This is a genomic window from Chondromyces crocatus, assembly GCF_001189295.1.
GTDB lineage: Bacteria > Myxococcota_A > Polyangia > Polyangiales > Polyangiaceae > Chondromyces > Chondromyces crocatus.
On sequence record NZ_CP012159.1, the window covers coordinates 3,104,974 to 3,566,346 of the forward strand.

The following is a 461,373-nucleotide window of genomic DNA, read 5'->3' on the forward strand; positions in this document are numbered from 1 at the left end:
GGGAAGAAGTTCGGGCCCGAGATCGGGTTGCCGTCGTCGTCGACGGCGAATTCGAAGGGATTGTCGGGAGGGAGCGCCGGCGGGAGATCCGTGACGATCTCGGTGCGAGAAGCGTCCTTGTAGAACCGGAACCGGTAGCTGGGGAAGCTCACGTCTCTCGTGAAGCTCTGGTGCTCGGTCGCGCCGATCTGGACCAGAAAGTTCTCCATGGCCGAGCCGATGTTGATGAACTCGTTCTCGGGTTCATGGGCGAGCACTGGCGTCGGGGGATCGGTGGCAGGGACCTGGTACAGGACGTTCCCGTCTGCCTTGAGGGCAGGGAACGCCAGTGCGTGAATCTCGCGGTCCTTGATCTTCGTCTTGCTGGCGCCGCCATGACAGGCCTCGCAGGTCTTCTCGTACAGTTCCTTGCCGCGCTGCTCCTGTGGAGACAGCGAGAGCGAGGCTTCGACGTCGCCGAGGTCGTCGAAGGCGACCCCGCTCGCGAGTTCGTCGGCGATCTTGCGGGCTCGGTCCGACGTGAAGATGCTGCGCTCGAACGCCGCGATGCGAGCGAGATCGGTCTGGCTCACGGCGCCGCCTTCGCTGTGTCCGGTGATGGCCTCTTGCGCTTGCTCTTCGAGCGTCTCGACGCGTCCATCGAGCTGATAGGGGGCGGTTAGCGCGGCGTCGGCGATGGAGGGCACGGAGCGCCACACGAAGATCCTGCGATCGGCGGCGGTGATGACGTTACCCACCTCGTCGAGCTGGTCCATGTTGTCGGGCAGCGTGATCCACACCCGCACGAGCCCCTTCTTGAGATGGTCGAAGGTCAAGGTTTCGGCCGTGGGGTCGTCGGCATCGATGGCCGCGAAGAGGGGATCGTTCGGGTTCGTTTCAAACCGTCGGACGACGTGCTCGGACGTCAGGGCAAAGTTGTCTTCTGGCACATGGCAGGTGGCGCAGGAGCGGCCGTTGGTGCTCTGGAAGGCTTCGTTGAAGAGCGGCTCCACCGTGGTGGTCGGCTGGCTCGGTGCCGGGTCGGTGCCGCATGCGCTCACCGCGACGAGCATGGCGGTGCAGAGGGCCCCCCACAGGAAAGGGCTGCTGACGAGGTGCGGGTAGCACGCGCGTGCGAGGGGAGGGAGAGCACTGCGAGGAGGACGTTGGATCATGGGGGCTCCGTCGGCTGGGGGAAGCAGGCGCCTCGGGGCACTCTCGCATCGGGCACGCTGCTCTTCGATTCGCTACCGACGAGGTGTCGCGCGCTTCCGACGAGCCGTGACGTGATGCGCATGAACCGTGAAGCAGAACGCGCGAGCCGCGCGCAGGAGGTGGAGTCACCGAGGATGTGCAGGAGGTGGAGTCACCGAGGAGGTGCAGGAGGGGGAATCACCGAGGAGGTGCAGGAGGGGAGTTGCGGTGGGCACGCCTCACCGGGTGATGGCGGGGATCCCCGGAGCCAGGCTGTCGCGAGGGTGGTGGGGGGTCAGCGACGGCTGCGCTGAGGCTGCGCGGTGTCGCTGAGGGCGCGTCGACGCCGGGTGATGAAGGCACTCAGGGCCGCGAACGACAGGGCGGCTGTGGGGGCAGAGAGAGGCGCTTTGCCGTGGAAGGAGCATCCACCGCCCTTGCTGCGATCGTCGCCACCCGAGGTGCTGCTGCTGCCACCCTGACTGCTGCTGCCGCCTTCGCCGACGTTACCGCCTTCGCCGGCGTCACCACCAGCACCGGCGTTACCACCTTCACCGGTGCTGCCGCCTCCACCGGTGCTGCCGCCTTCACCAGCGGCGAGGGTGGTGATACAGATGTCGTTCTCGCAGGTGCCGTCCTCGGGGCAGGTCGCCGAGGTGGTGCAGGGGATCCAGCCGATCCGGCGGTTCAGGATGCGCTCGGCGCCGTGGGGGGCTCCGGCGTCGAAGCGGGAGTAGGCGACGACGGCCTCGACGGGACCCGTGCTGAGGGCCGGGGGGCCTTCGATGCCGGGCTGGTCGGCGAGGACGAAGGTCGGAGAGGCGGTGCCGGCGCTGTCGACGATGGTGGCGTGGAGGTCGATGGCCAAGGGGTCGGTGAGCGAGGTGCGGTGCCGAAAGGCGACGAGGCAGTGGCCGTCTTTGCAGGTGGTGGCGGGATGGGTGCCGGTGGGGCCGTTGGTCCAGAACACGGGGTTGTTGGAGCGGAGATGGGTGGCAGGGGAGAGGACGATGCCTTGCGGGTCGAGGACGTCGCCCATCGGGGTGACGCGCGCGGCGTGCACGGAGCCGTCGCCATGGTCGCCGACGAAGTTGAGCAGGTTCTCCCAGACGACGAGGTACTGCGCGCCGTCGAAGCCGAGGGTGGCTCGGTGGGTGATGGCGCCGGGAGGGGAGATGGGGAAGCCGGTGGGGTCGAGGTTCTGGCCCTGGGCGGTGAGGCGGGCGCCGGAGAGGGGGCCGCTCCGCCCGAGGTCGAGCCAGACGAGGAGGTAACCGTCGCCGTCGGAGGCGAGGGCAGGGCGGAGGCCGAACATGTTGCCGGGGTGAGAGGTGAGGTCGAGGAGGGGGCCATGGGTGCCGTCCTGCGCGATGAGCACGCCCTGTACGCCGTCGAAGCCGTCGGCGACCAGGAGGGCGCCGTTGCCGTTGGAGGCGAGGCCGAAGGGCTCCTGGTCGTACGAGGCGAGGGGGAGGCGGATCGGGGTGGGGTCGAGGCGCTGGCCAGAAGGGCTGATGCGGGCGTACTCGGCGTCGTAGACGATGTCGCTGGGGCCGCCGAGGTACGAGGGAAAGCTCCACCAGGCGACGAGGGTGTTCGCGCCATCGAAGACGGCACGCGGGGCGAACTGGAAGCCGATGCCGGTGGCGATCTCGATGCCGGTGGGGTCGAGGAGGGTGCCGTCGGGGGAGACGCGGGCAGCGAGGATGTCGGTGCCGCGCTCGTTGATGACGTAGGCGCGATCGTCGGCCCAGACGACGAGGTGGTTCACGCCATCGAAGGCGATGGCGGGCTGGGTCTGGCCATTTCCGCTGGTGGCGAGGAGGAGGCTCGGGGTGTCGAGGACGCTGCCGTCGTTCGCGAGGCGGGTGCCGCGAATGCCGGTGCCGCCCGTCCAGTCGAAGGTGCTCTGGTCGGTCCAGACGACGAAGGCGCCCGCGCCGTTGGAAGCGATGGCGCTGTCGATGGCGGCGTCGATGAGGAGCACGCCGTCGGGATCGAGGACCGCTCCAGAGGGGCTGATGCGGGTGGTGTAGAGGGTCTGTGCGAACTCCTCGAAGGCGCCGCGGGTGAAGGTGAGGACGGTGTTCTGGCCGTCGAACGCGGCCTCGGGGGAGGCGTAGAAATGGTCGAGCGCCGGTTCGTCGGCGACGAGGATGCCCGCGGGGTCGAGGACTGCGCCCTGGGGGGTGACGCGGGTGGCTTCGAGGCGGTTGTAGTAGTGCTGGTGCGCGGAGTCTTTCCAGGCGACGACGTAGCTCGTGCCGTCGAAGGCGACGGTGGGGGTGCGCTGGCCGGCAGGGCCCGGGTTCGGGGGGCCGATGGTGAAGGGAGGGACGTCGAGGAGCGTGCCCGAGGGATCGACGCGGACGCCGTGGATGCGTCGATCGCTGGCTTGCCAGACGACGAGGGTGTTCGCGCCGTTCGACGCGAGGGCAGGGCGGGCGTCGATGCCGTCGTAGACAGGGAGTCCTGCATCGAGGAGGGTGAGGCCGAGGACGGCACCCGTGGGGCTCACGCGCGCGAGGTGGGTGCCGCCGCCGAGCCACGTGACGAGGAAGCTCGTGCCGTCGAAGGTGGCAGCAGGATTCCTGGTGGCGTCGGTGGCAGCGGCGATGGTGAAGCCCTGCGGATCGAGGAGGCCGTCGGTCGGGCTGACGAGGGCGCCGCGGAGGGCCTCCGGGCTCAGGGCTCTGTGGACGACGAGGTAGTTCTGGCCGTCGAAGGCAACGGTGGGTGAGCTGCCAGGGCCGAGGTAGATGCCGACGGGATCACGGACGGTGCCGTCGGCCGTGACGCGGGTGGCGAAGGTGCTCTCGACGGGGGTGCGGGTATCGGTCCAGGCGACGAGGTAGCCCGCGCCGTCGAAGGCGAGGGCCGGGTGGCTCTGGGCGCCGGAGGCCTGGCCGAGGAGGGGCTGGTCGAGGCCATCTTCGGGGGAGAGGATGGGGTCGAGGACGGCAGGGTAGGCCGAGGCGGCGAGGACGTCGGCAGGGACGCGCAGCTCGAGGGCAGAGGCTTCGGGGAGGGCGTGGACGGTGATGGGGGTGGTGGTGCCGCGGGCGTCGATCCAGGTGGCGAGGCCGACGCGGACGCCGAGGCCGGTGGCGTCGTCGCGGTAGTGGTGGCCGAGGGAGGTCTGGCCAGCGTAGCGCTGGCCGCCGACGCGGAGGCGGACGGTGAGATCGCCCTGGCCTTCGGGAGGGCTTGCGAAGGCGTAGCTGAGGGAGAGGCCTTCGTCGGTGTTGTGGAGGTGTTCGATGGCGAAAGGGCCGCGCGGGATGGCGAGGTGGCCATCGCGCTCGATGCGAGGGGCGTCGGCGCCAAGGAAGGCGCGGTCGCCAAGGAAGGCGTGGTCGCCACGGAGGGCGCGGTCGCCACGGGCGAGGTGGGTGGTGGCAAGGGTGAGGGGAGCGCCGATCTCGGGCGGTTCATGGGCCGTGACCGCGCGGGAGACGGGGAGGCGTGAGGTCGTCACATGAACGTCGGTCGTGCGATGCGCTCTCTGGCGCGCATGAAGGACCGGGACGATCTCGACACCCGAGGAGGTGACGCGAGCACGGTAGGCGTCACCGCCGCCCGTGAAGTCGTGGCCTTCGGGTCGGAAGGCGAGGCGAACCGTGCGCATGACGGTGCCGAGGTCGAGCGGCGTGCCGAGGTGCACGGCCGAGGGTGCGCTGTCGTCCGTCGCCAGATTTCCTGGTGGCGCTGTGGTGTCGGGCTCGGTGCAGGCGGCGAGGATGGAGGGGAGGAGCGCGGTGAGGAATGCGTTGCGAAAGACGAGGTGTCGCTCTGTCTCGGAATGGGGGTTCGTCATTGCCACACATTATCTGGAAATGGCGATTGCGCGTACGTTGTTGGGCCTGGACCTCTGCATGACGCAGAGGGCGCGCGTCGTGCAAGGTCCAAGGTGCACAGGGGGTGAGCGACCCAGAGAGACGTGGTGGGATGCTTGCGGTGCGATTGGATGGGTCAATGCTGCTGTGCTGTGCAAGTGGCCCAGGGCAATACCTTGTGCACATGCTGCTCAGCTGAATGCGATGGTTCAGCGGTCACCTCGCGTTCCAGTCGAGCTGCGTGCTTCGAGGGTCGAGCTGGGGGGGGCTGGTGGGGCGAGCTGGGGGTGCTTCTGGGGCGAGCTGGGGATGCTGCTGGGCCGAGCCGTGTCGGCGACGCGATTGGCTCTGCGAGGGAGCGGCACGCCCCGGCTCGACATGGATTTCGAGCGCGTGCCGCCGGGCGCTGTCGTCGGATATGCGAGAGGCGCTGGGCGTTTCAGTCGCAGACACCCTGCACGTGGATGATCTGGCAGCCTGCCTGCTTGAATTCGGCAATTCGTTTGAGAATGCTGGGGAGACGGTCTCGGGTGGCTCGCTGGTGAACGATCTCGATCTGGGTCGTGGCTGCGGCGACGCGGGGATCGATCTGCTCGATCCAGACCTCATCGCGACGGTAAGTTCCGATCGAGCGCCCGTCGACACCAAAGGTGTGCAAGCCGGAGATTCCGACGACTGCGCCTTGGTCATTCTTGAGGACGACGAAGACACCCCCGGTAAATCCGGTGAGACGGACGCGGTTGGAGGTGACCGTTCGCGCGTAGAGCTGACCGGCATGCTCCCCGCTGCGCTGCAACGTGACGTCGGTGAGCATGGTGCGTGCGCCCGAGTCCGTGATTTTCGACTCCAGATGCGCCTGAAGCGGGTGTAGCTCCGCAGCCTCGACGGTTTCGGCTGCAGCGGTGCTGGACCATCCCGTCATGCAGAGCCCTGTTCCCATCGCCATGGCGACCATGATCGCAGGAAACCTGCGTGACAGACGCCTGGGCTGGCTGCGGAGGGTGTTGTCGGGGGCACCTGGATCGCGGCTCATGCGCATGATGGCTCCTTGGGTTGAAAGCGTTCTCTTGCGTCGTTCACGATGACGCTGCTGGTCCCGACCGTTGCCTTTGTGGGACCAGCAGGACACCGGGCCTTCGAGGCGAGAGGACGGTGCGCTTCGCGGATGCGAGCTGGGATCTGTCTAAGGTTTGCTCGGGAACATCGCAAGGCCCTCCCCCGGATGCACTCTCGAGGCGAAGCGAGAACGTGGGCACCTCCTGGCTGAATGAGACGGTGGCTGCCGCGGCAGCGAGGCGGATGTCGGCGTTGCCGAGATGAACGCGGATCAGGGGATGGGGGTCATGTCTGCCGCGCGTGGCGACGTGATGGAGCGGCGGCGTCGCGCGACGAGAAGCCCGAGCGCGGCGAAGGACAGGAGAGCTCCGCCGGAAGAGCGAGATGCGCGGCCGTCGATGCGGCATCCGCAGCCTGCATCGTTTCCAGGGGTCTCCGTGCTGCCACCTTTACCAGCGCCACCACCTTCACCAGCGCTTCCGCCTTGGCCCGTGCTGCCGCCCTGACCCGTGCTTCCGCCTTGGCCCATGCTGCCACTTTGGCCGGAGCTGCCGCCCTGACCCATGCTTCCGCCTAGGCCCATGCTGCCGCCCTGACCCGTGCTTCCGCCTAGGCCCATGCTGCCGCCTTGACCCATGCTGCCGCCCTGACCCGTGCTTCCGCCTTGGCCCATGCTGCCGCCTTGGCCAGCACTGCCGCCTTGGCCAGCACTGCCGCCTTGGCCAGCACTGCCGCCTTGGCCAGTACTGCCGCCTTGGCCAGCACTGCCACCTTGGCCAGCACTGCCACCCTGGCCCCCGCTGCCGCCTTGGCCAGTCGCTACAGGGGAGACGCAGACGCCTTCGTCGCAGAGGCCGTCGGCGGGGCAAGTGTCCGAGGTGACGCAGGGAATCCAGCCAATCCTGCGGGTCAGGATGCGCTCGGCGCTGTGGGGAGCGTGGGCATCGAAGCGGGAGTAGGCGACGACGGCCTCGACGGGGCCAGCGCAGAGGGCAGGGGGACCTTCGACGCCAGGCTGGTCGGCGAGGACGAAGCTCGGTGAGACGGTGCCCGAACTGTCGACGATTGCGGCGTGGAGGTCGATGGCCAAGGGATCGGTGGTCGACGTGCGATGCCGCCAGGCGACGAGGCAACGTCCTGGGATGCAGGTGGTCGCAGGGTGGGTGCCGGACGTGAGGTTGGTCCAGAGGAGGGGTGTGTCGGCACGGAGGTGGGTGGCGGGCGAGATGACGAAGCCTTGGGGAGCGAGGACGCCGCCCTGCGGGGTGATGCGTGCGGCGTGCACGGAGCCGTCGCCGTTGTCGCCGACATCGCTGTAGTTGAGGAGATTTTCCCAGACGACGAGGTAGTTCGTGCCGTCGAAGCCGATGTCCATCGTGTGGGCGATGGCGCCTTGCGGGGTGATGGGGAAGCCGGCAGGGTCGAGGTTCAGGCCCTGGGCGGTGATGCGCGCGCCGCGGAGTGGGCCTTTCCTGCTGTTGCTGCGCCACACCAGAAGGTAGCCATTGCCGTCGGAGGCCACCTTCGGCCAGAGGCCGTACCAGCTATCCGGGTAGTAGACGAGGGAGAGGGGCTGCCCGTGGGTGCCGTCCTGCGCAATGTGGACGCCCTGCACGCCGTCGAATTCGTCAATGACGAGGAGGGTGCCGTTCCCGTTGGAGGCCGCGCCGACGATCTTGTCGTTGAAGCTCAGGATCGGGACCGTGACCGGGGTGGGGTGGAGAAGCTGGCCTGTGGCGTCGACGCGGTTGTACTGCAGCTCGAAGACGAGGTCGCCAGGTCCGCCGATGGGATAGGGGGTGCTCCACCAGGCGACGAGGGTGTTCGCGCCGTCGAAGATCGCGCGCGGGGAGAGCTGAAAGCCAGGGCCGGTGGCGATGGGGATGCCGGTGGGATCGAGGAGCTCACCTTCGGGCGTGACGCGGGCGCCGAAGACGTCGATGCCGCGGCCGCTGGTGTCATAGGCGCGGTCGTCGCCCCAGACGACGAGGTAGTGGGTCCCGTCGAAGGCCACCGAGGGCTTGAACTGGCCGTTGCTGCCGGTGGCGAGGAGGAGGTTCGGGGTGTCGACGACGGTGCCGTCGCTCGCGATCCGTGTGCCGCGGATGCCGGTGCCGCCGAGCATGTCGTAGGTGGTGACGTCGGTCCACACGGCGAAGACGCCAGCGCCGTTGCCGACGATGGCGCTCTGGCTGGTGTGGTCGGCGAAGAGAACACCCTGGGGGTCGAGGACGGTGCCCGAGGCAGCGAGGCGCGCGCGGCGGAGGGACGCCCAGGGGTGTCCGTGCTCGCCGTGGGTCCAGGTGAGCACGGTGTTCTGGCCGTCGAAGGCGGCTCGCAGGTGAGCTTGGTACATGGCGGGGTCCGGTTCCTCGGCCACGACGATGGCAGCGGGATCGAGGACAGTGCCCTGGGGCGTGACGCGGGCGGCTTCGATGCGGTACTGGGAGTACTCCTGCAGGGAGTCTTGCCAGGCGACGACGAAGTTCTGGCCGTCGAAGGTGGCGGTCGGTCTGCGCTGCCCCAGGGAGCTTGCCGTCGGGGGGCCGATGAGGAAGGGGGTGGCGTCGAGCTTGGTGCCGGTGGGGCTGACGCGGACGCCCCGGATGCGGTGGTCCTGGGTTTGCCACACGAGGAGGCTGTTCGTGCCGTCGGAGGTGAGCGCCGGGCGAGGGTCGTGGCCGGTGTTGGGTGTGAAGGCGCTGTCGATGACGATGCCCGTGGGGTCGAGGACGGTGCCGCTGGGACTGACGCGCGCGAGGTGGGCGCCGATGGCGAGCCAGGCGACGACGAAGTTCTGGCCGTCGAAGGTGAGGACCGGGTTTCTGGTGGACGAGTTGGTGGCGACGATGGGGAAGCCACCGGGATCGAGGATGCCGCTCACGGGGCTCACCCGGGTGCCACGGAAGGTCTGCGTGAGCGTGGCGTTCTGGACGACGAGGTAGTTCACGCCGTCGAAGGCGACGCTCGGGGCGAGGCCCGGGCCGAGGTCGATGCCGTGGGGATCGAGCACGTGACCATCGAGGCTGACGCGGGTGGCAAAGATGCTCTCGATGGGGGTGCGGGTGTCGCTCCAGGCGACGAGGTAGCCATTGCCGTCGAAGGCGACGGCGGGGTCGCGCTGGGCGCCCGAGGCCTGGCCGAGGAGGGGCTGGTCGAGGCCGGATTCGGGGGAGAGGATGGGGTCGAGGACGGCGGGGTAGGCCGAGGCGGCGAGGACGTCGGCAGGGACGCGGAGTTCGAGGGCAGAGGCTCCGGGGAGGGCGTGGACGGTGACGGGGGTGGTGGTGCCGCGGGCGTCGATCCAGGTGGCGAGGCCGACGCGGACGCCGAGGCCGGTGGCGTCGTCGCGGTAGTGATGCCCGAGGGGGGTCTGGCCGGCGTAGCGCTGGCCGCCGACGCGGAGGCGGACGGTGAGGTCGCCGTGGCCCTCCGGGGGGTTGGCGAAGGAGTAGCTGAGGGAGAGGCCTTCGTCGGTGTTGCGGAGGTGCTCGACGGCGGAGGCGCCACGCGGGATGGCGAGGTGGCCGTCGCGTTCGATGCGCGGGGCGCCAGCGTCCAGGAAGGCGTGGTGGCCGCGGGCGAGGTGGGTGGTGGCGAGGGTGAGGGGAGCGCCGAGCTGGAGAGGCTTGTTCGGCGCGGCCGAGAGAGCGTCGACGGTGCGCTCGGGGGCGGTGAGCGGTGCGTTCTGGCGGGCATGACGGACGGGGGTGACCTCGATGCCGTCGGCGGCGACGCGGGCGCGGTAGGCATCGCCGCCGCCGGTGAAGTCAGCACCCTCGGGTCGGAAGGCGAGGCGAACGGTGCGCATGACGGCGCCGAGATCGCGTGGCGCGTCGGTGCGCGCGGCGGATGGCCGTGCGTCGTCCGCTGTCGATGCGGGGTGCGGCGCTGTGGGCTCCTGGCCAGTGCAGGCGGAGACGACGGCGGGAAGGAGGGAGGCGAGGAGCGTGATCCGATGGACGAGCCGAGACTCTGTCCGGGAAGGAGGCGTCGTCATTTCATCATCCTGTGGGCATGGCTGTGGCGAGGTTCGCAGTTTCGACGCGACGCACGTGATCGCGTGCATTCATGACCGGCTGGTTGTGTCGCGGCTCCGTGCCCGTTCGTGGTGCGACGGAAGTGCATTCACGGAGACGGTGCTGCTGGCTCCTTTCAGGCATCGAGCAAGTCGAACCGGGGATTGGCGTTGCGTGCATCGAGCTGGCCGAAGTGCAGTGGTGAGTGGATGGTCTGGTTTCCCTGTGAATCCAGCACGGTGCTTGCTGGCCGGCGCTGAGCGCCCCCGGGGCGCGAGTTCCGTACAGGCGCCCCGGGGGAGGCTGGGATGCTGGCTAGCGCTGGCCCGGAGAAGCGTCGCGAAGGGGGCGGCGACGCCTGGCGACGAGGGCGCTCAGCGCGGCGAAGGACAGGGCGGCTGCGGGGGCGGAGAGAGGTGCTTTGCCGAGGAAGGAGCAGCTGCAGCCGCTGTCGACGTCGGCACCTCCCGAGCCGCTGGGGCTACCTCCCTGACCCGTGGTGCCACCTTCACCGGTGCTTCCACCTTCACCGGCGCTGCCGCCTTCACCGGTGCTTCCACCTTCACCGGCGCTGCCGCCTTCACCCGTGCCGCCGCCTTCGCCAGAGGCGAGGGTGGTGACGCAGACGCCTTCCTCGCAGATGCCGTCCTCGGGGCAGGAGTCGGAGGTGGTGCAGGGGATCCAGCCGACCCTGCGGCTCAGGATGCGCTCGGCGCCGTGCGGGGGCTGGGCGTCGAAGCGGGAGTAGGCGACGAGGGCCTCGACGGGGCCGGCGCTGAGGGCCGGGGCGCCCTCGACGCCAGGCTGGTCGGCGAGGACGAAGGGGGGAGAGACGGCGCCAGCGCTGTCGACGACGGCGGCGTGGAGGTCGATGGCGAGGGGGTCGGTGAGCGAGGTGCGGTGCCGCCAGGCGACGAGGCAGTGGCCGTCGTTGCAGGTGGTGGCGGGACGGGTGCCGGTCGGGTGGTTGCGCCACCACCCGGTGCCGGAGCGGAGGTTGGTGGCCGGAGAGATGACGATGCCCTGGGGGTCGAGGACGTCGCCCGTCGGGGTGACGCGTGCGGCGTGCACGGCGCCATCGCCGAGGTGACCGACGACATTGAGCAGGCTCTCCCAGACGACGAGGTAGTTCTCACCGTTGAAGGCGAGGCTCGCCCTGTGCGCGATGTCGCCGGGCGGGGAGATGGGGAAGTCAATGGCGTTGAGTCTCTGACCCTGCGCCGTGAGGCGGGCGCCGTGAAGAGGACCGTTGCTTCCGTCGTTGAGCCAGACGAGGAGGTAGCCGTCGCCATCCGACGCGAGCCCCGGGCGGAGGCCGTACCAGTTCTCCGGGTGAGAGACGAGATCGAGGACGGGGCCATGGGTGCCGTCCTGCGCGATGCGCACGCCCTGCACGCCGTCGAAGGCGTCGATGGCCAGGAGCGCGCCGTCACCGTTGGAGGCGAGGGCGATCGCGTCGGGCTCGTACGAGCCGAGAGGGAGGCGGATCGGCGTGGGGTCGAGGAGCTCTCCCGCGGGACTGACGCGGGCGTACTCGGGCTCGTGAACGTAGTCGCCGGGGACGCTGAGGTCATCGCGCAGGTTCCACCAGGCGACGAGCATGTTGGCGCCATCGAAGACGGTGCGAGGCGCAAACTGGAAGCCGTAGCCGGTGCCGATGGTGATGCCAGCCGGGTCGAGGAGCTCGCCCGTCGGGGAGACACGCGCGCCGATGATGTCGGTGCCTGACCACGCGGTGTCATAGGCGCGATCGTCGGCCCAGACGACGAGGTGGTTCACGCCGTCGAAGGCGATGGCGGGCTGGGTCTGGCCGTTTCCGCTGGTGGAGAGCAGGAGGCTCGGGTCGTCGATGGTGCTTCCGTCGCTCGCGAGACGCGCGCCTCGGATTGCTGTGCCACCCGTCCCTTCGGGGGTGGTCTGGTCGGTCCAGACGACGAAGGCGCCCGCGCCACTGGAAGCGATGGCGCTGTCGCTTGCGGCCTCGGCGAGGAGCACGCCATCCGGGTCGTGAACCGTTCCCGAGGGGCTGAGGCGCGTCGTGTAGAGGCTCAGTCCGCCATCCCAGAAGGGGCCGCGAGGCCAGGTGAGGACGGTGTTCTGGCCATCGAACGCCGCCTCGGGGGACTCGAAGCGCAGGTGGATGTCCGGCTCACTCGCCACGAGGATGCCGGTGGGATCGAGCACGGTGCCCTGGGGGGTGACGCGGGTGGCTTCGATGCGGTGGTTGGAGTACTCGCTGGAGGAGTCGAGCCAGGCGATGACGTAGTTGGCGCCATCGAAGGCGACGGTGGGGGTGCGCTGGCCGCTGGGACCAGGGTTCGGTGGGCCGATGGTGAGGGAGGGGACGTCGAGACGTGTGCCCGAGGGGGCGACGCGGACGCCGTGGATGCGTCGGTCGCTGGCTTGCCAGACGACGAGGGTGTTCGCACCGTCCGATGCGAGAGCGGGGCGGGTGTCGAAGCTATTGTATGCGGGGGGTCCACTGTCGAGGAGGGTGAGGCCGAGGACGGTGCCGGTGGGGCTCACGCGGGCGAGGTGGGTTCCGCCGCCGACCCAGGCGACGACGAAGTTCGTGCCGTCGAAGGTGGCGGCAGGGTTCCTGGTGGCGTCGGTGGCGGAGGCAATGGTGAAGCCCTGAGGATCGAGGAGGCCATCGACCGGGCTGACGAGGGCGCCGCGGAGCGCCTGGGGGTTCGGGGCCTTGTGGACGATGAGGTAGCGGGTGCCGTCGAAGGCGATGGTGGGGGAGCTGCCGGGTCCGAGGAAGATGCCGACCGGGTCGCGGATGGTGCCGTCGGCCGCGACGCGGGTGGCGAAGGTGCTCTCGACGGGGGTGCGGGTGTCGGTCCAGGCGACGAGGTAGCCGCTGCCATCGAAGGCGATGGCGGGGTGGCTCTGGGCGCCCGAGGCCTGGCCGAGGAGGGGCTGGTCGAGGCCAGCCTCGGGGGAGAGGATGGGGTCGAGGACGGCAGGGTAGGACGAGGCGGCGAGGACGTCGGCAGGGACGCGCAGCTCGAGGGCAGAAGCGTCGGGGAGGGCGTGGACGGTGACCGGGGTGGTGGTGCCGCGGGCGTCGATCCAGGTGGCGAGGCCGACGCGAACGCCGAGGCCAGTGGCGTCGTCGCGGTAGTGATGCCCGAGGGGGGTCTGACCGGCGTAGCGCTGGCCGCCGATGCGGAGGCGGACGGTGAGGTCACCCTGGCCCTCGGGCGGGTTTGCGAAGGTGTAGCTGAGGGAGAGGCCTTCGTCGGTGTTGTGGAGGTGCTCGACGGCGGCGGGGCCGCGCGGGATGGCGAGGTGGCCGTCGCCCTCGACGCGAGGGGCACCCGCGCCCAGGAAGGCATGGTCGCCGCGGGTGATGTGGGTGGTGGCGAGCGTGAGGGGCGCGCCGAGCTGGGGAGGCTCGTGCGCAGCGGCCCTGGGGGCGTGGGCTGTGTGTACGTGGGCGTTGAGCGGTGCGCTGTGCCGGGCGTGACGGATGGGGGTGACCTCGAAGCCGTCGGAGGAGACGCGGGCGCGGTAGGCGTCGCCGCGGCCCGTGAAGGCGTCACCTTCGGGTCGGAAGGCGAGGCGCACGGTGCGCATGATGGCGCCGAGGTCGAGCGGTGCGTCGGTGCGCGCAGACGTCGGCGCGCTGGTGTCCGGCCCCGGAGTTCCATCGGGTGGCGCCGTGGTCTCGGGCGCCGTGCAGGCGGCGAGTGCGGAGGGGAGGAGTGCGATGAGGAATGCGGTGCGAAGGACGAGCTTCGGCTCTGCCCCGGGATGGTGGTTCGTCATTGCTTCACGCTATCCGGAACTGGCAATGGTGCGCATCTCTTCGCGTGTCGAAAACCTGCGTGAACCAGGTCGTGTTCGTTGCGCCAGTGTTGCTCGAGTCGAGCCGACTCAGGGCGTGAGCGGCTTCCTGGAAGTACCCTCATGGTGGGCAAGGTGCTGATTGAATTGCTGAATGAGCCGCGCGGTGTCGATGGCCCGGGTTGGCGACTTGTGCCGATGTTGCGCAATTCGAGCAAATCGTGGGTGAGTGGCGTGCGACGCCGCTCCTCGTCCGGAGGAAAGCCGCGCGCTACTGGTCGATTCTGGTTGCGTTGGCGGGAGGGTTTCGGGGGCGCGGTCGGTGTTCGCCCTTGGCGACGTTCTCGTCGTCGTCGGTAGCGCGGTGAGGGCGCGGAAGAGCTGTCAATCGAGCGAGAGAGCGGGCCTCTCCGGGAGCCTCCTGCATCCGGGTGCAGAGACGGGTCGCGTGGGTGAAGTGCCTGACTCCTCAGGTGGAGGACGATGGCGCGCGTCGATGGTTGCAGGTCGTACATCTGCGTCGAGGGGCTCGACTTCGCAGGACGCGACCCTGTGGGGCACGTGTATAAGGTGCCGCATGAGGAGACCGTGATGCCCGGCTTCGACCTTCCCTACGAACCGATGCGCCGTCGGCTGTACACGCCTGCCGATCTCTTTCAAGGCTTCGATCCTGCGAACTCGGCGTCCTTCGCCCACACGGTGGATTTCGCGATCTACCAGCACTACGTCGAGCAAGGTCGCACCGCGCCGGAGAACCCGTACGTGGGCATGGTGCAGGCCATGCACGACAACACCATCACCCGGGCGAAGACGCTGTTCACGGCGGGCCGCCGCGTTGCAGCCATCATGGGCGGTCACAAGATGTCGCGCACCTCGCCGCGCTACCGGGACGTGGCGGTGATGGCGCGTCGGCTCACGCGCCAGGGGATCCTCCTGTGCACGGGCGGTGGACCTGGTGCGATGGAAGCCAGCCACCTCGGAGCGTCGCTCGCCGATGGCAGTGATCTGGATCTCGACGCGGCGCTCGCCATCCTGAGCAAGCAGCCCACCGTCCCTGCGCTCGCCGACATCGTTGCAGCCGATGGCTCCGTGGATCCGGCCTGCGTGGAGCTGGCGCATGCGTGGTTTGCGCCTGCCTTCGAGGTGGCATCGGCCATCCGTGCGCCTCACGAGAGCCTGGCGATTCCCACGTGGCACTACGGTCACGAGCCTTCGACTCCCTTCGCCACGCACATTGGCAAGTACTTCCAGAACAGCATCCGCGAGGATGGGCTGCTCGCGCTGGCGAAGCAGGGCATCATCTATGCGGAGGGCAAGGCGGGGACGATCCAGGAGATCTTCCAGGACGGCGCCCAGAACTATTACCGCACCTTCGAGTACTTCAGCCCGATGGTCCTGTTCGGCGCGACCTACTGGACCGAGACCTATCCCGTGGTGGCCGTTCTCCAGAAGCTCTTTGGCCCGGAGGACTATGAGAAGTACGTGCTGGTGACCGACGACGTCGATGCGGCCACGCATTTCGTCGAGCGGTTCGTGCCATGACCGAGATGCGAGGACAGGTGACGCCATGACATCGAAGAACAAGGGGTTCTCCTGGTGGATCCTTTTTTTCCCCGCGATATTCGTGACCGTTTTCGTTGCCTTCAGGGCGAGCGAGAAGAACATCGCGACCAATGCCGACGGCGAGCCGGCCATTGCCGAGATCACACGGGCCCCGGATGGTTCCTGCGTGGGCGTCAAGGGGAGCGCCTGTTACGCCCTCCATCTGCCGTGCATCCTCCCCAGAAAGAGCCCTTCTCCACCATCATCGACGTGAACGTGCCCCTTCGCTGGGCTTCGCGCGTTCAACCTGGCTCCTGGGTCGCCGTGGTGCTCGATCGCCAGGACGCGCGCAAGGTGTCTCTCAACGTCGAAGCTTTCGCGGATCCGGCCCCCGCCCCGCCGACGAGCGCGCGCTGAGCGAGCAAGTCTTCAGCGACCCCCCGCGCGGGTGAGGCAGGACGGTAGCGTGCTGCGGGTGAAGGGCAGCGCGCTGCACGTCCTGCAATGCCGCCTCGTGCCGAGCGCCTCCTGATATCGAGTCCCGAGAGAATGCTTCGCCACGTGCGCCATGCGCTGGCGGCCGGGAGCCGACACCGCGTGGACGCACCGCGACCGTCCGGAGCAGCGCGGCGTGCTCAACGTTCGCGGCGGGGGAGTGTCCGCGCAACCCGCCAGATGTTGCCGTGAACCTCGACGTTTCCGTCCAGAAGCGTCGTTGCGTTCCGGTGAGATTGGGACTTTGAAACAGGGGGACGATGTATGACACGACGCATCCAAGCTGGCCCACAACGAGCTTGACTTTGAACTTCGTTTTCAACAATTTGCGCGCCGCCGGAGGGGAGGACGCCTACTGCGCCCCCTCACGGTTCCCTCCCATTGCCTTCAGGAGCCGTCATGCCGCGCAATCACCATCTCCGGGAGCAGATCGCATCGTTCGCTGTTTCAATGAGCCTCGTTGGATCTCTCGCGGGGGGGACGCTCGGTTGTAGCGACGCCGGGCGCGACGGCGTGTCCACGGAGCCCGCTGCAGAGCTCTACTCGGTCGGGTCGATCGTGCAGAGCCCCGAGGGGCGCACGCTCCTGGTCCAGACGCTCCGGAGCCTCGACGAGGACACGACCAACGAGAATGCGCTCGAATTCGCCGGCAACTCCCGTCACTGGGCGCACGGCGGTGCCGTCTTCATCGGGCTCGACGAGGAGCCCACCATCGAGAAGTACGTGCCTGACGAGGCGGGCGTGCTCCAGCCCTCCGGTCGGGTGAGCTTCCTGTCCTTCGGGCTCACGAGCATTCCCGCCGGCAACATCTTCCTCGCCGAGAACAAGGCGTACCTCATGGCCGAGGGCGTCTACAAAATCATCGTCTGGAACCCCTCGACGATGGAAATCGATGGTGAAATCGATCTCGCGCCGCTGAAGCGCGAGGGATTCGACATCGAGATTTATTACCCGAATCGTGCAGGCAATCGGGTCTACACCCCATTGCGCTACGTGAACTTCGCCGCTGGCGAGATCCTGCACGAGGTCGGGCTGGTCCAGATCGACACCGATGGCGACGTGGTCGTCGCGGATGCGCACGATGATCGTTGCGTGGGGGCTTCGCAGCCCGCCATTGCAGACGATGGCACCCTGTATGTGCTCGCCGACGGGCGGAGTTACCTCGCGCAGCTCTATGCGACGCAGCGCATGACGCCGCCGCCGAAGAACTGCATCCTGCGCATTTTGCCGGGCGAGACCACCTTCGACCCGGATTTCTACACGGAAATCCAGGCGATCACGGGCGGGAAGGAGGTGGTGACGCCCCTCTGGTACGCCGGCGGCGGTGTGGGGGTCGCGAAGATGTTCTACCCGGACCAGATCCCTCCCGGGACCGACACCTCGGGCTACAAGCTCTGGTACCAGCCGGCGTTCAAGCTATGGCGCATCGAGCTTGGGGACACCGTTCGCGCGGAAGAGGTGCCGGGCGCGCCCTTCTCGATGAATGCGTTCGGTGGGGTGACACTCGATGGGAGGGTCTTCATCGGTGAGACGGAGGATGGCGCCACGAGCACCATCTATGAGGTCGATCCGGACGAGAGCCGGATCCAGTCCCACTTCGTGATGGAAGGCCTGATGCGCGACCTGTACAAGCTGCGCTGACGGCAGCAGGAGCGAGCCATGGGCACGGCGCTGCTGCTGACGGGGGTATCTCTTCTCTACGGGGCACTGTCCGAGCAGACCCCCGCGAGGCATCCCTGGATGCGTCTGGCCGGGGCGCTGCTGTGCGTCGGTGGGACCTGCGCCTTCGCGTGGAGCCATGGGCCAGGCGCGGGGGTGGCGAGCGCGCTTGCACTGATCATGGCGTGGCTGTCGCTTCTCGCGCTCGTGGTGCCGCTGTCGCCGAAGCGCAGCTGGCTGGTGGTCGAAGTCGTTCTTGCAGGGCTGTGGCTGTATGTCGTCGGGAGCTGGGCGTGAAAGTGGAAGGTGGGCGTCGATGGGCGCACGTCACCGTCGCGCTGCTGGGGGCGCCGCTGACGGCCTTCGTGCTGGTCGTGGTGCTCACGACCCTCATGCCGGGCTCGCCGGACGTCCGGCTGCTCACGGCGATGCTCTCGGTATTTCCTGTGATGGCCGCTGCGGCGTGCCTGGCCTGGTGGAGTCGGAGCAGCGGGCGGGCCTGGGTGATCTGCTTCGCGCTGATCGCCTTCTCACTCCTGGTCCATCGCCTGAAGTGAGGCGGGCATGAAGGTCTCCGAGCGCACCTTCGCGGCCTTCTGGTCGGCCCACGCATGGACCGGGATGCTCGTCTCCGTCGTGCTGTTCGTGACCTTCTTCCTGGGCGCGTTCGCGCTGTACTGGGAGGACTTCGGACGCTGGCAGGAGCCCCGGTTGCGGAGCGCCGTGCCGGCTTCGGAGGCGCAGGTCCTCGACCGGGTGCAGGAGGCGGTGGCCCAGCAGGCGGCGCGCGGCGCCGTGCGGCTGGACATGGATCTGCCCGACGAGCACGTGCCCTGGATCCTGCTGGCGACGCGGGATCGGTCCGACTTGCGGCAGTTCACGTGGATCGATCCGGCGACGGGTGCGCACATCCCCACGCGCAGCGACCTTGGGTACTTCCTGTACCTCATGCACTTCATCGGGCCGATCCGCGGCGGGATCTATCTCGCCGGGGTCGCCGCGACGGTGATGCTCTTCATCCTGGCGTCGGGCCTGGTCATCCAGTTCGACAAGCTGTTGCCGGAGCTGGCGCGGTTCCGCCCGAAGCTGCGGCTCCGGCTCTCCAGCTCGGACGCGCACAAGGTGGTGGGGGTGATCGGCCTGCCGTTCTTGCTGGTGATTGCGTGGACCGGCGCGGTGCTGTGCCTGCAGTCGGCGGTGGGGCCGTTCTTCGTGCAGACGACGCTCGGCGGAGATCGGGGCGCGCTGGATCATGCGCTGTCGCTGGGTCCCCGGGTGGCGCGGGTCGGCACGCCGGGCGAGGTCCCCGATATCCGCGCAATCATGGCCCGGGCGCGCGAGCTGCTGCCCCTGGCGCGGCACAGTGAACTCATCTTCCGCAACCTGGGCGATCGGGGTGGGGTGGTCGATGTGCGCGGAGAGCAGGGCGAGCGGTTCCTGCAGCAGACCAGCGTGCGCTTCTCCGGTCACGACGGGGCGGTGCTCTTCGTGCGACAGCCCGGGGGCCACAGCACCTACGCGCGGGCGATGGAGGTCGTCTCCTCCCTGCACTTCGGGAGCTACGGCGGGAGCGTGGTGAAGGCGGCGTACGCGCTGCTGTCCCTCCTCGCGGCGATCACGATCGTGACCGGCAACATCATCTGGATCGAGCGACGCCGGAAGCGCGGGTTCGGGCTCGGTGACATCGTGATCGTCCGGGTCACCTCCGGTGGCTGCGCGGGGCTGTGTCTTGCGGTCGCGGCGCTGTTTCTCGCGAATCAGCTGCTCCCGGACGGTCTCTCGGACCGCGTGGAGTGGGAGCATCGCGCCTTCTACTTCGCCTGGGCCGCCGCCGTGACCTACGGGCTGGCAGCGCGCTCGGCGGTCACCTCGGCGACGCACCTGCTGCTCGCCGCGGGCAGCCTGCTCTCGCTCGCGCCGGTGGTCGACGGGCTCCGCCACGGCCGCCTCCCCTTCGATCCGCGCGCACCTGGCTTCCTCTTCGGCCCGGACCTGGGCCTGCTCTTCGCGGGCGCCCTGCTGTTCGGGGCAGGCCTCGTGATCCGTCGGCTCGGCGACGCGCCCCAGAGCGGCCCTCGGCGCAGCGCCACGCCGCCCACCCCAGCCCCGCTGACGGCGATCTGCCGTCCTCTGGAGACGAGCGATGAACGAAGTGTTTGATCCGTCGGTCAGTGCCTTCCTGAACGCGCTGCTCCGTGAATGGACCGGCTGGCGACTCGTCGAGGGCGACGAGACCGCGGCCCTGGTGGAGGGGCAGGCCCGCCGCGCCGTGGAGATCCCCCTGCGGTCGCACGAGGCCGTGCTCTACGTGCCCGTGCGGCGGTTGTCGCGCGCGGGACGTCACCGCTTGCTGTCGCCGGCGCGGCTGCGGGAGCGCGATGGCGCGGTGCGCCCGGTCCCGTTCCAGGAGCTGGCCACCCTCATCGTGCAGGAGCCCGACATCGTCGGCCGGGTGACGCGCGACGAGGTGCAGCGCTTTTTGCCTCGGGTGCTCTCGAGCGCGCAGAACATCGTGCTGAACCTGGAGGCGCGCACAGGTGACCTCGAGCGCATCTTCTCCGCGCCCCTCGATTTCATCGAGGCCGAGCAAGCGCTGCTCACCGGGCACTCGATCCACCCCACCCCGAAATCGCGCGACGGCCTCTCGGACGCCGACGCCCGCCTCTACGCGCCCGAACTCGCGGGCGCCTTCCCGCTGCGCTGGTTCGCGGTCCGCAAGGAGCGCTGGGTCGCGCGCAGTGTGGAGGGCGCCGCCTCGCCCGACGACGCCGTGCGGCAGCTCCTCGGCGCCGAGTCTGTCCCCCACGACGCCGACCTCCCGGTGGCACCCGAGGGCTACGCCCTGCTCCCGGCGCACCCCTGGCAGGTCACGCGGTGGGCCAGCTCGGAGCCCGTGCAGCGCTGCCTCGCCCGGGAGGACCTCCTCGACCTGGGCGCGCAGGGGGGCTCCTGGACGGCCACCTCGTCGCTGCGCACGGTGTACTCGGCGCACTCGCCCTGGATGCTGAAGTTCAGCACCAGCCTGCGCCTCACGAACTCGCTCCGCACGCTCAGCGTTGCCGAGCTGGAGCGCGGCCTCTTGCTCTCCCGGGTGCTCACCACGCCCCAGGGACAGGAACTCGCTCGCCGCTACCCCCGCTTCCACATCCTGCCGGAGCCTCTTTACCTCGGCCTCCGCGGCGACGACGGCAGCCCGCTCGAAGAGACCACCGTCGCCTTCCGGGAGAACCCGTTCCAGGGGACGGGCTGGTCCGACACCACCATGCTGGCAACCCTGCTCCAGGACCACCCTCGGCGTGGCGTGAGCCGCCTCGCGCACCAGATTGGCACCCGGGCGCGCGCCGAAGGGCGCTCCCCCTCGCAGGCGGCGCTCCAGTGGTTCCGCGCCTTCCTCGACGTGGTGCTGGAACCCATGCTCATCGCACGCAGCGATTACGGGCTGCTCCTCAGCGCCCACCAGCAGAACCTCATCCTCCGTCTCCGCGACGGGATGCCCGAACGCGTCTGGTTCCGGGACTGCCAGGGGACCGCGTACAGCGACGTCGCCGTCCGCGTCTTCGAGGCGGACGCCGAGGCGATTGCTGCCAACACCTTCAGCGGTGAGCGCGCCGATTACTTCTTCTCGTACTCGGTCGTGATCAATGCCGTCTTCAACGTGATCGCCTCCCTCTCGATCGACGAGCTGACCGCCGAGCAGGAACTCCTCGCCGTGCTCCGCAGCTTCCTCGACGACCTGCGCCATCGCCCCCTGCGCGATCGCGGCTGCCTCGATTACCTGCTGGATTCACCGCGGCTCTGGTCGAAGGGCAACTTCTTCTGCTGCTTGCGCGCGATCAACGAATCGACGATCGACGACCCGCTCGAGATTTATCACCAGGTCGACAACCCACTCCGCCTCGCGCACACCGCGTGAGCGCACCGAGGTGAACATGGACAAGACAGACGATTCCAAGCCGAGCCGGTTGACCATCGAGAACCTCGTTCTCGCCCGCTGCCACGCCGAGCTGGGTCCGCTGGAGCCCGCGGGCACCGAGGGAGCCACCCGTGCCCACGGCCGCTTTGGCGCGCACGCCTTCCAGGTGGAGGTGCATCCAGGAGGGGAGGCCGTGGGCCTGCGCTTCGCCGACGGTGCGTCCTCCCACGTGGAACGGCTATCGCTGGTGGATGCTCTGTTCGCGCGCTTCCCGGGCGCCCGGGCCATCGAGGTCGCGGCCGGCACGTCGACCACCACCCACCGCCGCCACTCCTTTTACCAGGTCCCGGACCTGTGGCATCACCGGGGCGATCGCTACCCGCTTCCGCACTCGTACACCGAGACCAAGGGAATCCGGCACCCCGAGCGCACCAAGCCGACCGACCGCGTGCTCTTCAAACGCCACTGCGCACAGGCGAACATCACCTTCGAGGTCCGAAACTTCGACCTCGACGAGCATTTCGATCTCTTTCACCGCTGGATGAACGACCCCGAGGTCGCCGTCTTCTGGGAGATGGCGTTCTCGCGGGAGAAGCTCCGCGAGTACATCCTCGAAAAGTTTGCTGATCCGCACATGCTTCCCGCCATCGGCTACTTCGACGGAGAGCCGTTCGCCTACTTCGAGATGTACTGGAGCAAGGAAGATCGTCTCGGCCCTCATTACGAGGCAGACGATTACGACCGCGGCTTCCACATGGCCGTCGGTGAGTCGCGCTATCGCTTCCAGGGGCTCGGTCGCGTCTGGTTCCTGAGCATGGCCCACCTGCTCTACCTCGACGAGCCGCGCACGATGCGTCTGGTCGGCGAGCCGAGGGTCGACCAGGTGCGGGTGAAGAACTGGGCGAAGAGCACCCCGTGGGAGATCGTCAAAGAGTTCGATTTCCCTCACAAGCGCGCCGTCCTCATGATGATGAGCCGCGACCGCTTCTTCGGGAGCTTCCAGCTATGAGCGGGGCCTCCGAGGACATCCTCGCCGACGATCCGCACTGGCCGCTCGCGGAGCGACGCGTGCTGGCCAAGCTCCTCGGCGAGCTGGTCTACGAAGGCGTGCTCCGCCCTGTTCCCTTGACGGAGGGCAACGACGGAGGCTTCCTCGTCGAGCTGGCGAGCGGCGCCCGTTACCGCTTTGCGGCGCGCCGCTCCATCTGGTCCTCACTCGACGTCGACCCGCTCTCGGTGACCCATCTGCGCGACGACGGCGAGGCGCCCGCTGGATGCGCGGCGTTCCTCGTGGACGCCCGCCAGGAACTCCGCCTGAACGACATCACCGCGGGGCATCTCCTCGAAGAGATCCACAACACCATCTTCTCCGAGGCCGCGCAGCGACGGCGCCTCGCCACCACGAACGCCGAGGCCATGGCCGACCTCGCGGGGGCCGCGCTGGATCCGCTGCTCGACGCGCACCCCAAGGCCGTCGCCAACCGTGGCCGCCTCGGCTGGGGCGCCTCCGAGCTCGCGGCCTACGCCCCCGAGTCGGCCGCTCCGTTCCCCTTGCGCTGGCTCGCCGTCCGCCGTGGCGGCGCGCGCGTCGTCCTCGCGCCCCAGGTGGAGCCTCTCAGCCTCCTGCGCACCTGCATGGCCGAGACCGACCTCGCCGACCTGCGAACCCGTGCCGCCGCCCGTGGGCTCGACCTCGACCAGGACACGGTGCTCCCCGTCCACCCCTGGCAGTGGGACCGCTACATCCGGCCTCAGTACGCCCCTCTCCTCGCGTCTGGCGCGCTCGTCGACCTCGGCGTGCGCGGCGACCGCTACCTCCCCCAGCAGTCGATCCGCACCCTCGCCAACATCGATCGCCCCACCTCGCCCGACGTCAAGCTCGCCGTCTCCATCCTCAACACCTCTTGCCATCGCGGCATCCCCGCCAAGTTCGTCGAGGCGGGCTCCGCCATCTCCGGCTGGGTCGCCGACATCGCTGCGCGCGACCCCTTCCTCGTCGAGCGCGGCACCGTCGTCCTCCGCGACCTCGCTGGCGTTCACTGCCCACACCCCGCTTACGCCAGCGTCCCCGACGCTCCGTACCGCTACCACGAGCTGCTCGGCGCCGTCTGGCGCGAGAGCGCCCCTGCCCGCGTGCGCACCGGCGAGCGCGTCGTCCCGGCCGCGGCCCTCTACCAGTGCGACCTCGAAGGCCGCCCCCTCCTCGCCGAGTACGTACGCCGCTCCGGCCTCTCCGTCGAGCGCTGGCTGACCGCCTTCTTCGAGCGCGCCGCCGTCCCCCTCTACCACCTCCTCTGCCGCCACGGCCTCGGCATCATCGCCCACGGCCAGAACCTCGGTCTCGTCCTCGACGCCGATAGACCCCACGGCATGGTCCTCAAGGACTTCCACGGCGACGTCCGCCTCGTCGATCGCCCCCTCGACGAGTTCCGGACCCTCCCTCCCGCCGCCTCTGCCGCCCTCACCCGGCTCCCCAGCGCGCACCTCCTCCACGACCTGTACACGGGGCATTTCGTCACCGTCCTCCGCTTCGTGTCCTCCATCGCCGAGCGCAAACTCGGCTTCCCCGAGCGCACCTTCTACCGCCTGCTCGCTGGCGCCCTCCGCCGCTACCAGGACGAAAACCCCGCGCTCGCCGAGCGCTTCGCCATGTTCGACCTCTTCCGCCCGCAGATGGAGCGCATCTGCATCAACCGCGCGCGTTTCCGCATTGGCTACGGCGACAGCAGCGAACGCCCCCTGCCCGATCTGGGCGACCCGCTCGAGAACCCCCTGGCCACGAGCGATCACGACGAAGGAGCACCCCCGTGAACAAGAAAGTCGCAGACATCGCTGGAATCGGGATCGGCCCGTTCAACCTCAGCATCGCCGCCTTGCTGAAGGAGATCCCCGCCGCCGAGGCGGTGTTCTTCGAGCGCAAGCCGCGCTTCGACTGGCACCCCGGCCTCATGTTCCGCGAGGCCAGGATGCAGACGTCCTTCCTCAAGGACCTCGTCACCGCCGTGCGACCGACGAGCCCCTACTCGTTCGTCAACTACCTGGTCAACACCGGCAAGTTCTACCCCTTCCTCTCCGCGAGCGTGGAGACCGTCGGCCGACAGGAATTCACCGACTACATGGGCTGGGTCACCAGCCAGCTCGATACCCTCCGCTTCGGCACCGACGTCCAGGAGCTCCAGTTCGTCGACGACCACTTCCTCGTCCGCACCTCCACCGGCGCCGTGCGCGCCCGCAACGTCAGCCTCGGCTCCGGCCGCATCCCCCACATCCCCGAAGCCGTCGCCTCGGTCGTCGGAGACCGCTGCTTCCACGCCATCAACATCCTCGCCCGGAAGACCAACCTCGCTGGCGCCCGCGTCGCCATCGTCGGCGGCGGCCAGACCGGCGCCGAGGTCTTCCTCAACACCGTGCGCAACCACTGGGGAACGCCCCGCGAAGTGCTGTGGGTCTCGCGCCGCCTCAACTTCGAGCCCCTCGACGAGACCCCGTTCACCAACGAGCTGTTCATGCCCGACTACGTCCGCATGTTCCACACGCTCGACGCCGGGCGCCGCCGGGCCCTCGTCGAGCAGCAGAAGCTCGCGGGCGACGGCATCTCCCCGAGCACCCTCCGCGAGATCTACCGCGAACTCTACGAACTGCGCGTCTCCGGAGACCCGAAAGAGGTCAGCCTCCTCCCGGCCCGCGACATGATCGAGGTCCAGAAGAACGGCGAAGAGCTGGGCATCACCACCCACAACCGCCTCGACGGCTCCCGGGAGCGCCACACCGTCGACGCCATCATCCTCTGCACCGGCTTCGTCGAGCGCCTCCCCGCCTACCTCGAACCCTTGCAAAGCCGCCTCCACCTCGACGAGCACGGGCGCCTCCAGCTCGGCAGAGCCTTCGACGTCCAGTGGGACGGCCCTCCCGACAACCGCATCTACGGCCTCAACCTCGGCCGCTACTCCCACGGCATTGCCGAGTCCCAGCTCAGCCTCGCCGCGTGGCGCTCCGGCGTGATCATCAACCACCTCCTCGGCCGCCCCATCTTCGACGTCGACGCCAGCGCAGGCTTCGTCCGCTGGGGCAGCGCCTCCGAGCCCCAGAGGCAGGCCTTCGGCGCGTGATGACCCGCGATCCCAGCCAGGACCGAGACGCGGTCCGCGCCCTCGTCGCCGTCGCGTTCACGATCTTCCTCGATCTGGTCGGCTTCGGGATCATCCTCCCCGTCCTCCCCTATTTCACCGAGGCCATGGGCGCATCCGCTGCGGAAGTCGCGCTCCTCGCCACCACCTTCTCCATCGCGCAGCTCGCCTTTTCCCCGGTGCTCGGCCGCCTCAGCGATCGCTTCGGCCGGCGCCCCGTCCTCCTGATCTCCATCGCTGGCTCCGTCGTCTCTGCCGCCCTCCTCTGGCGCGCCGACACCCTGGCCATGGTCTTCACCTCCCGCGCCATCGCGGGCATGTCCAAGGCCAACCTCTCCACGGCCCACGCCTACGTCGCCGATCTCGTCACCCCCGAGAACCGCGCCAAGATCATGGGCCGCCTGAGCGCAGCTGCGAGCCTCGGCCTCGTCGCCGGCCCGGCCATCGGCGCCCTCCTCGCCGTCGACCGCATGCCCACCTTGCCGTTCCTCGTGACGGCCATCCTCTCCGCCGTGAACCTTCTCCTCGTCGCGTGGTGGGTCCCCGAGATCCCCGCCGCACGCCGACGTGGCAGCCCTGCGCGCGCTCCTTCCACGGCCGGTCCGCGCCTCCCGTCCACTGCCGACTCACGCCTCGCGCGGACGCCCTCCGACCGGACGCCCTCCGACACCACCACCACCACCCTCGCCTGGCTCCTCGTCGCCGGCTTCCTGTTCTTCTTCGGCTACACCGGCATCCAGGCCACCTTCGCCCTCTTCACCAAGCGCCTCTTCGGCTGGGGCTCCTGGGAGACGGGCTGGGTGCTCATGCTCATGGGCGCCAGCATGGCCCTCGCCCAGGGCCTCGCCATCGGCCGCATCGTCACCCGCTTCGGCGAGGCGAGCGCTGCCGCCCTCGGCTTTGCCATCTTCCTCGCCGGCGCCGCCTGCCTGGGCTTCAGCGCCCTCCAGGGCAGCCTCGGCGCCTTGCTCGCCGGCAGCGTCGTCCTCGTCGTCGGCGCTGGTGTCCTCCAGACCTGCCTCACCGCCCTCGTCGCCTCCCTCGCCCGCGCCGAGTCGCGCGGCCTCCTCCTCGGCTTCCGCGACGCCGCCGGCGCCTTCGGCCGCATCTTCGGCCCCATGATCGCCGGCTTCACCTTCGAGCACCTCGGCATCACCTGGCCCTCCCTCCTCGCGGGCGCGTCCGCCCTCCTCGCCCTGCTCATCGTGCTCGGCCTCGGCGACCGCACCCGCCTCCCGGCCCCCCAGCGCGCCCGGAACACGTGAGCCCCGCAGCCTGGACCCTCTCCTCCCTCCTCGCTCTCCTGGTCGCGGCCACGTCCGCCCCAGCGCGCGCGCAAGCCCCCTCGCCCTCGTCTCCCGCCACCCTCGCGATGCCGACGTTGCTCGAGCCTGCCGAGGTGGACTACCCGCCGGACCTGGACCCGAAGACCCTCGAAGGCCACGTCGACCTCCGCCTCACCCTCGACGCCCAGGGGACCGTCGTCGAGGCCGAACTCGTCGCCTCCACCGACCCGACCCTCGGCGACGCCATCCGCCGCTCCGCACTGCGCTGGCGCTTCACCCCCGCGCGTCGCGACGGCACCCCCATCGCGGCGCGCATCCTCCACCGGCACCTCCTCCGTGCGAACGACGCGCCCTCGACCACGCCCCCTCCCGCGTCGCCCTCCACCGCCCCACGACCCCTCCCGCCTCCTGCGGCGAGCAGCGCGACCCCCACCGCGACCGCGCCTGCCCCCCTCGAGATCGCCGTCCAGGGCCTCTCCCGCGCCGACCGCCTCCGCCAGTCCGCCAGCGCGGTCCAGGTCGTCGAGACCGAGCGCGCCCGCCGCGAGAGCGCCGACCTCGGCCAGCTCGTCGCCCGCACCCAGGGCGTCGGCGTCCGCCGCAGCGGCGGCCTCGGCTCCACCACCCGCTTCTCCCTCAACGGCCTCACCGACGACCAGATCCGCTTCTTCCTCGACGGCGTTCCTCTCGACATGGCCGGCTTCGGCCTCGGCCTCGCCAACGTCCCCGTCAACCTCGTCGACCGCGTCGACATCTACCGCGGCGTCGTCCCCATCCACCTCGGCACCGACGCCCTCGGCGGCGCCGTCAACCTCGTCACCGACGACCACGACCGCCGCACGGGCGCCAGCGCCTCCTACCAGATCGGCTCCTTCGGCACCCACCGCTGGACCCTCGCTGGCCGCTACCACCACGCCCCCACCGGCCTCTTCGCCGCCGCCAGCGGCTTCCTCGACCTCGCGCGCAACGACTACACCATCGACGTCGAGCAACCCGACGACCGCGGACGCTTCCAGCCCCTCCAGGCCCGCCGCTTCCACGACGCCTACGCAGCCCGCGGCGCCAGCGTCGAACTCGGCCTCGTCGGCCGCCCCTGGACCCGCCGCCTCGTCGCCCGCCTCTTCGTCACCGACCACGACAAAGAGCTACAGCACAACCCCACCATGACCGTCCCTTACGGCGAGGTCACCCACGGCGGCAGCTCCCTCGGCGCCACCCTTCGCTACGAGCACACCTTCCCCCTCGCTGGCGCGCCCCTCAGCGTCTCCGCCCTCCTCGGCGCCGCTCGCCGCACCACCCACTTCACGGACCTCTCTCCCTGGGTCTACGACTGGCTCGGCCACCGCGTTCGCCCTCGTGTCCGGCCTGGCGAGATGGGCAACGGCCCGAGCGAACGCACCCTTCAGGACGACAGCTTCCTCGCCCGCCTCAACCTCGGCTGGCTCCTCGCCCCCGAGCACACCCTCCGCCTCTCCATCGCCCCCACCCTGAACGCTGGCCAGGGCGAAGACCGCCTCTTCACCGGCGAGCACGACCCCCTCGCGGCCCCGCGCGACACCTTCCGCGTCATCACCGGCCTGGAGCACCAGGCCGAGCTCGTCGACCGACGCCTCCAGAACCTCCTCTTCTCCAAGCACTACCTCCTCCGCACCACCTCCGAAGAGGTCGTCGCCGGCGCCCCACCTCGCCCCTTCGACCTCACCACGCAGCAGCTCGGCGCCGGCGACGCCTTGCGCTTCCGCTTCACCGACTGGCTCTGGACCAAGGCCTCCTACGAGTACGCCACCCGCCTCCCGCGCCCCGACGAGATCTTCGGCAACGGCGTCCTCATCGTCCCCAACCTCGACCTCCAGCCCGAGACCAGCCACAACGTGAACCTCGGCCTCACCGCCGAGACCGCGCCCAGCACCGCGGGCAGCTTCCGCGCCGACGTGAACGGCTTCCTCCGCGACATCGACCAGATGATCGCCCTCCTCGCCAGCGACCTCGTCTCCACCTACGCGAACATCGCCGCCGCCCGCGCCCTCGGCGTCGAGGCCGCCCTCGGCTGGACCTCCCCTGGCGAGCACCTCGCCCTCGACGGCAACGTCACCTTCCAGGACATCCGCAACACCGCCACCGAGGGCAGTTACGCCCGCTTCGCTGGGGACCGCATGCCGAACCGCCCCTGGCTCCTCGCCAACGCCTCCGCCCGCCTCCAGCACCGCGGCCTCGCCAGCCCGAACGACGAGGCCGCGCTCACCTACTACGTGAGCTACGTCCACGAGTTCTTCCGCTCCTGGGAGAGCAGCGGCCAGCGCCAGTCCAAGCAGCAGATCCCCAGTCAGCTCCTGCATTCCCTCGCGCTCACCTACGTGCTGCGCGGCGACCCCCTCACCACCACCTCCAGCCTGGAGATCCAGAACCTCACCGACGAGACGCTCTACGACTTCTTCGGCGCGCAGCGGCCTGGCAGAGCGATCTTCTTCAAGGGCACCCTCGAGCTCTGACGGACCCTCGACGCTCGGCCAGCGCCGGGGCATGACCCGGGCCGGGTGGGGAACGGAGAACACGACGGGCGACCGCCGTGCCTTGCAGAGGAGACGACGATGGCGAAGCGCGTGATCAGTGTGGTCGGCGGAACGGGGTCTCAAGGCGGGGGCGTCGTGGAAGCGCTGCTGGCTCGGGGCGATTTCACCGTCCGCGTGGCGAGCCGCAACCCGAACAGCGACGCAGGGCGTGCGCTCGCGGCCCGCGGCGTGGAGGTCGTCGCGGCCGACCTGCTCGATCCGGGCACCCTGCGCGCAGCCTTCGACGGCGCTCACGGCGCCTTCCTCGTCACGAACTTCTGGGATCCCAGCCAAGCCGGGCGGGAGACCGAGGTGGGCGCCGCGGCCGTCGAGGCGGCGCGGACGGCGGGCGTCGAGCACCTCGTCTGGTCCACCCTCCCCGACGTCGCGTCCATCTCGGGTGGCCGCCTCGATGTCGCGCATTTCACCGACAAATCCCGCGTCGACGCCGTGGTCCGCGCCGCTGGCTTCGCGCGCCACACACTCGTGCAGGCGCCGTTCTACTTCCAGAACTTCCTCACCCTGCTCGCCCCTCAGCCGCTCCCTGGCGGCGGCAGCGGCTGGGCCGTGCCGATCGACCCCGCGCCGCGCGTCATCCACGCGGGCGACGTTTCCGAGGTCGGGCGCGCCGTCGCGGCCGCCTTCAGCGCAGGCGACCGCCTCCCCGACGGCAGTGTCCTCGCCGTGTGCGGCGGCCTGTACTCCTGGAACGACTTCGCGGCGACGCTGAACGGGCTCGGACACCAGCTCACCGTGGTGCAGGTCCCCCCGGAGACCTACGACGGCTTCTTCCCGGGCGCCCGGGAGCTGCGCGAGATGTTCCAGTACTTCGCCGAGTTCACCTACTTCGGCCCGCAGCGTGACGCGCACCTCGCGGCGACTGCCGCCCTCGTCCCCGAAGGCTTCACCTCCTTCGCCGACTGGGCGCGCGTCCACATGAAGCGCTGAGCGCTGAGCGCAGCACCCGCGCCGCCACCCTGTCTCCACCTTCCAGGTCGCGGCGTCGCGGCCGCTTCACCCGGGGGCGGGGCGACAGGAGCGTGTGCCCTTCCCCCATGAATCAGAGAAACACGTTCCACTCGGTCCCGACGTTGCGTCCCCCATTGCCGGCCGTCCAGGCCCGCGTGCCGCTCGACCAACCGTCGTGCCTGTACCATTGCAAGTCGCCGTTGGGCTTGATGCCATAGACAACGCCGTTCGCTCCCGGGAAAACATGGTCGTACATGTTCCAGCCGGTGCCGACGTTCAGCCCGCCGTCTCCTGCGGTCCATTCGCGGGTGCCATTCTGCCAGCCGTTGTGCCGGTACCATTGCATGGTCCCATCGGGCTTGATGCCGTAGATGACGCCGTTCCCGCCCGAGAAGATCTGGCTGTACACATTCCAGCCGGTGCCGACGTTGCGGCCGCCATCGCCAGCGGTCCAGTCCATCGTCCCGGTCAGCCACCCATCGTGCCGGTACCATTGCATCCTCCCGTCGGCATGGACACCGTAGAAGACGCCATGTCCACCCGAGAAGACGTGACGGTACATTTGCCAACCCGTCCCTACTTCCCGCTGCGAGCCATCCGACGGAGTCCAGTCGAAGGTGCCCGTTTGCCAGCCGTTGTGCCTGAGCCAGTGCATCCTGCCGTCGTGCCGGATGCAATACAGGATGCCCTCCCCACCTGGGATGATGCGGGCGCACAGGTTCCATTCTGTTCCGACATTGCGACCGCCGCGAGGCGCATCTGCCCAGTCGAAGGTGCCGGTTTGCCAGCCCTTGTGCTGAGTCCATTGCAGCCTGCCGTCTTGAAGAACGCCGTAGATGACACCTTGTCCCCCCCACATCACGGTGCCCTGCGCCGCTTCGGCTTGGCCTGGAGTCACCATCATCAGAAATCCAGAGACTGTCGCGAAGATTGCCGCAGCGATCCGAATGCCCAGCATGACGCCCTCCTCTTTTCCGAGGTCCAGAAAGCGACGCCGCCGCTTTCATTCTGGTGACCGGATGAGGAAAGCGGGAGGGGGACAGCGCGGCCCGAGCGCCTCGTGAAGACCCTCCGCGTTCCTGCTCTGCCTTCTCCCACGGCGATCCGGAAGCCGACGTTCCCGCCCAGCAGCAAGCAGCGTGCTGGTCGGTGACGGGCGCTGCGAGAGCATCGAACCCTGGGTGACCCGCTCAGCGGCCCCCTCTGCGCAGCGCAGGTTGCGCCATCGTTGCGCGACTCGCGCCGACCGACACGGCGTCGAGCTGCGCATCGCGACCCGGGGCACCGTGAACCAGGCCATTGTCCGCGAAATCACGGTGGAGAGGGCGCTGGCATCTCGCTTGCGAAGGCGTTTCACCGGCACGAGGGAACATCGCGAGGCTCGCCACGGCGAGGCGCGCGGCGGCTCGTGTCCAGCAGTCAACCCATCGTGTTTCGCAATGAGGAGACGACCATGAAATTCACCGTGACTAGCTTGCTGGGCCTGATGCTCGTATCGACGATGGCAGCGTGCGCGCCCGTCGAGGACGAGGCCTACGTGGGGGACGAGGTCGACGCGACCGAGGAGGCGCAGGAGGTCCAGGGGGAGAACGTCGATGCGCTCGCCGTGGCGGACGTGGGCGACGAGGAGCAGGACGCACGAGCGCCGGGGGAGCAGGACAGCTCGGCGATCTATGCCTACTGCTTCAATGGCTGGACCGCGTACAACGACTGCCACGCCTATGGCCAGGCGGGCAGGTCGCAGGGGCGCTGGTCGGGCTACTCCTGCAATTACGGCAACATCTATGGCGGCACCTGCTACGGCGGGTATGCGCTGTACATCTGGTGATTGAACGCCACCTTCGACGGTAGCGGAGCGTCGACGGCACCCGCCGCAGGAACCGGATCCGTGGGGGGGGCGCAGGTCGCTGAGCGCCGTCGTGGTTCACCTCGTCTCGCCTCGCTCGCTCCAGCGTGACCGCTGACGCCAGGGCGGGCGTCTCCCTGGAACAAAACCGACGACCGGCTCCGCATCGGCACCGCGATCGGAGCCAGGTGCCTTCTCCTGATGGCGTTCAGGATGAAGTCGGGTCTTTCGCAGGCATCGCCTGGCGCCTCCTTGCTGGCCCCCCGTGCCCCGTGGTTGAATCCCCTGGTCCAGCCCGTGCAATTCGAGGCCCGAGACCCTCGGGACCGAGCCACGGGGCCACATCGGGGGAAGGGGCCATGGACGAGCAAGAGCAGCCAGCGTCAGAGCGTTCAACGCCCAGCGCCACCGCGGTTTCGGCCCGCTCTGGCGCCGCCACGAGGCAAATCCTCACCGAAGCCCCCACCCCTCCTGGCGCCGTCGCGACGCGAATCCTTCGTCCGGACGCATGCTCGCTCGGGCCCACTCCGACCAGCCCTCGGGCCACCTCTGGCCAGCATTCCGCCCCCGAGCCCGCCCCCGAGCCCGCCCCCGAGCGCGCCTCGCTTCCGGCAACCGCAGGTCCGCTGTCATGAGCGCGGACGGCAATACGGCCAGCACCTCTGACGAGAACCTTCACCTCGCCCTCGCCTCCGGCGATCGCCTCCACGTCCGCCAGTTCTCGGTCCAGGAGCGGCTCTCGTCGCTGTACGCCCTCCAGCTCGTCGCCGTCAGCGAAAACCACGATCTCGGCTTCGACGACATCGTCGGCCACCCCGCCACCTTTGCCCTGCACGGCGGCGCCCACCACCGCACCTGGACCGGCCTCTGCCAGCACCTCCAGCAGATCCGTGTGGAGGAGGCCACGGCCACCACCGCGGGCCTCGCCACCTACGAGCTGTCCCTCGTCCCCACCCTCTGGCTTCTGACCCAGCGGCGCAACCACCGCATGTTCCAGCAGCTCTCCGAGATCGACATCGCAAGGAAGCTCCTTGGCGAGTGGGACATCCCCTTCGAGGAGAAGCTGACCGAGACGTACAAAGCGCGAAAGTACCGCGTGCAGTACGGCGAGACCGACTACGCCTTCCTGTGCCGCCTGCTCGAGGACGCGGGCATCACCTTCTACTTCGGCAACGAGCACGGCGAGACGAAGCTCGTGCTCACCGACGCGCCCCAGACCCACCCCGTTCGCGAGCCACCCATCGCCTTCCGCGACGACCCCCTGACCGCCCCCGACCTGGAGCACGTGACCGCCGTGCGCATCGGCCAGCGCGTCCGCCCGGGCAAGTACACCTTACGGGACCACGATGCCCGCCTGCCACCCAGCTACCCCCTGATGACGAGTGCCAGGAGCACCGACGAAGGGATCGAGGCCCGGCTGGAGCGGTTCCACTACACCCCGGGGGCCTTCCTGCTCCGCGCCGACCGAGGTGACGACACCCCGATCGCCGATGACCGCGGCCGCACCCGCACCGACGAGAAAGAAGGCGAAGCCCTCGCGCACAAGCGCCTCGCCGCCAAGCGGGTGACCGCGAAGCGCTGCACCTTCGCGACGAACGCTCACGACCTTGCGCCAGGGACGGTGGTCACCCTGCTCGACCACCCGAAGACCGAGCTGGGCCCGGACAAGCGCCTCCTCGTGCGCGCCTCGTCGCGGCGCGGGTCCTCCAGCGGCGCCTGGACCCACGAGTGCGAGGTGGTGAGCGCCGACGTGCCCTACCGTCCTCCCCTGGTCACCCCGAAGCCCAAGGTGACCGGCGTCGAGAGCGCCACCGTGGTGGGACCACCCGGCGAGGCGCTGCACTGTGACGAATTCGGGCGGGTCCGCGTCCACTTCCACTGGGACCGCGAGAGCCGCATGGACGACAAGAGCTCCTGCTGGATTCACGTCAGCCAGCCCTGGGCCGGTGCGGGCTACGGCGCCATGAACCTGCCCCGCGTGGGCCATGAGGTCCTCGTCGACTTCCTCGGCGGCGACCCGGACCGCCCCGTCATCGTCGGCCGCGTGTACACGAACCTCCAGAAGGTCCCCTACAAGCTGCCGGAGAACCGGACCCAGAGCGGCTGGAAGAGCGAGTCCTACCCGGGCGGCGGCGGCTCCAACGAGATCCGCTTCGAGGACGCCAGGGGCCGAGAAGAGGTCTACATCCAGGCCGAGAAGGACCTGAAGCTGCTCGTCAAGGACAGCGAAGAGACCACCATCGGCGGCAACCGCAGCGGCACCGTGAGCGGCAACGACGCCCTGACCGTGCTCGGGAACCGCACGAAGCTCGTGCGCTTGAACGAGCAGGAGAAGATTGCCCAGAGCCAGACCACCTCCGTGGGCATCAACCGCGCGACCCAGATCGGGATGATCGACTCCACCACCGTGGGTGAGCTGTTCGCCGTCTCCGTCTCCCCGCCCAGCGAAGGCTGGTCGGAGAGCGTGACCCGCTGGATCATGTTCAAGGACAAAGTCCACCTCGAGACCCAGGCCGGCGCCAAGATCCTCCTCGACGGCACCAAGATCTCGCTCGAAGCCGACGAGATCGCCCTCCGGGGCAACAAGATCTCCATCGCCGCGGCCGGCGGAGACGTCGACATCCAGGGCGGCCCCCTGGTCAAGATCAACGCCGCCGGCATGCCCGCAGGCCGCCTCGGCGATCCGGCTGGCGGCATGATCCTGAACGGCGCCTCCACGGTCCTCATCGGCGGCCCCTCGTTGCCCCTGCCCATCAAGGTCCTCCCGGGCGGTGCGCTCGCGGTGGGCAAGGGCCTGGTGATCCAGGGCGACGCCGCCTTCCAGGCCAGGGCCCTCGCCGGCCTCCACGAGATCGCCCTGACGCCCACCGGCCGCGGCTTGCTCGACGCGATCGACGGCAGCGGCAAGGCCGTCACCCTCAAGCCCACCCGGCTCGGCAACGAGACGAGCTACACGAACGCCCCCGACAGGTTCCAGAACGCCGACGGCACCCCGGGCGCGGGCACCGACGTCATCGTCCGCTACAACCCCGACAAGACCACCCTGGGCCCCGAGCCCTGGCAGAACCGACCTCCCGCCCTCGGCCTCGCGCACGAGCTGGTCCACGCAGAGCAAGCTGCCCACGGCACCATGGTCCAGGGAAGCGCGAACAACGACAGCAAGCCCGACCCGACCTCACCTGACATCTCCGCCCAGGAGAAGATCCGGGAGCTCGACGCCGCGGGCATTCCCCCGCACGACACCCGCCCATTCAACGAAAACCGAATGCGATCCGAATGGTCACCCCCTCAGCCCACCCGCCCCTGGTATTAGCCGCGACCTCGGCCTGGCTCCTCGCTCTCGCCTTCGCCGCACCTCCCGCGAGACCCCGCGCATCCGCATGGCTTCCCCTCGCGCTCGGCGTCGTCCTCACCGGCTGCTCCTGCAACGTCGACCCACCACCCCGAAGCACGATGACCACACCCACAGCCCCCGTCAGCGCCCAGCAAGCCTCCTGCTCCCTCGACGTGACCCTCGTCGACGTCGAAAGCGACCACATTCGCCTTCACTACATCTTCACCAATGGCTCTCCAATGACGGCGCTTCTTTTCAACCGCCTCTTCAGCCACATCGACCCGGCCGGCGTCTTTCACACGAGCCCCGCCACCCTCTACGTCGACGTCGACCCCCGCGCCGTCGTCCTCGCCAAGAAGCTCGTCCCCGTCCCCCCGGACATCGACGTCGAGGCCCCCGAGATCCCGCTCATCACCGCCGTGAGGCCTGGCGATAGGTTCGAGGAGACCTTCTCCATCCCGCTGCCCCTGAAGCCCCACCTGCCCTACGGGTCTCCCGACGGCGCCCTCGGTGACCCGGCTCCCCTCGACGCCTGGTTCGAGCTGGGCCTGCTCCTCGTCCCTCCCGAGGGCGCGAAGCTCGCGCGCGAAGTCCGCACGACCGAGGGCGTGGCCCTCTACCTCGCGCCCGTCACGCCAGCGACCCAGATCGTCCTCCGGGCGGGCCCTCTCCCCGTGAAGCTGACCGCACGCGCTCCGGCACTCTGAGCCGCGTCCTCGTGCCAGCGCGACCACGTCACCGGACCTGGAAGGCGCCACGGACATGATCGAAGCCAGGAGCAAGCCCATGTTGTCGCACATCGTCCTCTTCTCTGGCTGGGTCGACGAGTCGCGCGCGATGGCCCCTCCTCCGGAGCGCGCGCGAACCCAGGGCCAAGCGAATGACCGCGCAATCGCTTGGGACGAAACCCGAACGCCATGATTCCCGCCGACCCATGGCCGCTGTGACGGCCCTTGATACGATGAGGCTCCATGGATGTCGTCTCGCTCTGCGCTCTGCGGGCATCGGGATTCGAGTGGCAACCGAGGGCCCTCGCCCACGCCATGACCGTCGTCTGCAAAGCGACCTTCGAGCTTCGCCCTGACGCCTGCGTGCTCGCCGCCGAGCAAGAGCCGCTCCGCGACGCCGACACGAGCTGGGACGACGACCCCCGGTGCAGCGTCCTCGTCCCGAGCGACCGCGCCCCGTACAAACCCGGCGTCGACGTCGTGCTCGTCGGCTACGCCTACGCGCCCCGCGGCGAACCCGTGCGCTCCCTCGTGACCCGGCTCCTGGTGGGCGACATCGACAAGGCCATCGAGGTCTGGTGCGACCGGAGCCTGGACGTCCACACCGGCCAGCTCGTCGAAGGCCACCGCCAGTCGCGCATGTGGCTCGCCTGGGAGCGCGCCGCGGGCGGACCCGAGACGAACAACCCCGTGGGCATGCGCTTCGACACCGCACCGGACCCGGACGGCCTCTTACCCATCCCGAACCTGCAGCCCCCTGGCATCCCCTTCCATGCAGGAGACGAGGGCTTCGGCCCTGTCGGCTACGGCCCCCTCGCGCCCCGCTGGCCCACGCGCAGCAGGTGCATCCGCCAGCACGCCATGGCGCTCGTCACGGGCGGCTGGGAAGCGCGACCTCTCCCTCAGCCCTTCGACCACGGCTTCTTCAACGTCGCCCCGCTGGACCAGCGGCTCCCCACCCTGCGCCCGGACGAGCGCATCGTCCTGGAGAACCTGCACCCGCACCATCCGCGTCTCGTCACACGCCTGCCCGACCTCCGCCCGCGGGCCATCGCCGACCGCGCGACCGGCGAGCGGGAAGAGATCGCGCTGGTCGCCGACACCCTGTGGATCGACACCCTGCGCGGCCTCTGCACCGTGGTGTGGCGAGGTCAGGTGGGCCTGAGGCATCCCGGGGAAGCCGGGCGGGTCACCTTCTGGCTCGACGGGCGCCCGCTGATGGCGGGGCCGGAGAGTGCGTCGCAGGGAAGGGCGACGGCGCCGGAGAGTGCGTCGCAGGGAAGGGCGACGGCGCCGGAGAGCGCGTCGCGGAGAGGCGGCGCGATGCCGGAGAGTGCGTCGTGGAAGGGGATGAAGGCGCCGGAGAGCGCGTCGGGGAGAGGTGGCGCGAGCGCTGGTTCTCTCTGCGTGGTCGACGAGCGCGCGATGGCGACCATGGTCCCGAGGGCCGATGCCGCGTTTCGTCCCGCACTCCCCTTCGAGCCGCGTCTCTCGGGAGGGTCGCCTCCTGCCCAGGTGGTCGAGCCCCGGTCCAGCCGCCGGGGAGAGAGGCTCGCCGAGGCAGCCAGAGCGGGGACGGGAACGGTCGCAGCGCCGCTGGGCGGGCCGACGCCGACGCCGACGCCGCTGCCCTTTGCTCCCAGCCCGTGGGCGCCGCGCGCGCCATGCTCGGGCGCGACACGCGAGCCCTGTGCAGCGATGCCAGCCCTGTTCGCCGGGGCGGGCGACTGGCCACGCGCGCCGCTCGGGTCGACCGAGATCGAGGGCGACACGATGCGGCTCGATGGATTCCAGGGCGGCCAGGAGGTCAGGGGAGCAGGGCCGCCCGCATGGTCGCCGTACGGTGCGCCGGTGGAGACCCCGTTGCCGCTCGTGGCGGCGCCGTCGGTCGCCATGTCGCTGCCCGTAGCGCCCGTAGCGCCCGTAGCGCTGCCTGTGATGCCGCTCCCGTCGCCCGGGGCGCCAGCGGTGCAGTCCATGGAGCCCGCCGCGCTGCCCGTGCAAACTGCGCCGTGGCCAGAGAGCCAGGCAGAACGCGCCGAACGGCGGGAGACGGACCTGTGCCGCGTGCCAGCGCCCAGGGAGTCCCGGCCTGCATCGGGGCCATGTCAGGGTTCCTTGGCGGTCCAGGAGGGCGCCGCACCCCTCGAAGGGGCACAGGCCCTGGGGGGCGTCCCAGGGGGGCTCCAGGGACCCCACGGCCCATGTCTGCCGGCTGCCGGTCCGTGCTCAGGGTCGTCGCTGGAGCAGTGCGCGGCGCTCATGGCACGGATCGCGCTGAACCGGGCGGAGAAAGCCCGCATCCTGGAGGAGGGAGCGCTGACGGATGCGCAGTGGGGGGCCATCGAGGCGCACTGGGGCGGCGTCATCCGGGAAGAGACGAGGCGTGGAAACCCTGGGCCCCTGGGTCGGTTCGACGCAGCCTACGTCGCGCAGATCGAGCGAGAGCGGGGACCGATCCGTGTACAGGACTACGCGCGCCTGCTCATCGCCGCCGAGCGAGGGACGACGGACGCGGCGCTGGAAGCCCTCGGGTTGCCCCGAGGCGCTGCGCTGCGCATCGAGCGCGTGTGGATGGAGCGGTTGATGCGCGACCCGGCGACCCGGCAAGGCCTGGAGCAAGCCGTCGCGTCGGAGCGCTGCCCCCTCCAGCAGCACCGGGACGACCCCGCGCCGCGTCCCTTCGCAGCCGATGCCCTCTCCAGCATGGAACCCCAGCGCATGTGACAGCTCGGAAGCGGAAGGACCCTCGGCGCCCTTCTCCAGACGGCACGCAGGTCCGTCGCGCCCTTCTCCAGACGGCACGCGGAGCCGTCGCGCCCTTCTCCAGACGGCACGCGGAGCCGTCGCGCCCTTGTCCGGACGGCACGCGGAGCCGTCGCGCCCTTGTCCGGACGGCACGCGGAGCCGTCGCGCCCTTGTCCAGACGGCACGCGGAGCCGTCGCCTTCTCCTGACAGCATGCGGAGTCGTCACGCCCTTCTTCAGACGGTGCGCGGGTCAGTCGCCCCCTTCTCCAGACGGTGCGCGGGTCAGTCGCCCCCTTCTCCAGACGGTGCGCGGGTCAGTCGCCCCCTTCTCCGGACGGTACGCGGAGCCGTTGCCTTCTCCAGACAGCATGTGGAGCCGTTACTCCCCTTGTCCGGACGGTGCGCGGGTCAGTTGCCCCCTTCTCCGGACGGTACGCGGAGCCATCACCCCTTCTCCAGACAGCACGTGAAGCAGTCGTGCCCTTCTCCAGACAGCATGCGGAGCCTTCGTGCCCTTGCTCCAGGCGACAGGCAGACCCCGTGGCCTTTCTCGGCGCAGACGACCCATCCGGGGCCCCTTCTCGGCTCCTGGCACTCATCGAGTCGTCTCGCTTCGGCCATGGGTCGATCGATGCCGCTCGGCGGAGCGTCCTCATCATGGAGCCGTGGGCGGGGTCGACGTGGCGACGGGCGCATGTGCCACGTCCTCGTACGACCGCATGACGAGGTAGGACGTCGACCAGGGAGGCGCTCCGGCCATGGAGCCGTCTTGCGAGCGTCGATGGGTTGCTGTACCTCGTTCGAGGCGCACTCCGCCGAGCCGATGGGCTGCCGTAGATCCCGGAGGGAAATGCGGTGCGCCACAGCTCGAGCCAGAGGAGTCGACATGTCGCTGAATGTGCAGGAGCAGAAGTTCGAGTACGTGTTCAAGTGGTTCGATCAGAATGCTGACGGGTTCCTGTCCCAGGACGATTTCGAGAAGATCGCCGGGATCTTCAACACCGTCGCGGATGAGAAGGACGAGAAGAACCGCGCCACGATGAAGCGCGGTTTCTTGCTGTGGTGGGAGCTCTTGCAGAACGCGAAGGGGAACCCGCCGGCAGAGAAGGTCAGCAAGGACGAGTTCTTCGACGTCATGAAGACCTGCGTCATCGCGCCAGAGAACTTCGAGAATGTGGTGGGCACCATCGTCGATGGGCTGATCGGTGCGCTCGACCGGGATGGGAACGGCAGCCTCTCGCTGGACGAGTACGTGGGGATGTACGATGCGCTGGGCATCCCTCCGGCGACGACGACCGAGGCATTCAAGAAGCTCGATCGGGATGGCAACGGGGAGCTGAGCTACGCGGAGTTCCGGCAGGCCGTCTTCGAGTACTACCTCAGCGGGGACCCGGACGCGCCGGGCAACGGGATGCTCGGGCCGCTGAAGCTCGGCGAGTAACGTCGCAAGGACGCACTGGGCGCTTCGTCGAATCGATGCGATGAGACGGACGCCATGATCCGGGGGGTGACGGCGCTGGCGGATGCGTGCCTGGAGCCGTCACCCCGCGACCTCTCTGCACCACCACGTGCTCGGCACCGCCACGGGGACGAGGCCATCGACATCCCCGGGGGCCAGAGCCGTCTTGCGAGCGTCGATGGGTTGCTGTACCTCGATCGAGGCGCACTCCGCCGAGCCGATGGGCTGCCGTAGATCCCGGAGGGAGATGCGGTGCGCCACAGCTCGAGCCAAAGGAGTCGTCATGTCGCTGAGTGTGCAGGAGCAGAAGTTCGAGTACATCTTCAAATGGTTCGATCAGAATGGTGACGGGTTCCTGTCCCAGGACGATTTCGAGACGATCGCCGGGATGTTCAACGCCATCGCGGACGAGAAGGACGAGAAGAGCCGCGCCTCGATGAAGCGAGGCTTCTTGCTCTGGTGGGAGCTCTTGCAGAGCGCCAAGGGGAGCCCGCCGGCAGAGAAGGTCAGCAAGGAGGAGTGGGTCGACGTGATGAAGTCCTGCGTCCTCGCGCCAGAGAACTTCGAGAACGTGGTGGGCACCATCGTCGATGGGATGATCGGCGCGCTCGACCGGGATGGGAACGGCAGCGTGTCGCTGGACGAGTACGTGCGGATGTACGAGGCGCTGGGGGTCTCTCCGGCGACGACGGGCGAGACGTTCAAGAAGCTCGATCGGGATGGCAACGGGGAGCTGAGCTGCGCGGAGTTCCGGCAGGCCGTCTTCGAGTACTACCTGAGCGGGGACCCGGACGCGCCGGGCAACGGGATGCTCGGGCCGCTGAAGCTCGGCGCGTAACGGCGTCTCTCGGACCTCCCGAGCGCGTCGTGGAATCGGCGCATCCAGCCATCCTCCGGAGAACTCTTCGCACCAGCAAATTTCCGGCACCGCGAAGAGGCCCAGATCATTGATGTTCCTGGGAGTTCATGGTCTTGGTGGACGGTGACGCCCAGCGATGCCTCGCCCCACCGATGCACGGTCGAGGGGAGATGGTCAGAGGGCGCGCCCCATGTCTCCACGCCCGAACGCGTGGATGCTCTGCCGAGGAGTCCAACCATGAACCACACTTCCTTTCGATCTGCCGCCATCATCCTCGCCTGCCTCGTCGCCGTGCCGCTCACGGGGTGCGTGATCAAGACAGGGGACAACAACGAGGGCGGCGGCGGCTCCACGGGGGAAGGAGGTGCTGGCGGGACGGGCGGTGCCGGGGGCTCGGGCGCTGGCACGGCCTGCTTCGAGCCCACGCCGTTCAGCGCGGGTGAGAGCTTCGTCGCCGCGGATGGTGACAACGTCCGGACGTTCCAGTTCACGCTGCCGTCCGATCCGGAGGGCGGCGCCGTCACCATCACCGCCACGGGCGACCAGCTCCTCGGAGAGATCCGGGTGGCCGACCTCGCCGACGGCAACATCGTGCCCCTGATCATCAACAACGACGGCGTCGCCGAAGCGGCGTTCGTGGGCGAGCCTGGCGTCACCTACGAGGTGGAGATCTCGGAGTCCTCGGTGACGGCCACCGATCGCACGGTGGAAGTCGACGTCACCTGGAAGCTCGACACCCTCCGCGACTGCTACGAGCCCAACGACACCCCCGCCCAGGCGGCGCCCATTGCGCTCGGCGAGACGATCACCGCCTACACCTTCGCCGGCTACCTGGCCAACGAGTGGCCGTCGCTCGAAGCCCACGCCGACTACTACGCCGTCGAGGTGGACCGCCCCGGCACGCTGCACATCGTCCACAACCAGCCGTCGCGCCCCGACGGTACGCCGCTCGCCCTGAGCCTGTCGGTCTACCGCCAGGGCTCGAACGACGAGCTGGGCGGCGTCACTGCCCTCGACGGCCCCAACGAGCTGGAGATCACCGTGGACGCGGCCGGGACCTACGTCCTGTTCGTCGGACCCTTCAGCAGCCTCGTCTACGCCGGCGCCCCCGGTGAGGGCGTCCACTGGACGCAGCCCTACACGCTCACGACCACCCTGAAGTGATGGCGTGATGGCGCTCCTCGGTGAGCCCATCGCACCTCGGTAGCGGCGTACGGGGCTCAGCATACGGCCCCGTACCGCGGGTCGTTCTCGACCGCATCCCGTCGGTTGGACAGGGGCCCCGCAGCCGCCACGATGGTGAACGCTCGCGATGCCCCCGCTTCGTCGTTTCTGGTTCGAATTCGTCGTGGATTGCGTCGAGGAGCTTCCTCCGGGCGTCCGGATGGGTTGTGGCGTGACGAGATCAACGGAGGTGAACTCCGGGTCAGGACGTCTTCGGAGAAGGTAGGTTCAATGGATCCAGCCATGTGGCAGATGGTTCTGTCCACTTCCAGGACATGGCATGGGCCAGTACTTCCATCCACATGTCGTGGCCCACCAGGACGAAGTGTCTGCACCCAGCGCATCGTGCCCCCACTTCTTCAATCCAGGTTGACGCTGTTACTTCATAGAAGTTGGGATCCGGGCAGTTTCCAGTGCGTATCCAGTCGGAATAGAATCGCTGGCGCATTTCTTCGTAATCCGGGACGATCCCCCTTGGCTCCATGGCGCTCTGATCGAAGCGACCGTCTGGCAATGCGTCTGTGTCGGTTGCCCCAGGGTATGTGCAGACCCATTGGCCGGCTTTGAAGTGGATTTCGACCCCGCGGGATACAAGATCCTCGTCGAGATTCTCAGGCAACGCCACGACATCGAGTTCGATGGTGGTGTGACCATTTTCTACAACGCGGATGCGCATCTCCGGGACCGAGGGAGAAACGAACCAGGGGACAGCGATGGCTTGAAGACGTCCTCGTTTCATATCCACCTCACGGCGTAGACTCAGAAGGGTGTACCTTTGCGCCCAGCTCCGTCGTTTTTGGTTCGAGTTCCTCGTGGACAGCTTGGAGGAGCTTCCGCCGGGAATCCGGATGGGTTGTGGCGTGACCGCGTCTTCCGTTGAAGAGGCCACCGCACTCGTGCAGGAGCGAGTTTTTGGAGGAAAACCCCTTCCGCAACTTCGTGAGGTGGTGACGGATGTCGATGTCTCCGCGCTGGATCCGTCTCATGTGCGGGTGAACATGGGAAACCCAGTTTTGCGCGGCATCTGGTTTCCGCTGGGATACTGACCTGCAGCCGAGCGATGAGGCATCGATGTGGAGCGGGCAAGATGTGGTGACAGTTGCGGCGGTAGGTGACGCAGGGTCAGGGCATGCCGACCGCAGGAGGCAACTGATCATCGAGTGCCGCCCACGTGGCACGAAACTCCCGGACGACGGGGGCGACTTCCGCGCGGGGTAGCGTCGCCTCGTTCACCAGTTCGATGGAGTTCATCCGGCCCATCTCGACCACGATGTTACGTCTGTGTCGTTGCGAATGGAACGGTCCGGGGGATGCTCCCGGCGCCGCTGACCGCGTGTTTCCGTGCCGGGGGAGCAGGCGGAGCTCTCCTCACGCCCATGGAACTGGTATTTCCCAGGTGTATCCATGATGAGTGAGCTGGAAGCGGTTGTGGACGAGGTGGTCGTCGACGGCGCCAGTCGTGCCGTGGGGGGCTATGACGACTGGGTTGATCTCGGTGGGGTGACAAGTCGGGTGAGAACAGGCTAGACATCATCGGATGATGCGCTGCATCAAATTTCAATTGAAGTCGTCGACTACATTCTTTCGAATGGGTTGATGGTTGTCGGCGATCTGGGCAGCGGCATGTCCTGTTTCGTCCCCTGGCCAGTCACCATTCCAGAGGCACTGGCGCGTATCGCGCGTGAATGGCGCGTGCTCGGTCGAGAGCCCAGCCTCTGGGAGATCTGCTGGTTCGAGAACACTGCTGCGGGTAATGAAAGAGCACGACGAAGCGGGCTCATCACCTTGCGTGGATGAGGCACTCAAAGGCCGAGCCGTACGGGATGCCGGGACGTGAAGCCCTCCGTGGCGGGGTGTGCCGGGGCGCTGGTGGGCATCGGGCTCATTCGAACGACCACCTTGGCTCTGATGTGCTCGGTCATGGGGTGTGGGCCTGGCGAGAACAGCAAATCCTCTCCGCCCCCTGGGCCATCGAGCGTCGCCACGGCGACGTCAAACACCGTCAGGGAGCCAGCAGGCAGTGAGGGCGATGCAGCGCCCGTGTCGCAGGGGGGCGCCGGAGCGCCGCTCCTCGCTTCGAGTGCTGCGCGTGCACCGGTCGGTGAGCTCAAGCTCGTGCCAGGGATCTGGATCCACGGGGCGGACATCCACGGTGCCGCGTGGTTCGTCGGACACGTCTACGATTTCAACATCGGTGTCATCGCGGGCCGGTCCTCGCGGATCTGGCTCGACGTGCCCGGTACACATCCAGATCCCGCTGTCCGCGCGCTTGCGAAAGTCGGTGGAACCAGCCATGGCAGCATCCTCGGTATTACATGGCTTGCTGACGAAGCCGCGCTCAGGCGCGGAGCCAAGTTCGGATCGAGAGCGAGCGAAGAGATGAGTCGCCGTGCGACCTTGGGTTCGGATTCCGCGGGAGCCAATTCTTTGGCGGTCCTCGCGGCCCGCCTGGCGGGAGTCAAACTGCGTGGGGTCGAGCTACGTGGTGTCTTGACGGTTCGTGTTCATCAATACTCGAGCCTCTCCCTCCTGTGGGGAGTGATTGCCATGTCCGGTGCACGATATGAGCTGCGCGGCTCCGCCATCGTCCTTCAGAGCGCTGGAGAGCTGCCAGACGCGGCGAGAGAACCTGCGCCGAACTGTCCGCTCATTTACTACGACGTGGATCCCGTTCATCGATGCACGCCGACGAAGGAACTGTGCGTCGGTGCGGTGGGTGTACGGAACGACGGGAATCGGCTTGCCTTGCTCGTGGATTCTCGTGGCGCGGGACGGGTCGCACGCGAAGGCAACTGGGTCGGTCTGCAGCCGCGAGACGGCAGTATCGTCGTGATTGTGTCAATCCGTAGATCCGGTGTGACACTCAATAACGGTGATGTGATCTCGCTCTGCGAGCCGTGATGTCGCAGGGGTACGCTGCCCTGTGCGTGACGCGTCGGGGGCGGGGGAGATCAGGTCGCTGTCGGAGCGGACCAGGAGTGCTCGGGGTAGAACTCGCGCATCATCCGGGCGGTGTAGGCGACGAGGGTGGGGTAGCCCTCGGCGCGACGGCGCAAGGGGGAGTCGAAGAAGGGGGTGAGGATGCCGGCGAGGATGCCGAAGGCGATGGCGTCGACGGCGACGGGGTGGTTGCCGAAGAGGTAGGTCTTGTCGCCGAGGAAGGCCGCGAGGGCGTCGAGGGAGCGGATGCCGAGGGAGAGGATCTCGTCGTCGGTGTGGCGAGCGACGCCCATGGCGCGGTAGTTGGCGCGGACGTCGTTCTGGAGCTGTTCGCGGAGCTTGGGGCGCAGCGCTTCGGGGGCGCCGTCGACGAAGTGGGCAGGACCCTTGGCGAAGTTGTCGGGGTCGAGCCAGCGGGCACACCCGGAGACGGCGGAGAGCTGGTTCTCGAGCATGCGCTCGATGGCCCAGGCTTCGGCGCGCTGGCGGGCGTCGAGGCCGGCGTCGAGGTCCTTGCCGAGCTTCTTTTCGAGGTGCTCGCGGATGAAGTGGGAGTCGGCGATGCGGGCGCCGTCGTCGTCGATGAAGGGGAGCTGGCCCTTGGGGGCGCCTTCGAGGTCGGGGGCGCCCTTCTGGTAGGGGACGCCCAGCAGCTTGAGCTGGATCTCGGTCTTGGTGACGAAGGGGCTGATCTCAGGGAGTCCGAAGCCGGGGCCGAAGCCGTGAAGGGTGATCATGAGGGGGTCTCCTGGGTCGTGGTTCGTGGTGGTGGAGATGGGGTGTAGTCGGGGCTGCTGACAGCATCATGTCAGGATTGTCAGGTGGACGGGACTCGGTGGGCGCGTCGTGCCGGGACGGTGATGAGGGGGGACGCCCGGGGGAGCCGAGGAGGCCAGAGGAGGGCAGGGGAGGGCCGATGGTGATCGTGAGCGCACGATGAGGCGCGGGCGCTGATCGCGATCAGGGCGCGCTCGTGAATTCAGCGGGGATTCGTGGGGACCTGGTGCGGCACGACCTCTGCTCTCGATGAGCGCTGCTGCTCGGGTTCGGATGCGCCGGATCAGGGTGGCATTCCAGCCAGCAGGCTGGAGAAAGGAGACCATTCATGGCTACCGAAGGCCCTTCGCCCAATGAAGATCGCGGTGTGGTGAAGAACCCGAACAACATGAGGCACGACAAGGATCTCGAAAATCGTGAGAAGCAGGGGCACATCCAGAGACCGCCACCCGGAAAGCCGGAGGATCCGAAGCAAAGACCCCCGGGGAGGTAAGTAGAACGTAGCGTGACGCCAGCAGGCCGTGGGCTTGCTGGCGTTGTTCGTTATTGCCTCCCGGGCTGCTCTCCCGACTGCAAAGGGGCGCCGAGGCCTCGTGGGAGGGGGTGGCGGAGAGCTGGCGGCGGTCAGCGGGAGAGCCTCGTGACGCGGAGGCCTCTGCTGGCGAAGGCTTCGCGCAGGCCGGCGGCGAGGGTGGCGCAGGTGGGGATGTCGGCGAGGTCGATGCCCAATGCGACGAGATCCCGGGCGATGCCAGGGCGCATGCCCGTCAGGATGGCGGTGGCGCCGAGGAGGCGGGTGGCGGTGACGAGGCGGGTGAGGTGGTGCGCAGCGTCCTCGTCGAGGGTGACGGCGCCGGTGATGTCGAGGAGCACGGTGCTGGCGCCGGTGTTCGCGATGTGGGCGAGGAGGCGCTCGGAGAGGTCTTCCATGCGCTGGGGTTCCAGCTCGCCGACGATGGGGGCGACGAGGATGCTCTCCCAGAGCTGGATGACGGGGGTAGCGAGGGCGAGGATCTCCTCGGCTTGCTTGTTGATGAGGTCGCGGGCGCTGGAGATCTCGGAGAGCTGCGCGGCCAGCTCGGTGTTGGCCTGCGCGAGGGCAGCGGTGCGCTCTTCGACGCGGGCTTCGAGCTGGGCGAGGAGGGCGTCGTGCTCGGCTTCGGCGCGCTTGCGGTCGGTGATGTCGCGGACGACGCCCACGAGGAGGTCTTGGCCGTCGAGGCGGGCGCTGCGAGAGCTGATCTCGACGGGGAAGCGGGTGCCGTCCTTGCGCTGGTGCAGGGTCTCGAAGAGAACACCCGTGGTGCGGGCGCTGGCGAGCTGCGCCGCCACCTCGGCGGAGGCGGCGGGGACGCGGAGGTCACGGGTGCTCCGCGTGAGCATCTCTTCGCGGGTGAAGCCGTAGGTGCGGAGGGCTGCGTCGTTCGTCTCCACGATGCGTCCGTCGGGCGTGGTGATCAAAATGACGTCGCGGGTATGCTCGAAGAGCAGCTCGTAGCGCTGTTTCATGCGACAGAGAGCTTTCTAGTCCGAGTGTTGGCGACTGCACAACTTCGCTGGGGCGGCAGGGCGTGGCGCTGCTGCGACGATCCCGCGACCACGAGATGGCGGGAGCGGACGCGCGGCGCCAGCGTCGGGAGTCGCGTGGTAGCGTCGCGCGTTCTCTCCAACCCTGAGGGCGGTCCTCGTGGGTCCGCTCGTGCAAGAGTATTTCCAATGAAGCAACTGCTCGGTCTGATGGTGTTCGGTTCGCTCGTGGCGGCGTGTGCTCCGGTGGCGGAGGTCGAGGAGGGGCCGCTGGCCCAGGAGGAGGTCCTGGAGGCGCAGGAGGGGCTCCAGGGGCCGTGTGGGGGGCAGGTGCCGGTCGAGGGGTCGAAGGACGCCCTGGGGATGCTGGCGTTCCTCAACAGCGCGGCGGCGACGCAGGCCGTGCTGGACCATGAGGTGGCGCTGGATGCGCGGGCGGCGGCAGGGCTGGTGAGCCGCCGGAACGGGCCGGACGGGGTGCTGGGGACGGGGGATGATCGGCCGTTCGCGTCCGTCGCAGAGGTGGATGCGGTCGCCTATGTCAACGGGCCGGCGCTGGCGAAGCTCGCGGATTACGCGCGGGCGACGGGGTGGGTCGAGCTGGAGGACAGCGAGTGCCTGGGGACGTTCGATACGGTGGCGTTCACGGCGGGTGAGGGGCGGCGGGCGCTGTCGCTGGTGAACCAGGTGCGGGCGTCGGCGTTGCCGGGCATCGGGCTGGACCACCGGGCGGTGAACAGCATCCTGGCGAACCGGCTGGTGCCGCACATGCCGGCGCTGGAGGCGCTGCCCTACATCGGGCCGCAGATGATGCTGAACATCCGCTCGTCGCTGTACCTGGTGGTGCCCGGGGATCTCTGCACGTCGAACGCTGATTGCGGGTCGCTGATGCAGTGTGTGGGGATCCCGTACGATGGGTCGAGCAACCAGGGGCGCTGTCGCGATCTGGCGCCGCTTCCGGGGGAGGGGGAGTCGTGCGACACGACGGCGTGCGCGCCGGGGTTGTTCTGCACGACGTACCATAGCTGCTTGCCTGGGTGGATGGCGGACGAGGTCTCGAACTTCACGGACGTGACCATCCCCGCGTCGACGTCGGCGCCGGTGGCGTCGAGCGTGATCGTGCAAGGGCAGGCGACGGTGCCGGTGAGTCTGGAGGTGAAGATCCGGCTGGTGCATCCGCAGCCGCATGCGCTCCGGATCCGGCTCGTGGATCCGAATGGTACCGAGGCGCTGCTCTGGAATGGGCCGGCGTCGCCAGGTCAGACGCTGGGGTCGACGCTGCCGGTGACCAACGGGATCAGCTACGACGATTCGGTGAACGGGCGGTGGCAGCTCCTGATCGACAATGCTGGCGGGACGCAGGCCGGGCTTCTGGAAGGCTGGACGCTGAAGGTGACCAGCCGCTGGGATTGAGGCACCGAGTTGCTGGGTGGCTGCGCCACAGGGGGCTTCGACGTGGGTCCATGAGTGCGCGTCAGCGTGTGGTGTAGCCGCCGTTCGCGAAGATCGTCTGCCCCGTGATCCACCAGCCCTCCGTGGCGAGGAACTGGACCACGGGGACGATGTCCTGGATGTCCCCGAGCTTGCCGTTCATGCTGGCCGACTGGTGGTAGGCGACGGCCTCGGGGCTCTCGACCGGGTAGAAGAAGGGGGTGTCGAGCGGCCCGGGGGCGACGGTGTTGACGGAGATGCCGCGCGGCCCGAGCTCCTTGGCGGCGGCGCGCGTGAAGTGCTCCAGGGGCGATTTGCTGCCAGCGTAGACCGAATAGAGGCCCGTGAACGCGGCGAGGAGCGAGGTGCCGACGGAGATGATCTTGCCGCCGTCGTGCATGCATCTGGCCGCTTCGCGGATGAAGAAGAAGGCCGCTCGGGTGTTGACGGCGAACATCGCGTCGAACTCGGCCTCGGTCGTCTCGATGATGGGCTTCTTGAGCACCTTGCCAGCGCAGTTGATCGCGATGTCGACGCCTCCGAAGCGCGAGGCCGTCTCCTGGAAGAGCGCTTCCGTGGCAGCGACCTGGGTGAGATCGCCTTGCATCGCGAAGGCTTTGCCACCGGCGTGCTCGACGGCGCGGACCGTCTCGTCGGCGTCTCTCCGTGAGGCCGGGCTGTTGTAATGGACGGCGATCGAGGCGCCCGCGGCGCCGAAAGTGCGGCTGATGCGACCGCCGAGGTTCTTTGCGCCCGCAGCGACGACGACGACCTTGCCACGCAGCCCGTGATGGTTCATTGAATCCCCTCCTGTGGACGCGCGCGATGGATCTGGACGTGCGCGTGTGGCCCGATCCGAAGCGCGCTGGCGGAGGGTGACACGCGGGGCTGTGCGTGGCTCTTCGTGATGAGGGGATTCGCGCGACCGGGACGCGTGTGGGGGCGCGGAGGGGCGTCGCGTGCCCCTGCTGTGACCACGAAGGGCATGGAATGCGCGGCGAGGAAGGCGCAGAAGCTGCTAGGTGGGGAAGGCGCTCCTCTTCTCGACGCCGAGGAGCTTGAAAGGGGCGTCCTTGCGGCAGATCCAGCCGCTCGACGAGTTCCCGCCCCGGGTGAGGTACTTCTTTTGAATCTTCACGAGGACGAGATAGCCGCCGGTAGCGAATCGTGTCGCGACGTCCGCATCCGTCGTGAACTCGATCAGCTCTCCGAATGCGGGGACGTCACTGTCGTGCCTTCGCGCCTCCAGCTCGGTGGGGGCAGTGGTGGCCGTGAGGCCAAAATGATCTTTCAGCTCTTCCAGCTGGAGCGTGCTGCACCCGCGCGCGAGGACGACCTCGGTGCTCCCGCTGGCAGTTTCGACGTCGCGTTCACTGGTGGGCATGAATTCTCTTTCCTCGTGACGGTCGGTCGGCGACCTCGGTCTGCGCCGAGGCGCGGCATTCGCTGGCTGCTCGGTGGACTTCGACCTGGAGAGCGTTCTCGACCCGGCGAGCCCGACGCGCGGCGGTGGAGAGCAACCGATATGCCGGAAGGTTTGTCGTCAGGAGGGCCGGAATCGATGAAGGCGCACGGAAATGAATCCGTCCACGACCGGACGGTGGCTGCTTTTTCGGCAGGCCAGTGGCCGGCCCATGGCCGGTCAGCGGGATCGTGTGTCGGTTCGTGCAGTGCGGAAGCAGCACGGGCGTCCCGGTTACGATAGGCTTGTTTCATTCGCGTGGACCGTGGAAGGGGGGGACACATGCAAGAGTCGCTTCGAATCCGCTCGGCTTTAGGGCCGGAGGGCGTCGCGCCGACGGGAGGTTGCACGTCGACCGACACGCACGATCCGACGAGGGCGCAAGCACCCGTGGAACTTCACGGTCCGTGGGGGATTCTTCCTCCGACTGGGGAGCAAGAGTCACCGCCATCTCGCATCGAGTTTCCGCTGGGTATTCATCGGATGTGGCTGGAGCCTCCGGATCTCGTGTGCGTGGTGGCCGGCGGGGACGTGGCGCCCGAGGAGCTGCGGAGCACGATCCTCCTGGAGGGGGCAGTGGGGCGAGCCTGCGGTCGGGTGTTCTTGCTCGTGGACATGAGCGGGATGGGGATCATGGAGAGCGATGCGCGCAAGATGGTCCGTCACGCGGTGGACATTCCTTTTCGGGGCATCGCCGTGTATGGCGCAGGGTTCAAGGCGCGGGTGCTCGTGAAGATGCTCGCGGCAGCGCTTCAGCTCTTCTCGCCTGGCGTTGCGAAGTTTCTATCGTTCTTCTCCACCGAAGAGGAGGCGCGGCGGTGGCTCTTTGCCCAGCGTGCCTTGGTGGACGCCGAGCATGCGCGCGTCGTGTCGGCATGAGGAAGCCGCGTCGGCATGACGGCGAGGGGGGCTTCGCGTATGTAAAGCAGGAGGGGGGGACGATGGAGCAACAGGATGCTGTCTGCAATGGGGCTGCCGATTACTGGCGTCTACGGGACGAGCTGCTGACCACGTCGCCGCTCCGGGAGCTTCACCCCGGCGAGATCGGTGCGTTCAGTCGCTCCGTCTACGGGTGTCCGGAGGCGATGGCGCTCTACGGCGTGCCGCCCTCCAGGATGGCGGCCACCGGGCTCAAGATTCTCGGGCGTATCGCTGTGGAGTGCACCGTCGACATGCACGGGTCGGCGATTGCGAACACGCTTTACACACTGCTCGGTAGACCACGTCGCGCACCGGACATGCTGGTGGCCGATCTGTTCTGCGGGGCGGGTAATGTGGGCTACCACATTGGCCGGCGGCTGGGGGTGACGGTGCAGGCGTCGGAGGGAGACGCGCAGATCCACGCCGCCACGCGTCACAACCTCGAGATGACGAAGGCTCCCGTGGCGCTGGACCAGGGTGATTACCGCGATCTCCTCGATCAGCTCGTGCCGCGTGGTCCCCACGATACGTACATCGTGGAGCCTGGCTGGGGGACCGCAAGCTCGCGAGAGGGGTTGGATCTGGGGGCCACGTCCCCTCCCTTGCGCGAGATTCTGAAGTCCATCCGGCGTTCCCGCTCCGGAAAGCCGTTTCTCTTGGTGATCAAGACGAACGATCGAATCCTGCGCGATTCACTGCGTGCGGCGTTGACCGGGGGACACCACCTGCACACGCACGCGCCAGCGCCCAGGCTGCCGCGGGGAGCGAACGCACATCATCATCTGTATGCGCTCCCCGCGTGAGACCCGGCGCGGGAGGGGACGCCTTCGTCTAGAGGAAGGCGCGCCCTTTCGTCTCGTTGACGACGGTGAAAGGGGCATGCTTGCGGCAGATCCAGCCACCTTCCGAGACGCTGCCCTTGGTGAGGTATTTTTTCTGGATCTTGACGGTGATCACGTAGCCACCGGTGCCGAACCTGCGGGCGACGGCGGGGTCCGTCGTGAACTCGATGAGCTCTCCAAATACAGGTACCTCGCCGACCTGCATTCTCGCCTCCATGTCCGTGGGCGCGGTCGTCGCATCATCGCCGACTCGACCTCTGAGGGCATTGAGCTGGATTGAGTTGCACCCGCGACCCAGCGTCACCGTGTCATCTCCGCTGGCTGCTTCGACTTCGCTTTCAGAGGACAGCATGGTCTTCCTTTCTCGTGGCTCGTCGTGGGAGACGCGAGGCGCGTGGGGGCGCTCGCCGTGACCCATCGAAGGACGCACGTCGTTCGTCGATCCATCACGGCCCTTCGAGCATGGCGCGTGCTGGATGCACTCCCTATATCGCGCCGCGTACGGAAATAGCTTCTCCAATCGACCGACGAGAACGAAATGGAATGGTTGAACCGAGCCGTTCAGGCGCGCTTCAGAACGTCTCGTCGAAGGAGGGGCGTCGACGGCGGTGCTCGTCGGTGCAACGCGAGGGGCTGAATCGGGCGTGAGCTGGCGTGTGACCTCGTGAGGGACGCCGTGAGGGATGCGTGGATGGTGACATTGGCGATCGCCCCTGGCACGATTGTTCGACGAGAATGGATTCGCAGAAGCAAGGGGCCATGGCCCGTGTGGCGCTGCGCTTCACGGCGTGGGCCGAGCGATGGTTCCCCGATTCGTACGTGTTCGCTGCCGTGGCGGTGATCGTGGTGGCGGTCGCGGCGCTGGTGAACGGCGCGCCGCCGCTCTCCGTGGCGAAGGGGTTCGGTGACGGGTTCTGGAGCTTGATCCCGTTCACGATGCAGATGGCGTTCGTCGCGTTGACCGGGTACGTGGTGGCCAGCTCACCGCCCGCGGCGCGACTGATCGACCGGCTGGCGGGGGTGCCGCGGACGGGGCGCGGGGCCATCGCCGCGGTGGCGACCATCAGCATGCTGGCGTCGCTGCTCAACTGGGGGCTGAGCCTGGTGTTCAGCGGGCTCCTCGCGCGGGCGCTGGCGCGGCGGTCGGAGCTGCGAATGGATTACCGGGCCGCGGGGGCAGCGGGATATCTGGGCCTCGGAGCGACGTGGGCGCTCGGGATCAGCTCGTCGGCGGCGCAGCTCCAGGCGAACCCGGCGAGCTTGCCAAAGCCGCTGCTGGCGATCACGGGGGTGATTCCGTTCACCGAGACGATCTTTCTGTGGCAGTCGCTGGTGATGGCGGCGGTGCTGGTGGTGGTGTCGACGGCGATCGCATGGATGTCGGCGCCGTCGGGAGAGGAGGCGGTGACGGCCGAGGAGATGGGAGTCGATCTGCGGACGGCGGCCGATGCGCTGCCCCCGCGGGAGCGGCCAGGGGAGTGGCTGGAGTACAGCCCGCTGCTGCCGGTGCTCCTGGGCCTCCTGGCGCTCGGGTGGCTGGGGCACGAGATGACGCGGCAGAACCCGATGGTCGCGATCTCGAACCTGAACACGTACAACTTCGCCTTTCTGATGCTCGGGCTTCTGCTGCACTGGAGGCCGAAGCGCTTTCTGAATGCCGTGGCGAAGGCCGTGCCGGCGACCGGGGGGGTGCTGATCCAGTTCCCGCTCTACGGGGCGATTGCGACGATGATGACGGCGACACCGGGGAGAGCGGGGCACGCGCTGTCGGACCGGATCGCGCAGGTGTTCGTGGATCTATCGACGGCAGGAAGCTTCCCGCTGTTGATGGGCGTGTACTCGGCCGTGCTGGGGTTCTTCATCCCGTCCGGCGGAGGGAAGTGGATCATCGAGGCACCCTACGTGATGCAGGCGGCGAACGATCTACAGGTACACCTGGGGTGGGCGGTGCAGGTGTACAACGCGGCCGAGGCGCTGCCGAACCTGATCAACCCATTCTGGATGTTGCCGCTGCTCGGGGTGCTGTCGATCAAGGCACGGGACATCGTGGGGTTCAGCTTCCTGCAGCTCCTCGTCCACACGCCGCTGGTGTTGTTCATGCTGTGGGCGTTCGGACTGACGCTGGTCTACACGCCGCCCGTGATGCCTTGAGCGCAAGCGGCAGCGCGGGCGAGGAGCAGGTCTCGCTCGCGCTGGTTGTGGGTGAGGGAGGCGGCGCGCTCGAACTCGGCGCGAGCTTCCTCGAAGCGTTCGAGCTTGGCGAGGAGATCGCCGCGGACGCTCGGCAGGAGGTGATAGCGCTGGAGGGAGGGGATGGAGGCCAGCTCGTCGACGATGCCCAGCGCGGCGGCTGGGCCGAAGGCCATGGAGACGGCGACGGCTCGGTTCAGCTCGATGATGGGGGAGGGGACGCGCTGGACGAGGGCGGCGTAGAGGGTGGCGATCTGCACCCAGTCCGTCTCTTCCGCGGTGCGGGCGCGGGCGTGGCAGGCGGCAATGGCGGCTTGCAAGACGTAGGGGCCTTGGCCCCCGAGGGCCTCGGCGCGTTCGAGGGCAGCCAGGCCGCGGCGAATGAGGAGCAGGTCCCAGCGAGCGCGGTTCTGGTCGAGGAGCAGGATCGGCTCTCCGGTGGGGGTCGTTCGCGCTCGGAGGCGTGATGCCTGGATCTCCATGAGAGAGACGAGGCCGTGGACCTCGGGCTCTTCAGGGGCCAGCTCGGCCAGGATGCGGCCGAGGCGGAGGGCATCCTCGCAGAGCGCAGGGCGTACCCAGTCGCTGCCCGAGGTGGCGGTGTAGCCTTCGTTGAAGACGAGGTAGAGGACCTCGAGCACGGAGGTCAGTCGCTCGGCGCGCTCCGGACCGCGGGGGACTTCGAAGGGGACGCGCGCCTCGGCGAGGGTGCGCTTGGCGCGGACGATGCGCTGGGCGATGGTGGGCTCCGGGGTCAGGAAGGCCCGGGCGATCTCGGCGGTGGTGAGGCCTCCGAGCAGGCGGAGGGTGAGGGCGACGCGGGCCTCGGTCGAGAGCACGGGGTGGCACGAGACGAACACGAGGCGCAGGAGGTCGTCGCCGATGTCGTCGTCGAGCGCGGATTCCAGGTCGGGGACGGCGAGGTCGCGCTGGGCTTCGAGTTCATGGCCGAGCTCCTCGCTCTTGCGTTCGAACCGCTTGCTGCGGCGGAGCTGGTCGATGGCGCGGTGCTTCGCAGTGGCCATGAGCCATGCGCCCGGGTTTGCCGGGATGCCCGCCTCGGGCCAGCGTTCGAGGGCGGTGACGAGGGCATCCTGTGCGAGTTCCTCGGCGAGGCCCACGTCACGGACGAGGCGAGCGAGGCTCGCGACGAGCCTGGCCGACTCGATCCTCCAGACGGCTTCGATCGCGCGCTGGGTTTCGGATGCCTTCACGGGCCCCGTCTAAGGCATCCAGCGCGAGGAGCGCAAGTCCGGGCCGACATCGATCGGGTGGTGCGCGCTGGCTCGGGAGGAAATGAAGGTAGGTGGGGCGTGGCTTCTTGCGCCTTCCTCAGTGAGCCTTGCGTTTGCCAGGGCGCGCCGAAGAAGGCGTTCTGGCGAGCGTCTCTGCCGGAGCTTTCCGAGGCGTGGTGGGGGCTTTTCCGGTGGCGCTGGTGGGAGCCTTGCCGCGGCCGCTGGGTGAGGGCTTACCCGTGGCGCTGGGCCCCTTGCCAGCAGCGCTGGGCGAAGGGCTGCTGGGGGTAGCGGGGGAGGACTTGGTGGCGCTGCTGGAAGACGGTGTGCCGGCGCCAGGAGGAGCCTTCGTGGACGTCGGGTCGGCCGTCCTGGAAGGGGTCCGGGTGGGGCTCGAGGCGACGGCGACGACGCGGCCCAGCTCCTCGCGGAGGGCGTCGACGTTGCCGGGGCCGAGTTGCTGGCGGACGTGCTTCTGGGTCTTTTCCCACAGGGGAAACGCGACCTCGATGGCGCGCTCCCCCTGGCGGGTGAGGAAGACGAGGCGCACGCGGGCGTCATTCGGGGCGCGGGCGACGCGCACGAGGCCAGCTTTTTCGAGCGGGACGAGGTTCCTGGTGAGGGTGGTCCGGTCCATGACCAGCCCCTCGGCGAGGGCTCCGATGTTGGCGCCGTGCTCGCCACAGCTGGCGACGGCGACGAGCATGGTGAGCTGAGACGCCTGGAGGCCCGAGGGGCGCAGGTTCTCGTCGTACAGGCGCGTCAGGGCGCGAGAGGCCCGGCGAACGCGCACGCAGGCGCACTGGGCGCCGATGATCCGGGCAGCATCAGCGAAATCGACCACGGGATTGGTGTGTATGCGCGAAGGCTACCTCCGTCAAACGGACCGCCCTGGATACCTTGACATCTGAACAGGTGCAGGTACACCTATCCCCACGACGCGGGACCATCCGGCCTGTCGGCGCGTCCGATTTCGTCTCGCGCGCGCGGCAGCCCGATGCGCGTTTTTCATTCGTTTTCAGCATTCCGTGGCGATTCCGCCTGGCGTGTGAGTCTCGCACGTCAGGCGGGGTCGTCGCTGTCGTGCGCCACGGGGTGCATCTACACGTTTGTTGCGGGTCCGAGCGATCCGGTGGCCGCTCCTGAGCGATGCCCCGGCCGTGGACCACGGCGGCACACGTGCACGCCATGCAGGGAGAAGGTCCATGAGTGGGTTCTTCGTCGTGCCGTATTGCCTGAAGTTCGAGGACACGATGGCGTACGGGAGCCATCACTACCTGACGAACTTCCGCTTCCAGTGCATCGCCCGGGAGACGCTGTACTTCGCCGAGGCGCCGGATGGGACGCTGCCCTTCGAGGAAGATCGTGCGATCCGGCTGCTCACGACAGAGGGATACAGTCGGAATCTGGCGCCGGTCCGCGTGGGAGAGCGGGTCACGATTTTCATGACGCTGGGGGCGGTCACGCCGTCGAGCGTTTACGGTTACTTCCGGACCGTGCGGTTCGACGGGGAGCCGGTGGCATGCGGCTACCAGCGGCTCGTGACCGTGTCGGCGACGAGCGAGGCGCTGGCGCCCTTGCCTCGCTCGGTGACGAGGCATGTCGGTTCCCTCGACGAGGGGCTGGAGCACGCACGCTTCGTGGAGCTGGTACTGCGGGGGGGCGGGGCGCTGCGCGAGCTCTTTCCGGAGCGCCTGAGGCGGTACGGCGCGGAGCTCGCGCGCGAGGGGCTGCACGAGGCCAAGCCGCACCGGATGGCCTGGCGCGGGGAGGTCGAGCGCGCCGGAGAGAGAGGGCGGGTGGCGCTGTTGCTGCCTGGTCAGGGGTCGTTCGATCTGGGCCTGCTGCGCGGACTGTGCGCGCAGTTCGAGGTGGCGCGCGAGGCGGTCGCGGAGGTGGAGCCCGTGGCGCAGGCGCTGCTCGGAGGCTCGCTCACGAAGCTGGTGGTGGGGAGCGAGGAGGTCGCGCGCGAGGGGCTCGCGGCGTGTCCCGATCTCGACCAGTTCGGGATCCTCGTCCAGGATCACGTGGCCGTCGCGCTGCTTCGCGCCGCCGGGCTTCGGCCCGATGTGGTGGCGGGGCACAGCTTCGGCGAGATCCCGGCTGTCGCGGCGGGGGGAGGGTGGTCTCTGGCCCAGGCGGCAGCCGTCGTGGGCCGGCGGGTCCTCGCACTACGTCAGGCGCCACCCGGTCGGATGCTCGCAGTGCAAGCGGGGGCCGAGCGGCTGCGAGAGGCCATTCATGCGCTCGGGCGGGATGACGTGTTCGTGGGGGTGCTGAACGCCGCCGAGCAGACGGTGGCCTCGGGGTCGGTGGAGGGGATCGCAGCGCTGATGCATCAGCTCGAACGGGCGTCCATGCGTGCGACGCTGCTCGCGAGCCGGTACGCGTTCCACTCGCCGCTGCTTGCGCCGGCGGTCGGTCCGTTCGCTGGCGCGTTGCAGGGGATCGAGGTCGCCAAGGGGGGGGCGGCGACGTACTCGACGCTGGATCGCGTTCATTACGGCTCCGGACCCCTGTCTCCCGCGCGGCTGCTCCCGATGCACATGGTGACGCAGCTGGACTTCGCGGAGGCGGTGCGGTCGCTCCACGACGCAGGCTGTCGTACGTTCGTCGAGTGCGGCGGGGGCAGCATCCTGACCGCGCTCACGCGCAGGAACCTGCCATCTCAGAACGGCGTTCGGGTGCTCTCGTGCTTCCGCGCCGGTGAAGACGTGGTGTCCGAGCACCGTCGCGTCCTGGAAGCACTGCGCGTGCTGGGGGAGGACCTGAGCGAGGTCGTGCCGCGAGCTGCGTCCGCGCAGCGTGCTCGGGAGGTTCAGGGGGAGACTGTGCCGTCCTCCAGTCCGGAGGTGCGCGCAGAAGCGAGGGATGCAGAGCCGATTGCGATCGTCGGAATGGGCGCAGTGCTTCCTGGGGCTGGAGGCGTCGAGGCCTACCTCGCGCAGCTTCGCCAGGGGACGAGCGGGATCGTGGATGACGGGGCGCGCTTCCCGGACCTCCGGACCGATTTCCTGAGCGAGGGGCGCGCAGCGGACAAGACCTACAGCTTGCTGGTCGGGGCAGTCGACACGCTGGGGCCGTATGCGCAGCAGACGGGATACGACGCAGAGCAGCTCGAGCGACTCCCCAAGACGGCCCGGATGCTGGCGTGCGCGCTCGCCGAGGCGAAGGAGAGCGCGGTGATGCTCCAGGGGGGCGGGGCGCTGCGGGTGGCTTGTGTGCTCGGCTCCACGGCGGACGGGTCGATCGAGCACGATGAGGCGGCGCTGCTGCTCGGCGTGGAGCAGGTGCTGGCGGGCCTTTCGGCGGACGCTGCGGAGCGCGAGGCCGTGATGCGGGCGCTCGCGGAGGGGTTCGGGCTCGACGAGGCGCGGCGCGCGGCATGCCGTGGGCACCTGGAGCCCCTCGAACGGGTGGTGCAGGACGTGCTGGGAGCGGGGGGGCAGACGGTGCTCGTGGATGCCGCGTGCGCGTCGTCGATGCACGCAGTGCATCTCGGCGCTGCCATGCTGCGCCGGGGCCTCGCCGATGTCGTGGTGGCGGGTGGGGTGTATCAGCCAGGGCCGCCGAGCGCGTGTCAGTTCTCGCAGTTCGGTGGGCTGTCGGCGACGGGCAGTCGCCCGCTCGATGCTTCCGCGGACGGCGTGGTCTTCGGGGAAGGGGCCGCCGTCGTGGTGCTGGAGCGGCTCGGGGATGCGGTCGCGCGAGGGCGTCGAGTCGATGCGGTGCTGGTAGGCAGCGGGCTGTCGAGCGACGGGCCGAGTCCGTCGGTCACGGTGCCGCAGCGCCAGGGCCAGACGCTGGCGATGCGGCGCGCTCATGCGGACGCGGGCGTTTCGTCGGGGTCGCTACAGTACGTGGAGGCGCACGCCACGGCGACGCCGGTCGGTGATGCGACGGAGTTCCAGGCGCTGGTCGAGGTCTTCGGGGAGGCCTCGGGAACAGCACGGATCGGGCTGGGGAGCGTCAAGTCGCTGCTCGGGCACACGGGGTGGGCAGCCGGGGTGGCGTCACTCCTCAAGGTGGTGCTGGCTCTGCGCGAGCGGACGATCTTTCCGCAGCATGGCTTCCGAGCGCCGAGCGAGCGCATCGAGCTGGCGAAGTCACCGTTCGTGATCCCGACGAAGGCTTTGCCCTGGGAGGCGCCGGCGTCGGGAGAGCCGCGGCGCGCCGGGCTCGACAGCTTCGGTTTCGGGGGGACGAATGCGCACCTGGTCGTCGAGGAATTTTCAGGCGGCCCTGCGAGCGCACGACGGGGGCGTCCTGCAGAGGGACACCGCAGGCTGTGCGTGATCGGTGTGGGGAGCGTCTTCCCCGGCAGCCGTGGGGAGCCTGCGGAGGCGCCCTCGGGCGTCCTGAGCTTCGAGGCGGGCACGCTCGGGTTGCCAGCCCGGGCGCCTGTGTTGCCGGACGCGCGTGAGGCAATGGACGCGGCGCAGCTGCTCGCGGTGATGGCCTCGGAGCAGGCGCTCTCCGCGCTGCCGGTCCGGGAGATCGGGGACCGGATCGGGGTGGTGATCGGTCACGAGGGCAAGACCTTGCGGGGCGCGCGGGTGAACGAGCGGCTCTTTGCGGACCGGGTGGCGCGGTGGCTCGGCAACCGGGAGGTGCGTTCCGAGCTTTCGGGCAGGGTGGTGGACGCCCTCCGGGAGGGGTCCCCTGCGGCGGGGCCGTACACCCAGCCGGGCAACATGCCGAACATCGTCTCCGGGCGGGTGGCGAATGTCTTCGGGCTCCGCGGCCCGAACTTCGTGGTCGACACCTCCGGGACGTCGCTCCTGAGCGCGCTCGCAATGGCGGATCTCGCGCTGGAGGGGGACTGCGAGGTCGTGCTCGCAGGGGCCGTGAACGCTTTCGGGGACGAGGTGGCCCGAGGGATGTCGGCGGGCGAGGATCCGAGGGCAATCGGGGAGGGGGCAGTGGTCGTCGCGCTGTGCACCGAGGCCACGGCAGCGCGCCACGGCTGGCCGGTGCTGGCGCATCTTCAGGTCACCAGCACGCCCGAAGCCGACCGAGGGCGGGAGGCGCACCAGGTTGGCCAGGGGCGGGCGAGGATGCGTGGTGCCGAAGGGGCGCAGGAGCTGACGGCGGCGGTGCGAGGTGCGCGCGCGCAGAAGGCGGCGATGCTGTCGTGGCCAGGGGAATCCAGGCGTGTGCAGATCGCCCCACCGCCAGGGCTCTCGGGGTTCGTGACCGGAACACCGATCCAGCACTACGTCCCGACGCTGGTGCGCTCGATGGGAGCCAATCCCGCAGGACGGGTGCCAGGGCGGGTCCTCTATGTGTGCGCCGAGGCGGCGCTCGCGGAAGAGGTGCGGGCCGAGGTGTCCGCGGGCGCCGTGGTGCTGTCTCTCGGGTGCCCGGGGGGCGAGGCGTCGGAGGGGACTCTCCAGCCGCGTGAGGGAGCGTGCCCGTCGATCGACGGACGCGATGAAGAGAGGCTGCTCGTGTCGTTCGATGCCCTCGCACCCCGCGATGTCGATGCGGTCGTGGTGCTGAGCCGGGCCACGGAAGGGCGTGCATTCCTCGACGGGACGCCGGGCTCGTACCAGCCGCCGATGCGAGCGCTCTTCGGTGCAGCGCGCCGCTACTACGACGCCATTGCGCGCGGGGAGGTCGCTTTTGCGGCGATCGTTCTGAAGGCTCTCGATGGCGGGCGGCTCACGCCGCTGAGCGGTGTGGCGGGGGGCTTCGCGAAGGCCCTCGCTCGCGAGCTTCCCGCAGGGGATGTGCGGGTGGTCCACGCGGACTGCACCGGGGCGCGCGGCGCACTCGATGCGCTGTTTCGTGAGTGGCGCTGGGCTCGGCCGGAGGTGCCCGAAGAGGTCGTCGACGTGAGGGGTGAGCGGCACGTCGTCGCGCTCGCCGAGGCACAGGAGCCTGTCCGTGGTGGAGAGGCTGCGCTCGACGCGAACTCCGTCGTTCTGGTGACCGGAGGGGCACGCGGAATCACGGCCATCCTGCTGGAGGCGCTCATCGAGCGGTTTGGGTGCCGTGCGGTGCTCCTCGGTCGGTCACGGCTGGAGGACGCGCCGCCGCACACACTCGCCATGAACGACGCGGAGTTCGAGGCCTACGAGCGGGACTTCTACGCCGAGGCGTTGCGCGCGGATCGCAACCAGAAAATTGCTGCCCTGCGAGAGCGCTATGGTCTCATGCGCGCAGCACGTGAGGTCCACCAGACGCTGGCGCGCCTCAGGGGTGGTGCAGGGCGCGTGGACTACCACGCCGTCGATGTCAGCCGTGGCGAAGACGTCGACCGCGCCGTGGCCAAGATCGCTGCGGTCCACGGCCGGCTCGACCTCGTGGTGCATGGCGCCGGGATCCAGGTCTCGAGTCGATTGCCCTCGAAGTCCCTCGCGCTGTTCGAGCGCATCGTGGACACGAAGCTCGCAGGCCTGGGAAACATCCACCGCGCCCTGGCGCGTCACCTCCCCACGGCCAGACCTCACTTCCACCTGGTGACGTCGGCCTTCAGCGCGCTGGGAAACGACGGCCAGCCCGATTACGGGGCTGCCAACGAGGCCATGAACCGGGCGGCTTCGCTCTTCTCGGGTGGCACGGCGGGGCAGGTGTGGTCCAGCCTCGCATGGCTGGGGTGGAACGGCGTCGGCATGACGGCCGGCTCGGAGTACAGCGCGCTCGGAGCGGCACGCGGCCTTCGCGGAATCGAGGCCGACGAAGGTCGGCACCTCTTCCTCGATCTGGTGACCGCGAGACCCAGAGGAGGCGCCTTCGTGCTCCTGACCGATGCGGAACGCGCTCGCTTCCAGCCGCGATTTGCGGCCGGGATGCCGCCCTCGGGAGACCGGGGTCCAGGCAGTGCGACCCCGCGTCGGTCGTGGACGCTGGACCCGCGTCTCGAACCCTGGCTCTCGGGTCACCGAGCGCAGGGGAAGATCGTCGTGGCCGGAGCATTCCTCGTGGAGCTGGCGGTGCGCCATGCGCTCGGCGCTGCCCCGGGGGAGCCGCGCGTGGTCCGCGAGGTGCGTGACGTACGCTTCTTCGAGTTCCTGCGCCTCCAGGAGGCCGCGGCGCGCGAGGTACACACGGTGACCACCCGCCAGGTGTCGCTTGGCGGGGGGCGCCTGGTCTCGACCATCGAGGTACGGGGGGACTTCGTTCACGCCTCGGGGGTCGTGCTCCGAGAGGACATTCTCTTCGCGCGCTGTGACGTCGAACTCGGGGCGCAGCGTGACGCGGCAGCGGTACGATCCCGGAAGCACCTCGAAGGACCCTCGCTCCGCGATCCTTATGCCCGCGCCGGCGCGCCGCTCGAGCATGCTGGGTGGTTCGACCATCTCCGCTCCTTCGTGCTCGGCGATGCGCTCAAAGCGAGCACGTTCCACGCGCCGAGGGGCCCCGCCCTGGAGCCGCTGCGTCATGCGGTGACGCCGTTTCTCTTGCTCGATGCGCTCCTGACCCTCGGTACGCTCCACCGCGACCCCGCCGGTTCGCTGCCGGTCTGCGCGGCAGGCGGCATGGACAGGATTCGCTTCGGTGGCGCCATGAACGACCTGGCGCTCGGCGAGGCGCCTGGCCAGGCACGGCTCGTGGCGACCGTTCCTCTGGTGACGGGTGAGCGGGTCCTGAGCGCGTGGGCTCAGGCCTTCGATCCAGCAGGAGAGGTGCTGCTCGATGTGGAGGGGCTGCAGGGACACGTCGTGGGGCGGGTCGCTGTGGAGGGCGGTACGAAGCGGCCGATGCAGGAGGCGGCGCGATGATGCCGCAGCTGGGGGTCGCCCTCGTGCGCATCGATGCGGAGACGGCAATCCGCTGCGGTGCCTACCTGACCGCGGCGGAGCATCGCGCTTGCGCAGCTCAGCGCGTGGCGTCCCGTCGGATGCAGTCGGCATGCGCCCGGGTGGCGGCGAAGTGGCTGCGGCTGGAGCTGGCCGAGGGGCGAAGCGCGCCGCTCGTGGCGCTGGATGCCGCTTCGCTGACGTCACATGCGCGGGGGCAGTACCTCGACGTGGCGCTGTCCGGGCCCGGCGGGACGGCTCCGCGATTCGCCGACCAGCGGGTGGCGGTATCGCTGTCGCATGCGGGTGAGGTGGCGGCGGCCGCGGTTTCTCCAGCGGGAGCCGTCGGGGTAGACGTCGAGCGTGTGGAGCCGCGCTCGGCTGCCTTCGCGGATGAGCATTTCACGCCGCAAGAGCGCGACGCCTTCACCTTCCGCTCCCCCCGACGAGCCGACCGTGCGGCGCTCGAGACGCTGCTCTGGAGCGTGAAAGAGGCCCTCTACAAATCAGGAGCCCTCACCCTGCCTCCGCGCTTCTCGTTCCGCGACATCGAGCTTTCGACTTCGCTGGCGGGATCCCCCTTCGCGTTGCCCTCCGTCCGTACCTTCGCGTTGATGGCGTGCGGCGTGCGTTTCTTTTGCCGATCCGTGCTCACCAGGACGTTCGCGCTGGCCGCGGTCGTCGAGGCTCCGCCGGATCCAGTGCTCGCTCGATCGATCCAACCCTGAAGAGGCATTCGACCATGCATTCGCAAGATCTGCTGGAACACGTTCGCTCCGTCTTCGTGCGCATGACGCGCTACCCTGACGAGCTTGTCGCTGCCGACGCCGACCTGGAGCAGGATCTGGGCATCGACTCCGTGAAGCGAGGCGAGATCCTCGCCACGCTCCGTGCGGAATTCGGCCTGGCAGAAGCGCTCAAAGCGGCGCCGGAGGAGCTGCGCACGGTGGCGCGCGTCGCTGATTTTCTGGAGCAGAAGCTCTCGCATCCCGAGGTGCAGCCGGTGACTGCCCTTGGGGCCGCGCGCTCCGAAGCCCCCATGATGGGCCCCGAGACGCCTCTGGATGCGCCCGCAACCTCTTCGTCAGGGCGAGAAGCGGCCAGTGTCCACCCTGGGACTCCCGCGTTGCCAGCGCCCAGCACCGGAGCGCCAGGGATGGTGCTCGAGGTGCTCGCGGAGGCGACACGCCATCCCATCGAGCTGCTCACCCCGGAGGCGCGCCTCGAGGAAGACCTGGGCATCGATCCTCGTCGCCGTGAGGTGATCCGCTCCCTTTTGCGACAGCGGGGTGTGCGAACGGAAGAACTCGCCGCAGCGCTGGACTCCGCGCGCACCGTGGGCGCCCTCGAACGGCTCCTGACTGGCCTCACCAGCGCCGGTGCGAGGCGAAGCGAGGAGGGGCCCAGAGATAGCCCCGCGCGCCCCAGTCACGACGTCGCTCTGACGGGGAAGACCGTGCTCGTCACGGGCTCCAGCCGCGGCCTGGGCCGCGCGATCGCGAAGGCGCTGGCGCGCGCTGGTGCCAGAGTCGTGATCAACAGCTTTCATTCGCGTGACGACGGCGAGGCCGCGACGGACGAGATCCATCGCGCCGGCGGCGAGGCCATTCACGTCTGGGGCTCGGTCGCCAATCCATCTCATGTCGACGCCATGTTTCGCGCCATCGAGCGAGACGTGGGGGAGCTGCACCATTTCATCAGCAATGCCTCGAATGGGCGATTCGGTTCGCTGGAGCAGACGACGCCAGAACACTGGGAGCTGGCGTTTCGCACCAACGTCATCGGTTACCACCAGTGCGCCCTTCGCGCCGCACAGCTCATGGAGCGGCAGGGGGGAGGCCGGATCGTCGCCCTCTCCTCGAACGGGGCGGGTCGCTACCTCGAACACTTCGGCGCCATGGGAGCCGTGAAGGCTGCCGTCGAGACGCTCACGCGCGCTCTCGCCGTGGAGCTCGCCCCGCGGAACGTACAGGTCAACACGGTGTCGGCGGGACCCATCTATGGCCACGTCACGAGCCATTACCCGGATCACGAGCGGCTCCTTCCCTACTGGGAGTCGCGCACCCCTGGAGGGCGACTTTGCAGCGAGGCGGACATCGCCGCTGCGGTGCTTCTCCTGCTGGCAGACGGAGCCCGGATGATCAACGGCGCCACCATCACGGTGGATGCCGGAGGCTCGCTGTGCATCTGACCTGGGTCGGAAGACCCGCGGTCGTATTCACCCGTGAGGAGGCGTCATGACGGAGATGCGTGAGGAAAAACGACCCCCGGGCCCTGGCCCTCTCACCAGCCTGCGCTACCTGGCGAATTTCCGTACGGGTAACATGCGTCATTACGAGGCGCTGTTCGCGCGGTATGGCGACGTCGTCCGCCTGCGGGCACCCGGGGCCGAGGACTTCGTGCTCGCATTCCACCCGCGCGACATCGGCCACATCCTCCGGACGAGCAGCCGCAATTACCCGAAGGGAAAGCGCTACCACGAGCTGGTGCCCGTGCTCGGCTGGGGGCTCGTCAACAGCGAGGGAGACCTGTGGCGGCGCCAGCGGCGGCTGGTGCAGCCACAGTTCAATCACGCGGGCACCCTCGGGTTCGTACCACTCATCATTGCGCATACCGAGGCGCTGCTCCGGCGCTGGGACGCTCGACCGGACGAATTCGAGCGCGACATCAACGACGACATGATGGACGTGACCTTCGGCATCGCAGGTGAGGCTTTCTTCGGAGCAGCCCTCCACGCCCACACCGACACGGTGCGCACCGCCTTCAAGTTCGCGCTGTCGATGGCGCTCAAGCGGATGTATTCGCTCGTCAACCTACCGCTCTCCTGGCCGCTCCCCAGTCACGCGCGGTTCCACCACGCCATGGGCCAGGTGCATGCGGTCATCGACGAGATCATCGATGGGTATCAGGCCGGTGATGGCAGCCCCGACAACGTGCTGGTCCGGCTCATGAAAGCGGTGGATCCGGAGACCGGCGAGGCGATGGATCGGGCTCAGTTGCGTGACGAGATCAAGACGATCCTCATGGTGGGGCACGAGACGTCGAGCGTGACCGCCACCTGGGCGCTCTACCTGCTGAGCCAGCACCGGGAAGCCTGCGAGCGGCTCACGGAGGAGATCGATCGGGTCCTCTCGGGTCGTACGCCGACGGTCGAAGACCTCGACGCCATGCCGTACCTCGGCATGGTCTTCAACGAGTGCCTGCGGCTGATGCCTTCTGTGCCTTTCATCCTGCGCAGCCCGCTCGAAGACGATGTCGTCGGTGGGTATCGGGTCGAGGCTGGCTCGACGGTGGCCATCGTCCCGTGGGTCACCCACCGACACCCAGCGTTCTGGAACGCACCGGAGAAGTTCATGCCGGAGCGATTCGCCGAGTCGCGGAAGAGCGCCGAGGAGAAGCTCGCCTTCATTCCCTTCGGCGCTGGGCAGCGGATCTGCCTCGGAGAGTTCATGGGTCAGCTCGAAGGAAAGATCATGGTGACCATGCTGTTGCAGCGTTATCGATTCCAGCTGATCCCCGGCTTCGACCCCAGATGCCGAGGCTTCATCTCCCTGCAACCGCTGAACGGGATGCGTATGATCTGCCGTCGCCGGGAGCAGACGAGAAGCGCGAGCGTCAGGCGCGGTGGTGACGGTGTGCGCGAGAGCGTGGCTCGACCGTCACGAGCTTGCCCCTTCAGCGCTGGCTCCTGAGCTGCGCCGAGCACCTCCAAGAGGGAGACGAGCGCAGATTCGAGGCCCCTCCTCGCTGCGCTCACGATGGTTCGGCCATGTCGCTGGGCGTGCTGCTCGCATTGACCGAAACCCGAACGGCGCACGGAATCTTCTTGACCTCGACCAGCCCCCTGGTCTTCCCTGCGCGAACGCGCCCGGGCACGATCGAAATGGCACTCCCTCTGCGTTCGACACATCGCAGAGCCCCCGAGAGAGCTGGACCGAGGTCTGTCGCTCGGGTGCGGGAGAAGCCAGTCACCTCTCGGGTCGAGTGAGGGAACCTGATGCTACCGGGACTCGCAGACAAGGTCGCCATCGTCACGGGCCACTCCAGCGGCATCGGTGCGGCAATTGCATCGCTCTTGGGAGAGCAGGGGTGCCGTGTTCACGGGTTCGACTTGCCAGACGTCGACCTGCGCGACCTGGGCTCCATCGGGGCCCATGTGGAGCGGGTGGTCGAGCGTGAAGGGCGAGTCGACATCCTCGTCAACAATGCCGGGGTCACCCACCTCGGAAACCTCGTCGATACGTCGCTCGACGATATCGACGCCGTGCTCACGGTGAACCTCAAGGCGCCCTTTCTCCTGATGAAGCACGTGATCCCCCACATGGTGCGCCAGGGCAAAGGGGCGATCGTCAACAATGCCAGCGATCAAGCGTTCATCGGAAAGCGCGACAGCTCGATCTATGGCGCCTCGAAGGCGGCGCTGGCGCAGCTCACGATGAGCGCCGCGCTCGACTGGGGCTCGCAGGGCATTCGCGTCAACTGCGTCGCGCCTGGGAGCACGGACACCCCGATGCTCCGCCGGGTCATCGCGGAGCTTTCCGCGCGAAGGCAACAGGCGACGGATGACGATTACAAGAGCGCCGTCCCGCTGGGGCGATTCGCCGACCCGCGGGAAATTGCCTGGGCGGTCGCGTTCCTCGCGTCGGACGCTGCCTCGTTCATGACGGGCGTGGTCCTTCCGGTGGACGGGGGAGGGGTGGCCCAATGAGCGAGCGGGTCGTCCTCGTGACCGGCGGCTCGCGCGGCATTGGCGAGGCCTTGATCGAGCGCTTCCACCAAGGAGGGTTCCTCGTCGCGGCGTTCGCCCGCACGCCGATCACCTCCGCGTCCGCAGCCCTGACGCGGACGTGTGACGTCAGCGACGCCGCACAGGTCAAGGCAGGGATCGGCGCCGTCCTCGAGCGGTTCGGTCGCCTCGACGTGGTGGTCAACAACGCGGGGCTGGCGGGCGTGAACTCGCTGGATCCCGACGACGACGACTCCTTCTGGAGGCGAGTCATCGCGGTCAACCTGGATGGGACGTACCTCGTATCCAAACACGCGCTCCCGCATTTGCCCGATCGAACGGGGCGTATCATCAACATCGCCTCGGTCCTCGCGCTGAAGGGAGCTCCGGATCAGACTGCCTACACGGCCGCCAAGCACGGCGTCATTGGTTTCACCCGCGCCCTCGCGCTCCATACCGCTCCCCGGGGCATCACCGTCAACGCCATCTGCCCGGGATGGACCCGCACGGCCATGGCCGAAGGCCGCATGCGCGATCTCGGCCTCGACGAGGAGGCGCTCGCACGCAGCGTTCCTCTGGGCCGCTTCATCGAGCCCCGGGAAGTCGCAGACCTGGCCTTCACGCTGGCTGGGGACGGGGCCGCCGGCATCACGGGGCAAGCCATCTCGATCGACGGTGGGGCGCTGGCCTGACCCTGCTCTCCGTCGCCTCGCCGGCAACTACGCAGAGAGCGCGCGGCGTGCGACAGCCTCCATGGCGTCGATGAAGCGCGGCCTGTCGCACACGGCCCTGGCCCGGAGGAGGCGCTCCAGGCCTGCGCGCTGCGCGATTTGCGGCGCCTCGATGTCGAGATCGTAGAGCGTCTCGACATGCTCGGCGAGGAAGCCGATGGGCGCGACGAGGGCCGTCCGGGCGCCTGCTGCCGCGAGCGCGGCGAAGGTCTCGGCGAGATCCGGCCCGAGCCATGGCTCGGCGCTCGCTCCCTGGCTCTGAAAGGCGATAGAGGTCGTCGCTCCCCGTGCACGGAGCCGCTGCGCGACGGCGTCGGCCATGGCGCGGAATTCGATCTCGTAGCGGTCCCCGGCAGCGATGACGCGGCGGGGGAGGCTATGGGCCGAGAGGACGATGGGGATGTCGTTTCGCTCGGCCTCAAGGGCGGCAGCCAGCGCCTCATCGATGGTCTCGACGAATGCATCGAGCAATGCAGGCTCGAGGCCCCAGGCAGGGGCATAGCGGAGCGACAGCTGTGGATGGGGCGCCGCGGCTTCACGGACGGCCGCGTGATACACATCGACCGATTGTGGCGCCAGAGGGAGAGAAAGGAGCGTCCGGACGCCCTGCGCGACGAGTCCCGGCAGAACCTCGCCAGGGTACGGGTGCCAGAGCCGCCCTGCCACGACGACCGGGACACCGAGGCGGGCCTCCAGGGCGCGTGCCTGGGCCTCGGTGATGCTCATGAGGGGTGATCCGCCGATGAGCTCGAACCGATGGGCGACCTCCTGCACGAGTTCGGGCGGCGTCGGGCGACCGCGTCGAATGTTGTGGAGAAAGGCAGGGATGTCTTCGGTGAGCGAGACTGTGCCGTGGCATGAGAGAAGGACGGCGACCGACATGATTGCCGGACCCTAGCACGGGCGAACCCCTGAGCCCGAAGCGGACGCTTGGCGGCATGCTTCGAGGGGTCCGACGCCGAGCAGCCCGACGCCGAGCAGGTTCAGGCCGGACCTTCGTCGACGATCGCCTGGGACGCGGTCTCAAGCCACCGGCGGGTGGAGGCGATGCGCGCCCCGGCGAGCGGCTGGAGGGGGAGAAGCTTCCAGTAGGTCAGAAAGCCACCCCAGAGGATGATGAGCCGCGCAGCCCGGCCCTGGCCGTCCGGAGGACCCAGCCACGTCCCCAGGGGGATGACCACCTTCGTCTGGAGCAGCTCGATGCTCATGTCGCGCGTGGCGGGATCTGCGGTCGAGAGGATCATCATGGCCAGCGGGCTGGCGATGTTCTCGGAGTCGAAGAACCGCGCCACCATGTCCACGCCGAAGCGACGTCGATCTCCATGCAGCACCGCGGAGATCCCGAGCGATCGCTCCAGCGTCGCGCGGAACAGCCCCTCCTTCGAGCCGAAGTAGCGGCCGACGAGCGCCGAGTTCACCCCGGCGAGCTCGGCCACCTCGCGCACGCCCGTGTTGGCGAAGCCTCGTGTGGCGAACAGCGAGTGCGCGGCAGAAAGAATCGCGCTGCGCGTGCGGTCGGCATCGCGCTGACGTGACGTCTTCTTGGGGTCGGCGGATGTAGGCATGTACACAGCAGTTTACATGCGAAGGGTCATGGACTAAACCCAACGATGTACACGGCTGTGTACATCGCGTGCGATCCTCGGATCGAGAAGGGATGTGTACCGATGAGCTTCGACAAGGAAGGAGCAACCTTTTCCCCGGAAGCACTGAAAGAAAAGTACCGGCTCGAACGCGAGAAACGGCTCCGGCCTGATGGAAACAGGCAATACCTGGAGCTACGCGGCGTTTTTGCGGATTTCGACGAAGATCCCTATGTCGAGCCTGGTTTCTCCCGCGAGGCGATTACCGAGGAGACCGACGTGCTGATCGTCGGCGGTGGCTTCGGCGGCATGCTGGCGGCGGTCCGGTTGCGTCAAGCGGGCGTGGACAGGTTCCGCATCGTGGAAAAGGGGGGCGACTTCGGTGGCACCTGGTACTGGAATCGGTATCCCGGTGCGGCGTGCGATGTGGAGTCCTACATCTACCTGCCGTTGCTCGAAGAGACCGGCTACATGCCGACGGAGAAGTACGCCAAGGCGCCGGAGATCTTTGCCCATTGCCAGCGCATTGGCCGGCAGTTCGATCTGTACAAGGCAGCGCTGTTCCAGACCCAGGTCGAGGGAATGGCGTGGGACGAAGACGCAAACCGCTGGATCGTCACGACGAGCCGGGGCGACAGGCTTGCGGCGCGCTTCGTGATCATCGCTGGCGGCGTGCTCCACAAAGCGAAGCTGCCCGGCATCCCGGGGATCGAGACCTTCAAGGGGCACTGCTTCCACACGAGCCGGTGGGATTATGCATATACCGGGGGAAGCCCCGGGGGGCGCCTGAGCCGGCTGGCCGACAAGCGTGTGGGCATCATCGGTACGGGCGCGACGGCGGTCCAGGCGATCCCTCACCTCGGAGCGTCCGCCAAGCAGCTGTACGTCTTTCAGCGCACGCCCTCCGGCATCGGCGCGCGGAACAATCGACCGACCGACGAGGCGTGGGTGAAGACGCTCCAGCCTGGCTGGCAACGGGAGCGCATCGACAACTTCACGGCGATCGTCTCGGGTCAGACGCTGGAGGTCGACCTGGTGGGCGATGGGTGGACGTACATCTTCCAGGGCGATGAAATGAAGCGCGCCACGACGCCCGAAGAGGCCGCCGAGCTTCGCCAGCTGGTCGACTACCGCAAGATGGAGGAGATCCGCGAGCGGGTCGACCAGATCGTCGAGGACCCTGCAACAGCCGAGGCGCTCAAGCCTTATTACAATCAGCTCTGCAAGCGGCCCTGCTTCCACGACGAATACCTGGACACGTTCAACCGTCCCAACGTCCAGCTCGTCGATACCGACGGGAAAGGCGTGGAGCGCATCACGCCGACCGGGGTCGTGGTGCAGGGCAAAGAGTACGAGGTGGACTGCCTGATCTACGCCTCAGGCTTCGATGTCGGGAGCGAATACACCCATCGTCTGGGCTTCGATATCCTGGGGTGCGGCGGCAAGTCCTTGCGCGACAGCTGGGCAGACGGCGCCTCGACGTTCCACGGGATGCACAGCCGCGGCTACCCGAATCTCCTCATGATCAGCACCACGCAGAGCGGCTGGGCGATCAACCTCGTTCACGTCCTCGATGCGCTGTCGGAACACTCCGCTTACGTCATTGCGCGTTGCCTGGAGCAGGGCATCGTGAAAATCGAGCCCACGGAGGAGGCACAGCAGCAATGGTGGGAGGTGATCCTCGGCCACCTCAAGAAGCAGGCCACCTTCGGCGGCACCGAGTGCACACCTGGTTACTACAACAACGAGGGCGTCAGCGCTGGCCCGAGCGCGATTCGCCGCGCCGCCTTCGGGGGCGGCACGCTGGAGTTCATCGAGATCCTGCGAACGTGGCGCAATGATGGCAGCTTCGCGGGCCTCGACGTGACGCTTGAAGGGAAACCTTCCAGCCCATAAGTGGAGTGCGCGACGCCACCGTCTGCAGCCACGAGAGGCATGCGTGTGCCAGGCCTCTCGTGGCTGGTCGGCCTTGGTACACCTTGCGCGACCCGAGACGCGGGAGCGCCTGATTCAACCCGGAGATCCCTCATGCACCGATTTCTTTGCTCATGCCTGTTCGCCACGATGTCGCTGGGGTGCCAGTCCGAGGAGGATCCCTCCGTGGTGTACCGAAAGGAGGTGGTGGTGCCAGGCTCTCCCTTCCAGGGCGTCCACGGTCTGGCCGTCGATGACCATGGACGGCTCCTGGCCAGCAATCTGCTCGGCCAGTCGGTTCATTCCATCGATCTGAGCAGCGGCGTGGTGTCCACCCTGGTGGGGCCGCCCCTCGGCGGCGCAGACGATGTAGCGATAGGGCCTGATGGCTCCGTCTACTGGACTGGCTACTTCTCCGGGCGCCTGATGCGGCACACGCGTGATGGAGAGACGCGCATTCTCGCCGAAGACCTGCCAGGCCTGAACTCGCTGGCGTTCCGCGGCGACGGGAGGCTCTACGTGACCCAGGTCGGCCGCGGCGATGCGCTGTGGGAAGTGGATCCGGATGGAAACGAACCGCCTCGCCAGCTCCTCTCGGACTACGGCTTTCTCAATGGGTTCGAGTTCGGTCTGGATGACCGGGCCTATGGCCCGCTCATGATGGCGGGGCAGGTCGTCCGTCTGGATGTGGATGCGGGGGAGTTCGAGGTCGTGGCGGAGGGGTTCACCATGCCGACCGCCGTCAACTTCGATACGAGCCACGAGCACCTTTACGTGGTCGACGCGGCGACGGGGGAGCTCGTCCGCGTGCGGGTCGCCACCGGCGAAAAGGAGGTCGTCGCGAATCTGCCCACCGGGCTCGATAACCTGGCGATTGGCCCCGATGACCAGGTGTACGTGTCCAATATGGTTGACAATGACATCCGCGTGTTCAATCCCGCCGATGGATCCATCCGGCACGTCGTGGAGGCGCGCTTGAGTGTGCCTTCTGGACTCGCTGTCGCGCCGGACGATCCGGAAGAACACCTGTATGTGGCCGACGTGTACGCCCTTCGTCGGGTGGGAGGGCTGGATGGGACGATCACCGAGACGACCCGCGTCCTCTCCACCACGATGACCTTCCCGATGCAGGTGAGCCTGGGCGCGAGGCACGTGATCCTGAGCAGCGCTTACCTTGCCAGCGTGCAGGTACTCGACCGGGCATCCGGCGAGATCCTGCGAACGATCCCCAATGCGAACGGGGTCCAGGGGGCGCTCGAACTCGCGGATGGCACCCTGCTCGTCGCTGAGGCCTCCACGGGGAGGCTCGTCCTGGTGGATACCGCCGAGCCAGCAGGGACCACCGTGCTGACCGAGGGACTGGAGGGGCCCGTCGGGCTCGCGCCAGACACCGAGGTCGAGGAGCCTGGGGTGTACGTCACGGAGGTACGCTCGGGCCGCGTGAGCCGGGTGCGGCTGTCGGATGGAGCCCAGCACAGGGTGGTCAGCGGCCTGCAAGCGCCAGAGGGGATCGCGCGACACCCTGACGGCGGCTTGATCGTCGCCGAGGTGGGCGGCAAGCGGCTAATGCGCATCGACCCGACGTCGGGGAAATCCACGGTCATCGCGAGCGAGCTCCCCATCGGTCTGCCCGAGAGCGCAGGCATGCCGCCGGGGTATCTCCCCACGGGCGTCGCGGTCGGGGCTTCGGGCACGATCTACATGTCGTCTGACATCGAGAGCGCGCTCTATCGGTTCGTGCCAGGGAACTGACCAGGTCGCTCCTGGCCCTGTCGCCCCTCGGCGAAGACCGGTATCCAGGCAGGGCTCACTGCACCCTGCCTGGTCCTGTCAGAGCATGCCTCCCTGGGCGGCCAGCGTGTCGTCGAGCGCGACTGGGCACACCCGATGACGATCTCCCGCCGACGCCATGCCGAGCTGCTCGTGCGCGAGGTCTCGCTTCGACGAAGACCATCGTGGCTCTACCTCGACGTCGTACGCAGGGACGCGCTCGTCGCCCTCGTCGACGACGCCAGTCCCTGCCCTCGCTCGCATCCTGACGTCGGCCGAGTGCCCCTTGCGTACCGCCGTCCTGGAAGCGCTGGAAGCCGTTGGGTAAGCGTCCGACGCCGCAACCCTCTACCGAGCATGCCCTGGGCCGGACGCTTACGGAGCACCCGCCAGCATCGTCATGTCGAAGCCCTCCTGCACCCGCACGATGCACCCGTTGGCGAGCGCCAGCTTGATGACGGCTGCGGCGGCAGGCGACGGCGCCACGCCTACGCGCGCCAGATGGGCCCGCGGGGACTTGACGACTCGGACCGGGAGAAACCTCGGCGGTGTGCTCTGAAGCGCTGCTCCGGAGCACGTACGGAGCCGCGACGTCCACCAGTACAACGACTGAACCTTCAAGCCCTCCAACCCGGCAAGCGCCTTCGCGCTCAAGCCGCTCTGCTTCCAGCGCCCTACCCTCTCACTCCACTCGCGTCGCCATCTCAACCTCCAGTGCCTTCGATGGGCTCTGGAGTTACCCGTCCGCACTCGGCTGGTCACGATGGCGGTGACCTGACGGATACCGCCTTGCCACCACCCTGCAGGACACAAGGACGCCTGAAATTCATGTTGAACGCTTCTTCAACAATGCTGCTCGTAGGCTACGGATGAGAGTTTCGGACGGTGGGTCGAGGCCTTTGCTGTAATAGATTCCCGTGTCATGCAATGGATAGTTCTCCACAGCCGCTGCGAACCCCTGCCGATGTCGTTCAGGGATTCGATCAAGGTACGACAGCGGTTCCTCTCCTGCTGCCCGAACGATCAAGTAATCATATAGTTCTGCTTCTGTCAGGAGACCTTCGTCATGCGCCTTCACGAGGTGTTCAACGGTCAATACTGTGTCGAGCGGTTTCACTATTCCTCTGTCGAAATACCACAATGGCTGCGTTTGCAGCGGCAGTTGCCTGAACATGCACTCTGCCGCGATGAAAGCCTCGGCGGATGCGGTCTGGATGAGACCCACACCGTTTCGTCAGGAAGTCACGAAGCAAGAGCATTGATTTCTTCAACGCTGCTCCCGCAGAGCCACGCTCGGACGATGGAGATCGTGGTATCGATGGTTCTGGCTTGAATGATACGAACAGTGTGGTTATCGGTCCCCGCTTCGTGGCGCCAATCTTCTAGATCAATGTTGATGACCGCGTCGTCACTTCGGGGCTGCTTGGCACTTACCCAGACGTGCCGTTTCGAAACGACTCGGCTCGTGAAAGATACTTCTATCAATCCAGCGTCCGCGCGGTCGGTTTCGAGCGCTTCAGGGACGTTAGCCAAGATGCTACGCCTTATCTCTCTCACGAATGGTCGCTTTGCAGGCATGGCAATGGTGTTTGCATCAATAGGGTGACCACGGATTCATGAACTTGTCTCTGTTTGAAGGAGTATCCTCCTTACTTCCAACCTATGCCAGGCCGTTCAGACCGATATATAGCAATCGTGCGGCGGAGGCTCCGAAGCCCAACCCATTGCTGCCACGACATGAAGTGCTAGCTCTCGCACGAGTCGCCATTCCGGGGCATTCGCATGGACTCATCGGTCCAAATTTCTCATTTTGAAGACCACTCATCGCGTGAAGATGCCCATAGCCCGTCTGGAGGCGCGCGATGAACTTGCCGCGATTCGGCACCTGCGTCGGGACGATTGCGCCGCGCTCCTCGCGTTCACCACGGGCCGCACTTCGGCGTCTTCACGTGGCGCATGGACATGGTGCGAATTCTTTACTCGGCGTGGACCACTGGTGCGAGCGCTGGGCTGCGCGACCGCTGGTGCGGGCTCCCTCTCCTTCTGGTGCCCTGGGGGGAGGGGAAAGCAGTAATCTGGGTTCGATTCAGCTTTTGCCATCACTCCTCCTCTTGCTCGAAAAGTGCGAGGACCTCACGGAGCAAAGGGCGACGTTCGTCTGCCGCGACCACGAGGGTATTCCGTACTCGGCTGGTGCAAGCGTCCCAGGTCCGCTCATTCACCTCCGTCTCGATTCCGCCTATCAGGCTGAACGCCTGTCGGCTGACCTCAAAGTTTCCGTCTATTACAAAATTAACCAGCGTCGACAGGATTGAAGAGCAGTCAAATGCCCCGATGGCATACAAGAGGGTTCCTCGACTGCTATGCGTGCGCTCATCTTTGAGGAGATCCACTAGCACATCGAACGCCGGTGGATGCTTGAGGTCGCCCAGCGCCAAGGCTGCTGCGTTCCTCACCGTCACGTCGTTGGTAGTGCGAAGAAGCTCCAGCAGCAGCGGAGCGGCGCTCATTTCTTGCCGCGAAGCTAGCTCACGCGCAGCGACGACAACCTTCGGAGGATCGCCGCTTTGGAGCTGCCTGAGCAACTCAAGCGTTGAGTCGGGTTCAGCGTCCGTCATTTCGGCATCGGCCTTCCGACGTTGACCCAGTGTTCTCGGAGCGTCTTGCCCCCATCGCTCGCTGTGCTCGAGCGAGCGACCCTGAGATGACACCCGGCTCATGCTGGAGCCTGGTAGGGCGCTTGTTGGGGAAGGCTAAACCCACCCCCATCTCAGCGGTATCACGCTCGGTACCAGCCCCCCAGCTCGCCTGCCCATCCGCCGCCCAGAGCACAAAAGCAGCGCGGCGTGAAACCTTCCCGCAAACCTTGTCAGGTCACAGTCAGGTCACACGCCGCGTGCCAGATACGACGATCGCCGTATCTTCAGAGTGGAGGCGCCGGGAATCGAACCCGCTCAAATCTTTGCATCGTAGCTGCATCTCCGATACGGCGAGCGCCGTGTGTGCCGCTTTTTGCCGCGGGCTAAAAGGCATGCCGGTCGTGGGCGTTCATGCTCCTGGATAGGCCCATGTGTCCCCGAGTCAGGTCACATGGCAGGGCACGCTGGCGATCTCGGGCTTCGCGCGACTGAATTACTAAGGCGCCAGACAATCAGTACGCATCCGTGGGTGATTCTGAAGGACCCGAGCACCTGCTCAATCTTCAGACGCCGCTGCGAGTAGGAGGCCAGGAGCGAGGACTAGCGCTGTCCAAACTATCCCCCGTCAGCACGTAGAGCTTGGCTCCGAGCTTCATATCGGTACTACAGACCGTCTCAACCTCGAGTTCGACTTTGATCTCTCGAATCGACAATGGGAGAACTCTCCGGCCGCACTTCAGCGCAAGTTCGGCTCGATGAATCTCGCCTTCGACTGATGCCGCAATGATTTCGGAGCGTACTGTCTTCACAAAATCGGCAAGCGACAACCTTTCTGTAGCTTTACTCATGGTGCCCTTTCGCAGCGGACGACCGAGTAAACCCATGTCATCATTCTGACGACGTTACCAAACATCTGGCGGCGTGCAAGGGCTACTGACCCTGAGTGTATGCGTCTCGCGTACCGCGGTCGCCCAGGCAGATTGGATCGAAATCGTCCTTGCTGCAATCCATTAATGACTACGCGGGTTCACCGGTCGCTTAACCCCAGAGGTCACCTTAGTTGATCTGATACCCCGCACAAGCAATCCGGTTGCGGCGATGATACGGGGCGCCGCGGTAGCGAGCGCGAAGGGCGGTATGAAGGGCTCTCTGTGGACCTTAAGCATCACTTTGCACGGCGGCATCACCACGACTTGCCGGAAGCTGCCCTTCTCGCTCGCTGCTCGCAAGAGAGGTCGACCAGCGCGCGACGCTGACCGTGCTCACTGCAAGCTCGCGCGCCGCCGCATCCCGGCTCGCTAATTCCCTGCACAGCGCCTCCACGTAAAGCCATGGCCTCGCGCCGCAGCGCCTCCGGGCAGGGGCGCCCCCGTCCCACTCCGATCGGCCCTCGCCAGTGCCGTACGCAATTCCTCTCTGGTCCTCATCCGACGCGCCTCCTCGTGCGCGCGCATGTAAGGCCCCAGAGGGTCACCCGACCGTCACGACGGGCCAGGACGAGATCTTACAGCTGATGGGAGCCTCCACCGTCCGCTGCAGGTCGTGCAGGCGCAGACAGCAACCCTGCTGCGGCCGGCTCCAACACGAAGACGTGTAGCCGCGGCACCCCGTTGGCTACCTAACACGTCTTGACAACGCGTTCAGGGGATCATCTACTGAATGGGCAATAGTTTTGATCTGGAGGCAGTCGAGTTGAACACCGCGCAATTTCTTCTTCGATTCGAAAACGCTTCGCTTGCTGACGCAAACCGTTACGCGGACAGTCTTCGGAAGCATCTACAAGACGCTGATCCGAGCGTCGTGGTCGAACGGAGCAAAGATAACGACTCGACTCAAGATCTCGGAGCCACACTAGTGCTGCTACTAGGTACTCCGGCGGTTGTAGTCGTGGCCAACGCACTAAAGAACTGGCTAACACGCAACAATGCTTCATCCCTATATATTGAGACACCAGGAGGCCGATTGTTGGCCAAAAATTTGGAAAGCAAAGACGTCTCTGAAATCGCGCGCCTTCTAGCCGAGCGAGGGAATGTGGATGACTCTCGAAGCATCACCCGAAACGACGGTAGTGGTAATAACCGGCGCTAGCGAATGGCCGGAACATAGCAATTTCACTGCCCACAAATCGTTTAAGAACTCGGCCGCCTCGTTCTCCGAATACCTTCTAAACGAGAGTAATTTCGGCCTTCCCAAAGACAACCTTCTCGACTGCTTCGATACCCTCTTCACACCTTCGGAATTCGACAAACAGATCAGCTCCTTTATAGCGGAACGCAGAGAAGCTCTCAAAAATAGAGGTCTCTCACTCTCAGACTTGATCTTCTACTATGTCGGCCACGGTGATTTCTGCGGGTCGCTTCAGGATTATTACCTAGCACTCAGAACCACTCGCAAGGATAGTGAAAGCGTTACAGGTCTCAAAATCAGGGACCTTGCAGAAGCGCTAAACAGGGACGCAAAATTTATCAGGCGGTATATAATTCTCGACAGCTGCTTCTCAGCGGTCGCCATGAGTTCATTTCAGACTACTGCTGCGACTTTGGCGGATAGAAGCCTGGAGCAGGCGTTTCCAGCCCCTGTGAACTCTAAGAGCAATGGACCCGTCAAAGGGACTGCGCTGTTCTGCTCATCTAGTAGCCGAGAGGCATCCCTGGCACCCCCTAGCGAGCATTACACGGTATTCTCCAGTGCACTATTGGAAGTACTACGAAATGGCCATGCTGCGGGACCGGTGTTGCTTTCACTGGGTGAAGTCGCAACGCTAGTAGAAGAGAAAATTTTGAGCCGACCCACTGGCTATCCACGTCCAGAACTTCATTCTCCTGATCAAAGACAAGGCGACATCGGACTTATACCTCTATTCCCCAACGCCGCCCTCCAGATGACTGCGGCGATGCGAAGGATAGATAAGCTATCGGCCCGGGTAGCCGCGCTAGAGGACGCTCTCAAGACTTTGCAGCAGCGAAACCACTCTGCTGAGACAGACCTCACCATCCGATGTGGAGTTCCTGCTACGACCTCCAATGTCAGCAAAGGCGAACACCCACAATCGTCCGATCGAACCCATGACACCTTCGCAGTCAGAGTACTAGCTCGGAACGGTGAACTGAGCCGACTAGGCTCGGCGGACAGCATTCTTGGAACTGCGGATACAGCTCTGGACCGGAGTACTCGATCACTTAACTTTACGCATCTTAGAAGGACCTTTCCGGAACTCATACGTGCTGAATTTCTGGATTCAGGTGTATTCCCGCCGATCAAACTACTCACCAAGCCGAACATTGACAGCAAGGACAGCACCATTGAGTTTGATGTCTCTTTCGATCAGACTGACCATTCGGGATGTGTAATTACAATCTTCATCTTGGCCCCCAAAAGCAACGAGAAAGGAACCGTATCAATCTATGTTGGCGCGTTCGCAAACCCAGGCCGACATACGCCGATCACTCCACCCGCTGATGTTCTGGCCACACTTTTCGAAGGCGAATTTGATGAGCCAGCTATTCGCCTTGTCGTGAAACAGTACATTCTTTCTCTACACGTAGCGCTCACATCTGCATCGAGAACGCGTCCTATTGAAGGCGAAACCTACGCGATAGTAGAGGTTTGAGGGGAGCGGGAAGTTATGGATGAAACATGGTGGGCGGGGCTCAAGGAACTTGATGATGCTCAGAAGGACATCATCGGACTTCCTCTGGATGCGAGCGTCCTGATGACAGGGCCACCAGGCTCTGGGAAGAGCAACCTGCTACTCCTACGCGCCAAAAGGTTGACCCTGAGCGGTTGCCATGATTATCAAGTAATAGTATTCACTCGTGCATTGCAGGACTTCCTCAGGTCTGGCGTTAACCAGTATGGCGTCCCAACTGACCGAGTACAGACATCATGGGGATGGGCGCTTAAACTACTGAGAGAGTACGACGTTCAACCTAGGCTTGAGGGCGATTTTGATTCCCAGCGCCGTGCTCTGCTTCATGAAATCAAGGAACTCACCGCGCGGCGCAGGATTGCAAAACTGTTCAACACGATCCTGCTAGACGAAGCGCAGGATTATCTTCCTGAAGAGATTGAGATTTTTGGGAGTCTCGCAAAGCATCTATCCGTCGCTGCCGACTCAAGACAAAAGATCTACGGGGGAACAGAGTCGCTTCAGCTTATTCGCGGCGCTGTCGACCATGCCGTCGCACTAGAGCATCATTATAGAAATGGTATTGCCATCTGTAGAACTGCGGACGCGTTGGCGTCTGTTTACTCAGATCACCTGCCGCTTGTTGCCACATCCAACTACAATGAAACGTTGTTTCCTTCCAGCGTGAGCATACTTGAATGCAAGTCGCTCGAAGCACAGTGCACAGATGCGATCAGCCGGATACAGACTCAGCTGAGAGCGTACCCTCATGCAGTCGTTGGAGTGCTGTGTGCACTTCGCGCTGATGCTGATGCAGTTTTCGGGCACTTCAACAGCAGCCCATTGCGCGGTCAGATTTTCAAAGGAAGCGAAAAAGACACGCTATTCGGCGTCGGATCTAGGCGAGTCTACATAGGTACGATCCATAGCGCAAAGGGACTTGAGTTTAGGGCAGTCCATCTGATGGCGGCTGAGAACATCGCAAAAATGGGAAGGCATAGCCGACACTTGGCCTACGTTGCGGTCACTCGGGCACGAACCAGTCTGAACGCGTATCACACGAAGCCAATGTCATCTTTTTTGCAAGCGGCGCTCGCTGAAGGCGGCCTCCCCATCGCTATTGCACCCGTCGACGATTCCCTATTCGGAGGTACTCAGTGATCTGGGCTAGAACAGGTGCATGGCGGTCGTTGATCGATGTTCTTCAAACGACCGCGGAGGCTCTCTACGCCAGTCTTGCGAGGACTGAGCTTTCCGAGCTCCGCGCTCCCCAAAGGCAAGAGATCACGATGCTTTGGTCCAGTCCACCACAACGCGAACGTTTGCCGTACGTCATACTTATCGATGAGTTGGACGTGCTCGAATTCTTGGCGTGGTCTGCCACTTATCTCGACGAGTACCTGCCACTTACCGGACTCACTCGGGTGATCACACCTAGTCAACTCGAGATGCTGGCTGTTTCCAGTGACTCTTTCGATTTGTCAAAAAAGGAAGATGCATGGGTTGGGGGGATTCTTGGCGAGACACTGTGCGGCGCAGGCCCGGAAGGTGTCAGAGCTGTCAGTCTGCGTGCTTGCATGGACACTTGCTTGTTCGCTGTAGGGCGAGCTCATTGCCTAGGCTACTTCTCTCATCCGATGAACAAGGCGGACTTGCTCAGCGAGCGAGTCAATGTCGTATCGACTCGATGGCAACAGCTGCAAAAGGTAGGGAGCACCCACCAGAGAGCTGGTGGTTCCTCAGTTGAGTCCGTTGCACGAATTCTAGTTGCACTATCCTATCCTCAAGTCAGCCTCGAAGCCTCAAAGCCGGACGAACGAGTCGTGCTCGATGCGTGCCGTGAAGTGCTTCGTGACAAAGGAATACGCACTTCAACTTTCCACAAGTTGCTGCATAGTGCAGGCGTACCAGGGTCATTGGACGTTCGTCCATTTATGGCAGCAACGACCAGAGAGGAGAAATTCACTCTTTATGAAGTAATTATGGCCTCACTGCGTGAATTTGGTTCCTCAGGTGACCTAGTCGCATCGTTTCTGGCTGGCTATTTGTTGAGCCGTGTTGCTCCAGGTAGCTTGGAGCACGTCGAGGCGATACACGCATATCCAGCGATGATGCCCGGTGCTCTAGTGTTTTATGGTGTTTGCGCTGGCCTTGATAACGAGCTGGCGTTGCAGAGCCGCATGGGCTCACTAGGCCGTCGGGTAATGAGAGAGCTGACTTTCGAAGAGATCCTCTTCCAGCGCCCTAGATGCGACTTGGCGTTCGAGGAACTCATTGTTTTGCTCAACGCACCGAAGCCTTGGAAGATCCTTCAAGGTGCCAACCCCGGTGTTCTAACGGTGGAGATGGCTCCCGGGATCGTTACCACCATCGAATGGCCGGCGATGGGGTTCGGCTCAGAACAGAGCAACCGCGGCAGAGACGGGGGCCGCAGGCAGGCTCACCAAACCGAATATCCTCAACTCAAGTTGTTCGGACATGATCAGAACGATCACGATGAGCGCTCTCTTGAACAAATCGCAATGCAACTGCACGCAATCGCAGACGAGCTTGAGCTGCAGGGAGAACGCAATAGTGGACGCAAGAATAGGAAAGGCGTTCTGCGGAAAAGATAACAATACTCCGCTCAGGGCCATCTAAAGGATCAGCCAGCTGAGTGCATCACTCATGAACTCTGCTCGGCCGTGCGCGGCGAGTGTATGGATGCTTATTTGCCCGCCCACCGCCTGCCCCGGGGGAGCAGCGATAGTGATATCGCCATCGCCGCCGTTGACTTTTTTCACTACCACCGTAGCGAGCGCGTTTGGTGCTGCTGGGGGGAGCGTGATCACTATGGCCCTGTGCCCGTCCACGCGCACCAGCTCTCCCGGCGAGGCGGTGTAGTCCGAGGTCACGATCGGGCTGATCTTCCTCAGCCCTGAGCCACCCAGCACGACATCGATCCGGTTCTCCGCCGGGTTGTCCGTCACCGTAGCGCCCACGAAGTTGATCGCGGGTCGCTCTGGCATCTCCACACCACCTGCCAAGATCCGGCGTACCCCGAAGAACAGCGCATCGATCCAGTTGAGCTTCGGCATGATCACTCCCTGTGCTTGAGGACGCGGAGCGCGATAGAGCCCACGATCATGAGGACTGCGGTTGCGGAGGCTTGGGTTCTTCCCTCGACCACGACCCTGACATTGCCGTCTGACTGGAGGGGGTGCTCTGCGATGAGGGAGGCCCCAGCAGCGTAGGTCGAACTACCCGTGGCCCCCATGATCATGATGGTGCCCTCCGGGTAGAAGGTGGTGGGGTTCGGGGTGTCGTAGCGCTCGATGACGGCAACGCGGAGGTTTCCCCAGTTGCCGGTGGTGCCGACGTACTCAAGGTTGGCGACGAGATCGATGGAGAGCCGGTCGCCGGCCTTGCTGCCGGTGAGGGTGCGCGCGATGTTGCTCTGCGTGAAGTTCGTCCCGTTGAAGGTGGCGAGGGCGAGCGGGTTGTAGAAGCTGCGCACATAGTGGGTCGCGGCGGAGCGGTTCTTGAGCCAGACGGTGCGGTCGGCGAGTGCCTCGAGTGAGACATTGGTGCTGCTCGCATCGCGTCCGGTGTTGTCAGCGAGGAGTTCTAGGGAGCTCGGGAAGGTGTCCTGTCCGGCGTAGTCCACGGATCAGACCTCCCAGTAACGCGCGTCAGCGCGGCGTGAGCGCACCCTTCGGCCGGTCCCGTCGTCTTTGGACCAGCGGCCCCAGCGGCCATCGGGCATGCCCACCGAGCCAGGCGTAGATGCGGGGTTAAAGCTGGCTGGGTCGTAGGCGAAGATGAGTGTGACGCAGCGCGCGTGCGCGGCTTTCCACTGACGGACCAGGGCTCGAATGGTCTCGGCGTTGCTGAGGGAGACGTCCTGTCCGAAGATCTTCCCTGCGCCCCAGAAGGAGGCTCCATCTCCCCAGGCGCCATCCGGTTCGAAGTGGGGCGGGTAAACGATGACCCAGAAGTCAGCCCAGCACCCGGCGTGCTCGGGATGGGTGAGCGAGTCCCAGTCCCAGTTGTTCGGTATGGCGAGGCGCCACGTGAGCGCTCCCGAGGGGTCCAGGGTCCACCAGAAGCCCGAGCGGGTGACGATGCGGATCCGAGGATGGTCTGGAGCCAAGAAGGCCTGCAGGGCCTTGGCGAGGGCATAGGCGTTGCCGGCAGCGCGCCAGAGCTCGAGCCAGTCGAGCAAGCGCGCTGCATAGGCTGCGTTGGTCTCGTGCGGCCCCCGGATGATGCGGCGGTCCCGGCCGATGTAGGGAAGCGCGGTTGGCGTGCCGATACCTGGCAGCCGAGCCTGCATGCCCTCCACGAGGAATTGCATGCCGGCGTCGAGCACGGCGGCGAGGCCGTACAGGAACCGGAAGCCGACAGTACGGCCCGAGGTGGGCCTGTCCGAGAGCCAGGGCGGCAAGTAGCTCCGGAGCGTCTCGCGGAAGCTGAGATGTTGGGGATTCATGCTGCGGCTCCCACGACCTGATGGACATTGACGGTGAGGCTCGCGAGGGTGGCCACTTCAGGGATGACCATGGGGATGTCCAGCTCGGGCGAGAGCCTTGCCTCGATGACGTAGGGGGAGGCGGCCTCGATCTGGCCGATCAGCGCCCTCCAAAGCAGCCTCCCAGAAGCAGGGGGAATGACGAACCCGCCGATCGGTATCGTGGGGAGGTAGATGTTGAGCTTCTGCTGGATGAGGCCCTGGACGTCGGCGTCACTCAGGGATGCGGATGCGTCGATCCAGACGTCCACCGTGAGGGAGAGCGGCTTGGGGATGGCGCTCTCGACGAACGCAGTCACCCCCTTGGGGACCGCCTTCCGGTAGATGTCGTGAGCTACGATGCCGAGGTCGGTCGCGGGATCATTCGCGACGCCTTGCACAGGGCCACTCGGGGTGGCGACGTAAGCGTAGACACTCCCGTCGCCAAGGGCCGGGGGGATGTAGACCCGGTTGATGCCGATGGGGGTCTTGTCGGGCCGGCGTGCGCTCTTGGCGACGTAGAGGTAGGCAGCCTCCGGGCCATTGGGGGAGAGGGCGCCGAGGGAGTCCCGGCAGCGCTGGCGTAGGGCCGGATCGCTTTCGGCATCGAAGCCGATGAGGGCGGCAGGGTTGGAGCAGCTCAGACCGAGGAACTTGGTCTCGAAGGCGTTGATCTGTCCGGGCCCCGCCGTGCTTGTCGAACCGGCTTCGGTCGCGCGGAGGTCGACCTGCTTGCCCGTCTCGAGGGGGCCGACAGTGAACGCGACGGCGTTCGTGTAGGTCTTCTTCGTAGCCGGGTTGAGGAAGATGACCTCGCCCGAGTCGAAGGTGTAGGAGCCACCACCCGCGTTGTCGATGACGACCACACCCGAGGCGAAGGTCGCCTCAAGGCGATCGACATTGTAGACGTGCTTGGCGAGGAGGGTGAGCCAGATGCCTTCGGCGAGGTCGAGGAAGCCCGCGCGAATGGCGAGCACCATGACCTCGGTGTAGCCGGCGAAGAGGGCGGCCACGATCGCGATGATGGTGCGTGCGACCGAGCCCTCCTGCCAGGCGGTGACGGGCAGGCCTACGGCCTTGAGGATGCTGTAGATGCTGGCTTTGACCTCATCTCGGGAAAGGGGACGAATGAGTTGATCGAGAGGGATGTTCATCGGGCGTGTACCTCGGCGAGGAGCACGGCGGCGGCGCTCACGTGCAGGGTCATGAGGAAGGGCCCCTCGGCCGTGACGCAGCGGATCGAGAGGCGGAAAGCGTCAGAGGTGAAGTCGAGGATCTGGACGGTGGCGCTTTGAATGCGCTCCTCCTTGAGGACCTCGGCGCGAACCAGGCCCGGGAGCGCGGCCTGCTCGGCGGGGCTCATGCCCTTGTGGAGGAGGGACCGCAGATCGAAGCCGTAGTCCGGCGCATCGAGCACCATGCCCCGGGGTGTTGATAGGCGGCGATAGATGGCCTGGGCGACGACCTGGAGGCCGGTGACAGTACCCATGAGAGGGTCGAGGTCCTCCGCGCAGTCGAGGTCCACGCCGAAGCCTTGGGGAGGCTTGGGGGGCGGGTTGGGCGGCTCTCCATGGGAGGTGACCACCCGCACGAGGACAGCGGAGAGGAGCGAGGTCACGCCTTCACCTTGGAGATGGCGGGGGGGACCTCGGCGGTGCCGGCGGTGAGCTGCACCAAGCCGGCGAGGAGGAGTTGCTGAGTCACCGGATCGCGGAGGGCGATGGTGTCACCGTGACGCACGACGGAGGCGGCGCCGGAGCCCAGCTCCACGGTGCTGGCCACCGCGCCGAGGCGGACGGCGTTGGTCGCGTCGAGGGCCAGCTCGACCGGAAGGAAGCCCGGCTCATCCTCGGCGCTGAAGTGGGTCACGATGGGCAAACGGGGGTCGCCCTCGACAAACTCCACCAGCACGATCGCGCCCGGAGTGAGTTCGGCGGAAAGGCCCGCCATCCCGGGGTGGATCGGGACCAGGAGAATGTCGGGCAGGCCGCTCCGCTTGCGCACGACCTGGAGATCGAGCCGGTGCTGGACGTGGCGCACGACGCGGTAGCGGTAGCGGCCGAGGAAGGTGTACTCGGGCAGGGACTCTCGGACGAGGGCCCGAAGCGTGCGGAGGGTACGCTCCTCGGTCGAGGCCTCGCCGCTGCCTTCCCTGCACCAGGCGGTGATCCGGAGGGTGCCGCCGGTGAGCTCAAGTTCCACCTGTCGGACCACGAGCGGTGTCCGAAGCCTTGCGCGGAGGACAGAGCCAACCCCGATGGCGGAGGGATCGTCCGCAGCGAGCGTGGCGATCTTGCCCCGCGGATCGAAGTTCAAGAGGTCGTACGGTTCGGTGACCTCGCGAGGCTCCCGTGGGCCGACCTGGGTCACTCCGTCGAACCGCACCCACCAGGGAGTCGTGCCGAGGAGCTGCCGGAGGATGCGGGAGGCCGGCCCGGTTTGGAGCACAAAGTCGGCCACCATGCGGTCTTCGAGATCTGTGCGGATATCGATCGTCTCGCCGGCTGCTCGGGCAACCGCGAGGAGGACGGTGGAGCGTTTGACCTTGGCATCGTTGTGAAAGTGGAGCGGCCCGACATGCTTCATCCAGCCGCCCGTGCCGCCGACGATGCAGTAGCGGGAGGCCAGCTCGAAGCCACCGGAGAGGGCAGGCAGAACCGAGCCGCGGAGCTCCAGCCGGCCAAGGCGCACGACCACGGGGCCAAGGAGGGCTACCTCGTCATCGAGGTCGATGTCAGCGAACCAGACGCCGGTGTACGGGAAGCGGACCTTGATGCCGGTGACCCGGAGGCCATTGATGGAGGCAAAGAGGGTCATCCCGCAAGCTCCTGAAACTGCTTGGTGAGCTTCTCGATGGTCTTGTCGAAAGCGTCCTCGGCGGTGGGCTTGGATTGAGAGCCGGTGGGCTTGCCGATGGCGGGAGTTGGGGCGCGGTGCTGCTTGAACTTCACCTCAACGAAGAACATCCCCGGCTCGCCCTGGACCTCGGTGAGCTGGGAACGGTCCTCGACCACGACCGAGGAGATCTCGAGGTCCTCGAGGATGGGGTGGTAGATATCGAGCGCCTTGGGGCGCGTGCCGCTCGGCGCCTTCTTGAGCAGAACCTTGAAGGCTGCCCATTGCTCGAAGTGCTCATCCTCCCAGAGGAAGACCTTGATGGCGAACTGGGCGAGGCCATCACCCGTGTAGACGATGGTGGCGCCCGAGAGCCCGTAACCCTGCCGCTCGTCCCACTTGCGCGGGGAGCTCGCCCCGGCGACCTCGGAGAGGCCTGGAGAGACCTGGCCGGCGAGAAACCAGACGTCGAACGCTTCGGGATTCCGGAGGGGGTTGAGCATCAGCCCATCTCCGGCTCGAGGGGGATCCCACCCGCGAGAGCCGCCCCCTCCAGGGCAGCGGCGAGCTGGGCGAGGAAGGATGGGCTCTTGAGCTGCTCGGCATCCTTCACGCCGTGAATGGTGATGTTGTAGGTGTTGCCGCCTTGCTGGTTGCGGATCGAGGCGCCTGCGACCGCGGGTCCTTCGGCGCTCGGGATGGAGACGAGGTTACTGACGGCGCTGTCGACGTCGGGCTGGCTGGCTTCGATACCCTGGACGAGTCCCTCTCCGGTGAATCGGCCATAGAGCGCGAAGACCTTGGACGGTGAGGCAATCCCCAGGGCCGACTTGATGGTGCCCATCATGCGATCGGCGAGATTGCGGACAGCGCCGAGGACCCACGACGCGCCCCCCTCGATTCCGTTCACCAGGCCGGCGAGGAGGTTGGTTGCGATGGATCCGAAGTCGAGACCGGAGAGCACCGCGTAGAGGGCTCGGGCTTCGGAATAGACCCGGTAGATGGCGGTGCCGAGAAACACGAAGGGGATCGAGAGCACGACAACGAGACCAAGCAGGGCGCCGAGAGCAGCAGCGCCCGAGAGCATGGCGAGGCGGAGGCCGTCGACCTTCGATGTGGACTCGCTCCCAAAGACCGAATCGAGCGCCTTCTTGACCCGTAGGACGGCAATCGCGACCAGCAGGGCACCGATGACCATCCCCTGGAAGAACGCTCGTGCGTAGGGCGCCCCTCGGCTGAGCGAGGCAAACAAGGGGTTGAGGATCGCCTCGGCGAGGACCTTGAGCGCCCTGCCACTGATCGTGCTCTGGTCGAGGAGGCGCAGCACACCGCGGAGCCCCTGAAGAAGCGGATCGATGTGTACCCCGCCGAACAGGCGGCTGAAGTCCTCCCGAGCGCGCTGGAGCTGGAAGGAGAGGCCGAGGAGCTGGGCTCGCGCGATGTGACCAAACTTCTTCTGGATGGCGTCATCGAGGGCCTGGAGGCCGTGCTCGACCCGTACCTGGCCGTTCTGGATGGCCGCGACCGCTGCGCTGAAGGAGAGCCCGAGCCGCTCGGCGAGCGCTCCCGCGACGTCATCGAGCTTGAGCCCCGTGCCGTCGAGGTCGAAGGCGCCCACCACAAAGCGCCGGGCACGGGCGGCCTGCTCAGCGATGCCCTGGAGCTTTGCGCCGGCCGTGGTGCCCATGACCGAGCTGGCCATGGCGACAGCGGAGAGGGCCGAGGCGAGACCCTGGCCCTCCAGGCGGGTTCTGGCGAGCGAGAGGGCCATCTCCTCAAGCTGCGCGTGGGTCAGGGCTACCCTCCCCGCCACGGCATCGATCTGGCCAGCGAGAGCCCCTCCCGCCGCCGCGGAGCCGGTTGCCGCGTCGAGGAGCAGGCGGCTGGCGCGTGCCGCCCCGGCGGCCTGAAGGGCGAAGGCAGCCAGGGAAGCCGCAGCCACACCAAGGCCGACGGTGAGGGCGGCCAGGGCGGCGATGAGCACGACGAGGGCGCCTGTTGCCCCGCCTTTGCCGAGCATGGCCTTGAGCTGCCCCGCGCGGCCGGCGAGGCTGCCCACTGGCCCGCCAGCCATCTGCGCCGTTTCCATCAACTCGCCCAGGCCGCCGTTGGCTTCCTTGGCGCTCTGGTTCGTCTTGCCGAAGGTGCCCCCGAGCTGGACGAACTCGGCTTGAGCGGAAGCGACGGACTGGCGCTTGGCATTGATGGCGTCGCGCATCTGGAGGAATGCCTTGACCGAATCCTCCTGCGATAGGCGGGCTACGGCGGTTCGTGCGGCCTCCAGGCGGGACTTCAGCTCGCGGTATTTGTCGATGTTGACGACGTTCGCTGACTGAAGCCGGCGCATCTGCGCCTCGAGCTGGGAGAGCGAAGCGGCCTGCCGCTGATACTGCTCCACCACGGCAGACGCTTTGAGCCGTTGCATCGCGGCCTGCATTTCAGCGAGAGCCGATTGCCCCGCCTTGATTTTGCTCCGAAGTCGCTCCAGCGCATTTCCTGCACTGTCTGCTGCTCCCGAGGTTTTGTTTTCCAGCTCGATCGCAAAGGTAGCTTTGGCGTCGGCGCCCATATCATCCCTCCTTGGTCAATGCCTGCCGGATCCGGCGCAGCTCGGTGAGGCCCTCGGCAAGGAGGACCGCCCCGACGTAGCTCCGCTCAAACTCGCCATCTTCCTCTCGACCGGCGGCAAACGAGAGGAGACATGCCGCCGCGATGCCGTGGTCGCGGTGGGCTTCAGCGAGGAGCGCTCTTATTTTCCCTCGGCCTCCTGCTTACGTACGCCTGCGAGAAAGCAGACGGCATCGGCGCAGCGCATGAGGGCAGCGGGAACCTCCTCGAAGATGCGCGTGAGCTCCGTCTTGTCGGGGTAGACGACGTGAGGACGGACGAGCTTGGAGAGCGCCTCGGTGTTCGTCTTCCCCTGGTCGACGAACCGCTGATAGAGGCGAGGGTCGGGCTTACGCACGACAATCATGCCCTCGTCGGTATCGATGCGGAGAATGCGCTTGTCGAGCGGACCGTGCTCGGCCTCGAGCCGCTCGATGACCTCGGCTTCCTTGCGAGCACGCTTCGCCTCGGCCAGCTCGCGGACGAGCCGCTGGCTATGTTCGCGCTGAGCTCTGCGCGTCTCGACCTCGGCGAGCTTCGCCAGCTCCGCATCAATCTCTGTCTGAAGGTCGTCGATCTGCGTATCGCGTCGGGGTGGACGTGCCGTGTCGGGGGGCTCGTCGTGTCTCTCCGCGCCGCGCGTCTTTTGCGCGAGTGCTTGGGAGCTGGGGGGCATGGCTTCGTTCTGTTCAAGCATGACGTTCACCTGGTCTTGTCGCTGTTATCGAATAGGGTTCGCCCATTCTTCTTGATGTACATGACGTCGAGGCCGATCTCCTCCTTGAGCGGATCGGTATTCTCTTCATGGCTCGCGTCCTCGCTGGCGACGACGCATTGAAAAAGCTCCTCCGTGATGGGCGTCTCGTCTGGCTCGATGTATTGGATCACGATGTCGAACTCGACATCCCCATAGTTCGTGCCGTCTGGAGACTGCGAAGCCAGGAAGGCGCGCAGGGCCTCGACCGAGGATTTCCATCCGGTCATCTTGCCCTCGGCGCTGTAGCGCCCTCGCGTCCTGCCGCGGGGAGCACGGTGCTTCCCGAAACCGTATGCTTTGGCGCGTTCCCGCTTCTGGGAATGGCTAACCGCGGTGAAGCCGTAGAACTCCTCGCCGAGGATCTTCACCTTGATGGAGCCCCAGTCGTACTGGTTGCCGTTGACCCGAATTGCGTCGGACATGGGTGGAGCCTCAAACCTTCACGGTGCGGAGCGCCGGGTTGTGGAAGCCGATGTCCGTGTTGATGAACTTGGGGTAGCCAAGCGGCACGATGAACGCCTGCCCGTTGAGGGTGAAGGTGGACAGGATGTTGTCGGTCCGGGACAGGACGAACTTGACGAAGCTGGCGCGCTTTTTCGCAAGCAGTGCAGTCCGGAGCGCCGAGTTGACACCCGACTCAATGTCCCTGGCTTCCTCCTCCAGGATGAAGCCGGTGCTCTCGTGGACGTGGAGCGGCTTCGATAGCCGACGCATCAGCTTGGTCCGCACGACCTCGCACGCGATGTCCATGACGCGGCGGTGCTGGATGAAGGTGAAATCGCTTCCCGTGGGGGAGAAGAGACGAGGGTTCGTGATGTAGACGCCCTCGTATCCCTCCACCGAGCGAAGGGTGGTGAACCTCGCATCGTCGAGGCCCGGGAACACCGCCTCGTCGTGCTCGTCAGGGTTCTGGTTGGCGTCACGAATTTGGACCCCAGGAAGCGCGCCGAGGTCGAGTTCTGCGAGGTCGATCGCAGCGTCGACGCCGATGGCTCGGGCGGCAACCGCAAGGGAGATGGGCCGGCGGTAGACGCGCCGTGAGACGCTGCTCAGGATCTTGGCGTAGCCGGCGCACAGCGCGAGCCGCTTGTCGCTTACTCCCGAGAACGCAGCGGCGAGGGCGGTGACGTAGGCCGCTGGTTCTTCGCCGAGGTTCGGGCCGCGGACATTGCCGATCGCCCAGCGATACTTGCCGGCTTGGGCCATGACGCCGAGCTCGGCGCCGATGACAGCGAGGGCCGTAGGGTCGAGCGAACCCAGCACTTGTGCGACGCGCCAGGAAAGGTTGGTGTGGCGGAGCGCGGTGAGGGCACTGCTCAGTTCCTCGTTGCTCCACTGGGCAGGGCGGCTTCGGAAGGAGAGCCAGTCACCCGCGAGCACCGAGCCCTGGGCGAGGTCGAGCTTGAGGTTGCCCCCCTCGGGGAGGGTGATGGAGCTTACCTGCCCGAGCGCGGTCTCCGGTGAGAGCGTGCGCCCACCATCGAGGCTCCATCGGTAGGTGATCCCTGCGGTGCCTACGGTCCCACCGCGGGGGAAGACGAGGAGGACCTCATACTCATCGTCGGCAAAGCTCGCGGCATCCAGCGTCGGGACGGAGGTGCCACGGAAGCTGAGGGCGTCAACAGCGCTCAAGGAGCCCTGAGTCGTCTCGCCGGTGCGGACGAAGACGACGGGCTTGCCTGTGTATTCGATGGCGTAGCACGCGGCCTCGACCGATGAGCCGCTTCGGTAGTTCGCGATTACGTGCTTTGCCTGGCCAAACGCAGCCGGCATGTTCAGCGGGCCATCGGCGGCAGGGCCGACGATCGCCATCACATCTCCAAAGCTTGGCGGCATGACCCCGCGGGCGCCGTCGAGCACGTTCATGTTCACGCTGGGGAGCACATCGCCCTCCTTTCAGGGGCACTCGCAGCCGACTTCGCCTGTGATGTCGTCGGGCGAGGCAGCGAGACGGGTTGTAACCACCGGCTCGATCCCTGGCGCTGTGGGGATCGGCCTCTCCAGGATCGGCACCTCAAGCTGGAGCATGAAGACCAGCTCCTTGCCGAAGGCGCGCTCGGTGACCTTGTTCGTCCACCGCGGCGCGGTGACCTGGTAGGTCCCGTGGGCCTTGCGATGGATCGCGCTGATGGTCCGGTCGTGGAGGACCCAGACCGCCTCGTACTGCGCTTCCTCGCTGTTCGGCGCTGCGCCGTCATAGGCCCAGACGTAGACACGCGAGAGGGCGACAAGGGTCCTGACCGGCCGAGGGTTACGGCCAGGATTGCGTGCGGCTGCGTACTCCCCGGCTCCGCCGCTCTCGTCTCCAGGGGCGAACACGACACGGTTTGCGCGGCCGGGCCCCTGATTGAGCTGCTTCGCCGGCTCGCGCTCGCCGAGCACGACCACAGCCGTGATGCTCTCGTCGGCGAAGACCTGACGCACGTCACGGACAAGCTGGAGGAGGCCCATCAGCGTCCCCCCATCCGTCGGCGGAAGCGGCGTACGAGGCCCGCCTTGATCGCCGAACTGAGGTCCTCCGGCAGCGCGGCTGAGGGAAGGATCGCTCGTCTCGGTACGCGCTTGGTGCCGTAGTGGTGGTAGACCTCGTGACCGCTGAGGACTGCCAGAATGATGGCCCCCACCGCTCGGACGGAGAGCGCCTTGGTGGCTCCAGCGAGAGGCTTCTTGCCGTCCCGCGTGGGCTTCCATGAGGCCCCTTCCGGCGAGCGTCCGGCCGCGATGTTCTGCTCGAGATGATCGCGGAGCGCCTCGGCCACCTCGGGTGCGGCCTCCTGCGCCATGCGCGGCAGCTCCCGGATGCGTGCGATCATGGCGTCGAGCTCGGCGAAGCCCTTACCGCTCATGGCGCGCTGCCTTTGCCTGGAGAACCGGCCAGGTGTAGGGGCTCTGCTCCGAGTAGCCGAGGGGACCGCCCGCGTTCACGGCAGCGACGTCGGGCGGTGTGGCCTGCCGGGCGGGAAGCTCGATGAGGCCGTCCTTGGAATCGGCAGCCTCCTTGACCCAGGCGAGCGCCTCGTCCTTCTCCTGCTGGATGAGCTGATCCTGCTCCGAGGAGGGGTTGAAGCCGCGCTTGAGCGTGAGCCGGTAGGCCACAACCCGAGCGACATTGTCGATGATGACGTCCGGATAGGGCTCGCGGAATGGCGCCGCGTAGCGCTTCGCCAGACGAGAATCGAAGTGTGCTGAGACCTTCGTCGCGATCCGGAGCGTGAGGCCAGGCCAGAGCCTCTCAATCTCGTCGATATCCTCGGCCGGCAAGGTGCCGAGGTCCTTGATGTCATCGATGGTGACGTAGCAACTCATGGCTTCTGTTCCCTCCGACTCAGGACTGCGGGGGTTGCTGCTGCTGGGGACCTGGCACCTTGAACTTCACGGCGCGGAATGGATGCCCGTAGATGGCGGCGTTTCGGCCTCGAACGTGCCACTCAAGGTGATTGGCCCTGGCCAGTTCGGCATCGGTGATGCCGTCGTAGCTCGTCATTCCGTACGGGCGACGCTCTTGCCAGATATACGGCATCCCCAGCTCGCCGCTGCCCGGCGCGATGAGGATCCAACTCCGAGGATCATGGGCCAGCTCGTGAATGACCAGCGGTTGAACGTGATAATCCGTGATCACGTTCTCGGTTGCCTCGATGATCTTGGCTCCGGTGACGGTGCGAGCGACCTTCTCGAGCTGGGGAGGGATCAGCAGGAAGCGCGGCTCCAAGTTGCGATTCCGGCCGTTTGGCATCTCGAACGTCTTCATGTGTGCGACGCCGAGCGAGAATGAATCGGGGGTCAGCTCGGGCGGGAGCGCAGGCAGAGACGGATCGAATTGAGCCATGCTGTCGATGAGGGTGCGGTACTCCCCACGGGATTCGTCGAACGGATTGACGAGGTGCGCCCCGTGGAAGGGTCGTCCATCGTAAGCGAGCCCGACCTCACCGTACTTGATGAGATCGATGCATTCGTACTGTGGCGACATCGCCATCTCGCTGCCCATCTGCGAGGCCCACTCGGAAGCCAGCTTTGCCTCGTCGTCTTCCCACTTGTCGCGGTCCATCCGGAGGCCGCCGCCTCGGGGGATGTTGACGGCTTCATGGGCTTGGGTGACCAGATCGTCGAACTGCATCTGGCCGTTGGGCAATTTGACGATTTGGGCTGTGTTGAGCAGCCATTCGATGATCTCGCGCTTTCCCGTCGAGGCGCGTGTGCCCATAATGTTGGGCCACCAGACGCGGCGCATCGCGTCCTGGTAGTCGTGGTTGATGATCCTGCGGAGTCGGTCCTCGAACGCGAGGACGTGCCGTGCGGTCCAGAGCATTTCAGAGTCCTTCCTGTCCTCGGCAAATCAGAGCGGGAACCGCACCCAGACCTTGGCGCCGCCTGGATCGACAGCCATCAAGGTGCCGCCGGTGCTCCGGGCGCCGTTGTTGTCGTCAGCGGAGAGGGTGTGTTCGTTGAGCAGAAAGCAGGTGCCGCCCAGGTCTGCTTGCCCTAGGGGAGTGCCGTTGACGTCGTTGTCGTAGCGGAACTTGCGGTAGCTCCGGCTCACGGTAACGGTGATCTTCTGAGCCCCCGCCGGCTTGCCGCGGTTGTCGATCGTTTCAGCGGCTTTCCCCCAAACCGTGACATCGGGGGCTTCATAACCAGGCCGTGCGTACCCATCGGGCCCGGTGACCACGATCGCGCCGCCGTAGATGATCGTATCCTCGGCAACGGCGAGATCTTCGGTGTCGCCAACCAGCTCGGAGGCAAGGAACTCTCGGTTCAAGGCCATGGCGGCTACCCCCTCCTCTGCGCGCGGATCTGAGCCGCGGTAGGCGCGTTGAGCCGATAGAGCCCTTGGATAGGCTTGTCGGCGAAGCCGAACTCCCCTGAGGCAGGGCGACGGACACCGAGGGCGCGGTCGAGTTCCTCGTTGATGGCCTCGTCTCCGGCCTGTTTGCCCGAGCTGCCCTGACCCTCTCCGCGCGTCGCAGCGGCCGTGACGGGAGCTCGTAGCGCCTGCTTTGACGCGGCCTTGATGAAGCCTTGCACGGTAGGGAGCGGCTGCGTCAGTGCCCATGCACGGGTCGAGGCGGTGAATCGGTCCTTATGCTGGTCGACCAAACGCTCGACCTCGGCCCGGGCGACATGCCGCTCCAGCTCCGCGACGCGCACCGCAAGATCGATGTTCCCGGTCGTTGCCTTGGTCCGTGCCTTGGTCGTCGTAGCGACAGGCTTCTCCTCCTCGTCCCTCTCGCCACTGTTGGCCGACGGATCGCCTTCGGCTTCCACGGCCTCGCCTTGGCTGTCAGGCTCGCTGGTCCCACCCCCCTCGAGTTCAGCCTTGAGCTTGGACAGGATTTCCTTCGCCGTTTCGGGATCGTCGGCTCCCAAAGCCGCCTCGATGGTGGCGAGGATCATCGTCAGGACTTCGGTCACTCTCTCGTTCCTTTCGTGCTGCGCTCGGACCCGCTTTGCGGACGCGAGCATGCGTGCGTGATGGGTGCCCGGGTCCCCCACGAGGGAGATGCGGACCAGGCGGGTGATCTCGCCGGTGTCGGGGTCGACGTCGTATTCCGGCGACAGAAAGAGCCTTTGACGGCTGCGAACCTGCTCGACCGCGTAGGCGCTCCAGTCGAACCGAAGCCATGGCGCGCCCGCGCGGATCTCCAGAAAGGCGTAGCCTCCCGTGGGCGGTGGGTCGTCGGAGCTGCGCTGCTCGCGTTCATCCGCGGCGCCGTTGTGCTCAATATCGATCTGGAGCGGGTTGCCCCGGGTCTCGTAGACCTCGGTGACTTCCCGGACGCTCCGCTCGGTCCAATGGTGCGTGCCGTAATCCGTCGGGTTCGGGCCGACGCTCCAGAGCTGAATTTCGGCCGGCGGGTCCTTCGGTTGGAAGACGTAGGCACGAGTTCTCATGCGGCCTCCTGGAGCGGCTCCGGCTCGATGTCTGGCTGTGCATCGCCGTCGATGTCGCCAGCGATCGGGATGCCGAACCTCACCGCGACCTGGCGCTCATCAACCCGCTTGCCGTAGGGGAGCAGCGCACGGTTGGCGTCCTCGATCGCCTTGGCCGCTGCGCTGATGGCCTCGGCTTCCGCTTTGAGATCTTGGGGCGGGCTCGTGTCCCATTCAACGGCCACCCCGGCATCGAGGGCGTCGGCCCCATGGTGTTCGTTCACGTAGGGGGGGAGCCCTTGGGTGTTCAGCGTGTGGGCGAGCCCCTCGCCATCCCCCTGAATGAGGTCGGCACGAATCGACTTATGAATATCGGCGTTGGCGAAACCGACTCCACCGCTTGTGGTAACGAGCTGGCCAGCGATCGCGATGATGGACTCTTCGTTGGCGGTCTGGATCGTGTCCTTGAAGACTTCAAAGCCGCGGCCGTTGGACTCGATGAGCTTGACGTCCCAGCCGACCGGAAGCTCGAAGACGGTATTCAGGCCCCAGGCGATGAGCCTCTCGATGAAGCCGCGGCGCTGTTGCTCGGTCGCACCGAGCGGCGCTACGGCTGCCCGCGCCGCGTTTGCCAATTTTGCCGAGTAGTTGTCGCGGTAGAGCAGCGCGTGCTCCTTGGCGATGTAAGCGCGACCAAGGGACGGCCAGAGGCCCTGGAGCCAAGGTTGGCTCTCGCCACCGGGACAATGCAGAATCCACCGACCGTCGCCTGGTGTAATGCGCTGAGGGCCAGTGACGGACTGATAGGACCAGCAGTCCTCATCCCATCGATACCGGAGCCATTCGGGATCGAGGCGGCGTAGGACAGGGAACGGGCATCCCTCGACAGGGAGCAACTCACCGACCCCGATACCGAGGAGGATGCCGTCGGCGGCGAGGAGGGCGAGTTCCGCCGCCGGGAACATCCGCTCGAAGACCCCCCTCCGACCTTCCCGGCCGGCGAGGCCCGAGACGATCGCCGGCTCTCCGGAAAAGCGGCGAGGGAGCCGTACGAGGCCCCCGGTGCGGGTGGACAGCACGCCGCGCAGGACCCCATCCCGGAGCAACGCCTTGCAGAGCTGTGCTGCCCGACTCAGGTCGCCCGTGTCCGCCTCGTGGATCCCCTTCTCGAGGTCGGCGAGATACCAGCGGGTGACGGTCGTCGGCGGAGGCGGCCGACGCGACCACCGCGACCAGAACCCCTTCTCGTCCTCCTCCTCGTCGCGTAGAGGCTGTGCGGCGCTCTGGGCGCGCCTCAAGGCTTCACCTTGGGCCTCGGCGGCCTGGAGCCCGAGGAGGGCCGTGACGGCGGCGCGGAGGCTCATCGCCGGCCTCCGAGCCCGCCGATGCTGGCGTAGGCGTCGAAGCCGCTTCGACCGTAGGCATCCGAGGCCCCTGCGCGCTCACGTTCGGCGGGGAAGTCCTCGTCCTCGTCCGGGGGCTGAAAGATCGATGGCTCCCAGGCGCAGAGGGCCAGCGCATCGGCGCGGTCCGGCGAACGCTTCAGCCGCTTCCGTAGCTCGTCTTTGGACTCGACCTTACGCCGTTGGCGTACGTCGAACTCGAACTTGGGGCGACGAGCTCCGCGGCGAGCTTGGCATCCTCTGGGATGGCGCCCCCTTCCCTGAGCCAGTCACGCAGAGCAAACCAGAGCTGGTCCCGCAGCAGCGGGAACTCCCCCGGGAGCCGGGAGCGTTCCGCGACATTGACGGGGATGACCTCGATTTCCTCTTGGTAAGCGTGGAGGTGCCCCACGACGCGGATGCCGATTCCACCGCAAGCGTCCACCTTGACCGCTGCCTTGGGCTCCCGCGGGGACCGATGCCGCCGCACCACCTGCACGACATGCGCCGCAAGGGTCGGCTCATTGAGGCCGTTCCAGGCGACGACCTCAAGCGCCTTGCTGCCGCGGCGCGGGATGGCCACCGAATCGTCATCCCCAAACCGGGCGACGTCGACGCCAACATGGAGGCGTCCCTCGGCCCTCGTGTCGTGCCAGCGCTCCTCGGCTTCATCGACGAGGTAGAGGGGGATGACGGTGCTCGCGTCCTGCCGTGCGAAGTTGCCCCGCACGCGGACCTGAAACAGCGCTGACTCCTCGCCCCATTCCCGGCGCTTCTCCTCCACCCATTCACGCGCGGCGAGACCAGGGATCACCATCTCGCCCCGGAGGACGTTGGGGCTCTCTTCGCTCGAAATCGTGAACGTCCTGTAGAACTCGCGCTTGTCGCTGTGCGACCGGAAGAACTCTCCCTCCACCCGGGTCGGGTTGCCGAGCATGAGCACCCGAGCGCCGCCTGCTCTGTTGCCCTCGATGGCCTCAAAGATGAGGTCGGGGATGCCGCTCGCCTCGTCGAGGATGTAGAGCAGGTTGCGGCCCGAAATGCCCGCGACCGCCTCGGCCTCTTTGGCCGTAAAGCCAACGACCTCCCGGAAGTCCTTGGATCGGAGGCCGGTACGCGCCAGATCGTGCAAGTTGCCGTCGACCGGATGGCGCGCTTGAGCGTGGAGCATCCGCAGCTCTCGCCAGAGGATCTGGTTGACCTGTCGGTCGGTAACCGATGACAGGATCACCCGTGCGTCGGGAAAACAGCAGTAAAACCAGAGTGCCGCGCCCGCACCGAGGTTGCTCTTGCCGACCTTATGCCCGCTCTTGACGGACACTCGCGCGCGTTCGGGGACGAGCGCCTCCAGGACCTCGGCTTGCCTGTGCCAGGGCTCCACGCCGAGCACCTCGCGAAAGAAGCGCTCTGGCGCGGCCTGATACCGCTCTGACGGCCACACGATGCGCTGGGAGGCAACAGATGCAGCCAGAATCGCCGCCGAGAGTGTCCCGGCCATGGTGATCCGAGGGCGCCGCACACGCTTCGCTACCCGCTCGGCAATGCGCGTTGTCATCGCGCTTCTCCGCTGATGCTGAGAAGCGCCGCAGCCGCGGCTCCCCCGAAAAGTCCACGGAGCAGGCCGAGCTCCACCTCCTCGCCAGCGGCCACCGAGACCATGGCACACGCGATGGCTGCGCAGACAGCCCAGCAGAGAAGCGCGCAACACGAGGGCCGACTCATGCGGCCTCCAGCTCGGCGAGCGCCTTGGCTACGGCTGCTGCTGCCTCCGGGTAGGCGGCGAGGGCACCGGCAATCGCTCCCTCGATCCGCTTCCACCGCGGAGAATCGACGATGGTCGCTTCTGCCGCGGGCCCAATCTCCCCAGTCAGCCGGCCAAGTAGTTCAAGGACCTGCTTCGCCGCCACGATGAGCGCCGCACGCTCTCGCCAGGAGATCTCCTCGTCCGTATCCGCCCGCTGGATCAGGACCTCAACCTTCTCGACCAAGGCCTCACAACGCGCTCGGACGTTCGCGACATTCTTGAGGTCCGTCTTGCTGACGGCCGTCTTGGTCTCAGGCCCGCGGAGTCCAGCGTCGCTGCTTTGGGGGTCGGGGCGGGAGCCCTCCTCCAACCAGTGGGCAGCGTGCTTGCGGAGCGCGTTCTTGGTGACGCTGAAGCGTTGCGCAATGGCTAGCGCATCGACTCCGCCCGACAAAGCAGCCTCGATCGCGTCGCGGCGCTTATGTCGGCAAATGATGCACTCACTCGTCGCCTGCGGTGCGGCGTCCATGAGTCAAGCCAAGCACAGGCCACTATGACAGGTGTGATGGAGTGCGATTGGACGCGGGATGCGCAGGACGTCATCGGTGGTTTGTCGGCAATGGAAATAGCGGTGTCTCTTGCGGTGCGTGTCTCACGGAGGGACGTAGGTCGTCGGACGTCGATGAGGCGGGGTCATGTTCATTGCACTGGCGCATTCATGTGTCATGAATTGAGAAGCTGACCACCGCGCTCTGCTGCGATTAGACAGATTGAACTGTCAATGTTGTGGTCAGATCGATTGCAGATCGCCTGGTGGACGCGGTGGTGGACGCGGTCGCCTGTGTGCGACGTGGAAATTGTTCACCTCTGCCTGACGGCGTGCTCCGTGAGGAGGCAAATGTGGCCGAAGCGCTTCATGAGACACCTTTGGCATGGTTGGCTCGACGACGTCTGTCCATGGCGCTGATTCGATGGGTAGATCGATTCATTGGTTAACAACAATTGCGACTGAGGAAAGGAAGATTGAGCATGAACATCAAATCGACTGTGGCGGGAGTGGTATGTTTGGTCAGTCTGATGTCGGTGTGCGCTTGCAGCGCAGAAAGTATTGAGAGTGTTGAATCTACTGAAGATGTGGCGGGCCGGGCTGAGCATGAACTCGTTGCCAAGTACACGATGGGCGATTCGGCCCTATCGGTGCACTGGAACGGTGATCGTTCGTCCGCAGCTCTAAGTATTTTGCTTGAGCGTCAACACGGAAAACATCGTGAATCAATAACATTGAACTTGAGTGATGGTGGTGTATTCTCCGAGCCGGACGTTGCAGCGTTCGTCGGGAGCATCGATCCTGCCCTGCTTGATGTCGCGCTGGGTGAGTTGGCGCACTCACAGGCGACCGGCGAAGAGGGGCGCTTCTTCAATCATGTGCAGAAGCGGCTGTTCTCGGATGTCGTCGCTCATAACCACCATGAGAGCGAGCGCGGTCCGACCGCTGGGCTTATGCAGGCCGAAGAGGGCGGTTGGTGCTATTGCAATGCTTGTGCGAAGCATCACGCCCCAGAATGTCTCTAGCGCTTGTCCTGTAGAGGCTGCGCGACAGACATCAGGGGGATCCGACCGAGGCTCCGCGTGGAAGTGATTCTAGGCGATCTGCTGATCGCCTGATGACTGAGGCGGCGTGGCCTCCAAGCTGGCGAAGTCTCTGGTCGAGCGACAGCGCGGCGTCGCTCTGACGGTCATACGATGCGCTGGGAAGTAACGGGTGCAGCCAGAATCGCCGCCGAGAGCGTCCCGGCCATGGTGATACGAGGGCGCCGCGCACGCTTCGCTACCCGCTCGGCAATGCGCGTTGTCATGGCGCTCCTCCGCTGATGCTGAGAAGCGCCGCAGCCACGGATCCCCGACGCGGTAAATGCTCACCTCTACCCATGGTGCTAGAACGATAAGTAGATGATTCATTGTTTGACAGCAACAGCGACCGAGAAAGGGAAAATTGAGCATGAACATCAACTCGACTGTAGCGGGAGTTGTATGTCTGGTCGGTATGATTTCTGTGTGCGCTTGCAGCGCGGAAAGTATGGAGAGTGTTGACTCTGCCGAAGACGTGACGGGTGGGGCTGAGCATGAACTCGTTGCCACGTACACGATGGGCGATTCGGCTCTATCGGTGCACTGGCACGGTGATCGTTCACCCACGGCCCCAAGTATCTGGATTGACCATCAGCGTGGAAAACATCACGAATCCATAACATTGAGCTTGCGTGACGATAGTGTATTCTCTCATCCGGACATTGTAGCGTTCGTCGGGGGCATCGATCCTGCCCTTCTTGATGTCGCGCTATGGGAGTTGGCGCGCTCACAGGCGTCCGGAGGAGAGGGGCGCTTGTTCAGTCATGTGCAGGAGCGGCTGTTCTCGGAGGTCGTCGCTCATAACCCCGGTGAGAGCGACCATGGTCCGACCGCTGGGCTTGTGCAGGCCGAAGAGGGCGAGCCGTGCTGGTGCGATCTTTGTCAAGTACATCATCGCTGTCTCTAGCGCTTGTCCCGAGTAGGCTGCGCCACAGTTCATCAGAGGGAGTCGACCGAGGCTCCGCGTGGAAGAGATTCTAGGCGATCTTGCTGATCGCTTGGTGACCGAGGCTGCGTGACCTCCAAACTGGTGTCGTCTCTGGTCGAGCGACAACGAGGCGTGGAGCAATTTCTTTCGCCGGTGTTGCCCTGGGAGCGCCTGTTGCGCAATCCATAGGCTATCACCTATGTGATGGTTTTCCGAGCTGGGGTGGCCCTCGTCGCGCGGGCGACGTCCCCCCCCTTCGGATTCCCCCAACTGTTCAGGAGACCCCAAACAAGGGGATCAACGTGAGTGCTCCGACCGAGAGGCAGGCCAGCCCCGTGAGAGCTCTGCAGGGGCACGCGACGACGCATGTGCCCTGCCGAACCCTGGAGGGAGCCGAACTGGTTCGAACCGGTTCGGGGGCTGGTTTTCGACTGGTTCGAGTGGTTCGGTGTGACGCTGCGTGCTGGTTCGGCGGTCCCCCCTAAAGGGGGGGGCGACCGCCTAGGAACCAGCGCGGCGGAGCGCCCGAGGTTCGCACGCGAAGCGCAAAGGTAGTCCCGAGCACGGAATCTGAAGATGGGCCAGGCGCGGCCTTGCAGGGGACGGGAGCACTAGGGTAGGGGCAGGGAAAGCGGAGCCCCTGGAAGGGGCACCAGGGGGCGATTCCGGGCGAGCAAGGGGCAGCCTCGAGGGGATGCCCCAAGGCAGCTACCAACCGGTCCTGCCCCTGCGTCGGAGCGACTTGGTGAGACGCTGACGAACTTCCCGGAGGCGCTCGCCGACGACGCCGACGGAGATGCCCAGCTTTGCTGCGACCTCGGGGCGAGTCATTCCGACGGCGATGAGGGCGGCAACGTCGCGCTGAAGCGGAGGGTGTTCTGCAAGGGATTCGAGAAGCAGACGCGCCTGCATCTGCTCGTCGACGGGGAAGGAGACAGGTTGATCGGCAAAGTCGGCAGCGAGACCTGAGGGGACTTCGCGGCGAAGGTACGCGGCTGAGCGGTAGTGAGAGGCCTGCCGCCAGGCGATGCCGTGCATCCAGCGGCGCAGAGCGAGGTCAACATCGCCACCATGTTCGACGACAAAGACATCGGAGGCGACACCGCGCCAAGCGGCAAAGAGGATGTCCTGAGCCGCATCGTCGATGCGCTGAGGAGCGACCCCATAGCGATGCAAGACGCTGCGGATGGTGGGCATGACCTGCAGGAGCATGGCGATCGGAACGCGGCGGGGGGATTTGATGGGAGTGCTCAAAGGGACGCCTCCCCACCAGTGAGGACGGCCAGATCTTCGCGGCCGAGATCGAGGTGATAGGAGACGAGAGCGACAGAGACGTGTAGCTCGGCGCCGATCTCCTCGAGCGAATGACCGGAAGCGTGGGCGAGAAGCGCAACGCGCTCAAAGCGATTCAGGCGACGGACTACCGCGAGAAGCTCGCGAGCCTCCAGGTAAGGCTCGGGATGAAGCAGGTAGCCAGGGAGCAGATCGCGAGGATCGAGGGGCGCCAGCTCAGTCAGGCGAGACCATGCGAGGTCCTGCCAGTGAGTCGCCTTGTGAAAGGCAATACGCTTGATCCAGCCGCGGAGCGCGAGCGAAGGGGAGGCCGCCGGGTCGGGCCTGAACTCCCCCGAGGAGATGCGGAGCCAGGCAGCGAACAGGACATCCTGGAGCAGATCGGCGCGATCGGGAGGGCGAACGCCATAGCGCGCCAGCACGCGACGGATGGCGCGGCCATGCCCGAGGAGCTCCGCAGCGGAAGGAAAGACAGCGGGGAAGGAAGGGCGAGAGGGAGAAGAGGTGGAAGGTGAGGGAGAAGACGGATCGATTCCTTGGCCCTTCTCTGGGCGCGGGGATACACAAAACACGTCGGACCTCGTGCGATCGGGGTTCGGCCACGCAGCCCGGGGTGCTCCAACACCCGCGGGCTGCACTCGATTTGGGGCGCAAGCGCCCCAGCCCAAAACCGCCCCGGCCCCCCGGAAGGGGAGCCGAGACGGCGGCTAAACGCGAAACACGAGACGTGCCAATAAGGGCAGTATCAGGCCTGGCCGGCCTGGTCGTCTTCGTGAGCCAAAATGATCAGGAGCGTGGAGCGCCCAGAGCTATCCGCGCCCTGCACAAGAACAAAGGGCACGGCGTCCTCGGGGTCATAGGCGCGCCGCTGATCATCACTGAGGACGCAGAGAACAAGATGGCGCTCCTGCGCCGGCTCAGCGCGGAGGATCCTGCCGAAATAAGCCAGAAGGTTGAACAGGCGCATCTTGACCTCGCTGCCCTGAGGCTGTTCGCCGGGAAGGGGAGCGACGCAGACCTGCCATGCCGCAAGCGATACGGTGACAGAGGGGCCGACACCAGCCGCGTGGGCGAGCGCGGTAACATCGACGAACGGCTCCCCGGGCTGGGCGGAGGGGAAGGGCAAATCCTCTGTCCTGATAACTGGCTCAGCCGCCAGTATGATTGCGATAAACGGCCTGCCGTCCGACAAGACGCCGCTGAACAACTTCAGCTCGACCGGCTCGGGCACGCCGGAGCCCACGATGACACGGAGGAGAAAGGACACCCCCTTCCCGTCAGAAGCGGAGGTCATAGCGGCCCGGCCTGCGACGAGAAGAGCCCGGAGGCGACGCGCCTCGTCACGACCAGCCTTGTCGCCGGCATCCGTCAGAGCGACGCAGCGGCGCCACGCGGCAGCGCTGAGGAGGACGGGGGCGGTAAAGCCCACCTCCGAGGCGGGGCCAGAAACATTAACGAGCGCGCCCGGCTCGGTAGCATGCTGACAAGAAGAGGGGGGAACAGCACTGCCAGACCGTACGTTCATAGCACTCCTAAAACTCCCGACAGCCCGGAACCAAGGCAGAGAGGAGCCGAAAGAGGGTACGGGCGCGAGGCCGAATAGCCCTGCACCCGACCCAATACACGCCCCAGGAAGCCCGGGCAGAAGCGCCCATAGAAGCCCCCCGAGGCGAGGAGTGCATAATCACGAGGCGTGCCAATGAGGCGCTCAACGAGCGAGACAGGTGCCGAGGATCAATCCTCCTCGGCGAACATGATGGTGATCTCTGGCTCGCCGTTGTCTCCGGGCTCGTATATCAGCTTCAGCTCGGTTCGCTCCGCATCGGGGGAATCCGACACGACGTAGAGGTGCAGCCAAACCGCCATGGCGTCAGGCTCTCGAACGATGGCAGCGTAGGCCGCCGAGAGTAGCTCCGCGAGCCTACTTTTTTCGGTAAGCCCTGCCGCCTCGGCGGCTTCCGTCAGCTCGACGCAACGCATCCACACGTTCTCTGCAAGGACGACAGGGAGGGTGAAGCCTACCATTTTGGCATGCGCGGTCACTTCAACCAGTTCACCATCTTCAATGGCTTCGAGGCGGGAATACACATAGGCGCATCTGATAGATCCTCCCTTTGCTGGCCTCCCGAGACAGGTCGACTGCCGGCGATCCTGGGGCCGCAGCGTGGGAAGGCCTGCTTTGGCGACTGGGCAAGCGCGCGGCGACTGCACCAACTCGGCCCGAACTTGCCTGGTGCTCTCGGTTAGCTTATTGAATGAGTCATCCATAGTCAATTTCTCCACCGCCAGTGCTCTCCGCTATGAAGAGAGTCAGAGACGGCTCATGCACATCAAGCGACATGCCATAGAGCCGTCGTTATGGAATCAGTGGAACTGTGAGGGATTCAGATGCCGAGGAAATCGCGAAGCTCGTCAGTCATCCAGGGGGCGGTCTGGAGATAGTTGCGGGTGGGATCCATCGCGGGGATGTCGTTCTTGTCCGCCTTACCGCGATGAGCGCGGAGCACGAGGGAGTGCAGCTTGGCGTCATGACCGATGAGAAAGCGGCGCCGGGTGTCAACGGTGGCGCCGCAGCCGCACAAGCACAGGCCGGCCGGATTGACGGCAGGAGGGGCGACCTTGGCCTTGGCGGGTTTGGAAGGCTTCCCCGCCCGCCTCTCCCCGGATCCACGGGCCGTAGACTTACCGGCCCTACCACCCTTGGGCGCAGCGGCGTCCCCAAAGACGACCTCGACAGGGGGCGCAGGATCGGTAGGAGGCGGCTCACTGTAGACAACCTCCTCGTCAACGGCGGCGGAAACCGTGGCAGACTCCGAGGCCGAGGGCTCGGTGGTGGGCACCGAGGCCGAAGTGGGCTCAGGAGCCTCGCACTGCTCGGCAGGACCGACATGGGCGAGTGCAGCGACCACCGCCTCAACAACAGGGTCCCTGGCGACGCCCTCGTCCAGTGCAGGAGCAGAGGGCTGCACACGGAGCCGATAAACGCCGTTGGTCAGCGAGAGGACCCGCCGGCTCACCAGCTGGTTAGCGGCGCGCGTATTGAGGCCATACACCTTCAGGTGAGTGGCCGCGACAGACTCGCGAACCGAAAGGAACTCGATGATGCGCGTTTCATTCTCAGTCATTGCGTTGGTGTTCATACAGCGAAACTCCTAGGCCGAAACGAAAGCGCCAATCGTGGCGCCCACGGTTGAGACCGGATCACAAGACATACCAATGCCAATCGCTCCGCGTCCCTCGATGAGGACGCAAGCGTAGGACATCTAGTTATGACGCTGGTGTCATGTTGGTGTGGCACCAGAGTGCCGAAACGCCAATCCACGTCGATTCAAAGCTAGTCAACAGCAATATGACAATAAAATCATAATATCGCAGAAGCGTCATATGTACCAAGGCCAACCAGCGCTGCTGTATCAACAGATTCGCATCTGCGCGAATCGGCACAGCGAAAATCGCGAACAACGATTTTCATTGTGGGCCACCCTCGAGTAGTTCGAAGGCGCTCTGAAGCTCAGTAAGCGCCTGAGCGTGATCGCAGTCGAGCCGCCGAAGATCCGCGACAACGTGCTCAAGCGTCAGAAGCGCGCGCCGCTGTCTGGCCAAAGCGCTTACCCGAAGTACCGCAGGCACCACGTCGGCATGCGGAGCGTGAAGCCGCCGAAGGCCACGGAGATAGCCAGCGACCTCCCCAACGCTTAGTTCGTCGAGTCCTCTCCCATCTGCAAGAGCAGCGGCGAGCTCACGATGAAGAGGCTCGGCGAAATCTCCGGGCTCGATGCCCGTTTCCAAGGCCATGGCGTCAAGCGAGGCCGCGAGCACGAATCGCTCGGCTTGGAGGTCGAGCGGGGAGCGGCCCATCCGCAACTTCCTCAGACGCTCCGCACGCCTGAGCGCGAGCACCACCCCGAGACCGCCGAGGGCGCATTCGAGCGCCTCCCGGAGGTCGAGGACGAGCCAGCGAAGGAGGGCGGGCTCCGTGCCGCGAGACGCGCGCTGGCTAGGCGCTGTGCTGCTGGCCGCTGGTCTCGCGCGCCTGGCTATCCCGGCTGTCAAGGAGCCGGACGGCATCCCGCCGAATGTCTGGGGAGAGGTGGGCATAGCGCATGGTCATTTCAATGGTGGCGTGGCCGAGCAGCTCCTGGACCGCCTTGATAGGAACGCCGCGCATGACGAGATGCGAGGCGAAGGTGTGTCGAAGTGTGTGCCAGCCGATACGACGTAGCTCGGCGCGCTGACAGGCGCGGCGCAAAGGATGCTTGCACTCATTACGGGTCAGAAGGCGGCCACCGTCCGCCGGGAAGACGAACTCCCTAGCAAAGCGAGAAGGGAGAGCCCGCAAGACGGCGATCGCTTCGTCCGAAAGCGGGACCTCACGGCTTTTCTTATTTTTTGGCGTCCCGATGATCCCACGGGCGACCGCGCGACGCACCTTGAGCAGGCCAGAGACAAGATCGATGTCATCCCAGCGCAGCGCCAGCAGCTCGCCCTGCCGCAAACCGGTGCGGAGCGCGAGCAGGACCATGGGCCGCCATTCGGGATCCGCCCCGCGGAGCAGGCGCTCCGCTTCCTCGAAAGTGAGAAAATCGAACTCCGCCTCAGGAACGGGGAGCAACTTGAACGGTGGCAGACCGTGAAGGCGACCCCACTCCTTGGCCACTGTAAACACTTTGCGAAGCACCGTAAGCTGGTTATTGACAGTTTTGGGGGAGAGCCCTGCGCGGAGCTGGTTGGCCTTGAAGCGTTCGACGTGCTGAGGACCGATGGAATCAAGGCGCTGAGCACCAAAGAACGGGCTCAAATGGAGGCGCAAAATTGATTCCTTTGTCTCCACCTCGGAGGGCTTGTTATTGGTGTAGGCATAGGTCTCAAGAAACTCCTTAGCAAAATCGGTGAAGAGAGGCGGCCGACCGACCTGCCGAGCGTATTGCTGGAGCTTGGCACGCTCCTGCTGCTCGAGGATAACAGCCTCGTTCCTGGTGCGAACGTCGACGGATTTCCGCAGACGAACCCGCTCACCCCCACGCCAAAGAACGACGTCGATTTGCCACGTACCACCACGTTTGCGCACGGTCATGAACGCTTACCTCAGCGAGGATCAGGGGCACCTACTGCCCACTGAATCAGCGTCGGGCGATGCAAGCGCAATGCCCGTCCGAAGTGACGGACACCCGGAATCGTCCCCTCACGAATCATGGCGTAGAGTGTCTTTCTACCCAACCGCAGGTAGAGGCGCGCCTCCTCCACCGTCCAGAAGTCCGGAGCATCTCCCACATGCTGCTCTGGCGTTCGGGATGACTCGGGTCGAGAGCGATAGCCTTGTCGCACCCCTGTTCGATTCATACGCACCACTCCGAGGTCGTGTTTGATGGGCGAGGCTCGGCCTTCTGCACCCGCCGAGCACAGAGGAGAGAGAAGGCAGATGGCAGGAAGCGTCCAACCCCTGCTCCAGCGCAGGACATGTCACATTGCTTGTCTGTCAGTTGGCTGTGTTGGCAGACTGTGAGCGCAACCTAGCTGGCAGAGTTCATGTGCGCAAGGTGGCTGGAAGTAGATACATGCTGAGGGCGTAATTTTTCTGTCGACACCTCTGAAAGCCGCCGTATTATCGGTGCGCTTCTGGTTACGCACAGAATTGTCAGATGTCACCTGGGCACAGTCTATGTGCCACATGGTGGTTCCGTGTGAGGTTTCCCTGGGACGTACGCTGGGTCCGCCCCTGCGTTGTTCCGGGCTCCCCAACAAAGACGGGCCAGGCAAGGGACGTCTCGCCGGCCCGACGACACACACAGGAGGTGCGCCTTGACCCAACCCGTCTCGTTTAAGCCGATCACGCTCGACCCCCGCACAGCGACGCCGACGAGCCTGAGTCGATCCTCGGTGGATGAACTTCTGCTTCTGGCGATATCAGGCGGAGAAGATCCGACGATCGCAGGAGGGATCGAGGCGACGGCGCGTGAACTCGAACTGCTCTATGAGCTGTGCAACAACCGAGGGGAACTGTGGATGAGCAGCCTTCTCAACCAGCTCCAGCAGCGTCTACGCGTGCTGGCCGAGGTCTCCCGGCGGCGGGAACGTGAAGCACCTGCATCTACGCAGTCCGCCGCTTGAGCTGGATCCTGCCGAGGGCGGCCTCGATCTCGTCCAGCATCTCGGCCCACTGGGGGGGCTGAAGTTCCTCGGCATCAGGTAGCGTGACCATCGCCCTTGCGGCTGCCACCGTGGGCATCGACCACTTGTGCTGGTGGTAGGCGAGCGCCGCCTCCAGGGCGAGCGCCCGGGAGCGCTGCGTAGCCGTGCCCGAAAGCGATGGGGGAGGGGGGACCGAGGACGGGTCATCGAGGTTGCCGCGGCCCGTCGCGAGCCATTCGTAGTTGATGCGTAGGGCGTCGGCGATGCGCCTCATCAGCTCGGGCGACAGTTTCAGCCGCTCCCCTTTGAGGATCCTGGAAGCGTAGCCTCGCGCCAGGCGCGCCTCCTCCTCCAGCGCCAGCCGAGTCATGTTGCGCAGTTCCAGCGCGTGGAGCAGTCGATCGGCGAGCGAGTCGAGTGATTTGGGATCCCGAGACGCTGCGTCCTGTGTGTGCTTGGCCATCATTTGTGGGCTCAGTAACGGCGAGCGATGTGCAGTAGCCTATCTGTCAGCATCCCCAGGCACAAGAGGATGCTGTCAGCGTCATCGGCTACCGACTGGGGGTCTGTCAGTCTGACAGTTTCCAGTTGACAGACACGGGGGCCGATTCTAGCTTCCGGTCATGATCATCAAGCTCCTCGGCACCTTGCCGGCCGAGGGCAATCGCCGCCTCTGGGCTATGACCCAGAAGGATGTGGCCGGTGCCCTCGGCTTTTCTTCAACCCCAACGACCGCGGCGAACGCGGTGGAGCGATATTCATGAGCATCGCTCTCGACCGAGCTAAGCGCGCTTTGCAGCGCCGCGGAATGGTGCTGGTTTGCGATCTCGACGGCACCCTAGCCACCGACGTGGCGCGCCGTCACCTGAGGCCTCGCGCAAACAGCGCATGCCTCGATGGTGTCGCGCCAGAGCAGATCGAGCGCTACATGGATCCGAAGCTGGTAGCGCTCGATGAGCCGGTTTCGGGGGCTGCAGAACTGCTGGGCAGCCTCGTCGCTTCGCCGGGAGCACCGCGTCTACTCCTGGTGACCGCTCGCTGGAACTCTCTGTGGCGTGTCACGACGCAATGGCTTGGACGGCATTACCCGAACGTACGGCCGTTCCTCCTCATGAGGAAGCGCTCGGACACGCGGCCCTCGGTCGACGTGAAGCTCGATCTCGTCCGCACCTACGGTGGAGCCGCCCAGGGAGGAGTCTGGCTCGACGATGACCCTCGAATGTTGCTTGCGGCCGAACGTGCAGGGTTTGTCGCTCTGAAAGCGCCGGAAGTCTTCGCGGCGACGGAGGCGCCTACGCCCATCGGCAACGTGGTCCCGGCGCGGCGATGCGCCTGGTGTCATCCCGAGCTTCCTGAATCGGCCTGACCATGCTCGACAGCAAAGTGAATGTCCTCCTGGACGCCCAATGGGGCAGTTCCGGGAAGGGGAAGTTCTGTCTCTGGCTGGCCGAGCGCCACGGTGTGACCTTTGCCTCAGCGAGCAACGCGCCGAACGCTGGTCATACGATCGCGCTTCAGGGTGAGCGCTGGGTCTTCAAATGCCTTCCCAGCGCCTCGCTCGCTCCTTCCGTGAGTACGGTTCTGCTCACGGGAGCGAGTGTGTTTGACGCCGAGCAACTCAGGACCGAGAGTGGCTGGACGCGCGCCGAGGTGCTGATCCACGAGCGCGCCGTTGTGCTCCAGCCTCGTCACCGGGAGCGCGAGCAAGGGGCAATGAGCCTGCTCGCGATTGCCTCGACCCAGCAAGGCTCGGCCGCTGCGGCGATCGACAAGATGCTGCGAGAGCCGAACGTGATCGCCGCAACGCACTGGCACGAGCTCGGTCGAGCCCACGTGACCCCGGCGACCGAGTGCAGAACGGCCCTGCTCCGGGCGCTGGAGGAGGGCGGTACGGCGCTGCACGAGGTCTCCCAAGGGTACGCGCTGAGCATCGATCACGGCTCACAGTTTCCCCACTGCACGAGCCGAAATTGCACCTCGGCGCGCGCTCTCGACGACCTCGGGGTGAGCCCCCGGCTTCTGGGCGACGTCTACCTCAACGTCCGACCCTATCCCATTCGGGTAGGCAACATCGTCAAGGGCAGCGAGGTGATTGGCTTCTCCGGTGGTTTCTACCCTGACGCACGGGAAACCACCTGGGAAACAGTCGGCCGACTTGCCGGCATGCCAGAGGACGAGATCAGCAAGCTGCACGAGGCGGAACTCACCACGGTGACGCGGCGGCTCCGGCGGGTTTGCACGTTCAGTCGAATGGGCTTCGTCGACGCCTGCCGTGCGAATGGTGCAACCAAGATCATCCTCAACTTCGCGCAGTACCTCGACTGGAGCGTCTATCAGCAGCGCGGCGAGGTGAGCATCGCGGACTTGCCCGAGCGCCTCCGGGACTTTGTCTGCCTGCTTGAGCGCCTGTCCGGATCCCCCGTGGTCGCCATCGGGACCGGTCCCGACCACGACGACGTGCTTATCCCCTGGAGACGAAATCTCTCATGAATTCCATATCCCAAACGGAGCTTTTCGCAGACTTCACCGCCATTCAGCACAAGGCAGGTGAGACCTTTCGCGCCAAAAATGCAGCATACGGTTGCGCGAATATTGCCGAGAGCGGGGAGCAAGGCGTCTTTCTTCGTATGAGTGACAAATTTGCTCGGCTCCGTCACGAGTCCATCCCGGGCGAGTCGGTTGAGGATGCGCTCCTCGATCTGATGAACTATGCCGCGATGCTGCTGCTTCTCCGGCAGGGCAAGTGGCCGGGCCACAAGCGCGACGTCGATTGCCCCGACCTACTCGACGCCCTTCAGGTACGCGAACAGTTGTGCGGCAGCCTCGCAATGCCCCAGGTCGAGGGCGACGTCGGCTACGATCTCCGCGCCTCAGAGGACGTTCTTCTGCCCGCCCGTCTGGGTCCTCCCGCTTATATCTCGACGGGCATCCGCATCAAGGCTCCCGAGGGAGTCTGGACGCGCATCGTGGGGCGCTCCAGCACGGCCAGCCGCGGCGTGCTTGTGGCCGAGGGCATCATCGATAACGGCTACACGGGAGAGCTGTTTGTTGCCTGCTTCAACCTCTCTGGTCACCCGCTCGCCATCAAGGCAGGGGAGCGGATCGCCCAGCTCGTGTTCTGCCCGATCATCACGCCGAAACTCACCTACGTGGAGGAGCTTCCGGCCACGGGCAGGGGAGGACGAGGCTTCGGCTCTACGGGCGAAGCCGTAGGGTCGTCGAGCGAGCAGGGCAGGAGCCTCGCCTCATGAACCGCAGCGCAGCCCTTGCCGAACTTCGCCAGCTCGGTGAGGCGCTTCCGGATCGCGCGCTGGGAACTGCGCTTTACATCCTCCGGCGGCTCGCCTCCGGGGAGCGATGCCAGCCAGCACGGGAGGGAATCGAGACCGCAGTTGAGTACGCGGCGCATCAATGCGACCTCGCGCTCGATCGAATCGGCCAGTTCCTTGAGTACGGGCCGCAAGCGGCCATCAGCCCCGCCCGCATCTCCGCGCCGCGCATTGCGTAGCGTACCGCACGGGCTTCTTAAACACCGGCGAGGGCCCCGCCTTGGGCGCTGGGATGCGCGCGCGTATCCCAGCACCCGGCAGAACTCCTCAGCCAATAGCAATGAAACACGCGCCCCCATGCTGCTCACCAGCAGCGCTCGGGAGCAGAGACGATTTCGCCGACTTACCTATGAAAACCGAAGGTCAACTTCTACTCGGCAACCTCGCGCGTGCGCACACCGAATCCTGGATCGCCCGCCGATGTCACGTCAGCCAGCCTGTTGTGAGCCGCTGGCTTCGGGGAAGCCGAAAGCCGAATTATGAGAACCGCCGAAGCCTGCTGCTGAAATTCGACATCGCCATGGAGGCGTGGGACCGCCCTGGCTGCGAAGCGCAGCACCAGGAGGTGGCATGATGACGCAGGGACAGCGGCAACTGCTTCGCCTCGCGCACAAGTTTTCCGAGGTGCGCATCGCGCGAAAGTGTGGGGTCGGTCAGTCGACCATCAGCATGTGGATCTCGGGCAGGCGCAAGCCCAACTACGAAAGCAGAAAGACCCTGCTCGAACTCTACGACATCCCGATGGCTGCGTGGGACCTGCCCCTGGAGGACAAGTGAGCTTCACCGAAGGGCAGTACCTCGCGGAGGAGCGCGCGGCTCTGCAGGGCGAGACATCGCCCGCCCCCTTCCATTGGATCGGCACGCGTACGATCTTCGCGCGCCTCCCTCCTACCCGCTGGCTGGTGCCCGCCCTTCAGCTCTGCCAGGGCAGGCCGGCCATGCTCGCGGCCTACGGTTCGACGGGCAAGACGCTCGCGGCTCAATCCCTTGCGCTCGCAGTTTCTGCGCGGCGGCGCGTCTGGAGCGCGTTCGACTGCCCAGCCGCCCTCACCGTGCGCCACGTCGACCACGAACAGGGGCGGCACGCCACCCTCAAGCGCTACCAGCGGCTCGCTCTCGGCATGGATCTCACTCCCGAGGACATCGACGGACGCTTGCAGGTCTCTGTTTATCCTTCGGTCTATCTCAACCTTGCTGACGCCGAGGATGCCTACGCCAAAGCCTGTGAAGGGGTAGACCTCGTGATCATCGACGCGCTCAAGGGCGCCACGCCTGGTGTCGATGAGAACGATTCGAAGATCCGCCACTGCATCGACACGCTGAGCCGCGTCTCTGACAGGACGGGAACCACCTTCCTGATCATCCATCACTCGGGCAAACCGAAAGAGAGCCATGCCGATGCTCGCACGGTGCCGCGCGGCTCCAGCGCCATCTTCGACGCCTGCGGCTCAGTGCTCGTCATGCTCGGCGAGAAGGGAAAGCCAAAGCTGGTCCGACACGAGAAGGTCGCCGCGGAAGCCGAGGGAGGCGCGCTGGAGGACTTCTACCTCGTCATCGAGGATGTTTGTCGCGGCGCCGATCCGCGTGCGGGTGTCCGCGTCGTCCACAAAACGCTCGGAGAGACCGAGCCCAGCGACAGCGGTGCCGAAGCCATGGCCGAGCGGTTTGAGGCATTGAAACGGCACATTCTCGACGTCGTCCGCCGACACGGCAGCATCGCTAGTAAGAACGGCATCTGTGAGCGCGTACCAGGGACGCGAACCACGAAGCTCAGCGCCATCCAAGAACTGCTCGACGAGCGAAGGCTCGTGGAAGTGAACGGGAGCTTTCGCGTTACCGAGCGCTGAAGCAGAGCGCAAAAGACTCCACGGCGCGCGAGCACGAGAGCCTTGTCCATTCCGGAAGGGAGCCAGCACCCCGCCCCGTCTACGGGCGGCAAGGTATTCGTATCGGCCTAGCAGACTGGGCCGCTATATCCCTGGCACACCCCTTAAAGAAATTCCGGCAAGGGGACCTCGGGTGTCGTCACGACCCTACGAACCCAGCCGCACCCGCCGGCCTGGGTGCGTGGCGACGGACACACGTGCCCGACAACCAAGCGACCTTGAGAGTCCCCGCGTGCTGGCGTCGTAACTCACCGCCAGAACGGTGAGTTATGCCCCCACGAAATTTATCGGGTCACAATCAGGGCACAAAAGATAAAAAACCACGAGCAAAACAGGTGGAGGCGCCGGGAATCGAACCCGGGTCCGCAAGGCATCCAGAACACCTTCATTCACGTGCGTAGTCGTCTATACGCCGACGACCGCGTTCGTGGATTCGGCCACGACCTATCCCTCACTAATCTCGGCGGCGCTATCGAGGGCTCCCTCGCGCAACCCAGCCCTAGTGGTTTTCACCCGCGGGGTACCAGGACGATCTTCCCTTTGGATGTCTCACAGTTTCTTAGGCTGCGAGAGCGTAGGCGTTGTCGTTCGCACTTATAACGTCCCGCTTGATGTGGCGGAGCAGGAGCCGCCGCACGCAGATGAACCTTCAGTCCCCACGTCGAAGCCGATCGCCCCCGTGGTGCCTTCGAGACAGCTCGATGACGTCCCCAATCTGACCTTGGAGACGCAATTTGTCAATCCTCTTACACTCGCCTCAGCCCATCCTCGCCCCACCGACCGAACGGTGGGAACGGCTGGATTCAGGCCGCCCGGAAACGGATCGATGGCGCTCTCGGCGCTGCGGGGATGATGGCGGACAGAGGCGCCTGGGATTGAGGTGCCGCGTCCCGGGATGGCTCTGGTGAAGTCGCCGGGGAGGGGAGCTCCAGCAGCATCTGCAACGTATCTCCGTACGTCGCTCCTCGGATGAGCTTCCCTTGCCGGAGCTGCTTCACGTCGCACGCCATCGCCGTGGGGGCCGCGGTCTTTTCGGTCTCGCCGACGTAGATCCACTCACTCACCACCGTTGCTCCGGCCTCGTGCACGCTGGTCAGCTCGACCTGCGCTCCAGGAAAGGCCTCTGCGGAGCTTCGCAGCAGTGCCGTGACGGCTTCTCGACCCCGGATCAGCTCTCCCCGTGCGGCGTGGAACCACTCCACGGCAGGGGACAGGAGGGCGGAGAGCGCCTCCCAGTCCCGACGGTTGTAGGCGTTGTAGAAGTTCCGGGTGATCTCGGCGTTTCGACCCATGACAACCTCTGCCCCCAGCGATCTCGACGGGCAGATTGCATAACTCACGCCAGGCAGTTTCTGCGGGAGTCACCTCGGGGACAGGGGGATAGCTGCCTGGGGGAGGGGAACTGAAGAACCAGGGGGGTGGATCATCTGGGCCCCGGGGATTCTCATCCACGCCTCAACCCTTTCACGACCTCCACGCTCACGCACCTGCAAGCGCTGTGTCCGTCGACCCTCACGGGGGCAGCAGGCCGAGCTCAGGCAGCGCTCCCCCGCCTCGCACATACTCCACGATGACCTGACTCATCACCTTGTCGGCCTTCTCGCATTTCTGCGACACCGAGCCCATCGTGGCACCCTTGCACTCTCGCCGGCGGTCACCGACGGCCTTCCCCACCTTCTCGTCGGCCTCGAGCGCAGTGCGGGTCTTCTCGTCGAGGCTCTTCCACGGAACGGGAGGGAACTTCGGCTTCACCTGGACCTTCATCCGCAGCTCACCGCCCGACAGGGAGGCACACGTCCCGTCCCACCTCAGCACGTCGTAACCACCGCTCGCCCCGCTCACCATCATCCCTCCCGTATCGGCGGAGCGATGCATGAGAATCAGCACCTCCTCGTCGAAGGCGAGCTTGTCATTCGACGACATCCCTCCGGACGCGTTCCATGCCTCGATGTCCCCTGCGACATAGCCTCGGCTGAATGGCGTCCCTTTGCCCAGCAGGGTGAGTGCGACGTCGGGATGGAAGCCCTGGCAAAGTCGCTTCGCGAATGCCGGAGGAGGCAGACACAGCTTCCCATCGCCAACGCCTTCCGCGCATTGCGTCGGCACGCGCCTGGCCGCCTCCTCGTCCGCTTTCTTCTTGGCCTCTGCGGCGACGTCCTCGGGAGAGGGCTCTTTCTCGACGGCTGCCTGACTCGAACTCTCCGTGTCGGGCGCTTTGGGCGCAGGGGCAGCCGCATTTCCTCCGCACGCACAGCAGAAACTCAGGGCAGTGAGCGCGAGGGCTGAGAACTGGAAATCCATGCGCCGAAGCTACCGGACTGCGCTGCTCCCAGCGCGAAGAAAATGATGAACGAATCCGAGGGAGCAGCCGGTGTTGGGACGCCGGGATCAACGCTGGGCGGGTATGGCTTTTCCGTCGAACTCGATGACCGCCGACGTCGCCTGCTCTTGCGTACGAGGCCAGAGGACCTGACCACCTTCGAGGTGATTGTAGCGATAGAGCTGCGCAGCGACCCGCTGGGTTCCGCTCGCCGTCTGCACGTCGACCTGGATCGTCTCGGCCATCGGGGGTCGATGGAGCGTCACGGGATCGAGGAAGGTCGCCACACCGTCCGGGCTGACACGGACGCGATCGTAGGTTCTGTCGAGGACCTCGGGAGGGAACACCACGCTGGCGCTTCCGAGCTGCTGCATTCGCTGAAACAGCCCGCGGAAGGTGTAGTCACTGATCCAGATGGGCACACAGTAGCCCATCAGGTCCGTGAAGACGGTCGGATCATAGAGCTGTCGCGTGAGGATATTGTATCCCCAGCTTCCGATTCCCCCGTCCGAGTAGGGAAAGCTCGGATCGGGACCCCCTGCTCCGCCGCATGGTGAGTGATTGCGGCCGTGGGTGTGGCCGATCTCGTGCACGGCCGTCTCGGTGTCCATGTTGTCTTCGGGATACCCGAGACCGATGGCGGCCCGCGCATAGCTATCCTGCGGCGCGGCGACGAAGCCGAGGCCGGCCACGCAGCCGCCACCACAGAACTGGTCCTTGGTGGGGCTCGGCATGAACACGCCATAGTAATAAGTATTCGGGTCGGGCCCCTGCTGCGTCCGGTAGGAGGCCAGCGCGTCCAGGACCTGATCCCAGCCCGAACCATTGGCACCGATCGCGAGGTTCCACGCCATCGGCTGCTGCGCCACGACATCCACGCTCGTGGCTGGGTACATGGCGTAGAAGTAATCCTGATATCGTCGGAGCTGCGCGGGGGACAGGTCGGGCACCCGATTCGAGCCATCGGCGCCATAGGAGATCGGCACGATATCGATCCTGAGGAGCGCCGGTGTCGCCGCGACAGGGACGGTATCGAAGCCCGCCGTCGGGTACTTGGCTGCAGGATTGTCGAGAGGCGACTCGCTGGGCCGCTGCAAGAGCTCGACGCGGTAAGAGATCGCGCCCAGCACCAGATCGGCCGTCAGATTGAAGTTGATGGTGCTGCTCAGGTTCGGCTCGATCGAGGTCGGGAACAGCCGATCCGTCACCACCTCGAGCGTCGTGACGCCATCCAGATGCAATCGCGCCGTGATCGGGCCACCATTGTAGTTCGCGTCGACGTCGTAAAATACCCGGAGCACCGCATCGCGGCCGAAGACGATGGGGATCGTGGACGACGACGCGACGCCGTTCTGCATCAGAGGGCGTTTGACCCCCTGAGACAGCGCCACCTCACGCACGCTGACCCCAGCGGCGCCCACCATCGGTGTCGGATCCACGCCGCTGCTGGACGAACCCATGCCACTGCCGCTCGTAGGGCCCGAGCCTGGGCCTCCGGTCGTCGAGCCCCCGGACCCAGAGTTCCCTTCTCCGTAGATCACCAGATCATCGGCACCCGTGATCGCGTTGCAGGCGACCGTGCTGAGAGCCAGAGCGAAGGCGAGCCCGGTTGTGGACAGGGAAGGGGGAGGCGCCATGAGGGGCGCGCATTATCCCGCGGTCTCCCGGCAGACCCAAGGACGAACCGCCTCCTTTCCGTGGGCCTCGTTACTCGGCAGCTCTGGCTTGCCAGCCGGCGTAGGCTTCCATCAAGGCCAGGTACACCCAGCGCCCCAGCACCTCGGCGCCCGCGCTCGACGGATGTGCCAGATCGGCCCCGCCCAGCCCTCGTTGTGCCCACACGCCCATCGAGCCCGGCCCACCCATCGCGGTGAGCGTATCCCAGAAACCGCAGCCCACCTCGCCTGCGACCTTGCGCTGGATCGCCGCGAGCTTCGGGATCACCGGCCGGCTCCGGTACACATCGCCGCGCCGATCGGCCCGATCCATCGGACCCACCAGCAAACAGGACGAACCGGGCAGCGCAGCGCGCACCTGATCCAGCACCGCCTTCATCGTCTGCTCGTACTGGTCCAGCGGGTACAGCTCGCCGTCTTCGCTCTCGTTCATCCCGAACTGGAACACCGTGAGCGCAGGCGCCCGTGCTTGCAGCTGCTGCGCGAAGTGCGCGTCGTCGCTCTTGTCGAGGAACCGAATGCGGCAGCCCTGGATGCCGATCGCGTCCAGCACCACACCCGGCACGTCACGCTCCATCCACACCCCGAAGGTGCGCACATTGGGCCCGAGCGCGCGCACCTCCAGCTCGTGCGGACCATCGGGGACCTCGTACACCTTCAGCAAGGCCCGGGGCGCCTCCCCGTCCGTGTCGACCTCTTCCCGCGGAGCGCCGTCGATCTTGATGGCCATGCGCCCGCCACCCGGATGTTCCAGGTAATCGAGCACGAACCGCGACACGGCGCGGCCGAACGCGCCCTCCTTCGTCGTCGAGAACCGCGAGAAGACGCCGGCACCTTGCGAGCGGAACGAGACCCCGCCGAGCCCGTACAGGCCATCCTCCGCGAAGGGCCCGACCACGCGACTCACCTGCCACCCTGGCGCGGCGAAGCGCACCACGTCGTTGTGGAAGTACCCGGGCCAAGCGTTCGCCATCAGCATGAAGCCGTGGCCAGCATCGCCGAACCGCTTCTGCAGCTTCCGTCGGAGCGTCGCCGTGACGAAGTCGCTCGCGACGATCGAGTCGCCGAAGTAGGTGATGCGCGCGATGGATCCGGCTTCCTTTCGCTCGGTCGCGGCCAGCGACTTGAAGAAAGCATCCAGCGCGTGGCCACCCGGATCCTCGATCGACCTCGGCGGCTTCTCCTCCGTCACGCTGGAAGGCAGTACCGCTGCCGCCGCCGGAGGAATCTCCGGCTCCTCGGGCTGCTGGAGCTCGGCCTGCTCGGTGGTCTCCACCTGCAGCGCCGCTTCACCCACCGACGTCATCGGCGCTGGTGTCGGCACCGCGACCAGCCCTTCGCCCTCCGGCAGCGGCGACAGCAAGCGCAGCCGCTCGAGGCGAGGGATCCCGTAAGGAATCGCCACCAGCAACCCCAGCGTCGCCAGCGCCAGCGTCGCCTTGGACAGCAGGCCGTTCCTGCCCTGCTCCTGCTCTCGCGCCGGGGCAGGCCCGGCGCTCTCCGCGGTCACTGCCCGGCTGCCTCTCTCTGCTTCAGCATCGCCGTGGCGCGATCACGACACGCCTTGTCTTCCATGTGGGAGCAGTAAGCGCGGAGCAGCTTGATCTCCTCGATGGTCGCTCTGCCGCCCCACACCTTCGGCTCCAGCTGCCTCCGCTGCGCCGCGTAGCCACTCAACTCCGGCACCTGGGCCGCTGCCGTCTCTTGCGTCTTCGACGTCGTGGTCGGGCTCTGGTTCGGCGCCGTCTTCGACGTCGGCGTCGTGGTGGCCGTTCCACCCGGCGGTCGCTTCTGGTTCGGGCGCATCCGCTCGGGCGGGGGTGGCAACGTGGGATCCTGCTCCACCACGACGGCCATCAGCTCGATGGCTCGGTCCCTCAGGTTCGCATCGACCGTCGGCGTCCCGGCAACGCTCGCGAGCAGCTCGTAGCGCTGCGCGGTGGACAGGCTCCCATCCTGACCCCGCTCGATGTTGCGCTGCGCCCAGCGGTTCTCCACCTCGCGGAACAGCGGATCCTGGCGCACGACGGACGCCTCCGGGATCTGCTGCGCAAGGTCGTGGGCTTTGTCGTACTCCCCTCGGTCCAGCGCCTCTTTCGCTCGCTGCAGCAGTCCCCGCTCTTGATCTTCGGGCCGTGTCGCGGCCGCGCCCTCCACCTGCTTGCCGTCGTCGGTCGGCGTGTGGGTGATGGCGAAAATCGCGGCGCCGCCAAGCGCCACCAGCAGCACGAGCGCCACGGCGATCTTCCAGGTCCCGCCCCCGCCTCGCAGACCCGACTGCGCCCCGTGCGCACCCGCCGGTGTCACCACGGGGTTCAAGAGGGAGGTCTCGACCGGCCGGAAGATCTTCCCTGCGCCCACGAAGCGCAGCCGGACGTCTCCGAGCTCGAGCGCATCCCCTGCTTCCAGCAGACCGCGCTTCAGCTCCACGCCGTTGATGCGGATCCCGTTCGCGCTGCCCTGATCGATGACCTCATAGCGGCCCTTGTCGATCTTCAGCAGCTCGGCGTGCAACCGGCTGACGGAGCTGTGATTGATGGAGACGCTGCACTCCTCGGAGCGACCGATGTTCAGCCGCTCCCCATCCAGCGCGAACTCGGCGCCTGGCGTCGGCCCGACGATCATCACCAGCCGATCGGGTCGCGTGTGCAGCGGCGAGAGCGTCGTCCCTCGACCCTCCGGCGCCGGCGTCGGCACGGCCAGCAGCGACTCGTCGATCACCTCCAGCCGGTAGTCACCGAGCTGCACCAGGTCGGCGTGGCGGAGGTGCTGATCCCCGGCGACGCGGACACCGTTGACGAACGTGCCGTTGTAGCTATCGAGGTCGCGAACCGTCCATCCCTGGCCGTTCTTCGACAGGACCGCGTGCTTGCGCGAGATGTTGCGATCCGTGAGGCGGATCGAGTTTGCCTCGTCGCGGCCTAGCGCATACTCATCGTGGGCGAGAGGGAGCGTCGTTTGCTTTCCCTCGTCGTCCTCGATCGTCAGCTTCCACATGGCAGAAGGGCTTTGGGGGGGGGAGCCGGCTCGTCCGTTGATTTGCGATCGGTCGCCCGGCGGGCCGGGCGCGCCCCTCTGAGAGGGCTTTCCGCGAGGCCGCACTACTTTAGCGAGGCCTGCTCCCGAAACGCAACGCCGCTGGGGCCTCTGCGCTCCGTCCCTGCGTCACAAGCCAGCGGAAGTCGACCCGCAGGGGGTCCTGGCGCCTCCCGGAAAAATCCGGCGCTGGTGAGAAAGAGGGGTTATTGCGGAATGCCCAGGCGACGCCGGGAGGCGTCTCCTTCAGTCGCCGCGGGCCTCGACCCGGCGGAAAGGATGCATGAACGACGCGAGCGCGCTCGGATTTCGCGTCTGCATCCAGAGGCGCCCCTGCCCCTGGAACTCGCAGACGAGCCCCTCGCCGGAGAGGAAGAGGCTCTTCAAGCCGCCCAGCTTGCGGACCTGGTACTGCAACCCGGCCGTGAACCCGACCAGGTGCGTGTTGTCGCAGATGTACCCGCGGTACGCCTGGCCGATGTCGACCGTGTGCAGCGCACCGTACGACGAGAACCAGATCAGCCCCTGCCCGTAAGCTCGCAGCAGGAAGAACCCGCCCGCGAAGAACCCCTTCGCGCCTTGCCACTTCGTGTCGAGCGTCACGCCGGGCGTCGAGGCCAGGTAAGCGCCGGACTGCAGGAAGATCTCCATCCCCGGCTGCAGCGTCACGCACTCGACCGCCCCTTCGGGGGCTGGCGCGACCCACATCGTCTGCATCGGCGCCGTGGCCGTGAACGTGTTCTGGAACAAGCTCTCGCCGCCGAGCAGCTTCCGCTTCAGCGCACCACCGAGACCACCTTGCAGGTTGGTCTTCATGTCGATCGCCGTGTCGCGAGCGACCATCGCGCCGCTCTCGGTGATGATCTGCTCGCCGGGTTGATCGAACGTCACCTGAAGGACGCCGAAGTCAGGGTTGTGACGGATCTCTTGCCGCACGTGATCCTCCGGTCCTTCTACTTTCGCGGGGGAAGCATGGCGCCGATGACGGCGCCGTACTCGGATGCGTTGCGCGACTGGAGCCAGACGCTGCCTTGTCCCTCGAAGGTGCAGACGAGGCCCTCGCCCGACAGCCACGAGGCGATCCAGCCTGCGCCGCTCTTCCCGACCCGGTACTGAAGGCTGGAGTCCCAGGCTGCCAGGTGGCCCGTGTCGATCACGAACGACCCGTCCACGCGGACCTCCTCGAGCGCGCCGAACGCGCCGATGACGACCTGCCCCTGCCCCTGCGTCTCCAGGATGAACAGGCCGGCCCCGGAGAAGAACCCCTTCATGCCGCCCGCGCGCGTTCGCACGTCGACGCCCTGGCTCGACGCGACGTAAGCGCTGCTCTGCAAGCAGTACTGCCGGTGACCGGCGTCCAGCACCAGCATGTCGCCACAGAGCGGCGTCGCGAACAGCACCTCGCCGTTGCCACCCTGGGACGTGAACGTGTTCCGGAAGAACGACTCACCGCCGAACATCCGCTTCAAGCCCGACATGATGCCGCCGGACTGCGTCTGCATCGCCACGTTGGTGGACATCCCCACCATGGCGCCGCTCTCGGCGAGCACGCTCTCGCCCGGGGCGAGCCAGCACTGCGCGAGGGCCTGGGAAGGTCGATAAAGAAGGTTGACCTGCATCGCTTGAATCCTTCGTTCGTCGCTCAGGGCGGCAGCATGGGCGTCAACCAGCTCACCAGGGAGCTCGTGTTGCGCGACTGGATCAGGATCCGCCCCTGGCCCTGGAACTCGCAGACGAGACCCTCACCCGAGGCCACGAAGCCCATCAGCCCCCCGCCCGCGCTCCGGATCTTGAAGTCCAGCGTCGAGTCGAAGCCGACGATGTGGCCGTTGTCCACGATGTACGTGCCGTTGCAGTACACCTCATCGATCGCGCCGTAGCTCGTCACCCACAGATCCCCCTGGCCGGAGGCCTCCACGAAGAAGGCGCCCTCCTTCGACAGGATCGCCCGCAAGCCGCCCCAGCGCATCTTCAGGTCCACGTCGCCAGCGCTCGCGAGGTACGAACCCGCGCTGAACAGCATCGCCTGCCCCTGCAGCGGGATATGCCGGACGTTGCCGCTCAGGGATGGCGCCAGCCACACCCAGCCACCTTGCGGCGACGAGAAGTGGTTGACGAAGAAGGTCTCTCCTCCGATCACCTTCCGGATGAGCGCGATGAAGATCGCCTTCAGCTTCCCGAAGAAACCCGCGTTTCGCCCCGCGTTGAGCTTCACGTCCATCTGGAGGCTCGTGGAGCGCGCGACCATGGAGCCAGCCTCGGCGATGATCACCTCGCCCGGGTTGAGCTGGAGCTGAAGCATCGAGAACGAGGGACCGTACTTGACAATATGCTGCATACCTGACCCTGCTCGGCGAGGGGTATAACGGAGTCATGGCGGAACCGGAAGCGGGAAAGGTAGCTCCTCGGGGCTTCCATCACAGCGGAAAGCGGGTGCTCGGCGAGTTCCTCCTCCTCCTGGGAGCCATCGCCCTCATCCTCCTCGGGTTGCGAGGTTGTGCGGGATACGCGGCTGGCGCTCTTCTCGCGCAGGTCCCTGCTTCGGTCGACGCTGCCATCGGCAAGGTCGGCGGCGAAGCCATGCGCGCCCAGCATGGACTCGGGGAGCCACCCTCGGACGAAGACCGAGCGCGCGCCACGCGTGTCTTCGACGAGCTTCGCGCCCAGCTCACCCCCGAGGAAGCAGCCACCCTCGTGAGCCCCCGTCTCACCGTCCTCCGGGACACCCAGACCAACGCCTTCGCCTTCCCGGGGGGAGAGGTCTTCGTTCTCACCGGCCTCCTGGATCGCACCCGGGATGACGACGACGCCTTGCGTGGCGTGATGGCCCACGAACTCGGCCACGCCGTGCGCCGCCATGGCGTCCGCTCGCTGATCCGGAACAGCGTCTACGGCATCGTGCTCGCCTACGTGCTCGGCGACATCAACGGCATCACCGCCACCCTCATCGGCGGCGCCTCCCAGCTCGACACCCTCAGCTTCAGCCGCGAGATGGAAGAGGACGCCGACAGCTTCGCCGTCGATCTCCTCCAGCGAACGGGTCACTCCCCCGACGGCCTCGCGCGCTTTCTCGAAGGCCTCGAGTCGCAGCCTGTCCCCGAGATCCTCTCCACCCACCCCGCCAGCGCGGCCCGCGCCCGGGAGATCCGCGAGCGCATCAAGAAGCCGTGAGCTGAAGGGCCCACGGACCACGCGGCAGCGTGACGGTGGGCCAACCACGTGGTGCGCACGGCGGCAGAACGCATCACGCCGTGGGCACGGTGCCTCCATCGATGACGAACTCCGTGCCTGTGATCGAGCCCGCGCGCGGGGACACCACGAACGCGATGAGGTCGGCGACCTCACGCGGCGTCATGGGGCGTCCGAGCGGGATGCCACCGAAGGTCGAGTACCACCTGACCGACTGGGGGCAGTCCCTCTGCCCGGCGCTCGACGAGCTTCGAGAAGCGCCCCGATCGGGTCTCTAGCGGTGCGCTGGCTTGCGCGACTGCGAGACCGCAGGCACCAGCAGGTCTCCCTCGATGCGTCCGAGCACATCGAGCACCGTCCTGCCTGCGCTGTCGCGCCCCCGCCGCTCCCGCGTGTAGCGATCCGCCGACGCCCCCAGCACCACCCCGAGCGACCTTGCCGCGCTGGTGAGCTGCTCGACGAGATCCTCCGCGATGATCTTCTCTCGCTGCGCGGTCGACGTCCCCTTGGGCACCGTCACCGCGATCATCCCGAGCACGCCTTCGTCTTCGGCGATCAGGCCGAAGGGCGAGCCTTGCAGCCGCAGCAGCGTCAAGCCGGTCTGCGCCGACTGGACCCGGCTCCGCGCCTCCTCCCGTTCGGCGGCCACCCGCCGCCGCTCTGCGCGCCCTTGCTCCCCTGGCTCCTCCCGGAGCTGCACGCCGATCTCCGCGTGCTCCTCGTCCAGCCGCTTCACCGTGGCCTGCGCCTCGGCGAGGTCGGCCTCGAGACGCGCCTGGTACTCCTGCGCCACAGCAGCCTCGTCGATCATGTCCCCTGCCTCGGTCCCCGGACGCGCCCGGAGCGACACCTTGAAAACGGTCCCTACCATGCCCTCATTCCTCATGCCCGCCGCGTGAACAGCATGCTCAGCACCAGCAGCGAAAGCGCTCCACCCGCCCCGTACAGACAGGCCCTCGAGAGCGCCACCTGACCTGCCAGGTGGAGCTGGAGTGCTGCCATCCCCGCTGCGATGCCGAGCGCCGCGAAGATGAGCTGCTGCACTCCCGCATAGATCAACCCTGCGGCCTGGGAAAGCCCCCGGACCTTCACCTCCGCCTCGCCCCGGTTCGCCCGGGTCAGGTATTTGCGGAGATCGTCGGGCAGCGTCAGGGCCTTCAGGCCCATGTCCTTCGCGGCTTCCAGGGCGATCTGTGCCCAGTCCCGGTTCCCCAGGACGAACTCCTGCAGGTACGGACGTACCACCTCGATCGGGTTCAGCTCCGGATCGAGCTGCGTACACAGCCCCGTCAGGAGCAGCAGCGTCCGCTCCAGGAGCACCCAGTCGCGCGGCACGTGGAACGCCCCCGACAGCTCCTTCAGCCCGATGTTCATCCGCCGCAGATCGATCAAGCTCTCGATGCCCCGCTGCGGATCGATCTTGATGTCCTTCAGGTTGAAGCGATCGAGCCGGACCTCCTCCTGGAAGCGCTGGTGGAAGAACTCCACCACCTTCTCGCTCACGTCGAGGTGATCCCCCCGTGCGAGGAAGCCCATCTTCCGCATCGCCTTGATGATCCGCTCCGTATCGCGCCGGATCACCGCCTCCAGGAACTCCGGGATCCCCTCGCGCGTCTGCGGGCTCAGCTCGGCCACCGCGCCGAAGTCGAGCAGGATCAGCTCCCCGTTGCGCCCCACCAGCATGTTCCCCGGGTGAGGATCCGCGTGGTAGATCCCGTCGACGAAGATCATCTGGCAGAACGTCTGCACGATCCGACGCGCCAGCTCCTTCCGGTCCACGCCGAGCGCCTCCAGCGCGGCCAGGTCCCCGACCTTCACCCCCTCCACGAAGGTCGTGGTCATCACCCGGTGCGTGCAGTACCCCCCCACCGGCTTCGGGAAGCGCACCCGATCCTGCCCGGCGAAGTTCTCGGAGATGCGCACGATGTTCGTCGCTTCCAGCGCGAAATCCAGCTCCTCCGAGATCATCGCCCGCACCTGGTGGTAGTAGGCGTCGAGCCCTCGCACCGGCACGAACAGCGACACGATCGTCATGATCCGCCGGATCGTCGCCAGATCGAGCCGCACGATCTCGTCGATGTCGCGGTGCTGCACCTTCACCGCCACGTGCGTCCCGTCCTTCAGCCAGGCCTCGTGCACCTGCCCCAGGGACGCGCTCGCGATCGGCTCCTCCGCGAACCTGGCGAACAGCTCGGCGACGGGCTTCCCCAGCTCCGCCTGCACCCGCGCCTCGATCTCCGCGTACGGCCGCGGAGGCACCTGATCTTGCAGCCCCGTCAGCCCCTCGCGCAGCTCTGCCGGCAAGAAGTTCGCCATGATGCTGAGGAGCTGCCCCACCTTGATGAACAGCCCCTGCAGCCGCATGATCGTCCGCTCGATGCGCCGCGCGTTGCGCCGATGCACCTCACCCACGCGCGCCTCGGACCACGCACGCCCGAACATCCGTGAGAGCAGCGAGAACCACAGGTAGCTCGCCAGCACCGCGAACGTCGTCGCGTACGCCCGCACGAACCGCCCGCTCTGCGTCGCCTTCTCTCGCACCGAGACGGGCGACGTCTTCCTGCGCTCGGTGAACCCCGGCCCGGCCGGCGCGGCTGGCAAGAACGACGCCGAGGGCGGCCGCAGGCTGGGCTGCGACGCCCGCTGCGACCCTGGCGCTGGAGGCTCCGTCGATGCCGCTCGCCCGGGATCCAGCTCCACGGGCGGGGGACGAGGCCCGACCTCAGGCGGTGCCAAACCGGGGCTCGACGGTTCTGGGGCGGCGCTGAGGGTCACGGCGGGAGCTTACCATCGGTGCGCAGGGCAACGCCGAGACCCTGCACCTCCTCGCGTACGTCACAGACGAGCCGGTATGCCGGCGGACAGCCCACGCCTCCGGCGGCCTACTTCACCCCCAGCGCGGCCGCTCGCGCCTTGGCCTTCTCGTGGAGCGAGAGACGCGCCTTCGTCCGCGCCTCGATGAACGCCACGAGACCCTCCTCCAGCTTCTGCTTCGTTTCGGCGCAGTCCTTCTGCGCCTTCGTCTCGTACTTCTTCGGGATGGCGGAGAGCTTGCCTCGCTTCCGGTCGTACGACTCCGGCGACGCCTCGATCTTCTCCCCCTCCTTCCGGCCCTCGCCCCACGCCTTGTTCACGCACTGGAACCAGGCGTCGTCGAGCGCCTCGATGTCCTTCCCCACCTGCGCCGGGACCGCGTTTCCCTTGGCGAAGCCGCGGATCGAGTCCACGTCCACCAGCGCGTGCTGCACCGGCGCCGGCCACTGCGCGAGCGCACCAGCCCCGGGTATCACCGGCAGCCCCTGCTCGGCGACATCGTTCGGGATGCTGATCACGTAACGACCCCCATCGAGCGACACGAACACCACCGTCCCACCGCTCACCATCCACACCACCCCGGGCGTCCCCTCCGCGAGTGGCGGCGGCCACCCCGTGAGCAGGTGCGTCCGGAGCCGGCTCGGCTCCCCGAACGCCACCCGCGCCCGCAGCTGACCCCCGTGCTTCGCCAGCCCCTTGCCGGCCTTGTCCCAGGGATCGTCCGACGCGTAGCCATCGATCCGACCGCCGAGCCCCTGCTGCACGTTCCCGATGTACTCCGACGCTGGCGCCCACCGCGCTGCTGCCGCCCCCTTCGCGCTCACCCGCACCAGCATCGAGGCGTCGATCGCCCCGAGCGCCTCCTCGATCTTCGCCAGGTTCCCCGACTCCTCGGGGAGGAACTTCGGCAGCCGCGCCCGCACCGACAGGGCCTCGAGCTGCTCACCTGCCTTCTCGTACGCCGACTTCTCGGGAGGCGGCGTCGCGCTCCCTCGCTGCGTGGGGGCGCCGAGCGGATCGGCCTCCGCATCTCGGCTGAGCGGCGTGGCCACACTGCGCAGGTGACGCACCGTCGCGTTGGCACGCGCCTCGGGCCGGATGAACCAGAGCGCCCCGTCCGTGCCGAGGAAGAACCAGTGCTGCCCCCCCGGCCCGTTCAGCCAGTGACCGGCGACCTCGCCCGCGTCCCTCGCCTCCTCCACGAACAGCTCCACCACGTCCTTCTCGCGATCGTGCTGCACCTTCGGCAGCTCTCCCGTCCGATCGAGCACGATGGCCACGAACCCATCCGGGCTCGAGAAGTGCCCCAACCGGAAGGGCGGGATCTTCTCGTCGCGCTTCTTGGTGACGGCCGCGCCCTCGTGGGCCGACTGCGGCGGCGGAGCGCTCGCGGTCGACTCACACCCGATGGACCCGAGGAGCGCGAAAGCAAAAGGAACCCAGCACGATGTCCGCATCGCCGGGGAGCCTACCACCCTCGCGTCGACTCCGGACGCCCCCCGAGCGAAGACCGAGCGCCACGTTCGACGGTGGCCGACCCCTCGATCCAGGGGTGACCCACGCGCCGAACCCGTGTCCCACGCTGGACGATGCCCGCCCTTGCAGGCATCGTCGTCGCGCATGAAGCTCAAGGCCATCGCCACCGAGAACCTCGCCATCTACCAGCGTGGTTCCTACGAGGCCCCCTCCGGTCGCACCGTACGCATCGGCAAGGAGGTGAGCACCGCCGTCGAACGCACCGTGCTCCACCGTCCTGGCACCCTCGACGACTGGACGCCCACGGCGCGCCGCGACGCACCCCCGCGCATCGAGGTCACCGACGAGACCACCGGCGCTGCCGGCCGACGCCTCGTCGAGCAGGAAGGCGAAGCGCGCGTCCTCGCCCTCAACTTCGCCTCCGCGAAGAACCCTGGCGGTGGCTTCATCAACGGCGCCAAGGCCCAGGAAGAGGACCTCGCCCGCTGCTCCGCCCTCTACCCCTGCCTCATCGAACAGCGCGAGTACTACACCCGCAACCGCGGCTTCGGCTCCTTCCTGTACACCGACCACCTCGTCTACTCACCGGACGTCCCCTTCTTCCGGGACGAGCGCTACGAGCTTCTGGAGCAGCCCTTCGCTCTCTCCCTCCTCACCGCCCCGGCGCCGAACGCTGGCGAAGCCCGCCGCCAGGAGCGCGCCTCGCCGACGGCCATCCGCAGCACCCTCGATCGCCGCGCCGAACTCGTCCTCGCCGCAGCGGGCCACCACGACCACCGCTGCGTGATCCTCGGCGCCTGGGGTTGCGGCGTCTTCCGCAACAGCCCCGAAGACGTCGCCGCGGCCTTCGCCCAGACCCTCGCGCTGGCCCGGTTCCAGGGCGCCTTCGATCGCATCGTCTTCGCCGTCTACGACCGCGGTCGCGATCAGCCGAACCTGCGTGCCTTCGAACGCCAGTTCGGGCGAGCTTCCACCCTCGCTCCCTCGCCTCGGTGACGACGACGCTCCGCCGGAGCCAGAGCCCGAGCGCGTCTCAGCCAGACCCCCGAGCCCGAGAGCGTCTCCGCCGGACCCCGAGCACCGCTCACCCAGAGCCAGAGCCGACGGTGGGCGCCTGGCTCGACGCGGAAGGACCCGTCGCCGACGCGCGCCGCACCGACTGCGCCGCCTCTTGCGCCAGCACACTCGACGTCAGCGAGCCCGAACCTCGCTCCACCACCCGCCGCTGCTCGTACCAGGGCGTCGCCTGCCGGCGCAGCCACCAGAAGGTCCCCAGCGCTGCCAGGGCGGCGGCATGACCGAGCAGACCCGGCCCCCTCGGCAGCGCGGGCCGAGTCCCCACCTGGTGGATCTCGGGTGACGACGGCACGACCAGGAAAGGGACCGACTTCAGCGCCCCGGTCCGGCGCGTCGCCTCCTCCCACAGAGGCTTGGGCACCTCGTCGGAGAGGCCGTACGCGCGTCCCGCCTCGTCCTGCATGCGCGCGTGGAGCCGGTAGTGCACCCGCCCGCCGTGGCGTGAGGCCGTCGTGTACACCTGCTGCCCCACGATGTCGGCACTCACCACCACCCCGGCGATCTGGAGCGCGTGGTACGACCGGTAGGCCACGCCTTGCACCAGGGCCAGCGTCAGCCCCAGCAACGAAGCGGCGCGCCCGTACCACCGCGCCCACGCCTCGTGACCGGCGCTCAGCCCGCCCACCGCGATCAGCAGCGACTCCGTGCGCCCACCGCGCAGCACCATCGACGTCGGCGCCGTGCCTCCCCGGTAGACACCCTCCGTCCTGCGCCCCGACCGATTCCAGAGCAGCACCCCATCGACCCGCACCTGCTGCCCTGCCGAAAGCTCCGCGGAACGCTCTCGCTCCGTGCCGGTGAACAGACGGATCTGCAGCGCGTCGACGTAGATCACCCGCTCGTCGAGCAGCACCCGGATCCGCTCTCCCGTGGGCAGCAGCAGCGTGAACGGCCGCGTCTCCAGCTCCCGCGACCGCTCCTTCCAGCGGTGGCGCCACGACCCCCGGTGCTGCCACTCCATCCCCTCCTCCCAGAGGGTCAAGCGGATGGCTGGCCGCTCGTCGTCCGTCTCCACCACGCCGCACAGCGAGGTGAAGCCGGGCGTCAGCTTCGGAGGGCGGGACTCATCGAGCCTGGCCTGCGCCGCTGCGCGCCGGTGGGTCAGCCACCGGTGCAGCGCGAAGGCGAGGTGAGCGCAGAGCAAGAGACCGCCGACGCCGTAAACCAGGAGCGCGGTCCAGGGACCATCCAGCCGATCGAGGAAGACGAGCTGGTCAGGGTTCACGGCGTCGAGCGGAGATCATGGCGTCAGGTGGAGATCAGGGCTGAGCCTGGAGGATCACCGCGCCGTGCGGCGGCACCTGGAACCCCGGCCCGTTCGATCCGGAGAGCAGATCGGTCACGCTCGTACGCGAGAAATTCTGCGCCGTCCCCGTCCGGTTCAAGCGCACCGACAGCGACTGACCGCCCGCGGTGAGCGAGTACTCGTACCAGGTCTCGTTATCCAGGACCTTCTGCACCACCACGCCGCTGTTGGTGATGAAGTGGTGGGTCTTCCGGATCTGGATCAGCTTCCGGTAGTGCTCGAGCAGGCTGCCCATGTCGCCCTCCTGCGCCTCCACCGACGCCGGTTCTGGATTCGACATGTACTTGACGAAGCGGTAGTCGGGGTTCGGCGCGCTGCAGACCCCGGCGTCGCTCGCCGTCACCCCGTTCGCCGTGTTCGTCGCCGCGACGTCGACGTCGTGGAACTTCACCCGCTCGCCCTCCAGCAGCTCCTCGATGAAGATCTGCTCCTCGAACCAGCTCATCGGCTCGCGGATGTGCTCGTCGCGATCCCAGTCGCCCTCGACGTCGGCGCCGGGGTACTTGTCGCGCTTGCCCTCCTTGCCCAGCTCCTCGCCGTAGTACACGACCGGCATCCCGGGCAGGGTGAGCACCACGGTGGCCGACTGCTTCAGAACGGCCAGCAGGTTCGCTCCCGCCGCGTCCTTGAACTGGGTCGCGGGCCGCTCCAGATCGTGGTTCGACAGGAACCGCTGATAGAAGTGGTTCGCATTTCCGCCGCTGGAAACCACCGCGCTGTCCGTGCGCAGCTGATTGACGTACTTCACGAAATCGGCAGCGTCCCCCGCTTGACCGTTGGCGAAGTTCGCCAGCAGCGTGCGGAACGGGAAGTCGAACTGCGAGTCCATGTCCCCCGCGTAGGGCACCATGTTGTTCGCGACCGCCGGATCATCCCAGCGGTTCTCGCCTGCGAGCAGCACCGTCGCCGAGCCCGAAGGCCGCGGCACGTCACGCTTCACATAGGCGTTGAACTCCTTCCACCACACGTGGGTCCCGTGCACCGCCAGGTCCACCCCGTTGTCGTCGTCGAACTGCTCGATGTGCTTCGACGCATCCAGACGGAACCCATCGGCCCCGAGATCGATCCAGAACTTCGAGATCTTCTTCATCTCGTCCCGCACCGCCGGGTTCCGGAAGTTCAGCTCCGGCATCGCCCCCCCGAAGATCTGGTGGTAGCAGCGGTAGTTCTTGCAGGCCCAGACCACCGCGGACGGGTCGAACGGATGCGGATCCGTGTACATGTTCGAGAACTGATCCGACCACAGGAACCAGTCGCGGTACGTCGCGTGGTCGGGGTGGGTGTCATCGATCGCGGCCGCGAACCAGGGGTTCACGTCGGCCACGTGGTTCTGCACCAGATCCACGATGATCTTGATGTCGAGCGCGTGCGCCGCCTCGGTCAGATCCTTGAAGTCCTTCAAGGTGCCGACGGCGGGATCGATGTTGTAGAAGTCCGTGGTGTCGTAGCCGTGGTAGCTGTTCGCCGCGAACACCGGCGTCATCCAGATCGAACCGACCCCGAGATCCGCGAGGTACTGGAGCTTCGACCGCAGCCCGACGAGATCCCCGACCCCGTCCTTCTGCGCGCCGTCGATCCCGCTCTCCATCTCCGGGTCCTGCACGCTGGCCTTCGCGCTGCCCCCGTCCGCGAACGTCCGGACGATGAGCTGGTACATCACCCCCTGGCGCCCCCAGTTCGCCCAGTCGCCGGTGTCGACCACCGGATCGACGGCGACCGGCGTGAGCGAAAGCCCATCCCGCTCGTCGGTGAGCTCGCCCTCGCTCGCCGCGAGCGAGGTGCGGATCCGGTAGTGGACCGTCATCCCTGGCGTGAGCCCGTCGATCACCAGGCCTTGCTTGTTGATGTCGTCCCCATCGCTCCAGCTCACGGTCTCCGTCAGCGCATCGGCTGCGGTGCCGTAGGCAACCTCCCCCTTCGAGCCCTTCGCCACCCGGAACATCAGGCGCACGCTCCCGTTCCCGAGATCGATGAAGTCGTGCGGGTTGGAGATCTTGAACGCCGGCCCCGTGGAGGTGGGCGGCTCGCGCAGGATCGCTTGCCCCTGCACGATCCAGCCCTCACGGATCTCGGGGTTCTCCTCGCTGGCGTAGAGATCGGCCCAGCGAACCGCCGTCTCCACGTCCTTCTTGCAGTTCCCATCGGCGCACTGCACCGGGATCAGCCCCACCCACGTGGTCCCCGCGTCCTCGCCGTCCACGATCTGGATGTCGGTGTACCCGCCGAAATCATCCGACTTGTCGAAGAGCTGAGGGCTTGCCCACTGCGGCGCCGACACCACCGCGCCGTCCCCCCAGAAGTGCGCACCCCAGGTGGCCACATCGCCGTCGCCTTGCAGCTGGTAGTGGATCCGGATGGCACGACCCGAGCCACAAGCATCGCCGCACCCACCTTCGCCGGCATTCCCGCCCGTCCCCGGGCCGGGACCCGTGGGCTCCTCGCCGTCACAGCCAGCGATCGAGAAGAGGCAAGTGATTGCGGTAGCTGCCGCAAAGTAAAAGATACGCTTCATGTCTGCTCCCGGTGCAATTTGAACCGTGCCCCTGCGCGAGCCACCTCGAGAAGGGCCGCGCAGAGAGTAGGGGCAAGCGAGACAGGGATCCAGCAGTTCGGGCGCGTCCCGTGGCCTCTGGCAGTGAACCGACGTCGCACGACGCGTGCTCTTTCCGTGCTCGAACGTCGACGAGGTAACGCACGCATCGCTGCTGGAACCGAGCACTTCACCGCGCCATCCGCACGTCACGAAGCATCGCGTGACACGACATCGGATCCATCGACATGCAGCGCGCCATGTACGCCTACCCTCTCCGCCCCTACAGCAAAGCACCTGAACGACCCGACGTCGTGAGGCACGTCGACGGTGATCATGCTGTCGTGCTGCACCCTCGCGCCGTCGTGCGGATGATGTCCTGACGTGCCGTCGTACTGTCGCGCTGCACCCTCGCGCCGTCGTGTGGATGATGTCCTGTCGTGCCGTCGTACTGTCGTGCCGTCGTACTGTCGTGTTGCACGGTCGCGCTGTCGTGTTGCACGGTCGCGCGCCGTGCGGATGATGTGCCGGCGTGGTGGTGCCGCGCGATCGTGTGCCGGCGTGGTGGTGCCGCGCGATCGTGTGCCGGCGTGGTGGTGCAGCGCGATCGTGCCGTCGTGCCGTCGTGCCGTCGTGCCGTCGTGCCGTCGTGCCGTCGTGCCGTCGTGCCGTCGTGCCGTCGTGCCGTCGTGCCGTCGTGCCGTCGTGCCGTCGTGCCGTCGTGCCGTCGTGCCGTCGTGCCGTCGTGCCGTCGTGCCGTCGTGCCGTCGTGCCGGCGTGGTGGTGCCGCGCGATCGTGCCGTCGTGCCTTCGTGGTGGTGCCGCTCGGCCGCGCTGTCGTGCGGATGATCTTCGACAGGCTGCGTCGGATGCTCCCGGTGCAAGGTCGGACGCTGCTGGCGTTGCACCGAGCGCTTGCGGTTCCAGGTCGAACGCTCCGGGGTTCAGGGGCGGGCGCCTGTCGTGCAACGTCGGAGGGCTGGAGGTTGCGTCGGACTGTGTAGCGTCACCTTCGAACTGGCTCGGCCTCCTGGCTCATGTGTCCGCAGGTGCGGGGAGGGGGGCTGGCCATCCGGAAACCATGAATGAGGGCGGGATCGGGCATGGTCCTGAGCTGGTGTGGTCCGGGACTGATGCAGCACACGCGGAGGGGAGGGAAGGGAGACCGCTGGCCAGCGCGGTTGTCGCTCACCTGGTTCAGCGCGGTTGTCGCTCACCTGGTTCAGCGCGGTTGTCGCTCGGCTGGGCGAGGGAGCGGTTCTCGCTCGGCTGGGCGAGGGAGGCGTTCGGCGGTCACGGTGGCCTCGCTCATGCCTGGAGCCGGGCATCCTCACGCCTCGCCGGGGGCGCTCGAAGGGGGGCGCGCGAGGCAGGGACACCGCGCTTCGCGTTCGTCGCCAGTTCCTGCTGCGGCTCCGGGCGGGAAAGCAGGGACGGTGACCTGCTGGGGCAGCGGCTGGCTTGCCGCCGGACCCCTGATTTCAGGTACGCAGGACTAGGCCGGAGCGCGAAGGCGAGGTAGGAGCGGGGGCATGGTGGAGCCCCCGGCGTCTGGCGATCCCTTCCAGCTCTCCGGTCACGTCATCGAGGGGAAGTACCGCGTCGCCTCGGTGGTCGGTGACGGCGGCTTCGGCGTCGTGTACCGCGCCGTGCACAAGGGCTTCGGCGAGCTCATCGCCGTCAAGTGCTTGAAGATGCCCGCCCTCGACGAGAAGGAGCGCGAGGAACTCCTGGAGCTTCTCCGCGAGGAGGGCCGCCTCCTGCACCGCCTGTCGCGCCTCACCCCCAACATCGTGCAAGCGCTCGACGTCGGCGCGTTCACCACCGACACCGGGACCTGGATCCCTTACCTCGTCCTCGAGTGGCTGGAGGGCCAGACCCTCGCCCAGTTCATGCGCGAGCGCCACGAGCGCGACGAGTACGGCATGCCCCTCGACGAGGCGATGCGCCTCCTCGAACCCGCCGCGCGCGCGCTTGCCGTCGCTCACTCCCAGCGCGTCGCGCACCGCGACGTCAAGCCTGCCAACCTCTTCCTCACCGACGTCGGCGGCACCCGCACCCTCAAGGTCCTCGACTTCGGCATCGCCAAGGTCCTCACCGACGTCGCCTCGTTCACCGAGGCCCTCGCCGCCACCCGCGACGGCCCCAGCGCCTTCACCCCGCGCTACGGCGCCCCCGAGCAGTTCAGCAAGATGCGCGGCGCCACCGGCCCCTGGACCGACGTCTTCGCTCTCGCCTTGATCCTGGTCGAGCTGGTGAGCGGCCGCCGCGCCCTCGACGGCGACGACCCCACCCAGCTCTATATCGCCGCCGCCGACCCGCACCTTCGCCCCTCCTTGCGCTCCCGCGGCGTCGAGGTCGACGAAGTCGTCGAGCGCGTGCTCCTCAAGGCCCTCGCCGTCGAGCCCAAGGACCGTTACGTCAGCGCCGGCGAGATGTGGGACGCCCTCACCGCCGCCGTCAAGGAAGCCGGCGCCGCGGGGGCCGTCTGGCTCGGCGGCGCCGCCAGTGGCGTCGCGACCGCTGGCCCCCGAGGCAACGGCGACAGCGGCCCGACCGGCAGCGGCTCCACCCCCCGCGCCCCGTCCATGGACGCCCCCGCCTTCGATGCCACCATCCCCGCCGAGTCCCTCGACGCCTCCAGCGGCCGCGCTGGCGGCAACGGGAGCGGCCAGGGCAACGGCGCCGTCAGCAGCGGCCAGGGCGCCCGCGGCCAGCTCTCCTCGTCGCCATCCTTGCGCGCTGCCTCCACCGTCAAGCACGGCGCAGGATCGCGGGCCGCCCTCGACGACTCCATGCTCGAGACCCCGCGCGGCCTGCGCATCGGCGACGTGGCGCAGGCCGACCGTGACCCCTCGGCCTCCCCCCCTGCCACGCCAGCACCCAGCGCAGGGGGGGCCGGATCTGCGGCCGCCCCCAAGACGACGGGCGCCGCATCCAGCGACGCCTCCACCGGCCGCCGCATCTGGCCCTGGATCGCCGTGCTCGCCCTCATCGGTGGCAGCGCCGCCACCTACCTCCAGCTCACCCGCGACCCCGCGCGCGCTCCAGCGAACCCTCGGCCCACCGCCCCCCGACCCACCGCCAGCGCCAGCGCCAGCGCGCGCAACCCCCTCGTCGCGCCCACGGCTGCTCCCGAGGTCCCTCCCGTCCTCGCCAGCGCCTCACCCGAGCCCACCACCAGCGCCTCGGCCGCCCCCCCGTTCGTTCCTCCCGAGGACATGGTCCTCTTCCAGCCGGGCACCGTGGTGTTCGGCGCGGGCGCCGACCAGCGCCAGGTCACCCTCACCCGCGGCTTCTTCCTGGACCGCTCCGAGGTCACCACCCGCGCCTACCAGGCGTGCGTCGCCGAGCGCCTCTGCTCCCCCGCCGACCACGTGTCCGTCACCCCCGAACAGACCGCCGAAGGCAGCACCGCCGCCCCCGTCGACCGCGAGTACGTCGACACCTGGACCCGGCGCTGCAACGCCGCCCGTGGCGAGGGCAACCACCCCGTCAACTGCGTCGACTACGCCAGCGCCGAGAGCTACTGCCGCTACCGAGGCCGCCGCCTCCCCACCGAAGCCGAGTGGGAACTCGCCGCCCGCGGCACCACCCAGCGCGCCTTCCCCTGGGGCAATGACGAGCCCACCTGCGACCGCGCTTGCTACGACCGCAACGAAGCCTGCCGGAAGATCGGCGTCTCCGTTGCCACCTGCGCCGCCGGCACCCACCCGGGCGATCGCACCCCGGAGGGCATCCAGGACCTCGCTGGCAACCTCGCCGAGTGGGTTTCCGACGGCTTCTCCGCCACCCCCCCGAGCGGCGTGGACCCCAAGGGCGACCCCGCTTCCCCCTTGAAGATCGTGCGTGGCGGCAGCTTCTTCGACGACGCCACCAAGCTCTCGACCCTCTGGCGCACCGTCGCAGCCCCCGTCACCGCCGCCGCCACCATCGGCTTCCGCTGCGCGCTGGACGCTCCTGAAACGCCTCCAGCTCCGTGACGTGTGAAGCGCTTCTGGCTCGGTGAAGTGCTTCCAACGCGAGGAAGCGCCTCCGGCTCAGGGCAGCGCCTCCGGCTCAGGGCAGCGCTTCCAGCGCGAGGAAGCGCCTCCAGCTCAGTAGAACCGGTAGCCCAGCGTCACCGGCACGCTGATGGCGAACCCTTCCAGCCCCTTCAGGAACGTCGGCCAGGCGCTCACCATCAACGCGCCCGAGTGCCAGCTGTCGCTCGGGTTGTCGAGGAGCTGGTACGAGATCTCCACCGCGCCTCCGAACGCGAAGGTCCCCACCACCTCCGAAGCCGGCAGCGGCGTCTGCGCCGCCACGTTGATCGCCACCTCGGTCGCGCCCTCGTTGAACTCCTGCAGCTCCGCCGGGATCTCCCCGCGCACCCCGACCGGCTTCGCATCGTTCGCGACGCCGCCCACCAGCAAGCTCAAGCCGGCCCACAGGTTGCTGCCGAAACGCTTCGAGACCGAGGGGCCACCGAGCAGCGTGTAGCCCCCGCCGAGACGCACACCGCCGAGCACCCGCGCGCCCACGTGCAGATCCTCTTGCAGCGCGTACCCCACGAACGCCTGCCCCCCGAGCACCAGCCCCACGCTCGGATCGTAGACCCCCTGGCACGTGTCCACCGTGCACACCGCGATCTCCGGCAGGATCATCCCGTCCGCGCTGCGGTTGAAGATCTCGTAGTCGTAGGAAGGCGCCGTGCTCACGGTGCCCCGATCGATCAACCCGACCAGCAGCGACGGCCCCACCCCCACATCGAACACGAAGCGCCCGGCCCGGTGCGTCGTCACTGCGGGCGTCACGGGGGTCGCAGGCCCGCCCGAGCCTGCCTCGCCTGGCTTCGTGGCGTCCGCCGGGTGCGCCTCGGGCACCTCCGGGATGTCCAGCGAGGCCGAAGCGTCCACCGCGAGCGCCGGCACCGTCACGCTCTCCTTGCTGCCGGCCCGCAGCTTCACCGTCTTGTCCCACGGCTTCCGGCCTGGCGCGCTCGCGCTCACCTTGTGCTCACCGGGGTTCACCGGGGCCGCCTGGTTCCAGCTCCCGCGCTCCAGCGCCGTTTCGTCGACGCGCACCTGGAGCCCCTCCACCTCCGCCGCGTCCTTCGGCACCTTCACCGTCAGCCGGGGAATGCGCGACTCCAGCATCGCGCTGCGCACCTTCGCGTCCTGCTGCAGCGCCTTGTTCCCTGCCTTGCGCGCCTCCGCCTCGGCGTCGATGAACTCCACGTACGCCGTCGCGATCTTCCCCTGCTTCTCGTGGCAGAGCGCCACCTGGTACAGCGCCGACGGGCTCGGCCCCAGCTTGTAGCTCTCCTCCAGCTTCGGGCACGCCTCCGCGAGCTTGCCCGCCGCCATCAGCTTCTTGCCCTCGTCGAGCAGCGCCCCTGCGTCCTGCGCGAGGACCGGACGCGGCGCCGCGACCACGGCCGTCAACGACAGCAACGACGCCACGAGCGCCCGCCGCATCCATCGCGGCCGCTGGTCACCCGGCATCGGCACGGCTCGCTCACGAAGCAAGCCTCCCTCCCGGCGAGCATCCTGGAGAGAGGGAGACAGACGTCCGCGTCGATCTTGATATTCCGTCATGGTTCAAGCTGGAAGGAGGGTCACCCTATCACAGGATCACCAACCTCCATCGCACCAGCAAGACATGTACGGACGGACTGCGTCACCCCTCCGTCACCCCCTGCGTCCCCCCTCCGACGCACCGCCCCACGTTCCGCAGTCACCACCCCGTTACGACGGCACCGCAGCCCTCCAGCACCACAGCCCTCCAGCACCGCAGCCCATGACGGCACCCCGGCATCACGAGCCCGGACCTCCAGCGCCTCTCACTCATCCCTCCAAGGGCGCCCCATCCCGCAACCCGAGCGTCTCCTCCCGCGCTGCCAGGCACGCCTCGCTCCCCATCAAGAACGCCCGGCAGTTCCCGGGCCGGATCGCGTAGATCGCGCAGCGCCGCTCCTCTTCCAGGTGCTTGCACCGCCCATCGCTGGCGAGCCGCAGCACCGCCTTCCCTCCAGCCCGCCGCACGAAGACGCTCCCCCCGAGCTCCGCGCGCCCTGCCGCCTCGAACCGCGCCAGGTCCTCGTCGTCCAGCACCACCCGCCCATCCCGACAGCACGCCGCGCACGCCAGGCAATCGAGCAGGATCTCCCGCGTCGCCCCCTCGTGCACCCCGTCCCGATCGCACCAGTCGAGCACCGAACCCACCTGCCGCGCCCCCACCACCGCCGACGCCAGCCCGCGCGCCGCGCCCGCCTCCACCCGCGCCCACCGCCGCTGCCCGATCGCCAGGAGCGCCCAGAGCCCCAGCGCCGTCACCGACCCACTCGCGTCCACCCCGAGCAGCACCTCCACCTGCCCGGCGTCGCGCACCACCACCGCGTGACCCCCCGCATGAACATGCGCGACCGCCCGCTCCAGGAACCGCTCCTTGAACCTCCGCCACACCGGCCGGTGAACGCCCTGACCCTCCATCCACCCGCCGGCATGCCATCACCCCCCCTCCCGCACAAGGGACCGCCACCTCCGCTCGTCCTCCCCGCCCTGGATTTCCCGGTCGACGCCCGCACGCAGCTCGGGCACCTTGCAGGTCGTCAAGCCCGAGCGTCCGGAGGCGCGCATGACCATCACCTCGCTCACCTCGATCGTCTTCTTCGCGCTCGTGCTCTACTTCGTCCTGAAGCGTCTCCTTCGCCGCAAGAAGAAGCAGGCCGTGGTGCGCCGGGACCGCAACGAGATCGAGCGCTGGCTCGACGACGCCCTCGCCCGCGAGCTGCACCGCAAGCTCGGCCTCGATCGCGACCTCCTCCAGCGCGCCCTCGAAGGCACCCCCGAGCCCGAAGCCGTCGGCGCCATGGAAGAAGCCGTGAAGGCGATGCAAGCGACCTACGCCTGGCGCCCCGAAGGCTCCGTGGAAGTCCGTCTCGACGTCACCTTCGAGGACGGCACGAGCGCGAACACCAGCCGCATCTTCCCCCGCAACGCCATGCCCGTGGCCGTCCGGGAAGAGTTCACCAGCACCGGCGCCTCGACCGTCCTCCGCGCCGTCTACTTCCCCTGGTCCACGCCCTCGTAGACGCCCTCCCCGCCAGCGGAAGCCGTCCCCGCCAGCGACGTCGATGCCGGAGGTCTGCGACGAAGCCGTGGGATGAAGCCCACGCTTCAATCACCAGCCGTCCGGCGGATGTGTCGCCAATCCGAGCTGTCGCTGGATGACGAGCGCGTCCTGTGAAGCGTTCGTCATAGAGCAAATGCGTGATGAACACGGTCACGCCGCGCGGGGGACCGAGACGTCGATCTCCGTATTCGCCCACCTTTCCAAAGCCGCTCGCAATGAACTGCGCTTGGTGATGGCGCCCCGCGCCCTGTGACCGCCTGATGGCCTCGCACCTTCTTCACGGCGCATCCCTTGCTCCGGGTGCCGTCGACGGATTCGAGCGTTCTGCGCGTGCACACCGCCCAGCTGCGCAGCCGGCACAGAGCCGCTCGAGTCTGGATTCCCGAGGAGGTCTCGATGTCCGAGAAATCATGCCGGACCCGCTGGCTCGCGACAGAAGTGATGAGCCGAAGACGCGCCCCTTTGCCTGGAATGGCAGCGCTCTTTTCGAGCGCCAGGCAAGGGGCAACGCAGGCGGTGCTCGCACTGTCGGCTGTGTGTCTGACGGCAGCTTGCGGGACGGCAGAGAATCCAGACGAGGCGCTTTCCGCTCACGAGAGCGGCGCGGGCTCCGAAAACGTCACGGAAACGAGTACATCTGCGCTCCTCGCGGAGCGCGCCCTGACCTGTGACCGCGAGACGATTGGCTACCTCGAGCACCGGCCGGCGGACGAGGCCAGAACTGGCAGCGAGCGCCATCCGACCCTGATCTTCCTCCACGGGAAGGGCCAGCGCGGCAAGAACCTGCAGGACCTCGTGAACGAGGAAGACGGACCGCTCAGGCACATCTCGAAGGGCCACCCCATGCGCTTCACCGTCGACGGCAAGACGGAGCAGCTCATCGTCATCGCTCCCCAGCTCTCGACCGGACCCGAGGCACATCCTCTCGCATGGCTGACCTGCGTGATCGACCATGTCCTGGCCGACGAGCGCGTCGACCCGGATCGCCTCTATCTCACGGGCCTCTCCATGGGCGGTTACGGCACCTACACGGCCGTGACCCATCCGCCACTCGCTCGCAAGATCGCCGCTGCGGCGCCCATTGCAGGGGGAGGCCCTGCGGGGAAAGCCTGTGTCATTGCCGAGCACGACATCCCCATCTGGGCATTTCACGGTGACGCTGACGCGACCGTGCGGCTCTCGGCGGGAAGGCGCATGGTCGATGCCATCAATGCTTGCCCCGAGGCCTCGTTCACGCGACCCATCTTCACGATCTACCCGAGCGTCGGACACAACTCGTGGAGCCGCGCCTACAGCACGGGCCACGCCTACCACGATCCAAACCTCTACGAGTGGCTGCTTCGACAACGCAGACGCCCCACCGACGAGGCACATCCTCCTGGAGCGCTCGAGGTTGCACCGCCTGTCACACCACCATGACAGCGACACGGTGGCGAGGCACCCGTACGTCACGCGCGCATGACATCACCGCAGTGCCCGGCCCTCTCTCGGAACGCACTGCGCTCCAAGACGGCATCGCCGCGGGTGAAATCGCAGCCCTCGCGCCCTTCGCGCCCCTCGCGCCCCTCGTCGTGGCCTCTCGTCGACGTCTCCTTCCTCTGCGCTCGCCACCGGCACGGTTGCTGCTGAAGCGACGTGCCGAGGTGATCATGAACAAGACTCCCTGGATGATGGCGCTGCTCCTGGCCGGCCTTGGCGCGTGCACGAGCGGGGTGCCGTCGGATCTCGACGAGACGCACGATGCGGACGACGCATCCGCCGAGGACCTCCGGGCGCCCACGTCCCTCGACGAGATCGAAGCCCTGAACGCGCGCCCCTGCGGCGACGACACCATCGCCGTCGTGACCGACGCGCTCAACAACCAGTACGTCTTCTGCGCCCTCGGCGATGGCCGCGTCGGCGTCCTCGAGAGCTCCTGGGATCCCGGCGCCGCCCCGCCTTTGACCGACAGCATCCCCGACCCCGTCGCCCTGCTGGAGACCGTCACCGGCAGCGCCGCCGACGTGCCCCCCGAGATCTTCGACGCCGTCCGCGCAGGCATCCCCGTGCGCGAGACCTTCCGCCTGGGCATCCGCCGCACCGACGCCCCCCGCGCCGCCGCGGCCGGGTGCAACTTCACGACCTTCCAGAACACCTACTGCGGCACCGACGAGGACAGCCCCTGGGACGAGTTCGCCAGCAACTTCGTCCACAACCATTCGTCGGTGTACCCGGACCTCGACTGCACGCACGGCAACCGCTTCTGCTCCGCCGCGCTGAACCACACCCGCATCGCCAGCGCACAGCCCGCGTACCTCGAAGGCGGCAGCGGCCCCGTCTGGCGTGGCGCCTGCGCTGCCAGAGACGTCGTGCTCTCCTGCGGCGGCTCCACCCTGTTCGAGGCGTCACGGCGCGAGACGGCGGGCACCGGCGCGTGGACCGCGAGCCTCGCCAACTACTGGATCGCCGAGAACACCTACGCCGTCTGGGTGATGTACGCCGACACGGGGAACTGCGTCGCCAGCGCCGACAACGACGACATGATGTACAAGACGGTGAGCGAGCCCGGCGCCTACAACCACTACTCGCTCTTCTTCCTCAAGTGGGTGGCGAACACCATCGCCTGCGAGCCTCGCTAGAGGCGTCAGCGCGCCTCGGCGTCGTCCCCCTCGCAGGCACCCACGTGCTGGTACTTCTCCGAGGTCCAGACGCACCCGTAGATGGTCTTGCCGTCGCAGCCGCAGAAGGGATCGGCGCAGGGCGGCGGCGGGGGCGAGCAGACCGGCTGCACCTCCGGCCCACAGCCTGCCTCGTGGTAGAGGTGCATCTCCCCCTCGGGACACGCGCCGCCCTGACCCGAGCCTCCTTGCGCGGACCCCCCCTCGCCCGCGCTTCCTCCCCCCGAGCCGCCGTTGCCTCCGGAGCCGTCATCGACGGTGGTGGAGGAAGAGCACGCGGTCATCGCCGCGGAGAGGGCGAACAGCAACGAGGCAAGGTGAATGCGGGGCATGGGACCGTTGTACAGGCCCCCCATGCCAGGAGCCATCGCTCGATGGTCGTCGGGTCGGGGCAGCTCCCACGCGGTCGGAGATGCCGTGGGCCATGGCGACGCCGAGCGATCGAGAGGTGCTGGTGAGCGGGGCGAGGGCGGGGCTTCGCGTCCGGGTGGCCATCGTCTCGATTCGGAGGTCGGTGAGCGCTGACGTGTGGAGTTCGTTCTTCTATGGGTGGAACGACGTCGTGCGACGCAGGAATTCCATCCACCGCCAGAGGAATTGTTTCCCTGTTCACGAGAAAGCGACCTCTGACTCGTCAATGCGGAAGAACGATCGTCGAACGGCGTTCGCTGACACGAGAATGCGGAACGACGATCGTCGAACGGCGTTCGCTGACACGAGAATGCGGAACGACGACCGTCGAACGGCGTTCGCTGACACGAGAATGCGGAACGACGATCGTCGAACGGCGTTCGCTGGCACGAGAATGCGGAACGACGATCGTCGAACGGCGATCCCTGGCTCGATGTCGGAAGGACGATCGTCGAGAGGGCGTTCACTGGCACGTGAAGGCGGAAGGACGATCGTCGAATGGCGTTCGCTGGCACGTGAAGGCGGAAGGACGATCGTCGAATGGCGTTCGTTGGCACGAGAATGCGGAACGACGATCGTCGAACGACAATCGACGATTCGTGAATGCGGAAAGACGATCGTCGAACGGTGATCCCTGGCACGAGGGTGAAAGGACGAGGGACGGAGCGGCGGTTTCTGGCACGAGAATGCGGAACGACGATCGTCGAACGGCGTTCGCTGGCACGAGAATGCGGAAGGACGACCGTCGAACGGCGTTCGCTGGCACGAGAATGCGGAACGACGATCGTCGAACGGTGTTCGCTGGCATGTGAAGGCTGCAGAGCGATCGCTCTGGTGCGCAGACCGGCATGTGAGGGATGCCGACCGATCGTTCCGGTACGCCGACGGACACGCGAAAGGCGCAACGGCCAGCGTTCGCTGGAGGGGGCGCTTGCTGGTGACGGGAACCCTCTCTTCGTTGACCGTCCCCTGGTGGGCAAAGGTCGAATGAAGAGAAGGTCCCTGCGGAGAGCGACCATGTCGCCATGGTGGTCGACGACGGAGGACTCGCTCGTGGGAGGGCGAGGTCTTCGCAGGGAAGGTGCCGTCTCAGGGGCGCTGCGCTTCCTGCATCTCGTGCAGGTCCGCAGCGTCGAAGCGAACGTCGGCCAGGCGCACCTGCGCACGAACTGCAACGGAGAGCAGCTCGGTGCCGAAGGCCTCCGGGAAGGCGTTCTTGCTCGATTTCAGCAGCGTGATCACGGTCCCCAGGCTCTCCACGACGGCCGCGAGCCGACGGCTGGCGCACGCTTCGATGCTCGGGCGATCCAGGCTGCGCGTGTCCCTCAGCGCCTCGTAGAGGCCGACGCCGAGTGCGTCCGCGATCATGTCATGCACCGCGCTCTCCCGTGGAGGTCTCCCCTTGCGTGGGGTGCGGTCGTGGAACAGCGGGAAGGAGGCCCTCGCGATGCGGGCCCCGCCGGCCTGACAGGTGATGCACCACGTGGTGTCGCCGCGACGTGAGCGGATGCGGCCCCAGCGGAGCTGCACGAAGTCTTCGGGTCGCAGGACGCGCGGGGTGAGGAGGAGGGTGTTGCCTCCAGCCACGCTGGCAGCCTCCAGGTCGCCCCAGGCGCTCGCAGGAGCGCCGAGCCAGGGCAGGGCGGGTCGGGTCACCGGCAAGCCCTGGAGCAATCGGTCGACGACGGTCTCCCAGGACCATGCCCCGGACCGGCTCCACCAGGCCATGCGCATCGGGACGTGCAGCTCTGGCAGCGGATCGGTGCTCAGATCGTAGTAGGCGTCGCGTCGGCCGAGCTGCACCGCGGTGGGGTGCAGTGGGCCTTCCGTGAGGCGCTCGGGCGTGGCGGGGGTCGCCAGATCGAGGAGCTGACGCCGCAGGGTTCCGAGCGCAGGGACGGGGGGCGCTCCGCTGTTGCCGCCGAGGAGCGCGTCCACGCCGCGTGGGCCGTGCTGGAGGGCCAGGCACGCCACCCGGTGGAGCAGCGATCCTCCAGGGACCAGGCGGAATCCCCGCGTGTTCGAGGGCACGAGCATCTCGAAGCGAAAGTCCTCGTCGAGCATCCACAGCGGCTCGTCCGGGGAAGGCGTCCAGGCGCGGTGCTGCGCGGCGCGATGCGCGAAGCGCCGGGCTTCGGTCAACGAGAGCGGCCGGTCGGCCCGCGGGACGTCGTGCTGGGTGATCGCGACGCGGCGATCGGTCCAGCGTCGCAGGACCGCATCGTGGGCCTGGTCGACCTCGGGATCCTGGTCGTTGCGCACGAAGAGGATCTCGATGCCAGGGCCTTCGATGCCGAGGCGCCAGCCGGATCGGTCGAGGGCGGTCTGGAGCGAGGCGAGGAACCCGGCGACGCTGCCCGGCGTGTCGGTGGTGATGACGAGGAGGCGAAGCCTTCGCAGCCGCGGAGCGCCTCGTTCCCGCTCGAAGGCGTGGCTCAAGCGGTCGATGAAGGCCTGGTGGGCGTCGGTCTCGTCGTCGCTCCGGCACGTGGCTTCCAGCAGTGCCGTCTCGGCGGCGTGCAGGAGGCCCGGGAAATGCGCAGGGAGCGTGCCTGCCTTCGAGGCGCGCAGAAGGCGCCGTTCGAGGGCGGGCAGGGTCCACGGGTCCACGTCCCAGAGCGCGATGGCGCGTGCCCGGAAGGCGGCCTCCTGGCGATGATCCATCGTGGGGCCGTGGGCATCGAGGAAGCCCTCCATGCCCGGGGGGATGGCGCTCGCGCCTCGCCGCGAGAGGCGTTCCCCGTCGTGGGCGTGGTACTCCACGAGGGGCTCGCAGATGCGCCGGTAGTGCACGGGTCGGGCCTCGACGAGGCGGAGCCCGAAGTCCATGTCGTTGAACGCGGGCAGGTGCTCCGAGAAGCCTTCCGCCTTCCCGTAGAGCGCGCGGGTGAGCACCAGGTTGCTGCCTCGGATTCCGGGGTTGGCGACGAGGAAGGCGGTCCGGGTGAGTTCCTGGGGAGGGACTTTCTCCGGGCGGATGGCGTCGTGGGTGTGTTTCTCGAAGGCGGTCAGGGCGAGGTCGAATCCTGGGCCCTCTGCGAACACGGCGGCGAGGTAGCCGGGTTTCCAGACGTCGTCGTCGTCGAGGAAGCACAGGTGGTGTGCGCGCGCTTCTCGTGCCCCCTGGTTGCGGGCTGCGCCGGCTCCTCGGGGGCGCCCCGTGGACAGCACACGGCAAGGGAGGCCGTCGATCTGGGAGAGCACCTCGGTCCGTCGAGCGTCGTCGCCGTCGACGACGACGAGGATCTCCCGTGGGCGCGTGGTCTGGGCGAGCACGGAGGAGAGGGCCCTGCGGAGAAAGGTGGGGCGGTCTCCACGGGTCGGGATGATGACGGCGGCATCAATCATGGGCGGGGCGCTGGCGCCACCAGCGATGGATGTCGTCGGCGATCTGGGCTCCACCTTTCGGACCGAGGGCGGTGCGAAAGGCGAGGCGTGCGTCGGTGCGCGCGGAGACGGTGTGGATCTGGTGGAGCAGGTGCTGCGCCATGACGCGGAGGGACCCGTCCGAGCGCGTGAGCCGTCGCAGGCTGTCGAGCACGCCGTGCGTGTACGCGCCCTCGTCGTCGATCTGGTGCGGCAACGGCAGGCTGGGATCCAGCGCCGGGAGGTTCAGGCCGGGCGGGACGAGCGCGGCGTCTTCGTACCTGGCGAGCTGGAGAACCTGGGTCGCATTCTGGGGTGGGAGGAAGACGAGCGGGAGGTCGAGTGCGAGGGCCTCGAAGATGGCATTGAGGCCAGGGGCGGTGAGGAACAAGGCCGCGTCGGCGAGCGCTTGCAGGTAGGCGTGCTGGGGCAAGCAGACGGCCTTCGCGCGCGGGGGCAAGACCCGTTCGAGCACGTGGCAGGCATCGGCGCCGGCCGCGACGAGGACGGGGCCTTCGGGCAGGAGCGGTTCGGCTTCGCGGAGGAGGTGACCGATGCCTTCGAGGAACATGGGCGCGTCGTCCGGGTGGATGAAGCGGGAGCGGACCCCGCCGAGGTTGACGACCGTGCCGCGTGGGGCCTGGGAGCGCGGTGGCAAGCTGCGGATCAGGGGGCCGACGAGGTGAGGGCGCGACGCCGCGGGAAGGGTCTGGAGCCGCTCCTTCACGCCAGGAAAGGCCTGGGCGTAGGTACGCTCGGCGGCCGACCAGACGAGATGGTCTTTGCGCGCCGTGTACCAGTAGAGGATGTCGACGAAGAACACGGGCAGTCCGCGGCGGAGGTACACTTCGACGTTCGTCAGGTTCGACACCACGAGCGCGGCATCGAGGGGTTCATCCGCGATGGCTGCCGCCACGGCGTGGGGATCTTTGACGTCGACGGCGAGGGTGCGGCGTACGGCAGGATCGGTGCCGAGCAGCTCTGCCGAGACATCCCGCACGAGCGCCGTGGCGTCGGCGTCGAGGTGGTCGAGGATCGAGAGGAGCGCCGAGCTCGATCCGTAGGCCATGGGGTTCGCGTCGCACAGGAGCTGGAGTTTCCGCGTCATGAGGCCTCCGTGGCGAAGCGCGCCGCCGTGGTCTCGTCGCGGGGGACGAGCCAGCCATCGAGCCACGCGAAGTCGAGGTCGGACTGGTCGAGCGCTTCCAGGGCGCGGCGAGCGCCGTGAATCAGGGGGCGTCCCTGGGTGTTGAACGAGGTGTTCAGCACGATCGGAGGCTCGCCCTGCCGTTCCAGGTGGTCCAGCAGCCGACCCAGGAGCGTGTCTGGCGAGACGGTCTGGACCCGCGCCGTGCCATCGAGGTGAGCGGAGGCCGGGAAGCGTTCGAGGGCATCTCGGTGCAGCGGGGCGGCGAACGACATGTAGGGCGACGATGGGGGGTCTGGCAGGAACTGATGCGCGCGCGCTGCGGCGATGGCAGGCGCGAGCGGCCGGTACCACTCCCGGGATTTGATCCGCGCGTTGATCCGCTCCTTGGTCGCGATCGACCCGGGCAAGGCGAGGAGAGAGCGATGTCCGAGCGCGCGGGGGCCCAGCTCGGCGCGGCCGCTGGCGACCCCGATGATGGCGCCGCGACGCAGCAAGGTCGCGAGGTGATCGAGATCGGTACGGACTGCAGCGCGCCGCCGCAGCTCGTCCGGGGAAACGTCCTGCTGCAAGGGCAAGCCGACGAAGACGTCGGGTCGCGCGGTGGGTCGTTCGACGGACCAGAGCGCGCCGACGGCAATGCCAGCGTCGTTCGGCGCAGGGGGCACGTGGACGGGCAGGCCGAAGGTGCGGCGGATGCACTCGTTGGCGCGCACGTTCAGCGCGCAGCCGCCCGTGAGGACGATGCCGTCGTCGCCTTCGGTGAGGTGGTCTCGGACGGCCTGCAGGGTGAGCTGCTCGAAGACATGCTGGCTCGTCGCGGCGAGATCGCGCGCGTCGTCGCTGGACAGGGCGTCGGGCTCCAGCGGAAGGCCCAGGCTCTCGCCGAGCGAATACAGCGCCTGGTACGGCTCCTGGTAATGGCGGTAGTACTCCGCGACGGGGGCGAGCCAGGCTTCCCGGACGCGCCCGAGCGCCGCGTAGGCCATGATCTTTCCCGCGAGGGAGAGGTGCCCTGCGCGCGGTTGGGGGCGCCTGCCGGTGACCTCGGGCATGGTGATGGCGAGGAGCCGGTAAGGGGTGCCCAGGTTGAGCGGGAGCCGGTGCGCGTGGACGAGGGTGTCGTCGTTCACGCGGTACACGTTGAACGTCCCGTCGTTGCCGCCGCCGTCGAAGGAGAGGACGAGGGGCCTTCGGAAGGGCGCGTCGTGGATGCCGTGCAGCGCGTGGGCGCGGTGGTGGTCCACCGTGACCCACCGATCGGCCGAGACCAGCTCGGCGAGGATCCGCCGCTGGGACGGCATGACCCAGCTCGTGACGGCGACGTCGAAATGCTCGATGCCCGTCTCCTGCACGGCCGCCTCGATGGCCTTCCGCCATTGTTGCCGGAATGTCGCTTCGTCGCGGGCGCTGGCGAAGTACCGCTCCTCGAACAGCCTCTCGAGTTCGAGCGCGAGGCGCAGCACGCCATCCTGGGCGATGGCGAGGTTGGCGTCGTGCTGGGTGTGAAATGCGATGGTCTTCAAGGCAGCCTCTGCATGCCGAGGTGCTCCAGGGTGGCGACGAACTGGTGCGCCGAGAGGAGGAGCGCGCCGAGGGGGATCGATTCATTCGCGGCGTGGACGTTCGAGGCCTCGTCGTTGGGGCCGAACGAGGCGTAGGGGCGTCCGCGGAAGAGCTGGCTCACGGGCGCGCTCGACCCACCGGAGGCTCGGTTCAGCTCGCGATGCGCCACCACCGTGGACACGGCGTGGGCTGCGGCGAGATCTCGCCAGGTGGTGGGGAGGGGGTCGAGGGCGCTGGGCCACCGGGCAAGGAGGAGGCGCTGCCGATCGGGGGCCTCGAAGTACCCCGTTTCATCCAGCCACCACGAGACGTCCGTCTCGCTCAGCGCGTCGAGGTGCTCCGCCAGCAGGGGCGAGCCGGTCTCTTCTTCGCCCTCCAGCACCCAGACGATCCCGGGCCAGTCGCGGACGTCGCGCGCTGCGAGCAGGCGTTGCGCGAGGGGGCCCAGGTTGTCGGCGATGCCGCGCCCGTAGGCTCGGCCTGCGTCGACCCGGAGCTGTGTGGGATCGTGGGTCCAGTGGCCGTAGATCGGCTCGACGTCGTAGTGACCGTAAATGCCGAGTGTGGGGGCTCCGGGGGGCGCGCGTCGGCGCGCGATCAGCAAAGGGCTGTGCTGTCTGCGCTGCACCAGCTCCACCTGGAGGCCGAGTTCGTCGAGATGCACGCCGATCTCGGTGGCGACACGCTCGGCCGCCGGGCTCCCTGCCGTCGGGTGGAGTGCGATCCATCGCGCGACGTGGGCGAGCCACGCCTCTTCATGGTGCCAGCGTGGTTTCATCCGTCACCTTCCAGGGCAGGGAGCAGCACGCGCTGCACCCAGTGGGGGTCGTCGGGCACGAGGAACCGGCCAAGCCGCAAGGGGAGCTTCTGGGCGCGCCGATCGCCGAGCAGCAAGGCCGTGCGGTAGCCGCGCCGGGTGAGTTCGGCTTCGGCGGCGGCGCTCCAGGCTGCGTCGGGGTACGCCAGCGCGGTGGGGCGTGGGAGCCCGTGCCGTGCAAAGGCACTCTCCTGGTCGTCGAACTCGGCAGCGAGCGCCGCGCTGGTGAGGACCGGAAAGGGGGTGTGGGTCGCGCCGTGGGCTCCGACGGTCCAGCCGCGCTGCACCAGCCGCCGTAACGCTTCCCCCGAGAGGTAGAGCCCCGCTGCGGGTTCGGTCGGGCCTCCCAGGGCGTGTCCCAGCGCGCGCAGGATCGACGCCTGCTCGTCCTGGCTGGCGTAGAGAAAGTGCCGGCGCTCTGGACCGTCGACGAGCCGCATCCTGTCGTCGGTCTGGCTGAGGTCGAAGGACCACCGTGAGCCGTTCACGGCGAGCTCGCCGCGAGACTGCCGGGCGCGGGTGAGCGCCGCGTACCAGCGATCGGCCGGTAATGCGCCGGGGGGCGCTTCCAGGGTGCAGGTGGTGACGAACACGGTCGCGGTCACGCCAGAGGCGTCGAGTACAGGCAGCGCGTGGTCGACCACGTCACGGTAGCCGTCATCGAAGGTGAGCCAGACCGAAGGGCGTTCGAGTTCCGCCTGGCCGTGGGCCCAGGCGCAGACCGTGGCCTCGTCGACGAGGGCACAGTGCCGGGTGAGCTGCTCGATCTGGCGCGCGAAGCTGCCGAGGGAGACCGCCGTGCCGCGACGAACGTAGGGCCAGCCCTCGGCCAGGGGACCCGTGTCCGGCAGGACGCGGTGGTAGCTGAGGATGGCGAGCGGAGGGCTCATGCGAAGTGCGGGGGCGCTGGCACGTCGTGGGCAAGGGTCCGGGCGAGGCGCGCGGCCTCGCAGGGGGCGAGCGGCCCATGGATCTTGTCCGTGCGGCGATCGTCCAGCCCCTCGCCAGCGAGGCGCGTCGCCCAGCCCTCCGAGTCCCCGACGCAGAGGATGGGGCGGCCCAGCTCCCACGCGAGCGCGAGTTCTCCGAGGGTGCCCGAGCGCCCGCCCACCGCGAGGACCACGGAGGCCGAGGCGACCAGGATGGTGTTGCGCGCATGGTTCATGCCCGTGCAGAGGACGACATCGGCCATGTCGGAGGCGTCGTGGGTCCGGTAGCTGGGAAGAACGGCGAGCGTGTCCCCCGACTGGTACCGGCTGGAAGCGCGCGCGCCCCGCAGGGCGGCATCCATCACGCCACCGAGTCCTCCGGTGACCACGCGGAAGCCGCAGTCCACGAGCGCTGTGCCGAGTTCATGAGCGAGCGCGAGCTGCTGCTCCGTTGCCCGTGTACTTCCGATGACGGCAGCGAGCGGACGGCGCATAGGGGTAGATTTTGTACTGTAAGTCACGTGGACTGGGGCGAGGGAAACGCCCCCTGCGACCGTGGAGAGCGCCCCCTGCGACCGTGGAGAGCGCCCCCTGCGACCGTGGAGAGCTGGCGCAGGCGACTGCCGCTTCGTGCAGTCCCCCTGGCTTCGGGCTGGGCCTCAGGCTGGGCCTCGGCCTGGGCCTCAGCCTGAGCTTCGGGCTGGGCCTCAGCCTGAGCTTCGGGCTGGGCCTCGGCCTGGGCTTCGGTTTGGGCCTCAGCCGTGGCTTCGGTTTGGGCCTCAGCCTGGGCTTCGGGCTGGGCCTCGGCCTGGGCTTCGGCGTCGAGGCCCACCTCGGAGAAGCCCGGTCCTCGACATCGAGGCTACACTCCGCGCCCATGTCGATCCCTCCAGCGAGACTTCTCATCGTCACGACCGGCGACCCGATCCCCTCGGTTCGCGAGCGTCGTGGCTCCTTCGCCGACATGATTCGCCGCGCCATCGGCCCGGTGTGGACCGGCGAGTACGCCTTCGCCGATGCGCGCGACGGGACCTTCCCGCAGCCCGGCGAGGCCGACGCCTTCCTCCTCACCGGCTCGCCGGCCAACGTGCCCGACCGCGATCCGTGGATCGTGCGCACCGAGGGCTGGCTGCGTGATCTGGTCGGCTCGGGGGTGCCGGTGTTCGGCATCTGCTTCGGCCACCAGATCCTCGCGCACGCGCTGGGGGGCGAGTGCGTGCGGAACCCGAAGGGGCGCGAGTTCGGCACCGTCTTCGTCGACCAGCGCCAGGACGAGCCGCTGTTCGCCGGGGTGCCGCGGCGCTTCCAGGCCAACGTCACCCATGTGGACACCGTCGGCCGTCTGCCCCCGGGCGCGGTCAGCCTCGCGCGGTCCGAGCAGGACGAGCACCAGGCCATCCGCTTCACGCCCACGTGCTACGGCGTGCAGTACCACCCGGAGATCGACGCCGAGATCATGCGCGGCTACATCGAAGGCCGGCGGGAGACGCTGGACGCCGAGCGCTTCGACGTCGAGGCGCTCCTGGACGGAGTGACCGAGGCCGAGGCAGGGCGGCGGACGATGCACAACTTCCTGCGCCACGTCGTCTTCCCGCGCCTTGCGTGACGGTCGCTGACGGGGGGCGGTCGTCGACGCCTCCTGCGCTTCTGCCCTCCAGCTGCTGCTTTTCAGCGCCGTGGCGCTCCATGACGGAGGGTCAGGGGCGCTCTCCTCCCCTCGCTCCTCCTGCGCGCGAACCCACGGATCCTTGCGGGATCACCGAGACCTTTGCGAGACCGGGGCGCCTGGGCAACAGGCCATGGCTCGCGTCACACCGTCTGCTCAGGTGATAGGCTGGAGAGTTCGGAGGGCTGGTGACGCATGAAGGAGGCTGAGAGGGAGCCCGCCATCTGCATCCTTCAACAAGAGAGGAGGGATGGATGAAGGGGATCCGGATGAAAGAGGAAGAAGCCATTGCGCTGGCAAACTTCATGGTCGAGCACTATAGCAGGACGGGTGTACAAGGGCGTGGAGTGGCAATGCGTAACCGCCGGAGCAGAAATCGATGCGGACAAGAAGTGGTGCGTTGCGTTTCAGCTTCGCAGCTTGCCCCAAGAGAAGGCATCGCGGAGGGGCTGAGGCTGGTCATCGTTGATCCGAAGACCGAAGAAGTCGATTTCTGGGTTTCCACTCCCCACTAGACTAATCGATTAGATGACAAATGAAGACTCAATGGCACTCCTGCGCCTTTACGTCTTTCTCTTCTTTCTTTAGTATTCCGCATCCTCGATCGCAATCCACGAGCCAAGTGCCTTTTCGACCGCAACCTGGTATTGGACCATCAACCCAGCCTTCGTCGGCATTTCTGCAGCGATTGATGCATTTGCCTTGGTTGCTCCAACGCTGAGTGCTGTGTCCGTCGCAGTTGTAATCATATGAGCCGTTAGAGCGAGGAGTGCTGAACCAGGCAGTCTGACCTGGGTTAACCGTCTTATCTGTATCGTCGCAATCGCCGCCGAGAGAGACGTAACCACTGGGTTGGGTGCAAGATTTTTTTGAAATGGCACTGTCGCCATAGCCGTCTTTGTCGAGGTCCTGATACCAGGTTGGTCCATTGGTATCACAAGGCAAGCAGATGCTGGAGATGCATGTGTTGCCTTGTTTGCAGTGGTTGTCGCTGCAGCATGTCTCATTGGTTGAACCGCATTGGGAGCATCTTTCACCGCTGCAGCTCAGTCCTGGTTTGCACTGTCCCTCGCAGCAAGGCTGTCCATCGCCTCCGTGCAGTCTGGCAATGTTAATGATTTTAGTTTCCGTCGATGTGGCTATGGAGACGGAGGAGTCGTCGCAGATATTCCCACGCGTGCAATGGTATATGAGTGAGCCGTTGCCAAGTGGAACTAGGACTGGAAGGTTGAAATTGTTGATTGAAATGCACTGGGCATTAATTTCTTTGATTGCTTTGAGGAGTGGGGCCTTGTCTTGACTATGGTGAAGACTGTAAGATATTTCTATTTTGATGATCTTAGAAACGTCGTCCGATTTCACACGCAGCCCGTTGTGGTTACCTCTCATGCAGTCGGACCAGGCATCGATGATTGTGGTTTGCGCATATTTGCGAACCTGCATGTAAGCATGTTGAGCGTCGACCGAACGCTCATCATCACTGCAATTGTCTTTCTTGTACTTGTCGCGTAGCGACGTGTCATAGTTGAATGAGGAGCTTGCCGGAATTCCATATATGATAGCCTTGCTACTCAGACCGAGCTGCTTGGCTGATCGAAAGTCTCTTATCTCTGTCGCGCACTGCCACTTTCTATACGCCTCCTGAGCCGCAGACGAAGACAGGTAAGTCGTAGAACCAAAGATTCCTTCGGCAAGTATGGTGTCGCAGCGATTCGCTGGCTGGGTGATGCCGACCGATAACGTTGCGACAGTCGATGAACATATGAATAGCGCGAAGATTTTTTTCATAAAACCGCCTTTCTGTGGGCCAAATGCGGCATGAGGGAGCGTCGTCGAAAGGAAGACGAACCCAGCCAAAAGGGAGAGGACTTGTCCCGAAGGATGAGGGGAAGAGTGGGACACGCAGTCCCGCTCGTGAGGCAAATGTCGCGCCATGAGCTGTGGTGCTGCTCCGCAGCCACCAGTCGCGAGGGGGGGGAGCTGGCTGAGGCGAGAGACGCTAGCTTTTCCACACTCACCAGAAGCCTTAACGGTTTGCCCCTAAGAAGACCTTCAGAGCAGACAGCACTTCTGTGTCGCCATGAGGACATCGCTATTCTGTATGGACCACGACAGAGGCAACCCCGTCAAGCTGGCGCAGCGGTGCTGAGTGAGCACACCATCCAGGACCGAATTGTGGACTTCATTTATGAGTCCGCTGCTTACAGCGCCAGGACGAGCCGCTGTTCGCCGGGGGTCCCGCGGCGGTTCCAGGCCAACGTCACCCACGTGGACACCGTCGGCCGTCTGCCCCCGGGCGCGGTCAGCCTCGCGCGGTCCGAGCAGGACGAGCACCAGGCCATCCGGTTCACGCCCACGTGCTACGGCGTGCAGTACCACCCGGAGATCGACGCCGAGATCATGCGCGGCTACATCGAAGGCCGGCGGGAGACGCTGGACGCCGAGCGCTTCGACGTCGAGGCGCTCCTGGACGGGGTGACCGAGGCCGAGGCAGGGCGGCGGACGATGCACAACTTCCTGCGCCACGTCGTGTTCCGTAGCCGCTGCACGGACCCCACCTTCAGCATCCCCTGGGATGTGTTAGGCGGGCCGTTCCTCGGCGCCACGGCGTGGCGACCTCACGTGCCGGGGGGGACGCGGATGACGCCGACAGGCGCTGCGAGGTATCCGTCCGGTCACCGCCATCGTGATCAGCCGAGTGCGGGCGGGTAACTCCAGAGGCCATCGAAGGCACTGGAGGTTGAGATGGCGACGCGAGCGGAGTGGAGCGAGAGGGTAGAGCGGTGGAAGCAGAGCGGCTTGAGCGCGAAGGCGTTTGCCGGGTTGGAGGGCTTGAAGGTCCAGTCGTTGTACTGGTGGACGTCGAGACTCCGTACGTCCTCTGGAGCGGCGCTTCAGAGTACTCCGCCGAGGTTTCTTCCGGTCCGAGTCGTCAAGTCCCCGCAGGCTCATCCGGCGCGCGTAGGGGTGGCGCCGTCGCCTGCCATCGCAGCCGGCATCGAGCTGGCGCTCCCCAATGGGTGCATCGTGCGGGTGCAGGAGGACTTCGATGCGACGACGCTTGCGCGGCTGCTCCGCGTGGCTGGAGGGACTGGCGCATGCTGATGCTGCCGCCGTCGGTGCGAGTCTACGTCGCGGCGGAGCCTACGGATCTTCGCAAAGGCTTTGATGGCCTGTCGGCGCAGGTGATGCAGCGATTCGGCACCGACCCCCTGAGTGGCCATCTGTTCGTCTTCCTCAACCGCAGGGCGGACCAGGTGCGCATCCTGTTCTGGGATCGCACCGGCTACTGCATCGTGTCCAAGCGGCTCGCTCAAGGGCGATTCCACCTCACCCACGCCGTGAGCGCAGGGCGGACGCATGTCGAGATGGATGCCGCCGAGCTTGCGCTGATGCTCGAAGGCCTCGACCTGTCGGGTGCGACGAGGAAAAAGCGCTGGAGGTTGCCTTCGCCCGGCAAACTCGCGGCGTAAATTGAATGCCTTGTGCTGTGGCGCGCGGTGAATACACCGCTCGATACGTGGCCCGCTCTTCTTCTGCTGTCGTCAAGGCTCCCGTCGACCTCGTGCAGGTTCGGCGCCAGCTGACCCAGCTCGCGGACCGAGGATGCGTCACGGAGCTCATCGAGCACGTGCTCGGATGGCTCACGCAGCTGACCGACGCACACCATGCTCTCACGCTGCGCCTCCAGACCGCACTGCGAGCCTTGTACGGTCGCAAGAGCCAGAAGGTCAGCTCGCAGCAGCTCTCGCTCTGGCTGACCACGCTGCTCGACGCCGACGAGGCCCCTGCTTCTCAGCTCCCTGAAGCTCCGCCCGATGATGCTCCGCCCGAGAAGGGGGAGCAGGCAGCTCCCCCTGCCGACCCACCGAAGCCACCGAAGCGTGCAGAGCGTGCGCCGCTGCCAGCGCATCTCGAGCGCCATCGGGAGCGCTTGACGGTGCCCGCCTCGGAGCGCGTCTGCGGTCAATGCGGTCGAGACAAGGCCTGCATTGGCTACCGGACCAGCGAGGTGCTCGACTTCATTCCTGCGCGTTTCATCGTCGTCGAGCAGCAACGAGAGAAGCTCGCTTGCCCACGCTGTCCCGAGCAGGGCGTCTCCACCGCTCCGCCCGACAAGGTCATGGACCGCGGTCGTCCCGGTCCTGGCCTGCTCGCCAAGCTCGTCGTCGACAAGTTCGAGGACTCGATGCCCCTGTATCGGCAGGCCCAGGCGTGTGCGCGCTCGGGCGTCGTCCTGTCGTCCTCCACGCTCGGAGACTGGACCGCGTTCACCCTCGACCTGCTCGCGCCCATCGCGGCGCGCATCACCGAGCGGGTCCTCGCCGAGCCTTATCTGCGCACCGACGATACCGGCATTCCCGTCCAGGACCGCAAGCATCCTCGGCGCCTCAAACGCGGTCACCTGTGGGTCTTCGTCGGCGACCACCTCGCTTCCTTTCTCTATGCGCCCGACTGGAAGGCCAAGCACCCAGCGGCCCTGCTTCAGCCCTTTCAGGGCTTTCTTCAGGGCGATGGCTACGCTGGCTACAATGCCATGCTGCGCCAATCCACTCACTCCGCGCCGAGTCTGTCCGAGGAGCGTCGGCTCGGATGCGGCATGCACATCCGCGCCAAATTCGAGAAGGCTGCCAAGCTCGGCGATCTCAGCGCCGCCATCGCTCTCGGCTACTTCAAGGGCATCTATCTTGTCGAGGCCGAGTGCAAGGCGCGCGGTTTCTCTCCAGAGCAGCGGCACGCTTATCGACAAGCCCACGCGATGCCCCTGGTCGATGCACTCTTTCAGTGGGTGCGCGAGACCCACAAGACGCTCGTGCCGAAGACGCCTCTGTATGAGGCGACCTTCTATGCGAAAGGTCAGGAGGCCGCCTGGCGACGGTGCTTCTCCGACGGGCGCTTCGAAATCGACAATGGCGAGGCGGAGCGGCAGCTGCGCAAGATCGCTGTCGGTCGCAAGAACTTCCTTTTCGCCGGCTCCGACAAGGGCGCTGAACGTCTCGCCATCGGCTTCACGCTTTTCCGCTCGTGCAGCCTGCAAGGGGTCAACCCTCTCCTCTGGGCCACCGATGTCATCACCAAGCTGCAACGCGGCTGGCCACGCTCGAGGCTCGACGAGCTACTCCCCGACGCTTGGTCCAAGGCGCACACCAGCGACGCAACGGCTGTAGGCGTCGCCGCCTCGTAGCCGCATCCGCATTCCTGCTCGACGTCGGATGAAGGCTCCCGAGGTTGGCTTGCGGGCGTTCCACGCTCCCGTCTGCCTTGCGCCAGCATGCGCCCAGGAGAGCTTGCACCTCGCTCTTCCCACGCCTCAACCCTCTTCTGGGCATGCCCTGGGCCGGACGCTTACGCTGCGAGCTGGTCGGCGTCGAGCCGTGCCCTGGTGGCGGCCCAGTTGTTCGGCGCCAGCTCGATGTAGCGCTCCTTGGGCCAGTAGGGCAGCACGCGGAGGATGTCGTTGAGGAATGCGAGCGGGTCGAGACGGTGCAGGCGACACGAGGCGACGAGCGTGAAGATCGCCGCCGCGCTCTCGGCGTGGGTATCGCTGCCGTAGAAGAGCCAGTTCTTGCGGCCGACGACGATGGTCCTCAGGGCACGCTCGCTGCGGGTGTTGTCGAGGGGCAAGCGGCCATCGGTCAGGACGCGACGCAGCTCGTGCTCCTGGTTGTGCGCGTAGCCGAGCGCCTTCGCGGCGAGGGAACGGCCTGCTTCGCTTGCGCGGGCGACGCTCACCCACGCGAAGAAGTCATCGAGCAGCGGGGCCAGGTGGATCGCCCTGCGGCGCTTACGCTCGCTTGGAGGCAGCTTCGACCAGGATGCGTCGAGAGCATAGAGCACCCGGATGCGCCGCAGCCCCTCCACGGCGCGCTGGTGCTTGGTGACCGCGGCGTCGAAGAAGTAGCGGCGGCAATGGGCCCAGCAGCCGACGAGCTTGAGCGTGCCTTCGGTGGTCTCCTCGAATCGCCCGGGTGGGCCTCGGTCGAGGATGTCGTAGACGCTGCTCGCATCGCTCTGGAGCAGTCCGGAGAAGCCGCGGAAGAGGCTCTGGACCGACGCCGACGAATGCGACTCCGTGTAGTGGTAGAGGACGTGGTCGCAATCGGCGACGATGGTGAAGAAGTGCCCCTTCTTGCAGGCTTGCCTGCGGCCGTCGGAGCCGGGCTCGGGCTGGATGGCGGCGCCGGTCGCGTCCGTGGACAGCACGTGGCAGTTGGCCCGCGCGTCCTCGAACATCGCGTGCACGACCGTGGCCCCGAGCGTCCCGCCGAGGTCCTCGAGGTAGCGGCACATCGTCCCGCGATCGAGCGATGCCTCCTCGGTCTGGAGGAGCTGCTCGAGGCGGTAGCACGGCACGCCCAGCATGAACTTCTCGATGGCGAGCCACGCGAACACCGAGGTGTGGCAGAGCGCGCGCGGGAACAGCCGCGGCGGCAGCTCCGCGCTGAGTACGGTCTCGGTCCCCGCGAGCGCGATCTCGTAGCGCGCGATGCGCTTCTCCAGCACGCGGAAGCTGCCCGGGATACGGAGCAACTCGAAGACCGACTCGTAGCCGATCAGCCGCCCCTTCTTCGCGAGCTCGGGGTCGTCGATGTCCACGGTGATGCGCGGCAGCTGCGAGGCCGCCAGGTTACGGCGCCCCTTCGGCTTGGGGCGCGCCTTCTTCTCTTCCTTGTCGCGGCCCCTCTTCGCGCCGTGGTCGCCGTCGCCCGTCGCGCCCCCAGGCGTCAGCTCCTGCTCGAGCTTCTTCTGCAGCGCGGTATTCTCGCGGAACAGCCCCTCGAGCAGCAGCTGAAACTCCGACGTGTTGGTGCGCTCCGACTTCGTGCCGAACAGACGACGCTTGAGCTGCTCATTCTCCGCGATCTGATTGGCAAGCGTCGTCTTGAGCGCCTGCTCCGTCCCCTCGAGGGACCGGATCAGCTCGCGCAGCGAGGCGATCGCGTCATCGCGCTGAAGGAGCTGCTCCCGCAGCTCCCGCAGCTCCTCCGTACCCATGCTCTCATGCGCCGCGCTCTTCTCGCTCATCCTCGCATCTTGGACGCGCGATACGCACGCGACGGCTCACAGTTTTTCAATGAATCGGCATGCCCGACAGGCCCGCGAACAGCGCCTCGAACGCCGCCTCGCTGACCACCACGCTCTGCTCACCTGGCCGCGTCGGCGTCGGCAGCTCGAACAGCCCTCGCTCGAGCCGCTTGTAGCAGAGCACGACACCCGTGCCGTCCCACGTGAGCACCTTCACGCTCTGACGACGCTTGCCGAAGAACACGAACAGCGCCCGCGAGCGGGGCTCGCGCTTCATCCGCTCGCGTACCAGCGCCCCCAGGCGCTCGAACCCGAACCGCATGTCCACCGGCTCGAGCGCGACGAAGATCTCCACGCCGTGCGGGATCATGTCGACCCTCCCGCTGACAGCGCCGCCACCACCGCGCGAAGCAGCTCGGCGTCGAACGTCGTCGTGACCCGGATCCGCGCTGCGCCCACCTCCACGACGATCTCACGGTCTCGGGCTGGCGCCGCAACCACCAGCCGAACCAGCCCCGGCGCTCCGCTCCACGTCCCTTCGGCCGCCGCCCAATTCCGCAGCGACGTCTCGGTGTACCCGCGCCTCGCGGCGTAGCGCGCCATGCTTTCACCGCTCGCACGCCAGCCCTGCACCTCGGCACGTCGCTCTTCCTCTGTCCATCGTTTGGCCATGCCCACACGCTCGGCCTCACCAGCCTGGGTCTCAACGTGGGGTCCGTGCAGCGGTTACAGAACTCCAGACCGGGTGGGACGACGCTCGACGTCCATCCGACCGACAAAGACATCCTCACGGTGCAACCATGATGACGCAGCTAGAAGCCATTGTGGACCGAGTGGTGGTCGAGGGCTACGGGGATTGGGTTGACCTTTGTGGGATAACGATTCAAGTGAGTCAGGGCCTGGGCCTCCCCGATAAAGCCCCAGACGCCCTCGAAGAAGAAGTGCTCAAGAACACTCTCGAAGTGCTCGACTACGTTCTTTCGAACGGATTGATGGTGGTTGGTGAGTTTGGTCGCACTATGGCCGATTTCGTTCCCTGGGGCTTCACCGTTCCGGAGGCGCTGACGCGTATCGAGAAGGAATGGCGCGAACAGGGCCGAGACCCTCAACTGTGGGAGATCTGCTGGTTCGAGAATACTGCAGCAGGTAATGAGAGAGCCCTCCGAAGCGGTTTCATCAAAGTAATACGTCGGAGGTGACGGTGGCCTGAGGAACAGTTGCGTGCGAAGTGGCGCAGCCCCTTCGCCTCAAGGGGTCGTGACAGCCGAGTCGTCCTCTGCTGGCGTCAGGCGCGCGCGAGACGAGAGCGCTCGAACGAGACAAGAAGGCAAGGTCTTACGCCAGGAAGCCCGCTCCTCGAGCGCATGGAAAGTAGACTCAATGTCCATCAACGATGTCGATATAACGATTGACTATATTCTCACCACTGGCGAGAGAGATGTTCTCCATGTCGACCCGAAAGAGTACTTCGATCCACCGGAAGAGTATGAGGGGACAGACGCGGACATCGATGTCGACTCTCCTTCGAGACTTCTGGAGCTGCACGAATACTTTCCCGCTGACACGCCTCTGAAACAAGCACGCCTGCGGGTGCGGAACAACGTCACGAACGAGCTCCTGGAGAAGAGCCAATCTTACTGGAGCGAACACGGAGTTGCATATCGACAACGATACGCAGCGTGCGCAACGGAGAAGCCACCAGGTGGAAGAAAGTCATTTGCATCCGGTTTCCAGACGGACGAGAGCGCATTCTGACATTCCTCCCAGGGGAACCAGGTCCCGTGCTGGTTGATTATTTCATCATGCAAGACGATTCCATCCAATGCATTGTAGAGCCAGAACGAGATGGGCTTTTCGTACCTTCTCCAACAGAAGGATTTTTCGTGCCCTCTCCCCAGGCATGCGGGAGGTCGCGGTAGGGACGGCCCTTCGTCGCCAGCAATGGCCGACCTGGAGCGCTCCTGCATGGATGCCAGCGAGAGGAGCAGTCATGATGGACGAGAAAGAAACGCTACGGGCTAGCACAGCACAGCACTTTGAATGGAGCATACGTGCGCTGGCGCAGTCCACGGATGTTCAGCTCTCGCTGTTTCCCGACTTCGTATGCAAAGCTGACGAACTTGCGCTGGATTATGAGGAGAGATGGGGCAATTTCAGAGAAGAGCTGGGTGAGTCACTGACGAGCGAGCAACTGGATTCCATTTCAGCTCTGGATAAGCATCTTCGTGCGATGAGTGGCCTTCAAAATGAGAAATTCTGGACCGATGAGTCCATGGTCAATGACCCCGAATGGCGGCTCGTGCGAGAGCTGGCGCTCCGTGTCGTTGCAGTCATGGGTTGGTCCTCGGAGCCTCCGCCGCCCGGTCGCTCTATCTATATCGGTCCGAACGGCCGGGCATAGATTGGAAGGGGCGGGGGGGCCGAACATGCCCCCTGTCAACAACTCGCCTCGGGCAACGGGAACGCGAGTGACGCCTGGGCGTTTCAGTGGAGGAACAAGGGGCTCATGATTGAAAGACTGTGCGCTCACCTGGTTGTACCCGATGGAGAGGACGTGCTGACGCTGCTGTTCGAAGTGCTGTCTGTCGACTTTGAGGATTGCGGTGGCACCTGGAAGGGGGAGATGTTCGGTGGCACCACGTATTCAGTCATCCCAGATCCGAAAATCGATGGTCATTACGAGCTGATTGTCTTGACGGACCGCTCTCATCCAAACTTCGCCGCTCAGCAGAAAGTGTTCGGAGACATCAAGCGCTTCCCCGATTGGTTCACGCGTGTTCTCGCGAGAGAAGGCGTGGTCTGTACATGGGGCACCTCAGAAGATGCCGTGGGCTGATCCCTGGTGCTCGCGCTGACTCCCTTCTTCAGCAACACCCAGACCGAGAGCGCGGCGGCGATCTCCACCGTCGACGCCTCGTGTCGCCTGCACCGTCGTGGCAGCACAAAGAATACCCCTTACGTGCAGGGAGGAGGAGTCTCGTCTCTCGTCAGCGTGGGTCAGGGAGCCTCCAGCCGTCATCCTTGGCCTGCTTCATTCGCCTTGGGTGGTCGTGACAGCCGAGTCGTCCTCTGCTGGCGCCGGGCGCGCGCACGACGAGAGTGCTCGAACGAGACGAGAGGAGTTGGCCACGATGGACATCGGATCGCTCGATGGATAAGAACCTCTCAAGGTGCATCCATGAAAATGGAACTGGAAGCGACTGTGGACCAACTGGTCGTAGATGGTGCCAGTCGTGCAGTCGGTGGGTATGATGATTGGGTTGACCTTTTCGTGATGACGGTGAGAGTCAGAGACGGACTGGGTGTCTCTGATGAGGACTTGCGCCGAAGTACGATGGCTGTGATCGAGTATGTTCTTTCGAATGGTCTGATGGTCGTCGGCGATTTTGTAGACGATATGACCAATTTCGTGCCTTGGGGCATCTCGATCTCGGATGCCTTGGCGCGGATCGATGGTGAATGGAACGCGCTCGGTCGAGACCCTCGCCTGTGGGAGATCTGCTGGTTCGAGAACACTGCGGCAGGTAATGAAAGAGCGCAACGAAGTGGGCTCATCACCACGGAGAAGTGAGGCGTGGAGTGTCCGCCCGGTCTCCGCCATCGTGACTGACCGCAGCTTGGGGGTAAGCGTGCCATCGGCCGAACGGTACCGAGGGGACAGCCACTTGAAAGAAGTGGTTCCGGGAGGTGGCGCTGCCACGATGCGCTGGGTGACAAAGCCGCGGGTCAGCCCTCTTCGGGCGCGATGGACTCCCAGATGGCGGTGAGGTCCAGCTCGATGGCGTCGAAGGGGCTCGCGCGCACCACCTCTCCTTCGAGGAAGGTCTGCTCCTGCGCGTACCGCTTCCGTTCGAGCAGGTGGAAGACCTCCAGCGATCGGGCGAGGGGGTCGAGGAGCCATAGCCACGTCACCCCAGCGCGGGCGTAGACCGGCATCTTCCGGAGGCGGTCGTGGGTGGCGGTCGAGGGGGAGAGGACCTCGCAAAGCCAGTCTGGTGGCAAGGTGACGAAGGGCGCGCGCGGCATCTGCGGCATGCGCTCTCGGCGCCACCCAGCCAGGTCGGGTACGACCACGTCGTCCCCGAGGTGCAGCTCCGGTTCGAGAACGAACCACCAGCCGCCTGGCCCTCCTCGCCCTCGCTGAAAGGGGCTGCCGAGGTCCATCGAGAGCGCCGTGGCGGCGGCCCCATGCGGCATGGCGGGGCGCGGGAAGGTGTGCAGCACGCCGTGGATGAGCTCCGCCACGAGGTGCGAAGGGACCGCCTCAAGATCGGCGTAGGTGGCGGGTCGCTGCGCTGCTGGCTGGCCCATGGCTCGCGTCGCAGCATAGTCCAAAGGTCACGCGCATGCATAGGACGGCAATTTTTATGAATGAGCGCAGCAGTCGTGCAGCTCTGGCACAGTGCCTCGTGCGTGCGCATGAGGAAAGCACTCGAATGCGACTCGATACCCGACGGGGACGAACTGGACATGGGCTTCGTCGACCAGCGCAGGGGCGAGCCGATGTTCGCTGAGTCCTACGGCGCTTCCACGCGGATGTCAGCCCTGTGGGGACCGTCGGGCGTTCCCCCGGCCGGCGCGGTTTTGGACGCCGCGACGAAACGATGGAGCCATCATCTGGCGATTTTCAGGGAACCTCGACGTTCGTATACCCTGTCGAGAAAGTTTGCCCGGTCAGCGGGGTTGCCCATCTTCGCAGCAATGCCGAGGAGGTGCCTCTGGGCCTCGGCAACCGCGGTCTCCGCAGCTCCATGCTCGCCATTCAAATCCAAGCATTCGGAGTACACAAGGAGCACCGCCAAGCTGCGAAGGAAGCTGCATCCGCCAATGGCTGCAAGCTTCGCGCGCGCCTCGCTGGCAGCGGCCAGGGCTTCCCTCGGTCTGCTCTGCGCGAGGCGCACCTCTGCCAGCGTCGCCAGGGCACCCGGGAAGTCGAGCTGTGAGCAGTCGCCGAGGCGCTCGAGTGCTGTCATGATCTCGCGCTCGGCGCTATCGAGGTCACCCGAGCGGTAGCAGATCTCGGCCAGCACCCACCGGCCTCGACCCTCGTCGAGGGGCATGCCTCGTTCGCTTCCCGAGCGAATGAGGCGCGTGGCACAGGCGCGAGCCTCGTCAAAGGCTTCACGGTCCGCGAGCACCCAGGCCAAGCTGAATGGTCGCACCGATGAGTTGAATCCCATCTCGTCGTCCGGTACGTCGGCAGCGCTCAAGAGCTGTTCGGCGTCAGTCGAGAAGCCAAGCAAGCCGCGACTCATGCCCAGGAGCATGTGGGCCACGCCAAGCATCGATCTGTGACCCGTCGCGAGGGCTCGATCCCTCAAGGCCTCTGCGGGAGCGATGGCGCCCCACGGATCGTTCTTCACATAGGCGCTCCGGAAGGCGGCCGTGGCATGCCAGAACATGGACGCGAGCGGGTCTCGCTCACTGCTGCCAGCGATCGCGGCGAGCCGCTCGGTGAGGTCATCCGCCTCCCGGATCCTGCCGAGAAGGTCGAGCTGACAAGCCCCGAAGCCGAGCGCAACCGCAAGCAGGCCTTCCGCGTCCCTGGAGGGAGAGGTCTCACGGAGGAGCTCGAGCGTTGCGGACATCTCGGCGATTCTGCCCGCCTGTATGGCAATGGTGGATCTGGCGAACATTCCCTGGACCCAGGGCATGCTGCCGCGAGGGGCCAGGCGGACGACTTCCTCCACCTTGGGGAGGATGTCGTCCGCAGGCGTAAACTGAAGTGCACCGATCTCGCAGAGCATTCCTAGAAGGGGGGCGCGGCTTTCGGACGCAGCAGCGCAAGCGAGTCCACGCTGCGCGTGCGAGATTGCGGCCTCCACGTCGCCGCCCCACACGGCTTCCTCTGCGGCGCGAGCATAGAAGGATGCGGCGCGTGGACCCTCTCCCCCCAGCTCATGATGCGCAGCAAGCACCAGCGCATTTCGCTCTCCATGCTTCTCGAGCCATTCACCGGCGAGCCGGTGGCCGAGGACGCGATCTTCCTCGGTCAGGAGGGCGTAGGCTGCCTCTCGCAGCAGGGCATGGCGAAAGATGTATTCTCCTTGCTCCGCGAGACGGCTCCCTCCACGAGGGACCAGAATCTCTTGCTCGACGAGTGCTCGTACCCGTTCCAGGGTCAGTGTCGTGTCGTCCGCTCGACCGAGGAGCATCGCGACGGCTTCAGCCCAGAATACCTCACCAAACACACTGGCGGCGCGCAGTACCTGCCGTGTCACTGGATCGAGTGTCGTGAGTCGTGTCTGCACCATGGCCAGCACGGTCTCGGGTAGGAGTTCACTCCGGTCCTCGGCGACCGCGCGGATCAGCTCTTCAAGGTAGAAGGCGTTCCCCTCCGCACGTTCGATGATCTCCGAGACCCTCGTCACGCTGACGGTGGCGCCGAGCGCGTGCCGTACGAGTCGCTCGGCAGCGCGTCGGGGGAGTGGACCAAGTCGGATCTCCTGCGTGCATTGCTCCGCCCAGAGCCGAGGGAAGCGCTCATGCACCTCGGGTCGAGCAAACGCAATCACAAAGAATGGCGCATCCGTGAGCTGGCGAAGCGCCTGGTGGATCAAACGCACCGAGGGCACGTCACCCCAGTGCAGGTCTTCCAGCACCAGGCAGAGTGGATGGCCTTCCGCTTCGGCCGCCAGGAGTGTGGTGAAGGCTCGAGCAATCTGGTCGCCCATGAGTGGCCCACTCTGGCGAGCCGCCCGCAGCAGGGGTCGGTGGTCGTCCGGGAAGGGGGCACCTGCGATCTCGCACAGGAACTCGACGACGTGCTGCTGTTCCGGTCCGGCCAGGCGCTGAGAGAGGCGCTCCAGCAGCGATGCCTGTCGCGCCGGAAGAGATGCGTTCGTCGCGATCCTCGCTGCGTTCCGAAGGGTCGACCCGAGCAGCGCGAAGGGGGCCCCGTCACCCACGAGATCGCCGCGACCCGTCCAGATCTCTGCGTCCGGTCGGCGTTCACGTATGCGCTGGACCGTCTCGCCGCGCAGTCGAGATTTCCCAATGCCAGGTGGTCCGGTCACAAGCACCGCTCGAGCAAGCTTCTCCTCGAAGCATTCCTCGAAGAGATCCGCGATCGCTCTCACCTCTCGGTCGCGGCCGACGCATGGGCTGGGGCGACCGAGCAGTGTGCGCACTCGCTCGCCCAGCTCTCGTTCTCCGTAGAGTTCCCTGCCGGCCACGCCCCTCATCATCTCGAAACGTGTGTCGAGGAGCGCCTGGGTTGTCTCGTCCACATAGGCCACGCCCAGCTGCGGCGGGGGTGCGAGCAGCATCGCAGCGGCTCGGTCGAGTAGTTCGCCCACAGGGAGCCGGCCGGTGAGTACGGCACGGCCGGTGACCACGGCGATCCGAACTCGCGCACTCCCTGAGTCCGAGGAGAACAGCGGTCCGAGCAGGAATGCGCAGCGGGCTGCGAGCATTGCCTGCTCGGTCGCGCTTCCGGCATTCTCGAGCGTCACGATGACGGCGCCATTGGCTAGCCGATCCATGCGAGCCCCGAGGGGGTGGAGCGCTGCCTGGATTGCTGTCCCGGATTCCGCGTCATGAGATGCGGGGACCGTGTCATCCGAGCTCGACACCGCCCCCTCTCCGGGGGCAGCGATGACGATTGAAAGGACCCGCTGTTCTCCGCCGGCGAGCGCCGCGTTGCCTGGCGGTGGAGTGACTTCGCTGGAAAACTGACGGAGTAGCGTTGCTGTCTCGGTGGCATTTGCAGGTCGCGCAGCAGGCTCCTTCGCGAGCATGCGGGCGATGATGGCGTCGAGTGCCGTCGGTACACCCTGTCGGCTCTCGCTCACGCGCGGGGCATCCTCCAGCAGCAATCGAGCGAGTACTGCGACGGCATGTGCGCCCGCGAACGCTGGCCGTCCTGTCAGGCATTCGAAGAGCACGGCGCCAAGGGAAAAGACGTCGGCGCGCGGCTCGGCGGTTTCACCCCTTGCCTGCTCCGGAGCCATGTATCCAGGGGTGCCTATCACTGCACCGGACTGTGTGAAGATGCGCGTCGAGCCGCTGAGACGTGCGATCCCGAAGTCGAGCAGTTTGATGTGGTGGGTATCGCCGCCGACGAGGAAAATGTTGGACGGCTTGATGTCCCGATGAACGACACCGCGCACGTGCGCAGCTGCAAGTGCCTGGGCCGCGGCGAGCGCGATAGCAACACTTTCGTCCACGCTGAGCGCTGCGCGCTGGATCCGCGTCGCGAGATCCTCGCCATCGAGCCACTCCATGGCGAGCCAGCGTTGCCCCGCAGCATCCGCGCCGTGCGCGATGTACCGAACGACACCGGGATGATCGAGCGTGGCGAGAACCTGAGCCTCATGGGCAAAGCGATCCTCGCCGCGGGGATCACGACTCGTGAGGAGCTTGAGCGCGACCACTGTTCCCTGGTCGGAATCGACGGCCCGGTAGACCGTCCCCATGCCTCCTGTTCCAGCTAAGCGTTCGATCACGAAGCGATCTGCAACAACATCGCCGGTCTTCACGAGGACAGTATACGCGGACGCCGTTGAAGCGGGAGGCAGACAGAATGAGCGCCGCGACGACGAAGCGATTGCAACATGAGATTGTCGACCACGCTCCCCATCGTGACACCCGCGTTGGGCATCGAGGATGCCGATGGGGTTCAGCGCGAAGCGGAGTGATTCCTCGTCGAGTCCGGGCGACGGCATTCGCCATCGGTGAGGTGTGCTGTCATCTGGCGAGACAACGCGAGCGTGGAACGGCTGACGACAGGTGGAGCCGTGCGTGATGAAGGCTGACCGCGTTCCCTGACGCAGTGGCGCCAGGAGTCTGGCACGCTGGACTGACTCACACGTTTTCTGTGCGCACTGACAGTCAGGTCAGTCCGTGCCCGAGGCGTTTTTCCCGTCAGTGCAAGCGGCGCTTGGTCGCGGAGGACGGCGCGGGCAGCGCGGCGGCCACCTGGGTCGTGGCGCTGGCGGGAGGCTTCGTCGCGGTGCCGGACGCGGGCCGCGCGGCGCTGGCGGCTGCGCGCTTCGTGGGGCGGGAGGCCGGGCTTTTCGCCTTGGCAGCGGTCTTCTTCGCGGCGGCTTTCTTCGCGGCGGAGGCGGCCTCTTTCGCGGTGGGCTCTGCGGCGAGGGCCAGCTCGGCGAGGCCGGCTGGCTGCGCAGGCGTCGGCTCGGCGTGGGTGGGCCTGTCGGTCGCGCCGGCGGTGGTGCGGAGGTAGCCGCGGCGGAGGACGTCGAAGAGGGCGGTGACGATCTCTTCGCGGGGGCGGGGGTGCTTGCCGAGGGCGTTCTCGAAGAGGATTTCCTTGAGGGCGCCGATGGTGAACGTGGCGTAGAGGGCGGGATCGCCGGTGGCGACCATGCCGAGGCGCTGGCCTTCGGTCAGGCTGCCGGCGAGGAGCTGCTTCACGCTCTGGTGGAACGAGCGGACCTGGTCGACGAAGGCAGGGTCGAGGCCAGCGGAATACGACAGCAGGATGCTGGTGAGGGCCGGGTCGTCGAGGAGGACGGCGACGATGGCACGGATGTTGTGTTTGATCTGGGATTCGACGTCGGCCTGAGGGTCGACGTGGAGGATGGCGCCGCCGAGGCGTGTGAACAGGCCGTCGACGAGCTCGGCGAAGATGGCGCGCTTGTCCCGAAAGTAGAGGTAATACGTGCCCTTGGCGACCTTCGCGAGGGCGACGATGTCGTCGATCTTGGCCTCGTGGTAGCCCTTCTCCGAGAACACGGCCCTGGCCGCGCGGAGCAGCTCCTGCCGGCGATCGAGCTTGGTGGCCATCGATTTGCTTCTAGTTCGTCCGCGCGGAAAAAGGGTGGGCGTTCTGCGTGTTTGGGCGGCGGGGGAGGGGAATTCCCGGTGATTTTCGTCGGGGTTCGTCCGACCCGGTCAGCACTGAAACGGCGCTGCGCGAGCTGGTGGGGAATTGCTTTCAGTCAAGGGACCGTGTAGCCGTTGACGACTGACTGGCCAGTCAGTCGGGGGCGCCAGGGACGAGAAGCCAGGGCGCCCCGAGCCCGCGGCCGCGCGTCCGCGCCGGTCGGTGGTTTCCGGTGAAGGGTGGAGGAGATGCCTCGATGAACGCGCAGCGCCAGGGACCGGTGGTGGTTGGCATCGACGTCGGATCGACGACGGTCAAGGCGGTCGTGCTGGACCCGGAGACGCTCGACGTCCTGTGGAGCGACTACCAGCGGCACCAGACGAAGCAGCCGGAGAAGGTGCTGGAGTTCCTCGAGCGGATCGAGGCGGACTTCCCCGGGTCACCCAGGGCCGAGTGGCGGGTGTTCATGACCGGCTCGGGGGCGGCGCCGCTGTGCCCCAGCGTGGGCGCGAAGTTCGTGCAAGAGGTGAACGCGGTCACCCTGGCGGTCGAGAAGATGCACCCGGACGTGGGCAGCGTCATCGAGCTGGGCGGGCAGGACGCGAAGATCATCATCTTCAAGAAGGACGAGAAGACGGGCGAGAAGACCGGCAGCCCGTCGATGAACGACAAGTGTGCGTCGGGTACGGGCGCGACGATCGACAAGTGCATGATCAAGGTGGGGCTGCCGCCGGAGCAGGTGGTGCAGATCCACTTCGACGACTCGAAGCTGCACCACGTGGCCGCGAAGTGCGGGGTGTTCGCCGAGACGGACATCGTGAACCTGGTGAAGAGCGGGATCCCGGCGACGGAGATCCTGTGCTCGCTGGCGGATGCGATCGTGCTGCAGAACCTGTCGGTGCTGACGCGCGGGTCGACGCTGAAGCACAAGGTGCTGCTGCTCGGGGGGCCGAACACGTACCTGCCGTTCCTGCAGGAGTGCTGGCGGAAGCGCATCCCGGAGACGTGGAACGAGCGCGGTTACGACTGGCCGAAGGACGCGCCGATCGAGGAGACGATCTTCGTGCCGGAGAACGCGCAGTACTACGCGGCGTTCGGGGCGTGCGTGTACGGGCTCAGAGAGTCGGCGACGACGGGGCTCTACGCGGGCAAGGTGGGGCTCGTCGACTACATGACGAATGGGCGCAAGGCGCGGCTCGGGGAGAGCGCGGGGCCGCCGCTCGTGCGGACGACGAACGAGGTGGACGACTTCCGGCAGCTCTACGCGATCCCGCGGTTCACGCCGATGGCGCTGGAACCAGGGCAGGTGATCCGGGCGGTGATCGGGGTCGACGGTGGGTCGACGTCGTCGAAGGCGGTGCTGGTCGACGAGGACCAGAACATCGTCTGCAAGGCGTACCAGCTCTCGAAGGGCAACCCGATCCAGGACACGAAGGAGCTGCTCTCGAAGCTGCGCGAGTACGTGACGGAGCGGGGCGCCATCCTGGAGGTGATCGGCTTCGGGGCGACGGGCTACGCGGCGGACGTGCTGCAGGAGTGCATGCGCGCGGACGTGAACATCGTCGAGACGGTGGCGCACATGATGAGCGCCGTGCGGTTCTTCGGGGACGTGGACGTCATCTGCGACATCGGTGGGCAGGACATCAAGGTCCTGTTCATGAAGAACGGGGACATCGCGAACTTCCGGCTCTCGAACTCGTGCTCGGCAGGGAACGGGATGCTGCTGCAGGCGATGGCCGATCAGTTCGGCATCCCGGTGACGGAGTACGCGGATACGGCGTTCCAGGCGGAGCTGGCGCCGAAGTTCAGCTACGGGTGCGCGGTCTTCCTCGATACGGACCGGGTGAACTTCCAGAAGGAGGGCTTCTCGAAGGAGGAGCTGCTCGCGGGGCTGGCGCAGGTGCTGCCGAAGAACGTGTGGCAGTACGTGGTGCAGATCCCGCGGCTGGCGTCGCTGGGGCGGCGGTACGTGCTGCAAGGGGGCACGCAGTACAACCTGGCCGCGGTGAAGGCGCAGGTGGACTACATCAAGGAGCGCGTGCCGGGCGCGGAGATCTTCGTCCACCCGCACACGGGCGAGGCAGGCGCGATCGGGGCGGCGTTCGAGACGCTGCGCGTGGTGAAGCGGCGCGGGAAGTCGACGTTCATCGGGATCGATGACGCGATCGACCTGAAGTACACCACGAAGAACGACGAGGAGACGGTCTGCCACTTCTGCCCGAACGAGTGCAAGCGGACCTTCATCGACACGGAGACGCCCGACGGGGCGACGTCGCGCTACATCTCCGGGTTCTCCTGTGAGAAGGGGACCGTGGAGAGCGAGCAGGCGATGCTCTCGCTGGTGGCGGAGCGGAAGAAGATCGCGAAGCAGTTTCCGAACCTGGTGGACTACGAGTCGAAGCTCGCGTTCCGGCACTTCTACAAGCCGGCGCCGATGCCCGCGGACGGGGCGCCGGTGCGGGACACGGTGGTGAAGAAGGGCTTCTTCGGGATCCGCCGCACGGAGACGACGCGGCCGTTCCGGCGGGGTGGGCCGGAGGTGCAGGAGAAGCTGCGCAGGACGCGCATCGGCATCCCGCGGGTGCTGAACCTGTACTCGACGGCGCCATACTTCCGGACGTACTTCGAGGCGCTCGGGGTGCCGAAGCAGAACGTGGTGTTCAGCGACGAGACCACCGAGGAGATGTGGGTCGAAGGCGGAAAGTACGGGTCGGTCGATCCGTGCTTCCCGTCGAAGGTGGCGCAAGCGCACATCCACAACCTGCTGTTCCACCACCACGAGGAGCGGGCGCTGAAGTTCATCTTCTTCCCGATCCTCACCCACGTGCCGAGCTTCGGCGAAGGGGTGATGGACAAGGCGAGCTGCCCGATCGTGGCCGGGGTGCCGGACGTGATGAAGGCGGCGTTCACGAAGGAGATGGACTTCTTCGCGACGCGCGGGATCGAGTACGTGGACCCGGCGCTGACGTTCGGGGAGATGAACCTGACGGCGCGGCGGATGTTCGAGGTGTGGGGGCCGCGGCTCGGGATCACCGAGGACGAGAGCGACCACGCGCACAAGGAGGGGATGCGCGCGCTGGAGGCGTTCGAGCGTGACCTGCAGGACAAGGGGCGCGCCATCCTGGAGACGGTGGAGTCCGAGAACCGGGTGGCGATCCTGATGGTGGGGCGGCCGTACCACTCGGATCCGGGGCTGAACCACGGGATTCCGGAGGAGTTCCAGGTGCTGGGCTACCCGATCGTGTCGGTGCGCTCGATCCCGCGGGATCCGGAGTTCTTGCGCCGCTACTTCAAGGAGGAGGTGGCGCGAGGGCAGCACCCGCTGAACATCAATGACGTGTGGCCGGAGAATTACTCGGCGAACAGCGCGCAGAAGGTGTGGGCGGTGAAGTTCGCGGCGCGGCACCCGAACGTGGCGCTCCTGGATCTGTCGAGCTTCAAGTGCGGTCACGACGCGCCGACGTACGGGATCGTCGAGGGCATCGTGACGGAGAGCGCGGTGCCGTACGCGGCGCTGCACGACATCGACGCGAACAAGCCGGGCGGGTCGATCAAGATCCGCGTGAAGACGTACGCGCACAGCTTGAAGCTGCACCAGGAGGCGCTGGAGGACACGGCGCGGAAGAAGGTGGAGCTGATGCAGCGGCTCGACGAGAAGCGGCTGGAGCTTCTGAAGACGAAGCAGGCGCAGCTCGCGGGCAGGAAGGTGAGCGATCCGGAGATCGAGCGGCAGATCTCGGAGCTGGGCGAGAAGGTGCGGAGCTACCAGGCACCGCCGCCGGCGAAGCCCGATGTGCCGCGAGGACTGGTTCAGCTCAAGAAGAAGAGCGCCGACGGCAGCGTTGTGCCGGCCGGGGTGTGAAGGGCGACGGGAGGAAGATCATGGTACAGACGACGGAGACCCAGAAGACGCGCCTGCCGCTCTACTCGGACGCGGCGAACCGCAACGCGACCGACGACGTCGGCGATGTGGACATCGAGGCCGAGCTGCGCGCCTTCGAGGAGGCGGAGCGAGAGCGGCTCGGGATCAAGGCATCGCGGCGGCAGTGGGCCGACAGCATGCTCACCTCGGAGATGAAGCGCGAGGAGCGCGAGAAGGTGACGCTGCTCATCAACGGGCTCACCGACGCGCAGATGTTCCTCGTGGAGGGGGCGCTGCGCGGCATCGGATACAGGGTCAACTACTTCGGGATCGTCGACAACGCGGGCTTGCAGGTCGGCAAGGAGTTCGGCAACCGCGGTCAGTGCAACCCGACGTACTTCACGGTCGGTGGGCTGGTGAAGTACCTGATCGACCTCCGCGACAAGGAGGGGATGTCGACCGAGGACATCATCAAGAACTACGTGTACCTGACGGCAGGGGCGTGTGGTCCGTGCCGGTTCGGGATGTACGTGACCGAGTACCGGAAGGCGCTGCGTGACGCGGGCTTCGACGGGTTCCGGATCTTCTTCTTCCAGCAGCAGGGCGGCCTGACGCAAGGGACGGGGGAAGAGACGGGGATCGACATGAACCCCGAGTTCTTCATCGCGATCGTGAAAGCGATCGTGTGCGGCGACGTGGTGAACGCGCTGGCGTACCGGATCCGGCCTTACGAGCTGATCCCGGGCGCGACGGACGTGGCCAAGGAAGAGGTGAAGCGGGTCCTCTACGAGGCGCTCCAGACGAAGGCGAACATCTTCAAGGCGCTCTACAACGCGCGGAAGGTGTTCGAGGGGGTGAAGGTCGACAAGCTCCGGCCGCGCGCGAAGACGTCGGTCATCGGCGAGTTCTGGGCGATGACGACGGAGGGCGACGGGAACTACCAGCTCCAGAAGTTCCTGCAGACCGAGGGCGGGGAGTGCGACATCCAGCTCACCACGGCCTGGCTGCTCTACAACATCTGGGAGGTGGCCCGTGACACGCGCGTCCGCAAGGAGCTGCGCGGTCAGGACGGCGGGGCCTACGGGCTCGACGGGATGGAAGGGCTCGACGTGGCGAAGCGGCTGGCGACGATGCGGCTGGCCGAGAAGGGGCTGCGCGTCGGGTTCCAGGCGTTCGCGCAGCCGATCGGGCTGTTCGACTACCACCTGCCCGACATGGACCTCGTGGCCCAGGTGGCCGAGGAGTACTACTCGAACGATCTGCGTGGCGGCGAGGGCCACATGGAGGTCGGGAAGCTCATCGTGAACTCGGTGAAGCAGAAGGCGCACATCACGGTGAGCGTGAAGCCGTTCGGGTGCATGCCGTCGTCAGGCGTGTCGGACGGGGTGCAGTCGCTGGTGACGGCGCGCTTCCCGGGGACGATCTTCTGCGCGGTGGAGACGAGCGGCGACGGGGCGACGAACTTCTACTCGCGCGTGCAGATGTACATGTTCAAGGCGCGCATCCTCGCCGAGGAGGAGCTGAAGCGAGCCTACGCGGAGACCGGGGTGACCGAGGAGGAGGTGCGGGCGTTCCTGGACCAGCACCCGAAGTACGCGAACCCGCTCTACCACGCGCCCCACAAGGTGGCGGGGTCGGCCGCGAACCTGGTCTACGAGGTGGCGCCGCTGATCAAGAAGTCGCTGGTCGAGCGGACGGCTGACCGGGCGCGGGCGGCGGCGAGCGCGGTGCGGGATGCCGCGCTGGGCGTGCCGGCGAAGGTGGCGGCTGTGCGTGAGGTGCTCACCAGGCCGGAGACGATGGAGCGGCTGCGCGAGGATGCGAGCCTGGTGGCGGACATCGCGCGCGGGAAGGTGAAGGATCGCTTCGGGCCGCTGGTGGAGAAGCTGGCGATCAAGGCGTACTTCGAGAACAACCGCGAGACGCGGACGGTGACGCACGAGGCGCAGCCGATCGCGGCGGAGTAGCGGGAAGGCGGCGGTCGCTGGTGAAAGGCGGCCGCTGCGGTGAGGAGAGGGAGGCGAGCGCTGTGGAGCGGACGCCTCCTTCTTCGTTTGTGGCTTCGATGCGATGACGTGTCCGCGGCGGTGTGGACGGTACGCCGACGGGCGATGTGGCCCGTTCAGGGATCGTTGCGGCGCTCGATGGTCTGCAGGACCTCTTCGAGGATGCCGCGCGGGGCGAGGCCGAGGCGGCGGTAGACCTCGCGGCCTTTGCGGTCGAGGATGACGACGCTGGGGACGTGGTGGAGGCCCTGGAAGGCGCCTTCTCCAGCGACGGTCTGCGCGTCGGCCAGGGCCATGGGGTAGGGGAGGCGGAGGCTGCGGGCGAAGGCCTCGACGAGGGGGAGGTTCTCGGGGGGCTCGAGGGCGAGGGCGGCGACGTTGAGCCGTGGGGTGTGCTCGCGGAGGAGGTCGGCGAGGATGCGGGCCTGCGCCTGGGAGGCGGCGTCGTAGGTGGTGAGAAAGCCGATGACGGTGATGCGGCCGGCGAGGGTGCCGGAGGAGAGTTCGCGGCCGTCGACGGTTTCGAAGGCGAAGGGGGGGAGGCCGCGCGGGGTGGCGAGGATGCGCTCGGGGGCGACCTCGGGGCTCTCGGCAGGGGGAGAGGAGGTGTCGCTGACGCAGGCGGGGAGGAGCGCCGCGGGGAGGAGCGCGGTGGCGAGGGTGAGCAGGGCGGCGCGGGTGGCCCGCCGTGCGTTCATGGCTCGCGTTCCTCGTCGTTCGACGCGGCCCGGGCTGCGTCGTCGGCCGGAGCGTCATCGGCGGCGGGAGGGTCGAGGGGCGTGCCGCCGAGGCGGGTATCGTCGTCCTGTTCGGTGGCGAGCAGCTCGCTGGCGAGCAAGAGGTCGCGGATGGCCTCGTCGTCGAGCTGGGTGTCCTCGAAGGCGAGGTCGTCGAACTGGCTGTTCTCGAGCTGGGCGTCGAACAGGTCGGCGCAGTGGCGCAAGGCGCTGGGGAGCTCTTCGCCGCGTCGCTGGTGGGCGAGGATGGCGTGGCAGAGTTCCTCGATGACCGGGTTCATGGGCGTCGCTTCCAGGCTCACGCCGTCGATCTGGGCGCCGGCCTGGGGCGCTTCGTCGTCGCGGAGGAGGGGCTCGTGCTGGGCCCAGAGGATGCCTTTGTCGGGCTGGTAGCGGCACCAGAGGACGCGGACGAAGCGGAGGTAGAGGGGGGTGATGAGGGCGGCCACGCGCTCGCCCTTGGGGGTGACGCCGCGCAGGGCGGTGCCGCTCTGGGGGCCGCGGGTGAGTTCGCCGACGGCTTGCTGGATGCGGGCGCGGCGCACGTCGTCGGTCTCGACGGCGAGGAGGGGGGCGTAGATGGCGATGGGGGGGACGTTGAGGCGCGGGCTGTCCTCGACGAGGACGTCGAGCCAGGCGTTGCGCGCTTCCGGGGTGAGCTCGCCGTAGACGTGGGCCGCGGCGATGGCGGCCTCGGCGTCGGTGGCGAGGGCGGCGAGCCACTCGCGCCAGGCCGCGACGATGCGGTCGTCCGGGGCTGGCTGGCCGTTCGAGGTGTCCTGCTCTTGCACTGCTTCGTCTGTGTCTTCGTCTGCGTCTCTGGCCGGGTCGTGATCGGCCATGTTTCAGCGCCCCGGAGGGACGAGCTGCGCCCCGATGTCACGCTCCAGGTCCTGGAGCAGCTCGGAGAACTCTGCGTCGCGGCCGGGGGGGGCCGTGAGGACGAGATCGCCTCCGCGTTCGGCGAAGACGTTGGCGAGCCCGTCGCTGGCCTCGATGATGCCCTTCAAGAAGACGACATCGGAGGGACGCACCTGGACGGCTTGCACGAGCATGCCCTGGGTCGCTTCGGCGACGGAGAGGGGTCGAGGGCCAGGGCGGCTGAGCTGGCGCCGCTCGGAGCGGGTGCGTTTCTGGGTGCCGGTCCCGGGATCGTTCGTGGCTGCGCCATCGGCCCCGCCCGCCGCTGCGTCGCGCTCGTGCCCCATCGTCATGAGGCGCGCAAGCTAAGCACCGCTGGATGGAGGGATCCAGCGGGCATCGGCTCTTCCTTCTGTCGTGGTCTTCCGGCCGCAGGATCTGCGCCGCTGTTTTTCGGGAGTGCGGGGAGGCGGGAGAAATCGGCCGGAGCGCGGCCGTCCGGCGGAGCGGTTCGCGCGGGCTCGTGAGTTTGCACCCCACGACGCGCTAGACTCGGCGGCGATGTCTCGAAGGCTCATCCGTTCGTCCACTTTGCCGTGTGTTTCCGTGACCCCTTCGTCCCCGGACCAGGGGGAGGAGCGTGAGCACGACGACGAGGCGGCCCTGGAGCTGCCGCCGCTCGACGCGGACGAGGAGCCCGCGGAGCAGGACGAGGATCTGGCTGCGTTGCTCGATGTGCCGGAAGACGAGGGGGATCCATTCGATGACGCGGAGGCGCGTGAGCTGCCCGTGGATCTGCCGGCGTCGGTCGAGGAGGAGGCGGGGGGAGACCGCGAGGACGAGCGCGAGGTCGACGTGGGGCCGCTCGACGAGGGGATGTCGCTCGACGAGGAGGCAGGGTGGTCGGGCGAGGAAGGTGACGGGAACGCCGATCACGGGGAGGAGATCGACGAGGTGGTGGCGGGCGACGACGATGGAGGCGCAGAAGGGACGGGGGAGGCGCCCGAGGACGCCGTCGATGAGTCGGAGCTGCCCGCGCTGGATGCGGACGACGAGGGGAACTACGAGGGGCAAGATCTGCTGGGAGAGCTGCCCGATCTGCCCGACGATCCGCCGCCTTCGTGGGATGCGTCGCCGTGGGCGGTGATCGCTGGTGCTGGCGCCGAGGTGCCGTGCGCGACGCTGGACGTGGCCAGCGGTCGGGTGGTGGCCGGGGGGAGTGTGCTGCTGGTGGTGCCGCCCGGGGAGCGGGTGGCGCGGCGGCCCGGGCTGGATGCGACGGCAGCGTCGGTGGTGCTGCTGGACGACGCACTGGTGGTGGCGACGCGGCGTGGGCGGCTGCTGGAGAGCCAGGATGAGGGGGCGACGGCGACGCCAATGGGGGCGTGGCGCGCGGGGAGCGGGACGCCGATGTCGCTGGCACGGACGCCAGGGCGGCTGTGGATCCTCTCGGAGGGGACGTTGTGGTCGCTGACGGCCGGAGGGAGCGCCGCGGTGCCGGTGGTGACGGGCTCGCGCGAGGGCGGCGTGGTGCGGATCGCGGCGAGCGGTGGGGCGTTGTTCGCGTTGTGGAAGGCGCGCGGGGCGGCGCAGCTCCAGCGGCTGCGAGGGGATGATGAAGGGCCGGTGGAGGTGCCGCTCGCGGGAGCGGCGCAGCATGCGGCGTCAGCGCGTGAGGTGGTGATCGCGGCCGGGGCGCAAGGAAAGGCGCTGGCGGTGGCGAGCGCAGAGGTGCTGTGCGTGTCGCGCGATGGGGGCGCGACGTTCCAGAGCGTCGGGGGGCTGGGTCGGGTGGTGGCGATGGCGTTCGCGGGGGCGTCGGAGTCGGCGCCGCTGCTTGCGGTGTGCGCGCGGGAAGGGGAGGCGCAGGCCGAGCTGGTGCGGATCCCTGCGGTGGGAGCGGCGACGCGGATCGCGACGCTCGGGGCGCGGCGCTCGGGCGACGAGGACGACGCGCCCGGGGCGAGCGGTGCGGCGATGGCGTGGGATGCGGGCCGTGAGGTGGTGTGGATCGCGTGTCAGTTCGGGCTGCTCGCGGTGGCGGCGAAGCAGGAGCACTGAGTCGAGTTTCACCGTGCGGTTCACCTGGAGCGCGCCGATCGCGAGTTCGCTTCAGGTGGCCAGGCGAGGGCTGCACGACAGCGATCGCGTCGTCCTTTCGCATCGCGGAAGGGAAGCCGTCGAGCCCGTCGTTCCTGCGGCGCGCGATGCGTGCGGTCCACGTCCCGGTGTCGATGTGCAGGGGGGAGACAGTGCGTGATGCCACGGGCGCGGCGAATGGATGCGTTCGGATGGCGTGCTCGATGATCTGCCGGTGACCAAAGGCCATATCGACGGCACAGGAGCTGCAGCGATTCATGTGATCGCATGGCACCAGAACGACAGTCCGGGATCGCCACCGAATTCGATGACGAGCGGATGGCAGGTGGGAGGGCCGCTGGCTGGTCGGGCTTTCGCACGTTCGTCTGGTCAGCTCGCCGCCACCATGGGTGGTGCCATCGTTGGTGCCGAGGTGCGGGCCAGTTCCAGGCTTCTCGGCGGGGATCCAGAGATGAGGACAATCAGCCATGAACACGACAGTTCACATGCCGACGGCACTCATTGCGGCCACCTTCGTGGGGGGCTGCATCGTGGCAGATGCCGAGAGTGCGGACGACGACAGAAGGTCCGTGGCGGACCTCGAATTCAAGCATTGCGCCATCGAGACGAGTTCCAGGACCGCTGACCAGGCCGACGTTCGTCCAGCATCACGTGCGCCCGAGTGCTTTCGAACCTTCTCCCAGGCCCTTCAGTTTGCGACCAGCGGGCGTGTGCAGCTCCCCCTGGAGGCCGTCCTGGAAGATCTGGACGAAGCCGTGGGGAGCCTCGATGCGCCCGGGCTCGATGGTACGTACGTGATCGGGATCGAATACGACGACGCCAATTTCCGTGGTTCCACGAAAACCTATTTTGGCGATACGACGTGCGATGGGACGGAGCGCTTCGTCAGCTGGGTCGGTGAGGAGTGGAATGACAGAATCTCGTCGGCGCGAGCGTATTCGGAGTGCAACCACTCGTACCACTACGAGCACATCAATTTCGGTGGTGCGATCATGGATTGTGGCAGCTCGTGCAATTACATCGGTGACGCCTTGAATGACGAGACGTCGTCGATCCGCTGGACGAATTGAGCCGCAAGCGGCCGAGGACCAGGGGCTCGCTCCACCTGTCCGCCCTCATGGAGCTGGCAGCGAGAACCTGAGCTGGCAGTGAGGACCTGGGGTCGAGCCAGCGCTTGGGATCGCTCATGGGCCGTGAAGCGTCATCGAGGGCAGTACACGGTCGTCATCGTCGATGGTCTCCCACACTGTATGAGCCACGAGCGAGCGTGGGACTCTCCACAAGTGTTTCTGTCGCGCTCCTGGGAGGGACAGATGGAGGCCTCGGTCGTCCTTCCTGGTTGTCTTGCCGGCTGGTCTTCCGTCGAGGGGGGGACGCACACGGCCGTCTCGCGCAGAAGTGCCGAGAGATGCTGGCGTCGATGCCTCGACCCCGACATCTGGTTGACAGGTCGACCCCCACCCCAATAGGTTGGGCCTGTGTTGGTTCCCCTGACACGGGTCAGGGGATGAAAAGGGAACCCGGTGTGATTCCGGGGCTGCCCCGCAGCGGTAAGCGAGAACGACCTTCACCTCAGGCACTGGTCCCTTCGGGGGCTGGGAAGCGGTGGACAGTAGGAAGCCGGCGAGAGCCGGAGCGCTCGTGAGCCCGAAGACCTGCCAGCATCTGGCGTCAGGAGACATCTGGCGCCGGTCACGACCTGGAAGCTTCGAGGGAGGCGGGTAGGTTTCGAGCTGGCAGGGCTCAACCACCTGTCCGCCTCGGCCCTGACCCGTCCCCCGCGCTGTTTTCAGTCGCCCGCGGGGGCGAGAGGTCGGTCCGAGGGCTCCTTCACCAGGGTCCGGCGCGTTCGCGCGCATCGGCTGGCTTCTTCGTTCCCGCGGCATCCGCCGTGGAGCGGTCAGGCACCGCTCCACGCACCGCGCGAGGAGAAGAGCATGCTGAGTGAATCGACCCCGAAGACCAACGGCGCGGCGCCGTTGCGTGTGTCCCCGACGAGGAGCGCGACCACCGAGGAGACCTACCCGCAGACGACGATGCGGGTGACGAAGCGCAACGGCTCGACCGAGCCGGTGGATCTCAACAAGATCGTCCGCGCGGTGGGCCGCTGCTGCGTGGGGCTCACGGACGTGGACGCGCTGCGGATCGCGACGCGAACGATCAGCGGGCTGTACGACGGGGCGACGACGCGGGAGCTGGACCAGCTCTCGATCCAGACGGCGGCGGCGCTGATCGTCGAGGAGCCCCACTACGCGAAGCTCGCGGCGCGGCTGCTGGCCACGTACATCGACAAGGAGGTCCGCAACCAGGAGATCCATGCGTTCTCGCAGTCGGTCGCCACCGGGCACCGGCTCGGGTTGATCAACGAGCGGCTGTACGAGTTCGTCACCAGCAACGCGCGCAAGCTGAACGACGCGATCGAGCCCGAACGCGACCGGGAGTTCGAGTACTTCGGGCTGCGGACGCTGCAGGACCGCTACTTGCTGAAGCACCCGCAGACGCGCCTGGTGCTCGAGACGCCGCAGCACTTCTTCCTGCGGATCGCGTGCTCGCTGTCGGAGACGGTGACCGACGCCATCGAGCTGTACCGGCTGTTCTCGTCGCTGGAGTACATGCCCAGCTCGCCGACGCTGTTCAACACGGGGACGAAGCACGAGCAGCTGTCGAGCTGCTTTCTGCTGGACTCACCCGAGGATCACCTGCGCGGGATCTACCAGCGGTACACGGACGTGGCGATGCTCTCGAAGTTCTCGGGTGGCATCGGGCTCGCCTACCACCGGGTGCGGTCGCGTGGGTCACTGATCGAGAGCACGAACGGGTATTCGAGCGGGATCGTGCCGTGGCTGAAAACGCTGGATGCGTCGGTGGCGGCGGTGAACCAGGGCGGCAAACGGAAGGGAGCCTGCTGCGTGTACCTGGAGACGTGGCACGCGGACATCGAGGACTTTCTCTCGCTGCGGGACAACACGGGGGACGACGCGAGCCGCACGCACAACCTGAACCTCGCGAACTGGGTCTCGGACCTGTTCATGAAGCGGGTGGAAGCCGACGGGTCGTGGAGCTTGTTCGATCCGAAGACGGTGAAGGACCTGCCGGACCTCTACGGCGAGGCCTTCGAGCGGCGCTACGTGGAGGCGGAAGAGGCCGGGCTCGCCGTGAAGACGGTGAAGGCGCGGGAGCTGTACGCGCGGATGATGCGGACCCTGGCGCAGACCGGCAACGGCTGGATGACGTTCAAGGACAAGTCGAACCTGGCGTGCAACCAGACGGCGCTCGCGGGGCGGACGATCCACCTGTCGAACCTCTGCACGGAGATCCTGGAGGTGACGTCGAAAGAGGAGTCGGCGGTCTGCAACCTGGGGTCGATCAACCTGGCCCGGCACACGGCGGTGCAGGACGGGGCGGTGGTGTTCGACTTCGAGAAGCTCGCGCGTACGGTGCAGATCGCGGTGCGGCAGCTCGATCGGGTGATCGACCTGAATTACTACCCGATCCCGTCGACGAAGGCATCGAACGTGCGCTGGCGTCCGGTGGGCCTCGGGGTGATGGGGCTGCAGGACGTGCTGTTCCAGATGCGGCTGCCCTTCGACAGCGAGGGGGCGCGCGCGCTGTCCCGGCGGATCGCGGAGGAGATCTACTTCCACGCGCTCACGACGTCGGCGGATCTGGCGGTGGAGAAGGGGAGGCACCCGTCCTTCGAGGAGACGCGGGCGGCGCGCGGGGAGCTTCAGTTCGATGCGTGGGGCGTGAGGCCGATGGATGGCGAGCGATGGGAGGCGCTGCGCCGCCGGGTGCAGGTGGATGGCCTGCGGAACTCGCTGCTGGTGGCGATTGCGCCGACGGCGACGATTGCGTCCATCGTGGGCAGCTATGAATGCATCGAGCCGCAGGTGTCGAACCTGTTCAAGCGGGAGACGCTGTCCGGCGACTTCCTCCAGGTGAACCGCTACCTCGTGGCAGAGCTGAAGCAGCTCGGCCTGTGGACGGAGTCGGTGCGCGCACGGCTGAAGATGGCGGAGGGCTCCGTGCAGGGGCTTGCCGAGCTGCCGGAGGCGCTGCGGGCGCTGTTCAGGACCGCGTGGGAGATCCCGATGCGTGCGCTCATCGACATGGCGGCCGATCGAGGGGCGTTCATCGATCAGAGCCAGTCGCTGAACCTGTTCGTGGAGAGCCCGAACATCGGGCAGCTCTCGTCGATGTACTTCTACGCCTGGAAGAGGGGGCTGAAGACGACGTATTACCTGCGTTCGCGGCCCGCGACGCGCATCGCGAAGGCGACGGTGGAGGCCCCGCCGGCGGAAGCCAAGAAGGACGCCGCCGACGTGGCGTGCTCGCTGGAGAACCCGGAGAGCTGCGAGGCGTGCCAATGAGCCTCGTCAGCCGACCTGCGCGCCTCCTCGATCCGGGCCTGTGCCTGACGCTGCGGCCGATGGCCTACCCGGTCTTCTTCGAGATGTACCGCGACGGCATCAAGAACACCTGGACGGTGGAGGAGGTCGACTTCGCCACCGACGTCGGGGACTTGCAGCGCAAGATGAGCGGGGCGGAGCGGCACCTGGTGCAGCGGCTCGTCGCGTTCTTCGCCACGGGCGATTCGATCGTGGCGAACAATCTGGTGCTGAACCTCTACAAGCACCTGAACGCGCCCGAGGCGCGGATGTACCTGTCGCGGCAGCTCTACGAGGAGGCGCTGCACGTGCAGTTCTACCTGACGCTCCTCGATACCTACGTCCCCGATCCGGCGGAGCGGCACCGGGCCTTCGCGGCGGTCGAGAACATCCCCTCGATCAAGAAGAAGGCCGACTTCTGCATGCGCTGGCTGGACTCGATCCAGGATGTGGATCGGCTGTCGACGCGGGACGAGCGGCGCCGGTTCTTGCTGAACCTGATCTGCTTCGCGGCCTGCGTGGAGGGGCTCTTCTTCTTCGGGGCCTTCGCCTACGTGTACTTCCTGCGCTCGCGTGGGCTCTTGCACGGTCTCTCGGCGGGGACGAGCTGGGTGTTCCGGGACGAGAGCGCGCACATGGCGTTCGCGTTCGAGGTGGTGAAGACGGTGCGGCGCGAGGAGCCCGAGCTGTTCGACGCTGGCCTGGAGAAGGACGTGATGCGCATGATCGACGAGGCCGTCGACTGCGAGGCCCAGTTCGCCGAGGACCTCTTGCAAGGCGGGGTGGTGGGGCTGTCGACGCGGGACATGCGGCAGTACCTGGAGTTCTGCGCGGATCAGCGGCTTGCGACGCTCGGATTGAAGAAGCGCTACGGGGCGAAGAATCCCTTCTCGTTCATGGATCTCCAGGACGTGCAGGAGGTGACGAACTTCTTCGAGCGGCGGCCGTCGGCCTACCAGGTCGGGGTCTCCGGAGAGGTGGTGCTCGATGCGGCCTTCTGAGGTGGAGAAGGTGGACGCAGGGCGCATCGTCGAGGCGCGGCTCGTGGAGATGGTCTTCCCCGAGCAGACGAACCACTACGGGACGCTGTTCGGTGGCCAGGCGCTGGCGCTGATGGACAAGGCCGCGTTCGTGGTGGCATCGCGTTACGCGCGGCGGACGGTGGTCACGGCGAGCAGCGAGAAGGTCGACTTCCATGTGCCGGTGCGCCAGGGGCAGCTCGTCGAGCTGGTCACGCGCGTGGTGGCGACCGGGAAGACGTCGATGACGGTGGAGGTCGACCTCTACGCGGAGGACCTGCTGACGGGAGATCGGCAGCTCGGGACGCGGGGGAGGTTCGTGCTGGTGGCGCTGGACGCTCACGGCAAGCCGACGAGCGTGCCGCCACTCGCGGTGAATGCAGGGAACTGAAGGAAAGGAGGTCTATCGTGACGGTATTCGCATCGTGTCTCGGTCATCCCAGGATTGGTGTCGCGCGAGAGCTGAAGAAGGCGCTGGAGAGCTTCTGGGCGAAGAAAAGCTCGGCCGAGGCACTGGAGGGCGTGGCGTCGAGCCTGCGGCGGCGTCACTGGGAGGCGATGAAGTCGGCGGGGATCGACTTCGTTCCCAGCAACGATTTCTCGCTTTATGACCACGTGCTCGACGCGGCGGTGATGGTGGGGGCCGTGCCGGCGCGTTATCGCGGGATCGAGGACAGGCTGATGCGGTACTTCGCGATGGCGCGCGGGCTCCAGGATCGGGGCGCGGGGGTCGATGTGCCGGCGCTGGAGATGACCAAGTGGTTCGACACGAACTACCACTACATCGTGCCCGAGCTGGAGGAGGGGCAGGCATTCCAGCTCGATGCGACCAAGCTGCTCGCGGAGCTGGAGGAGGCGCGGGCGCTGGGCGTGGAAACGCGCCCGGTGATCCTGGGGCCGGTGACGTTGCTCCTGCTGTCGAAGGTGGCCTCGGGCGGGAAGGGGGAGCCGCTCGATCATCTGGAGGCGCTGTTGCCGGTCTACGAGCAGCTCCTCGCGCAGCTCGCGGAGAGGCACGTGGGGTGGGTGCAGATCGACGAGCCTTGCCTGGTGCTGGACCTCTCGGCGCGGGCGCGGCAGGCGTACGAGGTGGCGCTGAAACGGCTCGCGGGCAGCGTGCGGCGGCCGAAGATCCTGGTGGCGACGTACTTCGGGGCGCTCGGGGACAACCTGTCGCTGGTGCGGGAAGGGGGCTGCGAGGGGCTGCACGTGGACCTGGTGCGGGCGCCGGAGCAGCTCGACGCGGTGCTCGCGGGGCTGGGGGCAGAGACGGTTCTGTCGGTCGGAGTCGTCGATGGGCGGAACATCTGGCGCACGGACCTGGACGCGGCGCACGGCCTGGTGCTGCGTGCGGTGGCGCGGCTGGGTGCGGCGCGGGTGATCGTGGCGCCTTCGTGCTCGCTGCTGCACGTGCCGGTGGATCTGGCCGCGGAGAAGAAGCTCGACGCGGAGTTGAAGGGGTGGCTCGCGTTCGCGGCGCAGAAGCTCGACGAGGTGCGGGCGCTCGCGGGGGCAGCGGAGAGCGAGCAGCCGTCGGGGGTGATCTTCGAGGAGGCGCGGGTGGCGCTTTCGGGGCGTCGGGCGTCGCCGCGGACGCGGAACCCGGCCGTGCGGGCCAGGACGGCGGCGGTGACCGAGGTGATGAAGCGCAGGGCGGCGCCGTTCGCGGACCGAGCGACGAAGCAGCGGGCGCGGTTCCAGCTTCCGGCGCTGCCCACGACGACCATCGGTTCGTTCCCGCAGACGGGTGACGTGCGCGGGGCGCGGGCCGCCTGGCGGGCCGGGAAGATGTCGGAGGCCGACTACCAGGAGTTCCTGCAAGCGGAGACGCGGCGCTGCGTGGAGAAGCAGGAGGCGCTGGGGCTCGACGTGCTGGTGCACGGGGAGTTCGAGCGTACCGACATGGTCGAGTACTTCGGGGAGCGGCTGGAGGGCTATGCGTTCACCGAGAACGGGTGGGTGCAGAGCTATGGCTCGCGCTGCGTGAAGCCGCCGGTGCTCTTCGGGGACGTGGTCCGGCCCGAGGCAATGACCGTCGAATGGTCGCGCTACGCGCAGTCGCTGACGAAGCGGCCGATGAAGGGGATGCTGACCGGGCCGGTGACCATCCTCCAGTGGTCGTTCGTACGTGACGACCAGCCGCGCAGCGAGACGTGCCTCCAGATCGCGCTGGCGATCCGCGACGAGGTGGTGGACCTGGAGGCGGGGGGGATCCCGATCATCCAGGTGGATGAGCCAGCGATCCGGGAGGGGTTGCCGCTGCGGCGTGGCGACTGGGCGGCCTACCTCCAGTGGGCGGTCGATGCGTTCCGGGTGGCCACGAGCGGGGTGCGGGACGAGACGCAGATCCAGACGCACATGTGCTACTCGGAGTTCAGCGACATCCTCGACTCCATCGCGGCGCTGGACGCGGATGTGCTGCTCATCGAGACGTCGCGCTCGAGGATGGAGCTGCTGGTCGACTTCGGGCAGTTCCGTTACCCGAACGATGTCGGGCCCGGGGTTTACGACATCCACTCGCCGCGTGTGCCGTCGACCGAGGAGATGGTGGAGCTGCTCGAGCGCGCGGCGCAGGTGCTGCCGGTCGAGCGGCTCTGGGTGAACCCGGACTGCGGCTTGAAGACGCGCGGGTGGCCGGAGGTGGAGGGGGCGCTCGTCGGGATGGTCGAGGCCGCGAAGCGGGCGCGGGCGCGGCTCGCCGGGCGCGCTGGCTGACGGCCCGTCGGCGTCACTCCGCCACGAAGGCCTGGTGCAGCACGCGCTGGGCCGGGCCCACGGCGTCCGCGTCGAGCACGGCGCTCAGCCGGAGCGGGCCCGCCACGGTGAGGCGTGGCTCGATGCCCTCCTGCCGGAGCGCCGCCGTGAACCGCGTCAGCGGCTCCGCGGTGGCGGCGAGGCCGTCGCCCACCACGCTCACCAGGGCGACGCCCTCGGTCAGCTCCAGGGACGGCAGCGCGGCCGTGAGCTGCCGGCGCGCGGCCTGCCAGTCGGGGACGTTCAGGAGGGGGAGGAGGAACGCGCCGCCCCCCTGGGTGAGGCAGAGGTCCTTGAAGGCGAGGCCGATGGCCCCGGCGGCCTTGAGCAGGTCGTCCAGGCGCGTGCCGCCCTCGGCGCGGGCCAGGACCACCCCGGACTCCGCCACCACCGCGCGTGCCTTGGGGGCGTCGCCGGGCGCGTACTTCCGGACCAGGGTCTGACGGGGCTCGGCGCCCTCGATGGGATCGAACGTCGAGCGCGCGTAGATGGCGATCCCGGCGCGCCGCGCCCACTCCACGGCCTGGGCGCAGATGACCTTCGCGCCGCACTCGGCCATCTCCTGGAGCACGGCGTGATCCAGCTCGGGCAGGTGCTGCGCGTCGGGTACGGCCCGCGGATCCGCGGAGTAGACGCCGTCGACGTCGCTGTAGATCTCGCAGCGATCCGCCTCCAGCGCGGCTGCCAGCGCCACGGCCGTCGTGTCGGAGCCGCCCCGTCCGAGGGTGGTGATCTCGCGGCGGTAGCTCATGCCCTGGTAGCCGGCCACGATGACCACCTTGCCGCGTGACAGCTCGTCCTCGATGCGGTGCGGTCGCACCTCGATGATGCGGGCGTCGAAGTGGCGGTCGTTCGTGAGGATGCCCGACTGCGAGCCGGTGAAGGAGATCGCCTGGAGGCCGCGCGCGTGGATGGCGATCGAGAGCAGCGACATCGCGACCCGCTCGCCGGTGGAGACGAGCATGTCCAGCTCGCGTCGCGGCGGCTCGATGGTGCCGCCCGCGCTGGCGGCGACCTGGCGGGCCAGCGTGAGCAGACCGTCGGTGGTCTTGCCCATCGCGCTCACCACGACGACCACGTCGTGGCCTGCGCGCTGGGTGGCGACGATCCGGTCGGCGACGCGGCCGATCTTCTCGACGTCGGCCACCGAGGAGCCCCCGTACTTCTGGACGACGATGGGGCGCCCCCGGTTCGAAGCGTGTTCGGTCACGATCCACCTCCACGGCAAGCCAGGCGCGACGCGCTCCGGGGCAGACTCTCCGGGGCGCACCGCGAGCCGATGGGATCGCGCGTATCACGGCTTTCGTCGGCGGGCCAAGCCGACGTGGTGCGCTGCGTCGATCAGGGCATTTCCAGCATCATCTCGTACAGCTCGGCCTCGGAGGTGCGCCCCGCCGCCCGGGCCTGCAGCGAGAGCCGCTGGAGCACCTCGCGCCGCAGCGGGGTGAGCTGGTCGCGGACCGCGTCGTCGCCCTCCTCGATGCGGGCGGAGAGCAAGGCCAGGAGGTCGAGATCGCGGCCGAGGCGTGCGAGCGCTGCCGCCAGGTCGAGCGTGATCTGCTGGTCGTGCGGGTCGGCGCGGAGCCGCTCGGTCAGCCGCTCCACGAGCTGCTCGTCCTCGGGGTTCGGCTCGCCGGCGGGGGAGCCCACCTCGTCTTCGGGCTGGGTCCACCAGGCCTGGGGAGCGCCTTGCGGTGGCGGGCGAGGGCGGGCGTCGTGGTGGGGGGTGGATGCCTCCTCGCTGGAGGGCAGCTCGTCCTCGTCGTCGGGAGAGCTGTCGTCCTCGTCGCCAGGAGAGCTGTCGTGGCTGACGCCGCCTGCGATTTGTTCATACCCGTAGGGGGCCGACGGGTCGTGCGCCTCGTGCTCGAGTCCTTCGTGGTCGTACGTGGGCTCCTCGGCCGAGGTGTCTTCCCACGCGGGCAGCCGGGGTGCCCTCAGCGCTTCCGGCGTCAGCTCCACGGCGTGGCGCTCGTGTCCCCTCGCGTGGCGACGATGGGTCGCGCCTTCACGCTCGTGTCCGGCAGTGCGCGGCGCAGGGGCCGCAGGCTGCGGATGGTGATCCGCTGCCTGGAACTCATCGTCCCGCGCGCCCGCGTACGGGTCTCGGTGTGAAGCGCTCGACGGTGCGGCCGGAAGGGGCGCGGGTCGAGGTGGAGGTGCTGGACGCTTCAGCTCTGCCGTCACCCGGCGGAACGCCGCCCCGATGCCCGGGTGGCGGGGGGAGAGCCGCATGGCGAGCCCGAGGTGGAGCTGGGCCGCCAGCAGATCGCCCCGCTCACGCTCCTCGATCTCGGCCGCCTCTGCGAGCAGCGACGCCACCCGGCTCGCCTCGGGCCCCGCCACGAGCTCCGCGCTGCCCATCTCCACGGCTGCTCTCAGCCGGCTCAGGCAGAGTGACGCTCCCTCGGGATCACCCAGCTCCGCCCGCCACCGCCCTTCGAGCAGCCGGGCCTCCAGCGCCTCCGGCGTGCCCGGGGGAATCCCGTGCACCCGCGCGATCGCCGCGGGGCGGTCGTTCGCGAGTTCGGCCAGCCCTCGCGCCAGCTCCAGCTCCAGTGCGCCCACCGTCTGCCCGCGCCGCTCGGCGAGTGCGCGCGCCCTGGCCAGCAGGTCGAGCGCGCGCCGACCCTCGCCTGCCGCGCGCAGCGAGCGCCCCAGGCCCAGTGCGGCCTCCGGGCTGTCGGGCGCATACCGGAGCGCTCGCTCGAACAAGCGCCGCGCGTCGGCGGCGTGCCCCCGGGCGAGGTACGCCTCGGCCGCGCGCCGCCACACCGCATGCCGCGCCTGCGCCCCCCGCGTCGCCGCCTCCAGGTGCTCGGCGTCGGCCATCGCCCCCCGCGCGTCGGCCACGTCGAGCCTCGCTTCCAGCCGTGCCCAGCGCAGCTCCGCCAGCAGTGGCGCCCGCGCCACCCCCTCGTCGAGGGCCTGCAGCCGCATGGCCGGCGTCTCGCTCAGCCGCGCCGCCCGCAGCCACCCCAGCGCCGACAGCGGCCCGTACGGCTCCCCGTGCGCGGCTCGCTCCAGCGCCGTGAACGCCGCATCCCGATCGCCCACCGCCTCCAGCAGCTCCGCGCCCAGGACCCCGGCATCCACCGCCGGCATCGCCTCCACCAGCGTCGCCAGCGCCGCCTCGGCCCGCTCCCCCACCACGCAGTCGATCCACGCCACCCGCGTCGCGAGCTCCCGGTGCCTCGGTGCGCGCTCCAGCGCCGACAGGTAGGCCTGCCGCGCCGCGTCCAGATCGCCCTCGGCCGCCGCACGATCCCCGTCCGCCGCGATCTCGGCGGCCTCCAGCGCGCTCAACGTGCGGTCGTCCAGCGCTGGCGGCGGGGCCTCGGCGACGGCCTCGAACCGGAGCGTCCCGGCACTCGCTGTCAGCTCCGTCCAGCGCACTGCGTCCACCGCGGGCGCGCGCGCTCCTGCCGCGGGCATCGCCTCCCGGACCACCCGCGCCACCGCGTCCGCCACCACCACCGCGCCCCCCAGAAGCTGCGCTCCTGGGCCCGAGCCGGCCATCAGCGCCTGCAGCGCCAGCGCGTGCGGCGGCGCGCCCAGCCCCACGCCACGCGCCCGCTCCGGGATGAGCCGCAGATCGCGCTCCCCGGGCGCGATCACCACATCGAAGGCGAGCGCGGCCTCACCCACCCGCAGCGCCAGCAGCACCCCGGGCGAGCTGGCGAGACGAGGCGCCTGCCCTGGCAACGCCAGACGAGGCGCCGGGGCCGATCCCCGGAGCGGCGCGACCTCCAGCTCGGTGGGCCCCGCCCCGAGCAGCCCGCGCAGCCGCGGCGTGAGCCACGTTCCCAGCTCCGTGGTGCGGACCTCCAGCACCAGCCGCTCCAGCGCGCCGCGCCGGTGGCGAAAGCGCGCCACGCCGCCCGACAGATCGAGCGGGAAGCGGAGCCCCGGGATCCGCACCACCAGCTCGGTCAGCGAGAACGGCCCGAGCTGGAACGGCTCCGCCAGCTCCAGCGCCAGCGCGCCCCGGTTCAGCGCCAGCCGCAAGAGGGGCCGGTCTCCGCCGCTCCCTCCTGTCGGCGCCTCGGAGCGCTGTGGCCCGCCAGCAGGCGCACGGAGATTGGGTGCTCTCCCGAGCGCCCTTGCTCCTGCTCCGCGCCTCTGTCCGGCCGCCATGGCCGCAAAGGCTAGCAATCCCGGACCACTCCGGGCGAGTTTCGCGGGCAGCGAGGTGACCCTGCTGCCCCTCCTCGACGGGCGAGCACTCTGCAACGCGGCAGGTCGTCATCCTCGGAGAGGCATGAGCGCCTGCTCCGAGGCTCAGGTCTCGTTCTTCGCCAGCTTGTCCTTCATCTTCTTGATGAGTGCCGGGAAGCCGTCTTTCTTGACGATCTTCGTGAACTGCGACCGGTAGCTCGACACCAGGCTCACGTCGTCGGTGACGATGTCGCGTACTCGCCAGGCCCCGTCCTTCTTGACGAGCTTGTACTGGATGACCACCGGCTCGTCGTTCCGGGCCTTCTTCTCCTTCGAAACCGCCTTGGTCTCGACCAGGACCAGATCCCCGGCGGGCTTCTCGCTCACGTACTGGATGTCGAAGTTCAGCGTCTTGCGCAGGTTGCGCTCGTACGACTTGCGCACGAGCTGCTTCAAGAGACCGCTGAACTCCGCCTTCTCGGCGTCGGTGCGTGCGCCCCACTCCTTTCCGAGCGAGGCCTCGGCGAGCGCCTGGTAGTCGAGCATCTCGTCGAAGAGGGCGGTGACCTTCGGGTTGCTCGTGCTGGTGTCCTGCTTCATGACCTGGAACAGCGAGGCTTGCTTCGCCTTGACCAGATCCGTCGCCTCTCCGGCGAGAGCCACGCCCGAGAGCGTCAGCGAGCAGAGCGAGAGCACCGCTGCGAAGAGCTGGACCTTCCTGCGTGTCACGTCGATCGTCTCCCTTCTTCCGTCCGAGCCTTGGGGGCAGGCCGCTTGATAGTGCCGGCCCTGGGCTCGCGCAATCGGTGATGCAATTCGTTGGCCGGTCCATGAGACGCGCGACCCCGAGCCTCTATTCAAGCGGCCGGACGTCCACGCGTGAACATCACGCCACAGGTCCCCTGGCCTGCGCGTCGGGATCGCTGCCTGGTGCATCGCTCCGTCCCCCCGTCCGCGCCTGACCGGAGTACAAGCCCCGCCCCGATGGCCCTTTCCCAGAGGACTCGCCTCTTGCTGGCAGCCACAGCAATCGCCCTCGCGTCCTTCGGGCTCGGCTTGCTCGCTGCGCGCCAGGGCGACGGGTCAGGGCCTGCTTCGGCGCCGCCCGAGCCCTCCACCTCCAGCTCTTTCCCGAACTACGTCGTGCTCGACGCGGGAAAGGCCGAGCCCCGCATCGCCCTGGATCCCGACCGCGTGGAGCTGCTCCCGGACGCCTCTTTGCGCCTCGACTTGCCCGACGGCTTCGGTGGTGGGTCGCCTTGACGTGCTGGCTGGAGAGCGTCACGAGCGCCCATGGGCGACGGGCTCTACAGCACGGCGCGAGAGCGAGGGAGGCGCTCGGACACGGGCAGGGGCTCGCTCGTATCCATGTCCAGATGCACAGCGTGGCTGGGGAGCAACACCCTGAACGTGGTGCCCTGGCCTTCCTGGCTCTCGACCTCCACCGAGAACTGGTGATCGTCGAGGATGCGCTTCACCACCGCCAGCCCGATGCCGATCCCGTGCGAGCGGGTGGTGAAGAAGGCATCGAACAGCCGCTCCCGCGCCTCGGAGGGGATCCCGCGCCCGTGGTCACGGACCTCCAGCACCTGGCGGTCCGAGGCCTCGCGCGAGAGGGCGATCACCACCTCGGCGCCCGCGGAACTCGCCTGCACCGCGTTGCGCACCAGGTTCCAGACCACCTGCCGCAGCTGCGCGGGATCTGCGCGCACCACGGAGACCTTGGGACCCTCGTAGCGCACCGTCACGTCACCCCCTCTCCCCGAGCGACCCGCGAGCATCACCACGTCGTGGATCGTGGCCACGAGATCCATGGGCTCCATCGCGGGGGCCCGCGGGCGTGAGAGATCGAGCATGTCGCCGACCAGCTCGTTGAGGCGCTGCGTCTCGCGCTCGATGATCTCGCAGAGTTGACGGTCCTCCGCCGAGAGCGTGCCCCCCGTGCGGAGCAGCTCGATGGAACCTGCGATCGAGCCGAGCGGGTTGCGGATCTCGTGCGCGAGCCCTGCAGCGAGCCTTCCGAGCATGGCGAGGCGCTCGGCCTGCTCTGCGCGCGCCGTCGCCTGGGCCAGCCGACCTCCGGTCGTGCGCAGGCGCTCCGCCAGGTAGCTCGCCAGCAGCGTGACCACCACGATGGCGAGCAGGTTGACGAAGATCGTGTAGCGCATCGCGCTCCACTGCGTCAGGTAGGCGTCGAAGGGCTGATCCGTCGGGACGGGCAGCACCTGGAGCATGAACCCGCCACAGAGCAGCCCGTACGCGCCGGCGCCCGCCACGGCGGCCACCGCGGCCCCGCGCAGCCCGAGCAAGATCGCTCCGGTGAGGCAGGTGAGCCCGTAGAGCGACGTTGCCCCGCTCGACGCGCCTCCCGTGATGTAGACGAGCGCGGTCCAGGTGATCTGGTCGGTGACGAGCTGAGCGTGCGCGATTGATGGCAGTGCGCGCTTCATGCGGAGGAACACCGCATACACGGCCGCCACGCCGTAGGCCGTGGCCACCGTGGTCAGCGCGACGAGGCTGGAGAAGCCACCTGGCGTGAACCCCCCCAGGTATGTGGCGGCGGCGACGACGAGGAGGATGGTCAGGACGAGCAGGCGCAGCGCGGTCAGCCACGTGAGCCGCGTCGCGAGCGGCGCACCTGCGTGGGCTGCGGCGCGCTCGCGGTCCGTCTTCACTCGGTCTTGATCTTCCCGGCGAGATCGAAGATCGGCAGGTACATCGAGATCAGCACGACCCCGACCACGCCTCCGACGACGACCATGAGGAGCGGCTCGAGCAGCGACGTCAGCGCTGCGACGGCGACGTCGACCTCATCCTCGTAGAAGTCGGCGATCTTGTTGAGCATGGTGTCCAGCGCCCCGGTCTGCTCACCGACGGCGATCATCTGCACGACCATGCCCGGGAACACCTTCACCTCGCTGAGCGGTTCGGCCATGTTCTTCCCCTCGGAGATCTTCTGCCGAGCGAACATCAGCCCCTCTTCCACGATCACGTTCCCCGCCGTCTTGGCGACGATGTCGAGCGCGTCGAGGATGGGCACACCGGAGCCGAGAAGCGTGCCCAGCGTGCGGGTGAAGCGTGCGACCGCAATCTTCTGCAGCACGGGCCCGATGATCGGGAGCTTGAGCATCAGGCGGTGGATGCTCCGCTTCCCTGAGGGGGAACGGTAGAAGTAGACGAAGGCGGTGATGCTGGCGACCGCGCCCACCACCAGCACCGGCAGGTACGTCACGAAGCTCTTCGACACCCCGATGACGATCTTCGTGAGCTTCGGCAGCGCGTCCTTCGCGCCGAACTCGGCGAACATCGTCTCGAAGGACGGGATGACGAACGTCAGCAGCACGATCATCACCAGGACCAGGATCACGATGACCGCGGACGGGTAAGCGAGCGCGCCGCGCACCTGCCGCGCGAGCTTGACGTTCTTCTCGATGTAGACCGCGAGCCGGTTCAGGATGCTGTCGAGGATGCCGCCCACCTCACCGGCCTGGACCAGGTTCACGAAGAGGTCGTCGAAGATCTTCGGGTGCCGCCGGAGCGCGTCGCTGAACGTGGCGCCTTGCTCGACGGTGTTCTTGATGTCCTTCAGCGCCGCCTGGAAGATCTTGTTCGGCTCCTGATTGGAGAGGATCTCCAGACACTGGACGAGCGGTAGACCGGCATCGATCATCGTCGCGAACTGGCGGATGAACTTGACGAGTTCCTTCGCCTCGACGCCCGATCCGAACGAGAGCTTCAGGTTGAGCCCTGCGCCCTTCTTCTTCACGCGGGTGGGGTTGAGCTGCTGGGCGCGGAGCCGGTTGAGCACCGCTGCCTCGCTCTCCGCCTCCATCGTGCCCTTGCGAACCTCGCCGGCTCGCCCGCGCGCTTCCCAAACGAACTCTGCCATACCCCTTATCCAGCTTCTTTCGCCTGGGCGCGGCAGACCCGCGTCGCCCGGGAGCCCCAGGATAGGGATCCTTTCGCTGAAGGGTCAAAAACTTGACTGGAAGCGGGCCTGCGCTCGCCGATGGCGGCGCCAATACCCCGATCCCACCGTTCCTGGCATCCTCGGGTGATGGTTGCCCCGGTGCTCGATCTCTCCTCCGCCGACGACCTCGCGCCGATCGCCGCGCTCGTGGTCGACGAGCTTCGCACCGCGCCTGGCGCCAGCGTCGCCGCCGCCGTCCGACGACCTGGCCGACCTGACGGCTTCGTCCACGGCCTCGGCGTCGCCGGTCGCCTCTGGTTCGACGCCACGCCTCCACCTGGCGCCTCCCCCGCAGCCCCCCCTGTCACCCACGACACCGTCTTCGATCTCGCCTCCGTCACCAAACCCCTCACCGCCCTCACCCTCGTGCGCCTCGCACGCGCCGGCGTCCTTCGCCTCGACGAGCCCCTGCGCGACCTCCTCCCCGAGCTGTCCGACACTCCTTCGGCCGACGCACCGCTCGACCTCCTCGCCTCGCACCGCGCCGGCCTCGACGGCCACCGCCCCCTCTACGCCCCCCTCCTCCAGGGGCGCGCCGCCGACCTCGAAGAGTCCCTCCGCATCGCCGCCAGCGCCCGCCGCGTCGACTGCGCGGGCGCCCCTCCACCCGACGGCTTCCCCCCCGTGTACAGCGACCTCGGGTACCTCCTCCTCGGCGCCGCCCTCGCGCGCCGTGCCGACCTCCCCCTCGACGCCCTCGTGGCCCGCGAGGTCACCGAGCCCCTCGGCCTCACCCCTTCACCTGGCCGCGCCTGCCCCGCCATCGCCTCCGCCCGCGCGTTCCGTCGGGTCGACGCCCACTGGGACGAACGCGTCGCGCCCACAGAGCGCGCCCCCTTCCGCGGCGGCATCGTGCGCGGCGAGGTCCACGACGAGAACGCCTGGGCCCTCGTCGGTGACGCCTCCGCGGGCCACGCTGGCCTTTTCGGCGACGCCCTCGCCGTCGCGCACCTCGGCGTCGCCTTGCTCCAGGCCCTGGCCGGCGAGCGCCCTGGCTGGCTCTCCGCCGCCGACCTCGCGCCCCTCCTCCGCCCCCGCCCTGGCGGATCCTTGCGCGCCGGCTTCGACAGCCGCAGCGGCCCCACGCCGAGTTCGGGCAACCGCTTCGGGCACGCGACCTTCGGCCACCTCGGCTTCACCGGCACCAGCCTGTGGATCGATCCCGATGCTCAGCTCGTGGGCGTGCTCCTCACCAACCGTGTGCACCCCACGCGCACCACCGACACCATCCGCAGGGCGCGCCCCGCCGCGTACGATGCCATCGCCGCGGCCATGCTGGACGCCCGCTGAGCGGCAGGCGATACAGTCCCCACCGAGGAGGCACCATGGCCAAGATCCAGCTCGACGCCGCGTGGAGCGACGTGCTCCGCCGCTACAAAGAAGACCACCAGGACCCGCGCAACCAGGCGTGCCACAAGATCGGGATTCCCCTGATCGTCGGCAGCTTCCCCGTGGGGGCGACCCTCATCGGCCTCCCCCTCGCCGCGGGCATGTTCACCGTGGGCTGGGGCTTTCAGTTCGTGGGTCACGCCTTCGAAGGCAAGCAACCCTCCTTCGTGAACGACCGCAGGAGCCTGCTGATCGGCGTGCTGTGGTGCCTCGAGAAGTACGGCCTGAAGGTCTTCGAAGAAGCCCCCGCGCCCGCCTCGTGATGTGACGCGCGCCACGGCGCGCCGAGACCCGTGATGCATGTAACGGTGTGGGGCGTGTGACGCGTCCCGAGCGCGCGATGCGTGTCGATGGCGATGCGCATCGGCGGCGCGGCGTGCGTGGGCGCGGCGTGCGTGGGCGCGGCGCGTCTGGATCGCCTCCCATCTGGAGTGCGCCACGCGTCTGGAGCGCCGCACACATCCGGCATGCGTGACGAGTGCGACGCGTGATGCGCACCGCGTGGCGCACATGGAACGCGCGACACGCGTCACGTGCGCACCGTGCATGAAACGCGCGTGACGCGCACCGCGAGGTGCTCGGAGCACCGCTTGACGCGACGCGCGTGATTCCAGCGGGTGCGCCGTGCAGAGGTACGCTTTCTGCTATACTCGGAGTATTCCCCGCAGGTAGCTCATGTGGGACCTGGAGCGACCGGCAGGTTGAAGTAACCCGAAAGCGCAGGCGTAGGGGAGAGCCGCCATGAGCATCTTCGTCACCCGGGAGGAGATCGAGGCCATCGACCCGTTGCTCTGGAAGGTGTTGCCCCTCCAGATCCGGGAGCGGCTCCCACGGAGCCTCACGGCGTCCCCTCTGAACACGACCGTCCTGCGTCGCGCGTTCACCATGCTCCGACCGTTCCTGGAGCGCCTTTTCCAGCGCCTCGGTTACGAGGAAGGCGAGCCCTGGCCCCAGTGGAAGCTGCTGGCCGCGTTCTACCTCATCCAGGAAGAGGTCGGCCCGGCGACCCTCTTCAAGGTGGGGCGGCAGATCTACGCCACCATGCCCTGGCCTCCCTCGGTCCGCAGCGTCACGGACGCCGTCATGGGCCTCGATCCTGCCTTCCGGGCTGCCCACCACGACGCGCCGGACGCTCTGATTGGCGCCTGGCGTGTGGTCGAGGCGGTGCCTGGCAGGATGGTGATCGAGAGCAGCACCTTGTACCCCTGCCACCTCGAAGAGGGCACGATCACGGGCGTCTGCGACGGCTTCAGCAACGAACGCCCTCGGGCTGCCCTGCTCATGAACCGACGTCCCAAGCGGGACGGCGGCCGGGTGACCAGCTTCGAGGTGGTCTACAACCCGCGGACCGATCGTGACCGGGACACGCCTCACCAGACGGCGCCGACATCGATCGACGGACCGTGTCGCAGCCAGAGCAGAGAGAGCGCGCTGTAGGTCGACGTCTCGAACTCGTCCTCGGTCGACGACGGCGCCGTGGGCAAGCCCGTGAACCCGAACTCCGCCACATACGACGGCCGCACGTAGAGCCCGAAGCCCCCGAGGGATGCCCAGCGGTGGAGGAGCATCCAGCCGACCCGCGCGTTGCTGCGCAGGTGGAACGTCACCCCGCTCTCGATGGGCCCGACGCTCGTGTTCGCTGGATCGTGGCTGTAGAACGCCACACCCCCTCCCAGCGCGCCATCCAGGAAGAGACCGCTGTAGTGGTCCCGGTGCGTGTCGACATGATCGAGCTTCGAGTAGCCGAGCATCAGCGACAGGTTGTTGAACGTGACGTCGCGGAGGAAGCTCCCGGAGAACCCGTACTGCGTCGAGCGCTCCGGTGAGATCCAGGTGTGCACCAGCGCCGGCAGGTTCTGGTGCGTGTAGGCGAGCCCGTATTTGATGCGCCACTTGTTGTGCGCCATGAGCTGCGTGTCCACGTAGCTCGACCGGATCTCCATCGCGCCGCCTTCCCCGCTGGCCACGATGACGCTCGTCGACCCTCGGTACCGGCCCCACAGCACGCTCAGCTCCAGATCGTGCCCCCACACCACGTCGTCGACCTTGATCGCGCTCGTCAGGATCCCCGTCGAGTCCCCGATGTTCTCCGCCGCCGCGTCCACCACCCCCTGCGCGTAGCTCAGCCCGAAGTGCGCCGACTTCCAGCGCGCCTCCACGCTCGCAGAGAGCAACAGCGCCATCCCCACGTCGTACTCGGGCGGCTCCACGAACACCCCGTTCGCCGCCTCCAGCGACGGCACCGGGCTCCCCAGGTGCCAGAAGCTCAGCCACGAGCCCGCGCCCGTCTCCAGGTAGTAGCTCCGGTGCCCTTCCCCGAGCCACGTCCCGCGCTCCACCGCACCATCCAGCAGCTCCTCCGGGTGCGTGAACCGCCTCCACGTCTGCGCCGAGCGCGCCGTCGGCCGCTGGAACGTCAACCACCCCGCGCCCTCTGGCGCGATCGCCAGCCGCGGACGCCTCCCCACGCCATCGTGATCGTCCCGCGCCAGCGTCACGTCCCCGCTCACCCGCCGCCCATCACGCAGCGCCACCGAGCGCAGCCCCCCGACGCCCCCGTGCCCGAACGTGAACACGGCGTAGACCGCATCCGGCCCTGCCGCCGCGTCCAGCTCCAGCCCGCTCTCCCTGCTCCCCAGCGTGACGCTGCGCCACGCACGCCCCTCCTGGCTCACCGCGACCCGCGCCACCCCGCTCACCGGCTCCTGGTAAAGCACGTAGAGCCAGCCATCCGGCCCTACCACCGCCCGGAACCCCGGCCCCGCGCTCGACGCCACCTCCACCGGATCCTCGTCCGGCGGGTGCGCCACGATCGCGCTCCCTTCCTGGTGGACCAGCCAGAGCTGCCCGCCCACCTCCACGAGCTGCACCGGATGCGCCCCGGGCTCGACCTCGCCCATCGCCGGCCCCTCACCCCGGTCGACCTCGAACCCCTCCGAGACGTTCACCTCCCGGTCCCCATCGACGAGCACGTAACGCTTACCGACCCGCCCCTCGCGCTCCCGCGTCTCCGCATACACCAGCCGCAGCGCCCCCTCCGCCCCGAGCTGCACCCCGAGCGGCTCCACCTGGTAGCGCTCGCCCTCACCCGAGGTGATCGTCCGCCGCAGCCCCCCGCTGTCCGTGAGCGTGAGCGTCTGCGACGCCGGCTGCCCTTCCGCATCCCGCGTCGCGCTCACGTGCAAGCAGGCGATGCGCGGTGGCGGCGCCACTGGCCGAGCCGCCTTGCGACCCCCTGAGCCGCCTCCCGCCCCCGCCTTCACGTCTGCCTTCGCGCCCGCCCCACCCGCTGCGCCTGCGCCTGCCTTCCCGCCCCCCGAGCGCGCCCCTGCCGCGCAGACCACACGCCCCGTCGTCGGCCGCCCCTGCGCATCCGAGCGCGCATCCACCACCACCGACCCCGACGCGAGGCCCACCACCGTCCCCTGCGGCATCTGCGCGTAGATCTCGCCCCCCGGCGCCGTCAGCAACCGCAGCGGCTCCCCGGCCACTGGCGCCGCGACCCCCCCGGACTTCTCCTGCCGGCTTGCACTGGCAGCCTGGGCCTTGGGGTCGATGGGTGTCTTGGCCCACGCTGCTCGCGCAGGCAGCGCGCTCAAAACGGTGAGGACCAGAGCAAAGCGGGACGACGTCAGCATGCGAGGACGGTGGACCCATGCCCACCGCGCTTTTCCCCATAGCACCCAGGCCACCGCACGTCGCCCACCGCTCCTCTGCGCGGCCTCGGTGGCGGCTCACGCCCGTGGCTTCTCGTCCTCGGCCCGCTACTTCCCGTTCAACCGATCCCGCAGCCGCTGCGTCGCGCTCGCCACCAGCGGGTGCTTCTGGAAGCAGAACTTCACGTTCGCCTCCAGCGCCACCAGCGCCCGCCGGTCGCCCTCCTCCACCGCCCGCTCCAGCAGCCCCAGCTTGTCCCGACAGCGCGCCAGCCGCAGATCCAGCGCCACCTGCATCGTCGGCGTCGACCGCAGCGTGATCTCCGGATCCCGCAGGAGTGCCGCCGCCCGCCGCGCTGGCGGCGTCGTCCCCCGGCTCGCCATCACCTCGTAGAGCACGTCCAGCCCCTCGCTGCCCGCCCGCCGTGCCAGCGCGTCGAACACCCGATCGGTGAGCTCCCCGTCCACCCGCCCGATGGCCGCCGCCACCTCGCGCGCTGCCACCGCGATCGGACGCTCCCGCAGCGCCCCGGGCTCACGCTCCAGCAGCGCCAGCAGTGTCTCCGCGCCCACGGCCGGATCCACCACCGTCACCGACGCGAGGAGCGCCTCCCGCTCCACCACGGCCGTCGCCACCACCTCCGGCTCGGCCTCCGGCGCGGTCTCCGCCTCGACGGCGATCTCGGGCAAGCTCCCCAGCGGGAGCGCCGTCGCCATGGACGCCGCCGACGCCGCCTCCACCGCCCCGAGCCGCGCCACCCCGAACACCGTCCCCAGCGACAGCATCGCCCCCACCGCGAACGCCCCGACCCACGTCCACTTCCCGTCCTGGCGCCCCGCGCCAGCCCCTCGCAAGCCCCCAGCGTACTTCGCCTCTCGCGCCGCCCGCGCCGCTCGCGCTGCCAGCGCGCCTTGCTCCGCCCACACCCTGCCCGCGCTCACCGCAGGCGGCGGCGTCGACATCCCTGGCATCCCTGGCGGCGGCATCGACGCTCCCGTCGCCACCGGCGGGATCGACGCGAGCTGCCCCCCCAGCGTCCCCCCACCTGGCGGCGGGATCAGTGACCCCCCTCGCCCCGGCAGCCGTGACGACCGCGTCCCGCCCATGAGATCCAGCCCGAGCCCCGCCGCCGCCTCGTCGATCGCCTCGATCACCGCGCTCGCATCCTGCGGCCGCTTCTTCGGATCCTTCGCCAGCAGCCGCAGGATCAGAAGCTCCACCGGCATCGGCACGCTCACCCCGGGCGACCGCTCCGCGATCATCGGCGGTGGCGCAAACCGCTGCTGCTCGAACAGCTCGATCGCGTTCTCGGCCTCGAACGGCGGCTTCCCCGCCACCATCTCGTAGAACATCAACCCCAGCGCGTAGAGGTCCGCGGGCGCCTCGATCGCGTCCATCCCCTCTGCCGCCTCGGGCGCCAGGTACGACAGCGTCCCGAAGACCCTCCCGGCGCGCGTCAGCCGCTTCGGCAGATCCAGCACCCGCACCCCGTCCGCCGACGCCAGCCGATCCACCGGCACCCGCGCGAACCCGAAGTCGATCAGCTTCACCAGATCGCCCTGACCCTCGGCGACCATCACGTTCAGCGGCTTCACGTCCCGGTGCACGATCCCCATCGTGTGCACCGCCTCCAACCCTGCCGCGATCTGCCGTGCGATGTGCAGCGCCCGCGGCACTGGCAGCGGCCCCCGCCGGATGATCTCCGACAGACTCGTCCCCTGGATGTACTCCAGCACCAGGAAGTACGATCCACCCGGAAGCTCCCCGAAATCGGTCGCCGTCGCCACGTTCGGGTGCTGCACGTGCGCCCCGGCGATCGCCTCCCGCTCGAAGCGCCGCACCATCTCCGGGTCCTGCTCCGAGCTTGCGTGCAGCACCTTCAGCGCCACCCGCTTGTGCATGTGCACGTGCTCGCCCACGTACACCGCCCCGAGCCCGCCCATCGCCAGCAGCGCATCGATCCGGTAGCGGTTCGAGAGCACCCGACCGAGCAGCGACTCCGCGTGCCTCAGGTCCGACTCGTTCGCGTTCCCCGCCAGAAGCGGTCCGTGGTCCTGCATGGGTTCTCCGCGACGAGCCGCGGCCTCACTCGCCGCACGCGCAGAGCAACCCCCGTGCCGCCCTCGAATTCCGCTCCTCGCCGCAGCGCCCACCGCTCACGACCGAGGCTCCTCCCAGCGACCTCCAGCACCGAGGTGGGGCACTCCAGATCCACCCCCCTGGTCGGCCCTTCATCCAGCGCATCCCGAGCCAGCAGCAAACTTCAGCCAGCAGCGCTCTCCAGCGAAGCGCTCCCACCAGCCCCTCAGGGCGCCAGCAGCGCGTCCACCAGTGCGCGCCCCAGCCGCGCCCCATCCCCAGGCGCCAGCGCATCGCTCATCGTCCCCACCCGCAGCGCCCCCTCGATCCCCAGCACCAGCGTCGTCGCGATGTCGCGCGCTCGCTCCCTCCGCTCCGGCGACAGCGCTGCGAGCACCTCGCGCTCCCACCGCTCCACCACGCGCCCCGTGAACGCCGCGGTCAACGCCCGCACGTCTGCGTTACGCGCCGCTGCCGCCCCCAGCGCGGCCCACGCCCGCACCGCCCGCGGATCCGCGCTCTCGTCCCGCGCGAGCCACGCGTTCACCAGCGCGTGCAGCCGCGCCCGCGGATCGTCTCCGGCTGCGCGCAGACGCCCCTCGATCCGCATCTCCAGCAGCAAGGAGAGCCGCTCGATCGCCAGCGGCAGGATCTCGTCCTTCGTCTCGAAGTGGTAGTGGACCAGCCCTGGCGACAGCCCCGCCGCCTCTGCGATGGCCGGCACCGTCGCGGCATCCACGCCCACGTCGGCCACCACCGCGATGAACGCATCCGCGATCTGCGCGCGGCGAAGCTCGGTGTTCCTCGGGCGCCCCATACCCCCCGATCGTACACCGAACGGCTCACCCCTTGCGCACCTAGTTTGCTGGTTGTAAAACCAAAAAACAGAACATCGAAGACCCCTCACAGGATCTCGATAGCTCTGAAGAACACGGGAAACACTGGCAGCGCCCTCGCGTCGAGGCCTCGCGTTTCCTGATGATCCGACCAAGGAGTGCGCCATGAAGCTGGCGGTGCATGCGGATCGTGTCGTCGTGAGTGGCTTCGACGTGATGAGCGCCTTCGTGGTGCTCTTCGGCGGCTCGCTGGTCTTCCCTGCCGTCGTCTGCACCGTGCTCCGGTGGCTCGGCCTGGGTGGCGAGCTCACCTACTTTCACGCCTGGGCCGTCGTGCCCGTCGCTGCGCTCTGCTGCCGCTACAGGTTCGTCGCCGACGCCCGCGGCTGTCGCCTGGGCCGCGCGCTGGCTTTCATCCCCTGGTCCATCCGCTCCTTCGGCCACCGCGCTCGCGTCTCCGTCGAGATCGACTGGGAGGCCGACGATCTGGTCATCACCCCGGAGCACCCCGAGGACGAGTGCGACTGCCTCTCGCTGCTCCACCCCACGATGGGCGCCGAAGGCGCCTGGCACCCCCCCGCGATGGAGGCCTGGGCAGCGCTCGTCGACCGCGAAATCGAGCGCGTCGTGGGCCTCTGCCCCGCAACCGCCGAGGGCAACGGCGGCCCTTACCGCAGCCCGCCGAGAAAAGGCCCCTTCTGAGCAGAGCCCGACAGCCCTCGTCGCACCCCGTCGACCCCCTTTGAAGGCTCCTTGGTGGTCCAGCAAACGGCAGAGCTTGCGATCCCGTCAGCTCCGGCGCATTTCAGACCATCATGGCCAAGAAGCGTCCCACGTGCCACGCCCACCCCGAGGCGCCAGCGACGGCCTCCTGCGCCCGCTGCTACGTCCCCCTCTGCACCGTCTGTCGGGTCCAGGAGGCGATGGACTCGTACTGCGCCAGGTGCATGAAGAGCCGTCGCCGCGCCCCGTACGTGCGCGCCGCCTTGACGCTTCTGGGCCTCGGCGTGGCCGGACTCGTGACCTTCTTCGTCTACCGGAGCTACGAGGCCCCCTACGACCACGGCAAGCACACCAACGAGATCTTCCAGCTCGATGGCGCGCTGACGAAGGAGCCGTGCGACCGCGCGAAAGCCGAGAAGCTGCTCGAACTCCTGCTCGAGACCGGCGACAACCGCGCGGTCATCACCCGCGGCAAGGCGTTCCACGACAAGTGCGGCGCCCACGACAAGCTCACCCTCCTCATGGCGCGCGCCCACCAGAACGTGAGCGAGTGGAACGAGGCCGACGTCGCCTTCACCCAGCTCGTCGAGACCGAGCCCTACAACTCGTTCTACCGCGCCTACCGCGGCCGCAACCACCAGATGAAGGGCGACGTCGACGCCGCCATCTCCGACTTCCAGCAGGCTTACCTGCTCTACCCCCACGCCGTCGACGTCCCGACCGAGCTGGCCACCCTCTACGAGAAGCAAGGGAAGTTCTGCGAGGCCGCCTCGGCGCTCCAGCAGCTCGCCTTCCTCCACAAGACCCAGCCCTTCGCCGCCGGCCTCGACGAGCGCGTGCGAACCCTGGAACAGAAAGGCAACTGCACCGGCTCCGCCGACGCTCGCGCCATCATCCGGATGAAACCGAACGAGAGCGTGCTCCACGCCAAGGTCAAGGTGAACGGCCAGGAAGCTGCCGCGTTCCTGGTCGACACCGGCGCGAGTCACGTCACCTTGCCGCGCGTCCTCGCCGACCGCCTCGGTGTCCGCCTGAGCGGCGCCGAAGAGGTCGTCCTGCGCACCGCCAACGGCCGCAAGACCGGCCACCTCGTCCTGCTCCCCTCCGTGGCCGTCGAAGGCGTCGAGGCCCGCCAGGTCCCCGCCATCGTGGTCGACGAGCTGAGCCCGGGCATCGAGGGCCTCCTCGGCCTGAGCTTCCTGACCCGCTTCGACTTCCGGCAAGCCGACCGCGTGCTCGAACTCCTCCCCCGCGGCACGAAGCCGGCCGCGCCCCCATCTCCGCCCCCGTCTTCACCGTGAGGTCAGGTTGGCGTTCTTCCCGGGACGTCAGGTCCGGGACTTCTCCCCGGGGCGAGGCGCGGTCCAGGCGGTTGGGGAGGACTTCTCCCCGGGGCGAGGCGCGGTCCAGGCGGTTGGGGAGGACTTCTCCCCGGGGCGAGGCGCGGTCCGAGCGGTTGGAGAGGACTTCTCCCCGGGGCGAGGCGCGGTCCAGGCGGTTGGAGAGGACTTCTCCCCGGGGCGAGGCGCGGTCCGAGCGGTTGGAGAGGACTTCTCCCCGGGGCGAGGCGCGGTCCAGGCAGTTGGAGAGGACTTCTCCTCGGGGCGAGGCGCGGTCCAGGCGGTTGGAGAGGACTTCTCCCGGGAGAACCGGGCCGTCCATCGGCTTGGAGCGGGCCATTGGCCTCCATCGTTCTTCATCCTGGGAGGCGGAAATTCGTCGTGCTGGCGTCAGCGGGATGGGTGGGAGGAGGCAGGGCTGGACGGGCTGCCGCTGCTCTCGATCTCCAGCAGGTCGCTGCGATCTTTCAGGGCGACGCCGCTCACCTGGAGGCGGAAGGACTCCTGGATCAGCCACACCAGCCGGTGCGCGGCGTCGTCGTAGGGCAGGCCTTCGGGGCGCACGTTGGAGAGGCAGTTGCGGTCGGCATCGGTGCGGCCGGGCTTCGGGTCGAAGGTGATGTACACGCCGAGGCTGTCGGGAGAACTCAGGCCCGGGCGCTCGCCGATGAGCATCGCCACCAGCCGGGCGCGCAGGCGCTCGCCGAGCGGATCGCCGAGCGCGACCCGGGCCTGGCGCGCGACGATCACGGGGCCCACGCGCCAGGATTTGGGCATGCGGCCTCGGACCGCATCGAGCAACGGGACGGCGTGGCGCTGCACTGCCGCGGAAGAGAGGCCGTCGCCCACCACGAACAGGACGTCGCAGCCGTCTCCGGCGCGCTCGTCGAGCTTCGCTGCGGCGTCTTCGTCGAGCTTTCGGCCGAGGTCGGGTCGCAAGAGGTAGGTGTGGCGATCCGGTGCGGCGCTGCGTACCTGGAGCGTCTCCCAGCCAGAGGCCTTCAGCGCGGCGTGCAAGGCCTCGTCGTCGAGCGGCACGTGTACCGCGTCCCGCGCCTCGGCGTGCGCGAACCCGAACCGCAGGACCTCGCGCGTGGGCAGGCTGGATCCGGTGCGGCCGAGGGCGATGCGCGCGGCCGTGTGGGCACGCAGCTCCGTCCAGGGATCGGCGACGATGATGCCGCCGCTGACGGGGCGAGAAGGCGCCGTCACAGGGCTCGAAGCGTCGCCGCTCACGGGGCGAGCTTTCGTGCGCTCATGGGCGCCAGCATCGGGTGACCGGAGGGGATCGGCTTGATCCGGCGCTTCTCGTCCGCGATGTCCATCTTCTGTAGCCATGCGTCGAACTCCGGGGCGCGCGCGAGGCCGAGGAGCTCGCGCAGGTAGAGGGCGTCATGGAACGAGGTGCTCTGGTAGTTGAGCATGATGTCGTCGGCGCCCGGGACCCCCATGATGAATGCGACGCCCGCGGTTCCGAGCAGCGTCAAGAGGGTGTCCATGTCGTCCTGATCGGCCTCGGCGTGGTTCGTGTAGCAAACGTCGCAGCCGAGGGGGACGCCGAGGAGCTTGCCGCAGAAGTGATCTTCCAGGCCGGCGCGGATGATCTGCTTGCCGTCGTAGAGGTACTCGGGGCCGATGAAGCCGACGACGGTGTTGGTGAGCAGAGGGGAGAAGGCGCGGGCGACGGCGTAGGCGCGCGCTTCGCAGGTCTGCTGATCGACGCCGTGGTGGGCGTCGGCGGAGAGCGCGGAGCCCTGGCCGGTCTCGAAGTACATGACGTTGTCGCCGAGCGTGCCGCGCTTCAGGGAGAGGGCAGCGCTACGGGCTTCGGCGAGCAAGGCGAGGCTGATGCCGAAGCCCTTGTTGGCGCTCTCGGTGCCAGCGACGGACTGGAAGACGAGATCGACGGGGGCGCCCTGCTCGATGGCCTGGATCTGGCTGGTGACGTGGGTGAGCACGCAGGACTGGGTGGGGATGGCGAAGCGCTCGATGATGTCGCCGGTGAGCTTGAGCAGCTCGGTGAGGGCGGGAAGGCTGTCGGTGGCGGGGTTGATGCCGATGACGGCGTCGCCAGAGCCGTAGAGGAGGCCGTCGAGGATGGAGGCGGCGATGCCACGGGGATCGTCGGTGGGGTGGTTGGGCTGGAGGCGGACCGAGAGGTGGCCGGGCAAGCCGATGGTGTTGCGGAAGCGGGTGACGACGCGGCACTTGCGGGCGGCCAGGATGAGGTCCTGGTTGCGCATCAGCTTGCTGACGGCGGCGGTCATCTCGGGGGTGAGGCCGCGCTGGATGCGGGTGAGGGCTTCGGTGTCGGCGGCATCGGAGAGGAGCCAGTCGCGGAGGTCGCCGACGGTGAGGTGCGCGATCTCGGCGAAGGCGTCGGCGTCGTGGGTGTCGAGGATGAGGCGGGTGACCTCGTCGGACTCGTACGGGATGAGGGCTTCGTCGAGGAAGCGTCGGAGGGGGACCTCGGCGAGGGCCATGCGCGCTGCCATGCGCTCGGCCGCGGAGTGGGCCGCGATGCCCGCGAGCTGGTCGCCGGAGCGCGCAGGGCTTCCGCGCGCGAGCAGGTCCTTGAGGTCCCGGAAGAGCCAGGTGTGACCCGCGACGGTGTGCCGGTACTCCATGCCGCCCTTTCTTTCTGATGCTCCCGCGAGGGGGTCGGTGCCGCCCTCGTTCAATGTCGGGCAGGCGATGGGAGCAGGTCAACGTCGGGCAGGCGGTGAGAGCGGGTCGACGATCGGGTGCGAGGGGAGCGATCCTCCTACACCGTCAGACGTCGACTTCGTGCATCGGACCGCGGTGAAACGGCCCGAACGTGCGCGCGGGGATGGTAGCCTGAGGGATGGTGTCACGCCGCACGACGCCTCCCGGGGAGCCTGGCGCCGAGCGCGCCCGGGGGGACAGGCCGAGCACGCCAGGGCTGACGTACGCCGACCGGGTGACGCGGCCTTCGGAGCCTGGCGCCGAGCGTGCTCCGAGGGAGAGGCCGAGCGCGCCAGGGCTGACGTATGCCGACCGGGTGACGCGGCCTTCGGAGCCCGGCGCCGAGCGCGCCCGTGGGGACAGGCCGAGCACCTCCGGGCTGACCTACTACGGCCGCCATCTGCTCCACCACGAGCCGCCGGATCTCTACGTGGTGCGGCTGGAGGGGATGCTCTCGCCGGACGAGATCCGGGCGATGATCGCCGACAGCCGGGACTTCGTCGCGCAGGCGAAATACATGCTGCTGCTGCTCGATCTGCGGACGCACTGGGCGGCGCCGGCCGAGACGCGGAAGCTCGTGGCGAGCATCGAGCGGCGGAAGGCGCCGCGGTTCATGGCGTGTCTCGGGGGGTCGTTCGCCTCGCGGGTGATGGTGAGCGTGGGGGTGCGGGCCTCGAACCTCTTCTCCCCTGGCGGGATGATGGCGGCGTTCTTCGAGGATGAGGGGCCAGCGCGCGCGTGGCTGTACACGCAGCGTCGGCGGATGACGGGGCAAGGCGACGCGCCGCCGTGAGCCGGGGCCGCCGCGGTGGGGTCGTGCGGCGGGTCCGAGGTGGCGGGTGAGGCGTCGATCCCACGCGCGTTCCTGGTCGGCGATGGCAGGTGATGGACCGCCGCCTGGCGACGTGGATACGATGCGTCACACGGGCATCCCGGGGTGGAGCGGCCCGAACGTGTGCGTGTGGGAGGGTGGGTTGAGGTATGGTGGTGATCCCCATGACACTTTCATCCGTGCCTGGCGCGGGCGACGTGGCAGCTCGGTCGACGAGCGCGTGCGGCGTGACCTCCTTCGGTCGTCACCAGCTGCATCACGAGCCACCGGATCTTCACGTGGTGCGGCTGGATGGGAGCCTCGAGATCGAGGAGGGCCTGGCGATGCTCGCGGCGAACGCGGAGTACGTCGCGCGCGCGAGGTACATCCTGCTGCTGGTGGATCTGCGCACGGCCTGGGTGGCGCCGGTCGAGACGCGGAAGCTCGTGGCGACGATCGACAGGCGATGCTCGCCCTGGTTTCTCGGGTGTATCGGGGGATCGTTCTCGTCGCGGGTGATGATGAACGTGGGGGTGCGGGCCGCGAACTTCTTCTGCCCTGGTGGGATGACGGCGGCGTTCTTCGAGGAGGAGGCGCCCGCGCGGGCGTGGCTCTACGCGCAGCGTCGGCGGATGACGGAGACGAGCTGAGCGCGAAGGCCGTGTGCGCGAGGAGGGCTCGCATGGATGCCGTGCTCGACGGCGGTGATGCGCTTCAGCGGGCGCCGAGGTAGGCGGAGACGGCGGGGTAGTCGCTGTCTTCGACGGCGCCGTGGATGACGCAGGTGACCTGGCCTGCGGGGTTCACCAGGGCATGCACGGGGAGGTCGGGCGGGTTCTTCAGGCCGAGGCCGGTGAGCCAGCTGGTGCGATCAGGGCCTTCGGGGAGCCAGTAGCTGGCGCGGACGCCGTGGCCGGGTTGCTCTTGCAGGAAGCGGTTGAGCTGTCGTTCGTCTTCGTCGAGGGAGATGAAGGCGAGGTCGATGAGGACGCCAGCGCTGCGGAGCTTCTGCTGCCATCCGAGGAGGCGCGGCATCTCTTCCTTGCAGGGCTTGCACCACGCGGCCCAGAAATTGACCCAGACCCACTTGCCGACGCCGAAGCCGATGGCGGCGGGAAGGGCGGCTTCGCCCGGGGCCGCGGCGGTGGCGATGGGGGAGGCCGGGGCGGGGCGCGTGGTCTGGCCGGTGCACAGGGTGCCAGGGGCGCGAGGGGGTTTTGCGGCGGTGGCGCCAGGCGTGCCGGGAGCGCCAGGGGCGCCAGCGGCGGTCTGGGCGGGGAGGGCGTTGCTCGGGGCGACGACGGCGTTGCTGCGGCCCTGGCCGGGGCGAGGGGGCTCGGGCTGGGCCTTGTCGCCGCCGTCGCAGGCGGTGGCGCCGAGGGCGAGCAAGGCGGCGGTGAACAGGCCGAGGTGACGACGGGGAGAGAGAGCGGAGGCGGCAAGGTTCATAGCTGGCAGTCGACCCAGGAGACGAAGGCGCTCCGGTTGATGGCTTCGGCGGTGCAGGCGCGGTTCTTTCGGGACACGTTCCAGGCGCAGTAGTCCTTCCCGAGCTGGGCGAACTCGTTGCCGAGCCAGAGGAGGCCGACCTTCTTGTCGAGGTCGGGCTCCTTGAACTTGTCGGCGATGTCGAACATCACGCTGTTCGCGCGCTTGTGCGAGAGGGTGCGGTTGTACTCGGGGGTGCCGGTCTTCGAGGCGCGGGCGACGACGAAGTAGTAGCGGGCGCCGCGGCGGTCGAGCCAGCGGTCCTCGATGAGGGCCTTGGCGTCGTCGTCGAGCTTCTCGGAGGCGTCGTCGAACATGATGACGGCGCCGCGCTCGCGCAGGGGGGTGAAGAGGGCGTTGAAGTCGTCGTCGCTGATGGCGGCGAGGTTCTTGACGTCGGCGGGCTGGCAGCCACGCCGGGACTCGGTGCCGGTGAGGCCGCAGGCGTTGAGGACGCGCTGGAGGACCTGCTTGAAGGCCGGGGTGCAGTAAGGAGCCTCGGCGTCGCTGGCGATGGCGATGGCGGGCCTGGCGGCCTCGGCGACGCCGGTCTTGAGGCGGACGGCGGCCGACTCCACGCCGGCGTGGACGGTGAAGGCGGAGCCGGCGAGCAGGGTGCAGCCAGCGACGACACCGAGGAGGGCGGCGTGCTTCATCGGGGCCTCCGGTTGGACGTGAGGTTGCGCGCGGCGCGGGCGAGGCGGAGGAGGTGGCGAGGCGTCATCGGGGCCTCAGGTTGGGGGCGAGCTTGGTGACGGCGTAGGCGAGGCCGATGTCGGAGTCCTCGTCGCAGAGGCGGGTGTCGCCGAGGAACATCTGGGGGGTGGAGACGGGGAGTTTGTTGTCGACGGCGTGGCGCAGCATCTTGTCGAGGCGTTGCTGCGTCTGCTTGGACTCGATGCAGGTGTCGAGGCCGGGCCAGCGGGTGCGGATGCGGGCCTGGATGTTGGCGAGGCCGCCGCCGGCGTTGGCCTCGGCGAGCAAGGCGTCCTGTTCGTCGTAGGCCCACTCGAGGACGGAGAGGGCGCGGTGCTCGCTACACAGGATGGCCTTGGAGACGAGGCAGGCGCCCTTGTGCATGGGGCGGTCGAGCATCCAGTTGCAGTCGCTGTCGAGGGGGAAGAGAACGAGGGTGGTGTCGAGCTGGTCGAAGATGCCTTCGGCGACGAGGCGCTGGTGGAGCGCTTTGCAGGTGGGGCAGAGGGGGTCGACGAAGAGGGTGGCTTGCTGGCCGCCGCGGGAGCCGACCTGGAGGAGGGCGCCGGTGGTCTCGGTGGGCTTCTCGAGCTTGCCGCAGCCGGTGAGGTAGCTGCTGTAGCTGGGCAGGGCGCTCAGGTAGAGCAAGGCCGGGGTGACGGCGAAGATGGCGAGGCCGGTGAGCCAGGCGAGGAGGAGCAGGGGAGAGCCTGGGCGGCGCGCCGGAGCGGGGGCGTCGTCGATGACCGTGGGGGCGATGGCCTGGGCTTCGCCTGCAAGCGGGACCTGGGGCGGGAAGGGGGCCGGCGCCGCGGCGCCGAGGAAGGCGTCGGTGCGGGCTTCGCGCCGGTCGTGGACGAAGGCGGCGATGCTGGCGATCGCGAGGAGGGTGGAGCTGACGTAGATGCCCGCGCAGGTGGTGCAGATCGATCCGAGCCGGAGCAGGGAGACGAGCAGCATGCCCACGGAGACGAGCAGGGGGGTGACGCCAGCGAGGAGGAGGAACTGCGGAGCGCGCCGGGGGGCATGGCGGCCAGCGAGCAGGTAGTAGAGCGAGAAGGCGGCGAAGAAGGCGAAGGCGCCGACGGCGAAGAGGGAGATGGGGATGCCGCCCCAGTAGCGGTCGCGGAAGAAGGCGGCATAGGGGCTGTACATCGCGGTGCGGCACGCGGTGTCGGCGCCCTCTGCGACGGACAGGCCAGGGACGAAGCTGCAGTGCAGGTCGTGGACCTGGCGGTCGAGGTGCTTGATGTAATCGAAGGTGGAGGAGGCGCCGAAAGCGAGGCCCAGGAGGGAAGCGAAGAGGGCCAGCGCCGCAGGCCAGCGAGGAGCTCGGCTCGGCATGGCTTCTGATTACGTGACCCCCGGAGGGGCGTCAAACGGGGGGCGGGATGGTCAGGTGGAGGGAGACGGCTTGGTGTTGCCGGACCCCGAGGCGTTGCCAGATCCCGACGGGGTGCTGGACCCTGCGGCGATGCCGGCGTCGATCTCGCGGACCCAGGAATTGTCGGAGCGGATGTACACGTGCTTGGGGTCGACGACGAGGTGCTTCGCCTCGTTCGAGTGGACCTCCCACGGGCTGAGGGCCGGGCGGATCAGGCCGTGGGTGGACTCGCCCTTCAGGCGGGTGTCGGCGAGGGTGAACTCGAGGGCGCGCGGGCCGGTGTTGTTCAGCGTCGCCATCGACATGGCCTCGCGCTGCTGTCGTGGTTCGGTGTGGGTCGCCTTCCAGCGAAGTTTCTCGAACCGCTTCTCCTCGGTGACGTCGGCGAGGGGGACGTAGACGTCTTTGACGTTGTTCCAGTAGCTGTTGATGATCTGGCCCTGGGGCACGCTCACGAGCACGCTGTTGGAGATCGTGGACGGCTTGTTGCGGTGGGGATCTCTGGGGTTGTCGTTCTGGATGGCGGACACGTACTCCGCTGGATCGGTGTCGAAGGTCTTCTTTTCCTTCGCGAGTTCACGCTCCCGTTTCTCTGCGGTGCGCGAGCCGAAGGCGCCGTACTGGAAGCCATATTTCGGCACCACGTCTCTGGGGAGGGGCGTGGTGATGGTGTTGTCGGTGTCGATGTACGTCCCGCCGCGCTCCTTCAGGATGTAGAGGCGCAGGATGTCGGAGATGGCGCCGTAGTTGATGATGTTGTTCGGCCCGTCGGTGAGCCGCCACTCCCAGATGAGCGGCTTGAGCATGCCCTCGGCTTCCAGCTTGCTGGCATGCTCGCCCTCCAGCAGCTCGACGTTGGCCCCGGCGCCTTCCACCTTGCGCTTGTTCGCCTCGAAGTCTTCCGGGGTCTTGCTGAGGGTCTCGGAGAGGAGGACGTTGACCGTGAAATCGGGGTGATCCTGGGCAACCTTCTCGATGCGCGTGGCGTAGTCGTCAGGGATCTCGCCGCCCACCCAGATGAGCCAGATGGTGTTGGGGACCTTCGCTCGGTTGCGCGGGATGGTGGACTTGCTGAACTCCATCCACTTGCGGTCGGTGTATTCGAGGAACGAACGCTGGGTCTGCTTGAGGCTCCGCTTCTTCTCGCCCTGGCCGCACGGGGTGGCGATTTCCGTGGTGTCGGCGTCGTCGAGCGCGGTCGTGGTGAGGAGGCGTTGCTCCAGCTCGGCGATGGTGGGCGTCGGGGCAGGGGCTGGCGCCGGGGGCGGCGTCGGTACGGGGACCGGGGTGATGGCGTCGTCCTGCTGCGGGAGGGTCTGCTGCGGGACATCCGGGGTGGTGGTCTCGGTCGTCATGCGAGGTCTCCTGTGGCGCTGCCCCAGATGTGGTCGCTGCGCTGGGCCGCGATCTCTTCCCAGTGTTCGTCGTCGGTGCTGGCGATGAGGGCGTCGACGCGCAGGTTGGGCTCGATCGCGTCGGCGCGGAGGACCTCGCTGGCGATGGGGTGCTCGTCGAAGTTGGGGGCGACGCGCAGCATGAGGACGAGGTACGCGGCGAGGGTGGAATCCCAGGTGATGCCATGCGCGGCAGCGCGCCGGACGCCGATCTGGACGCGACGGAGCAGCTCGGCGCCGTCGAGCGAAGCCACGAGGTCTTCGTGGTGCGTGCGGAGATGCTCGGCGAGGCGTACGTCGCGCTGTCGGGCGCGGGTCTCGCGCAGGACGTCGGCCTGCTGTTCGAGAAGCTTCATCGCAACCTCCACGGATCCAGGCGCGCCATGGCGTGTTCCTCCTACGCGAGGAGATCAGGAACACCAAACGTGGTCGGGGCTGTCAACCCTGGGCGCTGGCGGAGGGTCGTCGTCCTGTCGCCAGGGAGGGGCGGGTCTGGTGCATGCAGGAAGCCATGGGCGGCTGACACCAGGTCGGTACTCGGCCTCCTGAGCGTGCTTGCAAATGCAATGGCCGGTGAGTCGAACCGTAGTTCTCGAGAGAATCGCCGTCCCATGCAGGCGAACTGGCCCACGAGCCGTCGAGGCGCTTCTGAAGATAGAAAAGGGTCGGACCGACGACGCAGAGAAGGCCGTCGAACGGTCGAGGCGAGGGGCAGCGGGCCCCTCGCGCTGATCATGCCGCAGGGAGCGGGGCGTCGACCATGAGGAGGGAGGTGGAGAAGCGAGCGTGGGGCTCGATCCACTGCTTGGTACACTGGAAGCCGGCGCACTCGGCGAGGGCGGCGATGCTCTCCGGGGTGTACTTGTGGGAGCTCTCGGTCCAGATGGACTCGCCTTCTTCGAAGCTCACCTCGGTGGCGGCGCCGGGGAGGCGGACGCGCTGGCGACACTGGCTGATGAGGTGCATTTCCACGCGGCTGGCCTCGGCGTTCCAGCGGGCTTCGTGGGCGAAGGTGGACAGGTCGAAGTCGGCGCCGAGCTCGCGGTTCATGCGGACGAGGAGGTTCTTGTTGAAGGCGGCGGTGACGCCCAGCGGGTCGTCGTAGGCGCGCAAGAGCTCGTCCTGGGGCTTCACGAGGTCGGCGCCGAGGAGGAGGGCGTCGCCAGGCTGGAGGGCGGCGCGGATGGTGGTGAGCAGGTGGTGAGCGCCGGTCGGGTCGAGGTTGCCGATGTTGGAGCCGAGGAAGAGCACCACGACGGGGGTCCCGGGCTTGCGGCAGGTGGCGGCGCGCTGAAGGCCTTCTTCGTAAGTGGCGCGGTGGGCGGTGATGTCGACGCTGAAGCGCGCGAGGGTGCGCTTCGAGAGGTCCAGTGCGGCCTCGGAGATGTCGATGAGCTGCACGTCGACAGGAGATCCCCGGGCCGAAAGGGGCTCACACAGCATGCTGAGCTTCTCGCCGCAGCCACACCCGAGCTCGAGCAAGGTCGCGCCGTCGCGGAAGGGGGCGACCATGTCGGCAGCGTGGCGTTCGAGGAGGGCGCTCTCGGCGCGGGTGAGGGGATACCACGGGAGCTTGCAGATCGACTCGAACAGGTGCGAGCCGAGTGCGTCGTAGAGGTACCGTGGATCCAGCTGCTTGGGCGTGGCGAGGAGCCCGCGGCGAACGTCGTCGGCGAAGCGTGGCGGTGCGGCGAACATGTCCATGGTGTTCGCGGGAGCCTGCGACGATGGGCGTGGGCCTGCAAGGACAAGGCGGAGCACCAACCAATTTCGTTGGGGCGCAAGTTGGTGGGTCTCCCGAGGAGAATGGAGGAGCGCCGTACGTAAGATGCCCTGGACGCATGGTGTTGTCCGCTGGATCGAGCCCTGCTACGAGGCTGCGCGATGGCAGTGCAGGCGCGCGTGGCGATCCCTGGTGTTCCTCCGGTGAAGGCTCCTCTTCGCTTTGCGGATGACGAGGCGTTTCTTGCCGATCTTCCCTACGACCCGTCGGTTCTTTTTTTTGATGAGCTGCTGGAGGTCGATCCCGAGCAGAGCTTGATCCGCTGTCGGATGCCGACCGATCGGGTGATGCCGTTCGTGGAGGCGCAACGGGCGCACCCGGTGCGGCATCCGCAGCACGTGGCAGGCGCGGTGATGGTGCACGCGACGGGGATGCTGGGGTTCGTGCACGCGTACTACCTGCTCGGGCTGCGGCACCGGGACGGGTGGATCGGGTACGGGACGCACATCCACCGGGTGGTGTTCCGGAAGCTGGTGACGCCAGGGACGCCGATCGAGGCGACGTGCGTGGCCGTTCGAGGGCGCATCGGGACGCAGCGGCATTTGATCCGTTACACGTTCGAGATGCGTCACGAGGGGGCGGTCTGCTACGAGGGGGAGCAGACCGCGGTGTGGATGCGGGTGGATGAGTCCTCACCGCCGCTCGGGGAGTCCGAGCTGCAAGGGGCGCTGGGCTGAGCGTTCGGCCGCCCGGCTCGGTCGGCGCCATCGAGGAGGCGGGCTGGATGGGAGGGTCTTGCTCCAGTTCGCAGAGCCCTCCAGGATGGGGGGACGATGAGCGAGCCGTCTGCCCTGCCGAGCCTGGATGAACAACGCCGCGCCCTGCGTGAGGGGGCGCTGGTGCAGCGCGAAGAGCACCTGGGGACGCTGGTGATCACCGGCTCGGAGCGGCAGAGCTGGTTGAACGGGATCCTGACGTGCAACCTGGAGCCGCTGCGCGTGGGGAGCGGGGCCTACGGGATCAGCGCGGCGAAGAACGGGAAGATCCAGGCCGAGGTGTGGGTGGTCCTCGGCGCGGAGCGGATCCTGCTCGCGGTGCAGCGGGATCGGCTGTCGCTGCTACAGGAGATGTTCGAGCGGTACCTCGTGATGGAGGACGTGGAGGTGGTCGACGGCTCGGCGGAGTTCGGGTGGGTCTTCGCGGTGGGGCCGAAGGCTGGAGCGCTGCTGGAGGCAGGGCGCACTGCGGGGGCCGAGGGGGCGCGCGCAGACTGGACGGGGCTGGGTGGGGCCGTCTTCGGGGCTCCCGTGGAGAAGCTCGAGGCGGTGGAGGGGGCGCTGCTCGGTCAGGAGGGCGCGGCGCGGGGGTCGGCAGCGTCCTGGGAGGTGCTGCGCGTGGAGAATAACGTGGGGCGCTTCGGGGTGGACTTCGACGAGCAGAACTACCCGCAGGAGGCGTCGCTCGAGGACCTGGCGGTGTCGTTCAACAAGGGCTGCTACCTGGGTCAGGAGGCGGTCTACATGCTCCAGCACCGAGGGCACGCGAAGAAGCGGCTGGTGCAGATCGAGGTGCAGGGGGAAGGGGAGCTGCCGAAGGGGACGGCGCTGACGTTGCCCGATGGGACGGCGGTGGGGACAGTGACGAGCCATGTGCCGAACCCGAACGGGGGAGGGGTGCTGGCGCTGGGGTATCTGAAGTTCAAGCAGGCCCGGAAGGGGGTCGAGGTTCGCGTCGCCGGGAGGACGGCGACGGTCGTGGCGGCGCGCGGGGGGTCCTGATTCACACGGCAGGGGCGATCCGAGCCTGAAGGTGGGCTGAGCGACACCACTTCGACCGAGGTGCGGCGTCGTCTGACTCCTGCGGGGGGATCGTCCGCTCGGGAGCCGCAGGGTTAGACCGGGTGCGCTCCTGGTACGTCCAACGGGCCTGTCTTCGTTCACCAAGGGGACGACATGCGCTCGTTGATTGCTGTCTCGCTGCTCGCTCTCGTCGGCTGTGGTTCGACGACCACCTATGTGGCGTCGGACACGACGCTCGGTCGGGTCGTGGTCTATCGCAACGGTATCGCCTACTTCGAGCGGTTCGCTCGGGTGCAAGGGGACTCGCTGGCCATGCAGGTGCCAGCCGACAAGGTGGATGACTTCCTCAAGTCGTTGACGGTGGTGGACGCGAAGACGGGGGAGCCGACGCCGATCGCGTACCCGACGACGCCTCCCGGAGGGGAGGGGGACGTGCAGATGAAGATCCAGCTCCCGAAGGGCGGGGCGCACGAGCTGCGGCTGTCCTACGTGACGGAGGCGCCGTCGTGGAAGCCGAGCTACCGGGTGGTGCTGGGGGACGGGGGGAAGGTGCGGCTGCAGGCTTGGGCGATCGTGGACAACACGTCAGGGGAGGACTGGAAGAACGTGAAGCTGGGGGTGGGGGCCAGCTCGGCGCTGTCGTTCCGGTACGATCTGCGATCGGTGCGGCTGGTGCAGCGAGAGACGCTGCGGCAAGACGATCTGTTTGCGCAGGCGCCGCCGACGGGTGGGGTGACGTACGGGGCAGGGCAAGCGCCGCTCGTGGCGGGGGCGCAGCGGGTGGTGGTGGAGATGTCGGACGTGGTGATCGCGGCGGTGGACGAGGAGGAGCGGGCGGAGGTGGCGCAGGCGCGTCCGAGCGGCGTGCCTTCGAGGGGGCCACAGGCAAAGCCGAAGCCGAAGGCGTCGGGCGCGGCTGCGAGGAGAGACGGGGGGGCAGGTGGCCTGGGCAGGTTGCAGAATCAGGCGTCGAATGCCGGGGCGATGGCGTCGATGGCGCGCAATCTCCAGGGGACGCAGAACCAGATCATCGTCGAGGGCTATGCGGACGTGCGGGATGGCGACAAGTTCTCGGCGTCGCTGGAGCGGGCGAACCGAGTGCGTGAGCAGCTGATCCGGAACGGGTTGCCGCCGGAGCAGGTGGTGGCCGTGGGGAGCGGTGAGCAGCAAGGGCGCGCAGGCGGGGTGCGCGTGGTCGAAGCAGCGCCTTCGGTGGGCGTCGACAAGAACATGGAGCTGAACGGGATCCTCGATGGGTCGCAACGCCCGGTGGGGGGCACGTCGAGTGAGAAGGCGGCTGCGGAGCCGATCGGGATCTCGCACTTCGAGTCGAAGACGCCGATGAACGTGCCGCGAGGGACGTCGGCGATGATTTCGATCCTCGATCAGCAGACCGAGGGGGAGGTCGTGTACTTCTTCGATGCGGAGAGCGCTCGGGGGAACGCGCGGTTCCCGTTCCGCGCGGTGCGGGTGCGCAATCCGACGGGATCGGCGCTGGAGACGGGGCCCGTGACGGTGTTCGGGGAGGGGCGGTTCATCGGGGAGGGGCTGTGCGAGCCGATCCCGGAGCGGTCGGTGGCGTTCATCCCGTTCGCGCTCGATCGTCAGGTGGTGGTGGAGAGCAAGGACCAGGAGGAGGACCGGATCGCGCGAATCCTGACGGTGCAGCGGGGGGTGTTCTCCACGGAGGTGCAGCACACGCGGCGGCGGACGTACGCGTTCCACAACCGGTTGATGACGCCGGCCACGGTGTACGTGCGCCATACGGTGGCGCCAGGGTTCACGCTGGGGAAGGCGCCCGCAGAGAGTGAGCGGCTGGGGGCCGCGCACCTGTTCCGGGTGTCGGTGCCCGCGGGTGGGAAGGCGGAGGTGTCGGTCGAGGAGGCGACGCCGGTGTTCAAGACGGCCGATCTGCGCTCGACGACGGGGCGGGAGATGGTGGGGGCCTTTCTCTCGTCAGGGGCCGTGGAAGGGCCGCTGAAGGAGGCGGTGGGGGAGCTGATGCGGCTGCAAAAAGAGATCGGGGGCTTCGAGCAGCGGGTGGACACGATGCGCGAGCAGATGTCGGAATACCGGGCGCGGATGGACGAGCTGCACGCGCAGATCGTCACGCTGCGCGCGGTGAAGACGGCGGGGCCGCTGATGCAGAGCCTGGAGAAGAAGCTGTCGGAGGTGAGCGACAAGCTGTCCAAGGCGACGATCGAGCTGGTCGCCGTGCAGGAGAAGCTGATGGTGGCGCGCATCCGATTCCAGGATGGCGTGGCGGATCTGTCGCTGTCGCGGAAGGACGAGCCCGCAGCGAAGGCGGATAGCGAGCCGGCCAGGCCGCCCAGTACCCGCCTCGGGGGGTGATGGGTGTCGCTAGAGCGCGAGGTTCAGGGGAAGATCTCGCGCTCGCCGTAGGCGGCTGCGATGCGCTGGAGCGCGACGCAGTAGGCAGCGATGCGGAGGGACTGCTTCTTCTGCCGCGCCACCTCGGAGACCTCGCGGTAGGCCTTCTTCATGGCCTTCTCCAGGCGGGCGTCGACTTCCTCGATGCTCCAGCTCTCGGAGCGCTTGTTCTGCACCCACTCGTAGTAGCTGACGGTGACGCCGCCGGAGTTGGCGAGGACGTCGGGGAGGATGTCGATGCCGCGGTCGAGCAGGATGCGCTCGCCTTCGGGGGTGCAGGGGCCGTTCGCGCCTTCGGCGACCAGGCGGACCTGGAGGTCGCGGGCCTCGTCGACGCCGACCTGGTTCTCGAGCGCGGCGGGCGTGAAGATGTCGGCCTTGATGCGGAAGAACTCTTCGCGGGTGATGGGCTTGCCGCCAGGGTAGCCCGCGATGGAGCGGTGGCGCTTCACGTAGTCCTGGAGCTTGTGCGGGTTGAAGCCCTCGGGGTTGTACAGGTAGCCCGCGTGATCGCCGACGGCGATGGTGGAGACGCCGAGCTTCGAGAGGATGACGGAGGTGTTGGATCCGACGTTGCCGAAGCCCTGCACGATCATCGTCGCGCCGCCGAGGTTGAAGTCACGCTCGTCGGCCCACTCGGTGATGCAGTGGACGACGCCCTGGGCCGTCGCCTTCTCGCGTCCGTAGGTGCCGCCGCTGGCGACGGGCTTGCCGGTGACGACGCCCTTCACGGCCTGCTTCATGAGCTGGCCGACCGTGTTCATGTACGTGTCCATGGCCCACGCCATGACCTTCGCGTCGGTGCCGACATCGGGAGCGGGGATGTCGGTCTCGGGGCCGATGTTGGGGCCGAGGGCGTGGAAGAAGCGGCGGGTGATCCGCTGCAGCTCGTCACGCGAGACCTCGTTGGGGTTGAACTTGATGCCGCCCTTGCCGCCGCCGAGCGGGAGGTTCATGAGCGCGCACTTCCACGTCATCATCGCCGCGAGCGCCTTGACGTCGTCGAGCGAGACGCTCTCGTGGTAGCGAACGCCGCCCTTGTACGGGCCGAGCAAGTTGTTGTGCTGGATCCGATAGCCCTTGAAGAGACGGACGGTCCCATCATCCATCTTCACGGGGAAGTTGACGATGATCTCGTTCTTCGGCTGCTGGAGGATCGTGTGGATGTACGGGGGCAGGTCGATGAGTCGGGCTGCCTCGTCCAGGTATCCCTGGATGTTCTTGAAGAACTCGTCCTTCGAGGTTGCCGGCTTGGCCGCGTTCGGCGAGCTCGGCTTCGCCTCTGGGATGGGAACGGTGGGGCTCTTCTCTGCTTTGCTCATGGGGACGCTCCGCGTTCTAGTCCGCAGAACGTCAGGCTTCAATCACGCGACGCGTTACGTACTTGTCGCGAAATCCGGGTTCATGGCCTCGTGCGTCGGACCCCTTCGTGGGGCAGTAAGCCGAGCGCAGCCATTCGCCGCGGTGCGTTAGTGCTGCCACCAGAACAGGATGTAGAAGTAAGTCAACGTGGCCGTCACGAGGAGGGCATCGACGCGATCGAGAATGCCGCCATGGCCAGGGATGATGCCGCCCGAGTCCTTCACATTGACGGAGCGTTTGAGCAGCGATTCCCCGAGATCACCGGCCTGACCCAGGGCGCCAGCGACGACGCCGAGCACGATTGCGTCGAGGGCGGGGAGGGACCGCAAATAGAGGAAGTGGCCGACGAGCGCGCCGAGCACGGCGAAGACGAGGCCGCCGATGGCACCTTCGATGGTCTTCTTGGGGCTCACGGCCTCGTAGAGCTTGTGCTTGCCGAGGAACCGGCCAGCGAAATAGGCGCCGGTGTCCGAGAACCAGGAGAGCGTCAGGGCGAGAACGACGAAGCCCGGGCCGTCGTCGCCAGCGTCACGTCGGAGCAGCGCCAGCGCGGCCATGCCGCCACCGAGGTACAGGGGGCCGAAGGTCGCTGCCGCGACCCGCAGCGCCGCGCTGTTGATGTCACCGAGCCGGGCGAGGGTGAGCAGCATGCCCGCGATCGGGAGGGAGAGGAGCAGGACGAGGAGGGCGCGAGGGTCTGTGCCCCAGCGCCAGAGGACGCCGTAGACGACGAGCGTCATGGCGAGTCCGGAGACCTGAGAAGGGCGGTCTTCGGGATGGGTCATCCCGAACAGCTCGAGCGCGCCGACAGAGGTGGCCACGGCGAGGAACACGGCCCATCCCCAGGGGGGGCCGAGGTAGAGCAGCGCGAGCAGGAGGGGGATGGCGATGGCAGCGGCGAAGAGGCGCTGGATGAGGTTCGAGCGCACGATCAGGTCTCCGTTCCGGTCTGGGAAATCGCCATGGGCATCGGCTTACCGACCTTGCCGAAGCGTCGTTCCCGGCGCTGGTAGCTGGCGATGGCGGCAAACAGGTCGTCCTCGACGAAGTCGGGCCACAGCCGGTCAGTGAAGGCGAGCTCGGCGTAAGCGGCTCCGTACAGCAAGAAGTTCGAGAGGCGCTGTTCTCCACCGGTCCTGATGATGAGATCAGGGTCGCCGAAGCTCAGGCTCGGGATGCGTGTTGCAAGCAGGGTGTGGTCGATGCTTCGTGGGTCCAGCCTGCCAGCCGCGGCTTCGAGGGCGAGCTGCTGGGCGGCGGCGGCGATCTCTTCGCGTCCTCCGTACGAGAGGGCCAGCGCCAAGGTCATGCGGCTCTTGTCGGACGAAGCTTGGCGGAGAGGGTAGAGCACCTCGCGCACGGCAGGGGGCAAGCGTTGGAGGTCGCCGATGGCGACGAGACGGATGTCGTTGTGGAGGATCTCGTCGCGTTCGCTCATGAGGAACTCGCGGAGCAAGCCCATCAGAGCGTCGACCTCGCCCGTCGGGCGAGCCCAGTTCTGCTCGCTGAAGGCGTAGAGGGTCAGCGCCTCGATGCCGAGGCGGCGGCAAGCGCGAACGAGGCGGCGCACCGCGGCGGAGCCGGCCTTGTGGCCTGCCTCGCGCGGCTCGCCACGCGACTCCGCCCAGCGTCCGTTGCCATCCATGATGATCCCGAGATGACGGGGGAGATTTCTGGCTTCCACGAGGTTCATCAGCCGCGGGGAGTTTCCACTGTTGACTACCGACTGTCGACTGTCGACTCTCCCCGCATGAGCATCGGGGTCGGTCTTACGGTCACGCTTCGCGTCCGCATGGGGTCGCACGACGCACACTACGCCGGAGAGCTCGTCGATGGGGCCCGAATTCTCGGGCTGTTCGGTGATGTCGCCACCGAGCTTCTCATCCGGCTCGATGGGGACGAGGGGCTCTTCCGCGCCTACGAGGGCATCGAGTTCCTGGCTCCGGTGCGGGCGGGCGACTATATCGAGGCCACCGGGGTCATCACCAAGGTGGGCAACACGTCCCGGACCATGGCGTTCGAGGCCCGGAAGGTGGTGACGAACCTCCGGGATGGCGGCCTGCCTCCCTCGGCCGCAGACGCGCTGGCGGATCCTGTGGTGGTGTGCCGCGCGCTGGGAACGTGCGTGGTGCCGAAGGAGCTGCAGCGGCGTCCGCGGCTTGTGCTGCCGTCGCTGTCGGCGGCGCCCCCGGATCAGGCGCTGGCAGAGCTGCCGGAGCCGAGGCCGATCATCACGCCGCCACCGCGGGTGATCGTGACGCCGCCGAGCTCCGAGCTGATCCTGACGGCGGCCATCGTGGGGGCCGAGATCACCCGGAAGCAGACGCCATGGTTGCCGATCACGGCGCGCGAGATCGCCGACGAGGCGGCGCGCTGTCGTGATGCCGGGGCGGCGGTGATCCATCTCCACGTGCGCACGGCAGATGGGGCTCCGAGCCAGGACAAGGGGTTGTTCGCGGAGGCGATTGCGGCGATCCGGGAGAAGACCGACGTGATCGTGCAGACCTCCACCGGTGGGGCGGTGGGGATGGGTGGAGAGGAGAGGGCGCAGCCGCTCCTGTGTCATCCGGAGATGGCGACGCTCAACTGCGGCACGCTGAACTTCGGAGAAGAGGTATTCGAGAATCCGCGTCCGCTGATCCGGGATCTGTGCAAGCGGATCCGCGAGGCGGGCAGCGTGCCCGAGCTGGAGTGCTACGAGGTGGGGCACATCGAGGAGGCGCTCCGGCTGCACGCGGAGGGGGTGCTCACCGGGCCGCTTCACTTCCAGTTCGTGCTCGGGGTCCCCGGCGGGATCGGGGCGCGCGAGGAGGTGGTGCGCTTCATGATGAGCCAGATCCCGCCTGGCGCGACGTGGGGGGTCGCCGCTGTGGGGCGGCATCAGCGTCCGATGACGGAGCTGGCGATGCGGCTCGGGGGACACGCGCGGGTGGGTCTCGAGGACAACATCTACCTGGACAAGGGGGTGCTCGCAGAAGGGAGCGCGCCGCTCGTGGCCCGCGCTGCGGCGTACGCGAAGACGGTGGGTCGAGAGGTCGTCGATCCTGCGCGCGCCCGGCAGCTCCTCGGACTTCCTGGCGCCGGCGCCAGGGCAGGGGAACCGCGCGCGTCGTGATGCCTCAGGGCCCCTCCGGAAAGCTTCTCGATCACCTGCGCCGTCGCGGTCCCGTCGCGCTGCTCTTCGTCGGGCTCGCGGTGGGGGTGCGCTTCGCCGCGCCCGCCCCGCCGCCACGCTCGGTCGACGCGATCGCGGCGATGCTCGGCGAAGCCGTCGGTGGTTCGGTGGGGGTCGACGACTTCGTGTGGGAGGAGCGGGGGGGCTTTCTCCACGATGCGTTGCTCGGTCGTCGGGTGCTGTTCCTGGCGAAGACGCCCGAGGGCGTGGCGGGGAGCCACGCGGATCTGTTCCGCGCCAGCGTGCGGCTCACGCGGACAGGGCGGCCCCTGGGGCTGCACACCGTGAGGAACCTGAGCCAGACGCCGGTGGGAGACGACCGGGGGCTCGTCGCGCGTGGTCGCCATGCGGCGTTCGTGAACGTCACGCCGGGGATCGGGGTGCAGAGCATCACGCTGCTCGATCTCGGTGGTGAGGTTCCCGAGCACCGCAGCCGGAGCGAGCGGTTCCTCGCCATGTTCGAGGGGTGGCTGGAGAGCGGGAGCACGCGCGGGGTGACGCGCACGGAGATCTCGTTCGGGACGCCGCCTCCGGAAGCGCTGGTGGATCTGACCGATGAGCTTTTGTTGATGGGGCTCGGTCCTGAGCGTACGCCGGCGTCGGTCGACTTGCGGGAGCATGTGCTGAACACCGGGGGCAAGGAGGCCTATCGCCCGGAGGTTCACGCGATCGGTCGACCCCTGCACTCGTTCGTCGAGGTGGCGACCTCGGCGACGCAACGCTGGTTCGGCGTGGAGAAGGCCCGGGAGGTGGAGCGGGCGCTGCTGGACGCGGAGCGCCGGTTCCATCCGCTGCCGCCGGAGTCGGCGATCGTCGGGGAACCCGTGAGTTCGACGGGAAGCGCTTCGACGTCACCGGAGGCGTGGCCACCGGGGGCGATCCCCGCGGTGCTGACGCCCGCGCTTCCGGGAGAGGGGGTGTGGGTCGCCGCAAAGGCGCCGTTCGGAGGCGAGGGCTCCGCTGCGGCCACGCCGGAGACCCCGAACGAGCCGTTGTTTCTGGCGACGTACGTTCGACCGGACGCGCGCTCGGTCCACGCGTCCGTGCATCTTCTGGCGATCGACACGCGGCGCATCGAGCTTCGTTTTCAGGCCGGTTACGACGCGCCACGACCCGTCGCGGGGCCTCGAGGGACGGGGCGGCTGCCAGCGCCGTCGGTCGTCCCGCCGGCAGGAGCAGGAGCGGAGGGGGGAGGCGCTGAAGGCCAGCCCGCCGACGAGGGGGAGGTCTCTTCCGCTCCCAGCCTTCTTGGAGCCATCGCCCTCGGTTGGGAGCCGGATCATGGGGTGGTCGTCGAGGGGCACCCGTACGTGCCTCCTCGGATCGGTGAGGCGACGATCGCGGTCGATCGTCATGGCCGCGCGCTCCTGGGGCGATGGCCAGGCGCTGTAGGGGTGGCCGAGACGATCACGTCGCTGTTTCAGGGGGCGTCGCTCCCTGGCACCCCACGAGCTGCCCAGGAAGTCGGCGACAGCGACGAGGTGGCTGCGCCGGCTGGTGGTGGGGCGGCGTGGGACGATGACCTGGTGACCGAGCGCTCGGCGCTCTGCGTGACCGCGGGGGGCTACCTCCTCCATGCCTGGAGTCGCGCGGTGGACGCTCCTGCGCTCGCGCGTGTGCTGAGCGCGAGCGATTGTCGGTCGAGCTTGCAGCTCGGTCGGCATCCGGCACGTCTCGGGTTCGCGTGGCTGGGGGAACGAGATGGGGGGTGGGTCGCCGCGAGGAGTGTCGCCGGGATGACCCTCGTCTCCGAGCAGCTCACGTCGGCGTCGCCTGGGGCCTTTGCGTATCTCCTGCGGCGTGGAACCGCGCCGGAGGTGTCGCCTCGTCGCGCGGTGTGGGCCCTGGATGGTGCTACCCAGCCGGCTCCCCTTTCGGTTCCTGCGGTCCACACGGCCGAGGTCGTGAACCTCGGTGCGCGGGTCCGGCTCACGGCATTCTCGCCGGAGCGCTTCGAGATGCGTCTGCGCGCAGGTTCGCGCGAGATTTCTCCGCGGGGGGCGCCCGAGTTGCCGAAGTCCCTCTCGGCGGAAGAGCATGCTCGCGCTCTCGCTTCCATCGGCTTTGGCATCGGGCGACGACGAGGGGCACTCGGTCTCTCGATCGACGACAAGGTCGGGCTGAGGCTTCGCAACGAAGGTGGGCTTCTGGTGGTGCAGGGCCGCCGCATCGACATCCTTCCAGCGGGCGCCACGCTGCCGGAAGGAGCGGCTGCCACGGAGCTGCCGCTCGTGGCGGAGGGCGGCAAGCTGTTGCCGGGGGCGAGAGAGATCGGATCGAGGCGAAAGCGTGGGGCGGCGTGTGTCCTGGAAGATGGGACGCTCGTCGTCGCCAACACCACGTTCGACAGCGACGAGGCGACCACCGAGGCGCTCCTCGATCTGGGCTGTCACCGGGTCGTCGCCTTCGACCGTGGCGCCCGCCGACCTACCTTTTTGCATCGTTCAGGGAGCGTGGCAGCGCCTTCTGCCTCGCAAGAGGAGCCCACCGAGCCTTCGGAGGGCGCCGTCGCCCCGGAAGCCGCGGAGCCTTCCGGCGACAAGGAGCCCGAAGACATGGCTCCCCTCCCTGTACCCGAGCCGGAACTCCCGCCGACCCTGCGGGCCGGATACGACGACACGACCCTGTTCCTGCTCGAAGCGAGCATGTCCGGGCGTGTTCGCCCTCTCTGAGCCAGTCCCGGACCTTGCCGGCCACTCGTCTTCCTTCAGCGGATGACCGCCGGTGATGTCGGAACCCAAAGATGCGTGTATCCTGATTTTCCGTTTTGCTGAGGCGACGAGGGGGAGCGGGGTGGGGGCGAGGTCATGAGCGTGAATGCGTCCGATGCAGGGGTAGCGACCGGTCCGAACAAGAGCTGGAGGCTGCTTCTGGTAGCCCTCGCGGCGGTCGCCGTCGGGGTGGTCATCCATGCCATCACGGATAGCGTGCTCTGGAGCGTCGTGGGGGTGGTGGTTGGCTTGCCCGTTGCGGGCTTCCTTGTTGTGCTGCTCGTTGCCACCGTGCAGCACCAAGCGGCAGAGAGAGAGCGCAAGACGCAGGTGCCCGTGGGGGCAGGACGGGTCATCGCCGATCCCACGCAGAAAGCGATCTGTATCGATACCGTGCCTCCTCAGGCGCCGCTCTCGGGTGATCGGCTCGCCCTCTGGCTCTGCGAGTATTTCGACTACTGCGTGGTTCGGTACAACGCATCGAACTGGGCGCCTTCGGATCCTGGTGGTCAGCTATGGCCGCGCGCTCGTACCTGGCTGCTGGAGCTTCAGCCGAAGCTCGTTGCTGGCGCGGGAAGCCCCGCGAACCCGATCGACTTTGGTGATCTCGGAGGTTGGACGTATCGCTCGGGCGCGTCGGAGCGTGATCGGAGCAGTGTGCGCATCGATCTGAGACTCGTCCGAGGATCGAAGGGGTACGCCTGCCTCACCAGCGAGACGATGGGGCAGCTTCATCGCGGTGATGTGCTGGCCGAGTCGTTCTTTGCGGTGGCGGCGCACGTGCTGAACTCGGGACAGGTGGACCCGAAAGAAGTGGGGGCGATGCTCCTCGCGCAATGCGAGATCTACAGGTCGAAAGGAAACACGATGGTGCAGGGGAGAGCCGTGAGCGAGGCGCTCACGCAACAACCTGCTTTCGCAGCACGGCTCGCTGCCGTGTGATCCGTGTCGGAGGTGAACCGCGAGCCTTGACGGCGTTCACCTCGGTGGGCGAAGACCGCGCTCGCTAGGCCGCGCTGAGCATGCCGCGCAGGCGCCCCAACGCTCTCGCGTGGAGCTGCGAGACCCGTGGCTCGCTCACGCCAAGCTCGGCGCCGATCTCTTTCAGCTTGGCACCTTCAAAGTAGTACATCCCGACCACGCGGCGCTCTCGCTCGGGTAGCTTGGCGATCGCGGAGGTCAGCGCATGACGCTCGCTGTGAGCCACGAGCGCCTCGGAGGGATCCTCGCCGTGGGCCAGGTGGGTCGACTCCTCTCCTGGGGTCATCTCGTGCAGCGGCACGAAGCTGGTACCTTCGGAGCCCGACGCCGTCACCGCTTCGCGCGCGCGCCGTGAGAGCCAGTCCTGTGCGCGCAATTCGTCCACGATGGCGCCGCGGATCCTCATGCGTGCGTAGCTCGCGAAGGCTTCACCTTCGCTGCCACCGTTACGCCGTATGGAGTCGAGCAAGCCGAAGATCCCTGCTGCGAGAAGATCGTCACGCTCGACGTTCGCTGGAAGGCGACGCGAGAGCTGTCGAACGAGCTTGTAGACGAGCGGCAGGTACCCCTTGAGCGCTTCGGGACATACATCGTCGTCGACGCGTTCGGATTTCTGCGGTCGCGGTGTCGATGGTCGAGCGGTGTCGAGCGCACATGCCAGGGGTGGCGTCGTTCGGCGCGAACGGCCATCGTGATTGCTGCGCGTTCTGTCCCTTCGAAACGATGCGCTTTCGGGAGGGATGTCCTCCTCCGCGCGAGCCTCTGAGTACTGCCAGAAAGGTTCCGCGACAGGCATGGTCACCCCTCGGGGCAAGCATTGCCCCTGCTGCATTCGGGTCAAACTCGTCTCTAGTGAGCTAGATTGGTGACGCAACTCTCCTTCAACGTGCAGGGAAGACGCATGTGTGTAAAGCCCGTTCCTTTGATCAGGTGTGGATAATTTTCACGCTTGCCACGAAGGACGCTCGGTATCTCCGAGGCTCCACTTCGGGCGATTGAGTGACGGGAGTCCTGGCAGACTCACCTATCCTCCCACCGGCGACGGGTTCTTCCGATCCGACTAGTTTTCTCGGCCGTAAACTTCGCCCTCTGCGGAAGAGGGGGGTGTCTCATTAGACCCGGAGTCGCCGTCATTGCGAGGGGCCTGAGCCATGTCGCTCGTGCCCTCCGACTCCTCGGGTTGGGCACCTTTGTGACGGTACCGAGGGGCCTCACCAGGGCGTGAGTAGTCCACCCAGTAGGTCTTCGCTGAACGTACATCCAGGTGAACAAAAGATGAGTTGGGGTAATATCCAACCCCTGCATTTCGGAAGGTGCGACAGAAATCGCGCACGACCGTGTTGGGGATGCCGACGATGGAGAAATCGATGGCTCGACCGTGGTTGTGGTTCGAGCGGGGTGTGTACTGCGTCGGTGAGTAGGGTCGATACCCGCTGACGACGCGGATCGTTCGCCCGCCGAAGTGGTCGCTGACCATGCCCAGCAAGGTAGCGAGGCGTGGATCGATGGGGATCTCACCCTTGGGAGAGCGAAGCAGGTGGCTGAGCTTGGGGAGTACCTTGGGGTTCAGGCGTCCATTGCGCGTCAGGAGCTGGATCTCGAGTTCCTCGGTGTGGCGTATCAGGCGAACGAAGCCCGGGCGCTTGGGCTTGCGCACAAGGCTCTCGTCCTCTTTCTCGGTCTTGCCGCCTGACTTGCGATCGTCTTTCTTGCCGCCTGAGCCGGAGCCCTTGGGCTGCTCGCCCTCTGCTCGAGCATCCTTCCCCTTGCGGGCAGGTTTCTTCGCCTCTTCTTTCAGGGCTTCTTCTTTACGGAGTGCGGCTGCGCGACGCGCTGCTTCGGCTTCTTTTCCTCGTTCGGGGATGATCAGCCGCTGGCCGGGACGAAGCTGTTCACTGGGCTTCAGGTTGTTCACCTCCCGGATGATGTTGACCGTCGTTCGGTAGCGTCGGGCGATGGCCACCAGCGTGTGACCTCTGGCGACGACGTGCTCCACGGGCGCTGCCTCCGCAGTGAGCGCTGTCGCTGAGAGGGTGAGGCCGAGAAGTCCGGCAATCAGCAAGCGACTGAGACGTGCCTCACGTGGCTTCCGGCCGATCCCCGGTTCGGGGGAGTGAGCTGCTGCGGAACCGAAGATTTTCGAGAGCAGGGTAGGCAGTGACACGCGGTCGATCTCCACGTCCTTGCTGCACCGTGGAGCAGCCCTGGACGTGCTACCCTGACCGGCAGGTGCGGCATCTGCCACCAGGTCTGCCTCCGGGTCGGTCGCTGGGGGCCGGCTACCGCGCCGCGAAACACCGCTTCGATAAGCGGGCAGAACGTGAGCGTAAAGCGGAATTTTGCCCGGAGATCGGTGGAGATGCGAAGCTCGCTGCGTGGGTCCGAGATTGGCACGCACACCCCTTGCTCCAGATGGGATCTGGAGCAAGAGCGGGCCAACTCCTCCCTGAACATCAGTCAAGCGGCGTCCGCGTAGCGGAGCCAGGACGGGCGGGATGTCGGAAGGCAAGAACCTGGTCGGGGTCGATATCGGATCGAGCGCGATCAAGGTCTGTCAGGTCAAAGAGAGCAGGAAGGGATACGGCCTCGTCCGGGTGGGGTACGCCCCGCTTCCGGCGCAGACCATCGTCGACGGCCACGTCATGAATGCTCAGGCGGTGGTCGACGCGCTGGGGAAGGCGTTCCAGGAAGCCAAGATCCGCCAGAAGGAAGTGGCGCTGAGCATCAGCGGGCAGGCGGTGATCATCCGAAAAATCACCGTTCCCCTGATGACCGCTGCCGAGCTGGACGAGCAGATCCAGTGGGAGGCAGAGCAGCACATCCCCTTCGACATCAAGGATGTTCACGTCGACTACGAGGTGCTGCGACGTCGCCCGGAGGCTGGGCAGATGGACCTGTTGCTCGTCGCCGCGAAGCGCGACGAGATCAACGACTACACTCAGATCGCCAAGAACGCGAAGCTGAAGCCCATGGTCGTCGACATCGACGCCTTCACTGTCCAGAACCTCTTCGAGGTAAGCCGCGGGATCCCCCCCGATCAAACGTTCGCGATCATCAATGTCGGCGCCAGCCTGGCCTCGATCAACATCATCTCCCGCGGGGTCAGTGCGTTCACGCGCGACATCGGCAACGGTGGAAACTACATCACCGAGCAGGTCCAGCGGCGGCTCGGCGTCAGCTTCGAGCAGGCCGAGGAGCTGAAATGTGCGAGCGTGACGGCCGGTCCTGGCGGCGTCCCGGGCCAGGTGCTGGAGACGATCGAGCAGGTGTGCGACTCGATCGCCGGAGAGATCCAGCGCTCGCTGGACTTCTTCCTGGCCACCAGCGGGGAGGGGGAGATGCACCGTATCTTTTTGACGGGTGGATCGTCGAGCCTCCCGGCGCTGGCTGCCGCCGTGGGGAGACGCTCCCGGGTAGCGGTGGAGCTGATTCAGCCTCTCGAGCGCATCGCCGTCGAAGCGAAAGAAGTCAACACTGAGCTCCTCCGCCTCCGGGCGGCGCAGTTTTGCGTCGCGCTCGGACTCGCGCTGCGGAAAGAGCGGGAGAAGCGCCTGTGATTCGCGTAAACCTCCTACCGCAGCGGCGTGGCCCCAGGACGGCGCCGCAGGCCAGCCAGCGGTGGCTCCTCGTCACCCTCGGGGTGGTCATCGTCCAGGTCGTGGTCCTGTTCTGGTTCCATCAGACGCAGGTCGAGGAACTCGACGAGCTGACCCGGCGGAACAACGTTCTGCAGCAGCAGATCAACGACATCAAGAAGCTCGTCTCCAACCATGACGAGATCAAGGCCGCGCTCGCGGTCCTGCGTGCCCGTGAGGACGCCATCGCGAAGCTGCAAGCCGGGCGCAGTGGACCTACGGCCGTGCTGCTCGAGCTCGCGCAGATTCTCACGCCGGGGAAGGGGCCGACCGCCGATCCGGACAAGCTGGCGCAGCTCCGCAAGGAGAACCCCCTGGCTGTCTACAATCCCTCGTGGGACACGCGGCGGCTGTGGATGACGAGCTACATCGAGTCGGACAGGACCGTCAGGATCGAGGGCCTCGCGCGCGACGGTACGGACGTCTACGAGCTCGCGCAGCGCCTCAAGCTCTCCGAATACTTCCATGACGTGCAGCTCCTTCCGGGCAAGAAGGAGAACAACAAGACCGAGAAGATCGAGCTGGTGTCCTTCGCGCTGCAGCTGAAGGTGAGGTACTGATGGCCCAGAAGACCACGACCACGCAGGCGGGGCTGTCGCTGGACAAGCTATCCCCCGTTGCGAAGGTCGCCATCGGCGCTGTCTTCGTGGGGCTGATCGGCGCTCTCTACTTCGTCGGGTTCTACACCGAGGTCTCGTCCCAGATCGAGAATGCGCAGAACCGGACTACATCGCTCCAGGCGGAGATGAGCAAGGCTCAGGCCTCGAAGGATGCGTACCAGAAGGATCTCGACGAGAAGACGCGCCGCGAGCAGCTCTCGCGCGAGCAGAAGAAGATCCTTCCTGACGAGTCCGAGACGCCAGCGTTTCTTTCGGCAATCCAGGGGGTGGCGACCGTCTCAGGGGTGAACCTGACGTCGTGGAGCCCAACCGAGGAGAACCCGCAGGAGTTCTTCGCGAAAGTTCCCATGAAGCTGTCGCTCACCGGGAAGTTTCACCAGGTGGCAAAGTTCTTTTACGGGGTCGGTCAGCTCGATCGGATCATCAACGTCGAGAACATCCAGATCAAGAGGCCGCCGGGAAACAAGGTGAAAGGGGAGGAGGTCGAGGTCGAGGTGGAGTGCCTGGCCACGGCATTTAGGGCCGTCAGAGCGGGCGAGGGGGCTGGGATCAACCCCAAGCGTCAGCAGCGTGGCGCGCCGAAGCAGGGAGGCCACTAGTGACCACCGACATCCTTCGCGCGAGCCGTCGCTCCCCGCGACGCTTCGCACCCCGTTCCTGGCTGCTTGGATCGCTCTTCCTGCCACTGACGGCGATCATCGCCGTGGGCTGCGGCGACGAGGAGGTCGTGACGAGCCCGCCCTCCACGGCGCGGCCGGCTGGCTCTGCTCCAGCGCGACCCCAGGCACGTGCGGGGGCTCCTGGGGTAGTGGATGCCGGCGCGGACGCCCAGGCGGAGGCCGAGTTGCCGCCGCTTCCTCTGCGTGATTTCTCGGAGGCCGATTTCTCGGAAGGAGATCGAAGCAGAGATCCGTTCCGCAGCTTCGAGTCGCTCTTCGCTTCGCAGGCGAAGACGCAGATCATCTCCCAGCGTCAGGTGATGGTGGACCGGTACGCGCTCGATGAGCTGAAGCTCGTCGGTGTGGTCAGTCGCTCTCCGGCGCGTGCGTTGCTCACCGATCCAACAGGGCTCGGGTGGGTCGTGAAGATGGGAGACTTCGTCGGCAAGCCCGAGATCGTCCACACTGGCGGCCCTGGCGGCGTAGACGTGGCCATCAACTGGCGAGTGGATCGCATCCGTGAGGCGGATGTGGTCTTCATCCGCGAGGCTCCGGGCAACCCCGAGATCCCTGCGACCACGCGCGTGGTCGCACTCCGCACGGCCGAAGAAGAGGCCAGCGTCCGTCAGGGAAACCCTTGATTGCCACGAATTAGGCCGGTTCGAGGTCGTCAGAGTAGCCTCCGCGGCGTGGGACGCAGGTGCGCGTCAACACGAGCGGGAGTGCAATGAACAGCAAGCGAGAGGGTCGCTCACAAAGGGGCGCGCTATGTCGGGCGCTGGCGATCGGAGCAGTGCTAGCCGCTGGCTCCCTCGTCGGTGATGCCGCCGCGCAGGCCGCCGCGATCCACATCCGCGACGTCAAGCTGACGGCGCCGACAGAGGAGACAGCCGAGATCGTCGTGGCCACCAGCGGGATGCCACGGTTCTCGGCGCGGGTGGCCGATGGCGGCAAGCGTCTGCTCATCGACCTCGAGGGGGCCGACGTCCAGGGAGCACCGGGGGCCATCACGGAGGGAAACCGACTGGTGGGCGGGGTGATGACCCAGTCCTTCGCAACTGGAGGCCAGAAGACCACGCGAGTGCTCGTGCAGCTCGCCCGCCCTGCCGCATACCGGATCCGGGCCGAGGCAGGGGCGCTGACCGTGAACTTCGAGGCGGCGGCGCAGACTGGCCCGATGGCTGCACCCACCGTGACCACCACGGCGGCTCCAGTCGAGTCCGCGCGGCCCAGCGGAGCGACTGTCTCTGATATTCGTTTCGATCATCGGTCGGGGCACGACCGGATCATCGTCGAGATGACGGCCATCCCGAGCTTCACGCAGTCGAGCCCGGCGCCCGGTCGCCTGGTGCTTGAGCTGAAGGGAGCGCGCCTCCCTGATCGGCTCCAGCGGACCCTCGATGTCGGAGCCTTCGGCGGCATGGTTCGGTCGATCTCCAGCTTCCGGCGCAAGAGCGATCCATCCCGGGTCGTGGTGGAGGTCGACGGGCGGGATGGCGCCGCGGCATCGGTGGCGCGTGAAGGGAACTCGCTCGTCCTCACGGTGGCTGATGGGCCCGTCCACTCCATGCTGACCGGCAAGGGGACCGACGGAGGCGTGGCTCGACGGGCGCGGGTGGTTGCGCGTGAAGACTCGCTCGACGAGGGCATGCCGCGGGTGAGCACCACCTTCGAAGCCGCCGCGAGTATCCAGGAGGCGACTACCGAGCCCGACCAAGCTGATGCCTTCGTGCCCGCTTTCGCCGGTCAGCAGAGACGCTTCACGGGCCGCCGGATCGATCTCGATCTGAAGGATGCGGACATCCACAACGTGCTCCGCCTGATCTCGGACGTCGGTCGGGTCAACATCGTCACGGCGGACAACGTGTCGGGTGCCGTTACGATCCGGATGCGCAACGTCCCCTGGGATCAAGCCCTCGAGACCGTACTTCAGGCCAAGGGGCTCGGCATGGTGCGACAGGGCAACATGATCCGGGTCGCTCCCATCGCGGATCTGAACAAGGAGCGTGAGCTCGAGATCGCGCGACGCAAGAGCGAGCAGCAGCTCGCGCCTCTCGAGACCAGGCTGATCCCTGTCTCCTACGCTGAAGCTGGAGAGCTGCAAGCGCGGGCCAAGGACATGCTCTCACCGCGCGGGTCCCTCGCCGTCGACGAGCGCACCAACGTGCTCATCGCAAGGGATGTAGGCGGTAACCTGAACCAGATCGAGGAGCTGATCCGCGCACTCGACACCCAGACGCCGCAGGTGCTGATCGAGGCGCGTGTCGTCGAGGCCACGAGCAGGTATACGCGTGACATCGGTATCCAGTGGGGCGGGGATACGAGCTTCAGTGCTGCCACGGGCAACCCTACCGGGCTGGCATTTCCGAACCGTATCGGCCTCGTCGGTGGCGCGAGCGACGCGAACACCCAGACCGGTGGTCTATCGCCGTTCGTCACCCGTGTGCCCAATCCCAATTTCGCCGTGAACCTTCCCGCGACGGTTGGCAGTGGCCAAGGTGGTGCCCTCGGTCTGACCTTCGGTTCCATCAACAATGCCGTGAACCTCGCAGTCCGTCTCAGCGCGGCCGAGGCGAGCGGCATGCTTCGGGTCATCTCCAGCCCGCGCGTGCTCACGCTCGACAACCGAGAAGCGCGTATCAGCCAGGGGACCCTGATTCCCTTCTCGCAGGTCAGCGCGCAAGGCGTGCAGACGGTCTTCCAGGAGGCCAAGCTGCAGCTCCTCGTCCGTCCGCATGTCACGGCCGATGGCAGCGTCGCCATGCACGTGAAGATCAACCGCGATGAGCCCGACTTTACGCAGACCTCGGCGCGCGGCGATCCGACCATCCTCAAGCGTGAGGCGGAGACGGACCTCCTGATCATGGATGGGCACACCGCGGTGATCGGCGGCATCTTCACCCGCAACACCGGCCGGAACCTCGATCAGATCCCGCTCTTCGGTGACATCCCGGTGATCGGCGTACTCTTCCAGCGTCGTCGTGCCAGCGACACGCGCAGCGAGCTGGTCATCTTCCTGACCCCCCGCATCGTCAACCGCGCCGAGGCCCTGGGGCGGTAGCCTTCGCCGCCCTACCCTCGGCGGCGTCGGCCCCCGACGGGGACTGGCTGCGAGGCCGCAGCGACCTGCCGGCGCAGCCAGCGGTGGGCGGGATCCGCCTGCACACGATCATGCCAGGCCATCGCGGTCTCGACCGCTGGCAGCTCGAAGGGAAGCTCGAACGTCCGCAGCCGCATCCCCGTGGTGAAGGCGGCAGCCAGCCGCTGGGGGACGATCGTGACGAGATCGGAGGCCGCGATCACGTGCGGCGCTACCAGGTAGTGCGAGACCGTCAGCGCCACCTCTCTCGTGAGCCCGCGTCGGGCGAGGAGCTCGTCGACGGGATCACGACCTCCTGGAGGCGCCACGACCAGATGTCGCATGCCGAGGTAAGCGTCCATGTCGGTGCGCGCGCGGACCTGCGGGTGATCTACGCGCGCGAGCCCCACCAGGGAATCCAGGTACAGCTCCGAGCGCTGGATATCGCCTGCCAGATCTCCATCCGTGAAGGTGCCCAGGGCCAAGTCCAGCTCCCCGCTCCGGAGTCCCTCGACGATACGGGCATCTCCGAGGCGCACACTGTGGATCGTCACCCGTGAGGCCTCTTGTGTGCACAGCCGTTGAAGGTGGGGCAGCAGAAGCATCTGCAGCTCGTCGGCCGCAGTCAGCTTGAACGTTCGCGCGCTTTCACGCGGCTCGAATGCCGCCGGGCGCTCGCCGAACAACCCCTCGAGTCCTTGCACCAGCGCAGCCACGCGCCCTGTCATGGCTTCGGCACGATCCGTCAAGGCCATCTCTCGGCCCACCCTCACCAGCAGCGGGTCGCCCAGCGCTTCGCGCAGCCGTGTCAACGTATGACTCATCGCTGGCTGGCTCAGCCCCACCCGCCTCGCTGCCCGCGTGACGCTTCGTTCTCGCAGCAGCGCGTCAAGAGCGACCACGAGGTTGACGTCGATCGCCGAGAGACTCATCCGCCCATACGTTTTGTGGGCGACAGATCGTGCCCCATGGTCACGTTTCATGAACCCCGATCAGCCAAGCATGAGAGAACGAGCGAGATGTCTGCGCCCTGCATACATCAGCGGCTCATCATCCAGCATCGATCATCTGTCGAAGCTGGATAACTACAGATGACACCGGCTGCTGCGGAGCGCCGCGCCGCTTGACGGCAGCGTGCCAAGGGCTGACCATCCTTCGTTGTAGTGGAGCCCGAAAATCCAAAAGGCCCGGAGCTACGCTTCGGAAAATATTCACTCATTGCCACCCTGGGGCAGGGGGGCATGGCGGACGTCTTTCTGGCGGTCACCCAGGGGCCCGCGGGCTTCAGCAAGCTTCAGGTGATCAAGCGTCTGCGCCGCGCGGACATCGGAGATGAAAACGACATCATCACGATGTTCCTCGACGAGGCGCGGCTCGCAGCGCGGCTCAACCACCCGAACGTCGTGCAGACCAACGAGGTAGGGGACGTCGAGGGAGAGTACTTCATCGCGATGGAGTACCTCGACGGGCAGCCGCTGAACCGCATCCTCCAGCGCATGCGGATCAACGGGCGCGTCGCTGGGGCGCGCGGTGAAGCCATTCTGCTCAAGGTCATCGCCGACACGCTCGCCGGTCTTCATTACGCGCACGAACTCTCCGACTACGACGGCACGCCCCTTCATGTCGTCCACCGCGACATCAGCCCTCACAACATCTTCGTCACTTACGAGGGGCATACCAAGGTCGTCGATTTCGGCATCGCCAAGGCGGCGACCCGGTCTAGCCAGACCACTACCGGCGTGCTCAAGGGCAAACTCTCATACATGGCGCCCGAGCAGGCCCGCGCCAAGTCCGTCGATCGGCGCGCGGACATCTTCGTCATCGGGATCGTCCTGTGGGAGATCCTTGCTGGTGTGAAGATGTGGAAGGGCCTGGGCGACATGGAGATCGTCAACAAGATCTTCAACCAGGAGCTTCCACGGCTGACGGACTACCGCCCTGATCTCGACCCCGAGCTGGTGCAGATCATGGACCGGGCGCTCGCCTACGATCAGACGCAGCGTTACACCACCGCGGCGGAGTTGCGCGCCGACATCCTCGGCTACCTCGACAGGTCAGGGCAGCGCGTCTCTTCCGAGGAGACTGGAGAGCTCGTGGCGAGCCTCTTCTCCGATCGTCGTTCGCGTCTCCAGGCGGTCATCGACAGTCAGCTCAAGCGCCTGCGTTCCGGCAGCGCCTCGCTGCTGGACATGAACAGCATGCTCCCGCCGCCCTCTACGAGGTCCTCTTCGTCCAGCGGATCTCAACCGCTCCCGAACCTCGCTTACCCGACCGCGGAGGGCTCGGGCGTCACGCAGCAGGTACCTCAAGCGCCACCGCCCCCCTCTCCTCCGGTCCGCAGGATCCTTTTTCCTGCCCTCGCTGGCGCTGTTTCCGCCGGCGTCGTTGCACTGCTGGTGTTGCGTGGACAGGGGCCAGAGCAGGCGCCCCCGCCGCCGCCCGCGGCGGCAACCACCGAACTCGCCGCTCAGCTCTCCGGGTCAGCACAGCCCTCGGCTGATGCGCTGGCGCTCCCGAAGACCATCGAACTGCGCATCTCTGCGGCTCCTGCTTCCGCCAAGTTGTTCCTCGACGATGTCGCTCTCGGAGCAAACCCGTTCACGGGTCGCTTTCCGGCCGACGGGGCGCGGCATCTCGTCCGAGTAGAGGCGCAAGGCTACGCGACCCAGAAAGAGTTCGCGCAGTTCGGTGACGACGTCACGATGGAGTTCGATCTCGAGAAGAAGAGCGCGGCCACCGTGAGCTACAGACCGCGCCGGGCGTCGACCCAGCCAGCAGACGAGCTGCCCTACGAGCCGACTTCCGCGGCCACTGCTGACGACAGCGCAAAGGCTGCGACGACTGCAAAGCCAAAGCGTTCACTCAGCGGCAGCGATCCGTGGTCAGGTTCCTCGGCGCCTGCCGCCACGACCCCGACCGACGCTGCCACGAACAAGCCGAAGCGAACCCTCAGCAGCGATCCCTGGGCGAAGTAACCTCGCCAGCGCTGCACCGTATGGCGACGCCACGACCTCGAACGGGGCCGTGGCCGTGCGCCTCGTGCCGGGAGCGTCGCCTGAGGCGCTCTCGAGCGCGTGCCCTTCGTGCTGGGGAGCCGCCTACGGGCCCACTGGGCTCCAGAGGCTCCCCTCCCATGACCTCTCCAGGTCAGGTCAGAAACGTCCCATCACACTGAGGCTGCCTGGACCCACCCCGACACGCACCGTTTCAGGCTTCTTGGCCGCCGTGACCGTGACGTAGACCGAGACCGCTGCAGCCACCACGGTTGCACCGAGCAGGATGTCGGTGGCGAGCGCGAAGGTCTTCACCTTGTCTCCTCCACTCTGCAGATCCTGTACCGACACGCCCATCGTATCGAGCTTGGTCGACTGATCGCTCGAGGCGGTCAAAGCGAGGACACCCGTCACTGTCGTCGCCGCGGCGAGGGCACCTGTCGTGATCCACATCGCCGTGGGTAGGGCGCTGCCTCCACCAGACGAAGGCTGCGATGGCGCCCCTGGCGACGCATCGGATTGCTCTGGCGCCTGAACGCCACCCTCTCCCTTCGGCTCCGCCAGCTCCAGGCTCACGTCGAGCGCCTCGAGCCCGGCGATCTCGACTGTCTTCGTCACCGGAGAGAAGCCCGAGAGCGTTGCGCCGACCTTCCTGCGCCCTGGCCTCACCAGCACTGGCTCTGCCAGCGGAGCCTTGCCGATGGGGACATCGTCAACTGCGATCTCTGCGCCCGGGCGGCTTGCGGTGATGCGCAGCGTACCGACACGCCCCTTGAGTTTGTCGATCTCACGCTGCACCTCGTCTCGCTGCTGGGAAGAGATCTCGCTCCTGCCATCCTGCAAGAACTTGGTGAACGTCTTCAAAGCGTTCGGATAGTCCTGGAGCTGGTAGTAGACCTGACCGATGTCGTAGAGCAGGCGGAACGTCGGCGCGAGCTCGTAGGCTCGTCGCAGCTCGACGAGCGCGGCCTGGAAATCGTTCTCTTCGTACAGCTCGCGCCCGCGCTGGAAGCGCTGCTTGGCCTCCTCGACGGCTGCCTTCGAGGGCGCCTCCTGAGCAAAGGCGGAGCCACTCGTCGTCGCCAGAGCGAGGGACAGAGCGACAGCGATCGAACGGGCCATTGAACGTCGCAGCATCATGGAGGTCGGACTCATCGAGGGCGCCTGGAGTGCCAGTTCAGGCACGCTAGACGATCCCGGGAGCGCGTCGCAAGCCTGTCTGCCGCAGCTATCGAGGAGGCTCGCGGACGCATTGCGCAAGGCGCCGAGGCTCCCATCTTTCGCCCGTCGGAGGCGTGCGCCGACCCCACTTCACCGGCACCACCTCACCCACCTTTACGCCTCGCCTGGGCTGTCCCCATGGCCCGCCCACTGCTAGCGTCGACCTCGACCTGACCAGGATGCCCATGGAGAAGCAACGCTTCTGCACGCCACCGGCCCCGGCGCTCGAACGATGAACACACCCGTCTTGCTCGGGGGGATCGACGTATTCCACCTCATGAATGACCGCGCGATGCGCGGCCGAGGACTGTCGGGGAACGACTGTCTCTTCGTGGTCGAACTCGGGGGCCGCCTCGATCCGGACCAGCTACAGCGTCGCCTCGATCGGGCTGTCGAGGTCGTCCCGGAGCTCCGCTGGCGCCTCGACGTTCCTCTCTTCGCCCGCCCACGGTGGGCCTATGAGCCGCAGCGCGCCGCCCCTCGTGTCAGGGTGCACGACGTCGACACCGAGGCCGAACGCCACGTCCTTCTGGAGACTCTCCTCGCAACACGGGTCGGTGGTGCGCGGGTCTGGGAGATCGACCTCGTCCGCCGCCCCGGCGCGGGAGACACACTCGTCCTGCGCCACATTCACTCCCTGGTTGATGCACGTGGTGCTGATCGTCTGGTCCGCTGGCTCGGATCCGGACACGCCGACGAACTCGAAGATCCTCCCCTGCCCGAGGAGCGCTTTGCCCACTCCGAGCGTGCCCTCCAGCACCTCGATCGCAATGCCCGCCTCGACCTCGCTCGCACCTACAAGGCCCACGTGTTCGCCGTCGGCGAGCGTCCCATCAAGTCTCTGGCCGCCGTCTCGCCCCCCCGCGGCGCAGCCATTCACCCCCGCGTGCACCGCCTCATCCTCGACGCTGACGAGACGAACGCCTTCGACCGCCGCGTCCGGGAGCGAGCCCGCCTCGCGGAGACCAGCCTCATGCTCCTCGCCTCGGCCCGCCTCCTCGACGGTGCCCTGCGTGCGCGCGGACACGCCCTGCCCCACCATGTCCTCCCCGTCCCACTCTCCCTGGATGCGAAGGTCGGCGCCCGCAGGCTCCTCGGCAACCACCTCTCCATGCTCCACTTCTCCCTCGACCGCGACGATCTCGCCGATGAGCACCGCGCTGTCGTACACCTCGCCGAGCAGCAACGCGTCGCCATCCGCGAGAAGCTGGACCTGGCCATGCTCGCCGCCCTCGATCTGGCCCGATGGCTTCCTGGCTTTGCCTACGGCTGGCTTCGGGACAGCCCCTTCCAGGGCGAACTCTCCTCCATGATCTTCTCTAACCCGGGGCCCATGACGATCACCTCCTTCGCTGGTGTACCCGTCGCAGATGCCTACCCCCTTCCCACCGTGGTCAGCCCCCCCGGATTTCAGGTCATCTTCAGCCGCTTCGCCGGCCGCCTCTCCGCCAGCATCGTCCACACGGCGGGGGTGCTCGACGAGGTGGAAGCGCGCACCTTGCCCCGGGCTCTCCGCGCCGATCTGCTCGGTGAGCCGGCTCCTGCTCCCTGACGCCTCCGCGCCGAAAACGGTGTAGAGAGGCGCCGTGCGCGCCTACGACGTCGTGATCATCGGTAGCGGCATCGCGGGAGGATTCCTCGCCCGCCATCTCCGCAGAACCCTTCCTGACCTCTCTGTCCTCGTCCTTGAAGCCGCAGAGACGATCGAGGACTACAAGGTTGGCGAGAGCACCGTCGAGGTCGCCGCCAGCTACATGATCCGCCGCCTCGACCTCGGCACCTACCTCTATCAGCACCAGCTTCCCAAGAACGGCCTCCGCTTCTTCTTCGACAGTCCCGGCAAGGACCTGCCGCTCCAGCGCATGAGTGAGATCGGCTCCGACCATCTCCCGTACCACCCCAGCTTTCAGCTCGAACGCGCCAAGCTCGAGCGTGACCTCGTGACCATGAACCGCGCCGACGGTGCCGATGTCCAGCTGGGCGCCAAGGTCGTCGACCTCCGCATCGACGGCGCGGGCAGCCACACTGTCACCTACGAGCAAGCCGGAGCCCGCCACGAGATCACCTGCCGCTGGCTTTGCGATGCCTCGGGACGGCGCCATGTCCTCCTCCGCAAGCTCGGCAAGAAGGTTCACAAGGAGACACGCCTCAACACCGCCGCCGCCTGGGCCCGCTACCGCGGTGTCGCCGGTCTCGACGCCGTTCGCGATGACGCCTGGCGCAACCGCGTCCGCTACACCGCGCGCCACCTCTCGACGAACCACCTCATGTACGACGGCTACTGGATCTGGTTCATCCCGCTGGCCGGAGACCTCATGAGTGTCGGCGTCGTCTACGACAAGGACCGCCTCGCCGCTCTCGGCACCCCGGCTCCCAGGAATCGTGCCGATTTCGAGCGCTTCCTCGATGGTCACCGAGCCGTCCGCGATTTGCTCTCCCAGCCGGCCCGCGCCGACATGGAGGATTTCCAAGCGTACGCTCACCTCCCATACCACGCTGACCTGTACTTCTCGACGGACCGTATTGCCGTCACTGGCGAAGCCGGCGCCTTCACCGATCCCTTCTACAGCCCCGGCTCCGACTTCATCGCCACCGCCAACGAGTTCATCGTCAGCATGATCTCCTCAGAGATCGCGGGCGAGCGTAGCGCTTTCGAGGAGAAGGTCGCGGCCTACGATGCCTATTACCGCTTCAAGTACGAGAGCACGCTCCTGCTCTACGCCCGCATGTACCCTATTTTCGGGTCTTTCGAGCTGTACCGGCTCAAGTACCTGCTCGATTTCAATAACTACTACAACCTCGTCCTCTGGCCGTTCGTCGCCGGCCGCGTCACCGACGTCGCCTGGCTACGTGAAGAGCTACGCCTCACCGACTACGTCCTCCGCGCTCTCTCCACCATGGGGGACCACTTCTCCACCCTCGCCGCGGACCTCCATCGCCGCGGCGAGTACTTCGCCTGCAACGAAGGCCAGTGGGCCAACGGCTTGAATGGAGTCTCTCAGCTCCAGCGCCGGATCACGCCCAACTTCGATGGGACCTTCCGGCGTGACCAGATCGATCGTGCCTACGGCAGCGTCTCCGCGGCGCTCCTGGAGCGTCAGATCGGTGCGACCGGCCTCAGCAACCGCGCTCCTCTCGTCTCCGAGTTGAGCCTCCGCGAGATCCTCCGCATCAAGGAGTTCTCGCCCGAGGCCGTCGCCAACCTCTCCCGGCGCATCGGAGACAAACTCACCCAGAAGCTGCGCCAGGATCTCCCCACCGCGGGCATCACCGGTGTCCATCTCGACCTCGCCAGCCCCTCGCCCATCATCCAGGGTCCTGCCGAGGACAGCGACGAACACGCCAGGGCCCACGCGCGCGCTCAGGCCCTCTGGGATACGCCAGCCGACTCCCTCGCCCACGTGGTCTTGTAGTCCCCTGCGCTTCCGAGACCCTGGAGCCTGGGGAGGAGTGGCCCGCGTTCCGCCCCGCCGTTCCAGCGAGCCCTACGGCCTGCACCGCGCAGCCCACTTTCGGCAGCAGGGCCGCGTCGTACAGCGCCATCTGGGGCGGAGCCGACGGCCAGGCGCGGACAGACGTGGCCGCTTCGTCTCCACCGTTCTCGCCGCTCGACCCGAGAACAGCTCGAAACGGCTTCCACCTGAAGGAGGCGCTTCAGCCCGCTCCCCGAGGACGTAGCCCCTCGAACAACAGGGCAAGCAGTCGCCGCATGCGCCCCTTGTCCCCGGGTGCTCTCTCCGCGGCGAATGCGATGGCCATCACCATGCTCTCCACATCCGAAAACGGAACCTCCTGCCGGATCTCTCCAGCCTTCTGCGCCCGCTCCAGCAGCTCTGCCCCCGCAGCCCTCGCCACCTCACAGGCCGACGTCAGCCCCTCCAGCGTCCCCCCCAGAGATGCTGCCAGACCGCAGTACGTCGACGTGTGCTTGATCATCAGCTTCATCCACGCCGCCAGCCCCTCGCTCGCACTCTCCGACCCGAGCAGCGCCTTCCCCTTCTTTCCGATCAGGGCCAGGCGGTCTCCCAGCGTCGCGAGCAGCAGCGCATCCCGCGTGGGGAAGTGCCGGTAGAGCGTCCCGATCCCCACCCCTGCGCGCCGCGCGATGTCATCGAGGCTCGCCGCCGCTCCCTGCTCCGAGAAGACCTCGTCGGCGACCTCCAGCAGGCGATCTCGGTTCCGCTGCGCGTCCGCCCGCAGGCGTGGTGCCGCTGCCGTGGAGGGGGGAGGGGACTCTGCCGATTTTCTGGCTGCGACCATCCAGGACCTTGCAAAACGGAGGATGCCTCCGTATTAAAAACGGAGCAATCCTCCGTTTTCGAAGAGCCGCCGCCGCGGCTGCTCGTGCGCGGAGCTGCGCCCTGGAGAGAATCGATGAGTAAGTCGAACATAGCGGGCAAGATCCGGGTCGGCGTCATCGGCGCGAGCCCTGGCACGAGCTGGGCGACCCTCACCCATCTGCCTGCCCTCAAAGCCCTCCCCCAGTTTGAGCTCACCGCGGTCAGCACCACCCGGAAGGCCAGCGCGGACGAGACGGCACGCGCCTTCGGCGTGTCCCACGCCTTCGACGACGCCCGCGCCCTCGCCGAGCACCCCGACGTCGATCTCGTCGTCGTCTCCGTCCGCACCCCCGAGCATGATCGCCTCGTCCGCACCGCCCTCGCTGCCAGCAAACACGTCTTCTGCGAGTGGCCCCTCGGCGCCAGCGTCGCACAGACCGCAGCGCTCCATGAGCTGGCCGAGTCGACCGGCGTTCGCACCGTCATCGGCCTCCAACGTCGCCTCGTCCCCAGCGTTCGCTACCTCCGCGACCTCGTCGCCGAAGGCTACATCGGCAAGATCCGGTCCGTGGCCATCCGCGCCTCGGCCCCGGTCCTCGGTGCCTCCCGCACCGCTTCTGCTGCCTACACCGCCGATGTCTCCAATGGTGCCAACGTGCTCACCATTTTCACGGCCCACTATCTCGACGTCGCCCTCGCTGCCTTTGGTGACATTCGAGAGATCTCCGCCGTCGTTGCTCGCCAGTTCGACGAAGCCACCGTCCTCGAGACCGGCGAGAGCATCCCGGTGACCGCGCCCGACCAGGTCCTCCTCAGTGGCACGCTCCATGGTGGCGCCGTTCTTTCTGCCCATTTCGAAGGTGGCAAGCGCAATGGAAGCGCCGTCGCCTACACGATCACCGGGACCGAAGGCGACCTCGCCCTCTCGGATGACCTCACCCTCTCCGGTGCTCGCGGAGACGGCCAACCGCTCGAACCCCTCCCCATTCCCGACCGCTATCACTGGGTCCCCACGACGGACCTTTCCCTCCACGCTCAGGAGGTTGGCAACCTCTACGCGGCCTTCGCTCGGGATTTCACCGAGGGCACACGGCTCGCTCCTTCCTTCCGCGATGCCCTCCACCTGCATCGCCTGCTCGACACCTTCGCGGAGTCCTCCGTCAGCGGGCAGCGCAAGACGTGGACGCCTTGAACCAGACGCTCGCTACAATCTCTCCTGATCGTCGTTGAGCGCGTGGCCCTGGGGTCGAGACGCGGTAGTCGCCGTCCGAAAACGCATTGTCATCGACGACCATGAGCGATGTCTCCGGCGTCCATCCTCCGCCGGATGAGATGACCGCGAATTTCCGCACCCATCGCGCAGCCTCGAAGACGCAGCGAGCTCTCCAGGCACGCTCCTCGGTGTAGGGAGCTGTGATTCCTGGTATCGGCCGAGGCCGTGGAACGCTGTGCAGAACCGCTAGCACGTACTGCAGCCGACCGACTTCCAGGGAATGACCATTGCGGTAGGAGGAGAGACCGCGAACCTTCGCACGACAATGGGTCGCCGGTACGCTGCGACAGCCAGCTTTGCCTGACCTGGGTTCGTTGACAGTGTTCGCTGCGCGCCTGTACCCTCGTTTCGGCATGGCAGAATCCACGGTTGCCGGTCGGTATCTGCTCAGACGCAAGATCGGTGAAGGGGGAATGGGCGAGGTCTGGGAAGCGGAGGACGTCAACCTTCGACGCCTCGTGGCCCTGAAAATGCTGAATCAGGAGCAGCTGGATTCGGATGAGGCGCGGGCTCGCTTCGAGCGCGAAGCCATGGCCATCGCGCAGCTCCGGAATCCGCACGTGGTGCAGGTTCATGATTACGGGATCAATGAGAACTCCCCCTATCTCGTGATGGAGTTCCTGGAGGGGTACAACTTACAGCTGCTGCTGGAGCAGCGTGGTCGCTTCCCGTTGAGCATGACCTCTTCCGTCATCGTGCAGGTGGCCAGAGGTCTCGCCGCTGCGCACGCGGTAGGAATCGTGCATCGCGATCTGAAGCCGGCGAACATTCTCCTCGCCCGAAACGACACCGAGGACATCGCCAAGATACTCGATTTCGGTGTGGTCTCCTGGGGGGCGAGGAAGGACCAGCTGGCAATTACGTTTCCGGGCGCGTTGATAGGCACCCCGGCCTACATGAGCCCCGAGCAGATCCGTGCTTCCCGGGTCGACCACCGGAGTGATCTCTGGTCGCTGGCAGTCACCTCCTACGCATTGCTCACCGGCAAGTTGCCATTCGATGGCCGCTGGATGGGCCAGCTCGTCGTACGCATCTGCAGCGAATCGTTTCCTCGGCCTTCATCGCTCATTCCAGAACTACCGCCAGCGGTCGATCTCTTCTTCGAGCGAGCCCTCGCCAAGGACCCGGCCCAGCGCTTTCAGTCCGCGTGGAGCATGGCCAATGCCTTTGCTTCCCTGACCGACGAGGGCCAATCGCACACGGCGAAGATTCTGGTCGTGGACGACGAGCCCGACATGATCCTTCTGGTCAAGCAGTGTTTCCGCAACCAGCTCCGTGACGGCACGTATGAGTTCATCTTTGCTGGCGATGGCGAGCGTGCGCTCGAAGTGCTTCGGGACCATCCGGACATCGACATCGTCCTCACCGACATCAACATGCCTCGGATGGATGGGCTCACTTTGCTGAAGAGCCTCGGTGAACTCCACCCCCATGTTCGGGTGGTCGTCATCACGGCCTACGGCGACATGCAGAACATTCGCACTGCCATGAATCGAGGCGCGCTGGACTTCCTGATCAAGCCGCTGGATCCCGACGATCTGGTATGCACGGTCGACAAGGTGTTCAAGCAGGTGAGTGCGCTGCGCAAGAATGCCCGCTCCGGTCAGGAGAACAGCTTGCTGAAGACCTTTGTGAGCCCCTTGGTCGTGGAGCGACTCAATCTCCCAGACCGATTCGTGCCCAGCACCGTCGAGGAAGGGACAGTGGCATTCCTCGATATTGCCGGTTTTCACGAAATGACGCGTGAAAGGTCGCCCGAAGAGATGGTCAGGCTCCTCAATGCCAACTTCGACGTCATCGTTCCCGAACTGACGATGCGAGGGGGGGTGGTGAGCCGCTTCGTGGGGGACGCCCTCATGGTTCTTTTCAGGGGGAAAGACCACCTCCTCACGGCGCTCGACGCATGTCTGGCCGTACGCTCACAGCTCGCGACGTTGAACCTCAGGGCTGGGGCACAGTCGCCCTTTGCTCGCGCGCTCTCCATCGGCGTGGCGACGGGGCCCATCATTCTGGCCGAGATCGGCTCACGATCCAGTCGGCAGCTCGACTACGTCACACTAGGCAGCGTGGTGAGCATGGCGGCCCAGCTCGAAGCCATGGCGAAGCCGAACCAGATTCTCCTGTGCGGGACGATGGGCGACGAGGTGACCTCGTCCTTCTCTCTGGTAGAGCGGGAGTGTCAGTCCCTGGCGGGAGCTCGAACTCCGGTGCAGATCTTCGAGGTAAAGCAGCGCCACTCCCCTCCAACGCTGAGAGAGTTCCCTGTTCCTGCTGGCGACGTCGATACCGTGACGGCGGAGGCCCCGCTGCCGACGACGGAGGGCTGAGGTTTCGTGACCGAGAACAGGCGCTCACCGAGCGGTACGCCCTGGAAGAGGTCACGTCTGTCCGGATTTCCCTCCCGCCGACCTCGGATTTGAAAAGGAGATTCACCCTCGTCTCTCCCTCATTTGGGGAGGCGGACGATGAATTCAGCGAAAATCCCTTCTTCCGACTCACAGCGCAGCAGACCACCATTCCCTTCCGTGACGATGGTGTGGCAGATCGACAGCCCGAGCCCGGTCCCTTCTCCGGGGGGCTTGGTCGTGAAGAAGGGGTCGAAGATCCGGGCGCGAATGTCTCGAGGAACCCCTGAACCATTGTCTCGAATCCGGATTTCGCAGCAGTCTTCTTCATTCCGAGTGATGACTTCGATGCGTGGCTCGAAGCCCAACGGGCATTCGCCGGCTCTCTGTGTCACGGCATAGCAAGCATTGTCGACGAGGTTGATGATGACGCGACTCACCTCCTGGGGCACGATGCTCACGAGGCCGATGGAGGGGTCGAGGGTCATTTCGATCGCGATCTCGCCTGTCGAGGTGCGTGCGCGTGACCCCTGGTAACCGATGTTGACGTACGTTTCCACGAGGGTGTTGAGGTCGACCCACTGACGAGCACCGCGATCGTCCCTCGAATGGTCGAGCATCGAACGGATGATCCCGTCCATTCGCCGGCCATGCTCACCGATCTTTGTCACATTGACCTTCAAATCTTCGAGCGCCTCGTCGAGGCGTGCGAAACGACCGGCACTGGAGACCCTGCCCGACGGCAAAAGCCCATCATGGATTTCATCGACGAGAGCAGCCGCGAACCTTGCGAAGTTGTTCACGAAGTTGAGAGGGTTACGCAGCTCGTGGGCGATTCCAGCAGCGAGCGAGCCGAGCGACGCCAGACGTTCCTGTACGAACATGCGATCCTGGGTCTCGCGCAGGTGAGTCAACGCAGTTGCAAGCTCCTCATTCTTCTTCCGGAGCTCCGACGTTCGCGACTCGACCCGCTGCTCCAGCGTGTTGTAGAGCGCGGCGTTCTCGATGGAGATGACCGCCTGTGTCGAGAGCATCTGCAGGATCCGGATGCGGGCGGGCGTGAATGCCCCTTTGAGCAGGCTGTTCTCGAGGTAGACGAGCCCACGCCGCCCCCCGGGGCGACCGAGCGGGAAACACAGAACGGATCCGATCGCGTTCCGGATGGTGCATGGGTCGCCACTGAACCGCGGGTCCGCCGAGGCGTCGTCCACCACCAAGCTCTCCTGTGAGCGCGCCACGTAATGAATGATGGATGCGGGGAGCCCACGGTGACCTCGGGCCATGAGTTCGGCCACCGGGATGGATTTCAGCACGATGGCATTCTCTTGCGTCACCGCTTTCTCTCCCTCGATGACCCATTTTTTGCCTTGCTCCATGAGCAGATAGCCAACCGTGGCCCCGCTCGTTTCGAGAAGGATTTGCATGAGGCGCGCGAGGAGACGGTCGAGTTCGATCTCGCGTGAGAGATCCTGTGACGCATTCAGCACCGAGACCAGATCGAGCACATCGAAGTCGAGCTCTCTGCCTCCCGTCTCCGTGGCCGTGGAACCGGACGACATCCCCGCCGCGACGAGCGGGACGACGCCAGGGTACTCTCGTTCGAGCTGCCTCGCCTTGGTGACGGCGCCCCACCGCAGAAACCCTTCATGCGCATCGCGCAGGTGCTTTCGTGCGAGCTTGTGCTCCCCTCGGAGGATGTAGAACCGACCGGCGAGTTCATGCCCGATGGCTGCCTCGTGCCGATAACCGCTCCTGTCAGCCAGCTCTGTGCCTCGCGTGAATGCAGCGCGGGCCGCCTCGTGGTCGCCCAGCACACGCGCGCGCTCGGCGGAGATCAGCAGCAGTTTGTGCTCATAGTTGGGTGGGTGGTGCTTGCACCATTGCTCGATCTTGACGAGGCTCTGGGCTACGAATCCGAGCTTCCGCTCTCGGTCCCCGTTTTCGGCGCGCTCGTACAGTGCCAGGTACGAAAGAGACTGAATGAAGGCAATGAAGGTCGCAGCCAGCGAATGCTCGGAGCCTACAGGATAGCTGGCCAGCGTGTCGGCGCTCGCGGCGGCGTGGTCATGCTCCCCGAAGAGATAGTGGAGAAGCATCTTGCAGAAGTGATAATGAGACATCCCCCCTGCGTCACCCGTGGCCCGCTGGTGTGGTACCCGCTCCGCTTCCACGTAGGCGGGACCTCGGAGCATCGTCAGATCCCCCGTTTTTCCGATCAAATTCAGGCTCACCTGGATGTAGAGACGCAGCCAATCGCAGACCATCGGCTGCTGAAGCCGCTCGCACAGCCGAGCGTATCCCTCCATGTCGGCGAGCAGCGGCGAGAGGTCTTCGCCGGAGAGAAAGCGCGCCAGGCACAACCCTTGCGCGGCCGCAGCAGAGAAAAACAGACTGCCCGCTTCCAGAGCGAAGCGGTGGGTGTTCGACAGCATCTCGGCGAGATCGCGCAGATGCCTTTCCACATGGACGAGGTGGTATCCGGCCACGTAATAGGTCTGCGATCGAAACTCGCAATTGGCAGAGCGATCGGCGATGCGTAGGGCCACGTGGCCCAGCCGGCAGGCCTCGTCGATCTCGTTTCGAGCGAGCAACAGGGATCCGAAGAGCGCGTAACCGAAGGAGGTGTGTCGCCCGACGCCGCAGCGAAGCGACATGGCTACGAGCTGGCACACGGCGATGGGGTAAACGCTCGCCCCTCCGGTGCCCGAGCTACTGATGATCTGGCTGAGGAGGAACATCGCCGTGCAATCCACGGGATTGCGGCACTCGCTCAGGCCCTCGAGTTCCTCGACGGAGTGTGCCTTCAAGCTCCTCAAGTTTCTTTGGATCTCTCTCTCCACCTCTTCCGGCGTCGGGTCCTGTGGCAGCTCGCAACCGAGCCGAGCGAGGGCCGCCAGGTAGGTCCGGAGCGCTTCGGTGACCCGCTGTTGGGAGAACAGCACCTGCCCATCCAGGGAGAGCTGCCTTACTTCATCGAGCAATCCCTGGAGTCGAGGGCGAGCGACCTCCGACAATTCCCGTGCGGCCTCGATGTCACCACAAGCGATCGCTGCCTCCAGGGCGGTCATGTAGAGATCGCGGGTCAGCTCGTAGTGGTCGCTCCAGTCACCCTCCTCGATCAGGAGGATCCCCGCGCGTCCATAGGAGAGCGCTTGCTGGGCGGCAGCGTTGTCGCGCGCTTTGCGGGCGGCCCGAAGGTTGAGGGCAGCGAGATCGAGCAGCTCGTGACGATCGTCGATGGCGATCCGCCCTTCATTGAGCAAGCCGACGATATCGAGCAGTCGATGGGATTGCCCCTCACTCCCCTCGGCCTGCGCGAGCTGTCGACCTATCGTCCGAGCCAGGCGCGCCCTGGCCTTCGCGCCCACCATGGAGAGCGTGGCTTGCTGGATCCGATCATGGGCGAAACGCCCCTTCAGAAGCGGACCCACTTCGATCATCTGCGCCACCGACGCACTCTGGGGCACGAGGAAGATCAGCCCCTCGATCACCGCAGGCCACGACGTGTGACTCACCTCGTCGATGGAACGACCGCTCACGAGCGCCAGGGTGCCGAGCTCGAACACGCTGCCGAGACACGCCGCGAACAGGAGCAGCTCCCGCGTCTCTGGGCAAAGCTGTCGCAGCCGCGCTGTCATCAAGTCGACGAGGTTGTCCGTGACCCCATGCGCGCGCATGCGATCGACGCTCCATCGATAGCCATCGTCGTGTGCCTCGATGGCCCCGTCGGCATGAAGAGAGGTGAAGAACTCTCGCACGAAGAAGGGATTGCCGGCAGTTCGGGAGAGCAACAGCTCCGCGAGGGGTTCGCCCGCCTCGCGTGGAATCGAGAGCGTATCGGCGACCATCTCCTTCAGCTCGGGCAACCCGAGGGGCGATAGGCATACCCTCTCGACGCGTGCGCCGCGGGCCTCGATGGCGCGGAGTGCCAGGGCGAGGGCCTGGGCGTCCAGGATCTCTTCATCCCGATGGGCGCCGATGATCAGGAGCGCGAGGTCTTGCTCCACCCGGCTCAGGTGCTCCAGCAGCTTCAATGCGTCGGCGTTGGCCCACTGGAGATCATCGAAGAACACACACAGCGGATGCTCTGGCGTGGCAACCGACGCGAGGAATCCCGTGACCGCCCGGTTGAACCGGTAAAGGTTCTCCGGGTGCGAGAGCGTGGGCATCTCGGGATGCTCTCCGAGCAACCGCGCGAGGCTCGGGCACAGCTCCGTCAGAATGCGCGCGTGCGATCCGAGTGTATCTCTGGCGCGTTTCTGGAACTCCAGGACGTGCTCTTCGCTCTCGGCGAGGAGCTGATCGGACAGCTCGCGGAGCGCCTGCTTCAGCGCGGCGTGGGGATCCTCGTGTCGGTACTGATCGAACTTTCCCGCGATGAAATACCCTCTCCGTACTGTGATCGGCCGATAGACCTCCCGGATGAGCGACGTCTTGCCAATCCCGGAGGGCCCTGACACGAGCATGAGCACGACGCCGCGGAGGGAGTGCTCGAACGCCGTCAGCAAGGTCTGTACATCGGCGTCGCGTCCGTACAGCTTCTGGGGCAGCTTGAACGTCGTTGGGCGATCCCGGCGTGCAATCGAGAAAGGCGCGATGTCCCCGTCTTTTTGGAGCTGCTCGAGGCACCTGGCCAGGTCGGCACGGATACCTTGCGCCGACTGGTAGCGACCCTCGGCGCTCTTGGCCATCAGCTTGAGGACGATGGCTGCGAGGACTTCGGGCACCTCCGGGGTCGACAGCCGTGGAGAAGGAGGCTGGCGCGCGATGTGTGCATGAACCAGCTCGATGCCGTCGCCCGATGTGAATGGAAGGTGACCCGTGAGCAGCTCGAAGAGCGTCACGCCGAGGGAATAGTAATCGGCTCGGTAATCGATGGGCCGGTTCATCCGGCCCGTTTGCTCGGGAGCCATGTAGGCGAGGCTCCCCTGGAGTCCTCCTGGACTCGTGAACGTGGAGCCATGCTCCGGTAACAACGAGGCGAGACCGAAGTCGATGAACTTGATGGTCTCATCACCTGACCGCATGGCGATGGTTGCGGGCGTCAGATCGCGGTGGACGACGCCTCGCTGGTGGATCGCCTCCAGAATTCCCACCACGTCGATGGCCAGCGTGACGACCCGCGCGATGGGCAGGCTCCCTGCCACGCCCAGTGCATCGAGCGGAGACCCCGTGAAATCCTCCAGCAAGAGCGCTGCTCGACCCCCCTCTTCCACGATCCCGTGGCACCTGAGTACCCCGTCGATGTCGAGCTCACCGAGGATGGTCTCTTCGTGTCGGAGCGTCGCGAGCTGCGCTTGTGAGGGGGTGGGCTCCCGGAGCACCTTGAGCAGGACCGCGAGACCATCCGAACGACGTCTCGCTCGATAGGTCGTCGTGCGTGACCCCTCTCGCACCCGTTCGAGAACGTCACAGCCGCAGATCTCCATCCCAACCCCCTGCCCAGCGACGATGGCTTCGTGACGTGAGCGACGGCTCATGCCTTCAGGGAAGGGTATCGGGCCGCTAGACCTCCGTCCATTCACCCCCGAGGGCATACGGACTGGTAGACCCCGCCTCACGCAGCGTCTCGAGAGCGTCTGTGGGGATGGACCTGTGCCGTCGCTCACGCGTGGAAGTCGCGCCGGATCTCTCCGCGTCCCACGAGGGATCGCGTTGCTCAGCCGAACAGCTCCTCGAAGAAATTGAGTGTCGCCTGCCACGACCGCCGTGCGGCATTCGCATGGTAGGCCAGCCCCTTGCTTGGCTCGTTCAACCCACGCGCCGTGAAGGCGTGCATCGCCCCTCCGTAAGCGTGAATCTGCCAGTCCGCCTTCGATGCCGACAGCTCCTTGGCCAGCGCCACCGTCTGCTCCGGTGTCGCCAGAGGGTCGTCCCACCCGTGCAACACCAGCACCTTGGCCGTGATCGTCTCTGCGTTCGGGAACGGCGGCGCATCAAACACCCCGTGAATGCTCACCACCCCGTTCACATCCGACCCGGAGCGCGCCAGGTCGAGCACGCATTTCCCCCCCAAACAGTATCCCATTGCCGCCGTGCGCTTCGCATCCACCACCGCGAGCCCCCGGAGCGTCGCCAGGGCAGCCGCCATGCGCCCTTGCAGCGCCTGCCGATCCTGGTTCAGCTCGCCCATCAACCGCCCCGCTTCCTCCGGCGTCGTCGCCCTCCGCCCCTTCCCGTACACATCGACCGCGAACCCCACGTAACCCAGCTCCGCCAGCGCAGCGGCCCTCTCTGCTTCCATTTCCCCTTGGCCCATCCACGTGTGCCCCACCAGCACCCCGGGCCGTCGCCCCTCGTGCGCAGGGTCCCACGCCACCACGCCTTCGAACGACCCTCCCGGCCCCTCGTAGCTCAGCTTCTCCGAACGAACCGCCATGACCTTCCAGCCCTTTCTCACGCCCTGCGTCGTGCCCTGCGCGCGCTCACCCGCGCCGCGGCCGAACGCCGTGCGTCTCGCCCGCGCGTAACACCTACCCGACCCCGACTCTTCCAGAGACCCGCCTCACCGGCCGCGCTTTCCGCCTGCGCGTCCCCCTGATCTACGGTATGCCCCGCCCATCATGCACACGCGCGGAACGGCAAAGAACGCATCCGAGCGAGGCCCGCTGACCAGCACCACGCTCGCCCTTTCCCTCACGCTCCTCACGGCCAGCGCCTGCAGCTCCACCGCCACCCGAGACCCGGCCACCCCCGCCGACGACCCCTCTGGCACCTCGTCCAGCGGCTGGATCTCCACCCCTCCCGAGCCCACGCCGGCCTCTCCTGCGCCTTCCGCCGAACCGACCGCCTCAGCCCCTGCGGTGCCTCCCCCGTCAGCTTCCGCCTCCCCCTCGTCCCTGGCACGCACCCCCGCCCCATCCCCCTCCGCATCGGCTCCCTCCGACCCCCCTCCCCACGACCACGGCCCTGAGCCCGCCACCCCCGCCCCGACCCCTCCCGGCCCTCCCCCCCACGTCGAACTCGAACCCGCCGCCTTCATGACCGGCGACGTCCCCAAGATCGACCAGAAGCTCGCCAAGCTCACCGACAAGATCGCCACCTGCATCGCCGACCACGGCGGCCTCTCCGCCAAGTCCGCCACCCTCAAGCTCCAGTTCCTCGTCCGCACCACCGGCCGCGCCGAGAGCGTCGAGATCGCCTCCAAAAAGTCCATCTCCGACGAAGCCGCCCAGTGCGTCCGCACCCTCCTCAAAGGCCGCTCCGTCGGCACCCCCAGCGACGACCCCACCGGCGTCACCCTTACCATCACCCTCAAACCCCGCTGACCCCGCCCCCTCTCCACCCCCACCAGGCGCACAGAGGGAGCGTGCGACCGGGGCGCGCTGGGGAGGGCCGCTGTCTGAGCGATACGGATCGCCCGCAGGGCGAGCCCGGATCGCGAGTTCGGAGGGGCCCCAGCGCGCCCCGGTCGCACGCTCCCTCTGTGCGCCCCCGGGTTGACGGCCTCTCATCCCTGCCTATCCTGCGCGCGCCGTGTCCGACTCAACGCTCCTTGCCCGCGAGATCGCCCGTCGCAAGACCTTCGCGATCATCTCCCATCCCGACGCTGGAAAGACCACCCTCACCGAGAAACTCCTCCTGTACGGTGGTGCCATTCAGATGGCCGGCGCCGTCAAGGCCAAGAAAGCCCGCGCCCACGCCGTCAGCGACTGGATGGAAATGGAGCGCGAGCGCGGCATCTCCATCGTCTCCAGCGTCCTCCAGTTCCCGTACAAGGGCCGACAGCTCAACCTCGTCGACTGCCCTGGCCACGCCGACTTCAGCGAGGACACCTACCGCGCCCTCATGGCCACCGACGCGGCCATCATGCTCCTCGACAGCGCCAAAGGCGTCGAGATGCAGACCAAGAAGCTCTTCCGCGTCTGCAAACTCCGCCAGATGCCCATCTTCACCTTCGTCAACAAGATGGATCGCCCTGGCCGCGACCCCTTCGAGCTGATCGGCGAAGTCGAAGAAGTCCTCGGCATCGGCGTCTACCCCGTCACCTGGCCCATCCACGCCAGCGGCAAGTTCCGCGGCGTCTACCACCGCGAACTCAAGCAGGTCTTCCTCTTCGAGCTCGTCGCCCACGGCGCCGAGATCGCCCCCATGGAGGCCACCACCCTCGACGCCCCCCACCTCCTCGAAGCCCTCGGCGAAGAGGCCGTCAAGCAGCTCCGCGACGACGTCGAGCTCCTCGAAGCGGCGGGCGACGCCCTCGACCGCGACCGCCTCGCCCGCGGCGAGGTCACCCCCATGTTCTTCGGCAGCGCCCTCACGAACTTCGGCCTCCCCCAGTTCCTGGACGCCTTCATCGAGCTCATGCCGCTTCCGGCCCCGCGCAACAGCGACAAGGGACTCATCGAGCCCACCGACGAACGCTTCACCGCCTTCGTCTTCAAGATCCAGGCGAACATGGATCGCCAGCACCGCGACCGCCTCGCCTTCCTCCGCGTCTGCTCTGGCCGCTACGAGCGCGGCATGAAGGTTCGCCACGTCCGCACGGGCCGCGAGGTACGCCTCACCAACCCCGTCCAGTTCATGGCCCAGGAGCGCACCGTCGTCGACGACGGCTACGCCGGCGACATCATCGGCATGTTCGACCCTGGCCTCTACCTCATCGGCGACACCATCTGCACTGGCTCCCCCGTCGCCTATGAGCCGCTTCCCCAGTTCCCACCGGAGCACTTCGCTCGCATGGCCATCCTCGACCCCATGAAGCGCAAGCAGCTCAAGAAGGGCCTCGAACAGCTCGGCCAGGAAGGATCCATCCAGCTCTTCCGACCCCCGGAGGGCCGCGAAGGCGAGGCCATCGTCGGCACCGTCGGCGAGCTCCAGTTCGACGTCGTGAAAGCTCGCCTCGCCGCCGAGTACGGCGTCGACGTTCGCGTCGAGCGCCTCTCCTTCAGCTTCGCCCGCTGGGTCGAAGGCGACACCCTTCCCCTCGCCGAGCTGGAGAACCAGCTCTACGGCTACGGCGCCCTCGACATCCGCGACAACCCCGTCGTCCTCTTCAAAGGCGACTGGCAGCTCGAGTCCTGCGTCAAAGCCTTCCCGAAGACCAGGTTCCTCGAACTCGGCAACAGCATCACCCACGTCTGAGCGGTTGCCGCCTCCCGAGCGCGCTGCGTAGCGTGCTCTCGATGGCTTCCTGGTCCCCCACCACGATCCGCTGGGTGAGCGACCCCCTCGCCAGCAGCACCGGTGCTGCCCGCGTACAGACCGACCAAGGGCCCGCATACGCCAAGCTTCTCGGCAATCCCGAAGGCCCCCTGGCTCTCTTTTGCGACTGGCTCGGTACCCATGCGGCGGCGTGGCTCGGCCTTCCCACCTTCGACCTCGCCGTCGTCGAGGTCACCGAGCCCGCCCTCGTCACCTATGCCGACGGCTCCACCTCGTGCCCTGGCCCAGCGCTCCTCGCCCGCCTCGAACACGGCACCACCTGGGGCGGCACCTCCGACGAACTCGCAGCCATCGAGAACCCCGACATCGTCTCGGGCCTCGTCGTCCTCGACACCTGGCTCCTGAACTCCGACCGGTACCGCCCCGAGGGCGCACAGACCCGCAAGAACCTCCGCAACGTCTTCCTCAGCGCCGAGCGTGCAGCTCCGGGCAAGCACCGTCTCCTCGCCATGGACCACACCCACGCCTTCGCGTGCAGCAGGCCCCTGACGACGACCCTCGCCCACCGCGACCGCGCCCGCGACGCCCGCCTCTACGGCCACTTCCCCGAGTTCGCCCCCTACCTCGCCCCCCAGCACCTCGCCCCCTTCGCCGCCCGCCTCCGCGCCTTCGACCGCCAGCTCGCGCGGCGCCTGCTCTCCACCGTCCCGACGGCATGGCGCCCGACGCCGGACCTCGTCGAGGCCGTCGCCACCTTCCTTGCCGAACGTGCCCACTTCCTGGCCGAGAACGTCCACGCGATGCTCGCCGAGCAAGGCCATCTTCTCCTCCGACCTCCCCTCGCGGCGCAGCCCGCATCCTCATCATCCACAGCACGAGCCGAACCCACCGCTCAGGATGGCCTCTCGGATGGGCAGAGCACCGCGATGCGCCTCACCCGCGGCTTCTTCAGCCTTCTCCAGTTCTGCCCTGACCTGGACCGTGGCGAGTGCGCGAACGTCGGTGTGGTCCTGTCTCTGCCCGAGCGTGGCTTCTTCGGCGTCCGGCTGAGCGACGACAACCGCGTCCCGCAGCGTCGCTTCGGTCGCGATGGCTTCGATGACGCCCGCCTGACCCTTGCCAAGAGAGCCCTGGAAGGCCGCCTGCGGCAGGAGGGCCCTGCCTGGCGGAGCGCCGACGACCTCCTGCGTTTCGCCAGGAAAGAAGGCAACCACCTCATCCTGTCGGCACCCAGGACCGTCCTGCTGGAAGATCCTCGCGCCGAGCTGAACGGGCTCTACGAGCGGCTCGTCCACCTGGACTCGTAGCCCCGACCCGCTGGATCGACCCGCTGCGCGGTGGTTCATCACCCGCGCATCACCCACGTCGCCACGACGCGCGAAGGCACGACGCCACCGCACCACCCGCGAAACCCCGACCCTGTTCCCTTCATCGAACCCTCGCGCGGCTCGGCACGCGCTCTTTCCGGGCCCGGGAGGCGAAACGTGGACGGGCCCTTCATCCTCTCCCTCGGCAGCATCAATGCGGATTTCCAGGTACGTGTCGACGAACCCCTGGAATCCGGACGGACGCTGATCGCCAGTGACTTCTCCCGCCCCGGAGGCGGCAAGACTGCCAACGTCGCCTTCCTCGCCCGCCGCCTCGGCGTCCCCGCCTGCCTTCTCGGCCGCGTCGGCGACGACGACCTCTGCGAACAAGCGCTCGCTCCCTTGTGCGCCACCGAGGTCGACCTCCGTCACGTCACCACGGCGCGTGGTTGCCCCACCGCCGTCTCCATGATCGCCGTCTCCTCGGATGGCAAGAAGAGCATCCTCCTCGCCACCAACGCCAACGACGCCTGGGACGAGGACGCCATCCGTGACACCGTCGACGCCATCACCGGCGCACCCGATGGCTCGGCCCTCAGCTCATCGAGAAAGCCCATGCCGTCCGGCCAGCATGACACCCCAGCCTCTTCCTCCTCGCGCGACGTGGCGTCGACGCGCGACGCCACGGCCCTCCGCGACCCCGCCTCCTCCCCCGATGCCGCCCCTCCCGGCGACCCGTCTCCAGCCTCGAACGGCATCGAGCCCGCGCCTCACTCTCCCACCGGCCCTTCCGCCTCCTCCGCTCCCGTCATCCACGACGCCCTCTTCTTCGACGACCTCTGCCCCATCGACGGCGCCGGCCCCACCTGCCTCGCCTTCGACCACTTCGACCCCGACGACGAGCGCCGCCGCGAGTCCCTCTTCTCCCTCGGCAACGGCATCCTCCTCACCCGCGCCGCTGCCCCCGAAGAGCGCGCCTCCACCCACCACTACCCCGGCACCTACCGCGCCGGCTGCTACGACCGCCTCGCCAGCGAAGTCGAGGGCGAGCCCGTGCAGCTCGAGTCCCTCGTCAACCTCCCCAGCTGGCTCCCGCTCACCTTCCGAGTGAAGGGCGAGCGCGCCTGGTTTTCCCTGCACCACGTCGAGATCCTCGTTTACCGCCACACCCTCGACATGGAGGCTGGCCTCGTCACCCGCGACATCACCTTCCGCGACCTTGCTGGACGCTCGACCCGCCTCCGCGAGCAGCGCCTCGTGAGCATGGCCCAGCACCACCTCGCCGCCCTCCAGATCGAACTCACCCCCCTGGACTGGCAGGGCACCCTCGAGATCCGCTCTGCCCTCGAAGGCGACGTCGAGAACACCAACGTCCAGCGCTTCAAGCGCTACGACAACCGCCACCTCGACGTGATCACCCGCGAGGCCCGCAACCCCGACATCCTCGTCCTCGGAGCTCGCACCCGGCAGTCGCACATCCACATCGCCCTCGCCTCCCGGACCCGTGCTTTCCCCCCTTCACCTTGGTGCGGCGCTGCCGCTCGCGACCTCCATCAGGACGACACCTCCATCGCCGAGCACCTGCAGTGCGACGTCGCCCCCGAGCACCCCGTCCGCATCGAGAAGATCGTCGCCCTCTTCACCTCCCGCGACCCTGCCATCTCCGAGCCCACCGAGGCTGCCCTCCTCGCGGCCCGCGGCGCCCCCGACTTCGACGCCCTGCGCGCCGCCCACGTCGCCACCTGGGCCCGCCTCTGGGCCCGCGCCTGCATCACCCTCGAGCGCCCGGACCACGCCCGCGCCACCCGCTTCCACACCTTCCACCTGCTCCAGACCGCCTCGCCCCACACCCCCCAGTTCGACGTCGGCTTCCCCGCCCGCGGCTGGCAAGAGGCCTACCACGGCCACATTTTCTGGGACGAACTGTTCCTCTTCCCCTACCTCGACCTCCGCTTCCCCGAGCTCTCCCGTGCCTTCCTGCACTACCGCACCCGCCGGCTCGACGAGGCCCGCCTCTCTGCGCGCCAGCACGGCTACGACGGCGCCATGTTCCCCTGGCGCAGCGCCAGCACGGGCCGCGAGGAGACCCCGCGTTTCCAGCTCAACCTGCTCTCCGGCCGCTGGATGAACGACCCTACCCGCCTCCAGCGTCACATCGGCGCGGCCATCGCCTACAACCTCTGGAACTACTTCAACGCCACCGGCGACACCGACTTCCTCGCCGACCACGGCGCCGAGCTGCTCATCGAGATCGCCCGCTTCTGGGCGAGCATTGCCCACCTCGACGCCACCACCGGCCGCTACGAAATCCGCGGCGTCATCGGCCCCGACGAGTACCACAACGCCTACCCAGGCGCCGCGTCCCCTGGCTTCGACAACAACGCCTACACCAACCTCATGGCCGTCTGGACCCTGTGCCGCGCCCTGGAGGTCTTCGACCACCTCCCTGTCGCCCGTGGCAAAGAGCTGCGCGACATCCTCCGCCTCGGCGACGACGAGCTCGCGCGCTGGGACCGCATCAGCCGCCGCATGCGCCTCGTCTTCCACCGCGACCCCGAGCACGGCGACGGCCTCCTCAGCCAGTTCGAAGGCTTCGAGCGCCTGAAGCCTCTCGACCCCCGCGCCTTCGCCGAGCGCCACCCCGAAGGCCGCGTCGACTGGGTGCTGGAAGCCATGGGCGACACTGCCGACGCCTACCAGGTCACCAAGCAGGCCGACGTCATCATGCTCTTCTACCTGCTTCCGTGCGGCGAGCTGACCGACCTCGTGAACCGCCTCGGTTACGAGCTGACCGACGACCAGGGCCGCCGCACCCTCGCCTACTACCTCGCGCGCCTTTCCCACGAGTCCAGCCTCTCGAAGGTCGCTTGTGCCGGTGCCCTCGCCCGCATCGATCCGGCGGCCTCCTGGGACTACTTCCAGCAAGCCCTTCGCAACGACCTCGACCGCGCGCACAGCAAGAGCGCCTGCGAAGGCCTCCACCTCGGCGCCTTCGCCGGCACCACCGACATCGTGCAGCGCCATTACCTCGGCATCCGCCCTCAGACCCGAGGCATCCGCCTCGACCCCGCCATCCCCGAACAGCTCGGCTGCGTGCGCTTCGCCTTCCAGTACCACCGCGACCACTTCGAGGTGACCACCCACGGCACGACCCTCACCCTGCGCGCGAGCCCCGAGAACCGCGCCGCCTTGAAGATCGTGAACCGCACTCGCCTGGAGCTTCTTCGCCCTGGAGACACGGCCGACTTCGAGAGCGCCTGAGCGCGACGTCGATCCTGACCCTCCGGCCGTCGCCTCATCATTTCTTGATCTCGACGCATGCGTGCGGATTGCGTGGCTTCCCGTTCTCGACCACCGCGCTGCAGATCGTGGTGCCGTCTTCGCAGTGCTTCGGACTTCTGAAGTAGAACCAGTCGACGTGGACCATGCCGAGGCGGCACTTCGGCGCCCGGGCCCCAGCGTGCATTCGCGCGCTTTCCCCCCTGCACCCTCATGGGCTCGTGCCTCTCTGACCGGCTCGGTCTGGTCTCGTTCGTTGCTCTCCTTCGACGGACGTGTGATCGACGCGATTCGAGAGACATTCGTTCGAGTCCGGATTCTGGCCGCGGTATCGAGGTTGCCGCGTGTCCAGATCGCGGTCCCATCTCCCGTCAGCGGCGATTGGTGCAAACTCGGAACCACGGAACTCATCGAGCCGACGGCCGAAGGGGTGCCGCGCGATGTTCACGCAAAGGCTCTCGGAACGCCTTGGGTACACTTGTCGGCCCCTGGGAGCGGTCCAAGAGTGCCGGCGACAGCGACGTCATCCCCCGACGGGGATACCGGATTGTCGCGACCAACCACGAGGAATCTACGCCATGAAGAATCGATGGATGATCTCTGGTGCAGCCATGCTCTCGCTCGTCGGAGGTGGCATCCTCGGCATCGGATGCATCACCCCCACGGATGATGCCACCGTCGGCGAGCCGACCGCCGCAGAAGCGTTGCAGACACCGAGCACGGACGAGGCAGCCGTCGACGACTCGATGGGCGAGGCCAAGGACGCCATCGAGACTCCTGCCACTTCGGACCAAGGAGACGTGGGCTCCGAGGAGGGCAGGGGACGATTCCAGTGCTACCTCGACCGGTGCTTCACGCCGCATCAGGCCTGCACGTGCAGCAACACCGGCTGGGCAGGCTACTGCGGAACGGGAACCACCCACCCAGGGTGTCTCTACTGTCGCTGCTCGACCGGTGGCTGACCGCAGCGGATCGCCGCACATCGCATCTGGAAGGCCCGCGCGAGCATCCTCCCGACAGGTTGTTCCACGTGATCCCCGGTTGCCCATTCTGACAGGAATGGTTGACCGGGGACGCGAGGATGCGTGTGCCGTCCGCCGAAGCGGCGGTGCAGCAGACGGCACTGCTCTTTCGACGGGGGCTCAGACCGGAGTCGCCTGATCCTCCGGGCCCTCCAGCCCATTGAGGTGGTCGAGGATCTTCAGCTTCAGCTCCCGAGAGATTGGATATCCCTGAATCTTGCGGCGGATCTCGTCGAGGGATGTTCCCTTCTCGCGCAGACGATCCACCGTGCCGATGAAGAGCTTTTCGAAACCGTAGTCCGCAATGGCCTTCGAGATGAGAGCGAGGACGCCGAGGAGAGCAATGCCCCCGAGCATCCCGAGTGGTCCTCCGAGTGCGGCAAGAGCAGCCGTCACAGCAGCAGCGCCTTCCAGACCTCAGCCCGATGAATGCCGCGCGAACCATGCCAGCACGTTCTCCCAGAGCGGCTGTGCCTTCGGGCGGAAGTACCCCATGTGCCCGAGCTCCCCGAGCCCTGCGTGCGGATCGATGTCCACGCATTCCACCTCGGCATTGCGGTAGGCTTTCATGAAGGCGTCCCGGGAGCGCGGCTGCGCCCACAGATCATCGAGCGCGTTTGCCGCCACGATCGGCGTCCGGACCTCGGCGAAGCGCTCGGCGAGATAGGACATGGCGGGCTCGTCGAAAAAGTAATGCCGGTGCTGGCACCACCGCTTCCATTCCCGATACACACCCAGCGGCAGATCCTCCCCCATGCCCAGGAGGCTCGACGGGAGATACCCCTTCCACCAGGCCAGCCGCGCGCCTGGACCGCGTCCTCGGCGCACCCCGCGCCCCCTGGAATGCTATATCCCGCTCCAGCAGGTGCCCCGATGAGTTCCAAGGTGCGCGACCGCATGGTGCACGGAGCGGCCGACATGATGCGGCGCCGCGGCGTGAACGCCATGAGCGTCCGCGACCTCGCCGTCCACACCGGCGCCCCCCTCGGGTCGACCTACCACTACTTCCCCGGCGGCAAGCAGCAGCTCGCCGAGGAAGCCGTGCGGTTCTCGGGCCGGAGCATCCACCGCCTGCTGGAGCGCGCCCTGGAGGCCGGTCCCGTCGAGGGCGCCCGCGCCTTCCTGACCCTGTGGCGCGAGGTCGTGGTGAGCAACGACTTCCGCGCGGGCTGCCCGGTCCTCGCCGTGACCATCGAGGAGCCGCCGCCGGGCGAGGCCTCGTCGCCCGCGCTGATCGCTGCCGACGAGGTCTTCCGGGACTGGGAGTCGTTGCTCGTCGCGTCCCTCACGCAGCACGGCGTCGACCCCGCGCGCGCCTCGACCCTGGCGACCCTCATCGTCGCCGCGACCGAAGGCACCGTGGCCATGTGCCGTGCCCGTCAGAGCATCGAGCCGCTCGACGCCGTCACCCGCGAGCTGCTCGCCCTCCTCGAAGCCGCCGTGGGCTGAGCGGCAACGACGGAGAAGTCCCTCGAAGTGAATCACCTCGGAGACGGTTCGCTCCTGCGACCGGACCTGCGTGGTCCGCCCGCGGCAGAGGCCTTCCGCGCCACCTGCACCATCCCCTGGAATGCGAATGACTCCGACGACTGGCCTGGCCTATGAATCCGGCCCATGTACCACCTCTTCAACGAGCTAGCGCACAGCTACGATCTCCACACCCCTCCCGAGAACTTCCAGCACGACCACGCCTTCGTGCTCGAGGAGGCGAGGTCGCTGGGGACGCCCTGTCGGCTGCTCGACGTCGGCTGCGGGACGGGGGCGCTCCTCGAGAAGGCCCGCAACGCTGGCATCCTTGCCACGGGCATCGACGCATCTCCAAAGATGGTCGAGCTCGCTCAGGCGCGCGTCGGCCAGGAGGCGGTCACCCTGCGGCGCATGGAAGAGATCGATGAGGAGGGCGCCTACGACCTCGTCGTCTCGCTCTGCTGGACGATTCATTACAGCGCCGGCCGTGCTGGCCTCCTGGACGTCCTGAAGCGCATTCACCGCGCACTACGCCCCGGCGGACGAGGCATCATCCAGATCGCCCACGCGGCCCACGCGCCAAAGCGAACCCTGGAGAGCCGCATCCCAGGGCCGAACGGTGAACCGGACGACGTCGTGATGCTCTTCCGGTTCCGCCCGGCGCCCACCGAGGAGCCATCAATGCACGCGGAGTATGTCTATGCCTGCAAGTCGCTGAACGAGTTGCTCTACGAGAATCACTTGCTGAGCATGACCGACGCCCACGCCTTCGCCGCATGCGCCCGTGAGGCTGGCTTTGCCCAGGTCACGGTGTATGACTCGTCGAAGCGGGCTCCCTTCAGCGCGGCGCCGAATCCCCTCGTGTGCGTCGAGAAGGCCCACGACGTCGGCCGGTGAACCAGCGATCGTGCGCCTGAATGCAGCGTGCCACTGGACTGACGGTGTGCCTGGACGCGCCCATCTCCCCCTGGACGTCGTCCCTCACCCGGACGGCGTGTCGGCGCCCGCAGGGAGACCCTCGCCGTCGGCGACCGCGCGGATCTGACCATTCTCGAGCGCAATCTGCCGATCGGCCACGCCGAAGAACTGATCGTCGTGGCTGACGGCCAGGATCGACTTTCCCTGCGCCCGGAGTTCCGGCAACAGCTCGGTGTAGTAGTACCTGCGCAGCTCGGGATCTTGATGCGCTGCCCACTCGTCGAGCAGGAAAATCGGACGATCTTCGAGCAACGCAATCACCATGGAGAGGCGCTTGGCCTGACCGCTCGACAGCGCGAGCTTCGTGAACCGCCCGTCCTCGAACCGCGTCACGTGTTCGAGCCCGAACCGCTTGAGCAAGGCCCTCACCCGGTCCGGCTCTGCCCGGATGCCATAGGGCTTCGGGAAGAGGTGCTGGTCGCTGAAGATCGCGGTGAACAGCGCGCGGTAACGCTCCAGATCGTGCGCGCCGATGCGCCTTTCGTCCACCTGGATGCTCCCCGTTCCAGGAGGGTACAGCCCGCAGAGCGTCTTCATGAGCGTGGTCTTCCCGCTGCCATTTCCTCCCGTGATGAAGACGATCTCTCCTCGCCGGAGCTCCAGATCGATCGGCCCCACCGTGAACGAAGGCTCCTTCGCCTTGCCGTAGGTGAACGAGACGCCATGGAGGGTGATTCGCTCGAACGCCATCGGCGTGGCGTCCACCTGCTCGGCCGCTGCGCGGGCAGCCGCTGCGCGGATGGCCTCTGCGTGTTCGGCCTCTGCGTCCTCGGCCCCTGTGCCTTCAGCGCCCATGCCTTCGGCCTCGGTGCGTTCGGCCTCCAGGGCAGGGTCGGGGCGCAGCTTCCCGCCAAGCTCGACCAGACGCTCGTAGGCGAGGTTCGCGCTCGTCAAGACGTGCGTCTGACTCGCGAAGAAGATGACCGGACCCACCATCATGTAGAGCATGAGGGCGACCGAGAAGAGCGAGGCAGGATCCGGTGTGCTGTTCGACGGGATCACGAAGAGAATCAGCGCCGTGACCAGGTGGATGAACCCCGAGCTGCCCAGGACCTCGCGGCCCATCGCCGCGTCGAGGCGCAGCCGGCCTTCCGTCACACGCTGGCTGCGCTCCTTGAGGTCCGCGAGGACGGCGTTTCCGGTCCGTTCGTCGAGCTTGATCTGCTTGAAGCCCTCCAGCATCTGCCCGAGGAGCGCATTGAACGACGCCCGGTCGTTCGACATCTGCCGGGTGGCCGCGCGGCTCTTCGCGAACTCCGCCGCGAGCATCGGCAGCGTCAGGACGCCGGTGACGGCCACCGCGACCGCGCTGGAGAGCGACGTGAGCATCACGTAGAGCAAGCCCGGGACGAGCATCGTCGCCATCTGCAGGAAGGCGACACCCTGCCCGAAGAAGATGCTCACCTGCTCGACCTGCTGCGTGTGCGCCGCCGACGCCTCCCCCGCCTCCTCGACCGCGCGCAGCTCAGCGGACACGATCTGGCGGGTCACGCGGACCCGCAGGGATGCGAGGGCGTGCTGGAGCTGCGCCATGAGCCCCCCGGCCCCGACCCGCAGCAGCGTGTAGATCGCGACGATGGCGATGACGAACGTGATCACCAGGGTGCGGTGACTCTCCGACCCGGGTGTCGCCCCGAGGGCCTGCGCCACCAGGGTCAAGACGCCCGTCATCAGCACGCTGGAGGCGGTGAGGCAGACGGCGAACCGGACGGCCTGGCGCCGTTCCTTCCGGTCGAGGATGCGGAGCGCCGGGATCATGCCTCGCTCACGAGCTTCCCGTCGCGGAAAGCGAGGCGCCGGTCGGCGACCGAGAAATACTGTTCATCGTGCGTCACGGCGATCACCGTCTTCCCCTTGCGCTTCAGCGCTGGAAGCAGCTTGCGGTAGAAGGTGGCGCGGAACGCGGGATCCTGATCGGCCGCCCACTCGTCGAGGACCAGGATGGGCCGATCCTGGAGGAGCGCGACCACCATGGCCAGCCGCTTGCGCTGGCCCGTGGACAGCTCGACCGTCGAGAACCTCCCCGCCGCGAACGACACCTTGTGCGCGATCTCCATCTCCTCGAGGAGCGCCGTGACGCGGGCCGGATCCACGTCCTCCATCCCGTAGAGCCGCTCGAAGACGACGAAGTCACTCAGGATCACGCCGAAGAGATTGCGGTACGCCTCGGGCGCCACGCGCGGCAGCGTGTGACCGTCGCAGGAGAGCGTCCCGGCATCGGGCGCGTAAAGGCCGGTCAAGAGCTTCAGGAACGTCGATTTGCCGCTCCCGTTGTTGCCCGTCACGAAGACGATGTCGCCTCGGGGGATCGTCGCCTCCAGCGGTCCCACCTGGAAGCCCCGCCGCGGCGCGCCGACCTCCCCTGGCGTGCGATAGCGGTAGGTCAGCCCATGAACTCCGAGTGACGTGAACCCCTCGACGAGATGGTCGTCGATCGCGGGTTCGGCCGCCGTGGCCGCTGTGGCTGCGGTGGCCGGCGTGGCGCCCGAGGCATCGAGCTGGCTCTCGAGCGCCCTGACGCGGGCGAGCGCAGCGGAGGCGGCGGCGAGCTCGGGCTGGTTCTTGAAGACCATCCCCATCGCTCCCGAGATGTACCAGACCGTCATCACCAGCTCGCCGGTCGTCGTCGCGTCCGTCGAGAAGAGGATCGGAAACCCGATCACGATGAACGCCTGGAGCGAGAAGAAGAAGGCGAAGCCCAGGGCATCTTCCGCGTAATAGCGCCGGAAGGTCTCCGCCTGCTCGCTGGACAGCTTCGTCGCGTGCTCACGAACGTCCGCGAGGATCGCCTCCCGCCGTCCTCGGTGGACCTTGACCTGCTTGATTCCCCGCACGAGGCCTGCGCCGATCGCCAGAAGCTCTGCCTTCACCACCTCGGCGCGCTGGAAACCCTTCCGCAGCGTTGCGCCCTTGTGCACCGTCATGGCGGTCAGGAGCGCGAGGGCGCCGAACCCGAAGACCGCTGCCTCCACCGAGCGCATCATGAAGTAGAGGAACGCCAGGATCACGAGCCCCGCCGATTTCAGCACCCCCATGAGCAGCGCGCCTGCCCCCAGGACGCGGTCGACGTCCGTCGTCAGCCGCGCCAGGATCGACGCGCCGCCGAGGGCCTCGAACTGAGCGAGATCGACGTGCCTCGTCTTGTCGAGGATCTGGAGCGTCATCCGGGAGAGGACGCGGTTGTAGCTCTGCGACACCACCCGGAGGACGCGCGCGAAGGAGATGATCGACGCGCTCGCGGCGACCCCGAAGAGGAACATCTCGCGCGTGGGGAACCCCCCGTCCCTGTACACACGGATCACCTCGTTGATGCTGTAGAGGACGATCACGTCGGAGATGGCTGCGATGGCGAGGTCGATCGCCACCTGCCGTCTGCCCTCGCCAGGCCCCGAGCGAACGAGGCTCCAGAGCGACGCGACGTTATCGCTCAGCGATCCCGGCTGGTGCTCCGCCAAAGCTCCACTCCTGTCCTGCCCCTCACCCCATCGTGTACGCGAGCCGCGCGGCCGCGATCACCCTTCGGCTGCGGGGATGAAGCGGATCGTGGCACCTCGCGCGATGAAATCGATGTGAGGGATCCGGAGGCCCTTTCCGATCCCGATGTACGCGCCCCCCGCGCTCTTGTGCAGCAGCGAGTTCACCCCGAAGGGCTCGGCAGCCTCCGCGTCGGCGCAGCCAAGCCCGAACTCGGTCGCGGCCATCCCACGCTCCTCGCCCTGGGACAGCCCTGCGAGCGCACTCGTGACGTCCACGCCGCCGACGACCAGGCGATCGATGACGTTGTCCGCGAAGCGGACGAGGTTTGCACCCTCCCGGGAGCGCCGCATGAACTCGTCCAGCATCCCGCCCCAGCGCTCCTTCAGCGCCGCGCTGTTCGAGAGATGGATGAAGCCATCGAAGGGAAGCTCGCCCTCCACCCAGAACGTCGAACGCTCGCCCTCCAGGTTGACCACCGACGCCTCGAGGAACTCGGCGACCGAGTAGAGGAACCCCTGCTCCAGGGTGTCGCCGCAGTTGCCGACCTCGACCTCGTCGCCGATGTGACATCGGAGGACCCCCTCGCCCGACGCGATCTCGACCGATGCGGACGAGAAAAGCTGCTCGTAGGCCTCGGCCCGACGCTTCAGCGCCGCGTCGGTGTCCACCGCGAGGACCCGCGCGAGCCCCGCGCGCAGCCTGGAGAGCCCGCCGTCGAACTTGGCCAGCGCGAGGTGCATCAGCGGCGTGCCCGACCTCTCCCAGAGCCCGTGGAGCGCGTCGACGTTCCCCATCTGCGCGACGATCACCAGCGCAGGATCCTCCGACGGCGAATCGAAATCGAAGGCCTCGAACGGCACGGTCCGGAAGCCCAGCTCCGACACCACGGCGGCAGCCTCCGCGTCGTCGACGACGACCGGCATCCCCCGCCCCCGGAGCAGCGCGTAAAAATCGCTCGCGTTCATGATGGCCCCTTCACCAGAGCGGATACCGATCGTCCGGCGGCCGCCCATCTTCCTTACGGCGGCCCTTCGCAGAACGATAGATGAATGCCGCGAGCACGACCGCAATCACCCCGGCGGCACCGAACCAGAGGCTCATGTGGCACCTCCCTCGACGAGGGCCTGCGTCAGCACCTCGTTCCCCTCGTCGGTCAGGTGGACTCGATCCACGAAGATCCAGCGCCCGTCGAGATCCAGCGCCGACAGCGTCGCGTTCATGTCGAGGAACGGTATCTCCTGGGTGCGGCAGATGTCCGCGAGACTCTTCGAGAACCAGGCATACTGGGCGAGGTCCATCTTCTCCCGGAGGATCTGCCGCCACGCCTCGCCCTGCTGATCGTCGAGATCGGCGAACAGGCGCGTCTCCTCTGGCGAGGGCTTCTTCCGCACCCACCCCGCGAGGGGCTGGAGCACGTAGCAAAGCTCGAACTGGAGCGCGCCCGACAGCAGCTTCCAGGTCGAAAGATCCCGCTCGATCGCATGGAGCAGGTCGGTCTTCTGCGCGTCGTGGTCCACGATCGGGAGCACGATCTCCGGCTCCGGCGCCTCGACCTTGGCGCGCCGCCCCCCCGCGATCGATTTCAGCCGGCCGATGACCCCGCTCTTCGCGGGCGACGGCGCGTCCCCTGCGAAGGCACGACGGACCTCGGTGGCCGAGAAGAACGACCCATAGTCCTTCGCGTAATCGCGCGAGAGGTAGAACAGGAGCAGGTTGTTGACCCCGCTGAGCAGCGTGACCTTCTCGAGCGCCCCCAGCGACCGCGCGTGGAACAGGAAGAGCATGAGCTCCTGCGTCGAGCTGAAGGCCCGCCCGCCGAAGTTCAACCAGCGCGCGGGCCCCCGCTGGCTCAGCAGCGAAGGGAGCGTCGCCGCATCCCCCGTCGCACCGACCCCGAACACCGTGGAGCCCCCCACGAGCGCCCGCACCCGCTCACCGGGCTCGCGCTCGAACTCCGAGAACGTCCGCCCATCCTTCCCCACCACGAAGCGAAACCCGCGCGAGTCCGTGTTCACGACGGGCGAGCGGTGGTTGGGCCTGTGAAAATAGTTGAGGTACGGGACCCACACCCGGCCGGCGCGGTCGTACTCCTTCATCTGAGGCGTGAGCTCGTCCCTCGTCTCCAGCGTCGTCGAGGCCATCCTCCCTGGTCTCTATCACGACCCCGCGGGCCGCACGTACTCCGGGTGCGTCTCGTCGAACCAGTGGCGCTCGTAATGCCCTCTCGGCCAGCGCTTCTGCACCGACAGCGGGTGCTCGAAGTTGCCGTGCCGCACCTGCGCCGTCCAGCGCGCCTCCCCCGTGAGGTTCAGCTGGCTCCGGTGCAAGAGCAGCGTGCTGAAGACGAGCACATCGCCGAACTTCATCGGCAGCGAGACCTGAGGGAACCGCTCGACGACCGAAGGATCCGCGATCTGAAGCCCCCGGATGCCGTGCGTGCTCCCCTCGGGGGGCAGAATCATCTTCACGGGCACGACCCCGAGCTCGTGCGACCCCGGGGCCACCTTCAGGCAACCATTCTGCTCGTCCACGTCCTGGAGCGGGATCCAGTGGACCACCGCGTCCATCGAGTCCTGCGCATAGGGGTAGTCCTGGTGCCACGGCAGAAGGAAATGCTCTCGTTCCGCGTAATCGACGCGGATCGGCTTGTAGGGGTTCGACATCACCAGCTCCGTGCCCATCAAGCGACGCGACACGGAGAGCAGCCTGGGGTTCACCGACAGCTCGTGCACCGTCGTCAGCCGACGAGCCGCCTGGATGACCGCATCCGCTGCGGCCGGCGCCTCCTCGTGCAGCGCGTGGAAACCCTCGTCGAAGCGCGTCCGTGGGCTGGGCAGCGAGAACCCATCCACCTCCCGCGCGGCGAGCGCGATGAGCCGACCCAGCTCCTCGTGAATCGGCGTCAGATCCGCCGCATCGAAGAGGCGCGCCGCGACGAAGCCACCGAACGTGGCGTAGAGATGCCGCGCCTTCGCGAGGGCGGCCTCCAGATCTCCGCTGAAGTCGACGTGTAGATCGGTCGCGGTGAGGTGCACGGGGTCACGCTCGCGGGTCAGGCGTCACTCGACTCCGCGATGCGGAGCTCTGCCCCCTTGGCGATGAAATCCATGTGCGGGATCTCTTTCCCCATCCCCACGCCGACATGGATGCCGTGCGATCCCTCGTTCATGACGGAGTTGATCGTCCAGTCCTGGGCGAGCGGATACTCCACGCACCCCATGGCGAACTCCGTCGACGAGCCCTCGCGCTCCTTGCCGACGATCAGCTCGCGGAGCGTGGCGGTCATGTCCACGCCACCCAGCTCCATGCGCACGATCTGGTTGTCGACGAACGAGACGACGTTCCTCCCGCGGGTCGACATGCGCATCAGTTCGTCCATCGTCGCGCTGGCGCGCTCCTTGAGATCAGGCCGGTTGCACAGGTAGATGAGCCCGGTGAAGCAGAGATCCCCGTTCAGCGTGTAGCTCGACCGATCCGCTTCGAGGTTGATCACCGAGGTCTCGAAGAACTCCGCGACCGAGTAGAGCCAGCCCTTCTGCATCTCGACATCGTTGTTCGCGATCTCGATCTCGTTACCGAAATCGCAGGTGAGCACCGCTCCAGGCGTCACCACCTCCATGCGGTTCGTGGAGGCGACCGAATCGTAATAGTCGCCCCGGCGCTTCAGCGTTTCGGCAAAGTCCATGGAGAGGAGCTGATCGAGCGAATACTCGACGCTCTTCGGCGAGGTATCGAACTTCGCGAGCGACAGGTGCGACGAGATCCCCTTCGCCGTCTCCCAGGCCTGCATCAACTTGCCGTGATAATCGAGCCGGGTGACGAGCACGAATGCGGGGGGATGGTCTTCCCTGGCGAGATCGAAATCATCGAACGGGATGACCGAGAAGCCGCGCCGGGTCACCATGTCCGAGAGCTGCAAATCATCGAGAACGAAGGCGAGCTCGCGGTTCTTCAGTCGCTCGAAATACTCCAAGACGTCCATCGTCCGGCTTCTCCGCGACGCCTGAGTGACCGCAACGCTGGCCTCGGCGCCGAAGTGGCTCACACAGGATACCCAGTAGAGAGAGGCTCAAACAACGAAGGGGGCAGTACGCACCAGGCCGAAGCTCGGCGCGTACGCCCTCTTCGTCACAACATCACCAGTAGATGTTGCCCTTCTTGCTGCGGTCGCCGGCCGAGATCTGCTTGATGGTCTTCTTCATGGTCATTCTCCTTGGGTTATTCGCCCCAATGAATGCCCTTGATGCGTGGACACGAAAGCGTCCCGCATTTCCGGACGTCATTCGGACCACGGCACCGTACCCTGTGTCTGGAATTCCTGTCCAAGTAATTGTATGAGCCGGTGCTGTGTGTTCTCACGCGACATGTGTGAACAATTCCTCTCGCCGTGAAAGAGGCGTTCGGCCTTGCGCCGCTGCGATGCGATGATGGTTCGAACCCTCCAGCGCTTCGCGCTGACCCTCCTCTACTTCACCCTGCTCGTCCCCTGCGCGCTCGTCGTCCGGGTGCTGGGGCGCGCGCCGCTCCGCATCCACCCGGAGGCGACGGGGGGCTCTTACTGGCTCCCGAGCAGAAGGAGGTCCTGATGCGAATCCTCGGCCTCTCCGCGTACTACCACGACGCTGCCGCTGCCTTGCTCTCCGACGGAGATCTCGTGACCACCGTCACCGAGGAGATCTTCACCCGCAAGAAGCACGACGCGAGCTTCCCCGCGCGGGCCGTCGCCTACTGCCTCGAACAGGGCGGCATCACGGCGCGCGACCTCGATCACGTCGTCTTCTACGAGGACACGCGCCTCAAATTCGACCGCCTCCTCGCCTCGATCGTCTCGACGGCGCCCCGCAGCCTCCCGCAGTTCGTGCGCGCCATCCCGCAATGGCTCGGTGACAAGCTGTGGACCGAGCGGAACATCCGCCGCGACCTCGGGTACGACGGCAAGCTGCACGTCGTCGAGCACCACGCCTCGCACGCGGCGAGCGCCTTTCTCTGCTCCCCCTTCGAGGAGGCCGCCATTCTCACCGTCGACGGCGTCGGTGAATGGGCCACGGCCACCATGGGCGTGGGCCGTGGCCCGTCCATTTCAATCCAGCGCGAGATCCGGTTCCCGCATTCACTTGGCCTCCTGTACAGCGCCTTCACCCATTACCTCGGGTTCAAGGTGAACAGCGCCGAATACAAGGTCATGGGCCTGGCCCCTTATGGCGAGCCCACCTTCGACGCGCAGTTCCGCGAGATCATCGACGTGGCCGAGGACGGGAGCTTCCGCCTCGACATGAAGTATTTCAGATACCACTACGCGCTCGACATGACCCACCCGCGCCTCCACGCCCTCTTCGGGGGCCCCCCGCGGCGTGACGACGAGCCGCTCACCCAGCGCCACAAGGACATCGCTGCGAGCCTCCAGCGGGTCGTCGACACCGTCATGGTGCGCCTCGCGCGCGCGCTCCACCGCGAGACCGGGCTGACGAAACTCTGCCTGGCAGGCGGCGTCGCGCTCAATTGCGTGGCCAATGGCCACATCCTCCGCGAGACCCCCATGAAGGAGCTGTTCATCCAGCCCGCGGCCTCGGACGCTGGCGGAGCCCTCGGCGCCGCGCTGTACGCGCAGCATGCCCTCCTCGGGCAACCCCGCTCGTTCACCTTCCGCAACCCCTTCCTGGGCCCCTCCTACACCGACGAGGAGATCGAGACCTACCTCCGCTCCGTCGGCGCGACCTACGAGAAGCTCTCGCGCGAAGACCTGCTCGAAACCACCGCGAAGCTCATCGAGGAACAGCACGTGATCGGCTGGTTCCAGGGCAAGATGGAGTGGGGCCCCCGCGCCCTCGGTGCCCGCAGCATCCTGGGCGACGCCCGCAGCGCCTCGATGCGCGACACCATCAACCTCAAGATCAAGTTCCGCGAGGGCTTCCGCCCCTTCGCGCCCACCGTCCTCGCCGAGCACGTCAGCGCGTGGTTCGAGCTCGACTGCGAGAGCCCCTACATGCTCCTCGTCGCCCAGGTCCGCCCCTCCCACCGGACCATCCCCGCCGTCACCCACGTCGACGGCTCCGCGCGCGTCCAGAGCATCGAGCGGTCCATGAACCCCCTCTATTACGACCTCGTGGAGACGTTCCACCGCCGCACCGGGACGCCGATCATCATCAACACCTCGTTCAACGTCCGCGGCGAGCCGATCGTCATGAGCCCTCAGCACGCCCACGAGTGCTTCATGCGCACCGACATGGACGATCTGATCCTCGGCTCCTTCTGGCTGAAGAAGAGCGCCCAGAAGGCACTCCCGCACATCGTGCGGGGCGATGGCGCCTTCGCGCCGGATTGACGACGCGGAGAGCAACGGCACATGGCAGAGGAAGTCGCCGAGATCATCCTGCCAGCGAGCACCTGGATCCTGTTCTTCGACGCGTCTTGTTCAATCAACAGCCCAGCGTTCTGGTCGACGAATGATGCAGTCGACAGAATATGGCGGCTCAAAATCGCTCACGAGCTCGTCTTGTTACAGGTCGTTCTCGAGGGGTACTTCAAGGTTCGGTGCATCCTGCGGAGTTCCGCGCCTGCGTTCGAGATGGTGAATGCGGATGTCAGCGAACTGGTCAGCATCGTTCTTCCGAGCGGACGGTTGGTGGCTTGCACGACGGATGAGCCGACATTGAACAGGCACGTCCTGACGGTGCCTCCTGGCAGGTATCGAGTACTGCGGGAGTGGTCTGTCCATGAGGAGTCGAAGCATTACGATGTGGAGAGCGCCGAGGCCTACCCGGCGGACGAAGGACCGGATGGAATCATCACGTTGTGGCCCGAGAGATGAAACTCCCGTGGGCAGCGCCATGTTCTCTCCCGCAGCGCTTCCCACGAGCGTTCTGCCGACGCGCTGCATTCGCTTTCACCTTGCAGCGAAGCGCACTGCCTTCGACGGGTCCAGCCAGCATGACGGCATGGACCAATGAGATCGGACGTCTGATCGCTGCTGGACCTCTCGGCGCTGTCTGAGGGTCATGCGTGCATCCCTCCGCCATCGGTGGGAAGAAGGGATCCATGCTGACCAAGAGGAAGCTCGGAACCCAGGGCCTCGAAGTCTCTGCCATCGGCCTCGGCTGCATGGGGATGAGCCAGTCGTACGGTGCGGCCGACGAGCAGGAGTCGATCGCCACCCTCCACCGCGCCCTCGAGCTGGGCGTCACCTTCCTGGACACGGCCGAGGTCTACGGACCCTTCGTCAACGAAGAGCTGCTCGGCCGCGCGCTCGTGGGCAAGCGCGACCAGGTCGTGCTCGCGACCAAGTTCGGCTTTCGCATCGAGGGCGGCAAGATGGCGGGGCTCGACAGCCGACCCGCGCACATCCGCGAGGTCGCCGAGGCCTCGCTGCGCCGCTTGAACACCGATCACATCGACCTCTTCTACCAGCACCGCGTCGACCCGAACGTCGCCATGGAGGACGTCGCTGGCGCGGTCGGTGAGCTGGTGCGCGAGGGCAAGGTGCGCTTCTTCGGCCTCTCGGAGGCGGGGGAGCGCAACCTCCGCCGCGCGCACGCCGCGTTCCCCGTCTCGGCGCTCCAGAGCGAGTACTCCCTCTGGGAGCGCAACCTGGAGTCCGCGATCCTCCCGGCGCTCCGGGCGCTGGGCATCGGCCTCGTGCCCTTCAGCCCCCTCGGGCGTGGCTTCCTGACGGGCCACGTGAAGCGCGCCGAGGAGTACCCCGAGGGCGACTTCCGGCGCGGTGACCCCAGGTTCCAGGGTGCGAACTACGACGCCAACGTCCGGGCCGCGCAGGTCGTGCGGGATCTCGCGGCGCAAAAGGGCGGCACGCCGGGGCAGATCGCGCTCGCGTGGCTGCTCCACAAGGGGGACGACGTCGTGCCCATCCCGGGCACCAAGCGACGCAGCTACCTGGAAGAGAACGTCGGTGCGGCCAGGCTGCGCCTGTCGGCCGAGGAGATGCAGAAGCTCGACGAAGCGCTGCGCCCCGAGGCCATCGCCGGGCCCCGCTACAACGAGAAGCTGATGGCGACGATCGACCGTTGACGCCAGGGAAGGCCGCCGGCCAGGACCTCGGGCCATGTCCCGCCTCCAGAGGCGCGGGACGCCCGAGCGTGGCCGAGGGACGCAGGAGCCACGCCCTCCCCGGCATCGAGACCCGCGCGCCGCCGACGCACCCAGTTTCGCGCCGAGAGCCCACCCGTCAGCCGCCGACGCACCCAGTTTCGCCGCGCGACCCCGGGGCTCACGCCGACGTACCCAGTTTCGCTGGAAACCGAGGACGTCGGCCGCCGACGCACCCAGTTTCGCGCCGAAACCGTCCCCGTGAGGGGTCGCCGACGGGGGCAGTTTCGCGCCAGCACCGCGAACGTCGGCCGCCGACGCACCCAGTTTCGCGACGAGATTCCAGTCGCAATGGATGACGTGGCAGTTCACCACCCGAAACTGCCCCCGTCGGCCCGACGAAGGCGATGGCGCTGCGAAACTGCCACCGTCGGCCGCTGACCACCGCGGTATCGCGGTGACGCTGCCGGTCGCATCCCGTGGGCAGGGTCGGTTCCGTGGCGAAACTGCCAGCGTCGGCGGATGAGGAGGACAGTTCAGGCTGGGCCTCGGCCGCTTCATGAGGCGCGTCGCATGGCGCTCGTCACCGCGCTCGAGCTCTGACCCAGCGCGTCGCGTGACGTGCGCGTCATGCAGCGTGGTGTGAATCCTCGCGCAGCGTCGAAGTCTCGCGTCGAAGCGCCCCTCGAATGCGCGACGAGAGCGGTCTGCCCCACAACGGGTCCACAAGAACGTCTCGACCTCCCTCCCTGAAATTCCTTATCCTTCCGCCGATGTCCGTCCCTGTACGGACGCGCGCCCGCGGCTCGGGACGGTCGTGCTCACGGCTGGCTCGGTGAGTGGCTCGGCGTGCTGGAAAGGGTTCGATGCTCAGGATCTCCAAGGCACAAGTCGAGGCCTTCAAGCCCATCGCGCTCGCGGACTTCGAGACCCAGATGGTGGCGCACTCCGAGCGCTTCTCGCCGACGCTCTCGTCGGTGCTCGGAAAGGACCAGCTCCGCGTCGTGGTGCGCTCGGCGGTCGAGGTGGCGTCGCGTTACGGCTTCACCTTCACCGGGCCGGTGCGGTTGTTCATCGAGCTGGGCTTCCTGTTCGGCAGCGGCTTCCACGCCGACCCGCAGTACCCGTGGGCGCACGAGTTCCTCGCCGATCCCGATCCGCAGACCCAGATGCCGCGCGCTCAGGAGCTGCACGCGCGCTCGGTCGAGGCGATGGACCGCATCAACGGGCCCGGGGATCTCTACCTCGACGCAGCCTTCGAGCGGATCCGCGCGTTCGGAGAGGACATTCCCATGGTCCGGCCGGTGGAGGTTCCCACCGTCGCGCTCTCGGCGATGTGCGAGGTCCACCCGGAGAAGGCCGCGTTCGTGGGCGAGCCGGCGCTGCGCGCGCTGATCGAGGCCGGCGAGGTCGAGGCGAAGGAGCGCGGCATCTACGAGGGCCGGGACATCGTGTTGCTGCTCACGCTGATGTTCGCCTTCGGGCGAGGGTGCACCGACGATCCACTCTACCCCTGGATCTCGCGCACGCTGAGCAACGAGCGCATCCCGGATCCTGCGCGTCGTGTGCGGCAGCTTCACCGCAAGGCGCTGACCTGGGTGCGCGCAGTGCTGGAGAACAAGCGGAGGGCATCATGAGCGGCAGCAACACACCGACCAACCCGGGCGTGGCCAGCGGCGGCTCCCCGATCGTTTTGCCCGATCAGGTTCCCCTGCCGGTGCCGCGGCCCGTCCGCGAGGGCGAGCAGACGCCGACCAGCCCGAACGCGGGCGACGAGGCGACCTCCGAGGTCGACTCCACGGTCGCCGCGTGCCCGAACGGATGCCCGCGCTGCTGCGCGAAGATCACCACCCAGCAGGTGAAGGACATGTGGCCCTCGGCGGCGTCGGAGCGCATCGAGGGGACGAAGGACGCCTTCAACGAGTTCTTCGAGAAGTTCGAGATCAACACCTGCCTGCGCAAGGCGCACTTCTTCGCCCAGGTGATGAAGGAGGTCGGCCCGAAAATCCGGCTGGTCGAGAGCCTCGATTACACACCGGCCGCCCTGAAGTCGACCTTCAGCTACTACCGCAACAACCCCGACATGGCCGACCTGCACGGCCGGGTGCCACCCGATCAGGCCGCGGACCAGGAAGCCATCGGCAACCACGCCTACGGGAGCAACAGCCAGCTCGGCAACGACAGCATCGAGTCGGGCAACGGCTACAAGTACCGCGGGCGTGGCTACATCCAGGTGACGGGGAAGTACAACTACGAGCAGGCGCAGAAGCACATCGACAGCGAGTACCCTGGATCGGGCGTCGACATCGTGACCAACCCGGAGACGCTGGGCGAGTACCGCACCGGGATGATCGCCTCCATGGCCTACTGGAAGGCCAAGAAGATCAACCTGAAGGCCGACATGGGCTCGACCGGCGACGACGTCGACCGGGTGACGGAGATCGTCAACAAGCACACGAAGACGTACGCCGACCGGCGCAAGAACTTCGAGGACACCACGAAGGTGGTCTTCAAGGTGGCCGAGTGCCCGAACCATCCGTGAGGGCGAGCGCGCGGTGTGAGGGCACGTCGAGCCATGACGTCGAAGCGCGCGAGACCGGAGCGCGAGGCGTCGAGATGCGCCACGTAGCGCCGCTTCGTGGCGCGACGTGAGGCGGTAGAGCGCGAGAGGAAGCGACGCGAGAGAAGGGGGGGACGGGACACGGGGGGCTGCACGTAGCGAACCGAGGGAATCAACGTATGAGTGGCAGCCGAACTCCGACCTCTCCTTCCGCTGGCGTGGGCGCCTCCACGCCGATCAGCACGCCCGCGCAGGTGCCGCTCCCGACGCCCAGGCCCGACCTGGCCGTGCCTCAGCTCCCGGACAGCGTCCCGCTCCCCAGGCCTCGCCCGGACCTGCCTTCTGCCGCAGCGCCCGGCGCTGGCGCCGGCGATCCCGTGGCCAGCGCGCCCGGGGCAGGGGCGGCTGGCGCAGGCGATGGCGCGGCGGCGGCGACGGGAGATGGCGCTGGCGCGCAAGCGCCCACCAGCCCGGCCGCGGGCGCGGATGCAGAGGCGCCGGCCGACTCGCCGGTGAACTCGTGCCCCCTCGGGTGCCCGCGCTGCAAGGCGAAGATCACCAAGGAGCAGATGAAGGAGATCTTCACCAGCGCCGCGGACGACAAGCTGCAGGGCATCACCGACGCCTTCAACGAGGCCTTCGAGAAGTTCGAGATCAACACCTGCCTGCGCAAGTCGCACTTCTTCGCGCAGATCCGCGAGGAGGTGGGGCCCTCGATCACGACGCTCGCGGAGAACATGAACTACTCCGTCGAGGGGCTGAAGAGCACGTTCAAGTACTTCCGCGACAACCCGAACGAGGCCGCGCTCTACGGGCGGTCGCCCGGCAAGCCCGCCGACCAGCAGGCCATCGCGAACCGCGCCTACGCGAACCGGATCGGCAACGGCAACATCGCCAGCGGCGACGGCTGGCAGTTCCGCGGCAAGGGCTACATCCAGCTCACCGGGCGCAGCAACTACCAGAACGTGCAGACCGAGATCGACAGCAAGTACCCCGGCTCGGGCATCGACATCATGCAGAACGAGGGCGACATCCTGACGGTGCGCGGCGGGATGATCTCGGCGATGGCCTACTGGACGATGAACAACCTGAACATCAAGGCGGACATGGGCGCGCGCGACGAGGACGTGAACCGCATCACGGCCGTGGTCAACTTCCACACGAAGTCGTACGCAGACCGGCGGACGCACTTCAAGCAGACGCGGAAGACGTTCAAGCTGTCGCAGTGCCCGAACTTCGAGGGGCATGGTGAGTCGCTGCTGGAGCGGCTGAAGGACTGAGGCACCGCCCGGGGGGGCTGCGAGTCTCGGTGAGCCGGTCGGGATGCCTTGGTGAGCGGTCGCGATGGTTCGGTGATCGGTCGCGATGCCTCGCTGGACTTCATGAGCGGCCACGATCGGGTCGTTGGGGCATCAACCTAGACAACTGCAGCGGAGGTGGCGCCAACTCCGTTGACCCCTCTTCCAGCGACGGTGTGCGTGGGTCTGATGCCTGGGGCAGCAAAGAGCGGGATCCGGGCGCCGTAGAGGCGCGAAAGGGCGTCTGCGGGGCGAGGCACGCGGATTGCTGAAGGGGGAGGTTCGAGCTTGCGCGTGCCGCTCGTTCTGGGTCGCGCTGAGGTCGTGTGGGACGGGCTGGAGACGACGGGAGAGCTGCGTGGTCGCCGGGAAGCTGCGCTGCGTGGTCGCCGGGAAACTGCGTGAAGGAAGGAGCGATCGATGCGGGGTCGAGGATGGATGCGCTTCACAGGGCTCGCAGCGATCGCGTGGGCAGCGGCAGCGTGCGGTTCGACGGTGAGCACCGAGCCGAAGCCGCCGGTCGTCGAGGAGGAGGAAGAGCCTCCGCCGCTTCCACCCGGGATGTGCCGTGATGGCCGCCCCGCTGCGCCGGTGATCGAGGAGGGATGCGCAGAGGAACCCCTTCCGGAGGAGGATGGCTCCACGTGCGTCAGGACGATCTATTCGCTGGGGCTCGGCGATGAGCACACCTGCGCGATGGTGTCGGGAGGGCGGGTGAAATGCTGGGGCGCGGGTGAGGCGCTCGGGCTCGGTGACGTCGAGGACCGGGGCGATGAGCCAGGAGAGATGGGCGGCTGTCTCCCGACGGTGGATCTGGGCAGTGATCTGCCCGTCACCCGTCTCACGGCGGGAGCGAAGCACTCCTGCGCGCTGCTCGAAGACGGCACGGTGCGGTGCTGGGGCAACAACGAGCGCGGTGAGCTCGGGCTCGGGGACCGCGCGAGCCGCGGGCGCGCTCCGCTCGAGATGGGAAAGAACCTGCGCGCTGTGGATCTGGGGACGGATGCCGTGGTCCTTGGGGTGAGGGCGGGGCGTGCGCATACCTGCGCCGTGCTGCGTGATTCCTTGCTCAAATGCTGGGGCGAGAATGGCCAGGGTCAGCTCGGGCTCGGCGACCGGAGGGACCGCGGAGGCGAGCCGGGCGACATGGGAGACAACCTGCCCACGGTGGACCTGGGGCAAGGCGAGCGACTCGTCGGGCTGGCGGTGGGCGGGGACCACACCTGCGTGTGGATGGTGAGCGGCCGGCTCAAGTGCTGGGGCGCAAACGGCGCGGGTCAGCTCGGGCTCGGCGATGACACGAACCGCGGGGAGAAGGGCTGGCAGATGGGCGATTCCTTGCCCGCGGTGAACCTGGGGACGGACGAGAGGATCACCCTCGTGGCGACGGGCCTGTACCACACCTGCGCGCTGTTCGAAGGCGGCTCGGTGAAGTGCTGGGGTGGGGACCACGCGGGCGCCCTCGGGGTCTCGGGGACCCACGGGGACAGACCCGAGAGCATGGGCGACAACCTGCCGGTGGTGAACCTGGGGGCCGGGAAAAAGGCGGTCTCCATCGCTGCTGGCGATCACCGCACCTGTGCGCTGCTGGACGATGGATCGGTGAAGTGCTGGGGCGCCAACTACGACGGGGAGCTCGGGCTCGGAGACCGGAAGGATCGAGGCTACGAGCCCGAAGACATGGGCGATGGCTTGCCCGCCGTGGACCTCGGGACCGGCGCGGTGGCCACGGGGATCAGGATGCGCGGGAAGCACACCTGCGTGTGGCTTCGCGGGGGGGACCTGAAATGCTGGGGTGTCAACACCCGCGGACAGCTCGGGCTCGGCCACGCCGCGCCTCGCGGCACAGCCAAGAGGCGCATGGGGGATGCGCTCCCCGCCGTGGAGCTGTGAGCGGGCCCTGCCCGGCGGGGGTGACGGCGCCCTCGCAGAGGTCGGTGATGGCTGTGGTGGATGGTGGTGCTCGCGGGAGGACAGCGATGCGTCTACTGAACGGTGTGCTCGTCGTGGTGCTCGCAGGGGTGGTGACGGTTGCGGCAGGCTGCGGAGAAGACCGCGACGTCTGTGATTCGTCGTGTGACGCCGTGATCGACGTCTCCCTGGGGGGATCGCACTCCTGCGCCATCCTGGAAGGAGGCAGGTTGAAGTGCTGGGGGGCCGTCCAGGATGGCCAGGAAGGGTTCACAGACACGGACCTCCTCGGCGACGAGCCCGGAGAGATGGGAGACAGCTTGCCCGTGGTGGATCTCGGCCGGGACCGGGAGGTGGTCGCCGTCGCTGCCGGGGGGGGGCACACGTGCGCGTTGCTGCGGGGTGGGGACGTCAAATGCTGGGGTGACAACCGATTCGGTCAGCTCGGGCTCGGGGACTCGCGGAGCCGCGGAGACGGGCCCGGAGAGATGGGCAACCGGCTCCCCGTGGTGGATCTGGGCCGCGGGAAGACGGCGGTGGCTCTCGTGGCGGGGTGGGCTCACACGTGCGCGCTGCTCAGCGAGGGGACGGTCAAGTGCTGGGGCGAGAATCGGTTCGGTCAGCTCGGGCTCGGTGATGTCGAGCATCGCGGCGACGACGCGGACGATATGGGAGACGCCCTGCCCGAGGTGGATCTGGGAGCGGGCGCGGAGGTGGTCTCTCTGGCAGCAGGAAGCGCGCATACGTGCGCATTGCTGCGCGGAGGGGAGGTCAAGTGCTGGGGCTACAATGGCTACTACCAGCTCGGAATTGGTGACTACGGCGACCGCGGGGGCGCTGAAGGAGAGATGGGCAATCGCCTGCCGAGGGTGGACCTGGGAACGGGTCAGGTGGCGGTCGCTCTCGCGGCCGGGCAAGACCATACGTGCGCGCTGCTGCGCGAAGGGAAGCTCAAATGCTGGGGGACCAACGATGCTCGCCAGCTAGGGTTCGAAGACTCTATGTATGCGGGCGGATCGGCAAAGACCATGGGCGACAACCTGCCCGTGGTGGAAGTCGGCGCTGGGGAGGTGATCGCCCGTGTCGTCGCGGGGTCGTACCACACGTGCGCGCAGATGGTGAGCGGCGTCGTCCGGTGCTGGGGGAGCAACGGTGCCGGTCAGCTCGGGCTCGGCCGAGAGGACCATCAACTGGCATTCATGGACGAGGAGGGGGCGCGCTTGCCGCCAGTGAATCTGGGCGAGGGAGCGCGAGCCGTGTGGATCCGTTCGGGCAGTGACCATGTCTGCGCCGGTCTGCACGACGGGTCTTTCAAGTGCTGGGGAAACAATGGCTCGGGTCAGCTCGGGCTCGGTGACATGAATTCGCGCGGCCTGCTCCCGGAAGACATGGGAGACAGGCTCCCGACCGTGCAGGTGGGCGCCGGGCGGAAGTAGCGAGCGCGCTGCTGGCTGGCGAGTGGGGGCCGGCCTCGGAGCTGGGCTTCCCGCTGTGCCAGGGTGAGCGGCCATGGCGGGCGAGATTGGCAACGTGGTTGGCCGAGGTCGAGGCGGGTGAATGAGGCGCGCAGGCTCCGGGCGCTGCGGTCGGGCGTTGAGAGCACCCATCAAAACCTGCCGTCGGGGCTGTGCGCGCGTGCCTTCGCAGCGGCATGCAACTTGCCGAGGTGTCTCGCCGAGGTGGGCCATGACCGCGATGGTCGGTGGCGTCCGCAGGAGGGGAACGATGCGTCGGATGAACGATGTTCTCATCGTGGTGCTCGGAGGGATGGCGGTGCTCGGAGCAGGGTGCGGCGAGAGCCGCGACGTCTGCGATGGGTCGTGCGACGCTGTGGTCGACGTGGTCGACGTCTCCCTGGGAGGGTTTCATTCCTGCGCCATCCTGAACGGGGGCAGGCTGAAATGCTGGGGTGACAACTTCGTGGGCCAGCTCGGGCTCGGGGACAGAGAGTTCCGTGGGGACGAGCCAGGAGAGATGGGCGGCCGCTTGCCCCTGGTGGATCTCGGCATCACGGGGGAGGTCGTCGCCGTCGCGGCGGGGGCGGCTCACACGTGCGCGTTGCTGCGCGAGGGGACCGTCAAGTGCTGGGGCAGCAATCGGCACGGTCAGCTCGGACTCGGCGACACGGCGTCTCGAGGGGACGAGCCAGGAGAGATGGGCGACCGCCTGCCTGTGGTGGATCTGGGTCGCGGAAAGAAGGCGATCGCCATCGCTGCGGGGATAGCGCACACGTGCGCGCTGCTGAGCGAGGGGACCGTCAAATGCTGGGGCGACAACCGGCACGGTCAGCTCGGGCTCGGCGACGTCGAGGAGCGCGGCGACGAGGCGGGCGAGATGGGCGACGAGCTGCCCGAGGTGTCTCTGGGAGCGGGGGCGACGGTGCTCTCCGTGGTCACGGGTGGCGAGCACACGTGCGCCCTGCTGCAGGGGGGAGCGGTCAAATGCTGGGGCAAAAATGACTACAACCAGCTCGGATTCGATACCTTCTACAACCGCGGGGACCAGGTGGCAGAGATGGGCGGCTACCTGCCCCGGGTGAACCTGGGGACGGGTCAGGTGGCGGTCGCCCTCGCGGCCGGGAACGACCACACCTGCGCGCAGCTGCGCGAAGGAACGCTCAAGTGCTGGGGAACCAACTCCAGTGGCCAGCTCGGGTTCGGAGGCTACTCGGGTATCGGCAGCAGGGAGGAGACCATGGGCGACATCCTGCCCCTGGTGGAGGTCAGACCTGGAGAGGCGATCGTCAGCGTCGTCGCGGGGGCGTATCACACGTGCGCGCTGCTGACCTCCGGCGTCGTCCAGTGCTGGGGAGCGAACTTCTACGGTCAGGTCGGCGTCGGCAGGGAAGACGAGCGTCTGCACTTCACGGGCGCCGAGGGGGATCGCTTGCCCGCGGTGAATCTGGGTGAGAATGCGCAGGGGGTGTGGGTTCGCGTGGGTACCACCCACACCTGCGCGGGTCTCCAGGACGGGACCTTCAAATGCTGGGGAGCCAATGCCGGTGGTCAGCTCGGAATGGGTGATGAGCGGGATCGCGGCCACCTCCCGGAGGACATGGGCGAGGGGCTCCCAGCCGTGAAGGTGGTGTCCGAGGGCAGGTAGCGAGCGCCCTGCAGGCCGGTGAGCGCGGGTCGACCTCGGGAACGGCGGTGCTCTGGTGAGCGAGAGTGGGGTGGGGCTTTTGCATGGTGGATGGAGGGATCGATGCGCTGTCGAATGCGTGTGTCATTCGTCCTGGTGGCCTTGCTCGGAGCGACCGCGGCAGGCTGTGGTCAGGTCAACGAGCGCAGCCAAGCGTCGCCGGATGCCCTGTGCGCCGATGGCCCTTCTGCCGTCGATGAGGGCGGCGAGACCTGCGCGCCGGCCGATGCCCTCGCGGGGACCTGCGTGCCGGTGTGCGGGGTGCGCGATGTCGGGGTCGGGACAGGGTACTCCTGCGCCGTCCTGCACGATGGGCGGGTGAAATGCTGGGGGTACAACGACGTGGGGACGCTCGGGCTCGGCTCTCGCGCGGTCGTGGGGGACGAGCCGGGCGAGATGGGCGGCGGGCTGGCTGCGGTCGATCTGGGGATGGGGAACTCGGCGACGGCGATCGCCGCGGGCTACCTGCACGTCTGCGCGCTGCTCGACAGTGGCGCCGTCAAATGCTGGGGGCAGAACCACGCCGGGACGCTCGGGCTGGGCGACGAGAGGAACCGAGGTGAGCTTCCAGGGCAGATGGGAGACGCCTTGCCGCCCGTGGATCTCGGCCGAGGCAAGGTGGCGGTCGCCCTCGCCGCCGCGGCGTTCTCCACGTGCGCGGTGCTGTCCGACGGGACCGTCAAATGCTGGGGGGCAGGTCCCCTGGGCATCCCCTTGCTGGACGACAACTGGCACCGCGGGGACGAGCCGGGCGAGATGGGCGATCACTTGCCGACGGTGGATCTGGGCGAGGGCAGGGCGGTGGTCTCCCTCGTCGCTGGCTACGGCCATTACTGCGCGCTGCTGAGCAACAGCACGGTGAAGTGCTGGGGTTACAATGACCACGGCCAGCTCGGGCAAGGCGACACGGCATCACGGGGCGCCGGCGAGCGTGAGATGGGTTCGTGGTTGCTGCCGGTGCGTCTCGGCACGGGGAAGACGGCGATGTCGATTGCTGCAGGAGGGGCGCATACGTGCGCCGTGCTGAACGATGGCGCCGTGAAATGCTGGGGCAACAACTGGAGCGGCCAGCTCGGGCTGGTTGACGAAGCGTCACGCGGGGATGAAGCCGGCGAGATGGGCGATGACCTGCCCGAGGTGGATCTGGGACCGGGAAAGACGGCGGTGGCCATCGTCGCAGGTGAACGTCACACCTGCGCGCTGCTGAGCGACGGCGCCGTGACCTGCTGGGGTTACAACGAGTCGGGGGTGCTCGGGCGGGGGAGGGACTACAGCGTGTCCTACGGAGCGGCTCCCGGCGAGATGGGCGAGGGGTTGCGGCGGGTGGAGCTGGGCGCGGGGGAGGAGGTCACGCTGCTCCGGACGGGCTGGGAGCACACCTGCGCTCGTCTCGGCAGAGGCAACATCAAGTGCTGGGGGGGCAACTACTCGGGTGAACTCGGCCTCGGCGACACGCGCCCTCGCGGGGTCTACCGGAGCGACATGGGCGACGATCTTCCCGCGGTGAAGCTCTACTCGGAGCGCTGGTAGCAGCCTCCCTGCGGAAGGGGTCTCGCCGTGAGCGCCAGGTGTTCTGGCTGCAGGGGAGATGTATTCCGCGAATGCAGGGGGGTTGCGTGATGGGGTGCAGACGGCTGGGCGTGACGGTGAGGAGGGCTCGATGCGTTGCTGGACGCGGCTGTTCTTCGTGGGGTTCGTGGGCGTCGCGGGGCTGCTCGCGGTGGGATGCGGTGCTGCCGAGGAGGAGGGCGGCGAGACCCAAGAGGTGGACGAGTGCTCTCCGGCGTGTGCCAAGGCGGTCGACGTAGCGGCCGGGTGGAGCCACACCTGCGCGGTGCTGGACGATGGCCGGGTGAAGTGCTGGGGGGACAACTGGGTGGGCCAGCTCGGGATCGGTGACACGCGGACCCGTGGTGAGGGGCCGGGGCAGATGGGCACGCGGCTGCCAGCCGCGGAGCTGGGGACGGGGAGCGCGGCGGTGGCCGTGGCTGCCGGGGCCTGGCACTCGTGCGCATTGCTCCACGGTGGGAGTGTGAAGTGCTGGGGCTTCAATGAATACGGCCAGCTCGGGGTCGGCGATTACCGGAACCGAGGGAACGACCCCGGTGAGATGGGGGATGCGCTGCCCGCCGTGGATCTGGGCGCAGGCAAGACGGCCACCGCGATCGTCGCAGGGGCGTGGCATTCGTGCGCGCTGCTTCACGACGGGGGCGTGAAATGCTGGGGGGACAACCAGAGCGGTCAGCTCGGGCTCGGCGATGTCGAGGCGCGAGGCGACGACGCGGGAGAGATGGGGGACGGCTTGCCTGCGGTGGATCTGGGGGCAGGGCAAGCGGCGGTGGCCATCGCGGCGGGCGAGGCCCATACGTGCGCGCTGCTGGGTGACGGAGGCGTGAAGTGCTGGGGTGACAACAGGAGCGGTCGGCTCGGGCTCGGCGATGTCGAGGCGCGGGGCGACGACGCGGGAGAGATGGGAGACAGTTTGCCTGCGGTGGATCTGGGGGCAGGGCAAGCGGCGGTGGCCATCGCGGCGGGCGAGGCCCATACGTGCGCGTTGCTGGGCGACCAGTCCGTGAAATGCTGGGGGTACAGCCGCTACGGCCGTCTCGGGACAGGCAAGGACGACCGGGGGGTCGAGCCGGAACAGATGGGCGATGAGCTGCCCCGGGTGGACATGGGGGGGAGCAAGAAGTCCATGGGACTGTCCGTGGGGTGGGCTCACTCGTGCGTGCTGATGAAGGAAGGCGGGATCAAGTGCTGGGGTCACAACGGGAGCGGCCAGCTCGGGATCGGAGACGAGGTGGACCACGGCGAGGCGCGGTGGGGGATGAGCGACAGCTTGCCCTTCGTGAACGTGGGAGCGGGGGAGGTCCCCGTACTCGTCCGCGCCGGTAGCTCTCACACCTGCGCTTTGCTCGGTGAGGGGAGGCTCAAGTGCTGGGGGGAGAACATGAGCGGGCAGCTGGGGCTGGGGGACACGGTGCCGCGGGGCGTCACCGCGGAGGACATGGGCGACGCCCTGCCGGCCGTGAAGCTGTGATGGGTGTGTGAGGGCTCTGGAATTCGACGCGCTCCGCCATTCGGCGTGATGGCGCGGTGCGCGTGCCCCCACCCATCGACAGCACCGCGGCGGGCCTCTCCGGCCGCGGGAAGGCTGCTGGAGGATGAGGCATGAGGCGTCAGAAGGGTCAGGGGGCTGGGCGCGTGGCGAGGGTCGTGGGGTTCGCGGGGCTCGCCGTCTTCCTGGCTGGCTGTGGCGCGATCGTGATCCGGGATCTCGGCCCCGAGGACGAGGCCCCGTCAGATGGGTGCGGTGAGGGCTCCACGCGGGACGAGGGCTGCGAGGTGCCGGAAGCCGCGCGCGCGCTCGATGTGACTCCCGGGTATGCGCACACCTGTGCGTTGCTCGTCGATGGGGCGGTCAAGTGCTGGGGCGAAGGGAGTGCAGGTCAGCTCGGGCTCGGGGACGCTGTCCCTCGCGGTGACGATCCTGGCGAGATGGGCGACGACCTGCCCGCGGTGAGCCTGGGGACGGGCGAGACGGTGGAGGCGCTCGCTGCGGGGTCCTTCCATCACTGTGCGTTGCTGAGAGGCGGCCGTGTCAAATGCTGGGGGGGCAATGCGTCGGGTTCACTCGGCCTGGGCGATGGGGAGGGCCGAGGGCTTGATGTCGGGTCGATGGGGGAGAACCTGCCGACGGTCGATCTGGGCACGGGCGTCACGGCAGTGGCCCTCGTCGCGGGAGGAGAGACGAACTGCGCGCTGCTGCCCGATCGGACCCTCAAGTGCTGGGGCGACAACGGTTACGGTCAGCTCGGGCTTGGCGACGTGACGCCCCGTGGGAACCTGCCGGGGACGATGGGGGACGACTTGCCCGCTGTGGATCTCGGGGTCGACGGCGCAGGGACGGCGGTCTTCATGGGGGCCGCGCATGTTTGCGCGCTGCTGACGAGGGGAGCCGTGAAATGCTGGGGCGCCAACGGTCACGGTCAGCTCGGGCTCGGGGACGCCGACCATCGCGGCGACGCTCCTGGCGAGATGGGCGACGCGCTGCCCGACGTGGACCTGGGCGCGGGCAACCTGGTCGCGGCGCTGGCCCTTGGGCGCATGCACAGCTGCGCCTTGCTGAAGGATGGCTCCGTGAAGTGCTGGGGCGACAACGAGCGCGGGCAGCTCGGGCTCGGGGACACGGAGCTCCGCGGTGACGCGCCGGGCGAGATGGGCGACGCGCTGCCAAGGGTGGATCTGGGGTCGGGGAAGCGAGCGGTCGCGATCACGGCAGGTGATCTGCACACCTGTGCGTTGTTGGACGACGGTTCGCTCAAGTGCTGGGGTGATAGCTATTGGGGTCAGCTCGGACTCGGTGACAGGGAAGCCCGCGGTGACGAGCCTGGCGAGATGGGTGACGCGCTGCCCGGGGTGAACCTGGGCACGGGTGAGGCCGCTGTGCTCGTGCGCGCAGGGAGCCATCACACGTGCGTGCGACTGAGCGGGGGTCACATCAAGTGCTGGGGGTACAACGATGGGCGGCTGGGGCTCGGCGACATCGCAGACCGGGGGATGACGCCGGAGACCATGGGGGATGGTCTGCCGATCGTGGCGCTGTAGTCTGGCAGGGTCCCTGTGAAGGGGCGTCCCGCTGGTGTCGCGTGACCGAGCGGGTCAAGGAGCGCTGCGCGCCAGGATGAGCGCCACGTCATCGACGCGCTCTCCCGGGCGCAGCCTGACGCCGTCGATGAGCTTCTCGGCAGCGCTCGCGAGATGTGGGGACAGCGTCCGCGCCTGAATCACAGGTGCTCGCGCTCCTGGTTTCCGAAACCATGAGCGCGAGCGCCCATTCCGTGGCGTGACGTCGGGGGTCGGTGTCGTAGGGGGCGAGCGGTGTCAGGGACGGGGTTCGAGGAGCCAGCCCAGGCCGCCAGCGATCAGGTACGAGGCGACGAACTCGGTGCGTTCGACGCGGACGCCTTGCTTCGTCAGCGCGCGCCCCACCTCGTCGAGCGTGCTGCTGTCGTGGATGGCCTGCGACGCCACGACCTGGTCGGTGGCGACGTTGTCGTAGAAGTAGCCGTCGCAGTGCTTCTCGATGAGCGACTCCAGCTTCTCGATGAGGCCGAAGAGCTTCTTGCCTTCGGTCGCCGAGCAGACGCCCTTCTCGGGGATGCGCTCGAAGAGGTCGCCCGTGGGCGTTCGTGTCTCTCCTTCGGGCTGAAGGAAGAGCATCAAGGGCATGGTGGAGCAGGCGGGAGAGAGGGCGTCGATGACCTTCCGATTCTGGTGACGGAAGCCCGGAAGTTCCTCCAGGGAGAAGAGCCACACCTTGGTGTTCGTCGGTTCGCCTGCCGATGGCGATGCGACCTTGTTCGAGGTGGTGGCTTTCGGTGGGGTCGGGGACTTCTGGGGGCTCGCAGCGCGGGGGGCGGCGGACTTCGCAGGCGAGGCTTTCGTTACTTTTGCCGATCCTGGCGGAGTGGCTTTCGAGACGGGCGCTGCTTTCCGCGATGTGCCTTTCGCTGCGGAAGTCGTCTTCGAGGACGTGGTCTTCGAGGCGGCCTCTCGCGGCGTCGCTTTGGCCGCAGCAGCCGGCTTCGAGGCTTCCGTCTTCGGAGCGGTCTTCGAGGTGGTCTTTCGCGGCGTTGCCTTGGTCGCAACGACCGACTTCGAAGGGGGGGCTTTCGAGGCGGGCTTCCGAGGCGTTGCCTTGGTCTCAGCGGCCTGGCTCGAGGCAGGGGCCTTCGAGGCGGGCTTCTGAGGTGCGGACTTGGTCACAGGCGTCGACTTCGAGGCGGGCTTTCGAGGTGCGGGCTTGACCGCAGGCGTCGACTTCGAGGCGGGCTTTCGAGGCGCGGGCTTGACCGCAGGCGTCGATTTCGAGGCGGTGCTCTTCGACGCGGTCTTCTTGGAGGTCGGAGCGGGGGATGCCGGGACTTCCTCCGTGGCATCCTGCTCCGCCGCTTCCTCCTCGGCCTGCTGGGCGTCGAGGAGGGCAGCCTCCGGCTTCTTGCCGGTCAAGGTGCCTCGAAGGGCCGGCGCGAGCTGCTGGGCCACCGAGAGAAGCCGGCCGGTGGCGCGCCGGAGGACCTGATCGAGCGGGCCGAAGTGCAGGTCGGCATGGTCGCGGAGGGCGAGCGTGCCGTCGTCGAGCGCGAAGTCGAGGCAGCCGAAGGAGAGGCCGTCGTTGACGAGGGCGCAGAGCTTCAGCACGGCGGACTGTCGGGCCGGCGTGACGGCGTCCCGAGCGACCAGCATGCACGTGGCGATCGTGGTGTCGGTGTCGTAGCTCCAGATGAGCTTCTCGTACGTGGGATCGGTCGCGATCAAGGCGCCCGAGGCGACGGTGAAGTCGTTGATCTCGCCGAAGGATTCGAAGGGCCAGGAGAGCTCGTTCGCGATCTGCTCGGTCTCGGCGAGAAAGGTGGCAGCGTCCGGAGGGGTGGGGGCCTTGGCCGCCGCGCGTTTGGATTGCTTCATGAAATCGGGCGCAGCTTCGCACATCCCGGCGAGGTGCGGCAGAGACATCCGTCGTTGGATCGTGCGACGGTTCAGTGGGGATCGCGCAGGCGGAAGCGCTGGATCTTGCCGGTGGCGGTCTTGGGTAGCTCCGCGAGGAAGACGATCTCGCGCGGGTACTTGTGGGGCGCGAGGCGGCCTTTGACGAAGGCCTGGAGCGCCACGACGAGGTGGTCGCCAGGGGCGTGGCCTTCGCGGAGGACGATGAAGGCGCAGGTCTTCATGAGGCCGTTGCTCTCCAGCTTGCCGACGACGGCGGCCTCGAGGACGCACTCGTGCTGCTGGAGGACGAGTTCGACCTCGACGGGGGCGACGTACTGGCCGCTCACCTTGAGCATGTCGTCGCTGCGGCCGGCGTAGACGTAGTGGCCGCTGGGGAGGCGCTGGTACTTGTCGCCGGTCTTCACCCAGTCACCGAGGAAGGTGGCCCGGGTCCGGTCGCGGTTGCGCCAGTAGAGGAGCGCAGCGCTGGGGCCTTTGACGTAGAGGTCGCCGATCTCGCCGTCAGGGATCGGGGCGCCGGCTTCGTCGCGGAGGGAGACCTCGTAGCCAGGGACCGGGGTGCCGGTGGTGCCGTAGACGACCTCTCCAGGGCGGTTGGAGAGGAAGATGTGGAGCATCTCGGTGGAGCCGAGGCCGTCGAGGATCTCGGCGCCGAAGTGGGCGGTGAACTGCTCGCCGACCTGCTGGGGGAGGGCCTCGCCGGCGGAGGTACACACGCGGAGGGCGACGTCGGCGCGCGGCGGGAGGGCAGGGGAAGCGAGCATGGCGAGGAAGAGGGTGGGGACGCCGCAGAAGAGGGTGGGCCTGTGGCGGGTGAGGCGAGCGAAGACGGCGTCGCAGGTGGGGCGCTCGGCCATGAGGACGGTGGTGGCGCCGACGCTGAGGGGGAAGGTGAGGGCGTTGCCGAGGCCGTACGCGAAGAAGAGCTTGGCGGCGGAGAAGACGACGTCGGTCTCGCGGATGCCGAGGATGGGCTTCGCGTAGAGCTCCGCGGTCCAGTAGAGGTTGCCGTGGGTGTGGACGGTGCCCTTGGGGCGGCCGGTGGAGCCGGAGGAGTAGAGCCAGAAGGCGATGTCGTCGACGTGGGTGTCGGCGGGCGCCTCGGCGGGAGGTTCGTGGAGCAGGGGGGTGAGGTCGAGGTCACCCGGAGCGAGGGGCGCTGGCTGGGAGACGAGGAGGGGGAGAGGGGCGCCCGTGGCGGTGATGGCGGCGCGAAGCTTGTCGACGAGGGGGCCTGACGTGACGACGAGCTTCGCGCTGCTGTGCGTGAACATGTAGGCGTAGTCGTCGGCGCCGAGCAGGGTGTTGACGAGGACCGGGACGACACCGGCGTGGAGGGCGCCGAGGAAGACGACCGGGAGGTCCACGGTGTCGAGCATGGCCACGAGGATGCGCTCCTCGCGGTGGAGGCCGAGGCGGAGGAGAGAGGCGGCGAAGGCGCGGACGCGGCGCTCCAGCTCGGCGTACGTGAGGGCGCCGAGGTCATCGATGTAGGCGACCTTGGCGCCGCGCGCCTGGTTGAGGGTGAGGAGGTGAGCGGCGAAGTTGAACTGCTCGGGCGGTGCCTTGGCGGCTGCATCCATGGCTTCCTCGGAGAGGCGACGGTCCAGGTGGGCGTCGCGCTGGTCAGGGGTCAGGAGCGACGAAGCGGCGTTCGTTTCGGGTCCGCGGGCGCAGCGAGCTGCGTCGATCCAGGGAGTAGCACGCGGTCGGGTTGCCGAGCCTGGATTGTGGTTGCACGATGCGGAGGCGGCGCGGCTACCCTCGGGTAGGCAGCTGACGTGGCTGTGGTTCATCGAGCCGAACGCGCGTGCCCTCGAGGTGCATCACCTCGGACCGCGGAAGCGCTGGGAAGTGGAGATGGTGGTGCAGGATGTCACCACGGTGTGCGCGCCGCCCTTCGATGCGGTCGAGCTGGATCTGACGGCGCTGTGGGAAGGCCTGGCCGATGAGGAGGCCGGGAGGGGCTGACGCGGTCGCGTCGCGCTGGCGCTACTTCGCTGCGGCCTTGGGGAGGAGATCCAGGGCGCCGGAGGGGGCCTGGATGGCGGCGCGGCGGTGGTAGAAGTTGAGGGCGCGGAGGCCACCGAGCTCTTCGCCGCCACCAGCACGGCCGGGGCCGCCGTGGAGGGACTGGGGCATGACGTTGCCGTGGCCGGTCTGGGTCTTGGCGACCGCAGGGCTGACGGCGTGGACGCGGCCGTGCGTGTCGGCGAGGGCGACGGCGAAGTGGGCGAGCTGGCCTTCGTCGTCGCTGAAGACGGAGGCGACGAGGGAGCCGCCGCCGCGGCGGGCGAGGTCGATGGCGTGGGCTTCGTCGCGGTAGGCGATGAGGGTGGCGACGGGGCCGAAGACCTCGACGTCGTGAACGGCGGACGCTTCGCCGTCACGGAGGCCGAGGAGGTGAGGGGCGACGCAGGCGCTGACCTCGGGATCGGCGTCGACGAGCGGGGTGGCGCTGCCGTCGAAGAGGAGTTCGGTCTCGCGGCGGAGGGCGTCGATGCCGGCCTTGACGCTGGTGTGCTGGTCGCGGCTGACCAGGGAGCCCATGCGGACGGTCTCGTTGCGGGGGTTGCCGACGGTGATCTTGGCGAGCTTGGCGCGGAGAGCCTCGGCGGCGGCGTCGAAGTGGGCGGCGGGGACGAAGGCGCGGCGGATGGCGGTGCACTTCTGGCCGGACTTGATGGTCATCTCGCGGGCGACCTCGCTGATGAAGCCGTCGAAGGCGCCAGAGCCAGGGCTGGCGTCGAGGCCGAGGAGGGCGGAGTTGAGGCTGTCAGCCTCGATGTTGAGGCGGGCTGCGCGCGAGACGAAGGCCGGGTGGGCGCGGAGCTTGGCGGCGGTGTCGGCGGAGCCGGTGAAGGAGACGACGTCGAAGGCCTGGACGCGGTCGAGGAGGCCGGCGGCGCTGCCGCAGACGACGGAGAGGGCGCCCTCGGGGAGCACGCCGGCCGCGATGACGTCGGCGACCATGCGCTGGGTGAGCCAGGCGGTGGCCGTGGCAGGCTTGATGATCACCGGGACGCCCGAGAGGAGGGCGGGGGCGGCCTTCTCCCAGAGGCCCCAGGCGGGGAAGTTGAAGGCGTTGATGAAGAGGGCGAGGCCGCGCGTCGGGGTCAGGATGTGCTGGGCGCGGAAGGAGCCGTCCTTGCTGAGGGAGGTGACGTCACCGTCGAGCAGGACCTTGGCGTCGCCGAGGGAGGCGCCGAGCTTGGCGTAGTAGGAGAGGGTGAAGATGGCGCCCTCGATGTCCATGCCCGAGTCGGCCTTGGTGGTGCCGCTGTTGGCGATGGAGATGGCGTAGTAGTCGTCGCGCTTGGCCTGGAGGGCCTTGGCGACGTCGCCGAGGAGGGCGGCGCGCTCGGCATAGGTGCGGTCGCGCAGGGCGGTGCCGCCTTTCGTGCGGGCGAAGTCGAACGCCTTGTCGAGGTCGAGACCCTCGCTGGAGACGCGGGCCAGCTCTTCACCGGTCACGGGGTCGCGGAGCGGCGTGCCGTCGCCGCGGCCGGCGATCCACTCGCCGCCGACGTAGTTCTTCAGGATCTCGCTCATGTTCGTGGCTCGCTGTGCGTGGGTTGTGCGGTGCTCGGCCTGGTCGGCTCAGCATGGGTGCCAAGGCTCTTGTGGGTCAAGCACTTTGGTGCATACACTTCGACCGAGGCGACGTTGACATGAAGCATCATGCGTCAAAGCTGGCGCGACGAGGGCCGCCTCCAGACGAGGAGCGTCATCCCTTCCTGGCGGCGCTCGGAAGTCGGGTGCGGCTGTTGCGAGCACGTCGAGGGCTGACGCGGAAGGCGCTGGCGAAGGAAGCCGATGTGTCCGAGCGGCATCTGGCGAACCTGGAGACGGGGCTGGGGAACGCGTCGGTGCTGGTGCTGAAGCAGGTGGCCGATGCACTCGGATGCACGCTCGCCGACCTCATGAGCGACGAGGCCGTGTCGTCGGCGGAGGGCGCGCTGATCCGGGAGATCTTGCAGGGGCGCGACGAGGCGGCGCTGAAGCGGGCGCGGATCGCGTTGACGCGGCTGTTCGAGGGGAACGGTGCTGGACCGGATCGCACCGGGCGGCTGGCGCTGATCGGTCTGCGGGGCGCGGGTAAATCGACTTTGGGGCGGATGCTCGCGAGCGAGCTGGGGATGCCGTTCGTGGAGCTGGCGCGCGAGATCGAGAAGCTCGCGGGGTGCCCGCCGTCGGAGATTCACGGACTCTACGGGGCGAGCGCGTACCGACGCTATGAGCTGCGGGCGCTGGAGATGACGCTGGAGGGGCACAAACGGGCGGTGATCGCGCTGCCGGGGGGGATCGTGTCGGCGTCGGGTACGTTCAACCTGCTGCTCGCTCGCTGCTTCACGGTGTGGCTCCAGGCGACCCCGGAAGATCACATGAAGCGGGTGGTCGCGCAGGGGGACGTCCGGCCGATGGAGGGCAATGGGGAGGCGATGGACGATCTGAGGGCAATCCTCGCCAGCCGGGCCGACTTCTATGCGAAGGCCGATCTCTCCTTCAACACCAGCGGGAAGTCGCTCGGGGACACTTTCCTGGGTCTCCGGGATGCACTCGCGGTCCGCCTCGGCGATGGCAACATGCAGGATAGTGCTTGACCGGCTGGGGGTCGGGCAGTAGCGTGCATGGACAAATGCCGGAATCGTCCCCGGCCGAGGAGTCGTGATGTCCGCTGATGCCCGCGTCGACTACCGCACCGAGCCTTCGCAGTACAAGCACTGGAAGCTGTCGTTCGATGGCCCGGTCGCCACCCTCGGCATGGATGTGGTCGAGGATGGAGGCCTCCGCGAGGGCTACAAGCTGAAGCTGAACTCGTACGACCTCGGCGTGGACATCGAGCTGCACGACGCGATCCAGCGGATCCGCTTCGAGCACCCCGAGGTGAAGACGGTGGTGCTCACCAGCATGAAGGACCGGGTGTTTTGCTCGGGCGCGAACATCTTCATGCTGGGGACGTCGACCCACGCCTGGAAGGTGAACTTCTGCAAGTTCACGAACGAGACGCGCAACGGGCTGGAGGACTCGAGCCGTCACTCGGGGCTGAAGTTCCTGGCAGCGGTGAACGGGGCCTGCGCCGGTGGTGGCTATGAGCTGGCGCTGGCGTGCGACGAGATCTACCTGATCGATGATCGGTCGTCGGCGGTGTCGCTGCCGGAAGTGCCGCTGCTGGGCGTTCTGCCGGGGACCGGCGGGCTCACGCGGGTCACGGACAAGCGCAAGGTGCGGCACGATCGGGCCGACATCTTCTGCACGACCGTGGAGGGGATCCGCGGGGAGCGGGCGAAGCAGTGGCGGCTCGTGGACGAGATCGCGAAGCCGGCGCAATTCAAAGATGTGGTGCGCGCCCGGGCGGCGGAGCTGGCGACGTCGAGCGATCGGCCCGAAGGCGTGAAGGGGGTGGCGCTGCCGCGGCTGGAGCGGACGGAGAGCGAGGAGGGGCTCGGCTACCGCTACGTGCAGGTGAGCTTCGACAGGGCGCGGAGGACGGCGACGTTCGTGGTGAAGGCGCCCGAGGTGGCTCCGGCGGTGGAGATCGCCGACATCGAGGCGGCCGGTGCAGCATGGTGGCCGCTCGCGGTGGCCAGGGAGCTGGACGACGCGATCCTGACGCTGCGCACGAACGAGCTGGATCTGGGGACCTGGATCCTGAAGACGGAGGGCGAGGCGGCGCACGTGCTGGCGGCGGATGCTGCGTTGCTGCGGCACAAGGACCACTGGTTCGTGCGGGAGACGCTGGGGCTCCTGCGGCGGACGCTGGCGCGGCTGGACGTGTCGTCGAGGACGCTGTTCGCGCTGATCGAGGCGGGGTCGTGCTTCGCCGGGACGCTGGCCGAGCTGTCGTTCGCGGCCGACCGGACGTACATGTCGGCGGGCGGCGAGGGAGAGCCGAGGATCACGCTGTCGGCGCTGAACTTCGGAGCGCTGCCGATGGTGAACGGTCAGTCGCGGCTCGGTCGTCGGTTCTGCGAGGACGAGGCGGAGCTGAAGGCGGCGAAAGAGGCGACGGGGAAGGCGCTGACCCCTGCCGAGGCCGACGCGCTCGGGCTGGTGACGGCGGCGCCGGACGAGCTGGATTGGGCCGACGAGATCCGGATCGCGCTGGAGGAGCGGGCAGCGATGTCGCCCGATGCGCTCACCGGCATGGAGGCGAACCTGCGGTTCGCGGGGGCCGAGACGATGGAGACGCGCATCTTCGGGCGGCTCTCGGCCTGGCAGAACTGGATCTTCATCCGTCCGAATGCGGTCGGTGAGAAGGGGGCTCTCAAGGTGTACGGGAAAGGCGGGAAGGCGCAGTTCGATCCGACGCGGGTGTAGCCCCACCCGACGCGAGCGGTCCTTCACAGCAGCCAGGAGTCAGCCATGACCTCGATCGACTACAGCGAAAAGATTCCGAACAACGTCAATCTCGCCGGAGACCGGACGCTGCAGCGCGCGCTGGAGCAATGGCAGCCGAACTTCATCTCCTGGTGGAAGGACATGGGGCCGGAAGGCTCGCAGTCCTTCGACGTGTACCTGCGCACGGCGGTGAGCGTGGATCCGAGCGGGTGGGCGCACTTCGACTACGTGAAGATGCCCGAGTACCGCTGGGGAATCTTCCTCACGCCCGCCCAGCAGGATCGGACGATCCAGTTCGGGGAGCACAAGGGGCAGCCGGCGTGGCAAGAGGTGCCGGGCGAGCACCGCGCGAACCTGCGGCGGATCATCGTGACGCAAGGGGACACGGAGCCGGCGTCGGTGGAGCAGCAGCGGCACCTGGGGCTGACGGCGCCGTCGCTCTACGATCTGCGGAACCTGTTCCAGGTGAACGTGGAGGAGGGTCGGCACCTCTGGGCGATGGTCTACCTGCTCCAGCGCTACTTCGGGCGTGATGGCCGCGAGGAGGCCGAAGCTCTTCTCGAGCGGCGCTCGGGTGATGAGGACAACCCGCGCATCCTCGGTGCGTTCAACGAGCGGACGCCGGACTGGCTGTCGTTCTTCATGTTCACCTACTTCACGGACCGCGACGGGAAGTTCCAGCTCAGTGCGCTCACGGAGTCGGGCTTCGATCCGCTCGCGCGGACGACGAAGTTCATGTTGACGGAGGAGGCTCACCACATGTTCGTGGGTGAGTCGGGGGTGTCCCGGGTCATCCAGCGGACGTGCGCGGTGATGAACCAGCTCAAGACGGACGATCCGAAGACGCTGCGTGCAGCAGGGGTGATCGATCTGGAGACGATCCAGCGATACCTCAACTTCCACTACGCGGTGACGCTGGATCTGTTCGGCGCTGATCAGTCGTCGAACGCGGCGATGTTCTACAGCGCCGGCCTGAAGGGGCGGTTCGAGGAGGGCAAGCGCTCCGACGATCACCAGCTCAACGGCCAGAGCTACAAGATTCTGGGGATCGAGGGCGGGAAGCTGATCGAGCGCGAGGTGCCCATGCTGAACGCGCTGAACGAGGTACTCCGCGACGACTACATCAAGGATTCGGTCGGCGGCGTGGGACGCTGGAACAAGGTGATCGAGAAGGCGGGGCTGCCGTTCCGGCTCTCCGTGCCGCACAAGGCATTCCACCGTCAGATCGGGACCTTCGCGGGGAACCGGGTGTCGCCGGATGGGCGGCTGGTGAGCGAGGAAGAGTGGCAGAAGAACCAGTCGAACTGGCTACCCACCGCCGAGGACCGGGCGTTCGTGGCGTCGCTCATGGGCCGTGTCGCCGAGTCGGGCAAGTTCGCCAACTGGATCGCGCCGCCGCCCATGGGTATCAACAAGCAGCCCATCGATTTCGAGTACGTGCGATTCAACTGAGGTCGCAGAAGACAGGTCTCCGCGCGACGCAGGGGATCAGAGGAGCGAGGGGATGAGCGTTCACCTCGAGGTCATCAAGCAGCATCTCATCGATCCGGAGATCTGCATCCGCTGCAACACCTGCGAGGAGACCTGCCCGATCGGAGCGATCTCGCACGACGGAAACAACTACGTCGTCGACGCGTCGATCTGCAACCTGTGCATGGCGTGCGTCTCGCCATGCCCGACGGGTGCGATCGACAACTGGCGGAACGTCGCCAAGACGGAGGCGTACAGCGTCGAGGAACAGTTCACCTGGGACGAGCTGCCCAAGCAGACGACGCTCGCGGTCTCGGCTGAGTCGGCAGAAGCCGCGGCAAACGTGGAAGAGGGGGAAGGGGAGGCTGAGGGCATCGAGGTCGACACGGTGCTCGGCTCCACGCTGCCTCCCTGGTCGGCGGCGCGTCCCTACGTGAACCTCTACACGCACAAGGCGCCGATCTCGGCGACGGTGGTGGGGAATTACCGCTTGACCGCGGAGACGTCGGAGAGCGACGTGCACCACATCGTGCTCGACTTCGGGCAGATGCCCTTCCCCGTGCTGGAAGGGCAGTCCATCGCCATCCTGCCTCCAGGCTCGACGCCGGACGGGCGGGTACACCACGCGCGGCAGTACTCCATCGCGAGTGCGCGCGATGGAGAGCGACGGGGTTACAACAACCTGTCGTTGACCGTGAAGCGCGTGACCACCGATGCGAAAGGAGAGGCGAGGAGCGGCGTCTGCTCGAACTACCTGTGCGACCTGAAGAAGGGCGACTCGGTTCAGGTCATCGGTCCGTTCGGGAGCAGCTTCCTGATGCCGAACCACCCGAACTCTCACCTCCTGATGATCTGTACCGGGACGGGCTCGGCGCCGATGCGGGCGATGACGGAGTACCGGAGGCGCCGTCGTCTGAAGGGAGCGACCGGAAAGCTGATGCTGTTCTTCGGTGCCAGGACGCGGGAGGAGCTGCCTTATTTCGGGCCGCTGATGAACCTGCCGAAGGATTTCATCGACGTGAACCTGGCGTACTCGCGAACGCCAGGGCAGCCGAAGCGTTACGTGCAGGACCTGATGCGTGAACGCGCAGAAGACGTGGCGGCGATGCTGCGGGACGACAGCACGTACATCTACGTATGCGGTTTGAAGGGGATGGAAGAGGGCGTGCTCCAGGCGCTTGCGGACATCGCCAACCAGAGCGGTCAGCCCTGGGAGCCGCTCTGGAAGAAGCTGAAGCAGTTCGGGCGGCTGCACCTCGAGACGTACTGACCTCCAGGTCGAGGCACGCTGCGGAGGGGGCGTTCCTGGTCGACGGCGAAAGCGCGGCGACCTACGGTCTCTCCGCGATGAACAGCGAGAAGTTCAAGGTAACGGCGCGCTCGCGAACGTGGGCGCAAGACAGCCGGGTGGCGCTGTCGTCCCTGCCTGGCGTGGTGGGACGCAGGCTGGGCTGGATGGCCTGCGTGGCATGGATGGTGTCCAGCCTGGGTTGTGCCTCGGAAGACGATGGCTCCTCTCAGGGGAATGGCGGTAGTGGCGCGACCGGAGGACAAGGCGGCGCTGGAGGGCAGGGAGGTACAGGAGGGCAGGGGGGTGGATCGGACGAGCGGATCCGCCTGCGGGTGCCGCTCTATCCCTACATCCCCGACGCCGCCGGTGATCGCTTCGAGGCCATGGTTCGGCGGATGAAGCGTGAGTTCGAGACGCTCCACCCCGAGGTGGAGCTCGAGCTGAATCCGCCATGCTTCCAGGATGATCCGTACGACCCGGCAGCGCTGGCGCGGGGGATGTCCGGCGAGAACGAGGCATGCTCGTTCGATCTGGTCGAGATCGACACGAGCCTGCTCGGAGAACTGGTGGACACGGGGGCAGTGACTCCTTGGTCTGCACTTCCGTCGAGGAACTGGCATCCGGCTGCGATCGAGGCGTCGACGTACCAGGGCGCGCTGTACGGGGTGCCGCACTGGATGTGCAGCCACTTCGTCTTCTCGAGGAGCGCGGCCGTGGCGAACGCCAGCTCCGTCTCCGAGCTGGTCTCGGCACTCGCCGATCTCCAGACGCCAGAGCCCGACATGGCAGGGAATCTGCTGGGGAGCTGGAACTTGCCGGCGCTCTACCTCGATGCCTGGGCCGATACGAACGGGGCCGGTGGGGTCGCCTCTGCGATCTCGGCCACGGCACTCGACCCCCAGGCAATCTCCGGCCTGAAGATGTTCTCGGAGACGTGCGAGAGCGGAGGGCTCAACCCTTGCCTCGATGGGACCTTCGACGCGGAGGACGTGATCGATCCGGCGATGGCGAAGTTCTCGGCCGGTCAAGTGGACGCGGCGTTCGGCTTCTCGGAGCGCCTGTTCCCCATCCTGAAGGCATTGCCGGTCGGCGCCGACCCGGCCGAGATCGAGATCTCGTCCGCACCGCTCGGGCACGGGAGCCACCCGCTGGTATTCACGGACAGCTTCATGCTGAGCGCGCGCTGCACGGGAGCCTGCGCCGATGCGGCCGCAGCGTTCGTGGCGTACATGAGCGAAGCGACCACCTTCGAGTGGGTGCTCTCCAGCGAGGATGCGCCAGCGCAGGGTCGGGTTCCCCGCTACCTCATGCCCGCCGCGCTGGAGGCTTACGCGACGCCGAAGCTCAGCCAGGATCGCTTCTACATGACGATCGAGTCGCTGATGCAGGACGGTGTGAACTACCCGAACAGCGGGCTCTATCCCGTCAAGAACGCGATGCGAGACAACCTGCTCGATGCCCTGACGTCACCCTAGGTTCATCGATGCCCATCGGGGCCACCGGGGAGCGTGAAATAGAAGATCGCCCCCTCGCCTGGCGCCGACTCGGCCCGCATGTGGCCCCCATGCCGCTCGACGATCTTCTTGCAGAGAGAGAGGCCGATGCCGGTGCCAGGGTACTCGTCCGGGGTGTGCAGACGCTGGAACAGCGCGAAGATGCGATCCGCATAGCGCGGGTTGAAGCCGATCCCGTTGTCACGAACCGAGAAGAGCCAGTCGCCTTCCTCGGTTCGTGAGGCGTCGATGTGAACGCGGGGTGGCGCTTCTCCTCGGTACTTCACGGCATTCCCGATGAGGTTCTGGAACAGCTGGACGATCTGACGTGGGTCGGCCGTGAGCGTGGGCAGGTGAGCGCGGGTGACCGTGACGCCGCTCTCGGAGATGGCTGCCTGCAGGTTGTCGAGCGCTTCGTCGAGGAGCGCGTTGACGTCGACGGGGTGACGGGCCGCGGGGGCGCTGCCGAGGCGCGAGAGTTCGAGCAGCCCCTGGACGAGCGCCTGCATGCGGCTGGTGCCAGCGGTGATGAAGCGCAAGAAATCGTCGGCGTCGGCGTCGAGTCGTCCCTGATAACGCCGCGCGAGGAGCTGGGCGTAGCTCATCACGGTGCGTAGTGGCTCCTGGAGGTCGTGCGAGGCCGCCCTCGCGAACTGCTCCAGCTCGGCGTTGGATCGGGCAAGCTCCGTAGCTTTCATCGCGAGCTGAAGCTCGGCCAGTTTGCGTTCCGCGATCTCGCGCTGGAGCTGCTCGTTCATGCGCAGCAGCTCGGCGGTGCGCTCGTCGATGCGCTGAGCCAGGGTGCGCGCCAGGGCGACCTCGTGCTCTTTCTCGGCCCGGAGCAGCTCCTCGCGGACGCGCGCGGCTTCGGCCGCGAGGCGGCTCTCCTGCTCGTTGGTCTTGGCGCGCGCGAAATCCTCGAACGCTGAGAGCAGGAACCCGAGGATTTGCTGCTTGTCGGAGCTCACACGGAAGTGCTGGCCGCGAAAGAGCATGTCGTCGGGCCCCACACGGCGTGCGCGGATCGCACGCTCGGCCAGGGTCTGGTGGATACGCCCGGCGAGGTGGCGGACGTCACAGGGCTTGGTGACGTAGTTGTCCGCACCACTTTCGAGGCCTTGGAGGATGTCGGTGACGTCGTTGAGCGAGGTGAGGAGCAAGACGGGGACGTCGCTGAGGACCGGATCCGATTTGATGGCGCGACACAGGTCGTAGCCGGAGAGACCGGGCATGATGATGTCGCTCAGCACCAGGTCGAAATGCTCCTCACGGAGCCGCGCCAGGGCAGACTCGGCGTCGGGCGTGCGCGTGATGTCGAAGCCTTCCTGGGAGAGGGTGATCTCGATCTCTGCAGCCTGGGTCGGGCTGTCTTCCACGATGAGCACGCGCGGCATGAGGTCTTCTCGGTGCCTCCTGACGTCGGAATGGGTCCAGTGCAGGCGGTGTGCGAGCACCGTGAGTCAAGGTGGGGTTCGACGCCCTGCAGGCGTTCTGTAGACGTTGGATGATCGAAGATCGATCGGGGACGTGCATGAGGTGTCGTCGGGAAGCTTCAGGAGATGCCTTGCTGATCCGGCGCATGTCCCTGATCTCCATCAGGACATGCGTGAAGGGGGGACCGGGGAGCGCGCCGCTGGTGCTCCCCGCTGCGCGAGCGCATGAGGAAATTCTGCCGGTGCACTGGTGCGCCCGTCCGGCAGTCCCATGATCCGGAGAAGAGTAGAGCAGCGGTATGAGCCACGGGGAGCGGCACTTCGACATCCTCCTGATCGACGATAGCCCGAGCGACGCGCGGCTGGTGCGCGAGGCGCTGGAAGGCCGGGCTGCGCGATGCAGGCTCAGCGTCGCGGCGAACGGTGTGGAGGGAGTGGCCTTCCTGAGGAGGGAGGGCAAATACGTCACTGCGCCCCGGCCGGATCTCATCTTGCTCGATCTGAACCTCCCCATGAAGAACGGCGCGGAGGTGCTGCAGGAGATCAAGGCCGATGAGGCCCTGATGCACATCCCCGTCGTGGTGCTGTCCAGCTCTGCCTCCCAGGAGGATGTTCAGAGGGCATATGGCTTGCACGCAAACTGCTACGTAACCAAGCCTGGCGACCTCGACTGCTTCATTCAGGTCATACGTACGATCGAGGACTTCTGGCTCACGACGGTGCAGCTCTCGAACGATTGAACGATATGGACGGTCCTGTCATCAATGTCCTGCTCGTGGAGGACAACCCTGCGGATGCCCGCTTGCTGCGCGAGATGGTGGCGGAAGCGGTGGCGTCGGATCTCGTGGTGACCCACGTGGATCGGGTTGCGCTCGCGCTGAAGGCCATCGGAGAGCAGTGCTTCGATGTGGTCCTGCTGGATCTGTCCTTGCCAGACAGCTTCGGGTTCGAGGGCTTCGTCAAGATTCATACGGCCGCGCCGACGCTACCGCTGGTGATCCTGTCCAATCTGGATGATGAGGCGCTGGCGCTGCGGGCAGTACAGGAGGGCGCCCAGGATTACCTGCCCAAGGGGCGAATCAAGGGACCCGCGCTGGTCCGTGCAGTTCGTTACGCAGTGGAGCGTGGGCGGCGTGAGGCAGCTCAGCTGGCGAGCGTGGTCGCGCAGGCAGGGGTCACACCCGTGTCGGCCGTGGTGCCTTCGAGCGGCGGCAGGTTGGTGCCGGCGGGGGGCGCTGTCGGGCAAGCGCAGACCGTGCGCGCGACGCCACGGCCCCATGCGGACAACCTGCCGACGGGCACGCGGATCGGCAACTACTCCATCACGGGGCGCATCGGCCGGGGTGGCATGGGTGTGGTCTACGAGGCCGAGAACACGATTCTGCGCCGCAAGGTGGCGATCAAGGTGATGCCGGATGCGCTCGCCAAGGATCCCGATGCCCTTCGACGCTTCCAGCGCGAGGCGCGGGCGGCCGCGCAGATCGATCACCCCAACGTGGTCGGGATCTATGACATCGGCGAGTGGGAAGGAGCGTACTTCATCGCGATGCCGCTCGTCCGTGGCGGGAGCGTGCAAGCGCTGCTCTCTGCGGGAGGTCCGCTTCACTGGCGCCAGGCGACGGAGGTCGCTGCCGATGTCTGCCGGGGGCTCGCGGCGGCTCATGCGGCGGGGGTGGTGCATCGGGACATCAAGCCCGACAACATCCTCATCGGCACCGACGGTGTCGTCCGCATCGTCGACTTCGGTCTGGCGCAGGCCGTGGCATCCAACGACTCGCTGTCTTCGTCCAGTGACGGACAGGGCATCGTTGCGGGCACGCTGCACTACATGAGCCCGGAGCAGTGCCAGGGCCAGCGTGTCGGGCCCGCCAGCGACATCTATTCACTCGGTGCCGCCTACCACGCGATGCTCGTCGGCAAGCCGCCCTACGAGGGAGACAGCAAGCGTATCTTGTGGGGGCACTGCTTCTGCTCCCCGCCGCATGCCCACTCCTTGAACGCGACCGTCCCCGAGGTCTGCACGGAGATCATCCGCAGAGCGATGGCTCGTGAGCCCATGTCCCGCTTCGAGAGCGTGGAGCGCATGCTCGGCGATCTGGAGCGGGCGCTCTTCGAGGAGTCACCCGTGAACGTGGCCTCCTGAGCCGCGACGTCCAGTTCCGGCGACAGGTGAGACGGCTGTCTGGCTGGCGGGAGTAGAAATTAATGTTGTCTGCTTCACGAAGCCATTCATGGGCTGTCGAACGCGCCGGTGTCGTCTGTTTTGAATGATAGAAATTGGTCTGTTGGCGTAAGGATGGCGCGACATGGCCACGAAGAAGACGCCGAAGGGGGATGCTCCGCAGAGCAGTGAGGTTCAGGCGATGCCGCCCGGAATGGGCATGCCGCCTGGCATGATGCCTGGAGGGATGGCGCCCGGGATGATGCCGGGAATGACCCCTGGAATGATGCCTGGGGGGATGGCGCCCGGGATGATGCCGGGAATGACCCCTGGAATGATGCCTGGGGGGATGGCGCCCGGGATGATGCCGGGGATGGCCCCTGGAATGATGCCCGGGATGATGCCCGGGATGGGGATGCCCATGGGAGGGAATCCCATGATGGCCATGATGCAGATGATGCAGATGATGATGGGGGGCGGGATGGTCGCGCCTTCCGTCGATCCCGCTGCCGTTCCCTTTGCGGGCGCCTCGGCGGCCGCCGACGCAGGGGCAGGGCTCGACGCGGACATCATCCGGCCAGCGCTCATCGTCGATCGCATCAAGACCCAGGAGGCCGTGAAGCTGGGCTCGGTGCTGGACGTGCTCTGCTTGACGGAGGACGGGAAGAACGCGCTCGGCGGTGTCCCCAAGGGGTGTACGATCGCGCTCGCGGGGCCTCCCGGGAAGGGGAAGACACGGTCGGCGCTGTCAGGGATGGCGCGCGTCGCGCGGGAAGGTCACAAGGTCGCGTTCGTCATCGCGGAAGAAGGGTTCCACGACGAGGCAGGATCGGGGCGTGACGATCTCTGCTCGCGGATGACCAAGATCGGCATGGCTGCAACGCAGCTCGATGAGGAGACGTTCGCCAAGGAGGTCCTGGAGAACGTGTTCGTTCTGGAGAGCCAGTACCACAAGGGGCAAAGCTGGGACGATTTCGTCGGGAAGTACCGCTATCTGGTGGAGAAAGAGAACATCCGCTTCGTGGTGATCGACTCGCTGAACATGCTCGATCCCACGAAGAATCGGACGGCGGACAACCTCTCGGCGCTGAAGACGTACAACCACGCGAAGGGGATCACCTGCATCTGCATCGGTCAGATCAGGGACACGGGCCTGCCGGTGGGCGGAGAGGCGCTCCAGCACACCGCGGACGTGGTGCTCCTGATCGAGGAGATGAGCCTCGGTTCGAAGGAGCAAGCGGAGCAGTGGGGCGGGAAGTACCGGGAGAAGATCGACGTGATCAGCGCGGTGAAGAGCGTGACCACGCCCATCTTTCCCTTCCCGATCCGGATCGGGCGCGCGTCGGGGACCGGGTTGATGAGCGTGCACCCGGCCCAGCCTGCCGATTACGCCGTGCTACCGGCGCGGTGAGACGGTGAAGATCGTCCAGTCCGACGACGTCCGGGGATGGTTCACCCGGACGGCCCCCCTGTCCGAGCTGCTGCGCTCCATCGGGGAGCGGCAGCTCGAAGGCAGCTACATCGAGCGGGTGGTGGGGATGCCACTCCACCTGCGCTTCCTGGTGGAGAGGCTGTCGCGTGAGCGGCTCGCCCAGGGCAAGAGCCCGGACGTCCCCGCCGCGGCGCTGGATTCGATCCCGTTCCACGCGCTCTGCACCGGCTTCTTCTTGCCGCTCAGCGTGATGGCGCCCGAGCGCGCGGTGCAACTCTTCGGGCTGCGCGTCCCGCCGCCACCCGACACGGCGGGAAGGGAAGCGCTGCTGGGGAAGCTGCTGGGCAAGAACCTCGGGCTGAGCGCGGAGCAGAAGATCGCCTGCATCCTGGGAGACCCCTTCATGGGGCGCCCGAGCACGTTCCGCCGCGACAGCCTGGTGCGTTTGCTGATGAGTGTGCAGCTCATCGGCTGGCGCGAGGTGCTCGATCAGCTTTCGGCTGTGGGTGATGTGGCGGTGCTGTTCGCTGCATCGCGACCGAACCCGATAGGGCAGCCCCCCTTGACGGCGGCCGAGGTGCTGGAGGTGCTGCGCCTCCTGCCCGACGAGCGGCGCAACGCAAAGTTCGAGATCTTGCGGGCGCTGTTCGGGCGGTGCGGGAAGGTCGAGGCGTACTTCCTGGCGAAGCTGCTGCTCCGGAAGGCAGGCTTCGGGTTCGACTACCAGGGGCCACTCATCGCGCGGATGCTGGGCGGCGCCTACGGTGCCTCCGAGGAGCTGGTGTCCCACGCCATGGCATTGACCGACGCCTTCCATGTCGCGCGCGTGCTCTCGCAAGAGGGAGCGGCAGGCCTGAAAAAGATCCAGCTCCAGCCACTGGTCCCCGTGCGTCCGGCGCTCGCGAGCGGCTCGACCGACGAGCTCAAGAAGTTCCCGGTGTGGGTGGAGCGCAAGTACGACGGCATACGCCTCATGCTGCACAAGTCGACGGACGCTCGTGGCTCGATGCTCTGCGGCGCGTACACGCGCAACCGTGGGGACTGGCTGGAACTCGTCCCCGGGCTCGACATGACGATCAAGAGCTTGCCCGCCCAGAACGCGATCGTGGATGGCGAACTTCACGGCACGGTGATCGATCTGGCGGGACCGCGGCCGGCCACCGTGTACGAGGTCTACGCTGCCTTGCAGGGCGAGCGGGCGACGCCGGTGAGCCTGAAGTACGCGGCGTTCGACGTGATCTACCTGAACGGCCGGGACCTGACGGGCCTGCCGCTCTCGGAGCGCAGAACGTGGCTGTCGATGCTGGTGACGCCTGTCTCCGGGATGCCCTTGCCCGTACCTGTGGGCATGGCCGACGGACAGCTTGCGACGACCCGCGACGACGTGAGCCGGCTCTACCACCACTTCCGGGCGCAGCGGTACGAGGGGATCGTGGTCAAGGATCTGGAGGGCCGCTACCGCCTCGCCGAGCGCGACCCGAGCTGGCTCAAGCGAAAGCCCGAGATCACGCTGGATCTGGTGCTGATCGGCGCGCTGCCAGCCGTGACCACCAAGGAGCGCGTGGGGGCCTTCGGCTCCTATGTGATCGCTGCCCGTGGCGCCGAGGGCTTCGAGGACGTCGGTGATGTGGCCGGGGTCGACCGGGAGCGAGACGCAGAGATCCAGGGAGAGATCCTGCGCGAAGGGCTCCTCACGGGGCGACGCATCGAGCGCAAGAGCGCCTCGGGGGCGCGGGCCGGATACGAGCTGCGGCCTCACATCGTGGTGACCGTGAAGTTCGAGGGAATCGCGCGTGACTCGGAGGGGCGCTTGACCCTCCGGGATCCGAAGATCGCGATGCTGCGAGCGGACAAACCCGCTTCGGAGGCGGACAGTGTGAAGGCCCTCGAAGAGGTGTACCTGAGGCAGCGGGTCGGGTAGGCGCGTCTGCTCTACATCGACAGACCGAGGGAGAGCTTGGCCATCTGGGCGATGACCGTGGCGTCACTCGCGACGGAGGTGAGCAGCGGCGTGAGCGCCGTCTCCAGGGGAGTGACGTCCGGGTAGTCGAGGATGCGCGCCATGCTGTGCGCCGCCTCGCAGGTGAGCTCTTGCTCGGTGGCGAGGGCGACGGATGCGGCCGCTCCGATCCGGCCCTCGGCGGCAGGGAACGCTGCCTGGCAGAGCGCCTCGAGGACCTCCTGCGCGAGGTTCGGGAGCAGGCCGACCTCGGCCAGCGCGGTGCGCGTCAGGAGAGCAGCGAGTGTGGCTGCCTCGGCGCGCAGTGCATCCATCACCAGCGAGCCGAGGGCGCCTTGCCAGCGCGTGACTTCCTGGGCGCGGCTCGCCTCGAACTCTCCGGCTGGCGCCTCGGAGACGGGGAGGAGCTGAGCGAGCAGCTCGGTCGTGGCCTCGTCGAGTGGCACCTGTCGGATCGTGAGCAGGTCGTGCGTGCGCAGAAATCCGAGGAGCAACCGCGTCGTCGCGTCGCGCAGCAGCGGGGAGAGAGACGCTCCGATCTCCGTGGTCGTGGCCCCTTTCGGTGGGACGACGGAGGCGGTCACGGCGCGCATGCTGCTCGAGACCGAGCGCCTGCGCTGCGAGACCGAGGCGGGGCCCGAGCGGAGGCCGACCGACGAGGGAGGACCAGGGATGCTACCTGGTTGCTGGGGGCCGAAAGGCGGGATGCCGCTGGAAGGGATGCCGCTGGAAGGGATGCCGCTGGAGGGGATTCCGCTGGAGGGGACGACGCTGGGCGATACGTTGCTCGGCGGGATGACGCTGGGCGACAAATTGCTCGGAGGGATGACGCTGGGTGAGAGCGCGCTTGGCGGGATGACGCTGGGCGAGAGCGCGCTCGGTGGATAGGAGACACTTGGCGGAGCGTAGGTCGCGCTCGGTGGATAGGGGGTGACGCCGCTCGGGGGAGGTGCCGTCGCCGGCAGGCGAATGTCGCCCGCTGCGCCTGGTGGAGGCAGGGTGGAGGCGCGGCGTCGAACGTTGGTGCTCAGGTCTCCAACGACATGGAGCGCTGCCAGGTCCATGTTCCGGATCGGGGGCAAGCCGATGGGGAGCCGCATGGTCAACGTGGCGACGATGCTCTGCTCGTTGCCGAGCAGATCCTCGTGACCGGGCACCTCGTGGAAGAGGAGTTCCGCCAGGTGAGCGCAGCGATCTGCGGCCTCGTCCGCGGCGGCTTGTGTCAAGGCATCTCGAAAATGGACGGTCAGCTTGGCGCGGACCCGACGGTTGTCGCGGGTCTGTGCCGTGACGACGCGCGAGGCGCTCTCCACCTCGGCGAGGTCCCGCCCGAACGGCCAGAATCCCATGCCGACCATTGTGGCGCGAACAGGGGGTCGCGCGCGAGATTCTAGCTCGCTCGTCCTCCGGAGAGGGACGTCGTGTTCATGAACCTGACGTCCGTCCAGGCCGGGTGTCTGGCAATCGGTGGCGCAACCTACCAGCGAGGAGGGGGGATGCGCGCAAGCTCCTCCGCCACCTTGCTGGCGTCTCGCGGACGACCCTCTGGATCCTTCGACAGCATCCGGTCGAGCAGATCGCTGAGCGCCTGAGGAAGGGTCGGATCGATCGAGCGGGCAGGGGGAACTTCCTGGCTGACCACCGCCAGCAACTTCGTCACCACATCATCTCCGAGGAACGCTTCACGGCCCGTCACGCACCGGAAGATCACACATCCCAGAGAGAACACATCAGCACGGGCATCGATCGACGTCTTCCCGCGCGCTTGCTCGGGCGCCATGTAGCCTGGCGTGCCGATCATGTCCCCTGGTGTGGTGAGCTGATTGCCGTCGAGCGTCGGCCGAGAGACCCCGAAATCGAGCAGCTTGATCTGCTCGACGTCGCCACCAGGGAGGAACAGGTTGGTCGGCTTGAGATCCCGGTGAATGATCCCGTGAGCATGCGCAACGCCGAGGGTGGCGGCGACGCGCAGCCCGAGCGCGAGGCTCTCGGCGAGGGTGAGCGGCGGCTCGCGCCCGAGGCGTTTGGCGAGGCTCTCGCCTTCCAGCCATTCGGTCGCGAGGAAAGTGTTGCCGGCTTCGTCGGTCCCATGGGCCACGTAGGCGACCACGCCCGGATGGTTGAGTGCTGAGAGGATGCGGGCCTCGCGTTCGAAACGCGCCTCGTCGCGCTCTGGCCCCTCGCGCAGGAGCTTCAGTGCGACGTGACGCCCCGTGACCCGGTCGAGCGCGACATGGATGTCGCCGCTCGCGCCCGAAGCCGCTCGACGCTCCAGCTCGAAGCGCCCTGCGATGACCTCACGCGCTCGCACGGAGTTTCGCGGGCTGCTCGTCGGGGACACCGCGGACCGAGGACCCGCGCTCGAAGGGATGGGCGTCTGCGCGCTCGGTGATACGCCTGCAGATGGAAGCGTGCTGGCGGTCGACGGCATCCGTGGCCCTGGACTGGCGACTGTGGGGGCCAGGGCCATGAGCGGGGGAGGCGGTGCAGGAGGCTCCCTGGCAGGGCCCTGAGCCACCCCTGTCTGCGCAGCGCGGTTGGCGCGGAAGAGTTCGTTGACGAAGGCGAGGACGTCGTCCCGGTGGTGACGGACCCAGAATTCGTGCTGAAACACAGCTTTCACCGTGAGATCGGGACCGATGACGAAGGTGGCCCGACGCGCCACGCGAAGAATGGGTCGCAGCACGCCCCACGCTTTGCAGACATGGCGGTCCGGGTCGGGGACGAGCGGGAAAGGGACCCGCATCTTGCCTGCGAATTTGCACTGCGTGGGCATGCTGTCGGTGCTGATGCCGACGAGCTTCGCCCCGGCGAGCATCAGCTCGAGGTAGTTCTCGCGGAAAAGGGTGGTCTCTGCGTTGCAGTTGGGGGTGAAGGCCTTCGGATAGAAGAAGACCACCGTGCAGAGCCCCCCCTGCGCCGAGAGCACGAAGCGCTGACCGTCACTCGCGAGGGCGTCGATATCCGGAGCGCGCTCACCGACCTGGAGCATGTCTCGCCACTCTGCCGCAACTCGGTTCCGGCGTCGACAAGCTCAGCCATCAATCCCGAGGCGCTTGAGTCGATAATACAGCGTCGTCCTCTGCACACCCAGGTAACGGGCCACCTCCGCCTTGTTCCCGTTGCAGCGTGCCATGGCGGTGAGCAGCTCCTGACGCTCGTACTCTTCGAGGGAGGCGCTCAGGTTGGAGGCGGGGCCCCCCTTTCCGGAGATGCTCGATGGAGGCGGGACCGAAGCGGATACTGGCGATGCGGTGTCGGTCTCGACCAGAGGCGAAGGCGCGAGCAGGGGTGGGCGAGGGGTGTACGCGAGATGCTCGGGCTGGATCACGTCACCACGCGAAAGGATGGCGGCACGCTCGATGACGTTTTCCAGCTCCCGCGCGTTGCCTGGCCACGCATACGCCTTGAGCTTGGCGATGGCCTCTTCCGAGAGCGAGGTCGCTGCTCGGGCGTTTCGCCGCGCATACTTCCGGAGAAAATGCTCGGCCAGCATGGGGATGTCCCCGGGTCGCTCACGGAGAGGTGGGAGCCGGATGGGAAAGACGCTGAGGCGCGTCACCAGCTCCGGGAGCACCTCGCCTCGACCCCACGTCTCGGAGAAACTCGTCGTCACCGCGAGGACCACCCGCACATCGACGCGGAGCGTGTCCGTGGCGCCAATCCGCTCCAGCTGACCGTCGCTGAGGAACCGGAGGAGCCGCGCCTGGAGCGATGAGGTCAGCGGCCAGGGCTCGTCCAGGTAGATGGTCCCCCCGTGGGCCAGCTCGAGCCGTCCAGCCCGATCCCCGAAGGCCCCCTCGAATGCGCCACGACGCCAGCCGAACAGCTCCCGCTCCAGCGCCTCACCGCGGAAGGCAGCACAGGTCACCCGCACGAAGGGCTGCTCTTCGCGCGAAGAGCCCACGTGAATGGCGCGAGCGACCACGTCTTTCTCGCTGCCCTGCTCCCCCTCGATGAGTACGTGCGTCGACGTGCTCGCGACTTCCGCGATGCTGGTCGTGACCTGCTGGAGGGCCCGGCTGTCACCGACCAGCTCCCCGAAGTCGATCGGGTCACGCTGCTCGCGCTCGAGATACCCTCGGTAGAGCGCGAGCTGCTCGCGCAGCCGGCGGTTCTCTCGCTTCGTGGAGAAGACCTGGATCCCTTGCCGGATGATGGCGGTGAGCTCCTTGGAGTTCCAGGGCTTCTGGATGTACCGATCCACCGCGCCCGAGTTCACCGCGTCGACGAGCACCTGGATGTCCGCGTAGGCCGTGAGCAGGATGCCGAAGGCGTCCGGCCGCCGCTGTTTCGCTCGCTCGAGAAAGTCGATGCCCGCCATGCCCGGCATGCGCTGGTCGCTGAGGATCACCGCCGGATCGATCCGGTCGAGCATCTCCAGGGCTTCCACCCCTCCGCGCGCGTAGTTGAGCCGGAACGAGCGCCGGAAAGTGAACCGAAATGCGTCGAGGTTGTCCTGTTCATCGTCGACGACGAGGACGTCGAAGCTGCTCAAATCGAGATCGAGCATAGGCGGTTCCCCCCGTAGCCCTACTACACTTGGCGCCGGGCGGGGTGATGCGCCGGCCTGTGTCAAGACCCACGCGGACATCCCCTGAAGGAGAAGGTTCCTCGGAGGCATCCTCACCCCGCCAAAGGCCGTGCGAGACAGCGCGTCTTGTCAGCGCCGGGGTCGATTTCTACGCCGGTCCAGAAATCCGCGGTAAGCTCCGCACCTGCCTGGGAGGTGGGCGGGGCTCGGTGAGCTCCACCGCAAAGGAAACGGGGATCATGCTCGAGGACGTCATCAAGGATCTGCGCGGCGCGAACGAAAAAGCCATCGAGGCGCTCCGCCGCGATCTATCGAAAGTACGGACGGGGCGCGCCCACGCCGGCATGCTCGACAGCATCCGGGTGGACTATTACGGCGTGCCGACACCACTCACCCAGATGGCGACCGTTGCCGTCCCGGAGCCTCGCCTGATCACCGTCAAGCCCTGGGAAAAAGGCCAGACCAAGTTCGTGGAGAAGGCCATCCGGGAGGGCGATCTCGGGTTGAACCCTCAGGTCGACGGCGAGTTCATCCGCATCCCCATCCCGGCGCTGACGGAAGAGCGGCGCAAGGAGATGGTCAAGCTCACCAAGCGCAACGGTGAGGAGTGCAAGGTCGCCGTTCGCAAGAACCGCCGTGACGCGAACGAGATGATCGACACGCTCGACAAGGACGGTGAGGTGAGCGGCGACGAGGCAGAGCGCGCCAGAAAAAAGGTGGAAGAGGTGATCGCCGAGTCCATCAAGCAGGTGGACGCCATCATCGCCTCCAAGGAAAAGGAGATCCTGGAGGTGTGAACGGCCGTGCTGCATGCTTCAGTTCCTGGGGCAACCCCCCACGGAAGCTGATGGCAGCGGCCTGACACATATCCGGACACATGAAACGAAACGTCGTCCCGACCCTCCGACCCGGAGACATCCCGAGGAATCACGAGGTGCTACGTGCTGTCGCTTCAGGGCTGACCGACGTCGGCCTCCAGCGGGATCACAACGAGGACAGCTATGCCGTGCTGTCCGAGTATGATCTCTTCATCGTTGCCGATGGCATGGGAGGACATCGCGCTGGAGACGTTGCCAGCCGGATGGCCACCGAGTCGATCGCCGACTTCTTCCGGACCACCGCCCGCGAGGACGCGACCTGGCCCTTCCACTTCGACACGAGCCTGTCTGAAGAGGAAAACCGGCTGGTCGCGGGGATCCGGGTCGCAAACCGGCAGATCTTCGAGCGGAGCCTGCGCTCACGCGACTGCGCTGGCATGGGGACGACGGTCGTCGGCGCGCTCTTCTCTCGAAAGAAGAACCGCCTCTACGTCGGGCATGTCGGAGACAGCCGCGCGTACCGCGTACGCGGTGGACTGATCGAGCAGCTCACCAGGGATCACTCCCTGTTCAACGACTACATCGCCGCCATGCCCGACCTCACCGAGGAGCAACGGGCCGAGCTGCCCCGCAACGTCATCACCCGCGCGCTGGGCATGCAGGACAATGTGGTCGTCGACCTGATGAGCGACGATCCCCAGATCGGTGACGTCTTCCTGCTTTGCTCGGACGGGCTGAGCGGCATGCTCGCGGACGAGCAGATCCTCGAAACGGTCCAGTCGACAGGAGACGTGTCCGAGATCTGTCGCCGGCTCGTCACGCGCGCGAACGAGCATGGAGGTGACGACAACATCACCGTCCTGGCGATTCGCTTCCAGGAAGAGGGTGCCCTTCCGGATCCTCTGGATGCTCCCACGGAGCCCGAGGGCGTCGCGATTCATGCCTCGGACTTGCAGGCGGCAAGCGAACAGGTCACGCCCACGGCGCCCATCGCCGCCCCGACGCGACAGTCTCCCCCCGACGAGTCCTGAGTCCCCCCCAGCGCTGACCGACCAGGCCGCTGCGCTCGACGCTCGAGAGCGCAGCGCTCGCGGTCTGTCGCGCTCAGCGCGTCACTCTTCCTCTCCCAGATCGCAGTTCTCGAAGAGCACGTAGCTCTCTCCGAGCGCGCAGACGCTGCCCTGAAGGTGGTTCATCTTCGGGCACGAGAACACGAGCCAGGCCTTGCCACCGCTGACGCGCTGGTCGTCGGGACGCTCGTCCGGGAACCAGAAGTCGCACGGCTCATCGGCGTCCGAGTTGACGCTGCCTGCCTGGAGTTCCTTGGAACGGAAGGTGACGCTGCCCTTCGCCGGGGCGGCGCGCGATGCGCTCGAAGAGAGCGACGAGACGGTGACGGCGAGAATGTTCAGATCCTGCTGGATGCGCCCCTTGACCAGGTAGGTGCCCGAGCCGGAGACGGTGCATTCCACCGAGGCGCCATTCTGTCCGTCGGAGATTTTTTCCCCCGGATCCGTCGCGGTGGGTGAGCCGACCTGCGCCCGGTGCGTGTTGAGCTGACACTCCGCGGGCGGGCTATCGAGCCACTGGACGTCGAAGCCCCCCCTGGGCGTCGGCGGAGGCGGATCACTGCACCCGTAGGCGAAGAGCGAGGCGATTCCGAAGACGGGGATGAGAGCGATGCGGGGCAAGCTCATGACGCGCTCCAAGATGCCAAGGGCGGCACAGACACGCCGCCTCCAGCTTGTAGCGCACTCGGGTCTGGCCGAGCAAACCCTACCGGGTGGCGCGGGCGAGAGCCTGCTCGATATCGCCCCACAGATCGGCCTCGGCCTCCAGCCCGACCGAGAGCCGAACCAGCCCATCGGAGATACCCAGCGCCGAGCGTGACGCTTCGGGCACCGACGCGTGGGTCATGATCGCCGGGTGCTCTGCGAGCGACTCCACGCCCCCCAGGCTCTCGGCGCAGGAGAAGATCTGAAGTCCCTCCAGGAAGGCCGTCGCTGCCGGCAATCCCCCGCGCAGGACGAGGGAAATCATCGCGCCAGGCCCCTTCATCTGACGGTCGATCAGCGCCCGATCGGGGTGGGACGCGAGCCCCGGATAGTAAACGCGCTCCACGGCGGGGTGCTGCTCCAGGCGTGTCGCGATCGTCGTGGCCGTCGCGCACTGCGCCCGCACCCGAACGCCCAGCGTCTTCAGCCCCCGGAGCACCAGGTAGCAATCGAAGGGGCTGGGGACGGCACCAAGGGCGTTCTGCAAGAACGCGAGCCGCTCGGCCAGCGCCCCGTCCGAGGTGATCAGGGCGCCGCCGACCACATCGGAGTGGCCGTTCAAGTACTTGGTGGTCGAATGCAGCACCACGTGGGCCCCGAGCTCCAGAGGCCGCTGCAGCACGGGTGTCGCGAACGTGTTGTCCACGACCAGGGTCACCCCTCGCTCCCGCGCGATGGTGGCGAGCGCTGCGACATCGAACACCTTGAGCATCGGGTTGGTGGGCGTCTCGAGGCAGATCATCCGCGTCGCCGGCGTGATGGCGGCCCGCACGCGATCGAGATCGTGCAAATCGAGGAAGGACGAGCCGATGCCCATCGGCCGCATGACCTTGTCCAGGAGGCGGAACGTCCCGCCATAGAGATCGTCACCCGCGAGGACGTGGTCACCTGGTCGGAGCGTATGCAGAAGCACCGCCGTGGCAGAGCTGCCGCTCGAAAACGCCAGCCCGTGCTTGCCGCCCTCGATGGTCGCGAGGCAGTCCTCCAGCGCCTTCCGGGTCGGGTTTCCACTGCGTGAGTATTCGAATCCCTTGTGCTGGCCGGGCCGCTCCTGGGCGAAGGTGCTGGCGAGCACGATGGGCGTCATCACGGCGCCGCTGGTCGGATCCGGAGGCTGGCCAGCGTGAACGGCGAGGGTGTCGAGAGAGAGTCCTTGATAGCTCCGGTCCGGCTTCATCGCGGCCACCTTATCACCGCTCGTTCCCTTCGTCGTCCAGCGCGTCGAGCAGCGCACGAGCGCATGGCCGCTCATCGGGATCGCGGGCGAGCGCTCGCAAGAGAACGTCGCGTGCGCCCGCTGCCAGCGTGGTGTCGTCTTTGAGCGGATCGAGCAGGAGACCGTGCTCCCCGATCTCTGCCAGCGCGGCTGCCTCCTCGCGCGCCCGCGTGAGCGCTTCACCTGTCGTGAACCAGGCCAGTGCGGCGGCGAGCGAGTACAGATCGGCGGCCTGGGTGGGCGCCGACTCTCCCCTCGCCACCTCGGGCGCCACGAAGGGGAGCGTGCCTCGGTCGTCCGTCGCGAGATCGGCGGGCATCCCCTCGAACCGCGCTGCGCCGAGATCGACGAAACGCACGTCACCGATGGGACCCAGCAGCACGTGATCCGGCGTGATGTCTCCATGGATCAGCCCGAGCGGGCCACCCCCATCGACCCTGCACAGCGCCTGGATTTCCGCGAGGACCTCGAGCGCCGTGCGCACCACGTGGTTCACCAGCGCGCGCGGCGGACGCCTGCCTCGCGCCTGCCAGCCCTCCAGGACGGAGCGGATCGACACGCCGGGCTGGCGCGTCTGGAGGATGAAAGGGCCGTGCCCATCGGAGCCGACCCGGGTGAGCTCCGGGAGCGCCGGGTGCCTCACCAGCGAGAGGACCCTGGCTTCCCTCACGAGCGCCGCTCTGCCTGCGGGCTCCCGCAGCGCGCGCGAGTTCAGCCGCTTGCAGACGAGGAGGCGCCCGCCGTGCTGGACCAGGGCGACGTCGAATACGCTCCCAGCACCCAGGTGCTCGAACAGCGCGGTGCCTTCCGGCGCGGGATACATGATTGCAGGCTGCTCCTCGGCGGGCGTGTCGATGGCGATGACGGGCCGCCAGGATAGCGAAGACCGCGCCTCCGAGCATCGCCCGTCCGGAGCGCGACCCGCACCACCCGCGGCCGTGGCACGATGCTCGAGGCAGGGCCTGCTCGCCCTGGCTGGGATGGCGTGACCCGACGCGCCCCGAATGCGCTCGATCCACCCCGCCCCGGTCAATCGAAGCGTGTCAGGCGTCCATGTCATGAGTTCATTGAATTCACATTCGCCTGGAGGCGCAGGATCGTGGCCAAAGAAGCGCTTCGCTCAGGAATCCGTTTCATTGCAACGAATCGACGAACGGCCCTCCTGGACTTGCTGTGTTCTTGACCTTATCATTGGCTTTAGGGGCCGGAGATCGTGGCGGTGATGCACGACCGAAGACGGAGGCGTGCGCCCACGTCGATAGACCATCACGGTCTCGTGGCAGCTGAAGAAGGAGACCGAAAGAATGAGCCAGGTATGGAAGTTCATCTACAAAACCACGATTGCGCCATTCTTCATACTGACGACGGTGGGATGCATCTCTGATTCGCCGGACGCGGACGGCGCGGACGAGCGAGAGCTCGACGGTCTACTCGCCGAGGCCCGGCACGATGACGCGCCCACGAGGGCCAAGCTGCGCATCCCCCTCACCGATCTCGGCCTCATCAAGGGGACCTACATCGTCCGGCTGGCGGAGAACGCCGTCCAGCAGGACGACCCGGGGAAGGTCATGGTGGCAGAGCGGCGCCGCCGGCTCGCCGAGGGCATGGTCGCCCGGGTGGGGCTCCCCAAAGCGGCGCTCCGCCACGTCTACGAGAGCGCACTGAACGGCTTCGCCGCCGACATGACCGAGGCCGAGGCGCTTCAGCTCGCCGACGATCCCGCCGTGGAGTTCGTGGAGCAGGACCAGGTGATGCAGACGACCCTCGCCTGGGGCATCGATCGCATCGACCAGCGCAGCCTGCCGCTCGATGACGTCTACACACCCGGCCACGCCGACGGCCGCGACGTCCATACCTACGTCATCGATACCGGCATCCGCGCGACCCACAATGAGCTGGCCGGTCGAGTCGGCCCTGGCCGCGATCTCGTGGACGGCGACGACACCCCGGTCGATTGCCACGGCCACGGCACCCACGTCGCAGCCTCCCTCGCCGGCAAGACCCACGGCGTCGCGCCCGGGGCCACCATTCACGGCGTGCGGGTCCTCAACTGCAATGGCTCGGGCTCGAACGCCGACGTCATCGCCGGCATCGATTGGGTCCGCCTCAATCACGTGAAGCCCGCGGTGGCGAACCTCAGCCTCGGCGGCGGCGTCTCGCAAGCCCTCGACGACGCCGTGGCGAGCGCGATCAGCGCTGGCGTCACCTTCGCCATCTCCGCTGGCAATGACAACAAGAGTGCGTGCGACTCCTCCCCGGCGAGGACGCCTTCCGCAATCACGGTGGGCTCAACCACCAACACGGACGGGCGCTCCTCGTTCAGCAATCTCGGGCAATGTCTGGACATCTTCGCGCCGGGCACCAACATCGTGTCGGCCTGGTACACCAGCAACACGGCGACGAAGACGCTCAGTGGCACCTCGATGGCCAGCCCCCACGTGGCCGGTGCCGCAGCGCGCTATCTCTCCAGCCATCCGAGCGCCTCGCCTCAGGAGGTCCGGGACGCCCTCGTCCAGGCCGCCACGGTCGACAAGATCACGGGAGCTGGGACCGGCTCGCCCAACCGGTTGCTCTATGTGGGGATCGAGACAGCCGGACCTCCGCCGTCCCCGTCCCCGTCCCCGTCCGGTAGCCTGCGGAGTGGCGTCCCCCTGACCGGCCTGAGCGCTCCCGTGGGCGCCTGGATACACCATACCTTCCCGGTACCCGCCGGCGCAGCGCGTGTCCGATTTCAGATGTCCGGAGGTGTGGGTGACGCCGATCTCTACGTGAAGCGCGGGGCCCAGCCCACGGTCACGAGCTACGATTGCCGACCGTACTTGCTCGGCAATGTGGAAACTTGCACCTCGAACAATCCGGCCGAGGGGATGTATCACGTCTCTATCAGGGCCTACGGCGCCTTTTCCGGCGTATCGCTCGCCGCCAATCTCGAATAATCCCGCTTCTTCGTCGGGAAACCGAGGAACGGGCCAGCGCGCAATGCCAGGCCCCTGCTGACGGTCTCTTTTTCGTGCCTCCCGCGCGATGACTCGCGTCGAGCGTCACGGGACCGAGCGGCCGAACGACAACCTTTCGGTTCGCCGCCACCTCTCCAGCTTTTCACATCGAAGTTTTTCGGTCGTCATGGCCCGATGACCCCATCGCTCGATCCCTCGGCGAGCTGGTCTGGCCGGAGATTGCCGCAAAACGCCATTGAGCCGAACTGCATGACAGTTTTCCTCGATCCGTGCTGTGCGATCGCAAATTTGAAGGAGACAGTCCGGATTCGTCACTTGGTATCTTTATCGATCTATCAATCCTCGAACAGATCAAGTAAATCGCTATCCCGCAACCTCGCACCACGGCGCTTCGCGCGTGGATGGCGCTGGTGCATCGGCTGAGCGTGCGGAAGGAGTCGCGTGCATGATCCCTGTGGGTACGAAGAAGAACAGCGGACTTGTCCTCGGGATTGCCTTGGCTTTTGGCGGCCTGTCCATGACAGGTGTCGGCTGTGTCGCCGACAGCGTTGACGAGGGAGATGGGGTCGACGAGGTCGGCACCAATCTGATGTCCTTCGAAGAGTTCGAAGCGAGCGTATACCGGGAGAAAGATTCCGGTGTTTACATCGTCAATGGCGACGAGCCGATCGCGGACATCAAGCTGCTCCGGGAGTACTGGGAGAGCCACGTTCGTGAAGGGGCACTGATCGTCCACAGGCGGGGCAGCGCCGACGCGAAGTGGAACGACACGCAGAAGGTGAACATCACCTATTGCGTGAGCACGACCTTCAACAACAACCACAACACCGTCGTGCAGGCCATGGCCTCGGCGGCGGCGGCGTGGGAAGCGGTCGCGAACGTCAAGTTCGTCTACCTCAGCAACCTGAACAGCAACTGCACCGCGTCCCAGTCGGGCGTCGTGTTCGACGTTCGACCCGTCAATGCCGGCGGTCAGTACCTCGCTCGCGCCTTCTTCCCCGGCGACTCGCGCTCGGTCAGCAACGTGCTCATCGACAGCTCTTCCTTCTCCACCAGCCCTCCGCTCACCCTGACGGGCATTCTCCGGCACGAGCTCGGCCACGTGCTCGGCTTCCGGCACGAGCACACCCGCCTCTCCTCGACGGGCTGCTACGAAGATTCGAACTGGCGCGAGCTCACGACCTATGACGCTGCGTCCGTCATGCACTACCCGCAGTGCAATGGTACGGGTGACTGGTCGCTGACGCTCACCCAGCGGGATGCTCAGGGGGCGGCACTGCTCTACGGCCAGCCCGGCAGCGGCGGCTCTGGCGGCAGCGGTGGCTCCGGCGGCAGCGGTGGCTCCGGCGGCAGCGGCGGCTCCGGCGGCAGCGGTGGCTCCGGCGGCAGCGGTGGCTCCACGACGCAGAACGTGTCCGGCAGCGTGTCGACCAACCAGTTCGTGCAGGTGGGCTCCTTCGACGTGACTGCGGGGACGACGTTCTCCGCGGTGATGACGGGCACGGGCGATCCCGACCTGTACGTGCGCTTCGATGCGGCGCCCACCCTCAGCGCCTACAATTGCCGTCCCTACGCGGCCGGCGCTTCGGAGACCTGCACGCTGACCGTTCCCTCGGGGACGACGAAGGCGTTCATCGGGGTGAATGGATACACCTCTGGCACGTTCAACATCGCCGCCACCTACACGCCTCCCGCGAGTGGCGGCGGCACGGTGCGGAACGTCTCGGTGAGTGGCTCCGTCGCGGCGGGCGCCAACGCGCATCACGGTCCCTACGCCGTGATCCCCGGGACGCCGTTCACGGCTGCCATGACGGGCAGCGGCGATCCCGACCTCTACGTGCAGTTCGGCGCCCAGCCGAGCCTCAGCTCCTACGCCTGCCGCCCGTACCTCTCGGGTGCTTCCGAGAGCTGCAACCTGACCGTTCCCGCGGGGCAGACCCAGGCGTACGTCATGGTGAACGGCTACACCTCGGGGTCCTACTCCGTCGCGCTGACCCACACCTCGCCGTGACACCAGCGGCTTCGGCCGCTCCCGCTCTCGCCCATCTCTCGTAGCGCGAGCGGCTCCGGCCGCTCCCTCCCTCCCTTCACGGCGCTGTCTGCATGATCTCCGCTGCGAGTCCACCTCGCAGCGGCCAGTGCGGCGCTCTCCGTCCCTCCCTCGAACCCCTCACGCCGCTGGCAACCACCCCCCGCTGTGGCGAGCTGCCATCCGGGATGGCCTGTGCTCGAATGGCCATCGTGAAGTCTCCGCCCGAACAGCCAGAGCCCTGCCCGCTCTGCCAGCGGCCGAACCATCACCCATCGGACCACCACCTCGTGCCCAAGTCACGTGGGGGGCGGGTCACCGAGACCCTCTGTGCCGACTGTCACCGCGGGATTCACGCCACCTTCACGAACAAGGAACTCGAGAGCACCTACAACACGGCCGAGGCGCTGCTCTCGCACGAGGGATTCCGCAAGATGGTCGAGTTCATCGCCAAGCAGGACCCTGGCGGCAAGGTGCGAATGCGGGTAACGAAGGCCCGCGGTACACGCCGGCGCAGCGGCTGACGAGCTGGCCCACCCCGCCTGGCGCGCACCGAGCCCACGAGGGAGGCACCATGGCCGCGACCATCGATCACATCACCATCAACGTGCGCGACCGCGCTGCATCCACGAAGTTCTACGAAAAGGTCCTGGCGGTGCTCGGGATCAAGCTCCACCTCGTGCACGGCGCCTTCGCGGGCTTCGGTCGCGGCAAGCCGGAGTTCTGGATTGCCGAGGGCCCTGGGGCCTTCCAGACGGCAGAGCACCTCGCGACCATCACGCCCGTCCACGTGTGCTTCAGCGCCGAGACCTGCGAAGAGGTGGATGCCTTCTACCGTGCCGCCCTCGAAGCCGGCGGCAAAGACAACGGCGCCCCTGGAATCCGCGCGCAGTATCACCCTGGCTACTACGGCGCGTTCATCCTGGATCCCGACGGTCACAACATCGAGGCCGTCTGTCATTTCGGCTGAGGCGCTCCCGGTCGCAGCAACGAGACACCCAGACCGTCTGTCATTTCGGCTGAGGCGCTCCAGGCCGCAGTCCCGAGCTGGAGGGCATCGTGAGCGCTCCACGCCTCGGAGAGCCGACCGAGGAGCCCTCGCCGGGCCGGAGAGAGGTCGACCGACGATAAAGCACGGCAGCTTGCTTGCTCAGCGCTCCCGTGCCCGCGCTCACAGTCGCCCAACTGCCCCGCAGGGCAGGTCGTCGCACCGCGCGCGTGAGAACGTCGCACCGCCGCGGCGCATCACGTCGCTGGTCTCACCGGTTCATCCCTGTGAGCGTTCTCGTTGCGCCTGGCACTACGTACAGTGCACCGAGATGTTCGATCCGACCTGCCGAGACAGGCTTCGCGTGCGACTTGTTACCGAATCAAAGAAGATTAGGGTGAGTAACGGGACTCGAACCCGCGACAACTGGAGCCACAATCCAGTGCTCTACCACCTGAGCTATACCCACCGAGTGTTGCCTTTGGGGCGACGGGGCGGAGAGCATACTCAGAACGCCTCGGAGTGCAATCCCGTTGATCGCATCTGGACGACATCCTCGAGCACCCTGCCTGGATGAGGTGAAGCTCACAGGATCGAGCGACCCCCGTCTCCTCGTTGCTCCAGCCCCTGCAACTCCACGAGCCGTCCGGAAAAGACACCACAGAACGACTTCTGGCAATGCAGCCGCTAGCGACAAGCGTCGAGTGGCACCCCAGGGCAGCCAGTGGCGCCTCAGGGCAGCCAGTGGCGCCTCGGGGCAGCGCAGGATGCCAGGGCGGTGGTCCCAGAGCAGCGTCGGGATACCGGGCGGGAGTGGCGCCTCGGGGCAGCGCAGGATGCCAGGGCGGTGTCCCAGGGCCGCGCAGGATACCGGGGGGGAGCGGTGTCCCAGGGCCGCGCAGGATGCCAGGCGAGAGCGGTGTGTCAGGTCTGAGCCGAGTCGGTGGGGGAGGGGAGTGAATCCCCTCTCGCTGGCAGGGAAGGGCGCGAAGGCGCCGCGACAGGGAGGGGGAGCGTTCTGGCGAGCATCCTGGCGAGGGAGTGCCAGGCACTCTGGCGTGCGAGGGGAGAGCTTTCCCTCGGGAGCCGTCAGAGGTTCGGCCAGTGTCGCTGCGCGTGGCGCCGCGCCCGATCGATCTCCGACTGATGCCGTGGCGACACGGGCCCGTGCAGCTCCACGTCCTCGCTCTCGTCGCGCCCGGCGCCATCTCCGTCGCCGCCGGCCACCTCGGGCGCGTCTGCGGTGAGCGCGCGCAGCGTCGCCGCGACCGACGTCTCCAGCGCGGTCAAGCTGTACCCGCCCTCCAGGATCAGCCCGAGGCGCCCCTCTGCGCTGGTCCGGGCGGCCGCGCGGAGCTTCTTCGTCATCGACCCGTACCCCGAGGCCGTCACCCGCATGGAGGCCAGCGGATCCCGCTCATGTGCGTCGTACCCGGCCGACACCAGGATCAGCTCCGGTGCATATTCCGCCAGCACGGGCAGCACGATCTGATCGAACGCGGCGCAGTACACCGCGTCGTTGGCGCCTTCCGACAGCGGCACGTTCACCGTGTAGCCGCGGCCCTCGCCCTCGCCCACCTCCGTCGTCATCCCGGTGCCCGGGTAGAACGGCCACTGGTGCAGGGAGATGAACAGGACCCGTGGATCCTGCCAGAAGATGTCCTGGGTCCCGTTGCCGTGGTGCACGTCCCAGTCGACGATGGCCACGCGCTGGAGGCCCCGTTGCAGCGCCCCGTAGGCCGCGATGGCCACGTTGTCCAGCAGGCAGAACCCCATCCCCACCCGCCGCGTGGCGTGGTGTCCCGGCGGACGCAGGAGCGCGAACCCGACGCTGGGCGAGCTGGCACCTGCTGCACTGGGCGATGGCTGATCGAGCAGCGCGTCCACCAGCGACAGCGCACCTCCAGCGGCCCGGCGCGACGCGGAGAGCGACACCGGGGACAGGTAGGTGTCCGCGTCGAGCATCGTCCACTGACCCTCCAGCTCCTGCAGCGTCTTCAGGTAGGCTGGCTCGTGCGCGCGCAAGATCTCCTCGTCCGTCGCGTCCCGGGGCGTGAGCATCAGGGGGCGTAGCCCCTCGTCCACGCAGCGTTCGACGGCCCGACGCGCGGCCGCGAGGCGTTCGGGGCGCTCGGGGTGGTGACCGCGCGCCTGATGCTCGTCGAACAGCGGGTCGTCCACCATGTGCACGGCGCCGTGGGGCGACGGCACGCGCGCGCTGCGGGGCTCGGAGAACGCCCGCGTCGCCTCTTCAGGGTGCTCGGCAGTGTCGGACGAAGCGGAGCTCAAAGGCTCACCGGATCCATCCTTCTCGCGTAGCGCCGACGGAGGTTCCTGGCAACGCCGGAGACATGTCCCCTCCGCACGATCGTCGACGCGCGCTCCACGCGACTTTTCCCGCGGAGCCGCCCTCGACATGCTGACAGCCATCCCTGGACTGGCCCGAACGGGCGTGACGACTCTGGCATCGACGGCTGGCCCTCCACGGCTGCCCCGGACCCGGACCCGGCCATGGAAAGCGCGCTCGCGGTACGGGGTCCTGGTGTGCGCTTGTGACCCCCGGCACCGAACTCCGCGTGCGGTCGATGGCCTCGGCGTGCGCCGCCCTGCCCTCGACAAACGATGGAGCACCGAAGGACGGCTCACCAACGATCCCGGACGCCACGCGCGCCACGGTTCGTGATCCAACCATCGTCGCCGCCCTCGTGGCCTTTGCGGCTTTCACGGCTCTCGTGGCCTTCACGGCCTTTCCGCGCCGGCCGTACGGTGCTCATCCGACGCCCCGACCGACGACGCGGAGGAGCGCCTTTCTTGCCGCCCCCCCATGGGCCTTGCTAGCTACTGGGACGGAGCGGTCCATCATGCGAACGGCGCTCACCGCAGCTCTCCTGGGTCTCCTCGCGCTGGGCGCCACCGCCTCCGGATGTGCCGAGCAGCGCGCTGCGGGTCCTCCGCCGGCCCAGAGCACCGCCAACGTACCCATGACGGCTCCCTCCGCGGGACCGCAGGGCACGCCGCCTCTGCTCGCCGCTGCCGTGGCCCTCACGCCTCCTGCCTCCCGCGCACCGACCCCTTCCTGGGTCGACGCCATGCGCCTCGACCGCTTCGCGGAGGCCGCCGAGCAGCTCGACACGCTCCCCGAAGCCGATCGCGCGCGTCCCGAAGTCCGCTACGCCCGCGCTCGCGTCGCCCTCGCGCTCGACGACCCCGAGCTGGCCGTCTCCCTGCTCCACGCCCTCGAGGCCGAACTGCCCTTGCTCGCCGCGGACATCGCCCGCCACCGCGCCGAGGCCGCATTCGAAGCAGGCCCTCACGCCGAGGCCGCGGCGTACTTCGCCAGCTCGAAATCTCCTCGCGACCTCCCCCGCGCCGCCGAGGCCTACGCCCGCGCTGGCGACATCCCCCAGGCGCTCGCCTTCGCCAACCGTGCCGTCGCCGCGGCCCAGCGCAGCAAGAACAAGAACGACGAAGCCGTCGCCCGCCTCGCGCGTGCCCATGTCTTCCGCCTGGCCGCCGCGCCGCGCCCCCAGAAGCCGCGCGGCACCGGCCCGATCCTCACCGCGCCCGCCGCAGCGCGCGTCACCCGGACCGTCCCGCGCATCGAGCCCCTCCCTTCCAGCCCCGTCGGAGCCATGGCCTCCGCGGGAGCCGCGACGTCGGCTGAAGCGACCTCAACGTCGGCGGGAGCGACCGCTGGCTCGGCGCCCACCGCGGCCCCCTGGGCCCCCTGGGCGCCCACCGCGGCCACCCCTCGACCCCCCAGACCCCATGCCGCCACGGCCAAGCTGCCTGCGCCCCCTGCGGCTCTCGCCGATCTCCGCTGGATCGCACGCAGCGCTCCCACGACGCCCTCGGGCCAGGAAGCCCGCGAGACCCTCGCCCTCCTCGGCACGCCCCTCACCCCTGCCGAGCGGCTCGACATCGCCGACGCCCTGCTCGCCGGCGGCCGCCCTGCCGAAGCCGTCGTCGAGCTGACCAAGCTCGGCCCCTCGGCCACCCTGACCCGACCCGATCTCCAGCACCGCCGCGCCACCGCCCTCTACCGGGCCCGCGACAATGCCGCCGCCGCTCGGGCTTTCCTCGAAGCCGCCGCCTCCCCGACCCCGCGCCAGCCCGAGCAGCTCTACTACGCCGCCCGCTCCTTCCTCCGGCAGGATCAGAAGAACGACGCCATCACGCGCCTCCGCGAGGTCGTTGCCAAGTTCCCCCGCACCTCCTGGGCCGACGACGCCAGCTACCTCCTCGGCCAGATCTACCTCCAGACCGGCCGCTACGCCGAAGCCGCCAAGCAGTACACCCAGTTCCTCGGCCGTGCCCCGCGCAGCAACCGCCGCCACGACGCCGAGCACGACCTCGCCCTCGCCCTCATCTCCTCCGGCGATCCTGCTGGCGCCCGCACACGCCTCGCGACCCTTGCCAAGAACGCCCGCCGCGTCGACGACACCGCGCGCCTCAAGGAACTCGAAGGCCTCGCTGCCCTTCGCGCCGGCGATCGCGCGGGCGCCATCCAGCTCTGGAGCGACGTCATGCGCTCCTACCCCCTCTCCTGGGGCGCCCTCACCGCGCGCGCCCGCCTCGTTGCCGCGGGGGCCGAGCCTCCTCCGCTCCTCGCCCCGCCGACCACGACCCCGCCTGCGCCCCTCGCCATCCAGCTCCCGCCCACCGCGGCCCTCCTCACGTCCGTGGGCCTCGACGCCGACGCCGAGCGCTGGGTCGCCGACAACGAGCGCACCGTCTCCGCCCCGTACGGCGCCCGCTCCGGCGAAGCCCTCTGCTCCCTCTACGGCGAGCTCACCCGCGCCAAGCGCCGCTACCGTGTCGGCGTCAACGCCGTCGCTTACGACACCCTGAAGCGCGCCCCCTCCGACGCCGAGCGCTGGGCCTGGGAGTGCCTCTACCCCCAGCCGTACCTCCCCATCGTCAACACCCTCGAAGACGAGCAAGGCGTCCCCCGCGCCTTGATCTACGCCCTCATGCGCCAGGAAAGCGCCTTCGATCCCGTCGTCGTCTCCCCGGTCAGCGCCGTCGGCCTCATGCAGCTCATGCCCACCACCGCCGCCCGCGCAGCCAGCGAGATGGAGCTGCCCTTCGAGCCCAGGAGCCTCGAGCGCCCCGAGATCAACCTCCGCCTCGGCACCTATTACATCGCCAAGCTCCTGCGCATGTTCGACGGCAGCCTCCCCCTTGCCGCCGCCGCGTACAACGCCGGCCCGCAGGCCGTCGCGAGCTGGCTCGCCGACGGCGTCGAGCAGGACACCGACCTCTGGGTCGCTCGCATCCCCTTCGGCGAGACCCGCCATTACGTCAGCCGCGTCCTTGCCAACCTCGCCCGCTACCAGTGGCTCGCTGGCGGCGACGCCGCCGTCCCCCTCGCCCCGCTCACCATCCCCACCGGCATCCGCGCCCCTTCCGACGCCTACTGACCGCCGGGCGCCCCTGCGGGCTGGCCGTGCGCCGTGGACATGGTCGCTCGCCAGGACGCCGGAGCCCGGACTTGCGCCCTCGCCCTCACGCGTACAACGTGGAGCGCAGTGGCCAGGGTTGGAAATCGCCGCCTCGCCCTCCGCGACCGCACCTTGCGCGTCCACGCCTACCGTGACGCCCGCCTCTTCGGCGCGGTCGCCGCCTGGTCATTCTTCGCCTTCGCCCTGCTGACGACGGTGAGCATCGGCTTCCCGATCGTCCGCCACCTGCCCCTCTTCACCTCGCTCCTCGCCCTCTCGATCATCCTGCTCACCGGCTTCGCCATCGCGGCGGCGCTGATCTGGATCGGGGCCGCCTGGGGCGCCGCCAGCCACCGCGCCTCCATCCGCATCAGCGACGCCCTCTACGCCGAGCGCGGCGGGCGCCGCCTGGAGATCCCCGTTGCTGCCATCCAGCGCGCCCACCTGCGCCGCCGCAACCGCATCCTCACCCTCGTCACCGACCTCGGCACCACCCTCTCCATCTCCATCCGCGGCCGCAACGAGGCCCTTCACCTCCTCGACACCGTCGCCCGCGCCGGTGCGACCGCCTCCTGGCGCGCCCGCGTTTACCTCCCCGCACCACCCCGCGCTCGGGAGATCCTCTCCCTGGCTTACGGCGCCGCCGTGGTGCTCCTCGTCGACCTGCTTCCTGGCACCACGACCTCCTTCGCTACGGCTTGCGGCGCCCTCTTCGGCGTGACCACCTGGTTCATCGCCCAGCTCACGGGCTTTCCGAGGCGCCGCGCCGACCTCCTCGTCGGCCGCGACGGCCTCGCCTTCCGCCGACATGGCCGCGAGCGCTTCATCGCCTTTGCCCGCATCCAGCGCGCCGAACCCACCGAGCGCGGCGTCCGCCTCGTCCTCTCCAGCGGAGAGCACGTCGAGTTCGACCTCACCCCCCCGGCCCTCCGTCGCGCCGCCGAGAGCCTCACCAGCGCCCTCTGCGCGCGTCGATGCGCCCACCTCCTCCACCTCATCGAGGAGCCCCGCGCGCTGTCCGAGACCTCCCCCGTCGCCGACGAGCTGCTCGCTCGTCGTGGCCGCCCCTTGCCCGACTGGCAAGCTGCCCTCCGCGGCCTCGTCACCGACGAAGGGGCTACCTACCGCACCGTCACCCTCGCCCCCGAGCGTGCCCTCCAGGTCCTCGAAGATGGCCGCGCTCCCCTCGAACTGCGCATCGGCGCCGCCATGGCCCTCGCCCCCACCCGCGAGCGCAACACCTCGCGTCGGCTCCGCCTGGCCATCGCCACGAGTGCCAGCGAGGAGGTCCGCACCGCCCTCGAAGAGGCCGCCGAAGGAGAACTCCAGGAAGCCACCCTCGCTCGCGCGCGCATGGCCGTCGGAGATGGGTGAGGTAGGCCACCTGCGACCCACCTCGGAAAGGGGTGAGGTAGGCCACCTGCGACCCACCTCGGAAAGGGGTGAGATAGGCCACCTGCGACCCACCTCGGAAAGGGGTGAGATCGGCCACCTGCCTCCCCGCCTCCGGCTCCGGACGGATTTCCGGTGCCTGGTCCACGCCGACCTCCACGAGGCCGTGAACTGCCGGATCCCCTCGCAATCCGGCGTGATCAGGTCGCCGGTCGCGCGTTCGCTACCTTGTTGAAACGTAAACAAGGTCGCGGCACGGCGTCCGCGACCTTGTTGAAACGTAAACAGGGTCGCGGCACGGCGTCCGGGAGGTCGGCGTAACGTGATCAAGGTCGCGGCACGGCGTCCGCGACCTCGTTGAAACGTAAACAGGCTCGCGGCACGGCGGCGGGGAGGTCGGCGTAACGTGATCAAGGTCGCGGCACGGCGTCCGCGACCTCGTTGAAACGTAAACAGGGTCGCGGCACAGCGGCGGGGCGGTCGGCGTAATGAAAATGTGCTTGAACTAGGGCGTGTCCCTAAATTCGCAGCCAGCAGAGAACGCAGGCCAGCGTCACTATCGCGGCGTAGTTGCGAACCGTCTTCTCGTACCTTGTTGCGAGTCGGCGCGCCCCCTTGAGTAGGTTGAACGTACACTCGACGGCAGCACGCTCCTTGTAGAGGTGCTGATCGTGGGGGATCTGTGGCTTGCGGTTGACCTTGGATGGGATGACCGCGATGGCCCCCAGGGCGTCCAGCTGGGCTCGAATGTCGTTGGTGTCGTAGGCCTTGTCCGCGAGGAGACAGCGGGGCGCACTGCGCGCGATGAGTTCAGGAGCCGCGATGATGTCGTGACGTTGACCTTCGGTAATGATGAAGTCCAGCGGTAGACCCAAGGCATCGACGGTCAAATGCACCTTCGTTGACAGACCTCCGCGAGAGCGCCCAATGCACTGACCCTGGCTCCCCCTTTTGCCCCCGCCGCGTGCTGATGGGCGCGAACGATCGTCGAGTCGATGCTGATCCACTCGTCGTCGATGTCTGTCTGCAGCACCTTGAACAACCGTTGCCACTTGCCGGTTTTGGACCAGCGGTCGAAGCGGTTGAACACGGTTTGCCAGGGACCGAATTCCGTTGGCAGGTCCCGCCACGGGGCCCCCGTGCGGAGGATCCAAAGAACGGCATCCACGAAGAGACGGTCGTCGAGTGCGGGTCGCCCTCTACCCCGCTCACTCGCCAAGAAGCTCTCGATGCGTAACCACTGCTGATCGTTGAGTTGCCGTCGAACTGCCATCGTGGCCTTGCCTCAGCACACTCAGGGCAGGTGGGCCAAGTTTTTGACGATGGGGAAATTTAGGGACAGGCCCTAACCGAACAGGGGGCGCCGGGGTTGGAGTTTCATGACGGTGCAAGGCCCACCTCGTCCCAAAGGGAGGCGTACAGCGTCCACCATGCGTTGCGTCAGGGGATGGAGAACGCCTGGGAACGGTTGACCGGTCCTCCGGCGAAAGCGGGGACCTTCTGGGCTCGAAAGATCGCGGTGATACAGGATGCGGTCGAGGTGGCGGCGAATGGGGCTCCTGTCACCACGGCGAAGCCAACCGTACCGTTGGGGGCGAACGTGACCTGCACCGTGCCACTTCCACGCGGTCCGTCCGCCGTCGCACAGCTCTTCGCATGTGTCGCTGCCTCGAGGAGGACTCGACGCGCGAACAGATCATGAAATGGCCGCGCTGCCATGGGATCGCCTGAAGGCTCTCCGCTCGAGCCCTTCGCGGGCGTGTCGGAGTCGGTGGAGTTTGCCACCTCTTGGACTTTTGCGGCTCGTTTTGCTGGTGTTTCGTCAGCGTTGCCGCTCGGTGCTTCGAGAACGCTTGCTGTCGTCTTTGCAGCATCGAGCCGCTTGCCGTTCGAATCCGACTGGGATTCCTGGCTTCGCTGTGGCGGCGTGGGGAGCGACTCCTGGAGAGGAGCGTCGGTGGGGCGCGCCTCGGCGGCACCGCCGATGCGTGAGGAGGGGGATCGACCAGGATCTGCGCGAACACCGTGCCCAGTTTGTCGCCCGAAAAAGGCAGTTCTCCGGTGAGGGAGCGGTACAGAATGACCCCCAGCGACCAGAGATCGCTTCGATGGTCGATGTTCTTGTCGCCGCGCACTTGCTCCGGACTCATGTAGTAGGGTGAACCCAGGAGTTCCCCGGTGAGCGTCAAGCCTGTGATCTCCTGCTGTCTGATCTCCTTGGCGATGCCGAAGTCGAGGATCTTGGCGATTTCGTACTCCTCCTCGAATGCCAAGAAGATGTTGCTCGGCTTGAGATCGCGGTGAACCAGACCTGCTTCGTGGGCTCGACGCAAGGCCTTGGCCACATGAGTGAAGATGCGAGCGGCGTTCTGGACCGACAGGCTCTGCTCACGCTGGAGGCGCTCACCGAGGTCCTCACCTTGCAGTAGCTCCATCACGAGATAGGGCGTGCTTCCCTCGATGCCGTAATCACCCACGTGGACCACATGGGGGGTCTGGAGGTTGGCCGCAATGCGCGCCTCTCGCTCGAACCGGGCGACGAAGGCCGGCTGGGCAGCGAACTCGGGGGCCATGAACTTGATGGCGACGGGGGAGCCCAGCGTGAGATGTCGGGCTACCCAGACCGAACCCATTCCGCCACGGGAGAGCGGACGCTCTCGTTGGTACTTCCCCCGATGAGGGCTCCGGAGCCGATCTGCATCGCTGGCACGTAAAGAGATGAGCCTGGAACTGTCGGCGACGGTACATGACGAGCGCGTTCGACGCCAAAATGTAAACCACCATGCGTGCTGTGGCTCGCCAGGGCGTTTGAAGTTTCGGGCAGTTGCGCGGGGGCGTCGGGGTACGCGGGGCGTCAGGAGAGGAGCGGGTCGAGCCCAGAGGCGGCTACCCGGGGGCGCTCCTCGGGTCTTCAGGGGCGGGAGTGGCTGGCTACGGGAGCGAGAACAGCTGGTAGCGCCTCACCGGGGCGCCGTTGAAGCGGGGAATGGTGAGCGCGCGGAACTTGGCTTCGATGCAGCGACCGATCTCGGTGTGCGCGAAGGGGGGGCCCATCACGATGGCTTCGTTGACGGTGCCGTTGGGGGTGAACTGTACCTGGAGGCGGCCTCCACCTTTCTCGCTGGTCTGGGTGGCGCAGCTCCTGGCCTGGAGGGCGGCCTGGTCGAGCTGTCGCTGGGCCATGCTCTCGGGGAAGGGTGGCCCCTCCGTGAAGGATGCGGCCTCGGCGTCGACCTCGGACGAGGGGCCCGGTGGCTCGATGCCGATCCGCTCTTTGCTGGAGGAAGTCCGGAGAGACGGGTCCCGGGCCTGGGAAGAAGGTGCGGAGGGCGCTGGGGTCACGTCGGCTCGGGCTCGCCGGTGGAGGGGGGTGCCCGTCGGCCTGGGCGTGTCGTAGGGGGTCTTCGGGGGGAGCGACCGCGGGGGAGGGTGATTGGTCGTCGGTGCGGGCTCGCTGGGATCGTGCGGAGGGGGCGGCATCGCTCGCGGTGGATCCTCCAGCGGGGCTGGCAGTTCCAGGTGGTGTGGGGCCGAGCCTTGCGGAGGCTCGTGGTGACCCACGCCCGACGTCGGCTTGGTCATGGCCCAGCCGGCCAGGATGGTCCCGGCGATGGCGACGACGATGGCCACGGGCGCGATCCACGTGGACGCTGAGGTGTAGGGCAGCACCGCCAGCTCCTCCGAGGGAGGCATCGAGCGCTTGGTGACCGTCGAGGGAGCCGTCGTGTGGAGGTGCTGGTCGGAGCTGCCATCGGCATACGTCTCGTGCTGGGTCGAGAGTTCGCGGCGGGTTTGCTTCATCGTCGGGATCGCGTCGGCGCACGTGCGCGAGGGGGGGGGAGGCGCCTGCGCGTGCCAGTCGACGCCCGAGCGCCGGCCAGGGACGCTGCCTGCGATGAGCGTGACTTGCTCCTCGACGAGCTGGAGCCGCCGCTCGATGAGCGAGGTGATGGGCGGCTGGAGATCGGCGACGCGGTACAGCTCCTCCAGCATGTCGCTCACGGACTGGAAGCGCTTCGTCCGGTCGCGCTCCAGGCACCGCTGGAAGAAGCCGTCGATCGCCTCTGGCAGGTGAGGCGCGGCGCTGGTCGCGCGAGGGACGGGATCGACGAGGATCCTCGACAAGATCGAGCCGAAGTCGTCCCCCGCGAACGGTAGCTCGCCCGTGAGGACCCGGAAGAGGATGATGCCGAGGGACCACAGATCGCTGCGGTGATCGATGTCCTTGTCCCCGCGCACCTGCTCGGGGCTCATGTAATAGGGCGATCCGAGCAGCTCTCCGGTCCGCGTCAGCTCCCACTCGGCGATCTCTCCGCGTCGCCGGCGCTCACCGTCCTTCCGGCCTCGCCGGCGGCGCGTCTCCTTGGCGATGCCGAAGTCGAGCACCTTGACCACCTCTTCGTCCTCCACGGTGGTCAGGAAGATGTTGCCGGGCTTGAGGTCGCGGTGGACGAGGCCTGCCTCGTGCGCCTTGCGCAGCGCCTTGGCCACCTGGGCGAGGATGCGCAGCGCCTCGTGCAGCGGGATGCGACGAACCCGCTCGAGGCGCGCCGCGAGATCCTCCCCCTGGAGCAGCTCCATGACGATGTAGGGATTGCCTCGCTCGATGCCGTAGTCTCCGACGTGGACGACGTGAGGCGTCCGGAGGTTGGCGGCGATTCTCGCTTCGCGTTCGAAACGACCCACGAACGTCGGTAACGCAGCGTATTCGGCGGCCATGAATTTGATCGCGACGGGAGAGCCGAGCGCCACGTGCCGCCCCGCCCAGACCGAGCCCATTCCGCCGCGCGAGAGCGGACGTTCGATCCGGTATTTGCCCCCGACGATGGTCCCTGAAGCAATGTTCATGTCGATGCTCGTGAGAAGTGATTTTGGGAGCTATCGGCGGTTGTTTCGCGCCGCACGCGCTTCACTCCCCGATCTGTCCTGGGCCGCCGTGATTTTCGTCACGACGGTGGGACGATGCCATGCCGGCGGTTCGCAATCGGTGACTCCATTGGCACACATCGACGCGGACGAGACGAAAAGCTCGGCGTCACGACGTCCTCGGGGGGAGCTGAGCGCATGCTGGATCATCGGGTTCCAGCGTGCAACCCGACGGCTCCTGCGCTCTCATGGGTCAGACCTCTCGGATCGAAGCCGTGATCCGAGCGCGCACGCGTGCGCGTGGTGCTTCGCGTGGCAGGTCGGTGGATCAGTAGCAGCAGGCGACGGGGCGGGCGACGTTGCACAGGTTCGTCGAGAAGCCCGTGCGTGTCGCGGTCAGGCCCGAGGAATTGTAGGTGTACTGGCCTGACTGGTAGGTGTTCGACGTCCAGTTGGCGCAGTTCGAGGAGTCGCTTCGTCCTGCCATCCGGCCTCCATCCATGCTGCCGAGGCCGCTGATCGTGTACACGGTGTTGTTCGCAAAATACGACGAGCTGTCCAGCCATGCGCCTTCTGCGGGGGGCAGGGTGGTCGGCGTGGCGCGCGCATACTCTGCGGCGTGGCACATGTGGCTTCCGGTGAACTCGTTCGCGCAGCGGGCGTGCATGGACTCGCGGCCTCCCGCTTCCCCGACGGTCGACGCGCTGCTGAATCCGGCGAACGCTTCACGGTAGGGCGTCGCGCAGCAGGCCAGCGGTCGGGCCGCATTGCAGAGCCCCGTCTGCGGGCCGCCCACGGACACCGTCATGCCCGAGGCGTTGTAGGTGTACTGGCCCGACTGGTAGGTGTTCGACGTCCAGTTGGCGCAGTTCGCGGAGTCATTGGAGCTGCTGTTTCGGCCGCTCCGTGGGCCAGTCAGTGTGCTCAGCGAGTAAACGGTCCCGCTCGATACGCTGATGGCCCCGCTGCTGTCGACCCAGGCGCCCGAGGCGGGGACGGGTGATGCCGCGCCGGCTCCGTAGTACTCCGCGACATGGCAGAAGTGGCTGCCGACGTACTGCGCCGAGCAGATCGCGTGCATCTGCTCCCGGCTTCCCACCGCGCCCTCCATCTGGGTCGAGGTGAAGCCCACGAAGAGCGCCGCTTCCTCACCGTAGAGAGTTCCAGGCGGCCCGGGCTGCCCCGGAGCTCCTTGTGGCCCTGGCGCGCCAGCGCCCGCAGGTCCTGTCGGTCCCGCAGGGCCCATGGGGCCGGCTGGACCCGCCACGCCGGCAGGCCCCTGCGCACCCACCGTGCCAGCCGGCCCTTGCGCGCCCGTCGCTCCGCTCGGTCCTGCAGGCCCTTGCGCACCCGTCGCTCCCGCGGGCCCTTGCGCGCCCGTCGCTCCGGCCGGTCCCGCCGGCCCTTGCGGACCAGCGGCGCCCTGCGGTCCCGCCGGTCCCATGGGGCCCATGCTGCCCGGAGCTCCTGCCTGACCCGTCGGCCCCACTGGCCCGGCAGGGCCCGGCTCCCCTTGCGGCCCCGTGCTGCCGTCGGCTCCTTGCGCGCCGGCTGGACCTGCCTCGCCCGGCGTTCCCTGCGCCCCTTCAGGTCCCGCAGGGCCCGTGGCCCCCGCGACTCCAGGCGGGCCGGGGACGCCTGCGAGACACCGATCGGTGCAGGTCTCTCCGGCACACTGCGCGCAATCGGCAACGAACTGGAAGCATTTGTTCGACAGGCAGACCGCGCCCGCCCCTGAACACTCGGCGTCTTTGACGCACTCGGCATCGGCGGGGAGGTCGTCGGAGGAGCACGCCGGGAGCGAGGCAGAGAGCGCAAGGAGCCCGGCAAGCAGAACGGAAGCTCGCATTGGCGAGCATATACATCGAGCCGGACGGCGCGTCGCACCTCCATTCACGTCACGTGGAGGGTGACGATCCCTGTGGGTTTTCGTGTTTCGGTACCTGCCTCGTGACACCGTTGGCGCCACCCCCCCCACGAGACAGATGACGCCGCGCTCGCGAGCGAGAGATGGCTGGCGTGGCGTCAGGTGGGGGTCACCGCGTCCGGGCTTCAGTACAGCGCGTCCTGGAAGCGCCACCGCTCGGAGATCCACGCCTTCAGGTAGGCGACCTCCTCCTCGTAGGTGGTGAAGTTGTTCCGCCACGCCCAGCCGCCGTAGGTCTGGTACGCCTGACCCCACTTCTGCTCGTCGCGCCGCGCGCTCGTGTCGATCCGGGCGATGTAGCCGTCGACCAGCGCTTGCACCGCGCTCTCCGAGTAGACGCCGTGCAGCACCTCGGCGTAGCGCGCCTTCAAAGGGCCTGCAATCGAGGGCTCCTCCAGGAACCGGTCGAACAGCCGGTTCATGTTCCGGTACTCGATCACCTCCGACGCGCCCGTGCGCTCCGACTGCCAGGTCTGGCCGAAGCTCTCGTTGAAGTCCCAGGGCATGAAGCGGAACACGCCATTCGAGCGGGGATCGCGGTAATGGTAGCTGTTCTTGCCAGCGGAATCGCTGCCCTTGATGAACGTGACGAAGATCCACCAGTTCTCGTAGTCGCGCCGGTCGATGCGCGACCCGATCTGCGACCGGAACGTCGCCGCGTCGGAGGTCGCCACGAACTGCACCAGCTCCTCCAGGTCGGAGAACGCGCCCGGCTCGCCCTCTTCGGGGAAGCCTTCCTTTTTCTCGTAGCCGGCGTGCAGCGCGCCCTTCGGGCCACCGCCGCTCGCCCGCGTGTCGAAGTTCGCGTCGTGGTTGATCGCCTTGTAGAGGTTCCCGTCGTCCCAGAAGCCGTGCTGCTCCATCAGGTCCTTGTCGACGTGATCTCCGACGGTGTAGAGCCCCCAGTACTCGCCCTCGATGTAGACCACGGCGCTGTACGTCTGGATCTGCACGTGGCCTGGATCGAGGCGGTTCCAGAGATCGTAGGCCAGCCGCTGGCGCACGTACGAGTTGTCGTCGAAGGGGGTGGTGAGCACGATCTTGCGCTTGTTGGTGAAGCCATCGGCCTCGTCGGGCTCCTGGAACCGGTCCTGCTTCGAGAACTTCAGCGTGTAGCTGTTCTTCGGGTAGCCGAGCGACGAGGCGCCGCGCAGCTTGGCTTCGGCCGTGTAGGTATGGCCGCGGTAGATGAACGTGTTGGCGACGTACTCGTCGGTCACCGGGCGCTGCTGCAGGAAGAGCACGGGAAGGCCGTACTCCTCGGTGTACCGGGTGGGATCCACCACGGGCACGTTCGACGGGTGGTCCCAGGCGTCGGCGACGCCGATCTTCACCTGCGCGGTCTCCGACGTCTCTGCGACGTGGATCTCGACCTCGTAGACCGCGGCCTGGTCGAACCCGGGCGAGAAGGCGACCTCGCGTTTCGTGGCGTCGTAGGTCGCGCCCTCGGGCAAGGAGGTGACCTCGAAGGCGTCGTCGGGCAGCACCATGTCCGTCGCGCAGCCGACCTGGAAGATGACCGTCTCCCCTTCGAGCAACCAGTGGGGACCGCCTCCCGAGGGCTGACAGAGGGCCGCCGGTTCGGGCTCCGTGGTGGTGGTGCTGTTCGTCTTGCCGTCGGTGGGGTCACCTGAATCGTCGGAGCACCCGAGCGCGGGCAGCGCTCCGAGGACCAGGGCGATCGTCGCGAGAGGCAAGCGGGGGTGTCGCATGCCGGGGACTATACCGCAGGGGCCGTGAGGCTCGTCCTGTGAGCAGGATCGAGGTCGCTTCACGGCCCTCTGCGGGCGCGCTCGTGGTGGTGGGCTACGGCGGCATGACCTGGAAGACCAGCGTCGGTGCCCGCTTGCGGTGGATGGCGGAGGCGACCTCGGAGCGCAGGTATCCTGCGACCCGCTCGAGACGCTCTTTCACCTCGTCGAGCGGAGCTCCCCGTGGCGCCTGGACGATCACCGCGAGGCGGCTCCCGTCCGGGGCCGGCTCCACCGCGGCCACCCAGACCTCCAGCAAGATGCTGTCATTCAGCGTGGCGAGGGCCTCACTCAAGGCTTCATGCGCCTGGCGGCAGAGCTGCCGTTCCTTGCGCTCCGCCTTGCTCGCCACCATCCCCGTGAAGGGATCGTCTCCCATGATGGGAGCCGCTTCGTCGCGGCTCCTCGAACGACCTCTGCTCATGACCTGCTCCCGAGAGCGCGGCGGCACGATCCCCGTCTCACCGGAGAATGCGCGCGCCGCCGCATCGAACGACGACACGAAACGCCCAGGGTTCTCGGGGTGAGCCTCGCTGTGACCGCTCAGCGCGCGTCGAGGACGCTGCCGGGGAGCATGGCGAGGCTCGTCTTGGCAACAGGGTGCATGGCGGGCCTCCTCGCGGACGAGGATGCCTCAGCAGGTGAGGACTCGCAAGCCCGCCCTGGGGCTGCGAGCTTGCGCGGGGGGAGACTGCGAGCCCGCGCGGCTCGACAGAGCGCTCGTCAGTTCAGCGTCAGGACGACCGGCGGGGCGCCAGTACACGTGGGGCCGCAATCCGGGCCGTTGGGCTGCGAGGTGGTGTAGGTCGGGGTGTAGGCGCCTTCCCCGAGGAGGGTCTCGTCGGCGTAGACCTTCACGGAGATCCGAGCCGGCGGCGACGACGGGGTGGTCTGCGGGAACTCGATCCCGGAGAGCTTGTGCTCCGAAGCGGGCAGGGCGCAGCCGCTCAGGCCCAGGATGAAGCCGGGGGTCGAGGTGCACGCCGGGGCCTCGCTACAGCCCGAAAAGGGCAACGTCGTCGTGCAGTCGACGGTCGCTCCGTCGGTCTCGACGGAGACACGGTAGGTGCCCGCCGGCCAGGCGCCGTTGCGCGCGAACTCGACGGAGAACGCTCCGCCACAGCCGATCTGGGTGCAAGCACCGCTGGGTTCACCGGACGACGAGGTCGTGACGATGCACGCGGCGCCCGTGAGCGCGAGCGCGAGGGCGACGCCGGTCGACAGGTACTGGCGCAGGGTCGGGCGTCGGAGATCGGTCTTCATGGGGGCTCGGCTCCTCAACGTTGAAGTCAACTTCGGGTGTCGAGCACGAGCTTACCGCGGACGCGCCCCGCTTTGCTGATCTCGAGCGCCTGGACGACCTCATCGAGCGGGAAGACGCCAGCGAGCGTCAACCGGAGCTTCCCGCTGTCGAACAGGCCGCCGATCTCGCGGAGCTGGGCGCTGTCGGAGCGGGACACGAGGTGGATCCCCCGCGCGCCCACCGCCGCGGCGCGCGCTGGATCCGGGGGGCTGATCGCGGAGACGAGCAGGCCTCCGGGCTTCAGCACGTCCCAGGACCGCTCCAGCGTGTCCCCCCCGACCAGGTCGAGCACCAGATCGACCTCGGCGACGAGGTTCTCGAACCGCTCGGTCCGGTAGTCGATCACCCGCGATGCGCCGAGACCGAGCACGTAGGCCTCGTTCCCGGCCGAGGTGACGCCGATGACCTCGGCCCCTGCGATTCGCGCCATCTGCACGGCGAAGCTGCCGACCCCGCCCGCGGCGGCGTGGACCAGGACGCGCTGCCCGGGTGTGAGCTTCCCCAGCTCGTGGACCGCCTGGAAGGCCGTCAACGCCGCTGCCGCGGACGCGCCTGCTTCGAGGTGCGACAGACTCCGGGGCTTGGGCGCGAGGAACCTGGCGGGCACGGCGATGCGCGTCGCATACCCGCCCGTCAGGCCGATCAAGCCGAAGACGGTGTCGCCGAGGGCGAGGTCCTCGACGCCTTCCCCGAGCGCGGCGACCGTGCCGCAGACCTCCACGCCCGGGGTCAGCGGGAACCGATCTCCGAGCAGGTCTTTCAGATACCCCTCGACGATCTTCCAGTCGATCGGGTTGACGCCCGCCGCGGCGACATCGAGGAGGACCTCTCCAGCTCCCGCGACGGGATCGGGGGCGTCCTCGACGCGCACGCGCTGCAGAACATCATAGGAATGGACCCTCGCGGCTCTCGTGCTCACCGGTACTCCTTGATTCATCCGGCTTTGCCGGAGGACAGTGGTCCCTCCGGGGGGGAGAACGGCGGTAACGACCATTACCCACCCGTACGCGCTGCTGCCGGCATGCGCCGAAGCGGCCCCCAGCAAAGCGCACCATGGACCCGATGAGAAGGGTGGGCGCTGGCCGACCTGATTTTACCGGAGGCCTCTATTTGAGAGACTGGCCCTGGAACGAGACGTCGGTGAGGTCGAGCGCACAGACGCCCCTGCCGAGGCGCTCTCTGCCAAGGCTTTCTCTGTCGCGGCGCGGGATGCGTACCGAGCCGATGTCATCCGTCCGAATGGGCGCATTGCTCGTGGCCTATGGCGTCGACGATCCGGGGGTGGCGAATGCAGCGCCGGTCGGGTTCGTGAGGGTGAAGAGATTGCCAGCGACTCGACGGGAACAGGGCGGTGGAGGTGACATCCGGACGAAATGTGTGAGAGCGGGAGGAGGGGACGGTGGCATCCCGACGAGGAACCGTGCCATCGCCTCGTCGCGCCGACGTCGTGTCGGATGGACCACCAGCGCATCGAAAAAAACCAGGATGCGAGCCTGCGAAGGGATCTACCCAGCGGCGTCGCACTGCGCCTAGGATGCGCGACATTGCGCCGGCTCCGGGGGGACCGGTGCTGCGCCGACGAGGGGCTCGATAGGCTTATGAGTGGACTCCCGAAGAGCATGAAGTGGATCGCGACGATGGCCACGGGCTTCATCGTCGCCGCGGCAGCTTGCGCGACCGGAACCGATCTCGCGCCGGGGAGCCCCGACCCGTCGCTCTGCGACATCATCTGCGATTGTGTCGAGTGCAACGACGACCAGGCGGCGTGCCTCAAGGAGTGGACTGCGCTCGAGAACCGCGCTGTCGGCGTCCGCTGCGACGACCTGTATGACGCATACGTCGCCTGCTACAAGCGGGATGCGGTCTGCAACAACGAGCAGATGCGCGTGCCGCCGAGCTGTCTCTCCGCGAGCGGCGCGCTGAACCAGTGTCTCACCGAGTCCACGCCCGTGTGCACGACGACGAACAACGGCGTGTGCGACGAGCCCGAGGGCACGGGGACGTGCGCCGAGGGCACCGACGTCGTCGATTGTGGTGGTGGCCCCGTGTGCGCGACGACGAACAACGGGGTGTGCGACGAGCCCGAGGGCACCGGGACGTGCGCGGAGGGCACCGACGTCGTCGATTGTGCCGCGGCCGGGAACTGCCCCTACGTGAACGACACGGTGTGCGACGAGCCCGAGGGCACCGGGGCCTGCCCCGAGGGAAGCGACTTTGCCGATTGCAACTGTCCCTACCAGAACGATGGCGAATGCGACGAGCCCGAGGGCACCGGGGCCTGCCCCGAGGGGAGCGATCCGTTCGACTGTTGATGACCTGAGCCCACCAGGAGCGGCGTCCCGTCAGCGGCGTCGGAGCGGATGAGTCTTCCCCGCCAGCAACCGGAGCCCACGGATTTCGAGACGATCACCGCGGCGCTCCGCGCATGCCGCATCTGCCGTGACGCGCCCGAGAACCTGCCGGGACTCCCCCACGAGCCGCGCCCCATCGTCCACGGGCAGTCCTCGGCGCGCCTCTGCATCGCGAGCCAGGCGCCCGGGATCCTGGCCCACACCAGCGGAAAGTCCTTCGACGATCCCTCCGGGGTGCGTTTGCGCGCCTGGCTGGGCATCGACGAGACCGTCTTCTACGACGGGCGCCGCGTCGCCATCGTGCCGATGGGCTCGTGTTTCCCGGGGAACGACGCGAAGGGGGGGGATCTGCCGCCGCGGCTGGAGTGTGCCCCACGCTGGAGGACGTCCCTCTTCGCGGCCCTCCCTCACCTGGAGCTGATCCTGGTCATCGGCCAGTACGCCCAGGCCTGGCACCTCGGCGAGGACTTCGATGGACTCACCAGCACCGTCAAGCGCTGGGAGGCGATCCTTTCGAGCGAGCGCTTCCCGCGCGTCTTGCCGCTGCCCCACCCCTCGTGGCGCAACAACGCCTGGCTGAAGAAGAACCCCTGGTTCGAGGCCGAGCTCTTGCCGGTGCTGCGCCAGCAGGTGGCGGCCATGCTCGCATTCCCGGCGGAAGCGTCACCCGCTCCCTGAGATCACGCCGTCAGACCTTCAAAGCGCGGTGGCGGCCCAGGTGTAGCCCTGGTCGGGCTTGAACGTGACCTCGATCTTGCCGAAGGCGACGTCCACCTGCCGGGGCTCCGGCGACGACTTCCGCGAGGCGGCGCAGACGTGCCGGTAGTTGCCGGTGACGAGGATGAGGCCCGTGCCACAGTCGACGACGACCTCGGTCTTCATTTTCGAGGAGAGGTCCAGGGTCAGCTCGGCGGCGAGGTTGCGCGCGGTGTAGATCCGCTTCGGGCTGAGGATCTTCCAGTCAGTCTCGGTGCGTCCCAGCACGAGGTCGATCGACGCGCTGCCCGGGATGTCGAGCGCGCAGGTCACCTCGGCGGTGGTCGGCTGGAACGGGGGGCAGCGGACGGCGCTGATCGGGAAGGTGGGGAAGAGCGAGCGCACCCAGACGCCGAGCGCCTCGTGGTCGGCCAGGGGAGGCGCCTCGACCGAGGCGGGGAGCGGGGGCCCGCCGATCTGCGTGAGCGGGCCTTCGTCCCGGCCCGAGAACGCGCCAGCACCCCGGGCGACGTGCAGGCCGCCGAGGATGACGAGCATCAGCGCGATGCCGATGCGCAAAGGGCGGCGCTTCGGCGCGAAGGTGCGGAAGAGCAGGACGCCGGCGATGGCGCAAGCGAGCGCGATCCCCCCGCCGATCAAGGCCACACTGTCGGTCTCCTCGACCGTGGTGGACTCGAAGGTGCGCCCCTCGATGGTGCTGACCACGGTCTTCTCGCGGCGGCTGGGGACGCGCACGATCGCCGGGAGCACCGCGGCCATCACCCCGACGACGTCGACCGCGTGCCAGGTGGGGCGCGCCTCCGGGGTCTCTTCCGGGGGCGTGGGCGCTGTCGCCTGCTTCGAGGGCCTGGGAGCTTCCGGCTTCACCGGCGCAGAGCTACCAACGCGCCGTGAGTAGAGCAATGGGGGATGCGGTAGCGTGCACCCCGACGGAAGGAGCGAGTCCTGATGGGTGACGAGAGAGTCCGCGCCGAAACGAGCGTCCCGCGAACCTATGGCTCCTTCGCCGAGCGCTTCTCGGCCCTGGCGCCGACGAAGCCCCACAACGGTCTCTACGAGCGCCCGGCGACGCTGGATCTCCTGGGGCCGGTCGAGGGACAGCGGGTCCTCGACGCCGCCTGCGGCCCGGGGATCTGCAGCGAGATCCTGGCGCGGCAGGGGGCGACGGTGCACGGCTTCGACGTGACCCCCGAGATGATCGCGCTGGCCAGGGCGCGGTGTGCCGGGCTCCCGGTCGAGCTGACCGAGGGGGACATGAGCGCGCCGCTGCACTGGCTGGAGGACGGCGCCTTCGACAAGATCCTGTGCTCGCTGGCGCTCGATTACCTGGAGGTGCTGACGCCGACGCTGCGCGAGTTCTTCCGGGTGACTCGACCCGGCGGCACGCTGACCTTCTCCATGGGCCACCCCATGGGCGACTGGAACCACCCGGAGATCCGCGGCGAGGGCGCCTACCACGAGCGGCGGCACTTCGGCCTGCACTGGTCGGGCTTTGGGGAGCCCAGGCCCTTCGTGGAGAGCTACCGGCGGCCGCTCGCGGAGATCCTGAATGCGCTCGTCGACCCGGGCTGGATCCTCGATCGCGTCGTCGAACCGCTCCCCTTGCCCGAGATGAAGGCCGTCGCCCCGCGACTCTACGAGGAGCTGTCCCTGGCGCCGGTGTTCCTCTGCATCCGAGCGCGGAAGCCGGGCGAGCCTTCGACGCCGTGAGCGGCGAGGCTCACGGGCGCTGGCTTCGAGAGCACGGCGCCCCGCCCAGCTTCACCTCGAGGAGACCGCTGTCTTGGTTCACTCCAGCCCGCGGAACCAGGTCACGGCGCGCGGCATCGCCTGGAGCCACGAGTTCACGTGGTCGAGGTTGTTCAGCGTCTCCAGGGTCACGCTGCCCCCCTTGCCGTTCAGCTTGGCGACGGAGGTCTGCGCGTCGGTGTAGCTCACCTCCTCGTCGCTGGGGCTGTGGTAGCTGCGGATCGGCGCGGTGGGGCGCCAGTCGTCGACCTGGTTCTGGCGCAGGGTCTTGCGGAGGGCGTGCTGCGCGTCGCCCAGCACGGCGTCGTGGAACGTCGGTTCGAGCGTCTCCTTCGCCGTCGGCCCCAGCGCGTCGAGCACGTCGTCGAAGTAGTGCTCCATGTCGAACAGGCCGGTCACGGTGGAGGCGTACTCGGGCCGGAACGCTTCCGAGGGGTCCTGGTAGATGTTGTAGATCGCGTCGTAGGCGACCAGCAGGTACGACACGTAGAGAGGCAGCGTGGCCGTCTCCTCGTTCGCCAGCGACGACAGGAAGAACCGCTCCACGTCGAAGACCCCACCCGCCGTGGCCGTGCCCTTGACCCGCTCTTTCCCGCTGTCCTGAAGCTCCTGGTGGGCGGCGAGCGCCGCGTGACCCCCCTGGGAGAAGCCGAACAGGAACAGGGCGCTGCTGCGCTCGTCTTGCAGATCGGTGAGCACTGCGTCCGTCGCGGTCAGCAGATCCACGGCGGAGCTGGCCTCGGAGGGGGCGTGGAAATACCGGTGCGGGGAGAGGGGAGAACCGCCGAGGCCGAGGTAGTCGGGAGCGACGTAGATGAAGCCGCTGCCTGCGAAGATCGCCGTGGAGACGGGCCCGTCGAAGCTCTCTTCCAGGCTCGGGTTCGAGGGCGCGTCGTAGTTCGAGACGGAGGTGCCGTGGAGGTAGAGCGCCACCGGCTTCGCCCCGCTCGTGCGCGGGATGGAGACCATGCCCGTCGCCGCCGTCATCTTGCGGCTGCGACGCTCTCCCGTGAGCGGATCGGCGAGCGCCGCGTCGACGGTGCAGTACGTCACCCGGTAGCTGTCGATGCCGTACTGGATCTCGGCCGCGACCGGCTCGGTCACGTAGCCGATCTGGGTGTAGATCGTGATGTAGTCGTCGAAGTAAGCCTGCGTGTCTTCCGCGGTGGCTCGCTCGTCCACCTTCTCGTAGGTGAGCACGCGGCCTCGCTCCCCGGCGCGACAGGGCGAGGCATCGTCGTCGACCTCGGGCTCCTCGCCGTCGGGGGTGGTGGGACCTCCCGGCGGGGTGGGCGTGTGGTCGCCGCCATCCCCGGTGGAACCCCCGCACGAGGCGCTGCCAGCGCAGAGGACCAGCGAGGTGAGGCCGACCAGGAAGGAAAGGGAGCGCGTCTTCATGTGTCTGGCCGCCTACCGTAGACGGGAACGGGTCCGCACGAGAGAAAAGTGTTCGGAGGACCCCAAACGAAGTGCGGCGCTGTGGGGCCGCGGAGGAGGTGCGCTTCCCGCGCTCGCCACGGGGCGGCCTCTTCGCAATGCTGCGGTGAGCGGCGCGGGGTGGTGATTTCGAGGGGATGGGAGCCCATTCCCCGTCGATTCGCGTGAGAGTCGAATCCACGGGCGAGGGCGCTGGTTCAGGCGAGGAGCGCGCGCTGGGGCGACGAGGATGCCGGTGAGGTCGCGAGGGGGGGCGTCTCAGCGCGCGGTGAGGCGCCGTCGTCGCTGCGCTCCACGCAGGCCGAGGGCGCCGAGCAGAAGCCAGGCGGCTCCCAGGCGGCTGTCGTCGGAGGCGCCTGCCGCGGTGCACGAGCAGCCGCCGTCGTCGCCGCTCACGCCTCCACCTGCGCCGGAGGAGGTGGTGGTGGCGGAGGCGCTTGAGGAGACGACAGTGTCGCCGCTGCTGCCGCCATGGCCAGCTTCGCCCTGACCTCCAGCGCCGCCGCTGCCTGGCTCGGAGCCACCAGCGCCGCCAGCTCCACCCACGCCGCCAGCGCCGCCGGACTCGCCTGTACCACCAGCGCCTCCGGTCCCGGCAGCACCCCCCATGCCGCCGATCCCACCGCTGCCGCCCGTGCCGCCTGCGCCCGCGCCACCGCTGCCGCCCGCGCCACCGCTGCCGCCAGCGCCACCGCTGCCGCCAGCGCCGCCCGTCCCGGCACCTCCCGTGCCGCCAGCGCCGCCTTGACCCGGGTCGAGCACGCAGGTCCCGGCCAGGCACTGGCCGCCAGGACAGCTCGTGCCGTCCGGCAGGCTCGGGTTGGAGCACATGCCTGTGCCCGCATCGCAGCTCCCCGCCATGTGGCAAGCGTTCGCGGGCGTGCAGGTGAGGGGATCCGTTCCGACGCAGACCCCTGCCTGACACGCATCGGTCTGCGTGCAGGCATTGCCGTCGTCGCAGGCGTTGCCGGTGAGCAGCGCACACGTCCCGCTGGTGACGGCGCCTGCGGCGATGGAGCAAGCGTCGCATGGCCCGGCATTGCACGCGGTGTCGCAGCAGACGCCGTCGACGCAGTGGCCGGAGGCACACTGGGCTGCCGTCGTGCAGGCGTCACCGAGATCGTTCGTCAGCACGAACGCATAGGCCGAGCCCGAGTTCGAGCCTCGAGGCGAGTCCCAGTGGCAGCCCACCACCACGGCATCGCCCGCGATGGAGATGGCGTTTCCGAAGCGACGATCTGCCGCCGCGTCGCTGGCCGACATCTTGGCCTTCTGGGTCCAGCTCCCCGCGGTTCGGGTGAAGACGTAGGCCGAGCCCGTGTTCGGACCGTGATCGCGATCGTTCGTCGCCCCCGCGACGATCGTGTCGCCCTCGATGTCGACCGACTCGCCGAAGAGGTCGTTGACGTCGCCGTCGGCCGCCTCCAGCTTGCCTTGCTGAGCCCAGCTCGCGCCGGTGCGCGTGAAAGCGTACACCGCGCCCGTGTTCAGCATCCCGGGCCGGTCGGCGTAGAGGGCGCCCACGGCGGCGGTATCACCGGAGAGGGCGAGGGCGCGGCCGAAGAAGTCGCTCTGGGCACCGCCTGTGGGGAGCAGCTTGGCTTGCTGGGCCCACGTCGCTCCGGAGCGCACGAACACGTAGGCCGACCCGGAAGCCGACCCTTGCGCATCGTCCTGGGGCGACCCGACGAGCACGGTGTCGCCTTCCACTGCGATCGCCATGCCGAACTTGTGCCCGGCCGCGCCGTCGGCCGCGAGCAGCTTGGCTTGCTGGGTCCAGGCCCCTCCGGAGCGGGTGAAGACGTAAGCCGAACCCGAGTTCGTGCCCAGGTCGCGATCCCCTTCGGCGCCCACCGCGATGGTGTCGCCGGAGATGCTGACGGCCGTCCCGAAGAAGTCGTTCGCGGCCCTGTCGGAGGCGACGAGCTTGGCCTGCTGGGTCCACGTCGCTCCAGCGCGCACGAACACGTAGGCCGCGCCCGTGTCGACGAAGCCTGCGTCGTGGTAGACGACCCCCACGACGATCGTGTCCCCGTCGATCGCCACGGCCCGACCGAACGTGTCCCCGGCCGCGAGATCGCTCGGCACGAGCTTGGCCTGCTGGGCCCACGTCGCTCCGGAACGCACGAACACGTACGCCGCGCCATCGTCGGTGACGCTCGAGACGTGGCCAGGAGAGCCGAGCACCACCGTGTCGCCCGAGAGCGCCGTGGCATGGCCGAAGTTGTCGTAGTCCGCGCCGTCAGGCGGAAGCAGCTTTGCCTGCTGGGTCGTCGTGAGGTGCGCGGGGGCCACGGCGACCTGCTCCCGCTCGTCGAGGCTGTCGGGGATGCCACAGGCGCTGCTCACGCACAGCGTGATCGAGGTGAGGCAGAGGAGCCATCGAAAGTAAGGCGTCTTCATCGGTATGCTTCGAGAACCCGGTGCGAGTGGAAAGCGCGCAGGAGAGCAGGGGGGATGCATCGGAGCAAGGTGGTCGCCGCATCCCCGGTGCCGACCCATGGGGATGAGGGATGGGGATGGGCGAAGGAGGGCGTGGCTCAGCGTGCGCCGGCGTCGCAGCGCACCGTGAGGCGCCGTCGTCGCTGTGCCCCTCGCAGCCCGAGGGCTCCGAGCAACAGCCAGGCAGCGCCCATCCGGCTGTCGTCGGTGGCACCTGTTGTGGAGCACGAGCAGCCCCCGTCGTCACCGCTCACGCCGCCACCTGCACCAGAGGAGGTGGTGGTCACGGAGGCGCTGGAGGTGGCGCCCGCGTCACCGCCGCTGCCGCCATGGCCCGCCTCGCCCTGACCACCTGCGCCACCGCTGCCCGGCTCGGAGCCGCCAGCGCCACCGGCACCTCCCGCGCCGCCAGCACCCCCGGTGCCCGGCTCGGACCCGCCAGCGCCGCCCGTCCCTGGCTCGGAGCCGCCCGCGCCCCCGGCACCAGCGCCGCCCGCGCCCCCTTGCCCCGAGTCGAGCACGCAGGTCCCGGCCATGCACATCCCACCGGGGCAGGCCGTCCCATCGGGCAGCGCCGGGTTGGAGCACATCCCCGTCGAGGCGTTGCAGGTCCCGGCCGCATGGCACGCGCTCATCGGCATGCACGTGACGGGATTCGCACCCGTGCACACCCCCACCTGACACGTGTCGACCTGCGTGCAGGCATCACCGTCGTTGCAGGGGGGGCCCGTCAGCAGCGCACACGTCCCGTCGACGGCGGCGCCGGCAGCGACGGAGCACGCATCGCACGCCCCCGCGCCACACGCCGAGTCGCAGCAGACCCCGTCGACGCAGTGACCGGAGCCGCACCGGGCCGCCGTCGTGCAAGGATCCCCCAGCGAACCCACCAGCCGGAAGGCGTGCGCGGAGCCCGACGAGCTGCCCAAATCGTCGTCTCCGTAGGCCCCCACCAGCACGCTCTCCCCCGACAGTGCGACGGAGAGGCCGAAGAAGTCGTTCGTCGCCCCGTCACTGGCGAGCAGCTTGGCTTGCTGCGTCCAGCTCGACCCGGAACGGGTGAAGACGTACGCCGAGCCCGAGTTCGAGCCCCGGTCGTCGTCGTAATGGGCTCCGACGACGAGCGTCTCGCCCTCCAGCGCGACCGAGGCCCCGAAGAAGTCGCTCTGAGCACCGTCGCTGGCCAGGATCTTCGCTTGCTGCGTCCAGTTCGACCCCGCCCGTGTGAACAGGTAGACCGACCCAGCGCCCGTCCCGTTCTCGTTGGCGTCGAACTGGCTCCCCACGGCGACCGTGCTCCCGTTCAGGGCGAGGGACGTCCCGAAGTAATCTCCCGTGGCCGCGTCGCTGGCCAGGAGCTTGGCCTGCTGCGTCCAGTTCGAACCCGTCCGGGTGAACACATACGCCGAACCCGAGCTCGTCCCGTGATCGTCGTCTTCGGACGCCCCCACGACCACCGTGTCTCCCGCCAGGGTGATCGCGCTGCCGAAGCCGTCGCCTGCTGCGCCATCGCTCGCCAGGAGCTTCGCTTGCTGGGTCCAGCTCGTGCCCGTGCGCGTGAAGACGTACGCCGAGCCCGACTGCGCCCCGTTGTCATCGTCTCCGGCCGCGGTCAGGGCGATGGTGTCTCCGGAGACGGCCACGAAGCGGCCCAGAAAATCGTTCTCCGCCCGGTCGCTGGCGACGAGCTTCGCCTGGAGCGACCAGGTGCTGCCCGACCGCACGAAGACATGGGCCGAGCCCTCGTCGTCCACATCCTCGTCGTCATCGGGCGCGCCGATGACGATCGTGTTGCCATCGATCGCCACCGACGTCCCGAAGAAGTCCTCGACCTCGCCGTCGCTGGCGACGAGCTTCGCCTGCTGTGTCCACGTCCCGCCAGAAGACCGCACGAAGACATAGGCCGCGCCCTCGTGCGCCACGCTGCTGGTGTGCACGAAGGCTCCGATCACCGCCGTGTCGCCCGACATCGCCACCGTGAAGCCGAAGCTGTCGCCTGCTGCGCCGTCACCGGCCAGCAGCTTGGCCTGGTGCGTGGCGACCAGCGCGTCGAGCGAGTTCCCGGGGACCGCGGCGGCCTCGGCCACCTGCACCGCGGCGCTCTCCGTCTCCACGATCGCGCTGCGCTTCTCGTCCAGCCCCCAGCGCTCGTCCACCCCGCAGGCCCCGGCCAGCAGCGCTCCGAGCCCGAGCCCAGCGAGCATCCACCCCCTCGACCGCCGCCCGGGCTGGCGCCCGCCCGGTCTCCCAGCGCCCTGACGAAACGCTCCGTTCAGGGACGAGACCGTACAAGCCTTCACGCGCATCGCGACCTTCTCCTTCGATCGATGACGAGCCGCCGATGACGATCGGCAATCCTCGGACGAGCCGTAGACCTCGCACGAGCTGCCACCCGGCGGAGCAGCAGACCTCGGTCGCGCGCGTCTTTACTACGATGTGAGGGATCGTTCAGCGCCGAAACGTCGCCCTCTCCCGATCCGCTGACGACCAGCGCGCTGATGTCGTGCCGGACACGTGGCTCACCGCCATCGCGCAGCGCCCGGAGTGCGCTGTCAGCAGCCCCTGCTCAGCGCCTGGGGCCCTCGAGCAGCGACCGGAGCGCGTCCGTCACGTCCCCCTGCTGCGAAGGGGAAAGGTCGAGGAAATCGAGCGCGACGGGCAAGTGATCGTGCGTGAACAGCTGCACGTTCCAGCCGAAGCTCGCGAACTCCATCGCGATCATGCCCTTCATCATCCCGTGCGTGTAGGTCCCATCGCCGACGAACGCCATCTTGTGCGTCCCTGGACCGATCGCCTTCAGCACCGGCGCCAGATGTTGCCGCTCCGTCGGTCCAGGCATCTCGCCCCGGCTCGCCAGCAGCACCCGACCACGCCTGCTGTGCTGAAGGGCGCTCTGGACGCGCGCCACGTGGGAAGCCCACACGGCTTCCGAGGCTGGCCGTCGAAACACGAAGACCACGACCCCCGCCGTCACGCTCATCGCCAGGTTCTCGTCTGCTGTCACAGCACGGACTTTACCATGCGGCGCGTCCTCTCACGCCTCGGCGCGCGGCTCCCCGTGTCGAGCCTCAGGGCTCCACCTTCACGCACCCCTTGTTCGGCTTGAACTCGCACGGCGCGAGCGCGCGCAGCATGTCGATCAGAGCCTCCTCGCGTTCCGGGTGCGCCTTCATCCACGCCCCGATGAATATCGCTGGCTTTCGCGTCGGCACCTCCACCAGCGCAGCCAGCGCCTCCTTCTCCCCCTCGGATCTGGCGAGCCCGAGACCACGCCCGCGTGACACCAGCCCCCGGTAGCCTTGCGGACCCACGCGCACCTCGACCGGCGGATCCCAGGTCGTGTCCTTGATGCGCAAGATCGCGGACAGCTCCGCCACCGCCCGGAGATCGAGCGCGAAGGGAGCGCCCGCCTTCATCGGCGCGACATTGTAAAGTGCGCTGGCGGATCTGTCGATCGGGTTCTTCGGCCGCGCGATGTCGAACTCATCGTAGACATTCTCGGTGACCCACCCCTCGGGGATCCCGATCAACAACCCCCCGGCTCCCCGCACCGTGTCCTTCGTCCGCGTCCCAGGCAGCCGCGTCGGCCCGAAGAACCTCGCCACGTCCTCCATCGTCCCAGCGCCTCCAGGTCCGGCCGAGTCGCTCGGCGCGACCGAAGCCCCGGGTGCTGCCGAAGACGCGCCCACCGCCGCTGACGACGCGCCCACCGCCGCTGACGACGCGCCCGCCGACACACCCGACGTTGACGGCGCGACACCGACCGACGCACCTGGCGCATCGTGCGACGACGTCGGATTGCACGCTGCGAGCAACAGCAGGAGGAGCGAAGCGACCCGGCGGTGCGGCATCCACCCATGGTACGTCGGTCCTGGCAGCCAGGAAGCTGCCCCGTGCGCCAGGCCTCCTCGGACCGACGCCATCCGCGGCCCACGCCCTTTCGTGTCCGCGGCCCACGCTCCTTCGTGATCGAAGCCCCCTGCGCGAACACGCGGGCTGCCCATTCCTCCCCACCTTGGCTAGCATCGCCCTCATGCTCCGCCCTCCCGCCTGCGCCCCTTCGCGCGCCCCCCTCGGCCCGGCCACCTCGCTCCTCGCGGCCAGCGCCTTCCTCCTCGCCGCGCAGGCAGGCCTCCCTGGCTGCTCCGGCGACGACCCGAACCCCGCCGCTGCGACCTCCAGCAGCGCCACCAGCGCGGGTGGTGCAGGCGGCGCCGGCGGCACTGCGGGCGGCGAGCCGGGCGTCGGCGGCTCCCTCGTCGGCCCTGGCGGCGCTGGCGGTGGCGGCGCCCCGGCCTGCCAGGACACCCTCTCCACCCCCGCTGGCCCCGAGGCCGTCCTCGACCCTGCCGTCGCCGACCTCTACACCGTCTACGACCTCGGCCCGGTCCCGGGCATGCCCCCGACCCACCTCGGCGGCTGCGTCATCAAGCACGACGACCCCAACACCCTGCTCATCGCCGGCGATTCCGAGAACGCGAACGGCGCCATCTACGCCATCGGCGTCCGGCGCGGCCCGTGCGGCAACATCATCGGCTTCGAGGGCACCGCCACCCAGGTCGTCAGCACCCCGTACGTCGACGCCAACCTCGTCTACGGCCCCAGCAACGTCCTGTTCTACCCCTCGTACCCCGTCAACCAGATCGCCCAGCTCCTCCCTGGCGCCACCCAGCCGTCCCACATCATCGAGGGCGCGGCCATTGGCATCATCTATGGCGGCAGCGTCTCCGGCTTCGGCTTCGTCCCCCCGGGCCTGACCGGCGCAGGTCAGCCGCGCGCGCTCACCTGGAGCAATGGCGACTGGTATCGCCTGAGCATGGCCAGCAATGGCCAGACCTTCGCGCTCTCGAACGCCGTCCGCGGCCCGAAGCTCGCCAACGGTCCTGGCGGCTTCGCCTACATCCCCGCGGGCTCCCCCGGCTTCGACGTGCCCAGCCTCATCGTCGCCGAGTGGAGTACGAACACCGTCGCCACCTACGACGTCGACGCCCAGGGCGACCCCGTCGTGGAGAGCCGGAAGGACTTTTTCACCGAGTTCCCTCGTCCCTGGGGCGCTTATTTCGAACCCGCCACCGGCGACTTCCTCTTCCTGACCTGGGGCGCTGGCACCGATCGCGTCTACATCGTCCAGGGGTTCGCGCCGCCGCCTCCGCCTCCTCCGCCGCCTCAATGAGCAGGCTTGGCACGGGCCACGGACATCCGAAGTCGATGCTCGGCGTCGAGCGCGAAGCTCGGATGTTCGCTCGCTCCCTCATCTGAGCGCATGCGCGAACGCTCGTCTCCGTCCTCTGCTCTCGACGCCGATTCACGTCGAGGGGACACGATGCGCAACGATGCCACTCCATGACAGGCGCGTCATGTCATGCGCCCTGTAGATGACCTGCGCGTTCCATACGCATGACGCGCATCAGGGTCACCCCAGGTGTCGCGGCCAATGCGGCCAGCACGGCCATCGGGCGCGTCACGGCCTCCGTGGCCTGCTCACACCGGCTCCACCCGTACATCCACCTCGAGCGTCTCGCCTCCACCGCCCACGTAAATCGTCCCCGAGGTCGGCGTCGCATCCACGTAATTGCGCCCCACTGCCACCCGCACGTGCTGCGTCTGCGTCACGATCCCGTTCGTCGGATCGAACCCCTTCCAGCCCACCTCGGGCAAGTACACCTGCAGCCAGGCGTGCGATTCCTCCCCTTGCCGCTGGTTCTCGTGCTTCGGCCCCGTGTAGATGTACCCGCACACGTACCGCGCTGGCACCCCGAGCAGCCGCGCCAGGCAGATGAACAGGTTCGTGAAGTCCTGACACACCCCCCGCCGGTGCGCGTACACGTCGAATGCCGTCGTCGCGAGCGTCGTCGTCCCCTGCGCGTACTGATACTCGCGGTGAATCGTGCTGTTCAGATCGAGCAGCGTGTCCAGCAGATCGTAATCGTTCCGCTCCACGAAGGTCATCGCATAGCTCACCAGCTCCGCGAGCTGGGTCTCCGGCAGCTCCGGCGGCAGCAGGTAGGGCTGCAAGATCTGCCGCTGCCACGGCATCCACACCAGCGGAATGGCCGACCGCGCGTGCAGCGGCTTGAAGCTCAGCGGGTCCACGTCACGCAGCTCCACGAGCGAGCGCCCCTCCAGGACCATCTCCTCGTACGGCGCCTCCACCAGCATCCGCCGCACCCGATTCCCGAACACGTCATCGTATTCGCGCTGCTGCCCGTCCACCGAGACGCTGAGCCGGTGTTCCAGCAGCGACTGCAACCGATCGTGGACGGGCGTCAGCCGGAACAGGTGCGTGCTCCGCTCCACCGGCGTCGTGTAGCGGTACACCGTGCGGTGAACCACCTCGAACCGCTGCAGCTCCGCCGTCGTCGGGCGCGACACCGTCTTGCGCGAGCTGACGTGGGGCCGCACCGACCCCAGGTCCCTGGAGGCGCCGACCTCCGCCATGACCGCGCCTTGCCGCACCCGGATCAGGTCTCCTGGCGGGATCCGCTTCCACTCCCCCCGGAACCCCGGCGGCATCCGGAGCTTCTCCGACGACACGATCACCCCCTTGCGCGCCGGCACCCCGCGGCCGCTCAGATCCAGACCGAGCTGGTCGTCACCGAACGCCAGGTGATCGTACGGCGGCAGCACCTCCAGCATGTACGCCTCGCCCTCGCCCCGCCGGTCCGCGTACACCACGAGATCCTGCCCGTCCGTCAGCACCGAGGTGAGCCCGCCGTAGTCGTTCATCGACGCGAACCACTCCCGCAGCACCGCCGGGTCGATCTCGCCGAGGCTGCGCACCCCTTGCTCCACCATCCAGTTCATCAGCTTGCAGAAGATGAACTCCGTGTCCGTCGATCCCACCGGCTCGAACAGCGTCTTTTCCTCGCGAACGAGCCGGTCCCTGAAGCTGCCCGAGTGCGCGAACAGCCAGTCCCGCCCAGCCCAGCTCCGCGAGAACGGCTGCGTGTTCGCATCGTTCACGCTCCCCCACGTCGCCGCGCGGATGTGCAGCACGAACAGCGACGACTCCAGGTGCTCCCACGCCTTCACCAGCTCGCTGCGGATGCTCCCTTGCGGCGGCGCGGGCTCCTTGAGCACCGTCGCGCTCCGCTCGCTCCCCGCGTAATAGCCGATGCCCCACCCGTCCGGCGGCTTGTGACCCGGCCGCAGACACACGAGATCGACCGACGGGGCGAGCGTTCCTTCGAAGGACAGCGCGAGCAGGTTGGGCATCGGGCGAAGGCTCCTCCCCGGACCCTAACCCAGCCCGCAGCCTTTGTCCCGACGCGAGCGTCCGGGGAGAACAGGTGCGCTACCTCGCCCCATCCGGCTCTTCCTCCGGCAAATGCGGACGTACGTGAGCGAGCACGGCCAGAGAGGAAGCACCGAACGCTCGGACATTCGCCTGCGCCATGGTGAGGCTCTCCCGGTTCGCACCGCCCTCGAACGTGGGATCTTCGCGCTGGATCATGTCGTCTTCCCAGAAGCACACCGGGCAGATCTCATGCGACCCTGGTGTCTCCGTGAGCGTGATGAACTGACAGCAAGGGCAGGCGTGTCGGGGCTTCACGATGGCCTCACCAGCGCGCGTGATGGGTCGGCGTCGTTCACGTCGACCCTCGCGCCGAGCACGGAAAACCGCCGCCAGCTCGGGCGGCAAGGCGCTGAACAGGACGCACGTGTCAGGCAGGACGAGCGGACGCGCCGCCGCGAACTTCCATCCCAGCGGGGGGGCATCATGGGGCGGCCAGTGCAGCATCCGCGACATCGGCGCAGCAGCGAAACCCCAGGTGATAGTTCAGGTGACTGGTCTCGCTCATCACGCGCGTCCCGTGCCAGTCCGGTGCGCGCCAGCGGCAGTCATCCTCGTGCGCGTTCACCGTGGCGAACACGAACCAGCTCCCCTTCATCTCCGTCATCCCGTCCCCACCCGCGGCGCCCAGCTCCTCGGGCCGCAGCGGGAAGCTCATGTGCTCCGCCACGTTCCCGTGCAGATCGAACGCCCCGAAGGGGCTACCGCACGCGGGGAACGCGCCTGCCGGGTACGTGTTCGACCCGCACTTGTCGTAACCACCGCCCGGACATCCCGGCGTCCGCACGCTCCCCGTCGCGCACCGCGGGTGGTCCTTCTCGGGCCCGTAGCTCCACACCCGCGTGCGCGTCACGTTGTGCTGGTGCTTCGCCTCGGGCCGCGGCCGGCCCCACGTGTATTCCTTCTCCACCGGCCGCAGCGCCCCCGCGCACGCTCCCTCCCACTCGTGCGCGTCGCAGAGCCGCTTGCCCACGGCCTTGCAGAGCAGCGCGGCCTCGCGCGCTCGTACGTGCACCACCGGGTACTCGCAAGGCAGCCCGGGGAACTCGAACTGATCGACGCACACCCGCGCATCCCGCGCCGCCTGTCCCGCCTCCGGATTGAACACCGGCACGCGGTGCGGACCTCCGCAGCGGGGCTCGTCGACGTCCACCACCCCTGCCGCCGCCCGCCGCTCCCGGCACGTCGAGCGCGCCATCGGATGCTGCGTGATCTCCGGGTTCCCCTGCCCGAGCACCGGCGAAGCCGCAAAGATCGCCTCGACCGCGGCCATCTGCGCCTCGTCGAGCCGCAGCCCTCGCCGCATGCGGGCGAAGAGGCGTGTGCGTTGCGTCGAGAGCGTCTCCGGGATCCAGTCCTCCTGCTCGGCGACGGGCGACGAAGGGGGCGCGTCGGTCGCTGCTGAGGCCCCCGTGCCGCCGGGCGCATCGGTCGTCGCGGCCGAGCTTTCGTCTCCTGGGCCGTCCGCCGTTGGGCCATCCGGTTCTGGGCCGTCCACCGTCAGGCCATCCGTCTCCCGGAGGGAGAGCGTCCCCGATGGCGCGTCCGTCGCCGCGATCGTCGTCGACGTCGAGAAGGGACGCACGGTCGCTCCAGGCCAGAGCTGGAAAGCCCCCCAGCCCAGCGCGATGCCTGCGGGCAGGGCGACGGTGAGCGTCAGACCCACGCGGAGCCAGGACGGGTCGTTGTGGCTGTCCTTGGGGGCCGCAGGGCTCATCGCGAGCGGGGGCATCGAGTCGTCGGCGCCGGCCGGCTGTTGCCTGGAGGTGGTGGCGCGCGACGAGGTGCGCATGGTGAAGCACGCCGAGCGTACTGCGCAGCCGGTGACCTACCCAAGAAAGTCGCCACCGGGCTCCATCGCCAGAGCGACCCTGAACACCGAGGCTCCCGAGCGTGTGCTCGACCTCGTGCCGGAGCGCCCCCTCGCGGCACCTTCGCCCGTGTGTGCTAGGCCCCGTCGATGACCTCGCCCGCGTCGCCATCCTCACCCGCCGCGCCTGGTCCTGTCTCGCCTGGGCCCGAGGACGCGCCGCTGTCGAAGCCTGAGGACGCGCCGCTGTCGAAGGGTGCGGGGATGGTCCTCCTCGGCATCGCTCTGGTCGCGATGGTGGCCTGGCGAGCGCCTCACGCCCCCGATCTGCCACCGAGCATCGCCGCCGAGGCCCATGGCGCTGCGGTCGCTGGCGTGGGCGCCAGCGTGCTCCTCGCGGTCGCCGCGCTGGGCTGGATGCGGGGTCGTGCCTGGGCGCCTCTCCTCGTGATTCCTTGCGGGCTGCTGTTCTTTTCCCTCGCCATCCTGCTGGTCGCGGGCGGCGCGGGCGTGACGGCGACGGGAGGGATCGTGCCTGCGCAGCCCTTGCTCGTCGGCGTCACGGCGCTCGGGCTGCCGCTCGCGATGACGGCGTTTGCCCAGGCGGCACCAGCACTCTCACGGCGGCGGGTGGATCGCCGCGTGGCCTTGGCGCTCACGGTGGTGCTGGTGATCGCTGCGGGGCTGCTCTGGTTCATCTGGGGGCAGGTGACCGTGGACCTCTTGCGCACGGGTCGGAGCGCGCACCCGTACCACCAGGCCGGCGCCCACGGCCTGCTCTGGACTGCGGCCCTCGTGGACGCAGGCTTCTCGAGCGGGACGTACCTGGCCGGAGCGTGGCTGCTCGTGCGAGGGGGACGCGCAGCGGTGCCGGCCGGGTTCGTGGCGCTGGCGTACCTGGCGCAGCACTTCGCGCAAGCCGTGGTGATCGAGGCGGACCGCTGGGTGACCGGGCAGCCGTGGTCGATGGCGCTGCTGGGCGTGTCGGTGGTGTTCCTGGCGCTGGGCAGCGGAGGAGCGACCGTCCTGGCGCGCGGTGAGATCGGCCGCCGCTGACGAGCGGCGCCCCACCATGGGTTCGGTAGGTCGAGCGGGATGCCTGGACGGAGGCATGGGCCACTCCCTCGCCCCGCGCTCACGAGGGGTTCTCGGAGGCGAGCAGGGCGGCGGAAATGGGTGACGCAACGTTTCCGAGGGGTTCGCGGGTGTCCGGACGAGGGTGAAGCTTCGTTGCTGCACGCTCCGCGGAACTTCCGGCGCGTGTGCAGCAACGTTTCCGACACCCCCGCGGAACTTCCGGCGAGGGTGCAGCAACGTTTCCGACACCCCTGCGGGACTTCCGGCGCGTGTGCAGCAACGTTTCCGACACCCCCGCGGAACTTCCGGCGCGTGCGCAGCAACATTGCTGCACGTGTGCGGAGCTTCCGGCGAGGGTGCAGCAACGGTGCTGCGCCTTCTTCGGTCGTCCTCCCGCCTCTCGGGCGGCGGTGAGTCGCTCCTGGTTCCGTTGTGGCTGTAGCGGATGCGACGGTCCGGGAGGGGCGTTTCGCGTCAGGCGCCCCGGCGGGCGGCGCGGAGGCGCGCGGGCTCCTTGGGCTTCGCGATGCGCGCCATCGTCTTTGCCGTGAACTCGCGGGGGAGGAACCGGGGGGACAGCGAGGCGACGTAGTTGGCGGTGCCCTGGATGACGGTGGCGCGGCCGGCAAGGAAGGCAGCGAGGCCGACCTCCACCACGTCCTCGGGGCGCGCTCGCTTGTCGGCGCCACCGACGGCGCCTGCGCGCTCGAAGAAGGGGGTGTCCGTCGCGCCCGGGCACAGGGTGAGGACGCGGACGCCGCGAGGGCGGTACTCGGCCCAGAGCGCTTCGCCGAAGGAGAGGACGAAGGCCTTCGTCGCGCCGTAGACCGCCATGTACGGGCAGGGCATGAAGGACGCCATGGAGGCGACCTGGATGACGCCGCCCTGGCGCCGCTCGATGGTCGGGAGGAAGAGGTAGGTCAGCTCCATGAGCGCGCCGACGTTGAGGTCGATCTGCTCGCGCTGCGTGGTCAGGGGGATGTCGTCGAAGGCAGCGTTGATGCCGAAGCCGGCGTTGTTGATGAGGACGTCGACGTCGAGCCCCTTCGCGGTGACGGCGTCGAAGACGCGCTTCGCGGCGCCGGCCGTGGTGAGGTCCTGGGGGATCACGTGGGCGTTGCCCAGCTCGGTGGCGAGCGCTTCGAGCTTCGCCTCGCTGCGCGCGACGAGGATCAGGGTGGCTCCGCGGCGTGAGAGCTCACGGGCGAAGGCTTCGCCGATGCCCATGGAGGCACCTGTGAGCAGCACGGTCTTCCCGGCGAAATCGAAGGTGTTCATGCGCCGAACATGCGCCCGGTGGTGATGACCGGCAACGGACAGGGGTGGTAATCTGGTTTCCACGAATGCAAAACGAACCCTCACCGCCCTGGGACGATCTGCGTGTGCTCCTCGCGCTGCACCGGCACCGCAGCTTCCTCGCGGCGGGGAAGGCGCTGGGGGTGTCGACGTCGACGGCGGCGCGGCGGATCGCGGCGCTGGAGGCGGCGCTGGGGCGGCCGCTGGTGCACCGGAGCAGTGGAGGGACGTTCGTCGAGCCGGACGCGCTGGAGCTGGTGGCGCTCGCGGAGCAGATCGAGCTGGGGCTGCGGGCGATCCGGCGTGACGAGGGGGAGGAGGCGCTCTCCGGGACGGTGCGGGTGTCGACGGGAGAAGGGGCGGTGCGGGGGGTGACGAAGTGCCTCTGCGAGCTGCGGCGGCTGCACCCGGGGCTGCACCTGGAGATCCTGTCGGAGTCGCGGCTCGTCGATCTGGCGCGGCGCGAGGCGGACATCGGGCTGCGCTCGGGGAGGACGTCGTCGCCGGTGGTGGTGCAGCGCGCGGTCGGGCAGTCGCACTTCGGGCTGTACGCGGCGCCGAGCTACATCGAGCGGCGGCTGCGCGGGGGGCGGTTGAAGACGACGGACTTCGAGCGGCACGACTTCGTGGGCGACGAGCGGATGCTGGCGAAGGCGCCGAAGATCGCGTGGCTGGTGAAGCACGGGGCGAAGCGGTTCGTGGTGCGGTCGAACTCGGACTTCGGGGTCCTGGAGGCCGCCGTGCAAGGGCAGGGGATCGTGCTCCTGTCCGACCTCACGGGGCGCGCGACGCCCGGCCTGGTGCGGCTGGAGGTCGACGCCGAGCTGCCGTCGGTGCCGGTGTTCCTCGCCTACCACCGCGAGCTGCGGAACGTGCCACGGGTGCGGCTGGTGCTGAATGCGCTGGACAGGACGCTGCGGGAGGCGCTGCGATAGGTGGTGCATGCAGCGCTGCAATGGGGGGTATGGGAGACGCTGTGATGAATGTGGCGCTGCGAGTCGCGCCGCGGTAGGTCAGGCTTGTTTTACCACGGCGAGCATCTCGTCCAGCATGGCGCGGAAGCGTGGACATCGCGCATGGGCCGTGTCGGGGGAAAGAGCCGCGAAGAGGTTCATGCCGTCGATCACCTTCTTGTAGCCTCTACGTAGCTTCTCTCGATACAGCCGCTCCAGAAGCTTTGCTGGCGGCTCATCGAAATTCACGGTTTCAGGTTGCGCGCATCGCCCCGGGAGGGCATTGGCGACGGCTGGGGGAAGGATCGAGGGATCTGAGAGGAGCCACGCTTCTGTCTCGTGGGCGGCGAAATGCTGTCGGAATCTCGGATGATCGACACGCTTTTCGAAGTGGGCTTTCCCCCAGTCGTAGCGTTCGTCTGCGGTCGCGAGTCCTCTGGGATAGATGGTCGGTCCGTAGAGATCGAGCAGCCCGAGCCCCAGGACCACATCGGCTGCCTTTTTACCCGACAGATTCAGCTCGACCTTTCTCTCGATCTCGCGATCGTACTCGGCCCATCCTTCGAAACGGACGACCTTGAACCCGATGGGTCTTGGCAGGCGAGGATCGAGCCACTTCTTGAAGAATGCAGGTAAGGCCTTTTCGGTGGTTCCCTCGACGAAGAGCACGACCTTCATGCCATTCCCTCGAGTTCTCCAGAGCGCTGTAGCGCACCGAGGCTGTATTCATTCAACCATCGGCGTAGTTCTTCGTCGTCCACGATCGAGAGATGGGTTGCGCCATCTTCCCAGCGGGTCACCGTGATTGTTGGGGGGGTCTCCGTGAACGCATCGAGGAGCTGAGGTGAGTGCGTCGTGAAAATGACCTGGGTTCGTTCCGCCGCTTCCGTGGCCAGCTCTGCCAGAACCGGCATCATGCTCGGGTGCAGGCCAGCTTCGGGTTCGTCGATCGCGACGAGCGCACCCGGGGTAGGGCTGCTCAGGATGGTGCAGAGGAGCAGGAAGCGGAGGGTTCCATCCGAGAGGTTCGCCGCAGATTGCTCGGTGCGAAGAGAGCGCCATCGTATGCGGAGCTGGACACGCTGATCGGAGGCAGGGGGAAAGACGAGTTCCTCATAATCGCTACCGAATGCGGCCTTCATGGCCTCGTCGAGCCTCTGCTTGAAATCGCGGCTCCCTGTATAGAGCGTGTGCAGCACGGGGATCAGGTTCTGACCATCGGGAGCGACCCGCTGTTCCATTCTGGTGACGGCTGGCTGACGGAGGGGGGCCTCCTGGTCCACCCGTACGTCGTGATAGATGGACCATCCCGAGAGTGCTGTACTGAAATCGATGACCAGAGGGTTCCCGAAAGGACCCGAGATCAACGACAAAAGAGTCTGGTCATCAGGCACGCTTCCCTCGTGGGCGACGAGGCTCCTCTCCTGGAAGTCGAAGGTGACCGCATGTCCCGGCCTGCGTTCGAGGAATTTCTTCGGTGCAGGTTTCTGGCCGAGATCCTTGAGATGGAAGTTGCCCAGAAGCTCATGCTCGACACGATAAGCGCTGGTCGTTCCGAGCTGGCGCAGCGTGAGTTCGTAGGTCAGCGCCTCTGCTATCGGCTCTCGACCGACACCGACAGGGTCTGTCTTCAGTGACCATTGAATCTCATGAGCCTGACTGTCCCAGAGCAGGGGTGAGATCCCTCCCATGCGAAGAACCTCGCCGGAGAGTTCCCCTTGCGCAGCCTTCCGCATGAGCATGATCGCACGGAGAAGATTCGACTTCCCCGATGCGTTGGGGCCGATGATGACATTGAGCGCGCCCGGTTCCCATGTGATCTCGCGCAGGGATCGGAAACCCTTGATGCTCAGCTTCTGAATACCCATGGTTTACGAATTTGGTCCGATATCCGCAGAGATGTGGAGCGATGCAAGCGTATCGGCGTGTCGGATAGAATACAAGTTCGAAGTGGTCCAGTCGCGCTGCGTCACTGGCCTCAATAATCGTCGAATTGCGCCACGTCGGTCACGTAATCGTCGTTCGGGCAAACGACGACCAGCACCAGGGAGCGGGGGCGGCCTTCGAGCATGGGGAGGAGGGAGACGATCCGCTCCCCGCCTTTCACTTCGCGCTCGCCCGGGGAGACGAGCAGGGCGCGCGGGCCGTCGAGCAGGATGAGCGAGGCGCGGCAGGCTCCGGCCTCGGGGGGCAGGTCGGCCGTACACTGGTCGCCCAGGCAGGTGAGCGGGAGCGGGTGGGGCTGGCGGGCGCGGGTGGTGTCGATCTGGAGGTCGGCGATGAGCGCGCCGTCGTGGGGTTCCAGGGTGAAGTCGCGGCCAGGGGTCAGCACCAAGGGGCGCTGGCCAGGGACGTAGACGAAGAGGGGGATGGTGGTCGTGGCAACGCTGATGGCGCCGTACCAGGCCTTGAACTCGCCCGTGAGGGGGTCGACGACGAAGGCGTCGCGGGCGCCGTCGAGGGGGAGCACCAGCGCGCCCGCCACGCCCTGAGGTGCGATGAGCTTGCCCTGGATGCGTGCGGAGGGGTGTCGGTCGCAGGCGGTGAGACCCAGGGCGAGAACGAGCGCGATGAGGGACGACGTGAGGCGTCGCGTCGAGGGGCGGCAAGACGACTTCGGGGGCTCGCTGGACCTGCGTGGTGCTAGGGTCCGGCCCGTCGTGCAGGGGTCTCGCGGTGCGTCGTACGTCGTGGGGAGCTGTCGCGTCATCGTATCAATCGCTTGGATCGCTTGGGATTATGAGGAGGCTTTCGATGTCCGGGGAGTGGGACTTCTACTTTTGCACCATCGAGGAGCGGCCGGCGTCGGTGATGGTGGATCTGGAAGCGGCGACACGTGCGCCCGATCCGGCGCGTGGTTGGTTGCTCTCGGTGCAGGTGCCGATGCGGACGCCGCGGCCGGACGGGCTCTCCTCGGCGGACGAGGCGACGGATCTGCGGGTGCTGGAGGAGCAGATCGACGCGGAGCTGTCGGCGGTGTGCGGGGCCGAGCAAGTCGGTCGGCTGACGTGGGATGGGCAGCGGGAGATCTTCTACTACGCGCGCTCCGAGGAGGGCGTGGAAGAGGCGCTCCGGCGCGCGGTGGCGGCGGTGCCCGGCTACGAAGGGCTCGCGTGGCGCGCGGAGGAGGATGCCGCGTGGAGTCATTACCGGGAGTTTCTGCACCCGGGGCCGGACGAGATGCAATGGATCAAGGACCGCCGGGTGGTGGATGAGCTGCGGTCGCACGGGGATCAGCTCGATCTGCCGCGGCCGGTGGATCACTACGCGTTCTTCCAGCAGAAGGCGTCGCGGGATGCGTTCCTGGCCGCGGCGGCGGAGCAGGGGTTCGTCGGGAGGCCGGCAGGCGCGGAGGCGGAGGGGGCGCCGGCCGAAGGCGGTGAGGGAGAGGCGGGGGCGTCGCAGGATGGGCGGTTCGGGGCGCACCTGGTGCGGCCTGATCCGGTGGAGATGGGGCACATCCACGATGTGACCTGCGCGCTGAGCGTGCTCGCCGAGTCGCACGGGGGGCGGTACGACGGCTGGGGGTGTCCAGTGCGACGGGCGGTGGGTCACGGGTGAGGGGGGCGCGGGTCACGGGTGGAGCTTGGTGACGAAGAGCGTCGGGTGAGGGCCGGCGTTGAGGAGCTGGGGGCCCAGGTCGAGGGTGCCGCGGGCTTGTCCGGCGAGGAGGATGGCATCCGAGGCGTCGGTGGTGATCGCGGTGCCAGCCTGGGGTGAGCCGTTGCCGAGGTGACGGCTCCAGAGGAGGCGCCCCTCGGGATCGAGCTTGGCGACGAGCAAGTCGGGTCCAGGCTGCGTGGCGTGGAGGGGAGGGTCGTCGAGGTCGGCGCTGCCAGCGAAGTGGCCGGCGAGGAGCACGTTGCCGTGGCGGTCGGAGGCGATGGCGTTGCCCTGGGAGGTCGTGCTGCCGAAGGCGCGGCTCCAGAGGGGCTGACCCGTTGGACTGAGCTTGGCAACGAAGCCGCTGGTCGTGCCGCCGTGGAGCAGGGTGTCGCCCTGGTGGAGGGCGTCGGTGAAGGTGCCGGTGAGCAAGGGGTGGCCAATGGGATCGAGGGCGATGCCGAGGCCGACCTGGTGCTGGGTGTCACCGGGGTGGCCGAAGGAGACGCCCCAGCGCGGGGTGCCGCTCTGCGGGTCGAGGGCGAGGGCGAGGACGTCGGCGCTGTTGCCGGTCGAGATGACGCTGTCACCGAACGGGAAGGCGCCGGTGGCGCCGCCGGTGACGAGGAGCGATGCGCCGAGGGCGAGGTCGGTGCCCTCCTGGTGATGGAGGGTGCCGAACCGCTTGAACCAACCGGGCTCGCCGTCCGCGCTCCAGCTGGCGACGAAGAGGTCACGGCCGCCGGCGCTGGTGAAGACGGTGCCGCCGAAGTCGATCTTCCCGGCCATGGCGCCGGTGACGAGGACGTCTCCCTGGGCGCCGACGGTGAGGCCGAACGCGCGCTGCTCGTCGGCGTCGCCGTAGTCGTGCGCCCAGAGGAGCTTGCCCTGCGGGTCGAGCTTGGCGACGAAGAGGTCGACGTCGGAGGCGCTGGTGGACACGAGGGAGACGGGGGGCGCGCCCTGGCCTGGTGAAGGGAAGGTGAGGGTGTGCTCGAAGTCGCCGGCGATGTAGATGTCGCCGTGCGCGTCGATGGAGACGGCGCGCACGATCTGGGAGCGGGCGGGGCCGATGGGGAGGACCCAGCGGACGGTGCCGTCGGGATCGATCTTGATGACGGCGGCGTCGAGGTCGCCCTGGTTCTGGTAGGTGGTGCCAGCGAGGGTGAAGGCGCCCCGGAAGCTCGCGACGACCACGGTGTTGCCGTCGGCGTCGGTGGCGATCGCGTGCGCGGTCTGGGGGCCGTCGCCGCCAGCGCGGAGGGCCCAGACGACGTCACCGCCGCACAAGGCACCGTTGCAGTCTTCGTCGTCGATGTTGGTGGTGCAGACCTCGGGCGCGGGGAGCGTCTGGCCGTCGCAGGCGTCGCTCCAGGTGAGGGTGAGGGGGTCGCAGGTGCTGGTGCCGTCGTGGCACATGCCAACGCCGCGGGTGGCGGGGTCGCCGGTGTAGCAAGCGCGGACCTCTCCCGGCGCGCAGACGCAGTCGCGGTCGCGCTCGCCTCCCTCGCCGTCGCAGTCCTCGTCGTCGGGGGTGCTGCAGCGCTCCGGTGCTGGGCGCACCTCGCCGAGGCAAGGGCCGTAACCGGCGCCTCGAGCGTCACAGGTGCGCTGGCCGCCGCGGCAGACGCCGACGCCTTCGGTGCCCGCGGGGCCGGTGTAGCAAGGCGCGGTCGCACCCGGAATGCAGGTGGTCGGGGGGAGGCTCTCCGCGGTCGGCTCACTGTCCGCGCTGGAGTCGCCCTCGGTGGGCAAGACGCACCCTGCGCTCAGGGCGGCGCTCGCCGTCCACGCCAGGGTGGCGATCCCGGCCCACGCCAGGGCGAGCCTCCGCAGCGAGACCCTCGTCATCCAGGTCCGTACCATGCGCTCTCCCCCCCGTGCCGATGCCTCGCGTCGTCGCGGTCGATGCGCGTCGGGTCGGCCTGCGTGTGCACACCGGGGGGGAGCGCTGCTGTGATGCCTGCTGAGCTGGGAGGGTTGCTGAGGTGGCCGGGGCGACGCGGTGTCAGCGCGTCACGTTCGTTCGGTGCAAAGAGGGAGCTGCTGCGTCAGGCGCGGGTCCGGGTCGCGTCGTCGTCCTCGGTGGCGGCGGCGCTGCGGTGCGACGGGGTGTCTGCCGTGGCGGTGGCGCCCGCGTCGGCGACGTCGCTGTTCACGCTCTCGTCGCGCGTGGCGGTCGCCGTCTCGGCCGCGTGGGCGCGCGCCCCGGACTTGTCGTTCTCGCTGCCTCGGTCGCTGGATGCGGTCTTGTTGCTCACGCCCTTGTCCGCAGCAGCTTTGTCCTCGGCGCTCTTGTCCGCAGCATTCCTGTCCGAGGCGCCGCTCTTCTCCGTGGACTTGTCGGCCGTTGCGGGTTTGTCCGTGGTGTCCTTGGTCGAGACCTTGTCCGTGGCCGCGTCCTTGCTGGCGCCTTTCTTCTTCGCTCCCTTGTCCGAGGCGTTCCGGTCGGCGTCCTTGGTCTTGCCGCCGTCGGTGTGCGTCTCGATGGGCCGGCGGGCGGCGTGCTCGAGCTGGCCCGCGGAGCCGAGCAAGGCGCGGCGGATCTGATCCATCTCGCCCTGGAGCTTCTCGTAGGCCTTCCGCCGTGACTCGGCGGCCTGCTCGCGAGCGCGGGTCTGGGCGGCGGAGGCTTCGAGCTCGTCGAGGAGGCGCTCGACGTCGATGGAGAGGGCCTTGATCTCCTTCTGCAGGTCCTGCTTCGTGGCTTCCCAGCTCGCTTCGCGGACGCCCAGCTCGGCGCGGTGCATGGAGGCGGCGCGGGAGAGGGCCTCGGTCTTCTGCTTCTCGGCGTGCTCGGCGGCGGTGTCCAGCTCGACGCGAAGGGCGTCGAGCTGCTTGCCGTGGGCGACCTCGAGGCTGGCGAGGACGGCCTCGTGCTCGGCGTGGACGCGCTGCACCTCGCCGTGGTGGCGATCCTGGATCTCGCGCTCGCGCAGGATGATGCGCTCCTTGAGCTTGCGGGCGGTGTCCTCGTCGGCGCGGGTGCGATCCTGTTCGCGCGCGCGCAGCTCGCGGTTCATGCCCTCGCGGGCGCGGACGAGGGCTTGCTCGTGCTCGGCGCGGGCGAGGTCGAGGTTGTGGGTGTGCATGGCCAGGAGCTCGGCCCGCAAGGACTCGCGGGACTGGTCGGCCTTCACCTGGGCCTCGGCGTCGGCGGCGCGGGCGGCGTCGGCGAGCCTGCGGGTGTGATCGTCGCGCTCGCGGCCCAGTGCCTCCTGGTGGGCGGCTTCCTGCGCGGTGAGCGCCTTCTGGTAGGCCGCGCGGGCTTCGTCGAGGCCCTGCGTCCGGGACTCGGCCTCGGCCGTCATCTCGGCGGCCTGCGCGCGGCGGAGGTTCTCGATCTCGCGCTGGTGCGCCTCCTCCATGAAGGTGATTTCCTGGGCGTGCGCTTGCTCGGCGCGGCGCAGCTCCGCGGTGTGCTCGTCCTTGAGCTGCTCGAGGTCCTGCTGCGCTTGCGCGACGCGCTTGGCGGCGAGTTCGTCGGTGTCGCGGGTGCGCTCTTCGAGCTTCTTCTGAAGGGCGGCGAGTTCCTCGGAAACGGCGCGGTTCTGGGCGTGGTAGCGCTCCTCGGCGGCGGCGAGGCTTGCGGCGCGGACCTCTTCCTCCTGGAGGAGGGCGGCGAGGTAGCCCTCCTCGCGCTTCGTCAGCTCTTGCTGGTGCTTCTCGGCGAGGGAGGAGAGGGCGGTGCGCTGGTTCTCGTCGGCGCGCCGCAAGGCGGTGCGGTGGACCTCGTCGAGGCGACGCAGCTCGGCGCGGTGCTCCTCGTCGCGCGCGGCGGCGAGGGCGATGGCGGCGCTCTGGTCGGCCTGGCGCTCTTCTTCGAGGACGCGCACGCGAGCGTCACGCTCGTCGAGCATGCGCAGCAGCGCGGCGTTGCGGGTCTGGGCTTCCTCGCTGGCGGTGGTGGAGCGCGTGAGTTCGCGGGCCTGCTCGGCCGCGCGGTGCCGGAGCTGCTCCTCGTGTGCGGCGGTGACCGAGCGGAGCGCGTCGGCGTGGCGTGTCTCGGCCTTCTCGAGCGCCTGCTTCAGGGCGTCGAGTTCGAGCTTGTACGAGGCGTCGATGCGCGTGATCTCGGCCTGGTGATCCTCGGTGAGCCGGGCGAGTTCCTTGCGGTGGGTCTCGTCGCGGCCTTGCAGTTCGAGGCGCAGCGCATCTTCCTGCTTGTGGCGCAGCTGGCGCTCGGCTTCGGCGGCGGTGCGCCTGGCCTCCTCGCCGCGCTCTTCGGAGCGGGCGAGTTCGTCGTAGAGGGCGCGGACCTTCTCGGCATGCGCGGCGTCGGCGGTGCCCAGCTCGGCCTCGTAGGAGGTGGTCAGCTCGGCGATCTGCTTGCGATGATCCTCTTCGAGGCGCTGGATGTGCTCGCGTGGGCCGACGTCGGCGCCGGCCAGCTCTTGCCGGAGGGTGATGAGCTGCGCCTGGATCTTCTCGACCTGGGCCTCGGCCTTGGCGGTGCGGGTGCGGGCTTCCTCGGCGCGCTTGAGCGAGAGGTCCTTTTCGGCCTTGAGGGAGGCGGCCTGGGAGCGCAGCTCGCCCTTCTGGCGGTCGGACTCGTGGAGCTTGTCGTTGAACTCGGCGTTGCGGCGCCGGTAGTCGAGTGCGTCCTGGCGGGCATCGGCGAGCTCTCTCTCGCGGCGGGCCAGGTCGTCTCGGAGGCGAGTGATCTCCTGATCCTTGCGGGCGAGCGTGGCGTCGCTGGTGGGCCGCGCTGCAGCGTCGGGGGGCTGCGGGCGCGTGGAGGGACGCAAGAGCGCCGAGGTGGTGGCCGAGGGAGACAGGGGCGCGGAGCCTGTCGCAGAGGCCGAGACGAGCGGCGCGGAGCCTGTCGCAGAGGCCGAGACGAGCGGCGCGGAGCCTGTCGCAGAGGCCGAGACGAGCGGCGCGGAGCCTGTGGCGGCGGGGGGGCGAGCGCTCGGTTGCGAGGGGGAAGGTGGAGGGGTCGAGGGAGACGCCGCGGGACGGATGGGCTGCTGGACGACGACGGTTCCTCGGCGACCGCGGGCGTTGGTGAGGGACGCCGACTGGGTGGCGTTGCCGGTGAGGGGCGCCGACTGGGTGCCGCTGCCCGCAGGTGATGCGGAAGGGGCGGCGGAGGTCGACGCGAGAGGCGCGGAGCTGGTCGCGGAAGGCGAGACGAGCGGCGCGGAGCTGGTCGCAGAGGCCGAGACGAGCGGCGCGGAGCTGGTCGCAGAGGCCGAGACGAGCGGCGCGGAACCCGTCGCGGAAGGCGAGACGAGCGGCGCAGATTGAGTGGCGCTGGCCGTGAGGGGCGCGGACCGTGTCGTGGCGGCGGAGCGGTTCACCGGCGGTGGAGGCGGCGTCGAGGGGGACGCGAACTTGGGTGACGGGAGCGGTGGCGGCACCGACGAGAAGCCGGGTGGTGGTGACGAGGTGAAGGCTGCAGGCGGTGCTGCCGCTGCTGCTGCTGCGGAGGGGGGCGGTCGCTGGGCGACCAGGGTGCCGCGACGCCCGGTGGCCTGAGGCGCAGCTGTTCCTTCGAGCGGTGGTGGGGGAGGGAGGTTGGAGACGCGCACGGGAGGCGCTTCGTCGAGCGACTCTGGAGGGACGACGGCGCCTGGGAGCGCATTCGTCGCTGCTGCTGCGGCCGCGCGTCGCGACACGCCGGGCCTGGAGGCTCGGGAGCGTCGTGTGTGCTCGCGGCTGGGGTTCTGCGGCGGGGCAGGCGGCCGGGGTGCGGCCTCCTCCACGTCGTCGGTCACATCGGCCGTCGTCTCCGGATCTTGGACGTCCACCACACGGGCAGGCTATCGGAAGCGTGGGGCTCGCTGGAAGTGGTAGAGGTCTACGCTGGTGATGTATTGGCGCCTCCTTCGCTCCTCGAAGGTCCTGTTCGCCTTTTTTGAAGCGCATCGGCGGGAGGGAGCGCGTCGGCTTGGTGCCACTTTCGGCTCGGTGCAGCTTCCGGCTTGGTGCCTCTCGCGTGCGTCGGTGGGCCTGGGGGCTTGCGCGCGTGGGCGGGCCTGGGGGCTCGCGTCAGGGCGTGGTGGGCGTGGGTGTGGGGAGTTCTGCGGCGGGAGCCTCCACGCGAGGGAGAGCGCCGGTGGACGCGGGGTCCTGCGCTTGAGGGCGGGCCGCTTCGCGTGGGACACTCGACGCATGAGCCACCGCCGTCTGCTGTCTTCCGTGGTCGCGATGCCGCTGATCCTGTTGCTCGTCGCCAGCTGTGGCGCTGAAGGGGACGACGGCGGGGATGGCGCTCCCGGGAGCGACGAGGAGCCAACGGAGCTCGCTGGCATCACCAAGGCCCACAACGATGCGCGCGCCGCGGTGGATCCTCCGGCCGAGACGCCGCTCGAGCCGCTCGTGTGGTCGAGGGAGGTGTCCGCGGCCGCCCAGGCGCACGCGGAGAAGTGCGTCTGGGAGCACAGCGGTGGTCCCTATGGCGAGAACATCTTCGCAGCTTCCGAGCGGGCGAGTGGCATGTCGGCGGAGCGGGTGGTGGGCTCGTGGGTCTCCGAGGCGGAGAACTATGATTACGAGTCGGACTCGTGTTCGGGGGTCTGCGGCCATTATACGCAGGTGGTGTGGGCTGCTTCGGAGCGGCTCGGGTGTGCGATGGCGAAATGTACCGAGGGGTCGCCGGTCGGGAGCGGTGCGTGGCAGTTCTGGGTCTGCAACTACGATCCGCCCGGGAACTTTCGCGGGCGAAAGCCGTACTGACGCGCCAGCGCAGGCGTGCCGCGCTCGTGCAGGGAAAGGCGTAGCTGCGTCGCGCTAGCGCGGGGGGGCGCAGGTGGACACGCCGGCACCGACGATGACGGCAGGGATCTCGGCGAAATCGGAGGTCGATCCGTCGGCGGGGTTGTAGCGGGTGACGCGGGTCGCGTTGGGGCCGATGGACGTGAAGGTGTAGAAGTCGCCGCCCCAGAAGGCGAAGGCGAGGGAGCCGCTGGAGGCGCCCGCAGACAGGGGGACGCTCGACAGAATGGTGGCGGTCTGTTTGTCGATCTCGACGACGTGGCCGCCCGTGCCATTGGAGTTGATGAAGTAGCCGTACAGGTGCCCGTCGCCCGTGCCCGTCATCTCGATGGCGTTGCCAGGGTTCTGGGAGAAGGGGCCGATGGGGGTGAGCTCGAAGGTCTGGGTGTCGATGGTGGCGAGGCCCCGGGAAGGCGCCTGGAAGCTGATCTCGGCGACGTAGAGCGATTCTTCGGGGCCGGCCCCGTCGGTGGCGAAGCCCATGCCGAAGAGGGTGAAGCCGTGCTGGCCGGAGAGGAAGGGGGTGGTCTCGCACGAGGCGTCGAAGATGCTGGCGCGGAAGAGCTGGCCGTTGTTGTAGACGACGTAGGCGGTGCCCTGACGGTCGACGCCCATGGAGAAGGGGCTGGCGCCGCCTGCCGGGCAGTTGAGCGTGCCGCGGAGGATCAGGCTGCGGTCTTCAGGGTTGAAGCTGTAGAGGCTTCTGTTGTCGGCGACGAGGTAGATGTAGGTGACGCCCGTGTCGCGGCAGTCGACCACGTCGGCGTCGATGCCAGCGTCTTTCCCGGCATCGGTGTCGGCGTCAGCGTCCGGTCCGGCATCGGCGATGGGACCCGTTCCACCGCCGCCGCTGGAGGGGTCGTCGAACTCGTCGATGAGCAAGGAGGAACGCGCTCCACACGCGGCCGCGATCGCTGTCACCAGCATCGCGAGGCTCCATCGGAGAGGTCTGGAGAGGCGCATGGGCGGGGAAGATGCTCGTCCAGAATGTGGGACAAAGCAACCTGGAGAACCGGGCTGCGGGGCACCCCCGCCGCGTGCGTGGGGGAGTCACCTGGCGCTGTCGGGGCGGATCGAGGGCTCGGCGGGTGTCGACGCTGTCATCAGGGCGGTGGTCCGCATGAGTTCTCTGGCTGCGAGTGGGTCGAGCTTGCGGGTGTGTCTGTGAATCGTGCGGACGCCAGCGATCTGAGTTGTCGATGCACCTGCGAAGCATTCCCAGTCAGGTCTCGAGAATACGTGTCGAGACGAATTCTTTGCGATTGGGTTGGCGTGAGAGAGGTTGGACGAATGATGCTCGAACACCGCCTCGTGCATGAAGGTGCGCTGCAACAGGGGCTCTATGCCGTTGTTCTGAAATGATGTTCATGGCTCGATCATTCTATCGAGTGGCCGTGAAGCTGGCAGCGATGACTGTTTGTGTCGGCCGCTCGCGACCCGGCGATTCACATCAGGACATTTCATGGATTCGAATCGGCCATGGAGACGTCTGAGCGGCAGAAATCGATGCGCCGTACCTTGGCTGGCCTCATCGAGACCAGCGACGCCGGGACGGAGACAGGGAATCGACGAATTGGACACGGTAGAAGTCGATGCGCTGCAATGCTATCTGGGTGCAGGTATTGGGTGACGCTTCATTGGGGATCGACGTGCTCGGTGGCGTCGCCATTGCGTCGCAGGAGCAAGGCCAGGCCCCACACGAAAAGCACGAGCATCCCTGCGAGGGCGGTGCTGAGGGTGGGGCGGGTGTCGAGAAGTGGAATGCGGGGGAGAGGGATGAGGGGCAAGGGGAGGTGGTCGGCTCGTTCGAGGGCGCTTGCTCCGAGGGCGGTGAAAGCGAGGGCGCCGAGGAGGGTCAGTCCAGCGCGAAGATGCGCTTGCGAGGGCGAGCTCGGCCGGGTCGTCGCACGCCCGAGGAGGTGGGCGATGAGGAGCACGGTGATGGTCGCGACGAGGGTCCCCGAGGTGATGGCTCCGAGTGCGCCGTCAGCGGCGAGGAGGGGGAGTGTGCCCGTGGCGAGGGTGCTGAAGGACCAGGTGGCGATGCCGAGGCAGGAGGCAACGAGGAGGAGGGGGGGAAGAGGTGCCTTGGTCTGCTCCTGTTCGGTGCGGGGGTCTGCGTGAAGACGGGTCTCACGGGAGGTGAGGAGCTGGAGGCTCGCGGTCGTGGTGAGGGCTGCGGTGAGGAGCGCGGAGAGGCCGAGGACGCCGAGGAGATGGTGCTGGAGAGCCCGGGTTGCCCAGCTCGCGGCGGCGCCGCCGAGGAGGGTGAGAAGGAGCAGGAGGTGAGCGCGTCGGGGGCGATGCGTGGCGCCGAGCAAGGCGGCGGCGCCGAGGGCTGCGCCGATCCCGTTGCGGAGGGTGATGGACGCGGCGGTGAGCGCCTGGTCGCGTGGTGAAGGGGGGGCGGTGGCGGCGAGGCTGACATCGGCGTAGGTGGCCTCGCGGAGCAGGGCGCTCAGCGCGGACTCCAGGGCGTCAGGGTCGGCATCCTGGTCGAGGGCTGTGCGTGCGCCGAGGAGGCGATCGTCGAGGCGGGTGGGGTCGATGCCGCGCGCGCGCAGGGGGGCAGGCGCGGCGGTGAGCGCGAGGCTGGCAGCCGTGGCGAGAGGGGCGCGGGCGGCGGAGCGATCGCCTGCGCGGGTCGCGGTGAGGGCGCGGGTGATGTGGGCGCGGGCGCGGGTGAGCGGGCGCATGGTGCCGGCGGGATCGAGGGGAGCGCGCTGGCGGAGGGCGGCGAGGGCGGCTGGGCGGTCGGCCTCGGGGACGCCGCGGGCGGCGAGGTCGTGGCGGAGGTCGTCGTCGGAGCGGAGGGCGAGCTCGATGAAGGTGTAGCTGGGCAGGGGAGCTTCAGAGGGCCTGGTGGCGGCGTGGCGGAGGCCGATGAGGTGGAAGCCGAGGCTCCAGCGTTCCTCTTCGGTGAAGAAGGGGAAGGGAGCCATCGCCGTGCCGGGGACGCCGAAGCGGGTGGTCGTGACGGCGCGGAGCGGGCTCATGCCGTCGACGATCTCGGGGTCGTGGAAGTCCGTCGGGCGCGGGATGAGTGTCTCGGCGCGGGGGGTATCGGCGCGTCCGGTGTCGCCGTGGCAGGTGGCGCAGTGGGTGGCGAACAGGGTGGCGGCGAGGGCGGGATCGGGGGGGACGAGGGGGGCATCGGCGAGGTGGAAGGTGGCCTCGACGTCGCGGGCGACGAGGGTGGCCGCTTCCGCGACGTCGGGCTGAGGGGCGCGCGCTTCGATCTTCTCGCGGAGTGCTGCGATGCCAGGGGGGATGCCTGCGCCTTCCTTCGAGCCGCCTGTGGTGAGGTGGGCGGCGATCTTCGCAGCGTCGGTGAGCAGGTCGAGCTGCTCGTCGTACTCGAGCTGGCTGATGATGGTCCCGTCGCGCACGGCCGCGCCGTAGTCGGCCCCGACGTAGGTCAACATGTGCACGAGGCGCTGGGCCTGGATCTCGGGGGGCTCTCCTTCCTCGGCGCGCGCGGTGGCCGGTGGGGTGGCGAGCCAGAGAGCCGCGGCGGTCATCGCGACGGTGAGTGCAGCGCGACGCGCGCAGTGCTGATCCACGCCGAGAGGATAGCGGTGTGGGAAGCGGTCGCCCATGGTTGCCATGCGCGGAGCCGCGCACGGGGGGCGGCGGGTCGGGTGCGCTGTGGCCGTATCGGTGGGTCGAGGGGCAAGCAAAGACGGTGAGGGCCTGGAGAGCATGCGCAGCAGATCGGTCGGACGCTCGGACGGAGCGGCGTGCTGCAGAGCACCACACCTCCTGGCCGGTGTCGCGATGCCGGTGCTCTGCGCGGGAGAGCAGGGTGGCGACGGCAGGTGGATGGTTTCCTCGCTGCTCCCGGGGAGCGCGCGCGCTACACCAGGCCCATGCCCGAGCCGATCCATGATCCATACGCTGGTGGTCGGCGGGGGGAGCTGGGGGCGGGTCCACTCGTGTTCGGGGCCGATGCTGGGCCTGGAAGGGTTGGGATGAACCGTTCGTCTCCTGGACTGCTTCGTGGTGGGGTCATCGCGCTCGTCGCTGCGGTGCTCGGCGCAGGTGCGGCCATCACGGGATCGATGCTGCTCGCCTCCAGTGCCGAGCCAGCCCCCATCGTCCGCCCGACGCCGTCGATCGTCACGGCGATCCGTGACCTGGCGAGGCTGGAGACGGCGGAGGTGCATGTGGAGAAGGTCGTCGATCTGAGCGACCGACAGAGCCGCCTGTTCGGTCTGATCGAGGTGCGCGATGCGCTGCTGCTCGTCGCAGCGGGGCAGGCGACGCTCGGTGTGGATCTCTCCAGGGTCGGCGAGGGCGACATCTCTCTGGATCCCGAGACGGGCGTCGCGCAGCTCGTGCTGCCCGAGCCCGAGGTGTTCTCGGCGCGCCTCGACGAGAAGAACACGTACGTCTACACGCGCTCGACCGATCTCCTCGCTCGTCGGAACGAGCAGCTCGAGAGTCGCGCGCGGCAGGAGGCCGTTCGGGCCATCGAGAAGGCTGCGATCGACGGGGATGCGCTCGTGAGAGCGCGGGCGCAGGCCGAGCGGCAGCTCACGACGCTGGCAACGCAGCTCGGAGCGAAGCGGGTCGAGATCCGCTGGCGCAAGGTGCCAGCGGTCTCTCCGCGGTGAGGGTCAGCGGTAGGTGAAGCGCAGCTCGTGATCGCAGATGCGGATGAGGTCGCCCTCGATCAGCACCTTGCGGGAGATGCGCGCGCCGTTCTGCTCGATGCCGTTGGTCGAGCCGAGATCGACGACGTAGTACTGGCCGCCCGAGAACTCGACCATGGCGTGCTGGCGCGAGATGTTGGGGTCCTTGATGGTCAGGTCCACGGCCTGCTTTCCGCGCCCGATGATGAAGCGGTCCTTGTTCACCTGCATGCGCTGGCCGCCGTAGAGCACGTACAGAGGAGGTGAGGGGACCTGGGCGCCGCCGGGCAAGGGAGGCGAACTCGATGGTGCAGGTGCAGGGGGCGCCATGGTCGGCTCGCGCTGCAGTGCGCTGCTGGGCATGGGAGGTGGGGGCAGGCCGCCACCAGCAGGCGGTGTACCGTAGGGCGCGCTGCCCACCGCGGAGGGGGGCGGGGTCATCGCGCCCGGGGCTCCCGCCATGGAGGGATAGCGTGGCTGAGCCGAGAATGCGGACGAGGGGGGAGGAGGGCCCATCTGCACGTTGGTGGCGGTGGGCCGCTCCATGGGCCGCGCCTGGGGCGCATAGGGCGTCATGGTGGGTTTGTCCGCAGGGGGCGGGGTCGTTCGTGGTGGCGCCATGCCGGTAGGCCCGCCCGGAGGGATCATGGGAGGCGGGGTCGGTTGTGCGCCGGCGCGGATGGGGGGCGGGGTCGGTGTGGCCGCCATCGGGGGAGGCGGCGTGTGGAGCCTCGGCGGGGTCGGTTGCCGGGCGATCTGGCCCGGCCCGGGCACGGCGCTGGGCTGCATCGTGGGCGACATCTGAGGCTGCAGCGGCGGCTGCGCGTGCGGAGGCTCCGGCTGCATCGTCGGAGGTGGCTGCAGGGGCGGCGGCGTCGGGGTCGCGATCTGCCCCGCGTGCCCGGGCGAGAACTCCGCCGCTGGCTCGTCCCGGATGTGCATGACGACCTGGAGTCGCTGGCCACGCTGCCGCACGTACTGCTTCACGGCCTCGTTGAGGAGGTAGTCCACCGAGCACTCCAGCTCGCCTGACATCTGCTCGATGGCTTCCCAGAGGATGTCTCGGCACTGGAACGAGCGAGGCCTCTTGGCCTGGAGATCGGTCATGAGTGCACCGCCTTCTGCGCGAGCGCCGCTCGGAGGAGGGCTCGAGGGCCATGGAGGGGGCGCGGGACTGTGCGTGCCATACGTCTTCCTATTATCCCCGGTGTTCGACGGCAGGGCACGAATTGTGAGCCTCGTCGGCGGCGGCGCCACCCCGTCGGCCGCTCGGATGCCTCTCTTGCGGGGGAAGGTCACGCGATGGCCCCTGCTCGACGCGCCGACGCTCGGACCGCGCGGGGAACCGAGGAGACGAGCGTCCGGAGGTATGCGGGAGCGACGACGTGCGCGGAGCGTGGGAAAGGCGTCGAGCGGGATCACCCATGCGGAGCGAGAACATCGTGCATGGAAAGGCGCTCGTTGGCAGCCTCGACCTGCTCCGCGTCGATCTCGAACCCCAGGAACGTGCACCCCAGCCGGCGCGCGACGACGCCCGTCGTGCCCGAACCAGCAAACGGATCGAGCACGAGCGTGTCGGGCCCGCTGGCCTCCGAAGCCTCGATGCAGCGCCGTGGCAGCTCTTCGGGAAACCGTGAGCGGTGAACGCGTCCCTCGACGCGCTCGTTCGCGAACTCCCACACGCTCCCGACCGGCGGCACACGCCGGAAGGCATGCTGCTCGCTGCGTGCGAGCAGATAGAGCGCTTCGTGCTGTCGGTGGGGCCTGCGGCAGCGACCTTCGGGCAGCGGGTTTCGCTTGCGCCAGATCACCTCGCCGCGGAGGAGCCATCCTTCATCGCAGAGCGCCAGCACGAGCCGATAGGGGAGCCCGAGGAGGTTGCCGTACTGCAACCAGGGGTCTCCTCCGAGAAACGCGCGTCGTCGGTATCTGGGTTTCGTGTACGCCGCGTTGTGCGGCGATAAGCCCTGGCGAAGATGACCGAGGGTGCTGTAGCTCCGGTCCTCGTGCCGCCAGTTGACCGGTGTGTTGTAGGCGTCTCCTAAATTGAGCCACAGCAGCCCTTTTGGCTTCAGCTTGCAACGGAGCGTCCTGAACACTCGCGTGAGGGTCGCCAGATAGGCGCGCGGGTCGGCTTCTTCGCCGATTCCTTCCGAGATCCGTTGCCCCCAGTAGGGCGGACTGGTGACAATGAGATCTACCGAGCCGTCGGGAAGCTTCTCGAGAAGCATCTGACAGTCGCCGTGCACCACCCGGTTCTTCGGGTAGGGACCGATGTCACCAGCCTCCGGACTTCTGCCCTCGCCGCGGAGCTCAATCGCCACCAATGGGCGACGTAATACAAGAGTGAAGAGGACAGAAGGAAATTCCTTACGATGCTACTGGAAGGCGCGATAGGTAACTCATCCCTTGCTGTACGGCTGGTCCAAGGTTTGCTCCGGATACGCGCCTGGAGGCGGCGAGAAGCCCTGCGGGGCCGTCTCCGCAGGTTTCGTGGGGCAGTGTAGGTCGCCAGGCGACCAGCAAAAGCAGGGGGAGGAGTTAGGCAAACAAGGGGAAGACGAGGGCACTGAAGCTCGGCCCTGTGGCGGAACTGGCAGACGCGGTGGATTTAAAATCTACTGCCCGGGAGGGCGTTCCGGTTCGATTCCGGACGGGGCTACCTAGGGCCTGTCCCTAAATTTCCCCATCGTCAAAAACTTGGCCCACCTGCCCTGAGTGTGCTGAGGCAAGGCCACGATGGCAGTTCGACGGCAACTCAACGATCAGCAGTGGTTACGCATCGAGAGCTTCTTGGCGAGTGAGCGGGGTAGAGGGCGACCCGCACTCGACGACCGTCTCTTCGTGGATGCCGTTCTTTGGATCCTCCGCACGGGGGCCCCGTGGCGGGACCTGCCAACGGAATTCGGTCCCTGGCAAACCGTGTTCAACCGCTTCGACCGCTGGTCCAAAACCGGCAAGTGGCAACGGTTGTTCAAGGTGCTGCAGACAGACATCGACGACGAGTGGATCAGCATCGACTCGACGATCGTTCGCGCCCATCAGCACGCGGCGGGGGCAAAAGGGGGAGCCAGGGTCAGTGCATTGGGCGCTCTCGCGGAGGTCTGTCAACGAAGGTGCATTTGACCGTCGATGCCTTGGGTCTACCGCTGGACTTCATCATTACCGAAGGTCAACGTCACGACATCATCGCGGCTCCTGAACTCATCGCGCGCAGTGCGCCCCGCTGTCTCCTCGCGGACAAGGCCTACGACACCAACGACATTCGAGCCCAGCTGGACGCCCTGGGGGCCATCGCGGTCATCCCATCCAAGGTCAACCGCAAGCCACAGATCCCCCACGATCAGCACCTCTACAAGGAGCGTGCTGCCGTCGAGTGTACGTTCAACCTACTCAAGGGGGCGCGCCGACTCGCAACAAGGTACGAGAAGACGGTTCGCAACTACGCCGCGATAGTGACGCTGGCCTGCGTTCTCTGCTGGCTGCGAATTTAGGGACACGCCCTAGTCGAGCGATAACGAGGGGTTCGTGCAGGAGACGTGCGGTCGGCGCGCGCGCTCCTGCTGTGGGGGGCGCTGCCGCGAGCCTGTTTCAGGTGGAGGCAGTCGTGGCGTTGCACGGAATGGTGGGGGGCCGAAAGTGGCCAAGCATGGCCGGCCATTGGCCGGCCATTGGCCGGCCTCGACGTGGTCATCGGCCAGCCGTTCCATGACGGCTGGCCGTGTGCACGCGCCGGCCACCAGGGCAATGAGCTGATGGATGGCGGGGGATGTGGGAGGTGGACGGTCCCGACCCGAGCGCCAGCGTTCTGCCACGCCAGCCGGCCAGCGGGTCGCTCGCGCGGATGAGGCGCTCTCTGTTACGGTCGCCAGCATGACCCACGTGGGGGATGGTGAGATGGCTCCTGCTGGTCCAGAAGGTACGCACGAACCGCTCCGCTTTCAGCGGGAGCCACGGCGATGCTTCGAGGGCGACGCGCTGGAAGAGCGGAGGAACAGCCTGGCAGCCTTGTCGGGCGGCGACGAGGAAGACGAAATGGTGTCGCCGTGGCGGGTGCGCGAGGCCTCCTGGCGACGGCGCAAGGATGTGGGCGTGGCCAACCTCTCGCCTGAAGAGCGAGAGGCGGCTGGCGTCCTGTCCTCGATCGTCGGTGCGGCGCTGCTGGTCTCGAGGGCGGGCGAAGCAGGGATGGCGTCTCCGCTGTCGGCTGCCCTGGATGCGCTGGACATGGCTGCTGGGAGCCTCGTTGCCAGAGACGTGCTCGAAGCCGGTCTCTCCGAGTGGCTCGAGGCCCTGGAGCGTGAGGGGACGCGCGCTTGTCTGGGCCAGGTCGGCGAGGTGCTCGCTGGACATGACGCGCGCTACGAAGCCTTCCAGGTGGCCGCTGGCGTCGCGCTCGTCGATGGCGATCTCTCGCGCGACGAGGCGGCTGGCCTCGGGCAGCTGGCGACGGCGCTCGGGCTCTCCACGGGCGAGGCCGAGCAGCTCTTCGAAGGCGTGAACGAGTGGATGGGGTGAGCCGAAGCGCTCGGTGAGGAGCGGTTCAGCCTGCTCTGCCAGCGACCTCCACCGGCTGCACGCCCAGCGCCTGCGCTTCCTCGATCTCGCTCGTTTCTACGGGCGACACCTGGGCCCCGGGGCGGGCCAGCGCGCGCACCGAGGCGGGCTCGACGCCCTCTCGGTCGACCCCCGTGATCAGCCGCGCTCCGCGCTTGAACGTGATGTACTGCCACATCCACTCGAACATCACGATGAAGCGGTTGCGGAAGCCGATCAGGAACAGGACGTGGACGCCCATCCACGCCAGCCACGCCAGCATGCCGCTGAGCTTCAAGCGACCGACTTGTGCGATCGCGCGGGAGCGCCCGATCGTCGCCATCGTCCCCTTGTCGCGGTAGGCGAACTCGCCCCGCGGGCGCTTTCGTTGATCCGCGAGGATGGTGCGCGCGACGAAGTGCCCTTGCTGGATGGCAGCCGGGGAGAGGCCCGGGACTGCGACGCCGTTCTTGTCGATCTGCGCGGCCATGTCGCCGATGGCGAAGGCCTCAGGGTAGCCTTTCAACGAACAGTCCGGCTGCACCTTCACCCGGCCGAGCCGATCGAGCTCCACGCCGAGCGTGGTCGCGAGGGGTGTACCACGCACGCCAGCGGCCCAGAGGACGGTCGCGGCTGGCAAGGTGGTGCCATCCTCGAAGGACACGCCGTGCACGTCGATGCCTTTGACGCGCGTGTTGTGGAGGATCTCCACACCGAGGGACGTGAGCTGCTTCTCCGCCTTCTGGGACAGCGGCTCCGGGAATGCCGTCAGCGTGCGCTGGCCGGCCTCGATCAGCACGACGCGGGTCGCGTCGGCCTCCGCCACACGGAAGTCGCGCTTCAGGATGAAGCTCGACAGCTCGGAGAAGGCGCCCGCCATCTCCACCCCCGTCGCTCCACCCCCGATGACCACGAACGTCAGCAGCCGTCGGCGGACGACCGGGTCTTGCTCCCGCTCTGCGGCTTCGAACGCGCGCAGCACGCGCTCCCGCACCGAGATGGCATCGACCAGGTTCTTCAGGCCAGGCGCGTCGCGCGCCCAGGCATCGTTGCCGAGGTAGTTGGTCCGCGCCCCCACCGCGAGGATGAGGTAGTCGTACGTGAGATCACCGCGGTCGAGCTGCACCTTGCGTTGCGCCAGGTCGACCCGCACGACCTCGGCCATGAGCACCTTCACGTTGCGGTAACGAGAGAGCACGCCCCGGATGGGCACGGCGATGTCCGCGGGGGACAGGCTCGCCGTCGCGACCTGGTAGAGCAGCGGCTGGAACAGATGGTGGTTGGTCCGATCCACCAGCGTGACGTCGACGTTCGCCTTGCCGAGCGCCTTGGCCGCGTTCAGCCCTCCGAATCCCCCGCCGACGATCACCACGTGGGGTCTCTTGCCTGCGTCAGGCATCGCGCCTCCTCCCGGATGCTGCCACTGCTGTGTCCAACACGCCGCGGACGCTGCCTCTCAGCCGACCTGCCCACTCGGGCTGCGCGGCGTTTCACCGAAACGCGGACTTCGTACCACTGCCTGGAAGGGTGGTCGAAGGAATCACCTTGCCGATGATGCTCCTCCACCCGAGGGTAGGGCCGTCGTCTTCAATGGATCCCCGGGGCCGACGCTTTCCCAGAAGAGCGAGCGTGGGCCGCCAACGGTTTCTGGGGGCGACAAAGAACTCCGTCCAGGACTGGACAAGTCGTATCGGTTTCCTGTATAGGCGCCGGCCGAATGGACCTTGATATCGATTGCTTGCGTGAAGCCCGTGTCGAGAACGTGGAGCGGCTGGGTCGGGCGCTTGGGCTGAGGCTCCCCGACAAGAAGAGGTACGACCGCCGCGCCTATGTGCGTGAGCTGGTGAAGACCGTGATGCAGGGCCTGCGGCGCGACAGCCGCAGCAAATATTACGACTGAGGCGCCATGGAACAGGCTCCCGGCGCTGGTCGGGAGCCGGGTCAGCGTGGCGTGGATTTGCGTCGGGCCGGTGTGGCAGGTGCTGCCACCCGGCACCGCGCCGCCTGAACGAGCGGCGCTGCAGGCGCCAGCGGATCGACCAGCCCTCCCGCATCGGCCAGCGCCTCGTCGAGGCGAGCCCAGGCCTCTGCCGCGGCAGCACTTCCTCGCTGCGGTGAGCGCGAGAGTTCGAGCACCTGGCTCAGCCTCTGACCCACCCGCGCGACCCGCGTCAGCTCCACTCTGGCAGCCCCTCGAGCGCGAGCGGCCGCATAGACGGCGCGGACCAGCCCCAGAAGATCGCGCACCGCATCCAGCGGCAAGGTGCCTTCCGAGGCTTCTCCGGGGGCGGGAGTGGGTGGAGGGAGCGGCTCGCTCACCGCAGCGAACCCGTCACCGCTTCCACCTCACGCAGCAGCTCTCCACTGCGGATGAGCGCCGTGACGGTGGCGATGTCCTGGTAGAGCGGCCTGTCCGACTCGAGCTTCGGCACCACCCGTCGCACGGTGGCGTGGGCTGCTGCCACGGCGGCGCTCGGGCGCAAGGGGCGGCGCAGATCGATGCCTTGCGCGGCGCCGAGGAGTTCGATGGCGATCGACGCGCGGACGTTCTCGACCACCTGGGAGAGCTTGCGCGCGGAGATGCTGCCCATGCTCACGTGATCCTCGCGGTTCGCGCTGGTCGGGATCGAGTCCACGGACGCCGGATGACAGAGCACCTTGTTCTCGCTCACCAGCGCCGCGCTGGCGACCTGAGCGATCATGAACCCGGAGTTCAGCCCGCTCTGCGGCGCGAGGAACGGAGGCAACCCGCACGAGAGCGACGGGTTCACGAGCTGCTCGACGCGGCGCTCGCTGATGTTGGCCAGCTCGGCCACCGCAATGGCGGCGAGATCGAGCGCGAGGGCCACGGGTTGCCCGTGGAAATTCCCTCCGGAGAGCAGCTCGGGCGCGTCTGACGTCAGGAACACCGTGGGGTTGTCCGTCACGCTGTTCACCTCGCGGGTGAGCACCTCGGCCGCCCAGGAGAGCGCGTCGCGCGAAGCCCCGTGGACCTGCGGCATGCACCGGAGCGAGTAAGCGTCCTGCACCCGGGCGCAGCCGGCGTGGGACGTCATGATCTCGCTCTCCGTGAGCAGTGCGCGCAGGTTACGGGCCACGGTGGCCTGCCCCGGATGGGGGCGCACGTGCATCAGCCGCTCGTCGAAGGGGCGACGCGAGCCCATCAGCGCCTCCAGGCTCATCGCCCCGGCGACGTCGGCCAGCGCGCACAGATCGGCCGCTTCACTCACGGCCAGCGCCCCGAGCGCCGTCATGTACTGGGTCCCGTTGATCAGCGCGAGCCCCTCCTTCGCCACCAGTTCGACGGGCGTGAGCCCCGCGCGCGCGAGCGCCTCCGACGCCTGAAGAAGGGTCCCCTCGTGCCTCGCCTCGCCCTCCCCGATCAGGGTGAGCGCCAGGTGCGCGAGTGGCGCGAGATCGCCCGAAGCGCCCACGGAGCCTTGCGCAGGGATGCGTGGGCAGACTCCCCGCTCCAGCAGTCCGACGAGGGCATCGAGCACCTGAGGCCGGACGCCGGAGTAGCCGAGCGCGATGACCTGCGCCCGCAGAAGGATCATCGCGCGGACGTCGGCATCCCCCAGGTCCGGGCCCACCCCCGAAGCGTGGCTGCGCACCAGGTTGCGCTGGAGGACGGCGATGTCGCTCGCGGCGATGCGCGTCTCGGCCAGCGCGCCGAAGCCAGTGTTCACCCCGTAAACGGCGGGGGCACCATCCCCGGCCTCCAGGATGTCGTCGATGGCTCGCCGCGAAGCCATCGTTCGGGCGCGAGCCTCGGGACACACGGAGACTGGTCGACGCCGCCGCGCGACGTCTTCGAGATCGAGAAGGGAGAGGGGACGGCCGAGGAGGACGGGGGCGAGGGTGTTGGGAGACGACACGGGGAGGCTATCTAGCCCAGAGCCCCGCAAGTTCGTACCCCGTTGCCACCCAGGACGAGGTGGCGCGCCTCCAGCGAGGAAGCGCACATCGCCCCGGATGAGATCCGGGACGGCTGTGATCAGGGGAGGCGGCCGACCGCGATGGGGCGTGCCGACATGTCGTAGTAGACGGAGTGCGGAGAGAGGCTCCAGGTGTGTCCCGCGAACTCACCCGAGTCATCTGCGTAGAAACGCATGACGCCTCGGCCTGCGCCAGGGACCCAGCTCCCGTTGCTCTTCAGCCTGCTGTCGCCGTCACCATGGCCCTTCTCCGTGGAGTCGATGATCCCCACGGCGAACTGCCTCGTCCCCGGGATGATGGGCGCGATCGGTGTGGTCAGCTCGATGGGCTCGTGCTCGACGATGGACACGTGTCCGCTGACACCGCCGACCCCCGGATAATAGATGGCGATAATGTCTCCTTGCTCGAGTTCGTCGAGATACTGAATACGGTTGAAGCCGTTCTCGTCGACGATGGTGTCGTGGTACTTCAGAGCATTCGGGCTCGTGCTCCCGGTCCAGTACCAGATCTGTGCAGCACTGATTCCATACGCCTGCTGGAGCAGGGCGGTCAGGAAGTTACTGCAAAGGGTACGATTCTCGTACTGAGCAGATCCGTTGATCCCTGGCCATTTGATGAAAAATGGTGCCGACCCGTAGGCGTTGTTTGGAGGCGCCACGTTGTCGACCAGCTCCAGGGCCCAGTCCATGAATACGGGCTGCGCGGATGCTCGTGTCGTGGACAGCGAGAGCGCGCAGACCAGAGCCAGAGAAAAACACACCTTCGCGAAGCAGCGAGCATGATTCGTCATTGTCTTCCTCGATGCAGTTGGTTCGTCGGGATGACATTCGTCGTACCAAGCCCTCGCTGCGGATGAATTGCGGAGCTGGCGGTATTGCACATTTCAAGAAGCCAGAGCCTCCGGTCCAATTCAAGAAAATTCGCCGCGGCTCATTCGATGGGTGCAGATTGAGTGGGCGCGTGTCGGCGTCATGCGCTCCTCATTGCCATTCCGCACACGAGGTGTTCTTTTGGCGGAGAGCGCGGTTTTGAGCGCGTACATCCGTCCCAGCGCGTTCGACCTCCAGGCTGAGAAGGGCGAGGATTGGGCCGCTGGTCACACTGGTTGGAATTGTTTGCTGTAGCTGCTGGTCAGAGAATGGTGGCTGGTGTTTGATTGGTCCCGCCAGGATCGGTCCCCCTCGCGACGAGGCTCCACTTCCTGGCCGGCCTGCTCTATGAGGGGCCGTCAACCCTTCTGGAGACCTCCATGCGGTACTTCGTGACCCTGCCCTCTGGCCGAGAACTTCCTGTGGATGTGACGCACCTGCCTGGTGGAGGGATCCAGGCCGCGCTGGAGGGAAGGACGCTCGATGTGGACGCGCTCGGCAGCGGTTCCTCGACCCACCTCCTGATGGAGGGGCGCGGCGTCGAGCTCTGGCTGGAGGGGACGGGCCCCCAGGTGGGAGCCGTGGCGAACGGTCGCCGGTTCTACGCGCAGGTGGAGAGCGAGCGCTCTCGCGATGCCCTCGGCGCCTCGAAGGGGCAGGGCCAGGGCGGCGGCCTGCTCAAGACCCCGATGCCCGGGCGTGTCCTCAAGGTGCTCGTCCAGGAAGGAGAGACCATCCGCGCCGGCCAGCCGCTCGTCGTCGTCGAGGCCATGAAGATGGAGAACGAGCTCGGGGCCGAGCGTGACGGCGTGGTGAAGGCCATCTTCGTCTCCCCGGGGGCGACGGTCGAGGGAGGCGCGAAGCTCCTGGAGGTGGAGTGATGGCCGGTCGCATCGGGCTCGCCCACCTGCCCACGCCCCTCCAGCGCTCCCCACGGCTCGCCGAAGCGCTCGGTGTCGACCTCTACATCAAGCGAGACGACATGACGGGCGGCGCCGAGGCGGGCAACAAGATCCGCAAGCTCGAGTTCCTGCTCGCTGCCGCGCTTTCCGAGGGGGCCGACACGCTGATCACGTGTGGCGGGATCCAGTCCAACCACGCGCGCGCCACCGCCTTGCTCGGCGCTTCCCTCGGACTGCGCTCGGTACTCGTCCTGCGCGCCGCCGACCCTGCTGCAGGAGCACCTCTCGCCGGCAACGTGCTCCTCGACCGCATGGCGGGCGCCGAGATCCGGCTCATCACGATGGAGCAGTACCAGGAGCGCGCCGCGATCCTCGTCGCCGTCGCGGAAGAGATCCGGGCTGCTGGCGGCAAGCCCTACATCATCCCCGAGGGGGGCTCGAACGGTCTGGGCGCGCTCGGCTATGTGCGCGCGATGGAGGAAGTGCGGCGGCAGCTCGATCTCGGCCTGGCGGGTGGCAAGCCCTTCGACGTGATCGTCCATGCGTGTGGCTCCGGAGGGACGGCCGCCGGCCTCGCCCTCGGCGCCTCGCGCTACGAGATCGCGCCCGAGGTCCGGACGATGATCGTCTGTAACGACGCGCCCACCTTCGAGCGCACCATCACCGGCATCATCGACGAGGCCCGCGCGCTGGAACCCTCCCTCGGCGCGCCTGCCGCGCTGCGGGTGGACGAGCGCTCCAGAGGCCCAGCCTATGCCGTGGCGTCGCCGGAGCAGCGCTGCAGGATCGTGGAGGCTGCGCGCCTCGGCGGGCTCGTGCTCGATCCCGTGTACACCGGGAAGGCCTTTGCCGGCCTGTGGGACATGGCGCAGCAGGGGGAGCTCACCGGCAAGCGGGTGCTGTTCCTCCACACCGGGGGCCTCCCCGGGTTGCTGGTGCAGGCCGACTCCTTCTCCGACGCGCTGACCGCGGCGTCTGTCGGCTGATTTGACCGCAGCGTGATATTGCGACTCCGCTGACCCCCGGGATACCGTTCAAGATGTGCCGGTCGTGGCGACCAGGCGCTCACCCAGGGGGCACCATGCCGAGGTCCCAGCATCACACCACAGACGTCCTCATCATCGGCGGTGGCCTGACGGGCCTCACCGCCGCCGCAGAGCTCTTCCAGAACAAGACGAAGTTCGCGCTCCTCGAAGCGCACCCCGAGCGCCTCGGTGGGCGCGTGAACACCTTCGGTCGCGACGCCAGTGGCCCTGGCTCCAAGGTGTACCCCTTCGACGCGGGCGCGCAGTACATCGGTGAGACGCAGACCGAGATCTGGCGTCTCGTCCAGGAGCACCTGCCGCATGCCCTCGTGGATGGCTATGCCGCACGGCAGGCGTGGCCCGACAAGATCACCGTGCTGAGTGGCAAGCGCCACGTGAACCACCGCGACCGCTGGCTCTTCGGCATTGGCGGCATCCCTCCGCAGATGGACGTGTGGACCGTCATCGCGGTCATGCTCCTCATCCAGGAGATCGAGACCATCGAGCAGGCCGTCAACGTCGCCGAGCCCTGGGCATCGGCCCCGGAGATCCTCGCCCTGGACCAGATCACGCTGGAGGCGTGGTTCTCTCGCCCCTGGATCCCCTCGGACGCCAAGCAGCTCGTGACGATCTCCGTCCAGGCCCTCCTCTCTGCAGAGGCCAGCGAGGTCTCGGCGCTGTACTTCTTCTGGTACTGCGCCTGCTCCGGCGGCTTCTTGCACATGATCAACGATGGCGAGGGCGGCCCGCAGCAGTACTACCTCTCGACGGGGCTCAATACCTTGCTCGAGCGGATCGCGAAGCCGTTCCGCGATCGCATCCACCTGGGCTCTCCGGTGGAGCGCATCACCCAGGTGAACCCCTCGAAAGGTGCCCGCCACGTCGAGGTCACGCTCCAGGACGGGACCGTCTGGAAGGCCGGCAAGGTCATTGTTGCCATGTCTCCCTCCACCGCAGGGCGCATCGCCTACGATCCGCCGCTGGACGAGGGCCGCCGCCGTCTCTTGCAGGTGAAGATGGGGCGCACCATCAAGTGTCGCGTCTTCTACGACACCCCCTGGTGGCGAGACAGCAACGGCCGCAACTTCAGCGGCTACGCCGGCGCGGCGGACAGCCCCGTCATGTGGGTCATGGACGACTCGCCCACCGGTCCTTGCAACAAGGGCGTCCATGCCCTCATGACGTTCACCGTCGGGCAACAAGCGGATCGACTGGGCGCCTTCCCCTCGAAGGAAGCGATCACGCGCCACGTCACCGAGGCGCTCTCCTTCCTCTTCAACGACCCCCGCGCGCTCTCCACCTCACCGCACTTCATCGAACTCTCCGCGACCTCCTGGACGCCTGCTGAGAGCTGGGTCGGTGGTGGCCCCAATTTGCTCCTCGAGCCGGGCATGCTCTCCGGCACGACCAACCTGGGGCGCTTCCTCAACGAGCCCTGGGGTGGCCTCGTGTACTTCGCCTCTGCCGAGACCGCGCGCAAGCTCGCGCCCACCACCGCGCCGATCTACACGCCGCCGAGCCGGCCGGATCAGCCTGGCGTGTACTCCGACCATCGCCAGGGGCTCGGTTACCTCGACGGCGCCGTGATCTCTGGCCGCTACGTCGCCGCTCAGGTCCTCGGGACCGCTCCCCGACCCGCACCGTCGCCTCGACCTTCGCCGCTCGGGATGTCTCCGCTGCTCGATCCGGCCCCCCTCACCCCCGATCAGGTGAAGAGCGTGCTCACGATCTTCGCAGAGCTGCTCCACGACGCCACGCGCATCGACGTCGCGGCCTGGGAAGCGTCGAAGGACCCCTGGAACCGAGATCCCGCGGCCCTGCAAGCGTGGCTCGTCCAGGCCCTCATCGAAGCCCTCGTGAGGAGCGGTGTGCTCGCACCGCCACCCGAACCGCCCACACCCGCATGGATGGCCGAGATGACCCAGGCCGCCGCCTCGCTCGTCGGTTCGGGCCATGGCTTCGCGAAGCAGGACCTGAGCACCGTGCCCCCGGCTCAGAAGAAGAAGCTCCGGAGCATCCAGGAGCTGACGCGGATCGTCGACGCGCAGATGGTCCTCCTCTCGGCGCAGCCCTTCAGCGCCACCGCGCCTCCCCAGGCCATCCGCATCGCCCGCTCCGCCTCGCGCTCGGGCGTGCCGAGACCGCGCCGCTTCACCTCGATCCCGCGCATCCTCCGCCGTTCCTGAGGGCATCGCCGCTCGTCGTGGCGGCTTTTTGCGCGGACATTCCGGGCCAAGCGCTCGCCAAAGAACCCATCCGGATCCATCCTTCAGAGACCTCCCGGACTCTTCCAGGAAACAAGAAAGTTCCTGTCTCAGTACTTCCCTACACTTTCGTGCATGCCGTGTGCTTGTAGGGACACTCCTGTCAGGGATATCTTTTCGTCCTGAGGCTTTACGGCGTCATTGGTGATGCTGGAGCGTGCAGCTTGGATGAGGTGACCCCGTTCCCCAGCGACCCCCGCTCCTCCAGCGAGGGTGCGGGTGCGCGGCAGCGTGCCCCCGAACGCACGCTGCCTTCCCCTGGTCAGCCGCGGCCCGAGGCGACCCTCCAGGCGGTCCGTCCTCCGTCGTCTCCCGACGCGCCCACGCAGACCCGCGCTCCGACCCTCGCGCCCGCAGAAGAGCAACCCAACGCCCGCTCTCGATCCAGCCGTTCTGCCCGTCGCTTTCAGCCGCAGGAGAAGCTCGGCAGGTTCTGCATCGTCTCCAAGCTCGGCGAGGGAGGGATGGGGGTCGTCTACAAGGCCCTCGATCTGGAGCGGAACCACACCGTCGCCCTGAAGACGCTCCACCGGATCAGTCCAGACAGCGTCTCGCGCCTCAAGAACGAATTCCGCGCCGCCGTCGACATCGCCCACCGGAACCTCGTCCTGCTCGACGAGCTGTTCGTGCACGACGACATCGTGTTCTTCAGCATGGAGCTGATCGACGGGGTGAGCTTCCTCGAACATGTGCGGGACGAAGCCGCCGTCCGCGTCGCGCACACTGCCTCGATGAGCTCACGCCACCTGGGCGACGCCGCGCAGCTCACCACCACCCACGCCCTCCCTTCCGAGCCGCCTCCCCGCTCTGGCGCCCTCCCATCACAGGCCGCGCACCTGCTCCGCTCCGTGATCCCGCTCGTCCGCATCGAGCGGCTCCGCGCCGCCCTCCGCCAGCTCGCGGCGGGCGTGAACGCGCTCCACGCAGCGAACCAGGTCCATCGCGATCTCAAGCCGGGCAACGTCCTCGTCACCCCTGCCGGCCGGGTGGTGATCCTCGACTTCAGCCTCGCCGCGAGCCTGTCCTCCACCAGCGCCGGAAAGCAGGACGACACCGCAGGGACGCCAGCGTTCATGGCGCCCGAGCAGGTCCGCGGCTTGCCCGCGACCCCGGCCACCGACTGGTACGCCGTCGGCGTGATGCTCTACCAGGCGCTCACGGGACGCCTCCCTTACGAAGGATCCGTCGACCAGATCATCAAGGCCAAGCGCAAGGAAAACCCCCCGCGCCCTCCCTCGGCGCTCGCCAGCGGCGTCCCCTCCGATCTCGACCTCCTCACCATCGAACTCCTCCAGTTCGACCCGCTCTTGCGCCCTTCGGGCGTCGACGTCGAGGCCCGCCTCCTCGGCCCCCAGGATCGCGACGCTGCGGCCATCAGCTCCAGAGCCCCAGCATCCAGCCGCATCTCCAACCCACCCAGCTCCATCCCCATCTCGGCGAGCCCCTCGTCTCAGGCGCCCATCAGCGCCGGATCCATCACCGCCACGTCACCCTCCAGCGCGCGCCCCTCCGCCACCTCGCGTCGCTTCTCCTCTCCCTTCATCGGCCGCGAGACCCACCTCGCTGCGCTCGACGCGGCCTACCGCGCCATCCTCGAAGGCAGCTCCGCCACCGTCTATCTCCACGGCCGCTCAGGCATGGGGAAGAGCGCCCTCGTGCGCCACTTCCTCGGCGACCTGCGCCAGCGTGGTGACGCACTCGTCCTCGAAGGCCGCTGCTACGAGCGCGAGAACGTCCCTTACAAAGCCTTCGACAGCCTGGTGGACGCCATCGCTGGCCACCTCCAGCGCTTGCGCCTCGAGCAGCTCGCCCTGCTCCTGCCTGAAGGCGCCATCGAACTGGCGCGCCTCTTCCCGGTGCTCCATTCCATCGAGACCATCGGCGCCGCGCCCCCCGAGCCCGCCACCGATCTCGATCCCGTCGAGCTCCGGCGTCGCGCCTTCCGCGCCCTCAAGCGCCTCCTCCGGCGCATGGGGCGCGCGCGACCCCTGATCCTCTGGATCGACGACCTGCAGTGGGGTGATCGCGACAGCGCACACCTGCTCGCCGAACTCCTCGCTCCGCCGGACGCACCGGCGGTGCTCTTTCTCGGCACCTACCGGACCGAAGAAGAAGGGACCAGCACCTTCCTGCGCGAGCTGTTCCAGGCCGAAGCCCCCTCCCTGGACGCCCTCATCCTCGAAGTCGGCGCGCTCGAACTCACCGACGCCTCGCGCCTCGCGCGCTCCTTGCTCGGCGAAGACAACCCGGAGCCCAGCGTCCGCGCTGGCCAGATCGCTCAGGAGTCCGAGGGCAGCCCCCTCTTCGTCGAGGAGCTGGTCCGCTACACCCTGGAAGGCGGTGCCGCGCGCCGCGCCGCGCTCGACTTCTCCTCCGCCGAGGAAGGCCCTCCGGCGAGCGACCCACCCGAGAGCGCCGTCTCGCTGGAGGCGCTGATCACCGCCCGCATCGCCGACCTCTCCGAAGGCGCCCGCCAGCTGCTCGAAGTGATCGCCCTCGCTGGCCGCCCCATCCCTCAGGGCATCGCGACCAACGCGCTCGGCGCTGGCCCCGCCGTTCGTGGCGACCTCGCCGTCCTCCGATCCAGCCGCCTCGTGCGGACCCGCGGCTCCCGTGACCGTGATGGCGTCGAGGCCTACCACGACCGCATCCGCGCTGCCGTCCTCGCCGCCCAGACGGCTGCTGCCCGCGCCTCCACCCACCTCCTGCTCGCCAGAGCCCTGGAGGTCTCGGAGGACAGCGAGGCCGCCGAACCCGAGCACCTCGCCCTCCACTTCCAGGGAGGTGGCGAGTTCGCCAAGGCCGCCACGTACGCCGAGAGCGCCGCCGATCGTGCTGCCTCCGCCCTCGCCTTCGATCGCGCCGCTGGCTTCTACCAGCTCGCCGTCGAGTGCAAAGCAGCCCTCGGCGTCCCCACGATCGACCTCGCCTCCCTGCAGACCCGTCGCGCCGACGCCCTGGCGAACGCTGGACGCTGCGCCGAAGCCGCGCCCATCTACCTCGCAGCATCCGAAGGCCTCCCGTCCCTCGAAGCGATCCGCCTGCACGGCCGCGCTGCCGAACAGCTCCTCGGCAGCGGTCGCATCGGCGAGGGCGTCGACATCCTCGCCCCCGCCCTCCGCAAGATCGGCCTCACCTACCCATCGACCCCGGGCCGCGCCTTGCTCCTCGTCGTCGGCCGCATGCTCCGCATCTCCGTCCGAGGCCGCCGCTTCCGTGAGCGCGCCGAGGACACCCTCTCCCCCGAAGAGCGCCTGCGTCTCGACCTCTGCTGGTGGGCGACCAAGGGCCTCCTCTCGTTCGACTCCATCCGGGCCGCCTCCTTCCTGCTCAAGTACGTCCTCCTCGCCCTCCAGTCCGGCGAGCGACGCCACATCGCCCGCGCCCTCGTCTTCTTCGGCATGATCACCGTCTACGAGGGCACCCGCCGCGGCATCCGCAAGGGCGGCCTCCTCATGTCCGAGGCCGAGCACATCGCCGCGGGCTTCGAGAGCCCTTACCTCACGGGCCTCTTCCACGGCTGCAGAGGCATCGCCGCGATCAGCGCCGCCGACTTCCGCCTCGGCCTCGAGCACCTCGCCGCCGGTGCCGAGGTCCTCAAGAACCACTGCAACGGCGTGCGCTGGGAGGTCGGCACCTGCACCACCGGATCGAGCAGCGCCTTGCTCTGGCTCGGTGAGATCCATGATCTACGCCGTGTCGCGCATGCCGGCCTTCGCGACGCCGAGCAGATCGGCGACCTCTTCGGCATCGTCGAACTCGACCTCTACTGCGCCGTCGTCGACCTCGCGGAGGGCGACACCGAGACCGCCCGCACCCGCTCCAGCGCCGCCATCGCCCGCTGGTACGCCCACGCCTTCACCTACCAGCACCTCTTCGCCCTCAAGATCGAGCTCTGGTGTGACCTCCACGAAGGCCACCCCCACGACGCCCGCCGCCGTCTCGAAGAGGCTTGGAGCACCGTCCAGGCCTCCAAGATCCTGCGCGTCCGCCTCTTCGCCCTCGACGTCCATTTCCTCCGGGGCACCATCGCCCTCGCTTGCGCCGCAGAGGAACTCGCCGCAGGGCGCCCGGCGCACCGCCACCTCCGCGCCGCCGACCGCGACGCCACCTTCCTCACCCGCCTCGACTTCGGCCGCTGTGGCGCCCTGGGCGACCTCCTCGCCGCGGGCGTCCTCGCCCTCTCCGGTGACACCTCCGCCGCCATCTCGCGCCTCGACCTCGCCATCGACGGCCTCAGCGTCGCTGGCCTCTCCTTGCACGCCGCGTGTGCGCGGCGACGCAAGGGCACCTTGCTCGGCAGCGACGCCGGCCGTGCCCTCATCGACGACGCCGAAGCCCAGCTCCATGACGCCGGCATCGCCGACCCCGCCGCCTGGTGTCGCCTCTACGCCCCTGGCTGACCCGATCGCTGCGCCACGATCCGCGCGAACGAGCGGCTCCTCAGCTCCTCCAGGCTCAGCGTCGAACCGCGCACCGCCTCTTCCTCCGTCAGTGCCCCCGCCGCCACCCCACGCAGGAAGAACCCGAGCAACCCTTGCCCGGTCGCCGCATCGTCGAACACCGCCCCCACCCGCGTCGCCTGCGCCGCCCGATCCAGGAAGTTACGCAGCCGCTGCGACGCCACCGCGAGCCCCTCCAGGTAGAACGCGTACACCGCCCCGTAGCGCGCAGGCAGCTGCGCCGGGTGCAGATCCCACCCTTGCCCGATCCCTCGCTCCAGCGCCCGCCGCACGTGCCCCGCGTGGAGCCGCCACGCCCCGACCACCGCGCGCCGGTTCTCCTCCCGCTCCGCCTCGCCGAGCGCCCCCTGCGCCCCCCGGTGCACCTCCACCGGCAGCACGTTCGTCGGCCCATCCGACAGCCGGATCCCCGTCCCTGCCACCGCCACCTGCAGCAGCCCCCGCGCCACATCGCAGGCCGGGTGCGACAGCCGCTGCTGCGATGCCGGGATTCCCAAGCTCGCCGTGTAGTCGTACGGCCCGAAGTGCACTGCCACGCACCGCCCTCGCCCTGCGGAGCACAGCCGCCGAACTGCCATCGACCCATCCGGAGCCACCACCGCCGACGGCGTCTCCACCATGATCTCCACCCACACCGCACCGCGAGCGAGCCCCAGCGCCCCCTCCAGCGCCTCCAGCGCCTCCACCAGCGCGGCCACCTGCTCTGGCGCCTCCACCTTCGGCAACGTCACCACGAACCCCTCGGGCAGCGATCCCCCTGAAGCGGCCACCAGCGACGACAGAAAGAGATCCAGCGTCCGCAAGCTCCGCCCGCACAGCTCCGGCGTCAGCGCCTTCACCCGGATTCCCAGCATTCCCGGCAGACTCCCCAGCGCGAGACCCCGCGCCACCTCGCGCGCTGCCTGCACCGCGTGCCCATCCTCCTCCTCGTCCGGCCGCACCCCGTAGCCATCCTCGAAGTCGATCCGCAGATCCTCCACCGGCTCCCGTCGCAGCTTCGCCACGACCCGCTCGTACACCGCCGCGTGAAGCCCTGACGCCGCCCCTCCCGAAGAACCAGCCGCAGCTCCATCACCAGTATCCCTCGCAGCTCCCGCAGCCCCCGACGACCCCCCTGGCAGATCCAGCGCCGCGGCGAACGCGCTCGCGTCGGGCGCGAACACCTCCAGCGCGCGCAGCGCCAGGTCCCCCAGCTTCCGTGCGGTCTCTGCCCGGAAGAGGTGCGCACCCCCGTACACGGTATGAACCGGCTCCCGGGCCGGACCGAGCGCGCTCGAGGCGACGGTGCCCGCGCCAAGCCCAGCGGATTCCAGCCGGGCGCGCATCGCGGTGATCAGATCGGCAGACAGCGTGGGCATCGACCACTTCCTCGCATTCACGCGGTGCATCATCCAGAAAAGACCGCGCCTGGGCAGCCAGCAAACGCGGACCTGGGTGGACGCGTCAAGCGCGTCAAAGCTGCCTGCCGGTTGCCCCCGCCTGGCGCTGGATGTTATCGCTACACGCTGAGGGAGACCGGATGGCACCGAAAACGACGATGCGACGCAGAGACTTTCTTCGAGCAACCCTGGTGACTGCGGGGGCCATCCTGGCGCCTTCCGCTTGTGGCGGTGACGACGACGCGACCTCCCCGGAGTGTCCTCTCTCGGAGGCGAGCGAGGCCTTTTTCCCCCAGTCCGTCGCCTCGGGCGATCCGCGCCCCGATAGCGTGATCCTCTGGACGCGCCTCGCGGATGCCGCCGTGAGCGGCGATCTCCCCATCAGCTTCCAGGTCGCGCTCGACGAGGCATTCACCCAGGTGATTGCACTCACCACCGAGAGCAACCGCCGCAGCGTCGCCGACGACGCCGCCGGCGTGAGCCTCGCCTCCCTGACGGCCGAGGAGCGCTACGGCCATTGCGTGAAGGTCAAGATCACGGGCCTCTCGCCGGCCACGACCTATTACTACCGCTTCTATTACAAGTCGGGCGACACCTGCTATGCGTCGCGCATCGGTCGGACCAAGACCGCCCCGGCCCCCGACGCCGACGTCCCCGTCCGGTTCGGGTACATCTCCTGCCAGGACTACATCGGCCGTTATTACAACTCCCACCGCATCATGGCCCGCGAAGACCTCGATTTCTTCGTCGTCCTTGGTGATTACATCTACGAGACCACGGGCGACCCCAGCTTCCAGTCGCCCAGCGACACCCGCAAGGTCACCTTCACCGACGAGAGCGGCGCCATCAGCCTCGAAGGCGCGGATGGCTCGACCTTCTTCGCCGCGCGCACCCTCGGCAACTACCGCGAGCTGTACCGCACCTACCGCGGCGACCCCGCCCTCCAGCGCCTCCACGAGCTGTTCCCTGTCCTCCCCATCTGGGACGACCACGAATACTCGGACGACTGCTTCGGCGCCACCGCCACCTATTTCGACGGCGCCAAGGACGAGCATGACATCCCGCGCCGCAAGGCGGCCAACCAGGCCTGGTTCGAATTCATGCCCGTCGATTACATGGCGGGTGACGATTACGAATACAACTCCGACGCCGAGTACCTCCAGGACATCACCATCTATCGTGATTTCCGCTTCGGCAAGAACGTCCACCTCGTGCTCACCGACCTGCGCTCGTACCGGGACGACCACCTCATCCCGGAAGAGGCCTTCCCGGGCGCCGTCGCGGCCACCGAGGAGGCGCTCGACACGAACCTCGGCAACATCCCCACCGTGGCGAAGCCCTATGTCGAGATCGACTCCTACCAGGGGGGGATCTACAAAGAGAGGCTCATCGCTGCCGCGCCTGCCGTCGGTTACGACCCTGCCGTCATCACGGGCGACATCAGCGTCGCCTACATCAACCGCATCGTCGAGATGCTCAACGAGTCCAGCGGCCCGGGTGACCAGACCGACCTCATCGACCCCGAGGCCCCTGGCTTGAAGCTCGGGATCTCCTACTTCGACCTCGGCAAGTTCGGCCTCAACTCCTCCATTGGCTCTCGCTACCTCGTCGACAAGAACGCCTTCGACGCCCTCAGCCAGACCGAGTGGAACGCCAGCGGTGGCGAGAACGAGAGGGTCATGGGCAGCGAACAGGAAGAGTGGTTCCTGAAGACCGTCGAGTCGTCCGACAGCACCTGGAAGGTCTGGGCGAACGAGTATTGCCTCGCCCAGCTCGCCATCAACCTCGTGGGCCAGCCCGTCCCTGCGGACTTCCAGCGCGAGTTCTACCTCATGCTCGACGGCTGGGATGGCTTCCCCAACCGCCGCAGCGCCATCCTCGGTCGCATCGGCGCCAAGGAGAACGTCGTCGCCATCACGGGCGACATCCACGCCTTCTACGCCGGCCGCCCGACGGCCATCAGCGATGGCAGCCGCCAGGTCATCGAGATCGTCGGCTCCTCCGCCTCCTCGAAGACCTTCAAGGAGGAGCTGGAGTCTCAGGTCAAGGCCGACCCCATCCTGAGCCAGATCCCGGAAGCCGCCTTCCTCGCGAGCCTCATCGACAGCTTCCTCACCAACCCCACCACGAACCCCAACCCCACCCTCGCCTACGCCAACAGCGGCGAGCACGGCTTCTGCGTCGCCGAGGCCAGCAGCGACGAGTTCATGGTCACCATGCACCAGATGCCCATCTCGGTGATCCACGACGACTACGCCGACCGTGAAGACGAACTGGCGGGCCTCTTCAAGAAGATGCAGTTCAAGACGATGGCCAAGACCAAGGAGCTCTTCCAGTTCGACGAAGCCACCTCGGCCTGGCTCCGCTGGGATCAAGCCACCCGCACCTGGGAGTGAGCCCTCGAGGCGGGCATCTCCCGCCTCCTCGTCTCCATCCCGTCTCGGCCCCTCGGCCTGCCGCTCCCGCTCAGTCCCCCATCATCACCAGCGTCCCATCCCGGCACGCCACCAGCATCCGGTGCTTCCCCGCGGGCAGCACCGCCACCGGCGTCGCGCACACCCGCTCCGTCGCCAGCGCCACCGACCCATCCGGCTGCACCACCCCCGCCCGACCTGCCGAGCGCACGAACCCCACCCGCCCCTCGGCATCCACCACCACCGGCGGACTCGGCTTCCCTTCCACCGCCCCCAGGAACGACGACAGCCCCGCTCCCGCATCCGCCGCAATCGAAGGCGGCGGCCTGTCGATCGCCACCCGCAGCGGCTCCCCCCCGGCTGCATCGACTCCCAGCAGCAGCCCCACCGCCGTCCCCGTGATCGCCACCCCACCGGCCCCCACCGCGGGCGGCGCATCGAACGCCCCCACCCCCGTCGCCCCACTCGCCCGCGTGCTCGTCGCCCCCGTCCGCAGGTCCAGCCCCACGAGCCGCCGCCCATCCACCACCGCCAGCAACGTCCGCGCATCGGCCAGCGCCGCCCCCCGTCGTGGCGCCCCCCCGAACGACCCCAGACGCCGCGGCGCCCCTGGCCGCCGCCACACCAGCACCTCCCCGGGCTCCGTCGTCACCAGCGCCCCCTCCGGCCCGGCCAGCACCGCCCCCACCGCTCGCTCCTGAAGCTCTGCCCGCCCCCGCACCGCCCCGCTCGCCGACAGCTCCACCAGCGACCGCCCCGCCGCGATCACCACCCCCCCATCCTCCAGCGCCAGCGGCGTCACGTCCGCGTCGCGCCCTCGCACCCCGAGCTGCGTCGTGAACCGCACCGCCCCTTGCGGCGACAGCCCCCACGCCACCCCGGCCGACGTCACCAGCAAGAGCGTCCCATCGCTGGTCAACGTCGCTGGCGCCAGCGGCGCGTTCGACCCGATGCGCACCCGCCACAGCTCCCGACCCTCCGGTCCCAGCTTCACCACCTCCGGCACCGTCAACGTCGCCACCACATTCCCATCGGCATCGATCAACGGCGACGCATCCATCCCCCCGCTGATGTGACGACGCCACAGCTCCTTCGGCGCGACCGGCAGCGCACTCCACGTCGACCCCGTCCGTCGCGCATCCAGCCGATCGCTCGCCGCGAACCCCCGCGGAGCCCCCACCACCACCGTCGCAGGCCGGCTCGTGCTCACGTCCTCCGCGAGCGCCATCGTCGCCAGCGCCGGCAGCGTCAGCGCCCCCAGCACCATCGCCGCGCGCCGCTTCGACAGCGCTCGCGGCGCCTTCTCACGCGAAAACCCAGCACCCATCGACCGAAAGCGCAGCCCCATCACCGCGAGCTTCGCATGGATTTCCGGCCTCGGGTAAGGTCACACCATGTCGCCGCAGCAGAAGATGCTCCTCGGGATCGGCACCGGCGCCGCTGCCGGACTCGCCGCCAACGCCCTCGCCGCCGGCGCGCCGTGGCTCACCTGGGTGATCGACCACATCACCTTCCCGGTCGGCCAGATCTTCCTCCGCCTGCTCTTCATGCTCGTCATCCCGATGCTCTTCTCGGCGCTCGTGATGGGCATCAGCGAGCTCGACCTCCGCCACCTCGGCCGCCTCGGCGCCCGCTCCTTCGGCTACACGATCGTCATCTCCACCGTCGCCGTCCTCATCGGCCTCGGCCTCGTCAACTTCATCCGCCCTGGCGCTGGCCTCCCCGAGTCCTTGCGCGCCATGGCCCAGGGCTCCGTCGTCGAGGCCGCCGCAGCGCCAGCGGACACCTCGCCCGTCGCCCTCATCATCGCCATGTTCCCCGACAACCCCATCAAGGCCGCGGCCTCGGGGGACATGCTCGCCGTCATCGTCTTCTCCCTCTTCTTCGGCGTCGGCCTCTCCCTCGCCCGCACCCCCGCGACCGCGCACCTCCGCGAGAGCATCCAGGGCCTCTACGACGTCGTCACCCGCCTCCTCGACGCCGTCATCGCCCTCGCCCCCATCGGCGTCGCCGCCCTCCTGTTCACCATGACCTCGCGCATGGGCGTCGCCATCCTCGTGCAGCTCTCTGCCTACGTCGGCACCGTCCTGCTCGGCCTCGGCCTGCACATGTTCGGCGTCTACTCCCTCTCCGTCCGCTTCTTCGGCGGCATGTCCCCCATCGCCTTCTTCCGCGGCTCTCGCACCGCCATCCTCACCGCCTTCTCCACCTCGTCTTCCAGCGCCACCCTCCCCACCGCCCTCCGCGTCGCCGAAGAAGACCTCGGCCTCCCGCCCCACGTCTCCCGCTTCGTCCTCACCGCCGGCGCGGCCATGAACCAGAACGGCACCGCCCTCTTCGAAGGCGTCACCGTCCTCTTCCTCGCCCAGCTCTACGGCGTCGACCTCGCCCTCGGCCAGCAAGCCATCGTCATGGTCATCTGCGTGCTCGGCGGCATCGGCACCGCCGGCATGCCTGGCGGCTCCTTGCCCGTCGTCGCCATGATCCTGGGCATGTTCGGCATCCCCCCCGAGGGCCTCGGCCTCATCCTCGGCGTCGACCGCTTCCTCGACATGTGCCGCACCACCCTCAACGTCACCGGCGACCTCGCCGCCGCCGTCTACGTCTCCCGCGGCGAACCGCACGACCCCGGCGACCACGACGGGCAAGGCGGCGCTGGCGGTGCGGGCGGCGAAGGCGCGACTGCAGGGCAGGGGATCACCGAAGGACTCGCCGGCGAAGGCGTCTAGCCCGCCCTCACCCCAGCACCTCCACCTCGATCCGACCCAGCCCGAACGTCGCGTGCTTCCCCACGTGCAGCAGCTCCCCGAGCCGCAGCATCGGCAGGAACCGCCCCAGCTCCCCCTGGTAGACCGCCTCCCCCACGAACCCCTCCAGCGGGTGCGTCTGCCCCGTCCGCGTCGACCGCCGCGCCTGTCCGTACCACGTCACCGCCTGGTGAATCATCGCCACCGCGTCGGCCGCCGCGGCCATCGCCCGCGGATCCTCGTCCACCTCTCGCTCCCCGAACACCGTCGCCAGCGCTCCCAGCCGCGCCCGCAGTCTGCGCATCAACGCCCCGAACCGCGGCTCGCGCACCACCTCCCCCCCTTCCTTCAGCCATGTCGGCGACACGTACCGCACCCGCACCACCCGCGCCGTCTCATCCCCGGGTCGAACCAGCTCCCGCGCCCGCACCCCGGGCGCCACGGCCGACAGCCGCCCCCCCACCGGGTCCAGCGCCGTCCCGCAAGGCAACCCCCGCCCATCGAGCGCCTCCACCGACACCAGCGACATCCGCGTGCGCCGCGCGCCCAGCCCCGCGTCGCCCATCCCTCGCAGCGTCGCCAGCAGCAGCGGCGCCTCCGCGTGTGCCCGCCCCACCACATGGGCGTCCAGCACCAGCGACGCCGCCCCCTCCCTCCTGTCCACCCCAGCGGACACCGACCCGAGCCCCTTGGACTCCCTGCCCACACTCCTGGCCCCCGACCTGACCGCCTCGTGCCTGACAGGGCCACCCTCTGACCTTCCCTCACCTCCTTGACGCGATGAACCCGGTCCCGCCCGCCTCGCGCCCTGCCTCCCCGACCCCTCCTCGGCGGATGCCACGTTTGGCCTCACGCGGGTCGAACCTGGCCCGAACGACCCTCGACTGGCCACGATCGACCCACCCCCGGCTGGCCTGATCACGAAAGGCCGGGGCGGATCTTGGAGCCGCCCGACCGCTGGCACCTCGCGCTGTGCCCCCGGATCGAACAGCGCCGGGTATGCGCACGTCTCCCGCAGAGGACAGCCCGTGCAAGCCAGCGAGACGTCATGACAGACCATCCGACGCAGCGTCAGCCCAAACGCTCCGCGCAGCACGACCCCGAGCTGCTCCTCGGGCACATCGAGCGTGCCGCGCACTTGGAACGCAGCGCGATAGCGGTGGACGACCAGCGGATCGAAGGCGATGGCGGAGGCAACCTGCATCATGTCACGTGCTCCTGCGACGTGCGGGCCAGGTGCAGACCTACCAGCCTTCCGACACCCTGGCGCAGTTTGTGCGAACGCCTCATCACGTGAGCCACGGAGGCGACGAACCGCTCGGGTCCCGACACCGCCCAATCTGCTGCTTCGATTCCAGAACGAGAGGAAAGACAGCCGCCAGAACGATGCATTGTGAAGTCGACGATGAAATTCTCGCGATAATGAGCATTGTCTCGTCGAAGGAGGGTTTCGTGCAGAAGGAAGCGCTGTGAAGCGGGTCATGACTCCCTCATCTCGAACATCTCGAATCGCCCGTTCGCCGCAAAGCGCCATGGGGCCAGGCATGGCCATTGCCATTCCACGGGGCGAGATGATGCTGCAAAACTTGGCCGTCCTGCTTTGCTCCCGAGATCCTGCATCAGGGTCTCCACCCGGAGAAGGGGGGCCGGAGTGAGAGGCGAGATGAAACCGTTACATTGGACCGGGCACGCTCTCATCGACGTCGGCATCGCGGGTCTGTGCGCCTTTGCCGGTCGTGAGCGCCCCGAAGACCTCACGGACGACGACCTCGACGCCGCCACGGACCTCATGGCGTCCGAGTATTACAGCGGGAGATTGGCCACGTTCCTCACGTGCGTCTTCATGAACGCCTCGTTCGTGCAGCCGAAAGAGACTCCCGCGAAGCGCGAAGCCTTCATTCGACAGTACCTTCGCGCGCACAGAGCGGCGCCTGACCCCCGCGTCTCCGGCCTCGCGTGCGTCTTTTCGGGTCGAGCTGCCACGGTGCCGCTCGTCCGCACCCATTTCCCGCTCTTCTCGGGGGAAGACGTCCTCAACTTCCGACCGGAGGGCCAGACATTTCTCCCGGCCGCTGGACCCTTCGTCGTCGCGCTCTTCTTCTTGCCGCTCGCCAGCCGACGCTCGGAAGGGCGCTTGCTGGCCGTCCATGCCGACGACCCTGCGCTCACCATCCGCTTCGCGGCCCAGTACCTCGAGGACAACCGCCGCCTGTTGACGCTCGCCCTGCCCACCGAACGCGCCCTTGTCCATGCGGGATACGACCGCGAACAGCCCATGTGGGATGCGACCAAGAAGCAGTACAAATTCGCGGACGCGAAAGGGCCGCGCTCCCTCGTCGTGCACGACCTGAGCAAGCTCGCACAGGCCGTGAGTTCGGGGTTTCGCCGTGACCGACCGCCCACGGGACTCAGCGCTTACCTGCTGTCGAACTCCGGCCAAGGGCCGTCCCTCGACATCGTTCACATCCCCTCGGCCGCGGTGGGCTTCATCGTCAAGGCCGCCGGGGCCAGCACCGCCTCGGCCTGGAAGGCCCTCACCGAACGCTATCTCTCCGTGCGATCGACCGACGACACCGGGGAGACGAACTCCTCGCGGGCTCGCGGAAAGAAGACCCCATCGATACCAGGCCGGGCTGGCTGGACGCGAAACCTCGCCTTCGAGGACCTGTGCGCCATCTTCGATGCTGGCTTCACTGACCACCGCGCGGCCGCCTTCTGGCTTCGCCGCCACGTGCTTGGTCAACTCCAGACCCGCGAGAGCAACGAGGCCTCGACCGACGCCAGCACGTCGCGACCCCACGCCGATCTCCACGGCATTCGCTACGACAAGGATGCGCGCAGCCGTTCCTGGGCGCTTGCGGAACTTTTTTTGAAGGAAATCATGGGTATGAAGAAGGAGCGCCTCGAGATCATTCGTGCCTTCGCCGACAAACTCGCCGACCGCATCCAGACGAAGAACGAGGTCTCCCTCCGGCGGGCCGTCTTCTTCGAGGATGCGTGGGGCTTGCGACGCCGGCTCGTCATCGAACAACGCAAGAGCTACGAGGAGAAAGGGCCGCTCCTCTTCGGCCTCGATGAATTCGCCGCGGTATGGCTATCGACGGAGAACGACGATCGACTCGTCCGCGATCTCATCGCCATCCGCGTCATCGAGCGACTGCATGATCTCGGCGTCGACGCCGAAGCGGTCCTGTCCACCGAGCCGAACGACGGCGAGTCGTCCAGCACCGAGGAGTTCGCATCATGAGCCACGTCACGGGTTCCCTGATCATCGACGCGCCCGCCAGCGCCCTCAACAACGCCGGCAAGGACGAAGAGGCGCGAACGGACAACGCCGTCGCCGTCAAATTCATCCGCGCCCCCGAGGGCCGCTATCCCTACGTCAGCGCGCAGGCGGTCAGGTACTGGCTCCGCACCCAGCTCGCTGCCAGCCCGGGATGGTCAGCCTCTCCCGTCTTTCGCGAGACCAAGGTCGCCTATACCGACGCCGAGCCCACCCTCTACGACGAGGACGACCTCTTCGGCTACATGCGCGCGACCTCCAAGTCCACCGACGAGAAGAAGGCCGCCAAGCGCGCAGAGATCGCGGCCCGCTCCACCCCCGTCGACCCCGAGGTCGGCGAGGTCACCCGCATCTCGCCCCTGCGCATCGGCACGCTCGTCGCCATCACCCCCACCGCCCGCCTCCCTCGCGACTTCGGCACCATGGCCCGCGCCGAAGGCGACCCCGTCCCGCACGAGCACCAGTTCTACCGCGCCCACCTCAAGGCACCCTTCGCGCTCGACCTCACGGCGGCGGGCACCTTCTTCGTCTCCCAGCGCGTCGGCTACAAGAACCTCGACAAGAACCGCATCGACAGCGCGAAGAAAGCTGGCGCCACCGCCCTCCAGGTCCGCGGTTTCTCGGCGCATCGCCTCCCGCTTCCCCTCCGTCGTCGCCGCGTCGCTCAGGTCTTTCGCACCCTCGGCCGCCTCGAAGGCGGCGCCAAGCAGACCCTGCACCTCACCGACACCGCACCGGCTGCGCTGATCCTCGCCGTCACCAGGAGCGGCAACCAGCCCTTTCAGCGCGTGTTCAGCCCTGATCCCCTGGGGGAGCGCACCACCTTCCGCGCCGATGTCCTCGAAGAAGCCCTCCGCGTCTACCGCGACGACTTCCTCTCCGGCGTGTACATCGGCTGGTCTCGAGGCTTCCTCGACAGCGAGCGCCAGAAGCTCGACACCTTCCTCGCCAGCGCCGCGTCCCACCATGGCATCGCCCTCCATGTCGGCCACCCCCGCGAGATGGCCGACGCCTTCGCGGCTGCCCTGGAGAGCGACGCGGCTGCCCCCTGGTTCGACTGATGCGCCTCGCCCGCGTCACCCTGCACGCCCCCGTGGCGTCCTTCCGCCACCCCTTCTTCGTCACCGGACGCCAGCCCACCTTCGACATCCCGCCGCCTTCGACCCTGCACGGCCTCTGCGCGGCGGCGGCGGGCACCTTCCCTGATCCCACCACCTTTCTCTTCGGCGTCCACTTCACCTACCGCGCCCGCGCCCAGGACCTCGAACACCAGCACCTCGCCAGCGCCCTCCCTCCTGGCACACGCATCACCGTCCCCACCCCGACCGGCTCTCAGCGCGCGACGACCGAAATCTCCGTGCAGCCCGTCCTCCGAGACTTCCTTTTCGACACCACCCTCACCCTCTACGTCGCGCCCGACCTCGCCTCTGCCTTCCATGCGCCCGTCTACCCCCTCGTCCTCGGACGCTCCCAGGACCTCGCCGAGGTCCTCGCCATCGACCTCGTCACCCTCGAACGTGCTGACCGCCTGCGCCTCGACCACACCCTTCTTCCCTTTGCCCTTCGCCCTGCCGTTCGCTTCGGCACCACCGTCCTCCTCACCCGCCACATCACCGAAGCGCCCGAGCGAAAGGCCACCTTCAGCCAGTACATCGTCCTCCACGAGCCCGTCTTCCTCGGCCCCGACGCGAACCCCGAGCGACGCCTCCTGCACGTCGACGGCCTCTCGCTCGACGACCTCTGGACCGACCCTGCTCACCTCGACGACGACGGCTTCGCCCGTGGCGTCTGGATCCACCACCTCCAGCCCCCGACGCCGCCCACCCCGTGAAAGACCCCCTCGCGCACGTCTGGGCCAAGAGCGTGCCCCCGAGCGCCCCCAGCGCAGGCACCTCATCACCCCGGCCCAACCTGCGCCGCGGTGAGCCCCTCAAAGGCCACACCGAGAACCTCCTCACCCGCCTCGCCGCGTGGCGCGACCGCTTCCCGGACCTCCCCCGCTTCACCGACCGCGCGGACCTCTGGGATCTTGCCGCCTGGTCTTGCCTCCTCCACGACGTCGGCAAGATCGCCCGCGCCTTCCAGCGCATGCTCCAGGGCGGCGCGCGCTTCCATCACCGCCACGAAGTCCTCTCGCTCGTCGCCGTCGGCTGGCTCGACCTTCCCGACGCCGACCGCGCGCTCATCGCAGCCGCCGTCGCCACCCACCACCGCGACGTCACCGCCATCTTCGCGCTGTACCCAGGTCCCACGTCGCCCGACCTCGCCGACCTCCTCTCCGAGCTCGACCCCGACGACGAACCCCGCCTTCGCAGCTGGCTCACCCCGGGCGCCGGCGGCCCCGACCCCACCCGCTGCGGCTTCGCCGCGCTCCCGCCCCTGCGCCCCCTCAGCCCCTTCGACGCCATCGACGCCTCCCTGAGCGCCCTCCAGCAGCTCGCGGACGACATCGCCCTCCGTGACGCCACCAGCCCCACCTCCCTCACCGTCCGCGCCCTTCGCGGCCTCGTCCAGCTCGCCGACCACGCCGCCTCGGCCCACCAGCACTTCGGCCGCGCCCCCACCCTCGACAGCCCCGCCGCCTTGCTCGCGCAGCTTCAGCGCTCCGCCCGGACGACGCCACGTCCCGCCGGAGCGTCACCCTCTCCCGGGTCACCGTCCGAGCCTCCGAGCCCCGCAGCCGCGCTGCCCGAGCCCCCGACCCCCCCCTCCACGCCCCCGGAAGCCTCCCTCACCGACCAGCCCACCTTCGACCTCCACCCCCACCAGCGCACCGCCGCCGCCACCCTGGGCCACGCCCACCTCATCGCCCCCACGGGCAGCGGCAAGACCGAAGCCGCCCTCCTCTGGGCCACCGCGCAGCGCCAGGCCCTCGCCCCTGCGGCGCCGCCCATCTTCTACGTCCTCCCCTACCGCGCCAGCCTCAACGCCATGCATACCCGCATCCACGAGCGGGTCGGCGTCGACCGCGACGCCGTCGTCCTCCAGCACGCCACCGCCACCGCTGCCCTCTACGGCTACCTCCTCGAACACAAGGGCTACACCCCCGACCACGCCGCCCGCGTTGCCGCCCGCGAGCGCGACCTCGGCCGCCTCATGACCGCCCCCGTCCGGGTCCTCAGCCCCTACCAGCTCCTCCGCGGCTGCTTCAGCCTCCGCGGCCACGAAGCCCTCCTCACCGACGCTGCTGGCGGCCTCTTCCTCCTCGACGAGCTCCACGCCTACGCCCTCGACCGCCTCGCCTTCCTCCTCGCTGCCCTCCAGCACCTCGCGTGCGACCTCGGCGCCCGCCTCTTCGCCATGAGCGCCACCTTCCCGCGCGTCCTCCGCGACGCCCTCGACGACCTCCTCTCCACCCCTGCGTGCGCCGCCCCCTTCCGCTCCATCGTCGCCGCCCCCGAGACCTTCGACGCCTTCCGACGCCACCACCTCCACCTCGACGACCGCGACCTCGCCGACGATGCCACCCTCGACACCATCGCGCGCACCGTCACCGCAGGACAGGCCGTCCTCGTCGTCGCCACCACCGTCCGGCGTGCCCAGACCCTCTACACCCGCCTCCGCGACCGCCTCGACCCTGGTGCCTCCGACCCCGACCGCGTCACCTTGCTCCACAGCCGCTTCACGGCCCGCGACCGCGCCACCAAAGAACGTGCCCTCGCCGCCCGCCTCGGCACCCGGACCCGCGCCAAGGACACGCCGGGCCTCGTCGTCGTCGGCACCCAGGTCGTCGAGGTCAGCCTCGACGTCGACTTCGACCGCCTCCACACCGACCCTGCTCCCATCGAAGCCCTCGTCCAGCGCTTCGGCCGCATCAACCGAGGCCGCCGCCACCGCCATTGCGATGTCGTCGTCCATCGCCCGAGCCCCCCTTCGAGCCAGTTCGTTTACGAACCCCGGCTCGTCGACCGCGCCCTCGACATCCTCGGCCCGCACAGTGGAGAGCCCATCGACGAACGCCACGTCCAGACCTGGGTCGACGCCGCCTACGCGCCCGACGCCGACCGATGGCGCAAGGAACTCGACCAGCGCATCCGCGACGCCCGGCGCGATGTCCTCCGCGTCAACCGCCCCCTCGACAGCCATGAGGAGCTACGCGCAAGCTTCGACGCCTTCTTCGACGGCGCCGAGGTCATCCCCGAAGCCCTCCGCGCCGAGCACCAGCGCCTCCTCGTCGAGCGCCCCCTCGAAGCGGCCACCCTCGCCGTACCCATCCACCCGGGCACTTACCATTCCCTCTCGCGCAAGGGCCTCCTGCGCACCCAGGACCGCGTCACGTACGCCCGCGTCCCCTACGACGCCACCTCCGGCCTCGACCTCGGCGCATCATGAACTCCATCCACCGTCTTCGACCTGAACCCGAACCCAGGAGGACCGAGCACCGACTCTCGACCTGAACCATTGCGTCGACGTGGCGATTTCTCTCGCGAGAATCGCCCTCGATCTTTGACATTCTCACGAAGTGAGTGGCCATCTCCGACCGGGCTGCGCTGCAATCGGCTGCATTGCAGTGCCACGAATGGCCATTTGCTTCCTTGAAACGAAATCAGTTGTCCCTCGGCCTTGCCCCGAGTGAGGGTGAGGCCGAGGGGTGACGCTTCATGGCACGCACCGTATTGGTCGAAGGGTATGGTGTCTCCGTCGGCAAGCGCAGCGAGCGCCTCGTCGTCCGTCGACGACCGCCGCGCGAAGACGCCACGGGAAACACCGAGGGCGCAGCGAACGTCCCACCGCCGCTGGCCTCTCCGCCGACGGCCTCACTGCTGCCAGCCTCACCGCTGCCGGCCGCTCGCAGGACGCCTGCCACGACCAGGCCCACCGAAGAAGAGATCCCCTTCTTCCAGATCGGCGAGATCGTCTTGCCTGCCCGCGGCGTCAGCGTGAGCGTCGAAATGCTCGCCGAGGCTGCCGAGCGTGGCATCAGCGTCTCCTTCCTCGCCAGCTCCGGCAAACCCTACGCCTTGCTCACCTCGCCGATGCTGACCGCCACCGTCAGCACCCGACGCGAACAGCTCCGCGCCCTCGACGACGCCCGTGGCGCCGAGGTGTGCCGCCGCATCGTTGCTGGCAAGATCCGCAACCAGGCCGGCCTTCTCACCTACTTCGCCCGCTCCCTCGCCGAAGCGCCCGCGGATGCCCAGGGACCCACCTCCTCGCAGCCCAGCTCGCTGACGGACGTCCAGGGACCCACCTCCTCGCAGCCCAGCCTGCTGACGGACGCCCAGGGACCCACCTTCTCGCAGCCCGGCGCGCCCGCCACCACGCGCCTCGACCGCATCCACCGCGCGGCGGCCTCCCTCCGGGAAGCCCGTCGCGAAGCCATGCGCGTACAGGGCGCCTCGGCGGCGGCCGTGCGCGACACCCTCATGGGCCTCGAAGGCGCCGCTGCTCGCGTCTACTGGGAGGGCGTCGCGGCCTTGTGTGAAGGCCACATCCGCTTCGAAGGCCGCCGACGCGAAGGCGACATCGGCCCCCTGAACGCCCTCCTCAACTACGGCTACGGCATCCTGTACGCGCGCGTCTGGGCCGTCGCATTGCACGCGGGCCTCGACCTCTTCGCGGGCTTCCTCCACACCGACCGCCCGGGCAAACCCTCCCTCGTCCTCGATCTCGTCGAAGAGCTGCGCGCCCCCATCGTCGACCGCGCCGTCCTCGCCTACGTCCGCCTCGGCCGCCGTGTTCGCTTCGACGGCAACTGGCTCGACGACGCCACCCGTCGCGCCCTGGGCGCGGTCGTCCTCGAGCGCCTCGAGACCCCGGTCCCTTACGCTGGCCGCAAGCTTCGCCTCAGCTCCGTGATCCAGGCGCAAGCGCGTTCACTCGCCATGTTCCTCCGGCGGGAGAGCCGTTACCGCCCCTTCACCATGTACTGGTGAGCCGTGGTCGACCGCATGGAGAACCCCGTGAACGACCGCCCCCGGAAGCCCTGGAAAGCCGAGCGCCCCGGCGCTGCCCTCGGCCGCAGCGAGCCAGGACCGGCGCACCTCCTCGCCATCTTCGACGTCTCCGACGACCGCGCCCGGCGCAAGCTCACCGAGCTGTGCAAGGACTACGGCCTCACCCGCTTCCAGTGGAGCGCCTTCGAAGGCCAGCTCACCCGCAACCGCCGCGAAGAGCTCTTCGACCGCGGCAAGCGCCTCCTCGACGACGCCGTGGGCGGCGGCCGCTTCTTCATCGTCGGCATCGGCGCACGCGAGCAAGCCGAGTCGCTTCGCCTCGACACCCCCGGGCGCCCGGCACCTGCACCGAAGGAGGGCCCATGATCTCCCTCCGCGTCAGCGAGCTGCGCCAGTACAGCTTCTGCCCGCGCGTGGTGTGGTATCGGCAGGTGCTTGGCCAGCCAGGTCGCGAGACCGGAAAGATGGCGCAAGGCCGGGACGCGGAAGCCGCCCTCCAGAAGCTCGAAGTGCGCCGTCGCCTCCATCGCTACGGCCTCGAAGAGGCCAGCCGTCGCTTCGATGTCCCGTTGCAGAGCGAGGTCCATGGCCTGCACGGGATCTGCGATCTGGTCCTCGAACTGCCAGGGGCGAGTCCGGAGGCGCCGCGGCGCGCCTACCCGGTCGAGGTGAAGACCACGCGCGGGGGCGTGGGGCGTCATCACGTGGTGCAGCTCGCGGCGTACGCCTTGATGCTGGAGGCGAGCGGGGTTTCGCCTGTGGAGCGGGGCTATGTGCTGCTGTTGCCTGCCGATCGTGTGGTCGAGGTGCCGCTCGGTGAGCGGGAGCGAGCGCTGGTGCTTCGGACGGCCGAGGCCATTCGGACGATGATCAGCTGCCAGCGGTTTCCGAGGGCGACGCGCTACGAGAGCTTCTGCCCCGATTGCGAGTTCGTGAACTTCTGCGGCGATGTGCTGTGAGTCGGGGGGCGGGGAGGGGGGAGCTTCGGTGCGGGGATGGGGAAGGTCAGGGGAGGGAGCCGAAAGGTCCAGGCAAGGCTCGTTCCCACCGGGGCGAGGTCGAGGAGAGGGGGGGTGGAGGGGGAGGAAGGGGAGGGAGATGGAGCCGTGGGTGGAACGGGGTGGTGGGGTGGTGGGAGAGTAAGTGGTGGGATTTACGTCGCAAATGGGGATGGGAAGGGGGTGGATGGCGAGGAGGTGGCGTTGAAGGGGGAAGGACGATCGGTGATCGTGGAAGGACGATCGGTGATCGTGGAAGGACGATCGGTGATCGTGGAAGGACGATCGGTGATCGTGGAAGGACGATCGGTGATCGTGGAAGGACGATCGGTGATCGTGGAAGGACGATCGTCGATCGATGGAAGGACGAACGGTGATTGCGGAAGGACGAACGGTGATCGTGGAAGGACGATCGTCGATCGATGGAAGGACGAACGGTGATCGTGGAAGAACGATCGTCGATTGCGGAAGAACGATCGTCGATTGCGGAAGGACGATCGGTGATCGTGGAAGGACGATTGTCGATCGATGGAAGGACGATCGTTGATCGCGGAAGAACGATCGTCGATCGATGGAAGGACGATCAGTGATCGTGGAAGGGCGATCGTCGATCGATGGAAGGACGATCAGTGATCGTGGAAGGACGATCGTTGATCGCGGAAGAACGATCGTCGATCGATGGAAGGACGAACGGTGATCGTGGAAGGACGATCGTCGATCGATGGAAGGACGATCGTTGATGCGGATACGACAGCGTTGGTTGGGAAATGACAGTCGTCGAGTGTGGAAGGACGATTGTCGATGGCCAAAGGATGGCCGTACTCTGGAGGAGACGAGGCGTACTTGGACGACGAACGCTCGTACGTCGGCGGAAACGAACCGTCGAGTGACGAACAAGTGTCCGCCGATGCTGTTCGTCTGCTGGGGAGCGTTCGCCACGCGAGCGCCAATGCGCTTTGCTGAACAGAAACTATCGTTCGCTGGTGAGAGTGTCGCCGTTGCTTGGGGCCGATCAACGTGCGTGTGCCAGGGAATGAGCTTCGTGCGTCGGCAAATCTGACGCCTCATCGACAACCAAGATCGTGTCGTTGAAAATCAACCTACGCGCGATCGAGCGTCTGCCACCGTCGGCGTGAACGTGTCGAACAACGCGACACCAGCCAAGAACTGTCCAGCGCTGAGTGACCCGGCCTGCCCAGAAGCGAGTCCGAAACGCGCGTGATGCCCTGGCGTGCCCAGAAGACGCCGTCGAGTCACGGAAAGACGCGCCAAAGCACGACGTTACCTCCTTCTCTTCCGAGGGAACGGGCTCCTGGCACCTGCTTCTCGTGAGGCGCTCCGCGTGGGACCGACCTCAGCACTTTCTCTGAAGGAGGAGAGAGGCCGATGCGTTCATCGAGGCCAACGTCGCCCTCCTTCTAGAGAGAGGCTCCTTTCCGTTGGCCCCTCCCCGTCCAGCATCCTATCCCAACGAGACCCGAATGGGTCTTATGCTCTCACCGTAACTGAGACCCAGCCTGGTAGCGGTCAAGGCATCCCCAGGCTCTCAGCCCTGTACAGCCGGCCCGGCTTCTGACAAAATTCTGAGAACCTAAGGGGGTTTTGAGCAGGTTTGAGGTTCTCAGAAAAACAGGGCCCGCCAGCCGGCCATGACGGACGTGATTTCAAGTACTTAGCGGAGCACTTGCAGCCGACTCCCCGCAGACGAGGGGATTGAAACTGAAAAACCGTTTCCGGAAGGGTGGAATCGGTGTCTCCTTGCAGCCGACTCCCCGCAGACGAGGGGATTGAAACGGATCCCGAGCGACTGGAGGAAGACGTCGGTGTCCCACTTGCAGCCGACTCCCCGCAGACGAGGGGATTGAAACCCACAGGTTGTACGACGTGTACAAGGGACGGGTCGAGTGCTTGCAGCCGACTCCCCGCAGACGAGGGGATTGAAACGAGTAGTCCTCCGCCGCATGGAACCCGTTGGCTTCACGCTTGCAGCCGACTCCCCGCAGACGAGGGGATTGAAACAACTCTGCGTATACAGCCTCGCACACTCGCTGCATCCTTGCAGCCGACTCCCCGCAGACGAGGGGATTGAAACATCAGATAATGCTGCTGGCCAACGTGACCGCGATAGCCTTGCAGCCGACTCCCCGCAGACGAGGGGATTGAAACCAGTCGATCGGATCGTTCGATGACGAGGGCGACGACTTGCAGCCGACTCCCCGCAGACGAGGGGATTGAAACGGCGGCAGGCGGATATTTCGCGCTCCTGGAGCCAGGCTCTTGCAGCCGACTCCCCGCAGACGAGGGGATTGAAACGAGACGGAGCTTGCCCGGGCGACGGCGCGGCGTCTCACTTGCAGCCGACTCCCCGCAGACGAGGGGATTGAAACAGGGCATGGAGGCTGGCGTCGAGGCAGGGAGCGGCGGCGTCTTGCAGCCGACTCCCCGCAGACGAGGGGATTGAAACCCGACGAGCACAGGGAGGTGGCGGGCACGCTATTGGGTCTTGCAGCCGACTCCCCGCAGACGAGGGGATTGAAACCTGTTCGACCTGCGTCCACAGCGAGCCAGTCGTTGACCTTGCAGCCGACTCCCCGCAGACGAGGGGATTGAAACTGGCCCTCGCGTCCTGTGGAGCCGGCGCGGCCCGTACCCTTGCAGCCGACTCCCCGCAGACGAGGGGATTGAAACAGCGCGACCGTCACCGCGCTGTCTTCTAGCAGCTCGGCTTGCAGCCGACTCCCCGCAGACGAGGGGATTGAAACTACCTTATGCGCTTCGCACACTTTAATAGCTCCGGCTAGCTTGCAGCCGACTCCCCGCAGACGAGGGGATTGAAACGCAGCCGTAGCCGCTCTCCAGGCGAGCGATTGCCAGGACTTGTAGCCGACTCCCCGCAGACGAGGGGATTGAAACGGCAAGTAACCCTCGCGTCAGATCCGGCCCTCGCGACGACTTGCAGCCGACTCCCCGCAGACGAGGGGATTGAAACACCAGATCAAGTCGTAGATCGCCCCACCCGGGGCGAGCTTGCAGCCGACTCCCCGCAGACGAGGGGATTGAAACGCCGAGCTTCAGTCGGTCTCGAGCCGCACCACCCGACCACTTGCAGCCGACTCCCCGCAGACGAGGGGATTGAAACACCACGAGCGGGGCCGTCTTCATCACCCTCCCCACGACTTGCAGCCGACTCCCCGCAGACGAGGGGATTGAAACTCGATGGCATCCACATCCATCGGAGGGGCATCATCCGCTTGCAGCCGACTCCCCGCAGACGAGGGGATTGAAACGCCATCACGAAGCCTCTGCTTTCGCACCTGAGAAAGCTTGCAGCCGACTCCCCGCAGACGAGGGGATTGAACATGAATTTCAGGCGTCCTTGTGTCCTGCAGAGCGGTGGCAAGGCCTGAAACTAGGCACTTTGGGAACGGCTGAGCTGCTCACAAAAATGCAATGTTGGGCGAAAGTGCGTCGATTGGTGATGTAATCGTATGAGGCTTCGCTTCATGCGTCCCGACGATTGATGATGTCATCGGGACGTCTGAAATTGGGGTTGAAACGCTCGAAGTGCTCCGTGGCGTCGGCGTCGTCGAGTGTAAACTTGCAGCCGACTCCCCGCAGACGAGGGGATTGAAACTTGGCAGCGTCCTCCGCCGGGCCAGACACCCCGTCTTCCTTGCAGCCGACTCCCCGCAGACGAGGGGATTGAACGTCGACTTAGGTGACAGCAGGCGCTACCGCTCGCTATCGCTGTCGCTTGAAATCGACGTTCAATCCCAGCCCAGTTCGCGAGCATGAGAGCAGAGGTCCGTCAGTTCGAGCCGGGAACCTGTACGCCTCAGGGCGGGGAGTTCGTGGGGGGCTTCGAGCCGACCCAGACCACCACGTTTTGCTGTGAGTCCGGCTTGTGAGGTTCGAGCTGCGCTCGCGGTGATGGCATCATCACCTGGATATCCTCACGAGGGATGCGCGTCTGTCCTGTGAAGCCTGGCCAGCGTGCGCAGTTTGGACTGAGCAACGCGGCCCTCAGCCAGCGACCGTTGCCCTGTGGCGCTCTCGGGGCGACGGAGGGGGGTCACGGGATCTTGATGGTGCCGAGGTCCCAGGTGTCGCCTGCCGTGAGCGTGTTGCAGCAGGGACGACGGCTCTTCTCGCTGGCGGTGATGATCCAGGAGGATGGGGCGAACGCCCGCTTCCCGTCGCGCTCGTAGGCGAAGAAGCTGTAGGTGTCCCGGGGGACCTGGTTCAGGGTGAAGGCGCCAGCGGCGTCGGTCATAGCGTAGAGAGGGCCGCTGGCTCGGCCGCACTGGGTGTCGCCATGGGCGGAGTCCGTGCAGAGCTCGACCTTGGCGTGGGCGAGGGGCTGCCCGTCGACGAGGACGGTGCCTCTGGCGGAGCCGAGGATGGGGGCCGGTGGGCTCGCCGGAAGGGGGGGGCCCTGGCGGTGGACGGCGATGCGGGTGGCGCGACCGGGCAGGGTGCCGGCGGGCCAGTGCTGGAGGGGTTTGCCGTCGAGGGAGACGATGTGGAGGCCGGTCACGGCGCCGAGCCACAGTCGGTCGGCGTCGTCGATGGCGATGGCGTTCACGCGGGTCGGTTCGACGGGGATGTCGAGCTTTCGTACGGCGCCGGTGGCGTCGATGAGGTGCAGGCCCGTGCGCATCGCCAGGGGGAGGTGGCCCTTGGAAGAGACCTGCCCGAAGGTGAATACCTCGGGATGGGCGCCCAGGGAGAGGGCGCGCCAGAGGCCGGTGGGGTCACGCCGGTAAACGGCGGTGGGGGTGACGAGGTAGAGTTCGCCGCCTGGTCCCGCGGCGAGGCCTTTGAGGGCCTCGTTGGGGCCGACGAGGCGTTTCAGGGCGTCGTCCTTCGTCCAGGCGTGGCCGTCACGTCGGTACAGGTCATTGCCCGCGATGAGGAAGATCGCGCCGTCGTTCGGGATGGCCATGGCGCGTGGTCTCTCGGGGGTCGCGATGGTCGAGATGGCGTCGCCATCGAGCAGGGTCACGTCGGTGCTGGTCACCATCCAGACCTTGCCGTCGGGGGCCAGCGCGACGTCGTCGAAGCGCTTGGGGAGCTCCGTGACGCGGCCGTCTCGTACCCGGCGGGACTCGGAGCCGTTCGTGTAGAGCGTGCCGTCGGGGGTGAGGACCATCGCCGTGATGTACCCGGTGAGGTCTGCGGGTTCGCTCACCGCGCCACGCTCGATGACGGTGATCCCTCCTGCGGTCGCAATGTACGCCGCTATCGTGGTCTCATCGCTCTTTTGGGAAGACGGATTCGCCGTGCAGGTCGGGTTGCAAGCGGTCATCGCGAGTGTGAAGAGGACCATCCAGGCAGGTCGGCGCATGAGGAGGACGATGCCTGCGTTGCGCTGGGGTCGCAAGCTGCTGAGCGCTCTCGAACCCGTCGATCCCGCGGGTCAGAGGATGGATGCGGGCGTGGAGGCGTCCGAGGCTGTCGCCGTGTTCCGGTCTCCACGCATCTGCAGAATCACATCGGCTCGTGTGAAATGAGCGGAACGACCGATGCGCCCTCGTGCAGCTCACCGGGTAGCGCCTCGCGCGTCGAGCACCGTGGAGGGAACCGCGGGGTGGTTGACATGAGCACGCTGGAAGGATTCACTGTGTCCCAGGAAACGCCATGGCATGCGGAACCATTCGAGAAGTCGACGGAGACATTGCCGAGCGGGAATCCTGCTGGAGCTCCAGGGGCATCCGCCGAGCCATCGCCTGCACCAGAGAGATGGCTCTCTGACCATTACACCGGCCGATCTCACCTGAGTCGGTCGGCGCTCGCCCACGCCCCTTCGTCGACTTCGCGCTGCTTTCGCCGCCCGCCGGAGGTTCTTTTGACGGCGGTGGGCGGCGGATCCTGACCCGCGCTGCTCCACCTCCCCGGGAGATCGTCGCTCATGCTCATCCGCAGAGAACAGGTGGCCGTTTTCGACGAGGTCTCTCCCGACGTGTTCGAGGACGACATGGCGGCGCACGCGAAGCGGTTTTTTCCGCGTCACCATCGCCTTCTGGGCGAGCCCACCCTCCGACGGGTCGCCTCCCTCGGGGCCGCCCGCGCCGCGCGGCACGGGTTCGTCCGGAGGCGTGACGCCTGCTTATTCTTCAACCTCATGCTCCGCCTCGGGAGCAGCTTCGACGTGGACGTCCAGCTCCCCTGGGTGGCGGACGCGCTGAGCGACCCGGACCCGCGGACGCCCTCTGCCCGCGCCGACAGGCTCGTCGCCCGCGCCATGGCGTACCTCCAGCACGTCCGCGGTCCGGGGGGGGCCTATGTGGCACGGGCGCGCGTCCAGGTGCTCGATGGGCTCCCCGACCTGCTTCGCAACCCTCCCCCGGCAGGGCCGGCCCTCGAAGCCTTCACGCGCTCCTGGCTCCGCGACCTCTATCCGAGAAAATACGCGCTCGCTGGTGACCCGGCCATGCATGCCCTGGTGGCCCTCGGTCGCGCTGCGGCGGCCTCTTACGGCCTCACGACGGGGCATGGAGGGGCGCTCGTCACCCTCCTCGCCTTCGTCCACGGGAGTGGCTTCGCCGACGACCCGCAGGCCTCGTGGGCCACCTCCATCCTTGCGGACGACAGCCGGAGCGAAGCTCACCGCGTCGCCCACCTCCACGAGGCAGCCCTCGGCTTTCTGGATGCCTGGATGACCTAGCGGCGGCTTTCCGCGTGCGCACTGGAGACCTTGCCATGGCTGGAACGGATACGGACACCGACCTCGACACCGCGACGGACACGGACGCCAACCCCGACGCCGCCAACCGAGCCGCCAGCGATTACGAGGCGACGAATGGCTGCCCCTGCGATTACACCGTGGAGGTCAAGGTCGTCACCCGCGCGGGCGAGATCCCCATCCAAGGGGCGCAAGTGAAGCTCGACGGTGCCCTGCTCGGCAACACCAACGCCGAAGGGGAGGCCGGGAGCAGCGGGCAGCGTGAGGAGCACAGCGTGCAGATCGAGGCCGCCTACGTGAACGCGGCCGAGAACCTCAAGCGCGAGACCTTCCAGCTTCGCATCGACGGCATCGATGCGCTGGCTGGCAGCTATAACCTGGGGGAGAGCAGCAACGTCATCCTGAAGATCCGGGACGTGCTGGGCACGGGGACCGCAGCGCTGTCCGGAGATGCCGATTTCGAGGACCGTTATCCGACCGAGCCCGATTCCGTCACCTTTGATGCTGCGACGCGGCGCTTCACCGTGCTGGTCAAGATGGCCACCCTCTCGCTCTCCGTGCCCTACCGCAACCAGAACGATGGCAGCGAGACGCTCGTGGGGGTGAACGCCACCTTCAGTGGGGACTTGCTGTGCATGCCCACCTCGACCCAGATGCTCTTCTCGTACTGGGGGGTGCAGAACGCGGAGGGCGACAGCATCGATCGGAATGCCGTGATGCAAGGCACCTACGACGCCTCGTCCAACAAGACCACAGTGTTTCCCACGCCCTGGCAGCGGTGGGATGAGCTGCGCGCCTGGTCGCGCACCGTGGTGAGCGATCCTCTCTCGGTCGGTGCTTCGGTCCCGAACGGCCGCGACAATGCCAATGTGCCGAGCGCCACGGCCAACGGCATGCGCGACCGTCTTGTGCTCGGCGAGCCATTCATCGTGAGCATCGAGGGGGGCCACATCATGTGCATCCGCGGTGCTGTGGTGGACCACGCCGACGAGGTGCAGTGGCTCATCTCCAACGATCCTTATGGCAATCTGAATGGCGTCGACTCGGTCTACGGTGGGGTCGACATCGGTGAGTCCGTCGGAGCCGGCGGGGTCAACGATCCCGGCGATGTCTCGGCGGTGCAGGATGTCCTCCGCTCTCTGGGCCATTACAATGGGCCGGTCCATGGTGAGGTCGACGATGCAACCATTGCAGCCATCCGTAGCTTCCAGAACGGCGGCGACGGGCGCGTCGATCCCGGGGGCGGCACGGAGCGCAGGCTCAATCAGACGCTCGGCGGGCGCGATAATCCCTGGTATAGCCGCGACGAGAACGAGATCAACACGGCCAGTGGTGACGGCTCGGCGCGCGGAAAACACGTCTACTACAACGGTGAGACCGAGAGTAAACCCAGACGTCTGCGCCTCAACGCCAGCAGCAGGCTGATGATCTTGAACCGCAGCCCATCGCTCACCCGGGAGGAGGTCGCCACCCGGCTCACCGAGGGGGTCGTGCCGCGCGAATGAGGGCGACGCTCACCTCGGACATCGAGCGCGGCAGCCTCGCACCAGCAACGCCTGCTCCAGCCGCCGCTTGACGGCGCCTTGCTGGCCTCGACGTCGCGCTGTTGCTACCGGGGCCGGGTTGTGAGTCGTGCGTCGCCCTCCAGCAGTCGCCTGAGTTCTTCAAACCTGTCCACGAATCCCGGATAGAAAGAAGGATAGTGGAACGCCGACGGACCTCTCTTTTTTACCGCGGAAAGTGCTCGCGCCGCCGCCTGTGCCAAGCTCTGGAACTGCCCAGCATCCAGCCCTGAGAGATCGCAGTAACCCAGCGCAACCCCGGTTCGTGAATTCAACAGAAGCTGCGCCAGCTCTCGTCGCGAAGGTTCGAGTTCCTCCGCGATGTACGCGAGAACATTATCGTAAACCCACCCTGCGACGATCCAGTCCGCATTGTCCCCGAGGACGATGACTCCCGACATCTGGGCTCCTCTACCGGGCAATCATAAGCGTCGGCTCGATCCTGTCGCCATTTTTCTGAAGGGCCTTGCTTCCGTGTTCCCGTGCGCGATCCAGGCCAGAGGGCAGCCGGAGCTTCCTTGAAGTCGGGAAGGTGACCCCGGTCATCGCGTGGTGGTAACCGCAAGGCTTCGCTGGTGAAAGAGTGGTTCAGCCCAGAGCGTGCCCGGTTGCGGTTCGATGCGCATCCAGCAGGTGACGGGACGCTCTTGTCGCGTGCTGGCTCAGGGCCGCGTGAGCGCGCCGGCCACGATCAGGAGGCCGAAGAAGACCGCGTTGAACCTGGGCTGCCAGTACTCCATGAAGAGGACGGCGACCGCGAGCCAACCGACGGTGGCGATCAGGGACAGGAGCACGACAGGCAGCTCGCTCAACACGTCCCGTGCGCGGAATGTGAGCCAGAGGCCGAGCAGACCAAACACGGTCTGGCCGAGCGCGAAGGCCGAGTGAACGCCGTAGTAGAGGGTCGTCTCGGTGCCGGGGACGTGCTTGCCGCGCAGGTGCTGAGACACGACGTCGATGACGAAGTGCATCACGCCCGTGAGGGTCAGCCAGCCGTAGGCCGCGTGGAGGAGGTATTTGTGCATGTCGTTCTCGTGCGCAACTATTCGAAGGTGACGCTCGTGAGCTGCTCGGATACGCGCCACAAGCGTTCGGCGGCGGCGCGGTCCTGGGCCTGAGGTGGGACCTTGGCGAGGGCCGGAGAGCCGCGCATTTCGTTCATCTTGTCGGGTCCGTAGTAGGCACCGGCTCGCGCCTCGGGGGAGGTCGCGGCAAAGAGCGTGGGGAGCGCTCCTTGCGACGCGGGCTGGAAGAGGAACCACAAGAAGGTCCGCGCCATGCCGGCGCCGCTCCATCGGCCAGGCGCGTTGTGGAGAAGGTCGGTGCGGGAGATGCCGGGATGGGCGGCGATGCTGGTGACGCCCCATCGGTTTGCCTCGCTGCGTCGGTGCAGCTCGATGGCGAACATCAAGCAGGCGAGCTTCGACTGGCTGTAAGCCCGCATCGTCTGGTAGCCCCGCTGGGCCTGCAGGTCGTCGAAGTCGAGGGCGCCGTCTCGCGCGGCGACGCTCGACAGGGTGACGACGCGCGCGCTCTGGCCATTGCGCAGGAGAGGCAGGAGGTGCGCCGTCAGCGCGAAGTGGCCGAGATGGTTGGTGCCGAGCTGTAGCTCGAAGCCATCCGAGGTCTCCTGCCGGTTCGGTGGCGTCATCACGGCGGCGTTGTTGATCAGGAGGTCGAGGCTCTTTCGCTGCGCTTTCAGCCGGGTAGCGAAGTCGATGATCGATGCGAGGCTGGCGAGATCGACCTGCTCGAACCGGACGTTCGCGGCCGGGATGGCCGCCTGGACCTTCGCGACGGCGTCCGCGCCCTTCTGCTGGTTGCGGCCCGCGATGATGACTTCACCGCCTGCCCGCGCGAGTTCGAGGGCATCTTCGAGGCCGAGGCCTCCGGTGCCGGTGATGACGGCCGAGCGGCCCTTCTGGGAAGGCATGGAGGACGTCGTCCACTTGGTCATGCTGAGAGATGTAACGACGGGCTCGAACAGCGTAAAGAACGGGAGTTCTGACACGCTGTCTGGTAAATCGAGACAATGAGCCTCGACCTCGACGCCCTCAAGGTCTTCGTCCGGGTAGCAGAGTTGCGGAGCTTCACCCAGGCCGCTCAGCAGCTCGGGATGCCCAAGGCACGCGCATCGTCGCACGTGCAGAAGCTCGAAGCCGAACTTGGAACGGAGCTTCTCCAGCGCTCGACCCGGGTCGTGCGCGCCACACCCGAGGGGGAGCAGCTCTTGAAGCGAGCGCCGGGTCTCCTCGCGGAGGCCGAGGAGATTGCGACGCTCTTTCGTGCGGGGCGCGCGCTGCGTGGGCGGGTCCGCGTGGAGCTTCCGGTCCGGGTCGCGTGTGAGTACGTCATTCCTCGGCTGCCCGAGCTGCTCGCGCGTCATCCGCAGCTCCAGGTGGAGATCTGCGCGAGCGACAGGATCGTGGCGGCGCTGCGTGAGGGGCGTGATCTCGTGCTGCGCGTGGGGCCGGTCGGCGAGCCGGGGCTCGTGGGGCGCCGTATCGGCGAGGTGCCGATGATGAACTGCGTGAGCCCCTCGTACCTGCGTCAGCACGGGATGCCGCGCACGCTGGAGGACCTGCGCGAGCACCTGATCGTCCACTACGCCACCGACGCGGTCCCGAGCTTCGAGTATTTCGACGGAAAGGCGTACACGGAGCTGCCGATGCGCAGCGCGGTGACCGTGGACAACATCGAGGCGTATGTGGCGGCATGCGTCGCGGGGCTCGGCATCGTGCAGGTGCCCCGCGCAGAGCAGGAGCAGCTCGCGAACAAGCTGGTGGAGGTTCTGCCAGAGTTCACGGCGCGGCCCGTGCCCATTTCGCTGCTGCACACGCATGGGCGCGCCGTGCCGCGTCGGGTGCGCGCCGTGATGACATGGCTGCTCGAGGTGCTTCAGCCGATGGTCGGTGAGTTCGTGACGTCTCCGTGAGGGGCCCGGGGGGGTTGCAGTGATTGCATCGGTCCAGACAGGATGGCTGGAGTGTCATGACATGAAGTCGAAGAGAATTGTCTATGTCGGTCCCGGCCTGTCCGGGCGAACGACATCCATCTTGTCGTTGTTCAACCAATCGGGTCAGGACGAACGACGGTACTTCGACCTTTACGACGAGGGATGCCCGCTGACCCTGCCCTCTGGTGAGACCATCATTCCGCGCGTCTCGGGTGGTCGACCGACCCTGTACCGTGGTGCCGACGGCCGCCCTCGTGCGAATCGGATGGGGCTGGATCTCGAGTGGTTGTGCGAAGCCGATGGGATCGTGTTCGTCATCGATTCGCAGCGGTTGCGGCAGGAGGCCAATGTTTTCGAGTTCGATCTCCTCAAGCAGGATCTGCTGTATCAAGGGCAAGACGTGGAGAAGAAGCCCCCGATCTTCCAGGTCAACAAACGGGATCTGACGATGTGTGACCTCATGTCGCTGGACGAACTCCGCAGCGCATTTCCAACGCAACACGATGTCCTCGTCGAGAGTAAAGCCAGGGAAGGGGTCGGGACGATGGAGGCCGTCCTCGCGCTCCTCCAGAGGATGCGTGGCGCATGAGAGGTCGAGGGGGCGAGGCGGCGCTCGTGACGAATCGGTAATGACCTGGGGCGTTCCGGACCACGACCTCGAAGCGGTGGACGGGCGACGCGCGGCTCAGGCGAGCTGGCGGATCACCCGCGCGGGGACCCCTGCCACGAGGCTGTTCGGCGGGACGTCATGGGTCACCACGGCGCCTGCTGCGACGACGGCGTTCTCGCCAAGGGTGACGCCGGCCAGGATCGTCGCCGCCGTCGAGATCCACACATTCGTTTCAATCACGATGGGCTTCGCGACGACGCGGGTGCGCCGCGCTGCGGGGTCCACTGGATGGCTCGATGTGGAGAGATTCACTTTGGGACCGATCATCACGTCGTCTGCGATGTCGATGCTGCCGATGTCCATGAGGTGGCAGCACTGATTGATGAAGACCCTCTTTCCGACGCGGATGTTGACGCCATGATCTGTGTAAAATGGGGGAATGAGCGAGAAGGTCGGGTCGACCTCTCTCCCGGTCAATTCGCTGAACAATCGGCGGATTTCATCGGCGTCGTCGAAGGTCAGCTGGTTCATCTGCGCGGTCATGCGCATGGCGCGGCGGATGTTGGTGAACATGACCTCGGATTCGCGCGATCCGATCTCGATGATCTGGGGGGTACGATCGAGGGTGCGATGCATCGGGTGAGCCTCTCTCCGCTCGCCGCACGAGGGGGCGACGGTCGTATGCCGGTCGCCATCGACGTCGCGCTCCGCGGCGAGGTCGACGGACACGACGGACCATGCCGGAGCGGCTCCTGCCGATCAAACAACTGGGGTTATCAGCTCGACAACGGCCCGTTGTAGCGCAATGCGCGTGCCGCTCGGGTCCGTGTGCTCCCCCACGCTTGCCGGTGCTGGGAGCGAGCTGTTACGTTCGCATCGCGCTGACATCACGAAGGTAAGCCCAGGTGGATCTCGATGCTGTGCGTACGTTCGTTGCCGTCGTCGAGGCGGGGCAGTTCCATGCGGCAGCGGCGACCCTGGCGGTGACGCAGCAGGCTGTCTCCAAGCGCATCGCCACGCTGGAGACGACGCTGGGGGTGCGGCTGTTCGCTCGCACGCCACGAGGGACGCAGCTCACCCGGGAGGGGCACGTGTTCCTGCCGCACGCGCGGGAGCTGCTCGCGGCAGAGGCGCGGGCCTTGAACTCGGTGCGCCTCGATCGCCGCCCGCTGCGGGTCGATGTGCTCAGCTCGCGGATCGGTCCGGCGCACGTGATGCGGGAGTTTCACGGCGCGCATCCCGAGATTGGCATCAGCGTCGTCACCCACCTGTTCGATGTCGAGTCTGCGCTGGCTGCCTTGCGGTCGGGCGCGATCGACGCCACGTTTCGGGCGGTGACGAGGCCTGAGGAGCAGCTCGGGGGCGACATCGCGGCGATCCGTGTGCTCGACGATCCGGTGGAGCTGCTCACGGGTCACGCGCACGAGCTGGCCGGGGCCGCGTCGGTGACGCCCGCGGCGCTCGCGGCGCACGAGGTCTGGATGCCCAGCAACGTGCCGGGGGCGGAGTGGTCGTCCTACTACGAAGCGCTTTCCGCGCGCTTTGGCCTCACGATCGACACCGTCGGGCCGAACTTCGGGATCGAGGCGCTCCTCGAGGCGATCGCGGGCTCGTCGACGCTCGCGACCTTCGTGGGGGAACACATCCGGCTCGTGTGGCCCTCGGAGTACGACCTGCGCCGCATTCCGGTGCGTGATCCGATGCTGGTCTATCCCCATTCCATGCTCTTTCGGATCGACGATCCGCACCCTGGTCTCGCGATGCTCCGCCGGTATCTCCGATCCAGAAAGGAGCACTATCGGCGCCCTCGGGCGTGGACGCCGAGCTGGGCGGTTCATTGAACGGATTCTGATCGGGGAACGAGCCGTCGCGCGTGTGGGCGGCGTTGTCCCGTGAGGCGTTTGCGCGGTGGGCGATGCCGCGCGTGGGGTGCGGGCGCTGGGCTCAGGGGATCTCGATGGTACCGAGGTCCCAGGTGGCGTCCGTCGTGAGGGTGTCGCAGCAGGCTCGGCCTCGCTTCGCAGCGGCGGTGGCGATCCATCGCGACGGGGCGAACTCCTGCTTGCCGTCACGCTCGTAGGTGAAGAAGGCGTAGCGGTCGCGGGGGACCTGGCTCAGGGTGAACGCGCCAGCGGCGTCGGTGGTGGCGACGAGGGGGGCGCCGGCGCGGCCGCACAGGTCGTCGCCGTAGGCTCCATCGGTGCAGAGCTCGACCTTGGCGTGGGCGAGGGGTTTTCCGCCGAGGAGGACGGTGCCCGTGACCGAGCCGAGGACGGGAGCAGGGGGGGTCTCCGGGAGTATGGGGCCTTCTCGGTGGATGGCGATGCGCTCGGCGCGACCAGGGAGGGAGCCGGCGGGCCAGTGCTGGAGTGGCTTGCCGTCGGCGGAGAGGATGTGGAGGCCGCTCACGGCGCCGAGCCAGAGTCGGTCGGCGTCGTCGATGGCGATGGCGCTGACGCTCGCTGGTGAGAGGGGGACGTCGAGCTGTCGTACGGTGCCGTTTTCGTCGACGAGGTGCAGGCCGGTGCGCGTCGTCAGGGGGAAGAGGCCCTTCGACGAGACCTGCCCGTAGGTGAGCATCTGGGCGCCGATGGGGAGGGGGTGCCAGCTGCCGGTGGTGTCACGCCGGAGGATGCCGTCGAAGGCGATGACGTAGAGTTCGCCGCTGGGACCGGCGAGAAGGTCCTTGAGGGGCCTGCCAGGGCCGAGGACGCGGGCCAGGGCGTCGTCCTTGGTCCAGGTCTGGCCATCGAGTCGGTAGAGGTCGTGGGCCCCGATGACGAAGACCTCGCCGCTCCTCGGGATGGCGATGGCGCGCGCTCTCTCGGGGGTCGGGATCTTGGACACCGTGTCGCGGTGGAGGAGGGTCACGGTCGAGCCGGTCGCCAGCCAGACCTTGCCGTCCGGGGCCAGCGCGACGCCGTCCCACAGCTCGGGGAGTGTCGTCACGCGGCCGTTTCGCAGGCGGAGGGGGTCGTAGGCGCCCAGGTAGAGGGTGCCGTCGGACGTGAGGGCCATGCCCGTCAGGACGCTGGCGAGGTCGGCGGGTTCGTTGACCGTGCCGTGTTCGAGGACGGTGACCCCTCGGGTCGTGGCGATGTAGGCAGCGCCCGCGGTCGTGTCCCCACCCCGGGAGGAGGATCCGGGCGTGCAGGTCGGGTCGCAAGCCGCGGTCGTGAGGGTGGTGGCCACCATCCAGGCACGGAGACGCATGCGGGCGACGATGCATGGTTCTCGCTGGCCTCGCAAGCGAGGGGGGTCGCGCAGGTCGCCGGGACGATGGCGTGGAACGAGCACGCGCAGGAGCGCTTGCGGCCCGGTCGCGGTGTGCGCAAGGGGAAGGGGTGCAAGCGCATCTCATCTTCTTCGTGCAGGATCAGGCGGCCAGCGGAGCCTTCTACGCGCAGGTGCTCGGGCGCGCGCCGCGGCTCGACGTGCCTGGGATGACCGAGTTTCAGCTCGGTGAGGGTGCGGTGCTCGGGTTGATGCCGGAGCGCTCGATCGCGCGGCTGCTCGGTCCGCCGATCGAGCCCGCGCAGGTGCGGGGGCCGGGGCGCGCGGAGCTGTACCTGCTGGTCGATGCGCCGGGGTCGTACCACGCGCGCGCGCTGGCGTGCGGGGCCCGGGAGCTGAGCCCGCTGTCGCTGCGGTCGTGGGGGCATGAGGTGGCGTACAGCCTCGATGTGGATGGGCACGTGCTGGCGTTCGCGCGGGCTGCGGAGGGCGGCGAGCCTGCGTGAGGGGTAGCGTCTGACGGTCGATCTACAGGGCGGCGATGTCGACCGTCTTGAGCTGGTTTGCGCCGGTCAGCCAGGCCATGAGCTGGCGCGAGAGGGGCGAGCGAGCCAGGCGGAGGATTGCCGCGCGCAGGATGCGCTGCGCTTCTCCCGACGGCGTGAAGAAGGCCCTCGACATCAGCGCATCTGCCTGCAAGCGCGTGATGTACGGGCGTAGCTTTGCCTCCCAGGTGGCGAGCGCGCGCTCCACGTCGTCCGGGTACTGCTCCAGCAGGTGGCCCAGGAGTTCGCTCCCTGCCATCCCGGTCGAGGCGCCCATCCCCGAGTACAGCGTCAAGCTCCACGCGGCGTCGCCGACCAGCACGATCCGACCCTGGTGCCAGCGATCCATGCGCACCTGGTCGACCGAGTCGAACAGGGACTCCTCCGCGGCGGCGAACTCGTCGAGGAGCTGGTTCAGCACGGGTCCTGGCGCCTCCGGTCCGTACGCCCTGCGCAGGGACTCGATGGGCGCGCGGCGGAACTGCGCGTCGGTGTCGGTCACGCGGTAGGAGAACAGGACGGCGGGGTTGTGGTTCGCGAATGGGAACACCCACGCTGACCTCCCCGCCTCGGCCATGACCAGCCCGTCGTGCGGTACGTACCCCGTGACGGGTCGGCTCATGACACACGCCCCGACCATGTAATTCAGCGGGTAGAGGAAGTCCTCGTGCGGACCGAAGACGAGCTTGCGGACGGTGGATCGCATGCCGTCGGCGCCCACCAGGAGGTCGAAGTGCTCGGTCACGGTGGCGCCGGTCGGGGTGTGGAGCATCGTGACCTCGACGCCGTGATCCCGCAGCTCCATGCCCAGGGGCACCGTCGAGAAGCGGATCTCCACCTCCTCGGGCAGCGCGTCGAACAAGGCGTTCTCGACGTCGCCCCGCAGCAGCACGCGCGGCCCGCCGGGGAGGTCGGCGAAGCTCAGGCCATGGCCGCGACGATCGGCCCGGTCGACTTCGTAGGTCACGCCGCGGGGGTGCTGGCGGCTGCTCATGGCGTCGAGCAGCCCGAGCCGCTCGGCGGATGCCTGGCCCGTGCCGAAGAGGGCGATGAAGTAGCCGCCTTTGCGGCGCGCTGGTGCCCGCTCGACGATCACCGGCTGCCAGCCGATGCGATGCAGCCGCACGGCCGTGGCGAGGCCACTGATCCCGAGCCCGACGATCAAGACGCGGCGCCCGTTCCCTGCTGATCGCGCTGTCATACCGTGAACGTAGCGAGCCGCGGCCAGCGTGACAGAGCGCGGGTTGGGGCGGAAATCGGCCTGGATTGGGGTCGGCTGGAGAGCCCGTCACACGTCCTCGTGGCGGCGGCGTGCGCGGAAGGCCCGCGGGGTCATGCCATAGGTGCGCCGGACGGTGCGGATGAAGTGGGTGACGTCGGCGTAGCCCACCTGGTCCGCGATGCTCTCGATGCTCGCGTCCGTCTCCAGCAAGCGGCGTCGGGCCTCGGCCATGCGGTGGACGCGGAGCCAGTCCCCGACCGTCAGCCCGGTCTCGCGGCGCATGATGTTGGCCAGGTGCGAAGGCGTGCGACCCATCGCCGCGGCGACGTCTTGCAGCGAGAGGGGTTCCAGGCAGTGTGCCTCGATGAAGGTGAGGGCATCCTGTGCGAGCCCGCTGAGCAGGATCGGCGCCATGGACGCGTTCTCCTGCATCTCGCGCATGAACTCCGTGGTCAGGAGGGTGAACAAGGCGAGCGCGGCATTCTCCGCGCCCCAGTGGCGTTCTCGCAGCTCGGCCTCCAGCTCGGCCACCGTGCGCTCGATGCGTTGCCGTCGGGGCTGCGCGGGTCGCAGCCGGAGGAGGCCCCGCAGGAAGAGGCTGCGCACCGGCACGTCCTTTCCGACGGCCCGGCGTGGTGGTGGCCCTGGCAGCCGACCCGAAGAGGTCAGCAGCGTCGGGTCGAAGGCGACCATCCACCCTCGCAGATCGCTGACATCGAGGGGCTGGTGTTCCACGCCGGCAGGGACGACGTGGATGTCCCCGGCGTCGAGCTCGACTTCCTCGAGGTGGCGTCCTCGTCCCCGCCCTGCCGTCAGCACGAAGACCATGACGAAGGTCGAGATCAGCGGCCCGGGCAGCCGAGGGGCCGGTCGCGCCGGGATGAGCGTGACCCGCAGGGGCAGACCTCCAGTCCCGAGATCATCCAGCGTGATGATCCGGGGAGGGGGGCGCTGCGGCATGCGAGGCATGTCGTCGAGCATCGCATGGACCGGGGGGGCCGGACTTTCGTGTCGTCTGCGGCGTGCATTTGCGGTCACGGGTTGTCGACGGTGTGCGCAGCGGTCTAGGGTCGCGGGAAGCAGGGGCTCCAGACCGGAGAAGAGAACATGTCGGTTGCTGCCGAAGATCTCGCGAAGCCCGTCCTCGTTGGCCGTTCGAGTTCGCACTTCACGCGCGTCACGCGGGTCTTCGCCTCGGAGACAGGGGTGGAGCATGCGTTCCAGGTGGTGCGCGATCTGATGTCGCTCGATCCAGAGGACTACGGCGGTAACCCCGCGCTCAAGCTGCCGTCGCTCCGGACGGCCCGCGGTGTGTGGTTCGGGGCGCTCAACATCTGCCGTGAGCTTTCGCGGATGTCGCGCGTCGGGCCGCAGGTCGTCTGGCCGGAGCAGCTCGTCGAGCCGTTGCTCGCGAACGCGCAGGAGCTGGTCGCACAAGCGATGACGACCGAGGTGACGCTGATCCTGTCGAGGCTGGCAGGGCGAGGTGAGGGCAACTCCCACCAGGTCAAGATGGAGAAGAGCCTGACCCATACGCTGTCGTGGCTGGACGACAACGTGGAGGGCGTCCTCGCGGCGCTTCCTCGGGAGCGGGGGCTCAGTTACCTGGAGGTGACGATGTTCTGCCTCATCAGCCACCTCGAATTCCGGGATGTCGTGCCGATTGCCGTCTACGGTCGACTGAATGCGTTCTGTCGAGCGTTCGCGTCGCGACCCTCCATTCAGCAAACAGCGTATCGCTTCGATAGCTGAGCGCGCTTGCGGCAATCTCGTGGCCGGGGTGTCGCTGCTCGATCCGAGGAAAGTGGGGCAAGACGTCGACGGCAACGAGGGGTGGCTGGATGCCTGGCGATGGAAGGGCCCACGTTCGCTGGGCGGCCCAGGCGTGCATGGCGCGCTGTGCCATGGCAGGGCGAAGAGGGCATCGGCGCGTCGGTGGGATCCGGCGAGACTTGCACCGTTGAGCGGCGTCCGGGCTTCCAGTTATCCTGGAAGGCGCAATGAGCTATGTCGTTCAGCCTGGGGACACGCTCGGCGCCATCGCGGGTCGACATGGCACCACGGTGGCGTCTCTCTTGCGGGACAACCCTTCCATCTCCGATCCCAACAGGATCTTGCCCGGTCAGCGCCTCGCGGTTCCTGCGAGAGCGTCGGCGCCGGTGCGCGCTGCGCAGTCTGCCACGACGTACACGGTCCGGCCTGGTGACACGCTCAGCAAGATCGCCTCCGACAACGGGACGACCGTTGGCCAGATCATGTCGGCCAATCCGCAGATCTCGAACCCGAACAGGCTCTCCGTCGGACAGAACATCCGGGTGCCTTCTGCGCGTGGCGGAGGGAACTCGGGTGGGCGTGCCGGAGGGAGCTCGGGTGGGCGTGCCGGGGGAGGGGGAGCGTCGGGCGGGAGCGGGGGGGGTGGGAGTGGCACGAGCGTCACCGCGCCCCAGCCCTCGGCGACGCGGCCGCAAGGGACGGAGGCGGCGCCCCGCGCGGATGCGCCGATCACGTCACCGAGCGGCACCTGGGTGTTGCCCACCCAGGGGCAGGGGCTGAAGCTCGTTCTTGCCGATTTCTCGAACGCGGCCCGTGAGCTCGCCTGCGAGACGGCGGCAGTGCGCGCGGTCGCGGAGGTGGAGTCGGGGGGGCGAAGCGGTTTCGACGATCAGAAGCGACCGAAGATCCTCTTCGAGGTGCACAAATTTCGGAAGCACACGGGGCAGCGCTACGATCAGAGCCACCCCCACCTGTCGGCGCCTTACAAAAGCCCGCGGCGGAGGGAGAGCTACCGGAAGAATCAGTGGCAGGTGATCCGGGAGGCCTTCGCACTCGCTCCGGAGGCTGCGGTGAAGAGCGCCTCGTGGGGCATGTTCCAGGTGCTGGGAGAGAACCACGCGATGTGCGGATGGCGCAGTGTCCGCAGCTTCGTGGAGGACATGTACATCTCCGAGGCGCAGCACATGCGCGCGTTCATCGGGTTCTGCCGGAGCCGGGGGCTTCTTCGTCACCTCAAGACGAAGAACTGGGCGGCTTTCGCCGAGGGGTACAATGGCCCCGATTACGCGAGCAACAACTACCATACGAAGATGGCGGACGCTTACCGGCGGTACAGCCGCTGAGGCGCGGACCGGGCGTGCGCCGCTGGTGAAGCGAGGCGCACCTGTCCGGGGGATTTGGTAGGCTCGTGTCCAATGGACGTCGTCTCGACTGGTCCCGTTCGTGTCGCCTCCCGGCGCTGGCCTTCGGTACACGGCACGTGGAGCCTCGCGGTTGCGTGCAAGGTGACGTACGCCCTGCTGCCAGGGGTGTCTCCGCTTGCTTCCGAGCAGGAGGGACTCAACGAGGATGACAACCACTGGGACGACGACCCGGTGCGCAGCGTGTACATGCCGGGCGATCTGGTGCCCTACAAGCCCTGCGCGGATGTCGTGCTGGTGGGTCAAGGGTTCGCGCCGAACCGGACACCCGTGGCGTCGTTCATGGTGCGGATGAGGGTCGGGGAGGTCGACAAGTCGATCGAGGTGTTCGGAGAGCGGAGCTGGTCGCCCGAGGGGGCACTGGTAGAAGGGGCGCAGGTCGTGCGGGCGTCGCTTCGCTACGAGCGCGCAGCCGGTGGGCCTGGAACGTGGAATCCGGTCGGGGTTCGCGCCGACGGGCCGCCCGATCCCTATGGTCGGATCCTGCTGCCGAGCCTGCAGCTTCCGGGACAGTCCGTCGGGCGACGGGGTGAGCCGCTGGCGCCCGTGGGGTACGGGCCGATTGCGCCGAGCTGGCCGACGCGTGCCGAGAGGATCCGGGCGCATTACGGGAGCTGGGATCCGGGGCGCTGGTTCGAGCGGCCGCTGCCCGAGGGGTTCGACGCGAGCTTCTTCAATGTCGCGCCCGGTGATCAGCAAGTGCGTGAGCTGCGGGACGACGAGCGGATCGTGCTCGAGAACCTCCATGTGGAGCACGCGCAGCTCTCGACGCAGCTCCCTGGCGTGAGGCCCCGCGCGATGGCCGAGCGAGCCGCGGGCAGGCGTGAGGAGATCGCGCTGGTGGCCGATACGCTGTGGATCGATACGGAGCGCTGTGTGTGCTCCATGGTCTGGAGGGGGCGAATCAGCCTCGCGCATCCTCAGGAGGCTGGGCGAATCACGGTGGGGTTGGAGGAACCGCGTGGCACCGGGCAGCGAGGGAAGCAGGGCGATGCGGAAGGGAGCGGGCCGGCAGCGCCCGTGAGCCAGTCGTTCAATCAGGCACATACCGTTCTCGGGGGCGGCGACCTCCCTCCGCTGGTCATGCCCTTCGTGCGGCAGGGGGCGGGTGACGCAGGACCGACCAAGGAGAAGGGACATCGGCCATTCCCCTCGTCGGCCATGGGTCAGACGCAAGCTCCACCTTTTGCACCCCTTGCAGGGAACGGGGGCCTGGGGGGCCTGCCATTCTCCGCGCAAGCTGCCAGCCCCGAGGCGCCGCCTGCCACGCCGCGGCCGTCGCTCGTCTACGGTCAGATGTTCGAGAGCAGCGGGGCATCTGCGCTGATGGGGAAGCCTTCGGGCGCGACGCCCTGGCCACAGGCTGCCGTGGCGCCTGCTGTCGTCATCCCGCCGGCCATCGCCGTACCAGAGCCGCCGGTTGCGCGGGTATCGTTCGGGCAGCGAGCGGTCTCGGAGAACATGGCACCCTCGCCTCCTGCGGTGTCGTCCGCGGCCTCCGCGTCCGACGTCGCGGCCATGGCGGCTACCTACGGCTCCCAGGCAGCCCTGGAGGTGGCCTCGACGAGTCCGACGAGCTCAGGGAGCCCGGTGAGTGCGCCCCGGAGAGAGCCGAGGGCGCCAGGAGCAGGGCATTACGTCGATCTGCTGTGGTTCGATGTGACAGCGCCGCGTCGGTTGCGCGCGCAGGCGAGCTTTGCGTCCGAGGTACGTGAGCCCGTTGGTCAGGGGTCCTGGTTGTCGCTGGACGACGAACTCGAGCCGCAGCAGGACCGGGATCGGCGTGACGTGCTGCGCGTGCTCGGTCGGGTGCCGTCGGCAGATGCGGAGGGCATCATGCGGGCGATGATCGAAGCGATCGACGAGGAGGGGGCCATGGCCCCGCCGCTGGTGGTGGTCGCGGGGGAACTCCAGCTCTTCTTTCACGAGGTGGACGTGCTCAAGGCGACGATCGCGGTGCTCTCGCCGCTCGCTGGTGCGGACAAGCGGTTGAGCGAAGTGCTCGACGCGGCGAACGAGCTGGTGGCCTCGGACTGGAGGTGCACCATCTACGCTGCAGAGAGCATGACGGGACGGCTGCGCGAGGCGCTTGCTCCATCCAACCGATCCATCCTCGCGAATGTGGATCGCATCCTGCTCGAACAGCGCCGCTACCAGAAGCGCACGCTGCTTGGAGAGAAGCGGATACGTGCTGCCCTGGCGGTCGAGGGCTCGCAGACACCGATCCCGTGCTACCTGCCCGAGCCGCTGGAGGCGAAGCTGCCGCTGTTTCAGAGGTTCCGTGCCGTGCTCATCGCTGAGGCACGTGGGCAGCAGGACGAGTACGAGACGAACCCGCTGGCCCTCATCGCGCTGGCGCTCGGGCGGCTCATCAACATGCCGGGGCGACGCTAGCGGCCGCTCCGGGGAGGTCCGCTCGCATTCACGGGAGAGCCGAGCGTTCCGGCGCGTTCATCGAGGGTAGGGCATCGTTCGTCGCGTCAGCGTCTGCTGATTGATGAAAGAGATCGTGTCGACCTGGTCACGATAGTAGTGGTCGGTGAACTCACCGAGGATGACGTCGATGATCAAGGCCACAGCGAGTTCGTCATGGATGTCATCCGTGAGGTTTTCGTACTCGCAGACCAGCTCGCGGCCACGACGTTCGAGCACGGGGAGCTTGATCACGTCGATGGACAGGGGCGCTGCACCAGCCGGTTCAAGGCGGGAGATCACGTGGTAGCCGGGCGGCGGTAGCTCGGCGAAGGCTCCTTCATAGGTCGTCGGATTCATCGCCTCTTGTACCTCCCGCTGCTCGGATCGAAGTAGTAGTTTCCAGGGTTCTGCTGGGCATACGGCGGTGGTCTACCACCCGCTGCCGCGCGCTCCGCGATGGTCTGGCCACCCTGAGGGACGGGTCTGGGGGCCGTGGGGGCTGTGGGCGCCGCGGCTGTCGGTGCTCTGGGAGGCGTAGGCGCGCTCGGGGGAGTCGGTGCTCTGGGAGGCGTAGGCGCGCTCGGGGGAGTCGCCGCTCTGGTAGGGCTGCTTGCCCCTGCGGCACCCATACTCGCCCTGTTCTGGCGGTAGGTTCGACGCATGCCGTAAACTTCGTAACCTGTCCGGCCCCACGCGATGGTTTGGGTGATGGCCGAGTCTTCTCCGAATCGGTCGTCCGCCCATCCTTGGAGTTCAAAGAGCGCATAATCGCCAGCGGCGAAGGCGAAATCCTTGAGCGGCCCCCTGATGCTGGCGCCTTTCGTGAAAAGAACGCGGAGTCCACCGAAGCCGGAGAGGAGACCGAAATACACGCCGGCCTTGTCGACATCCTCCATCAAGTCTTCGAGCCACTCCGGGACTTCGGGCTGTGGCTCGATCAGCGTCATCTGGGGTCCGCCGATGCCGACGGTCGCGCTGCCTCTGATGATCTTGCCGCCGCATGAAGTCTCGTCTTTCACACGAGCAGCATTGAGCTGCTCGATGTAGACGGTCTCGCTGCCCATGGCGACCTGCGCTCCGGCGTGCGCGCTGTTGAGGGTCCCGTAGGTCATGCCCACGATGGTGCCGACAACGGGCCCAAGCAGCACGGCGCCGAGCAACGCCCAGCCGAATTTCGTGGCCGGTGGGTCGCCGCAGGCGAGCTTGTCGAGAGCACGGGCGGCAGGCGGGAGGCCTTCGCCGATGAAAACGGAGCGGGCGCCTTCACCTATGACGCCCGATTCCGCACCTGGCAGATGTTTGAGTAGCTTTCCCAGGCTGAAGCCTGCTGCTGCACCTGTACACACGGCCGAGAGCGCTCCGAAGACTGCAGCGACCAGCAGGATCCCGGTGCCCGCCGTCGCGATGATCGTCGCGGCGACAATGGCACCGACGACGAGGCCGACGGCGATGCCGGCGAGCGCGCCCAGAAGCTCGTGGCTGTGCTCGATCGGGTCTCCGACACGCGCGGCACTCGGGGTGGCCATGGCGATCCTCCTTTTCCTTGCGCCTCAGGACATCTCGTCAGCGGTCGGTCTGAAAACGGGCGGTGGCGAGGAGCTGTTCGAGCGTCTTCGAGCATGCCTCGTCGACGCGTTTCAGGCTGGCAGCAGTGATGGTGATGAACCGCCCCCGGGCGGCGAGGATGACCTGATGCTGGAACATCTCCGCCTTGCCATCGCGGAAGGTCGAGCAAACTTCGAGCGCCCGCGCCCCGGCGACGGTGCGCTCACCCCTGCGCTGAATCTCGAACCAGGGCAAACGCTGCGAGAGGTCCTTCACCTGCTGATCGACGAAGCTGTCGAGGGAGCGACCGTTTTGCTCATTGCGGGAGATGAGCACCTTGAATTCGTCCTGTGTGGGCTCGGGCCCGAGGACGTTCAAGGAGCGATCGAACCAGCCGCTCGGGAGCGAGATGCTCGCCTCGTCGATGATGTAATCGCTCATTGCTTCCGGAATTTGATGTTGGAGAGGATCTGCTCGAGGTAAGCGTCGCACTGCGTCGCGAGTTTGATGATGCTCGACGCGGTGAAGGTCAAAACCTCGCCGTAGTAGGCAACATAGACTTGGTGCTGGTACATGGTGCCCCCCTGCACAGGCCACTGCATGCGCGCTTCGCGCCCGCGAAGAGGCCCCACCATGCGCTCCCGCTGCCCGAGGACACGGAGCTTGCCGAGCTTCTTTGCGATCTCCCTGAGCCGCTGAAGCACGAAGGGCCCGAACTCCTCGCCCTTGAGCGAGTCGCGGGTGATCACGATATTGAAGGGGATACGCTCGCCGGCCGAGCTGACGAAGATGTTCATGGACTTGTCGGCCCACTCGTCCGGCATGTCGAAGATCAGCTCATCGGTATGGTACGTGCGCACGTCTCACCTCATCCCAGGGGAATGACCACCGCATCCGGGTTCCTGGCAATGACTCCCGGCGAGCCGGTCGCCACGACGAGCTGGTTGTCAGCACCAAGGCGCCCGAGCGCCGTGACGAAGGCTCCGACGTCCGGCTCAGGGAGGTGCAGCTCCGGCGTGTCGATGAGGACGAGAGAGCCCTGAATCCCAGCGCGCAGGAAGGTCACCGCGAAGATCAGCGCCTGCTTTTCGCTGTCCGAAAGCTCGTCCGGACCCACGATGCCGCCGCGCCCGTCAGCGAAGCGAGGAACCAGCGCCTGTGGCGTCCGCTCGATGCCAGCGAGGGTGCGGGTGCGACACAAGCTGGCGAAGGCCTCCTCCAGTCGCTCCATACCGCGCTGACCGCTCACGTCGTGCAGTCCCAGGTTCACCTCCACGACGTACCGGAGGAGGAGCGCATATTTGGCGTCGTCCCGCGTGAGCCGCGCGAAGCGTTCGGTGCCAGGGACGCCAATCGTGGACATGCTGGGCACCCCGCCACGAGGGATCCGGCGACTTGCGTGGAAGTACTCCACCTTGCTGACGCTCGGAGCGGCGTCGTACTCGCCAAGCAGGCCCACGAGAGCAGGCTCGTGATCGATCGAGGAGAAAATGCTCGAGGAGAGGATCGACTCACTCGACAGGTCGGTGCTTCCCGCGCCTGTTCGCATGCGCTCGTCGGCCGACAGTTGCCAGTCGATACGCACCTTCGCGGCGGCCTCGCCGCTGCGAACGACGGAACCTGTCGAGCGCTTCAATCCGTACGGGCCGATGTCCTCTTTGGAGGCGATGATCGCCTCCAGCAGGCTCGTCTTGCCACTCCCTGGAGGTCCGGTGATGATGACGAGGTCGCCGGGGACGCCGGTGCGATCGGCCGTGAAATCGAACGTCTTGTCGGGCAAGCCACGAAAACCGTTCGTGGTGATTCGCTTGATCTTCATTGCGTGTGCGCGCCTAGCTCTGGCCTTCGTCCGGGTTGATGTCGACGCGGGGGGACTGGATGATGATGCCGTCAGGCCCGATATCGATCGTCGACCTGTCGCCCACCTTCAGGATGATGCGCGCATCGCTCTCGATGAACGTGACGTCCTTCGATTTGTGGTAGGCGAATCCCTCGACCGCTTGCTGAATGACGTTCTTGGTAATGGAGTGGGTCTGGTTCTCGAGAACGGCGACGAGCCGGTCCTTGCCGACCACCTGGGTCTGGAAGCCCGTGACCACTTCGAGATCGTCATTCAGAACGAACGTCTTGCGGTCGTGGCGAATCGTGGTGGTGGCGTCGTTCTTGACCAGCGTGTTCATGTCCCGCTCTGCCTGCACGCGGACGAGCTCCTTGCCCGCCGAGTCCTCGAACATCAGCTCGTTGTAGCCCCCCGTGTTGCCCGTGGAGTTGCTCTTCCAGCCGCTCTGGGTCTTGTTGGCGGGTAGCTTGTACGGCACCTTCTGGAGGTTCGTGAACACGCGCCCCACGATGACGGGACGGTCGGGATCGCCGCCGAGGAAATCGACGATGACCTCCTGCCCGACGCGGGGGATGTTCATGCCGCCGAAGCCGGCTCCGCCCCAGGGCTGGCTCACGTGAATCCAGCAGGAGCTGCTGTCATTCATCTGGCTCTCGCGGTCCCAGTGGAAGTGGACCCGCACCCGCCCGAACTCGTCGACGTGGATCTCTTCTCCAGCCGGTCCTACCACGGTGGCGCTCTCGACACCGATCACCTTCGGCCGAGGCGTCACGAGGGCCGGCCGGTAGGGGGTCCTGGTCCGCCGTGCTTCGCAATGATGGGTCCATTCTCCGTTCGGGGTCCCGGAGAGGGTCGACTCCGCGACGAGGAGCATCTGACCCGGCTCGAGATCAGCGCGTGGATGGTCCAGAAAGCTCGTCACGACCCCCGGCGCGAGGTCGTGGGCATTCGTCTCGAAGGAGACGATGCTGCCGCTGCCCTGCTTGGCCTCCAGGCGCTTCTGGGCGATCTTGGCGCCCTCGCCCTCGTCGGTCCGGGTCTTCCCCTTGTCGTCTGCAGATGCCGTGTCCTCGCCCCGGTCCGCGTTGAACAGGAAGGCGCCAGGCGTGTAGTGGAACCGCTCGAGCTTGTCCTCGATGCTCACGCGAGAGGCGGCGGCGCTGGCGCCGAGTTTGTAGGCCGATGGGCGTCGGTAGTCGTGGTCCCGCAGCGTGTAGCGGCCTGGCCTCACCTTCTGGCCGACGCGCACATGGGTGACGTGCTCGTGGTCGGCGACCATGGGGTTGTCGCGGAACGCGATGGGGGGGCGTGCCTCGGCCACGTGGGGGGCGTCGGAGAGCACCAGGCGCGTCTCGTCGCCCATCTGCGCAAAGTAGAAGGTGATGCCGGCGTCTTCGAGCATCCGGCACATGAAGGCGTAGTCCGACTCGGCATACTGGACGCGGTACTTGCGCTTCTTGTAGGCCCCCTTGTCGATCTTGAGCTCCGGCTCGATCTCCCACTCCGCGAGGAGTTCGAGCACGATGTCTGGCTCCGAGATCTGCTGGAACATCCGGTAGTTGCGGCGCTGGGTCAGGTACCAGAGGTCGGGAACGATGTTCAGCCGGTAGGTGGAGGCTCCCTCTTCCTCGACGGCGATCTGCGAGAATTCGTTGCAGATGCCCGTCCAGGTCCGCTGGTGCGTCCCCTCGATGCCGCTGAAGAGCATGAACCGAGCGGGTTGACCCAGGATGGCGTCGAAATCCACGCTCGGGTTCTCGCAGAGCGCCGTGAGGGTGACGTCGAAGAGCGACGACATCTTCTCGTGGACGGTGAACTCTCGGATGTCGAGGATGTCGCCCGAGGCAACGTTGACCGCGAGATTGTAGCTGCTCATGCTGCTGGCTCCGGTGGCGAAGGGAGGCGTGAGTCGGACGCCGTCGGAGCAGACTGTATCCCAGACCGAGAAGGCGCCGGTAGACATCGCCGCGGGCCGCGTCGCGGAATTGATGCTGTCTTCCCTGCGCAGAGATGATGGAGCCGGAAGGATGCGCTGGGGAGGTGATGATGCGCTGCGCGATGGGCGTCGGTCGTGATGTCGGACGCTGGTGGTACGCTTCGCGAGAGGTGTCGAGGAAGACGTCTCGGCGATGGCTGCTCACCAGCGCCGTCTCGACGACCGCATCCTTCAGGGAGCGAGGCGCATCGTTCGCTGCCGGGTCCCCCGGAGGGGGCGTGCGAGCGTCGACTGGCTCAGGTGAGGTCGGCGGCGGTGATCGTGAGGGTGCCGCTCCTCTGATGCTGGCGGTGAGTCCCGGGATGTCCCAGGACCTCCATCAACCGATCGTACCCGGCGATTTCACCGCCCCAGAAATCGAGTTCTCCGAAGATGTGGACCTTGGACAGGTCGGCTCCGTGCTGGCGCAAGATCTCTTGCACTCTGTCGGCGTCAGCCGGTCCGAAAATGTCCGTCTCACCGAAGATCGAGAGATGGATGCCCAGCAGCTTCGTGCCGACCGGGCAGACGATGATCATGCACGAGGTCACGGCCGTCGTTTTGATGGTTCTGGCAATGCCGTATTCGCGTTCGGCAATGTCGCTGGTGACTTCTTTGATGGTACCGTATGCCATGGTGTTCTGGGGCACAGTGATGCGCCGCGCGGTGGCCTGTGTCAACCCTCGGGATGGCCGAGGGATGCCGGAGTCGAGCCGTTCAGCGGAGAAGCTCGTCGAACGGTTGCTCGCGAGCGCGCAGGAGGTGGTCGCCCAAGCGATGGCGACCGAGGTCGGGCTGGGTCCCCGGAGCTGGTGATGCTCTGCCTCGTCATCCACCCGATGTGCGGATGACGCGCTGATTGCCGTCTAAATTCGTCTGAGCGCCTTCCGTGGAGCGTTCACGTCGAGCCCCCCGTTCAGGAAGCGGAAAACCACTTTGAGGACGCTGCGGACGCGATGAGGGCCAGGGAGGTGGACGGTCGTCCCGAGGGCTCCATCGATGAATGCATGCCAGTCCGAAGCAGCCCATCAGGCTCGTACAGCAGGGTGGATGCGCGCGCGAAGATTGCATCGCGGCCCGAACAACGCGGACGAAATGACGACGATGAATTGAACGGCCTGTTCATTGCGTTCCTTGACACTGCTGCTTTCGGGGACTTCATGAAAGACACAGACGGGGACGCCTCTCCCGCGGGCGAGGCGCTGGCTCGTCCATGTCACCGCGATGCCACCACGGGGAGATTTCGACAATGGCGGGATACATCGTCTCTGGTCACGGTGGGAGGTACACCCAGCCTGGGCAGGTCACCGTTCCTGCAGGGTTCTCGGTGGTCTTCTTCGAGGAAGACAACCGCATTCTTTACAACGAGGATGCATGGCCCATTTACAACCACCTGCTCTCGGGTGACGAGGGCTGGGTCCAGAGTCGGGTCAAGCACACGTACCAGGCAGGGGATACGCTGAATGATTACGCCTGCTGGAAGTATCCAGAACTCACGCGGAACTCGGGCATCTTCAAGGTCGGCGCGTTCAGCTCCAGCAACCCGGCCATCAGCCTGGATGGATACAATTACTCCAGCCCCCTCATGCTGTCAGAGCTCTTCACGCAGCTTTCCGGCAGTCCTGGCACCATTTACTGGGTGGCCTGTACCGAGGCGTCATGAACAGGCGCCCCGTCCTTTCGGGTGACGGGTCTCCACGGGCGCATGCCTGACGGAAGCCGAGTCCTCGCGTACCGACACCGCCGACCATCACCGCGGCCGTGAATCCGTAATCATCTGTTGCCGAATGCTGTCCTTGTCGACGTCGCTCTGACCAGGTAGTTCAAGCGCGGTCATGACGGGCGTGAGACATGGCAGCCCGTGGCGAAAGGACTGGTCCGAGCCGCTGAAGCCGCCTATGTCTCATCCACGCTTTCACGGCCCACACCGCCGGTCATGACGCGGTGCGGTATGCGGGCCCCGGGGTGATGTCGAAGGGCGTGCGGGTCGTTTCCTGGACTGGGCGAGCCGCCGGTTGATGGCTTCAACGACGTGGGAGACGAACGATGACGAGAAGGATGCGAAAGGAGCGGGCGTGGGGCTGGGCGCTGGCTGCCTCGGCGTGTGCGTTGCTCGCGGCCTGTCAGCCGGTGGTGAGCGGGGGGGGCGGCGTCGACGCCGACAGCGACCCGGTGGCGTCGGCGCCGTCGGGCTGGACGCGTGCTTGTTTCGAGACCTTCGACGCTTCCTCGTGCGACGGCGCCCGCTACGTCTCGTACAACGCCACGTACCAGAAGTACGTCGGCGTCGTTCTCTGCGCCGAGGACCGCTACAAGCTCTACCTCGGGGAGTCCGAGGGGGGCGTCTTCTACCAGATCGGGGACTACGCGGGTCACGGCCAGGACCACTGCGAGCTGGTCAATCCGACGTTCACCCTCCCTGACGAAGATGACATCCAGAGCGGCGGCTGCGTGGACTGTGCCACGTCGGCCGATTCGAGCTGGTATGCGAACCCCGTCGGGACGCAGGGGTACTCCCGCGGCGTCTTCGGTGAGGGGTTCACGTTCGAGCCGCTGTGGCCCGAGTACAACCTGTACACGGTGGACTGGCTCTCGTGCGGGGTGAGCTTCCCGGCTGCTGGCGACACCTGCGGTGGGTCGCAGCCGCCTTCACCTGGCGTGGACTGGACGCCCGCCAGCTTCGTCGACACCGGCGTGAGCACGCCCTGCACCGGTGAGCGCTACGTGCGCTTCGACCAGGGGTACGGCTTGTACGTCGGCGTCGCCCTCTGCTCGCCCACCCGGTACAAGATCTTCCTGGGGGAGGCGCTGGATGGGGTGTTCCACCAGATCGGCGACTACGCAGGACACGGGCAGGATCACTGCGAGCTGGTGAACCCGGGCTTCACCATCCCGAACGAGGACGACATCCGGAGTGGCGGGTGCATGGACTGCGCGACGTCGGTCGAGGCGGGGTCGTTGTACGAGAACCCCGCGGGTTCCGAGGGGTGGTCGCGCGCCACCTTTGGCGGGAGCTTCACTTTCGAGCCGGTGTGGCCGGAATACAACCTGTATACCGTCGCCTGGTACGAGTGCGGCGTCGCCATCCCCTGAGCGTCGCCTCCTTCCTGAGGGCCGGCGCGCCTTGTCTCCCCCCCTCGGCCGGCCCTGGCGCTCGGTGGGAGACTGGAACAGGATGGCGTGATGATCACCCTCTACACGTTCACCACCCCCAACGGACGCAAGGTCTCGATCCTGCTCGAAGAGCTGGGCCTCCCCTATGAGACCAAGGTGATCGACATCTCCAAGGGAGAGCAGTTCGATCCAGCATTCCTGGCCGTCTCGCCCAACAACAAGATCCCCGCTCTCGTCGACGACGACGGCGACGGTGGGAAGGTGGCCCTGTTCGAGAGTGGCGCGATCCTGACCTACCTGGCCGAGAAGACGGGCCGCTTCCTGCCTGCATCCGGTCCCGCGCGCTACGAGACGCTGGCGTGGTTGCACTGGCAGATCGGCGGCCTGGGGCCGATGTTCGGGCAGCTCGGATTCTTCGGCGTCTTCTCGAAGGAGAAGATTCCGACCGCGATCAAGCGCTACAGCGAGGAAGCCGATCGCCTCCTCGGGGTCATGGAGCGGCGACTCGCCAGCAACACGTACCTTGCGGGAGACGACTATTCGATCGCCGACATCGCGGTCTATCCCTGGGCGGCGAATGCCAGCACCTTCCTGGGAGAGTTCCTGGGCGAAAGCGTCGCTGCGAAGCCTGCCGTTCGTCGCTGGCTGGAGAACGTGGGGTCACGTCCCGCCGTGCAGCGCGGGATGGCCGTCCCGAAGGTTTGAGTCAGGAACGCGCCGGCGCGATCGCACGCCTCGCAGGTGGCTGTGTGGGGCGCTCGTGGGGTCTGGAGAGGGTCTCCACGGACGCCGCGGCAATACGGTAGCAATCGCTCAGAAATTGGATGTAGATCCTCAGCGCTTCGGCACCAGCGTCGGCGTAGGTGCTGGCATGTTCCGGCGCGTGGGTGATGGCCTCCTCCAGCATCTTCTCGTTGAGCCGGGTGTGGCCCAGGTCGACGACGACGTGCTCGGCGATGAACGTGAGTCGCTCGGCGACCTCGGCACCGAGCACCCGCTGGACTTGCCCCAGCAGCCGGGGCCCGAAATGAACGGCCACGTGACCGAGCTCGCGCTCGATGGAGATCTGACCGGCCGGGTGCGGGCCCTCGATGACCTCGTCGTGGAGCGTGCGGTAAGCCTTCATCGAGTCCAGAGGGGCCTGAGCCATCAGCGTGTTGGCTTCGAGGGGAGGGGTATGCCGGGTGTTCCAGTGCTCCACGAGCGCGCGCGCATCGTCGATGGTCATCTGGTCGTGCCCGACCTCGCTCTTGGCGTGGGTGATGAGGGACTTGCCCAGGTGGGCGAGGCCTTGCTCGATGCAGCGCTCGCCCGTGCGACGAATCCATCCGTCGACCGGCTCGGTCATGTAGGGAGAGCGCGCCATCCACTCGATCAGGAAGCGCTCCAGCACGGAGGGAAGAACGGCTGGATCTAGGAGTTTGACGATGTCGGGGTGCGTGTCCAGGAGGTGACGGGCGGCGCGCGTGTGGGGTTCGTAGTGGGTTTGCAGGAGACTCATCGGATCTGTTCCTCGGGCTGGGTATCGATGACGTGATGAAGGGGGGGCGAGGGAATGGGCGACCGTGGACGGCCGACCGACTGCTCATCGATGTGCTCCAGGAACTCCGGGAGGATCGACGAGGCGATGATCCAGAGAAAAGGCTGGGTCGACGGGGCATCGTGCAGCCGGGCAGCGCGCACCGAGCTGCCGTCGTCTTCGCAGAGGTACACGAACGTGCTGCGCCCCCGGCGCGCGAACCAGCGGCGCGCCTCGTCGAGCAAAGGCACGAACGCCTCCCGACCGCCCGGCATCAGCGAGAACAGCCGTGCCGAGTCCAGCAGCCGGAAGAGGTTCGCCCCCGGGGAAGCCAGCTCGACCACCAGCGCGGCGAGGGGCACACCTTCCCGTCGCGCCACGAAGCACTGGCGCTCCCGGGTGAGTCCGGCGCTGTGCCAGAGCGCCGAGGTTCCCTTCATGTCCAGCCGCTCTGGCATGAAGTCGAGGGCCTCCACGAAGGGGCGCGGACGCACGCGCGCAATCTCCTGAGCGATCCGATCCAGCTCGTGGCGTGAGGCCGGGAGGAGTGTCAGCCCCTCACCGGGGCTACCGCTCGGCTCGTCGCACTGCGCCTCCATCAGCCGCACGGGCATCATGAGCACCTCTCCCTCGTGGCGGGAGGCGTTCCTCTGGGCGAACTGCACGTGCGTCCGCTGCACCCAGGGCACGGTCGCTTCGCCATAGCAGAGTACCCAGCGTTGCCCCGGGTCGGCCTGGATGTCCTCCAGGGCGCGCCGGTAGGTGTCGCGCAGGATCTGGCCCTGCAGCAGGCGCACCTCGCTCGGCGTGCCAGGGCGCCGTCCGAGCTGGTGCATCAACCAGGCCCGCTCGTAGATCTTGAGCGTCGACACCGACGCCTCCAGCCCACGCGCGGACGGCCACACCGTGTGGCTGGACAGGTGATCCATCGTCGCGGTCCGGCGCCCCAGTGCGAGGAAGCTCTGACGCTGCGCCTCGAACTGCGCGCTCGTCTTGTTGGCGAGGTTCAGGTACCCCGAGATCGCATACAGGTCCCAGAGCGACTCGAGGTGGCTCTCTCTCGTGCGCGTCGTCGGAACGAGCGCGCGTCCGACCACCTCGCGCCATCGCGCCCCCTCGGCCGCCGAGCGCATCTGTACCTTCACGCCGCACAGGCGCCGGCCGTCCTCGCGCCCCGCGGAGACATGGCGCACCTCGCCTTCCAGGGCGACGCTGTGGCCCTGCTCCAGGCGCACCGTGAGCGCCAGAGACATGCCCGTGAAGAGCCGCTCGGTCGCCTCTACACGCAGCGAGAGTCCCCCATGCGACACATCGACGACCTCGGCCTCGCCCAGAGCCGGGCCCTCCACCCGGGTGCTCTGAAAGCGGGCGCGAAGGCCACGAGGGGCCTGCGCCCGACGGTAGGTCCGCTGGCGGGTCCGCACCAGCCGCCCCGGAGCCTCCGTGACCAGCCACGCCCGCTCCACCGCGCGCGTGTCGATCCGCAGGTGATAAACCGAGTCGTAGCCCATGAGCGAGATCTCGTACGGCGGCTCGCCCCAGCAGGCCTCGGAATCGGCGAGACGGAAGCCCCAGAGCCCTCCCTCGTCCACGCGCTCCAGCGCCACCCGCACCCGGCGCTCTCCTCGGTGCAGAATCCCGTGCGGATTCAGCAGCGAGAGCGCCGTCAAGATGGCCGTCGTCCGCTCCGACCCATCGATCTCCTCCCACACAGGCGGGGCACCGGCTCTCGGCCTGCTCGTCTCACCACCCGGATTGCCGTCGCGCACCATGATGGCGCGCCCTTCAGCAACTGCCGGACCAGCCTTGCGGATGCACGACTTCCGCGCCAGATCTCCGCTCAGGACCCCTCCTGGACCTTCGTGGACAGGAGGGGTCTCGTGCAGCTCGTGCAGTGTCAGCGCGCCTTGCGCAAGGCTGGCGCATCGACCCCGGGTGGTGGGTCAGTGGAGTGAGCCGAGCACTTCGGGGTTGAACGAGCGCAGCGTATCGAGGTGTCGCTCCCGTACGGCCACCGGCCACGAGGGGTTGACCAGGAGCGAGCGCCCGATGGCCACGAGGTCGAACTCCCCGCGCTCCAGCCGCTCGAGGAGGGGGTCGAGACCCGTGCTGGTCGCTCCGCCCTCGCGGAACGAGCTCTGGAGGTCGACATCGAGGGTCACGGATCCGACGGTGATCGTGGGCTTGCCGATCAGCTTCTTCGTCCATCCTGCGAGGTTGAGATCGCTGCCTGGCATCTCCGGCTCCCAGAACCTGCGTGTGGAGCAATGGAACAGGTCGACGCCGGCGTCGGCGAGCGGAGCGAGGAACCTCTCCAGCTCCTGGGGCGTGCGCGCGATCTTCGCGCCATAGTCCTGCTGCTTCCACTGCGAGAACCGGAAGCAGATGGGAAAATCGGGGCCCACCCGCCGCCGGATCTCCTGCAACGTCTCGACGGCGAACCGGGTACGCGCCACGAGATCTCCGCCATACCTGTCCGACCGCTGGTTGGTGACCTCCCAGAAGAACTGATCGAACAGATAACCGTGCGCTCCATGCAGCTCGACGCCATCGAAACCCAGGTGTTTCGCCGTCGCAGCCGCCTCGGCGAACGCCTCGATCACCGCGTCGATCTCCTTCTGGGTCATGGGCTCGCCCACCTTCTCGCCGGGCTTGCCGATGCCCGAAGGGCCGAGCGGGAACTCCGCCGGACCGGGCTGCTCCAGGCAGAGCCCCACGTGCCAGAGCTGGGGAAAGATGTGTCCTCCCGCGGCGTGCACCTCGGCGACGACATGGCTCCAGCCAGCAAGTGCGTCCTCGCCATGGAAGCGCGGCACACGCGCGCTGTTCGATGCCGAGGGGTGAGGCACCCAGGTGCCCTCGGTGATGATCAGACCCACCCCACCTTCCGCCCGGCGTCTGTAATACGCCGCGACATCCGGACCGGGAACGCCGCCAGGGGAGAAGGCGCGGGTCATCGGCGCCATCACGATGCGGTTCGGGAGCTGGAGGGCCTTCACAGAGAAAGGACTGAACAGCGCTTCAGGGGACCTGTTGGCGCTGGCGGCAAGGTCTTTCGGGGGAACCATTCCGCGGACCATACCAGCGGAAACCATCGCGACGCCCGGAACCTGTCCGTCGGGCCCGAGGCCAGGCTGGGAGGAGAGGGCTCCCTTCGAAGACGGTCCATCGCCTGCGCACCGGCTCGCTTGCCGACGGTCGAGGCGCCGACCCCGAAGTGGAGTGACGACCTGTCGGGAAATGGAGGCGACCGCGCTGCGCCACGCCAGCGCGTCGACGCTGCGCTCCTCGTCGTTTCCTGGGCAGGTGGCGCTGCTCAATACGTGGGCGTCACAGGTGTTGTTATGGACGATGCGTTGCAGTGCGCGAGTGCTCCTCGGGTCCTTGATGTCGCAAGGCTCTCGGCCTCTCCGTTGAACGCCGCCTGGTAACCCGTCATGGCAGGCGTTTCCGCTTCGCGCAGCTGGGGTGAGGAGAGGCTGCCGACGTGCGCGACGTTCATGACAGCGAAACCGTTTCCTCCCCGGGAGCCGAACGATGGTTTTCACTTTCGTGTCGGCAAAACCCTCGGGGCGCAGGAATGCATGATGCGTCGACGATTTGATTCGAGCGTCTTGACGCTTCTCTCACATCCCCAATACTCGTGAATTCGGGGGGGGCATGACGCACGGGGAGGGGAGCGCGCGGCTCCGGCCTGGGGAGCGGTTCCTTCGGTTCCACATCCTGCATGTGCTGGGTGAGGGCGGTCTGGGCGTCGTGTATGCGGCGCTCGATGGCACGAAGCGATGCGCCCTCAAGCTGGTCAAGGCTGCCTGGATCGACGACGAGGGGCAACGTCGCCGGCTGGTGCGCGAAGGTGCCCTGCTGGAGCTCATCCGGCACCCCAACATGGTCGAGGTGCACGAGACGGGCATCACCCGGGAGGGGATCGCCTGGATGCGCATGGAGCTGCTGGAGGGGGCGACGCTCCGCCAGGTGCTCCGACGCCATCGTCGGCTCTCTCCCGCCGTCGCCTTCACGTGGCTGCGGCAGGCATGCCACGGCGTCTACCAGTGTCACGCCATGGGGGTCATTCACCGCGACCTGAAGCCCGAGAACCTCTTCATCACCCGCGATGGAACGGTGAAGGTCCTCGACCTAGGGATCGCGAAGCTCTACGGGAACCCGGACACCCTGGATCAGCAAACCCACGGCACGCCCTTGTACATGGCGCCCGAGCAGATCCGCGCCGAGCCAGCGTCGTTCGCCACCGATGTCTACGCCCTTGCGCTGATGGCATACGAGATCTTCGCCGGGCATCACCCCTTCAAGCCGCCCACGCATGAATACGAGGTTCATGCCGTCTACGCGCGCCAGCTCCTGGAGACGCCGCCCTCGCTGGTGACGTGTGGCGCTCCGGTGGAGCTCGCCGCCGTGATTCGAGACGCGCTCCACAAGGAGCCTGCCCGGCGGCCCTGTGACGCCTTGGTCCTCGCCGAGCGCTTGAACCACGCTCTCAGGGCGAGCGCCTCGCTGTGGCCCGAGCTGAGCCAGCCGCCCGGACTGGAGGACCTGCGCACCCTCATCGTGGCGACGACCGGCGGAGGGATGGCCTCCGCAGGCGAGAACGGGCGTGCGTCTGGCGAGAGAGGGCCGTCCCCCGGTGCGGAGCGGCGAGGCTGCGAGACCGAGCGTTTACCGGACGCGTTCCGGGATCCGAGCTGTATCGAGGCCGTCGATGGCCGTCACATCACCCTGTCCCCCTTTGCCGTGACACCGCCGGCATTGCGACTTGCCCGTCACGAAACCAGCCGGTGCTCATCCACAGGGCCGGTGATTTCGCCCGCTTCTCGTTGCAACGAGGTCAGGCCCGAAGCGACGAGACATGTCAGATTTTCCGAGTGGATCGCGGGGTGGTGGGGCCCCGACGAGCCTTGCCCGGCGGGGCGGCGGGGGCGCGTGCCCCTGCCGTGTGAATCAGAGCTGGACGCCAGCCAGCCAGCCTCCCAGCGGCTCGTACAGCCCGCTCGCGCGGGGACACCCACCACAGAGCTCCTCGCCATTGCCTCCGCGGGGGCTGCCGCCGTGATCGTCTTGAGCGCGCTGGGGGTCGGTGTATCCGTGCTGGTCGATCACGAAACGGTGGTGGCAGCGTCGCCGGTCGTTCGAAGGGACTGGTCCCGGGAAGGCCCCACGACCCCACTCCCTGCCATGGACTTCCAGATGCCGCTGTCGCAGAGCAAACTCTCCGCGGCTTCGACGCCATCGGTCCAACCGACGTCATCTTCTCCGCCGTCAGAAAGCCTCACGTACGTCGAGCCCGAGCTGCGCTTGGACTTCACCTCCACCCCGACGACGCACACCCCAGCTCAATTCGTCATTCAATCGCAAGCCGATCGGACGACCATACGCACCACGGCGTCGACGGCGCCGTCCACGAGAAAGGAACATACGCCTCTCCCCTCCTCTCTCCGTGCAGCTTCTGCGCAAAACGCCAAGGATTCACGAAGGAGCAAGGTGCCATGGAAGGGAAGCCGCGGTGCGTCGGCACTCCCGCAGCCGCAGCGAACGCCACATCGTTTGACCCCGAGATCTCCTTCTGCGCCCTCGGCTGAATCATCTCCAGCGACGCCCGAAACGCGTTCAGGCCCGATGACAACGACAACGAAGAGTCCACACACCCTGGTTCCGCCACGACCTTTTGAATAGATTTCGATTCAATTGCTCGTCTTGCGGCGACCCTGCTTGATGCGTGCGGCTCGGCTTTCAAGGCAGACTCCCTCGAATGGATCAGCGAGATTCAAGCCCTCCTCGGTTCGTGCGCCCCGGGGACGATCCCCGCCTCGACGCCTTGCTCGCCGAACTGAAGGCGGGTGGGGAAGGGGAAGACCCTTTGTTCGTGGACTATCGACGGCTCCGTGGTGGTGTCGCTCGGCGCGGGGCGAATGGCCATCGTGCAGAGCGAGCACCCCGACCGCCCCGATCGAAGCGCTGGCTCGCGCTGGCGGCTCTGCTGATGTTCGCGCCCCTCACCCCGCTCGCGCTCGGTGTCCTCCTCGAATCCATGCGAGGGTTACAGGGCGCTGCGCGGATGCCCACCGCGTTTGCGCTTGCGTTCCCCACGTCCCTGGAGGCGCAATGGGCGGCGAACCCGATGCCAGGCTCGGACACGCGTGCGCCTGCCCGCGAAGCTCCAGCCCTCGAAACCTCAGAGGAGGCCGCCTCCTCCACGGGAGAGGACTTCCGAGGGCTGCGTGAGGACACCCCGGTCCCGGCCGTGCTCCTCCGACGAACTCCACTGGCGAGAACATCGGATCCGGCGATGCCACCGCGCTCGTCGACGCCGATCTCAGCCCCTTCCTCTGTACTGGCCCCTTCCATCGCCTCCCCCGTGGCGGAGAGCGCCCCCGAGTTCTTCCTCCGTCGTCGAAAGTGATCCCCATGCGATTGAGCGTGACGACACTGATTCACCTTCTGGTCCTCCTCGGTTCGAGTCCCCAGGCCACCGCCCAGAAGCCCAGGCAGGCGGCGCAGAGGGCCCAGGATGAAGCGCCGACTTCCCGGAAAGAGGCACCGACCGCCAGAGACGTCTCGAAGGCCTCGCTGCTCTCTCCCGGACGCCTGGCGGATGCCAAGGTGCAGCGCCTCTTCGATCGTGCGGTGACGGCGTTCGACGAAGGCGAATTCGTCACGGCGCGTGATTGCCTGCGCGAGGCGTGGTCTGTGAACCGCGAAAAAGGATACGACATCGCGGCCAATCTCGGAATCGTCTTCCTGAAGCTCGACGAGCCCGTGCAGGCGGCCCGCTTCTTGAGCATCGCCCTCGCGGAGCGCCCCGTCTCGACCGAACCCGAGATCATCGCAGAGCTGGAGGCGAGGCTGAGAGACGCCAGACGGCTCGTCGCGGGGCTGAAGGTCGAGGCGGCGCCAACCTGGACCGGGATGACCATCAACGGCCGGACGTATGCGGCGCCGACGCTCACCCGGGACGAGGTGTTCGCGGAGGCGGGCAAGGTCCAGATCGTGGCGCAGGCCCCGGACCATGTGCCATTACATCATGAATTCATCCTCGCACCCGGGCAGCGCGCCGAGCTGGTCGTCCGATTGCACCGACGGCCGCCTCCTCTGTGGCCGGTGTTGGCGGGAGGTGGCGTGGCGCTGGCTGGCCTCGCCCTCGGAGGGGGCCTGTTCCTGGCCAGCAGGGGGGAAGGGACCGACGCAGAGCGCCTCCGGGACCGTCTCCTCGGTGCAGAGGAGAGCTGCGTGTTCGGCGCTGAGAACTACGCCTCGGCCTGCGCGTCACTCGACGAGACGGCGCGGCGTGCCGACACCCTGCACAACGCTGGCGTCGCGCTGCTCGTGACGGGCGGAGTCGCTGCCGTCGGGACTGGAGTCTGGGCCCTCTACCGTGAGCTGGCGCGAAGAGAGCGCTCGGCGTGGCCGGCGGTGGAGATCAGCCCCGGCGTGAGCTCGGGGGCTGTGACCGTTCATGTCGAGGGGGCGTTCTGACGTTTGCGGAGAGGAGCCATGTCCGCCCGATGTTGTGCGGATCTGTAGGAGGAAACAGGCGCTGGTCAGGTGCGGGCAGGATTGAACGGGGTTGCTCATTCCTGGTTGGCGTAGGGATCATCTTTGCTGGTTGTGGATGACGGGCTAGCGCCTCGGCATTCGAAGATGAGGCTTTTTTTCGTGTTTTCATCATCTGTCCGTGTCGTTTCGAGCTGTAGGTCCCAGAAGGGGGCCATCCCAAGATCCTGGAACGAGTCTTCAACCCCATGTTCTCGGCCGCTTTTGAGCCCAGGATGACAGCGGAGGCGTTTCGGGATGGGAGCTGCAGACCACCAGGGAACGTGCATGGCATTACGCGGAGGGGGTCATGTCGATGCGAGGAGAGGGACGCGTTCTCATCATGAAAGCCGTCGGGTTGATGCTGATCCACGGCATGGGATGTGGAACCTATTGGGACGCGACCTATTCTCCGACGACTGATCCGTCGATCGCCAAAGGAGCTGGCCCGGATCTCGGAGAAGAACCTCCACCCGGATGCACGCCGAGTGCAGCGGGTGGAGACGTCGTGGACACCGGCGACGCGGCAGAGAATGCGGACACGGGTCAGCGAGGAATGATCCCTGCTCGTTGCGGCGTCTTCGTTTCTGCGAGCCTGGGCAAGGACGAGCATCCCGGCACCCCTGACCAACCACGCCAGACCCTGACGAGTGCCGTTGATAAAGCCATCGCGGATCAGGTGTACCGCGTTTATGCGTGCGCCGAAGACTTCGAGACCCTGGAGAGCGTGATGCTACCTCCGGGGGTCACGCTGTTTGGCGGACTCGACTGCATGCAAGGCTGGAGGTGGGTCGGCGACGCGACGCGGACGCGCCTTGCCGGCAAGAGCGGGACCATTCCGCTCCAGCTGGGGCAGGGGCCCTCGGAAGGAGAGGCGCCACCGCTGGGGACGAGGATGGAGGATGTCGATGTGGTGACCGGGGCCGCGTCCGGGGACGAGCTGGGGCTCTCCTCCATCGCCGCCTTGGGCCTCGGGGGAACGATCACGCTGCGACGGTGCTCGCTCGAGGCCGGTCCCGGAACGGATGGGCGCTCAGGGGAGCCCTACGACGACGCCGCGCCCATGGGGCCAGATGGAATGGCCGGGGGTGCCGCTTGCTCCGCGGCCGTGGTGCTCGGTGGGGAGGCTGCCGTCAACACGTGCGGCACGCAGGAGGATGAGAATGACGATTCACTGAGCGGAACTGGTGGTGTCGGCCAGGCCATGGTGGGAACCAATGGCTCGTCCGGAGAGCCCGAGAGCACGCCCAATGCCGGGACCGGGTCGGGCTCCAGCTCGATGTGTCGCGCGGGCATGCCCGGGGATGGCGGCGCCGACGGAGCACCAGGGGCCAGTGGTGCCGATCTCGGCACGCTCAGCGCAGCAGGGTTCGAGGGAGCCTCCGGGCGTGATGGGGGACGGGGCAGGCCGGGGCAGGGAGGTGGCGGAGGTGGCGCTTCGAGAGGCGGCACGATCGGGAACACCTGTCCTTCCTCGGCCTCGGCTGGAGGCGCCAGCGGAGGTTCCGGCGGCGCGGGCGGCTGTGGAGGCCGCGGGGGCCGCGGAGGTCAGGCTGGAGGGGCCAGCATCGCGCTGATCAGCCTCGGAGCCACCTTCCACTTCGACGACGTCACGCTCAAGGCGAGCCGAGGTGGGAACGGCGGCTTCGGTGCAGAGGGGCAGCGCGGCGGCCCTGGCGGCTCCGGCGGCCCTGGCGGCTCGAAAGGCACCACCTCGCTCCTGGCGGGCTGCGAAGGCGGTCAGGGAGGGCTCGGGGGCCGAGGGGGGCCCGGTGGAGGAGGGCGCGGCGGGCACTCCATCGGCATGGCGCACACGGGTGACGCACCGAAGAGCGAAGGCCTCCGGATCGACGTCGGAGAGCCTGGCCTCGGTGGTCCCGGGATCGGCCAGAGCATGGGCATCGATGGTCTCCGCGCCGAGATGCAAGCATTTCCTTCGTTCTGACGGGAGTGACGGGAAGTCGGCCCGCCGGAGTGCGTCCGAGAGCACCCAGGGAGCGGCGACAGGCACCTCGCGCGGGATGAAATCTCGGACGCGCACGTCGACGGGGATGCATCAGAGAGGCCTGTAGATGACCCGCCCATCGGCTTCGCCCTGAAACGTGGCGGCGTCGCCGTCCTGGGACACGATGAAGGCGATCCGGTCGGGGTGTTCGGCCACGAACGAGACGGCGGCGTGGTGACGGGTCCCCCGGGCGTTCAGAGGCCACCGCTCGTCACAGCGTCCATCGGGTCTCGCAAGATAGACGTCCGAGACCTGCTTCGACGCCCGGAGCTTCGCGCCGAAGGCGAGCACCTCGAGGCCATGGCTCATGATCACCGCGCCATCGACCGTCGTCAGACGTGCGATCTGATCGAGGGCCCGGTCGACCCGAGCGGCCGCCTCGGAGGCGCGCGACAGGGCAGAGGTCGAGGCCCGAGCGCCTTCGGCCCGCGCTTCCACAGGGGACGCCCCCGCATTCTTCGAGCGGCTACTGACGTACAGCGCGATCATGTCGCGTATCCAGGCGCCCAGAGCGAGCTTGGGCACGAGGCGCATCGGTTCGGCGTCGACCTGTCGATTCTCCGAGTCCACATCGATGTCCTCGCCTGGCCCGAGGATGGCGATCAGACCGCCGTGCCGGAGGTCGAGCATCTCGGACACGATGCGCATCAGGATGTCGTTGATGGGATGCAGGAAGGGTGGAGCATGCTGAACGGCCAGCCGACGCTCGATGGTCTCGATCTGAACCCGGTGGCGAGACATTGCGGAGCGCACGGTGCCGCGTTCGTAGCGAGCGACCTCCCATTCGCCTCGGCGAACCACGAGCACCCCGGGCTTGGGGGCGGAGATGCGCACCAGGGGATCGACTTCCAGCAGGCGCCGACTGTGCGCGGTCGCGATCCCGGCAATCATGAGCCTGTCGCGCTGCGGTACCACGGCAAGAAAGGCGTGCGGCCAGTGGCAAGCGGATGCCAGCCTGGGGACGTGCGCCACGTCGAAGGGCAAAGGCACGGCGAGCCGCGTCATGTCCCAGACCGGGCGGGCTGACTCGAAGGCGTCGAGGTCTTCCGCGAAGACGATGCTGGAAGGGTGCACTTTGCCCTCTTCCGACGCCATGGAAGCGAAGAACATCGTCTCGACCAGCCGGGAGAGGATGGAGCGGGAGGGACTCGGGCCGCGGGAGAGCGCACCGGTCTCCCTCGTGTCGCCTGCTTGCTGGTCACTTCGAGCGCGCCGCTCCTCTTCCTGGAAGAAGGCTTCCGCCAGGTCGAGGGGGTACGTCAGCGCCATCTCCTCGATGGTAGCATTCCGCTGCGGCCTGTCGGCTCTCGCGGCCGGAGGCGGATCCGCGGAGAGGCCCGGCCCCCCTCGGTCCACGGCCTGCGCGGCCTCCGAAAAAAAAGTGGCCGGTTCCGCGACCCCCCACCGTCTTCCAGAGCGGTGGGAAGGCCATGAATGACCAGCATCGACGACGACACCATCCACGACGCCTACGTCCGCTTGTTTCCGCTCCTCGTGAGCAAGTGCTCCCGCATGCTCGCCGATCCGGAGGAGGCGCGAGACGTCGCCCAGGAGACGTTCACCCGCATCTGGGCGGAGCGCGTCAACCTGCGCGACCCCCGTGCCCTCACGGCCTGGCTCTACCGGACCAGCACGCATCTCGCCGTGGACCGCTACCGCGACCCCTGGCGCAAAGAGCGCTCCGACCTGCCGGACTGGGAGCACCTCCGCACGGACGCGGCCGACCCGGAAGTGCGCACCCACTGGCGCCGCTTGCTCACCCATCTCCGGAGCACCATCCCCAGACGCGAGCTGGAGGTCGCCATCCTGAGCCGCCTCGACGGCCTCACCCACGTGGAGATCGCCGAGATCACGGGGGATGGCGAGCGCACCGTCCGGCGGCTCCTGGCCCAGTTCGAGGAGCGCGTGCAGCGCTTCCAGCAGCGGAGTGAACGATGAACCACCCCGACCAGCACCCCTCGTTCCTCGAACTCGACCGCCTCGCGCTCGACGCCGCCACCTCTCCGGAGACCCAGGCCCACGTCGCCGCGTGCCCGACCTGCCAGCGCCACCTCGCCTCCCGCGAGAGCGCGCCCCTCGCCGACTTGCCTGCGCTCCAGCAGCGCGCGCGCGCCGCCGCCGCCGCCCGTGATCTCACCGGTCCTCGCCGCATCGTTCAGCTCCCCGCAGTACGCCGTCTGCTCTGGGCGGGCCCCTCCCTCGCCGCGGCCGCCGCCGTGATCCTCTTCGTCCTGTTCCGACCCCAGGTGCACGTCGACGTGCCTCACGACCCGGCGACGTCCGGCGAGTTCACCACCATCAAGGGGAGCGCCTCCGCCCTGCTCCACATCAAGCGCGGCGAGCACCTCTTCGTCTGGGATGGCCTGGCTCCAGTCCAGCCGGGCGACAAGCTCCGCCTCGAGGTCGCGGCCGACGGCTTCACGCACGTCACCGTCCTCGCCGCGCCCCCTCCCAGCGCCCCTGGCGCTCCTCCAGCGCCCTTCGCATCCAGTGTCCCCCAGGCACCCGCCCCCGTCGTGCTCTACAGCGCAGCCATCGACCCCGAGCGCCCCGTCGCGCTCCCCAAGGCGTGGGAAGTCGACGACAGCCCCGGCCCCGAGTCCCTCGTGGTCGTGCTCTCCGCCGCGCCCCTCGACCCGACCCTCGCCCTCGATGCCCTGCGCACCCCGCGTGATGGCGTCTGGATCCAACGCTTCGACCTCTCCAAGCTCCCCCGACAGGAGGGCACCCCGTGAACACGCTCCGCTCTTTCATCCTCTCGCTTGCTCTGGTCACGACCTTCCTGATCACCCTGCTCTGCGCTGGCCCCCGTCACGCCGCTGCTGCCGAGCCTCGCCGCGCGGCCGTCATCGTCGGCGCCAACGGTGCTGCACCGGGCCGGAAACCCCTCCGCTTCGCCCATGACGACGCCCGCGCCGTCGCCCGCGTCCTCACCCAGCTCGGTGGCTTCCACGCAGGCGACGTGCAGATCCTCACCGACCCCGAACCTCGCGGCGTCCTCGACGCCCTCGACCGCGAACTCCAGCGCGCCGCCACCCGCCCGGCGGAGCCCTTGCTCCTCTTTTTCTACTACTCCGGCCATGCCGACGCCCACGCCCTCTACCCCAACGGCAAGCCCCTCCTCCTGACCGAGCTGCGCGCGCGCCTCGACAGCAAGACCGCCCAGGTGCGCATCGGCCTCATCGACGCCTGCCGTGGCGGCGGCTGGACGGGCACCAAGGGCCTCACCGAGACCGAGCCCTTCGAGATCGACCTCCCGGGCCTCGTCACCAACGAAGGCTCGGCCCTCGTCGCTTCCAGCTCTGGCCTCGAAGACGCCCACGAGTCCGAGCTGCTCCGCGGCTCCTTCTTCACCCACCACTGGAACGCCGGCCTGCGCGGCGCCGCCGATCGCAACGGCGATGGCCGCGTCACCCTCGCCGAGGCCTTCGACTACGCCAAGGTCCTCACCATCCGCGACACCGCGGTCCACACCAGCGTCCCGCAGCACCCCAGCTTCAAGTTCAACCTCAGCGGCCGCCAGGACCTCCCCCTCTCCACCCTCTCGCACAGCAAGACCGTCGTCGAGCTGGAGCAGCGCCAGGGCCCCCTCGAAGTCATCCACCTCGACTCCGGCCTCACCGTCCTCGAAGTCCAGCCCGGCGAAAAAGCCCTCAAGCTCGCCGTCCCTCCGGGCCGCTACCTCGTGCGCCGCAGGGAGGAAGGCAAGGCCTGGGTCCGGGAGATCCGCGTCACCCCGGGCGCCATCACCCGCGTCTCCGAGGACCACCTGGAGCTCGCCGTCGCCCCCTTGCTCGCCTCGAAGAACGCCGAGCCCCGACCCGTCACCCGCAGCACCCTCCCTGGCCGCACCTGGGAGATCCAGGCCGCGTTCGGCGTCAACCACTCGTCCTTCGATCGCCCTGGCTTCTCCTCCTCGACCGGGACCGACTCCACCTTCGTTCTGCCCTTGCAAGGCGCGTGGGGCATCACCGATCGCTTGCAGTGGATCCTCCCCACCGCTGCCTTCGCCTACCGCGTCGGCGATCACGGCGGCTTCGAGTGGATCCCCTGGGGCGGCCTCCTCTCCTGGTCCCTCTTCCACACCGATCACACGGTCTTCGCGGGTCGCCTCGGCCTGGGCTCCGACTTCCGCTTCTGGCTCACGCCCCGCAGCAGCCTCGACCTCGGGCTCGGCGTCTCCTCTCGGTTCATCACGAGCGATCGTGTCGTCATGTGCACCGAGGGCGAGTGCCCACCCCTGGGGAGCGACGCCGCCTCCTCCTTCGGCGTCGTGCGCAACCGCATGGCGCTGGGCTACTCCACCACCATCGCCGACGTGGTGACCCTCGGCATCGCGGCAGGCGTGTCGCACAACCTCCTGGTCGGCGGCGACACGCCGCAAGGCGCAGCCGAGCACGACGTCGAGCTGTCGGTGGGCTCGGTGCTCATGCGTGGCCTGAGGCCCCAGCCCCTCGTCCGCGTGCACCTCGGTGACGTGTTTTCGATCGACGGCTACGCCTCCGCGGGCTACCGCTTCGGTACCTCGTCGCGCACGGAGAGCTACATGCTCGGCGCCACCTGGACCTGGTGAGCCGCGCCGGCCGGTGAACCGTCACGGCGGGTCACCGGCCATGGCAGGTCAGCCACTACGGCGAGATCGCGATCCCGCCGCCCTGATCCTCGGACCCGAACCAGCCGGCGACCTGCTTCGGCGCCGTCCACCCCCGGGTGACGTTCCCCGCGTCGCTCAGCCGGTAGCCGATCCGGTAGTACCCGTGATTCTCGCCGCCAGGGTTGTCGATGTGGAAGACCAGGAGGTCGAGCCGACCATCGCGGTCGACGTCTCCGAGGGCCACGCCACCGCCCTGGTCCTCGGCGCCGAACCACCCTGGCACCTGCTTCGGACTCGACCAGCTCTTGGCATTGCCGCTCTTATCGAGGTTCCACCCGATGCGGTAATGGCCGTGGTTTTCGCCCGCAGGGTTGTCGATGTGGAAAACGACAAGATCGGGGCGGTCATTGCGATCGAGATCGGCGATGGCGAGCCCCGCGCCCTGCGTCTCGGCCCCGAACCAGCCCGGGATCGGCTTCACGTTGGACCAGCTCGCCACCGTCCCGGCGCCATCGACATCCCAGCCGACCCGGTAATAACCGTGGTTCTCGCCGACGGGGTTGTCGATGTGCAAGACCACGAGATCGGGGCGCCCGCTGCCGTTCACATCGACGGCGGCGATGCCCGCGCCCTGGTCCTCCGAGCCGAACCAGCCCGGAATGGCCTTGGGCTCCGACCAGCCCCAGGTCGCCATGCCTTCCGCGTCGATGCCCCAGCCGACGCGGTAGTAGCCGTGGTTCTCGCCGACGGGGTTGTCGATGTGGAGCACGAGGAGATCGCGCATCCGGTCGCCGTCGATGTCGGCGATGGCGACGTCACCCCCCTGGTCCTGCGAACCGAACCAGAAGGGGACCTCTTGCACCGGGGTCCAGCTCCGCGCGTCGCCACGCGCCTGGAGATCACGACCTACGCGGAAGTAGCCGTGGTTTTCACCGGCGGGGTTGTCGAGATGAAAGACGAACAGATCCATGGCGCCCGCGCGGCCGCTGAGCAGCAGCGTGGAGACTCCCGCTGCGATGGCGAGCGCGGAATCACGCCAGATCCGATGTTTCCAGGACCGATGGGGAAGCATGGTCCCTCCTCTCCGGACGGCTCGCGCCAGAGGCGCAACCCTCCGGGATGATCGTGGTGCCGGGCCTTCGTCACGCCAAGGCCCGCAGGGACTCAGACCACAGGGGTGTCTGCGGTCTCCGGCGCCGTCCCGGCGGACTTCACCTGACGGGTGATGCGGGGGAGGAGGGCGACCGCGGAGCCCACGGCCGTGC

Annotated in this window: 367 protein-coding genes, 2 tRNA genes, 1 other RNA gene, 4 pseudogenes, 1 CRISPR repeat array and 1 riboswitch (2 of these 376 cut by a window edge); of the genes and pseudogenes, 185 read left to right on the forward strand and 189 right to left on the reverse strand. The window is 67.6% G+C overall.

Annotated elements, in window-relative coordinates; all coding sequences use genetic code 11:
- The 5 genes from CMC5_RS11545 to CMC5_RS46450 form a co-directional block, all read right to left on the reverse strand.
- On the reverse strand, positions 1–1,154 hold the 5' portion of the coding sequence (locus CMC5_RS11545) for a c-type cytochrome (protein ID WP_245678405.1). Its footprint begins 298 nt before the window's first position; 1,154 of the gene's 1,452 nt are visible here — the first part of the coding sequence; its start codon is at positions 1,152–1,154; its stop codon lies off the left edge, out of view.
- Between the two features lie 314 nt (positions 1,155–1,468).
- The gene (locus CMC5_RS44275; RefSeq protein WP_050430455.1) at positions 1,469–4,990 is read right to left on the reverse strand and encodes a hypothetical protein; all 3,522 of its coding nucleotides are present in this window, start codon (positions 4,988–4,990) and stop codon (positions 1,469–1,471) included.
- Between the two features lie 458 nt (positions 4,991–5,448).
- Entirely contained in the window at positions 5,449–6,048 is a 600-nt protein-coding gene (locus CMC5_RS11555; RefSeq protein ID WP_050430456.1) for a hypothetical protein, read from the reverse strand.
- A 288-nt stretch (positions 6,049–6,336) separates the two neighbouring features.
- Positions 6,337–10,065: an RHS repeat domain-containing protein gene (locus tag CMC5_RS44280; protein WP_050430457.1), complete on the reverse strand. Its 3,729-nt coding sequence runs from the start codon at positions 10,063–10,065 to the stop codon at positions 6,337–6,339.
- Positions 10,066–10,399: 334 nt separating this feature from the next.
- Complete coding sequence (locus CMC5_RS46450) at positions 10,400–13,861, reverse strand: hypothetical protein (RefSeq protein ID WP_050430458.1); 3,462 nt, start codon at positions 13,859–13,861, stop codon at positions 10,400–10,402.
- Between the two features lie 609 nt (positions 13,862–14,470).
- Here CMC5_RS46450 and CMC5_RS11570 point away from each other — a divergent pair.
- The 12 genes from CMC5_RS11570 (at position 14,471) to CMC5_RS11630 (ending at position 30,398) form a co-directional block, all read left to right on the forward strand.
- Entirely contained in the window at positions 14,471–15,421 is a 951-nt protein-coding gene (locus CMC5_RS11570) for an LOG family protein (protein WP_156338470.1), read from the forward strand.
- Positions 15,422–16,366: 945 nt separating this feature from the next.
- Positions 16,367–17,557, forward strand: a complete 1,191-nt coding sequence (locus CMC5_RS11580) for a DUF4374 domain-containing protein (RefSeq protein WP_169796516.1) — start codon at positions 16,367–16,369, stop codon at positions 17,555–17,557.
- An 18-nt stretch (positions 17,558–17,575) separates the two neighbouring features.
- Positions 17,576–17,872 carry a hypothetical protein gene (locus tag CMC5_RS11585; RefSeq protein ID WP_050430462.1) on the forward strand — a complete coding sequence of 99 codons (297 nt, stop codon included), beginning with the start codon at positions 17,576–17,578 and terminating at the stop codon, positions 17,870–17,872.
- Positions 17,869–18,132 carry a hypothetical protein gene (locus CMC5_RS11590; protein ID WP_156338471.1) on the forward strand — a complete coding sequence of 88 codons (264 nt, stop codon included), beginning with the start codon at positions 17,869–17,871 and terminating at the stop codon, positions 18,130–18,132. Before CMC5_RS11585 ends, CMC5_RS11590 begins: the two co-directional genes overlap by 4 nt.
- Positions 18,133–18,139: 7 nt before the next feature.
- On the forward strand, positions 18,140–19,735 hold the full coding sequence (locus CMC5_RS11595; RefSeq protein WP_050430464.1) for a PepSY-associated TM helix domain-containing protein: 1,596 nt from the start codon (positions 18,140–18,142) through the stop codon (positions 19,733–19,735).
- On the forward strand, positions 19,719–21,488 hold the full coding sequence (locus tag CMC5_RS11600; RefSeq protein WP_050430465.1) for an IucA/IucC family protein: 1,770 nt from the start codon (positions 19,719–19,721) through the stop codon (positions 21,486–21,488). Before CMC5_RS11595 ends, CMC5_RS11600 begins: the two co-directional genes overlap by 17 nt.
- Positions 21,489–21,504: 16 nt before the next feature.
- Positions 21,505–22,497, forward strand: coding sequence for a GNAT family N-acetyltransferase (locus tag CMC5_RS11605; RefSeq protein ID WP_050430466.1), 993 nt, complete (start codon positions 21,505–21,507; stop codon positions 22,495–22,497).
- A complete protein-coding gene (locus CMC5_RS11610; protein ID WP_050430467.1) occupies positions 22,494–24,299 on the forward strand; it encodes an IucA/IucC family protein in 1,806 nt (601 codons plus the stop codon). Before CMC5_RS11605 ends, CMC5_RS11610 begins: the two co-directional genes overlap by 4 nt.
- Positions 24,296–25,597 (forward strand): lysine N(6)-hydroxylase/L-ornithine N(5)-oxygenase family protein, encoded by a 1,302-nt coding sequence (locus CMC5_RS11615; RefSeq protein ID WP_050430468.1) that lies wholly within the window; start codon positions 24,296–24,298, stop codon positions 25,595–25,597. The genes CMC5_RS11610 and CMC5_RS11615 overlap by 4 nt, the downstream gene beginning before the upstream one ends.
- Positions 25,597–26,880 carry an MFS transporter gene (locus tag CMC5_RS11620; RefSeq protein ID WP_050430469.1) on the forward strand — a complete coding sequence of 428 codons (1,284 nt, stop codon included), beginning with the start codon at positions 25,597–25,599 and terminating at the stop codon, positions 26,878–26,880. The genes CMC5_RS11615 and CMC5_RS11620 overlap by 1 nt, the downstream gene beginning before the upstream one ends.
- Positions 26,877–29,390, forward strand: a complete 2,514-nt coding sequence (gene mxcH / locus CMC5_RS11625; RefSeq protein WP_050430470.1) for a TonB-dependent siderophore myxochelin receptor MxcH — start codon at positions 26,877–26,879, stop codon at positions 29,388–29,390. The genes CMC5_RS11620 and mxcH overlap by 4 nt, the downstream gene beginning before the upstream one ends.
- 99 nt (positions 29,391–29,489) lie before the next feature.
- A complete protein-coding gene (locus CMC5_RS11630) occupies positions 29,490–30,398 on the forward strand; it encodes an NmrA family NAD(P)-binding protein (protein ID WP_050430471.1) in 909 nt (302 codons plus the stop codon).
- Between the two features lie 112 nt (positions 30,399–30,510).
- On the opposite strand, the gene CMC5_RS42360 is transcribed toward CMC5_RS11630, so the two are convergent.
- Complete coding sequence (locus CMC5_RS42360; RefSeq protein WP_082362396.1) at positions 30,511–31,377, reverse strand: tachylectin-related carbohydrate-binding protein; 867 nt, start codon at positions 31,375–31,377, stop codon at positions 30,511–30,513.
- 507 nt (positions 31,378–31,884) lie between these two features.
- On the opposite strand from CMC5_RS42360, the gene CMC5_RS11640 reads away from it, so the two are divergent.
- From CMC5_RS11640 to CMC5_RS11675, 8 genes are all read left to right on the forward strand, one after another.
- Complete coding sequence (locus tag CMC5_RS11640; RefSeq protein ID WP_156338472.1) at positions 31,885–32,247, forward strand: hypothetical protein; 363 nt, start codon at positions 31,885–31,887, stop codon at positions 32,245–32,247.
- 649 nt (positions 32,248–32,896) lie between these two features.
- Positions 32,897–35,578, forward strand: a complete 2,682-nt coding sequence (gene tssI / locus CMC5_RS11645) for a type VI secretion system tip protein TssI/VgrG (protein ID WP_050430474.1) — start codon at positions 32,897–32,899, stop codon at positions 35,576–35,578.
- A gap of 194 nt (positions 35,579–35,772) precedes the next feature.
- Positions 35,773–36,306 (forward strand): hypothetical protein, encoded by a 534-nt coding sequence (locus tag CMC5_RS11650; protein ID WP_156338473.1) that lies wholly within the window; start codon positions 35,773–35,775, stop codon positions 36,304–36,306.
- A 264-nt stretch (positions 36,307–36,570) separates the two neighbouring features.
- A complete protein-coding gene (locus CMC5_RS11655) occupies positions 36,571–39,054 on the forward strand; it encodes a DUF2169 domain-containing protein (protein WP_050430476.1) in 2,484 nt (827 codons plus the stop codon).
- A 908-nt stretch (positions 39,055–39,962) separates the two neighbouring features.
- Positions 39,963–40,517, forward strand: coding sequence for an EF-hand domain-containing protein (locus CMC5_RS11660; protein WP_063796260.1), 555 nt, complete (start codon positions 39,963–39,965; stop codon positions 40,515–40,517).
- Between the two features lie 54 nt (positions 40,518–40,571).
- A complete protein-coding gene (locus tag CMC5_RS45765; RefSeq protein ID WP_050430477.1) occupies positions 40,572–40,769 on the forward strand; it encodes a hypothetical protein in 198 nt (65 codons plus the stop codon).
- Between the two features lie 49 nt (positions 40,770–40,818).
- Entirely contained in the window at positions 40,819–41,373 is a 555-nt protein-coding gene (locus tag CMC5_RS11670; protein WP_063796261.1) for an EF-hand domain-containing protein, read from the forward strand.
- Between the two features lie 258 nt (positions 41,374–41,631).
- Entirely contained in the window at positions 41,632–42,558 is a 927-nt protein-coding gene (locus CMC5_RS11675; protein WP_050430478.1) for a hypothetical protein, read from the forward strand.
- A gap of 262 nt (positions 42,559–42,820) precedes the next feature.
- On the opposite strand, the gene CMC5_RS44290 is transcribed toward CMC5_RS11675, so the two are convergent.
- The gene (locus CMC5_RS44290) at positions 42,821–43,294 is read right to left on the reverse strand and encodes a hypothetical protein (RefSeq protein WP_156338475.1); all 474 of its coding nucleotides are present in this window, start codon (positions 43,292–43,294) and stop codon (positions 42,821–42,823) included.
- Between the two features lie 136 nt (positions 43,295–43,430).
- On the opposite strand from CMC5_RS44290, the gene CMC5_RS44295 reads away from it, so the two are divergent.
- Complete coding sequence (locus CMC5_RS44295; RefSeq protein ID WP_156338476.1) at positions 43,431–43,664, forward strand: hypothetical protein; 234 nt, start codon at positions 43,431–43,433, stop codon at positions 43,662–43,664.
- A gap of 76 nt (positions 43,665–43,740) precedes the next feature.
- Here CMC5_RS44295 and CMC5_RS48445 read toward each other — a convergent pair whose 3' ends face one another.
- Positions 43,741–43,869 carry a hypothetical protein gene (locus tag CMC5_RS48445; RefSeq protein WP_281180850.1) on the reverse strand — a complete coding sequence of 43 codons (129 nt, stop codon included), beginning with the start codon at positions 43,867–43,869 and terminating at the stop codon, positions 43,741–43,743.
- Between the two features lie 789 nt (positions 43,870–44,658).
- On the opposite strand from CMC5_RS48445, the gene CMC5_RS11685 reads away from it, so the two are divergent.
- Positions 44,659–45,519, forward strand: coding sequence for a hypothetical protein (locus CMC5_RS11685; RefSeq protein ID WP_156338477.1), 861 nt, complete (start codon positions 44,659–44,661; stop codon positions 45,517–45,519).
- Between the two features lie 50 nt (positions 45,520–45,569).
- Here CMC5_RS11685 and CMC5_RS11690 read toward each other — a convergent pair whose 3' ends face one another.
- Positions 45,570–46,295: a glutathione S-transferase family protein gene (locus CMC5_RS11690; protein WP_050430481.1), complete on the reverse strand. Its 726-nt coding sequence runs from the start codon at positions 46,293–46,295 to the stop codon at positions 45,570–45,572.
- Positions 46,296–46,663: 368 nt separating this feature from the next.
- Here CMC5_RS11690 and CMC5_RS44300 point away from each other — a divergent pair, with 368 nt between their 5' ends.
- A complete protein-coding gene (locus CMC5_RS44300; RefSeq protein ID WP_156338478.1) occupies positions 46,664–46,828 on the forward strand; it encodes a hypothetical protein in 165 nt (54 codons plus the stop codon).
- 131 nt (positions 46,829–46,959) lie between these two features.
- Here CMC5_RS44300 and CMC5_RS11695 read toward each other — a convergent pair whose 3' ends face one another.
- Positions 46,960–47,844 carry a PAS domain S-box protein gene (locus CMC5_RS11695; RefSeq protein ID WP_050430482.1) on the reverse strand — a complete coding sequence of 295 codons (885 nt, stop codon included), beginning with the start codon at positions 47,842–47,844 and terminating at the stop codon, positions 46,960–46,962.
- 207 nt (positions 47,845–48,051) lie between these two features.
- Between CMC5_RS11695 and CMC5_RS48450 the strand changes: the two genes are divergently transcribed.
- Positions 48,052–49,275: a proprotein convertase P-domain-containing protein gene (locus tag CMC5_RS48450; RefSeq protein ID WP_156338479.1), complete on the forward strand. Its 1,224-nt coding sequence runs from the start codon at positions 48,052–48,054 to the stop codon at positions 49,273–49,275.
- A gap of 61 nt (positions 49,276–49,336) precedes the next feature.
- Here the strand turns inward: CMC5_RS48450 and CMC5_RS11705 are convergent, their stop codons facing one another.
- Positions 49,337–50,092: an SDR family oxidoreductase gene (locus CMC5_RS11705; protein ID WP_050430484.1), complete on the reverse strand. Its 756-nt coding sequence runs from the start codon at positions 50,090–50,092 to the stop codon at positions 49,337–49,339.
- A 219-nt stretch (positions 50,093–50,311) separates the two neighbouring features.
- Positions 50,312–50,677 carry a DUF4765 family protein gene (locus CMC5_RS11710; protein ID WP_050430485.1) on the reverse strand — a complete coding sequence of 122 codons (366 nt, stop codon included), beginning with the start codon at positions 50,675–50,677 and terminating at the stop codon, positions 50,312–50,314.
- A 561-nt stretch (positions 50,678–51,238) separates the two neighbouring features.
- Here CMC5_RS11710 and CMC5_RS11715 point away from each other — a divergent pair.
- A complete protein-coding gene (locus CMC5_RS11715; RefSeq protein WP_050430486.1) occupies positions 51,239–51,634 on the forward strand; it encodes a SpoIIAA family protein in 396 nt (131 codons plus the stop codon).
- Complete coding sequence (locus tag CMC5_RS11720; protein WP_156338480.1) at positions 51,631–52,479, forward strand: class I SAM-dependent RNA methyltransferase; 849 nt, start codon at positions 51,631–51,633, stop codon at positions 52,477–52,479. The genes CMC5_RS11715 and CMC5_RS11720 overlap by 4 nt, the downstream gene beginning before the upstream one ends.
- 28 nt (positions 52,480–52,507) lie before the next feature.
- Here the strand turns inward: CMC5_RS11720 and CMC5_RS11725 are convergent, their stop codons facing one another.
- Complete coding sequence (locus CMC5_RS11725; RefSeq protein WP_050430488.1) at positions 52,508–52,936, reverse strand: DUF4765 family protein; 429 nt, start codon at positions 52,934–52,936, stop codon at positions 52,508–52,510.
- A 317-nt stretch (positions 52,937–53,253) separates the two neighbouring features.
- On the opposite strand from CMC5_RS11725, the gene CMC5_RS11730 reads away from it, so the two are divergent.
- Positions 53,254–54,669 carry a short-chain fatty acid transporter gene (locus CMC5_RS11730; protein ID WP_050430489.1) on the forward strand — a complete coding sequence of 472 codons (1,416 nt, stop codon included), beginning with the start codon at positions 53,254–53,256 and terminating at the stop codon, positions 54,667–54,669.
- On the opposite strand, the gene CMC5_RS11735 is transcribed toward CMC5_RS11730, so the two are convergent.
- Together CMC5_RS11735 and CMC5_RS47440 are read right to left on the reverse strand one after the other, a co-directional pair.
- Positions 54,645–55,922, reverse strand: coding sequence for an RNA polymerase sigma factor (locus CMC5_RS11735; RefSeq protein WP_050430490.1), 1,278 nt, complete (start codon positions 55,920–55,922; stop codon positions 54,645–54,647). The genes CMC5_RS11730 and CMC5_RS11735 overlap by 25 nt on opposite strands.
- Positions 55,923–56,040: 118 nt before the next feature.
- Positions 56,041–56,787 carry a MarR family winged helix-turn-helix transcriptional regulator gene (locus CMC5_RS47440; protein ID WP_082362399.1) on the reverse strand — a complete coding sequence of 249 codons (747 nt, stop codon included), beginning with the start codon at positions 56,785–56,787 and terminating at the stop codon, positions 56,041–56,043.
- Positions 56,788–57,148: 361 nt separating this feature from the next.
- Between CMC5_RS47440 and CMC5_RS11745 the strand changes: the two genes are divergently transcribed.
- From CMC5_RS11745 to CMC5_RS11770, 6 genes are all read left to right on the forward strand, one after another.
- Positions 57,149–63,670 (forward strand): type I polyketide synthase, encoded by a 6,522-nt coding sequence (locus CMC5_RS11745; protein ID WP_050430491.1) that lies wholly within the window; start codon positions 57,149–57,151, stop codon positions 63,668–63,670.
- The gene (locus CMC5_RS11750) at positions 63,667–64,416 is read left to right on the forward strand and encodes a 4'-phosphopantetheinyl transferase family protein (protein ID WP_050430492.1); all 750 of its coding nucleotides are present in this window, start codon (positions 63,667–63,669) and stop codon (positions 64,414–64,416) included. The genes CMC5_RS11745 and CMC5_RS11750 overlap by 4 nt, the downstream gene beginning before the upstream one ends.
- Before the next feature lie 14 nt (positions 64,417–64,430).
- Positions 64,431–65,879: an SDR family oxidoreductase gene (locus tag CMC5_RS11755; protein ID WP_050430493.1), complete on the forward strand. Its 1,449-nt coding sequence runs from the start codon at positions 64,431–64,433 to the stop codon at positions 65,877–65,879.
- Positions 65,880–65,925: 46 nt separating this feature from the next.
- Positions 65,926–67,380, forward strand: a complete 1,455-nt coding sequence (locus CMC5_RS11760) for a cytochrome P450 (protein ID WP_245678406.1) — start codon at positions 65,926–65,928, stop codon at positions 67,378–67,380.
- Between the two features lie 305 nt (positions 67,381–67,685).
- A complete protein-coding gene (locus tag CMC5_RS11765) occupies positions 67,686–68,396 on the forward strand; it encodes an SDR family NAD(P)-dependent oxidoreductase (RefSeq protein ID WP_050430494.1) in 711 nt (236 codons plus the stop codon).
- A complete protein-coding gene (locus CMC5_RS11770) occupies positions 68,393–69,106 on the forward strand; it encodes an SDR family NAD(P)-dependent oxidoreductase (RefSeq protein WP_063796262.1) in 714 nt (237 codons plus the stop codon). Before CMC5_RS11765 ends, CMC5_RS11770 begins: the two co-directional genes overlap by 4 nt.
- Before the next feature lie 27 nt (positions 69,107–69,133).
- Here the strand turns inward: CMC5_RS11770 and hemH are convergent, their stop codons facing one another.
- Entirely contained in the window at positions 69,134–70,027 is an 894-nt protein-coding gene (gene hemH / locus CMC5_RS11775) for a ferrochelatase (RefSeq protein WP_050430495.1), read from the reverse strand.
- A 101-nt stretch (positions 70,028–70,128) separates the two neighbouring features.
- A complete protein-coding gene (locus CMC5_RS11780) occupies positions 70,129–70,710 on the reverse strand; it encodes a TetR/AcrR family transcriptional regulator (RefSeq protein WP_082362400.1) in 582 nt (193 codons plus the stop codon).
- 102 nt (positions 70,711–70,812) lie between these two features.
- Here CMC5_RS11780 and CMC5_RS11785 point away from each other — a divergent pair, with 102 nt between their 5' ends.
- Positions 70,813–72,624 carry a flavin-containing monooxygenase gene (locus tag CMC5_RS11785; RefSeq protein WP_050435855.1) on the forward strand — a complete coding sequence of 604 codons (1,812 nt, stop codon included), beginning with the start codon at positions 70,813–70,815 and terminating at the stop codon, positions 72,622–72,624.
- 204 nt (positions 72,625–72,828) lie between these two features.
- Positions 72,829–74,394: an SMP-30/gluconolactonase/LRE family protein gene (locus CMC5_RS11790; RefSeq protein ID WP_245678407.1), complete on the forward strand. Its 1,566-nt coding sequence runs from the start codon at positions 72,829–72,831 to the stop codon at positions 74,392–74,394.
- A 78-nt stretch (positions 74,395–74,472) separates the two neighbouring features.
- Here the strand turns inward: CMC5_RS11790 and CMC5_RS11795 are convergent, their stop codons facing one another.
- From CMC5_RS11795 to CMC5_RS46885, 5 genes are all read right to left on the reverse strand, one after another.
- On the reverse strand, positions 74,473–74,676 hold the full coding sequence (locus CMC5_RS11795; RefSeq protein WP_050430496.1) for a hypothetical protein: 204 nt from the start codon (positions 74,674–74,676) through the stop codon (positions 74,473–74,475).
- A gap of 111 nt (positions 74,677–74,787) precedes the next feature.
- A complete protein-coding gene (gene tnpA, locus CMC5_RS49120; protein WP_425394828.1) occupies positions 74,788–75,174 on the reverse strand; it encodes an IS66 family insertion sequence element accessory protein TnpA in 387 nt (128 codons plus the stop codon).
- 64 nt (positions 75,175–75,238) lie between these two features.
- Positions 75,239–75,637 (reverse strand): hypothetical protein, encoded by a 399-nt coding sequence (locus CMC5_RS44305; protein ID WP_156338481.1) that lies wholly within the window; start codon positions 75,635–75,637, stop codon positions 75,239–75,241.
- An 874-nt stretch (positions 75,638–76,511) separates the two neighbouring features.
- Positions 76,512–77,030, reverse strand: coding sequence for a HEAT repeat domain-containing protein (locus tag CMC5_RS11800; protein ID WP_050430497.1), 519 nt, complete (start codon positions 77,028–77,030; stop codon positions 76,512–76,514).
- 584 nt (positions 77,031–77,614) lie between these two features.
- On the reverse strand, positions 77,615–77,935 hold the full coding sequence (locus tag CMC5_RS46885) for a trypco2 family protein (RefSeq protein WP_156338482.1): 321 nt from the start codon (positions 77,933–77,935) through the stop codon (positions 77,615–77,617).
- Between the two features lie 1,151 nt (positions 77,936–79,086).
- Here CMC5_RS46885 and CMC5_RS44315 point away from each other — a divergent pair.
- The 3 genes from CMC5_RS44315 (at position 79,087) to CMC5_RS44320 (ending at position 83,294) form a co-directional block, all read left to right on the forward strand.
- Positions 79,087–80,661, forward strand: coding sequence for a caspase family protein (locus tag CMC5_RS44315; protein ID WP_169796517.1), 1,575 nt, complete (start codon positions 79,087–79,089; stop codon positions 80,659–80,661).
- Between the two features lie 15 nt (positions 80,662–80,676).
- On the forward strand, positions 80,677–81,840 hold the full coding sequence (locus CMC5_RS42375; protein WP_082362404.1) for an ATP-binding domain-containing protein: 1,164 nt from the start codon (positions 80,677–80,679) through the stop codon (positions 81,838–81,840).
- A gap of 194 nt (positions 81,841–82,034) precedes the next feature.
- On the forward strand, positions 82,035–83,294 hold the full coding sequence (locus CMC5_RS44320; RefSeq protein WP_156338484.1) for a hypothetical protein: 1,260 nt from the start codon (positions 82,035–82,037) through the stop codon (positions 83,292–83,294).
- A gap of 21 nt (positions 83,295–83,315) precedes the next feature.
- Here the strand turns inward: CMC5_RS44320 and CMC5_RS11810 are convergent, their stop codons facing one another.
- The 20 genes from CMC5_RS11810 to CMC5_RS11905 all read right to left on the reverse strand — a co-directional run bounded on the left by CMC5_RS11810 (position 83,316) and on the right by CMC5_RS11905 (position 100,890).
- Positions 83,316–83,756: a hypothetical protein gene (locus CMC5_RS11810; protein WP_179955520.1), complete on the reverse strand. Its 441-nt coding sequence runs from the start codon at positions 83,754–83,756 to the stop codon at positions 83,316–83,318.
- Positions 83,757–83,758: 2 nt separating this feature from the next.
- Positions 83,759–84,325, reverse strand: coding sequence for a hypothetical protein (locus CMC5_RS11815; protein ID WP_050430500.1), 567 nt, complete (start codon positions 84,323–84,325; stop codon positions 83,759–83,761).
- A gap of 3 nt (positions 84,326–84,328) precedes the next feature.
- Positions 84,329–85,150: a hypothetical protein gene (locus tag CMC5_RS11820; RefSeq protein WP_050430501.1), complete on the reverse strand. Its 822-nt coding sequence runs from the start codon at positions 85,148–85,150 to the stop codon at positions 84,329–84,331.
- Positions 85,147–86,322, reverse strand: a complete 1,176-nt coding sequence (locus CMC5_RS11825) for a baseplate J/gp47 family protein (protein ID WP_050430502.1) — start codon at positions 86,320–86,322, stop codon at positions 85,147–85,149. The genes CMC5_RS11820 and CMC5_RS11825 overlap by 4 nt, the downstream gene beginning before the upstream one ends.
- The gene (locus CMC5_RS11830; RefSeq protein WP_050430503.1) at positions 86,319–86,786 is read right to left on the reverse strand and encodes a contractile injection system sheath initiator; all 468 of its coding nucleotides are present in this window, start codon (positions 86,784–86,786) and stop codon (positions 86,319–86,321) included. The genes CMC5_RS11825 and CMC5_RS11830 overlap by 4 nt, the downstream gene beginning before the upstream one ends.
- Positions 86,783–87,985: a hypothetical protein gene (locus CMC5_RS11835; protein ID WP_050430504.1), complete on the reverse strand. Its 1,203-nt coding sequence runs from the start codon at positions 87,983–87,985 to the stop codon at positions 86,783–86,785. Before CMC5_RS11835 ends, CMC5_RS11830 begins: the two co-directional genes overlap by 4 nt.
- A complete protein-coding gene (locus CMC5_RS11840) occupies positions 87,982–88,506 on the reverse strand; it encodes a hypothetical protein (protein ID WP_050430505.1) in 525 nt (174 codons plus the stop codon). The genes CMC5_RS11835 and CMC5_RS11840 overlap by 4 nt, the downstream gene beginning before the upstream one ends.
- The gene (locus tag CMC5_RS11845) at positions 88,506–90,428 is read right to left on the reverse strand and encodes a hypothetical protein (protein WP_156338485.1); all 1,923 of its coding nucleotides are present in this window, start codon (positions 90,426–90,428) and stop codon (positions 88,506–88,508) included. The genes CMC5_RS11840 and CMC5_RS11845 overlap by 1 nt, the downstream gene beginning before the upstream one ends.
- A 324-nt stretch (positions 90,429–90,752) precedes the next feature.
- Complete coding sequence (locus CMC5_RS11850; protein WP_156338486.1) at positions 90,753–91,307, reverse strand: hypothetical protein; 555 nt, start codon at positions 91,305–91,307, stop codon at positions 90,753–90,755.
- 5 nt (positions 91,308–91,312) lie between these two features.
- Positions 91,313–91,789, reverse strand: coding sequence for a hypothetical protein (locus CMC5_RS11855; protein ID WP_050430508.1), 477 nt, complete (start codon positions 91,787–91,789; stop codon positions 91,313–91,315).
- A gap of 10 nt (positions 91,790–91,799) precedes the next feature.
- Positions 91,800–93,239, reverse strand: coding sequence for a DUF2586 family protein (locus CMC5_RS11860; protein WP_156338487.1), 1,440 nt, complete (start codon positions 93,237–93,239; stop codon positions 91,800–91,802).
- A 24-nt stretch (positions 93,240–93,263) separates the two neighbouring features.
- Positions 93,264–93,791: a hypothetical protein gene (locus CMC5_RS11865; protein WP_156338488.1), complete on the reverse strand. Its 528-nt coding sequence runs from the start codon at positions 93,789–93,791 to the stop codon at positions 93,264–93,266.
- A 26-nt stretch (positions 93,792–93,817) separates the two neighbouring features.
- Positions 93,818–94,213, reverse strand: coding sequence for a phage virion morphogenesis family protein (locus tag CMC5_RS11870; protein WP_050430511.1), 396 nt, complete (start codon positions 94,211–94,213; stop codon positions 93,818–93,820).
- Positions 94,203–94,673, reverse strand: coding sequence for a phage protein Gp36 family protein (locus tag CMC5_RS11875; protein ID WP_050430512.1), 471 nt, complete (start codon positions 94,671–94,673; stop codon positions 94,203–94,205). Before CMC5_RS11875 ends, CMC5_RS11870 begins: the two co-directional genes overlap by 11 nt.
- A 19-nt stretch (positions 94,674–94,692) precedes the next feature.
- Positions 94,693–95,673, reverse strand: a complete 981-nt coding sequence (locus tag CMC5_RS11880; RefSeq protein WP_050430513.1) for a Mu-like prophage major head subunit gpT family protein — start codon at positions 95,671–95,673, stop codon at positions 94,693–94,695.
- Positions 95,674–95,700: 27 nt separating this feature from the next.
- Positions 95,701–96,129, reverse strand: a complete 429-nt coding sequence (locus CMC5_RS11885) for a hypothetical protein (RefSeq protein ID WP_050430514.1) — start codon at positions 96,127–96,129, stop codon at positions 95,701–95,703.
- 5 nt (positions 96,130–96,134) lie between these two features.
- Entirely contained in the window at positions 96,135–97,256 is a 1,122-nt protein-coding gene (locus tag CMC5_RS11890; RefSeq protein WP_050430515.1) for a phage protease, read from the reverse strand.
- The gene (locus CMC5_RS11895; RefSeq protein WP_050430516.1) at positions 97,253–98,599 is read right to left on the reverse strand and encodes a phage portal protein family protein; all 1,347 of its coding nucleotides are present in this window, start codon (positions 98,597–98,599) and stop codon (positions 97,253–97,255) included. Before CMC5_RS11895 ends, CMC5_RS11890 begins: the two co-directional genes overlap by 4 nt.
- 178 nt (positions 98,600–98,777) lie before the next feature.
- Positions 98,778–100,172 carry a hypothetical protein gene (locus tag CMC5_RS11900; protein WP_156338489.1) on the reverse strand — a complete coding sequence of 465 codons (1,395 nt, stop codon included), beginning with the start codon at positions 100,170–100,172 and terminating at the stop codon, positions 98,778–98,780.
- Positions 100,173–100,335: 163 nt separating this feature from the next.
- On the reverse strand, positions 100,336–100,890 hold the full coding sequence (locus CMC5_RS11905) for a hypothetical protein (RefSeq protein ID WP_156338490.1): 555 nt from the start codon (positions 100,888–100,890) through the stop codon (positions 100,336–100,338).
- Between the two features lie 500 nt (positions 100,891–101,390).
- Between CMC5_RS11905 and CMC5_RS44325 the strand changes: the two genes are divergently transcribed.
- The gene (locus tag CMC5_RS44325; RefSeq protein WP_156338491.1) at positions 101,391–101,933 is read left to right on the forward strand and encodes a hypothetical protein; all 543 of its coding nucleotides are present in this window, start codon (positions 101,391–101,393) and stop codon (positions 101,931–101,933) included.
- 1,693 nt (positions 101,934–103,626) lie between these two features.
- Here the strand turns inward: CMC5_RS44325 and CMC5_RS11910 are convergent.
- Positions 103,627–104,130 (reverse strand): sigma-70 family RNA polymerase sigma factor, encoded by a 504-nt coding sequence (locus CMC5_RS11910; protein ID WP_050430519.1) that lies wholly within the window; start codon positions 104,128–104,130, stop codon positions 103,627–103,629.
- Between the two features lie 164 nt (positions 104,131–104,294).
- Between CMC5_RS11910 and CMC5_RS44330 the strand changes: the two genes are divergently transcribed.
- Positions 104,295–104,726: a hypothetical protein gene (locus CMC5_RS44330; RefSeq protein WP_156338492.1), complete on the forward strand. Its 432-nt coding sequence runs from the start codon at positions 104,295–104,297 to the stop codon at positions 104,724–104,726.
- 230 nt (positions 104,727–104,956) lie between these two features.
- Here CMC5_RS44330 and CMC5_RS11920 read toward each other — a convergent pair whose 3' ends face one another.
- The 3 genes from CMC5_RS11920 to CMC5_RS11930 form a co-directional block, all read right to left on the reverse strand.
- A complete protein-coding gene (locus CMC5_RS11920; RefSeq protein WP_156338493.1) occupies positions 104,957–105,478 on the reverse strand; it encodes a hypothetical protein in 522 nt (173 codons plus the stop codon).
- Positions 105,479–105,945: 467 nt separating this feature from the next.
- Positions 105,946–106,299: a DUF6573 family protein gene (locus tag CMC5_RS11925; RefSeq protein ID WP_156338494.1), complete on the reverse strand. Its 354-nt coding sequence runs from the start codon at positions 106,297–106,299 to the stop codon at positions 105,946–105,948.
- 296 nt (positions 106,300–106,595) lie between these two features.
- Entirely contained in the window at positions 106,596–107,351 is a 756-nt protein-coding gene (locus CMC5_RS11930) for a hypothetical protein (RefSeq protein ID WP_156338495.1), read from the reverse strand.
- A 388-nt stretch (positions 107,352–107,739) separates the two neighbouring features.
- On the opposite strand from CMC5_RS11930, the gene CMC5_RS44335 reads away from it, so the two are divergent.
- Positions 107,740–107,910: a hypothetical protein gene (locus CMC5_RS44335; RefSeq protein ID WP_156338496.1), complete on the forward strand. Its 171-nt coding sequence runs from the start codon at positions 107,740–107,742 to the stop codon at positions 107,908–107,910.
- Positions 107,911–108,208: 298 nt separating this feature from the next.
- On the opposite strand, the gene CMC5_RS11935 is transcribed toward CMC5_RS44335, so the two are convergent.
- Complete coding sequence (locus CMC5_RS11935) at positions 108,209–109,285, reverse strand: tyrosine-type recombinase/integrase (protein ID WP_050430524.1); 1,077 nt, start codon at positions 109,283–109,285, stop codon at positions 108,209–108,211.
- Positions 109,286–109,296: 11 nt separating this feature from the next.
- Entirely contained in the window at positions 109,297–109,551 is a 255-nt protein-coding gene (locus tag CMC5_RS48940; RefSeq protein WP_082362405.1) for a helix-turn-helix domain-containing protein, read from the reverse strand.
- A 459-nt stretch (positions 109,552–110,010) separates the two neighbouring features.
- On the opposite strand from CMC5_RS48940, the gene CMC5_RS44340 reads away from it, so the two are divergent.
- Positions 110,011–110,319, forward strand: a complete 309-nt coding sequence (locus tag CMC5_RS44340) for a hypothetical protein (RefSeq protein WP_156338497.1) — start codon at positions 110,011–110,013, stop codon at positions 110,317–110,319.
- On the opposite strand, the gene CMC5_RS11940 is transcribed toward CMC5_RS44340, so the two are convergent.
- The gene (locus CMC5_RS11940; protein ID WP_050430525.1) at positions 110,300–110,806 is read right to left on the reverse strand and encodes a helix-turn-helix domain-containing protein; all 507 of its coding nucleotides are present in this window, start codon (positions 110,804–110,806) and stop codon (positions 110,300–110,302) included. The genes CMC5_RS44340 and CMC5_RS11940 overlap by 20 nt on opposite strands.
- A 157-nt stretch (positions 110,807–110,963) precedes the next feature.
- Between CMC5_RS11940 and CMC5_RS44345 the strand changes: the two genes are divergently transcribed.
- From CMC5_RS44345 to CMC5_RS11970, 7 genes are all read left to right on the forward strand, one after another.
- The gene (locus CMC5_RS44345; RefSeq protein WP_156338498.1) at positions 110,964–111,104 is read left to right on the forward strand and encodes a hypothetical protein; all 141 of its coding nucleotides are present in this window, start codon (positions 110,964–110,966) and stop codon (positions 111,102–111,104) included.
- Positions 111,101–111,706 carry an HAD family hydrolase gene (locus CMC5_RS11945; protein WP_156338499.1) on the forward strand — a complete coding sequence of 202 codons (606 nt, stop codon included), beginning with the start codon at positions 111,101–111,103 and terminating at the stop codon, positions 111,704–111,706. Before CMC5_RS44345 ends, CMC5_RS11945 begins: the two co-directional genes overlap by 4 nt.
- Before the next feature lie 2 nt (positions 111,707–111,708).
- The gene (locus CMC5_RS11950; protein ID WP_050430527.1) at positions 111,709–112,830 is read left to right on the forward strand and encodes an adenylosuccinate synthetase; all 1,122 of its coding nucleotides are present in this window, start codon (positions 111,709–111,711) and stop codon (positions 112,828–112,830) included.
- Positions 112,827–113,591 (forward strand): dUTP diphosphatase, encoded by a 765-nt coding sequence (locus CMC5_RS42385; protein ID WP_050430528.1) that lies wholly within the window; start codon positions 112,827–112,829, stop codon positions 113,589–113,591. The genes CMC5_RS11950 and CMC5_RS42385 overlap by 4 nt, the downstream gene beginning before the upstream one ends.
- On the forward strand, positions 113,588–113,848 hold the full coding sequence (locus tag CMC5_RS11960) for a hypothetical protein (protein ID WP_050430529.1): 261 nt from the start codon (positions 113,588–113,590) through the stop codon (positions 113,846–113,848). The genes CMC5_RS42385 and CMC5_RS11960 overlap by 4 nt, the downstream gene beginning before the upstream one ends.
- Positions 113,849–114,239: 391 nt before the next feature.
- Positions 114,240–114,446, forward strand: coding sequence for a helix-turn-helix domain-containing protein (locus CMC5_RS11965; RefSeq protein WP_082362406.1), 207 nt, complete (start codon positions 114,240–114,242; stop codon positions 114,444–114,446).
- Positions 114,443–115,516 (forward strand): AAA family ATPase, encoded by a 1,074-nt coding sequence (locus tag CMC5_RS11970; RefSeq protein WP_050430531.1) that lies wholly within the window; start codon positions 114,443–114,445, stop codon positions 115,514–115,516. Before CMC5_RS11965 ends, CMC5_RS11970 begins: the two co-directional genes overlap by 4 nt.
- A gap of 372 nt (positions 115,517–115,888) precedes the next feature.
- Here the strand turns inward: CMC5_RS11970 and ssrA are convergent.
- The 9 genes from ssrA to CMC5_RS12010 all read right to left on the reverse strand — a co-directional run bounded on the left by ssrA (position 115,889) and on the right by CMC5_RS12010 (position 124,925).
- Positions 115,889–116,234, reverse strand: a transfer-messenger RNA (tmRNA) gene (gene ssrA, locus CMC5_RS41590).
- A gap of 124 nt (positions 116,235–116,358) precedes the next feature.
- Complete coding sequence (locus CMC5_RS11975; protein ID WP_050430532.1) at positions 116,359–116,847, reverse strand: nuclear transport factor 2 family protein; 489 nt, start codon at positions 116,845–116,847, stop codon at positions 116,359–116,361.
- A gap of 220 nt (positions 116,848–117,067) precedes the next feature.
- A complete protein-coding gene (locus CMC5_RS11980; protein ID WP_050430533.1) occupies positions 117,068–117,856 on the reverse strand; it encodes a hypothetical protein in 789 nt (262 codons plus the stop codon).
- Between the two features lie 87 nt (positions 117,857–117,943).
- Positions 117,944–119,335, reverse strand: coding sequence for a hypothetical protein (locus tag CMC5_RS11985; protein WP_156338500.1), 1,392 nt, complete (start codon positions 119,333–119,335; stop codon positions 117,944–117,946).
- Between the two features lie 247 nt (positions 119,336–119,582).
- Positions 119,583–121,061, reverse strand: a complete 1,479-nt coding sequence (locus tag CMC5_RS11990; RefSeq protein ID WP_050430535.1) for a GDSL-type esterase/lipase family protein — start codon at positions 121,059–121,061, stop codon at positions 119,583–119,585.
- Positions 121,058–122,548, reverse strand: a complete 1,491-nt coding sequence (locus tag CMC5_RS11995) for an FHA domain-containing protein (RefSeq protein ID WP_050430536.1) — start codon at positions 122,546–122,548, stop codon at positions 121,058–121,060. Before CMC5_RS11995 ends, CMC5_RS11990 begins: the two co-directional genes overlap by 4 nt.
- Before the next feature lie 285 nt (positions 122,549–122,833).
- Positions 122,834–123,523, reverse strand: coding sequence for a TIGR00266 family protein (locus tag CMC5_RS12000; RefSeq protein WP_050430537.1), 690 nt, complete (start codon positions 123,521–123,523; stop codon positions 122,834–122,836).
- Between the two features lie 17 nt (positions 123,524–123,540).
- Positions 123,541–124,206, reverse strand: a complete 666-nt coding sequence (locus tag CMC5_RS12005) for a TIGR00266 family protein (RefSeq protein ID WP_050430538.1) — start codon at positions 124,204–124,206, stop codon at positions 123,541–123,543.
- 23 nt (positions 124,207–124,229) lie between these two features.
- A complete protein-coding gene (locus CMC5_RS12010; protein WP_050430539.1) occupies positions 124,230–124,925 on the reverse strand; it encodes a TIGR00266 family protein in 696 nt (231 codons plus the stop codon).
- 35 nt (positions 124,926–124,960) lie between these two features.
- Between CMC5_RS12010 and CMC5_RS12015 the strand changes: the two genes are divergently transcribed.
- The gene (locus CMC5_RS12015) at positions 124,961–125,758 is read left to right on the forward strand and encodes a M48 family metallopeptidase (protein ID WP_050430540.1); all 798 of its coding nucleotides are present in this window, start codon (positions 124,961–124,963) and stop codon (positions 125,756–125,758) included.
- 73 nt (positions 125,759–125,831) lie between these two features.
- Here CMC5_RS12015 and CMC5_RS47450 read toward each other — a convergent pair.
- Positions 125,832–125,969: pseudogene (locus CMC5_RS47450) on the reverse strand (SDR family oxidoreductase); the annotation flags it as partial.
- Here CMC5_RS47450 and CMC5_RS46890 point away from each other — a divergent pair.
- Positions 125,959–126,054: pseudogene (locus CMC5_RS46890) on the forward strand (winged helix-turn-helix transcriptional regulator); the annotation flags it as partial. The pseudogenes CMC5_RS47450 and CMC5_RS46890 overlap by 11 nt on opposite strands.
- Here the strand turns inward: CMC5_RS46890 and CMC5_RS12020 are convergent.
- The 3 genes from CMC5_RS12020 to CMC5_RS12030 form a co-directional block, all read right to left on the reverse strand.
- On the reverse strand, positions 126,051–126,647 hold the full coding sequence (locus tag CMC5_RS12020; protein WP_245678409.1) for a hypothetical protein: 597 nt from the start codon (positions 126,645–126,647) through the stop codon (positions 126,051–126,053). The pseudogene CMC5_RS46890 and the gene CMC5_RS12020 overlap by 4 nt on opposite strands.
- 11 nt (positions 126,648–126,658) lie before the next feature.
- Complete coding sequence (locus CMC5_RS12025; RefSeq protein ID WP_245678410.1) at positions 126,659–128,512, reverse strand: ABC1 kinase family protein; 1,854 nt, start codon at positions 128,510–128,512, stop codon at positions 126,659–126,661.
- A gap of 146 nt (positions 128,513–128,658) precedes the next feature.
- A complete protein-coding gene (locus tag CMC5_RS12030; RefSeq protein WP_050430541.1) occupies positions 128,659–130,047 on the reverse strand; it encodes a hypothetical protein in 1,389 nt (462 codons plus the stop codon).
- 163 nt (positions 130,048–130,210) lie between these two features.
- On the opposite strand from CMC5_RS12030, the gene CMC5_RS12035 reads away from it, so the two are divergent.
- Entirely contained in the window at positions 130,211–131,062 is an 852-nt protein-coding gene (locus tag CMC5_RS12035) for a TIGR02452 family protein (RefSeq protein ID WP_050430542.1), read from the forward strand.
- Positions 131,063–131,150: 88 nt separating this feature from the next.
- On the opposite strand, the gene CMC5_RS12040 is transcribed toward CMC5_RS12035, so the two are convergent.
- Both CMC5_RS12040 and CMC5_RS12045 read right to left on the reverse strand, forming a co-directional pair.
- Positions 131,151–132,368: a hypothetical protein gene (locus CMC5_RS12040; protein WP_050430543.1), complete on the reverse strand. Its 1,218-nt coding sequence runs from the start codon at positions 132,366–132,368 to the stop codon at positions 131,151–131,153.
- A 34-nt stretch (positions 132,369–132,402) separates the two neighbouring features.
- A complete protein-coding gene (locus tag CMC5_RS12045; protein WP_050430544.1) occupies positions 132,403–134,961 on the reverse strand; it encodes an alpha-amylase family glycosyl hydrolase in 2,559 nt (852 codons plus the stop codon).
- 1,550 nt (positions 134,962–136,511) lie between these two features.
- Between CMC5_RS12045 and CMC5_RS12050 the strand changes: the two genes are divergently transcribed.
- The gene (locus CMC5_RS12050; RefSeq protein ID WP_050430545.1) at positions 136,512–138,962 is read left to right on the forward strand and encodes an SUMF1/EgtB/PvdO family nonheme iron enzyme; all 2,451 of its coding nucleotides are present in this window, start codon (positions 136,512–136,514) and stop codon (positions 138,960–138,962) included.
- Between the two features lie 114 nt (positions 138,963–139,076).
- Here the strand turns inward: CMC5_RS12050 and CMC5_RS12055 are convergent, their stop codons facing one another.
- Positions 139,077–140,465 carry an outer membrane protein assembly factor BamD gene (locus CMC5_RS12055; protein ID WP_156338502.1) on the reverse strand — a complete coding sequence of 463 codons (1,389 nt, stop codon included), beginning with the start codon at positions 140,463–140,465 and terminating at the stop codon, positions 139,077–139,079.
- Between the two features lie 342 nt (positions 140,466–140,807).
- Positions 140,808–141,452, reverse strand: coding sequence for a YkgJ family cysteine cluster protein (locus tag CMC5_RS12060; RefSeq protein WP_050430547.1), 645 nt, complete (start codon positions 141,450–141,452; stop codon positions 140,808–140,810).
- A 145-nt stretch (positions 141,453–141,597) separates the two neighbouring features.
- Between CMC5_RS12060 and CMC5_RS12065 the strand changes: the two genes are divergently transcribed.
- The 3 genes from CMC5_RS12065 to CMC5_RS12075 all read left to right on the forward strand — a co-directional run bounded on the left by CMC5_RS12065 (position 141,598) and on the right by CMC5_RS12075 (position 144,713).
- Entirely contained in the window at positions 141,598–142,053 is a 456-nt protein-coding gene (locus CMC5_RS12065) for a hypothetical protein (RefSeq protein WP_050430548.1), read from the forward strand.
- A gap of 438 nt (positions 142,054–142,491) precedes the next feature.
- A complete protein-coding gene (locus CMC5_RS12070) occupies positions 142,492–143,514 on the forward strand; it encodes a carboxylesterase family protein (RefSeq protein ID WP_156338503.1) in 1,023 nt (340 codons plus the stop codon).
- A gap of 230 nt (positions 143,515–143,744) precedes the next feature.
- Positions 143,745–144,713 (forward strand): hypothetical protein, encoded by a 969-nt coding sequence (locus CMC5_RS12075; RefSeq protein WP_156338504.1) that lies wholly within the window; start codon positions 143,745–143,747, stop codon positions 144,711–144,713.
- A gap of 5 nt (positions 144,714–144,718) precedes the next feature.
- Here CMC5_RS12075 and CMC5_RS12080 read toward each other — a convergent pair whose 3' ends face one another.
- The 7 genes from CMC5_RS12080 to CMC5_RS12115 form a co-directional block, all read right to left on the reverse strand.
- Positions 144,719–145,084, reverse strand: a complete 366-nt coding sequence (locus tag CMC5_RS12080; protein WP_156338505.1) for a hypothetical protein — start codon at positions 145,082–145,084, stop codon at positions 144,719–144,721.
- Positions 145,085–146,252: 1,168 nt separating this feature from the next.
- Complete coding sequence (locus CMC5_RS12090) at positions 146,253–148,511, reverse strand: glycosyltransferase family A protein (RefSeq protein WP_050430553.1); 2,259 nt, start codon at positions 148,509–148,511, stop codon at positions 146,253–146,255.
- A complete protein-coding gene (locus tag CMC5_RS12095) occupies positions 148,504–149,637 on the reverse strand; it encodes a hypothetical protein (protein ID WP_050430554.1) in 1,134 nt (377 codons plus the stop codon). The genes CMC5_RS12090 and CMC5_RS12095 overlap by 8 nt, the downstream gene beginning before the upstream one ends.
- Entirely contained in the window at positions 149,634–151,202 is a 1,569-nt protein-coding gene (locus CMC5_RS12100; RefSeq protein WP_050430555.1) for a carbamoyltransferase C-terminal domain-containing protein, read from the reverse strand. The genes CMC5_RS12095 and CMC5_RS12100 overlap by 4 nt, the downstream gene beginning before the upstream one ends.
- A complete protein-coding gene (locus CMC5_RS12105) occupies positions 151,199–152,020 on the reverse strand; it encodes a M20/M25/M40 family metallo-hydrolase (RefSeq protein ID WP_050430556.1) in 822 nt (273 codons plus the stop codon). The genes CMC5_RS12100 and CMC5_RS12105 overlap by 4 nt, the downstream gene beginning before the upstream one ends.
- Positions 152,017–152,949: a polysaccharide deacetylase family protein gene (locus tag CMC5_RS12110; protein ID WP_050430557.1), complete on the reverse strand. Its 933-nt coding sequence runs from the start codon at positions 152,947–152,949 to the stop codon at positions 152,017–152,019. The genes CMC5_RS12105 and CMC5_RS12110 overlap by 4 nt, the downstream gene beginning before the upstream one ends.
- Positions 152,946–153,482, reverse strand: a complete 537-nt coding sequence (locus CMC5_RS12115) for an SLOG cluster 4 domain-containing protein (RefSeq protein ID WP_050430558.1) — start codon at positions 153,480–153,482, stop codon at positions 152,946–152,948. The genes CMC5_RS12110 and CMC5_RS12115 overlap by 4 nt, the downstream gene beginning before the upstream one ends.
- An 83-nt stretch (positions 153,483–153,565) precedes the next feature.
- Between CMC5_RS12115 and CMC5_RS12120 the strand changes: the two genes are divergently transcribed.
- Together CMC5_RS12120 and CMC5_RS44355 are read left to right on the forward strand one after the other, a co-directional pair.
- Positions 153,566–154,594, forward strand: a complete 1,029-nt coding sequence (locus CMC5_RS12120) for a glutamine amidotransferase (RefSeq protein ID WP_245678411.1) — start codon at positions 153,566–153,568, stop codon at positions 154,592–154,594.
- 314 nt (positions 154,595–154,908) lie between these two features.
- Positions 154,909–155,169 (forward strand): hypothetical protein, encoded by a 261-nt coding sequence (locus tag CMC5_RS44355; RefSeq protein WP_156338506.1) that lies wholly within the window; start codon positions 154,909–154,911, stop codon positions 155,167–155,169.
- Positions 155,170–155,197: 28 nt separating this feature from the next.
- On the opposite strand, the gene CMC5_RS44360 is transcribed toward CMC5_RS44355, so the two are convergent.
- Positions 155,198–156,556: a hypothetical protein gene (locus tag CMC5_RS44360; RefSeq protein ID WP_156338507.1), complete on the reverse strand. Its 1,359-nt coding sequence runs from the start codon at positions 156,554–156,556 to the stop codon at positions 155,198–155,200.
- A gap of 273 nt (positions 156,557–156,829) precedes the next feature.
- Here CMC5_RS44360 and CMC5_RS12125 point away from each other — a divergent pair, with 273 nt between their 5' ends.
- Genes CMC5_RS12125 through tnpC (CMC5_RS12140) form a run of 4 tightly spaced genes read left to right on the forward strand, consistent with a single transcriptional unit; the run spans position 156,830 to position 159,839 of the window.
- Positions 156,830–157,366, forward strand: a complete 537-nt coding sequence (locus CMC5_RS12125; RefSeq protein WP_156338508.1) for a glutamine amidotransferase-related protein — start codon at positions 156,830–156,832, stop codon at positions 157,364–157,366.
- A gap of 33 nt (positions 157,367–157,399) precedes the next feature.
- Complete coding sequence (tnpA, locus tag CMC5_RS49125) at positions 157,400–157,759, forward strand: IS66 family insertion sequence element accessory protein TnpA (protein WP_050430262.1); 360 nt, start codon at positions 157,400–157,402, stop codon at positions 157,757–157,759.
- Positions 157,753–158,127, forward strand: coding sequence for an IS66 family insertion sequence element accessory protein TnpB (gene tnpB / locus CMC5_RS12135; protein ID WP_050430263.1), 375 nt, complete (start codon positions 157,753–157,755; stop codon positions 158,125–158,127). Before tnpA (CMC5_RS49125) ends, tnpB (CMC5_RS12135) begins: the two co-directional genes overlap by 7 nt.
- A gap of 5 nt (positions 158,128–158,132) precedes the next feature.
- Positions 158,133–159,839: an IS66 family transposase gene (tnpC, locus tag CMC5_RS12140; protein ID WP_425394821.1), complete on the forward strand. Its 1,707-nt coding sequence runs from the start codon at positions 158,133–158,135 to the stop codon at positions 159,837–159,839.
- Positions 159,840–160,000: 161 nt separating this feature from the next.
- On the opposite strand, the gene tnpC (CMC5_RS12145) is transcribed toward tnpC (CMC5_RS12140), so the two are convergent.
- The 3 genes from tnpC (CMC5_RS12145) to CMC5_RS12155 are packed head-to-tail and all read right to left on the reverse strand — an operon-like array spanning position 160,001 to position 162,352.
- A complete protein-coding gene (gene tnpC, locus CMC5_RS12145; RefSeq protein WP_050430560.1) occupies positions 160,001–161,680 on the reverse strand; it encodes an IS66 family transposase in 1,680 nt (559 codons plus the stop codon).
- A gap of 46 nt (positions 161,681–161,726) precedes the next feature.
- Positions 161,727–162,050, reverse strand: a complete 324-nt coding sequence (gene tnpB / locus CMC5_RS12150) for an IS66 family insertion sequence element accessory protein TnpB (protein ID WP_050430561.1) — start codon at positions 162,048–162,050, stop codon at positions 161,727–161,729.
- A complete protein-coding gene (locus tag CMC5_RS12155; protein WP_050430562.1) occupies positions 162,047–162,352 on the reverse strand; it encodes a hypothetical protein in 306 nt (101 codons plus the stop codon). Before CMC5_RS12155 ends, tnpB (CMC5_RS12150) begins: the two co-directional genes overlap by 4 nt.
- 128 nt (positions 162,353–162,480) lie before the next feature.
- Between CMC5_RS12155 and CMC5_RS12160 the strand changes: the two genes are divergently transcribed.
- The 5 genes from CMC5_RS12160 (at position 162,481) to CMC5_RS44375 (ending at position 165,251) form a co-directional block, all read left to right on the forward strand.
- Positions 162,481–162,879: a hypothetical protein gene (locus tag CMC5_RS12160; RefSeq protein WP_050430563.1), complete on the forward strand. Its 399-nt coding sequence runs from the start codon at positions 162,481–162,483 to the stop codon at positions 162,877–162,879.
- A 181-nt stretch (positions 162,880–163,060) separates the two neighbouring features.
- Entirely contained in the window at positions 163,061–163,435 is a 375-nt protein-coding gene (locus tag CMC5_RS44365) for a hypothetical protein (RefSeq protein WP_156338509.1), read from the forward strand.
- A gap of 235 nt (positions 163,436–163,670) precedes the next feature.
- The gene (locus CMC5_RS44370) at positions 163,671–164,081 is read left to right on the forward strand and encodes a hypothetical protein (protein WP_156338510.1); all 411 of its coding nucleotides are present in this window, start codon (positions 163,671–163,673) and stop codon (positions 164,079–164,081) included.
- A gap of 105 nt (positions 164,082–164,186) precedes the next feature.
- Positions 164,187–164,516, forward strand: coding sequence for a hypothetical protein (locus CMC5_RS12170; RefSeq protein ID WP_156338511.1), 330 nt, complete (start codon positions 164,187–164,189; stop codon positions 164,514–164,516).
- A gap of 342 nt (positions 164,517–164,858) precedes the next feature.
- Positions 164,859–165,251 carry a hypothetical protein gene (locus CMC5_RS44375; protein ID WP_156338512.1) on the forward strand — a complete coding sequence of 131 codons (393 nt, stop codon included), beginning with the start codon at positions 164,859–164,861 and terminating at the stop codon, positions 165,249–165,251.
- A gap of 155 nt (positions 165,252–165,406) precedes the next feature.
- Here the strand turns inward: CMC5_RS44375 and CMC5_RS12180 are convergent, their stop codons facing one another.
- The 3 genes from CMC5_RS12180 to CMC5_RS42395 form a co-directional block, all read right to left on the reverse strand.
- Positions 165,407–165,991, reverse strand: a complete 585-nt coding sequence (locus CMC5_RS12180) for a Uma2 family endonuclease (protein ID WP_050430568.1) — start codon at positions 165,989–165,991, stop codon at positions 165,407–165,409.
- 302 nt (positions 165,992–166,293) lie between these two features.
- Positions 166,294–170,160 (reverse strand): serine/threonine-protein kinase, encoded by a 3,867-nt coding sequence (locus tag CMC5_RS12185; RefSeq protein WP_050430569.1) that lies wholly within the window; start codon positions 170,158–170,160, stop codon positions 166,294–166,296.
- Positions 170,161–170,545: 385 nt separating this feature from the next.
- Complete coding sequence (locus tag CMC5_RS42395) at positions 170,546–171,427, reverse strand: TetR/AcrR family transcriptional regulator (RefSeq protein WP_082362411.1); 882 nt, start codon at positions 171,425–171,427, stop codon at positions 170,546–170,548.
- Positions 171,428–171,723: 296 nt separating this feature from the next.
- Here CMC5_RS42395 and CMC5_RS12195 point away from each other — a divergent pair, with 296 nt between their 5' ends.
- Positions 171,724–175,329, forward strand: coding sequence for a BadF/BadG/BcrA/BcrD ATPase family protein (locus CMC5_RS12195; RefSeq protein ID WP_050430570.1), 3,606 nt, complete (start codon positions 171,724–171,726; stop codon positions 175,327–175,329).
- A 20-nt stretch (positions 175,330–175,349) separates the two neighbouring features.
- Positions 175,350–177,296, forward strand: a complete 1,947-nt coding sequence (locus CMC5_RS12200; protein WP_050435859.1) for a 2-hydroxyglutaryl-CoA dehydratase — start codon at positions 175,350–175,352, stop codon at positions 177,294–177,296.
- A 155-nt stretch (positions 177,297–177,451) separates the two neighbouring features.
- On the opposite strand, the gene CMC5_RS12205 is transcribed toward CMC5_RS12200, so the two are convergent.
- The 3 genes from CMC5_RS12205 to CMC5_RS42400 are packed head-to-tail and all read right to left on the reverse strand — an operon-like array spanning position 177,452 to position 179,286.
- The gene (locus CMC5_RS12205) at positions 177,452–178,033 is read right to left on the reverse strand and encodes a TlpA family protein disulfide reductase (protein ID WP_050430571.1); all 582 of its coding nucleotides are present in this window, start codon (positions 178,031–178,033) and stop codon (positions 177,452–177,454) included.
- Complete coding sequence (locus CMC5_RS12210; RefSeq protein WP_063796263.1) at positions 178,030–178,914, reverse strand: hypothetical protein; 885 nt, start codon at positions 178,912–178,914, stop codon at positions 178,030–178,032. The genes CMC5_RS12205 and CMC5_RS12210 overlap by 4 nt, the downstream gene beginning before the upstream one ends.
- Before the next feature lie 3 nt (positions 178,915–178,917).
- Complete coding sequence (locus tag CMC5_RS42400) at positions 178,918–179,286, reverse strand: DUF4911 domain-containing protein (protein ID WP_245678412.1); 369 nt, start codon at positions 179,284–179,286, stop codon at positions 178,918–178,920.
- Positions 179,287–179,539: 253 nt separating this feature from the next.
- Between CMC5_RS42400 and CMC5_RS12220 the strand changes: the two genes are divergently transcribed.
- The 6 genes from CMC5_RS12220 (at position 179,540) to metE (ending at position 189,155) form a co-directional block, all read left to right on the forward strand.
- Entirely contained in the window at positions 179,540–180,994 is a 1,455-nt protein-coding gene (locus CMC5_RS12220) for a midas domain-containing protein (RefSeq protein WP_050430572.1), read from the forward strand.
- A gap of 506 nt (positions 180,995–181,500) precedes the next feature.
- On the forward strand, positions 181,501–182,103 hold the full coding sequence (locus CMC5_RS12225) for a hypothetical protein (RefSeq protein ID WP_156338513.1): 603 nt from the start codon (positions 181,501–181,503) through the stop codon (positions 182,101–182,103).
- Positions 182,104–182,498: 395 nt separating this feature from the next.
- Positions 182,499–182,710, forward strand: a riboswitch (cobalamin riboswitch).
- A 260-nt stretch (positions 182,711–182,970) separates the two neighbouring features.
- On the forward strand, positions 182,971–185,403 hold the full coding sequence (locus CMC5_RS12230; protein WP_050430574.1) for a ribonucleoside-diphosphate reductase subunit alpha: 2,433 nt from the start codon (positions 182,971–182,973) through the stop codon (positions 185,401–185,403).
- Complete coding sequence (locus CMC5_RS12235; RefSeq protein WP_050430575.1) at positions 185,400–186,422, forward strand: ribonucleotide-diphosphate reductase subunit beta; 1,023 nt, start codon at positions 185,400–185,402, stop codon at positions 186,420–186,422. The genes CMC5_RS12230 and CMC5_RS12235 overlap by 4 nt, the downstream gene beginning before the upstream one ends.
- The gene (locus CMC5_RS12240) at positions 186,409–186,831 is read left to right on the forward strand and encodes an acyl-CoA thioesterase (RefSeq protein WP_050430576.1); all 423 of its coding nucleotides are present in this window, start codon (positions 186,409–186,411) and stop codon (positions 186,829–186,831) included. Before CMC5_RS12235 ends, CMC5_RS12240 begins: the two co-directional genes overlap by 14 nt.
- Before the next feature lie 17 nt (positions 186,832–186,848).
- Complete coding sequence (gene metE, locus CMC5_RS12245; protein WP_050430577.1) at positions 186,849–189,155, forward strand: 5-methyltetrahydropteroyltriglutamate--homocysteine S-methyltransferase; 2,307 nt, start codon at positions 186,849–186,851, stop codon at positions 189,153–189,155.
- Positions 189,156–189,168: 13 nt separating this feature from the next.
- Here the strand turns inward: metE and CMC5_RS12250 are convergent, their stop codons facing one another.
- From CMC5_RS12250 to CMC5_RS12260, 3 genes are all read right to left on the reverse strand, one after another.
- Positions 189,169–190,404, reverse strand: a complete 1,236-nt coding sequence (locus CMC5_RS12250; protein ID WP_050430578.1) for an aspartate kinase — start codon at positions 190,402–190,404, stop codon at positions 189,169–189,171.
- 131 nt (positions 190,405–190,535) lie between these two features.
- On the reverse strand, positions 190,536–193,331 hold the full coding sequence (locus CMC5_RS48455; protein ID WP_156338514.1) for a tetratricopeptide repeat protein: 2,796 nt from the start codon (positions 193,329–193,331) through the stop codon (positions 190,536–190,538).
- Between the two features lie 144 nt (positions 193,332–193,475).
- Positions 193,476–194,081 (reverse strand): MlaC/ttg2D family ABC transporter substrate-binding protein, encoded by a 606-nt coding sequence (locus CMC5_RS12260; protein WP_050430580.1) that lies wholly within the window; start codon positions 194,079–194,081, stop codon positions 193,476–193,478.
- Positions 194,082–194,363: 282 nt separating this feature from the next.
- Between CMC5_RS12260 and CMC5_RS12265 the strand changes: the two genes are divergently transcribed.
- Positions 194,364–194,615 carry a hypothetical protein gene (locus CMC5_RS12265; protein ID WP_050430581.1) on the forward strand — a complete coding sequence of 84 codons (252 nt, stop codon included), beginning with the start codon at positions 194,364–194,366 and terminating at the stop codon, positions 194,613–194,615.
- 44 nt (positions 194,616–194,659) lie between these two features.
- Here the strand turns inward: CMC5_RS12265 and CMC5_RS12270 are convergent, their stop codons facing one another.
- The gene (locus CMC5_RS12270; RefSeq protein ID WP_082362413.1) at positions 194,660–196,027 is read right to left on the reverse strand and encodes a sensor histidine kinase; all 1,368 of its coding nucleotides are present in this window, start codon (positions 196,025–196,027) and stop codon (positions 194,660–194,662) included.
- Positions 196,024–197,241 carry a type II secretion system F family protein gene (locus CMC5_RS12275; RefSeq protein ID WP_050430582.1) on the reverse strand — a complete coding sequence of 406 codons (1,218 nt, stop codon included), beginning with the start codon at positions 197,239–197,241 and terminating at the stop codon, positions 196,024–196,026. The genes CMC5_RS12270 and CMC5_RS12275 overlap by 4 nt, the downstream gene beginning before the upstream one ends.
- Positions 197,242–197,409: 168 nt before the next feature.
- Here CMC5_RS12275 and CMC5_RS12280 point away from each other — a divergent pair, with 168 nt between their 5' ends.
- The 3 genes from CMC5_RS12280 (at position 197,410) to CMC5_RS12290 (ending at position 200,148) form a co-directional block, all read left to right on the forward strand.
- Entirely contained in the window at positions 197,410–198,612 is a 1,203-nt protein-coding gene (locus CMC5_RS12280; protein WP_050430583.1) for a serine hydrolase domain-containing protein, read from the forward strand.
- Between the two features lie 35 nt (positions 198,613–198,647).
- Positions 198,648–198,974 (forward strand): Mpo1-like protein, encoded by a 327-nt coding sequence (locus CMC5_RS12285; RefSeq protein ID WP_050430584.1) that lies wholly within the window; start codon positions 198,648–198,650, stop codon positions 198,972–198,974.
- Between the two features lie 478 nt (positions 198,975–199,452).
- Positions 199,453–200,148: a hypothetical protein gene (locus tag CMC5_RS12290; protein WP_050430585.1), complete on the forward strand. Its 696-nt coding sequence runs from the start codon at positions 199,453–199,455 to the stop codon at positions 200,146–200,148.
- Here the strand turns inward: CMC5_RS12290 and CMC5_RS12295 are convergent.
- From CMC5_RS12295 to CMC5_RS12305, 3 genes are all read right to left on the reverse strand, one after another.
- Complete coding sequence (locus tag CMC5_RS12295) at positions 200,082–202,349, reverse strand: hypothetical protein (protein WP_050430586.1); 2,268 nt, start codon at positions 202,347–202,349, stop codon at positions 200,082–200,084. The genes CMC5_RS12290 and CMC5_RS12295 overlap by 67 nt on opposite strands.
- Before the next feature lie 126 nt (positions 202,350–202,475).
- Positions 202,476–204,428: a serine/threonine-protein kinase gene (locus CMC5_RS48460; RefSeq protein WP_050430587.1), complete on the reverse strand. Its 1,953-nt coding sequence runs from the start codon at positions 204,426–204,428 to the stop codon at positions 202,476–202,478.
- A 245-nt stretch (positions 204,429–204,673) separates the two neighbouring features.
- Positions 204,674–205,264 (reverse strand): TetR/AcrR family transcriptional regulator, encoded by a 591-nt coding sequence (locus CMC5_RS12305; protein ID WP_050430588.1) that lies wholly within the window; start codon positions 205,262–205,264, stop codon positions 204,674–204,676.
- Between the two features lie 184 nt (positions 205,265–205,448).
- Between CMC5_RS12305 and CMC5_RS12310 the strand changes: the two genes are divergently transcribed.
- Together CMC5_RS12310 and CMC5_RS12315 are read left to right on the forward strand one after the other, a co-directional pair.
- A complete protein-coding gene (locus CMC5_RS12310; RefSeq protein WP_050430589.1) occupies positions 205,449–205,985 on the forward strand; it encodes a hypothetical protein in 537 nt (178 codons plus the stop codon).
- A gap of 113 nt (positions 205,986–206,098) precedes the next feature.
- Entirely contained in the window at positions 206,099–207,307 is a 1,209-nt protein-coding gene (locus CMC5_RS12315; RefSeq protein WP_050430590.1) for a retropepsin-like aspartic protease, read from the forward strand.
- Between the two features lie 429 nt (positions 207,308–207,736).
- Here the strand turns inward: CMC5_RS12315 and eutC are convergent, their stop codons facing one another.
- Positions 207,737–208,582 (reverse strand): ethanolamine ammonia-lyase subunit EutC, encoded by an 846-nt coding sequence (gene eutC / locus CMC5_RS12320; protein WP_218920256.1) that lies wholly within the window; start codon positions 208,580–208,582, stop codon positions 207,737–207,739.
- Positions 208,579–209,973, reverse strand: coding sequence for an ethanolamine ammonia-lyase subunit EutB (locus CMC5_RS12325; RefSeq protein WP_050430591.1), 1,395 nt, complete (start codon positions 209,971–209,973; stop codon positions 208,579–208,581). The genes eutC and CMC5_RS12325 overlap by 4 nt, the downstream gene beginning before the upstream one ends.
- A 218-nt stretch (positions 209,974–210,191) precedes the next feature.
- Here CMC5_RS12325 and CMC5_RS12330 point away from each other — a divergent pair, with 218 nt between their 5' ends.
- Together CMC5_RS12330 and CMC5_RS12335 are read left to right on the forward strand one after the other, a co-directional pair.
- Positions 210,192–210,845 carry an STAS/SEC14 domain-containing protein gene (locus CMC5_RS12330; RefSeq protein ID WP_050430592.1) on the forward strand — a complete coding sequence of 218 codons (654 nt, stop codon included), beginning with the start codon at positions 210,192–210,194 and terminating at the stop codon, positions 210,843–210,845.
- A 203-nt stretch (positions 210,846–211,048) separates the two neighbouring features.
- Positions 211,049–211,513 (forward strand): hypothetical protein, encoded by a 465-nt coding sequence (locus CMC5_RS12335; protein ID WP_156338515.1) that lies wholly within the window; start codon positions 211,049–211,051, stop codon positions 211,511–211,513.
- A 64-nt stretch (positions 211,514–211,577) separates the two neighbouring features.
- Here the strand turns inward: CMC5_RS12335 and CMC5_RS12340 are convergent, their stop codons facing one another.
- From CMC5_RS12340 to egtD, 6 genes are all read right to left on the reverse strand, one after another.
- Positions 211,578–212,312: a TlpA family protein disulfide reductase gene (locus CMC5_RS12340; RefSeq protein WP_156338516.1), complete on the reverse strand. Its 735-nt coding sequence runs from the start codon at positions 212,310–212,312 to the stop codon at positions 211,578–211,580.
- Positions 212,309–213,007 (reverse strand): OmpA family protein, encoded by a 699-nt coding sequence (locus CMC5_RS48465; RefSeq protein WP_050430595.1) that lies wholly within the window; start codon positions 213,005–213,007, stop codon positions 212,309–212,311. The genes CMC5_RS12340 and CMC5_RS48465 overlap by 4 nt, the downstream gene beginning before the upstream one ends.
- Positions 213,008–213,071: 64 nt before the next feature.
- On the reverse strand, positions 213,072–214,391 hold the full coding sequence (locus CMC5_RS12350) for a vitamin K epoxide reductase/DsbA family protein (RefSeq protein WP_050430596.1): 1,320 nt from the start codon (positions 214,389–214,391) through the stop codon (positions 213,072–213,074).
- A 51-nt stretch (positions 214,392–214,442) separates the two neighbouring features.
- Positions 214,443–215,786 carry a glycosyltransferase gene (locus tag CMC5_RS12355; RefSeq protein WP_050430597.1) on the reverse strand — a complete coding sequence of 448 codons (1,344 nt, stop codon included), beginning with the start codon at positions 215,784–215,786 and terminating at the stop codon, positions 214,443–214,445.
- Positions 215,783–216,181, reverse strand: coding sequence for a hypothetical protein (locus CMC5_RS12360; protein WP_050430598.1), 399 nt, complete (start codon positions 216,179–216,181; stop codon positions 215,783–215,785). Before CMC5_RS12360 ends, CMC5_RS12355 begins: the two co-directional genes overlap by 4 nt.
- 376 nt (positions 216,182–216,557) lie before the next feature.
- Positions 216,558–217,529 carry an L-histidine N(alpha)-methyltransferase gene (egtD, locus tag CMC5_RS12365; RefSeq protein WP_050430599.1) on the reverse strand — a complete coding sequence of 324 codons (972 nt, stop codon included), beginning with the start codon at positions 217,527–217,529 and terminating at the stop codon, positions 216,558–216,560.
- Positions 217,530–217,709: 180 nt separating this feature from the next.
- Here egtD and CMC5_RS12370 point away from each other — a divergent pair, with 180 nt between their 5' ends.
- The 3 genes from CMC5_RS12370 to CMC5_RS12380 all read left to right on the forward strand — a co-directional run bounded on the left by CMC5_RS12370 (position 217,710) and on the right by CMC5_RS12380 (position 221,699).
- Positions 217,710–218,285 (forward strand): hotdog family protein, encoded by a 576-nt coding sequence (locus tag CMC5_RS12370; RefSeq protein WP_050430600.1) that lies wholly within the window; start codon positions 217,710–217,712, stop codon positions 218,283–218,285.
- 96 nt (positions 218,286–218,381) lie between these two features.
- Positions 218,382–219,326 (forward strand): CAF17-like 4Fe-4S cluster assembly/insertion protein YgfZ, encoded by a 945-nt coding sequence (ygfZ, locus tag CMC5_RS12375; protein WP_050430601.1) that lies wholly within the window; start codon positions 218,382–218,384, stop codon positions 219,324–219,326.
- Between the two features lie 174 nt (positions 219,327–219,500).
- Positions 219,501–221,699, forward strand: a complete 2,199-nt coding sequence (locus CMC5_RS12380) for a DUF4139 domain-containing protein (protein WP_050430602.1) — start codon at positions 219,501–219,503, stop codon at positions 221,697–221,699.
- 23 nt (positions 221,700–221,722) lie between these two features.
- Here the strand turns inward: CMC5_RS12380 and CMC5_RS12385 are convergent, their stop codons facing one another.
- From CMC5_RS12385 to uppS, 3 genes are all read right to left on the reverse strand, one after another.
- Positions 221,723–223,060: a Glu/Leu/Phe/Val family dehydrogenase gene (locus tag CMC5_RS12385; protein ID WP_082362418.1), complete on the reverse strand. Its 1,338-nt coding sequence runs from the start codon at positions 223,058–223,060 to the stop codon at positions 221,723–221,725.
- Between the two features lie 147 nt (positions 223,061–223,207).
- Entirely contained in the window at positions 223,208–224,029 is an 822-nt protein-coding gene (locus CMC5_RS12390) for a phosphatidate cytidylyltransferase (RefSeq protein WP_063796264.1), read from the reverse strand.
- A gap of 2 nt (positions 224,030–224,031) precedes the next feature.
- Entirely contained in the window at positions 224,032–224,793 is a 762-nt protein-coding gene (gene uppS / locus CMC5_RS12395) for a polyprenyl diphosphate synthase (protein WP_050430603.1), read from the reverse strand.
- Between the two features lie 57 nt (positions 224,794–224,850).
- Between uppS and kal/cle the strand changes: the two genes are divergently transcribed.
- From kal/cle to CMC5_RS12410, 3 genes are all read left to right on the forward strand, one after another.
- Entirely contained in the window at positions 224,851–226,215 is a 1,365-nt protein-coding gene (gene kal/cle / locus CMC5_RS48470) for a bifunctional 3-aminobutyryl-CoA ammonia lyase/3-keto-5-aminohexanoate cleavage enzyme (protein ID WP_082362419.1), read from the forward strand.
- Positions 226,212–228,947, forward strand: coding sequence for a hypothetical protein (locus tag CMC5_RS12405; protein WP_156338518.1), 2,736 nt, complete (start codon positions 226,212–226,214; stop codon positions 228,945–228,947). The genes kal/cle and CMC5_RS12405 overlap by 4 nt, the downstream gene beginning before the upstream one ends.
- A gap of 135 nt (positions 228,948–229,082) precedes the next feature.
- Entirely contained in the window at positions 229,083–229,928 is an 846-nt protein-coding gene (locus CMC5_RS12410) for a hypothetical protein (RefSeq protein ID WP_050430605.1), read from the forward strand.
- A 64-nt stretch (positions 229,929–229,992) separates the two neighbouring features.
- On the opposite strand, the gene CMC5_RS12415 is transcribed toward CMC5_RS12410, so the two are convergent.
- Together CMC5_RS12415 and CMC5_RS12420 are read right to left on the reverse strand one after the other, a co-directional pair.
- Positions 229,993–230,799, reverse strand: coding sequence for a sigma-70 family RNA polymerase sigma factor (locus CMC5_RS12415; RefSeq protein WP_082362420.1), 807 nt, complete (start codon positions 230,797–230,799; stop codon positions 229,993–229,995).
- Between the two features lie 228 nt (positions 230,800–231,027).
- Positions 231,028–232,146, reverse strand: coding sequence for a peptidoglycan L,D-endopeptidase MepK (locus CMC5_RS12420; protein ID WP_245678413.1), 1,119 nt, complete (start codon positions 232,144–232,146; stop codon positions 231,028–231,030).
- A gap of 316 nt (positions 232,147–232,462) precedes the next feature.
- Here CMC5_RS12420 and pilM point away from each other — a divergent pair, with 316 nt between their 5' ends.
- The 5 genes from pilM to CMC5_RS12445 all read left to right on the forward strand — a co-directional run bounded on the left by pilM (position 232,463) and on the right by CMC5_RS12445 (position 237,942).
- On the forward strand, positions 232,463–233,524 hold the full coding sequence (gene pilM / locus CMC5_RS12425; protein ID WP_050430607.1) for a type IV pilus assembly protein PilM: 1,062 nt from the start codon (positions 232,463–232,465) through the stop codon (positions 233,522–233,524).
- Positions 233,521–234,162, forward strand: coding sequence for a PilN domain-containing protein (locus CMC5_RS12430; RefSeq protein WP_050430608.1), 642 nt, complete (start codon positions 233,521–233,523; stop codon positions 234,160–234,162). The genes pilM and CMC5_RS12430 overlap by 4 nt, the downstream gene beginning before the upstream one ends.
- On the forward strand, positions 234,162–234,821 hold the full coding sequence (locus CMC5_RS12435) for a type IV pilus inner membrane component PilO (RefSeq protein WP_050430609.1): 660 nt from the start codon (positions 234,162–234,164) through the stop codon (positions 234,819–234,821). Before CMC5_RS12430 ends, CMC5_RS12435 begins: the two co-directional genes overlap by 1 nt.
- A gap of 128 nt (positions 234,822–234,949) precedes the next feature.
- Entirely contained in the window at positions 234,950–235,522 is a 573-nt protein-coding gene (locus CMC5_RS12440) for a pilus assembly protein PilP (RefSeq protein ID WP_245678414.1), read from the forward strand.
- Positions 235,523–235,674: 152 nt separating this feature from the next.
- The gene (locus CMC5_RS12445) at positions 235,675–237,942 is read left to right on the forward strand and encodes a type IV pilus secretin PilQ (RefSeq protein ID WP_245678415.1); all 2,268 of its coding nucleotides are present in this window, start codon (positions 235,675–235,677) and stop codon (positions 237,940–237,942) included.
- An 11-nt stretch (positions 237,943–237,953) separates the two neighbouring features.
- Here CMC5_RS12445 and CMC5_RS12450 read toward each other — a convergent pair whose 3' ends face one another.
- A complete protein-coding gene (locus CMC5_RS12450) occupies positions 237,954–238,943 on the reverse strand; it encodes a LysR family transcriptional regulator (protein WP_342673944.1) in 990 nt (329 codons plus the stop codon).
- A gap of 180 nt (positions 238,944–239,123) precedes the next feature.
- Here CMC5_RS12450 and CMC5_RS12455 point away from each other — a divergent pair, with 180 nt between their 5' ends.
- A complete protein-coding gene (locus CMC5_RS12455) occupies positions 239,124–240,935 on the forward strand; it encodes a serine/threonine protein kinase (protein WP_281180851.1) in 1,812 nt (603 codons plus the stop codon).
- A 177-nt stretch (positions 240,936–241,112) separates the two neighbouring features.
- Here the strand turns inward: CMC5_RS12455 and CMC5_RS12460 are convergent, their stop codons facing one another.
- Together CMC5_RS12460 and CMC5_RS47485 are read right to left on the reverse strand one after the other, a co-directional pair.
- Positions 241,113–242,075, reverse strand: coding sequence for a PEGA domain-containing protein (locus CMC5_RS12460; protein WP_050430614.1), 963 nt, complete (start codon positions 242,073–242,075; stop codon positions 241,113–241,115).
- A gap of 466 nt (positions 242,076–242,541) precedes the next feature.
- Entirely contained in the window at positions 242,542–243,330 is a 789-nt protein-coding gene (locus CMC5_RS47485) for a hypothetical protein (protein ID WP_245678416.1), read from the reverse strand.
- On the opposite strand from CMC5_RS47485, the gene CMC5_RS47490 reads away from it, so the two are divergent.
- Both CMC5_RS47490 and CMC5_RS12470 read left to right on the forward strand, forming a co-directional pair.
- Complete coding sequence (locus tag CMC5_RS47490; protein ID WP_245678417.1) at positions 243,286–243,726, forward strand: hypothetical protein; 441 nt, start codon at positions 243,286–243,288, stop codon at positions 243,724–243,726. The genes CMC5_RS47485 and CMC5_RS47490 overlap by 45 nt on opposite strands.
- Positions 243,727–243,760: 34 nt before the next feature.
- Positions 243,761–245,587 carry an NAD(P)/FAD-dependent oxidoreductase gene (locus CMC5_RS12470; RefSeq protein ID WP_050430616.1) on the forward strand — a complete coding sequence of 609 codons (1,827 nt, stop codon included), beginning with the start codon at positions 243,761–243,763 and terminating at the stop codon, positions 245,585–245,587.
- A gap of 241 nt (positions 245,588–245,828) precedes the next feature.
- On the opposite strand, the gene CMC5_RS12475 is transcribed toward CMC5_RS12470, so the two are convergent.
- Entirely contained in the window at positions 245,829–246,434 is a 606-nt protein-coding gene (locus tag CMC5_RS12475) for a TetR/AcrR family transcriptional regulator (protein WP_050430617.1), read from the reverse strand.
- A gap of 114 nt (positions 246,435–246,548) precedes the next feature.
- On the opposite strand from CMC5_RS12475, the gene CMC5_RS12480 reads away from it, so the two are divergent.
- Complete coding sequence (locus CMC5_RS12480; RefSeq protein WP_050430618.1) at positions 246,549–247,646, forward strand: Gfo/Idh/MocA family protein; 1,098 nt, start codon at positions 246,549–246,551, stop codon at positions 247,644–247,646.
- 434 nt (positions 247,647–248,080) lie between these two features.
- The gene (locus tag CMC5_RS12485; RefSeq protein ID WP_063796265.1) at positions 248,081–250,054 is read left to right on the forward strand and encodes a protein kinase domain-containing protein; all 1,974 of its coding nucleotides are present in this window, start codon (positions 248,081–248,083) and stop codon (positions 250,052–250,054) included.
- A 119-nt stretch (positions 250,055–250,173) separates the two neighbouring features.
- Here the strand turns inward: CMC5_RS12485 and CMC5_RS12490 are convergent, their stop codons facing one another.
- Complete coding sequence (locus tag CMC5_RS12490) at positions 250,174–255,501, reverse strand: trifunctional serine/threonine-protein kinase/ATP-binding protein/sensor histidine kinase (RefSeq protein WP_050430620.1); 5,328 nt, start codon at positions 255,499–255,501, stop codon at positions 250,174–250,176.
- A 230-nt stretch (positions 255,502–255,731) separates the two neighbouring features.
- A complete protein-coding gene (locus CMC5_RS12495) occupies positions 255,732–256,451 on the reverse strand; it encodes a dienelactone hydrolase family protein (RefSeq protein ID WP_050430621.1) in 720 nt (239 codons plus the stop codon).
- A gap of 184 nt (positions 256,452–256,635) precedes the next feature.
- Here CMC5_RS12495 and CMC5_RS44380 point away from each other — a divergent pair, with 184 nt between their 5' ends.
- The 4 genes from CMC5_RS44380 to CMC5_RS12520 all read left to right on the forward strand — a co-directional run bounded on the left by CMC5_RS44380 (position 256,636) and on the right by CMC5_RS12520 (position 263,745).
- Positions 256,636–257,340, forward strand: coding sequence for a hypothetical protein (locus CMC5_RS44380; RefSeq protein ID WP_156338519.1), 705 nt, complete (start codon positions 256,636–256,638; stop codon positions 257,338–257,340).
- 208 nt (positions 257,341–257,548) lie between these two features.
- A complete protein-coding gene (locus tag CMC5_RS12510; RefSeq protein ID WP_050430624.1) occupies positions 257,549–259,156 on the forward strand; it encodes a peptide chain release factor 3 in 1,608 nt (535 codons plus the stop codon).
- Between the two features lie 41 nt (positions 259,157–259,197).
- Positions 259,198–260,484 (forward strand): DUF3037 domain-containing protein, encoded by a 1,287-nt coding sequence (locus CMC5_RS12515; protein ID WP_156338520.1) that lies wholly within the window; start codon positions 259,198–259,200, stop codon positions 260,482–260,484.
- Positions 260,485–260,661: 177 nt separating this feature from the next.
- Positions 260,662–263,745 (forward strand): PfkB family carbohydrate kinase, encoded by a 3,084-nt coding sequence (locus CMC5_RS12520; RefSeq protein ID WP_169796524.1) that lies wholly within the window; start codon positions 260,662–260,664, stop codon positions 263,743–263,745.
- A 37-nt stretch (positions 263,746–263,782) separates the two neighbouring features.
- Here the strand turns inward: CMC5_RS12520 and CMC5_RS44385 are convergent, their stop codons facing one another.
- Complete coding sequence (locus tag CMC5_RS44385) at positions 263,783–263,950, reverse strand: hypothetical protein (RefSeq protein ID WP_156338521.1); 168 nt, start codon at positions 263,948–263,950, stop codon at positions 263,783–263,785.
- Positions 263,951–264,341: 391 nt separating this feature from the next.
- Here CMC5_RS44385 and CMC5_RS12525 point away from each other — a divergent pair, with 391 nt between their 5' ends.
- The gene (locus CMC5_RS12525) at positions 264,342–264,725 is read left to right on the forward strand and encodes a hypothetical protein (RefSeq protein ID WP_050430626.1); all 384 of its coding nucleotides are present in this window, start codon (positions 264,342–264,344) and stop codon (positions 264,723–264,725) included.
- 180 nt (positions 264,726–264,905) lie between these two features.
- Here the strand turns inward: CMC5_RS12525 and CMC5_RS12530 are convergent, their stop codons facing one another.
- Both CMC5_RS12530 and CMC5_RS12535 read right to left on the reverse strand, forming a co-directional pair.
- Positions 264,906–265,142 (reverse strand): hypothetical protein, encoded by a 237-nt coding sequence (locus tag CMC5_RS12530; RefSeq protein ID WP_050430627.1) that lies wholly within the window; start codon positions 265,140–265,142, stop codon positions 264,906–264,908.
- A 60-nt stretch (positions 265,143–265,202) separates the two neighbouring features.
- Positions 265,203–265,541 (reverse strand): hypothetical protein, encoded by a 339-nt coding sequence (locus CMC5_RS12535; RefSeq protein WP_050430628.1) that lies wholly within the window; start codon positions 265,539–265,541, stop codon positions 265,203–265,205.
- Between the two features lie 117 nt (positions 265,542–265,658).
- Between CMC5_RS12535 and CMC5_RS12540 the strand changes: the two genes are divergently transcribed.
- Together CMC5_RS12540 and CMC5_RS12545 are read left to right on the forward strand one after the other, a co-directional pair.
- On the forward strand, positions 265,659–266,234 hold the full coding sequence (locus tag CMC5_RS12540; protein ID WP_050430629.1) for a TetR/AcrR family transcriptional regulator: 576 nt from the start codon (positions 265,659–265,661) through the stop codon (positions 266,232–266,234).
- A gap of 165 nt (positions 266,235–266,399) precedes the next feature.
- Positions 266,400–267,149: a class I SAM-dependent methyltransferase gene (locus CMC5_RS12545; protein WP_050430630.1), complete on the forward strand. Its 750-nt coding sequence runs from the start codon at positions 266,400–266,402 to the stop codon at positions 267,147–267,149.
- An 84-nt stretch (positions 267,150–267,233) separates the two neighbouring features.
- Here CMC5_RS12545 and CMC5_RS12550 read toward each other — a convergent pair whose 3' ends face one another.
- From CMC5_RS12550 to CMC5_RS49130, 8 genes are all read right to left on the reverse strand, one after another.
- Positions 267,234–268,988 (reverse strand): ATP-binding cassette domain-containing protein, encoded by a 1,755-nt coding sequence (locus CMC5_RS12550; protein WP_050430631.1) that lies wholly within the window; start codon positions 268,986–268,988, stop codon positions 267,234–267,236.
- Positions 268,985–270,685 carry a cyclic peptide export ABC transporter gene (locus CMC5_RS12555; RefSeq protein ID WP_050430632.1) on the reverse strand — a complete coding sequence of 567 codons (1,701 nt, stop codon included), beginning with the start codon at positions 270,683–270,685 and terminating at the stop codon, positions 268,985–268,987. The genes CMC5_RS12550 and CMC5_RS12555 overlap by 4 nt, the downstream gene beginning before the upstream one ends.
- Positions 270,686–270,742: 57 nt before the next feature.
- Complete coding sequence (locus CMC5_RS12560) at positions 270,743–271,672, reverse strand: CgnE/CgnB domain-containing protein (RefSeq protein WP_050430633.1); 930 nt, start codon at positions 271,670–271,672, stop codon at positions 270,743–270,745.
- Positions 271,673–271,682: 10 nt separating this feature from the next.
- Entirely contained in the window at positions 271,683–271,808 is a 126-nt protein-coding gene (locus CMC5_RS48475; RefSeq protein ID WP_281180853.1) for a hypothetical protein, read from the reverse strand.
- Positions 271,805–272,848 carry an SGNH/GDSL hydrolase family protein gene (locus tag CMC5_RS12565; RefSeq protein ID WP_050430634.1) on the reverse strand — a complete coding sequence of 348 codons (1,044 nt, stop codon included), beginning with the start codon at positions 272,846–272,848 and terminating at the stop codon, positions 271,805–271,807. The genes CMC5_RS48475 and CMC5_RS12565 overlap by 4 nt, the downstream gene beginning before the upstream one ends.
- Positions 272,849–272,863: 15 nt before the next feature.
- Positions 272,864–273,742, reverse strand: coding sequence for a phytanoyl-CoA dioxygenase family protein (locus CMC5_RS12570; RefSeq protein WP_050430635.1), 879 nt, complete (start codon positions 273,740–273,742; stop codon positions 272,864–272,866).
- A 17-nt stretch (positions 273,743–273,759) separates the two neighbouring features.
- Positions 273,760–274,689 carry a CgnE/CgnB domain-containing protein gene (locus CMC5_RS12575; protein WP_050430636.1) on the reverse strand — a complete coding sequence of 310 codons (930 nt, stop codon included), beginning with the start codon at positions 274,687–274,689 and terminating at the stop codon, positions 273,760–273,762.
- Positions 274,690–274,843: 154 nt separating this feature from the next.
- The gene (locus CMC5_RS49130; RefSeq protein WP_218920257.1) at positions 274,844–274,990 is read right to left on the reverse strand and encodes a crocagin A family RiPP precursor; all 147 of its coding nucleotides are present in this window, start codon (positions 274,988–274,990) and stop codon (positions 274,844–274,846) included.
- A 141-nt stretch (positions 274,991–275,131) separates the two neighbouring features.
- Between CMC5_RS49130 and CMC5_RS44390 the strand changes: the two genes are divergently transcribed.
- The 14 genes and pseudogenes from CMC5_RS44390 (at position 275,132) to CMC5_RS12635 (ending at position 292,265) form a co-directional block, all read left to right on the forward strand.
- Positions 275,132–275,293 (forward strand): hypothetical protein, encoded by a 162-nt coding sequence (locus CMC5_RS44390; RefSeq protein WP_156338522.1) that lies wholly within the window; start codon positions 275,132–275,134, stop codon positions 275,291–275,293.
- The gene (locus tag CMC5_RS12580; RefSeq protein ID WP_050430637.1) at positions 275,293–277,029 is read left to right on the forward strand and encodes a carbamoyltransferase family protein; all 1,737 of its coding nucleotides are present in this window, start codon (positions 275,293–275,295) and stop codon (positions 277,027–277,029) included. Before CMC5_RS44390 ends, CMC5_RS12580 begins: the two co-directional genes overlap by 1 nt.
- 21 nt (positions 277,030–277,050) lie before the next feature.
- Positions 277,051–277,515, forward strand: a complete 465-nt coding sequence (locus CMC5_RS12585; RefSeq protein WP_050430638.1) for a hypothetical protein — start codon at positions 277,051–277,053, stop codon at positions 277,513–277,515.
- 227 nt (positions 277,516–277,742) lie between these two features.
- Positions 277,743–278,729, forward strand: a complete 987-nt coding sequence (locus CMC5_RS12590) for an aldo/keto reductase (protein WP_050435867.1) — start codon at positions 277,743–277,745, stop codon at positions 278,727–278,729.
- Between the two features lie 884 nt (positions 278,730–279,613).
- Positions 279,614–280,384: a hypothetical protein gene (locus CMC5_RS12595; protein ID WP_050430639.1), complete on the forward strand. Its 771-nt coding sequence runs from the start codon at positions 279,614–279,616 to the stop codon at positions 280,382–280,384.
- A complete protein-coding gene (locus CMC5_RS12600) occupies positions 280,381–281,289 on the forward strand; it encodes a glycoside hydrolase family 19 protein (RefSeq protein ID WP_050430640.1) in 909 nt (302 codons plus the stop codon). Before CMC5_RS12595 ends, CMC5_RS12600 begins: the two co-directional genes overlap by 4 nt.
- Positions 281,290–281,486: 197 nt before the next feature.
- Positions 281,487–282,587, forward strand: coding sequence for a glycoside hydrolase family 19 protein (locus CMC5_RS12605; RefSeq protein WP_156338523.1), 1,101 nt, complete (start codon positions 281,487–281,489; stop codon positions 282,585–282,587).
- 438 nt (positions 282,588–283,025) lie between these two features.
- On the forward strand, positions 283,026–284,498 hold the full coding sequence (locus CMC5_RS12610) for an RCC1 domain-containing protein (RefSeq protein ID WP_082362425.1): 1,473 nt from the start codon (positions 283,026–283,028) through the stop codon (positions 284,496–284,498).
- An 86-nt stretch (positions 284,499–284,584) separates the two neighbouring features.
- Entirely contained in the window at positions 284,585–285,952 is a 1,368-nt protein-coding gene (locus tag CMC5_RS12615; RefSeq protein ID WP_050430643.1) for an RCC1 domain-containing protein, read from the forward strand.
- Positions 285,953–286,250: 298 nt separating this feature from the next.
- Positions 286,251–287,618, forward strand: a complete 1,368-nt coding sequence (locus tag CMC5_RS12620; protein WP_050430644.1) for an RCC1 domain-containing protein — start codon at positions 286,251–286,253, stop codon at positions 287,616–287,618.
- A gap of 114 nt (positions 287,619–287,732) precedes the next feature.
- Entirely contained in the window at positions 287,733–289,187 is a 1,455-nt protein-coding gene (locus CMC5_RS12625) for an RCC1 domain-containing protein (RefSeq protein ID WP_050430645.1), read from the forward strand.
- A gap of 130 nt (positions 289,188–289,317) precedes the next feature.
- Positions 289,318–290,280, forward strand: a pseudogene (locus CMC5_RS12630) (RCC1 domain-containing protein); the annotation flags it as partial.
- 72 nt (positions 290,281–290,352) lie between these two features.
- Complete coding sequence (locus CMC5_RS49355) at positions 290,353–290,697, forward strand: hypothetical protein (protein ID WP_483772907.1); 345 nt, start codon at positions 290,353–290,355, stop codon at positions 290,695–290,697.
- A gap of 131 nt (positions 290,698–290,828) precedes the next feature.
- Positions 290,829–292,265 carry an RCC1 domain-containing protein gene (locus CMC5_RS12635; protein ID WP_050430647.1) on the forward strand — a complete coding sequence of 479 codons (1,437 nt, stop codon included), beginning with the start codon at positions 290,829–290,831 and terminating at the stop codon, positions 292,263–292,265.
- A 276-nt stretch (positions 292,266–292,541) separates the two neighbouring features.
- Here the strand turns inward: CMC5_RS12635 and CMC5_RS12640 are convergent, their stop codons facing one another.
- A complete protein-coding gene (locus tag CMC5_RS12640) occupies positions 292,542–294,128 on the reverse strand; it encodes a type III secretion system chaperone family protein (RefSeq protein ID WP_156338525.1) in 1,587 nt (528 codons plus the stop codon).
- 71 nt (positions 294,129–294,199) lie between these two features.
- A complete protein-coding gene (locus tag CMC5_RS12645; RefSeq protein WP_050430649.1) occupies positions 294,200–295,753 on the reverse strand; it encodes a benzoate-CoA ligase family protein in 1,554 nt (517 codons plus the stop codon).
- 151 nt (positions 295,754–295,904) lie between these two features.
- Between CMC5_RS12645 and CMC5_RS12650 the strand changes: the two genes are divergently transcribed.
- A complete protein-coding gene (locus CMC5_RS12650) occupies positions 295,905–296,141 on the forward strand; it encodes a hypothetical protein (protein ID WP_156338526.1) in 237 nt (78 codons plus the stop codon).
- Between the two features lie 21 nt (positions 296,142–296,162).
- Here CMC5_RS12650 and CMC5_RS12655 read toward each other — a convergent pair whose 3' ends face one another.
- Positions 296,163–297,722, reverse strand: a complete 1,560-nt coding sequence (locus tag CMC5_RS12655; RefSeq protein WP_050430651.1) for a 3,4-dehydroadipyl-CoA semialdehyde dehydrogenase — start codon at positions 297,720–297,722, stop codon at positions 296,163–296,165.
- 119 nt (positions 297,723–297,841) lie between these two features.
- On the opposite strand from CMC5_RS12655, the gene CMC5_RS12660 reads away from it, so the two are divergent.
- The 5 genes from CMC5_RS12660 (at position 297,842) to CMC5_RS12680 (ending at position 304,748) form a co-directional block, all read left to right on the forward strand.
- Entirely contained in the window at positions 297,842–298,774 is a 933-nt protein-coding gene (locus CMC5_RS12660; RefSeq protein WP_050430652.1) for a helix-turn-helix transcriptional regulator, read from the forward strand.
- Between the two features lie 67 nt (positions 298,775–298,841).
- Positions 298,842–300,491 carry a 2,3-epoxybenzoyl-CoA dihydrolase gene (gene boxC / locus CMC5_RS12665; protein ID WP_050430653.1) on the forward strand — a complete coding sequence of 550 codons (1,650 nt, stop codon included), beginning with the start codon at positions 298,842–298,844 and terminating at the stop codon, positions 300,489–300,491.
- 45 nt (positions 300,492–300,536) lie between these two features.
- The gene (boxB, locus tag CMC5_RS12670; protein WP_050430654.1) at positions 300,537–301,964 is read left to right on the forward strand and encodes a benzoyl-CoA 2,3-epoxidase subunit BoxB; all 1,428 of its coding nucleotides are present in this window, start codon (positions 300,537–300,539) and stop codon (positions 301,962–301,964) included.
- 52 nt (positions 301,965–302,016) lie between these two features.
- Positions 302,017–303,252: a benzoyl-CoA 2,3-epoxidase subunit BoxA gene (boxA, locus tag CMC5_RS12675; RefSeq protein WP_050430655.1), complete on the forward strand. Its 1,236-nt coding sequence runs from the start codon at positions 302,017–302,019 to the stop codon at positions 303,250–303,252.
- Between the two features lie 77 nt (positions 303,253–303,329).
- Entirely contained in the window at positions 303,330–304,748 is a 1,419-nt protein-coding gene (locus tag CMC5_RS12680; protein ID WP_050430656.1) for an extracellular solute-binding protein, read from the forward strand.
- Between the two features lie 2 nt (positions 304,749–304,750).
- Here CMC5_RS12680 and CMC5_RS12685 read toward each other — a convergent pair whose 3' ends face one another.
- On the reverse strand, positions 304,751–306,160 hold the full coding sequence (locus CMC5_RS12685; RefSeq protein ID WP_050430657.1) for a sensor histidine kinase: 1,410 nt from the start codon (positions 306,158–306,160) through the stop codon (positions 304,751–304,753).
- A 338-nt stretch (positions 306,161–306,498) separates the two neighbouring features.
- Between CMC5_RS12685 and CMC5_RS12690 the strand changes: the two genes are divergently transcribed.
- Together CMC5_RS12690 and CMC5_RS12695 are read left to right on the forward strand one after the other, a co-directional pair.
- Positions 306,499–306,939, forward strand: coding sequence for a response regulator (locus CMC5_RS12690; RefSeq protein WP_050430658.1), 441 nt, complete (start codon positions 306,499–306,501; stop codon positions 306,937–306,939).
- A gap of 5 nt (positions 306,940–306,944) precedes the next feature.
- Positions 306,945–308,342: a protein kinase domain-containing protein gene (locus tag CMC5_RS12695; protein ID WP_050430659.1), complete on the forward strand. Its 1,398-nt coding sequence runs from the start codon at positions 306,945–306,947 to the stop codon at positions 308,340–308,342.
- A gap of 213 nt (positions 308,343–308,555) precedes the next feature.
- Here CMC5_RS12695 and CMC5_RS12700 read toward each other — a convergent pair whose 3' ends face one another.
- Entirely contained in the window at positions 308,556–308,798 is a 243-nt protein-coding gene (locus tag CMC5_RS12700) for a hypothetical protein (RefSeq protein ID WP_156338527.1), read from the reverse strand.
- Between CMC5_RS12700 and CMC5_RS12705 the strand changes: the two genes are divergently transcribed.
- Positions 308,782–309,771, forward strand: coding sequence for an RAD55 family ATPase (locus tag CMC5_RS12705; protein WP_156338528.1), 990 nt, complete (start codon positions 308,782–308,784; stop codon positions 309,769–309,771). The two genes, CMC5_RS12700 and CMC5_RS12705, sit on opposite strands and share 17 nt — an antisense overlap.
- Before the next feature lie 4 nt (positions 309,772–309,775).
- On the forward strand, positions 309,776–311,713 hold the full coding sequence (locus CMC5_RS12710; RefSeq protein WP_050430662.1) for an ATP-dependent DNA ligase: 1,938 nt from the start codon (positions 309,776–309,778) through the stop codon (positions 311,711–311,713).
- Positions 311,714–311,724: 11 nt separating this feature from the next.
- Here the strand turns inward: CMC5_RS12710 and CMC5_RS12715 are convergent, their stop codons facing one another.
- From CMC5_RS12715 to CMC5_RS12725, 3 genes are all read right to left on the reverse strand, one after another.
- Positions 311,725–313,101, reverse strand: coding sequence for a hypothetical protein (locus CMC5_RS12715; protein WP_156338529.1), 1,377 nt, complete (start codon positions 313,099–313,101; stop codon positions 311,725–311,727).
- Between the two features lie 128 nt (positions 313,102–313,229).
- On the reverse strand, positions 313,230–314,744 hold the full coding sequence (locus tag CMC5_RS12720; protein WP_050430664.1) for a protein kinase domain-containing protein: 1,515 nt from the start codon (positions 314,742–314,744) through the stop codon (positions 313,230–313,232).
- Between the two features lie 42 nt (positions 314,745–314,786).
- Entirely contained in the window at positions 314,787–316,265 is a 1,479-nt protein-coding gene (locus CMC5_RS12725) for a sigma-54-dependent transcriptional regulator (protein WP_050430665.1), read from the reverse strand.
- A gap of 260 nt (positions 316,266–316,525) precedes the next feature.
- Here CMC5_RS12725 and frr point away from each other — a divergent pair, with 260 nt between their 5' ends.
- Both frr and CMC5_RS12735 read left to right on the forward strand, forming a co-directional pair.
- Entirely contained in the window at positions 316,526–317,083 is a 558-nt protein-coding gene (frr, locus tag CMC5_RS12730) for a ribosome recycling factor (protein ID WP_050430666.1), read from the forward strand.
- Positions 317,084–317,220: 137 nt separating this feature from the next.
- A complete protein-coding gene (locus CMC5_RS12735) occupies positions 317,221–318,135 on the forward strand; it encodes a Stp1/IreP family PP2C-type Ser/Thr phosphatase (RefSeq protein WP_245678418.1) in 915 nt (304 codons plus the stop codon).
- Positions 318,136–318,216: 81 nt separating this feature from the next.
- On the opposite strand, the gene CMC5_RS12740 is transcribed toward CMC5_RS12735, so the two are convergent.
- The 3 genes from CMC5_RS12740 to CMC5_RS12750 form a co-directional block, all read right to left on the reverse strand.
- Positions 318,217–318,801 (reverse strand): hypothetical protein, encoded by a 585-nt coding sequence (locus CMC5_RS12740; RefSeq protein ID WP_156338530.1) that lies wholly within the window; start codon positions 318,799–318,801, stop codon positions 318,217–318,219.
- Positions 318,802–318,880: 79 nt separating this feature from the next.
- On the reverse strand, positions 318,881–320,056 hold the full coding sequence (locus CMC5_RS12745) for a trans-sulfuration enzyme family protein (protein WP_050435868.1): 1,176 nt from the start codon (positions 320,054–320,056) through the stop codon (positions 318,881–318,883).
- Between the two features lie 13 nt (positions 320,057–320,069).
- Complete coding sequence (locus CMC5_RS12750) at positions 320,070–320,918, reverse strand: protein kinase domain-containing protein (RefSeq protein WP_245678419.1); 849 nt, start codon at positions 320,916–320,918, stop codon at positions 320,070–320,072.
- Between the two features lie 481 nt (positions 320,919–321,399).
- On the opposite strand from CMC5_RS12750, the gene CMC5_RS12755 reads away from it, so the two are divergent.
- From CMC5_RS12755 to CMC5_RS12770, 4 genes are all read left to right on the forward strand, one after another.
- Positions 321,400–323,031, forward strand: coding sequence for a S8 family peptidase (locus tag CMC5_RS12755; protein ID WP_050430668.1), 1,632 nt, complete (start codon positions 321,400–321,402; stop codon positions 323,029–323,031).
- A 466-nt stretch (positions 323,032–323,497) separates the two neighbouring features.
- On the forward strand, positions 323,498–325,063 hold the full coding sequence (locus tag CMC5_RS12760; RefSeq protein ID WP_050430669.1) for a M57 family metalloprotease: 1,566 nt from the start codon (positions 323,498–323,500) through the stop codon (positions 325,061–325,063).
- A 206-nt stretch (positions 325,064–325,269) separates the two neighbouring features.
- The gene (locus CMC5_RS12765; protein ID WP_063796266.1) at positions 325,270–325,605 is read left to right on the forward strand and encodes a hypothetical protein; all 336 of its coding nucleotides are present in this window, start codon (positions 325,270–325,272) and stop codon (positions 325,603–325,605) included.
- Positions 325,606–325,655: 50 nt separating this feature from the next.
- Positions 325,656–326,051 (forward strand): VOC family protein, encoded by a 396-nt coding sequence (locus CMC5_RS12770; RefSeq protein WP_050430671.1) that lies wholly within the window; start codon positions 325,656–325,658, stop codon positions 326,049–326,051.
- Between the two features lie 414 nt (positions 326,052–326,465).
- Here CMC5_RS12770 and CMC5_RS12775 read toward each other — a convergent pair.
- Both CMC5_RS12775 and CMC5_RS12780 read right to left on the reverse strand, forming a co-directional pair.
- Positions 326,466–326,538: transfer RNA gene (locus CMC5_RS12775), tRNA-His, on the reverse strand.
- Between the two features lie 620 nt (positions 326,539–327,158).
- A complete protein-coding gene (locus CMC5_RS12780) occupies positions 327,159–328,358 on the reverse strand; it encodes a histone deacetylase family protein (RefSeq protein WP_245678420.1) in 1,200 nt (399 codons plus the stop codon).
- Positions 328,359–328,930: 572 nt separating this feature from the next.
- Between CMC5_RS12780 and CMC5_RS12785 the strand changes: the two genes are divergently transcribed.
- Positions 328,931–331,492 carry a transglycosylase SLT domain-containing protein gene (locus CMC5_RS12785; RefSeq protein WP_050430672.1) on the forward strand — a complete coding sequence of 854 codons (2,562 nt, stop codon included), beginning with the start codon at positions 328,931–328,933 and terminating at the stop codon, positions 331,490–331,492.
- 108 nt (positions 331,493–331,600) lie between these two features.
- Positions 331,601–332,887 carry a hypothetical protein gene (locus CMC5_RS12790; RefSeq protein WP_156338531.1) on the forward strand — a complete coding sequence of 429 codons (1,287 nt, stop codon included), beginning with the start codon at positions 331,601–331,603 and terminating at the stop codon, positions 332,885–332,887.
- Positions 332,888–333,423: 536 nt separating this feature from the next.
- Here CMC5_RS12790 and CMC5_RS42415 read toward each other — a convergent pair.
- From CMC5_RS42415 to CMC5_RS12835, 8 genes are all read right to left on the reverse strand, one after another.
- A protein-coding gene (locus CMC5_RS42415) for an IS5 family transposase (RefSeq protein WP_425394823.1) occupies positions 333,424–334,178 on the reverse strand; the annotation gives its coding sequence in 2 pieces (ribosomal slippage) (positions 333,424–333,867 and positions 333,870–334,178; 753 coding nt in all).
- 289 nt (positions 334,179–334,467) lie between these two features.
- Positions 334,468–335,538, reverse strand: coding sequence for a serine/threonine-protein kinase (locus CMC5_RS12805; RefSeq protein WP_050430674.1), 1,071 nt, complete (start codon positions 335,536–335,538; stop codon positions 334,468–334,470).
- A 298-nt stretch (positions 335,539–335,836) separates the two neighbouring features.
- The gene (locus CMC5_RS44395) at positions 335,837–337,753 is read right to left on the reverse strand and encodes a serine/threonine-protein kinase (protein ID WP_050430675.1); all 1,917 of its coding nucleotides are present in this window, start codon (positions 337,751–337,753) and stop codon (positions 335,837–335,839) included.
- Positions 337,754–338,099: 346 nt separating this feature from the next.
- Positions 338,100–339,620, reverse strand: coding sequence for a collagen-like domain-containing protein (locus CMC5_RS48480; protein WP_082362431.1), 1,521 nt, complete (start codon positions 339,618–339,620; stop codon positions 338,100–338,102).
- 203 nt (positions 339,621–339,823) lie between these two features.
- Positions 339,824–341,410, reverse strand: coding sequence for a CotH kinase family protein (locus tag CMC5_RS12820; protein WP_050430677.1), 1,587 nt, complete (start codon positions 341,408–341,410; stop codon positions 339,824–339,826).
- A gap of 94 nt (positions 341,411–341,504) precedes the next feature.
- Positions 341,505–341,828, reverse strand: a complete 324-nt coding sequence (locus CMC5_RS12825; protein ID WP_245678421.1) for a ribosome-binding factor A — start codon at positions 341,826–341,828, stop codon at positions 341,505–341,507.
- 344 nt (positions 341,829–342,172) lie between these two features.
- Positions 342,173–342,712, reverse strand: coding sequence for a hypothetical protein (locus CMC5_RS12830; RefSeq protein ID WP_050430678.1), 540 nt, complete (start codon positions 342,710–342,712; stop codon positions 342,173–342,175).
- 26 nt (positions 342,713–342,738) lie between these two features.
- Entirely contained in the window at positions 342,739–343,671 is a 933-nt protein-coding gene (locus CMC5_RS12835) for an NADP-dependent oxidoreductase (protein ID WP_218920258.1), read from the reverse strand.
- Positions 343,672–344,350: 679 nt separating this feature from the next.
- On the opposite strand from CMC5_RS12835, the gene CMC5_RS12840 reads away from it, so the two are divergent.
- Both CMC5_RS12840 and CMC5_RS12845 read left to right on the forward strand, forming a co-directional pair.
- Positions 344,351–345,064, forward strand: a complete 714-nt coding sequence (locus tag CMC5_RS12840; protein ID WP_050430680.1) for a hypothetical protein — start codon at positions 344,351–344,353, stop codon at positions 345,062–345,064.
- A gap of 48 nt (positions 345,065–345,112) precedes the next feature.
- Complete coding sequence (locus CMC5_RS12845; protein WP_050430681.1) at positions 345,113–345,781, forward strand: uracil-DNA glycosylase family protein; 669 nt, start codon at positions 345,113–345,115, stop codon at positions 345,779–345,781.
- 18 nt (positions 345,782–345,799) lie between these two features.
- On the opposite strand, the gene CMC5_RS12850 is transcribed toward CMC5_RS12845, so the two are convergent.
- Positions 345,800–346,687, reverse strand: a complete 888-nt coding sequence (locus CMC5_RS12850; RefSeq protein WP_050430682.1) for a hypothetical protein — start codon at positions 346,685–346,687, stop codon at positions 345,800–345,802.
- A gap of 81 nt (positions 346,688–346,768) precedes the next feature.
- On the opposite strand from CMC5_RS12850, the gene CMC5_RS12855 reads away from it, so the two are divergent.
- Positions 346,769–347,530, forward strand: a complete 762-nt coding sequence (locus tag CMC5_RS12855; RefSeq protein ID WP_050430683.1) for a class I SAM-dependent methyltransferase — start codon at positions 346,769–346,771, stop codon at positions 347,528–347,530.
- A gap of 78 nt (positions 347,531–347,608) precedes the next feature.
- Here CMC5_RS12855 and CMC5_RS12860 read toward each other — a convergent pair whose 3' ends face one another.
- The 5 genes from CMC5_RS12860 to CMC5_RS44400 all read right to left on the reverse strand — a co-directional run bounded on the left by CMC5_RS12860 (position 347,609) and on the right by CMC5_RS44400 (position 355,296).
- Positions 347,609–348,967: an alpha/beta hydrolase gene (locus CMC5_RS12860; protein ID WP_050430684.1), complete on the reverse strand. Its 1,359-nt coding sequence runs from the start codon at positions 348,965–348,967 to the stop codon at positions 347,609–347,611.
- Between the two features lie 297 nt (positions 348,968–349,264).
- Entirely contained in the window at positions 349,265–351,409 is a 2,145-nt protein-coding gene (locus CMC5_RS12865; RefSeq protein ID WP_050430685.1) for an FG-GAP repeat protein, read from the reverse strand.
- A gap of 137 nt (positions 351,410–351,546) precedes the next feature.
- Positions 351,547–353,649 (reverse strand): FG-GAP repeat protein, encoded by a 2,103-nt coding sequence (locus CMC5_RS12870; RefSeq protein ID WP_050430686.1) that lies wholly within the window; start codon positions 353,647–353,649, stop codon positions 351,547–351,549.
- A gap of 362 nt (positions 353,650–354,011) precedes the next feature.
- Positions 354,012–354,425: a hypothetical protein gene (locus tag CMC5_RS12875; protein ID WP_050430687.1), complete on the reverse strand. Its 414-nt coding sequence runs from the start codon at positions 354,423–354,425 to the stop codon at positions 354,012–354,014.
- 88 nt (positions 354,426–354,513) lie between these two features.
- Complete coding sequence (locus CMC5_RS44400) at positions 354,514–355,296, reverse strand: hypothetical protein (RefSeq protein WP_156338533.1); 783 nt, start codon at positions 355,294–355,296, stop codon at positions 354,514–354,516.
- 182 nt (positions 355,297–355,478) lie between these two features.
- Here CMC5_RS44400 and CMC5_RS12885 point away from each other — a divergent pair, with 182 nt between their 5' ends.
- Entirely contained in the window at positions 355,479–356,618 is a 1,140-nt protein-coding gene (locus CMC5_RS12885) for a hypothetical protein (RefSeq protein ID WP_050430689.1), read from the forward strand.
- Between the two features lie 308 nt (positions 356,619–356,926).
- On the opposite strand, the gene CMC5_RS12890 is transcribed toward CMC5_RS12885, so the two are convergent.
- The 3 genes from CMC5_RS12890 to CMC5_RS12900 all read right to left on the reverse strand — a co-directional run bounded on the left by CMC5_RS12890 (position 356,927) and on the right by CMC5_RS12900 (position 360,531).
- A complete protein-coding gene (locus CMC5_RS12890; RefSeq protein ID WP_050430690.1) occupies positions 356,927–358,660 on the reverse strand; it encodes a class II glutamine amidotransferase in 1,734 nt (577 codons plus the stop codon).
- Between the two features lie 79 nt (positions 358,661–358,739).
- Positions 358,740–358,997, reverse strand: a complete 258-nt coding sequence (locus tag CMC5_RS46900) for a CPCC family cysteine-rich protein (RefSeq protein WP_050435872.1) — start codon at positions 358,995–358,997, stop codon at positions 358,740–358,742.
- A 166-nt stretch (positions 358,998–359,163) separates the two neighbouring features.
- Entirely contained in the window at positions 359,164–360,531 is a 1,368-nt protein-coding gene (locus CMC5_RS12900) for an SUMF1/EgtB/PvdO family nonheme iron enzyme (protein ID WP_082362438.1), read from the reverse strand.
- A gap of 282 nt (positions 360,532–360,813) precedes the next feature.
- Between CMC5_RS12900 and CMC5_RS12910 the strand changes: the two genes are divergently transcribed.
- Positions 360,814–361,605, forward strand: a complete 792-nt coding sequence (locus CMC5_RS12910) for a hypothetical protein (RefSeq protein ID WP_082362439.1) — start codon at positions 360,814–360,816, stop codon at positions 361,603–361,605.
- A gap of 495 nt (positions 361,606–362,100) precedes the next feature.
- On the opposite strand, the gene CMC5_RS12915 is transcribed toward CMC5_RS12910, so the two are convergent.
- A complete protein-coding gene (locus tag CMC5_RS12915; protein ID WP_050430695.1) occupies positions 362,101–362,904 on the reverse strand; it encodes an SDR family NAD(P)-dependent oxidoreductase in 804 nt (267 codons plus the stop codon).
- 65 nt (positions 362,905–362,969) lie between these two features.
- On the opposite strand from CMC5_RS12915, the gene CMC5_RS12920 reads away from it, so the two are divergent.
- Positions 362,970–363,857: a LysR family transcriptional regulator gene (locus tag CMC5_RS12920; RefSeq protein WP_050430696.1), complete on the forward strand. Its 888-nt coding sequence runs from the start codon at positions 362,970–362,972 to the stop codon at positions 363,855–363,857.
- A 78-nt stretch (positions 363,858–363,935) separates the two neighbouring features.
- Here the strand turns inward: CMC5_RS12920 and CMC5_RS12925 are convergent, their stop codons facing one another.
- The 3 genes from CMC5_RS12925 to CMC5_RS12935 form a co-directional block, all read right to left on the reverse strand.
- On the reverse strand, positions 363,936–364,553 hold the full coding sequence (locus CMC5_RS12925) for a DUF4276 family protein (RefSeq protein ID WP_050430697.1): 618 nt from the start codon (positions 364,551–364,553) through the stop codon (positions 363,936–363,938).
- A complete protein-coding gene (locus tag CMC5_RS12930; protein WP_050430698.1) occupies positions 364,550–365,743 on the reverse strand; it encodes an AAA family ATPase in 1,194 nt (397 codons plus the stop codon). The genes CMC5_RS12925 and CMC5_RS12930 overlap by 4 nt, the downstream gene beginning before the upstream one ends.
- Positions 365,744–365,853: 110 nt before the next feature.
- A complete protein-coding gene (locus CMC5_RS12935; protein WP_050430699.1) occupies positions 365,854–366,585 on the reverse strand; it encodes a hypothetical protein in 732 nt (243 codons plus the stop codon).
- Between the two features lie 44 nt (positions 366,586–366,629).
- Here CMC5_RS12935 and CMC5_RS12940 point away from each other — a divergent pair, with 44 nt between their 5' ends.
- The gene (locus CMC5_RS12940) at positions 366,630–367,436 is read left to right on the forward strand and encodes a DUF695 domain-containing protein (RefSeq protein ID WP_050430700.1); all 807 of its coding nucleotides are present in this window, start codon (positions 366,630–366,632) and stop codon (positions 367,434–367,436) included.
- A 12-nt stretch (positions 367,437–367,448) separates the two neighbouring features.
- Here the strand turns inward: CMC5_RS12940 and CMC5_RS12945 are convergent, their stop codons facing one another.
- Both CMC5_RS12945 and CMC5_RS12950 read right to left on the reverse strand, forming a co-directional pair.
- Positions 367,449–369,329, reverse strand: a complete 1,881-nt coding sequence (locus CMC5_RS12945; RefSeq protein WP_156338534.1) for an outer membrane protein assembly factor BamB family protein — start codon at positions 369,327–369,329, stop codon at positions 367,449–367,451.
- A 200-nt stretch (positions 369,330–369,529) separates the two neighbouring features.
- The gene (locus tag CMC5_RS12950; RefSeq protein WP_050430702.1) at positions 369,530–372,226 is read right to left on the reverse strand and encodes a coiled-coil domain-containing protein; all 2,697 of its coding nucleotides are present in this window, start codon (positions 372,224–372,226) and stop codon (positions 369,530–369,532) included.
- On the opposite strand from CMC5_RS12950, the gene CMC5_RS12955 reads away from it, so the two are divergent.
- The 3 genes from CMC5_RS12955 to CMC5_RS12965 all read left to right on the forward strand — a co-directional run bounded on the left by CMC5_RS12955 (position 372,213) and on the right by CMC5_RS12965 (position 374,159).
- A complete protein-coding gene (locus CMC5_RS12955; RefSeq protein ID WP_156338535.1) occupies positions 372,213–372,728 on the forward strand; it encodes a hypothetical protein in 516 nt (171 codons plus the stop codon). The two genes, CMC5_RS12950 and CMC5_RS12955, sit on opposite strands and share 14 nt — an antisense overlap.
- A 12-nt stretch (positions 372,729–372,740) precedes the next feature.
- Positions 372,741–372,959 (forward strand): hypothetical protein, encoded by a 219-nt coding sequence (locus tag CMC5_RS12960; RefSeq protein ID WP_156338536.1) that lies wholly within the window; start codon positions 372,741–372,743, stop codon positions 372,957–372,959.
- A gap of 636 nt (positions 372,960–373,595) precedes the next feature.
- Complete coding sequence (locus CMC5_RS12965; RefSeq protein ID WP_050430705.1) at positions 373,596–374,159, forward strand: CAP domain-containing protein; 564 nt, start codon at positions 373,596–373,598, stop codon at positions 374,157–374,159.
- A 54-nt stretch (positions 374,160–374,213) separates the two neighbouring features.
- On the opposite strand, the gene CMC5_RS12970 is transcribed toward CMC5_RS12965, so the two are convergent.
- Positions 374,214–375,125, reverse strand: coding sequence for a hypothetical protein (locus CMC5_RS12970; RefSeq protein WP_050430706.1), 912 nt, complete (start codon positions 375,123–375,125; stop codon positions 374,214–374,216).
- A 707-nt stretch (positions 375,126–375,832) separates the two neighbouring features.
- A complete protein-coding gene (locus CMC5_RS12975) occupies positions 375,833–377,806 on the reverse strand; it encodes a c-type cytochrome (protein ID WP_156338537.1) in 1,974 nt (657 codons plus the stop codon).
- Positions 377,807–378,169: 363 nt separating this feature from the next.
- Here CMC5_RS12975 and CMC5_RS12980 point away from each other — a divergent pair, with 363 nt between their 5' ends.
- Positions 378,170–378,814 carry a DUF4230 domain-containing protein gene (locus tag CMC5_RS12980; RefSeq protein WP_050430708.1) on the forward strand — a complete coding sequence of 215 codons (645 nt, stop codon included), beginning with the start codon at positions 378,170–378,172 and terminating at the stop codon, positions 378,812–378,814.
- Positions 378,815–378,817: 3 nt separating this feature from the next.
- Here the strand turns inward: CMC5_RS12980 and CMC5_RS12985 are convergent, their stop codons facing one another.
- Together CMC5_RS12985 and CMC5_RS12990 are read right to left on the reverse strand one after the other, a co-directional pair.
- Positions 378,818–379,939, reverse strand: coding sequence for an FHA domain-containing protein (locus tag CMC5_RS12985; protein WP_050430709.1), 1,122 nt, complete (start codon positions 379,937–379,939; stop codon positions 378,818–378,820).
- Between the two features lie 311 nt (positions 379,940–380,250).
- On the reverse strand, positions 380,251–381,156 hold the full coding sequence (locus CMC5_RS12990; RefSeq protein WP_050430710.1) for a DNA-methyltransferase: 906 nt from the start codon (positions 381,154–381,156) through the stop codon (positions 380,251–380,253).
- A 254-nt stretch (positions 381,157–381,410) separates the two neighbouring features.
- On the opposite strand from CMC5_RS12990, the gene CMC5_RS12995 reads away from it, so the two are divergent.
- From CMC5_RS12995 to CMC5_RS13010, 3 genes and pseudogenes are all read left to right on the forward strand, one after another.
- A tRNA-Leu gene (locus CMC5_RS12995) sits at positions 381,411–381,494 on the forward strand.
- 77 nt (positions 381,495–381,571) lie between these two features.
- Positions 381,572–382,326 (forward strand): annotated as a pseudogene (locus CMC5_RS42445) (IS5 family transposase).
- A gap of 541 nt (positions 382,327–382,867) precedes the next feature.
- Positions 382,868–383,350, forward strand: a complete 483-nt coding sequence (locus tag CMC5_RS13010) for a tellurite resistance TerB family protein (protein WP_156338538.1) — start codon at positions 382,868–382,870, stop codon at positions 383,348–383,350.
- Between the two features lie 25 nt (positions 383,351–383,375).
- On the opposite strand, the gene CMC5_RS13015 is transcribed toward CMC5_RS13010, so the two are convergent.
- The gene (locus CMC5_RS13015) at positions 383,376–384,767 is read right to left on the reverse strand and encodes an NAD(P)/FAD-dependent oxidoreductase (RefSeq protein WP_082362441.1); all 1,392 of its coding nucleotides are present in this window, start codon (positions 384,765–384,767) and stop codon (positions 383,376–383,378) included.
- A gap of 318 nt (positions 384,768–385,085) precedes the next feature.
- Between CMC5_RS13015 and CMC5_RS13020 the strand changes: the two genes are divergently transcribed.
- Positions 385,086–385,268, forward strand: coding sequence for a hypothetical protein (locus tag CMC5_RS13020; RefSeq protein ID WP_050430712.1), 183 nt, complete (start codon positions 385,086–385,088; stop codon positions 385,266–385,268).
- Between the two features lie 41 nt (positions 385,269–385,309).
- Here CMC5_RS13020 and CMC5_RS13025 read toward each other — a convergent pair whose 3' ends face one another.
- From CMC5_RS13025 to CMC5_RS13035, 3 genes are all read right to left on the reverse strand, one after another.
- Positions 385,310–385,687 carry a hypothetical protein gene (locus tag CMC5_RS13025; protein WP_245678422.1) on the reverse strand — a complete coding sequence of 126 codons (378 nt, stop codon included), beginning with the start codon at positions 385,685–385,687 and terminating at the stop codon, positions 385,310–385,312.
- Positions 385,684–387,246, reverse strand: a complete 1,563-nt coding sequence (gene hutH / locus CMC5_RS13030; RefSeq protein WP_050430713.1) for a histidine ammonia-lyase — start codon at positions 387,244–387,246, stop codon at positions 385,684–385,686. The genes CMC5_RS13025 and hutH overlap by 4 nt, the downstream gene beginning before the upstream one ends.
- Positions 387,247–387,365: 119 nt before the next feature.
- Positions 387,366–388,097 (reverse strand): hypothetical protein, encoded by a 732-nt coding sequence (locus CMC5_RS13035; RefSeq protein ID WP_050430714.1) that lies wholly within the window; start codon positions 388,095–388,097, stop codon positions 387,366–387,368.
- Positions 388,098–388,556: 459 nt separating this feature from the next.
- On the opposite strand from CMC5_RS13035, the gene CMC5_RS13040 reads away from it, so the two are divergent.
- From CMC5_RS13040 to CMC5_RS13055, 4 genes are all read left to right on the forward strand, one after another.
- Positions 388,557–389,057 (forward strand): acyl-CoA carboxylase biotin carboxyl carrier protein subunit, encoded by a 501-nt coding sequence (locus tag CMC5_RS13040; protein WP_050430715.1) that lies wholly within the window; start codon positions 388,557–388,559, stop codon positions 389,055–389,057.
- Entirely contained in the window at positions 389,057–390,064 is a 1,008-nt protein-coding gene (locus CMC5_RS13045) for a 1-aminocyclopropane-1-carboxylate deaminase/D-cysteine desulfhydrase (protein WP_050430716.1), read from the forward strand. Before CMC5_RS13040 ends, CMC5_RS13045 begins: the two co-directional genes overlap by 1 nt.
- Positions 390,065–390,159: 95 nt before the next feature.
- Positions 390,160–392,289 (forward strand): flavin monoamine oxidase family protein, encoded by a 2,130-nt coding sequence (locus CMC5_RS13050; protein ID WP_050430717.1) that lies wholly within the window; start codon positions 390,160–390,162, stop codon positions 392,287–392,289.
- Positions 392,290–392,540: 251 nt separating this feature from the next.
- Positions 392,541–396,770 carry a serine/threonine-protein kinase gene (locus CMC5_RS13055; RefSeq protein WP_156338539.1) on the forward strand — a complete coding sequence of 1,410 codons (4,230 nt, stop codon included), beginning with the start codon at positions 392,541–392,543 and terminating at the stop codon, positions 396,768–396,770.
- Here the strand turns inward: CMC5_RS13055 and CMC5_RS13060 are convergent.
- The gene (locus CMC5_RS13060; protein WP_050430719.1) at positions 396,755–398,188 is read right to left on the reverse strand and encodes a DUF6986 family protein; all 1,434 of its coding nucleotides are present in this window, start codon (positions 398,186–398,188) and stop codon (positions 396,755–396,757) included. The two genes, CMC5_RS13055 and CMC5_RS13060, sit on opposite strands and share 16 nt — an antisense overlap.
- A 212-nt stretch (positions 398,189–398,400) precedes the next feature.
- On the opposite strand from CMC5_RS13060, the gene CMC5_RS13065 reads away from it, so the two are divergent.
- Entirely contained in the window at positions 398,401–400,605 is a 2,205-nt protein-coding gene (locus CMC5_RS13065) for an alkaline phosphatase D family protein (protein WP_245678423.1), read from the forward strand.
- Positions 400,606–400,675: 70 nt separating this feature from the next.
- Here CMC5_RS13065 and CMC5_RS13070 read toward each other — a convergent pair whose 3' ends face one another.
- Positions 400,676–401,950 (reverse strand): PQQ-like beta-propeller repeat protein, encoded by a 1,275-nt coding sequence (locus CMC5_RS13070; RefSeq protein WP_050435874.1) that lies wholly within the window; start codon positions 401,948–401,950, stop codon positions 400,676–400,678.
- Between the two features lie 67 nt (positions 401,951–402,017).
- Here CMC5_RS13070 and CMC5_RS13075 point away from each other — a divergent pair, with 67 nt between their 5' ends.
- Positions 402,018–403,352: a dicarboxylate/amino acid:cation symporter gene (locus CMC5_RS13075; protein WP_082362443.1), complete on the forward strand. Its 1,335-nt coding sequence runs from the start codon at positions 402,018–402,020 to the stop codon at positions 403,350–403,352.
- Positions 403,353–403,359: 7 nt separating this feature from the next.
- Here CMC5_RS13075 and cas6 read toward each other — a convergent pair whose 3' ends face one another.
- Entirely contained in the window at positions 403,360–404,046 is a 687-nt protein-coding gene (gene cas6, locus CMC5_RS45785; protein WP_169796527.1) for a CRISPR system precrRNA processing endoribonuclease RAMP protein Cas6, read from the reverse strand.
- 987 nt (positions 404,047–405,033) lie between these two features.
- Here cas6 and CMC5_RS13085 point away from each other — a divergent pair.
- The 8 genes from CMC5_RS13085 (at position 405,034) to CMC5_RS44405 (ending at position 414,138) form a co-directional block, all read left to right on the forward strand.
- Positions 405,034–406,617 (forward strand): hypothetical protein, encoded by a 1,584-nt coding sequence (locus CMC5_RS13085; RefSeq protein WP_050430722.1) that lies wholly within the window; start codon positions 405,034–405,036, stop codon positions 406,615–406,617.
- A complete protein-coding gene (locus CMC5_RS13090) occupies positions 406,614–407,714 on the forward strand; it encodes a DevR family CRISPR-associated autoregulator (RefSeq protein WP_050430723.1) in 1,101 nt (366 codons plus the stop codon). Before CMC5_RS13085 ends, CMC5_RS13090 begins: the two co-directional genes overlap by 4 nt.
- On the forward strand, positions 407,714–408,484 hold the full coding sequence (cas5, locus tag CMC5_RS13095) for a CRISPR-associated protein Cas5 (protein ID WP_050430724.1): 771 nt from the start codon (positions 407,714–407,716) through the stop codon (positions 408,482–408,484). Before CMC5_RS13090 ends, cas5 begins: the two co-directional genes overlap by 1 nt.
- The gene (locus CMC5_RS13100) at positions 408,481–410,985 is read left to right on the forward strand and encodes a CRISPR-associated helicase/endonuclease Cas3 (protein WP_050430725.1); all 2,505 of its coding nucleotides are present in this window, start codon (positions 408,481–408,483) and stop codon (positions 410,983–410,985) included. The genes cas5 and CMC5_RS13100 overlap by 4 nt, the downstream gene beginning before the upstream one ends.
- A 269-nt stretch (positions 410,986–411,254) precedes the next feature.
- Positions 411,255–412,529 carry a CRISPR-associated endonuclease Cas1 gene (gene cas1, locus CMC5_RS13105; RefSeq protein ID WP_082362445.1) on the forward strand — a complete coding sequence of 425 codons (1,275 nt, stop codon included), beginning with the start codon at positions 411,255–411,257 and terminating at the stop codon, positions 412,527–412,529.
- Between the two features lie 27 nt (positions 412,530–412,556).
- Complete coding sequence (gene cas2 / locus CMC5_RS41595) at positions 412,557–412,916, forward strand: CRISPR-associated endonuclease Cas2 (protein WP_169796528.1); 360 nt, start codon at positions 412,557–412,559, stop codon at positions 412,914–412,916.
- Positions 412,913–413,509 (forward strand): CRISPR-associated protein Cas4, encoded by a 597-nt coding sequence (gene cas4, locus CMC5_RS13115; protein ID WP_050430727.1) that lies wholly within the window; start codon positions 412,913–412,915, stop codon positions 413,507–413,509. The genes cas2 and cas4 overlap by 4 nt, the downstream gene beginning before the upstream one ends.
- 461 nt (positions 413,510–413,970) lie before the next feature.
- A complete protein-coding gene (locus CMC5_RS44405) occupies positions 413,971–414,138 on the forward strand; it encodes a hypothetical protein (protein ID WP_156338540.1) in 168 nt (55 codons plus the stop codon).
- Between the two features lie 1,093 nt (positions 414,139–415,231).
- A CRISPR array of direct repeats spans positions 415,232–416,909; the repeat unit is 37 nt; unit sequence CTTGCAGCCGACTCCCCGCAGACGAGGGGATTGAAAC.
- A gap of 711 nt (positions 416,910–417,620) precedes the next feature.
- Here CMC5_RS44405 and CMC5_RS44410 read toward each other — a convergent pair.
- Complete coding sequence (locus CMC5_RS44410; RefSeq protein ID WP_156338541.1) at positions 417,621–418,877, reverse strand: hypothetical protein; 1,257 nt, start codon at positions 418,875–418,877, stop codon at positions 417,621–417,623.
- Positions 418,878–419,672: 795 nt separating this feature from the next.
- On the opposite strand from CMC5_RS44410, the gene CMC5_RS13130 reads away from it, so the two are divergent.
- Positions 419,673–420,215 (forward strand): hypothetical protein, encoded by a 543-nt coding sequence (locus tag CMC5_RS13130; protein WP_156338542.1) that lies wholly within the window; start codon positions 419,673–419,675, stop codon positions 420,213–420,215.
- Positions 420,216–420,250: 35 nt separating this feature from the next.
- Positions 420,251–421,738, forward strand: a complete 1,488-nt coding sequence (locus CMC5_RS13135) for a C39 family peptidase (RefSeq protein ID WP_050430731.1) — start codon at positions 420,251–420,253, stop codon at positions 421,736–421,738.
- A gap of 104 nt (positions 421,739–421,842) precedes the next feature.
- Here the strand turns inward: CMC5_RS13135 and CMC5_RS44415 are convergent, their stop codons facing one another.
- The 3 genes from CMC5_RS44415 to CMC5_RS13145 form a co-directional block, all read right to left on the reverse strand.
- A complete protein-coding gene (locus CMC5_RS44415; RefSeq protein ID WP_156338543.1) occupies positions 421,843–422,196 on the reverse strand; it encodes a hypothetical protein in 354 nt (117 codons plus the stop codon).
- A gap of 261 nt (positions 422,197–422,457) precedes the next feature.
- Positions 422,458–422,820: a hypothetical protein gene (locus tag CMC5_RS13140; protein WP_050430732.1), complete on the reverse strand. Its 363-nt coding sequence runs from the start codon at positions 422,818–422,820 to the stop codon at positions 422,458–422,460.
- A gap of 17 nt (positions 422,821–422,837) precedes the next feature.
- A complete protein-coding gene (locus CMC5_RS13145) occupies positions 422,838–423,752 on the reverse strand; it encodes an SDR family oxidoreductase (RefSeq protein ID WP_050430733.1) in 915 nt (304 codons plus the stop codon).
- 75 nt (positions 423,753–423,827) lie between these two features.
- Between CMC5_RS13145 and CMC5_RS13150 the strand changes: the two genes are divergently transcribed.
- Together CMC5_RS13150 and CMC5_RS13155 are read left to right on the forward strand one after the other, a co-directional pair.
- Positions 423,828–424,730, forward strand: a complete 903-nt coding sequence (locus tag CMC5_RS13150) for a LysR family transcriptional regulator (protein ID WP_050430734.1) — start codon at positions 423,828–423,830, stop codon at positions 424,728–424,730.
- Between the two features lie 61 nt (positions 424,731–424,791).
- On the forward strand, positions 424,792–425,340 hold the full coding sequence (locus tag CMC5_RS13155; protein ID WP_050430735.1) for a hypothetical protein: 549 nt from the start codon (positions 424,792–424,794) through the stop codon (positions 425,338–425,340).
- A 96-nt stretch (positions 425,341–425,436) separates the two neighbouring features.
- On the opposite strand, the gene CMC5_RS13160 is transcribed toward CMC5_RS13155, so the two are convergent.
- A complete protein-coding gene (locus CMC5_RS13160) occupies positions 425,437–425,997 on the reverse strand; it encodes a DapH/DapD/GlmU-related protein (RefSeq protein WP_050435875.1) in 561 nt (186 codons plus the stop codon).
- A 269-nt stretch (positions 425,998–426,266) separates the two neighbouring features.
- On the opposite strand from CMC5_RS13160, the gene CMC5_RS13165 reads away from it, so the two are divergent.
- Positions 426,267–427,202 (forward strand): LysR family transcriptional regulator, encoded by a 936-nt coding sequence (locus CMC5_RS13165; RefSeq protein WP_050430736.1) that lies wholly within the window; start codon positions 426,267–426,269, stop codon positions 427,200–427,202.
- A gap of 103 nt (positions 427,203–427,305) precedes the next feature.
- Here CMC5_RS13165 and CMC5_RS13170 read toward each other — a convergent pair whose 3' ends face one another.
- Entirely contained in the window at positions 427,306–428,574 is a 1,269-nt protein-coding gene (locus tag CMC5_RS13170) for a hypothetical protein (protein ID WP_050430737.1), read from the reverse strand.
- Between the two features lie 131 nt (positions 428,575–428,705).
- On the opposite strand from CMC5_RS13170, the gene CMC5_RS13175 reads away from it, so the two are divergent.
- Positions 428,706–429,101, forward strand: coding sequence for a VOC family protein (locus tag CMC5_RS13175; RefSeq protein ID WP_050435876.1), 396 nt, complete (start codon positions 428,706–428,708; stop codon positions 429,099–429,101).
- A gap of 22 nt (positions 429,102–429,123) precedes the next feature.
- Here the strand turns inward: CMC5_RS13175 and CMC5_RS13180 are convergent, their stop codons facing one another.
- The gene (locus CMC5_RS13180; protein ID WP_050430738.1) at positions 429,124–430,341 is read right to left on the reverse strand and encodes an FAD-dependent monooxygenase; all 1,218 of its coding nucleotides are present in this window, start codon (positions 430,339–430,341) and stop codon (positions 429,124–429,126) included.
- An 87-nt stretch (positions 430,342–430,428) separates the two neighbouring features.
- Positions 430,429–431,331: a helix-turn-helix transcriptional regulator gene (locus tag CMC5_RS13185; RefSeq protein WP_169796529.1), complete on the reverse strand. Its 903-nt coding sequence runs from the start codon at positions 431,329–431,331 to the stop codon at positions 430,429–430,431.
- A gap of 138 nt (positions 431,332–431,469) precedes the next feature.
- Between CMC5_RS13185 and CMC5_RS13190 the strand changes: the two genes are divergently transcribed.
- From CMC5_RS13190 to CMC5_RS13200, 3 genes are all read left to right on the forward strand, one after another.
- Positions 431,470–432,114: a glutathione S-transferase N-terminal domain-containing protein gene (locus tag CMC5_RS13190; RefSeq protein ID WP_050430740.1), complete on the forward strand. Its 645-nt coding sequence runs from the start codon at positions 431,470–431,472 to the stop codon at positions 432,112–432,114.
- 248 nt (positions 432,115–432,362) lie between these two features.
- The gene (locus CMC5_RS42460; RefSeq protein ID WP_050430741.1) at positions 432,363–433,478 is read left to right on the forward strand and encodes an N-acetylmuramidase domain-containing protein; all 1,116 of its coding nucleotides are present in this window, start codon (positions 432,363–432,365) and stop codon (positions 433,476–433,478) included.
- A 72-nt stretch (positions 433,479–433,550) separates the two neighbouring features.
- Positions 433,551–435,950, forward strand: coding sequence for a DUF2169 family type VI secretion system accessory protein (locus CMC5_RS13200; RefSeq protein ID WP_082362450.1), 2,400 nt, complete (start codon positions 433,551–433,553; stop codon positions 435,948–435,950).
- Between the two features lie 57 nt (positions 435,951–436,007).
- On the opposite strand, the gene CMC5_RS13205 is transcribed toward CMC5_RS13200, so the two are convergent.
- The 7 genes from CMC5_RS13205 to CMC5_RS44420 all read right to left on the reverse strand — a co-directional run bounded on the left by CMC5_RS13205 (position 436,008) and on the right by CMC5_RS44420 (position 442,167).
- Positions 436,008–436,328, reverse strand: coding sequence for a hypothetical protein (locus CMC5_RS13205; protein WP_050430743.1), 321 nt, complete (start codon positions 436,326–436,328; stop codon positions 436,008–436,010).
- A complete protein-coding gene (locus CMC5_RS46905) occupies positions 436,325–437,497 on the reverse strand; it encodes a PAAR domain-containing protein (RefSeq protein ID WP_050430744.1) in 1,173 nt (390 codons plus the stop codon). Before CMC5_RS46905 ends, CMC5_RS13205 begins: the two co-directional genes overlap by 4 nt.
- A gap of 37 nt (positions 437,498–437,534) precedes the next feature.
- Positions 437,535–437,957, reverse strand: coding sequence for a DcrB-related protein (locus CMC5_RS13215; RefSeq protein WP_050430745.1), 423 nt, complete (start codon positions 437,955–437,957; stop codon positions 437,535–437,537).
- The gene (locus CMC5_RS13220) at positions 437,954–438,376 is read right to left on the reverse strand and encodes a DcrB-related protein (RefSeq protein ID WP_050430746.1); all 423 of its coding nucleotides are present in this window, start codon (positions 438,374–438,376) and stop codon (positions 437,954–437,956) included. Before CMC5_RS13220 ends, CMC5_RS13215 begins: the two co-directional genes overlap by 4 nt.
- Before the next feature lie 8 nt (positions 438,377–438,384).
- Positions 438,385–439,335: an AAA family ATPase gene (locus CMC5_RS13225; RefSeq protein WP_050430747.1), complete on the reverse strand. Its 951-nt coding sequence runs from the start codon at positions 439,333–439,335 to the stop codon at positions 438,385–438,387.
- Between the two features lie 13 nt (positions 439,336–439,348).
- Positions 439,349–441,232: a type VI secretion system Vgr family protein gene (locus CMC5_RS13230; RefSeq protein ID WP_050435877.1), complete on the reverse strand. Its 1,884-nt coding sequence runs from the start codon at positions 441,230–441,232 to the stop codon at positions 439,349–439,351.
- Positions 441,233–441,588: 356 nt separating this feature from the next.
- Positions 441,589–442,167 (reverse strand): hypothetical protein, encoded by a 579-nt coding sequence (locus CMC5_RS44420; RefSeq protein WP_156338544.1) that lies wholly within the window; start codon positions 442,165–442,167, stop codon positions 441,589–441,591.
- Positions 442,168–442,580: 413 nt separating this feature from the next.
- Between CMC5_RS44420 and CMC5_RS13245 the strand changes: the two genes are divergently transcribed.
- The 3 genes from CMC5_RS13245 to CMC5_RS13255 all read left to right on the forward strand — a co-directional run bounded on the left by CMC5_RS13245 (position 442,581) and on the right by CMC5_RS13255 (position 445,150).
- Positions 442,581–442,994, forward strand: coding sequence for a putative adhesin (locus CMC5_RS13245; protein ID WP_050430750.1), 414 nt, complete (start codon positions 442,581–442,583; stop codon positions 442,992–442,994).
- Positions 442,995–443,389: 395 nt separating this feature from the next.
- The gene (locus CMC5_RS13250; protein ID WP_050430751.1) at positions 443,390–444,424 is read left to right on the forward strand and encodes a hypothetical protein; all 1,035 of its coding nucleotides are present in this window, start codon (positions 443,390–443,392) and stop codon (positions 444,422–444,424) included.
- Between the two features lie 90 nt (positions 444,425–444,514).
- On the forward strand, positions 444,515–445,150 hold the full coding sequence (locus tag CMC5_RS13255; protein ID WP_050430752.1) for a glutathione S-transferase family protein: 636 nt from the start codon (positions 444,515–444,517) through the stop codon (positions 445,148–445,150).
- Position 445,151: 1 nt separating this feature from the next.
- On the opposite strand, the gene CMC5_RS13260 is transcribed toward CMC5_RS13255, so the two are convergent.
- The 3 genes from CMC5_RS13260 to CMC5_RS13270 form a co-directional block, all read right to left on the reverse strand.
- The gene (locus CMC5_RS13260) at positions 445,152–445,946 is read right to left on the reverse strand and encodes a hypothetical protein (protein ID WP_063796269.1); all 795 of its coding nucleotides are present in this window, start codon (positions 445,944–445,946) and stop codon (positions 445,152–445,154) included.
- Positions 445,943–447,736, reverse strand: a complete 1,794-nt coding sequence (locus CMC5_RS13265; RefSeq protein WP_082362451.1) for a PilZ domain-containing protein — start codon at positions 447,734–447,736, stop codon at positions 445,943–445,945. Before CMC5_RS13265 ends, CMC5_RS13260 begins: the two co-directional genes overlap by 4 nt.
- A gap of 171 nt (positions 447,737–447,907) precedes the next feature.
- Positions 447,908–449,032 (reverse strand): NADH:flavin oxidoreductase, encoded by a 1,125-nt coding sequence (locus tag CMC5_RS13270; RefSeq protein ID WP_050430754.1) that lies wholly within the window; start codon positions 449,030–449,032, stop codon positions 447,908–447,910.
- Between the two features lie 592 nt (positions 449,033–449,624).
- On the opposite strand from CMC5_RS13270, the gene CMC5_RS13275 reads away from it, so the two are divergent.
- The 3 genes from CMC5_RS13275 to CMC5_RS48485 all read left to right on the forward strand — a co-directional run bounded on the left by CMC5_RS13275 (position 449,625) and on the right by CMC5_RS48485 (position 455,454).
- Positions 449,625–451,652 (forward strand): serine/threonine protein kinase, encoded by a 2,028-nt coding sequence (locus tag CMC5_RS13275; protein ID WP_050430755.1) that lies wholly within the window; start codon positions 449,625–449,627, stop codon positions 451,650–451,652.
- Between the two features lie 744 nt (positions 451,653–452,396).
- Positions 452,397–453,452 (forward strand): hypothetical protein, encoded by a 1,056-nt coding sequence (locus tag CMC5_RS13285; RefSeq protein ID WP_156338545.1) that lies wholly within the window; start codon positions 452,397–452,399, stop codon positions 453,450–453,452.
- A gap of 565 nt (positions 453,453–454,017) precedes the next feature.
- Positions 454,018–455,454, forward strand: a complete 1,437-nt coding sequence (locus CMC5_RS48485) for a PGRS family protein (protein ID WP_156338546.1) — start codon at positions 454,018–454,020, stop codon at positions 455,452–455,454.
- Positions 455,455–455,565: 111 nt separating this feature from the next.
- Here CMC5_RS48485 and CMC5_RS13295 read toward each other — a convergent pair whose 3' ends face one another.
- Positions 455,566–456,783: a putative sensor domain DACNV-containing protein gene (locus tag CMC5_RS13295; protein WP_050430759.1), complete on the reverse strand. Its 1,218-nt coding sequence runs from the start codon at positions 456,781–456,783 to the stop codon at positions 455,566–455,568.
- 165 nt (positions 456,784–456,948) lie between these two features.
- Here CMC5_RS13295 and CMC5_RS13300 point away from each other — a divergent pair, with 165 nt between their 5' ends.
- From CMC5_RS13300 to CMC5_RS13310, 3 genes are read left to right on the forward strand one after another with little or no spacing between them, the layout of a single operon-like run.
- Positions 456,949–457,452: an RNA polymerase sigma factor gene (locus CMC5_RS13300; protein WP_050430760.1), complete on the forward strand. Its 504-nt coding sequence runs from the start codon at positions 456,949–456,951 to the stop codon at positions 457,450–457,452.
- On the forward strand, positions 457,449–458,249 hold the full coding sequence (locus CMC5_RS13305; protein WP_050430761.1) for a hypothetical protein: 801 nt from the start codon (positions 457,449–457,451) through the stop codon (positions 458,247–458,249). Before CMC5_RS13300 ends, CMC5_RS13305 begins: the two co-directional genes overlap by 4 nt.
- On the forward strand, positions 458,246–460,087 hold the full coding sequence (locus CMC5_RS13310) for a caspase family protein (RefSeq protein ID WP_050430762.1): 1,842 nt from the start codon (positions 458,246–458,248) through the stop codon (positions 460,085–460,087). The genes CMC5_RS13305 and CMC5_RS13310 overlap by 4 nt, the downstream gene beginning before the upstream one ends.
- Before the next feature lie 55 nt (positions 460,088–460,142).
- Here CMC5_RS13310 and CMC5_RS13315 read toward each other — a convergent pair whose 3' ends face one another.
- Both CMC5_RS13315 and CMC5_RS13320 read right to left on the reverse strand, forming a co-directional pair.
- Positions 460,143–461,180 (reverse strand): FG-GAP repeat domain-containing protein, encoded by a 1,038-nt coding sequence (locus CMC5_RS13315; RefSeq protein ID WP_050430763.1) that lies wholly within the window; start codon positions 461,178–461,180, stop codon positions 460,143–460,145.
- A 92-nt stretch (positions 461,181–461,272) separates the two neighbouring features.
- Positions 461,273–461,373, reverse strand: the 3' end of a protein-coding gene (locus tag CMC5_RS13320) for a heavy metal translocating P-type ATPase (protein ID WP_050430764.1). 1,957 nt of this gene lie beyond the right edge of the window; the window shows 101 of its 2,058 coding nt (coding positions 1,958–2,058); its start codon lies beyond the right edge, outside the window; it ends in the stop codon at positions 461,273–461,275.

Excerpts from the sequence above, each read along its gene's own strand:
- CMC5_RS46450 (WP_050430458.1), bottom strand. The coding sequence starts at position 13,861 with ATGACGAACCACCATCCCGGGGCAGAGCCGAAGCTCGTCCTTCGCACC.
- CMC5_RS13130 (WP_156338542.1), top strand. The coding sequence starts at position 419,673 with ATGCTCCGCCTCGGGAGCAGCTTCGACGTGGACGTCCAGCTCCCCTGG.
- CMC5_RS12435 (WP_050430609.1), top strand. The coding sequence starts at position 234,162 with ATGGCCCAGAAGACCACGACCACGCAGGCGGGGCTGTCGCTGGACAAG.
- CMC5_RS11910 (WP_050430519.1), bottom strand. The coding sequence starts at position 104,130 with ATGCTCCTGCAGGTCATGCCCACCATCCGCAGCGTCTTGCATCGCTAT.
- CMC5_RS47490 (WP_245678417.1), top strand. The coding sequence starts at position 243,286 with ATGCTCCACTTCTCCCTCGACCGCGACGATCTCGCCGATGAGCACCGC.
- CMC5_RS12485 (WP_063796265.1), top strand. The coding sequence starts at position 248,081 with ATGGCAGAATCCACGGTTGCCGGTCGGTATCTGCTCAGACGCAAGATC.
- uppS (WP_050430603.1), bottom strand. The coding sequence starts at position 224,793 with ATGAACCTCGTGGAAGCCAGAAATCTCCCCCGTCATCTCGGGATCATC.
- CMC5_RS11845 (WP_156338485.1), bottom strand. The coding sequence starts at position 90,428 with ATGCAACGGCTCAAAGCGTCTGCCGTGGTGGAGCAGTATCAGCGGCAG.
- CMC5_RS11670 (WP_063796261.1), top strand. The coding sequence starts at position 40,819 with ATGTCGCTGAGTGTGCAGGAGCAGAAGTTCGAGTACATCTTCAAATGG.
- CMC5_RS12585 (WP_050430638.1), top strand. The coding sequence starts at position 277,051 with ATGGCAGAGGAAGTCGCCGAGATCATCCTGCCAGCGAGCACCTGGATC.
- CMC5_RS12660 (WP_050430652.1), top strand. The coding sequence starts at position 297,842 with ATGAAGCATCATGCGTCAAAGCTGGCGCGACGAGGGCCGCCTCCAGAC.
- CMC5_RS13140 (WP_050430732.1), bottom strand. The coding sequence starts at position 422,820 with ATGCACAAATACCTCCTCCACGCGGCCTACGGCTGGCTGACCCTCACG.
- CMC5_RS44395 (WP_050430675.1), bottom strand. The coding sequence starts at position 337,753 with ATGAACATTGCTTCAGGGACCATCGTCGGGGGCAAATACCGGATCGAA.
- CMC5_RS13260 (WP_063796269.1), bottom strand. The coding sequence starts at position 445,946 with ATGAGTCTCCTGCAAACCCACTACGAACCCCACACGCGCGCCGCCCGT.
- CMC5_RS11715 (WP_050430486.1), top strand. The coding sequence starts at position 51,239 with ATGTGGCTGGAGCCTCCGGATCTCGTGTGCGTGGTGGCCGGCGGGGAC.
- CMC5_RS12870 (WP_050430686.1), bottom strand. The coding sequence starts at position 353,649 with ATGCTCGCTGGGCTCGGGCTCGGAGCGCTGCTGGCCGGGGCCTGCGGG.
- CMC5_RS11795 (WP_050430496.1), bottom strand. The coding sequence starts at position 74,676 with ATGCGAGCGAGGGCAGGGACTGGCGTCGTCGACGAGGGCGACGAGCGC.
- CMC5_RS11695 (WP_050430482.1), bottom strand. The coding sequence starts at position 47,844 with ATGAAACAGCGCTACGAGCTGCTCTTCGAGCATACCCGCGACGTCATT.
- CMC5_RS12855 (WP_050430683.1), top strand. The coding sequence starts at position 346,769 with ATGGGTGACGAGAGAGTCCGCGCCGAAACGAGCGTCCCGCGAACCTAT.
- CMC5_RS48940 (WP_082362405.1), bottom strand. The coding sequence starts at position 109,551 with ATGAATCGAACAGGGGTGCGACAAGGCTATCGCTCTCGACCCGAGTCA.
- CMC5_RS12340 (WP_156338516.1), bottom strand. The coding sequence starts at position 212,312 with ATGAACCTTGCCGCCTCCGCTCTCTCTCCCCGTCGTCACCTCGGCCTG.
- CMC5_RS44390 (WP_156338522.1), top strand. The coding sequence starts at position 275,132 with ATGATGGTTCGAACCCTCCAGCGCTTCGCGCTGACCCTCCTCTACTTC.
- CMC5_RS12575 (WP_050430636.1), bottom strand. The coding sequence starts at position 274,689 with ATGGACGTCTTGGAGTATTTCGAGCGACTGAAGAACCGCGAGCTCGCC.
- CMC5_RS12680 (WP_050430656.1), top strand. The coding sequence starts at position 303,330 with ATGAACAGCGAGAAGTTCAAGGTAACGGCGCGCTCGCGAACGTGGGCG.
- CMC5_RS12820 (WP_050430677.1), bottom strand. The coding sequence starts at position 341,410 with ATGCGACACCCCCGCTTGCCTCTCGCGACGATCGCCCTGGTCCTCGGA.
- CMC5_RS44385 (WP_156338521.1), bottom strand. The coding sequence starts at position 263,950 with ATGCACGCTGGGGCCCGGGCGCCGAAGTGCCGCCTCGGCATGGTCCAC.
- CMC5_RS12540 (WP_050430629.1), top strand. The coding sequence starts at position 265,659 with ATGAGTTCCAAGGTGCGCGACCGCATGGTGCACGGAGCGGCCGACATG.
- CMC5_RS12090 (WP_050430553.1), bottom strand. The coding sequence starts at position 148,511 with ATGATTGATGCCGCCGTCATCATCCCGACCCGTGGAGACCGCCCCACC.
- CMC5_RS12980 (WP_050430708.1), top strand. The coding sequence starts at position 378,170 with ATGAACCGTTCGTCTCCTGGACTGCTTCGTGGTGGGGTCATCGCGCTC.
- CMC5_RS13205 (WP_050430743.1), bottom strand. The coding sequence starts at position 436,328 with ATGAATCCGACGACCTATGAAGGAGCCTTCGCCGAGCTACCGCCGCCC.
- CMC5_RS12720 (WP_050430664.1), bottom strand. The coding sequence starts at position 314,744 with ATGCTCCAGGTCGGTGAGCGCGCTCCGGATATCGACGCCCTCGCGAGT.
- CMC5_RS46905 (WP_050430744.1), bottom strand. The coding sequence starts at position 437,497 with ATGGCCACCCCGAGTGCCGCGCGTGTCGGAGACCCGATCGAGCACAGC.
- CMC5_RS13145 (WP_050430733.1), bottom strand. The coding sequence starts at position 423,752 with ATGACCAAGTGGACGACGTCCTCCATGCCTTCCCAGAAGGGCCGCTCG.
- CMC5_RS11770 (WP_063796262.1), top strand. The coding sequence starts at position 68,393 with ATGAGCGAGCGGGTCGTCCTCGTGACCGGCGGCTCGCGCGGCATTGGC.
- cas1 (WP_082362445.1), top strand. The coding sequence starts at position 411,255 with ATGGCACGCACCGTATTGGTCGAAGGGTATGGTGTCTCCGTCGGCAAG.
- CMC5_RS12970 (WP_050430706.1), bottom strand. The coding sequence starts at position 375,125 with ATGCTGGTGACAGCGATCGCGGCCGCGTGTGGAGCGCGTTCCTCCTTG.
- CMC5_RS12760 (WP_050430669.1), top strand. The coding sequence starts at position 323,498 with ATGATCCCTGTGGGTACGAAGAAGAACAGCGGACTTGTCCTCGGGATT.
- CMC5_RS12045 (WP_050430544.1), bottom strand. The coding sequence starts at position 134,961 with ATGAAGCGTATCTTTTACTTTGCGGCAGCTACCGCAATCACTTGCCTC.
- CMC5_RS12480 (WP_050430618.1), top strand. The coding sequence starts at position 246,549 with ATGAGTAAGTCGAACATAGCGGGCAAGATCCGGGTCGGCGTCATCGGC.
- CMC5_RS44345 (WP_156338498.1), top strand. The coding sequence starts at position 110,964 with ATGATCATCAAGCTCCTCGGCACCTTGCCGGCCGAGGGCAATCGCCGC.
- CMC5_RS12900 (WP_082362438.1), bottom strand. The coding sequence starts at position 360,531 with ATGCGCACCTCGTCGCGCGCCACCACCTCCAGGCAACAGCCGGCCGGC.
- CMC5_RS13020 (WP_050430712.1), top strand. The coding sequence starts at position 385,086 with ATGGACCTTGATATCGATTGCTTGCGTGAAGCCCGTGTCGAGAACGTG.
- CMC5_RS12200 (WP_050435859.1), top strand. The coding sequence starts at position 175,350 with ATGGTACAGACGACGGAGACCCAGAAGACGCGCCTGCCGCTCTACTCG.
- CMC5_RS12805 (WP_050430674.1), bottom strand. The coding sequence starts at position 335,538 with ATGGGTTCGGTCTGGGTAGCCCGACATCTCACGCTGGGCTCCCCCGTC.
- CMC5_RS13215 (WP_050430745.1), bottom strand. The coding sequence starts at position 437,957 with ATGAGCGATTACATCATCGACGAGGCGAGCATCTCGCTCCCGAGCGGC.
- CMC5_RS12765 (WP_063796266.1), top strand. The coding sequence starts at position 325,270 with ATGGCCTGTGCTCGAATGGCCATCGTGAAGTCTCCGCCCGAACAGCCA.
- tssI (WP_050430474.1), top strand. The coding sequence starts at position 32,897 with ATGAGCGCGGACGGCAATACGGCCAGCACCTCTGACGAGAACCTTCAC.
- CMC5_RS12230 (WP_050430574.1), top strand. The coding sequence starts at position 182,971 with ATGCTGAGTGAATCGACCCCGAAGACCAACGGCGCGGCGCCGTTGCGT.
- CMC5_RS13225 (WP_050430747.1), bottom strand. The coding sequence starts at position 439,335 with ATGAAGATCAAGCGAATCACCACGAACGGTTTTCGTGGCTTGCCCGAC.
- CMC5_RS13170 (WP_050430737.1), bottom strand. The coding sequence starts at position 428,574 with ATGCGTCTCCGTGCCTGGATGGTGGCCACCACCCTCACGACCGCGGCT.
- CMC5_RS12160 (WP_050430563.1), top strand. The coding sequence starts at position 162,481 with ATGATGACGCAGCTAGAAGCCATTGTGGACCGAGTGGTGGTCGAGGGC.
- CMC5_RS12600 (WP_050430640.1), top strand. The coding sequence starts at position 280,381 with ATGAGCGGCAGCAACACACCGACCAACCCGGGCGTGGCCAGCGGCGGC.
- CMC5_RS13150 (WP_050430734.1), top strand. The coding sequence starts at position 423,828 with ATGAGCCTCGACCTCGACGCCCTCAAGGTCTTCGTCCGGGTAGCAGAG.
- CMC5_RS12380 (WP_050430602.1), top strand. The coding sequence starts at position 219,501 with ATGCGCTCGTTGATTGCTGTCTCGCTGCTCGCTCTCGTCGGCTGTGGT.
- CMC5_RS13180 (WP_050430738.1), bottom strand. The coding sequence starts at position 430,341 with ATGACAGCGCGATCAGCAGGGAACGGGCGCCGCGTCTTGATCGTCGGG.
- CMC5_RS13250 (WP_050430751.1), top strand. The coding sequence starts at position 443,390 with ATGCGAAAGGAGCGGGCGTGGGGCTGGGCGCTGGCTGCCTCGGCGTGT.
- CMC5_RS11895 (WP_050430516.1), bottom strand. The coding sequence starts at position 98,599 with ATGAGCCTCCGCGCCGCCGTCACGGCCCTCCTCGGGCTCCAGGCCGCC.
- CMC5_RS12830 (WP_050430678.1), bottom strand. The coding sequence starts at position 342,712 with ATGAAGACCGATCTCCGACGCCCGACCCTGCGCCAGTACCTGTCGACC.
- CMC5_RS12595 (WP_050430639.1), top strand. The coding sequence starts at position 279,614 with ATGCTCAGGATCTCCAAGGCACAAGTCGAGGCCTTCAAGCCCATCGCG.
- CMC5_RS12985 (WP_050430709.1), bottom strand. The coding sequence starts at position 379,939 with ATGACCGATCTCCAGGCCAAGAGGCCTCGCTCGTTCCAGTGCCGAGAC.
- CMC5_RS12920 (WP_050430696.1), top strand. The coding sequence starts at position 362,970 with ATGCAAAACGAACCCTCACCGCCCTGGGACGATCTGCGTGTGCTCCTC.
- CMC5_RS12065 (WP_050430548.1), top strand. The coding sequence starts at position 141,598 with ATGACCATCACCTCGCTCACCTCGATCGTCTTCTTCGCGCTCGTGCTC.
- CMC5_RS13075 (WP_082362443.1), top strand. The coding sequence starts at position 402,018 with ATGTCGCCGCAGCAGAAGATGCTCCTCGGGATCGGCACCGGCGCCGCT.
- CMC5_RS11710 (WP_050430485.1), bottom strand. The coding sequence starts at position 50,677 with ATGCCCACCAGTGAACGCGACGTCGAAACTGCCAGCGGGAGCACCGAG.
- CMC5_RS12030 (WP_050430541.1), bottom strand. The coding sequence starts at position 130,047 with ATGCGGACATCGTGCTGGGTTCCTTTTGCTTTCGCGCTCCTCGGGTCC.
- CMC5_RS12180 (WP_050430568.1), bottom strand. The coding sequence starts at position 165,991 with ATGGGCCAGCCAGCAGCGCAGCGACCCGCCACCTACGCCGATCTTGAG.
- CMC5_RS12495 (WP_050430621.1), bottom strand. The coding sequence starts at position 256,451 with ATGGCGGTTCGTTCGGAGAAGCTGAGCTACGAGGGGCCGGGAGGGTCG.
- CMC5_RS13040 (WP_050430715.1), top strand. The coding sequence starts at position 388,557 with ATGCGGTACTTCGTGACCCTGCCCTCTGGCCGAGAACTTCCTGTGGAT.
- CMC5_RS12825 (WP_245678421.1), bottom strand. The coding sequence starts at position 341,828 with ATGGGAGACGATCCCTTCACGGGGATGGTGGCGAGCAAGGCGGAGCGC.
- tnpB (WP_050430561.1), bottom strand. The coding sequence starts at position 162,050 with ATGATCCCGCACGGCGTGGAGATCTTCGTCGCGCTCGAGCCGGTGGAC.
- CMC5_RS12620 (WP_050430644.1), top strand. The coding sequence starts at position 286,251 with ATGAACGATGTTCTCATCGTGGTGCTCGGAGGGATGGCGGTGCTCGGA.
- CMC5_RS11730 (WP_050430489.1), top strand. The coding sequence starts at position 53,254 with ATGGATTCGCAGAAGCAAGGGGCCATGGCCCGTGTGGCGCTGCGCTTC.
- CMC5_RS12590 (WP_050435867.1), top strand. The coding sequence starts at position 277,743 with ATGCTGACCAAGAGGAAGCTCGGAACCCAGGGCCTCGAAGTCTCTGCC.
- cas5 (WP_050430724.1), top strand. The coding sequence starts at position 407,714 with ATGCGCCTCGCCCGCGTCACCCTGCACGCCCCCGTGGCGTCCTTCCGC.
- CMC5_RS13275 (WP_050430755.1), top strand. The coding sequence starts at position 449,625 with ATGACGCACGGGGAGGGGAGCGCGCGGCTCCGGCCTGGGGAGCGGTTC.
- CMC5_RS42360 (WP_082362396.1), bottom strand. The coding sequence starts at position 31,377 with ATGCTGGGCATTCGGATCGCTGCGGCAATCTTCGCGACAGTCTCTGGA.
- CMC5_RS12745 (WP_050435868.1), bottom strand. The coding sequence starts at position 320,056 with ATGAAGCCGGACCGGAGCTATCAAGGACTCTCTCTCGACACCCTCGCC.
- CMC5_RS12560 (WP_050430633.1), bottom strand. The coding sequence starts at position 271,672 with ATGAACGCGAGCGATTTTTACGCGCTGCTCCGGGGGCGGGGGATGCCG.
- CMC5_RS48465 (WP_050430595.1), bottom strand. The coding sequence starts at position 213,007 with ATGAAGCACGCCGCCCTCCTCGGTGTCGTCGCTGGCTGCACCCTGCTC.
- CMC5_RS12450 (WP_342673944.1), bottom strand. The coding sequence starts at position 238,943 with ATGAAACGTGACCATGGGGCACGATCTGTCGCCCACAAAACGTATGGG.
- CMC5_RS11760 (WP_245678406.1), top strand. The coding sequence starts at position 65,926 with ATGACGGAGATGCGTGAGGAAAAACGACCCCCGGGCCCTGGCCCTCTC.
- CMC5_RS11980 (WP_050430533.1), bottom strand. The coding sequence starts at position 117,856 with ATGGATTTCCAGTTCTCAGCCCTCGCGCTCACTGCCCTGAGTTTCTGC.
- CMC5_RS13045 (WP_050430716.1), top strand. The coding sequence starts at position 389,057 with ATGGCCGGTCGCATCGGGCTCGCCCACCTGCCCACGCCCCTCCAGCGC.
- CMC5_RS12945 (WP_156338534.1), bottom strand. The coding sequence starts at position 369,329 with ATGACGAGGGTCTCGCTGCGGAGGCTCGCCCTGGCGTGGGCCGGGATC.
- CMC5_RS11850 (WP_156338486.1), bottom strand. The coding sequence starts at position 91,307 with ATGCTTGAACAGAACGAAGCCATGCCCCCCAGCTCCCAAGCACTCGCG.
- CMC5_RS11935 (WP_050430524.1), bottom strand. The coding sequence starts at position 109,285 with ATGACCGTGCGCAAACGTGGTGGTACGTGGCAAATCGACGTCGTTCTT.
- CMC5_RS12885 (WP_050430689.1), top strand. The coding sequence starts at position 355,479 with ATGCTCCGCCCTCCCGCCTGCGCCCCTTCGCGCGCCCCCCTCGGCCCG.
- CMC5_RS12705 (WP_156338528.1), top strand. The coding sequence starts at position 308,782 with ATGGGAGGGAATCCCATGATGGCCATGATGCAGATGATGCAGATGATG.
- CMC5_RS11630 (WP_050430471.1), top strand. The coding sequence starts at position 29,490 with ATGGCGAAGCGCGTGATCAGTGTGGTCGGCGGAACGGGGTCTCAAGGC.
- CMC5_RS12335 (WP_156338515.1), top strand. The coding sequence starts at position 211,049 with ATGACACTTTCATCCGTGCCTGGCGCGGGCGACGTGGCAGCTCGGTCG.
- CMC5_RS49355 (WP_483772907.1), top strand. The coding sequence starts at position 290,353 with ATGGGACTGTCCGTGGGGTGGGCTCACTCGTGCGTGCTGATGAAGGAA.
- CMC5_RS11885 (WP_050430514.1), bottom strand. The coding sequence starts at position 96,129 with ATGGCCTTGAACCGAGAGTTCCTTGCCTCCGAGCTGGTTGGCGACACC.
- CMC5_RS12005 (WP_050430538.1), bottom strand. The coding sequence starts at position 124,206 with ATGCAGGTCAACCTTCTTTATCGACCTTCCCAGGCCCTCGCGCAGTGC.
- CMC5_RS12915 (WP_050430695.1), bottom strand. The coding sequence starts at position 362,904 with ATGAACACCTTCGATTTCGCCGGGAAGACCGTGCTGCTCACAGGTGCC.
- CMC5_RS12640 (WP_156338525.1), bottom strand. The coding sequence starts at position 294,128 with ATGAAGCAATCCAAACGCGCGGCGGCCAAGGCCCCCACCCCTCCGGAC.
- CMC5_RS12280 (WP_050430583.1), top strand. The coding sequence starts at position 197,410 with ATGGTTGCCCCGGTGCTCGATCTCTCCTCCGCCGACGACCTCGCGCCG.
- CMC5_RS12875 (WP_050430687.1), bottom strand. The coding sequence starts at position 354,425 with ATGAGCGTGACGGCGGGGGTCGTGGTCTTCGTGTTTCGACGGCCAGCC.
- CMC5_RS12060 (WP_050430547.1), bottom strand. The coding sequence starts at position 141,452 with ATGGAGGGTCAGGGCGTTCACCGGCCGGTGTGGCGGAGGTTCAAGGAG.
- CMC5_RS13070 (WP_050435874.1), bottom strand. The coding sequence starts at position 401,950 with ATGGGTGCTGGGTTTTCGCGTGAGAAGGCGCCGCGAGCGCTGTCGAAG.
- CMC5_RS13160 (WP_050435875.1), bottom strand. The coding sequence starts at position 425,997 with ATGCATCGCACCCTCGATCGTACCCCCCAGATCATCGAGATCGGATCG.
- CMC5_RS12360 (WP_050430598.1), bottom strand. The coding sequence starts at position 216,181 with ATGAAGCTTCTCGAACAGCAGGCCGACGTCCTGCGCGAGACCCGCGCC.
- CMC5_RS11820 (WP_050430501.1), bottom strand. The coding sequence starts at position 85,150 with ATGAATCCCCAACATCTCAGCTTCCGCGAGACGCTCCGGAGCTACTTG.
- CMC5_RS12295 (WP_050430586.1), bottom strand. The coding sequence starts at position 202,349 with ATGCTGACGTCGTCCCGCTTTGCTCTGGTCCTCACCGTTTTGAGCGCG.
- boxA (WP_050430655.1), top strand. The coding sequence starts at position 302,017 with ATGAGCGTTCACCTCGAGGTCATCAAGCAGCATCTCATCGATCCGGAG.
- CMC5_RS11945 (WP_156338499.1), top strand. The coding sequence starts at position 111,101 with ATGAGCATCGCTCTCGACCGAGCTAAGCGCGCTTTGCAGCGCCGCGGA.
- CMC5_RS13230 (WP_050435877.1), bottom strand. The coding sequence starts at position 441,232 with ATGAGCAGCTACAATCTCGCGGTCAACGTTGCCTCGGGCGACATCCTC.
- CMC5_RS11840 (WP_050430505.1), bottom strand. The coding sequence starts at position 88,506 with ATGCTCAACCCCCTCCGGAATCCCGAAGCGTTCGACGTCTGGTTTCTC.
- CMC5_RS11890 (WP_050430515.1), bottom strand. The coding sequence starts at position 97,256 with ATGAGAACTCGTGCCTACGTCTTCCAACCGAAGGACCCGCCGGCCGAA.
- CMC5_RS12075 (WP_156338504.1), top strand. The coding sequence starts at position 143,745 with ATGAACAAGACTCCCTGGATGATGGCGCTGCTCCTGGCCGGCCTTGGC.
- CMC5_RS12325 (WP_050430591.1), bottom strand. The coding sequence starts at position 209,973 with ATGGAGTACCGGCACACCGTCGCGGGTCACACCTGGCTCTTCCGGGAC.
- CMC5_RS12275 (WP_050430582.1), bottom strand. The coding sequence starts at position 197,241 with ATGGCAGAGTTCGTTTGGGAAGCGCGCGGGCGAGCCGGCGAGGTTCGC.
- CMC5_RS11600 (WP_050430465.1), top strand. The coding sequence starts at position 19,719 with ATGAACGAAGTGTTTGATCCGTCGGTCAGTGCCTTCCTGAACGCGCTG.
- boxC (WP_050430653.1), top strand. The coding sequence starts at position 298,842 with ATGTCCGCTGATGCCCGCGTCGACTACCGCACCGAGCCTTCGCAGTAC.
- pilM (WP_050430607.1), top strand. The coding sequence starts at position 232,463 with ATGTCGGAAGGCAAGAACCTGGTCGGGGTCGATATCGGATCGAGCGCG.
- CMC5_RS12105 (WP_050430556.1), bottom strand. The coding sequence starts at position 152,020 with ATGAAACCACGCTGGCACCATGAAGAGGCGTGGCTCGCCCACGTCGCG.
- CMC5_RS48460 (WP_050430587.1), bottom strand. The coding sequence starts at position 204,428 with ATGCAGGACCACGGACCGCTTCTGGCGGGGAACGCGAACGAGTCGGAC.
- CMC5_RS11605 (WP_050430466.1), top strand. The coding sequence starts at position 21,505 with ATGGACAAGACAGACGATTCCAAGCCGAGCCGGTTGACCATCGAGAAC.
- CMC5_RS12725 (WP_050430665.1), bottom strand. The coding sequence starts at position 316,265 with ATGCTCGATCTCGATTTGAGCAGCTTCGACGTCCTCGTCGTCGACGAT.
- CMC5_RS11960 (WP_050430529.1), top strand. The coding sequence starts at position 113,588 with ATGAACCGCAGCGCAGCCCTTGCCGAACTTCGCCAGCTCGGTGAGGCG.
- CMC5_RS12695 (WP_050430659.1), top strand. The coding sequence starts at position 306,945 with ATGGACGGTCCTGTCATCAATGTCCTGCTCGTGGAGGACAACCCTGCG.
- CMC5_RS13305 (WP_050430761.1), top strand. The coding sequence starts at position 457,449 with ATGAACCACCCCGACCAGCACCCCTCGTTCCTCGAACTCGACCGCCTC.
- CMC5_RS13315 (WP_050430763.1), bottom strand. The coding sequence starts at position 461,180 with ATGCTTCCCCATCGGTCCTGGAAACATCGGATCTGGCGTGATTCCGCG.
- CMC5_RS12290 (WP_050430585.1), top strand. The coding sequence starts at position 199,453 with ATGAGCATCTTCGTCACCCGGGAGGAGATCGAGGCCATCGACCCGTTG.
- CMC5_RS12840 (WP_050430680.1), top strand. The coding sequence starts at position 344,351 with ATGAGTGGACTCCCGAAGAGCATGAAGTGGATCGCGACGATGGCCACG.
- CMC5_RS12700 (WP_156338527.1), bottom strand. The coding sequence starts at position 308,798 with ATGGGATTCCCTCCCATGGGCATCCCCATCCCGGGCATCATCCCGGGC.
- CMC5_RS11950 (WP_050430527.1), top strand. The coding sequence starts at position 111,709 with ATGCTCGACAGCAAAGTGAATGTCCTCCTGGACGCCCAATGGGGCAGT.
- CMC5_RS12195 (WP_050430570.1), top strand. The coding sequence starts at position 171,724 with ATGAACGCGCAGCGCCAGGGACCGGTGGTGGTTGGCATCGACGTCGGA.
- CMC5_RS44325 (WP_156338491.1), top strand. The coding sequence starts at position 101,391 with ATGAACATCAAATCGACTGTGGCGGGAGTGGTATGTTTGGTCAGTCTG.
- hemH (WP_050430495.1), bottom strand. The coding sequence starts at position 70,027 with ATGTCGGTCGCCGTCCTTCTCTCATGCCACGGCACAGTCTCGCTCACC.
- CMC5_RS48450 (WP_156338479.1), top strand. The coding sequence starts at position 48,052 with ATGAAGCAACTGCTCGGTCTGATGGTGTTCGGTTCGCTCGTGGCGGCG.
- CMC5_RS13255 (WP_050430752.1), top strand. The coding sequence starts at position 444,515 with ATGATCACCCTCTACACGTTCACCACCCCCAACGGACGCAAGGTCTCG.
- CMC5_RS12015 (WP_050430540.1), top strand. The coding sequence starts at position 124,961 with ATGGCGGAACCGGAAGCGGGAAAGGTAGCTCCTCGGGGCTTCCATCAC.
- CMC5_RS12210 (WP_063796263.1), bottom strand. The coding sequence starts at position 178,914 with ATGGCCGATCACGACCCGGCCAGAGACGCAGACGAAGACACAGACGAA.
- CMC5_RS12940 (WP_050430700.1), top strand. The coding sequence starts at position 366,630 with ATGTCCGGGGAGTGGGACTTCTACTTTTGCACCATCGAGGAGCGGCCG.
- CMC5_RS11870 (WP_050430511.1), bottom strand. The coding sequence starts at position 94,213 with ATGAGCGGTAAGGGCTTCGCCGAGCTCGACGCCATGATCGCACGCATC.
- CMC5_RS13060 (WP_050430719.1), bottom strand. The coding sequence starts at position 398,188 with ATGCCCACGCTGTCTGCCGATCTGATCACCGCGATGCGCGCCCGGCTG.
- CMC5_RS13265 (WP_082362451.1), bottom strand. The coding sequence starts at position 447,736 with ATGGTGCGCGACGGCAATCCGGGTGGTGAGACGAGCAGGCCGAGAGCC.
- CMC5_RS12460 (WP_050430614.1), bottom strand. The coding sequence starts at position 242,075 with ATGGCCCGTTCGATCGCTGTCGCTCTGTCCCTCGCTCTGGCGACGACG.
- CMC5_RS13135 (WP_050430731.1), top strand. The coding sequence starts at position 420,251 with ATGGCTGGAACGGATACGGACACCGACCTCGACACCGCGACGGACACG.
- CMC5_RS11755 (WP_050430493.1), top strand. The coding sequence starts at position 64,431 with ATGCATTCGCAAGATCTGCTGGAACACGTTCGCTCCGTCTTCGTGCGC.
- CMC5_RS11875 (WP_050430512.1), bottom strand. The coding sequence starts at position 94,673 with ATGAGTTGCTACGTCACCATCGATGACATCAAGGACCTCGGCACCTTG.
- CMC5_RS12330 (WP_050430592.1), top strand. The coding sequence starts at position 210,192 with ATGGTGTCACGCCGCACGACGCCTCCCGGGGAGCCTGGCGCCGAGCGC.
- CMC5_RS11985 (WP_156338500.1), bottom strand. The coding sequence starts at position 119,335 with ATGGGTTCGTCCAGCAGCGGCGTGGATCCGACACCGATGGTGGGCGCC.
- CMC5_RS42400 (WP_245678412.1), bottom strand. The coding sequence starts at position 179,286 with ATGACGATGGGGCACGAGCGCGACGCAGCGGCGGGCGGGGCCGATGGC.
- CMC5_RS11780 (WP_082362400.1), bottom strand. The coding sequence starts at position 70,710 with ATGCCTACATCCGCCGACCCCAAGAAGACGTCACGTCAGCGCGATGCC.
- CMC5_RS12240 (WP_050430576.1), top strand. The coding sequence starts at position 186,409 with ATGCGGCCTTCTGAGGTGGAGAAGGTGGACGCAGGGCGCATCGTCGAG.
- CMC5_RS46885 (WP_156338482.1), bottom strand. The coding sequence starts at position 77,935 with ATGGGTTTACTCGGTCGTCCGCTGCGAAAGGGCACCATGAGTAAAGCT.
- CMC5_RS12515 (WP_156338520.1), top strand. The coding sequence starts at position 259,198 with ATGGCTTCCTGGTCCCCCACCACGATCCGCTGGGTGAGCGACCCCCTC.
- CMC5_RS12155 (WP_050430562.1), bottom strand. The coding sequence starts at position 162,352 with ATGGCCAAACGATGGACAGAGGAAGAGCGACGTGCCGAGGTGCAGGGC.
- CMC5_RS42375 (WP_082362404.1), top strand. The coding sequence starts at position 80,677 with ATGGATGAAACATGGTGGGCGGGGCTCAAGGAACTTGATGATGCTCAG.
- CMC5_RS13270 (WP_050430754.1), bottom strand. The coding sequence starts at position 449,032 with ATGGTTCCCCCGAAAGACCTTGCCGCCAGCGCCAACAGGTCCCCTGAA.
- CMC5_RS12685 (WP_050430657.1), bottom strand. The coding sequence starts at position 306,160 with ATGCCGCGCGTGCTCATCGTGGAAGACAGCCCGACCCAGGCTGCAGAG.
- CMC5_RS12610 (WP_082362425.1), top strand. The coding sequence starts at position 283,026 with ATGCGGGGTCGAGGATGGATGCGCTTCACAGGGCTCGCAGCGATCGCG.
- CMC5_RS12580 (WP_050430637.1), top strand. The coding sequence starts at position 275,293 with ATGCGAATCCTCGGCCTCTCCGCGTACTACCACGACGCTGCCGCTGCC.
- CMC5_RS12350 (WP_050430596.1), bottom strand. The coding sequence starts at position 214,391 with ATGCCGAGCCGAGCTCCTCGCTGGCCTGCGGCGCTGGCCCTCTTCGCT.
- CMC5_RS12205 (WP_050430571.1), bottom strand. The coding sequence starts at position 178,033 with ATGAACGCACGGCGGGCCACCCGCGCCGCCCTGCTCACCCTCGCCACC.
- CMC5_RS44405 (WP_156338540.1), top strand. The coding sequence starts at position 413,971 with ATGGAAGGACGAACGGTGATCGTGGAAGAACGATCGTCGATTGCGGAA.
- CMC5_RS11940 (WP_050430525.1), bottom strand. The coding sequence starts at position 110,806 with ATGATGGCCAAGCACACACAGGACGCAGCGTCTCGGGATCCCAAATCA.
- CMC5_RS11690 (WP_050430481.1), bottom strand. The coding sequence starts at position 46,295 with ATGATCACCCTTCACGGCTTCGGCCCCGGCTTCGGACTCCCTGAGATC.
- CMC5_RS11660 (WP_063796260.1), top strand. The coding sequence starts at position 39,963 with ATGTCGCTGAATGTGCAGGAGCAGAAGTTCGAGTACGTGTTCAAGTGG.
- CMC5_RS11720 (WP_156338480.1), top strand. The coding sequence starts at position 51,631 with ATGAGGAAGCCGCGTCGGCATGACGGCGAGGGGGGCTTCGCGTATGTA.
- ygfZ (WP_050430601.1), top strand. The coding sequence starts at position 218,382 with ATGAGCGAGCCGTCTGCCCTGCCGAGCCTGGATGAACAACGCCGCGCC.
- CMC5_RS12095 (WP_050430554.1), bottom strand. The coding sequence starts at position 149,637 with ATGACGCGGAAACTCCAGCTCCTGTGCGACGCGAACCCCATGGCCTAC.
- CMC5_RS12285 (WP_050430584.1), top strand. The coding sequence starts at position 198,648 with ATGGCCAAGATCCAGCTCGACGCCGCGTGGAGCGACGTGCTCCGCCGC.
- CMC5_RS12315 (WP_050430590.1), top strand. The coding sequence starts at position 206,099 with ATGGCCAAGAAGCGTCCCACGTGCCACGCCCACCCCGAGGCGCCAGCG.
- CMC5_RS12475 (WP_050430617.1), bottom strand. The coding sequence starts at position 246,434 with ATGGTCGCAGCCAGAAAATCGGCAGAGTCCCCTCCCCCCTCCACGGCA.
- CMC5_RS44290 (WP_156338475.1), bottom strand. The coding sequence starts at position 43,294 with ATGCGCATCCGCGTTGTAGAAAATGGTCACACCACCATCGAACTCGAT.
- CMC5_RS12750 (WP_245678419.1), bottom strand. The coding sequence starts at position 320,918 with ATGTATCCCGCGCCGGAAGGCACCGCGCTGTTCGAGCACCTGGGTGCT.
- CMC5_RS11610 (WP_050430467.1), top strand. The coding sequence starts at position 22,494 with ATGAGCGGGGCCTCCGAGGACATCCTCGCCGACGATCCGCACTGGCCG.
- CMC5_RS12010 (WP_050430539.1), bottom strand. The coding sequence starts at position 124,925 with ATGCAGCATATTGTCAAGTACGGTCCCTCGTTCTCGATGCTTCAGCTC.
- CMC5_RS12975 (WP_156338537.1), bottom strand. The coding sequence starts at position 377,806 with ATGGCAACCATGGGCGACCGCTTCCCACACCGCTATCCTCTCGGCGTG.
- CMC5_RS12845 (WP_050430681.1), top strand. The coding sequence starts at position 345,113 with ATGAGTCTTCCCCGCCAGCAACCGGAGCCCACGGATTTCGAGACGATC.
- CMC5_RS11675 (WP_050430478.1), top strand. The coding sequence starts at position 41,632 with ATGAACCACACTTCCTTTCGATCTGCCGCCATCATCCTCGCCTGCCTC.
- CMC5_RS11810 (WP_179955520.1), bottom strand. The coding sequence starts at position 83,756 with ATGCCGAAGCTCAACTGGATCGATGCGCTGTTCTTCGGGGTACGCCGG.
- CMC5_RS11825 (WP_050430502.1), bottom strand. The coding sequence starts at position 86,322 with ATGAACATCCCTCTCGATCAACTCATTCGTCCCCTTTCCCGAGATGAG.
- CMC5_RS12080 (WP_156338505.1), bottom strand. The coding sequence starts at position 145,084 with ATGCCCCGCATTCACCTTGCCTCGTTGCTGTTCGCCCTCTCCGCGGCG.
- CMC5_RS13185 (WP_169796529.1), bottom strand. The coding sequence starts at position 431,331 with ATGCCTCGCATGCCGCAGCGCCCCCCTCCCCGGATCATCACGCTGGAT.
- boxB (WP_050430654.1), top strand. The coding sequence starts at position 300,537 with ATGACCTCGATCGACTACAGCGAAAAGATTCCGAACAACGTCAATCTC.
- CMC5_RS12525 (WP_050430626.1), top strand. The coding sequence starts at position 264,342 with ATGAAGAATCGATGGATGATCTCTGGTGCAGCCATGCTCTCGCTCGTC.
- CMC5_RS11725 (WP_050430488.1), bottom strand. The coding sequence starts at position 52,936 with ATGGGTCACGGCGAGCGCCCCCACGCGCCTCGCGTCTCCCACGACGAG.
- CMC5_RS11965 (WP_082362406.1), top strand. The coding sequence starts at position 114,240 with ATGATGACGCAGGGACAGCGGCAACTGCTTCGCCTCGCGCACAAGTTT.
- tnpC (WP_425394821.1), top strand. The coding sequence starts at position 158,133 with ATGCCTTGTGCTGTGGCGCGCGGTGAATACACCGCTCGATACGTGGCC.
- CMC5_RS13090 (WP_050430723.1), top strand. The coding sequence starts at position 406,614 with ATGAGCCACGTCACGGGTTCCCTGATCATCGACGCGCCCGCCAGCGCC.
- CMC5_RS12740 (WP_156338530.1), bottom strand. The coding sequence starts at position 318,801 with ATGAGCTTGCCCCGCATCGCTCTCATCCCCGTCTTCGGAATCGCCTCG.
- CMC5_RS48475 (WP_281180853.1), bottom strand. The coding sequence starts at position 271,808 with ATGAGCCTCTGGTTCGGTGCCGCCGGGGTGATTGCGGTCGTGCTCGCG.
- CMC5_RS11905 (WP_156338490.1), bottom strand. The coding sequence starts at position 100,890 with ATGGACGCCGCACCGCAGGCGACGAGTGAGTGCATCATTTGCCGACAT.
- CMC5_RS44315 (WP_169796517.1), top strand. The coding sequence starts at position 79,087 with ATGACTCTCGAAGCATCACCCGAAACGACGGTAGTGGTAATAACCGGC.
- CMC5_RS11705 (WP_050430484.1), bottom strand. The coding sequence starts at position 50,092 with ATGAACCATCACGGGCTGCGTGGCAAGGTCGTCGTCGTCGCTGCGGGC.
- CMC5_RS11745 (WP_050430491.1), top strand. The coding sequence starts at position 57,149 with ATGAGTGGGTTCTTCGTCGTGCCGTATTGCCTGAAGTTCGAGGACACG.
- CMC5_RS11580 (WP_169796516.1), top strand. The coding sequence starts at position 16,367 with ATGAGCCTCGTTGGATCTCTCGCGGGGGGGACGCTCGGTTGTAGCGAC.
- CMC5_RS12055 (WP_156338502.1), bottom strand. The coding sequence starts at position 140,465 with ATGCCGGGTGACCAGCGGCCGCGATGGATGCGGCGGGCGCTCGTGGCG.
- CMC5_RS13015 (WP_082362441.1), bottom strand. The coding sequence starts at position 384,767 with ATGCCTGACGCAGGCAAGAGACCCCACGTGGTGATCGTCGGCGGGGGA.
- CMC5_RS12715 (WP_156338529.1), bottom strand. The coding sequence starts at position 313,101 with ATGGGATTCTGGCCGTTCGGGCGGGACCTCGCCGAGGTGGAGAGCGCC.
- CMC5_RS12070 (WP_156338503.1), top strand. The coding sequence starts at position 142,492 with ATGTCCGAGAAATCATGCCGGACCCGCTGGCTCGCGACAGAAGTGATG.
- CMC5_RS12050 (WP_050430545.1), top strand. The coding sequence starts at position 136,512 with ATGGTGGAGCCCCCGGCGTCTGGCGATCCCTTCCAGCTCTCCGGTCAC.
- CMC5_RS42395 (WP_082362411.1), bottom strand. The coding sequence starts at position 171,427 with ATGGCCACCAAGCTCGATCGCCGGCAGGAGCTGCTCCGCGCGGCCAGG.
- CMC5_RS12235 (WP_050430575.1), top strand. The coding sequence starts at position 185,400 with ATGAGCCTCGTCAGCCGACCTGCGCGCCTCCTCGATCCGGGCCTGTGC.
- CMC5_RS48480 (WP_082362431.1), bottom strand. The coding sequence starts at position 339,620 with ATGCGAGCTTCCGTTCTGCTTGCCGGGCTCCTTGCGCTCTCTGCCTCG.
- CMC5_RS42385 (WP_050430528.1), top strand. The coding sequence starts at position 112,827 with ATGAATTCCATATCCCAAACGGAGCTTTTCGCAGACTTCACCGCCATT.
- CMC5_RS11765 (WP_050430494.1), top strand. The coding sequence starts at position 67,686 with ATGCTACCGGGACTCGCAGACAAGGTCGCCATCGTCACGGGCCACTCC.
- kal/cle (WP_082362419.1), top strand. The coding sequence starts at position 224,851 with ATGAGCATCGGGGTCGGTCTTACGGTCACGCTTCGCGTCCGCATGGGG.
- CMC5_RS12035 (WP_050430542.1), top strand. The coding sequence starts at position 130,211 with ATGAAGCTCAAGGCCATCGCCACCGAGAACCTCGCCATCTACCAGCGT.
- CMC5_RS12645 (WP_050430649.1), bottom strand. The coding sequence starts at position 295,753 with ATGGATGCAGCCGCCAAGGCACCGCCCGAGCAGTTCAACTTCGCCGCT.
- CMC5_RS12415 (WP_082362420.1), bottom strand. The coding sequence starts at position 230,799 with ATGCAGCAGGGGCAATGCTTGCCCCGAGGGGTGACCATGCCTGTCGCG.
- CMC5_RS12910 (WP_082362439.1), top strand. The coding sequence starts at position 360,814 with ATGGTCCTCCTCGGCATCGCTCTGGTCGCGATGGTGGCCTGGCGAGCG.
- CMC5_RS11930 (WP_156338495.1), bottom strand. The coding sequence starts at position 107,351 with ATGAACACCAACGCAATGACTGAGAATGAAACGCGCATCATCGAGTTC.
- CMC5_RS12860 (WP_050430684.1), bottom strand. The coding sequence starts at position 348,967 with ATGAAGACGCGCTCCCTTTCCTTCCTGGTCGGCCTCACCTCGCTGGTC.
- CMC5_RS11900 (WP_156338489.1), bottom strand. The coding sequence starts at position 100,172 with ATGACAACGCGCATTGCCGAGCGGGTAGCGAAGCGTGTGCGGCGCCCT.
- CMC5_RS11975 (WP_050430532.1), bottom strand. The coding sequence starts at position 116,847 with ATGGGTCGAAACGCCGAGATCACCCGGAACTTCTACAACGCCTACAAC.
- CMC5_RS12545 (WP_050430630.1), top strand. The coding sequence starts at position 266,400 with ATGTACCACCTCTTCAACGAGCTAGCGCACAGCTACGATCTCCACACC.
- CMC5_RS11595 (WP_050430464.1), top strand. The coding sequence starts at position 18,140 with ATGAAGGTCTCCGAGCGCACCTTCGCGGCCTTCTGGTCGGCCCACGCA.
- CMC5_RS11835 (WP_050430504.1), bottom strand. The coding sequence starts at position 87,985 with ATGACCCTCTTTGCCTCCATCAATGGCCTCCGGGTCACCGGCATCAAG.
- CMC5_RS44410 (WP_156338541.1), bottom strand. The coding sequence starts at position 418,877 with ATGGTCCTCTTCACACTCGCGATGACCGCTTGCAACCCGACCTGCACG.
- CMC5_RS44365 (WP_156338509.1), top strand. The coding sequence starts at position 163,061 with ATGTCCATCAACGATGTCGATATAACGATTGACTATATTCTCACCACT.
- CMC5_RS12310 (WP_050430589.1), top strand. The coding sequence starts at position 205,449 with ATGAAGCTGGCGGTGCATGCGGATCGTGTCGTCGTGAGTGGCTTCGAC.
- CMC5_RS12770 (WP_050430671.1), top strand. The coding sequence starts at position 325,656 with ATGGCCGCGACCATCGATCACATCACCATCAACGTGCGCGACCGCGCT.
- CMC5_RS12530 (WP_050430627.1), bottom strand. The coding sequence starts at position 265,142 with ATGCTCGGGGGCATTGCTCTCCTCGGCGTCCTCGCTCTCATCTCGAAG.
- egtD (WP_050430599.1), bottom strand. The coding sequence starts at position 217,529 with ATGGACATGTTCGCCGCACCGCCACGCTTCGCCGACGACGTTCGCCGC.
- CMC5_RS48455 (WP_156338514.1), bottom strand. The coding sequence starts at position 193,331 with ATGGCGGCCGGACAGAGGCGCGGAGCAGGAGCAAGGGCGCTCGGGAGA.
- CMC5_RS44375 (WP_156338512.1), top strand. The coding sequence starts at position 164,859 with ATGAAAATGGAACTGGAAGCGACTGTGGACCAACTGGTCGTAGATGGT.
- tnpC (WP_050430560.1), bottom strand. The coding sequence starts at position 161,680 with ATGAGCGAGAAGAGCGCGGCGCATGAGAGCATGGGTACGGAGGAGCTG.
- CMC5_RS12635 (WP_050430647.1), top strand. The coding sequence starts at position 290,829 with ATGAGGCGTCAGAAGGGTCAGGGGGCTGGGCGCGTGGCGAGGGTCGTG.
- CMC5_RS13010 (WP_156338538.1), top strand. The coding sequence starts at position 382,868 with ATGGTGTCGCCGTGGCGGGTGCGCGAGGCCTCCTGGCGACGGCGCAAG.
- tnpB (WP_050430263.1), top strand. The coding sequence starts at position 157,753 with ATGCTGATGCTGCCGCCGTCGGTGCGAGTCTACGTCGCGGCGGAGCCT.
- CMC5_RS49130 (WP_218920257.1), bottom strand. The coding sequence starts at position 274,990 with ATGACGTCCGGAAATGCGGGACGCTTTCGTGTCCACGCATCAAGGGCA.
- CMC5_RS13300 (WP_050430760.1), top strand. The coding sequence starts at position 456,949 with ATGACCAGCATCGACGACGACACCATCCACGACGCCTACGTCCGCTTG.
- CMC5_RS12110 (WP_050430557.1), bottom strand. The coding sequence starts at position 152,949 with ATGAGCCCTCCGCTCGCCATCCTCAGCTACCACCGCGTCCTGCCGGAC.
- CMC5_RS12930 (WP_050430698.1), bottom strand. The coding sequence starts at position 365,743 with ATGGGTATTCAGAAGCTGAGCATCAAGGGTTTCCGATCCCTGCGCGAG.
- CMC5_RS11570 (WP_156338470.1), top strand. The coding sequence starts at position 14,471 with ATGCCCGGCTTCGACCTTCCCTACGAACCGATGCGCCGTCGGCTGTAC.
- CMC5_RS12890 (WP_050430690.1), bottom strand. The coding sequence starts at position 358,660 with ATGCCCAACCTGCTCGCGCTGTCCTTCGAAGGAACGCTCGCCCCGTCG.
- CMC5_RS12865 (WP_050430685.1), bottom strand. The coding sequence starts at position 351,409 with ATGAAGACGCCTTACTTTCGATGGCTCCTCTGCCTCACCTCGATCACG.
- CMC5_RS44275 (WP_050430455.1), bottom strand. The coding sequence starts at position 4,990 with ATGACGAACCCCCATTCCGAGACAGAGCGACACCTCGTCTTTCGCAAC.
- CMC5_RS48445 (WP_281180850.1), bottom strand. The coding sequence starts at position 43,869 with ATGAACTCCATCGAACTGGTGAACGAGGCGACGCTACCCCGCGCGGAA.
- CMC5_RS12925 (WP_050430697.1), bottom strand. The coding sequence starts at position 364,553 with ATGAAGGTCGTGCTCTTCGTCGAGGGAACCACCGAAAAGGCCTTACCT.
- CMC5_RS13050 (WP_050430717.1), top strand. The coding sequence starts at position 390,160 with ATGCCGAGGTCCCAGCATCACACCACAGACGTCCTCATCATCGGCGGT.
- tnpA (WP_050430262.1), top strand. The coding sequence starts at position 157,400 with ATGGCGACGCGAGCGGAGTGGAGCGAGAGGGTAGAGCGGTGGAAGCAG.
- CMC5_RS11555 (WP_050430456.1), bottom strand. The coding sequence starts at position 6,048 with ATGCGCATGAGCCGCGATCCAGGTGCCCCCGACAACACCCTCCGCAGC.
- CMC5_RS12550 (WP_050430631.1), bottom strand. The coding sequence starts at position 268,988 with ATGATCCCGGCGCTCCGCATCCTCGACCGGAAGGAACGGCGCCAGGCC.
- CMC5_RS11880 (WP_050430513.1), bottom strand. The coding sequence starts at position 95,673 with ATGCTCTGGACCGCACGGCACGTCCTCGCGTTCGAGGACCGACTCCGC.
- CMC5_RS12615 (WP_050430643.1), top strand. The coding sequence starts at position 284,585 with ATGCGTCTACTGAACGGTGTGCTCGTCGTGGTGCTCGCAGGGGTGGTG.
- CMC5_RS12020 (WP_245678409.1), bottom strand. The coding sequence starts at position 126,647 with ATGGTAGGGACCGTTTTCAAGGTGTCGCTCCGGGCGCGTCCGGGGACC.
- CMC5_RS12355 (WP_050430597.1), bottom strand. The coding sequence starts at position 215,786 with ATGACGACCGAGACCACCACCCCGGATGTCCCGCAGCAGACCCTCCCG.
- CMC5_RS12655 (WP_050430651.1), bottom strand. The coding sequence starts at position 297,722 with ATGAGCGAGATCCTGAAGAACTACGTCGGCGGCGAGTGGATCGCCGGC.
- CMC5_RS11585 (WP_050430462.1), top strand. The coding sequence starts at position 17,576 with ATGGGCACGGCGCTGCTGCTGACGGGGGTATCTCTTCTCTACGGGGCA.
- CMC5_RS12490 (WP_050430620.1), bottom strand. The coding sequence starts at position 255,501 with ATGGAGATCTGCGGCTGTGACGTTCTCGAACGGGTGCGAGAGGGGTCA.
- CMC5_RS13200 (WP_082362450.1), top strand. The coding sequence starts at position 433,551 with ATGGACGTCGTCTCGACTGGTCCCGTTCGTGTCGCCTCCCGGCGCTGG.
- CMC5_RS11995 (WP_050430536.1), bottom strand. The coding sequence starts at position 122,548 with ATGTGGAAGCTGACGATCGAGGACGACGAGGGAAAGCAAACGACGCTC.
- CMC5_RS12115 (WP_050430558.1), bottom strand. The coding sequence starts at position 153,482 with ATGCGCCGTCCGCTCGCTGCCGTCATCGGAAGTACACGGGCAACGGAG.
- CMC5_RS12935 (WP_050430699.1), bottom strand. The coding sequence starts at position 366,585 with ATGACGCGACAGCTCCCCACGACGTACGACGCACCGCGAGACCCCTGC.
- CMC5_RS11750 (WP_050430492.1), top strand. The coding sequence starts at position 63,667 with ATGATGCCGCAGCTGGGGGTCGCCCTCGTGCGCATCGATGCGGAGACG.
- CMC5_RS12625 (WP_050430645.1), top strand. The coding sequence starts at position 287,733 with ATGCGTGTGTCATTCGTCCTGGTGGCCTTGCTCGGAGCGACCGCGGCA.
- CMC5_RS12755 (WP_050430668.1), top strand. The coding sequence starts at position 321,400 with ATGAGCCAGGTATGGAAGTTCATCTACAAAACCACGATTGCGCCATTC.
- CMC5_RS12305 (WP_050430588.1), bottom strand. The coding sequence starts at position 205,264 with ATGGGGCGCCCGAGGAACACCGAGCTTCGCCGCGCGCAGATCGCGGAT.
- CMC5_RS12690 (WP_050430658.1), top strand. The coding sequence starts at position 306,499 with ATGAGCCACGGGGAGCGGCACTTCGACATCCTCCTGATCGACGATAGC.
- CMC5_RS13190 (WP_050430740.1), top strand. The coding sequence starts at position 431,470 with ATGTCGGTTGCTGCCGAAGATCTCGCGAAGCCCGTCCTCGTTGGCCGT.
- CMC5_RS12785 (WP_050430672.1), top strand. The coding sequence starts at position 328,931 with ATGCGAACGGCGCTCACCGCAGCTCTCCTGGGTCTCCTCGCGCTGGGC.
- CMC5_RS44380 (WP_156338519.1), top strand. The coding sequence starts at position 256,636 with ATGCACACGCGCGGAACGGCAAAGAACGCATCCGAGCGAGGCCCGCTG.
- CMC5_RS11655 (WP_050430476.1), top strand. The coding sequence starts at position 36,571 with ATGGATGTCGTCTCGCTCTGCGCTCTGCGGGCATCGGGATTCGAGTGG.
- CMC5_RS12565 (WP_050430634.1), bottom strand. The coding sequence starts at position 272,848 with ATGGCCTCGACGACGCTGGAGACGAGGGACGAGCTCACGCCTCAGATG.
- CMC5_RS45765 (WP_050430477.1), top strand. The coding sequence starts at position 40,572 with ATGATCCGGGGGGTGACGGCGCTGGCGGATGCGTGCCTGGAGCCGTCA.
- CMC5_RS44400 (WP_156338533.1), bottom strand. The coding sequence starts at position 355,296 with ATGCCGCACCGCCGGGTCGCTTCGCTCCTCCTGCTGTTGCTCGCAGCG.
- CMC5_RS11785 (WP_050435855.1), top strand. The coding sequence starts at position 70,813 with ATGAGCTTCGACAAGGAAGGAGCAACCTTTTCCCCGGAAGCACTGAAA.
- CMC5_RS11800 (WP_050430497.1), bottom strand. The coding sequence starts at position 77,030 with ATGACGGACGCTGAACCCGACTCAACGCTTGAGTTGCTCAGGCAGCTC.
- frr (WP_050430666.1), top strand. The coding sequence starts at position 316,526 with ATGCTCGAGGACGTCATCAAGGATCTGCGCGGCGCGAACGAAAAAGCC.
- CMC5_RS12170 (WP_156338511.1), top strand. The coding sequence starts at position 164,187 with ATGATTGAAAGACTGTGCGCTCACCTGGTTGTACCCGATGGAGAGGAC.
- CMC5_RS44370 (WP_156338510.1), top strand. The coding sequence starts at position 163,671 with ATGATGGACGAGAAAGAAACGCTACGGGCTAGCACAGCACAGCACTTT.
- CMC5_RS12605 (WP_156338523.1), top strand. The coding sequence starts at position 281,487 with ATGAGTGGCAGCCGAACTCCGACCTCTCCTTCCGCTGGCGTGGGCGCC.
- CMC5_RS12370 (WP_050430600.1), top strand. The coding sequence starts at position 217,710 with ATGGCAGTGCAGGCGCGCGTGGCGATCCCTGGTGTTCCTCCGGTGAAG.
- CMC5_RS13155 (WP_050430735.1), top strand. The coding sequence starts at position 424,792 with ATGAAGTCGAAGAGAATTGTCTATGTCGGTCCCGGCCTGTCCGGGCGA.
- CMC5_RS13085 (WP_050430722.1), top strand. The coding sequence starts at position 405,034 with ATGAAACCGTTACATTGGACCGGGCACGCTCTCATCGACGTCGGCATC.
- CMC5_RS12535 (WP_050430628.1), bottom strand. The coding sequence starts at position 265,541 with ATGGGGGAGGATCTGCCGCTGGGTGTGTATCGGGAATGGAAGCGGTGG.
- CMC5_RS44355 (WP_156338506.1), top strand. The coding sequence starts at position 154,909 with ATGAAGGGGATCCGGATGAAAGAGGAAGAAGCCATTGCGCTGGCAAAC.
- CMC5_RS13035 (WP_050430714.1), bottom strand. The coding sequence starts at position 388,097 with ATGACGAATCATGCTCGCTGCTTCGCGAAGGTGTGTTTTTCTCTGGCT.
- CMC5_RS44415 (WP_156338543.1), bottom strand. The coding sequence starts at position 422,196 with ATGTCGGGAGTCATCGTCCTCGGGGACAATGCGGACTGGATCGTCGCA.
- CMC5_RS12385 (WP_082362418.1), bottom strand. The coding sequence starts at position 223,060 with ATGAGCAAAGCAGAGAAGAGCCCCACCGTTCCCATCCCAGAGGCGAAG.
- CMC5_RS11620 (WP_050430469.1), top strand. The coding sequence starts at position 25,597 with ATGACCCGCGATCCCAGCCAGGACCGAGACGCGGTCCGCGCCCTCGTC.
- CMC5_RS44280 (WP_050430457.1), bottom strand. The coding sequence starts at position 10,065 with ATGACGACGCCTCCTTCCCGGACAGAGTCTCGGCTCGTCCATCGGATC.
- cas4 (WP_050430727.1), top strand. The coding sequence starts at position 412,913 with ATGATCTCCCTCCGCGTCAGCGAGCTGCGCCAGTACAGCTTCTGCCCG.
- CMC5_RS13295 (WP_050430759.1), bottom strand. The coding sequence starts at position 456,783 with ATGGCGCTGACGTACCCCCTCGACCTGGCGGAAGCCTTCTTCCAGGAA.
- CMC5_RS13245 (WP_050430750.1), top strand. The coding sequence starts at position 442,581 with ATGGCGGGATACATCGTCTCTGGTCACGGTGGGAGGTACACCCAGCCT.
- CMC5_RS44300 (WP_156338478.1), top strand. The coding sequence starts at position 46,664 with ATGGCTACCGAAGGCCCTTCGCCCAATGAAGATCGCGGTGTGGTGAAG.
- CMC5_RS12965 (WP_050430705.1), top strand. The coding sequence starts at position 373,596 with ATGAGCCACCGCCGTCTGCTGTCTTCCGTGGTCGCGATGCCGCTGATC.
- CMC5_RS12225 (WP_156338513.1), top strand. The coding sequence starts at position 181,501 with ATGAACACGACAGTTCACATGCCGACGGCACTCATTGCGGCCACCTTC.
- CMC5_RS12410 (WP_050430605.1), top strand. The coding sequence starts at position 229,083 with ATGAGCGTGAATGCGTCCGATGCAGGGGTAGCGACCGGTCCGAACAAG.
- CMC5_RS42460 (WP_050430741.1), top strand. The coding sequence starts at position 432,363 with ATGAGCTATGTCGTTCAGCCTGGGGACACGCTCGGCGCCATCGCGGGT.
- CMC5_RS11855 (WP_050430508.1), bottom strand. The coding sequence starts at position 91,789 with ATGTCCGACGCAATTCGGGTCAACGGCAACCAGTACGACTGGGGCTCC.